Source organism: Salinimonas marina, from assembly GCF_015644725.1.
In the GTDB taxonomy this organism is placed as follows: domain Bacteria; phylum Pseudomonadota; class Gammaproteobacteria; order Enterobacterales; family Alteromonadaceae; genus Alteromonas.
Genome location: NZ_CP064795.1, coordinates 2,968,456 through 3,429,828, shown reverse-complemented (window position 1 = coordinate 3,429,828; position 461,373 = coordinate 2,968,456). Strand labels below are relative to the sequence as shown.

Here is a 461,373-nt window from a genome sequence, read left to right as displayed (position 1 = left end):
CCCGAAACACTTTTGGCCCGACGATCCGGCCAGCGCGACGCCCACCACCAGAACCAAACGGGCGATGCAGCAGTAACGGCCGGTCTTAGCAGTAAGACCAGCCTCCATTCACAGGTGCGGCTAGTTTGGTGAGGTTTCGCTAGCCTGAACCACTTTTAATTGCTGCATGATTTGTTTAGCCGGGAAACCATCGGCCACCATGTCATTAGCAATCTGATAATCGCGGATCCCGGCGCGGGTGGCGGGACCTAAAATGCCATCGGGTTTACCCACATCAAACCCTTTGCTATTGAGGGTTTTCTGTAATTGCATAATGTCATCCCGGCTATAGGCGGGCAGGTCCGGCAGGCTGGCGCTTAAGCCCTTTCCTCCGGCAATCTGGTCTGCCAGTTTGCCTACTGCGATGGCGTAAAATTCAGAATTGTTCCAGCGCATGATGGTACGAAAATTAGGATAAGCTAAAAATGCCGGACCCTGATGACCGGCAGGGACCACCACATAGGCAGACACCTCACTGTCGGGCAGAGTCTTGTCGCCTGGCCGGGTGAGGCCGGCCTGTCGCCATTGGGATACCGACTGCCGGTTGCTGTAACCCGACTGGCGATAGTCGAAGTTTTGCGGCAAAACCACTTCACGACCCCAGCGAAAGCCAGGCTCCCACCCCAGATTATTTAAAAAGTTGGCTGCCGACGTTAGGGCGTCGGGAATGCTTTCCCATAAGTTAGCCAGACCGTCATTGTCACCATCGGTGGCATAACGGTAATAGGCAGAAGGCATAAACTGAGTATGTCCCATGGCGCCCGCCCACGAGCCCACCATCGCATCGGTCGACAATTTTTCGCGTTCAATCAGTTTTAGCGCTGTCATCAGCTCACCGGTAAAATACCGGCTACGGCGCTTATCACACGCCAGGGTGGCTAAGGAGCTGAGCACCGGCATCTTACCTTTGTAGGAGCCAAAATTGGTCTCCAGACCCCAGAATGCAAGCAGGTAATGCTTGGGAATGCCGTATTCATCTTCCAGCCGGGTTAACAGCGGCTGATGCTGTTTAAGCAGCTCCCGCCCTTTATTGATGCGCCAGTCCGTGACCCGTTTGCTGTAGTAAGATGGAAACGTGGTGACAAATTCTGGCTGACTGCGATCCAGCTCAATAACCCGTTCCACATAGTTGATGCTGTCAAAGGCCTCCGTGGCCACCGATTTGGCAACCCCTTGTGCTACCGCCTGGTTGAAAAGCCGGGTTTTACACTGTTCAAAATTTTCTGCTGCCGCAGCGCCACCGCAAACAAGTAGCGAGGCCCAGAGCAGGCCCATGGTCTTACCAGGAAAACGCTTCATACAATACCCTTAAAATGCCAGTAACCGCATGCTATCGCAAAGCTGCCCGCCGATGCGACAAAAACTTTCTGATGCACAACACCGCGGGTTAGTTCATCTGTTTCGGGAAGAAAAGCAGGCCGGCGCGGTTAAACCAATACGCAAAGTGACGCAATTTTACCGGCCCGGGGTGTGAGATAAACAGACACTTTGCACGGGCAAATGTGCATGTTACCGTCGTGGAACTCTATAACGTTATGATTTTAAATAATTATGAAGACCTGGTATGGAATTGGCTTCTGTACTAGTGAGCGCTCATTATACATGGGCAAATCGAAACTGACCTGGAGTCAACGTATGAACAAATTTGTTAAGACTATTGCCGCCGGTGCCGTGATTGCAAGCTGTGCTTCTTTTTCTGTTAATGCCCAGCAGGATACTATGCAACAACAACCTGCACAGGATGAAATGAAACAGCAGTCTGCAAACTTCGACGACACCACCTTGCTGAAATTTACCATGGCAATGGAAGCAGTAAGCGATGTGGCTAACAAATACGACTCAAAATTTAAAAATGTAGAGAGCCCGGAAAAAGCGCAGGAAATTCAAAAAGAAGCTCAAACTGAAATGGTAGAGCAGATTGAAGAAACCGGCCTGACCGTGGAAACTTATACAACTATCGCGCAACAGGTTCAAACTGATGAGAAGCTGCGTGAGCGGGTACTGACTATTGCTCGTGAAAACCGTCAGGAAAACAGCTAACCCGGATTTTTCAATCCGGCGCTTCAGAATGCTTTTTTCTGATGCGGTTAAATAGTGTTTTGCAGTGTCTCTGAACTTCGTCGGGGCACTGCGAACATTTTTCTTTAAAGACCCACTTCACTCTCCTTCTTGCCTTTTCATCTGCCCCGCATGTCTGCGTTTTTGATATTAAGTTACCCGTGCTATTTATGAACATATTTTGTTGTCATTGTGTATATAAGCGCACTGCGCACACCCCGGTGAGAATGCTATGATACTCATCGACCCCAAAAAGTAGCGGCAGGCGGTCGGGCATTCTATTTTTGGATTAGCGTAGCGGACATCAGACAGGCATTTTAAGTGGCGAAAAAACAAACCAAACCCAAAGCAAAATCTAACGCGAAAAATTCTCAGCGACGAGGCCGGTTTTCAGGTCTGCTGATTAAGCTGTTTATTGTCCTGGTGGTGCTGGTGGCCGGGTATATGATTTATCTGGATGCGCAGATAAAGCACACCTTTACCGGTAATAAATGGGAAGTTCCCGCGCAGATTTACGCCCGTCCTCTGATATTGAGCAAAAACCTGGAAATTACCCCCGAAGAAGTCTTAGATGAGCTGTCGTTGCTGGGTTACCGCAAAGTCAGCCGGCCTGATAGCAGCGGCGAATACGCCTACTGGAATAATACCCTGGTAGTGATGCGCCGGGCGTTTCAGTTTGTCGATGGCGCCCAGGGCATGCGCAAGCTGACTATTGCCTGGCAGGGTAATCGAATCGGCTCCATTACCGATAATACGGCCGGCAAAAAAGTAGGCACTGTGCGTCTTGAGCCCTGGCTGGTCACCCGCCTGGTAAGTAGTCTGCGTGAAGATCGGATGCTGCTGAATCTTGATACCGTGCCGCCCATGTTGCCTAAAACCCTGACGCTGGTCGAAGATCGCGATTTTTATGATCATCATGGGGTCGCCCCCTTATCGATATTACGGGCATTGATTGCCAATATTAAAGCCGGGAGGACCGTCCAGGGCGGCAGTACCTTAACCCAGCAACTGGTGAAAAATTTATTTCTTACCCTTGAGCAATCGCTGGTTCGCAAAGCCAAAGAAGCGGTAATGGCCATCATTATTGATGCCCGCTACAGCAAATCTGAAATTTTACAGGCGTACATGAATGAGGTGTTTCTGGCCCAGGATGGCGAAACGGCGGTGCATGGTTTCGGTCTGGCCAGCTATTACTTTTTTGACCGACCGGCCACTGAGCTGAATGTACCTGAAATTGCGACCCTGGTGGCAATGATAAAAGGGCCTTCCTATTATAATCCACGCCGCCATCCGGACCGGGTGCTGGAACGTCGAAACCTGATTTTACGACTGTTGTTTGAAGCCAACGAAATCGGCAGTAAAGATTATCAGCGCTATCTGGAGATGCCTTTAAAACTGGCTTCGGGCGCGAGCCTGGCCAGTGGCAAACATCCTGCGTTTATGCAAAAGGTCCGTAATGAATTACAACAGATTCTGGCCGATCCTTCCTTGCGGGACTCCGGGGTAAAGGTCTTTACCACGCTGGATATCTATGCCCAGCGACGCGCTGAAGCGGCACTGACCCAGACCCTGGATAAGTTACAGCAGGACCGTAAAGCCAAACTGGAAGGGGCCATGGTGGTGACAAACATCAGCAGTGGTGAAGTGCGGGCCATCGTCGGCTCACGGCAAACCGATTACAATGGCTTCAACCGCGCGCTGGATGCCAGACGCCAGGTGGGGTCATTAATAAAACCGGCGGTCTATTTAAGTGCACTTGAAGACCCGACCCAATACAATCTGGCGACGCCGCTGGAAGATAGACCTCTCACCCTGAAAAGCCGCGATGGCAAGCTATGGTCGCCGCGCAATTATGATAAAGAATTTCGGGAACAGGTACCGCTCATCACCTCTTTGGTGGAGTCTCTAAACGTGCCCACCGTGAACCTGGGGATGGAGGTAGGGCTGGATAAAGTCATCAACACCGTAAAACGACTCGGCGTTGAAACCGATATGCGTAAAGTGCCGGCCTTAACCCTGGGGTCAATGAGTATGTCACCGTTACAGACCAATCAGATGTATCAGACTATTTCTAACAATGGGCGCTACATCCCGCTGCATACGGTATCGGCCGTGGTGTCGGCCAACGATAAGCTATTGTGGAAACATGCTGAGTTTTACGCCCAGAGGGCGGATGAAGCCGCCACCTATCTGCTCAATTATGGGTTGTTTAAAGTAACCCGTGAGGGCACCGCTAAACAACTGGGACGGGCGTTCCCACGGATTAATATGGCGGGGAAAACCGGTACCACCGATGATTATCGCGACAGCTGGTTTAGTGGCTTTGACCGTAATAATGTCAGCACCGTCTGGGTAGGCAACGATGACAACCAGTCGGTTAATCTGACCGGCGCCAGTGGCGCGCTGCCGGTGTTTATCAATTATCAGAAGATGCAGGCGCCCAAATCATTGTCCCGTCGTTTTCCCAGAGGCCTGGGAATTGCCCACTTTAATCAGAAAACCGGCGAAGTAATTGTGGCCGGATGCCCGGACTCACTGAGTGTACCGGCTATTTTAGAGGTGTTGCCGCCACCACGCACAGACTGTCGGGGTAAAGCAATAGATTCATCGGGCGACGAAAAAGAAAAAAGCTGGTGGGAACGCTGGTTTTAGCAAAAAGGCCCTTATCTGGTCTGTTCAACAAACCGGATAAGGGCGAGGTCCCTGGGGAGTGACAAAGTCAGTTGGCGCAGGCGTGTTTACGGCGCCCCATCAGTTTGTATATGCTGCTGAAAATGACCGCGCTGGCGGCAAACGCCACCAGCGGTGCCATAGCGGCTAAAAATACGGCGGTATAGCTAATCATAGTGGCCTCACTTAAACCCTGTGCTGGCAACAACAATCAGACCTAATCCGGGTCTGCCAATACCAACGGTTAATGCCCGTATTGTGTTATCGGTGGGCAATTTATTGTTTAGTTGCATAGACCATAGCGATAGTTGTGCCATCTCGAAGTTATATTTTAACGGTATGATTTTTAAGTAAAAATATTCATGCCGGGGATAGGTGGGACAGCCCGATGCCTAAATCGCTACTTTTTAGTGGATAAGGCATCGAGAAAGTGGTGAAAACCACCACTTCTGCGGATTAATTTTTGAATTTGAGCAGCAGGGTTATCAGACCGACCACCACCGCGCCGCCAATAAAGCCGGTAACCCCATCTACTGCCACACTGGCTAAGGTCGCCCAGGCGCCAGCAGCTGCGACTATAGGGGCGGTGACATGATGCAATATCTCAATACTGTGGGTTAAAATACCTCCCCCACCAAAAACATCGCAATGGTGCCCACAAAGGCCAGGGTTTTCATCAACAATGGCGCGCCGATAAGTAATGCCCGCCCTGCCAGCCGCTGCAGTTGATTAAAGCCACCGGTTAATGATTTTCTGAGCAGGTACAGCCCCACGTCATCCAGTTTCACAATGGCCGCCACCAAACCGTAAACCCCAAAGGTGATCGCCACGCTTAGTGCGCACAGCACCCCAACCTGGGTGGTAAAGCTGGCTTGCTGAACCGTACCCAACGCAATCACAATAATTTCTGCCGATAAGATAAAGTCAGTACGAATGGCGCCTTTGATTTTATCCCGCTCTAAAGCAACCAAATCAATATCTTCGGTAGCCAGTTGCTGAAGACGGACACTGGCTTCGGTGGGGGAGTCTTTGGGAAACAACCGGTGAATTACCTTCTCGGCTCCTTCGTAACATAAATACAAGCCGCCCAGCACCAGTAATACGGTGATAAGCATAGGCAGCCAGGCGCTGATCAGTAAGGCGGCAGGAACCAGAATAACCTTATTCAGCAATGACCCTTTGGCGACCGCCCAGACTACCGGAAGTTCACGATCGGCCCGCACCCCCTGAACCTGATTGGCATTGAGGGCTAAATCATCGCCTAACACCCCGGCGGTTTTTTTGGCTGCCACTTTAGACATCACCGAAACATCATCAAGCAGGGTGGCAATATCATCTATTAAAGCCAGTAAATTTGCTGCCGCCACGTGCAGAACTCCTTGTTAATCTCAGTCATTACCCACCATGGGTGAATGGTTTTGTCAAAACGACCCATCTGCTAGACGCTACCGGCTTTTGGTGAAAATAGCTAGCGCTTAACGGTGTGCTGCTGCACCCGTTTGTCGATGGTCTGCTGAAGATGTTTTGTGGGCTCACTGCATTTTAAATTTCCGCCGCTGAGCATACTGACAAACGCCAGAGACTGGTTAACCTTGCCAGCGCAATTTACCGTGACTGGCGCGGCCGGATCTGGCAAAGCCTGTATCTGTGTAATGGTCCGGGTGTCCTGCAGTGTTCGGGTGGTTTTGCCTTGCTGAAACTGTCGGGCCGCTCCGGCCGCCAGCTGATCTTGTTGTTGTGCTCGCACCGCTGAAAAATAACTGGCCGTGGCCTGACGCACAGACCCCCCGATGGTATTCGCAGAGGTCGAAGCAGGCGTTTTTACAGCGGGCGTGTGTTCAGGTGCCGAAATGCGGTCGGTATTTAAAGGCTCGGCGTGGTCTAAATCCGGCGTGTTTGGTAACGGGGCGACCTGAACTGGCAAGGCAGAGCTGTCGGGTTGGGGTGGTTGCGCATTTGCAGCGGTATCTGAAGCGGTGCTTCGAGGCGTGACCACCGGCTGTACCGTTGTGGGTAGTACTGACGTTTGCGACACCGCCCCCGATTTCGCCGGCGCCGGTGTTGGCCGGAATGGTGCACTGTACAGTCTGGCGTTGATGGCTTTTACAACAGAGCGACCGGGCGGCTGAGCAGGTGGATTTGAAAGCGAAGATAGCCATATCAACGCGCCAATAATGGCGATATGAGCCTGCAGCGATAGCGCCACTGGCTTCAGATGCCAGCGCATCGGCTGACGAGCACAGACCGGGCGCCGCGGCGATTGCAGTGACCCGATGTCATCAGCTATAGCTTCCGTATCATGCGGCAGGGCGATCATTGCCGGTATGCTTCCTTATAAATGGGCAAGCGCACCAATACGGTGCAAAAGAGCGCAGATATATCAACGAATATTCCCTTAAGTTGTTGATGATATTAATTTTATATAAATGGCGCAACATTTGTATCAGGGGTAATACTGTTTCATTTTCTGTTTATTACCGGTTTGGAGCCACTTATGAAATTAGTCACCGCTATCATTAAGCCTTTCAGGCTCGATGATGTACGCGAAGCCATCGCAGAGATTGGCATTGAGGGTTTGACCGTCACCGAAGTAAAAGGTTTCGGACGGCAGAAAGGGCACACCGAGCTGTACCGCGGTGCTGAATATCAGGTGGATTTTTTACCCAAAATCAAGCTTGAGATTGCGGTGGATGATGAGCAGGTCGACCGCTTGGTGGAAGGCATCGCCCAGGGCGCCAAAACCGGCAAAATCGGAGACGGTAAAGTATTTGTCTACGACCTTGAACAGGCGGTACGCATTCGTACCGGAGAAAAAGACAGCGAAGCGCTATAGCATTCCTAATTTGTTGCGGAGATCCCCATAATGGAAGTCACTTTTGAGCTGGGCTATGCCCTTGATACATTTTATTTCTTGATGTGCGGCGCGCTGGTCATGTGGATGGCTGCAGGCTTTGCAATGTTAGAAGCCGGTATGGTACGGGCTAAAAATACCACAGAAATTCTGACCAAGAATATCGCCTTATTCGCCATTGCCTGCACCATGTATATGATTTGCGGATATGGCCTGATGTATGGCGGTGATGATTTTAGCCTGGCACTGGCCGGCATCACCGGTGACGGCGCCACCGGCGTAGGCGAAGATGCTGCTACTTACGCCCCTTCGGCCGACTTCTTTTTTCAGGTGGTGTTTGTGGCCACTGCCATGTCAATTGTGTCGGGCGCCGTGGCCGAACGTATGAAGCTTTGGGCTTTTTTGACCTTTGCGGTAGTGATGACAGGCATTATCTATCCTATGGAAGGCGCCTGGACCTGGGGTGGTGAAGATGTGTTTGGTTTGTACAATTTGGCCGACCTGGGATTTGCTGACTTTGCCGGGTCTGGCATTGTACACATGGCAGGCGCGTCGGCGGCACTGGCCGGGGTGCTGGTGTTGGGCCCGCGCAGCGGAAAATATACTGCTGGCGGTAAAATCAATGCTATCCCGGGCGCAAACTTACCGTTGGCTACCTTAGGCACCTTTATTTTGTGGATGGGTTGGTTTGGTTTTAATGGCGGCTCGGTACTGGCCACCGCCAGTGTCGAAAGTGCCAACGCGGTCGCAGTGGTCTTTATGAATACCAATGCGGCGGCGGCTGGAGGCACCATTGCCGCCCTGTTACTGGCGCGGGTACTGTTTAAAAAGGCTGACTTAACCATGGCATTAAACGGCGCTCTGGCCGGGCTGGTGGCCATAACCGCAGAACCGTCTACGCCAACGCCACTGCAAGCCACCCTGTTCGGGGCGTTGGGCGGCATGCTGGTTGTGTTGAGTATCGTGTGGCTGGACAAGCGTAAGATTGATGATCCTGTAGGTGCCATTTCGGTGCATGGTGTGGTCGGTCTGTTGGGGCTGGTGCTGGTCCCGGTTACCAACTCTGAGGTGGCGTTAACCGGCCAGCTGGCCGGTGCGGCAACGATTTTTGCCTGGGTGTTTGTAACGAGCATGCTGGTCTGGCTGGCAATAAAAGCCCTGCTGGGGATCCGCGTCAGCGCCGAAGAAGAATTTGAAGGCGTGGATGCCAGCGAATGTGGGCTGGAGGCGTACCCTGATTTTGCCGGTAGTCGAAAATAACAAACAGACATAAAATGCCTCGCTGATAGTAGCGAGGCATTGTGACTTATCAGGGGGGAATTATAAACTAAAAAGCCCATTGTTAAAGAGTGCAAAAAAACACGACGGCCGTTTTAACGTGTTATTGGTTTTTGACCTGATGGTATGGGCAATTGGTTTATGAATTGTACGCTTTGTTTGACGTGATTTTTGCAAGGCCTTTGATGATTTTATAAATAGACCAGATCCAAACCCCTAATAAAATGAAATAACCAACTACGACAAACGCCAGTATAACCCCAACGATGGATAAGCCTAATCCCCACCAAAATGTGTTTACAATATTGGTATAGTGATCTTCAAAGGGTGTGCCTTGCGCCTCGCCTCTTTTCACCATTGCCCAAATAGCCCCGACAATCCACAAAATACCGGTGAACAAGCCGGCTATCATTAGGCCATAAGCAATGAGGGCATTGGTTTTAGCCGCATCATCCTTTGACGATAACGGTTGGCTTGCGAGTGTTGTTTCTTGAGTTTCTGACATTGTTTTCTCCCTTGTTGTCAGTTTGATGAAATTAATAACATCGTATTGTGTAGCGCTCGAAGCAACAGACGACTGCGGTTACTCCTGAATTCTACAAATCCATTTTTTTCGTAGGTAGCTTACTGTAATTGGTGTCTATTTTACCATTGCAAATTTCATGTTTTATAAAAAAGTTTTTGTTACTGCAATCGAAAATTTGAGGCTGGTGCTAAAAATAAATGATGTCCCTGTATGTCTTGCGTTATAAGCGGGGACAGTTTCAGGTTGCTAGGTGTTTAAAAAACAAGTTCGGAATTGAAATTAATTAATTTTAGTCATAACCAACGCCTTAGTATAAGCTGAAGTTCTGATGATCATGATTTTCTTTATTATGCGTTTTGTACAACAGCAGCATGTAACAAAGTTGGGTACGTTTGATGTTCGTTATGATCGATTCACCACCGAGTTTTTGCTCTATCACAATAATCAGCCGGCTTATCGATGCTGGCTGGGGTTGTGGCCATTCAGGCGGGTTTCGCTAAACCTGAATCAACAGGTATATCACCTTAATATCCGCTGGTTGATTCTATGGCGAGCGCGGCTTATCGGGCCAGCCGGTATTCATATAAAAGAGCTATTAAGTGCTCGTCGACGCCAGTCATACATTTTTGCCGCCTACACGCTGCTATTGATGGTATTTAAAGTGAGTGTGAGTTTGTGGGGCAGTGTGTAACGCTATGCCGCCGTGGGCAGTATCGATTCATTCTCATCAATAGGGGCGACGTGTCATATGCGCCTGAATTTCTTCGCCACTAGGCAGCCTGCGAACTTTCAGTCCTTGTGAGGCATAATCACTGTTGATAAGCCCTTCGCGGGCAAATTCGTGTAACCAGTGCTGCAGCGGATATTGCCCCCACCGCTCAAAATAAAGCCGGGCGTTGTTTACAATATCTGACAGATGATTGATGGGGGGATCGACCCGGGGATGAAACTGATGCAAAATCTTGTCGGGCAAGGTGTACAGCGTCATACCCGCAGATTCACAACGTGCCGCAAAATCAATATCGCTCACCCCAAAGCCTTCATACTGCTCATCAAAGCCCCCGATTCGGGTAAAGTCGCTTTGCAACATAGCAAACCAAAAGGTGTTAAAGGCTTCAAAATGAGGATCATCCTGCCAAAAACGCTGCGAATCGTTCGGACAGGGCAGGGCTTCTTCCAGCAATACCGGATAATTCACCGCTTCTGGCAACGTCGGTAAATACAGAATCCGACTGGTTACCACCCGTTCTGGATGCATGACTTCCAGTACATGACTGAAAAAGTCTTCCGGACACAGACAATCGACATCCATATAGACCACATGCTCATTTTCACAGGCCTGAAAGCCCTTATTTCTGGCTTTGGGGATAGGTAATGCATCGTGGGCTACAAATTTATGTCGTATTGGGAAGCAAGGGCTGGTCAATAATGACTCAGAACAGGGCGGCGCCATCCATACTACAATCAGCTCCGCAGGTTTGTGTGTTGCCTGCTCCAGGCTGGAAACCAGATTGGTAAGCTGACGAACTCGACCTTTTACAATGGTTACGACACTGACAGACGGATGCATAATGTGGTCCCTCCTTAGCGCAGCGCGGGTACAGGGGAATATACCGCGATAGTTAAATCTTCCGGACTTAAGCTTGCAGACAATAACACCGGCTGTGGCCGCTCTACCCAAAAAAACAGGTAATATGTCACAGATAGCCTATTTGTCCCTACCCGTCAATAAGCGTAATTTATGCCATTTTGGTGGTCTTAAAGCAGGGTTTGGGATTAGTTGCGGGTTAGCCGCACTGTATGGCCAAAAAAGTACGATGAACGGCAAATTGGTAAAAGTATCAGTTGATGAACCTGCAGATTATTTACGAAAAGGCTTTTCAGTTTTGGGTAATTATTACATCGTATTCACCCGGTTATATGCTAACTTGCCCGTGACGATGTTTTGATTAACGGAAGATACCTATGCGATGGAGTATTATCATCTTGTTGGCGCTGGTCAGTATGGCCTCTGCCGCCTATGACCGGGTCACCGGAGAACCGTTTGCCAGCCGCTCTGAGGTCCTGGCACAACACGGGATGGCTGCGACCAGTCAGCCACTCGCTACTCAGGTTGCGCTGGATATTTTAAAACAAGGTGGTACGGCGGTAGATGCGGCCATAGCTGCCAATGCCATGCTGGGGCTGGTGGAACCTACCGGAGCCGGCATTGGCGGCGATCTGTTCGCCATTGTCTGGTCAGCAAAAGAGCGCAAGCTCTATGGTCTGAATGCGTCCGGACGCTCTCCCCAGGGACTTAAAAAAGCCGAGTTTGCCCGACTGGGACTAACAAAAATTCCTACCTTCGGACCGTTGCCGGTCTCGGTACCCGGGGCGGTAGATGGCTGGTTTGAGCTGCATCAGAAGTTTGGCAGCCTGCCGATGCAAACATTGCTGAGTCCGGCCATTGGTTACGCCCGGCAGGGCTTTCCGGTGTCTGAGCTTATCGCCTATTACTGGCAAATGAATCAGGACCGAATCGGTCATTATCCCGGCTTTGCAGAAACCTTTTTGATTGACGGAAAGGTACCGAAAAAAGGCGATATCTTTCGCAATCCCCAGCTGGCTGCAACGTACGAAAAAATTGCAACCGGCGGGGCGGATGCCTTTTACAAGGGGGACATCGCTCACACTATCGCCGCTTACCTGAAAGAGCAGGGCGGTTACCTGACGTACGATGATTTGGCCAGCCATACCAGCGAGTGGGTAGAACCGGTCTCTACCAATTATCGGGGGGTCGATGTGTGGGAGCTGCCACCCAATGGTCAGGGAATAGCGGCGCTGCAAATCTTAAACATTATGGAAAACTTCGATGTTGAAGGTATGGGGTTTGGTTCAGCAGATTATATTCACACCTTTGTGGAGGCAAAGAAGCTGGCGTTTGCCGATCGGGCCAGATTTTATGCAGATCCGGATTTCAATAAAATTCCGGTCTCTCAGCTTATCAGCAAAGATTATGGGCAGCGCCGGGCGGGTCTTATCGATGCTGAACAAGCGGCCAAGCGGGTTGATGTAGGTATTAATAAAGGCGACACAGTGTATCTGAGTGTGGCTGATGAGCATGGTAATATGGTCTCGCTGATCCAAAGTAACTATCGTGGTATGGGGTCGGGGATGACGCCGCCTGGACTGGGCTTTATTCTGCAAAATCGCGGCGAGCTGTTCACCCTGGAACGCGGACATTTTAATGAGTATGAACCAAACAAACGGCCCTTCCATACCATTATTCCTGGATTTATTACCAAAAATAACAAGCCGTATGCCAGCTTTGGGGTAATGGGCGGTGCTACACAGCCGCAAATGCATGCGCAGATTGTGATGAATCTGGTCGACTTTGGTATGAATCTACAGGAGGCAGGAGATGCACCTCGGATGTTACACAGTGGCTCTTCAAGCCCGGTGGGGGCGATGATGACCGACGGCGGGCAGGTGCATTTAGAACATGGCGTGAGCCCAAAAGTTCAGCGCGAATTACTGGAGCGAGGCCATACCCTGCAACCGGCTATCGGCGTGTATGGCGGCTATCAGGCCATTATGTATGATGCAAAGAGGCAGATATTTATTGGCGCCTCTGAAAGCCGAAAAGATGGACAAGCTGCAGGCTATTAGCCACACTTTACAAAAACTAAGCACCATCATTTAGTTAGTAACAAGGAATGGTTTATCCATGATGCAGCCCCAAAAAGGTGTATGCGCCGAACCCAGCCTGCACGCCCAGTATTTATTGTTAAATGTGGTCGATGATGATCCGCAGATACTGCGCGAAAAACTGTCGCGCATTCTTGATATTTTTGATGACTACGAAAACGAATACTTTGAGGCTATGGTCACCGGGCTAATTGCCATCGGGGCTGGTTTCTGGGAAGAGCTTTATCCAGATTCTCGACCTGCACAGCTGTCTGCATTTCCAAAAATGGAATGTGAGGACCGAAGTGCGCCGGATACGGGCGGCGATATCTTTGTACAGATTCGGGCAGACCGACTGGACGTGTGCCACGCTATTGCCAATGAAATTATGGAGCTGTTGCACTTACATGTAGAGTTGCAGGAACAGGTGCAGGGCTTCCGCTATCTGGATGGCCGCGATCTGAATGGTTTTGTATATGGCGCAGAAAATCCGCGGGGCATGCTGCGTCGTCAAGTGGCGGTGGTCAGTGCGGAGATTGAACCGGTTTTTGAAGGTGGCAGCTATCTGCATATTCAACGCTACCGCTACGACTTACGGCGCTGGAAGTCATTATCTGACCGCCAGCAAGAGCAGGTCATAGGCAAAACCCGCCAGCATAATACCGACAGTGAGGAGCAATCAGCCTCCTCACACTGTGTCCGCGCCCGCCCAATGTTGCCAGGAAGCGAGACACCCACCCTCGTCAAGCAGGGTATGCCTTATGGCAATGTTATCCTGCAAGGTTTGTTGTTTGTCAGCTGCGCCGCCTCGGGTAAGGCATTTGAAAACATGCTGCACAACCAGGTGACCGGCAACGAGGATGGCGATTATGACCGCTGGCTCGATTTCGCCAGCGCCGAAACGGGCGGCGCCTTTTTTGCCCCCGCCATCGGGTTTATCAGACAACGTGGATGTTGAAGCCTCTAAAATAGCAGGGCTATAAATCCAGGAGCCGACGGCACATCTGCAACCAACATCTATCAAAACATCAATGGACATCCACCCTAGAAACATCAATGGACACCCACCCTTTAACAACAATGGACATCCACCCTAGCACATCTATGGGCCCTCACTTTTGCTGCGCCTCATATATGGAATTCCATCCTAGAGCAACATCTATGGACACCCACCCATAGGGTTCTATGAATGATTTATGGACAGTCACTCTAAAATGATTTATGGACAGTCACTCTAAAGGTAACTTTTGGCACCGACGGCGGTTAGAAGGTAAAACAAGTTTGAATGAACGTCAATGGACATCCACCCTTGAACATCAATAACATCAATAACATCAATGGACATCCACCCTAGCACATCTTTGGGCCCCCACTTTTGCTGCGCCTCATATATGGAATTCCATCCTAGAGCAATATCTATGGACACCCACCCATAGGGTTCTATGAATGATTTATGGACAGTCACTCTAAAGGTAACTTTTGGCACCGACGGCGGTTAGAAGATAAAACAAGTTTGAATACTGTGACTTTATGATTGTAAAGGTAGCGAGTTGGGCTGGATATGTGGCCTGGTGTTTTCGTTCTTGCCTTTGCCGATATTGGGTTATGGCGTATTCGGGGGGAAGGTATCGCTTGGTTACTGATGCATATTCAATTAAGCGACCTGTGGACAGCGACATTTCAACTTTTTATGTACTGCAGCAAGACTTAAACGATTGTTGAACTGTGTTTCAATATTTTTGATAAGCCAGGCCCAATCTTCCGGTGAAAGCCCTGTCTTTTTTAATAAGAAAAAATTGCTTGTTGGCTGCAGTGGTTGGTCAGATTTAAGCTGGCGGCCGGTTTGTTTCACAAGGTCAAAGTAATCTTCAAGGAGGAAGGGGAGAGTGTTGGCTGAAGGTTCTGATGAAGCGTGAGAAAGTGCTCTGAGTTGCCTTGGTTGCTGGTTGAGTTTGGCGGATTGAATGCGTCTTTGTATGCTCGTGTGGGGAGAGTGTTCCGGTGTGTTGGCCAGACCCGCACGTACCGGATTCAAATCAACATAAGCCATGCACGCGGCCAGGGCAGTTTCATCCAGTAACGCCTGAGATCTAAATCTGCCCTCCCAAAACCTTCCGGTACAGTGGTCCTCTTTGTTTGCCTGTCTGGCGATGTATTCATTCAGTAAACGCATAAACCAGCTTATGTCGTACAACCGTTCCCGGTAAATGTTTGCTGTAGCTTCTACTGTATTAATTTCAGCCGCAGATAATGTCTTTCTTTCTTCTGGATGCATATAGCGCTTGGTTAGATATGTGCCTTGAAATAGACGATGCCAACGATGTAAAACCTGTTCACTCGTCCATTGCATCGCGCTATTTTTATCGACATGCAGCACTACGTGAGTGTGGTTGCTCATCACCGCATAAGCGCAGATATTAATGGCGAAAACAGATCCCAAAAACAGCAGTCGCTGCTCAACCCATTGTCGACGGTGTTCATAGCTTTGGCCAGTGAACTTGTCTTTTCCGCATAAAAAGGCTCGCCTTACACAACGTGATACACAATGATAATAAGGGGTGTCCGATAGGGATATCAGGCTTTTTCTTGGCCTTGGCATGACAGGTAAACCAAATGATTGAGAAGTGTTTATCATGCTTAGGGAGCTATCTTATGGCTACTGTACCTTGTGCGTGAAAATGCAGAACCGGAGGGGGAGTTTCGAGATTTTTTGATAGGAGGGTGTCTTTTCTAAGGTGAGTGTCCAGGCTTGCTGTGTTCTAAGTTGGGTGTCCAAGTAACACTAAGTTGGGTGTCCAAGTAACAAGTAAGAAGCTGTGGGTGTCCAAATAAGAAGCTGGATAGCATATCTGTTCGGTGCTACCCACAGTGGTGGTTCGAATTGTCTTTGTAACCTGCTCAGCGTATTGGCTGTTACGCGATGGGGTTTGCTTCAATAGCACCATCCCAGTTTTCATCCAGATCGCGTTGGCGCAGCTGTTCGATAACGGCAATATGGTGACGCGGTAGGGTGTCCTGGGGATTTTTACCTACGGCTTTGTAAAAATGTAGTAAGGCCCCATCCCAGTCGCGGTTGATACGACATGCCAAACCTTCATTAATTTCAGACTGAACCTCCTGCCGGCGCTTTTGTTCATCCGGGGCCAGGTGGTTTAATACTTCATAAATACGTAATGGAGCCCGCCGGCCTTTTACTCTGACCCAGTCAAGTAAGCGGGTTTGCAGACCCGGAGTATCTTGCAAAGTATCGCGCATGGGCTCGCTGATAATAATGTCCGCTTTAAAGCGCGGGTCAGGGTTTCCAGACGATAGGCAATATTGACGCTATCGCCAATCACCGTGGTATCCATACGATCTTCACTGCCCACCGTACCCAAAATGACATCGCCATAATGCAGACCGATGCCAACGCCCAACGGCGCATAACCGGACTTGGCCCGGTGCTCGTTGTACAAGGCCAACGCTACCCGCAAGTCTAACGCGGCCTGCAGCGCATCGGCGGCTTTTTGCTTGGGGCTGCCGCCGGGGTGATCAAACAGCGCCATGATGGCGTCACCAATAAACTTATCGATAAACCCGCGATTCTGATGAATAGGCTCATTCATCCGACAAAAATAAGAGTTTAGAAACTGCATCAGTTGATGGGGCTCCATGGCTTCAGAGAGCCCGGTGAAGCCACGAATATCACAAAACAAAATCGCCACTTCATCTTCGGCAGCATGCCCAAGCTTCAAATCGGCGGCGCCGCTTTTGGCAAGGTGATCAACAAACTGGCGGGGAATGAATTTTTGAATCGCGTTAGTAAGGTGCAGCGCTTCGTCGGCGCGCTGCTTATACATTTTGGCTTTTTCCTGCTCGGTTTCAGCCAAAGGGCCTTCATGGTGACTAAATACCTGCTCGTTTGCGGTGCGCAACGCACGTTTTGTGCGTTGCCACCACAGCGTAACCAGAACGCCATAGATACTAACAACGGCGGTTAAACACAGAAGTAATAACATCATTCCAGTCAACCTCGATCCCTCTTTTTATGACCTGTTACAAGCTGGCGAATACCTTGTCGGCAGCCTCCAGTGTGGCATCTATGATCGCCTCATCATGCAGCTTAGAAACAAACCCGGCCTCGTATGAGGCTGGCGCCAGATACACACCCTGCTCGAGCATGCCATGATAAAAACGCTTAAACTGTTCAGTATTACAATTAATAGCCTGCTGATAATTAGTCACTTTATCAACATCTGTAAAGAAAAGTCCAAACATACTTCCTGCGACATTAGTGGTAAGTGCAATACCATGCTTGTTGGCCAATTGCTGCATACCGTCGGCCAGCTTCTGGGTATTTTCAAAAATACTGTCATACAGGGTCGCATCTTCAAGTTGCTCCAACGCGGCCAGACCCGCGGCCATGGCTACCGGATTACCCGAAAGCGTACCGGCCTGATACACCGGGCCGGTGGGAGAAACATAGGTGATGATATCCTTTTTACCACCGAATGCGCCCACCGGCATACCACCACCAATGACTTTACCCAGACAGGTTATATCCGGGGTCACCTGATAACGTTGCTGAGCGCCGCCCTGGGCCACCCGAAAGCCGGTCATGACCTCATCAAAGATGAGCACACTACCGTGTTGGTCACATAGCTCGCGCAGACCTTCTAAAAAGCCCGGGACCGGGGGAATGCAATTCATATTGCCCGCTACCGGTTCGACAATGATGCAGGCGATATCGTCACCTTCCTGCGCGAAAACCTCTTTCACACTGTCGATATTATTAAATTCTACCGTCATAGTGTGTTTGGCCACCTCATCGGGAACCCCGGGCGAACTTGGGACACCCATGGTGAGCGCACCGGAGCCGGCTTTTACCAGCAAAGCATCCGCATGGCCGTGATAACAGCCTTCAAATTTCACAATTTTATTGCGACCGGTATAGCCACGGGCGATTCGAATGGCAGACATGGTAGCTTCGGTGCCAGAGTTGACCATACGTACCATTTCCATCGACGGCACCAGCTGGTTTATTTTTTCGGCCATCAGAATTTCTGCTTCGGTGGGGGCGCCAAAACTTAAGCCACTGGCGGCTGCCTCTACCACGGCTTCCCGGATTTTGTTGTTATTGTGACCCAATACCATAGGCCCCCAGGACAAGACGTAGTCGATGTAGCGTTTGCCATCGGCGTCCCACATATACGGGCCGTCAGCTTTAGTGATAAACCGGGGTGTGCCGCCAACCGCTTTAAACGCGCGTACCGGCGAATTAACGCCTCCGGGAATGGTTTGCTGAGCCCGGGTAAACAGTGCTTCAGATTTTTGCATATTATTCGCTACTCTTATTGCTATGCCAAATGACACCACGTTCGTAACTGGTTAACAGGTGGTCCACGCCCAGGGTAAGCGCAAACAACGCCATTCTGACCAGTACGCCATTGTCGGTTTGTCGGAATATGGCAAGGTTTGGGTTTTGATTTAAGTCGTTGTCCAGCTCGTTGGCCTCGGCTCGTGAGTCGCGAGGCAAAGGATGCATAATGACAGTTTTTGACTGAAAATGTTTGGTATAGACCGACTGGTTTAAACGAAACTTGCCGCGATAGCGATTAGCTTCTTCCTGCGATTCGAAACGCTCTTCCTGAATGCGGGTCTGATAACAAATGTCGGCATCCAGGGTCCCTTCCAGACGGGTACTGATGGTGAGCCGGTGGCCGGCATTTTCAATCGCCTCAATAACCGCAGGGGGCATCGCCAGCTCCGGGGGTGAAACGAGGGTAAAATGAATATTTTTATACAGGCACAACAGCCGCGATAACGAATGCACGGTGCGGCCATAACGCAAATCGCCGATCATCGCGATATGCAGTCCATCAATACCTTTGCCTTCGTATTGCAGTTCACGCTCAATGGTGAAAAGATCAAGCAGTGCCTGGGTGGGATGCTCATTGGCCCCATCTCCGCCATTAATCACTGGTACCCGGCTGCCCTGAGCAAACTCGGCTACCGAGCCGGCGGCCGGGTGGCGCATGGCGATAATGTCGGAGTAGCCGCTTAGCACCCTGGCGGTGTCATACAGCGATTCACCTTTGGCTAATGCCGAGCTGGACATGCCGGTGGTTTCTCGTACCTCACCGCCCAACAGATTGAAAGCGGTGCCAAAACTGACCCGGGTACGGGTACTGGGCTCAAAAAATAAATTCCCTAAAATGGCGCCATCCAACACAGTAGTGCGTTTTTGGCGCCGGGCGTAGGGCTGCATGGTCGTTGCCACCGCAAACACCTTTTCGATTGCAGCACGGTCGAATTGGTCAACCGAAAGTATATGATTGCCGGTAAACTGCGACATAAAGGCCTCACCTCCAAATGTAGACACCCTAGTTTAGCAAACTCATGGCAGCGTGTAGAGCCGCCGTCTGCACAATCTCATGGGCGCCCTGATTATATAAAATTTAATCCAGAGCACTGTGCCACCACCGGTGATGGTCGTATTCATTTTTACATGGTGTAAACTGAGCACTGTAGTGGCTAATTACGTAAACACAAAAGCGGTGAATATGAAAAAGTCCTCCCACACAACGCTGCGTTCCTGGTGGCGGACGGACTGTGTCACGTGTCGTCGAACCCGCCTGTACATTGTATGGGCGATAATCATGCTGGTGGTGTATTTGTATGTCTTCAAATGATTCTGCGCCGATTTATATCAAGGCCATGTCTAAACGTAATGGATTTACCACGTTACTGATCGGTATGGTGGGTCTGTTGGTGTCAGTATTGTGGCTAACCCTGGCGCCTCCCTGGTTGTTCCTGGCAGGTATCTTTTTGACCAGTGCTTCACTGGTAACTCTGCTGATCGGCTGGTTCAAGCTGCGGGATCCGGACCACAGTATCGAGATTTCCCCGACCCGGATTCTGTATCATCACCGGCGGGGCAACTGGGAAATCTGGTGGGACAATATCCAGCGAATTGACTGCCCCAGGGTAGCGCAGGGATTGGATCAGACCGAACTGGATGCGGTGGGAATACGGCTGAAATCTTACGCGCCATTTATGCAGCGGGTTTCGCCCCGTCTGGCCACGCATTTATTGATGGAACAGCGGCCATTGCTGTTGCATAGCCATGACAACAGCTGTCAAACCGGCAATTGCTTCAATCATGAAATGTTTGATGACAAACATTATACATTAGAAGACGGTCAGGTACTGACCGGGGTCAAGGCCATGCTGGCCAATCGAATGACCCAGCTGCGTACCCGTCTGGGCTACGATATTTATATCTCCGGCGCGGACTTAGACCGGTCTCCTATGGAGTTTGTGCACTTTTTACGGCAATGCCAACAAACCCGTCCTGAAACCAAAGAAGTGGTGGTTTAGTAGTTATTGGTTGGCCACCGGCCCCGGTTCGTTCAGCAACTGGTTACCCTGCTCCTGTACCTTTTTTGCTTCGGCAAGAAAGGCCGGGGAGAGTTCGGCTATCAGCATATACTGCTGACGTTTGAGCGCGCTTTCGAGCTCGTCTGCCAACCGCTGCAGCGCCGGCACACCCGTGTAACAACAGGCGCCATGCAGGCGATGAACATGACGTTGCAGGGTGTCGTAGTCCCGCTCATCCCACGCGGCTTCAATATGATGTATGGATTCAGGCAACAAGCGTAAAAAATCAGCCAGCAGCTCGCGAGCGGTTTCTTTGTTGTGATTGGTACGCCGGGTTGCCAGCTCCCAGTCCAGGGTGGTGGTTTCTGGCTCGGCGGGGCTGTGAGGCTGACACCAGCGACGAATCAAATCCAGCAGCGCACTGACTTCCATTGGTTTGGGCAGATAATCATCCATGCCTGAGGCCAGCAGCCGCTCCTGCTCTTCTTTAAACGCGTGGGCGGTCACCGCAATAATCGGGGTACCCAGGTTCAGCGGGGTTTTGCGGATTGCCCGGGAAGCCTGTAAGCCATCCATCCCCGGCATCTGGACATCCATCAGAATCATGTCGTATTCGGTGGCCTGGCATCGGTTCACTGCATCCTGTCCGCTCATCGATGTCACCAGCTCAATGGGACTGTCGGCCAGCCAGGTGCTGAGCAACTTCAGGTTCATCTCCATATCATCCACGGCCAGAATCCGAATCCTGGGCAGGCTGTTGAGCTTATGTTGCATCGGGTTTTTGGTTTCATTGATCTTACGATGCTGCAAGTCTTCCAGTTTTGACAGGGTCAATGGCATCCGCACCTGGGTATCAAAGTGTTGGGTGAGACTGGGGTACTGATTAAACGGTTCGGGCCCTGAATACCACAAAATACGCTTTTTGGCTTTAAACTGAATCAGGCTGCCGAGCATGGCATCCCGGGCTTGCAGCAGGCTGCCGGGTACGGTAGCAAATAAAAAGTCGGGGGTGAGTTTAAGACTGTGCAGCATTGTCATGGTTTCTACACTGTGCACCTGGGCGCCCAGGCCGGTCAGCATGCGTGCACTGGCGCGCCGGGTTTGCGGAATGGGGTCAAAAATAACAACTTGCTTGTCCTGCCAGTCACGGCTGGGCGCCAGGGCATTCTTTTTACTTAGCCGGTTGGTGCGCAAGGTGATAATAAAGGTACTGCCCAGCCCCGGGTCGCTGCGCAGGTCCATGGTTCCGCGCATTAACCGCACCAGTTCACGACAAATGACCAGCCCCAGTCCGGTTCCCTGGTAACTGCGATTTAACGCGTCATCTACCTGCGAAAATGCACTGAACAGTTTTTTGCGATCCTGACGACTGATGCCGATGCCGGTATCTTCAATGGTAAAGGTAAGCTCATGGATGCCATGCGCTAAAGCCCGGCCGGAAACGCCCAGGGTAATAGTGCCGGAGGAGGTGAACTTCAGCGCATTGCTTAACAAATTGTTAAGTATCTGTTTGATGCGAAATAAATCACCGATAAGTTTTTCCGGCAGTGGCGCCAGGTCGAACACAAACTCGAGGCGTTTTGAGTGAGCCGACTTAGACATAATAGTGACCATTTCTTCAAGCAACTGGTTAGGATGAAATGGCTGGTTGTTAATCTGTAGTTTACCGGCTTCAATCTTGGAAAAGTCGAGCACATCATTGACGATACTCAGCAGGTTGTCGGCCGCAGTATTGACAATACGAACCTGCTCTTGCTGATCTGCCGGCAAGGTGACATTGCCCAGCTCCCGGCTAAAGCCCAGAATCGCATTTAATGGGGTGCGGATCTCATGGCTCATATTGGCGAGAAATTGAGACTTAATATTACTGGCTTTAATGGCATCTTTGCGGGCAATATCCAACCGCGCATTCTGCTCTTCGATGAGCTCCATGTTGTTGCGTAAATCGTCGGTCGCCTGGTCTACCTCAGCTTCGAGCTTGCTGCGGTTTTTCTCCATCAGTGCCAGCGAAAAGAGCACCGCCTCGACAAAGACCCCCACCTGAAAACAGTAAGTGGTAAATTTGTTACTGGGTAATAATCCGGTAAGGCTTAAGATGCCGATGACCGCAGTCACCGCGACAATCAACCAGGCAAAAGTAAAGTAACGGGCCGGCTGGAACCGGTTAGTCAGGGCTTCAAAGCCGGCGTACAGATAGCTGCAAACACAGGCGATACCCACACCGTAGACCAAATTATGTTTCCAGAATATAGGCAGCAGGTTTGCCAGGCACAGCAGGCCCAGCAGCACCTGCACCCCTAATAGCGTTACGATTACCGGGTGAGCCGTGGGGCATGGCGGCGGGTCTCCAGAAAATACAGGCTAAATAAACCGGCGGTCAGCCCATTCACCACAAACAGCAGTTCGGTATGGTGGGTAAACCACAATTTGGAAGCATCGCCGACCGCAACCTGCAAATGCCCGCCCCAGACAAATTGCCAGGTAATGACGGCAGCAACATTGGCGACATACGCCAGCAGACTGATTTCGCGGGTGGTAAAAAAAATGATCAGGTTATAGATGGCCAGAATACACAGGCCACCATAAAACAAGCCCCATAGCGTACTGTCGATTTGAACCGCGAGACTGTGGACCGGCTCGGGGCCACCGTCAAAGGCACAATCAAACTGGAGGAATGACTTTGTACCCGAATAAACAGTTCCAGGGGCGTGGCTATGGGTAAGTCGGCGCGTAGGGTCGGGTTTCGAAAAATTTGCTCCGGTTGGAGCTTACCCTGATGACTTTGTTGTAATAACACGCCATCCGCGACCAGATAAAAATCCACCTTGTCGAGCTGCGAAAAGTCGATACTAAAGACCCAGCTTTGCAAATTGCTGACATTGCTGATTTTATTGGTTAGCCATAAGCCATTTTCACGAAAGCCAAAGTTGGGGTTATCGGCCATAAACCACTGAAAGTTTTGACGTCGTTTTAAAATCTGCTGAATAGTAAGCGGGGTGTCTTCTTCGTAATACAGCGCGAAGTTGTCAGACAGATTTACCCTGGCATCTTCGTCAAATAGCTGAATGGTCGACTGCGCGTGACCAGGTGCTGCCCATAGCATCAATGCTGTAAAAATTGTTATCCAAAACAAGGGTACTACACGCATGGTGGTTGCATTAACAATAGCCGGAAAGCTGACTATTAAAACACCACTTTGGGGTAAATTACAAAAACTCTGATGGTTTATTTTGTCATGATGCCGTTTGCACCCCGCCCGGTTATCACCACCAGCAAAGTTGCGTTGCCGGACGCTTTGCCCCAAAATGGCGATCAGATGCAGTGGTCAGCCAACAACGAATAACTCCATGAGCGATCAAATCACAATTAGTCAGGACGGGATTGAACAACTTCCGTTAAGCCGATTTACCGAAGATGCCTACCTAAATTATTCCATGTACGTGATTATGGATCGGGCATTACCCAATATCGCAGACGGCCTCAAACCGGTGCAACGGCGTATTATTTATGCCATGTCCGATTTAGGTTTGTCGGCCACCGCCAAATACAAAAAGTCGGCGCGTACCGTGGGCGATGTGTTGGGTAAATTTCACCCCCATGGTGACTCGGCCTGTTATGAAGCCATGGTGTTGATGGCTCAGCCTTTCTCGTACCGCTACCCGCTGGTCGACGGACAAGGCAACTGGGGGGCACCCGACGATCCCAAATCCTTTGCCGCCATGCGGTATACTGAAGCCCGGCTATCACGATTTTCCGAGTTGTTGCTAAGCGAACTGGGGCAGGGCACGGTGGATTGGGTGCCAAATTTTGATGGCACCTTGTCGGAGCCCAAAGTGTTACCCGCCCGGTTACCACATATATTGCTAAACGGAGTCAGTGGTATTGCGGTGGGCATGGCCACAGATATCCCGCCGCACAATTTGCGCGAAGTCGCCAAAGCCTGCGCCCATTTGCTGGATAACAACAAAGCCACCCTGGCCGATTTACTGGAAATTGTGCAGGCGCCCGATTATCCCACCGAAGCGGAAATTATTACCCCGCGCACGGACATTGCAAAATTATATGAAACCGGGCGCGGCTCGCTCAAGATGCGTGCGGTGTATCATGAAGACAGCAGCGATATTATCATCACGTCGCTGCCTCATCAGGCCTCTGGTGCCAAAATTCTGGAACAGATTGCCGGCCAGATGCAGGCCAAAAAACTCCCTATGGTCAGTGATTTACGTGATGAGTCAGATCATGAAAACCCGACTCGGCTGGTCATTACCCGTCGTTCAAACCGGGTGGATTCACTGCAGTTGATGCAGCATCTTTTTGCCACCACGGACCTTGAAAAAAGTTATCGGGTCAATCTGAATATGATTGGTCTGGATGGCCGTCCCCAGGTGAAAGATTTGCGCACCATCTTGTCTGAATGGCTAGAGTCTCGCAAAAACACCGTCACCCGCAGGTTGCAGTATCGGTTAGACAAGGTACTGGCCAGATTGCATATTCTGGAAGGGTTGCTGGTTGCTTTTCTGAATATTGACGAAGTGATTGAAATCATTCGTACCTTCGACAAACCCAAGCCGGAGTTGATGGCGCGCTTTGGGTTGACCGATAAGCAGGCCGAAGCCATTTTAGAGCTGAAATTGCGTCATCTGGCTAAGCTCGAAGAAATGAAAATCCGGGGCGAGCAGGAAGAGCTTGAACAAGAGCGGGATAAACTGCAATTGGTGCTGGGCTCCGAGCGACGTTTAAAAACACTGGTGAAAAAAGAGATTCTGGCAGATGCTGAAAAATACGGCGACGATCGCCGCTCACCGTTAAAAGAGCGCGCTGAAGCCAAAGCATTGTCAGAAAAAGAGCTAATCCCCAGCGAAGCGGTCACGGTGGTGTTATCTGAAAAAGGCTGGGCGCGCTGCGCCAAAGGTCATGATGTGGATGTCCAGGGGCTCAATTACAAAGCCGGCGATAATTACAAAGCCAGTGCTTCAGGACGCAGTAACCAGCCTGCGGTATTTATGGACAGCTCCGGACGCACCTTTGCCTGTGATGCGCATGCACTGCCCTCGGCCCGCAGTCAGGGTGAGCCATTAACCGGTCGTTTTAACCTGGTGGGCGGCGAACAGTTTACCCATGTGCTCATGAGCGCAGAAGAGCAGCCATTCTTACTGGCCTCTGATGCCGGGTATGGGTTTGTGGGTAAGTTTGGCGATATGATCAGTAAAAACAAAGCCGGTAAAGCTTATCTGAGCTTGCCAGCCTCCGCGCAGGTATTGCCGCCGCGACCGGTGGGCGATCTGGCCACGGATCTGTGTCTGGCCATCTCCAATGAAGGCCGCATGCTGATCTTTCCGCTGAAAGACTTACCCAGTCTGGGCAAAGGCAAGGGGAACAAAATTATCAATATCCCTTCTGCCAAAGTCAAAAGCCGGGAAGAATTTGTCAAAGTCATTGCGGTGGTGCCTAAAGCGGCCTCGGTACGGGTGCATGCAGGTAAACGCAATATGACCCTGTCGCCGGCCGACCTTGAACATTACTACGGTGAGCGTGGGCGGCGTGGCAACAAACTACCACGTGGACTGCAACGGGTGGACGAGCTGGAAGTGCTGGGCGAGCCGGCGGTCACCGCCGAACCGATAAGTGACTAATTCCTGTGGTTAGCAAGGGCCGGGGTCCGGCCTTTTCAGGGAAGTCTGATTTAACCCCGGTGCTTTATATTGCCGCCGCTAAATTTTGCCTGAAGAGCATCACTTAAGAACAAAGATTAAGTACTTGCCTGGCGGTGTATTCATTGGTAATCAATGCATTAATGAGCCGGCTGCGCAGAGCTCCGACAATGGCTGCGCATTTATGCTGACCCGCAGCAATACCCACCACCGGACGCTCGGTAGCCGCTTTAAGCGGCACACTGGTCACCCGCGAGTTGATATCACAAGGCATGACCGCGCCTTCGGCGTTGTATACCCAGCTGATGACCTCGCCAACCCCGCCGCGGCTTTCCAGCTCTTCCAATGCTTGCTCATCGACAAACCCATCCACCGCCAGAGGTGAGGTGCGGCCCAGATTACCGATCCCCACAAAGGTCGCATCCGCTGCCGAAGCCAGGTCAAGAATTCGGCTCACATGGGGTAGTTGATGAAAGGCATCGCGGGCTGTCTGACTCTCAGCAATAACCGGCAACGGCATGGGATAATGCTGAGCTTCGAGTTTCTCGGCAACATACACTGCCGCGTCATAACGGGTAGCGGCGCCATCATTAGCAATATTTCCCACCAACGAGATAATTTTATGATTCGGGCACTGCTGTATATTCAGCTCATCCGCACAGGCACGCAGAACCCGACCAGTACCAAACGCGATGGTCCGGGTGTCAGGGTCTCTTAATAGTCGTTCGATGGCACTGGCTCCGGCCTGACCAAGCCCTAAAGTAGAATGGGGATCTTCGTTGACAGAAGGCACCACATCGCAAAACTGCAGGCCAAAACGTTGTTTTAGCGCATTTGCTAACTCCATACAACTGGCGACCGGATGTTCCAGCCGGACCTTCACCAAGCCTTCCGAGATAGCCAGCGCCACCAGCCGCTGCGCGGTTTGTCGCGAGATATTCAACTGGCGCGCAATATCATCCTGGGTTGCTCCTGCAACATAGTACAGCCAGCCAGCGCGGGCAGCATCGTCCAGTCGTTGTTGATCAAGTGTTTTTCTACTCATTGTGGTCCATTCTTAAACAAGGGGGCGAAACGACGCCTGAAGGTGTTCCAGTTATCAAATGTGTCACGGCCATTAACTGTACACGCCTTTAAATGTGTGCCGCCAATGTAATGCAGATAAGGCATATTTGCAGCCCGGGCTGCCTGCAAGCCAGCCTCAGAGTCCTCAATAACCAGACAGTGAGCCGGTGCCACTTGCATGGTGTTGGCAGCGTGTAAAAACAGGTCCGGGGCGGGTTTTCCATGCTCAACTTCATCCCGGGTAAATCGATTATTGCCAAAGTAGTGCGCCAGGCCGCTGGTCTTTAGTGCAAACCTGGTTCGCTGCGGGCTGCTGCTGGTAGCCAGGCAGTAAGGAATTTGCAAATGCGACAGCACGGTTTCAATGCCGGGGGTGGGGTGCAAATCCCGACGGAACTGCTGCTGAAGCTCATGATGAAACTCGTCGACGTCTGCCGCGGTAAAAGCAAGAGAAAAATCGTCTGCCAGGCACTGCAACACATGCTGCATGCTTTTCCCCAAAAAATGTTGAGTAAAATACGCAGCGCTGAGGGTGCGGTGCCGGCGGCTTAACACCGCTTGCCAGGCCTTCATCGACAAAATCTCACTATCGATGAGCACGCCGTCACAATCAAAAATGATTAGCTTGATATTGTTACTCACATTCATCCTTTATCTTGTTAATTTATGACGCGAACTACACAGCCCCTGCAACCCTATTAGCCTCAGTCTGCCAGCGGTGCATTAATATTTCAGCGATAATTCGACTGAGACACCCTGCCAGTCTGCGCCAATTTGCCCGGGCGAATTAACTTCTTCCAGCTGATAAACATATTCTGCTTTTAGTAAGGTACCGGTGGTAATAAACCAGCCCAGTCCCACCTGGCTTCGGCTTAATAGGGTATCAGATCCTGCTGCGTCACTGCTGGTATTATCCGCGGCGCTATAACGGGCCGCCAGATAAAATCTGGAGGGCACAATATAATAGCTTCCTTCAAGGGCATAAAACTGCATACTCCCGTCTTGCCGGATAAAATTGCGCGCCTGACTTGCCACCGTGAGCTCGTTGTTCGCATCCGCAAACCGGTATTCATCAGAGGCGCGACCCGCCCACGCCCGCAACAGGGTCGCCTGATTGGGACGATAAAATGCGTTCAGCTGATAAATCCGGGCATCCAGGCCGGGCAGTAAGCCCGCGTGGGTGTCCCGGGCATTACTGCCACTGCCGGCGAAGTTGTAGTTATCCCCGTCACCCTGAATCAATCCCGCGGTTTGTATATCATCAAATTCACGATGATTAAACTGGTCGGCCTGGTCACTCATAAACGCCGCCACGCTCAGTCCCCATCCATCTTCAGACCCTGTTACCCCGACTTTACCAAAATAGTTATAGCCGCGACCCGGGCCATAGTCTTCAAAAAAGGTGGGGATGGTTATGCCCGCATCGGCATAGACTGTGGCAGTCGCCGTTGACGCCGGTGTATGAGACCAAAGCACCTGCGCGCCAGATTCTGCCGTTACAAAATCTATTGGCGAGTTGCCAATTAACGGATTGGTCTGGACCGCGGCTCCATCCGAATAGCCTCTGAAATCAAAGACCGTTGACACAATATTGCCAGCCCGCACCACAAGCTTAGTCTGGTCATAGTGCCATTGTTCAAAGCCATCTAGGGCAATATCGATATAGGCCAGATCCTGAGAGATTTCGAACTGGTCATCGCTACCAAAATCGTTGGGCTCTTCACCCAGGTCGATGTAGGCCGACACAATATCATTAACCTTAACAGCGACGTCCAGATTAAACCGAAAGCGTTGAAAGCCCGATTCCATCTGGGTGTTTTGGTTGATAAAGGCTCCGTCATCGGCCTGAATATGCTGAAAGCCCTGAGCCAGGTACAGATTGGATTTTACTTTACCATCAAAAAGCTCGATGCCTGCAGCATCACTCGAGCCACTATATACCCACCCCAGTACGGCGACCAAACCCACATAGTGTGCCGCTTTTATACAACTAACATTGTTCATCTCACTTACCCTTTTGCTGGGCAAATGCTCATCTCGAGGGCAATAATTTCATCAAATGGGCGAGATCTCAATAGACATTTCGATGTTTTTTAACAAATACGTAAAGAAGTTTTTGTTATTAACCAGAAACACTAAATTCATTAATCTTTTAAACTTAGGGTAAACAAGTGGTTAAGTCATATGAGAGAGAAGTAACCCAAAATGTCATGTTAACAGTGTTTACATTTATAATGTTATAGGTAGGATCAGTTGAGAAATAATTCACACACAAGGCAAATGCTCATCTTCTGCTATGCCGATTGTTTGATTTTGTGCAGAAATAGGATTTGGTCATTAACACAGGCCGCAGCATGGTCCCGTTCTGCGAATAACCTAAAAGTGAGAATTCTATGAGATCGACATCCACTAATGTTGATTTAAATCAGGTCAGCGAAGAGCAACTTCCGGTGGCCAAACATCAGCTAAAAAGCTGGAAGCATTTTCTCGGGCTGTATGCCGGAGAGCATGTGGCAGCGACCGAATTTGTCTTTGGGGCAACCTTTGTGGCATTAGGTGCCACCATGACCGACATCTTACTGGGCCTGCTGATCGGGAATCTGCTGGCAGTACTCAGCTGGACCCTGATCACCACCCCCATTGCGGTAGAAACCAGAATGAGTTTGTACACCTACCTGCAAAAAATTGCGGGGGATTCTATGACCCGGCTCTACAACTGGGCCAATGTCATCATTTTTACCGTGATCTCGGCGGCCATGATTACGGTATCGGCGACCGCCGTGCGCTTTGCGCTGAACATCCCGGCTCAGCTTGACTGGTATCCGACCAATCTGGCTTTTGTGCTGGTGGTGCTTGCGGTAGGAATGATTGTCGTGATGGTGGCCATGTATGGCTTTAATGCGGTATCTGAGTTTTCAGGTATTTGTGCGCCCTGGCTGTTTATCATGTTTTTAAGCGGTCCGCTGGTGTTGATGCCGGTATTGGCAGAGGCCGTGATTGGAGAAACTATTGTCTCAGGCTGGGACGATTTTATGCAGATTGGCAGTGCCTCGGTGTGGACCGGGATTACCGCCGGGGGCGAGCAGGGTATCGGCCTGATGGAAGTGATCGGCTTTTCATGGGCGGCTAACACTATTACCCATTTTGGTCTTATTGATATGGCCATCTTACGTTTTGCTAAACGCAAAGTGTATGGATTAACTACCTCTGCGGGTATGTTATTTGGTCATTATATTGCCTGGATATCGGCGGGTATTATGGGTGCCGGTACTGCTGTGATTGTACAAAAATCCATTGTACAACTAGACCCGGGTGATGTGGCTTATCATGCTCTGGGGCTGTCGGGCCTGGTCATTGTGATTGTGGCGGGCTGGACCACAGCAAATGCGAACCTTTATCGGGCCGGGCTGGCTGCTCAGGCGGTCTTTCCAAAAAGCTCACGGAACCGCACGACTTTTATCGTCGGTCTGATTACCGTGGCTATCGCCTGCTTTCCGTTTGTGTTTACAAAATTATTGCCGCTGCTGACCTATGCCGGGTTACTGGTGGTGCCGGTAGGTGCCATTGTATTTGCCGAACATGTGCTGTTTCCAAAAATTGGTTTTAGCCGCTACTGGGCCCACTATCAAAATCTGAATCATAGCACTCCGGCGGTTGCCAGCTGGGGACTGGGGTTAGTGTTTGGATTCGGGCTTAACTTCCTTGATGTGATGTCATTTTACTATCTGTTTGTACCCACGTGGTTTTTCACTATCGCGGTCTATACCGCGCTGGCCGCCAAGTATGGGGCTAATCAGCAATACCCTCAGCAACGGGCCGAACTTGAAGGGTTCTATGAAAAAGTGGAGCAGCATCAGCAGCGGCAAGCCGAACAACTGCCGGTATCTCATCCTGATACGTCTAAGTTCTCACATCTTTTACGATGGGTGGCCGTGGGTAGCCTGCTGGTTACCCTGGCCCTGGCGCTTCAGACCTTTTTGTTCAGCACCCAGATGACGGAATACCGGTATCACCGGGAGCTGTTCTTCAATATTGCCTTTGGCTGCACGCTCATCTACTTTTCCACTGCTTACTGGGCGATGCGTCGTCAAAAAGCGCTTTGTAAATAAGAGGTTGTTATGCAAACTTCAACAGTAAAATCTTTGTGTCGACAAAACCTGGCACTGCTTCCTTCGGTGATTGCTCAGCCGGGCTACAATCCTGCCGAGGTTACTACCGGCATCGTGCATATTGGTGTAGGCGGCTTTCACCGTGCCCATCAGGCAATGTATTTTGACACACTGATGGCCCGGACCGGTGATCTTAGCTGGGGTATTTGTGGTGTGGGTCTACGCGATGATGATCGCAAAATGCAACAAGCCCTGGCTGGCCAGGATCACCTGTACACGCTGGTGGAAAAACATGTCGAGGGCGAACGCAACGCCCGGGTAATTGGCGCTTTGACCCGGTTTTTACTGGCCGTGGATAGCCCCGAAGCGGTTATCGAGCAATTAGCGTCACCTTCTGTGAAGCTGGTGTCGCTGACGATTACCGAGGGCGGCTATAATATGGACCCGGCCACCGGTGAATTTCAGGTCGATGATGCCCTTGTGCAGCATGATGTGGATAATCCGGATTCGCCTAAACTGGTGTTTGGTTATTTGCTGGCGGGTCTTAAGCGGCGTTACGAGCGGGGGCTTGAACCTTTTACGCTGCTATCGTGCGATAATATCCAGCACAATGGCGCGGTATTAAAAAAGATGCTCTGTGCCTATATCGGATTGTGCGACACCAAGTTTGCAAAGTGGGTGTCCCAGAATGTGGCATTTCCTAACTCAATGGTGGACCGTATCACCCCCACGACCACCCATGATGATATTGCCCAGCTTGCCGACAGTGGCGTAACCGATGCGTGGCCCGTCGTATGCGAGCCCTTTGCGCAGTGGATAATAGAAGATAGCTTCTGCAATGCTAAACCCGCACTAAACACCGTTGGCGCCCAATTTGTAAAGAATGTCGCCCCTTATGAAAAATTAAAGCTGCGGATGCTCAATGCCAGTCATTCTATCTTAGGCTTGTGTGGCTCCCTGGCCGGCATACAGACCATTCATGAGTGTATGCAAAGCAAGGCATTTCATAATTTGCTGACAGAGTTTATGCAATGGGAAGTCGCGCCGACCCTTGATCCTGTCCCCGGTATTGCGGTGGCTGAGTATCAAAAAATCTTATTAGAACGCTTTGCTAACCCTAATATAAAAGACACATTGACGCGTATTTGTTCGCAAAGTTCGGCAAAAATTCCGGTATTTCTGGTTCCCACCATACTGGATAATCTGACCAACGAGGGGCGCTATGATATCGGCGCATTGACCTTAGCATGCTGGTTTTATTACAGCGCCCGAGGCACAACGCAAATGGGTGAGCGGCTACAGATAGACGACAGCCTTGCTGATGAATTGCACGAAGCGGCATTAAATGGCGCCACGGCTTTTTTAAAACAAACCCATATTTTTAGTAACCTGAGCCAGTTTACCGAGTTTCATAAGTCCTATATGGCCTGGGTTAACCGGTTACTGGCTAACGAGCCAGTGGAAAGCATGGTAACCGAGCTGGGCGTCTCACCCGTCGATTAACCCTGCTGGCAACGCGTATAACAGTTGCACGCACCTTGCGTCATCAACCACGGCCTGTTCAGGTATTAACAATACTAAGCGGGCCGTGAATCAGATACCTGCAAATTAGCCATAACCCTATACACTTGCCGCTTCATTTTTCTCACTAGCCGTTCTGGCGGATATATGGAGTACCTACAATGTTGAGAAATATCTCTATAGGCAAGCGTTCCGCTGCTGCTTTTGGTCTGATGGGCAGCTTTGTCATCGTGATCGCCGCGGTGGGCATTATCAGTTTGAATAGTCTGGCTGAGCGCTTTAACTTAATCGTTGAGCATCGTTCACCGGCGTTGGTGGCGATCAAACAGATTGAATCGCAGTTTTTTAAAGTGCGGCTAGAAAATGCCAATATATTGCAGGCGCCGAGTTCCGAGCGAGCACAGTACAAACAAAACTACGCCACTGCCGAGGCGGCTCTAGGCAATGCGCTTGATAAAATGGAAGCGTTGGCGAAGGCCCCGGATGCCCAACAGTTGATTGGCAACATTGCTACCGATATCCGTCAGTTCTTTGCGCTGCAGCAACAGCAAATGCTGTTACTGGACCGCGGTAATTTGGCCGCCGCGATCGCCATGCAAAATGCGCAAATGAAGACCATTCGTGAGCGCACTGCAGGTTATATCGAACAACTTGAAGCCTTTCAGGTAACCCGTATCACCGATAGCCAGACCGAAGCACGCCACATGATTACCCGCACTCTGTGGACCATTGCGCTAGTTAGCGTATTTGCCATAAGCTGTGTGGTGGCGTTTGCCATCACTTTTACCCGTGCCATCGTGCTGCCGATGCGAACTGCGCTCACAGCGGCCGAGGGTATCTCCCGGGGTGAGTTGAACCAGCATATTAAGGATGATGCCAAAGACGAAACCGGTATTATGCTGCGTGCACTAGGGACCATGCAATCCATGCTTCACGGTACCATTTCACAGATTCAGCAGGCAGCAGGAAGCCTTTCGGTGACGGCTGAGCAGTTAGCCGTAGTTACCGCGCAGTCCAGCGATGGGGTGGTACAACAGGGCGAGCAACTTGAGCAATCTTCCACCGCGGTAACACAGCTATCGGTATCTATTGATGATGTTGCCCGCAGCGCAGATGCAACATCACAAGAAGCTCGTGAGGCCCAGCAGGCGTCCGTTGAAGGCGCACGTAAGGTCGACCAGAGTGTAACCATGGTGGGCAATCTGCTGGAAAATCTGGATGCAAGTGTCAAAGGTTTAACCACCCTGGCCAGTGATATCGACAACATTGGTGCGGTGCTGGATGTGATCCGTGCCATCGCCGATCAAACCAATCTGCTGGCCCTGAATGCGGCGATTGAAGCCGCCCGGGCGGGCGAGTCTGGCCGGGGCTTCGCCGTCGTGGCGGATGAAGTTCGGGCGCTGGCCCATCGCACCCAGGAGTCGACCGAAGAGATTGAGCAGATGATCAAGCGCCTGCAAACGGGCAGCCAAAATACGGTCAGTGCCATCAATACCAGTTTTAAGGTCGCTCAGCAAACCCAGCAAGTGGCGCAGGAGTCCGGCGATGCCCTGGCCAGAATCACGGTATCGATTGAGCGCATGAATCAACAGACCGTAGCGGTGGCCAGCACCACCGAAGAGCAGGCCCAGGTATCCAAGGATGTAGATAGCAGCACGCTGAAAATAAAAACGCTGTCGGCGGAGATTGCGGCCGGGGTGAACAACACCCGCGAGTCGAGTCAGGAGTTGGCTAAGCTGGCTGACAATCTGAATGGTCTGACCCACCAGTTCTCGGTGTAGATAAACCCGGTCACAGACAATAAAAAAGCGCATCGCGGGTTACCACGATGCGCTTTTTTTATCGCTTTAACCGAAACGGGTTATTTGCTGTTGGTACTTTCGAAAATTTTGTCAGCAGAGGCAGCGACAAAGCCCTGGTAATACTTACCGTCAGGCATTTTGTAGCGCTGGGCAAACTCATAAAAACAGCTTGGGATCAGCTTCGACTCAGATTCAAATTGCACATAGCCATGATCGGCCATGGTTGCAGACTGCGCCAAAAAGACCTCTTCACCACCTTTGATTTCGCCACCTGAGGTATTCAGGGTGAAACCTGCATCTTTCAACATCGTGTTGACGTCAGCCAGCTCCTGAGTCTTATTCAGAAAGTTGACACTGACGGTGAAATGATTGGCCCGAAAGCCCCAGGCTGCCAGCCAGGCGGCGTATTCAGACTCTTCCAGCAGGGTTTCATACTCGTCTTTGGTCAATGACCAGTGGGCGCCCGAATACAGAAAATCTTCTTTTTCAACCGCGGCTCCATCCATTTGGTCTACCAGCTTATGAATAATTTTTTGCACCGGCTCCGACATCTCCTGAACCCGTAACTCACTGATAAACACTTTGGGTTTGGTTTCATCCGGGTGCTCAAAATGCTTGGCATCCAGCTTTTTGGCGGCAAAGTCGTAATCGCCCTTTTCCTCGTAGCCCAGCGCCAGAAAATGCGCAGCCAGCTTATCTAACGACGTTTTAGGCAGATTAAAGGTACGAAAGGCCACATGGTCATTAACAATATGCGAGTCGTTTTCACTGTCTGCCAGCAATTCATGAATTTTGTAAGCAGACGGCGTGATGTCGACGTAGTTTTCCCACAAATTTTCAAACAATGTATCCACATTAGAATGCATAGCTACTTTCCTTACATGCTCAGGCCAGGACTTAACTTGCCTGGCAGGGTGACTTTTTCCAGTTCTACCGAGGCCACCGGGTAAGCGCAATAATCGGCCGCGTAATAGGCGCTGGCGCGATGGTTACCACTTTCACCGATGCCGCCGAAGGGGGCTGCACTGCTGGCTCCGGTAATCGGCCGGTTCCAGTTCACAATACCGGCACGGATCCGGGCAAAGAAATAATCCCAGTCTTGCTGACTGTCACTGAGTAAGCCAGCAGATAAACCAAAGCTGGTATTGTTAGCCTGCTCAATCGCTTTATCAAAGTCGCTATAGCGAATGATTTTTACCATCGGTCCGAAGTGTTCTTCATCCGGCATGGTGTCGGCAATCTCGGTAACATCAATCAGACCTGGGGTGGCAAAGCCTTTGGCCTCATCGGGCTGGGTCAGACGCAACAGTACTTTGGCACCGGAATCTTCCAACTGTTGCTGGGCGGCGACCATCTGACTGGCGGCCTGCGCTGAGATCATGGCGCCCATGAATGGCTGATCCTGGGCATCGTAGTCATCGACTTTAATCTTGCCGGTCACCTCAATCAGCCGCTTAACAATGGCATCGCCCTGTTCGGTAGCCGGAATGAACACCCGACGGGCACAGGTACAGCGCTGACCAGAAGTAATAAAGGCTGATTGCACGATGTCATGGACCGCCGCATCAGTATCTTCTACTTCGCGCACCAGCAACGGGTTGTTTCCACCCATCTCCAGCGCCAGAATTTTGCCCGGGTTCCCGGCATGTTGTTCATGCAATAACTTACCGGTCCGTGAGCTACCGGTAAAGAACAAGCCGTCGATACCGGCGTGAGAAGCCAGCGCCTTGCCGGTTTCTACTTCACCCTGCACCAGGTTCAGTACCCCAGCGGGCAAGCCGGCCTGTTCCCACAGTTTAACAGTTTCCTGAGCCACCATAGGGGTCAGATCGCTGGGCTTAAAGATGACCGTGTTGCCGGCCAGCAGCGCCGGCACGATGTGACCGTTAGGCAGGTGCCCTGGAAAGTTATACGGACCAAATACCGCCACTACCCCATGGGGCTTGTGGCGAATGATGGCTTTGCCAACCGGCATCGGGTTTTCCACGGTGCCGGTACGTTCGTGGTAAGCGCGCTCGGAAATACCGATTTTGCCAATCATCGCGCCCACTTCAGTTGCGGTTTCCCACTCTGGCTTACCGGTTTCTCTGGCCATGACTTTGGCCAGCGCGTCTTTATTTTGTTCCAGCTGAGCGCCAAAGGCTTTGATGATGTCCAGCCGTTCATCCACGGTTTTTGCGGCCCATTGAACACTGGCCTGACGGGCGGCCTTGATGGCGGCATCAACCTGGTCGGCGGAAGCTGACTTAGCTTCCCAGATAACGGCATTTTTAGCCGGATCAATTGAGCGAATATCGTGGCCCTGGCCTGCGACCCACTCGCCATTAATAAAATGTGTTGATTGCATAATAGGTCCTGTTGTTAGTCTCGGTAATTGACGGGAGCAAAGCGAATCGAGTCTCCCACGGAGATTTCAAGTGCGGCTGCAGCCTGGCGCGATACCACCGCTACCTGCTGTTCTTCGCTGACGGCCATCTCGGTGGCCACCGCTCTGAAATTGTCTACTGAGGTATTGATAATGTAATGGCTTTGTCCCTGAGCCGCGGTTTGGTCGTCAATGACCACTGGCAGCTTACGGCTGGCCAGGGCGGTACGAATGTGACTCAAATTCGCTTCGACCGTGGGGCCGGCATCAAAGATATCGACGTAACCACGACAGCTGAAGCCCTCTTCCTGGAGTAGCTGTAGAGCCGGTCTGGTTTTGGTGTGGACCTGACCAATTACTGCCTGAGCTTCTTTGCTGAGCAAATTAACATAAATAGGATATTTAGGCATAAGCTCGGCGATGAACACCTTATTGCCAATGCCGGTCAGGTAATCGGCAGTGGGGAAGTCCATTGAGAAAAAATGTTCCTCAAGCCATTCCCAGAATGGGGAGCTGCCTTCTTCATCACTAACGCCGCGCATTTCAGCAATAATGGTCTCGGAAAATCGTTCGCGATGCTCCATCATGAACAAAAAGCGCACCTTTGATAAAAACCGCCCGTTGATTCCACCGCGGGCCTGCTCGCGTAAAAATAGCGTGCATATTTCGGTAACGCCGGTGTAGTCGTTGCAGAATGTCAGAATATCCACCGTATTGTGAATATTCAGCTCCCGTGACGCATGGACAACTTTGCCCATATGATAATGATAAAAAGCATCATCCAGCCCCACGGCAGCTTCGATACCGCTGGTGCCCACTACTTCACCCGACTGGGGATCTTCCATTACAAACAGATACGATTCACAGCCAGGCTTGGTAACCTGACTATGGAATCCCTCTTCAGCACGCTGAATCTTTTTCTTCAGCAAGCCTTCGTTCACTGGCAATGAAGTAAAGCCAATACCTGACTCTACCGCGATATCGTACAGCGACGCGTAATCGCTTTGCCTGATAGGGCGAATAATATTCATATTCTCAGATCCGTTAAGCGCAGTTTTATGCGTTAGCAACAGCGGCTACCGCACGCTCAAAGCGATCAAGACCTTCGTTGATGTCTTCATCTGGAATAACCAGTGACGGCGCAAAACGAATCACGTTGGCACCGGCCACCAGTACCATGAGTTTTTCGTTTGCTGAGGCCACCAGAAAATCGCGGGCACGACCTTCATATTCACTGTTTAAGGCACAACCCAGCAACATCCCTTTACCACGGATTTCACTAAAGACATTGTATTTTTCGTTGATTTTGGCAAGGCGTTCACGATATAGCGCCTCTTTGGCTGCGACGCCATTCAACACCTCAGGGGTATTCACAATATCCAGCGCCCGTTCTGCCACGGCGCAGGCCAGTGGGTTACCGCCGTAGGTACTGCCGTGGGTGCCAGGTTTCAGATAGCCGGCAATCTCATCGGTGGTCAGCATGGCGCCGATCGGGAAGCCGCCGCCCAGCGATTTGGCGGTGGTCAGGATATCGGGTGTTACACCCAGACCCATATAAGCATACAGCTGACCGGTACGGCCTACACCAGACTGCACTTCATCAAAAATCAACAAGGCGTTGTGTTTGTCACACAGTTCACGAACCCCTTTTACAAACTCAGGGTCCGGAGAAATAATACCGCCTTCACCCTGCAATGGTTCCATCATCACCGCACAGGTTTTTTCAGAAATCATTTTTTCAAAGGCTTCCAGATTATTGTACTCGCAATGATCCACGGCACCTGGTTTAGGACCAAATCCGTCTGAGTATGCGGCCTGGCCACCCACGGTTACGGTGAAAAAGGTACGGCCATGGAAGCCTTTATTGAAGGCAATAATCTGATCTTTGTGCTGACCAAATTTTTCCAGCGCAAAACGGCGGGCCAGTTTCAGCGCCGCTTCGTTGGCTTCAGCGCCGGAGTTGGCAAAATAGGCTTTATCGGCGAAAGTAGCCTGAGTCAGCTTGGTAGCCAGACGCAGGGCGGGTTCGTTGGTAAATACATTACTTAAATGCCAAAGCTTGCTGCCTTGTTCGGTTAGTACACTGACTAATTCGGGGTGGCAGTGGCCCAGTACGTTTACCGCGATGCCGCCGGCAAAGTCGATGTACTCTGCGCCGTCCTGATCCCAAACGCGAGAACCCTCACCGCGAACAGGCACCATGCCGGCCGGGTTGTAGTTAGGAACCATTACTTCATCAAACGTTGCACGAGTTACATTCATAGGTCATTACCTCTGTAGCAGGCGTCCTGTGTGTAAAATTACAGCAAAAAGGACGTAGTAAGAAAAGGAATTAGCCTAATAGTATGCCAGTTAATCAGCGCTTTGTCTCGTGGGGGACAGGCTTCAAGCCCTTAATATTCAAGGGGTTTGGCTTATTTTGCAGGAAAAGTGAATAACTATTTAGTGAAGCTTGCTTAACACAATTATTACGTTGTCAGCACAATCCATGCTGATGCCTACATTCTGACGGGGACAGCGCAGGGACGGCAGCGGGCTGCATGAATATCCACAAAATTTTTTACTGGATATCGCGCTCTTCGGCAAACGGCAGAGTAAAGATATCGACGCGTTTTAATGCTTCTAAGGCACCCGGCACAAAGGCCTGCTGACGGATAAGCTGTTTAATTTCAGATTTGTCCGCCGCTTTTGACTGATGCAGCATTTTTACCCGGGCATAGCAGCGCGCTGCTTTCAATAGCGCTGAATACGATAACGACCCGGCATGATGGGCGGGGTGCACCGCGCCGATAATAGCCTCAGCGGGCAGCCGTTTAAACGGCATGTCGGCAAACAGATCGGCGGTAAGTTTGTTAGCAAATTCGTCCTGTAGGGCGATAAGGTAGTTGGCAGAAGGGGTGAGTTGTTGCAATGCTTCATGGACATCACGCTGGCGCAGTTGCTGAGCCTGCTCAAGCTGATGCCGGTGCATAGTTTCAAAGGTTTTAAAATACAGCCGGGTGACACAACACTGGCCCAGGCTTGCCAGCATGCCCATCAAGTAGGCGGCAAAAGGCTCGGCCTGGTAATGAGGCGCCAGGGTGCGGGCGCTAAGACCGGTCGCTGTGGCGTATTGGGTAAGCTTGACCTTAATTTGCGGAAAAGGGTCGGTGATTTGTGGCATCGTACGTTTTAGCAATAGCGAAGGCAGCAGGAGCCGCAGATTGCCGATGCCAATAAAGCTCAACGCGGTACGCAGATTCTCAACCGGAATGACCCGGCCGCGGGCGTCTTTGCGTCTGAACCTTTGGCTATTGACGATCTGCATCAGCTCTTCATAAAGCCAGGGCATTGAGGCCACACTGGGCTCCAGCCGGGATACTGAGGCCGCTTGGGTGGATAAAATATCCAGCATCACCGGCACGTCGTCTGAAAAGTTCAGGGTATTAGCAAACAACCGATGCGGATGCTGAGCCTGGTCGGCAATATCCTGCAAAATCAGCGCATGGAGTTCATGGCTGATATAGTCGACAAACGAGGCCTTGTTCAGACTTTCCAAACGTTTGTTCTCGATAGCAATCTTTTCAACATGCAACAAGCGGCGGCGGGCAAAACTTTGCTCTGATTCGGCAAAGGTGACTTCGCCGGGACTGCGCTTGCCCAGCATGGCTGCCACTCTTAACGGGCATATCAGTAAATTAGCAAAACGCTCATCCAGGGTTGGGCGGGGGCGGTATTATCCATAAGCACAATATTATTGGTAGCTCTGTAATCCAGTCTGGCTGTGGTATTAACAGCGTAAGCGCTGAGCATTGCTAAAACCCGGTTAACTATACTAAAGGTCTTATTAGTATCGGCTGTTAGCGTATTTCTTTAACAAAAAGTGGTCAGGGTTTAGCTAAAGTTTAAAGCTAACGTTTAAAAAGTTTTGCAGCATCTTATGGCCGTGTTCGGTAAGCAGCGACTCCGGGTGAAACTGTAAGCCCCATACCGGCCACTGTTTATGCGAAATGGCCATTATCTCGCGATAGCCATCGGCCTCTTCGTACCAGGCGTCCACCTCAAAGTCGGCAGGCAGGGTGGCCGGTGCAATTACCAATGAATGATAGCGGGTAGCATTAAAGGGAGCCGGTAAATTCACAAATAAACCGCTGTGATTATGCTGTAACGACGATACCTTGCCATGCCGAATCTGGCGCGCGCCGGCGACGGTGGCCCCGAAAACCTGCCCAATGGCCTGGTGGCCCAGGCAGACTCCCAACAGCGGAATACGCCCGGCCACATGCTTAATGGCCGCCAGGCTTATGCCCGATTCATCCGGAGTACAGGGCCCCGGTGAAATAACAATTCTGTCCGGCGCCAGGGTATCAATATCGGCCAGACTGAGCTCATTATTACGCACCACATGAACGTCCTCGCCCAGCTCAGTGAAGTAGCGGGCAAGGTTGTGGGTAAATGAATCAAAATTGTCGATTAACAGCAGCACGAAGGTTAAGGCCTGGCAATGAATCCAATGGTTTCGTAGACCTTTTGCAATGTCTTACTGGCGCGGGCCGACGCTTTTTCAGCGCCGTGTTTCATAACCTCGTCCAGGTAAGCGCGATCGTGGCGCAAGGTTTCATAACGGGCCTGGATAGGTTCCACCAGTGCCACGACAGCCTCTGCCACATCCCCCTTCAAATGACCGTACATTTTATCTTCGTAGGCCGGTACTAACGCATCAATAGAGGTGCCTGTTGCCAGCGACAATAAACTTAACAGATTTGAAACGCCGGGCTTTTCCTGCGGATCAAAATAAATGCGGGCCTGTTCGTCTGAGTCTGTAACTGCTCGCTTGATCTTTTTCGTCAGCTTTTTCGGATCTTCCAGTAACCCAATAAAGTTATTAGGATTGGTGTCCGACTTTGACATTTTGCGCTCAGGCTCCTGCAGACTCATGATCCGCGCACCAAATTCAGGAATGTACGGGTCGGGCAATTTGAACACATCGCCATACAGGTTGTTAAAGCGGGTGGCGATATCGCGGGTAAGCTCAAGATGTTGTTTTTGATCTTCGCCTACAGGCACTTTATCTGCCTGGTAAGCCAGGATATCGGCGGCCTGCAACACCGGATAAGCATACAGCCCCACATTAATGTTGTTTTCGTTTTTGGTCGCTTTATCTTTGAACTGGGTCATGCGGTTAAGCTCACCCATCTGTGCATAGCAGTTCAGTACCCATGACAGTTGCGCATGCTCGGGCACATGGGATTGCACAAACAGGGTGCTTTTATCCGGGTCGATGCCACAGGCAAGGTACAACGCCAGGCCGTCCAGACACGCGTCATACAGACTCTTCGGGTCCTGGCGAACGGTAATGGCATGCAAATCAACCAGCATATACAGACAGTCGTAGTCATCCTGCATCGAAACCCACTGCTTCAGTGCGCCCATGTAATTTCCGATGGTTAACTGTCCCGACGGCTGACAGCCACTTAACACAATAGGTTTGTTACTCATGATGCTTACCCAAAATCCTTAACTACAATTAGACGAACTACTACCTGGCCTGACGCAATTCATTGCGCATTTGCTTGATGACGTGTTGATAATCTGGCTCATTGAATATGGCAGAACCGGCCACAAACATATCAGCACCTGCTTCTGCAACGGCACGAATGTTATCCACTTTTACGCCACCGTCAATTTCAATTCTGATATTTTTGCCACTTTCGACAACGCGCTGGCGTACCTGGCGCAGTTTATCATAGGTTGACGGCAGAAACTGCTGCCCGCCAAAGCCTGGGTTTACCGACATCACCAGAATATGATGCAGCTTGTCCATAACATGATCCAGGTAATGCAGTGGGGTGGCCGGATTAAACACCAGGCCAGGCTTGCAACCCGCATCAATAATAAGCTGCAACGAGCGGTCGATATGCTCTGAAGCTTCTGGATGAAAGCTGATGTAGCTGGCCCCGGCTTCGGCAAACTGATTGATCATGGCGTCTACGGGTTTCACCATCAGGTGCACGTCGATGGGAGCGGTGACGCCATGCTGGCGCAGGGCTTTGCACACCATAGGGCCAATCGTCAGGTTGGGCACATAATGGTTGTCCATCACATCAAAATGAACAATATCAGCTCCGGCTTCAAGTACCGCATCTACTTCTTCGCCCAGGCGGGCAAAATTGGCCGATAAAATAGACGGCGCAATTAAAAATTCTGACATAACGCATTCCTGAAATTTAACAATAATCATGCCCCCACACCGGGTGTCGAGAGCGCTTTTGAGATTACTCAGCATACCTGAAAAAGGGTCTGAATGCGCTGCTATGGCTGCCTGCTTAGCGGTAAATTTACCCTCGAGGAAAAAACCGCCCAGATGGAAGGGAGTCGCTGCACTGTCTTAGTGAAACTGCCTGCTGATTGTGCAAGACACTATGAGTATCGGTATCTGATGCTTGGGCATTGCAATGGTTCATTTTTAATAAAACATTTAAAAAACAGATTCTTATAATTATTTTTTATGGTTTTTTCCGGTCAGTCTCAGTCAGGCCCCGCTTTTGCGTTACCGGTTATGCAATGTGCACTCAGATTCTTACACCATTAATTATGCTATGCAGGGGCTATACACAATGAAAACCACATTTTTACACCGAGTTACCTTTGTTGCGGTTGCTGTGAGCAGCCTGGGTTTTTCCGCTCACAGTGTGGCGGAGGTTACCGCCAATGCCAGTGTCACCAATAATTATATTTGGCGGGGGCTGACCCAGACCACCAATGAAGCCGCGGTGCAGGGCGGTTTAGATTATGCGCACGATAGCGGGTTTTATGCGGGGACCTGGGTATCGAATGTGCAGTTTGCCGCGGATGATGTGTATTCGTACGAACACGATTTATATTTTGGCTTTAGCGGCCAGGCCCGGGAGGTGAGCTACGACATCGGCTATTTATATTATAATTATGATACCGAGGCTGAGTTTGATTTTGCTGAAGTCTACGCCAGTGTGGGGTATGCCGGCGCCAGCGCCACCGTTTATGTACTGGCACATACCGAAGCCGATGAAGCCCCCGGACAGGATTTTGGCTTTGGCGGGTCCACCTATGTCTCACTGGATTACGCGATTGAGTTGCGCCCGGGCACCGAAGTGGCGCTGCACGCCGGCCATCACCAGGGCGATTTTGCCGAAGCCTTTAACGGCCTGACAGAAAGTTACAATGACTGGGCGTTGTCCCTTAGCCAGCAAGGTTTTACGCTGGCAGTGAGCGGCACGGATATGGACGGCTCAGAACCGGCTGCCGCAACGGCGTACACCAACGATGATCTTAAGTTTACGGTAAGCTACAGCGTTGATATCCAGTTGTAAGTTACGCCAGGTAAGGGACCTGGCGATCGCCACTAGCCGGGAGCACGTTATGCCCCGGTTGGTCGGCAGGATAAAACAGTACCAATAAACACTTGTACTGAGCACCGGGCGTATTATAATGAGTACAAAATGTAATCAAATTTAATGTTCATGCGAATCAAAACCCACCTCAAAAATTTGTCCAGTGCTGCGTTTGTATTGACTGCGGTATGGGCGATGGCGTGGGTAGTGATACCACAACAACAGCCTCAGTGTTTATCTGAGACTGAAGCTGCCAGCATGGTCACTTCGTTATCCGATTCTTTGCCTGATTGCCTGCAAAATGCTTCTGTTAACTGGCATGACTGGGTCGCGGGGCATTCGCGTTCCTACCAGTTCCACTTTTTTGATTTGCTGGAATTACTGGATGGCGGGGGAAATGACAACCGCTTTTCGGCAGGCCAGTAAATGCATCTTCGCTCGGCAACCTCCTGGTGGTCGGTCATTATGAGCGTGTTGGCAAGTGCATTTGGTGTGCAAAGCCAGCAAAACTACCAGCGTGACTTCGGCCAAACCTCTATTTTGCCCTATGTGGTGGTAGGCGTAGTCTTCGTGGTGGTATTTGTGATCGCACTGATGCTATTGGTCACTTACATTACCCGCTAACCCCGCTAACCCCGCTAACCCCGCTTTATCGGTAATTCATTGGGGGCAAAATACGCCAGTATTTCAGCCACGGGCTTACGCATATTGCCTTTTTGACTAATAGAGCGCTTCACCGTAAGTTCGGTAAACGCAGCGTGCCCATACAGTTGACGTATAGCCGGCAAATCGTGATTTGATATCAGTACCGGAATCCCCCGATTACGGGAGGTCTGCGTGGCGAGAGTGGCCAGCGTACTTTGTGCTTCCATACCAAAGCTTCGCGCTGAATAACTGGTAAATGCTGCGGTTTTGCTGATAGGCGCATAGGGTGGATCGCAATAAATGACATTGCCCTTACGCGCACGGCTAAACACCTTTTCGAACGACAAACAGGTAAAGGTGGCACGCTGTGCCTTTTCGGCAAAGTGATGCATTTCGGCAGCAGGAAAATACGGCTTTTTGTAGCGCCCGAATGGCACATTGAATTTTCCCCCCAAACTATAGCGACACAAACCGTTATAGCCGTGGCGATTCAAATACACAAACAGGATAGCCCGATAATACTCATCACTGGTGCCATTGAACTCTTCGCGAAGTGCGTAGTATTGGTTTTCCTGATTATATTCCGGCGTAAAAAACTGACGGGTATCATGAATCACCGCTTCCGGCTGAGCCTTAAGCAGATTATACAAATTAATCAGGTCAGGATTGATATCGTTGAGCAGGTAATGTTTAAAATCGGTATTTAAAAACACTGAGCCAGCGCCCACAAACGGCTCAATGAGCTTGTTGGCCTGTGGTAACTTGGCATTGATGTGCTCTACCAGACTGTACTTACCCCCGGCCCACTTCAGAAAAGCCCGGTTTTTTTTATGCATCATGGTGATCGAAAATACCTACACGCAGTCAAAGCCGCTGTTTACTTGCTGCCAGTAGCTAATGTACTGATGTTATCTGAAAGGTGTAGCGCTTCTAAAGTCAGACAGAGCAGACCAACACAATACCCACTAAAGGGTGATTGTATCCGGCATCCACGATCGCGACAACAGCAAAAGTCTTTAGCGTGACAATAGTTAGCCATTTGCCAACAATTTTGCCACCCAGTGGGTAGACAAAGAGGCACTATTTCACCAGCCGGTTTAGTCTTTGATAGATTTTACTGAGGTTCCGTTACGCAGGAAGCGAGTATTCTGGCTGACTTTTTGCTCTAGTTCATCTCGCTGATGATGCCAGCTGGGGGCGGGCGTTGGACACAGTTTCGGCCGCAGGCTTTGGCCTGATATAACGCGCCGTCTGCGGTGCGAACCAGCTCGGTAGCGTCGCTGGCCGAATTAGGGGTGAGGGTGGCCACCCCAAAGCTGGCGGTAACCGTCACTATTTTTCCTGACTCCAGCACAATGGGCGAATAGGCAATGGTCTTGCGCACATGCTCTGCCAAATCCGCCGCATCGTTCTCGGTAGTATTAGGTAGCAAAATTGCAAATTCTTCGCCGCCATAGCGCGCTGCCAAATCGGTGTGGCGTAAGATATTGCGCTGTAAGCATCCGGCCACATGCTTCAAACAAAGATCGCCGACAATATGTCCGTAATTATCATTAAATTGTTTGAATTTGTCGATATCAGCTAAAATCATGCTGATTGGGGTACGCTCACGCATGGCGCGCTGAATTTCGGTTTGTATGCGCTCATCCAACTCACGGCGGTTCGCCAGTCCTGACAGCTCATCCATGGTGGCCATGCGTTTTAAGGTGGCATTTTGTTCAACAACCTTGTGTTGCAACTGAATGTTTTCGATCAGTAAGGCGATAACCACCGCACAAGATGAGACCATGCTCAGCGCTCGGGCCGCGTACCAGCCATAGCTAAAACGCGAACCTGAGTAGATCATAACGATGCTTTCGCAAAGTGCGGCCACTAAAGCAAGGGCCAGCCAGGAATAGATGGCATTTCTGAATTTTCCTTTCACAACTACGATTGTTAGCGCAAATGCACAACAAAACATTACCGCCGGGCCGTACAGCAAAGATAGGCTATCAGAAAAGTCGCGCCCCGGTAGCACCAATGAAGGTAATGAAAGCCAGGTATTTAATGTCGCGATCAGTAACAGTACAGCGAAGCCTATGCCAATACCAAACAGCGAATAGCTCCAGGTATTGAGTTTCTGCGTCACGATGGGATAGTCGTCGTCCATCATCATCGCAGCGGCAATAAACAAAGGGAAACCCAGATGCCAGGCGACCCAAAGCCATGCCGCATCACCATTGGTGGCGGTCACTAAAGAAAATTGGCTTAAACTATCGGTGAGTAACGCAATTTGAAAGGGCGACAGCAAGACCACCCATAAATAAGCCATGCTCAGCCACGCGTAGGTTACTAAACCAGTTTGCCGGAAATGCGCATACAACAAAATTGCGGAAATGAGCTCAAGTAGAAACACCGCGCTGCCATACATACCTAAAAAACCGGAAGAGGGGATACTGGGATCTTGGGCCACCGGTAATACCCACACTGAGCCGACAATGATAAGCAATGTCAGAATGCCGAGTATGGCATACTGTAATTTACTCGGTGCTATCGAAAGTTGAGAGTAGTTGTGCATGACTTTATTCAGGTAATCCAACGGCCGAAGCGTATCCTGATGTAATAACATCGTGAAGATGATTATCTACGGCGGTAGTAAAAGATATATAAAAGTAGGAATATATACCAAAGACTACCTCGTTTTGATCAGATAGTTTGGCGGTAACGTCGTTAAAAATTCATCTAAAGATACAGAAATTCGACGAAATAAACATCAAGATACAATCAAAAAACCAGAAAATCGTTGCAAAATAAGTAATTACAAAGAATTAAGAGTAATCTCTTGTAGTACCTGAGTGGCAGATTTTACAAAAGCCTGATTTTTACGTGGAAAATCAGGAAGCAACGCCATGGCCCGGCGTGCTTCTGCCGCAGAAGCAAAAGGCTGACGAAACAAGAGCACATGCCAGTCGCCCCCGTAACGCTGAGTTTGGTAAATCCACACTTTGTCATCCAGATTATAATCACTCACAAAATTTCGCAGTAATGCTTCATCCTTAAGGCCTGCCAGCTGCAACACAAAGTCATCCGGCGTCAATAAGGCCTGTAACCGGGCGTTATCCAGCTCGGAAGGAACGGCGGCAGGCGTGCTGTTGAACTGTTGAACCAGTACTTGTGCCTGCTTCACCCACTGGGGGCCAGCTGAGGCGCCGCATCTGACTCGGTTTCGGCATTGTCAGCGGGGTTTGCTATGGCCGACTCAGACAGTCCGGATGGCGGAGTGAGTGTTTTAGCTGTTTGTGACGAAGCCTGCTTCTTATTGTCAATGGCCTGGAGATCTTTGGTATCTGTCGGCGTAGGTTCCGTCGGCGTCACTTCATCCCAGGCTGCTACTTGTGCTGCCCAAGAGGCCACCCGCTCATTTGCCGGCGTATTGATTGGCGCCTCAGGCTCGTTGCCGGTGCCGCTGCCAGTGCTGATAGCCAGGGAGGCATTGTTAAGCGGGGTATCGGGGCGGTCAGACTCACTGGCCACCGGGCTGGATAAATCCGCTGCGGCGGGGCTTAAGCCGCTATCCTCTGGCGCGGAAGGGGCGCTACTGTCTAGCTGCGGATAAGCCGAACCGGGGGCCGGCACCGTCGCATCATCAGGAGGCGCTTTAATAGGCGCAAACAGGTCTTCGATATGCTCGCCATATTGCCAGACCACCATTGCCGAAAAACACAATAAAAAGACCACCACCGCGCTGGCCCACAGCCACGGTGATTTTAACCGGTTTGCCGAAGCGCTGGGATAGGCTTGCTGACGCTCAATCAAATGCTGCTCAAAAGCCTGCCGGCGTTGATGGATAAGCTGATCTAACTCGGACCCTGCCTGTTTGGCCATCACTGACTGGCTGCTAATCAAAAGTGGCGTATCCGAGTTTTTCGCCGGCAACCAGTGCTTGGCGTTTTCGGCCCATGCTGACTGCCCGAAGAGCAACACATTCAAGTGCTGTTGATTGCCGGCAAAGCGGCTTTGTAAGACCAAATCCCACAATTCCTGCAACAAGGTATCGGGCAGGTTTTCAGACTGGGTGATGGTGATTAGGATGGGGCCCTGGTGGCTGTTCAAATCCGCCAGTAATTCATTTAACGGGCGCACGTAACTGCCCACCTGCTGGCCTAGTAACTGGCGACACAACTGCCGGCGATAATCAGAAAGCTCCAGGTCGGGGGCGGCGGTAAGATACGCAATCTCAGTGTCGTCGTGTTGATTAAACACAAAGGCTTCGAGATTTTTTTGCTGCTGGGCAATAGAGTCACCGCTGACAAAAATCAGTTGTGATGAATAATTGACCAAATACTCCAGTCGTTCATGCAAAGGTGAGTGCATGCGCGCATCCTTGATTATCCCCGACCGTTCCGGATTAGGCACCGACCGGAAACCGGGGTTTTGTTAATCTAATAGAGTATGTAACAGCGTGTCACTGACCTCTTTGGTGACCACCGCTCGTCCAATCCCTTTTGGCAACACAAATCGAATATTACCTGCTTCGACTTTTTTGTCACGCCGCATATGCGGCATATAGGTGGCATAATCCATCTCAGCGGGGCCCTGCACAGGAAGATCGAAGGCCTGCAACAGGGTGATGATGCGCTGTACCTGTTCCGGGGTTTGCCAGCCCAGTTGCTGTGCTGCCTGACAGGCCAGCACCATTCCTGCTGCGACTGCTTCGCCGTGCAACCAGTTACCGTAGCCCTGTTCTGCTTCTATGGCGTGACCAAAGGTATGCCCAAGATTCAAAATCGCCCGAATTCCGCCTTCGCGCTCATCCTGGGCCACCACGTCGGCTTTAATCGCACAGCATCGTTCAATCGCGTAAGCCAGTGTGTCAGTCTCTAAGGCTTTTAAGGCTTCGCAATGGTCTTCAAGCCAGCTGAAAAAAGCCTCATCGTAGATAATGCCATATTTGATGACCTCCGCCATCCCGGCGGCAAATTCCCGGGCCGGAAGAGTCAGTAGGGTGGCTAAATCAATGGCCACCAATACCGGTTGATAAAACGCCCCGATCATATTCTTGCCCAGCGGATGATTTACCGCCGTTTTTCCACCCACCGACGAGTCGACCTGGGCCAGCAAGGTGGTGGGCACCTGAATAAATGGTACGCCGCGCTGATAGGTCGCCGCGACAAAACCACACAAATCGCCGATGACCCCGCCACCCAGAGCGATCAGGGTGGTGTCCCGTGCCGCATTCATGTTCAGCAATTCGGTCATCACCAACTCAAACTGCGCCAATGATTTGTACTGCTCACCGTCGTCAATCACAATGGTGGCTACCTGTTTATCACCGCAGGCAGCAATGGCCTGCTGCAGATACAGGGGCGCGATGGTATGGTTGGTGACAATGACGGCGAGCGGACCTTTTATATAGGGCACAAAAAAGCCAGCCTGCGTGAGCAGACCGGCTTTTGTGTAGATAGGATAACTACGCTCGTTGAGATTCACCGTCAGCGTTGACATGAGCGTATCTCCTGTTATTTAAAACTGACCAATTTTGCTGATAATTTGATTTGCAACCGCACGTGCAGACTGGTCATCGGTATCAATGACATAGTCAGCCACTTCTTCGTACAGTGGATTACGAATATCAGCCAGCTCGCGCAGCACCGCTTCAGGCTCGCCATTTTGTAGCAACGGACGGCGCTTGTCGCGCTGGGTACGGGCAACTTGTTTGTCGATGGTGGTTTGCAGGTAAACAACAATACCGCGGGCCGACAGTCGATTGCGTACGGCTTTATTCATGACCGAACCGCCGCCAGTGGCAAGCACAATACCTTGTTTGTCGGTCAGATCATAAATCACGTTTTCTTCACGCTTACGAAAGCCTTCTTCACCTTCCAAATCGAAGATCCAGGCGATATCAGCCCCGGTGCGGCGCTCGATTTCCTGATCGGAATCGAAAAAATCCAGGTGAAGTTCGTCTGCCAGGTGTCTGCCAATGGTACTTTTGCCTGCGCCCATAGGGCCAACCAAAAAGATATTACGTTTCTCAGCCATATTTGCTTATATCACAACTTTCATTATGTTAAGGGTAGTGCTCTCTCGCCTGCTTTGCCCACCCATTTATGTGTGCTTATAGACTTACTAAATAAGCACCACTCCTAGAACCTCGCTAAAATTTCGAGAGCGGGATTATCTCAGTTTCATCCCTGACGATGCAAGTTTTGTTGCGGTTTTAATCGACAGTTGTGTAAATATATGTTTTTACAGCAAGTTAAACAGTAAAAAGGCACCCATAAGGTGCCTTTTTGTCGACTATCCGGGCATCAGAGTCTTTCTGTTACGATTTTTGGCGTCACAAAGATTAGCAATTCGCGTTTTTGATACACGGTTGAGGTTTTTTTGAACAAACGGCCTACCACCGGCAAATCCCCGAACAAGGGCACTTTAGATGTATCGTCGGTATTAAGTTGCTGGAAAATACCCCCCAGCACTACGGTTTCGCCATTTTCGACCAAAACTTGGGTTTTGATCTCCTGGGTATCAATGGCGACGGCGGGGCCGGTTGAGGTTGATACCGTTTCACCACGGGTGTCCTGAGTCACGACCAGATCCAGTATAACCCGGTTGTCGGGGGTAATGTGCGGCGTTACTTTTAAGCTGAGTACCGCTTTTTTGAATTCCACTGAGGTGGCACCAGAGGAGGTGGCCTGCACATAAGGAATTTCGGTACCCTGCTCGATATAAGCTTCCTGCTGGTTAGCTACCGTAATCCGCGGGCTGGCAATAATTTCACCTTTGTTTTCAGACTCCAGGGCGGATAACTCTAAATCCAGAATGGTGCCATCGAGCAGACTGGCGACCTGAAACCCGATCCGGCCAGCGGGGCTGGTGACCGGTAATGACACATTCATACGGTTATCGACCGCCGGCACCACACCGCCTGCTGCAATATCCGCCGCATTCGATGATCCGGATACGGTAAAGTCACCATCACGTTCGGTCACTCCCCAGCGCACGCCAAGCTCTTCGCCCACGTTGTCACGTACCGTCACCATGCGCGATTCGATTAACACCTGTTTTACCGGGATATCTAACGCTTCTATAGTGCTGCGGGCTTCATCGATAGAAGCCTGAGTGTCGCGCAATAACAGCGTATTGGTGCGCTCATCGACGCTGACCGAGCCCCGCTCACTCAAAATGCCGCCATCCTGAGACTTTAAGATAACCGCCATGGCCTGCGCCTTAGCGTAATTAACGGTTATATTGGCGGTGGTCAGCGGTGCTAAATCAGACACTTGTTTTTTCGATTGTAGTAACTGGGTTTCCCGGGCCGTGAGTTCTTCAGCCGGGGCGACCAACAAGATGTTGCCTTCCAGCCGTTTATCCAGGCCCTTAATTTTCAGAATCATTTCCAGCGCCTGATCCCAGGGTACGCCGGATAATTGAATCGTCACATTGCCGGTAACCGTATCGGTGGTCACCAGGTTAAAATCATTGACCTGAGCAATAATCTGCAATACCTGACGCACCGGTACATCCTGAAAATCCAGGGAAATCGGTTTGCCGGTATACTTGGTCTGGCTGTCCAGCTCTTCCTGTTGTTCTTCGCTCATGGCTTTAATTTCAAGCCGTAAGCCTTCATCCGTCATCTGGTGGCGGGCCACGACCCGATCGACATAATCAATAACCAGCCGGGTAGCGGTATCGTCCTGAAAGCTTTCAATCTGCGTGACCGGTGTACCAAACTGAGTGACATCCAGGGCCACAAATTGCTCGTCGTCAAGCTTCACCCCGGGCAGTGTCACCGTAAGCTGCCCCTGAGCTTCGATCAGCTGCGGCTTCACACCGGCTTTTTCAAAACGCAACGTCGTCACCGCGGTATTGTCTTTGCCGCGGGTAAAATCTATGTTGGTCAATACATTGTTAAAGCCATTCTGGGATTGCTCATAAGGATCCAACAATACCGGCTCCTCCTGCGCGATGGCGGTGGACATACCGGGAAGTATCAGCGCCAGCGCCAGCACACAGCTTTGCAATTTGAAGGCAGGGCGATAAGTGAATAAAGAACGGTGCATGGGGACTCGCTTAGACATTATTATTTTCTCCTACAGTTGTGGCCAGGGTGAGAGTCGTTTCCTCACGCTGCCAACAACCTGCGCCGTCTGGAAGAAGCTGTTCGATCTTGACTTCCTCCCGACCTATTTTTTTTATCTTTCCATAGAACAGCCCAATCCTGCTGCCCCGTTTGGCTTTCAACAAACTGCCATCAGTGGCCTTAAACAACACCCACTGAGTGCCACGGCTTTTAAAACTGCCGGTGTAGATCAATGCATCCAACCCATATTGTTCGAGGGTTTCTTTGCGACGATCGTAGTCGGGTTGCAAGCAATTTGTCTGTGCCTGGGTTACCAATGGCTCGCTTCGATCGGTAGGTCGTACAAATGGACTACGCCGATCAGCCTCCTCATAGGCAAACGCTGGTTGCGAAGAAAACTCGGGATATGGTTCAACCTGAACCCGGGTGTTCTGTTTTATTTGTGCGGTGTAAGCCGACAAATCATCCAGCTTTGGCGAACAGGCACTTAACAAGCCGGTGGCGGTAATCACTACCCACAGTTTACTGCGCATCTTGTGCCTCCTGCTGATCCTCGGTAAGTGCTGTACGGTAAGTCCGTGCCTGTAATTTCAGATGTAAGCGTTTATTGTCTTGTTCGATAGAAAAATCATGCAAAGTAACAATTCTTGGCAAATCAGCAACTTTCGATACAAAGTGACCAAAATGATGATAGCCGCCACTGACTTCCATTTCTATAGGTAATTCGGTGTAAAATTCTTTGGGAACCTCGTTTTGCCAGTTCAATAACTTAAACGTCAGTCCTGACGAGGTGCCCACATAAGTAATATCATCCAGCAACCCCGGGGTTTCATTACTAGTGGGTAGCGAACGTAGCATAGATGAAAAGTCTTTTTGGATTTTCATCAGCTGTTCTTTATAGGCTTCCAGATTGACGGCAATTCGGTATTTGGCTTCAAACTGTAGCTTCAGTTCGGCTTCCTGGCGCTGGGCTTGCTCGAGTACCGGCAGCTTTGGCTTTACAATAAACCAGTAGCTCAAGCCGGCGATCACGATGGCCACAAATACAGCCACCACGATTTTAACTTCTTTTGGCCAGACCGCGACCTGCTCAAAATCAAGTTCATTGAGCTCTTTTAACTTAGCAACATTAAACTTCATGGCGCGCTCTCCTGCTGAGCATTTTCCTTAGCCGTTACCGGAGCAATCTCAGGACTGATAAAAAAGGTCAGCTTGAAGCCGCTCATGGCATCCGCGGCGGTGGTGTCAGCCACAATGGATGACAGGTCGCCGGCTGAAAATACCTCTGAACGCTCCAGGCGCCGCATAAAATCCGACAAGCGGTTGTTTGAATCACTGATACCTTCAATAGTAATCAGGTTACCGGTCCGATTCAGCGTTTTAAAAGTCACCCCCGCCGGTACAATGCGGGCCAGCTCGTCAAAAACTTTGGGCGCCACATTTCGGCTAATTTGTAACTGGCCAATAAGTGCCATGCGCTGCTCGATGGCGTTTTTGCTTTCTTTGATTTTCTGAATTTTTGCAATCTGGGCGTCCAGCTTGCCGATTTCCTGCTGCAAATAACTATTGCGCATATTCTGATGATCAGTTTGCTGCTCAATGGCCATGCCAATCAGATAAAACACCAGGCCGACAATCATTGCCACTAATCCCAGCATTCCAAGGTAATTTTGTTTTTGCTGCTGACGCGCCTGTTCGCGCCAGGGGAGCAGATTTATATGTGCCATGGATCAAAACTCCGGCTGGCCAGACCGGCAGCAATAGCCAGCTGGGGTGACACTTCTGACAACCGTTGACGGTCCAGTTTGTCGTTGATAGACATAGCGGCGAAGGGGTCAAACAATTCAATGTCCAGTCCCAGATCCTGCTTAAGTGCTTCAACCAGGGGGGGCAGGGTAGCGCCGCCACCGGCAAGCAATAGTTTTTCAGGGCGCTGGGCATGGGTTGTGCTGACGTACATTTGCAGCGCCCGGTTCATCTGCTGAACCAGGTTGGCGGTAAAAATGGGCAGGGTTTCCTGTTCCCAGGTCGCGGGCAAGGTTTTGTCGAGTAACTGGCGCTCGGCTTCATCTCGCTCAAGCATCTGAATCACCGAAATATCCTGAACCAGCATACCCATTCCAAAATTATGTTCTTTGGAATAAATAATCTTATGGTCCTGCCACACACATACCTGCAGTAACGACGCGCCGATATTAATGCAACAAACACGTTCCTCTGGGGCCGCCGGATAAAAGGCCGCAAGCGCATTACCCAGCGCATTGCCCTCAATATCCACCACCTTGGGCTCTAACGGGACTTCCCGGACCAGCGTAATGCGACTATCGACCAAATCCTTATGCGCGGCCGACAGTAAGACATCAACCTTACCGGTGTGGGACTGGCTCGTTCCCAGTTCCTCAAAATCCAGATAGACTTCATCAAGGGGGTAGGGAATCAGACTGTCGGCTTCAATTTCAATCTGACCTTCGAGTTCGAAATCAGTCTGGTCAGGCTCCATATGAACCACTTTGCTGATGACCGACGTACCGGATACCGCAATGGCGGCCAGCTTGATTTTGGTCTTAAGCGCCTTTTGCACCTTTTTTAAGGCAAGACTTACGGCTTCATAGTCACGGATTTCTCGTTCATTGAATGCGACTTTGTTGATGGCTTCGCATGCAAATCCCTGCAACGTGTAGGTATCGCCCGTTTTTTCTATAAGTACCGCTTTGATTTGACGGGTGCCTATGTCAAGGCCCACAATAAGCGGCAGCTTTTTCTTCAGCAACGATTTCATTGGTCCCAACCAGTGGTCAAAATTTAGCTCCAAATAGTATGATACGCAGTTTTTTTGAACTATAGGGTTCTAATAAAAGCACGTATGTATAGAATATAAATCAATTGGGCGAACTTGCCTGGGTATTAAAGTCTTTGTGAAGTTACTAAAAACCTTTTTCCTACTTATCATCATAGGTGCTCTGGTCGGCTCTGCCGCACTGGCGGGCATTTATTTTTATTTTAAACCTGATTTGCCCAGTGTGGCGGTATTGAAAGACGTCCGTCTGCAAACCCCGATGCGCATCTACACCAAAGATGGAAGTTTGATCTCCCAATATGGAGTTAAACGGCGGATCCCGGTAAAACTTGAGGATGTCCCGCAACAAATGATCGATGCGGTACTGGCCACCGAGGATAGCCGCTTCTACGAACATTACGGGATTGACCCGATTGGCATGACCCGGGCGGTGATAAACCTTATTGTCACCGGGGAAAAGCAACAGGGCGCCAGTACGTTGACCATGCAGCTGGCCAGGGGCTTCTTTTTAACCCGGGAAAAAACCTATATTCGTAAGATAAAAGAGATTTTTATCGCCTGGCATATGGAACAGCTGCTCAGCAAAGAAGAAATTCTGGAGCTGTATCTGAATAAGGTCGAATTAGGTCACCGCTCGTTTGGGGTGGGCGCCGCCGCCCAGGTGTACTATGGCAAAACCTTGGATGAACTCACCCTGGCACAAACTGCGACCCTGGCAGGGTTGCCCAAGGCGCCTTCGGCGCTTAATCCGGTAAGCGGCCCCAAACGTTCGGTTGAGCGTCGGCGGGTGGTGCTGCTTAGAATGCTGGACGAAGGTTATATTACCCGGGCGCAGTTTGATGAAGCCGCGGCGGCCCCGGTTACCGCACGCAAGCATGGTGCAGAAATTGAGACGCAGGCGCCGTATCTGGCCGACCTGATTCATGCAGAAATGGTTAAGATTTATGGCAAGGAAGAAGCAGAAACCGGGGGCTACCAGGTCTATGCCACTGCGCCAACCGACCTGCAGCTTGCCGCCCGTCAGGCTGTGGTGTCAAATTTACACGATTACGACGAGCGTCACGGTTACCGGGGCCCGCTGCGGTATTTATGGGGGCCAGAAGCACAGGCTGCTGACGCCAGCGATACCGAGACACCACAACCTGAAACCGCACAACCTGACTCGGCGTCAGCTAGTAATGGCTTAGATCAGCATCGCCAGTGGAGCGAGGCCGACATGCTTGCGGTGTTACAAAAGGTTGAACAAATCGCCCCGCTGGTACCGGCTGTGGTTACCACGGTCGCTGAGCAAAGCGTGGAGGTGCTCAGTATAAATGGCAACCGCCATACCCTGAGCTGGGAAAATCTGGACTGGGCACGCCCCTATATTACGGATTCGAGACAGGGTGATGAGCCTGAGCAGGCCAGTGATATCCTGAGCCCGGGCGCCGTAATCTATATCCGCCAACATAATCAACAGTGGCGTCTGGCACAAATGCCGCAGGCCAGTGGCGCCCTGATTGCCCTTAATCCTGCCAACGGCGCCGTGCAGGCAGTAGTCGGGGGCTACAGTTTTTATCAAAGCCAGTTTAACCGCGCCACTCAGGCCAAACGGCAGGTGGGCTCAAATATCAAGCCATTTATTTATTCGGCGGCGTTAAACAGCGGCTACACCGTGGCCTCCATTATGAACGATGCGCCGATTAATCAATGGAACGAAGCCACGGGCGTGGCCTGGCGACCAAAAAATTCGCCACCTCAGTATGATGGCCCGATTCGGATGCGGGTGGCCTTGGGTAAATCCAAAAATGTGGTGTCGGTGCGTTTGTTACGGGGCGTGGGCTTGTATAAAACGGCAGAATATCTGGAGCGATTCGGTTTTGACAAGGAAGATATTCCCCGTGATGAAACCCTGGCTCTTGGCTCTGGCTCTCACACCCCGTTGGAGGTCGCACGGGGCATCGCCACGATTGCTAATGGCGGGTATTTAATCCAGCCACACTTTATCGACCGGGTGCTTGATGAACAGGGCACTATGCTGTGGCAAGCCGATCCGATGTGGGCTTGCGATCCCTGCGACACCGGCCAGCAGCGGCCGCAGGTTACTGACATGGATAAAGAAGAGCGCCTGGCTCAGGTGCTGGATGTGGAAGTGGCCACTGGCGATAGTCCTTTGCCAAAGCGGTCAGCACCGCAGGTGATCACGCCCCAAAATGCGTTTCTGGTGGCCGATATGATGCGTACCGGAGTTCAGGCAAATGGCAGCTGGAGCAAAAAAACCTACTGGATGGGCACCGGCTGGCGGGCTAAAAATCTGTTACAGCGCGATGATCTGGCGGGCAAAACCGGTACTACCAATGATTCACGGGATGCCTGGTTCTCCGGCTTCCAAAAAGATCTGGTGGTAACCGCCTGGGTAGGCTTTGATGATATGAATCGTAATCTGGGCCGGGCGACCCGTAACCAAAACCTGATTAACCGCAATCCTGAACGTTTCAATTGGATTGGCAATGCCATGATTGGCAGTGAAAGCGGTGCGCATGCCGCGCAACCCGCCTGGATCAGATTTATGGAGCAAGCGCTGGAAGGCGTGCCGGAAAAATTTGTTCCGGTGCCCGAGGACATGGTCCGGGTACGCATTGATCGTACCAGTGGCAAGTTGACCCGACGCACCGACCATACGACACTATTCGAGTACTTCGTAACGGGCACTGAGCCTACGGTCTATGTACTGGATGATCAGATAAAAGATCCGGCCCGGGAGGAAACGAAGAACGCTCCTGAGCCAGAGGAAATTTTTTAACTCGCTGCGTACCCTGCAGGCTCAGGCATGAAGTTGCCTGATCAAATAATTTTTCGGAAGAACAATGTCACAAGACGAAAACCGATATCTTTATATTCCCCATTCCGGCCCGTCATTGCTGGAAACCCCTTTGCTGAACAAAGGCAGTGCTTTTACTGCCAGAGAACGGGCCTCGTTTAACCTGACCGGGTTGCTGCCACCGCGCTTTGAAACCATTGAAGAGCAGGTAGAACGGGCCTATATGCAATATAGTTCGTTCGATGATCCTTTAAATAAACACATTTATTTGCGGGCGATTCAGGATAATAACGAAACCTTGTTTTACCGGCTGGTACAGCGTCATATAGAAGAAATGATGCCCATTATCTACACCCCTACCGTGGGGGATGCCTGTGAGCAATTTTCTGATATTTACCGCAGCTCGCGGGGCTTATTTGTTTCCTGGGAAGAGCGCCATCAGCTTGATGATATTGTTCGTAATGCTACCAAACGTAAAGTGAAAGTCATCGTGGTTACCGATGGTGAGCGGATCCTGGGCCTGGGTGACCAGGGTATAGGCGGCATGGGCATCCCCATTGGTAAATTGTCTTTGTACACTGCCTGCGGTGGCATTAGCCCGGCGTATACGTTACCGGTGATGCTGGATGTAGGCACCAATAATGAAAAGCTGCTCAATGATCCTATGTATATGGGCGCGCGTCATCCGCGTATTGGTCAGCAAGACTATGATGAATTCATCGATATGTTCATCAAGGCGGTGAAACGGCGCTGGCCAGAAGTCATGATTCAGTTCGAAGATTTTGCTCAGCCCAATGCGATGCCGATTCTGAGCCGTTATCGCGATAAAATCTGCTGTTTTAATGATGATATTCAGGGCACAGCGGCGGTAACACTGGGTACCATTCTGGCGGCTTGCCGTATGAAGAACCAGCAATTATCCGATATGAATGTGGTGTTTGTCGGTGCCGGGTCGGCAGGCTGTGGAATTGCCGAGATGCTGGTGCAGCAAATGTGCAAAGAAGGCCTAAGCGACGCCCAGGCCCGCCAACAGGTATTTATGGTCGACCGCTATGGGCTGGTGACTGATGGAATGGAAAATCTGCGTGATTTTCAGCAGCGGCTGGCAACCCGGTCCGAAACCATCTGTGACTGGTCGTACAGTGGCGAATACGCTTCCTTGCTGGATGTGGTTAATTGTGCCAAACCCGATATTCTGATTGGGGTGTCCGGTCAACCCGGCTTGTTCACCGAGCAGGTTATCCGGGCGATGAAAGCCAATTGTGAGCTCCCGATTATCTTTCCATTAAGCAACCCCTCCCGGCAGGTCGAGGCCCGCCCCGAGCAGGTGATCGAATGGACCGATGGGGAAGTGGTAATAGCGACCGGCAGCCCGTTTAAACCGGTGGAGTATAAGGGTAAAACGTACCCCATTGCCCAATGCAACAACAGTTATATTTTTCCGGGAATCGGACTTGGCGTGGTAGCAGCTAAAGCGCAGCTTATCAGTGATGAGATGCTGATGGCAGCCAGTAATGCGCTGGCATCTGCTTCACCCATGGCAAATCATGGTGGGGGGGCATTGCTGCCACCCTTAACCCAAATTGCCGATTTGAGCCGGCAGATAGCCCATGCCGTAGCCAGGGTGGCGATGGAACAGGACCTGGCCCTGGAGATGACCGAAGAGGCATTACAGGAAGCCATCAACCGGCATTTCTGGTCGCCCGAATACCGTCCCTATAAACGGGTAAGTATCTAGTTCGAGTCAGCAGCGCAGCAATCTTGCTGCGCTGCATGCTTCCTGCGCTGACCTTAATTACTCTGACCCCAAATATTTAGCGCGGCATGGGAATGTCGTCATTCTGCGACTCCTCTTACGACAAATTAACGGCTTACTGGCTACTTTTCTAAAAATCACTTCAAAAGAAATATCTTCATTACTCTATGTATTTAACATGATGAAATAAATAGATAATAATTTATCCTCACGAAGCTGAATTATTTTTCTAAACGGCTCACCGGGCCTTTTTCAGGGTATGTAACCTAGCTTTTTGGGCCTTATAAGCTTCGAATGCGTAGAAGCATCTTAATCAATAGTAAATTTGTGGTAGCGATGGTGCATATGCGTCTGGAGTGTGTAACCACAGAGTAACACTTTAACCCCCGGTTAATGTCAGGGTTTTTGTAACTTACTGTTTTATATGATCATTACTCTGCTGGCATAAAGGTTGATACGTAAAGAGTAATAAGGGTAATAAGGGTAACAAGGGTAACCAAGTGGGGATAAGGCGCGGCATCGCCGGTCACCTCACAATTTGCTGGTCAGCCGGATAATCATCAAGGGGTGTTATCAACGGCATATTGCCTGTGCTCCCAATTAGAGGCGAGTATGGGATGTGACCAGCGCTGAATCTTATTTTGTTAGTAGCGGTAACTGCTTTGAGTTATCCGTGCTGCTGACTAAAGCCAGTTTGCGGGCAATGGAAGGCTCGCTTTTTCATAACAAAAGCCTCCGTGATTGGAGGCTTTTTTTGTGGTTTTCCTGAGAAGCCCCACCATCGAAACCGAATCCAGCTATACTGCGTAAACATTGCTGTCCATTTGAATCGAGACAGGAGCTTTTATGAGCAAGCAGGACGAATACAAAGTACCGCGGGTGTGGGAATGGCAACAGGAAGACGGCAGCAAGTTTTCCAGTACCAATCGTCCGACCTCTGGCCCGACCCATGAACAGGCTCTGCCGGTGGGCGATCATGATCTGCAGCTATATTCTATGGCCACGCCCAATGGCCAGAAGGTCACAATTTTATTAGAGGAGCTGCTGGCGGCCGGAGTTAAAGAGGCGGAGTACGACGCCTGGCCTATTTCTATCGGTGATGGCGATCAATTTTCCTCAGGCTTTGTGCAGAACAATCCGAATTCTAAAATTCCGGCGATGATGGACTACAGTGTTAACCCCCATTGCGTTTGTTCGAGTCGGGTGCGATCATGCAGTATCTGGCCGAAAAATTTGATGCTTTTATCCCCGAAGATCCCATCGAGCGGACCGAATGTCGTAACTGGTTATTTTGGCAGGTGGGCTCAGCGCCATATCTGGGCGGCGGCTTTGGCCATTTTTATTCCTATGCGCCTTACGCAATGCAATATCCCATTGACCGTTTCACGCTGGAGATAAAGCGTCAGCTGGATGTCCTGGATAAGCATTTGTCATACAACACGTATATGGCCGGTGAACACTACTCGATTGCCGATATGGCAACCTGGCCATGGTATGGCAATCTGGTACTGGGCAAATTGTACGATGCTGCCGAGTTTTTACAGGTAGAAAACTACACCCACGTCCAGCGCTGGGCTCAGCAGATTTCTGAACGCAAAGCCGTTAAGCGGGGCGTGGTGGTAAATCGTTTCTGGGGCGAAGAAGCCAACCTGAAAGAGCGCCACAGCGCCAAAGATATCGACAAAGCCCTGAAATAACCTGCGGCTGGTTAGCAACATTAAGATCGTAGCCACGGTCTTACCAAAAACTCGCGCTGAGCTCTGGGCCCAGCGCGAGTTTTTGCTTGCAACCATGACTGATTGACGTACTCTTCGGCGATGTATTTTTTCATCCTGGTAAAAAGGTAGTAAGCCGCTGTGGATAAGCCCGTTACCCCCAACCCCTGGGGACTGACCCCGATATTATTTTTTGTTGCTCTGATTATCACCACGGGCGTGTTAACCCAGGATATTACCGCGATGCCGGTGCTGGTGGGCTTTATGATAGCAGCCGGCTATGCCTTGCTGTTAAATCCCAGGGATCAGCGTCTGGGCATTGGCGAAAAGGTCCAGTTGTTTTGTGAAGGGGGGGGTAACAAAAACATCATTTTGCTGGTCATGATTTTTTTGATGGCCGGTGCGTTTTATGCGCTTACCATTGATATCGGTGCCCGTGATGCCACCGTAAATCTGGCCCTGAATTTTGTACCTCAGGGGTGGATACTGCCCAGTTTATTCTTAATTTGCTGTTTTATCTCGTTTTCCATGGGTACGTCCATGGGGACCATTACTGCCTTATCCCCTATTGGTCTGGGTATCGCCCAAACACTGAATATTTCTGAACCGATGGCGCTGGGCATTGTGGTGAGTGGTGCCATGTTTGGCGATAATCTGTCCTTTGTGTCTGATACCACTATTGCCGCCACCCGCAGTCAGGGCGTCCGGCTGACCGATAAATTTAAAGCCAACTTGCTGGTGGTGCTGCCGGCCGCCCTTATCACTTTGCTGCTTTTGTTTAATGTGGATGCCGGTACCCCCGAGAGCCTGGCTTCAAGAGAGGTAGAGCTGATTAATATTCTGCCTTTTGTCATTATTGTGGGGTGTGCGCTGGCCGGACTCAATGTGGTGGTGGTACTGGCAATGGGTATTATCAGCGCGGCATTAACCGGTTTATACAACGAGGCGTTTTCGGTGCTGGGGCTTTTGCAAAGTGTGCAAAAAGGCATGGGCTGGATGCAAAATCTGGCATTGATAGCGGTGACCATCGGCGGCATTGTCGGCTTAATGACCGCCTACGGGGGCATCGCCTGGTTAATGCGGGCACTTACCGCCCGGGTGCGTTCTAAGCGCGGGGCGGAGCTCAGTATTGCCTCCCTGGTCAGTGTGCTGGACCTCAGTACCGCTAACAACACGATATCGATTGTGACTGCCGGCCCTATTGCCCGCAAGCTGGGTGAAAAATATCAGGCCGATCCACGGCGGCTGGCCAGCTTGCTGGATATTTTTTCCTGCGGCTTTCAGGGCCTGCTCCCCTATAGCCCCCAACTGTTAAGTGCGGCGGCCATTGCCGGCATTTCGCCACTGGAGATCACCTTTTATAGCTGGTATCCCATGTTAATACTTGTTTTTGGTTTGCTATCGGTGGCTCTTGGCTGGCCACGGTTTTCAGCCCCCGCCCGCGAAGCATTGTAATGGCAGCCCGGGGCTGTGCTACCGCCACAGGGTGGCAAAGCCCAGCCCGATAAACAGCGCGGCGGCGACCCGGTGAAGCTGTTTTACCGGTAGCTGCCGAAGCAGTTGTTCACCTAAAAAGATCACCGGTACATTAGCCACCAGCATCCCCACGGTAGTGCCCACGGTGACGAACATGATCTGATGATATTCGGCCCCCAGCAAGACCGTCGCCACCTGAGTTTTATCGCCCAGCTCGGCGACCGAAAATAAGATAAAGGTGGCACCAAAGGCCTCCAGTTTATCAAAGCGACCGGTGGTAGCTTCTGCTTTGTCCGGTACCAGCAGCCATGCCCCCACCAACATAAAACTCAGTGCCACCAGCCAGTTAGTAATATTCGGCGCAAATAAATTGCCCACATAACTGCCCAGCCAGGCCGACAGCCCATGATTTACCAGGGTGGCCAGCACGATACCGGTGATGAGTGCTCCACGTGCATTAAAGCGAGTGGCTAACAGTAAGGTCAGTAACTGGGTTTTGTCGCCGATTTCGGCCAGCGCGACGGTGATAACTGAGGTGGAAAAGGCATCCATAGATAGGGCTCGCGACAGGAAAGTGACAACCAAAGGCACATCATCACCGTCCTGTCTGTGCGGTGACAATTATACCCCAGGTCTTGCCGCTGTAAGCGCAAATAACTTTACAGTAAACACACCATGCACCTTGTGCGTGCAACTATGTTGATGTGCTCTCTTTGGGCGGATGCAAAACTAACACCCTCCACCAAGCCGGCTACTCCCCTGACGAAGTACCGAAATTATAATCGATGAAGCGCAGATTGACAAATTAAACCCCGCCGGTTGGGGGCAGCGGTCCGGTCACGCAATGGCGACCTAGGACGGCGTTCACATCATATGGGGAGAAGGATGCAGGTATTCGTCAAAAAAATTGGTGATCAGTGGCCATAATCGTTCGGCATGACGAGAGAAAAACCGCATATGGCCTATCTCATCAAGGCCAAAGGCCGATGGATACAAAATACAGCTACGGGCTCTGCTGCCCTGATACACCGCCATCATTTCCTTAAGGTTTTTACGATTGGCGATGGCATCGTCACTGGCAACAATCCATTTTGAGGGAATCGTCAAAGAGTCATAATTGTGCTGTTTGATTTGTTGTCCAAAGGCGGTTTTGACATAGCCCGAGCCATTGCACCACTGTTGCCACTGGCGGGCGACGCCTTTGGGTAACGGTTCGCCCATTCCGACCCACTGAGACTTGGTATGACCAAACAGCAGGTTCGACAGGGGAATAAACATATTCATGAAAAAATGCGCTTTAAGCCGGTATCTTTTTGGCATATTACGCAGCGAGCCCGAAGAGCTGCCGAAATTGATAAAGGCCGCCAGCTTATGGGCATTTGGCATCAGCCCCACCAGCTGGCCACCGGCACTGTGTCCTACCAGAAAATAGGGTTGCTCGGGATAAAATTGAATAAGCGCTTCTAACGCCGCTGGCATATCCTGCTGTCCCCAGCTGACCAGATCGGCCTTGCAGCATTTTAGCAAGGTATTCAATGACTCGCCGATACCGCGATTATCAAAGGTAAGCACCGCAAACCCCTGACGGTTCAAAAACTGGGCGAACGCGGTATAAAACTGGCGCTTTATGCCTGTGGCAGGCGCAATCAATACGGCACCTTTTAACGGCTCGGAAGGCCGAAACAACGTCGCTGACAAAACCTGGCCATCTTCACACGTAAGCGAGACAGGCTCTTGCATAAATAGTCCTCACAAAACATCACTGGGGTAAACGCTGCTGATTGGTTACATGCAGACGCATAGATCTACCAATAGACCGCGCAACTCGCTTAGAATTCCAGCCGAACTGAAATTGTTTTACCGGACAGGAGGGTTGTGGGTACCGAACCATACCCCTGTCTTTGCCCAGTGTACAGCAGATGTCAAACACGCAAAGCTAACTTTTTTCTCAAACGGTTAAGCCAGGAGTGCCGACACATTGCCAGGACGTTGGTCAGGGCGGCCCGCTGTCAGCATTATTCAACGGCCGGCGCAGGCACCTGGGCCTCGCAGTGATGCCAGTCCCGTTGTTTTAACTGTTCCAGCAGGGTTTGATTAAAAAACCGGGCATACACTTTGGCGACCGCGGCGTACTTCTCATAAGCGTAGGTGCCAGCCTCGTAACTGTCGTTAGACATTTCGCGGGTGCCAAAGCGGGTAACCAGACAGGCCGGTACCGAAGGGGTAGTGGTCGAGTTGCCGTCTCTGACCACAAAAAAACGAAAATCCCGCTTACCAAAGGCTTCATTGGCATAGTATTCGGGCATGCCCGACAGCAGCTTTTTCATTTTTTTGTCATTTGGCTGTTTTACATAGCTACAGCCGGAGATAATCAACAGCGCAAGTAGTGAACAGAGCCAGACCAGTGGGTGTTGTTTCATAGCACAAAGCCTCATCTAACAGGGAGGCGGCATTGTAACCTGATGCTCAAAGTCCTGCTATCGCAGATCCAAAGTAAACACTTTGGAGCCGCGCTGAAAATTGTAAAGCTGTTGTTTGGCCGCCGGCAATGCCTCAATCCCCGCGGGTACGAAACCTTGCTCCAAAAACCAGTGAGCGGTGAGGGTAGTGAGCACAAACAAGGTGTCGATATGATTAGTGCGGGCCTGAGCAATAATCTGCTCTAAAATACGCTCGCCGCGGTTTTTACCACGATAATCAGGATGGGTGGCCACACACGCCAGCTCTGCGCAGGCGTCGTCGGGATACTCATAAACGGCGGCGCAGGCAATGATGGTACCGTCGCGAACAATCACCACAAACTGATCAATTTCGTTTTCAAGGCGCTCCCGCGAGCGCTTGACCAGCGCCCCACTTTGCTCCAGTGGTTTGATCAGGCTCAAAATGCCACCCACATCGTCAATAGTGGCGCTGCGCAGCTGCTCGTAATGATGCTCCAGCACCAGCGAGCCGGTGCCATCGCGGGTAAATAGCTCGTGCAGCAAGGCGCCATCCGTCTCATAACTGATGCAATGCGCGCGGGGAATGCCCGCGGCGACGCTGGTGGTTAAAGCTTTGAGCACCGACGGCTCGGTGGTGATTTGTTGCTGCGCGATTAAATTTTCTAACGCGGGGCGCTCAATGGTTCTGAGTAATTTTCCAGAACGGTGATATACGCCGGCCTGATGCGAAAACACAATCATTTTATCGGCTTTAAGCGCAATCGCGGCCTGGGTAGCCACATCTTCATGGGACAAATTGAACACCTCACCGGTAGGTGAGTAGCCGGTCGGCGACAACAACACAATAGAGCCATCACTGAGATGATCATTAATGCCGGTGGTATCAATCCGGCGTACCAGTCCGGTATTCTCAAAGTCAGTGCCATCGCGCACGCCCATGGGCTTGGCGACCACCAGGTTACCAGAGCACACCCGAATCTGCGCGCCGTGCATGGGAGAATTAGCCAGACCCATGGTCAGCAGCGCTTCAATATGTGAACGCACCGACCCGGCGGCATCCTTAACACACTCCAGGGTTTGTTTGTCGGTGATGCGAATATCATTGGCAAAGCGGCTTTCCACCTGGCGCAAAGTCACCCGCTCATCAATCTGAGGCCGGGCGCCATGCACCAGTACCAGGCGCACGCCCAGGCTGGCTAACAGCGCAATATCATGAATAATATTGGCAAAGTTGGCCTGCTCGATAGCTTCGCCGCCAAACATCAGTACAAAGGTTTTACCCCGATGCGCATTGATGTAAGGCAGCGAGCTGCGAAATAAGGTAATGCCGTCTTGTGGATTGAGCCCCATCGGGATTACGACTCCTGCGTGTCCAAAGTTTCAAGCTCGCGGTAGAGCGCTTCAATAACGGTCTGCGTACTGGTGCCGCCCAGAATATTGCGTTTATTGATGCCATACTCCAGTTGCAACACCGGATACACATCCTCCTGAATTTTGTCACAAATGGCTTGCAGTTCAGCAAGAGGAAGATCTTCAATGGGGCATTTTGCCTCAATCGCGGCCAGCACCACTTTACCGGCAATATCATGACCGGTTCGAAACGGAATGCCTTTTTCTACCAGGTAATCTGCCAGTTCGGTGGCATTCGCATAGCCCTGGGCAGCGGCTTCCCGACAACGCGCCTCATTCAGGCTAAGAGAGTCCAGTACCTCGCTGGCGATACACAAACAACAGTGCCACTGGTTCACCGCATCGATGGCGCCTTCTTTGTCTTCCTGCATATCTTTATTGTAAGCCAGCGGCAGGCCCTTCATAGTGACCAGCAGGGCCTGCAGCGAGCCAAAGACCCGACCGCATTTACCACGCATCAGCTCCAGCGCATCCGGGTTCTTCTTCTGGGGCATCAGTGATGATCCGGAGGTGACTGCATCGCCCAGCTGTAAAAAACCGGCTTCACCGGAATTATAAAAAATAAGATCTTCGGCCATGCGGGAAATATGCATCATGCTGGTACTGGCGCTGAACAATAGTTCCAGTACAAAATCCCGGTCGGAAACCGCATCCAGGCTATTCAGACAGGGGCTGGCAAAGCCAAGCTGCTGGGCGATATCCTGGCGATCTACCGGGTAGGTGGTCCCAGCCAGCGCGCCACTGCCCAGCGGACACTGGTTCATGCGCGCAGCCAGGTCATCCAGCCGGGAGATATCCCGCTTGAACATCTCGACATACGCCAGCGCCCAATGGGCAAACATTATGGGCTGGGCCCGTTGCAGGTGGGTATAGCCGGGGATAATGGCCTGCTGGTGACGATTCGCGGTCTGCAAAAGTGAACGAATCAGCGCATACAGATCCTGTTTTAACGAGGCGACATGTTCACGCACCCATAACCGAAAATCGGTGGCCACCTGGTCGTTGCGGCTGCGCCCGGTGTGCAGCTTGCGGCCCACATCTCCTAGTTTGTCGATAAGCGCGGCCTCCACAAAGCTGTGGATGTCCTCTTCGCTGGAAGCGGCAAAGTCGAGCTCACCGGCTTCGGCCTGTTGCTGCAACTTCGTTAATGCTGCTTCCAGCTGGGCCTGCTCATCGGCGCTCAGGACCCCGGCTTTGTGTAATGCCCGGGACCAGACGACGGACCCTTGCAGATCCTGCACCGCCATCACCTGGTCAAAGGGCAGGGAATCATTGACCTGCCTGAACATACTGCTGCTGCCGGCCGCAAACCGGCCTCCCCATAATGCCATATCGGTGCTCCTTATTTGGTTTGCGCTTTCAGCGCTTCAATCCGGCTGGATAAACTGAATAACCGGATAAACCCTTCGGCATGTTTCTGGTCATAAACATCATCCGCGCCAAAGGTGGCGAAATCCTCAGAATACAGGCTGTTTACCGAGCGCCGCTGCGTCACAGTAGCCTGACCTTTGTACAGTTTCACCACAATATCGCCGGTGACCTTTTGGGCAAAGGAAGCGGCGCCGGCTAACAGGGCATCATTAAGGGCGGTAAACCAGCGACCATCGTACATTACATGGGAAAATTCCAGCCCCAGTTGTTCACGGTATTTGATGGCCGCTTTGTCCAGTACCATGGTTTCCAGCGCTTTGTAGGCTTTCATCAGAACGGTTCCGCCGGGGGTTTCATAGCAGCCTCTGGATTTCATTCCCACTAACCGGTTCTCGACAATATCAATCCGGCCGACCCCATGAACGCCAGCCAGCTGATTAAGCTGAACCAAAGCTTCGTAGGGCGATAGTGTGGTGTCATTGACCCTGACCAGTTTGCCCTGTTCAAAGCTTAGCTGGATATACTCGGGCTGGTCAGGGGCATCCTCCGGATCCACGGTCATGGTCCAGACCTGTTTGGACGGTTGCTGCCAGGGATCTTCAAGCTCGCCGCCTTCATGAGAAATATGCCAGGCATTGGCGTCCCGGCTGTAAATTTTGGTGGCAGACGCACTGGTGGCAATGTTGCGGCTGGCCAGATAGTCGAGCAAGTCTTCACGCGACACCATCTCCCACTCACGCCAGGGGGCAATAACCTGAAGATCAGGGGCCAGGGCGGCAAAGGCGCTTTCAAAACGAACCTGGTCATTGCCCTTACCGGTGCAGCCATGGCTTAACGCATCCGCGCCCACTTTCCGGGCAATCTCGACCTGGGCTTTGGCAATGACGGGCCGCGCCATAGAGGTGCCCAGCAAATATTCCCCTTCATACACCGCGCCGGTAGTGATGGTCGGGTAAATATAATCGCGCACAAACTCTTCTTTTAAATCGACGATATAGCATTCGCTGGCGCCTGAAGCGATGGCTTTGTCGTGCAGACCTTCCAGTTCTTCGTCACCCTGGCCAACATCGGCGGCAAAGGCGACTACCTCAGCGCCGTAATTTTCTTTTAGCCAGGGGATAATGGCCGAGGTATCCAGTCCGCCAGAATAGGCCAGTACAATTTTTTTCACATTTTGCATAGTTTTAATCCTCGTTATGCGCCTAAAAGATGAGTAAGAATGGCATTTTGACCGTGCATCCGGTTTTCTGCCTGACGCATTAGTAGCGACTGCTCACCGTCGATGAGCGTGCCGCTGATTTCTAAGTCACGGTGCGCCGGCTGGCAATGCAGCACATATTGCGCGCCGGTGGTTGTCATCAGCGTTTCGTTAACCTGATATGGCATAAATTTTTCTTTAATGGTGGCAAGCGGGGTGGTGTCGCCCATCGACAACCAGGTATCGGTATATACGACATCAGCGCCACTGGCATCACTGACCTGGGTGGTTTCGCTGATGCGCGCACCGGTGGCCTCACCAATGGCTTTGGCTTTAGCAATGATTTGCGGATCGGCCGCATGGCCCGGAGGCGTCACCACCACCTGGTGGCAGCCCAGCAGCGCACCGGTCAGCACCAATGAATGGGTGACATTATTGCCATCGCCCACGTAGGCTAGGGTCAGGCCGCTGACTTTGCCAAAGGTTTCATACAGCGTCAGGTAGTCAGCCAGGGCCTGGCACGGGTGATACTTGTCGCATAAGGCATTAACGACCGGGATCCGGGCCGCATCGGCGAATTGTTCTAACGTACTGTGTGAATTGACCCGGGCCACAATCGCGTCGGCCCAGCAGGCCAGATTGGCCGCCATATCTTTAGCATCTTCCCGTCCGGCCAGGTTGCCGGCCTGGCAGTCAAGATACACCATGTGACCGCCCAATTTGTTAATACCGATATCAAAGCTGACCCGGGTGCGCAGCGAGGGCTTTTCAAAAACCGCGGCGACTGACTTACCGGCCAGTACGCTGGCATACGCCGCCGGGGTTTGCTTAATGGTATGGGCCAGCTCCAGCAACTCTTGCATGGCGGTGGGTGTCCAGTCAGCAAAGGTGAGTAAATCCTGTTTCATAGGGGAGGCTCCTGAGTCGGCGCGACCGGCATAACCCGGGTGCCGCCTGAATGTGCAAGTAAAGAAGAAAGGTTGGCCTGCCAACTGCCAATAATGACCGGCCGTTGCAGGGTCGTGGCCGCCTGCAGCGCCGCACTGGTTTTGACAGCCATACCATCGGTAATGGTATGGCTGCTGACCAGCGCCTCAATATGGGAGTGATCCAGCGTTGCCAGCACCTGGCCGGTAGCATCCATCACCCCATCAACATCAGATAACAGCAACAACTCGGCCTGCAGTAACTGGGCAACAACGGTGGCAGCTTCATCAGCATTGATATTGAGCAAGCGACCGGTAGCGTCGCTGCCAATGGAGCTGATAATGGGCAGATAATCCTGTACCAGTAGTGTTTTTAACAAGGTGCTGTCGCCGGGCGCCGGGCTTCCCACGGCGCCGTATTCAATAGCTTTGCCAGCACAGGTCACCAGGTTGCCATCTAATAATGACAGGCCAACCGGGGTCAGCTTGTGGGCGATGGCCGCGGCGCACAGCATTTTATTGGCCGTGCCGGCCAGGGCGCCACAGACATACGGCATATGTTCATCGGGGGTGATCCGCAGACCATTGAGTTTGGAACTGGTCAGAGATAACTTTGCCATCAGGCTTTCCACCACCGGCCCACCGCCGTGCACTAATACGACCGGGCGTGTTGCCGATAGCGCATTGATATGCTGAAACAATATTGCGGTGGCAGAGGGGTTGTCTAACAAAGCGCCGCCCACCTTTATCACCACAGGGTGGTTTCTCATAATGGTATCAGTCCTTTTGCAGCAGGCTGGCCAATCATCAGGTTCAGACATTGAATCGCCTGAGAGGCCGCGCCTTTCATCACATTATCAATTGCAGCCGAGATCACGGCGTAGCCGCTTTCCGGGTCGGCTTTAAAGTGTAGATCAACAAAGGGGGTATGTACGACATCATCCAGTTTAGGCCAGCTGTTTCTTAAGCGTACCAGCGGATGGTCCTGATAAGCCTGTTGATAGGCCTGTTGCAGCATCGCCGCGCCCACACCGTTGGCAAGTTTGACGGTGATGGTGGCCAGGATGCCGCGTTTAAAATTACCCAAATGGGGCGTAAAAATGACCGGTACCCCGCAATAGGCTTCAATTTCAGGTGTATGCCGATGACCCAGCACCCCATAGGACTGTAAACTGACTTCACAAAAGCTATTGGCGAGCGCTGCTTTACGTCCCGCGCCGCTGACCCCTGACACCGCATTGATCACAGGCCGGTGCGCCGGGTCTAACAAATTCTGGGCGGTCAACGGTTTCAGCGCACACAACGAGGCCGTAGGGTAGCAACCGGGTACCGCTACCACATTGGCCTTGCTGATTTTTTGCGGATACCATTCTGCCAGTCCGTACACCGTTTTGGATAACGCCTCGGGACTGGTGTGCGCAAACCCATAGTATTGCTCAAATGCCTGGATGTCCTGCAGCCGGAAAGCGCCGGATAAATCCAGCACCCTGGCCTTGCCACCACTAAGCTGATCCATCCACTGATGACTGGCTTCGTGAGGCGTGGCCAGAAATATAATATCCATGGTGTCAGCCAGCATCGCCAGCGACGCCTCATCGAGAGCTTCCAGCGTGAGACGGGATGACGCTAATCGTCCGTGCAGAGTGCCTATGGGTTTGCCCGCGTCGGCGCTGGCGGCGGATACGAATACCCGGTTTAACTGAACCTCACTATGGCCGAGTAACAACTCAACCAATTGTGCGCCAGTGTAACCACTGGCGCCAATAACACAGACATCCAACATAATATTCACTAAGTGTAGGTAAAAAATAAGAAAATACACTTTTTAACCTTGCTGCCGAATTCACCGTAAAAATTCTCGAGTCTGAACAAGGTTAAAAGTGCGCTAGCGCGTGCTGTTTAAGAAGAAAGCCACTATCGTCGCTGACGGTGAGACATCGCGTAGCCAGGGGTGGGAGAGTCAGGCTGTTTTGTGCAAGCAGCGCGGTACTGCACGGGTTGATGATGAATTACCATAAGTATGCTCTGCCTCCACCTTAAAATTGTTTCGATTAAACTCAAATTCTCGCCCCATGTCGCCGGGCGTTGAATAACAATGGAAGCTAGTTTACAGATATAGAATAATTATTCAATATAAATGTATAAATATCTCATCGGATGTCTTTACTATCTGTTTTGTAATGATTTGGGTATACACTCGGAGGGTTTGTTACCTGAGCTTGCTGTATTGACAAAAAATAAAGAGGAATTTGAATCATGCAACCCAAAACTCTGGCGCTGGTGGCCCACGATCATAAAAAAAATGCATTACTTAACTGGGTTAAGGCGCATCAGCCGACGCTGCAGCAATGCAAGCTGGTCGCGACCGGCACCACCGGGGCGATGTTGTCAGAACACACCGGGCTCGCCATTACCCGTTATCAAAGCGGGCCGCTGGGCGGCGATCAGCAAATCGGCGCACTTATTGCTGAAGGCAGTCTGGATGCATTATTCTTTTTTTGGGATCCCCTGAATCCGGCCCCCCACGACCCTGATGTTAAAGCCCTGCTAAGGTTATGTTCGGTGTGGAATGTGCCGGTCGCCTGTAACGAAGCCACCGCCGATATGCTGGTGACCTCACCCCTGTTTTTATCCGCTGATTATCAGGTTCAAAAGCCTCAATACTGAAAGCCTGCACAGCAATTACAGGCCATCAGCGGGAGTGATTCAGTAGTGATTCAGTAGTGATCAGTGGCTAGTTACGATGATAACGGGGGCCTCTATTTTCTGGCTGGGGGCGAAGCTTCGAAAATGCTTTTAGCTCCTGCAGTTGGCTATCGCTTAACATTGCTGCCAGAGCATCTTTATGACCCCGCTGCTCAAGCTTTCGGTCAACCAGAGCTTGCTCAAATTGTTCCGCTATGGTCCGCCAGGTGTCTTCATCAAATTCCGGCGCATAGATGATTGCGCGTTCGCGCAAACGTAGCGCATGCAGTTGTTGTGCGTCTTGCTGGCGCTGGGCATGCTGTTGTATCAAAAGAGTGGTCAATTCGGATCGTTGGCTTTGCTCTAAATCCAGTAAGTCGAGGGCGAAGGGAAGCTCAAAACTCTCCGGTTCTGGACGCATATTCTGATGTTTTATCTCGCGATCTAGCACTTTGGCAAGTAGCTGCTGGCGCTGCGCATCATTTAGCACCTGAAAAATAGCGTGTTTAGCTTTGGCGTAACTGAGCCGTTTTTCCTGGGCTGCTTCAAAGCGCTTTTCTACCATGGCAATGATGTCGTTTTCCTCCAGCCCGGCTTGACGATTATGCCGGCGGGATTTATCGCCTTTACCCGTGGCCGTCGTATCGGTCTGAAGCGTTTGAAGAATCAGGCGGACATCTTGCTTTTGGGTGGCATTTAAATCCAGCGTTTGTAGCTGTCTGAATATGGGCTGAAACTCTGCGTGAAAAGCAGTGTTGTGATGGCCGGAACCAGGCTTGGCAAAAACCGCTCCTGATGTAAGTAAGCTGGTTAGCAGAATTATCGAAATACGCTTTTTCATAGTAAGACTCTGTTGGTAAGGACGAGAGTAAGTGTACTTTGGACTCTTGCAAAGGTGGGTATAGACAGTGTAAAGCTTGTGTAAAGATAGCCGCGGGTGATTGCACTGCTTTATTACCCGGGTAAGCTATGCTGGTACTTTCAGCCAGTATTAACGTAAATCCCAAGAGGCCCTAGTGACCAGCTCTGCCCCCGACAGCATTAAACGCGCTATTCTTATCATCGACGATGACACGGAACTTACCGACATGCTAGCCAGCTATCTGGGTGCGTGTGGGTATACGGTGACTATTGCTGATAACGGTCGTAAAGGCTTGGAAGTGGCCACCAGCGGGGGCGTGTTTGATTTGATTCTGCTGGATGTAATGATGCCGGAAATGGACGGCTTCGATGTCCTTAAAAATCTTCGAAAGACCCTACTCACGCCGGTACTTATGCTTACTGCCCGCGGCGACGATTATGATCGGATACTGGGGCTTGAATTGGGGGCGGATGATTATCTGCCTAAACCCTTTAACCATCGGGAACTGGCAGCGCGTATTAAAGCCATTTTACGGCGGCTGGAGCTCACCGTGAGCGCCGCTCAACAGCAGGATCTGCAGGTGCATGGACTCAGACTGTCGGTAGCCCGCCAGCATGTCAGCTGTGACGGCCAGCAAGTGACGTTAACCGGCACTGAGTTTTCTATTTTACATCTGTTAATGCTGAGTGCCGGTCAGCTGGTCACCAAGAATGAGATTTCAGAAAAAGTGCTGGGGAAGAAGATGATGACCTTTGATCGCAGTATTGATATGCATGTCAGCAATCTTCGAAAAAAAATCGCGGCCGTAGATGCAGTGGAAAGAATCAAAACCATACGCGGCTCAGGCTACATGCTGCTTATAGGGTAATGCGTGAATATTCGTTTTTTAAATCCGGCACGCCATCTGGTAGGTCGGCTGTTTTTGTGGTTTTGGCTTACCGCCCTGGCAACGGCGGGGCTGGCGGTGTGGGTAAGCAAGCTCACCGAAGACAACATTGAAATTACCCCGGTATCACCACGGTACAGCCAGCTGCTGGCGCAGTTGGTTAACAGACTGGAGCGAGAGGCGGGGCCCAGTAGCGAGCCCAGTATCGAGCTTCAAAGAAGGTTGAGCCGGCTTAGCCGAAAGCTGCCACTGCGATTAATTGCCGTAGGTACGCAGACCGGCAATGTTATCCGGGCCGATAAATCAATGCTGCCCCGGGGGGCGGAAAAACACCTGCACAGTGTCATCCGGCACACCTCGCCCATTGTCATTAAACAGCACAACTTTGCACTGATTGGCCCGCAGGCCTTTATTTACCAGAGGCAGCCCTATGCGTTGTTTCTGACACAGCGGGAACCGCCAGCCAAGCCCCGGAACCTGTTGGTGGGACTCATTGTAATCGGGGTGGTAGTAAGTATGCTTTTGTCATACTGGTTTGCCCGGACCCTGGTTAAACCTATACAACAACTACGCCAGGCCAGTAAAAAGCTGGCGAACGGCGACTGGCAGGCCCGGGCCTGGGAACCGTCAAAGCGGGCGGATGAATTAGGGGCGCTGGCGCGGGATTTCAACGAGATGGCGGCGCAACTGGAAACCTCGTGGCGCGGCCAAAAACGGCTGCTGGGCGATATTTCGCACGAGTTACGTTCGCCGTTAACGCGGCTGCAGATGGCGTTAGGGCTGGCCCATCAGCAACATGTCAGTGCCCCTACGCTGGCGCGAATTGAGCGTGAAGCCAACAATATGGAAGCCCTCATCAGCCAGCTTTTGAGTATTACCCGCGCCGAGGCTGCCCCCGCGAAAATGGTTACGGTAACGGTGGAGGCCCTGTTAGGTCAGCTTGGCCAGGATGCTCAGTTTGAAGCCGAAGCCAGCGGAAAAAGCCTGGAATACAGCAAATTACCCTCACAGGAAGTAGCAGCAGATGGGCCGTTACTGTGTAGCGCCGTAGAAAATGTACTTCGCAATGCCATCCGCTATGCCCACAGCTGCATCTGGATGCGTATAGAGATGCAGCCGGATTACTGGCAAATTGTGATTGAAGATGACGGCCAGGGCTTATCCGAAGCACAGTATGAGCAAATATTTACACCGTTTTACCGGGCCTCGCTGGCCCGTGATCGAGACTCCGGTGGCGCAGGGCTGGGGCTGGCCATCGCCAAAGCGGCGGTGATAGCTCACCGGGGGACCATAACCGCGGGTTCGAGTTTACGCGGTGGGCTAAAAGTCATATTGTACTTTCCTTTGACAGACCAGGTAGATAATTAGCAGGCATGATTGCTCTATTCAGCGAAGATGAATTAATCAGCAGATTTGAAGATCAAATAGAACCATTTTGGGACACGGCTGTGACCACCGGTCAGTTTATCGGTAAGCATGACGTACCGGTGCATTATGCCTGGTGTGTCCCTGAGCATGCCACCCACAGTGTCTTGATCAGTTCAGGTCGTATCGAGTCATTACTGAAATACAAAGAAGTGATGTACGATTTGTATCGCCAGGGGTTTGCAGTGTTTATTCTGGATCACCGGGGGCAGGGACTTTCGGGACGAATGACCGACAACCCGCATCATGGCTATGTGGTCAGCTTTACCGACTATGTTGACGATATGCTGACATTTTGTACCCGGATAGTGCATCCGAATCAGCACGGCAGACTGAGCTTGCTGTGTCATTCGATGGGCAGCGCCATTGGCGCACTGGTGATTCTGCGCCAGCCTGACTGGTTTCACAAAGCGGTGTTTTGCTCGCCCATGTTTGGAATACGTCCGGCTTTACCCACCCCGGTGGCAAAAGGGCTGCTATGGCTGGGAAAACGCCGGGATACCCGGGCGGGGGTGGTGACTGATTATTTTTTCGGGCAACAGGATTATCAGGCGATCCCGTTTGCAACCAACAAGCTTACCCATAGCCGGGTGCGCTACCAGCTGTTTCGACAGGTGTATGCGGCCCAGCCTGACATTCAGCTGGGCGGCGTGACCACCGACTGGCTTGCGGCAGCCCATGAGGCCATGGCCGTTATCGAGCAACAGGCGCCGCAATTAAATCTGCCGTGTCTGATTTTTTCAGCCGGTGCCGACAAGGTGGTGGATAACCGCGCTCAGGCCCGGATAGCCAGGCATTTGCCTGACTGTCATTGGGTGGTAATTGACGGCGCTGCTCACGAGTTGTTGATTGAAGCGGATGAATATCGCACGCCGGTTATGCAGCAACTGTGTGCCTTTATGCAGGCCGATACTCACAAAACTTGCCCGTAGCCGGCTTTGGTTCTATCCTGAGCGGCTGATTATGCTTAGCGGCTTTGTGATATTCCTATGATTGATATTGTTTTATACCAGCCAGAAATCCCACCTAACACCGGCAATATTATCCGGCTATGCGCCAACAGCGGGTTCGCCCTGCACCTGATTGAACCTTTAGGGTTTGACTGGGATGACAAACGGGTGCGGCGGGCCGGGCTGGATTATCATGAATTTGCCCAGGTTAAACGCCACCCCAGCCTGGAAGCCTATATGCAAAGTGAACAGCCAAAGCGGGTACTCGCCTGTACCACCAAAGGCCGGGCGTTTCACAGTGAAGTTGTTTACCAGCTGGGGGATGCTTTGGTGTTTGGCCCGGAAACCCGAGGGCTGCCGGACGAGGTCATTGACTCGCTCCCCCCAGAGCAGCGGGTGCGCATTCCCATGCTGCCAGACAGTCGCAGTATGAATTTATCCAACGCCGTATCGGTGTTTGTGTACGAAAGCTGGCGTCAGTTTGGGTACCCCGGCGCCCGGTAAATGCGATAAATCTAATTAAATGCAATTGATAACCATTCTTATTTACATTTGTCGGTGATCTGGTTAAGCTACGGCTGGAACTGTGGCCAACCGGATAGCATAACCATGACAAATGTATCTTCTTTAGTATCAACGGGCGCTTTAGAGTCTGTGCGCCCTTATGTCTATGCCCGGGATGAAACAACCTATCGGGCCCCAGAGTGCTCCCCCAATCAGCCCTTCGGCAGCAGTACCAATGTAGCTTTGCCGGGCAATAAGACCGGTCAGCGTTAATTATAAGGAGCACAGCATGGCTATTTATTCGGCATTGCTCTGTTGTAGTCTGGGCGCCGGCTCGTTGTATATTGGCTGGCGCCAAAGTAAGCGCTGGCTTGGTGGCCTCGCGGTATTATGCTGGCTGGCCTCGATGATGTTGTTTGATTACACCACCGGCTGGCAATACGCGCTGGTATACACCTTGTTTTTGCCGGCAATTCTGGTTTGGATGGCGATCATTTACCAGGCCACCACCAAGCCGCTGCAGCGGCAGCTACCCAGACCCAGAGCACTGGATACAAGTCTGCGGCGAACAGGCAATAACCTGTTGATTGCGGCCGTGGTGCTGGTGGCAGAATTACTGTTTAGCCTGGTAATCTGTCTGGCGATCGCCCGTTTGCTGCCAATAGCCTACAGTGGGCAGCTGGCACTGTGTATTGTGCTTCAGCCGGTGCTATGGGCGCTTATGGCGTATCACTTTCTGGCCATCGGGCAGTCACTGCGTATCCTGGCTTTCCATTCTACCCTGGCGCTGGTCTTTGGCGCACTCTTATTGTTGTAGATTTTATGTCGTTATTTGCACGTCAACCTGCGCTCAACGCCCATCGCTGGATGGGTATCTTTTTAGGTGGCTTACTGTTTTTGGTGTGTTTATCCGGAACATTAGTGGTCTTTAACCAGGAGTTTGAGCGTTGGGAACAAGCCGATATCCCGGAGTTCAATGGGGTTACACCGGTTGCGGTGGGACGTGCCGTAGAGCAGTTTGTAAAACGCTACCCACAGGCAACGGAACATTATCATGTGGTCTTCCCCAGCTCCGGCATCCCGCGACTGGTGGTGGAAAATGATCACAAGGCATGGTTTGCCAATCACCAAGGCAGGCTATTAGAAGCGGAGCAATTCCCCTGGTCAAAAATGCTGGTGGATATGCACTATTACCTGCATCTGCCTTCCACCTGGGGCTGTTAGTGGTTAGCGCCTTAGGCGCCATCATCTGTGCGCTGGTGGTCAGTGGCTTTATTGCCCACAAACGGCTGGCCAAAGATGCTTTTAAATGGCGCCGGGGCGGTACCGGGCAGCCTGGGCGTATTGATCTGCACAATCGCTTTGGCGTGTGGGCGTCACCCTTTCATCTGATGATTGGTATTACCGGTACCTATTTTGGTATGGCGGGTATTGTGCTTACCTTAGTGGCACAGCTGGATACCCAGGGCGATCGACAAGCGGTAATGGATAAAATCTTTACCCCGGAACCGGTGCTGGAGCAGCCTTTAGGCCCGCCCGATATTACCACGGCGCTGCGCCGGTTTAATGAAATGGAAACCGGACACGCACCCATCTTTCTCACCGTGCATGATGTCGGGACGCCCCAGCAGTTTATTGAAATTTATGCCCAGGTACCGGACCAGCTGATTTATTCCGAAAACTACCGGTTTGACTCCAATGGCGATTTTTTGGGTACTGGCGGTTATGAAAATGGCCCCTGGGGCAAGAAACTTATTTATTCACTATACCGGCTGCACTTTGGCGACTTTGCTGGCTGGCCGGTGAAGCTGTTGTATTTTGTACTGGGGTTAATGCTGACCGCACTGTGTGTGTCGGGGATGGATATCTGGCTGGAAAAGCAAGGCCGCCCGGCACGGCTGAACCGCCTGTGGCAGGGCTTTGTCTGGGGCAGCATCAGTGCCCTGGCCATCACTGCCGCCATCACCCTGTGGGTGCCGCTATCGGCCTATCTGGCCTTTTGGGGGCTGCTGATACTCGCCTGTGCCCTAAGTGCTGTGTGGATGAAAATGGACCGATATTATTGGCTGGTTATCAGTGCAGTGTGTTGTTTGGGGCTATTGCTTGTGCATACCGCAAAATATGGGGAGCAGGCCTGGAGCCAGGCTGGCTGGCCAGTGAATAGCCTGTTGCTGGTGTTTATCCTGTGGTGTGGCTGGAATGCGCACCTGCACAGAAAAGTGAAAAAATTAACGCAATAAAAAACTGGCAGACCTTGATAAGCGTCTGCCAGTTATGTTTTAGCACTTATTACTCAATGCGTATTTTCTGACAGGGATGGCTTAGCTCTCGTTTTTAAGCGAGCGGCCAAGTAATGCCAGCGCAGCGTCTCTGGGCGGCTTGCCTTCGTACAGCACGGCAAAGATTTGTTCGCAAATAGGCATCTCCACACCGACCCGGGCTGCCAGGGTGTGCACTTCCTCGGTATTACGAAAGCCTTCGACCACCTGGCCGATCTCGGCAATGGCCTCATCGACCTGTTTTCCCGCACCCAGTGCCAGCCCAAAGCGGCGATTGCGAGACTGGTTATCCGTGCAGGTTAAGACAAGATCGCCCAACCCGGCCATGCCCATAAAGGTTTCAGGCTGGGCCCCGAGTTTAACCCCCAGCCGCGTCAGTTCAGCCAGACCACGGGTGATTAAAGCGGTACGGGCGTTGGCACCAAAACCCAGACCGTCAGCTAACCCAGCGCCAATCGCAATCACATTTTTGACCGCGCCCCCTAATTGCACACCAATAAAATCGGGATTTTTGTAAACCCGAAAGGTTTTACTGCAATGCAATTTTGCGGCAAAGCTATCAATCAATGCTTCATCGTGGGAGGACAGGGAAATAGCGGTAGGTAAACCAGCGACCATTTCTTTGGCAAAGGTCGGGCCGGAGAGCACGGCGAGGGGATAGCTATCCCCCAGTACGTCCAGTGCCACCTCACGTAATAACCGACCGCTGCCGGGCTCCAGCCCTTTGGTGGCCCAAATGATGCGGTGCTCTGGCTGCAGCAACGGCTGCAATGTCTCCAGCATGGCTTTAAAGCCATGGCTGGGCACCACAATCAGAATATCACGACTGCGCGCCACCGCCTGGGCCAGCTCCGGTACAATTTCCAGTGCCTCAGGAAAACGGGCACCGGGCAGATACCGGGCATTTTCACGCTGGCTTTCCAGTTGCGCCATGTGCTCGGCGTCTCGGCCCCACAAGAGCGTTGACTGACCATTGCGGGCTAAACAGAACGCCAGTGCGGTGCCGTAAGACCCGGCTCCAAGTACGGTGGTCGAGTTGGTCAGCGCAGTCATAGACATTTACGCATCAAGATTTTGTTGCTGACCTTCTTCTTGCTGAGCACGCTTTTGCATGTATGCAGCGAAGATCGCATCAAAATTAACCGGCGCCAGGTTCAGCGGCGGGAAGGTACCACGGTTAACCAGATTAGAAATGGTTTCGCGGGCGTAGGGGAACAGTACATTCGGACAGTAAGAACCCAGCATATGTGCTTTGTTCTGATCAGGCATTTCACCCAGGGCGAAAATCCCGGCCTGTTGTACTTCACACAAGAATGCGGTTTCTTCGCCCATCGTGGCGGTAACCGTCACTGACAATACCACCTCAAAAACATGTTCTTCCAACTGAGCGGTCTTGGTGTCCAGATCCAATTTAATCTCTGGTTTCCACTCTTTAGTGAAAATTGCCGGGGCATTAGGCGACTCAAACGAAATATCTTTGGTGTAGATACGCTGGATATTAAATTGAGTGCCCTGTTGTGCATTGCTTGCGCCATTTGCTTGATTTTCTTCAGCCATGTTACTTCCTAGTTATCGTTATTTATACCGGCCTGGTGACTACACTGCCAGCAAAGGATCCAACTTGTTCCGGGCTTCCAGACCAAGCATTTCATCGCAGCCGCCAATGTGCTGATCGTTGATAAAGATTTGCGGTACAGTATGACCGCCATTGGCTCGGGTAATCATTTCGTCACGCAGTTCCGGGCGCACATCGATTTCATACTCGATAAATTCAATACCCTTTTGCGTCAGCAGTGCTTTAGCACGATGACAAAACGGGCAGTAGCCCTTACTGTAAACTTCAACTTTGCTCATAATCGCCTTTATTTCGCCACAGGCAGATTGGCGCTTTGCCAGGAGTTCATTCCGCCTTTGAGTATTCTAACATCGCTAAAGCCATCTTTAGCCATTGCGGATGCTACCGGACGCGCGGTATTTCCCATTGCGCATACTACGATAATGGGTTTGCCCTTTTGGTTTTCAAGCTTTTTAAAATCCCGTTGTTTCAGCTCTTCGGGTTTTATCTGGCGAGCACCTAAAATATGGCCGGCTTTAAACTCCTTGGGTGAGCGGGCATCCAGAATAACCGCATCCTGTTTATTAACAAGTTGCGTCAGTTCGTGAGTGCCTACTTCTTTTACCGATGAAGTGAGGCCGCTTACAAAGCTGTAAACCAGCATGACAACCAGCGCCACCCACAGGCCCGCCAGAATAATATTATTGCTTGCAAATTCGATCAGCTGATCCATTACTTCAAACCTTACAGATCATAAAAAAGAGAGCAAAGTATATAGAAAAACTGCTAAGAAACCAGTGGGGACGGTTGTTCAAACTGGTTTTAAACCTAATTTAGGTGATAGCGAAGCCCTGCCTTTAACCCATAGCTTTAGCTGGCGCCAAGCGCTGGTGTGCTAACCTTATCCAACCCGCCGCCGGGTCATAGCTTGCCGGGTCGTATAAAACCTGCTGAAATAGCGGTCTTATTTTCTTGTTACAGTAGTGTCATTTAATGATGTCCAGGTCTGGTTGGGGCGTAGTTGGTAGTTGGTTATTGCTGCTCAGCGCAGGTTTTTTTATTGTCGGCGATGTATCTGCTCAGCAGCAGGAACAAGCCCGACTTGAAGAATTACGGGCCCAGCTAAAATCTCGCCAGCAAACGCTAAAAGCCAATCAGGCAAATGCCGAAGAATTGCAGGCGTTTCTGGCCGAGTCTGAAAAAGAAATTGGTCGGGCCGCGGCTGCATTGAACCAAACCCAGCAATCCCTGGCGCACAATCGTGAACAGCAACAACAGCTGGAAAACGAGCAGCAAACATTAAAACAAGCCATTGTCGATCAGCAGGACTTGCTGGCCAGTCAGCTTCGCAGCGCGTTTATGGCGGGGCATTACGACTACGCAAAGATGATATTTTACCAGGAAGAGGCCAAGTCGTTTGAGCGGGTCCTGATGTATTACAAATATGTCAGTAAAGCCCGGCAACGGGAAATTACCCGCTTCAAAAAAAATGTCGCGCGCCTTGAAGCCGTCACCCGTGAATTGCAGGACAAAGCCAGCGAGCTGCAACAGCTATTGCAACAACAGCAAGGTCAAAAAGCAGAGTTGCTGGCCCGGCAACAGGATCGTGAACAAACCTTACAGAAGCTGAACCAGAAGATTGCCAGTGATGCCGCCCGGGTCAAAGAAATGGAGGCCAGTGAAAAAGCCTTAATTGCTGCCATTGAAGCAGCCCGTCGGGCCGCTGAGCGTGCTAAAACAAAACTGGCGGGTTTGCAAAAGCAAAAAGGTAAGCTGACCGTACCGGCTCAGGGTAAAGTACGGCGTCTCTTTGGCAGTCGCCGACAGGGGCAGGTGCGCTGGAAAGGGGTAGTGATAGAAGCTTCTGAAGGCAGTGCGGTAAAGGCTATCTCCCATGGCCGGGTCTTGTACGCCGACTGGCTTAAAGGCTTTGGGTTGGTCACCATTGTTGATCATGGCAAAGGGTTTATGAGTGTGTATGGCCATAATCAGGCATTGCTGAAACAAGCCGGAGACAAGGTGGGCAATGGTGAGTCTATCGCCCTGGTGGGGCAAAGCGGCGGCCAGAGCTATCCTAATCTGTATTTTGAAATACGCCACAAAGGCAAAGCTCTGAACCCCGCCAGCTGGCTAGACCTGTAACACGATACCCGGGTCGATACCGGCCCTTACCGAATGCATAAGCACAACATGAGAACCCAATAAGAATTATCAGAAAATGAACAATAACCACAGAGCCAGATGGATAAGTATACTGTGGGGGTTAAGTATGGCGTGGCTGAGCGTTTCGGTTGCCGCCGCGAATCCCGGACCGGGTTGCAAGACCACGGTCAATGGCGGCTGTAACGCTGCGTCAACACCTAAAATTGTACTTATCATGGATGATATCGGCTATCGGCTTTCTGATCGCGAGGCCCTCAAGCTGCCACCGCAGGTGGCATTTTCAGTCCTGCCGGGGGCGCCGTTAACCAAGGAGCTGGCCTATCGTGCACAGCAACAGGGCCGGGATATTATGTTGCATTTGCCGATGGCGGCGCGCCTGGACAAACCTTTGGGACCGCTGGCGTTGACTGCGCAAATGTCGGTAGCCCAGATTGCCCACACCACCGCCACGGCGCTGGACAGTTTGCCGATGGCCATTGGTCTGAATAATCATATGGGCAGCCGCCTGACCGAGCAGCCGGTGGCTATGCAGGCACTGATGCAAACGCTTAAAAACCGTGGAATATTTTTTATCGATAGCCGCACCACTGCCGCCTCGGTGGCCGAGTCGGTCGCCCGCGCCATGGGCGTGCCTGCTGCACGGCGGGATGTATTTATCGATCATGAGCCCCGTGTTGAATTTATGCAGCAACAGTTTGCGCGATTAGTGTCACTGGCACAGCAGCAGAAAGTGGCCATTGGCATTGTGCATCCGCATCCTCAGACGCTACATTTTTTGCAGCATCAGCTGACCTTGCTGCCGGCACGCAATATTGAGCTGGTAGCGGTATCGGATATCATCCCTGCGCCACTCATAGTGCCGGAATTGCCAACGCTGACAGCGACGCCGGTGGCCAGTATGACAAAAGATTAAATATTAACTTGGGATTTTGCAATTTGGCCTTAATGTTATATTATAACGTCATTGAGCATAAAAAGAGTACCGAGTAGCTATGTCACTAGCAACAGACAATCCAACCAAACTCGACAGACTGGGAATCTGGATTTCCGGCCTGTGTGCGTTTCATTGTCTTTCTCTGCCAGTGGTGATCCCCCTGCTACCGCTCATTTCCAGTACCTTTTTTGCGCAGACCTGGTTTGAGCGCACCATTTTAAGCATATCTATGCTGATTGGTGCGGTCGCATTGTTCAGTGGCGCCTTGCGTTATCACGGTCGCTATTACCCGGTGGTGATGCTGGCGGCTGGCGGACTCATATACTGGCATAAAAACATGTTTGGCGAGCAATATGAACCTTTCACCATTGCCACCGGGGCATTGCTGATTGTAATCGCCCATTATATTAATATTCGTCTATGCCGGGAGTCCCGGGGCCGCAGAAGCACCACGACCAGCGCGCCGTTAAATAAAACGGTGCAAAGCAGCACTCACTAGCGCTAAAGAGAGGGGGGGGTAGCCTGACGGTCCAGCGCATGCAGAGCGACATCAGGGACGTTAGTAAAAATCCCATCCACCCCCATGTGTTGCAACCAAAGCATATCTGCCGGCGTATCCACCGTGTAAACCAGCACTTTTAACCCCGCTTCTTTGGCCTGTAGCACATACTGTTCATCCACGGTTTCCAGCGCAAAATGAATTGAATAAGCCCCCATTTGCAGGGCTTTTTTTATGCTTTTTTGCGGGGTGCTGGCGGTTAGTACGCCCAACCGTAGCTGGGGTTTCAGGCGTGCGATCTGAGCCAGCCAGTGATGATGAAACGATGAAATAAGAATGTTGGAGGTGGCCTGGGCCCCGGCGGGTAAAGCCGCTTCCAGTTTGTGCAGCCAGCTTTCGGGGGCTTGTAACTGTTTTATTTCAATATTACATAAGGCGTCGGTAGGGGTGAGGGCCAGAACTTCTGCAAGTAATGGAATTTGCTGATTGTCTCCGGCATTTAATGTACGCAGATGCGACAAGGACTTATCCAGCAGCCGGCCCGTGCCATTGGTGGTGCGCCGCAAGGTTTTGTCGTGAAATACGATAATGTCAGAGTCCAGCTCATAGGTATCAAACTCAATGCCGTCGGCCTGTTGATCAAAGGCCAGCTGAAATGCTTTCAGGGTGTTTTCCGGCGCGGCCCGGCTGGCGCCGCGATGAGCTAGGATCCACATATTCAGACAGCCTTTTGTTGACGATGGGTTTTAACCGTTTCGTACACCGATGCCAGAGTGATCAAAATGCCCCCCACATAGGTTTGCCAGGTGGGCGATTCACCCAGCAGCAAGATAGCCAGTATGACGCCATAACAGGGCTGCATGCAGGCTATCAATGAGAAGGTTTTGGCTTTTAGGTGCGCCAGGGAGGTCGCAATCAATGCATGGGGCAGGGCGGTAAAGACTGTTCCTAAGGCCAGTAACAGCCACCAGCTGTTACTGCTGGCCTGCACCAGCGTTGCATTAAGCATAGGCAGTAAACACAGACAAACCACTAAAATTTGCCAGGCCATGGCTTTAGCACCTGAGTACTGGGAAAAAAAATGGCGATGGGTCAGATTACGCACTGCATAGAGTACCGCCGACACCATACCCACAATCACCCCCAGGGTAACCTCATTTTCTAACGAGCTTTCTGGCACGATAAGCGCAATTCCGGCAAATACGATAATGGCACTGAAAAAGTCCTGCCATACCAGCTGGGTTCGCTCAAACAGTGGTTCGATAAGCACAGTGATGACCGGAAAAGTGAACAGGGCAATCATGCCCACGGCCACCCCGGCGTACTGCATGGCCGCAAAGTAAGTGACCCAGTGTGCGGCCATCAATACGCCCAGACCTAAGGCAATCGCATAGTCTTGTTTTCGGGCCAGCAAAAAAGAGGTTTTAGACAGCGCCATAAAGGCGAACAGGGCCAGACAGGCAAACAGTGAACGACCCAGGGTAATATCCTGAGCCGACAATGGGATAATCTGTGAAAATAACGCGGTGCCGCCAAGCAGCACCACGGTTACATGCAGGGTCAGCAGGCTGCGTTTGACCGGGTCCATCAAACCGGGTCTGACACCTGAGCGTTACGGGCAAATTCTTCGCCCAGCCGGGTGACCTGGCCTGGCGCCATATCGGTAAAGTTCACCGCGTCTTTTTCAAAACACACCACTATGGTCGAGCCCAGTTTAAAGCGGCCCATTTCTTCGCCTCGCTTAATACTTACGCTGGACTCGGCATCTTTTTGATAGGTCCAGTGCTGAACATTTTTGCCAGCCGGGGGCGAAACAGTGCCGGCCCAGACCGTTTCAATGCTGGCGACAATGGTAGCGCCCACCAGCACCATGGCCATTTTGCCCACCGGTGTATCAAAAAACGCCACCACTCGCTCGTTGCGGGCAAACAGACCAGGGATATTCTGGGCGGTCAGAGGGTTAACCGAAAACAACTCGCCAGGGACATAGACCATATCGGTCAGGGTGCCATCTATCGGCATATGAATACGATGATAATCACGGGGAGCCAGATAGACAGTGGCAAATTGTCCGTCTTTAAAGGTATTGGCTAACGCCGGATTACCGCCTAACAAGGTGGTCAAGCTGTAATCGTGGCCCTTAGCCTGAAAAATGCTGTCGTGACGAATGGGGCCCAATTGGCTTACCGCGCCATCCACCGCCTGCACCAGCGTATCCGGATCGCCTTCAATAGGACGCGCATCTTCTTTTAACGGACGGGTAAAAAATTCATTGAAGCTTTTATAATGCTTAGGATCCGAGTACAACGCCTCGCTCATATTGACATTATAGTGTTTGATAAACAAATTGATGAGCGCAGTGGTCAGCCAGCCGGCCTGGGCTGCTGCCAGTTTACCTACCATTCGTGATAGCAGGTGTTTGGGTAAGACATATTGCAGGTTGACTTTAAACCAATCCAACACAGTAACTCTCCTTAAATCAGACAGCGGGATTGTACCTTATCTTGTCGTGTATAAAAGGATTTTGCAGTTATGAGAAAACACCAAATATCATAACGCGCCAGGTGACCGGCGCGGGGTTAGACTGGGCCAGGGTTCAGGTTTGACCTGAGTGGGAGGGACGGCCTTCCTGCATGGAAGCCAGAATTTTATGATAGCTGGCAAAGCGGGCGGGGCTGATTTTGCCCTCATCGACCGCCTGGCGGATAATACAACCGGGATCATTGAGGTGTTTGCAATCGCGAAATTTACAGCCGCCCAGAAAATCCCGAAACTCTATAAACCCGCGTGTGACTTGCTCCACCGGGATGTGCCACAACCCAAATTCGCGTACCCCGGGCGAGTCAATAAGCTCGCCGCCGGTGGGCAGGTGCAATAACTTGGCGGCAGTGGTGGTGTGCTGGCCCAGCCCTGAGTTATTGGATACCGCGCCTACCAGTTCTTCAGCATCGGGCAGGATCTGGTTAATCAGGCTGGATTTGCCGACGCCAGACTGACCGACAAAAATACTGACCTTATCATTGAGCAGGGCCGTTATCTCATCAATGCCTTCCCGGGTTTTACAGCTGGCATAGTACACCTGGTAACCCAGTTCATTATAAATGGCGAGTTGCTGTTCAACCGTGGCACGTTCATCAGGCTCCAGCAATTCAACTTTATTGAGTACCACTACCGGGGTGATATTGATGTCTTCACAGGCAATCAAATAGCGATCAATGATATTCAGCGACAGGCTGGGCAATACCGCACTGACAATAATAATTTGATCAATATTGGCGGCAATGGGTTTGACCCCATCATAAAAATCCGGGCGGGTTAATACCGAATGACGATCCTGAACAATTTCAATCACGCCACTGACCCCTTCGCCCGTTTCATCTCCGGCCTGAAACAATACCTGATCACCACAGACCACAGAGTCAATGGTTCGGCGGATATGACAGCGGGACACGGTACCTTGCAAATCTTCAACATCGGCATGCTTGCCGAAGCGGCCGACAACTTTACCGGCTTGCAGATTGTCGGTATTGCGTTCAGCTTCAGGTTGACTGGTATCCTGGATGCGACGCTTTCGGTTTGCCGCAACCCGACGTTTTTGTCGATGAGTCAGTTTAGGTTTTTTCGCCACGATTCCAATGATAAGTTAGCGTATACTGATGCAATAATAACGTGTGTGTGGCTTAGGTGCCATGCCTATTGAAAGGATCTGTCGAAATGAGCAAGCATGATTTAAACCTGGTCTGGATTGATATGGAGATGACCGGTTTGGACCCTGAGACCTGCAAAGTGCTGGAAATCGCCACCATTGTGACTGATGCGCAGCTCAATATTCTGGCAGAAGGCCCGGTCATTGCGGTGCATCAGCCGGATAGCTTACTGGATTCCATGGATGAGTGGTGTACCCGTGTACACGGCGAAAGCGGACTGACCGCTCGCTGCCGTGAAAGCCGTGTGAGCGAAGCCGAAGCGGCGCAGCAAACCATCGACTTTTTAAGTCAGTATGTGGATCAGGGTAAGTCACCTTTGTGTGGCAATACCATCGGCCAGGATCGCCGGTTTATGGTGAAATACATGCCCCAACTGGAAGCATACTTTCACTATCGCAGTATTGATGTGAGTACCATAAAAGAACTGGCTCGGCGCTGGAAGCCTGAAATTCTGGATGGGTTTACCAAAAAAGGCGTGCATCTGGCGCTGGACGATATTCGCGAATCTATTGAAGAAATGAAATATTATCGCGAACACGTGTTTAGTATTTAAGCGGTTAGTCGTCATTTTTAAGAAAATTTCAAATTAGGTGTTGCGCATTGCCACAGTTTTTGTAAAATGCGCTCCACTTTTACGGGACACCAAAATCGTAAAAGCCAAAAAGATGGTGCGCGGGAATAGCTCAGTTGGTAGAGCACAACCTTGCCAAGGTTGGGGTCGCGAGTTCGAATCTCGTTTCCCGCTCCAAATTTTTACTCTCTCTTCTATGCGGGAATAGCTCAGTTGGTAGAGCACAACCTTGCCAAGGTTGGGGTCGCGAGTTCGAATCTCGTTTCCCGCTCCAAGTTTTTCATATCCTTTTATACTGAAATTGCCCGGTTAGTAGAGCACACTATACTTCGCCGTGAAACGGTCGTCACGAAGTGATTGCCAAGGTTGGGGTCGCGACAACGTGGTTGGCAGTTGCAAATCTCGTTTCCCGCTCCAAATTTTTATTCTCCCTTCTCTGTGGGAATAGCTCAGCTGATAGAACACACTATACTTCGCCGTGAAGCGGTCGCCGAGAAACGGTTGTCACGAAGTGATTGCCAAGGCTTAGCCTTTCAAGAATGGTCGCGACAATGTGATTGCCTCAACGGAGTTAGCAGTTTTTATCTGTTTATTCATTCCCAGTATCTACATCTTTTTATTAGACTAAAAAAACTCAGCCGGTAGTGCCCACTTATTTGGTCATAATTTGGCCGAGGCTGTACAGCAAAATGCTTTTACCGCAACGCCAAAAAACCCAAGTGCAATCCGACGCTTCACGCGTACCTCACTGCAATGCCTGTTACCCGGCATTTAATCTCGCTGTTCAAAACAAAGTTCAGAAGCCAAGTCTCAATTGCGCCTGGCAAGGCGTGAGGTAGAGGTGATATCGGCAGGTTTGTGACCCAGATGCGTAGATGTCAGCCAAAAAGGGTAATGTCTGTCTGTAAACCAACCAGCCACCAGAATACTGCAGCGCAAGTTGCATTTACAGCGATCAGCCGTTACCTTTACTGGTCTTACCAGATAATAAGAACGAAAAGACCTGATATGACCGACAATTACCTACTCAAAATATACAAAAAATTTTTGAAGTTGCCCTGTGGCAGGAGGCTTTTTAGCTGGTATTCAGCACGCAGAGCGCCATACTTCTCAAGCATATCACCGCAAATCACGCAGCTGCGGCCCAATCATTGTGAAGTGACGTTCAAGAAGCGAAAGCAATTGCAGAATCATATTGGCACTGTGCATGTCATTGCGATTTGTAATGGGCTGGAAATGGCAATGGGCTTCATGTGTGAAGCATCTATTCCAAAAACTTTACGCTGGATTCCAAAAGGGATGGAGGTTACATATCCCGCAAAAGCGGCGACGGATATTAGATGTGTTGCAGAGGTTCCGGGTGACGCATGGAAACCTGGGAATTTGCCGGTAGTTGTTAAGGCCTATGACTTGGATGGAAACATTGTTGTTGAAGGTACGATAACGATTTGGGTCAGTGAAAGACAAAAGCAAAATACAGAGTAATATTTTATTCAACGCCCACTCTGGTTTTTGTTCGACCTTGAAAAGCGTCGCTAAGAAGGTCTCGAAGCAGCAAATACAATAAAAGCCTGGTTGCCAAAAAACCAGGCTAACCCCTTACCGTCCCGGTTTTTGAGGTAAATCAGCGGCTGTCTTGCTGAACCAATAATGGCTTCGAGCAATGGGACAGCTTCTCGCATCGTCGTATGCTTTTTTGTTGACACTGCTTAAAAATCAATCTAAAAGAAAAGGCAATAGCCGCGCTGCTGTTGCTATCTCTACAGGATGTAATGGGTAGTTAACCAGCCATTCATCATCATTGTGGTCCCTGAGGGGCTGCTAACCAATTGAGATTGATTATGGTCAAGTTAACCCGCGATGCTTTGTTAAAGCGACCTTTTTCAGATTTACGTTTCTACCCCTATGGTTTTTCCCGGTCTGGCGACTTTTCTATCAGCGAAAGTAATCTGCTGGCCCAATATGGCACCCTTATTGCTGCTTTGGTGGATGGCGAACTCATCCCAGAAACCGCAGCCGAACAAGGCTATATAGATGTCGCACTAGGCCGAAAAAAACCCGGCGATGCCATTGAGAAAGTGTGGGCTAAATATCAGCAACGTATAAATCGCCCTAAACCGGACAGCGTGTACGGCAGCAAACCATTAACAGAGGGGCCTCAACCTGCTGGCTCCAGCACCGATCCCGACACCTGCGAAGACATTCCACTGCTGAATATTCAGGTCGACGAGAGCTAGTGTTAACTTAATGTTAAAGATCATCCTAATACGCTGCAGGAATAACGGGTTATTAGTATTAATATCCTATTATTTCAAAATGGCAGGATAATTATTTCATTTTTTCTCCGTTTTACTGTTTTCACTTTCTATATCCTTCGATATAGTCAGGTCATGCCCTGGGCTAACAAATTTAAGTGAAGACGGGAGAAATGACTGTGAAAATGATGTCGGGCGCAGCCATGGTGGTAGAGGCGCTAAAAGATGTAGGAGTAACACACGTATTTGGTTACCCGGGTGGAGCCGTACTAGACATCTATGATGCGCTGTTTGCGCAGGACGCAGTCAAACATGTACTGGTACGTCATGAGCAGGGAGCGGCCCATATGGCCGACGGCTATGCCCGTTCAACCGGACAAACCGGTACGGTGCTGGTTACTTCCGGGCCGGGTGCAACCAATACCATTACCGGTATCGCCACCGCCTATATGGATTCTATTCCAATGGTGATTTTGTCCGGCCAGGTCCCCTCGATGCATATTGGTGAAGATGCTTTCCAGGAAACCGATATGGTCGGGTGCTCCAGGCCAGTCGTGAAACATAGCTTTTTAGTAAAGCGCGCGGTGGATATTCCTGATGCCATTGCCAAGGCATATTACATCGCCAACACCGGCCGACCCGGGCCGGTAGTGGTTGATCTCCCGAAAGATTTAGTCAATGTTCAGGATGAACATGCGTATCACTTTCCCCAGAATGTGGCCCTGCGCTCGTACAACCCCACCCTCAGAGGGCATCCCAAGCAGATTCGCAAAGCGGTGAATAGCATGGTGAAGGCGAAGCGGCCGGTGTTGTATGTAGGTGGTGGTGCCATTGCCAGTAATGCCAGCGCCCAGGTAATTGCTCTGGCTGAACGTCTGCATGCCCCGGTAACCTGCACCCTGATGGGACTCGGCGCCTTTCCCGGGATACATGACCAGTTTGTGGGCATGCTCGGCATGCATGGCACGCTGGAAGCTAATAAAACCATGCACAATGCCGACTGTATTATTGCTTTGGGCGCCCGGTTTGATGATCGGGTGACCAACAATGTCGACAAGTTCTGTCCGTATGCTGATATTATTCATGTAGATATTGACCCGGCCTCCATCTCCAAAACGGTCAATGCGCATATTCCGGTCGTCGGCGCGGTAGACAAGGTGTTAGAGCAAATGCTGGCGCAGCTAGAACCGCAGGATTTGTCAGAGCAGTGTCAAAAGGTGGCGCCATGGTGGGAGCACATTAATCAGTGGCGCAACCGGCAATGTCTGAATTATGCAGACTCAGGCGATAGCATCAAACCACAAAAGGTCATTCAGTCTCTTTACAAACATACGGGCGGCGAGGCTTATGTAAGCTCGGATGTGGGCCAGCATCAAATGTTTGCTGCGCTTTATTATCCTTTCAAAAAGCCCCGTCAGTGGATTAATTCCGGGGGGCTGGGCACCATGGGCTTTGGCTTGCCGGCAGCGATGGGCGTGCAGTTTGCCCATCCAGAGGCCGTGTCGGTGGTGGTGACCGGTGATGGCAGCATTCAAATGAACATTCAGGAGTTGTCTACCTGCTTACAATACAATTTGCCGGTGAAGATTATTTCTCTGAATAACCGGGCGTTAGGCATGGTCAGACAATGGCAGGATATGAATTATCAAAGCCGTCATTCGCATTCTTATATGGAGTCTATGCCTGACTTTGTGCGTTTGGCCGAGGCGTATGGTCATGTTGGTATTCGGGTTACCCATCCTGACGAACTGGATGCGGCCATGCAGCAGTGCTTTAGCTATACCGATCGGCTGGTGTTTATGGACATCGAAGTCGATCAGAATGAACATGTTTATCCTATGCAAATCAAATTTGGCGCGATGGATGACATGCGTCTGAGTAAAACGGAGCGCACCTGATGAAAAGAATTATTTCAGTGCTAATGGAAAACGCGCCGGGCGCATTATCTCGCATCATCGGGGTGTTTTCACAACGTGGCTACAATGTCGACTCCTTGTGTGTGGCGCCCACCGCCGATGCCAGCCTGTCGCGTCTAACCATTATTACTCACGGGGATGACAAAATTATTGAGCAAATCACCAAACAGGTGAACAAGCTGATTGATGTGCTCAAAGTGGTGGATTTGACCGAAGGTACTCACATTGAGCGGGAGCTGATGCTGGTGAAGGTGGCTACCCGGACCGAATCTATGCGGGCCGAGGTAAAGCGCAACACGGATATTTTCCGGGCCCGCATCGTGGATGTGAATGCCAGTAATTACACCATTGAAATCACCGGTACCACCGAAAAGCTGGATGCCTTTTCTGGCACCTTAAGTCAATGTGCTGAAATTATCGAGTCATCCCGCACCGGAGTCTGTGGTCTGGCCCGTGGTGAGCGCGCCTTACGCCCCTGAACCGTGGCCCGCTAACGCGGGCTGCCGTAATACACCTCAATCCGCATAACCACCCCATAAGACGGCTTAAAATCTTCATCACGTAAAAATATGACAAACGGTTCCACTTCGTAAAATAGCCAGTCGCGAGTGGGGTTGCTACGCCATTTGCTGCTTAAGTACACCTCATTCAGGCGGTAATCGGGCCGTGAACCGCCTTCGGTGAACAGGGTGTAAATCATCGCGGTATGATCATTTACCGGCTGTAAATACTGGCCTTCATGTTGCCAAATCCAGTCTTCAGAACGATCCCGGTAATAAAAACGATGATTGAAGCGAAATACATGATCATGGTCACTGATATATTGCATGGTGGCCCCTACCTCAGCCCCGAAATGGTCGCGGGTGTACAGGTAGGCTTCGGCATCGTAAAACAAGGCCAGCCTTTCACTGTAGGCGGCCATGTCATCGTAACGGGATTTTACATAGACCTGGCCCCGGCGGCCGGTGCCGATACGATGGGACAGTCTGGCGTCCTCGCTGGAACGGTATCGCAGCGCAATAGTGGTATTGCGACGACGGCGTTCAATGGGCTGGCGCGCGGCTTTCAGGGTGGTGTCCTGCTCGTAATTTTCGTCGTCACTTAACAGTAAGTCGACACGATCCTCCAAAGCCGGCAGTCGCACCCGAACTTTAAAGCGCAAATCCACGTCCGACATATCCCGGGTACGAGGTTCCCAGCCAAGACTGATACGGCCCTGGGCCCGGGCATCCTCATAACGGTTAGAGCCTTTCATCGCAAAAAAACTATCAATCTGCCGGACCGAGTAATTCATCGACTCAGTCAGGCTATGCTGCCACTCATCCATCCAGCTTGCGTCAGGGTGCGAAGGGCTGAGCAAAACAGGCGTGGGCGACGGATTGGATGTCCGCAAATCTGCCTGGCTGGCGGTGGCCGGCATTGTCAGTAATGTACAAAAAACCAATGAAATACAAGCCATACCGTGTTTTAAGAAGTGTCCTTTTTGTCTAGCATTAAGGGTTGGGTGGCATAAGTCAATGCCCCCCTGAAACCGACGTAAAATTAATGGCGCTCAGATACCTTTCATGAGTAAGTGTATGTTAGGTTGCAGGGGCGTGAATATACTTTTAAATATGTTGGTGAAAGGTTGAGTCTGCAATGGCATACTGTATCGACAAACCAAGAGGAGAAGTTTATGGGTGGTATTAGTGTCTGGCAGTTGCTGATTGTATTGGCCATCGTAGTACTTTTGTTCGGCACCAAACGACTTAAAAGCATCGGTTCTGACTTAGGCGGCGCCATCAAAGGATTTAAAAAAGCCGTCACCGACGAAGAAAAAGCGGATGCCGATTTTGAACAAAAACAGCAGGTGGAAAAAAAAGAAACCGCTGAGCCTGTTCAAACCACACAGAGTAATACAAAAGAAAAATCCTGATGTTTGATATTGGCTTTTGGGAATTGCTGGTAATTGGTGTCCTGGCCTTGCTTATACTGGGTCCCGAGCGCCTGCCTGGTGCTATTCGATCAACCATCAATACGGTTCGTGGAGTGCGTAATGCGGCGACCGGTTTCAAACAGGAAGTCGAACACCAGTTGCGTGTTCATGAACTGCACGAAAATTTAAAAAAAGCCGAGCAGCAGGGCCTCAAAAATATGTCGCCTGACTTAGAAAAAAGCGTTGAAGAGCTAAAAGACGCGGCTAAGTCAGTGCAGGAACCTTATAAGAAAGATAAATGACCGACGCCTCTAGTCTGATTTCGCATCTGGTTGAATTGCGAAACAGAATTCTTCGCGCGCTGCTAAGCGTACTTGTGGTTTTTCTTTGTCTGGTTTATTTTGCCGAAGATCTTTACCACTATCTTGCTAAACCCTTGCTGGAAGTGTTGCCGGAAAACTCATCCATGATTGCCACCGATGTGGCATCGCCCTTTTTCGCCCCGTTTAAATTAACCCTGGTGTTGTCATTTTTTTTGGCAATTCCCTATGTGTTGTACCAGGTTTGGGCGTTTGTGGCGCCGGGGCTGTATAAAAATGAGAAAAAACTGGTGGTGCCGTTACTGGTTTCCAGTACCTTGCTGTTTTATGCCGGTATGGCCTTTGCCTACTTTGTGGTCTTTCCGTTAGCCTTTGCCTTTTTTACCAGCGTTGCGCCCAGCGGCGTGACGGTCAGCACCGACATCAGCAGTTACCTGGACTTTGTCCTCAAGCTGTTTTTTGCCTTTGGCGTGTCTTTTGAAATTCCTATTGCCATTATTCTTTTATGCTGGACCGGGGTGACCGATGCTCAGACCCTGCGGACCAAACGGCCATTTGTGATTGTCGGGGCGTTTGTGGTGGGCATGTTACTGACCCCGCCGGATGTCATTTCGCAAACCCTGCTGGCATTGCCTATGTGGGTGCTGTTTGAAATCGGCGTGGTCGCCGGTAGTATGTATGCCAATAAAAAAGAGCCTGAGGACGATGACCCCTCAGCCACGGATTCAACACAATAACAATAGGATCAAAATGTATGCGTATTGTCAGTCTGTTACTGGCCACTGCCAGTTTGTACTCCATGGGGGTTACCGCCAGTCCGGTTTCTTCACAAGCATTGTTGAAATGTGCACAAATCACCCAGGACGATAACCGTTTACATTGTTTTGATGCCGTGGTGAGTCAGCTGCAGGCGGCCCCGGCCCAGTCTGCTTCAGCGTCTCAGCCAGCCGCTTCAAAGCCTCAGCCCGCTGCTTCAGAGCCTTCCAAGTCAGCCCCCGCCCCGGCGCCAGTTGCCAAGCCTCAGCCGTCAGTTGCCAAAGCCCCGCCGCAGGCCAATGACAATTTTGGTCTGGAGCAGAAACAGCGGCAGCAGGCCGCAGATGAAATCTCAGCTAAGATTACAAAAGTAGACCAAGGACCAAGAGACAAACTCATCATTACCTTAGACAATGATATGGTCTGGAAACAAAAAGATTCAGCGTATTTACGGGCCAAACAAGGGCTGACAGCGATTGTAGAAGAAGGTGCACTGGGCGCGTTTTATCTGAAAGTAGAAGGCAGTAACCGTCGTATTAAAGTGGAGCGTCTGCGCTAAATGCGATGGTTTGATGCCGGCGTTAATTTGCTAGATGCCCGCTTTGATGCCGATGCAGTGATTGAGCATGCCCGGCAGGCCGGAGTGGAACGGTTGTGTATGATCACCACCGCCCCTGGGCAGTGGCAGGCCGCGGCCGAGCTTTATCAGCGCTACCCGAAGCAGTTGTGCTATACCGTAGGCGTGCATCCACACCATGCTAAAGAGGTTACCAGCGCTGATTTAGACGCACTGGAACAGCATGCTCAGGCGCCCGGGGTAGTGGCAATCGGTGAATGCGGGCTGGATTATAACCGAAATTTTTCGCCGCCGGCGATACAGCGCGAGGTGTTTGCCGCGCAGCTGACCCTGGCTGCCAGGCTCAACATGCCGGTGTATCTGCATGAGCGTGAGGCATTTGATGATCAGTTGGCGTTATTACAACAAACCCCGCCGGTAGCCGGTATTGCCCATTGTTTTACCGGTACCTGCGAGCAGATGCAGGCCTATGTGTCACTGGGTTTGTATATCGGCATTACCGGCTGGCTGTGCGATCCTAAACGCGGTGAGGCGTTACGCGGCGCGGTAACCCAGCTACCTCTGGACCGGCTGGTACTGGAAACCGATGCGCCCTATTTGTTTCCAAAGAATCAGCGGCCCCGCAAGCGCAATAATGAACCAGCGTTTATCGGGGCAATCGCGACCCGGCTGGCAGAAATACTTGATGTGAGTGAGGCCCGGCTTAGTGACATTTGTATGCACAACACCACGCAGTTATTTAAGGTGGATTAGGAACTCAACATTATGCAGTTAAGCTCGCAGCTACAACGCAATTATGATGGTTGGTTGCTGTTTTTTAGCGTGTTGGTAACTGCGTTTCTTATTCTTCTCTATGACTCTTTGACTACCCATTACGCCGATGCCCACAGTCATTTAAATGTGGAATATCAGGCCCAAGATGCGTCTACTGCGACGTTTTCTGATATTGTCGCCACCCAGGATGACTGGCAACCTATCGCCGAACCGGTGAATCTGGGGATGCGCGCAGAGCCATACTGGTTTCGGTTGATGTTACCCCCCACACCCCGGGCCAAAGGCCGTTTTTTACTCGATATCAATTATCCGCTGCTGGATGTCGTCGAAGTCTATTTTTATGACCCTGTGGACCGTACCTTAGTGCACCAGGCTCGTGGTGGCGATACGCTTAGTTACAATGAGCGCACAATCATGGTGCCCACGCTGGTATTTGGGGTTCCTGACAGTACCCAGGGGTTGCACGTCTATTTGAAAGTACAGACCAGTGGCACCATGAAGCTTCCCATGCGGTTGTGGCAGGAACGCGACTTTCTGGCTTACACCTCCACCAACAATCTGATGCTTGGCTTGTTTCTTGGGGTCCTGGTCGCTATCGGTCTGAGCAATCTGTTTTTGTGTATCACCACGAGGTCGATGACCTTTTTTGTGTATTCCGGTTACGTGTTTTCGCTGGCCATGACCATCACCGCCATGCACGGCTTGGGTTATGCGTATTTGTGGCCGGCTTGGGCCGGTTTTCAATCTCAGGCCGTGGCCTTATTCGCCAATGCGACGCTGATGTTTGCCATGTTATTCTGCAACCGCATTTTGAATGTTAAAGATTATAGTGTGAAGTTATCACGCTCATTAATCGTGCTGGCCAGCATCTTTTTGGTTAATGTGCTGGTGAGCTTTTTCCTGCCCTATGCCTTTTTAATCCGGCTGTTTCTGATATTGCTGGGCTTTACCGTGATCTTCGCCCTTGGTGTGGGTATCTGGATTGCGTTTAAAGGCTCAACGGTGGCCCGTTATTATTCGTTTGCCTGGTTTGTCTTGCTGGTCAGCGCCTTTACCGCCTCGCTGGATAATTTGGGGTTGTTTGCTTCGCCGGTACCCTCTAACTATCTGCTGATGCTGGGTGCGGGGGTTGAAACCCTGCTTTTGGCCCTGGTGCTGGCCATCGATTATAGTCACAACCGCGAAACCATGTTGCAGGCTAAAGAACGAACGCTGGAGCAGGAGCAGGATATTTTAAAGGCCCGTGAAGAACTGCTTAATGTACAGCAGCAATATCAGGAAGATCTTGAGTATCAGGTTCAGGAACGCACCCTGGAGCTGGAGGTGGCGTTGCGGGAGTTGTCTACCGCTAACCGCGAATTATCCAATTTGAACACCATCGATCCGCTGACCGGCATTCGCAACCGCCGGCATTTCGATAAACGATTGCTGGCGGAGGGACGTCGCAGCCGCCGGGAACAAACCCCGTTGTCACTGGCAGTGATAGATATTGATCACTTCAAAACCATCAATGATACCTATGGTCATAGTACCGGGGATGCCTGCATTTCCCATCTTGCCCGGCTGCTGCAAGGAATGTTGAAACGGCCCACGGATGACATCAGCCGTTACGGGGGCGAAGAATTTGTGGTGCTACTACCTAATACCGATTTAGACGGCGCTGAGCAGGTAATTGAAAGTATGCGCGCTGCAGTAGCACAGGAAATTCTTGAGATTGATGAACATCGGCTCAATATGACTATAAGCGCGGGGGTGGCCACGGCGGTGATTGCTTTTGAAGCACACGAAAACGCGTTATTCAAACATGCCGATGCATTGTTATACCAGGCAAAAGAAGCCGGCCGCAACCGTATTGAAACAGGTTATTTCATAGGAAAGAATTCATGACCCAAGCCTCTTTTCCGGCGCGCCGTATGCGTCGCTTGCGTGCTCACGATGCCCTGCGCGGGCTCGTCGCTGAACATCATCTTAAAGCCCAGGATCTTATTTATCCCATCTTTGTGCTGCCCGGTACCAATCAGGCTGAAGCAGTCCCCTCAATGCCCGGCGTAATGCGTCGTTCGGTAGATCTGTGGCTGCCCGAGATTGAAAAGTTGCTAGCGCTGGGGATCCGGGTGTTTGCGCCGTTTCCGGTCACCCCGGCTGAGCTTAAAAGCGAGTGTGCGCGCGAGGCCTACAATCCTGAGGGGCTGGTGCAAACGGCTATCCGCCAAATTAAGCTGCGCTTTAATGAGGCTGTGATTATGAGTGATGTGGCCCTGGACCCTTTTACATCCCATGGTCAGGACGGCCTGGTGGACGCCAGTGGTTATGTGGTCAACGATGCGACAGTGGAAGTATTGCAGCAACAGGCACTGTCTCATGCTGAAGCCGGTGCGGATATGGTGGCGCCATCAGACATGATGGATGGACGCATTGGTGCCATACGCCAATCATTGGAACAAAACGGCCACGTAAATACCTGCATTATGGCGTATTCTGCCAAATATGCCTCGGCCTATTATGGACCGTTTCGTGACGCGGTAGGCTCGGCAGGCAACATTAAAGGGGGTAACAAAAAAGCCTACCAGATGGACCCGGCCAACAGCGATGAGGCCATCCATGAAATTACGCTGGATATTGCCGAAGGGGCCGACATGGTAATGGTAAAGCCGGGTATGCCGTATCTGGATATTGTGCGTCGCTGCAAACAGGAGCTACAAGTGCCCACCTTTGCTTATCAGGTCAGTGGCGAATACGCGATGCATCAGGCGGCGTTTGCCAATGGCTGGCTGAACAGGGAGGCGGTTATCCTGGAGTCATTGCTGGCCTTTAAACGAGCGGGGGCCGATGGCATTTTAACCTATTTTGCCCCAGAAGCCGCGAACTTGCTGCAATCCTGACGTTTGTCTTGAGATGGGGCCTTCGCCGTTAAAGAGCCCCATGCTTTCATTACTGGCAGTTCAGTTGCCAACCTGCCCGGTGCTGTAACCAGCTTTCGTTAGCCAGTTCGGCATTAATCAGGGGGTGCGAGGCCAGCCAGCCTTCTGGCAGCCGCAACAGCCAGCGGTGGCCATCAACCTCCAGCGCCGCTTCGGGCACATGCTTGTTCTGACGGCGTAAACACAATACCGTAGCAATACGTAAAATACGCACCAGTGCCAGTAGCATCGGCCGTACTTCTTCATGGTAATTGTCAAACACCGCGGGATTAATTGTTAGTCGGTGGCACAAGACCAGGTCCCGAATTGCTTCACGTTGCAAACGCGTGTAGCCGGGCATGTCGATATGCGACAAAATATACGCCCCGTGCTCGTGATGTTTTTTGTATTCGATGTGCAGACCAATTTCATGCAACATCGCCGCAGCGCCTAATACCGCTTCGGTATCCAGATGACAAATCTCAGCCTGCCGACACATTTGATGACACAAATTCAGGGCCATGCCCCGTACCGTTTCGGCATGAGATTTTTCGATGTGATAACGCCGAACCGCCTGATTTAAGGTTTGCGCGCGTCGGTCATTGTCTTGCAGATTGTCCAGCATACCGTAGATCAGACCTTCGCGCAGGGCGCCGCCTGAGATATTCATGGTGTCGATATTTAACCGCTCAAACAGACAAATCAGGATGGCCAAACCGCTGGGGAAAATAGGCTTACGGCTTTCGTCTAACCCTTTTATATCCAGCTTATCGATAGCGCCGCAAGCAATACATTGTTGCTCAAGGTCATACAAATAATCCAGGCGGATGGCATCACTGATATTTTGCGCCACCAGTATTTCGGTAATGGCCTGGGGGGTACCCGATGCCCCCAGACAATTATGAAAGTCAAAACATAAAAAGGCCTCGGCGACGTCATCAATCAGCTTATTAGCCTGCTGTTTGGCCAGCGCAAAGTTATCGGCCGTCAGCTGGCCTGCTTTGAAGTAACGTTCCATAAACGTAACACAGCCCATATCCAGACTTTTCAGGTGGATGGGCTGCATGTCGTTACCAATAATAATTTCGGTGCTGGCACCACCAATATCAATGACCAGGGAATTGCCCTGATTGGCAGAAGTGTAAGCCACCCCCAGATAAATCTGGCGGGCTTCTTCTTCGCCGGTAATCACGTTTAGTTTATGATTTAAAATGCTTTCGGCTTTACTGATAAAGGTTTGGGCATTTACCGCCAGCCGCAAGGTGGCCGTGGCCACCACCCGGATGTTAGACGCGGGAATGTCTTGCAAACGTTCAGCGAAGGTTTGCAGACACTGCCAGCCGCGCTCCATACTGATGTCATCCAGTTCCAGCTTGTCATTCAAACCGCCGGCAAGTCGCACTTTTTGTTTGACCTTACCGATAATCTGCACACTGCCATTGACGACATGCACAATGACCATATGAAAACTGTTTGAACCTAAATCAACCGCGGCATAGTACTCGCTGTGGACCAGTGTGTCGTGCTGGATTTCTGGCTGCATAAATCAATTTTTCTTGGCTGGTGAAGGCTTACTGTTATTACCCCGGCCACGACCGCGACGATTCGAGTTGCGGGCATTTGGCGTGCGTTTGCGAGGCCGCGCCTTCGGTGGCTTCACATCCTCAAGCAGCGCCGTGCGATCGTAGTCGGTGACCGAAATTGGATGCTGAATATACTGTTCAATAGCCGGTAAATTCAACGCATATTTTTCACAGGCGAAACTGATGGCGATGCCGCTTCTGCCAGCTCGGCCAGTACGGCCAATACGGTGCACATAGTCTTCGGCATCATCAGGTAAATCATAGTTGAAAACATGAGATACTGCATCAATATGCAATCCACGCGCAGCCACATCCGTGGCCACCAGAATATCCAGCTGGCCTTTGGTGAACTCGTCCAGAATGCTCATGCGTTTTTTCTGCGGTACATCCCCGCTTAATAAGCCCACCCGGTGCCCATCGGCTTCCAGCCAGTCGTTAACCTTTTCACAGGTATGCTTGGTGTTGGCAAACACAATCGCACGGTCGGGCCATTCTTCTTCCATTAACGTCAGCAGCAGCCGCATTTTATCGTCATCAGACGGATAAAACAGCTCTTCAGAGACCCGCTTGGCGGTTTTGGTTTCTGGCTCAACCTGCACATGAGTTGGGTTGTTCATATGCTCATAAGCCAACTCCTGTACCCGGTAGCTCAACGTGGCAGAAAACAGCATGCTTAATCGATTGGCCGCCGGTGGCATCCGGTTGAATAAATAACGGATGTCTTTGATAAAGCCTAAATCGAACATGCGATCGGCTTCATCCAGTACCGCTACCTGGATATTGTTAAGCGTGAAGATATTTTGTTTATAGTAATCAAGGATACGGCCGGTTGTGCCGATCATGATATCTACACCTTCTTCTAGCACTTCACGTTGACTTTGATATCCTTCACCCCCATATATCAATCCAAGCGATAAACCCGTATGTTCGCTAAGGGGCTTCGCGTCATTATAGATCTGCATCGCGAGTTCGCGAGTTGGAGCCATAATGATAGCGCGTGGACCTTTTGAGGTAGACGTGTTTTCCTGGGTATTGGAAAGCAGGTAGTGAAATGTTGCCACCAAAAAAGCAATAGTTTTACCCGTGCCGGTCTGGGCTTGTCCGGCAATATCCAACCCTTCTAACAAAGGGGGTAATGCCAACGCCTGAATCGGTGTACAATGGGTAAAATTAGCTGCTTTAAGTGCATCAAGCACTTTTGAATTGACAGGCAGATCGGAAAAATTTGTTTCGGTTAAATGAGTTGTTTGCATAGCTTATAGCTTATCGGTGCTTGCATTAAAAAAGACAGTTTCTTATAACACTTATGGTGTGGCTGAACAAATCAGCGACAGTCCAAACAATGGAGAACAGAATGAGCGACAAAATTATCCAGTTAACTGACGACAAGTTTGAAGCAGATGTAATCAATGCTGAAAATCCTGTGCTGGTAGACTTCTGGGCTGAGTGGTGCGGCCCTTGTAAAATGATCGCACCGATCTTGGAAGAAGTAGCTTCCGAGTTTGAAGGCAAGTTAACAGTTGGTAAGTTGAATGTCGATGAAAATAATGAAACACCGCCAAAATACGGTATTCGTGGCATTCCTACACTGCTGCTGTTTAAAGGCGGTAATGTAGCAGCTACCAAAGTAGGGGCATTATCAAAAGCTCAGTTAACCGAATTCCTGAACGAAAATCTGTAAGTATTATTGATTTTTGTGAAGTCAAAACCGGTCTTTATTAAGGCCGGTTTTTATTTCGCCCAGTTGTTTTAATTTCACAGTCATCCAAATATTCATTATGATAGTAATATATCAACAGTGAATTAACCCTACGTCCTACGATATTCTGCGACGAAAGTATTTTGACGATTATCCGTTAAAAAACTGGACGCTAACAATTTTAGGTGCTAACGTTCTATTAGCTCATATCCGAGCAGCGTTCTGCTTGCCCATATCCGGGTGTACATAACCTTTTCTATAAACGAGTTAGTGACGTAGAAGTCCTGTAAGCAAAGTCCAAGCACAAAGACCCACCAGTATGAATTTAACTGAACTGAAGAATAAACCAATCAATGAATTGGTTGCCCTGGCCGAAGAAATGGGCCTGGAAAATATGGCGCGAGCCAGAAAGCAAGATATCATTTTTTCTATCCTAAAAACTCACGCCAAAGGCGGAGAAGATATATTCGGCGACGGTGTTCTGGAGATTCTTCAGGATGGCTTTGGGTTTTTACGCTCGGCCGACTCGTCTTATTTAGCAGGACCAGATGATATTTATGTCTCTCCCAGCCAAATTCGCCGATTTAATCTGCGAACTGGCGATACCATTGCCGGAAAAATCAGGCCGCCAAAAGACAGCGAGCGCTATTTTGCTCTGCTGAAAATTCGCGAAGTCAATTTTGACAAGCCTGAGAATTCGCGTAACAAAATATTGTTTGAAAACCTGACGCCGCTACATGCTTCTACTCGCATGCGAATGGAGCGTGGTAATGGTTCTACCGAAGATATTACCGCTCGGGTGTTGGATCTGGCTTCCCCTATCGGTAAAGGTCAGCGTGGTCTGATTGTCGCGCCGCCCAAGGCTGGTAAAACGCTGTTACTTCAGAATATTGCGCAGTCTATTGCGGCCAATCAGCCGGAATGTGAACTGATGGTATTGCTGATTGATGAGCGGCCGGAAGAAGTCACCGAGATGCATCGTCTGGTACAAGGTGAAGTTGTTGCTTCTACCTTTGATGAGCCTGCCAGCCGTCACGTCCAGGTCGCCGAAATGGTGATTGAAAAAGCCAAACGTCTGGTTGAGCACAAAAAAGATGTCATCATCCTGCTTGACTCCATCACGCGTCTGGCTCGTGCCTACAACACCGTCATCCCTTCATCGGGTAAAGTTCTGACCGGTGGTGTCGATGCCAACGCCCTGCATAAGCCAAAACGCTTCTTCGGTGCCGCTCGTAATGTCGAAGAAGGTGGCAGCCTGACCATTATTGCTACCGCCCTGGTGGATACCGGTTCTAAAATGGACGAGGTTATTTACGAAGAGTTTAAAGGTACCGGTAATATGGAGATGCATCTGCATCGTAAAATTGCTGAAAAACGGGTATTCCCGGCCATTGACTTTAATCGCTCCGGGACGCGTCGTGAAGAATTGCTGACCAGTCAGGATGAACTGCAAAAAATGTGGATTTTACGCAAAATTGTGCATGAAATGTCTGAAGTGGATGCCATCGAATTTTTGATAAATAAATTATCGATGACCAAAACCAATGATGAGTTTTTCAATGCCATGAAGCGTCAGAAAAGCTAACTCAGGCATTCTGTGATAATAAAAAGCGCGTTCTTTAACGCGCTTTTTTTGTGTCTGTATATCAGCAGGATATTCTCTACATAGTGCTTTTAGTTGTTGGGTAAATTCGCTACTGTAGATAAAAACACCGACAAGGAAAGACTATGAAACGCACCGCAATTGCGCTGGCATGCCTGGTGACCAGTGGCCTGTCTTATGGCCAGAGCCAGGTAGAAGAGCTGATTAATAATGTTGAGCCTCAGGTTATTGAGTGGCGACATCATTTTCATGAGTTTCCGGAATTATCCAACCGCGAATTTCAAACCGCTGAATACATTACCCGGTTTTTAAAAACTTTGGATGTGGAGATTACGACGGAAGTGGCCAAGACCGGGGTGGTGGCCGTGTTAGATAGTGGCAAACCAGGACCGGTGGTCGCCTTGCGGGCCGATATGGATGCCTTGCCGGTGCCGGAACAAAATGACTTGCCGTATAAATCCACTCAGACCGCCCAATACAATGGTGAAACCGTACCGGTGATGCATGCCTGTGGGCATGATACGCATATGGCTATGCTCATGGGTACCGCCAAGGTGCTCAGTGAGATGAAAGACCAGCTACGGGGCAAGGTGAAGTTTATCTTTCAGCCAGCCGAAGAAGGCGCCCCTGCAGGTGAACAGGGCGGGGCCGAAGTTATGGTTAAGGAAGGGGTACTTAAAAACCCTGATGTTGATGTGATTTTTGGTTTGCATATCAATGCCAACACCGATATTGGCAAAGTGCGCTATACGCCCAAAGGGGCGATGGCAGCCGTGGATCCGTTTAAAATTGTGGTAAAAGGCAAACAAGCGCACGGCGCCTACCCCTGGAAAAGTGTGGATCCCATTGTAACCGCCGCGCAAATGGTGATGTCGTTGCAGACCATCGTGAGTCGTGAGCTGAAACTGATCGATGCGGCAGCCGTGGTTACCGTCGGCTCTATTCATGGTGGCAATCGTTCTAATATCATTCCTAATGAAGTCGAGTTGGTAGGCACTATTCGCACGCTGGATAAAGATGCGCGCGAACATGTGTATGAAGCCATGGAGCGTAAAGTCAAAGGCATTGCGATGAGCATGGGGCCGAGGCCGAGCTTACGTTACCGCTGGATTACAGCTATCCTATTACCTTTAACGACCCCGAGCTTACCACGCAAATGTTGCCTACTTTGAACCGAACTGCCGGGGCAGAAAATGTGTTGCTATCTAACCCGGTCACCGGTGCCGAAGACTTTTCGTTTTTTCAGGAACAGGTACCTGGCCTGTATTTATGGGTAGGCGGCAAACCTCTTGATGTGTCTGAAAAAGACTCACCGGCGCATCATACACCTGAATTTATGGTCGATGACAAAGGCATGAAACTGGGGGTGAAGTTACTGACCAACATGACCCTGGATTATATGCAAGGGTCTGGCGACTAGCCAGACCTTCAAACCGCCCTGCCAGCCCCGATAGCCGGATCTGGCAGGGCTGTCGGGTAGGGGACAGTCTGGCAAGGCAGTCCCCTAAGTCGCTATGATTCCCGCACCTGGTCCCCGGCGCTTTTTACCGGCGGCCGGCCCACCACATATAACACGACATAACCGGCCACGGCGCTTATCAGCGAACCGGCCAGAATGCCTACCCGTTCATCAAAAATACGGTTTAAACCGGACTCTTCAAAGGCCAGGGCCCCAATAAACAGACTCATGGTGAAGCCCACACCACAAAGTAAGGCACAGCCGTAGACATGTTTAAGTGTCAGCCCCGCCGGCAATTTGGCCAGTTTCAGTTTGATCACCAGATAACAAAATGAAAAAACGCCAATTTGTTTACCAACAAACAAACCTAAAAAGATTCCAAAGGTAACCGGGTGTAAAATTCCCTCCGGGCGGATGGCGCTAAAATCAATACCGGCATTGGCAAAGGCAAACAAGGGTAAAATCGCAAAGCTGACCGCGGAGTTGAGTTCGTGCTCTAAGCGGGTAACAGGCGAATAGCTGGGATCGCGGGCGCTGCGCATCGGGATGAAGGCGGCCAGGACTACCCCGGCCAGGGTAGCATGCACCCCCGATTTCAATAGCGCGACCCACAGGACCAGCCCCACCAGAATATACGAAGGAATATCAATCACCCCGCGTCGATTCATGACCGCCAGTATCGCCAGACAGATGGCCGCAATGATGAGCGCTGTTTCGGTAATGTTGCTGGTATAAAACAAGGCAATAATGGCAATGGCACCGATGTCATCTATTATTGCCAGGGTGACTAAAAACACTTTCAGGCTGGTAGGGGCACGACTGCCCAGCAAAGCTAAAATCCCCAGCGCAAAGGCAATATCGGTGGCGGCCGGAATCGCCCAACCCGACATGGCAGTACTGTCGCCCCAGTTTACTGCCACATAAATAAGCGCCGGCACGGCCATGCCACCGATAGCTCCGGCAGCAGGCAGGACCATTTCCTTAGGATTAGACAGCTCCCCTTCGCACACTTCACGTTTTAGCTCTAAACCCACGTGAAAGAAAAAGACGGCCATCAGACCATCGTTAATCCACAGTAGCAGGGGTTTTTCGATGCCCCAATCGCCGGCCTTGATAACCACGGGCAGGTCAATAAGCTGATTATACCAGGGCGACAGGGGGGAGTTGGCCACCACTAATGCCAGGGCCGTGGCCGCCATTAAAATTATACCTGCAGAAGATTCGCGTTTGAGAAAGTCAGCTACAACCTCGTTTAGCTGCTGCACTTCATCTGCCAGTTTCATTGGATACGCTCCAGTAAAGATTGCTTGAATGCCAGTGCCGTCAGGCTCAAGGGGCGGTTTTTGCGGGTCACCACATACCAGGAATTACAGATAGGGAAATCCTGCACATTCAGTACCCGGATGTTATCGGTCGCGCTCTGGGCGAGGGTGTGTTCAGATAATATCGCCAGGCCCAGGCCTGAGGCTACCGACAGTCGAATGGCTTCATTCGACTCAATGATCATGGGGTCGCGAAAGCTGAAACCCTGTCGGGTACAGTATTCATCTACCGCTTTGCGGGTACCGCTGCCATTTTCACGCAGCAAAAACTTCTCCCCTGCCAGATCATGCAATGTACAGTAATCGGGTCCGTTATAATCACCAGGTGCAATCACTACCAGCTTATTATCCATAAAAGCGGTGGCCTCAATATTCACATCTTCGGGAGGCTGGCTGAAAATATACACATCATCACGATTTTGTTTAAAGCGGCCGGCTATTTGCTCACGATTGCCCACGGTAAAATGTACATCAATATTCGGGTGCGCCTTACAAAACGCGCTCAGCATGGGCGGCGCGATATATTTAGCGGTAGTCACTGCCGCCAGTTTGAGCGCGCCGGTTTCCATGCCCTGTAAAGCCTGCACCTGCGTGGTCAGCTTTGCCTGTGACGACAGTACCTCCTGGGCGCACAGATACACCGCCTCGCCGGCCTCGGTCATATGCACCTTGCCATTAAATTGTTCTAACAAAGGCAGCCCGACAATTTGAGAAAGTTTTTTTAACTGCAGTGAAACCGTAGGCTGCGACAGTGCCAGCGAATTCGAGGCCGCGGTGACAGAGCCGCCGTCAACCACTTCCTGAAACACTTCCAGTAAACGAAAAGTTAGATTATTCATGATGTCGTGTGCACATAGCCCTATGATTCATTGTTTCTCCAAGAGTAGATTTGTATCCGAAAAAACACGTATTGGTTCAGTTATGCCATTGCCAATTTGTGGGCTTTGCGGTGTTTTTGCGCTACAATCCCGGGCCTTCAATTGCACTGAATATGTTAACCAGTGCGCTATCTTTTTTCATGTATCCAACCATTAAAGGAAGCGTTTGATGGCTAAAGTCGCGATAGTAATGGGCTCCACCTCAGATTGGCCGACCATGCAGCAGGCAGCAACCATGCTGCAAGAATTCGGGGTCGAGTTTGAAGCTAAGGTAGTGTCTGCTCACCGCACGCCAAACCTGTTGGTTGAATTTGCCGAGCAGGCTGAAAATGAAGGCTTCAGCTGTATCATTGCCGGGGCCGGGGCGCCGCCCACCTGCCCGGTATGCTGGCGGCCCACACGCACCTGCCGGTTTTTGGGTGTCCGGTAAAATCCAAAGCACTCAATGGCCTGGACTCGTTATTGTCGATTGTGCAAATGCCGAAAGGCGTGGCAGTCGGCACCCTGGCGATTGGTGAAGCCGGGGCGGCCAATGCGGGGTTATTGGCGGCTCAGGTAGTGGCATTACAGGAACCGGCGGTTCGCCAGGCTATCATTGATTTTCGTACGCAGCAGACCGATTCGGTACTGGCTAACAGTAACCTGGAGCTGGACTGATGAGAGTACTGGTCTATGGCGCCGGTCAATTGGCGCAAATGATGTACCTGGCAGGCGCCCCGCTGGGTATTGAAGTGGAGGCGGTCGATGTCTCCAGCGATACGGTAGTGCATCCGGTCAGCAAGCTACCGCTGGATGCCAGTCTTGAACAGGCCATAGAAGCCGCAGATGCGTTAACCGTTGAGTTTGAACATGTACCAGAACGCTTGCTGGAGCAGGCCGAAAAAAGTAACAAACTGATGCCGTCTATGGAGGCTATCCTGGTCGGCGCAGACCGGGTTCGTGAAAAGCAGTTGCTGGAAACCCTCCAGATCCCGAACTGTAGTCATCGGATTGTTACCAGCCTGGATGAATTAGACGCCTGCATCAGTGCCCTGGGCGACAAGCTTATTATCAAAGCCAGCCGTGACGGTTACGACGGCTATGGGCAGTGGCGACTCACCAGTGCTGATCAGCTTGAGGAGATTAAACAGGCGCTGGATGGTCTGGATTTATCCGCGGTGCCGCTGGTCGTTGAAAAGATGCTGAGCTTTGAGCGCGAATTGTCGCTGATAGGTGTGCGCAGCCAGAACGGAGATATAAAAGTCTACCCCATCGCCGAGAATTTGCATTACCAGGGGCAGCTGCATGTTTCTGTGGCGCCGGCGCCGAAGGTTGATGCGGCCTTACAGCAACAGGCCGAGGATATCTTCAAACGGCTAGCAGATGGTATGCAATATACCGGAGTGCTGGCGGTTGAGATGTTCCAGTGCGGGGACCAACTGCTGGTTAACGAGCTGGCGCCCCGGGTCCATAACTCTGGTCACTGGACCCTTACCGGCAGTGATACCAGCCAGTTTGAAAACCATTTACGCGCGGTAACAGGTTTGCCTCTGGGCGATACCGGTGCCCGGTCACCGGCGGCGATGATCAACATCATCGGTTGTGGTACGTTCTCACGAGAACTGCTCAGTATTCCGGGCTGTCATCTGCACTGGTATGGCAAAACGGTGCGGGATAAACGAAAAATGGGTCATATCAATTTGACGGCCGAAAACTATCAAATGTTGGGTCATAAGATGCAGCAGCTGGTGGCATATGTTCCTGGCGAAGCATTTCCCAAACTGGCTGAAGAAGCTCAAAAACTCAGCAGTTGGAAGTAGAACGACGAAAGCGACTTGACAACCACCGTAGTCAGATTAGAATACGCCCCGCTTACCCGAGGTAAACCCCTTACGGTAAGCGGTTTTTATGTGTGCCGACTTAGCTCAGTTGGTAGAGCAACTGACTTGTAATCAGTAGGTCGCCAGTTCGACTCCGGCAGTCGGCACCATTCTTCCCCCCTTCAGTGTGTATCCTTTGGTTTGCTCAAACCTGTTTGTCACGTAAGATAAAGAAAATACAATCTTGCCAGGATGGTTTCTATGTTGCGTGCGTGTTCAGTAATTGCCTCTGTTTGGTTATGCAGTTCACTGCTCACCGGTGCTTATGCCTCTCAGCCTGCTTCGGCGATCGAATTTGAGCGGCCTTATTTTGCGGCGGGCTTTGACTTAGCCACCACGGCCGCGGGCTATGCCAGGCTTCACAATCTTACCAATACACATGTCCATATTACCCATATCAGCGTGCCGGAACATATTGCTAAGGGCGCCTCGTTACACCGCAGCGTATCTGCTGACAATATGGTGAAAATGCAGAAACTAGCCGACGGCTTAACCCTGAAGCCTGATGCCCAGCTGACATTTGAAACCGGTGGCTATCATGTGATGTTGCATAACCTGACCCGGCCACTGGAGGTGGGCACCAAGGTGCCTGTAACCTTTCACTTTCGCGCGCAGCGCAGCCAGCAAGTAAATTTTAGTGTGCACCAGCTTGATAACGGTGGCCATCAGCACCATCATGAATAAAGCCGGAAAGGACAGGGAGTCGGGTGAAGTAATCCAGATTCTTACTGGCCCAGTATCTACAACTAAGATGATAAACCATGTTGTTCATCATAAAAATCGATAAAGGAGCGTATAATGAGTAAGATTGATATCGGTATTTCAGAAGATGACCGTAATACAGTAGCGGAAGGTTTGAAGAAGCTGCTGGCCGATTCTTATACCCTGTATCTGCAAACCCACAATTTCCACTGGAATGTCACAGGCCCTCAATTTCGCGAGCTGCACCTGATGTTCGAAGAGCATTACACGGAACTGGCTGAAGCGGTGGATGACATTGCTGAACGTATTCGCACGCTGGATGTGGTGGCACCAGGCACCTACAAAACCTTGTCTGAGCTTAGCTCCATTGAAGAAGTTGAAGGTGTGCCAGAGGCTACCGAAATGGTACGTTTACTTACCCATGGCCACGAGCAGGTGGTCAAAACTTGTCGCGATGCCCTGAAAAAAGCGCAGGACGCTGATGATGAATCCTCGGTTGCCCTGATTTCTGATCGTATGCGGGTGCATGAAAAAACGGCGTGGATGTTACGTGCCCTTCTTCCTAAATAAAGTTGACGATTAATTACAATGACTATGCGTAAAAATTCGCTTACCAAACGCCTGGCAACCTTGTTGCCAGGCGTTTTTGTGCTATGTGGAGCTCAGGCTGATGAGCATAAACAGACTGACGCTACCCAGATTCAGGTAACCCAGCTTGCCGAAGGCCTGGCCAACCCCTGGGGCATGACCTTTTTGCCCGATGGCGATATGCTGATTACCGAACGTGCTGGCGATATCCGTCGGTATTCGTTTGACAATGGTCTGAGTAAACCTCTGGCTAATGTCCCTGAAGTAGATGCGGTCAACCAGGGCGGGATGCTTGATGTAGTGTTGGATCCTGAGTTTGCTGATAATCAGACTATTTACTTTTGCTATGCCAAAGCAGGGGACCAGGGTCGCAGCAGCGCCGTATCCAAGGCGACACTTAAAAATAATAGCCTGACCAATGTCGAAACCATTTTTGTCGCCGAACCACTGGTCGACAATGGTTTTCATTTTGGTTGCCGCTTAGCCTTTGACCGTCAGCAACATTTGTATGTGTCGCTGGGTGATCGCAACGACTACATGGATGAAGCTCAAAACACGGATAATCATTTTGGCACAGTGGTTCGCATTCACAAAGATGGCTCGGTTCCTGAGTCAAACCCTTTTGTTGATGGCGACGCGCCAGAGATTTTTACCTATGGGCACCGTAATGTCCAGGGACTTACCGTACACCCGCAAACCGGTGAAATCTGGGCGATGGAACATGGTCCCAGAGGGGGTGATGAAGTTAATGTGCTTAGCAAAGGGAACAACTACGGCTGGCCGGTGATCACCTATGGTATCGATTATGACGGCAGCGTGATTTCGGATAAAACCCATCAGGAAGGCATGGAACAGCCCTGGGTTTACTGGGACCCGTCTATTGCTCCTAGCGGCATGGCGTTTTATACCGGCGATGCATTCAAAGACTGGCAAGGCGATCTGCTGGTGGGGTCCCTGAAGTTTACCCATCTACGTCGTATCGATATTAAAGAGGGTAAACCCGGTGAACAACATGAATACCTGCGGGACAACAGCGCGCGTATCCGGGATGTTGAGGTAGGGCCTGACGGGCTTATTTACCTGCTTACCGATGCGCCGGACGGCAAATTATTGCAGCTGTCCCCCGCTAAGTAAGCTTGCTGCGGTATCGAATAAAAGCCAGTGTTCGCGCTGGCTTTTTTGTGTCCGGCCCCGGAGCAGCTGATCTCACCCCGATTACTCCGAGTAGCGATCTGAGTAGCAATAAAGACGCGGTCAGCCACGGTACTTTGAGGGGAAGAGAGTGCCTGTTAGCCTGATTATTCTTATTGTTCTGCTCATGGGGGGCTATCCCTTGATAAGGAAAAGGAGAACTACGTATGCGTAAACTGTTGATTGGTGCCACCACAGCCATGCTGGCTTTAAGTTCACACAGTGCGATAGCACAGAGTATTAAAGTAACGATGAACAAAGCCGGCACCCAGACCTCTGCCGGTTCGGTGATAATTGAAGAGCATGATGATGGACTGGTTTTTCGGCCGTCACTGGAAGGGTTGAGCCCGGGTGGTCATGGCTTTCATGTGCATGAACATGGCTCGTGCGACAGTGCCATGAAAAAGGGTGAAAAAGTCCCGGCCGGAGCCGCAGGAAGTCACTTAGATCCGGACAAAACCGATTCTCATGGCTACCCCTGGAGTGCTCAAAGCCACCTTGGCGATTTACCACTGTTGTATGTGGGTGAAGAGGGGGAAGCCAAACATCCGGTACTGGCGACACGATTGAGTATCAGTGATGTGCAGGGTAAGGCCCTCATAGTTCACGAAGGCGGCGATAACTATTCTGACTCGCCGAAAAAACTGGGTGGTGGTGGCGCACGGGTACTGTGCGGCGTTATTCAGTAAAAGGGTTCTTTTGATAAGTGCAGATATGTGCGAATAAGCCCGCAATACGGCCTCTGCAATTTACCGGTGTCAGGGCGGCCCTTACCGCCCTGATGCTTAAACCCGGTTACTTACTTTTATAACGTTCAAACCAGGCCAGTATATTTCCGGTTTTCTGGATCAGTCGTGAAGGCCGACCGGCAATACCGTGGGGCGCACCCGGGATCCTAACCATGGCTGCATCTACCTGTTGTAAGCGCAGGGCCTGATAAAACTGTTCAGACTCACTAATAGGCGTGCGATAGTCAGCCTCACCGGTCAGCAGCATGGTAGGAGTAGTGACATTACCTACCAACGACAAGGGCGAGTGTTCCCACAGATGGTCGGCCACTTCCCAGGGCTTGCCAGGCATCCAGTACTGTGAAAAATAGGGATAGGCATCGGCGGTTAAGGCAAAGCTCATCCAGTTGATCACCGGTTTGGCCACCACGGCCGCCGCAAAACGGTCCGTTTTTCCAATTGACCACGCGGTCAGCACACCGCCGCCGGAACCTCCGGTGATAAACAGGTTGTTGCTGTCCACGGCACCCTCGGCCACCACGGCGTCGACCACATCCATCAGATCCTGATAATCATCAGACGGGTAATTATGATGAATCAAATTACCAAACTCAGCGCCATACGAGGAACTGCCCCGGGGGTTCGACCATACCACCACATACCCTTTGGCCGCCATCAACTGAATTTCCATAGCAAAGTGAGGGCCATAGGCTGCGTGGGGGCCGCCATGAATCTCCAGAATCATGGGGTACTTTTTATTGCGGTCAAAGCCTGGCGGATAGGCCACCCAGGCATCAATTTGCCGGTCATCGACGGTGGAGGTGACCGGCAGATGTTTCACCTCAGCCAATGTCAGATGCCCTAACGCATCTTCATTAAGCGTCGTCAAGGTTCGCCGTTCACCCTGTGGGGTCAGCAGGCTCAGGTCGGCGGGCCGGCTATCGCTGGCCTGGGTATAGGCAATCTGACCTTTGGAACTGAGGGCAAATTCGCCAGACGTATAGGGGCGGCCCAGCGACTGTCCGCCCAGACTCACCTCATATTTTTGTATCTCGGCGTCAAGCCCGACCCGGGCCAGACGATGATGGCCCTTATCCAGATAAGAAAACACCAGCGAAGCGCTGTCTTCAGCCCATTTGAAGCTGCCCAGAGAGCGATCCAAAACCTCGGTTAACCGGGTGACCTTGTTGCTACCCAGCTCCATCACCACCAGGTCCGGTGTTTGATATGACTGTTTGTTATCCTGCAATTGTGTAAACGCCAGATACTTGCCATCCGGACTAAGCTGCGGACGTGCTTCAGGGCCAGGCATATCGGTAACCTGTTCCACCTTGGCAGTGGTGGTATTGATGCGAAAAATATCCCCGCGCACCGGATGCAGCGCAAAATCTTTGCTTCGATCAGCGGCAAAATACAGCCAGTTGCCTTGCGCCGAAAAACTCAGCTCGCTGCTGTTGGGGTAGGCGCCGGTGGTTAACTGACGGGGCGTACCGCCTTCGGCAGGCAGTATGTAAATCTGGCGATGGCCACTGTCCAGATAGCCCTGACCATCGGCCCGGTAGTCGGTTTTTTCAATGTATTTTGCAGATTCGGCCCATTTTGCTCCTTCTGGTTTTCCTGGCATCGAGGAAAACAAAGGTTGCTGTTTGGTGGCGGTAAACATGGTAAATGCCAGTTGCTTACCATCGGGGGACCAGGTCATCTGCGACGGACTTTCGGTAAGCTTGGTCAGGCGGGCGGTGAGGCCGTCTTCCAGGTAGTGCATATAAATCTGAGCACTGCCATTTTCGTCACTGACATAGGCCAGGCGGGTACCATCCGGGGAAAGTGCCGGTTGCCGAATGTTGCCGCTGTTGGCCAGCATGGGGCGGTGGCGCTGGTCCTTCAGATTAACCTGCCATAACGCGCTGGTGGTCCGGTCATTCATGATATCCATACTATGGCGCACATAATACACCGTATCACCCTGTGGACTGAAAAATGGCGCAGCAGCATATTCCAGGTTAAACACATCCTGATACTGCAGGGTGTCAGCCAGGCCTTCCTGCGCCAGGGCCGGTACGCTAAGACAACTGGCCAGGGCGATGGGCAGGGAGCGCCGGTAAAAAGAAGTGAAATTCATGGGTTATCCTTGTTGAGAATGTAACTTGTCATAATGATGACCTTTGAGCGAAATTCGTTGTAGCAAAATATCCTTAAACATGACCCAGTCACCGGCCAGACTGTAAAATGGGTAGGAGAAGGTGGCTGGCCGGTTTTTTTCAAAAAAGAAATGACCCATCCAGGCAAAAGCATAACCGATAACCGGCACCAGTAATAACAGACCGGCAGATTGCACCACCGTCGCCCACCCGATTACCGCCAGCACCAGCCAGGAGCCGATAAAGTGTAATTGGCGGCAGGCAGCATTCTGATGCTCGCTTAAATAATAAGGGTAAAACTCTTTGAATGAAGCAAAGCGTGACGGTGCCATGACAGCTTACTCGCACATTGTAAATAAGATGTAAACTGTAAAGGCGGCCAGCCAGGATTGCAACCCATGGCCATGGCGAAAAGGTAATCATGGCAGCCGGACACAGAATCTTTTTGTTGCTTGTTTTTTTCAGGAGGATCCCCCATATCTGGAAACAAATACATCATTCACGGGCATAGATAATGGAAACAATGGGACAGACAAACGTCGTTGATATTACCGTTGAAAATTTTCAGCAGGTAATTTTACAGCAGTCGCAGGAAAAATTGGTGATGGTCGATTTCTGGGCCGCCTGGTGCGAACCCTGTAAAGACCTGATGCCAATGCTGGAACGCATTGCGGGAGAATACCCCAATGATATGATCCTGGCCCGGGTAGACTGTGAGCAACAACAGGAAATCGCCGCACAATTTGGTATTCGTAATCTGCCCACCGTGATGCTGGTTAAAGATGGTCAGCCTGTAGATGGTTTTGCCGGTATGCAGACCGAAAGCCATATTCGTGAATTGCTGGCGAAATATTTACCGCAGCCGGGTGATGAAGAATTGCAAAAAGCCGCCGAGCTGGTGCAGCAGGGCGATTATCAAAGTGCATTTCCGCTGGCTAAACAAGCGGTAGATCTCAGTCCGGATAATATCGATGCGCGGTATATGTATATTGATTGCCTGATAGAAACCGGCTCCATCGCCCAGGCGAAAACCGAGCTGAGCCAGATTCGGATGGTCGATCAGGATGCCCGTTATCAAAGCATGATGAGTAAGGTAGAGCTGGCCGAACAGGCCGCAGAGTCGCCGGAGCTGAAACAATTACAGCAAGAGGTGGCGCAAAACCCGGATGATTTGCAGCTTAAAATCGATTTGGCGGTACAACTGCAACAGGCCCACAAAGCCGATGAAGCGCTGGAATTGTTGCATACCGTGTTACTTACTGATTTGAATTTTGGCGATGCCAAAAAGCGCATGCTGGATATGATCAATGCACTGGCCGATGGCGATCCGCTCAAATCCCTGTATCGGCGTAAAGTTTACAGCTTGCTCTATTAATTCAATCCATTAACCAGTGGGTTCGCCCCATCCGTTACAGCCTAGCTGATGTCGTCGGCCACCGGGTCGGCGACCCGGTAGGGGCAAAAGCCTTCGGTGTGAAGCCAGTTCAGCGCGGCAAAATAGCTTTGAAAATAATTACGCTGATAATCGGCAGTGGTATTAGGGTAAGTACGTTCCAGTTGGGCACGTTTCACCATGCCGGGGTCCAGCACATAGGCTGAACGGGAGAGTCCATGGTCGATACAGTGCAAAATGGCCTCAGCCATCCGATTTTGACACTCCGGTGTGGTCAGCACCCAGCGCCGGCCATCCAGTAGGGCACCCCATGGCTGCTGGTTGAATTTTGGAAGCAGTGCATAAATTTCTTCAATTGCTGCTTCTGTGGTGGCCCGAGTCCATGCGCCCGTAGCGTAAACTTCCAGCATGTTTCCCGAGACATCCAGCGCATATTGCCCATAGGTGGGAAATCTCATTGCTATGTCTGCCTGGCTGTATTCTGATATTCATTTATAGCAGAAAAAGGTCGTCGACGGCATCCCCTTATTACTGGTCGTAGTTGTCCCTGATTATGCTTTTTGGCCGTAGCGTCTACTCACCTTCAACAGACTCTGCTACATTGGCACAAAAAGTAAGCACAGAATCATTGCCGATATGTATCAGCACTTTTATCAGCGTTATCTGAACGCACATTCAGGAAAACAACATTTTGCCTGTCATAGTCATTATTTTTGGCCCGATGTGACCCGGGAAGCGATGCTAGCTTACTGGGATGACAGCGCCAGACTGGCCGACGAAAAATGGGCATTCTTCTTCAGCGATGTGGTCCCCCAGACTCAGCATTTTATTAGTGAGACCCTCAATACCGGGGCCCCGGAACAAATTGTATTTGCCCCGAATACCCATGAGTTGGTGAGCCGGCTGCTAAGTTGCCTGGATTTTAGTCGCCAGGTGCGTCTCCTTACTACCGACAGTGAATTTCATAGCGCCAGCCGGCAGCTGCAGCGACTGGAAGAAACCGGTCAGTTGCAATGTCATCGGGAGCCTGCCCAGCCATTTGCCAGTTTCACAGACCGTTTTATCGGGCAAATACAACAACACCACTGGGACATGATTTTGGTCAGCCAGGTGTTCTTCAACTCAGGCTGGGTAGTGGAACATCTGGAGCAAATTGTGGAAGCGGTGACCTCCTCCGACACCATCATTGTTATTGATGGCTATCATGGCTTTATGGCCCTGCCTACAGACCTGGCGCCCATTGCTCATCGGGTGTTTTATTTGGCGGGCGCCTACAAATATGCTCAGGCGGGCGAGGGGGCCTGCTTTGCCCATGTACCGCCAAATAATACCTTACGACCGGTGTATACCGGCTGGTATGCTGAATTTGGTGAACTGGCAAGCCCTCGTGCCGATGCAGTGACCTATGCGAAAAACGGAATGCAGTTTGCCGGCGCCACCATGGATTTTTGTGCACTGTATCGACTGCGGGCGGTGTTTACCCTGTTTGCTGAAGAAGGTCTCAGTGTGGAGCGCATCAATAGGTATATCAAGCAGCTGCAACAGCGGTTTTTAGAATTACTGGATGCCCAGTCCCATCCGCAATTAAACCGGTCTTCATTGCTGATCGACGATGAAAACTGTCGCGGTCATTTTTTAACTTTTGAACTGGCGGAGGCGCAAAGCGCAAAAGCCCTATCCGAGCAGCTGCGTGGCAAAGGAATTCTGACCGATTACCGCGATCGCCGCTTACGCTTTGGATTTGGTTTGTATCATAGCCTGGACACCCTTGCTGTGGATTTAAGCTGATTTGGATACCCTTAGCCCCCTTCATTTATTGGCCTTGGTAATCGCCCTGGTATTGGTGCTGGAAGGCTTAGGCCCGTTCTGTATGCCTAACCGCTGGCGCTTATTTTTGCTGCAGTTGAGTCAGCAGCGCGCGGCTTCGTTACAAAAATACGGCGGAATTATGGTGATTGTCGGGCTGGTAAGTTTGTATTATTTGTGGCCCTGAAAGTCTTCCAACACAATGAATTCTGGTCGTTTTCGAATATTAGTCCGGCGTTGGCGGCCGCCGGCAGTGAAGGCCTGTCTATAAATTGCGCATAAAAAGAGATGATCAGCGATGGCGATCTTTGATAGAATCCCCGCCTAATTTTCTTACACATTCGATTCATGGCAAAGAACGTAGTGGTACTTGGCACCCAATGGGGTGACGAGGGTAAAGGTAAAGTAGTTGATCTGTTAACCGATCGGGCAAAATATGTGGTGCGCTATCAGGGCGGCCATAACGCAGGTCACACGCTGGTAATCGACGGCGAAAAGACCGTTTTGCATCTTATCCCCTCTGGTATTCTTCGTGACAATGTTACCTGTATTATCGGTAACGGTGTGGTGTTAAGCCCGGAAGCATTGATGACTGAAATGAAAATGCTGGAGGATCGCAATGTGCCGGTTCGCGAGCGTTTAAAAATCAGTGAAGCCTGTCCTCTGATTCTGCCTTATCACATCGCGTTGGATGTGGCGCGTGAAAAGGCCCGTGGTGCCAAAGCCATCGGCACCACCGGTCGTGGCATCGGCCCGGCCTACGAAGATAAAGTTTCTCGTCGTGGCTTGCGAGTGGGCGATCTGTTCAATGCCGAAGACTTCAAGGTGAAGCTTAAAGAAGTTCTGGATATTCACAACTTTACGCTGACTCAGTACTACCACGAAGAAGCCGTGGATTTTGATACCGTGTATGAACAGGCAATGTCTGTGGCCGATATCTTAAAATCTATGGTAGTGGATGTGACCGATGAGTTGGATAAAGCCCATCGTGCCGGTTTGCCCATTATGTTTGAAGGCGCCCAGGGCACCTTGCTGGATATCGATCATGGTACCTATCCCTATGTAACCTCCTCCAACACCACAGTGGGCGGGGTTGCCACCGGCGCTGGCTTTGGTCCGCTGAATCTGGATTATGTTCTGGGTATTGTGAAAGCGTATACTACCCGTGTGGGCTCAGGTCCGTTTCCTACCGAACTGGACTGCGAGGTAGGTCAGCATCTAGGCGTTAAAGGCCACGAATTTGGTGCCACCACCGGTCGCAAACGTCGTACCGGCTGGTTTGACGCAGTCGCGATGAAACGGGCTGTGCAAATTAACTCTATCACCGGTTTTTGCCTGACCAAGCTGGATGTGCTGGATGGTCTGGATACATTACGAATTTGCGTAGGGTATAAAGACGCAGACGGGAATGTGAAAGATGTGCCGCCGATGGCTGCCGACGGATACGAAAAGATTCGTCCGGTCTACGAAGAAATGCCAGGCTGGTCAGAAAATACCTTCGGGGTCCAGGATTTTGCAGCACTGCCGCAACAGGCGAAAGATTACATCAGCCGCTTAGAGCAGATTACCGGCGTGCCGGTCGACATTGTTTCTACCGGCCCGGATCGCAACGAAACGATCGTTTTGCGCAATCCATACGACGTGTGATCACACTTTATCCAAAAAGTTATCCACAGCCTGCTCCTTGCAGGCTGTGTTATTTTGGGCTTATTAACGCCCAGCCCTTCTTTGCTGACTCCGCTTTGATATACTGCTGAAAATACTCTTTTGGCGGCGCCCCACAATGTCTTATGCTTCAGCAGATTCTGCTTCTTTTGATAATCAGGACGGCTTTTCAGCGCCCCAGGTATTAGCGCAACTCAGACAAAGTTTCGCCAGCGACCGTACCCGTACTCTACCGTGGCGCCGGGCTCAGTTAAGCGCGTTAGAAAGTTTATTAAAGCATCACACCGATGAACTAATAACCGCGTTATATCAAGACCTTGGAAAGTCTAAAACCGAAGCATGGACCTCTGAGATTGGTTTTTTACTGACCGATATCAAACATACCTTGCGTCATCTCAAAAAGTGGATGCGGCCACATAAAGTGCCTACCCCCCTGATCGCCCAGCCGGGCAGTAGCGCGGTTTTTTACGAACCGTTGGGGTGTGTGCTGGTGATAGGCGCCTGGAATTATCCGCTGCAACTGACGCTGGCGCCCTGCATTGCGGCGATAGCCGCGGGCAACTGTGTATTATTGAAACCGTCGGAACTGGCGCCGGCGACTTCGAGCCTGATAAAAAAACTTATCCCCAGGTATCTTGACAACACGGCGATCGCTGTGATCGAAGGCGGTAAAGCAGAAACGACGGATCTGCTGGCCCAATCCTGGGATCATATTTTCTATACCGGTGGTGAAGCGGTGGGTAAAATTGTGATGCAGGCTGCCAGCCAGCATTTGACCCCGGTCACCCTTGAACTGGGCGGTAAAAGCCCCTGTCTGGTAGAACGCTCCGCCGACGTGGAGGTCGCCGCCCGCCGTATTGTGTGGGGCAAATGGATGAACGCCGGGCAGACCTGTGTCGCCCCTGATTACATTATTGTGGAAGAATGTGTTAAAGACGCCCTGCTCAAAGCTTTGAAAAAAGAAATTCGAGCCCAATACACCCGTCAGCCATTGCAAAGCCCGGATTATGGGAAAATCATCAATCGCCATCATTTTGATCGATTATGTGGTTATCTGGAAAATCAGCAACTGTATTTTGGTGGCGAAACCGATCCGCAGGAACACAAAATCGGGCCCACCATTGTTTTGGATCCCGATGCTGACAGCCCGATAATGCAGGAAGAAATTTTTGGCCCGTTGTTGCCGGTTCTGACCACCACCCAAATTTCTGAAAGTCTGGATTTTATCCGTCAGCGCGCTAAGCCTCTGGCTTTGTACTTATTTACTAACGATAGCAAGCTGGAGCAGCGGGTTATTCGTAAGGTGAGCGCAGGTAGCGTGTGTGTCAATGATATTATGATGTTTATGACCAATGCGAATTTGCCTTTTGGCGGGGTGGGAACCAGCGGCATGGGGCAATATCACGGACACGCTGGGTTTGCCCAGCTAAGCCATAAAAAATCGGTAATGATCAGAAAGTTCTGGCTGGATGTGGCCGTGCGCTATGCGCCATTTTCGTCATTTAAACTGGCAATATTGAAAAAGCTTTTATAGGAGAAAAATATGGTGCAGCCGTTTCATCTGGCCATTCCGGTTAACGATCTTACTGCGGCTCAGCAGTTTTACGGCGATCTTTTTGGCTGCGAACAGGGTCGCAGTGATAGCGAATGGATTGACTGGAATTTTTTTGGCCACCAGTTAGTCACCCACAAAGTTGCCAGCATGCCAGCACGCTTGAGCCCTAATCAGGTCGATGCGCAGGCCGTGCCGGTGCCGCATTTTGGGGTGGTGCTGACCATGGCGCAGTGGCAACAGCTGGCTGCCCGCCTGGAAGACGCCGGACAGCGCTTTATTATCAAACCCTATATTCGTTTTAAAGACCAGCCGGGTGAGCAGGCCACCATGTTTTTACTGGACCCGGCCGGTAATGCTCTGGAATTTAAAGCATTTGCTGATGCTAAACAGCTATTTGCCCGCTGAGCGGGCCGCGCAGAGGCTGGTCACTGCGCGGCTTCTTCCACCAGACTCAAGCCCCGTCCGCTTCGCTGTGAAGCGGCTTCCAGACCCTGGGAGGTGCGTTTAATAAGCTGCAAATCACCGAAGGGCTGTTGTTTAAGGGTGTAGCCCAGCTGTTTTAATTGCTGCTGTTTGTCCGTAGCAATGCCGGTATGCATCCGAATCGTGTTTTCAGGCCATAGCTGATGATGAAAACGAGGCGCATTCACCGCCTGCTCAGCACTCATATCAAAATGCAGCGCATTTAATACCGACTGGGTTACCGATGAGATAATGGTGGTGCCCCCCGGCGATCCGGTAACCAGAGCGACATCTTGCTCTGCATCCAATACCACCGTCGGGCTCATGGAAGATAACATGCGTTTGTAGGGCTGAATTTCATTGGCTTTACCGCCCACCGCACCAAAAAAATTGGGGACTCCGGCCTTGGCGCTAAAATCGTCCATTTCGTCATTCAGTAAAAAGCCGGCGTCGGTGACCACCATGCCACTGCCAAAGCCCAGGTTCAGGGTGGTGGTGATTGCCACCGCGTTGCCCCACTGATCCACAATACTAAAATGGGTGGTTTGCTCGCTTTCAGTTAAACCAGGCTCGATGCTATCGCTGTCAGAAATAGTATCAGGATTCACCTCACCGGCACGCCGGGCAATATAGTCATCATCGATAAGCGCCGCCATGGGCACATCAATAAAATCCGGGTCGCCGAGATATTTCGCTCGATCGGCAAAAACCCGCTTGCCGATTTCTGATAACAAATGAATGTATTTCACACTATTGTGGTCAGCTGGCTCCATATCTTGCTGAGCCTGTGCAAACATGCCCAGCCACTGCGCCACGGCGATGCCACCGGAACTGGGAGGGGGCGCGGTGACCAGGGTATAACCTTGCCAGCGGAAGGTTACCGGTTCACGCCAGATAGCCTGATAGCGGCTCAAATCGTCCTCGGTAATCAGTCCATCATGCTGCTGCATAAAGTCAGCCAGCATCCGGGCGGTTTCGCCCTCGTAAAAGCCAGCTTTACCTTCATCACGTATGCGTTTTAAGGTCGCGGCAAGCTCAGGCTGCACCAGGGTCGAGCCGGCAGTAGCATGGCCAAAATACGCGGTAAAGTTGTTGATTAGATTCTTTTCGCGACTTTTTTGGATAAACTGGTTGATGTTACCCGCCAGTTTTTCGGGCACCACAAAGCCTTGTTCGGCCAAATCGACCGCTGGCTGCACCAGTCGGCGCCAGGGCAGACTGCCGTATTTTTGATGCGCGGCCCACATGCCGGCGACTGAGCCCGGGACCCCAGAGGCACGCACCCCATACAAAGAGTCGTGAGGTTTCACCTTGCCGTTGTCATCCAGATACATATCGCGACTGGCCTTGCCTGGCGCCATTTCCCTGAAATCCAGAAAATCAGTCTCGCCTTCATGAACCAGGGTCATAAAGCCGCCGCCACCAATATTACCCGCTTCAGGCAGCGTCACCGCCAGCACAAACTGAGTGGCAATAGCAGCATCCACCGCGTTGCCACCGTCCTGTAATACCGCCATAGCGGCGTTGGCACTGAAGGTATCAGGGGCAGCAACCGCTTGTGCATTACCCGGGGAAGAGGATGTGTCAGGCTGTTGTGCACAGCCACTGACCACAACAAATACGATTATCCATAATAAATGACGCATAAATCTATCCAATCATAACAATACTGGCAATCACATAGGCCACCAGGGTCAACGAACCGGCAACCAGTGCATAGGGTAGCTGAGTGCGAACATGAGTAAGCAGGTCGCACCCAGCGGCGATGGAGGATACCGCTGAGGTATCAGAGATAGGTGAACAATGGTCACCAAAAATCCCGCCTCCCAGAATCGCGGCGATAACCAACGAAGGTGGCAGCCCCAGGGTTTCTATTAAAGGCACCCCGATAGGGATCAGAATGGCAAACGTGCCCCAGGAGGTGCCGGTGGTAAACGACATTACCGCCCCGGCTAAAAATAGCATCGGCACAATCAGCACCAGCGGCAGATACTCACCCACAATCCCTGATACAAACACACCCGTGCCCAGGATTTTCAAACTACTGCCTAAGGTCAGCGACAACAACACAATGGTAACCAGTGGCAGCAACTCGCCCATGCCCTTGAAGCCGGTTTTAACCGCTTGTTGGTGGGTAAACTGGCGGTGAGATATCAATAATAAATAAGCCACGGCGGTCGCCAGCACGGTGGCGTACAACACCGACTTACTACCACTGCCTTCGGCCAGCACTCCATCGCCGGTCCAGAACATAAAGCCTACCATGCTGGCGACCATCACCACTAAAGGGATCAGCATAAAGCGGGCTTTGGTCGCGGGAGTGGTTTCCAACGGGGTCTCGGCCTGCGCCTGCAGCGACTCTTCTTTGGCCATAGGCCCATGTACTTTATCTTTCACAATGGTATAAGTCACAATCGCCAGGGTGATAAGGGCATAAAAGTTCAGTGGCACCGAACCCCACAAAATACTGACAGACGATTCCGGTAAATCATACGTATCCAGCATCCCCAGTACAAAGGCGCCCCAGCCATTGAGCAAAATCAGAATACATACCGGGGCACTGGTACTGTCGATAATATAGGCCAGGCGCGCCCGGCTCATTTTAAATTTATCAAACAAACCGCGCGCAAAGATGCCGGCGGTCAGTACGCTTAAATTAGACTCGATAAACACCGCGATGCCGGTAAACATGGTCAACCCGCCAACCTGCCGACGACTTTTGGCCACGCCTTTACCAATCAGCCAGTTAACGGTGGCGGTAACCCCGCCTGAATCCCGGATATAGGCAAGCAAGGCTCCCACCAGTACCGAAAACAGCAAAATTCGGGTATTGCCCGGGCTGGCGGCCACTTCAATAACACGCTCCATCGAATTAATCGGCGCCAGCAGTATCTGCCCCGGGGCGGCCTGCATAACAATCAGGGCTTCAGAGCACAATACAGCCATCAGCAAAGCCATAATGACTTCTTTTTTCCAGAAGACCACAAAAATGGCAACGAGTGGGGGGATGATCGACACCCAATCCATATACTTTCCTACAAATAAAACGATTAATATGGGAAATCACAACCATGCGGCCGCTGGCTTTCCGGTGTGTTGTATTAACCACGGGCAACTTTTTGACAAAACCACCCATAAAAATATTTATAGGATAGCAGTAGCCTACTCAGATTCAGCCGGCAATGATAGCGGTTTGCCGGTGGGTGAGTGTAAGTGGCCTTAAAAATTGATTTATCAATTCTCAAACAAAGCGGTTTGCTTACAAACCCAGCGGTTTTACCCGCTACCTGGGATAAAGGTTTACTTACCTGGCATAATTTGATTGCCAACATCAGACCTTTAGTGTTTTCCTAAGCCGTGTGTAAGCATCGTGGTCTGTAATATTGCACAGGCATTTTTGTAGTTAGGCAAATATCAATCTCTTATCACTTATGCGTATTGTATTATTCTTTTTTGTTTTATTGATAAACACCGCCGTTGCCGCCCCCAGCCTGGCTCAGATAAATTTGTGCTGGGCCAGAAAATGATTCTGGATTTGCGTTATTACTGCGCCGATGACACGCCGGCAGCACAATGTTGCACTCCCGTGACCCGCCTGACCGATCCCATTAAAAAATTGTTGGTCTCCAATGCCATTGGCGGGGTTATTTTGTTTGGGCAGAATATAGAAAACACCCGGCAGCTGGTCACGCTTAACTATGAACTACAGCAATTGATGCAGCAGCATGATTTGCCGCCGCTGTTTATTGCTATTGACCAGGAAGGTGGCCGGGTAGCCCGTATACCCGATCATATGGCCACGCGGTTTGTGGGCAATATGGCAATCGGCGCCACCCACAGTGGTTATCAGACACACTTTGCCGCACAGGTTGGTGCCAGCATCGCCGAAACGCTGAATTTATTGGGGTTTAACATCAATTTTGCGCCGTCAGTGGATGTAAACAGCAACCCATTGAATCCGGTCATCAATGTACGAAGCTACGGTGAAGCCGGCGCCCAGGTGGCCGCCCTGGGCGATGCCACCGTCAAGGCCTTGCAGAGCCGACAAATCATCAGTGCCTTAAAACATTTTCCCGGACACGGAGATACGCATACCGATAGCCATTCCGGGCTGCCCCGGGTGAACGCTAATCTTGAGCAGATTTTGCGTGATGATCTGTTGCCTTTCATCCAGCTCATCGACAGCGACGCTCCGCCGCAAATGATTATGACCGCCCATATCCAGTATCCGGCCTTAGATGACACCCGGCTTGCCACCCGTGATGGCGGGGACACCGTGGTGCCGGCAACCTTATCAGAAAAAATCCTGACCGGTTTACTACGCAACAAACTCAACTATAACGGGCTGATTGTAACCGATGCTATGGATATGGCGGGTATTGCCCAGTTCTTCTCACCGGCGCAGGCACTGATTCAAACCTATGCCGCTGGCGCTGATATTGCGTTGATGCCCTTTTCGATTCGTAATACCGCCGACACCCAAGAGTTTGAGCGAATTCAGCAGCAGGTGATGGCGGCCCTTAACCAGGATGTTCTCAGCCGAAGTCAGATGCAGGCCTCAGCCCGGCATATTTTGCAGGTAAAACAGCAATATCATGCGCAGCGTTTTATCGCCCGCCCGTTAGCGCAACGGCTGCAGGCGGCACAAGCGCAGTTACCCTCTGCCCACAACCGGCAGCTGGAACAGCAACTGGCCAACGCCGCGCTCACGGTGTTACAGGGCCAGTCATTGCTGCCGCTGGCAAACAATCAGCATATTAGTGCCATTATGCCTGACACTGCTCGTTGTCAGGCGCTGGCCGGCGCGGTTTCAAGGTTGGATAAGGGCCATACCTTTGCATGTCGTCACTCGTTACAGCTGCCTGCGGGGAAATCATCGCCGCTGTCAGCACCAACCGACATTTTATTGGTGGCAGACATCAGTCCGCCGCATACCGCGGCAGAAACCGGTGGCATGGACAGTCTTGCAATACTGCGGGATCGCAGTAGCCAGACCCAGCGCCACCAATGGCTTAAACAAATCATGCAACAGGCTCAGGAGCAGGGCATCACCACGGTGTTTGCGCCGCTACGGGCGCCGTATATCGCCAGCGAGTTTGCCCCGGTAAGCGATATTATACTGGCTACCTTCGGGTATAATGTTGACACCACCTCACACAAGACGCCGCACGGCGCGGTGTTCGAGGCACTGGCCAGCGGCGTGTTTACCGACATGGCATTTAGCGGAACGTCACCGGTAAGCGTGAGGCTGCCACCGGCAAAGTAAGCGCATCAGAGCACAGTGGCGGAGATCCGGGGCTTGGGGTCGCTTTGCTGATCCAGCAAATACATAATGTGGCTGTAAGTCATGCCAGCGGCTTTGCTTAGTCCCAATTCACAGCTACGGTTATTACTGACACCAAAGGTGGCCGTGGCCGGGATTTGAACCGGTAATGAGGCCAGCGCACTGTCGGTCAATTCAGGACAAGTCAGGCCTTTATCACCCGCAAAACCACAACAGGAAATATTGGCCGGCTCGCTTACCTGAGTACACAGTATCCTGGCCAGCGTCCGTAAGTACTGACCGCCATCCAACCGGATACTGCTGCAGGTGGTATGCAGCATAATGGGCTGTTCGATGGGACGAACCTCAAGCCGTTCAAGCACATGCTGCACCACAAAGGCGGTAAGCTCCTGGACCTGATTCGCGTTGTTTTCGGTGCTGCCTTGCTGACAGTGTTGGGCACATGAGCTGGCATCAGTGATGACCGGCCAGCGCCCCTCAGGGTTATGCTGTTGCAACCATTTTTCGAGCTGCTGTTCATAACGACTGGCGGCTTTTTGATTGCCTTTGTTGCGCCATGGCTGACCACAGCACTGTTGCTCCACATTCGGGGGATCACCACCTCAAACCCGGCTTTGTTCATAACCCGGGTTACCACCTCAGGCAACGGCGGCTGGTCATCGGCCGCCCCGAAAACCCGGTTTAAACACGATGGCAAATAAATAACCTTATCGGTAAAAGTGTCAGACGACGCGGTAACTGGGGTGGCGCCTTTGGGGAGTTCCTCAAAATATTCAGGCAGCGTCGGCCAGATTCGTCGGGCCAGCCTGGTGCTCGCGGGCAATACTTTGACTGGCAACACCTGCGAGGCCCAGTGGGCGACGGACAGCGAGCTGCGCGCCACCCGATGTGTTGCTGCCAGATGGCGGGCCATGGTCTCGGCGGCTTGCGGATTATCCCGGGCCCGGCGTTTTTTAACCCAGGCGCCGGTATCTATGTTTACCGGACAGCTGGTGGCGCACATGCCGGTAGCCGCGCAGGTAGTATCCACCAGATAAGCCTGCTGGCGCTCAATGGTGGCCTGCTGATCAGGCTCAAGTAACGGTAATCGGCGCATCAGGGCTATACGCTGCCGGGGGGTAAGCGTGAGATCGCTGGAAGGACACTGAGGCTCACAAAATCCACACTCAATACAGTTATCGATCAGGGTATCCACCGGTGGCAGGGTTTTAAGATGCTGCAGGTGGGCTTTGGGGTCGGCATTAAAAATAACACCGGGGTTCAGAATGGCGCCGGGATCGAGCAGTTGCTTGATCCGTTGCATAATGCTCACCGCCTGAGGCCCCCACTGATGAACTAAAAATGGCGCCATATTGCGACCGGTACCATGTTCAGCTTTCAGGGTGCCATGGTAGCGGCCCGCTACCAGGCTCACTACATCCTGCATAAATGCATCATAGCGTTGGCGCTGGGCGGGGGTGTCAAACTGCTGGGTGAATACAAAATGAAGATTGCCATCCAGGGCATGGCCGAACACAATGGCTTCATCATAGTCATAGCGCTCAAAAAGCTGCTTCAGTGCCTGCAAACCGGCTGCCAGGTCAGTTAAATCAAAGGCAATATCTTCGATAATCACCGTAGTGCCCTGGGCCCGCACGGCGCCAACCGCAGGAAACAAACCTTTACGAATCTGCCACAGATGGTCAATGGTTTGGGAATCCTGAGTAAAGGCGCACACCGTCTGTAGGTGGCTGGTAGGAAAACCGGCATTAATGGCCTCAAGCTGGGCCTCAAGCTGGGTTTGTGACGGGGCACTGATATCCACCAGCAATGCGACCGAGCCAGCGTCCAGCGTGGCTTGTCCCACCAGTGCCAGTTGCCCGGTTACCCGCTGTAAAGCGCGACTGTCCATCAACTCTACTGCTTCGGCCCCCTGGGCTTGCAAATGCGGAATTTGGGCGCAGGCGGTCTTAGCATCTGCAAATACATACAAGCCGGTGGCGCGAACCGGGGCCACCGCAATCGTGTGCAAGGATAATTCGGCAATAAAGCCCAGGGTCCCTTCTGAGCCGATCATCAGATGCGTCAGAATCTCCACCGGGTCGTCATAATCCAGCAATGCATTCAGGCCATAGCCCATGGTGTTCTTGAGTCTGAACTGATGTTGTATATGCGTCGTAAGGCTTGTGTCCTGGCGCACTTCGTCGCGCAAGTCAGCCAGCCCCTGCAGCAGCGCTTTTTGTTTATAGCGAAACTTTTTCAGGGACTGGGCGCAGTGGGTGTCCAACTCGCTGCCATCGGCCAGAATAAGATACATACCCGCGAGTGTATGGTAGGCATTATGGTCCACCCCACAGCACATGCCTGAGGCATTATTGGCGGCAATTCCGCCAATTTTACAGGTATTGATGGACGCCGGATCGGGCCCGATTTTTGTCTGGTAGGGGCCAGCAGACGATTGGCCTGGGCACCGATTACCCCAGGCTGCATACGAATATGCCGACCTTCTTCGGTTACCCAGGCATTGCGCCAGTGATGATTAAGCATGATCAGCACCGAATCGCTGATGGCCTGACCCGATAAGCTGGTGCCGGCCGCACGAAATGTCACCGGCACCGACCAGCGTTGAGCCAGTTGCAGTACCCGACGTAGCTCTTCGGTGGTATTGGGGAACAGCACCAGCTTTGGGATCAGCGTGTAAAAACTGGCATCGGTACCATAGGCCACCCGACGGGCCAGGTCGGTGACTCGCCTGGCGGCGGGCAATACACTGTTGAGTTGGGTTACAAAACTGCGCCAGTTGGCGCTGATAGAGTCAGCCATACAGGATCGTCAATGCAAAAGGTCACTATATACCCGGCGCCTGCCTTCAACAACGCTCAGCATCATGGGTACAACAAATACGGCCTACGGCGTTGTTTGAAGCGGGCCAGATCGGTTTGCCAGCTGGCCCGGATCTGCGCCTCATCGTGGCCTGCCAGAATCGCTTTGCGCAGGGCATCAGTGCCGGCAAGTTTGTCCATAAAATCAGGCCGGTCAAAAAAGGGTTCGCCGGCTTTTTTGAAAATCTGATAGGTGTTGATCAACACACTCAAGTCCAGCCCGGTGATATTGCTTTGGCGCAAATCCTTAAAATAAACCGTGTTTCCTTTAAGCTTGGGTGCAGGTGCCTCGGGCCGGGATTGTGGGGTAAGTGTTAATGCGCCCAGCGGCACCTGGTGGTGCCCGATAATCTGAAACGGTAGCAGGGTGCCCCGGCCGACACTAACGCGGGTTGCTTCAAAAAATACCAGCGAGGGATACAAGGAAATAGCCTGGTCGTTGGGTAGATTGGGGCTGGGCGCTACCGGTAATGTGTAAGACATATCCCGGGTGTAATTGGCCACCGGCACCACCTGTAACCGAAGTTCGTCGGCCTGCTCAATCCATTGTTCTCCCTTAATCATACGTGCCAGTTCCGCAACGGTCATGCCGTGTAATACCGGCAGCGGATCCACGCCTACAAACGAAGCAAATGCTGGCTCCCGTAGCGGACCATCAACAAATGCGCCATTGGGGTTGGGCCGATCCAGCACAATAACCGGGGTCTGATATTGAGCGGCAGCTTCAAGAACATAGTGCAGGGTACTGATATAGGTATAAAAACGGGCGCCGACATCCTGAATGTCAAACACCAGGACATCCACCCCGTTGAGCATCGCCGCGGTAGGCTTTTTGGTCGCGCCATACAGCGATAATAGCGGTACGCCGGTCTTTGGATCCCGGTCGTCATGGACTTTTTCGCCCGCGCCCAGCTTACCCCGAAACCCGTGTTCAGGCGCCATTACCTGCGCAACCTGAATGTTGTTGTCGAGTAAAAAATCCACCAGATGGGTGTCGCCGACCCGGGAGGTGTGATTCACCACCAGGCCCACACGTTTACCCTCAAGCAGGGGCAGATATTTACCGGGTTGCTCGGCACCCACTGTAATCGCTTGCACCTGGCTGCCCCAGGCGAGCAGCATGACCCATAGCATCCAGACTCTTAACATGCGTTTATTCCTGTTCCAGCGACGCGCGCAATCCACCCTGGTGTCGAGCCAGGGTGTGTTCTGCCTGTGCTGCGCTGCACTGGCTCAGCAACATCAGAATCGCCACTTTGGCCTGGCCATTCGCGGCTTTTAAGGCCTGTAGCGCGCTGGCCTCATCGCAGTCGGTGGCTTGCATAACAATGCGCACCGCCCGGGCCCGAAGTTTGTTGTTGCTGGCGTGCACATCCACCATCAGATTTGAATAGGTTTTACCCAGCCGGATCATAACCGCGGTAGATAGCGTGTTGAGCACCAGTTTCTGAGCGGTGCCTGATTTCAGGCGGGTGGACCCGGTTAAAGCTTCAGGCCCGACCTGTGGACAAATAGCAATCTGCGCCAGCGACAGAATCTGGCTATTTGGCGAACAGGCAATGGCAATAGTGCCACAGCCCTGTTCACTGGCATATTGCAGAGCACCGGCTACATACGGCGTCCGCCCGCTGGCTGACAACCCCACCACCACATCGTTAGCAGTCAGGTTGATGGCCGTTAAGTCAGCGGCGCCCTGGGCGCGGTTATCTTCAGCCCCCTCTACCGCATGCTCGATGGCGGTTTTGCCGCCGGCAATGAGGCCGACGACTAAATGGTCAGGCACGCTGAAGGTAGGGCGACATTCCACCGCATCTAATATGCCCAGACGCCCACTGGTGCCGGCGCCTATATAGATAAGTCGCCCCCCCAGCCGCAGCTGCGCTTCGGTAAGATCCACCGCCTGGGCGAGCGCGGGCAATTGGGTGGCCACCGCCGGTGCCACTTTATGATCTTCACGATTAATGGCACTGACAATATCCAGGCTGGAACCAGTATCGATATGCAGGGTGTCAGGATTTCGTCCTTCAGAAAGCAGGTCGTTGAGCTGTTGCATGATGTCGGCGTGCTGATTGCTCATGATGATCCTTGTATGTCGGCAAACCAAAAAAAGAAAATTCCTGATGGCTGTCACCACTCAGGGCGCATTCACCATAGCATAATTTTGCGAACCGGTTTGTGTGGTTGCGATGGCAAAGCCTTCTTGCGTAGATAAAACATGATAATATAATTCACCAATTAGTGGGTAAGCAGACTGGCATTTCATCTTGAGCAGACAAACCCGGGCAATTATTCATACCCAAGCACTCCAGCATAATATCAATGTATTGAAAACATTGGCCCCCGCCAGCTCCACCATGGCAATCATCAAAGCGGATGCGTACGGACATGGGGCATTAATTACCGCCCAAACCCTGCAGTCGCAGGTAAGCGCCTTTGCTGTAGCCATTACTGAAGAGGCGGTGACGCTTCGCCAGCAGGGTATTACCGCCCCTATTGTGGTTTTAGAAGGTCCCCATGAGCCCCGGGACTGCGATTTGGCCGGTCAGCACCAGCTTACTCTCGTGGCGCATAGCGAAGCGCAACTGCAATGGCTTGATGCGGCCAGCCACCCGGTAGATTTATGGCTTAAGGTAGACACCGGCATGCACCGGCTTGGCCTGGAGATAACCCGTGTACCTGTTTTAGTTCAGCGGTACCGGCATTTACTCAACGAACGTAGTGTGATGGTCACGCATATGGCCTGCGCCGATGAACTGGACAACCCGTTTACCACCGGGCAGACCCGGCAAATAGAACAGCTGGCAAAAAAGGTCGGCTTGCCACTGTCGGTGGCAAATTCGCCGGCGATGTTGCACTGGCCCACCACGCATGCGCAATGGAACCGCCTGGGCATTGCGCTGTATGGGGCGAACCCGGTTTACCCTACGCCCAGTGGTGTGGTGTTGCACGCCGCCATGACGCTGCAAGCCAGCATCATTGCTATGCACCAGGTGCCAAAAGGCGAGGGTGTGGGTTATGGCCAGACATGGAAGGCGACACGGGACAGCCGCATCGCCACGGTGGGAATTGGATATGGCGATGGCTACCCGCGCCATTGCCCCAATGGTACGCCGGTGCTGGTCCATGGACAGCGTGCTCCTCTGGCCGGGCGGGTCTCTATGGACATGCTGTGTATTGATGTGACGGATATCGGGCAGGCCAAAGTGGGAGACAGGGTAGAGCTGTGGGGCGCAAAGCTGGCGATTGATGAGATTGCCGGGTATGCCCAAACCATTGCTTATGAGCTGATGACGCGTGTGTCGGCGCGCGTGCCCCGGGTGCTAGATTCAGCCCCGTTGAACTGAACCAAGCCCACTGACTCCGGCTATAAAGAAATACTTTTTAATTAGATTGAGAATATATGTCGGCCAGTGAAGTAATATGGATGGGTTTTATCGCCAGTTTTTGTGCCAGTTTGGGCACGGCGGCCGGCAGTCTGGGTGTTTTCGCGATACGTCGCTTGTCCCGACAGATGGAAGATGGCCTGTTAAGTCTGGCGGCCGGTATTATGCTGGCGGCGACATTTTTTTCGTTGCTGTTGCCTGCGTTGGAATACGCCAGCAGCGATTATCAGTCTGATACCCTGGGTGGCCTTGCTGTGGGCGCAGGGACCTTGCTGGGCGCATTTACGCTGTTTGCCATCCATCAGTATGTGCCCCATGAACATTTTATTTCCGGTCGCGAAGGCGGTGACAATTACAAGCTGGGACGTATCTGGCTGTTTGTTACGGCAATTACCCTGCATAATTTTCCCGAAGGGCTTGCCGTAGGCGTAGGTTTTGCCGGCGGCGAGCTGGAAAATGGTCTGACCTTAGCCATTGGCATAGGGTTACAAAACTTTCCCGAAGGGCTGGCAGTGGCAGTGGCGTTGCTGTCGGTGGGTTACAGCGCCGGAAAATCAGCGATGATTGGTATTTTGTCGGGGCTGGTGGAGCCGGTAGGCGGGCTGATTGGCGCGGCAGCGGTATCGTCTGCGGCAGTATTGATGCCCTGGGCCCTGGCCTTTGCCGCAGGGGCCATGCTGTTTGTGATCAGTGATGAGATAATCCCCGAAACCCATAATAATGGTAACCAAAACCTGGCGACATTTACGCTACTTATTGGCTTTGTCATTATGATGCTGCTGGATACCAGCCTGTAGACGGTAGCCAAAAGGCTAAGAGAAAGTTACCTCACGCCGGCGTATAGTCATGGCTGATTTAAGCTTGAAAGCGGGCTTAGTACACCATTTTCTCTTACTACTATAGGGCCATTATGCGCACTTCCTATTCCAGAGGTCGGGTCAGTCGGGGCATGTTTTCAAAACCGAAACCCAAAACCGCGCCCAAACCGGTTCAATAAAAAAATCCTGGCCATCGCCAGGATTTTTTATGGGTGCAGATAATTGACATACAGCCCGGCGATTAACTGTTCTGAGGCTGCATACCGGCTGTCATTTCAGCGCTCGATGCCGTTACTGAATCGCTACTGGTTGGTGATTTAACCGGCTTATTGCGCTCTGCCGGCGCGTAGCGTTCGGGACGATGATTCAAAGATAATACCAAATTCAGACAAAATGCTGCCAGAATAGAAATCAGTACCAGGGGCCAGGCAATAAAGGCCAGCGCACTCACTAATATCAGGGTATCGACGGTGAGCTGAAACATGCCGGCGCGCACCCCGAAGCGGGCTTGCAGGTAAAATCCTAAAATTCCTACGCCGCCCAGACTGGAGCTATGGCGGAACATGATAAGCATCCCCGTGCCAATCAACAGGCCGCCAAATACAGCCGTAAAAATAGGGTTTGCGTGTGAAATATCCACAAATCGGGGTAACTGATCCGACAATACTGAAACGGTGGTCACTGAGATAAAGGTATTGATGGTGAAGCGTTTGCTGATTTGGGTCCAGGCCAGGGCATAAAAAGGCAGGTTAACCAAAAAAAACAATACACTAAAATCCATCGGCAACGCATGGGTGCCTAACAGCGCCAGACCGGCCGCTCCGCCCACCATTAAATCCTGCGACTGAAACAGGTGTACTCCGAACGTGACAAACAAGCCGGCACACATCAGCGCAAAGAGATCTTCGACAAAACTGTGTTTTGCTTTTTGCATAATTAAAAAAACCTGTAAATGAACGCGGTTCAAAAGACGGGCCAATTATACGCAGCCTGTGTTGAGAAAATAGTCAGTCAGGCGAGGTAAAGTGGAGGACGATCGGCGGCTTCGGTAGCCAGACTTTACGACTTTTAGCAAAAACGTAAACAGCTTGTGTGAGGGGTGTGAAAGCTAGCTATTAAACTGGGGGCCAAACCATAGGGCTGCCTGCCTATGCTGGCAGCCGCACAAATTCTGCTTCAGGAAACAGACCTTTCGCATGGGTCGCATTGGAGGTGAGATATTCTTCACAAAGCCAGATTTCGACACATTCATCAGTGTCAGTGAACAGGGTAAGACATTCCCGGGTAACCTGAATCCGACGAATATGGTGCTTCACAACAAAGGTAGTAAAACCGGCAGACAGCCGCGACAAGCTGTTATGACGAACGCCGACAATGCTGTCAAATTCGGTTAATACATAAGCCGGCCGGTTTAGCCGGCGTGAATGCATGGCCCACAGATTAATGATGACATAAAGGCCGAACAGGCTGGCACTGATGCTAAGATAAAAAGACATAGTCTGCCCTCTTTTTACTTCAAAACCGCATTGTGCACGACAGTAAGCTGTCGCTGTACAAATCCTGTACACCATTGCATGTATGTCACCGACCTACAAGCAGAGTGGCCACTGCTGCTAGTCAATAGCAGCCTGCATCTGACAACATTTGTTTATACCTGGCTTTAAGTTATTGTTATTAATTGAAAATTGTAGCAATACCTGACCAGGTTACATTTTTGAAATGCTCCGGCCCCGTGGTGTTAACGTGCCGGAGGCTCGGAAATCACATTGATGGTGGCCATCGGTAATCGCAGGCGCAAAAATGCTTCAACCGCCGGAAAGTATAGCTCTGCAAAACTGAACTGAGCTACCTCCGTAGTGTTATCGTGAAATAAAATCTGTAACCAGGCCCGGCCATGATGTTTGCCCATCACCACCATGTCGATACTGGCTTTAGGATAACTGTTTTTATCAATCCACAGTTTGTCGCCGTGAAAACGTAGTCGCAGCCATGGGCTACCAAGCGCCTCAGGTTGCTGTTGCTGCTGTCGGCAGGACAGCGCCCAGCCGAGAACAACCAATACACCCGGCCCGCCGGGGAACAGCCACCACCAGGCCGGGGCATCGACATACCAGAGACACGTCCCGGTAGCGGCCAGGACCGTCATAGTCAGTGGCCACCATCTGGATCCGGACAATAACTGTACTTTTTTAATGCTATCCATAGCAAGACTCGTAGTTCTGCATGCAGGCCAGAGGTTCTCCCGGCAAGAACAGTTTGAGCCGTCTCCTGACTGTTGTGCTTATGCTAAACCTAGAGCAGCCAGATTAAAAAAGAAACTAAACTTTAGACTGAAATAATGATTATTTTGACTGGGTTTTGTGCTGCCGATGCAGTTCGTACAATTTTGCTTCTTTTAAAAACGCATACATGGCATCAATGCTGGCATGTATCAGACCCCTAAAGCCGGATAAGAAATGTTTGCGCAAAAAATATTCTTTGATGAACATCAGCGGCAATACCAGGACCAGTTTCACCGGTGACCAGGCTTTGCCGCGGGCGAATTTTTCCTTGGCACCTAATGAGGAGTAGCGATTCTGTTTGGTCATGTAAGTGGCCAAATCATTGTAGCCATAATGAATAATACAGCCCGGCACCCGTGCCACCTTGCCCTCGATACGGACATTTTCATGTACCAGTCGCTCCATCGGGTAGTGTGTTTTTGATTTTTGAAAAACCCGGACAATAGAGCGTTTGTGCGCCGCCGGATGCATGGGCGCGCCTAAAAACAAATCTTCAAAAAATACGCGCAGACCGGCGGCCTCGCCGCTGTTGACCTGCTGCTGAATAGCGCGGGCTACATGTTCAGGGACTACCTCATCCCCATCCAGGTTAAAGCACCATTCATTTTGACAGGCCTGCATGGCAAACTGCTTTTGCTTGGCAAATCCCAGCCACTCCTGATGCACAACACGAGCCCCATGGGCTTTAGCAATGTCCACCGTGGCATCAGTGGAACCAGAGTCCACCACCACAATTTCGTCAAACATAGCCACCGAAGACAATACCTCGGCCAGCGCCTGCTCCTCATTGCAGGTCACCAGAAAAACACTTATCGGGGTGTTCATTTCGACAACCCTTGTTCGGTGTCAGTCTGCATCTGCAGTGCTGCCAGAGCAGCATATTTATGAAAGGCATACTGGCCCAGCACCAGCGCCATAAAAAAGCCGGCCTTGCCATCTAAAAAGCCGCCTCGCAGAATATATTGCTGCAAAAAATCGGTCATAAACCGTAACGAAGCATAGCTAAGTGAGCCGGTTTTACCTTTTGCATGTTTCTCGGCGGCCAGTATACAAGCGTATTTGAGGTGTTTTTCCTGTAAATGCTGGTAGGTGCGCCAGCTAAAATGTTTCAGGGGCTGGGTGAGGGTGCGCACTTTGGGATCCGCAATCTGTAATACTTCATGCACCTGAGAATTTTTAAACTGGGCACCGTTTTTATTCAGAAACAGTTTGCCCTGGGGGGTGGAATAGCGCCCGTGATTTAAAGGCTTGCCGAACAAATAGGTTTGCCAGGGCAGGCGTAAAATATTGGCTTCCAAATCTGGCTCACTGAGTACCTGATCGATTTCCTGTCGCAGTGACGGGGTCATGTTTTCATCCGCATCCAGGTTCAATACCCACTCGTGGTGGCACTTCGCCAGAGCCCGGTTTCGTTGCGGGCCATAGCCCGGCCAGTCGGTAATATAGACCTCATCGGTATACTTGCGGCACAGCTGGGCGGTCTCGTCGGTACTGCCAGAATCCAGGATGATGAGTTGGTCGACCCATCCGGCTAACCCTTCTAAACAGGCTTCAATTCGATCAGCTTCGTTACGTACAATTAAAAAGCAGGATAAGGGGCGTCTTTTCATTTTTGTAGTTGCCAACAATGTGTTACCAGAACTTGCAGGGATAAACCGCCAAGCCGGGAATTAGGTCGTAATAGATGCAGATAGTTTTACACAGGCCTGTAGCACGAATCAATTCGCCACTGCGATCTGGTGTGTCTTTATTCGTGACGGGCGAGCCTATGCTCAGCGGTAGGGCGGTAGCGCCGCTCGCTCAGCCTTGTCTAACACCGTCGGTGTGACGATAGGCTCACCCGCCTTGTTGAATAAAGGATTGTCTTTATGGGTGCCTGCCAGCCGCGCCTTGGCAACCATAGTGGCCATACGCCACACTGTGCCTGGCAAGCCTTTGGGTTTGGGCTTTGGCGATCCCTGGGCAGAGTCAGTATGCACCACCGCCATTTTGCCAGGAAAGTCGGTAGGGATCGCGGCGGGGGTTAAGATGTTGTCGATAAGCCCGATAAAAGCGATAGAGGGCGTGGCCAGGGTATTTCCCACCGGCGTGTTACAACAGCGACTATACCACCGCAATAAACCATTGGGTGATAACCGCACGGCGGCTAGCTGGTGCTGTCCTTCGGTGAATACAACGCGGCGTGGCGAAAGTTGCACTAAATGCGTACCGCCCTGCACATTTAACACACGATCGCTGGCCTGAAGATAATAGGCAAAGGCCTGACAATCTTTACAATAGCACAGCAACCGATTGCAGGTGCCGCCCGGCTTAACATAGCCTTGCAGGCTTTTGCATTCGCAGGCAAGAGGGTGGTTCATACATCTCCTTTTGTGGTTACGTACCCTGGGGCGTGGCCGGCTCCCAGAGTTCGACAGGGTTTCCTTCGGGATCGTACAGGCGGGCAAAACGACCATTTGGATAAGTTTCTTCATCCACATCCACTTCAATACCGGCATTACGAAGCTGTTGCACCATGGCGTTAAGATCTTCCACCCTGAAGTTGACCATCCACACCTTGTCTGGGTCGCCAAAATAGTCGGTGGCTTGCTCAAAAGGAGCAAATACCGTGGTGCCGGCGCGCTGCTGCCAGCCGGGTTCTTCGTAAGTGGTGGGTACCTGACTCACACCTAAATGAGTTTCGTACCATTTAGCTAATTCCGACGGAGTTTTTGCGCGGAAAAAAAGTCCGCCAATTCCGGTAACTTTTTGCATGGTGCCTGGCCTTTCAAAGCGGTGGGCAGTTAGTCTCTGCGTTACCACCACGGTTAGGGTCGCTTCGGTATGCTCCCGTCACACTGCTCCCATCACTCCGCCTTCGTCATGACCAACCTGTTCTGATTTGATACAGCATTCATAACAATAGGGGTCAAAGTGATAGCAGCAATTTCAGGATTGTTTAATTCACGACCAAAAATCCACCATACGCCAAAAGCCTGGCAATGCCAATAACCCGTATTGATGAGGCCTAAACACCTGGGGGTGGGGCAGGCTGTACCCTCGCGGTTACTTTCTGTCAGTGCATCGCGGTGTTGGAAAACAGATTAATAATTACCACGCCCATCAGAATAAACGCCATGCCTATGAGCGCCGCTGCATCCGGCACCTCTTTGTACCACAGTGCCCCCAATGCGGTAATCAGCACAATCCCCGCACCCGACCAAATCGCATAGGTAATGCCCACCGGCAGGGTTTTTATCACCAACGATAAATAATAAAACGCCACCGCATAACTGATAACACATACGGTACTGACAAGGCTCTGGGTAAAGCCTTGTGAGGCTTTTAATGCCAGGGTGCCTAGCACCTCAGCGCAGATTGCAATTGCTAAATAGACATAGCTCATGTTGTGTTCCGGGTTCGTCATTATGCCAGGCCACTACTGTAACACCCACACAGACAATGGCGCATTGCTCAGCCAGACGCTGAGGTAGCCGGAACTATATTGCTAAGTAACGTTGTTAAGTAACTTTGCTCAGTAATTTTGCTCAGCAACCCCACAAGGTGTGAGGGCAAAGCCGGTATTTGCTGTTCTTCAAAAGCCCAAGTCCATCAAACTGGCGAATAAATAAGCGGTCGAGCGAGTATTTTTGAAATTATGCAACAAGTTGTTTACACCCCAATTGAACCTGCCTGGTGAAAGTGCAATGCTAGAGCTTACAAAATATTAATTAAACCGGTGAAGGAAGTCGCAGTGGAAAAAGCAGTCAACGAAGCGCAGTCGACACTGGGCAGTCTTATTCGTTTGTTGGGGCCGGGTATATTGATGGCAACCGCCTCCATTGGTGGCAGCCACCTGGTTGCCTCGACCCAGGCGGGGGCAAAATTTGGCTGGCAGCTGGCCTTGCTGGTATTGATGGTGAACTTATTAAAGTATCCGTTTTTTCGGGCCGGAGTGAGTTATACCATCAGCACCCATAAAACCCTGCAGACCGGCTATCTGGAGATGGGCAAAGGATACCTGCTGGTGGCCCTGGGGCTGAACAGTCTATCAGCGGTGGTCAATGCGGCGGCGCTGCTGATGTTTTCAGCCAGCCTGTTAAGTTATTTTCTGCCCGTGGCGGTGCCGCTGCCGATTATGTGCGCCATCGTGCTGGCGGCCATCTTGTTTATTTTGCTCGCCGGGCACTTTAAAGCGCTGGATAATGTGGCAAAAGTAATTATGATTTTACTGGTGATTGCCACCGTTGCCGCCACCGCGGTGGCGTTCAGCAATGGCCCGGTCGCCCCGGCTGACCATGTCTCACCGTCGCCCTGGACCCTGGCCGCCATCGGCTTTTTGGTGGTCACCATGGGCTGGATGCCGGCACCGATAGAAATATCCGCAATTACTTCACTGTGGCTAAAGCGCCAGTGTAAAGAGGCCGATGTCACCCCACGTTCGGCCATGTTTGATTTTAATCTTGGCTACTTTACTACTGTCATTCTGGCGCTGGTATTTTTGTCGTTAGGCGCCTTGGTTTTACATGGTAGCCCTCAGGCATTGGCGACTGGCAGCATCGGGTTTGCGCAACAGTTGGTGGGTATGTATGCAAGTACGATTGGTGAATGGTCCCAGTCCCTTATCGCGCTGATTGCCTTTTTATGTATCTTTGGTTCGGCGTTAACGGTCTATGATGGTTACTCCCGGGCAGTGGCTGAGGCGCTGATGCTGGCCAAAGGTAAAACCGAGGCTTCGCATGGTTTCTTCGCCATAATTTTGCTTATCGTGGCGGTGGTGAGCTTTATTATTGTGCTGTTTTTCAAATCAGCCTTACTGGCGATGCTGAGTTTTGCCATGACCCTGGCCTTTATCACCACCCCCATGTTTGCCTGGCTTAATCATCGTTTGGTAAAACGCGCCCCGCTGGCGCCGGAAGTAAGGTCCGGGCCCTTACTGACCCTGTTTAGCTATCTGGGTCTGGTGTATTTGTTCGGCTTTCTGGCGCTGTTCTTATGGTGGAAACTAGCCTGGTAAATTCAGCAGTGTGCCTGTGCCAGAATGAGCGTTCGCAATAGCACCGCAGCGACAGCGTTGGCAGTCGAAAAGCACTAAGAGTGTGGAGGTACGGCGTCAACCCTTTTCTTAAGCGCCGGCTCCGTCACCCGCGCTGGCCGCGGTCGGGCGAATGACTAATGCCTGCGTCGGGCCGGCGGCCACAGACGTGTTACAGCAGTAATTCGTGATCAATGGGGATAAAGCGGGTAGCGGCCTGTTGCAAACTGGCCGCGGTCAGGGCCGGGGTGCCATAAACCTCAACCGGAATACCGTATTTTTGCTGAATGCGGGTCACCAGAATATCAAAATCACCGTCGCCGGAAACCAGAATCATGGCCTCACTGTAGGCGGCGCATTCCATCATATCGACCGCTATACCCACGTCCCAGTCGCCTTTGGCGGAGCCGTCGGCACGCTGAATAAAAGGCTTTAGTTTTACCTCAAAGCCGATAGCACGCAGAATATTCTGAAATTGCTTTTGCTTTTCGTCATTTTTATTGATGGCGTAAGCAAAAGCCTGGGTAATGGTGTGCTGCTGGCTAACCTTGGCCCAAAATCGATTGTAGTCAAAATTTTTGCCAAAACTACTTCGGGTGGTGTAATACACATTCTGCACATCCACAAACACACTGACCTTGGGCATTCACTAATCCTTTCCTTTATAACCGCCATATTGCCGATGACTCTACCACCGCCTACACCGAAATGGTGCCTGTTAAATAGTGCACGGCCGCGCCGCGAATGTATACCTTTTGCGGTGTGACCCGACAATTCAGCTGACCGCCGCGGGCTGAAGCCTGATAAGCATGCAGGCAGGCTTGGTTAAGACGTTGACTCCAGAACGGTGCCAGTCCGGTGTGAATAGAACCCGTTACCGGATCTTCATCGGAACCATTAGACGGCCAAAAATACCGGGACACAAAATCGTAGTCGGTGCCCGGCGCGGTTGCCACCACATCCAGCGGCGCTAATTGTGCTATCACCGTTGGCTGCTGGGTCAGTGCATAAATCTGTTGTTCATCTTCATAGATCGCAAAATAAGCCTGGGTGTTTTGCCACACTTCTGAAGGTGGCAGTGACAGCCCCGCTGCCAATGCCTCGGGAACCGTCGCAAGCTGGTGTGGCATACGGTTGGGAAACATCATTTCAAATTGTTTCTGCTTTGGATCAGAAGTCGGGTCGGGGCGGGTGATTTCAAACACGCCTACGGCGTCTGCATAAAGACTTAGCCTGGTGCGCTGCGGCTCGCGGGAAAACACCACAAAGGCTGATGCCAGCGACGCATGCCCGCAAAAGTCAATTTCGCAAACCGGCGAAAACCAGCGAATGGTATAGTCGGCCGCTGTCGGTAATCCAGGCTGCTGCGCGGTGGCAGGACATAAAAAGGCGGTTTCTGAAAGATTGTTCTGACTGGCAATGTTTTGCATTAACCCGACAGCTAAGGGGGTATCGGTGATGACCACCGCGGCCGGGTTGCCTTTAAACTGGGTATCGGTAAATGCATTAATAATATCGAGCTTTAATTCCATAGCAGAAAAAAGGTCCCTTGGTGGTCAAAAAGACAATACAGCTGGTAGCCTACCCCGGCAACAGGCTCATACAAGGTTACCGGGGAAGGGGCCGGTAATCAGGCACCCATTATTCAGGGACCCATCCTTCAGGCACCATTGTCAGTGGTTAGTTGCCGTGCAGATAAGCCTGTTCACATAAGGCTTCAAGTACCGGCATCTGGATATCTTCAAGCCGGTTGACATAAATGCAGCCTTTACTGCGCCGGTGCTTACCCAGCTGGTCCAGCAAGGCTTGTCGCTGGCTAAAACTGCCCAGGTACAGCACTAGCGCGTTGCTTCTGGGAGAAAAACCAATCTGACAGATGGTACCGGTGGTGCCGCTGGCCAGCGTATATTCATGGGCGCCGAAGCCAACAATCGAAGGCCCCCACATCACGGCCGGCTGACCGCTTATACGTTTCATCAGCTGCAATAACGTAAAGCCATCCTGGCGACGCACAGGATGTTCTACCTGGGCAAGAAACTGCTCAACACTGGCTGTGGTTGGCTGAGTTTTGTTGGTGGTCATGAGCATTCACCTTTTTAAAATCAGATACAAACAACTGGTTTAACCGGCACATCGGAAGGTTTGACGAAACACATTCAGCTGAGGCTGGGCCGGGGTCAGGAGTACCTGATAGAGCCGGTCAAAGTCGGCTTCGGTAAGCGCGGCTACCGGTCTGCCAGTAAGATGTTTGGCCAAAGTGGGCGTGGTATTACTGTGTCCGACGACCAGAATGTTTTGCTCTGGCTGCTGCTGCAGAGTTTGGGCAAATTGTTCAAGCTGATTCGGGTCATACTGTCTGACCTCAAGCTGCTGGGCCGAAGCGATGGGGGCGGCGGTGTGTAAGGTACGTTGATAATCGGTGCTGTAAATGGCCTGCAAGGGTACGGATTTAAAAAAGCCCGCCAGCGCCTGGGCGCGCTGTTGACCGCATTCAGTTAGCTGGGGATCCCGGCTATGTCCTTCGGTGATCCCCTTTTCTGCATGGCGAATCAGATACACGGATTTAACCGGCTCAGCAAATCCTGGCAGTGTGAATAATAGCGCTGCACCGCAGCAAGCCCGAACAAAACTTAACCACATAACAAGGTCCTTGGTACCGGTAACAATTCATAATAATGAATATAACCAAACTGGAGGGCACCAAAGCAAATTAATTTGTAAAAAATAGCGTACTGATGCTGGTTGACCAAAAAAAGAAGCCAGCCCGGCATACCGGACTGGCTTCTTTAACGCGACCTGCCGAAAATCAGGTGTTTATACGCGTTCAAAAATGGTCGCGATGCCCTGACCCAGACCGATACACATGGTGGCCAGGCCCACAGACTTATCGTTTGCTTCCATCAGGTTAAGCAAGGTGGTGCTGATACGAGCTCCTGAGCAGCCCAGCGGGTGGCCCAGGGCAATCGCGCCGCCGTTCAGGTTAACTTTCTCATCATAGTTATCCAGCCAGCCCAGCTGTTTGATGCATGACAGCGCCTGCGCCGCAAATGCTTCATTAAACTCAGCCAGCTGGATATCATCCATGGTCATACCGGCCCGTTTCAGTGCTTTTTGGGTCGCCGGTACCGGACCAAAGCCCATAATGGCGGCATCACACCCTGAGACTGCCATTGCCCGAATCTTAGCGCGGGGTTTCAACCCCAGGGCTTTGGCCCGGTCGGCTGACATCAGCAACATGGCTGAGGCGCCGTCAGAAATCGCCGAAGAAGTTCCCGCGGTTACCGTACCATTGACCGGATCAAATACCGGACGCAGACCGCCTAAGGTTTCCACCGTGGTTTCCGGGCGAATCACTTCATCATAATCAATAACTTTCAATGCGCCATCGGCATCATGGGCTTCAATCGGGGCAATTTCATTTGCCCAGCGGCCTTCTTCATGGGCCAGTGCCGCACGCTGATGAGAACGGGCGCCAAAGGCATCCTGCATTTCGCGGGTGATACCGTTCTGACGGCCCAGCAGCTCGGCAGTCATGCCCATGTTGCCCGAGGCTTTGGCCGTATGCTTGGCTAGCCCCGGATGAAAGTCGAGATTGTAGTTCATAGGCACATGACCCATGTGCTCAACCCCACCAATCATAAAGACCTCACCGTTGCCGGTCATAATGCCTTTAGCGGCATCATGCAATGCCTGCATTGATGAGCCGCACAGACGGTTCACCGTTACCGCGCCGGTGCTACGGGGGATATCGGTAAGCAGCTGCGCATTGCGGGCAATATTAAAGCCCTGTTCCTTGGTTTGCTGTACACAGCCCCAGATAATATCTTCAATTTCAGCCGGGTTAACCCCAGGATTACGCTCAAGCAGTTTGCTCATCAGGTGAGCAGACAGCGTTTCTGCCCGCACGTTTCTGAATACCCCGCCTTTGGAGCGACCCATGGGGGTACGAATACAATCAATAACTACTACATCTTTCATGTTTTTTCTCCTAAGGGGTTAAGCGAAGTACGATTTGCCTTGGGCAGCCATGTCGCGGGTGCCATCGGTGACTTCATACAGCGGTCCCAAATGCGCGTACTTATCGGCCAGTTCGACAAATTTGTCGACCCCCATAGTTTCAATCCAGCGGAATACACCTCCTCTGAAGGGAGGGAAGCCGATGCCGTACAGCAGCGCCATATCTGCTTCAGCAGCGCTGCCCACAATGCCTTCTTCCAGACATCGAATGGTTTCGTTGGCCATCGGAATCATCAGACGCGCAATAATCTCGTCTTTGTCGAATTCCTGGGTCTGAGCGGCTTCTGAGTGAATCAGTTGATAGGCGCGTTCAGCCGCATTCTTAGTCGGACGACCGCGTTTATCGGTACCATACTCATAGAACCCTTTGCCATTTTTCTGACCATAACGCTCGTCATTGTACATCAGCGTCACCGGATCATTAGTGAGCTTGCTCATACGCTCGGGAAAGCCCTCGGCCATCACGTCCGAAGCATGATTAGCGGTATCCATGCCTACCACATCCAGCAGGTACGCCGGGCCCATCGGCCAGCCAAAGATTTTTTCCATGACTTTATCGACCTGGGCAAAGTCGGCACCATCTAGCACCAGCTTGCTAAAGCCGGCAAAATAAGGGAACAGGACCCGGTTAACCAAAAAGCCCGGGCAGTCATTTACCACAATCGGGGTTTTGCCCATTTTCAACGTAGCGGCTACCACGGCATTAATGGTGTCGTCTGAGGTTTTTTCACCACGGATAATTTCCACCAACGGCATGCGGTGTACCGGATTGAAAAAGTGCATACCACAGAAACGCTCAGGCTTATCCAGACTCTGGGCTAGCGTATCGATGGAAATAGTCGAGGTGTTAGAACAAATAATGGCGTCGTCAGCCACGGTTTGCTCGGTTTCTTTAAGGACCGATGCTTTAACCTTCGGATTTTCCACCACGGCTTCAATAACCAGGTCAGCATCTTTGAGGGTATTGTAATCCAGGGTGGGGGTAATAGCATTTAAGGTGGTGGCCATTTTGGTCGCGTCCACTTTGCCTTTTTGCATGCCTTTACCGAGGATTTTTGCGGCTTCTTTCAAGCCCAAATCCAGCGCCTCACGGTTGATGTCTTTCATGATAACCGGGGTGCCTTTAACCGCACTTTGATAAGCAATACCGCCGCCCATGATGCCAGCCCCCAGCACCGCACTGAGCTTTTGCTCTTTGGTGGCAGCTTTGGCCATCTTTTTGCCTTTGCTTTTGACCAGCTGATCGGCCAGGAAAATGCCAATTTGTGCCTGTGCTGCATCGGTCTTGGCCAGGGTAACAAAGCCTTCATTTTCCAGCTTCAATGCACCCTCGCGATCTTTAGACGCCGCATTTTTAACCGTTTCCACCATCAGGTGCGGAGCAGGATAGTGTTTACCAGCCATCGATGCCACCATCGCCGCGGCGGTGGAGAAGCCCATCATGGCTTCATTTTTATTCAATGTCAGTGGTGCTTTTTTCTGAGCACGGCGTGGTTGCCACTTCAGGGTTTCGCTGGCCGCATCTTTTAGCATGCTAAGGGCAGCGCTTTGTAGTTTTTCCGGGGCGACCACGGCATCTACAGCACCTTCTGCCAGGGCCTTATCCGCTTTACGATCTTTACCTGTGGTCATCCATTCCAGCGCATTGTCAGCGCCGATGATACGTGGCAGACGTACTGTGCCACCGAAGCCCGGCATCAGGCCCAGCTTGACTTCAGGTAAGCCAATGGCAGCGGTGGTATCCGCAATACGCAAATCACAGGCCAGCGCCATTTCACAGCCTCCCCCCAGCGCAAAGCCGTTCACGGCGGCGATGGTAGGGAAGGGAAGATCTTCAAATCGATCGAATACTTGTGAAGTTTTCGCCACCCAATCATTAATTTCTTCTTTTGACAGACTGAACATGGAGGTAAATTCAGTAATATCGGCACCTACGATAAAGGCAGATTTTGCGCTGCGTACCATCAAGCCTTTTACGTCATCGCGTTTAGCCAGGGCTACCGTGGCTTCATCCAGCTCTGTTACCGTGCTCTGGTCAAATTTGTTAACTGAACCTTTGGCATCAAATACCAGTTCAGCAAAACCATCGTCCAGCAGGCTGACTGCCAGACTTTTGCCTTCGTATATCATTCTATTTCTCCTTCGGCGATGGCCGGATTGTTAATGTGGGTACAGCCAAATCCTACTTATCAGGGGAAGTGCTGTTTTGCATTAACGCGTTAGGGTGCGTTGATTTTTGACAAACCAAACGAAAAATTCAACAAAAATTCAAACGCGTGTTTCAATTTATTTTACAGATGGTGGTGCTCAATTGACAATTCAAGCTCGAAATTATGGGTATCTGGCGTATAATTGAGCTGCCAGAGTTGTTGCAAACACCGACCCGCCACGTATCTGAAGCGGTTTTTGATACGTGCCTGTCTACGGCGGTTTCTTCATCACTGTCTGCACTATTTTTTTTGTCTATACTTGTGCATAACAGACAGAATAGAGGGTAATGCCCTCATGTGGTAATGTTTTGCATGCAAAAGTGCAAAGCACAAAGTTGTTGGTTTTCAAAAGGGATGGCATTTATGCAGTTTGGCAAATACATCTTCAGGGCAAACCCGGTTTTCGCAAATCTGCTTTTGCTGTGTTCCTTCTTCACCCTGTCTGCCCAGGCTCAGGTATTACCTGATAGCGGCCAGGCACAGTTGCGCGCTCAGTTTGAACAGGTAGAAACAGCCTTGCGTGCTACCGCGCGCACCCAGCTTAGTCGTCTTGACGATGACATTGCCAGCTTAAAGGACTACCCACTGTATCCTTATCTGGTGCGTCAGCGGTTATATCGCGAGCTGAATATTAGCCAGCGCCCCCAAATCGAAACATTTCTTGCCACCTATGCGGGGCAGCCTGCCAGTTACGGACTTCGTGCTTCATGGTTGCGTTATCTGGCCGAAACCGATCATAAGTCAGCATTTTTAGCCAACTATCGTGAGGGCATGGGCGCGACCATTACCTGTCAGTATTTGCAGTATAAGCTGGAGGCGGCGAGTAACCCCAAATACTGGCTGAATAAAGTAAAACCTATCTGGCTTAGCGGTCAATCTCAGCCCAATGAATGCGATCCTATTTTTCGACAATGGGAAGCGGCAGGGATGCTCAGTGATAACCTGATTATTGGCCGGATTCGTAAGGCGGCGATCTCGGGTAATCCCCGGCTGGTGCCTTATTTACAGAAAAAACTCCCGAAATCCAGTCGTTACCTGGCCGACCTGTGGCTGGCGGTACGTAATGCGCCTGATTATGTCCTGAAATATCGCAGGTTTCCGTTGGACCACAAAAATGAAGAAGCCCGCATGCTGGTGTATGGCATCAAAAAGCTGGCCTGGCAGGCGCCAGACAAAGCCATTCGCGCTTATCATTATTGGAAACGTAAACAGCTGTTTAATCAGGAAGATTTACACGGTATGCATCGGGCTATTGCGCTGAGTAAGGCCATCGATAACCATCCCGATGCGTTGGCATGGTTGGAAAAAGCCGATGTAAAAGGTGCCCGGCAGGATGTGAAGCGCTGGCACATGGCCTATTTGCTACGCCACCAGCGTTGGGATCGGGTTTTAGCGCTGATTGAGCAGGCGCCGGCGCAAGTTCAGCAGTCGGATAATTTTGTCTACTGGCGCGCCCGCAGTCTGGCAGCCCTGGGCAAAACCCAGCAAGCTGAAACCTTATTTACCCAGCTGGCCGGCGAACGGCATTTTTACGGCTTCATGGCCAGTGCCCGGGCGGGGGTTACCCCCGAATTATTGCATCAGCCGGTGACCCGGACTTCGGCACAAAAAAATAAGGTGGCCGACCATCCGGCAGCGCAACGTGCTTATGAGTTTTTACAGCTGGGGCGCCAGTTTGAAGCACGACGAGAGTGGCATTATCTGTTAACTCATGTGGATACTGCGCAGCTTAAAGATGCGGCCCTCATTGCCAGTGAATGGGGCTGGTATGATCAATCCATAATCAGCTTCACCCGCAGTGGCTATCTTAATGATGTGGAGAAGCGGTTTCCGTTGGCATATGCCTCACAATTTTCGGCGGTAGGCAAAACCTACGATATACAGCCTGCCTTTGCCATGGCGATAGCTCGCCGTGAAAGCTCGTTTATGGCAGATGCGGTCTCGCCGGCCGGTGCCACCGGTCTGATGCAGCTGATGCCCGGCACCGCCCAGTATCTGGCCAAGAAAAATCTGAAACGTTCAGTGCTGTTCGAACCAGAACAAAATCTGCAGTTCGGGGTACAGTATTTACGTTATCTGGGAGACAAGTTAGCGGATAACCCGGTACTGATATCAGCGTCATACAATGCCGGATGGCGTAAAGTGCTGGACTGGTTGCCGGCGAATGCGGAGATTGCCACGGATATCTGGATTGAAAACATTCCCTATAAAGAAACCCGGCATTATGTGAAGGCGGTGATGGCGTACCGTTATATTTATGAGCATCAGCTGGGCACGCCGTCGCGGTTATTTGAGCAACTGGCGGCGGGGGATATTCCGGCTGCTACGCAAATTGAACGTAGCGGCAACCAGCTGCAGCTGGCGCCTCGTTAAGCTTGCGGTAAGGTAGGGCCGGCCGGCGGTTTCGGTCCGTCACCAAAATCATGGTAAGCTAGACCGTATTTGCGCCCGGCCGGGGACCTGAAAAAGTAAAACTTGTCCCCGTGTGCCATAGCTTTGCGGCTGCACGCCGCCCCAACAGACAAAGAGGAATTATGACGACGCATCACGACGCCTATAAAGAGCATATTGCCACGTTGCAGGACCGCACCAAAGAAGCGCTTCTGCGTGAAGGTCTGGATGGGTTGGTGATTCATTCAGGTCAGGGTAAGCGCCTGTTTTTAGATGACAACCATTATCCGTTTAAGGTCAATCCACAATTTAAAGCCTGGCTCCCGGTCATCGACAACCCAAATTGCTGGCTGGTGGTGAACGGAGTTGATAAGCCAAAGCTCATTTTTTATCGCCCGGTAGATTTTTGGCATAAAGTGCCGCCTGAGCCCAATGATTTCTGGACCGAACACTTTGATATTGTCATGCTCAAGCAGGCTGATGCGGTGGAAAAACATCTGCCTTATGATAAGCCTCGCTTTGCATATATCGGCGAATACATTGAAGTGGCGAAAGCGTTAGGGTTTGAAAATGTGAATCCGGATCGGGTGCTGCATTACCTGCATTATCAGCGTGCGTATAAGACCGATTACGAACTGCAATGTCTGCGCGAAGCCAACAAACTGGCGGTCGCCGGTCATCGCGCTGCCGCCGATGCGTTTCAGGCAGGCATGAGCGAATTTGACATCAATCTGGCTTACGCCACGGCCAGCCGCCAGGGCGACAATGATGTTCCGTATAACAGCATTGTGGCGCTGAATGAGCATGCTGCCATTTTGCATTATATGCAGTGTGATACCACCGCACCGTCCTACAACCGGTCTTTTCTGATTGATGCCGGCGCCAACTATCACGGTTATGCGGCCGACATTACCCGTACTTACAGTCGTGAAAATGACCGTTTTGCAGAGCTGATTCAGCGCGTGGATAAAGTCACCCGCACGCTGGTGGACACCTTGAAACCCAATGTGGCCTACACCGATATTCATGTGCTGGCCCACGATGGCATTGCCCAGATTCTGCACGATGTCGGGCTGGTGAATCTGCCGGCGCAGGATATTGTCGAGCAAGGTATCACCCGCACCTTCTTCCCTCATGGTATTGGCCATCATTTAGGCCTGCAGGTGCATGATGTGGGCGGCATGGTCAATGATGATCGCGGCACTCCTAAGCCAGCGCCAGAGGAGCATCCGTTCTTGCGTTGTACCCGTATTGTGGAGCCGCGGCAGGTGTTTACCATTGAACCAGGCTTGTATTTTATCGACTCATTACTGGCTGATTTGAAAGCCACGGAGGCCTCGAAGTACATCAACTGGGATACGGTGGATCTTTATCGTCCTTATGGTGGTATTCGAATTGAAGACAATATTATTGTGCACCGGGATCGCAATGAAAACATGACCCGGGATCTTGGCCTGAATTAATCCTTAGTGCGGGACGGTGGATATGACCGAATCCAGTATCCTGTATGTACTGGCAATTGCCCTGTTAGCCGGAATGGCAATGCCCGCCGGCGCTTTGTTAGCTAAAGTTGACAAATTACAGCCGCAATGGCTTGAACAGGAAGTCAGACATGGGGTACTGGCATTGGGGGCGGGGGCGCTGATTTCGGCAGTGGCTTTGGTACTGGTCCCCGACGGCGTCGCCCATCACGGACCCTTAAGCGCCGCAGCCTGCCTGCTGGGCGGAGCATTAAGCTTTATGGCACTGGACCGGTATCTGGCTGCGCATGACAGTCCGGCCAGCCAACTGGCGGCAATGCTGGCAGACTTCATTCCAGAGTCTATTGCCCTTGGTACTGCAGCCGCTATGGGCGGCAGCACCCTGCTTATCGGGGTTCTGATTGGTGTACAAAACCTGCCGGAAGGCTTCAATTCTTACCGTGAGATGCAATCGGCTGCCGGCGAGCACCGACCTGCAAAACTGGTTCTGAAATTTGCAGGCATGGCATTACTGGGCCCGGTGATGGCAGTAATTGGCTTTTATGTTTTGTCGGCTTATCCGATGGTGGTCGGAGGCATTATGCTATTTGCCGCCGGTGGCGTTCTATACTCGGTATTTCAGGATATTGCACCGCAGATCCAGATGGATAACAGCTGGTTGCCGCCAATAGGCGCGGTGCTGGGCTTTATGGTCGGAATGGTGGGCTATATGCTGGAACACAGCTAATCCTTTGGCTGTGTTCTGTAAAGAACGGCTTATGCTACCGCTGCCTGAAGCACATTATTTGGTGCGTTCCACCGACATGTGCGCCAGGGAAATCAATGCTTCTTTATAAGGCGAGTCAGGCACGATAGACAGGCTTTCTATCGCCAGTTCAACTTCTTTGTCTGCACATGCGCGGGTGTAGTCCAGCGCGCCGGTCTGATGCATAATAGCCTGAATTTCAGCCAGATGCTCCATGCCGTTGGCTTCTTCAATCGCCGCCTTTATGAGAGCGCTTTGTTTAGGATCGGTGGCATTCCACATGGCATACAATAACGGTAAGGTAGGCTTCCCCTCGGCCAGATCATCACCTACATTCTTACCCATTTCACCGGCTTCAGCCGCATAATCTAAGATATCGTCGGCCAGCTGAAAGGCGGTGCCCAGATGCTTGCCATAATTTTGCATCGCCCGTTCTACCGGCTCAGGTTGTTCGGTCAACACCGCCGCCAGTTGTGTGGCGGCTTCGAACAAGCGGGCCGTTTTGCCGTAAATAACATCAAAATAACGTTGTTCACTGGTTTGCGGGTCATTGCAGTTCATTAGCTGCAGAACCTCACCTTCGGCTATTTGATTGGTCGCTTCAGATAAAATAGACATGACCTGCATACGCTGCAAACTGACCATCATCTGGAAGGAGCGGGTATAGAGGAAATCGCCCACCAGTACACTGGCCTGGTTGCCAAAGATGGCATTGGCGGTTTCCCGGCCCCGGCGCAGCGTTGACTCATCGACCACGTCATCATGCAGCAATGTGGCGGTATGAATAAATTCGATAATGGCGGCCAGGGTGTGATGATCGTTATTGTCGATATTCATCGCCCGGGAAGCTAATACAGTCAGCAATGGCCGTAACCGCTTACCGCCGCTATTTACAATATAAAATCCGAGCTGATTTATAAGCGAAACTTCAGAATCGACTTGTTGTTGTATCAGTTGGTTCACCGCCTTCATATCGTTGGCGGTAAGCTCCCGAATTTGCTCTAAGTCCATATGCATCGGCAAAAATAAAACACAGGTACAGTGGGTTTGCAGGCGATTGTACCTGATTGGCGCCGCTACGCCACCTGATTGTCTTAAAAAACCGGTAACCGGCCTGTTTGCATCGGGTGCGGATGTGAAACTTCTGGTTGTAGTACTCACAGAGTAAAACTCTGACAAAAGCCTGATTTTTGTGAGTTTGTTGAGTGATTTTCAGTCAGTATTGTATGGGATCCCCGGCGATCCGGGCAGATCAGAGTCGGTAAAATGTCAAAAAAGTCTGGGTTAGAGGTAAGATAATTATGCAAATTTACCTATCTCTGTGGTAAATTTGCCCACCTAATGTTGCGAATTGGTACAGCAGTCGTGGCCCGTGTGAAAAACAAACAAATTTTGTGCGTTACGGGGTTGTGAATTGCGGATGTTTCACGTACAATTCGCGCCCTGTTTTTTGAATTGAAGCGTCAAGAGACGCAGAGCGGAGTAGAATATGTACGCGGTTTTCCAAAGTGGCGGTAAACAGCACCGTGTGGCTGAAGGCCAGACCGTTCGTCTAGAGAAGATCGAAGTCGCGCCAGGCGAGACTGTTGAATTCGATAACGTATTAATGGTTAGCAATGGTGACGATGTTAAGATTGGCACCCCTTTAGTTGCCGGTGGTAAGATCACTGCTGAAGTTGTAACGCACGGTCGTGGCGAAAAGATTAAAATCGTCAAGTTCCGTCGTCGTAAGCATTCTCGCACACAAGCGGGTCACCGTCAGTGGTTCACAGAAGTGAAAATCACTGGTATCAACGCATAATAGGAGCACGAACACATGGCACATAAAAAAGCTGGTGGTAGTACCAAAAACGGTCGTGATTCAATAAGCAAACGCTTAGGTGTTAAGCGTTTTGGCGGTGAATCAGTTCTTGCGGGTAACATCATTGTTCGTCAACGTGGAACTCGTTTTCACGCTGGTGACAACATGGGTATCGGCAAAGACCACACTTTGTTTGCACTAAAAGACGGTAAAGTTCAGTTTGACGTAAAAGGTCCGAACAACCGTAAATTTGTAAGCATCGTAGCTGAATAAGCGCGAACGCATTTGCCTTTATGGCTTAAAAAACCCCGCGTAAGCGGGGTTTTTTGTTTTTAAGACGATTGTTTATACGATCGTAACTCACCTTCTGTTGGTATAAAACTTCATAAACACACCAGGCCCGTGTACTCAAAATGAGGCTCGTATTGGCTTTTTGTACCCTTGTTCAGTGATGAGGGCCGCGTAATAGTGTAAACTGCAGGCTTTACCGCCGGCGGACGCTGTCATCCTGCCTGCTCAGTTCTAACTGGTTAAATCCGGAGTTATAAATGAAATTTGTTGATGAAGCTGAAGTTCGTGTTGAAGCCGGAGATGGCGGCAATGGAACCATAGGCTTTCGACGTGAAAAATATGTTCCTAAAGGCGGTCCGGACGGCGGCGATGGGGGCGATGGTGGCAGCGTGTATCTTGAGGCTGACGAAAACCTGAATACGCTGATTGATTATCGGTTTGAGCGTTTTCATCGGGCCCAGCGTGGCCAGAATGGCCAGGGCAGCGATTGCACCGGCCGCGGCGGTGAAGATCTGTTTATGAAAGTACCGGTTGGCACCCGGGCGACTGATATTGAAACCGGCGAAGTGCTGGGCGATTTGACCCGGCATGGGCAAAGGCTGAAGGTTGCTCAAGGCGGCTTTCATGGCTTGGGTAATGCGCGTTTTAAAAGCAGTACCAATCGGGCGCCGCGGCAAAAAACCAATGGCACACCTGGTGAAATTCGTAACCTGCGCCTGGAGTTGATGCTGCTGGCCGATGTGGGCATGCTGGGCATGCCAAATGCGGGCAAGTCGACCTTTATTCGCTCTGTCTCTGCAGCCAAACCCAAGGTAGCGGATTATCCGTTTACAACGTTGGTGCCCAATTTAGGGGTGGTACGCCAGGATGCTCAGCGTAGCTTTGTGATTGCGGATATTCCCGGACTCATCGAAGGGGCGGCGGAAGGCGCCGGCTTAGGCATTCGCTTTTTGAAGCATCTGGAACGCTGTCGGATCCTGTTGCATATGGTTGATCTGCTGCCAGCGGATCTGAGCGATCCGGCCGAAAATGCGAAAATCATTGTTGAGGAATTGGAAAAATACAGTCCAAAACTGGCGGATAAACCCCGTTGGTTAATTTTCAACAAAGCAGATTTACTGCTTGAAGATGAAGTCGACGAGGTCGTGGAGAAAGTCACCCAGGCCCTTAATTGGGAAGGACCGGTGTATAAAATATCGGCTTTCCAAAAAATGCATACCGACGCCTTGTGTCGTGATGTTATGGACTTTATCGAAACCCTACCGGCCCCGGAAGAGCAGGAAATTGATGAGGAAGAGGTCACCTTTAAATGGGACAGCTATCATCAGAATGCTTTACAGGAAGCCGATGACGATCTTGATGACGATGATTGGGATGATGATGACTACGATGTTGAAGTTGAGTATCGTAAGTAAGGGTTAGCATGAGAATCGCGATGATTGCCGCTATGGCGAATAACCGGGTGATTGGATCGGACAATGGTATGCCCTGGCATTTACCTGCCGATCTTCGTCACTTCAAAACGATTACCAGTGGCAAACCTGTGGTGATGGGTCGTAATACCTTTGAATCGATAGGTCGGCCCTTGCCTAATCGCACCAATATTGTGGTGACCGGGAATCCGGGCTTTGAAGCCGAGGGTGTGGTGATTGTCAGCAGTCTGGATGCCGCATTAAAGCTGGCGGCTGAACATACCGATGAGGCTGAGGAAGTGATGGTAATCGGCGGGGGTAAGGTGTATGACGCCTTACTGCCGCAGGCCGATGTGTTGTACCTGACCCATATTGATTTGCAGGTTGAAGGGGATACGTATTTTCCTGACTATCACAATCAGGGGCAGTGGCAGGAAGTTCATCATAAGGCTTGTAAGGCCGATGCAAAAAATCCGTACGACTATACCTTTGTGACGCTAGAGCGCAAAGCCTAAAAAAACCGCCAGTCAGGCGGTTTTTTTATGGTGCAAAGATTATTCGCCCATATGGTCAAACAGGTTTTCCAGTGACAGCCCCTGATGGCTAAGCATATCCCGCAGTCTGCGTAAGGCCTCGACCTGAATCTGGCGCACCCGCTCCCGGGTCAGACCAATTTCAGCCCCTACATCTTCCAGCGTACTGGGCTCGTAGCCAAGTAAACCAAAGCGGCGTGCCAACACTTCTCGTTGTTTCGGATTTAGATCTTCCAGCCATTTAACGATATTGCATTTGATGTCGGTATCCTGCAGATTTCCTTCAGGGCCGTGGTCGGCCTGGTCGGCGAGAATATCCAGTAGTGCTTTATCGTTTTCCCCCCCGATGGGTGTGTCTACCGACGTGATACGTTCATTAAGACGCAGCATCCGCGTAACATCTTCCACCGGCTTGTCTAAGGCGTGGGCGATTTCTTCTGCAGTGGGCTCGTGATCAAGCTTTTGCGATAATTCACGGGCGGCGCGTAAATAAACATTGAGTTCTTTTACAACATGGATCGGTAACCGGATAGTGCGGGTTTGATTCATGATGGCGCGTTCGATAGTCTGACGTATCCACCAGGTCGCATAGGTGGAAAATCGAAAGCCACGCTCAGGGTCAAACTTTTCTACGGCTCGTATTAAGCCCAGGTTGCCTTCTTCCACCAAGTCAAGCAGGGCCAGGCCACGGTTGTTATAACGACGCGCAATTTTAACCACGAGACGAAGATTGCTCACAATCATGCGTTTACGAGAGGCTTCACAACCTTTAAGAGCACGACGGGCAAAGTGCACTTCTTCTTCAGCGGTCAGCAGGGGAGAGAACCCGATTTCACCTAAATATAATTGAGTGGCATCGAGATTTTTATAGTTTTCTTCGGGTATTGAGAAAACATCGTTTTCCTGATTCAGTTCCTCATTTAAGGGGGTTTCTGCCTTCATATCGATCGTGTCGACATGGTCCTTTTCAGTGCGAGACTTAGACTGGGTTACAGCCGTTTTTGTTTGTCCCATAGCGGCATCTCCTGTGATACATGGTTACCTTATGACGTTCTCCTTGGCATATAATTATTATTTATTGTTATAAGTTTAGCGTTTCGGCAGATAGCGAAGAGGATCTAATGATTTTCCTCGATATCGCACTTCAAAATGAAGCTTTACGAAATCAGTGCCACTGTTTCCCATTGTCGCAATTTGCTGACCTGCGCCAACCCATTGCTGCTCGTTAACCTGGATAGACTCATTATGGGCATAGGCACTTAAGAAGCTATCGGTATGCTTAATAATGATTAAGTTACCGTAGCCCCGTAAACCATTGCCCGCGTACACTACTTTCCCTGCTGCTGATGCAAGAACAGGTGTACCCGCTGCTGCGCTAATGGTAATTCCTTTGCGACCTGACTCACCCCGATTAAAGGTACCTGTTAACTTTCCAGAGGCGGGCCACATCCATTGTTTGACCTGGGTCGGAAAGGTCCGCCGTACCGGTTTTTTGGCGCTTTTTGACGGTTTACTGACGCTTTTAACCGGCTGGTTGTTAACATTATTTTCACTATCAACATACGCCTGCTCTATAGGCCGGTCAACACGCCTTTTGTCTAATATTTGAGTGGTTTGACCAGAGGGGCGGCTTTTTTGTGGTTTGGGTGCAGGCTTGTTTGCAGCCTGCACCGGGGCGGTTAATCTTAAGGTTTGACCCGGAAATATCTGGTAAGGTTCAGACAATCGGTTGTAGCGTGCGATGTCCTTGTGGTCTTTGTTGGCATACCAGGCAATGGCGAAAAGCGTGTCCCCTTTTTTCACAGTATAGGTAGCGGCGCGGTAGTGAAAGTCTTTGGTCTCTGGCTGGCTATCAAGCACCACCAGCGGGGCAGGCGCATGCTCAGAGGCGCACCCGTCCAGCAGCGCCATCAATAACACTAGCCATCCTACCCGCCCAATACCGCCAGCCAATCTGGTTAGCCTTTTACAAAAAAGTAAGCCAGAATCGCCAGCGCGATCACAGCCCACCCAAGCACCTCGACATATTGCCGTAGTTTAGCTTCCATCGGCGCACCGCCCCAACGCATAAGACCGGCGACCAGAAAAAAGCGTGCCCCCCGGCCAATCGCCGAAGCCACAATAAAGGGTAAGAACGCCATTTGCAGCACGCCGGCGCTAATGGTGAATACCTTATAGGGGATAGGCGAAAATCCGGCCAGAAAAACAATCCAGACGCCGTATTGCTCAAACCAACCCATAGCCGTAGCCAGCTTGTCTGCATAGCCAGCCGACATAATGATGGGTTCCAGCCAGGCTTCAAAGGTAAAATAGCCCAGCATATACCCGGCAATCCCGCCCAGCACCGAGGTCAGGGTAGTAAGCATGGCAAAATACCAGGCACGATTGGGCTGTGACAAGGACATAGGCGCCAGCATGACATCGGGCGGAATGGGGAAGAACATAGACTCGGCAAAGCTCAGGCCACCTAAATAACGGCTGGCATGACGATGGCGCGACCACCTCAAGGCCATGTCGTAACATGGCTGGAATATTTTCACTGAAGATCTCCTGCGATCAATGGCACAAAGCGCACTGCTTCTACGGTTTGAGTGAGCAATTTGCCATCGATACGGTCAATACAAAGAAGTTGTTGTTGCTCATCACCGACAGGGATAATCAAGCGGCCGCCTTCGTTAATTTGCAACAGCAAATCATCAGGCACCCTACTGGCTGCGGCGGTGACAATGATGGCATCGAACCGGCCTTTTGAGGCCCAGCCCTTCCAGCCATCACCATGTTTCATGGCAATATTGTGCAGATCGAGCTGGTTCATTCGGCGTTTAGCCTGGAACTGTAAGCTTTTGATTCGCTCAACACTGTAAACGTCATTAAATAATTGTGCCAGAATTGCAGTCTGATAGCCCGATCCAGTACCGATTTCCAGAACTTTACGGGGCTGATTGGTGGCTTCGAGCAGCAATTCCGTCATTCGAGCCACGATATAAGGCTGGGAGATGGTTTGTCCCTGACCGATAGGCAGCGCTGTGTTCTGGTACGCTTTATGGCGCAACGCGTCGGGTAAAAACAAATCCCTCGGCGTTGCCGCCACCGCGTTTAATACCTGCTGATTTCTCACCCCTTCCTGGTAGAGCAGTTCAGCGAGAGTTTCCCCTTTTCTCGATGATCTCATGAGCGTGTAAGTTTCCTAAACGAAAAACATTGTTGTTATTATTTGTTTAGCCAGTCTTTCATTTCTTCGAGACTTTGATGGGCAGTCATATCCACATCCAGTGGCGTCACAGAGCAATAGCCATTAGCAATGGCGTGAAAATCGGTTCCTTCAGAGGCATCCTGTTCGGCGCCGGCCGGCCCATACCAATAGATAGTACGCCCAAACGGATCCTGACTGGGTTGCATGCCTTCTGCGCGATGGCGGCGGCCTTGTCGTGTCACCTTTATCCCCGACAGTTCAGCATAAGGGATATCCGGTACATTAACATTTAAAATCTGGTTAGCGGGCAATGGATGATGTTTAAGTTTGGAAATAATATCCAGCACTACCTGAGCCGCCGTTTCAAAATAGTTACCTTCATGGCTGGCCAGTGACACGGCGATGGCAGGCAGGCCCATGTAACGGCCCTCGGTGGCCGCCGCCACGGTGCCTGAATAAATCACATCATCCCCGAGGTTCGCGCCATGATTAATCCCTGAAACCACCAGGTCGGGCTCTTCTTCCAAAAAGCAGTTAACCCCCAGATGCACACAATCAGAAGGGGTGCCGTTCACCGAGTAAAAGCCATTGTCGAGCTGTTGAATGCGCAGAGGCTGATGTAACGACAATGCATTGCTGGCGCCGCTACAATTGCGATCCGGGGCGATAACGGTCACCTCATGATGTTGTTGCAAGGCCTCGTGCAAGGCATGGATCCCTTTGGCAAATACGCTGTCATCGTTACTTAATAGAATTTTCATGCTGTACTCCAATCATACAAACCCGGTTCCCCATTTCTTGAGGGGAATTTCAGGCGGGCGGGGTGGCCTGGGTCAGTACCGCGCATTCGCGTAATACTGAGGTGGCAAAGCAGCCGCTGGGCAACGAAAAACACACGGTTAATGTATCACCTTGTTGTTCCCATTCAAGATTTTGCGGCCAGATTTTTATACTACGGCGTTCCTGCTTGAGTCCGGCCCCAGCCAGAAACTCCGCCACCGGAACATACTGTTGCGCTACTTGTTGCTCAAGCCCGGCCACCACACCATGGGTAGGAAGGTTACCTTTACCCCACAATGCGGCCGACGGCGCCAGGTCTTTATCCTGATAACGCTGTTGGGCGTTAGTATCACTGCCATCATGGATAAAAAAGCTATTAGAGCCGGACAGCATCAGGGCATCGCCGGTGAGCACCTGATTAAAGCAGGCCTGTTCAAGGCGTTGTGACAACTGACAATTGAACAAAAAGCTGCGTAATGCCGATAACGCCATCGAGCGCTTATTGCGGTTGCGAATGGTTTCACCGGCCACCATACGCTGCGCCAATTGCAAATTGCCGCCTTCGGTTCGTTCCCCGTCGCTATTGTGTCTGACCACACCAAAGCGCTGTTCACCATAATAGTTGGGGACGCCATTGGCCGCAGCTTGTTCAAACCGGGTGATGACCTGCTCAGGGGCACTTACCTCACGCAACACAATGGTAAACCGGTTGCCTTTTAATTGGCCGGTTTTCAGCTTTTTATTGTGGCGGGTGTGGCTGAGAATGGTGACGCCGGGCAACTCAAACTGGCTGAAATCAAAATCAGCCTGCCCTGGGGCATGCAGACCAAACCACTGGCGGGTCAGGGCAAACTTGTCTTTGCGGCCGGCATAGGTGACGTTGCGCAGCGGCAACCCGGTATATTTGGCCAGAGCTTCGGCTACAAATGCGGTATTGGTATTCAGCTTTTCTACCAGAATCAGCTGATGCTCACCTTCGCCGGTCAGCGGATAGCCCAGATCTTCAATCACCACAAAATCTTCGGCCTGTTGTTTAAACACGGCGGTAGATTGTGGTTTACCTGACAGGTAATGCCAGTTTAGGGTCGATAAATTCATTTGCGGTTCACTTCCAGCAGCACCACCGCATGGGCCGCGATGCCTTCTTTGCGGCCGGTGAATCCCAGCTTTTCAGTGGTGGTGGCTTTGACATTGATTTGCGCCGTCCCGACCTGACAATCGCTGGCAATACAGGCGCGCATAGCAGCGATATGTGGGGCCATCTTCGGCGCCTGCGCCACAATCGTCATATCGGCATTGGCGAGGGTGTAGCCTTGCTCATGGATAATGGCCACCACGTGGCGTAATAAGTCACGGCTGTCAGCACCGGCGAACTTATCGTCGGTGTCAGGAAAGTGCGCGCCGATGTCGCCCAGCGCGGCGGCGCCCAGTAACGCATCACATAAGGCATGCAACAACACATCGCCATCAGAATGAGCAATCAGACCTGACTCGTGCTCAATCGCCACACCGCCAATAATTACCGGCCCCTGGCCCCCAAATTTGTGTACATCGAAACCATGTCCGATTCGCATAATTCACCTGTGTAAAACTAACTGTTGTCGTGAAGGGCAGAAAGATAAAATTGCGCTAATGGCATATCTGCCGGACGGGTTATTTTAATATTGGCCGGATTAGCATCCACCAGGGCTACCGCATGACCCGATGCTTCCATTGCCGAGGCTTCGTCGGTGACGGGGATCCCTGCTTGCTGCGCATGCTCTAAGGCGGCGCGTAACTGGTCCGCCCGAAACATCTGCGGGGTTAAAGCGTGCCACAAATGCTCCCGATTTTCAGTATGTGCAATTAACGCCGGTTCAGTCAGGTCGGGCTGTGCCCGTTTCATGGTATCGCGAACCGGGGTGGCTAAAATAGCGCCGGCCACCGACGAGGTTAACGCGGTCTGAATCAGCGCATCAATATCTTTATGGGACAAACAGGGGCGGGCGGCATCATGCACCAACGCCCAGCTGGCATCGGGTAACGTTGCAGTCGCGGCCAGAACCGATTCGCTGCGTGTATGCCCGCCAGTTACCCGGGTAAGCCAGGGCGCGCGCGCCACCGACAATGCGTCGAAATAGGGGTCATCATGGCTTACCGCCACAACCACCCTGGTAATCAGCGGGTGGTCACACAGCGCATTGAAAGTGTGTTCCAGTACGGTTTTACCATGAATAGTCAGATATTGTTTAGGGCGATCCGCCTGCATTCTGCTGCCAACACCGGCAGCGGGCACTACGGCAATAATAGGGGGGTGTTGAGTCATGTTACTGCTGTTCTGAGGGCAAAATTCGATAAAAGGTTTCGCCTTGTTTAATCAGCCCTAGTTCATTACGGGCACGTTCTTCAATGGCTTCCAGGCCGATTTTCAGATCATTGATATCGGCTTCCAGTAACGCATTACGCTGGGCCAGGTTGGCATTTTGTAATGACTGACGATGCACCTCTTCTTTTAATTCGGTGTAATCAAGCATACTGTTTTTGCCGAACCACAACCGGTATTGAAGCAGCGCAACCAGTACCAGCAGTAAAACCGGGATCCATTTGTCTTTAAGCACCACAGCCTCCCCCTGTTATTTGTCCGGCTTGTCATTATGCCGTTTGCTACTTAAATTGCATAGGCAAAAGCCAAAGATAAGCAAAAAGTTTTGGTCCTGAAGATAAATGACACAGGCCCTGTTATCGAGACAAAAGCTTCAAAAATAAAGTGTTGGAACCTAAAAAAAGATAAAGGGTTCAAAAATCAACGTTTAACCAAATCTTTAGTTAAAAAGTTGTAGTTCGATATTTATACAGCACCTTTGGCGGACTTAGCAAAGAAGCGGTTTTTTTACCATCAGCTCGTTTCGCCCGCACATCCAAAATTCCGGCACAAATTAAAATATCTTAACAGCGTCCTTGCCTTAGTTTAGCAGCTTGCAGAATTTAGCTGAAGGACGATAATTTATGTTATTGATCTGCGAATCAAACCAACCGGTCATGGGTGACCCAAAGCCTTTAATAATAAGGGTTGGCGGGCGTTCATTTTGTGCTAATATCGGCAAAATATTCACCACTACTCTGATCTCTTCAAGAGACTCAGGAGTTATAACCAGCACAGGCAATCGAAAACACACTATTTAGCAGCTTCTTTGGCTTGGCGAATTCGCTTGCAATATAAGCAAAACAGCGAGACGGTGTGCCTGACGAAACCCTACATTATATTCGAACTGAATTTTAGAAGGCGAGTAATGCTTACTAACCAAGACCTCAATACATTGACTTCAATTCGTCAGCGGATTCGCGATCATTATCGTATCGATGAATCCGTGGCAATTGACCAAATTCTGCCTATTGCTGAGGTAAATCCCCGCGCCCGTAGTCGCGCCTGGGAGCGTGCCCGCAAAATGGTGCTTAAAATACGTCGCGAAGAAGAAGGCCATGGTGGCGTCGATGCGCTGCTAAACGAATACTCGCTTTCCACTGCTGAAGGTGTAGTGCTTATGTGTCTGGCCGAAGCACTGTTGCGGGTTCCTGATGAAGAAACTCAGGATGAATTGATTCGCGATAAGCTGTCTCAGGGACAGTGGACCCCACATTTAGGCAATTCCGACTCCTTGTTTGTAAACGCCTCAGCCTGGGGCCTGCTGTTAACCGGCAGTATGGTTAACTATGCCGACAAACGTAAAAGCGAACAATTTGGCCTGCTTAAACGCACCTTAGGGCGTTTAGGTGAGCCGGTAATCCGGCGCTCGATGAATATCGCGATGCGCGTAATGGGCCGCCAGTTTGTTATGGGCGAAACCATTGAGGACGCGGTAGACCGGGCTCGTGAAAAAGAGAAAAAAGGGTATGTGTATTCTTATGACATGCTGGGCGAAGCCGCCCGCACGGTCGCGGATGCCAAACGCTTTTATGACTCTTATGCCCATGCTATTAAAATAATTGGTAAAGCAGCCAAAGGCCGTGGTCCTAAAGCTTCTCCGGGTATCTCGGTCAAACTGTCGGCGCTTAGCCCGCGGTTTGAATTTTTGCAATACGACCGGGTTATGTCTGAGATCCCACCGCAGTTAAAAGAGCTGTGTGTGATGGCCAAAGAATATGATATCGGCCTTACTGTGGATGCTGAAGAAGCGGATCGTCTGGACCTGTCATTAGATATCATCGAGAAAGTCTTTACAGATCCGGATCTGGAAGGCTGGAGCGGCTTTGGTCTTGCGGTTCAGGCGTATCAGAAACGCGGTTTGCATGTCATTGACTGGGTCCGCAAGCTTACCGAAGAAACCGGCCGTACCATGCAGGTACGTCTGGTGAAAGGTGCGTACTGGGATACCGAGATCAAACTGAGCCAGCAAATGGGTCTGGAAACCTTCCCGGTATTTACCCGTAAATCCTCTACCGATGTGTCCTACCATGCGTGTGCTAACCGCCTGCTGGATTATCGCGATACGATCTATCCGCAGTTTGCGACCCATAATGCCTACACCGCCTCGGTGATCCTGGAGCTGGCCGGTGACGATAAAGACGGCTTTGAATTCCAGTGCCTGCATGGCATGGGCGATACGCTGTATGACCAGGTAGTAAAAGAAGACAACATCCAGTGTCGGGTTTATGCGCCGGTGGGTGAGCATGAAGAGCTGCTGGCTTATCTGGTAAGACGTTTGCTTGAAAACGGCGCCAACTCCTCGTTTGTTAATGCTATCGTGGATGACGAAAAACCGGTTGAGTCGTTACTTGAAGATCCGGTAGAAAAGACTCAGCGTCTGAAAAACCGTTATAATAACCAAATTAAACCCCCGCGTGGTCTTTATGCACCAGAACGTGATAATTCTCGTGGGTTGGATCTCACCGATCATATCTCGGTAAATGCCTTACAGCATGAGCTGGAGCGCTGGAATAAGATTTACAGCGTCAGTGAAAGTGATATCCCCGAAGATGGTACCGCCGTGCGTAACCCTGCTGATCATACCGACATCGTGGGCTACCATGTGTACGCTAAGCCTGACGAAATGCGTACGGCACTGGATAAAACCGATGCCGCCTTCAACAGCTGGTCGAAGCGCTCGGTGGAAGAACGTGCTGATATTCTGGAACGCTCCGCCAATGCCCTTGAACGGCATATGGGCGAGCTGATTGCCATCTGTATCCGCGAAGGCGGCAAAGTGGCCCAGGACAGTATCGACGAAGTGCGCGAAGCGGTTGATTTCTTACGATATTATGCCGTGCGAGCCCGTGAACTGGATGAAGATCAGCGTCTGCAGCCTCGAGGTGTTGTGCTGTGTATTTCACCGTGGAACTTCCCACTGGCCATTTTCACCGGCCAGGTGGCTGCAGCATTGGTAACCGGTAATACGGTTATTGCCAAGCCAGCGGAACAAACCAGCATAATTGCCCGCCGCTGTATCGAGATTATGCAGTCGGTAGGTTTGCCGGAAGATGCATTACAACTGCTGATTTGTCCGGGTAAAGATGTTGGCGAAACACTGCTGCCAGATGAGCGTATCAAGGCCGTGATGTTTACCGGTTCTACAGAAACCGGCACCCTGATTTCTCAGACCCTGGCAGCCCGTGGTGGTGAACAAGTGCCGCTGATTGCGGAAACCGGTGGTCAGAACTCAATGATTGTGGATTCCACCGCGCTACCCGAACAGGTGGTGGATGATATTGTGTTCTCTGGCTTCCAAAGTGCCGGACAACGCTGCTCGGCCTTGCGGGTGCTGTATGTTCAGGAAGACATTGCTGACCATCTGACCGAAATGCTGATTGGCGCGATGAAAGAGCTGGATGTGGGCAACCCCATGTACCTGAAGACCGATATCGGTCCGGTAATTGATGAAAAAGCATTGAAGACGCTGACAGATCACCGTGAGTACATGAAGGATAAGGGTAAGCTGTTGCACGAATGTCCGTTGCCAGAAGACACAGACAACGCCACCTTCTTCCCGCCAACCTTGTATGAAATTGAAAACATCAACGTGCTTGAGCGTGAAGTATTTGGACCGGTAGTGCATATCGTGCGCTTTAAAGGCACCGAGATTGAAAATGTGGTCAAGGAAATTAACAGCACCGGTTATGGTCTGACCATGGGCATTCATTCACGTATTGAAGATCGTGCCTATGAACTGGCGGCTTTAAGCCGTGCCGGTAACGTCTACATTAACCGCAATATGATTGGTGCCATCGTGGGTGTGCAACCCTTTGGTGGCCGTGGTCTATCAGGCACCGGACCGAAAGCAGGCGGACCGAACTATCTGCCACGACTGATGATGGAGCGGGCCACGCCTAAGCCGTCTCAGGTAGAAAATCCGGACCAGCTGGATGAGGCCCTGTCGGGTGATGAGAAGGACGCAAAAGAAGCCGCGATTTTGATGGACAATGGTCTGGCAGTAGAGGCGAAATGGCGCCATACACCATTAAACGATCGTCTGTCTAATGTGCGCCAGCTGCTGGCCAAAATTGCCAAAGTGGATATTGTTGAAGAGCTGGCCGATGACCTTAACCGGACCCTGGCCACCTCGCGTCAACAGCTGATTTCCATTGAGCGTCGACTGAAAAATCCGAAAACCCTGCCCGGGCCAACGGGTGAGTCGAATAAGCTGTATCTGGAGCCACGCGGCATTCTGGTGTGTTTCGCCGATAAAGGCGTAACCTTTGAATACTGGACACTATCCGTCGTCACCGCGTTGGCCACAGGTAACATCGTGGTATCAGTGGTCTCTGATCTGTTCTATGAAGAAGCACTGGAATTCCAGAAAAAGTTTAATGCTACCGGCGCACCTAAGGGCGTGCTACAGGTTGCACGACTCAAACATCTGGATGCCTTGCTTAAAGACGAAGATCTGGCAGGTGTGGTAGTTGATTCTCACACTGAAAGAACCGCACAAATCTCGGCGATGCTGGCATCGCGTGAAGGTGGTGCTATTCTGCCGGTTATCACCTCAGAATATAATGATAATCTGATTCAACGGGTACTGACGGAGAAAACCGTGAGTATTGATACCACAGCATCGGGCGGTAATACGTCGTTGATGACGCTGGTTGAAGACGAAGAAGAAGATATCTAACGCTATCTTGAGAATAAAAAGCCCCGACCTGGTCGGGGCTTTTTTGTGTCTGTGGCCTTATCCTGACCAGCATGCAAAATCGATGATATCGTCGGCTGGCAGGCCTGCAGACGCAAGCGCTGACACAGCCGCTGCCTGACGTGGGGGGTTAATTTTAAGTCCAGGATTCCCTGCTCAGGCCCACTTCAGGGCTAAGTCAGGGCCGAATCAAGGCTAAATCAGGGCTAAGTCTGGCCTAGGGGCAGATAGCTAAGTACCTGGTCGTAGAAAGAGGCGATGTGATTGGTACAATGGGGATAAAACATCCGATAGGCTCGTGCATTTTGTGGCTGTTGACTCACCCTAACCAACACACAAAATTAATTATATCGCCGGCTGGCGGGCCTGCAAACGTAAGCGCTGAGCCAGCCGCTGTCTGGCCTGGGGTTTTAATTCCAGCGCGATGATGTTCTCGTCAGGGCTAAGCCAGGGCCAAATCAGGGCTAACTCAGCTTCGGGTGTGGATAGGTGGTGACCTGCTGGTTAAAAGAGGCGATATAAACCGCATGCTATGAATAAAACGCCCCGATAAGGACAGGGCGTTTTGGGCTGGGGGCAGGGCGCTCAAGGCAATTGTCAGGCTGATAAGATGCTATACGCCTTACACTGAGGCTAGCAGGCCAGCCCCGCGACCTCTGCCATGGGATCTTTATCTCAAACTAGACCCACTCGCTGCTACGACCGCGTCGTTTTGGGATGTAGGTCAGAATAACCCTAACAAAATGCCGGCGCCGGCCACCATCCCACCCCGGGTGAACCACTTAATCATCTCATCCTTTTCCTGGTTTTCCAGTTGAGTTGAGAGCTGCTTGATTTCCCGGCTCTGACTCTCGGTTTGGCTGGAAAGCTGGGTCAGTTGTTGCTGGGCTTCAGATAGCTGGCGTTTGAGCCGGCCATTTTCGGACTGTAACCCTTGTTGTGAGGCCTGACTGTCTGCCAGTTTCTGGCTGATGATGGGCAATTGTTCAGCCCGCGACATTTCGTCACTGACAAACTTTGACTCCACCCAGCCAGTACGATCTTCCTTATGCTCACGAATCTGCATAAACTCGGCATCGCGATTGTTTTTCAGAACCGTAATAGGCGTGCCGGCTTCAATGCTGCCTAAAATGCGATAGTTACGTCCTGGCCCGGTGTGCATAAATACATACAAGTCATCCCGGATGTAATGAGAAGACGAGGGCTCCATTTTCGGAGCATCCTGCAGGCCAAAAGCCTGAAAAGACAACGCGATCAGCATGATCGTAAGCCACTTTCGTAACATAAAGAATCCGTAAACTTGTTAAACCAGCAAAAGATGTTAGAGACTGTGAATCCTAAAGGCAAGCTTCATGCCGTCCACAGAACGATTGAATCTGTTATTTTGTCGGGTCTTGCGGTTACCGGGCAGATTTTCTGAGGAACCTATGCCCGCCCATTGCCAATTTTGACTGGCAGGGGTAAGGTGTCAGCATTATGAACCTTGATGCCTGCAAACACACCTTTCATGGCCGAAATTGAATTAAAATTTATTACTCCGCGCCACGCTGTTAATGCGTTTGCTGACAATGTGATACCCGCGTTAACCCAACTGGGCATGCAAGTGGCCACCGCGCAGCAAATGCAGCTGCAAAACGACTACTATGATACCCCTGAACACGATTTTCAAAAACATAAAATTGGTTTTCGGGTGCGTGGTAACGATGGCGTGTTTGAGCAAACCTTAAAAACCCGGGGCAAAATCAGTGGCGGCTTACATGAGCGGGCTGAATACAACATTGATTTGGATGAAGCCACCCCCGATTTGACCCTCTTTGATGCCAGTGTGTGGCCAAAAGGGTTTAAAGCCAGTGCGGCCAATGCCAGGCTGGAGCGCCAGTTTTCCACCAACTTTGCCCGTACTGCTTATGATGTCAGTTACAACGGTAGTGTGGTCGAAGTAGTGCTGGATGAAGGCGAAGCGACCACCGGTAAAGCCCAATCGCCGATCAATGAGATTGAGCTGGAGCTAAAACAGGGCGAGGTCAGTGCAGTATTCGCCATTGCCGAGGTCATCAACAGCATTTTACCCGTTACCGTATCGGATGTTTCCAAGGCGGCGCAGGGCTACCAGTTGTTAAATGGTGTCAAAGCACATACAGACCCCATGCCCGATTTTTTACCCCTGCCACCGCAGGTCTCTACCGAACAGGCATTTACGGCAGCCGCGCAACAAGCGCTCACCCACTGGCAGCATCATGAACATCTTTATCTGCAAACCGGGTCGGTAAAAATGCTGGGCGAGGTGGCCCGCAGTATCCGGTTATTGCTGCAGTGTGTTTCTTTGTATCTGCCGGTGTTACAGTGCCCTCAGTTATTAGAGCTACATAGCCTGCTGATGAAGTACACGCCCCAGTGGTTGTGGCAGGATGACTTACAATCGCTGCGCTATCTGGCGTCCCGAAAAAGTTTGTTCAATAAATGCCTTAGCCGTCATCCTTCTTTGCAAAGTTACATTCAGGGACGCAAGGCCGGGCTGGTGCAGGCTCATGATCCCGAGGGGCTGTTTTACTCAACCCAATCTACCGAAATCAAACTTTGCGTAACCCGCTTGCTGCATGAGCTGCCCTGGCGCCAAGAAGCCAATCATTATGCCACGCCGGCAATTGAGCATGCTCGCGGCTGGTTGTCTCAGGGCTGGCAAACGGTTCAGCAAAGCATGCCTTCAGCCCGGTCAATGGCAGCGGCCAACTACACAGCGGTAGAAATTGTTTTGCGTCAGACCCTGTGGAATGGCTATTTGCTGGCAGACTTATTTAATGGTGAGAAGGAAGCTTTTCGGGCGCCGTGGCTGGATATTCTGACCGGTATCGAAGAGTTGAAAGCCCTGACCATGCTGGAAACTATGATTGAGGATGTGGAGCCGGATAACGCCGCTGAGCTGAATGAGTGGGTTGCCCAGAAAACCCGTAGCCTGCTGACCGTAATGGAGCGTACCCGCCTAATGGGCATGCAGGGCGAAACCTACTGGTAGCCACCATCAACCTTCAAATGAATCAAGGATGTTGTAATGCCTGAATTTACCACATGGATGCTTTATAGCTTGTTGGGGCTGGGCCTGGCCTGGGCCAGTGCTGCTATCGTGCTTTGGCGCATGCAGTCGTCATTAGTGGGCCGCAAGTGGTTGTGGCTTAGCTGGCTGGTATGGCCCTGTGTCTGACCGACCAGGCGGTGGCCCTGGCGCCGCAGAACTGGCTGCATCTGTATGGCCTGAGCGATTGGGTACCGGTGCTGTTGATGACATTATTCTACCGGGCGTTGAAACCCCGCCTCATCGCCCGGGTGCGCCCGGTAAAGTGGGTGTCCTGGCTGCCGGTGTGCTTGTGTCTGGTGCTACAGCTGCCGCTGGCCTTAAGCGGACTGCCGGAAAAACAACGGCTTCTGAATGGCGGGCCGGTGGGGCATCCCCTGGATTTCTGGCCCTTGTATGCCATTGCTTTGTTGGTAAGTTTTGGGGTGCTGGTACTGGGGTTATTGATCACCGAAACATTGCAAAAATACCATAAACACCTGATTGCGCGGGTCACGCAGCCCAACCAGTATAAAATCCGCTATGTGATCCCGGCGATGTCGGTAATGGTCGCCATCGGCGGCCTGCTGACCTTATTGGTAACCGCCGTCACCTTTGGTTTTCTGAACATTATCTTGTGGCAAGTTGGTATGGACTTGCTGCTTGCGATCGCCATGCTGACCCTGTTGTTGTTACTGATCATTCCCCAGCGCACCTTACCGTCGCCGGTGGATTATGCGCAGGTGGATGACCGGCAGGCCGAGCAGACCCTTATGCAGGAAACCGTTAACAAAACCAATTAGCCAAAGGCATTTATAAGAATCTGGTGGGTAAAGCTTTTACGCAAATAGAAACCCCGGGGGCGGGTGCGAATCCGTTCCCCTTCGGGCCCTAACGCATCGGTAAAGACACTGCCATTAGCGGCTTTGGGTCGAAGATGTAATGCCTGTCCCTGACGGGCCGTGATCTGTTCCACCTGACCCAGCACAATCTGTTCAGTCAACTCTTCCCAGTCGCTTCGCAAAATTTCATCTTCACGTGCATCGGGCGACCATAAAATCGCATTGGCGACCCGACGCTGGGCCACCGGTAAGCGCCGGTCACCCTCTACCGGCAGCCACAGCACCTGACCCAACTTGTTACGTACATTACTGCGCGCCCAGGTCATTCCTGGTGCTCCCATAAGCGGCGCATAACAAACATAGGTGGTTTCTAGCGGCTGCCAGCCGGCATCAATAGGTACCGTTTTCAGCTCCACCCCCAGCTCCGGAAAATCCTGCTGGGGCTTGGAGCCGGCACTGGCCCCTAACCATAATTCCAGTAGCTGCCCCTGCCAGCCTTTGTGCCGTTGCAGATTTTTTGGTACGACAACATTGGCCATCTGCGCCAGCTCGCCTAAGCTTAAACCGGCGATTTGCTGACACCGTGAGAGCAGGTCAGCAAGATCACGGGGCGGAGACTGGGGCGGCTGCATAGGTATTCCTTCTGGCAAGAACTCAGTTTTGGCTGGAAAAAGATTAACCTTACCAGTCTACCGTCTCAGCAGGCCAATACAAGGCGGGGAAAGGGCTGGCGCATAGCGCACCAGATGGTTCAAGGCCAGGTTAGCCGGCTGTTACACCGCAAAGCGCCATTAATACTTTGAAAGGCTAACAGTTTATGGTCAAATGCTAGAATACTAAAAGATATCGTGCCCGGGAGTCTAAGTGATAGATGCCGATGGATTCCGTGCGAATGTGGGCATAGTGATTTGCAACAAAATGGGTCAGGTATTTTGGGCAAGGCGTTATGGTCAACATTCATGGCAGTTTCCACAAGGCGGAATCGATGAAGGGGAAACTGCAGAACAAGCTATGTACAGGGAGTTGCACGAAGAAGTAGGGTTACGCCCTAAAGATGTGACAATTTTAGGTGTGACCCGTAATTGGTTACGCTACAAATTGCCAAAACGTCTGATTCGTCAGGGCAGCAACCCCGTCTGTATTGGTCAGAAACAAAAGTGGTTTTTATTGCAGCTGGACTGTCAGGAAACCGATGTGGATGTGCTTAAAACCGGCCATCCTGAATTTGATGACTGGCGCTGGGTAAGCTATTGGTATCCAGTGCGTAATGTGGTGTCGTTTAAACGCGATGTGTATCGTAAGGTTATGAAGGAATTTGTGCCTGTGGCAATGCCTGCCCTGGGCCGAGCGCCTTCAGCCCAATCTTCGAAACGTCAGCGCAAACGTCGCCGGGGTTGATGGCAGGAGACCGTCTACGTGACTAGCCAGGGCAGCATGCTTACCACGCTCAAACGAATAGTGCAGGAAGTAACCCAAATTCCGGTGCTGGAAGAAGCGTTGTTGCGGCTGGTCGCCAGAGTCAAGCAGGTCACCGGGGTCGACTCCTGTTCGTTTTACCTGGCGGATTACGAACATCAGGTATTTGTCCTTAAAGCTACCGATGGTCTGCAGACCGATGCGGTGGAACGCGTTCAAATAGGCTTTTCAGAAGGGCTTATTGGCCTGGTTGGCCAGCGTGAAGAGCCTCTTAATATCGAGGATGCCCACAAGCATCCTCGCTTCAAACATTACCCGGAAGTGCATGAAGAAGCGTTTCAGGCATTTTTAGGTACCCCCATTATTCATCAGCGCAAAGTGCTTGGCGTGATCACCATGCAGCACAAAGAGCGCCGTTTTTTTGATGAAGAAGAAGAAGCATTTCTGGTTACACTGGCCGCCCAGCTGGCGCTTGAAATTACCAGTGCCGAAATCCGCGGTGCACTGTCGGGCCTGCCCATGCCAGAATCCCAGCCGCGCCAGAAAAAGGTGCGGGGGTGGCCGGCTCGCCCGGGCTGGCGATTGGTCGCGGTTATTCCACCGACGCCACAGTGGACTTACGACGCCTGGCATTACGTCGAACCGATGATAAACCGCGTGAAGTTCAGATGTATCGTCAAGCGGTGGACACCACCCGCAAGCAGGTAGATGAACTGTCGCGCCGTCTGGACGAGGGGCTGCCCGAAGATGTAAAAGCCATTTTTCAGTTGTATCATCATCTGCTCGATGCCAACAGTCTGGGGCGCGAGGTCGAGGCAAAAATTCAACAAGACTGGAATGCCGCCTCCTCCCTTAAGATGGTGGTAGAAGATTATGCGGCCCGTTTTCAGAATATGGATGATCCGTATATGCAGGAACGGGCCATCGATATTGTTGATTTATCCAACCGAATTCTGACCAATATTTTGTTGCAGTCGCAGGGGGAGGCGCCGCGCACCCGGCAGGCAGAACAGGACAGCATTCTGGTGGCTGAAGAAGTGTCGGCCACCATGCTGGCTGAATTTCCGCAGCACTATCTTAAAGGCATTATCTCCATCCGCGGCTCGAATAACTCACACGCGGCCATTCTGGCCCGGGCCATGGGCGTGCCTGCGGTGATGGGGTGCCAAAGCGTCTCCCCCAGTCTGCTTGAAGGCAAAGAAATTCTGCTTGATGGCTATTCGGGCGAGGTCATTATTTCACCCGAACGTAGCATTCGCAGCGAGTTTGTTACGCTGGTGGCCGAAGAAGCGCTGCTGGATGAAAAAATTGATGCCGAAGCCGGCCAGGACTGTGAAAGTCTGGACGGGTGCCGAATGGCGCTGTTGGTGAACGCGGGCCTCTCGGCGGATATTGAAACGGTGGCCCGCAGTTTGGGCAAAGGTATTGGCTTGTATCGTACCGAAATCCCGTTCATGCTTCGCGAAAGCTTTCCGTCAGAAAAAGAGCAGGCAAAATTATACCGGGAAGTCTTAAGTTGTGTCCCAGAGCAACAGGTGACCATGCGCACCCTGGACGTGGGTGGCGACAAACCTTTGCCGTACTTCCCCATCAATGAAGAAAACCCCTTTCTGGGCTGGCGCGGGATTCGTCTCACGCTGGATCATCCCGAGATTTTTCTGGTGCAGATCCGCGCTATGCTAAAAGCCAGCCTGGGTCTGAACAATCTGCAAATTATGTTACCGATGATCTCCTCGGTCAGTGAGGTAAAAGAAGCACGACGTCTCATTAATCAGGCGTTTTACGAGGTAACCGATGAGCTGTTACCCGACGAGGGCGAGCTCAAACCACCTCGTCTGGGCATTATGCTTGAAGTGCCTTCGGTGCTGTATCAGCTGCCGCAACTGGCCAAGCATGTCGACTTCTTTTCGGTAGGCAGTAATGATCTGACCCAATATCTGCTGGCGGTAGATCGCAACAACACCCGGGTAGCGGGGCTGTATAACAGTTATCATCCGGCGGTACTCAGTGCCTTGTATGATATTGTCAAACAGGCGGATGCCAACCAGATCCCGGTGACCATCTGCGGCGAAATTGCCGGTGAACCCGGCGGCGCTATTTTGCTGATGGCGATGGGGTATCGCCGCTTAAGTATGAATACCCATAACCTGCGTAAAATTAACTGGGTGATCCGCAATGTCAATCTGGCGGAATGCCAGCAACTGCTGGCATGCGCGTTAACCTGCCACACTCACGAAGAAGTGTTTGAATTTATCAACAACTATCTGGATGACAAGGGACTGGGCGGACTGATCCGGGCGGGGTCGTAATACCGGGAGCATGGCCGCTTTTTTACCACGCAATTTCATGCTCCGGTCCCCGCAAGCCAATTATTCTGTGTTAGTCTAGCAGCCGCCAAGCCTGAGGCAACAACACAGGCATCATCGGGGTGGGAGCAAAACATGGAGCCGGTTTATCTGATCATTCTTAGCTGCATCGGTATTGGTGTGGTAGTTGGTCTGCTGGCTGGATTACTGGGTATTGGCGGCGGCCTGATTATTGTACCGGCCTTATCGTATTTACTGGTTCATTCATTAGAGCTGAACACTGATCTGGTGATGCCCATGGCGGTGGCTACTTCCTTATCCACGATAATTTTTACCGGCAGTTCTTCGGCCTTTGCCCATTACCGTCTGGGTAATCTTAACCGTTATCTGGTGCTGTGGTGCGGTTTAGGGATTGCCGCAGGCGCCGTATCCGGGGCCCAGGTTGCCAGTAATATTTCGGGCCATACCCTCAAAAATATCTTTGCGGTGTTGGTCATGCTGATTGCCTTGCAAATGGTGCTGGGGCGCAGCAGTATGTCTTCTTATCGCGCCAGTAAACCCGTGCTGACCGTGATCGGCGCCGTCACCGGCTTTGTGAGTTCACTGATGGGTATCGGTGGCGGGGCGTTACTGGTCCCCGCGCTGGTGTGGTTTCAGGTTAATGTTCGCAAGGCCATCGGCTGCGCCGCGGTAAGCGGCCTGGTTATTGCCTTATTTGGTACGGTTAGTTTTGTTATGGCGGGGCTTAATAAACCTGACCTGCCGCCTGGCTCGGTAGGCTATGTGTATTTGCCGGCCACCGTAGGTATTGTGGCCTCGTCCATAATCACTGCCGGCATCGGTGCACGTATGGGCCAAAAACTGGATACCCGAATTTTAAAGAAAATGCTGGCCGTACTGTTGGTGCTGGTCAGTATTCGTATGATTGTAGGAATAGAGTAACCCATGGTGGAAAGTAGTTTTCTGGTGTTTCCAAATATCGACCCGATTATTGTAAGTCTGGGTCCGCTAAAAGTACGCTGGTACGGTTTGATGTATCTGGTGGGGTTTGTCGCGGCTTACCTGCTGGCGCACAAACGGCTTGAGCAAACTTCCTGGACCAAGGAACAGCTTGGCGATCTGCTGTTCTGGAGCTTTGTGGGGGTTATTGTAGGCGGCCGTATTGGCTATGTATTGTTTTATCAGTTCGATCTGTTTTTGGCCGATCCCACCTACCTGGTTAAAATCTGGACTGGCGGCATGTCGTTTCATGGTGGCTTGTTAGGGGTGCTGGCGGCGCTGTTTTGGCGTGCCCGCAAAATGAACAGCAGCTTTTTGCAGGTGGGCGATTTTATTGCGCCGCTGGTGCCTATTGGTTTGGGTGCCGGTCGCATTGGTAACTTTTTAAATGCCGAACTGTGGGGCCGGCCCACCGACGTACCCTGGGCGATTGTGTTTCCTAATGCTGGGAATGTGCCCCGTCACCCTTCACAACTTTATGAATTTGCACTTGAAGGGGTACTGCTGTTTATCATACTCTGGCTTTACTCAGCTAAGCCCCGACCCATTGGCGCGGTGAGTGGATTGTTTTTGCTCGGGTATGGCGTATTTCGTTTTATTGTAGAATTCTTCCGTCAGCCCGATGCCCATCTTGGCCTGTATAATATTGGCTTAAGCCAGGGTCAGTTACTGTGCTTACCAATGATATTGTTGGGGACCTGGCTGATTGTTCGTGCGTACCGAAAAGATTCACAGGCGGCCACCAGTGCCGCTAAGAAGTCATAAGCTATGAAACAATATTTGCAGTTGATGCGCCATGTCCGTGACCATGGCATTAAAAAAGAAGATCGAACCGGCACCGGGACTCTGAGTGTGTTTGGCTATCAGATGCGCTTTAATCTGGCAGCAGGTTTTCCGCTGGTAACCACCAAGAAATGCCATTTGAAATCGATTATTCATGAATTGCTGTGGTTTTTAAACGGCGACACCAATATTGATTATCTCAAGCAAAATGGGGTGTCTATCTGGAATGAGTGGGCTACTGATACCGGCGAGTTAGGGCCTGTCTATGGGGCCCAGTGGCGCAGCTGGCCAGCCCCAGATGGCACTACCATTGACCAGATCAGCGAAGTGGTGGAACAAATCAAAACCAATCCTGACTCCCGTCGCTTGATTGTCAGCGCCTGGAATCCGGCGGTACTTCCAGAGTCCGGACTTTCACCAAAACAAAACGCAGAACAGGGCCGGCAGGCATTGCCGCCGTGTCATACCATGTTCCAGTTCTATGTGCTGGATGGCCGGCTATCCTGTCAGCTGTATCAGCGCAGTGCCGATGTGTTTCTGGGCGTGCCGTTCAATATCGCCAGCTACGCCTTGCTGACCATGATGGTGGCGCAGGTGTGTGGCTTAAAACCGGGTGAGTTTATCCATACGCTGGGCGATGCGCACTTGTATACCAATCATCTGGAGCAGGCGGATTTACAACTGTCGCGCGAGCCCTATGCCGCGCCGACTATGCACATTAACCCGCAAATAACGGACTTATTTGCCTTTAGCTTTGACGATTTCAGCCTGCAAGATTATCAGGCTCATCCCCATATCAAAGCAGCGGTAGCCATCTAGGAGTCAGGGAATGACCACAGCGGTACTGATTTGTGACGATTCAGGCTTTGCGCGCAAACAAATGGCGCGCGCCTTACCGGCTGGCTGGGATATTTCCCTGAATTTTGCCCGCAACGGCGAAGAAGCCATCGCCGCTATTCGCCAGGGCAAAGCCGAAGTGGTGTTTTTAGATTTGACCATGCCGGTGATGGATGGCTATGAAACGATGTCGGTGATTCGTCGCGAAGACTTACCCTGCCTGGTTATCGTGGTGTCAGGCGATGTCCAGCCTGCAGCCCGCGACCGGATGATGGCAATGGGGGCATTAGATTTTATGCGTAAGCCCATTGATAATCCGCGACTCACCAAGCTGCTGGCCGACTATGGTATTTACAACGGCCAGCAAAAGCCGGATACCGGTCGCTTTGCCTGCGATAAAAACAGTTCTGCTGAAGATAAACTCGATGCCTATCGTGAGCTGGTAAATATTGCGATGGGGCGGGCTGGCGATAAGCTGGCGCGGCTGTTGGGTGAATTTATCGATTTGCCGATCCCTAATGTGAATTTCATTGAAAGTAATGAGCTGCATATGGCCATTGCCGAGATTCAGCATAACCAGCGGGTTTCTGCGGTTTCCAAGGGATTTGTCAGTGCCGGCATCAAAGGCGAGGCGCTGGTGATTTTCAACGACACCAATACCCACAACATTATTGAGCTGCTGCAGTACAGCGGTCAGCAAGATGATCCGCAGTTAGAGCTTGAAGCCTTGATGGATGTGTCCAATATTCTGACCGGGGCCTGTTTAAACGCGCTGTCTGACCAGCTGGATGTGCATTTTAGCCATTCACAGCCGGAATTGCTGGGCCGCCATCGGGGCCTGGATACCTTGTTAAGCGATAATATTTCACGCTGGAGTAAGGTCATGGCGGTGGAAATCGCTTATGGCATAAAACGTCGTGATATCAGTTTTGATTTACTGCTGCTGTTTCCGGATGATGCGATGGATAAGATCTACACCCGACTGATTGCAATGGGACAAAGCCGCTGATGACAAATGCTAAGCTGCAATCACTGCCCTGGCAGGAAGAGTTATTAAGCTCACTGGAAGTGGGTATTGTGGTGCTCAACGAGCATTTCCAGGTTGTGGTGTGGAATCAGTTTATGGAAAACCATTCTGATATCCGCCCTGCACAAATTTGCGGACAGTCATTGTTTGCACATTTTGATGACATTGATGAAAACTGGCTGCGCGCGAAAGCGGAGCCCGTGTTCAATCTGCAAACCCCGGTGTTTTTAATCTGGGAGCAGCGCCCGTATCTGTTCAAATTCGGTTCAAACCGGCCCATTACCTCCGACTCTGCCACCATGTACCAGAATGTCACTATTTTTCCGCTGATCACCACCGATGATGGCCGGGTAGATAGACTCTGTATGCTGGTTTACGATGTCACCGATCAGGCGGTGGGCAAGTTGCGGGGTGAACGGCTAAACGAAGAATTGCAGTATATGAGCCGCATTGACGGGCTGACCGGACTGTACAACCGGCGCTACTGGCAGGAGCGCTTTGATGCCATATACAAACTATCACGGCGCCGTGATAGCAATGTAACCGCGCTGATGCTGGACATTGATCACTTTAAAAAAATCAATGACACCTATGGCCATCAGGCCGGTGATAAAGTGATTCAGACCCTGGCGACAGTCATCCAGCAATGTATCCGAGAAACGGATCTGGCTGGGCGTTATGGGGGCGAAGAGTTTGCTCTGGTATTACCCGATGCGACGGCCCAGGAAGCGCTGTTGGTAGCAGAGCGCATTCGTACCGCGGTGCTCAATACGCAGGTGCAGCATGACACCCATACCATCTGTTTTACGGTGAGCCTGGGGCTGGCGCCATTTTCACAGCAAACCCGCACTGCCATGGCCTGGCTCGAACAAGCGGATATGGCCCTGTATGATGCCAAAGCCAGCGGCCGCAATATGGCGCTGGTATACACCGGTTAACCTGAAATAACTACCACCGGGTCCGCCATTGCTTTTTCAGTCAGTACTCTGCCTGCCGGTCTTGCGCTTTTTTATACCAGGTGGGATGGAATTAGCAGCCCGTGGTCAGAAGACGGGCAGGCCAAGCTAGGTAGCGCGCACGGTGTTTTCAGCGGCGGCGATATCATGGCGCAAGGTACGCAGCAACATCAGCCCCGGAATGACCATTACCGCTGTCAGCACAAAAAACAGACTCCAGTTGCCCTGCAACATATCTACCACCCAGCCGCCACTGGAAGCCAGGGTGTTTTTGCCCGCTACGCTCAACGAGGCCATCAGCGCGTATTGAGAGGCCGAAAAAGTCCGGTTACACATCAGGCTGATAAAGGCGACCATCGCCACAGTGCCCCAGGCTGAGGTGAAACCATCCACTACGATGGCGGCCGCAAACAGGGTTTTATCCGGCCCGACTTCGGCAATCCAGGCAAACATCAGGTTGCTGCTGGCCATCGCCACCCCGGCGATAAACAGCCCCCGGTAGATACCGTAACGGATATTCATGACCCCGCCGAGCAGCGAAAATACAATAGTGACCCACCAGTTCAGCAGCTTAGAGTAATAGCCAATATCCGTGTTGGTAAAGCCCACTTCTTTGTAAAACACCACACTCATGCGGCCTAAAAATGCCTCGCCGATTTTAAACAGAAACACAAAAGCCAGTATGGAAATAGCCAGTCGCACCCCGTTGCGGCTGAAGAATTCTTTGAAAGGCTCAACCAGGGTTACGCCCAGCCAGATTAACAACGCGCGGACCCGGCTGCTGGTCCCTGCTACAGCTTTGGCATAGCGAGCTTCGGCTTCGTGCATAATACTGTTGCGCTCAATTTGAGGCTCTTTAGCCAGCAGCGTAAATAGCGCCACCCCCAGCATTATCAGCGCCAGCAGCCAATACACATCAGGCCAGCCCCATCCTGGAAAATCGGCCACCACAAACGGCACGGCGCCCAGGCCACCATAGCCGGTCCACCAACCCGCCGTGGCCAGCGAGGAGCCTGCCGAAAGTTTATCTTTCTCGTGATCGCCAATAATATCAATGCGATAAGCGTCAATGGCGATATCCTGGGTAGCGGAAAGAATCGCAATTACCAGGCTTACCAAGGCGACCGTAAACAGCGAACCGTGAATATCTAATGTCGATAAACCAAAGCAACAGGCGGCGATAGCCAGCTGCATGGTCATGATCCAGCCGCGTCGCTGTCCTAAAAAAGGAATACGTAACCGGTCTAACAAGGGCGACCACAAAAAATTTACCGAGTACACACTAAAGATAATCCCGAACAAGCCAATACTGGCGCGCTCAATGCTTTCGTCTGACAGCCAGGCGGCCATCACCGACCCAATCATCACAAACGGAAAACCGCTGGAGATACCAAACAGAAAAATACTTAATAATCGACGATCGCGATAGGCGTGAATGAACTGCGGCAACGACATAAAAAATTTGCTTATCAGGAAGGGTGAAAAAAATAGCAACCGGGCAGGTTTACGGACGGATACCTACACAGTCTTGCGGACAGGTACCATGACCTTCAAGATAACTGGCACAACCTTGCAACTCTTCGATCAGTTCCTGGTCATGCATCAGTTTTTCAACATCCCAAAAATGCATCTGATGCAGCAAATGCCAAAACGCCCGTTCTTTGCCAGAATAAGGTTGCGCCAAATCGTACTCCACCTGACTCCATTCTTCCAGGATATCCCAAAAGAATAATTCAAGTTCGGTATAGGCAATTTCTTTGTTCCAGAAGCCCGAAGGTAAAAGCAAAGCTGCCTGGATTTATCATTTATAAAAACGTCTACTTTCACTAAGCCCCGGCCGGTTTTATAGTGGTCATTGCTGTTAGTATAGAAGGTTATTTTACAAATGGATATGTAATTGGTCTGAAGTATTTGCCGGTACCAGCAGTCAGGGTGGCGTGATTTTTATACAAAAACGAGGCTCAGGCACAAGTTACCAGCCCAGATAGTCGACCCAGCCATAAATTGTTTTGCTGACCTGGCTGACAAAGGGCGACACAAAGTCCGGATCATGCAACGCCGTGCCAGTGGTCTCGTGCAGCTGTGTTTGGCGATAGTGCAATTTTAAATTAACCCGGGCAATGCGCTCCCGCTGCGCTGTGGTTTGTTCTGACCAGCGATTGTACCCGCCACCGCTAATATCCAGCACTGGAGTTTGCGAGTCTTTCAGGTGGCTGGCTACGGCGGCATTCAGGGTGTTTTCCGGCCAAAACGGCGCAATGGTGATAAGCGAGTCGGTGGCCGGCAGGATTTGCTGGGCATCCAGGTTGAGTAAGGCCGCGCCATTCATACCCTGGCCAATGATAATACGGTAGCCCGGCTGCTCGGATAAAGCATTTAACGCACCGTTTAAACGTAGCAGCACTTCGTTGTTCCAGGCAGTATGACTCAGACCCGGCTGAGTATTATCGGTATAACGGGAATCTGGAAGCAGATTGGCTGGACCAGCGTCACTGCCCGCCACAATTTCTACCGGCAGCAGGGTGACATGCCAGCCCCAGCGGCTGAGTCGTTCTGCCAGTTGCCGGGCCACCGGTAAGGTCAGCCCGTGAGCATAGGTATCCAGCAACACAATAGCCACCCCTCTGGGTAATGCCACCTGCGCGGGTTGCTGTAGGGCGACTACCGGATTTTCGCCGGCACTGAATTCCAGACGCTGTGAAGCCGGGTAACGGGCACGAAGTTCTTCATTAAACACACTGGCCTGAGCCAGGGCGCTGGTCATTGCCCAACCCAGCACCAGCCATACCATTTTGCTTACCCTGCGCATCACGACTCTCTTGTTCAGATAAAACCCTGGTTAAGGTATCGGCGCGCCGGCTAAAAACTTAATCGTCGATGTAGTCTGGCAATGTCAGCGGGGGGGCTGATGTGAGCTAAACGGTATCGCCGTAGTGAAGTGACACCACTGCTGGGTATGCGGATGGCGGATTATTAAGGTTTGGGCGTGTAATTGCAGCCTTGGTGCCATTGCTTTGCCCTGCTCATCGGCGTACAGCCGATCGCCCAGGATCGGATGTCCTAAAGCCAGCATATGGACCCGTAACTGATGGGAGCGTCCGGTCACAGGCTTAAGCGATACCAGCGATTCTGCATGGCTTCGCTCAATGACGGTGTAGTAGGTAAGTGATGACTTACCTCGTTCATGATCCACCATTTGCTTGGGCCGGTTGGGCCAGTCGCAAATCAATGGCAGATCTATCATGCCGCCCGGCTGGGTGATTTTGCCTTTCACCCTGGCAAAATAACGTTTCTGGGTTTGTCGGGTGGCAAACTGATTCGACAGATAGCGATTGCTGTCTTTGTTCATTGCCATGATCATGATACCGGAGGTGGCCATATCGAGCCGGTGGACCACCGAGGCAGTGGGATAGACCCGTTGCACCCGGGAAATCAGCGAGTCCTGATGGGCGACGGCTTTACCCGGCACGCTCAACAAGCCACTGGGCTTGTTGGCTACCACAATGGCCTCATCCTGATACAAAATATCAAGATAAGGCGACATTGGCGGATTGTAGATAAATGCAGGGTTGGCCATTAAGGGTTATTCACCACAATACGCAGGGCATCCAGCTGCACTTCGGCATTTTCAAACGCGGCGGTTAGTTGCTCAATCTGGTTTTCAATAAACTCAATTTCACTATCACGAATGGCCGGGTTTTGCTGTTGCAGTTCCCGTAAGCGGGTCATCTCATCATGCAGAGAGCGCTGCATTTGTGCACGGGATTGTTGCAGTAGGGTATCGGCCTGCTCCTGCGCCAGTTCCCGGGCCGTTTCAATTTGCTTGGTGACCGGTTTTTTCAGGGCCTGCAACAGTTGCTGGCCGATCTTTTTGTTGGCCCGGCGGGTTTTGTCAAAACTGGTATCCGACTCATTGCCTTCAGCATCAATACACAGCTTGATAGGTGTGGGCGGTAAAAAGCGGCCAGCCTGCAAATGGGCCGGGGCGTTCACACTTAATACAAACAATGCTTCAAGCCAGTACGCACCTTTGGGCAATGTACGATCGCCGATAAAGCCTAAGCTGGCTTTACCCACGGTATCGGTCAAAATCAGATCCACCGCATTGTGAACCAATGGATGATCCCAGCTGATAAAATGCACATGCTCAAGGGTGGTGGCGGCGCGCCGGCGAAAGGTAATGGTCATGCCATCGGGGTCTAACCCCGGCAAATTATTGATCATCGACTCGCCCGGGCTGATGACATAACAGCTATTGCCAACCTCTTCCTGATTCACGCCAATGGCATCAAACAACCAGGACATAAATTCCGGCAGTTTGCTATTGGCATCTTCGGCAATAATCTCGTCCAGCAAATCTTCAACCTTGCCCTGGCCAGAGGCATTAAGTTCCAGCAAGCGATCCCGGCCAGCATCAAGCTGCTTCTTTAAATCGGCATCAAGCGTGGCACTGCGGGCTACCAGCTGGTCGAGGCTGTCGCTGTCCTCGGGCATTTGCAAACAGCCCAGCAGGTCATCTTCAACCTGCTCATACACAGCAGAACCGGTGGGACAGGTGTGGGCAAACGCGTTTAAGCCTTCATCGTACCATTTGAGTAATACTGCCTGCGCCGAGTCCTGCAAATAGGGCACATGAATTTTTATATCTTCCGTCTGACCGATGCGATCCAACCGGCCAATGCGTTGTTCCAGCAGATCCGGTGTCATAGGCAAATCAAACAAGACCAGATGATGGGCGAACTGGAAGTTACGCCCTTCACTGCCAATTTCGCTACACAGTAAAATCTGTGCGCCTTCTTCAGGATCAGCAAAAAAATGCGCCGCTTTATCACGTTCGACAATGCTCATGCCTTCATGAAAAACGCTATGGCGGATGCCGGTGCGCAGGCGGATAGCTTCGCCCAGCTGCTGGGCCGTAACCGCGCTGGCGCAAATCAGTAAAACTTTTTCTGGCTTGATGGTGGGCAGGAACGACAACAGCCACTCGACCCGAGGATCCAGATCAGTCCAGCTGTCTACCAGGGCCGGTTGGCGTTCCGGAAACAACGATTCTTCAAGCTCGGTGGCACTGGCCAGGGCATCTTCATAGACATCGGGCAGCGGCTGTGGATGCGTGTGCAGTTCACGTAGCGGAAAGCCACTGATCCCCGCGCGCCGGTTTCTGAATAACAGCCGTCCGGTACCATGACGATCAATAAGGCGGTGCAGCAAGGCATCGCGTTCATCCATGTCATTGAGATTTTCCAGTGCTGCCGTGCTGTCCGGGGCCAGCTCTTCCAAACGCTGTAACTGCGCATCATTTAACGGCGCATCTTCCAGCAGGGGCGCGACCGCATCGGCCAGCTCACTATAATGGCTTTCTTCTTCTAAAAAGCGCTCGTAATCATGAAAACGGGCCGGGTCGAGCAAACGTAACCGGGCAAAGTGACTTTCGTGGCCCAGCTGGTCGGGGGTGGCAGTTAATAGTAAGACGCCAGGGATTTGCTTAGCCAGGGATTCAATACATTGATAATCGGCCGAAGGTGCGTCCACTGACCAGGCCAGGTGATGGGCTTCATCCACTACCAGCATGTCCCAGCCGGCTTGCAGAGCCTGGGCGTGGCGCTGTTCGTTGTCTCGCAAAAAGCTCAGACTGCACAGCACCAATTGTTCCTGCTCAAATGGATTGCTCTGGTCTTCATCCATCGCCTGACAGCGCTCTTCGTCAAAAATAGAAAAGGCCAGATTCACCCGGCGCAGCATTTCTACCAGCCATTGGTGCACCAGGGAGTCAGGCACTACAATCAGCACACGCTGGGCGCGGGCAGTGGTCAGCTGCTGATGAATGATGAGCGCCGCTTCAATGGTTTTTCCCAATCCAACTTCATCGGCCAACAACACGCGGGGGGCATTGCGGGTCCCTACCTGCGAGGCGATATGCAATTGATGCGGAATCAGCTCAATACGGGCGCCGGCCAGGCCAATGGTAGACGAACGATAATATTCGCTCAGATAAGAAAAAGCACGCAGCCGCAAATCAAACCATTTAGGTTTGTCATGTTGCATGCTCATCAGCCGCTGTTCCGGCTGATTCAGACGTATTTGATGATCCAGCAGAGTTTCAGGCAGCTTCACCGTCTCGCCGCTATCATGACGTTCACCATAATAAATAATGGCATCGCGACTGATTTCGGTGTCGGTGATGGTCATACTCCAACCATCCTGACTTTTTATGTCATCGCCAATGGCAAACGTCAGCCGGGTCAGGGGCGCATCGTGCTTGGTGTATTTACGGCTATCGCCGGTGGCGGGGAAATAAACCTCTACAGAACGGCCGTCCTGATTGATAATCGCGCCTAATCCTAGCTCTGATTCCGTATTACTTAGCCAACGCTGGCCCACAGCGTAGTCGCTTGCTGAAGTCATCTTGTGTCTGGTCGCTTATGATAAAAATGGGGCGGTATTGTACTTATCCCGTAGCGCTGAATAAAGTTTACTTAGTGAAAAAATAATCATAAGTCCAAAACCAGCGCTGAATAGGGTTAAATCACACAGACACGGCAGTAAAAAAGCGTATTTGGAAAAGGTATCTCAGGCTGGCGGTAGCGACAGACCGGGTGGGGGGATAGGCAATATAGCTAACCCGGCGACTAATATTATTAGCACAACGCTAATGATCCTGAGGGAACGGACCCGTCAATATCAGGAGAGGGCCGCCTTTGCGGCGTGGGGCCTGCTGGCTCGTGCGAATCGTAGGCGAGAGGCTAACAGGCTCAGGATAAACAGCCCTTGCTAACACGCCTTTGGTAATAAGCCTTCGGTAATAAGCCCGGGCGGGTATCGAACTTATTTCGCCGCCAATAACCGTTATGTAGTGCCATATAGCAGTGGGCTCAAACCAGGTTAACCTAAGCTGCAGCAGCACAGCAATTGCCGGGGAGGCGAGTATGGTCACAAAAATAAATTGTGAAATTTCGTGCTAAGCCGCCAAATCTGACATATGGTGAAAGTGTAAGTTGATGCGATGCGGCACGGGTCGTGCTCTTCGACCCTGCAGCCTCTTCGATGTCTCAGCCGCTGCTGCCGCTGGAACCTATGGCGGCCCTGGTCTTTGTTTACCGGAGTGTAGGATGCCAAGAAAAAAAGCTATCGAAACCAAGATTTACGTCCTCGACACCAATATTCTGCTGCACGAACCCCACGCTTTTCTCTCCTTCAAAGAACACGATGTTGTGGTACCAATGACGGTGCTCGAAGAGCTTGATTATATCAAAGACAGTAAAAAAGATGTGGCGCGTGATGCCCGGGTGTCGATACGGGCGATGGAAGATTTGTTGCATGATGCGACCCCTGAACAAATGCTCGCTGGGGTGGATTTGGAAGGGATGGGCGCGGGCAAAGATGCCCCCACCGGCTCGTTATCTATCTATGCTGACCTGAACATGGCCGAAACGCAGCAAATTTTTACCAGCAACGAAAACGACAACCGCATTATTAATGTGGCCCTGCATTTGCAAAAAACCTTTGCGCCCCAGCAGGTGGTGTTGGTAACCAAAGATTTGAATATGCGGCTTAAAGCTAAAGGCGCGGGGCTGGCCCATGTAGAGGATTACCGCACCGATCAGCTTATTAGTGATATAAAATATTTGTCCCGGGGTTATCACAAATTTGAAGGTAACTTCTGGGAGCAGGTAAAAACGGTAGAAAGTCGCAGTGAAGGTCGCGATACGATTCATACGCTGACTCGCAGCGTGCTGCCAGAAGCGTATGTGAATGAGTTCCTGCTCGACGATAGCCGAGAGTTTGCCGGGCTGGTGGAGTCGGTAGACGACGATCATCTGGAAGTTCTGGACCTTGGCTATGAACGCCTGATGAGTAAACATGCCTGGGGTATTCATCCCAAAAATATCGGCCAGGCGATGGCCATGCATGCATTACTGGATACCCACATTGATATGGTGATACTTACCGGCCCGGCCGGTAGTGGCAAAACCTTGCTGGCACTGGCGGCGGCGCTGGAAATGGTGATTGAAAAAAATATGTACGACAAAATCATCGTGACTCGCAGTACCCCCGAAATCGCCGAGTCTATCGGCTTTTTGCCCGGTACCGAAGAAGAAAAAATGGCACCCTGGCTGGCCGCCATTACCGACTCGCTAGAGGTACTGCATAAGCATGATGAAAATGCGAAAAGTTCGATGAACTACATCATGGAAAAAGCCAATATTCAGTTTAAGTCGGTCAACTTTATGCGCGGTCGCAGTATTCAAAATGCCATCGTGATTTTAGATGAGTCTCAAAACCTTACCGCCTCGCAGTTAAAAACCATAATCACTCGATGCGGTGAAGGCACCAAGCTTATCTGTAGCGGCAACCTGGCCCAAATCGACAGTAATTATTTGTCGCCGGTGACCTCGGGGCTTACCTATCTGGTGGAAAAATTTAAAAACTTTTCGGGCAGCGCGGCGGTAAACCTTGATGGGGTAGTGCGTTCACGCTTGGCTCAGTTTGCTGAAGAACAGATGTAATTAAATGTGCAGGCGTAACCATGATGGTCTGCGCCTGCGTCTTGTTTTACATTGTGGCCCACATGTTTCGCAAAAAGCTCAGCAAGTAGCGTATGCGCCGGCTGGTACCACCCCAGCGCCAATATTGCCGCTAGCGTTGTACCAGCCGGCGATAGTGCACCAGACTGTATAACACTGGCAGCACAATAAGGGTCAGTACTAAGGCGCTGGCCATGCCACCCACCATTGGCGCAGCAATACGACTCATGATCTCAGAGCCGGTGCCCGACCCATACAGGATAGGCAACAAGCCAATAATAATTGTGGCTACCGTCATGGTGACCGGACGTACCCGCAAGCCTGCACCTTGCAGCAGGGTTTCATGGTAATGATCAGGCGATACCCGTATGGGGGGCTTATCGTCACCCGTCTCCAGGCTTGCTAAGGCCTGATTCAGATACACCAGCATCAATACGCCAATTTCTACTGCCACCCCCGCCAGCGCTATAAAGCCAACCCCTACGGCTACCGAAAAGTTGAATTCATGCAGGTAGATGAGCCACAGCCCCCCAATGATCGCCATCGGCAATGTGATCAGAATCATCGCCACATCCGTGAAGTTTCGAAAATTCAGATAAAGCAGTAATATAATAATGGCCAGGGTCAGCGGCACCACATAGCTCAGGCGCTCTTTGGCCCGTTCCATATACTCATACTGGCCGGCCCAGGTTAATGAATAGCCGGCTGGTAAGCTCAGACTGGTGGCCAGCTCGGCTTTGGCGCGGATCACATAACTTCCCACATCGGTGTCACTGATATCAATATAGGTCCAGCCATTGATACGGGCATTTTCGCTTTTAATTACTGGCGGTCCGGTTTCAATATACACTTTTGACACATCGCCAAGCACAATATTCTGACCGCGGGCGGTGACAATAGGCAATCGAGCGAGTTGCTCAGGATTATCACGATAGCGTTCAGGATACCGCACGTTTACCGGATAACGAGCCAAGCCTTCCACTGTCTGGGTAACGTTGACGCCGCCAATAGCGGTGGCCACTACCTGTTGTACCTCGGCGATATTTAATCCGTAACGACTGGCCCGCTCACGGGAAATATCTACTTTGAGATAACGCCCGGCGGCGACGCGTTCTGAATAAACGGATTCAGTGCCCGGCACCTGAGCTAAAATCGTTTCAAGCTGACGACCAATAGCTTCAATTCGGGCTAAGTCGGGGCCGGCAACCTTGATGCCTACCGGAGTCTTGATGCCGGTGGCCAACATATCAATACGGGTTTTTATAGGCATAACCCAGGCGTTGGTGAGGCCGGGGAACTGCACCAGCGCGTCCATCTCCTGTTGCAAAGCCCTGGCTGTTAACCCTTCACGCCACTCACTTTGCGGTTTCAGCTGAATAAAGGTTTCAATCATAGTTAAGGGCGCAGGATCCGTCGCGGTGTCAGCCCGGCCAATTTTACCAAATACTGTTTTTACCTCAGGAATAGTGGTTAGCAGCCGGTCGGTTTGTTGAAGCAGTTCGCGGGCCTTACCAACCGAGAGGCCGGGGTAAGTCGTGGGCATATACATCCAGTCACCTTCATCCAGTGGCGGGATAAATTCGCTGCCAATTTTACCCAGCGGATAAAAGCCCACGAGGGTAATAACAAGCGCTACAGCCAGGGTTGCTTTAGGAAATTGCAGCGCTTTTCGAAGCACCGGTACATAGACGGCTATTAAGGCCCGGTTGACGGGATTTCGGGTTTCATCGAGTATACGCCCGCGAATAAAATAACCTATCAGTACCGGCACCAGAGTGATGGCTAACCCCGCTGAGGCGGCCATAGCATAGGTTTTGGTATAGGCCAGTGGGGCGAACATTCGGCCTTCCTGGGCTTCGAGAATAAACACGGGCAAGAAGGACACCGTGATAATCAGCAAACTGAAAAACAGCGCCGGGCCCACTTCACTGGCAGAGCGAATCACCAGTTGCCAGTGGTTGTCCCGGGTCAGCCCACGGCGCTGACTATGCTTGTGCATATTTTCAATCATGACGATGGCGCCGTCGGTCATTGCACCAATGGCAATGGCAATCCCACCCAACGACATAATGTTGGCATTGATACCCTGCCAATACATGATGATAAAGGCCACCAGAATGCCCAGCGGCAGGGTGATCACCGCCACCAGTGAAGAGCGTAGGTGAAACAGAAACACCACACAGACCAGCGCCACAATGACCAATTCTTCCAGTAATTTCGAGCTCAAATTATCTACCGCCCGTTCAATCAGCTGAGAACGGTCATAAACCGGGACAATCTCAACCCCGGTCGGTAACGAGTCCGCCAGCTCCGCCAGCCGCTGCTTTACGCCTGCAATGGTTGTTTGGGCATTTTCTTGGTAACGCATTACCACCACACCGCCAACCACTTCCCCTTTGCCGTTAAGCTCGGCAATCCCCCGGCGCATTTGCGGGCCAAACTGTACGGTGGCGACATCGGCAATCGTGGTGACCACCCCGTTAGCATTGGTCGCCAGCGGAATCTGCCGGATATCCTCCAGCGACTTAATATAACCGGTGGCCGTCACCATATACTCTGCTTCCGCCATCTCTAAGACCGAAGCGCCGGTTTCCTGGTTGCCTCGGGGCAGTGCCTTCTGCACCTGCTTAAGGGTCAGGTTATAAGCCTGCAGTTTCAGCGGGTCAATACGTACCTGGTATTGCTTAACCATGCCGCCAATGCTGGCAACCTCTGAAACCCCCGGCACCGCCTGTAACTCAAATTTTAAAAACCAGTCTTGCAGGCTTCGCAACTCACTTAAATCGTGCTGGTGGGTGGGGTCAGTGAGCGCATACACAAACACCCAGCCCACACCGGTGGCATCCGGTCCAAGCTCTGGCTGAACGCCGGCCGGCAAGCTGCTCGTCGCCTGGCTCAGGTATTCCAGTACCCGGCTGCGTGCCCAGTACATATCGGTGTCATCTTCAAAAATGATGTAGACATAGGAGTCGCCGAAAAATGAAAATCCGCGCACGGTTTTGGCGCCCGGCACCGACAGCATGGTCGTGGTTAACGGGTAGGTTACCTGATCCTGCACCACCTGGGGCGACTGGCCGGGATAACTGGTCTTAACAATCACCTGTACATCAGACAAATCGGGCAGGGCGTCTACCGGCGTGTGCTTGATGGCGTAAATTCCCGCCACCAGCACCATCAAAGTAGCCAGTAAAACCAGGATGCGGTTGGTCACCGACCAGCGGATAATCGCTTCAATCATGATGGGCGTGTTCCTGTGCCGTGTCTTTTTGGTCGTCATGCCCGGTGGGCGAGTGTTCGGGAACCGGCTTAAGTTGAGTAATGGTGACCGCGTTATCAGCATAACGGGTCAGCTCAATCTGCACGTTCTGACCGGCGGTGAGGGCCCGCAGCTCAATATCTGCAGTCACTTTAAACATCATGGTCATCACCGGCCAGTCCCAGTCGGCAACCGCCTGATGGCTTACCTTAAGCTGATGCATAGCAGGCATCGTCTCGATGACCGTAGCCTGTACCCATACCGAATCGGCAGTGTCGGTTTGAGTAGGCGGTTCAACAGCATGCCCTGATTGGTTTTGGTTAGCGTGGGTTTGGTCGGGGGCCAGCCGTTTAAGATCGGAAGCCTTACTGGACTCAGAATCAATTAAAAACTGGGCAGAGGTGACAACCTTGTCGCCGGCCTGTAAACCTTTGAGAATCTGAACCTGGCCGTTAGCGCTGCGTCCGGCAGTCACGGCGATGGATTTAAATGTTGTATTGCTGAGGGCAACCACCACCCGCTGTTCCTGGCCCACCCGAATCAACGCCGCTTCGGGTATCAGCAGCGTAGCGGGTAACGGTTGTGTGTGCAGGGTTACCGTAGCAAACATATTGGGTTTTAATTGCTGCGTCGGATTGGGCACCTGAATTCGGGCCCGCAAACTACGGGTGGCAGGATTCATGGCCGGATGTACATGCACAACCTTGCCTTGCCAGCGTTCACCGGGGCGCGCGGTGACAGAAATATCGGCGGTATTGTCTATGGCCACCAACCCTGTGAGCGACTCACTTATTTCGGCTTTAATCCATACCGAATCCAGACTGGCGATGCTCATCATTAAGGAGGCAGGCTCCACGTAAAAACCTTCCCGAATATTGAGCTGTTTAATAAACCCTGCCTGCGGGGCAAGAAAAGTCACCGACTGTTGAAGCTGTCGCGATTGGGTCAAATCGTGAATGTGTTTTGCGGTTAAGCCCAGGGCCTGTAAGCGCGCCTTTGCGGCGGTTATCAAATTTGTGTTGTTACGCTTCAGGGCAATAAGCAGCTCTTCCTGCGCATTCACCAGTTCAGGAGAGTAAAGGGTATACAGCGGCTGATCGGCTGCGACTACCTCGCCAGTGGCATTAACAAACACCTGCTCTATCCAGCCGGCGGTGCGCGGATGTAAGTGAGCTAGCAGAGATTCATCATAATCCACATAGCCCACCGTTGTCAGGGAAGGCTCCAGCTTCCCATAGGTCACGGGGGCCACAGTGACCCCAAAATTATGCTGTATTGCGGGCGAAATAGTGACCGTTCCAGGGCTTAAGGACTGCTTACTATCTGCATAAACCGGCACCAGATCCATTCCCATGGGGGATTTTCCCGGCCGGTCCCGGCGATAATTATCATCCATCGGTGCTACCCAATACAGCGGCTCGGCATGCTCATTGGCTACCGGCGCTGTGGTCTTTGCGCCAGGGGTAAGCCAGGCCAACAGGGCGGCGCCAATAAGCATACCTGCCACCAGCATAAACAGCGCTGTGATTTTATTCTTCATGGTGTTGAATTCCTGTCTTACGAGGCTGGGGTAGGGCCGGCAACAAGTACCTCAGGCGTGCCAGCGTTTTTGCCAATCCCACCTTTATCTGTTCGGTTTGTAGCCGTGCGTCCAGTCGGGCAATACGTGCCCGCACTACTTCGGCAAACTCACCATTGTCGGCGGTATACGCTTGCAAAGCGGCGTCGGCCTGAGCATTTACGCCCGGTAATATTCGTTGCTGATACCGCTTCAGGCGCTGGCTGAACTGCTGAACCTGGCTCATTGCCTGGCGGGCTTCTCCCAACAGCTGTTGCAACAGCAAACGTTCGTCTGTTTTGCTGGCCTGATGGTGCTTGATGGCGGCAGTGACATTGCTGTCCAGGCGCTGTTGTGTGAACCAGGGCACATCAACGGTGACGCCCACCGACATAACATCGGCCCGCGACTGCTCGCCCGCCCTATCCTGGCGCAGCCCATAACTGGCCTCCAGCTGCCATTGTGGTTTGAATTGCTGGCGGGCCAGGGCCACGTCACGGCTTTGGATACGGGTATTGTGCCGGGCTGTCTGTAATTGCGGGTGTTCGTGCAGTAGCGTGATAATCTGCTGGATATCAATAGCGGCAATCGCAGGAGAATGTTGTAACCGGGGGGGTAAGGACGGTGGCAGGGCCCCGGTTTGCAACACCGGTGATTTGCTTAGGGCCGAGTTTGCCGTCATCCAAACCTGCAACTGCGCCAGCGTGGCTTCCTGCTGCTGATGCCACTGTGCTAACCGTTCCTCCAGCTGGGCCAGCTCCAAATCTGCGCGTATCAGCGCCTGCTGCCCGGCACTGACCTGACCACTGCGATACTGGCTGTGTACTATTTCCTCAAGCTGAATAAACAGCGCTTTATTTTGCTCTATCAGAGCAATACTGCGGCTAGCCAGATACGCATCCAGCCACAACAGCGTGGTATCCCGGGTCAGGCGGGCCCGGCGCTCCTTGCGTTGCATCGGGCGCAGCTGTGCTTGCAGAGTTAGCTTATCACCGGCCAGTTGCAGGGTATCACCGCGTGGCAGCAGCTGGCTTACGGAGACCTGTAATTGTGTCATGTTATCCTGATCGAGGGCAAAGGTATCCACCGGCACATTTTGCATTTTCAGCCCCACTTTGGGGGCGGTCCAGGTGGCCGCCGCGCCAGCCTGTTGCTGCAAGGCCTGCTCACGTAACATATTGCCTTGCAACCAGGGATCATTGGCGAGCACCGCCGCTATGGCATCACGCAATTGCAATACGGGTGCCGCCTGCACCACAGACGGTAGTAACAAGGCGCTAATCGCCACCCACCAGCTTACCCATGCCCCGTTTTTCATTAGTATTGCTCGCTGGCGTTGGTTACCCGGGCGTAAATATCGCTGGAACCATCTTTAAACAACACCAGTACCGCATAGGGTTCGAAGCGTTGCCCCATCTCCATCCCCGGAGAACCGGTGGGCATGCCGGGCACACTCAGGCCAATAGCATCAGGCACTGGATCTTGTAAGAACTGACGAATAAACCTGGCCGGCACATGGCCTTCAAACACAAAGCCCTGCTGGCTCACCGCGGTATGACAAGACTGGTGCTCGGCAGCGATTCCGTGTTGCTGCTTTACCGTGGATAACTGTGTGGTGTCTTGTCCATGAATGATGAAATCACGCAAGGTCAGGTGGGCCATCCACTTTTTACAGCAGCCACACTGGGCTGACTTGAACACCTGCAACTCAACGGCTGGTGTTGAGGAGGCTTTACCTTGGGTTGAGGATTCTTTACCTTGGGTTGAGGACTCTGCACCAGTGACTGCACAAAATAAACTAAAACAAAGCGCCACCACAACGGTGCGCAAGTTGAGATAAAAATTCATAATACTGACCTTAACAACAATGGAAAACGCGCCAGCGTGACTGCCTGAAAAGTTTGAAAGCGGTCACAGACGTGCCGGATTTTGGACGTAACTGTGCTGTATCAGGTCACAATGGGGGGACGAAAAAAGACCTTGATGATGGTCAGCGGGGCCTGGTCACTGGCACTAATGATAGCGCCGGCAGTAGTGGCAAACGGTATGCCTAAAACTGTGCTGTGAAGTAATGAGAAAGAAACTGAACAGGTCCCGGCAGGGCACTGACATTCTTGTTCACAGCATTTTTCCATGCTCATGGAGGTTTCGGATAATGCATGATGGGAGGAAGCTTCAGAAGCTTCCATCATGAGAGCTGGCGAGTGATTCATATCGCAGTTTTCAGCATCACGAGCCTGGGCCGTGCCGCTTAACGCGAACAGCATCAGTATCCCTGTCATCAGCAAAACAAATCTGGTCATTGCACTCTCATTACCCGTCACCGTATATCCTAAACCAGAATCCCCGACGTGCAAAATAAATATTGCTGCTGGCGGCTGGGGTAAAGCCACATCGCGAAAATGGTTTTTCTTAGCCTTAGCTACACCGGCGCCAGCATCATCAACATCGCATCGCACGCAAGCGGGCCGGGCTTAGTGAATATGTCAGGCAATAGGTTTTTCTTATTATGAGCTCAGGGGATGTAGCGGCATTCTGATAAGTATTAAGCCGCCCTTAAAACCCTCGAAAAGCAGTTTAAGCCCCTCCGTTAGAAAGTTAAACAGAAGTGGGTAGTTACTTACACTCAGGGTTTTAACCATCAAAACCACACGCCAGGCGCTTCGCAATTGATCACATTAACGGTAGGCAAGGTAGTGAATAAGCATCCAGGTGGGCCATCCCGGCCAGACCTGCTTATTGAGGAAACTCCGGCAAACTATGTTACCCATGTTTTTTATCACGCTGGTTACCTTAATGCTGGCGTTAACCCTGCACTACATTAATCTTACCTGGCTTGTAGACACCTTATGTCACCGGACCCGTCGACGTTATTGGCGTATGCAGTTTGTGATGCTGGCGGCCGCGGTGAACCAGGTTTCCATTGCGGGACTGTTTTGTCTGACGTATGTGGCAGGGATTGAACTGAATCTGGGGCAGTTTAAAGACGGCGGCGACCTGAAAGATATTTTTTATTTTTCTTTGACCACCATCACTACCCTGGGGCTGGGTAGTACCGAACCCAGCGGCGACTTGAAAATGGTGGCTGGCTTGCAATCTGCTTTAGGCTTTTTGCTGATCACCTGTACCGGTTCAAAGCTCTACAGTCATATGAGTGGTAAGTTCGATGCTGACAACCAGGGCACCTGAAATCACAAGGCTTCCAGCGTGTAATGACCATTAGCAATAGACTGGTAGCTTCTGGAGGCCACTTCACCAAAAGGCAGTAATGCAGGTCCAGTGGGCTCAAATAAGATATACGTTTCGTCCTGGTACTCCAGGGTTTGCTCATCCTTTTTAGGGGTCAGAGCAATGCCCAGCAAGGCATGTTCTGGCAACAGCACCATCACCAGCGGGGTGTCGGGTAAAAATGCACGAATGATGGCGGCCGCCAACACCGACTTACTGTCACAATCTCCCAGGTTGGAACGTAACAATCGCGCCGGGGGATTAAACCCGGCGCCACTGTGTTCTGATCTGTCTTCAAGTGTGTCGTAGGGGATAGATTGCACCCAGCTAAGCAATAAGTTTAGGTACAGCCGGGCATCTGACTGTTGCTGAACCTGCTCGTAAATGGCCTGTGACAGTGGTACCAGGGGCTTGGTATAAGCTTCAACATAGCGGGCGTGATCCGGCTTAACGGCTTTTTCATTAAACACCGTAGTATAGCGGGTATAATAATGTCGCTTTAAAAACTCATCGAACGCGGCTTCTTTGGTGCCTTTTAACTCATCGGTAAGCTGCTGATTTAATTCGCGACTGGTAGAACGAACCGCAATTTCCACCCCGCGGGGCTGCTGCTCAATGCGAACCCTGGCTTGTTTGGGATCGATTTGCTTAGCCGCTTTCATCAGCTCAACATAAATAAACCGTTGAACCCGGGCCTGGGTGTAGCGGATAGGTTCGGGGGGCGCCTCGGCCAGCGCCGCAGCATCCAGTGAAAAGCTCAGGGTGTGGGGTTGTTGGCTGGCATCAAGCCATTGGTACTGAAACAACTGCTGACCGTCATCCCGTGAATGGGAAAAGCCAATTTGCTGAGCGCCAGCCTCCACACCGCCACCTGCAATCACCGCTACTACGGCGCAGCGGATCCATTTTGCCAGCATGACGTACCCCTCAGTTCCTGTTCAGTTTTACTATACTATGGGATGAGGGAATTGCCAGTTGTTTAGTTTTTGTCCGGTGTAAACCAGTCGAGCTGATGGTGCAAAGACACCACCGTGCCGACAATCACCAGCGTCGGCGGTTTCAACGCTGCGGTTTCAGGCTGCTGGTTGATATCTGCCAGAGTCCCGATAACCACCTTCTGCTGCGCCAGCGTTGCCTGTTGAACCAGTGCAATCGGGGTGTCTGGGGCCAGTCCATGTTCAATAAGCTGGTCGCAAATAATAGGCAACCCCGTCAGACCCATGTAAAACACCAGCGTTTGATTGGTATGGGCCAGGGCTGACCAGTTCAGATCGATAGTCCCGTCCTTGAGATGACCGGTAGCAAATAACACGGATTGGGCATGATCCCGGTGGGTGAGCGGGATGCCAGCATAACTGGCCGCACCGCTGGCGGCGGTAATGCCCGGCACCACCTGAAATTCAATATCATGTTTGATGAGGGTTTGAATCTCTTCACCGCCCCGGCCAAAAATAAACGGATCGCCGCCTTTAAGACGAACCACCCGATTGCCTTTTTTCGCTTCGTTGACCATCAGCATATTGATGTCATCCTGGGGCAGCGAATGATGGCTTTTGGCTTTGCCCACATACAGTTTTTCCGCATCACGACGCACCAGCTCCAGGATTTGCGGTGATACCAGCCGGTCATACACCACCACATCGGCTTTTTGCATCAGCCGCAAAGCCCGAAAGGTCAGCAGATCCGGATCGCCGGGCCCCGCGCCCACCAGGTACACCTGCCCCTGGGGCTGCTGGTCGGTCGCAGCGGCTTCTAAGGCTTCAGAAAACTGCTGCTCGGCTTTCTCGGTCTGCCCTTTTTCTACCAGTTCCGCAATATCGCCATCCAGTACATCTTCCCAAAAATAACGCCGGGCGGTGACGCCGTTCAGGGTTTGCTTTACCTTATTTCTGAATTTTTCTGAAAACTCACCCAAGCGGCTGATGTTGGCCGGAATCACGCTTTCCAGCTTTTGGCGTAAATAGCGTAGCAGCACCGGCGCCACACCGCCGCTGCTAAGCGCTATGGTGATGGGCGAACGGTCAATAATCGATGGCGTAATAAACTGACACAGCGGGGTATTATCCACCACATTCACCAACACCTTCAGCTGTCTGGCTAAGGTATGAATGCGGGCATTCAGGCTTTCATCATCGGTGGCTACAAAAACCATATCTTTGTGCGCCAGATCGTTATCTTCAAAGGGGCGCTGAATCAGGGTGACCTGCGGGTGGTTGTGGTACCGTTGCACCGTGTCACACATCCACGGGGCAATGAGGGTTACCTGAGCCGGGCTTTTAAGCATCAATTCCAGTTTGCGGGCAGCCACCTCTCCAGCTCCTACAATCAGACACTGTAGATTCTGCGCATCAATAAATACCGGAAAATAACGCATGGCTTTTACCTAACCCCACATACAAGAAAAGCGTCATTCTGACGCTTTTACTTATTTAATAGAAACAACAAAAACCAAATTATTATTGCTTTTTGTTATATGCCTTGGGCCCGGCGCTTAACGCTTTGGACCGCTTTTGCGTTTTGGCGGGGTGTCAGACCATTCGCGCAGATTCAGGCGTTGTCCGGCTACCCGGGCTTTACGCAGAATATCTTTGGTTGGCTCTGGCATACCATCAGGCAAATCGACGGTACTAAAGGTATCGTAGATTTCGATAGCACCAATATTTTTGCTTTTCAGGTTGGCTTCATTGGCGATAGCGCCCACGATGTTACCCGGTTTCGCGCCATGGGTGTGACCCACTTCAATGCGAAAACGCTGCATACCGGCATCCGGCTTACTACGGCCTTTACCTGGCTTGCTGCGGCGATCGCCACGACCACGGTCGCCACGTTCAGAACGCTCGTAATCATTGCGTGGCGGCTTGCTGTTCAGGTCAGGACGATCGCCTTCTTTTAAGAACAATGGCTCGTCACCCTGGGCCAGCTTAATCAGTGCCGCCATCAAACGCTCAGGCGCGGCTTCGGTTTCGCTTTGCAGTGTATCAACCAACGACATCAGCGACTCGATGCTATCGTCGTTACAGGCTTCAGCCACAGAGTTTTTAAAGCGTGACAAACGGGTCTCGTTCAGCTCGCTGATAGACGGGATCGGCATTTGCTCAATGGTTTGCTTGGTGGCTTTTTCGATGGCAAACAACAAACGCTTTTCACGATGCGATATAAACAGGATCGCATCACCGGCGCGTCCGGCACGGCCGGTACGACCAATACGGTGAACATAGGATTCTGTGTCATAAGGCACATCGTAGTTGATAACGTGGCTGACACGTTCAACATCCAGACCCCGGGCCACGACATCGGTGGCGACCAGAATATCGATGGCGCCCTGCTTCAGCTTTTCAACCGTACGCTCACGGGCATTTTGCGGAATGTCACCGTTTAGCGGCTCTACATCGTATCCGCGGGCTGCAAGCTTATCGGCCAGCTCAACGGTGGCGGTCTTGGTACGCACAAAGATGATGACACCATCAAATGGTTCAACTTCCATGATACGGGTCAGGGCCTCTAATTTATGATGCCCGGCAATCTGACAATAACGCTGACGAATGGTCGAGGCGGTGGATACTTTAGAGGCAATTTTTACATGCTTGGGATCTTTAAGATAACGCTGGGTAATCTTTTTAATCGGTCCTGGCATAGTCGCCGAGAACAACGCCGTTTGGCGAGTATCCGGCGCATTAGATAAGATGGTTTCCACATCATCGATAAAGCCCATGCGCAGCATTTCGTCGGCTTCGTCTAACACCAAAAAGCGCAATTCGCTAAGGTTCAGTGTTTTACGGTTGATGTGATCAATGATTCGACCCGGGGTACCCACTACTACCTGAACGCCACGCTTAAGCTGGCGAATTTGATTATCATAAGACTGACCACCGTATACTGGCAGCACCTTAATTTTTTGTGAAAAGCTGGCATAAACCTGAAAGGCTTCAGCAACCTGAATGGCCAGTTCACGGGTGGGTGCCAGAACCAATAGCTGCGGCAGCTTGGCTTCTGGGTCAATGTTGGCCAACATGGGCAGGGCAAACGCAGCGGTTTTACCGGTACCGGTCTGGGCCTGGCCAAGCAAATCGTGGCCTTGCATAAGCAATGGAATACTTTCCGCCTGAATTGGCGAAGGCTTTTCATAGCCAACTTTTTCCAGTGCTTGTAAGATAGGTTGTGGAAGGTTGAGGTCTTTAAATGTCAAGTCGACAGTAGTGGTCATTCAGGATCCTGATGGGTATGGCGGGCACAGCTTCTAAACGCTGGCATGTGTTGCAAAAGAGGTATTATAAGCCATTCGTCGTTCAGATACCATTTAAACCGGACAAGATCACTACAAAAGTGGATTATTTTTTCTGCAGCCAGCTGGATTATTCCAGACCGAAGGGTAAACTCTTGGTTGCCAATCAAAAACATAACAATATGACAGGTGTAAGGATGAAACTATTTACAGCGAGTAAAAAAGCGCTAATGCCGCTGACACTGGCATTAGCCGTATCGGGTACATTGTCAGGATGCAGCGAAAAATCCATGGAAGAGCATCTGACTACCGCCCGTAGTTTTGCCACCGAGCAAAACCCCGATGCTGCGATCATCGAATATAAAAATGCCATTGCCAAAGATCCCCAGGCGGCCGAGCCGCGCTATGAACTGGGTCGGCTGTATCTGCTCACCAATCGTTTTGAAGCCGCCGAAAAAGAGCTGAACCGGGCTATGGAGCTGGGGTATTCCCCCTCTAAAATCGTGCCGTTGTTGTCCCAGGCCTATCAACAGACCGGGGCCGAAAATGCGCTGGTGGAGATGGATCATGAGGTATCGGGCCTGAATGCCGACGAGCAGGCCGAGGTCGGGTTTTACAAACTGCAGGCCATGGTGCAGCTGGACCAGCAAGATGAAGCACAAGCGCTGATTGATGATCTGCTGGCACTGGAGACCAGCTCGGTTTACCAACGCCTGGCCCAGACTTATCGACAGTTGCTGGACAAAGCATATCCGGCGGCGCTACAACAAACCGAAAAACTGGCTGCAGAAGCGCCGGAAAACAAAGATGTGCTATTACAGCTGGGGCGTTTGTACGCGCTGACCGAACAACCCGACAAGGCCATTGAGACCTATCAGCGTTATGTCGAATTGTACCCGGACGATACCGCCAAACAATTTGCGCTGATCAGTCTGTTAATTGAAAGCCGGCGTATGAACGATGCTCAGCCCTATGTCACGCCACTATTAAAACAATACCCTGATAATGGTCTGCTGAATCAGTATCAGGGATTTATTGATGCTACCAACGACGAGCACGAAAGCGCTTTGACCCACCTTGAAAAAGCCATTCAGGCAGGCCAGAACTCTCCGGCATTGCGGCTGATGGCGGGCTTCTCGGCGTACCACCAACAGGATTATGCTGCAGCCAGTCAGCATCTGTCGATGGTCACCACTAATCTGCCCGATAATCATCCTGCTTTGCGAATGCTGGCGGATAGCCTGTTGCGGCAGGGCGAAAGCGATGAAGCCACCCAAATTCTGTCCCAGCTCGATGGCAGTGCCGGTCAGGATGCCCAGCTGTTTTCCAAAGCCGGTTTTCAGTTGTTGCAGCAAGGCAATATGGTCGATGCTAAAAAGATGATTGAAAAATCCAGCCAGTCCAGCCAAAGCGCGCTGGATCTGGCCCGCCTGGGCGCGTTGCAGTTATCGGTAAATGATATTGAGGGGATTGTGAACCTTGAAGCGGCCCTGGAAAAAGCACCTGACAGTGTGGCCGCCCGCAAAACCCTGATGACTGCCTATGTGACCTCTGGTGAACAGCAAAAAGGCCGTGAACTGGCCCAGCGTTGGATAGAGCAGCAGCCTCAAGATGCCGACCCGTATCTGTATCTGGCTGAATTTGCTTTGCAAAACAAAAATCTGGATGAAGCCCGGAAATTGTTGGAGCAGGCTACCGAGCGCACCTCTGAAAGCCGCAAGCTGACCCTGGCACAGATAAAACTGGCAATGATGGATAAACAGTACGAGCAGGCGGCAACCCAACTGGATAACTACCTGCAAAAAAAACCGACCGATGCCCAGGCGGTGTCGCTATGGTACGCGCTAGCCCGGCAAAGTGAGGTGGTCAGCACCGAGACCGTACTGACCCAGACCGCAAAGACAGTAACCGCGAACAGCGATAACACCGCACTGCGCATGGTGCTGGCAAAAATGTATTTCAGCGAGGGTGACTATGAGCAGACCCTGAGCGTCATTGAGCCGGTGACTGCAGATAAGAACGCGCCCGCGATATTCTGGAATCTTAAAGGCCAGGCACTGGTCCAGACCAATGCCATCAGTCAGGCCAATGATCATTACAAAGCCTGGGTAAAGCGCTACCCCAGAGATAAAACCGCGGTGCTGGGCAAACTGCTGCTTAACGAAGCACAGCGAAAATACGATGAAGGTCTGGCGACCATCAATGCCTTTTTGGAAAAGCGTCCCGATACCCAGATTCAGGTGTTGAAAGCCCATTTTCTGTCGATGCAGAAAAAAGTGGCACCAGCCCGACAGGCTCTGGAGCAGGTCTCAGACAAAGCCCTGGCCCTGCCGTTTGTAAAAGGCGTTACTGCGCGGTTAAACCTGCTTGAAGGAAACTATCAGGCGGCGCTCGAAGATGCGCTGCCTGCGTATAAGCACGAGGCAAATTCTAAACACGCCCGGCTGGTAATTGCAGCTTACGATAATCTGCAGCAGCGCGACGCCGCGCTGGACTTTATGGCCAGCCACTATGATCAGCATCCCAACGACATCCGCACGGCCATGATATACGCTGAGCGGGTGCTGGCCACGGATAAAGATAAGGCCATCACCTTATATCAGCACATGCTCAAGGTGGCCCCCGACAATTTTGTGGTGCTGAACAACCTGGCGTATCTGTATCTTGAAGAGGGCCGGTTGGCTGACGCCGAGCCGTTGGCACGTCGGGCGGTGGAGTTACAATCAGATAACCCTGAAGCTATCGACACCCTGACACAGGTGTTAAGCCAGCAGCAAAAAACCGAAGAAGCCTTGACCTTCTATCAAACGCTGGATATGCAAAAGGTCCGCAGCGATCTGGTCTACCTCAATTATGTTGAGTTACTGATAGACAATAACCAGTTGCAACTGGCTCAGCGGCGGTTGGAGTCCCGGGAGTTTGCGGATGAACAAAGCCGTAAACGTGCCGATAAGCTGCGCCAGGCGCTGTAGAAACTTTTAGGCAAGCTGTTTGAAAAAAGCGCCCTTGCTTCAGTAAAGGCGCCTTGTTGCTAAGTGGGTAGTGCCTGCTGCTAAGCAGGCTCAGGGCTTCAGCGGGCGGGGCGGCTCACCAAAGTGGCTCATCGTTTTGGCTCAGAAACTGCCTTGTCCGCCGGCAAACGGGCTTTAAGCTGTTGTATTTCCTGCATGATATCCGCCAGGGTGGGTTCATGGTTCTGTTCTGCCTCAGCCGCACGCGCCTTGGCATTTTCCTGCTCCATCACATTGACCACAATGCCAATCACCATGTTTAAAAACGCAAAGGCCGTGAAAAAGATAAAGCTTAAGTAAAATACCCAGCTTAACGGATACACCGCCATGGTTTCATACATGACGTCGGTCCAGTCTTCAAAGGTCATCACCCGGAACAGGGTCAGCAGGGAGATACTGATATCGCCCCACAGCGTCGGATTAATACTTTCAAACAAGGTGCTGCCAATGGCTGCGTAAATGTAGAAGATAATAAACATCAGCAGCATCACATAGCCTAGCTGCGGCAGAGCTTTGACCAGCGACACCAGTAAAATTCTCAGCTCAGGTATGAATGAGATCATACGCAGTACCCTGAATACCCGCACCAGGCGGCCGATAACGGCCAAGTCGGTATTGTCAGCCGGAATCATCGAGACCACCACAATGACCGTATCAAACCAGTTCCAGAAGCTTTTGAAAAAGTCCCGTTTGCGCGGTTCGGCCATAAACCGAATGGTAATTTCGGTTAAAAAGAAAAAGCTGATAAACCAGTCAAGCAGCAGGGCAATGGTGCTGAACGGTTGCGGAATATCATAAGTTTTCGCGCCGACCAGCAAGGCCGAAAAAACGATTACGGTGATAACAAAAGTTTCGAAAAGTTTATTGGAGCGGATAGTTTCAAACCGGCTCTGAAGTGCTTCAGCGTGCATGCAAAATCTTATTGTATCGGATAGTTAAAACGAAAATATGAGTATGTTGGCCAGGTTACCGCCGGGTAATCTGATGCCGTGGATTTTAGCGTGTTGCTGGCAAATTGATACTGATTTATTGTCTCAGTGCCTGCTTTTTGTGTTGGCGGTGGGACTGGGTAACAGCGCCAATTTTAACGGGGCAGGACTTACAAAAAAGCCGGTGAACAACCACCGGCTTTTGTTATCCACACACCATCACCGGCATTACTGCGAATTGGTGTTTTGCTTATCGCGCTGATTCTGACGAGCTGCTTCTGGCGGTTGTAAACCGGCATTGATCATGGCTACGTCTTCATCGGTGAGGGTGCCAGCGGCCTGTTTCAGATCTACCACGGACTGCACAAAGTCATACCGGGCACTGGACAGGTTACGACGGGCATCAAACAGGTTACGGGTGCTGTCCAGCACATCCACAATGGTTCGGGTGCCCACATCAAATCCGGCTTCGGTGGCTTTTAAGGCGCTTTGAGCAGAGACCACTGATTGCTCAAGGGCCCGGATTGTCGAGATAGACGCATTGACATCATTAAATGAGCTGCGCACCGACTGTACGGTCTGACGATAGGTTTGCTCCAGATCCTGGGCGCTGGCGATATACTGATACTTTGCCTGCTGGGTTTGCGCTGTGACCCGCAGCCCCTGGAAAATCGGAATATTCAGATTTATGCCGACGCTGTAGCTGTCCAGCCAGGGTGTTTCAAATTCCAGTTGCGAACCCGAAATATCATTCTTGGTACGGCTGGCACCGGCTGATAAATCCAGGGTCGGGTAATGCCCGGAGCGTGCCAATGCAATGTCTTCTTTGGCAATATCCAGGGTTAAACGGTTAACCAGCAACGCCAGATTTGAATCTTCTGCAATTTTAAGCCAGCCTTCCGCTGACGATGGCGTTGGCATAGAGGCGGAAAAGCTGTCCGTATCCAGGGTGTAGATACCATCATGATATTTACCGGTAATGACGCGCAATGCTTCTAACGCCAGCTCCACCTGATTTTCGGTCTGGATTTCCTGCGCCACGGTGCGGTCAAAATTGGCCTGCGCCTCATGAACATCGGTGATGGCGGTCAAACCGACTTCAAAACGCTGTTTGGTCTGCTCAAGCTGGCGTTCGATAGCTCGCTTTTCGGCACGCACAAATTCCAGGCTGTCTTTGGCACGCAATACATCAAAGTAGGCATTCACGGTGCGTACAATTAACTCCTGCATGGTCGCAGCCAATTGCGCATCGCTACGTTGCGCCACCGTTTCGGCGCGGTTCAGGCCCAGCCAGTTGGCGTGATCGTACAATGACATCCGCAAATCCACCCCATAGTTCATGGTATCGGTGTCGGAGTCGAAGGTGATCAGCGTCAGGTTTTGATCTGAACCGGTAAACTGCGTTTGCTCGCGGCTGGACATCGAATAACCTACGGTGCCGGAAATTTGTGGTAGCAAGTTGGCCCGGCTGATGGGGATGCCTTCAAAAGCGGCATCTCGCTGGGCTTTGGCACCGGTCACCACCGGGTCATTGGCCAGCGCCTGCTGATATACCTGCGCCAAGTCATCTGCAAAAGCTGAAGTGGTCACTCCTAAACTTATCACCAACGACAGAAGTGTTCGTTTCATTAATCCGCCTTCTTTGTATTCAATTGAGTCTTCAGACTGCTTAAGGTTGTAAAGTGTATGAAAGTCAACTGCAAACCGATAGTCTATAGTCGTTTCAGCAGGTATTTAACTGTAACAGAATATGTTACGGATTTTATGACCCTACCTGCTGAGCAGCTGACTAACATTTGCCACCCCAATGCGCTGCCACCATGTTCGTGTGGATCCACGACTCTTATTTTGCACGTATACTAACCTTTTTACATGCGAGAGTGAATGTAAGTGAACAAGAAATTCAATAGCTTTACCTCAGATGACGTAAACATAACAAACACCGAAAAACTGTATGATGGTTTTTTTAAAATGGTGCGCTATGACTTCAGCCACAAACTGTTTGCCGGAGGCTGGTCTGAAACGGTGCGCCGTGAAATTTTTGAACGGGGTCATGCCGTGGCGGTCTTACCGTATGATCCGCATACCGAAGAATTTGTGCTGATTGAACAGGTTCGCATCGGCGCCTTACCCACCTCAGATACCCCGTGGCTCATTGAGGTGGTTGCTGGTATTATTGATGAAGGTGAAACGCCTGAGGCGGTATGTCATCGCGAGGCCAGTGAAGAAGCCGGAATTGAATTCAGTCAATTGACAAAAGCGTTAAGCTATTTAGCAAGTCCGGGCGGCACCACGGAACGTATCCATGTGTTCGTGGGCCGAACCGATGCTACCCAGGCGCATGGTATTCATGGTCTTGCAGAAGAGTCTGAAGATATCAGGGTGCACCGAGTCGCCGAAAAGGATGCCTGGCAATGGCTACAGAATGGACAAATCGACAACGCCGCCGCAATCATTGCGCTACAATGGTTTTTTATACACAAACAGACATTGTTGGAGAACTGGCATCACAGTGAGTAATCATCAGCAAAAATACGTCCCCCATCTGCCCAGTATGCAGGCCACCTGTGAGGTGAATTACGCGCGCTTTTTGCAGGTACTGCCCGACTGCGACACTCAGGATCTGGCGTTTGAATTTACCATTGGGACGCATTTGAGCTACCGTATTACCCTGACGGATACTGCCCGTTACACCACCACCTTGCTGGTGGAGCAGTTAAACGCCCATACGCCGGCTTACCTAAAGCCGTCGATGGAGGTCAGGCTGTATCATGATGCGCGTATGGCAGAGGTCATCAGCAGCCAGAATACCGGGGCCTTTGCCCCATCTTATGCCTACCCCAATCGCAACATGCGCCAGCGCAATGAAAAGCAGCTGGTTAATCAGTTTCTGGGTGAATGGCTGCAATTTTGTCTGAACCATCAGCCCTCTGTCACCAGCAAAGTCTGATGGGCGCAGCGCAGCGGTTAGTGCAGTTTACTGACTGTCATTTATTTGCTGATCCTGAACAGTCAGGTTACGCCGCCATCGCCCCTTATCATTCCCTGGCCCGGTGTTTAGAATCCGCGGTGGAATACCAGCCGGACATGCTGTTATGCACCGGCGATATCAGTGGCGATGACAGTAAGACCAGTTATGTCTGGTTGCGTGAGCTAATCAAACAATATGCCCCCCACATACCGCTGTATGTTATTGCCGGTAATCATGATAATAACCCTTATTTTAAGGAAACACTGGCGGCGCATGCAATACAATCGGGGGCGCCGGCAGAGCTGGGTAACTGGTGTGTGCATGGTCTGGATACCCGCTACCAGGGCGCGCAGGGTCAGATTGATGAGCGTCAGCTACAGCAGGTCGCCGCGGCAATTGGTGCCAGGCCCCGCCAGTACCACGCACTGGCCTTGCACCACCATCCCATTGCCAGTAACAGCTGGATGGACACCCACTGCCTGGTTAATGCCGGGGTCTTACTTGACTGGCTGCATACCCAGCCTGTCAGGGTGGTGCTGCATGGCCATACCCATGCCGAGTGTGAGCATGCCCATGGCCGCCAAACAATTTTGGGTACGCCGTCCACCAGTTGGCAATGGGCGATGACCCCTGAATTTGGGGTCAGTGCGCAACCGCCCGGATTTCGCCTGCTCGAGTTGTCGGATGAGGGCCACTGGCACTCAATAATAAGGAGAATTTCATGAGTGACGTGTTGTATCTGCACGGTTTTTTAAGCTCGCCCCAATCGGTAAAAGCCCAGGCTACCAAGGCCTGGTTTGCCCGTCATTATCCGCAGGTAACCCTGCATACCCCGCAACTGCCTAATAGCCCGGGGCAGGTCAGGCCACAGCTTGAACGTTATATTGAACAGCATCCGCAGCTGCTTGAACAGGGGCTGAAAGTCATTGGCAGCTCAATGGGCGGCTACCTGGCCAGCCATCTGGTGGAACACTATGGTGGGCGCGCGGCGCTAGTGAATCCGGCGGTACGGCCTTATGAGCTGCTGCTGGAGTATCTGGGCGATCATATTAATCCCTATACCCAGGAACCGTTTTCACTGGTGACTGACGATATGCACATATTAAAATCCCTCGACACCCCCATTGTAAGCCAGCCTGAACAGTATCTGGTATTACTGCAAACCGGGGATGAAACCCTGGATTACCGGCAGGCAGAACAAAAATATCAGGGGGCACAGTTACGCATTGAGCAAGGCGGCGATCATAGTTTTGAAAACTATGAACAACATTTACCCGACATTGCCCGCTTTCTGGCGGTATAATACTAAGGTCGTACAAAATTGCCCGGCCTTGACACCCCTGTTACCATCTCGTTAATTGGGACCTGTATAAATATACTGTCACTATTACCGGCTAACCGTGTTGTGAGAAAAAGATAATTATGGCCACTCAATATAATTCAGATGCAATTGAAGTTCTTAATGGTCTTGACCCGGTAAAGCGGCGGCCAGGAATGTACACCGACACCAGCCGGCCCAATCATTTAGGGCAGGAAGTCATTGATAACAGTGTGGATGAGGCCCTTGCCGGGCATGCCACCAACATCAAGGTGATTTTGCATGAAGATCAGTCTCTGGAAGTGACGGATGATGGCCGGGGTATGCCGGTGGATATTCACCCTGAAGAAAAGATCTCCGGGGTGGAGTTGATCATGTCCAAGCTGCATGCGGGGGGAAAATTTTCCAATCAGAGTTATGCCTTTTCCGGCGGTTTGCACGGGGTGGGTATCTCGGTGGTGAACGCCTTATCGACTAAGGTGGAGGTCACGATTCGTCGCGACGCCCAGGTGTACCAGATTGATTTTGCTAATGGCGATAAAACCGAAGAATTACGGGTCATTGATACCTGTGGTAAACGCAATACCGGCACCCGGGTGCATTTCTGGCCAGATGGTCAGTATTTTGATTCAGCCAAATTTTCAGCCTCGCGCCTGATTCATAACTTACGGGCAAAAGCCGTATTGTGTCCTGGCCTGCGGATTAAATTTGATAATAAAGTCACCAAAGAAGTGCATGAATGGCATTTTGAAGATGGTCTGAAAGATTATCTGTACCAGGCTGTGGAACAATTTGAAACGATACCGGGTGAAGAGCCTTTTGTCGGGGCCTTTAGTGGCAATGCCGAAGCGGCAGACTGGGCGGTCATGTGGCTGCCTCAGGGCGGCGATGTGGTTACCGAAAGCTATGTAAACCTCATCCCCACGGCGCAGGGCGGCACCCATGTAAACGGTTTGCGGCAGGGCTTACTGGAGTCGATGCGCGAATTTTGTGAGTTCAGAAACCTGCTGCCGCGCGGGGTAAAACTCACCCCCGATGATATCTGGGATCGCTGCGCCTACATTCTGTCAACCAAGATGCAGGATCCGCAATTTGCCGGGCAAACCAAAGAACGTCTGTCTTCACGGCAGGCCTCGGCGTTTGTCTCAGGGGTAGTCAAAGATTCTTTTAGTTTGTGGCTGAATCAGCATACAGAAATCGCCGAAGCGCTGGCAGAAATGTGTATCAGCAATGCTCAGCGCCGTCTGCGGCAAAATAAAAAAGTGGCCCGTAAAAAGGTCACGCAGGGCCCTGCCTTACCTGGAAAACTCACCGACTGCTCCTCCCAGGATATCAACTATTCTGAATTGTTTTTGGTGGAAGGGGACTCTGCCGGCGGCTCGGCAAAACAAGCCCGGGATCGGGAGTTTCAGGCCATTATGCCGTTGCGTGGTAAAATTCTGAACAGCTGGGAGGTAGATTCCGGCCAGGTTCTGGCATCGCAGGAAATTCACGATATTTCGGTAGCCTTGGGTATCGATCCGGGCTCTGCTGACTTAACCGGTTTGCGCTATGGCAAAATCTGTATTCTGGCCGATGCTGACTCCGATGGCCTGCATATTGCAACTTTGTTGTGTGCTCTGTTTGTTCGACACTTTACGGCGCTGGTAGAAAAGGGCCATGTGTATGTGGCGATGCCCCCGTTATACCGGGTGGATGTAGGCAAAGAAGTATTTTACGCGCTGGATGAAAGTGAAAAGCAGGGCATTTTAGACAGGATAGAAGCAGAAAAAAAACGTGGCAAGGTTAATGTGCAGCGTTTTAAAGGGCTGGGTGAGATGAACCCGATTCAGCTTCGTGAAACTACCATGGATCCAAATACACGCCGGTTGGTGCAACTGACCATCGACGATACAAGCCACATGCTTGAACTGATGGATATGCTTCTGGCGAAAAAGCGCAGCAGCGATCGCAAAAACTGGCTGGAAAGCAAGGGCAATATGGCTGAAGTCGTGGGCGTGTGAGTCACACACCCCAATATTAGCTGCCGCTTGCAATAGAATAACTGAGACACCAGGTCGATTTCGTTGTCAATTGTCCTTTTCGGCTGGGTGCAGTGATAGTACGGAAAAATTTAAGTATGGGAAACACCACAACATCGCAAGGTGACAAAACCGTAAATACCCCGTTTATTGTGGGGGTAGGGTCATCCGCGGGTGGCATTGAAGCACTCATCAGTCTGGTGTCAAACTTACCAGAAAAATTAAATGCCAGCATGGTGATCGCGCAGCATCTGTCGCCCAGCCATAAAAGTCAGATGGCAGATATCCTCACCCGTGAAACCAAATACGAGGTCAAAGAGCTGGAGGATGATACCCAGCCTGAGGTGAATGTTATTTATGTGGGTCCGCCGGGCCGGCATATTATCTACCGTAGTGGTCGCTTGCGGCTGGACAAACACCCCGATGAAGTGACGCCCAAACCCTCAGCGAACATTTTGTTTGAATCACTGGCCGATGAGCTGGGTGACCATAGTCTGGGCGTGGTGTTATCGGGAACCGGCAGCGACGGGTCGCGGGGTCTGCGCTCAATCAAAAGTGCAGGGGGCTATGTGATTGTGCAAAGTCCCGAAACCGCGAAATACGATGGCATGCCTACCGCATCATTGCAGGCTGTTGAAGCCGATCGGGTGTTATCTCCTGATGAAATCGGCAATGAAATTGCGAATTTTTGCAGTAATCTGATGAAGAGTTTTTTTCCTAATTCCGAAGAAGAAAAAAATCGGATGATGAGCGAGCTGTATGAGGTCGTGCGTGAAACCACCAAAATCGACTTCAGCTTTTACAAGCAGTCGACCCTGCTACGCCGAGTGAACCGGCGGTTAATTGCTACCAATAATAAAAAGCTCAAAGATTATCTACAGCAGTTGCACCATGATTCGGATGAGGTTAAAGCCTTGTCACGGGAACTGCTGATTTCAGTGACCAACTTTTTTCGCGATAAAGAAGCTTTTAAATCGATTCGAAATTACATTCACGATGTGGTTGAAGCCAAAAAAGACGGTGAAAATGTCCGGGTATGGGTTGCCGGCTGCGCCACGGGTGAAGAAGCCTATTCATTGACGATTCTGTATTTAGAAGAGATGAATAAGCAGGACAAAAAACTCACCTTGCAGGTGTTTGGCACTGACATCGACGAAAATGCATTGGCCGTCGCCCGCAAAGGCAGCTATTCGGCCCACGCCGTTAGTGATGTGGATTCTGAGCTGGTTGAAAAATACTTCCGGTTTGAAGATGACTCGTATTATCCGACCAAAAAACTACGGGATATCATTACCTTTTCCCGGCAGGATATCACCCGGGATCCGCCCTTTTTACACCTGGACATGATTTCGTTTCGAAATGTCATGATTTATTTCAATACCGAGCTTCAACAGCGGGTCTTGTCATTATTTCGTTATGCGCTGCTCAATACCGGTATTTTATTTTTAGGTAAGTCAGAGTCCATCGGGCTAAAAGAAGATTATTTTGTGGCGGTGGATCGTCGCAGCCGTATTTTTAAGGTGTGCCAGAATTCAAAACGCCCGGCCGTGCCCAGAATGCTCAAAGGCGTGGTCACGCCCAGCCGGCCGCGTGAAAGTACCGGACAAGGTTATGAACGGCTTTTTAACGAGACCATCATTCGGGAATTTGGGGCCTCAGTATTAATCAACCCGCAATTTACTATTTTGCATTCCCGGGGCGATTTGCAGCCGTTTGTCAATTTTCCTTCTGGCTCACCGGATTTAAATCTGTCGAAGTTAATTGTTTCTGAATTTGCCGCGGAACTGATTTCATCCTTTAACAAAGCCAAACGTGAAAGTGAGGTGGTCGTCAGTCAGCCCCGGCAGGTGGCAAAGGATGACCAGAATCACTGGAAACTGGCGGTCATTCCGCTGGAAAGCCCGGACAATAATCTGTTTATTGTTAACTTTCGCCGTGTAGAAGAGCTGCCTTCCAATACCGGTGATGGGACCTATGATACTGAAAACGCGGATGTGGCAGAGCTGATCGCAGCCCGCGAGCAGCTACAGACCCTGACCGAAGAAATGGCAGCCTCGGCAGAAGAAATGCAGGCCCTGAATGAAGAGGTGCAGGCCGCCAATGAAGAATTGCAGGCGAATAACGAGGAGCTGGAAGCAACCAATGAAGAGTTGCAGGCCACCAACGAAGAACTGATCAGCGTTAACGAAGAAAGCATGCGTAAATCGGGTGAGTTGTCAGCCATTAATGGCGAGCTGGAAAGCGTCTACAACACCCTCGATTTTCCATTGTTTGTGTTTGATGATGAGTTGAAGCTCAACCGCGCCAATGAGGCCGCCAGCCGAAAGTACCATCTGAATACCGGCATTTATAAAAAGCGGGTAAAAGAGCTGCACCTGCCAGAGTACTTTATTGATATTGAAAGTAAATTGCGGGCCACCATTAAATCCGCCCGCAAGATGAATATCATCATCAAGCCCACCGATGCTGAAACACTGAATCTGTTTATCACCCCGCTGCTCAATGCCAAAGACCAGGCTACCGGTGCCATTTTGGTGATCATCGATAATTCCGAGCTGGTCCGGGCCCACGAAGATGTAGAGAAAAATCAGGATCAACTGTTATCCATTATGAATAATTCGTTATCGGTGGTGGCGCTTAAGGACAGTTCCGGGCGGTATGAATTTGTGAATGCCCGCTTTGAAGAGATTTTCGGGGTTAGCTCTGATGAGGTGATCGGCAAAGCGGATAATCATGTGTTTGACAAAAAGATTGCCAAAATGTTGCGTGAACGTGACCTGGACACCATGCGATCGCTGTCGCCGGTACGTACTGTGGATGAGTTTGAGCGTGATGATGGCACGGTAGTGCTTGAAAGTGTGCGCTTTCCCATCTTTGACCATGATGGCACCGTTAAATCTATTTGTACCCAGGCCAACGACATTACCCGGTCACGCCATGCCAATGAGCAGTTAAAGCTTGCCGGCAAACTGTTTGACCGGACTGGCGAAGCCATTCTGGTGACCGATGAAGAGCGAAAAATTATTACCTCTAATCATTCCTTTACCGAGCTGACCGGATACGGCATCGATAAGCTCATGGGCAAAAACCCCCGTGAGTTTACCGCCGATATTTATACGCCGGCCTTTTTTGAGCAGGTTGATGAAGCGCTGAATATGCAGGATTACTGGCAGGGCGAGGTTACGTACCTGAAAGCGGATGGCGACGAAATCAAATTGTGGGTCACGATTAATGCGGTTAAAGACAACAATAATCAGCATACCAATTTTGTGGTGACCTATAGTGATGTGAACGAGATTAAAAATGTTCAGCGCAAAATAGAATTTTTGGCTACCCATGACGAGCTGACCCGTCTGCCTAATCGCAGCGTGCTGATGGAGCGACTGGGCATGATGCTCACCACCGCCAAACGTCAGGAGTCCATGTGTGCGGTGCTGTTTTTTGATTTAGATGACTTTAAGAAAATCAATGACAGCCTGGGACATAATGTGGGCGACTTGCTGCTGAAGCAGGTGTCCCGGCGACTGCAAAAGTGTATTCGCGATACCGATATTCTGGCGCGGATGGGCGGCGATGAGTTTGTGGCAATTTTACAGTCCACCAGTGTTAATGAAATTGATGAAGTGGCACAACGCATTATAAAAGTAATTAATGCGCCTTTTGAGATTAACGAGCACACATTGTTTGCTTCCGCCAGCATCGGTATCTCGGTGTATCCAAATGATGGTCATGACAACTTTGTGCTGCTTAAAAATGCTGACACGGCCATGTACCGTTCTAAAGAGTTAGGACGCAACCAGTATCAGTTCTTTACCGAAGAGATGAAACAGGATGCGGTACATAAAATGGAAATCGAAAAAGCATTACGTAATGCGCTGGCCGATGGCTTGTTCAGTATTGCCTTTCAACCCCAGGTTGATATCAATACCGGTGCTATCGTGGGAGTAGAAGCCTTGCTCAGATGCAATAGCGAAGACTTAGAAGGCACGCCGGCTCAGAAATTTATCGAAGTCGCCGAGCGCGGCCGGCTTATCGAAGAAATTGGCTTACATGCGCTGGAGCTGGTCTTTAAAGAAATGCATGAATGGCGCAAACAGCATATCGATATCCCCAAAGTGGCGATTAACATTTCGGTGAAGCAGTTGCAGGACGAAAGTTTTGTTACGCACGCCGAACATATGATGAATAAGTACAAAATTAAGCCATCCCAGCTAAAATTTGAAATAACCGAAAGTGTGCTGGCCGAGCGCATGGATGTGTTGGTTGAAGAGCTCAATAAACTCAGAGAAATGGGCATTACCTTAAGTGTGGATGACTTCGGGGTGGGGCAGTCGTCATTATCCCAGTTACGCCGCCTGCCGATTCAGGAGTTGAAAATTGATAAAAGCTTTGTGGCGGGGATGACCGAGTCCGATGAAGCCCATAATATTACCCTGGCCATTATCAGGATGGCGCAGGCGCTGAATATGGAAGTCGTTGCCGAAGGGGTGGAAACCGCCCGACAATTGGAAATTCTGAAAGCTGAGCAATGCCAGATCATTCAGGGGTTTTATTTGTATGAACCCATGGGCAGCAAAGAAACCGCCCAGATGTTATCGTCTGCGCCCGACAACGCACTCTCAACATAAGCCGATAAGACCGGAGGTCCCATGGATGTTACCCAGCTGCTGGCCAATTGTGAAAAAGAACAATTACATTTGTCAGGCAAAATTCAGTCATTTGGCGCCTTAATGGTGCTGGATGAAGAATCGCTGATGGTGACCCATGCCAGTCGCAATATAGAGCATTTTATTGCCGGCGGGGCGCGGCGGCTGCTGGGCACGGACATTGGTCAGCTGGAGTGGCTGCGTGAAGATATGCTCAGCGATCTGCCCCAGTCGCCCGGTCAGCGGGTCACCTTCTATGACTATGTGGTGGGCCCGCATATTTGTCATATCCGGTTGATTCGCAGCGAAGGGGCGGTGGTGGTGGAGCTGGAAGAAGCCCGGACGCCACAGTCGTTTATGAGCTATCAGGCCTTAGAAGCCCGTTTGTATCCAGAAGCCAGTGAGGTCTGGGAGGAAGCTGACTATTTTAATCAGTTGCTGAACACCCTGCATGAGGTATTACCCTATCAGCGGCTGATGCTGTACCGGTTTGAAAGCGACTGGGTGGGGGAAGTAGTGGCCGAGGCGGTCACTGGTGGCGATAAACTCTATCAGGGCCTTAAATTTCCGGCCTCAGATATTCCGGCCATTGCCCGGCAATTGTATTTTCAGAATCCTTCGCGGCTGATCCCCGATGTCGAGGCTGAGGCCGTGGAGGTGATGAGCATCGACGAGGACACCGTGGATTTGACCTGGTCGGATTTACGCAGCGTATCGCCGGTTCATTTGCAATATCTTACCAATATGGAGGTAGGGGCATCGTACTCTATCCCGTTGATTATCTCAGGTAAGTTATGGGGCATCGTGGCCTGCCATCACCCAGAAGCGGTTTCGATGGATGTCACCAGTCGCCAGACCGCAGAGAAGCTGGTTTCACAGTTTTGTTCGCTGTTTAATACCTATCGCTCGCGTAAACGGCTGAGTCTGTTGCGCAATATAGAACAGCGGGTGGATGAAATGGTGCGGGTATTATCCGGTCAGGATCCAGACACCAGTTGTCAGTTTTTGGCCGACATTTTGTTATACGAGCTTAATGCCTCATCCACGGCCTTACTGTTAGGCGGCACCTGGTATCAGGCCGGCCGCGACGTCGACGAACACACACTGAATCAGCTGGACCGTGAAATAAAAAATGACTTTTCCGATTTTATTTTTCAGACCCAGAATATTACCGAACACTACGGGGACGGGGTAAATGATCCGGCCGTTCGCGGGGTGCTGGCCATAAAGCCAAACTTTGAAACCACCGCATTACGTTGTTATGCCTTCAGATTGCCCGAAGCGCAGTATTCAGTGTGGGCCGGTAACCCCGATAAAACCCAGCAAAAAGCGGACGAAACCGGCACCTTGTCTCCCCGTGCTTCGTTTGAAAAATGGACCGAAGCGCGCGGGGAAGCCAGCCGTGAATGGACCCGGGAAAATGTGCTGCTGGCCAAAAAGGTCAGAGCGGTGATATTACGCGAAGCAGACAAATTTCTGATGGCTTAGGGCTGTATAGGTTCTTTCCTGGCTGCTGGGGTCCCTGGGCGACGCGCAATACCACACCCCCCTGTCTGGCGCGACGCCGGATACAAAATGGCTGGGTACTGTTCGGGCGCAGCATTAGCGGTATGATGGTTTGTTGCACACCAGTGTGCAGCCAGGCTGAAAGCCCAACCAGTTTAGGGCAGAGGTTCAGGTTTTTATCGCGTTATTTGGTGGCTGGGGCGCGGCATTTTATGCCTGATTTCCAGCATCTTATGACCCGTGCCCGGCCAGCAGCCCATTACCAGACAATGCCGCGCACCCTGAAGGCGTAATAGTATCCCAACGCTGTCGGTTCTGATTTTTCCTGTCACTGTATTCTTTGTCTCTGCGTTTGCTGTGTTTGCTTTGTCTGTGCCTGTTTTTCTATATCCAGCTTGTTTGTCATGGTTGTCTGGGTGAGCCAGCACGGGTGGGTCATCACTGGCCATGGCGTCACGGTGAACCAGGTGGTGAAGCATAAAACCAGCATCCACACGTCGAAAGCCGGCATTTGTATCACGGCTTTTTTGATAACAGACAAAACAAATCAGTCTGATTACGGGCTTTTCCACGTAATGCCATTATCAAAGGGTTTAAAAAAGGAGATGCTTTGCACGCCACCAGTGGATTTACTCAACATACTAAGGTCGTATTGTTCGATCACGACGGCACCCTGATTGATTCAGAACAGGTTCATTTTACCCTATGGCAGCACGTGCTCAGCAGGTTTGATATAGTGCTGGAACAGACTTTTTACAATGACGTGATGGCCGGTATGCCTGAACTGCAAAATGCTCATGATATTATGCGCGAGTTTCAGCCTGATACCGATGCTGCCAGCCTGACGGCGGCTAAAAATGCTGCGCTGGATGAGTATCTGCAGCAACAACCCTTTCCCCTGATGCCGGGGGCAATTGACGCGGTATTGCGTTGCCAGCGGGCCGGGCTGGTATTAGGTATTGTGACCGGCGGCGGGCGTCATTCGTTACGGCGAACCTTGCAGCGCCCCGAATTGCAGGGCGTATTTAGGGTTACCGTGGCCGCAGAAGATGTGCCTGAAAGTAAACCCAACCCACAGTGTTATCTGCAGGCGCTGCATAAACTGGGGGTAACTGCCGGGCAGGCGGTAGCGGTAGAGGACACCATGTACGGCTTGCAGGCCGCCAGCAGTGCCGGAATAGCCTGTGCGGTGATCCCTACCGAACATTCGCAGGATCACGATTTTAGTCTGGCCAGTGGCCGGTTTACCCGGTTAGCCCAGTGGCTGGATAAGGCTGGCGTGCCAGGCTAAGGCGTGGGCCTGGTAGCCGGTGCTGACCGACTTATTTTACAAATAGGATTGTATTTAATCGCGACATAACGAAAAATGTCGACTTCTGAATTTCTGGTAGGTTGAAGTGTTGTCTGTATTACGCAAACTGAGTGCGGTGGTGGCAGTGATGGCTGTGGTGTTGGTAGGGCTGGTGGTACTGGCGTTAGATACCACCGCGCTGGTCAAGTCGACGGCGTCTGAACAAATTGATGAAGCCGACACGGTCAAGCAGCTTATCCGCGAGGTTAAACGCAGCATCTCAGACCGACACACCCAGCACACCATAAAAATCAGCGAAAAACAGGCTGCCAGCCTCGTGGGGTTTGTACAGCGGGCGGTGCCTGATATTCAGGGGAATGTGGACATCACCCCTGAGGCCAGCCAGATTCAAGGCACCCTGGCATTGCCGGTATTGAATCAGTCGGTGTATTTAAATGTGGATATGCGTTTATTGCCAGACACCGGCCTGAACCTGGAGTATATCAAGATCGGTAGCCTGTATCTTCCTGGCCAGTACGCTGTGAAGCTGGTGGAGTTTGTCATCAATCAGTACACCGACAGTAAGATTGGCAGTAAAGCCCGTGAACAAATTTCGCTGGTGGCGATGCAGCCCAATGTTATCGCGGTCACTATTAAGCCCATGGACAACTTTTTGCGAGAGCTTAATTACATTCGCAGCAATATGGGCAGTCACGATAATGACGAGCTTACCGAACTGACCGGTTATTATTTGCGCTATATAGCCGGGCGCGAACTGTCCCTGGCCAAAAAGCCACAGCCTTTCAATCAATATCTTAAACTCATCATGGCCCGGGCCCGGGAGCAAAGTAATCAGGATAATGTCCTGCTTCACAACAAAGCCTCGGTGTTGGCACTGGCGGTGTTTATCGGACATCATCGCATGGCTAATTTTGTGGGGATGTGCAACCCGATATAGAGCGGGCGCTGAAACCGGCCGCGCCACCCCTGTTACGGGGGCGTAACGATCTGGCCCGGCATTTTATTATCTCGGCGGCACTGCAAATGTTGAGCGAACAGGAAGTCACCTTTGCCATTGGCGAGTTTAAAGAACTGATGGACCGGGGCATGGGCGGCAGTGGCTATAGCTTTATCGATTTAACAGCCGATATGGCAGGGGTCGAGCTGGCGATACTGCTAAGCGATGAAGACACCGCGCTGGCGACCCAGGATGCGCTGGCAAAAGCCGCCAGTGAAGATCTGTATATGCCCCCTATCACCGGGCTGACCGAAGGCTTGAGCAAGCAACAGTTTATCGAGCGCTATGAAGCGGTGGACAGCGAAGCGTATTTAAGCGAAGTGGAACAGATTCGGCAACGGCTGGCACAAATGCCATTGTACCAGCGTTTGTAGGCGCAGGGTTAAACGGTTTGCTTAAACTGATCGAGGGTTTTAAGCATAAGCTGAATTTTTTCGACCAAAGGCACCAGGGCCGCTTTCATGGCCTCTTCGTCCTGTTCTTTAAGTGCCTGCCAGTCCTCGGTCACTTCCTGCACATAGGGCGTGAAACGCTTTGATTCGGTACGAAAACCACTGTCGGCGGTAAAGATAGCTACGAACTTACCTTGTTGAGCCTGCTGCAAAGCATCCAGCTTATTGTCTGCATCTACCGCTTTGCGGTAAAGCGTCTGAATGGTGTCCTGAAGTTGTTGATGAACCGCTTGCATGGCGCCCCTTTCAAATATTGTCTAAAGTTAAGTCTGTACAGGCCGATAGCCTGATGAGGCGGGCAATTTTGCCTGCTTTTTAGCTTTGCTACAAGCAACAAAGGAAACGGGTATGGATATATCAGGAGCCAGCGGCTCTGCAACATCCGGTGCCTCGCTTGAGTTGGCCTCTCTTAAGCTGGCGAAAAATCAGCAAAAACAAGAGGGACAGGCGACGCTTCAGCTGCTTGAATCAGCCGCTGACGTACCAAAACCCACCTCTGCAAACCCGGCGGTAGGCGCCAACATTAATACCTACGCCTAGTTTTGTGGTGGTAACTGCAAGTCAATAGGCGTCTTGCCGGGCTGGCCGCCAATCTCACGGGTGAGTTTTGGTACCAGAAAGCCTGGCAGGCGCTTTATCACTTCCTGCATAATGCGTCGGGCGTTATTCTCGGTCACCTCAAAATGCGCTGCGCCCTGCACTTTATCTAATAAAAACAGATAATAAGGTAAGATTCCTGCATCAAACAAGGCTTCACTCAAAGCCACCTGGGCATCCGCGGTATCGTTAACCCCTTGCAACAATACTCCCTGATTTAACACGGTTACGCCTTTTGCCTTTAAGGGCTGCAGCCGGTGTTTTAGCGCTTCGCTTACCTCATTGGCATGATTGATATGCAGCACCAGCACCGGCTTTAACCGCGACCCGGTCAGCCACCGACCAAAGTGCTCATCGAGCCGTTCGGGCATGACCACCGGCAGGCGGGTATGGATCCGCAACCGGGTAAGATGGGGGATAGCTTCAAGTTGCCCGGTCAGCCAGCCTAAAAATTCATCTTTGGCCATCAGCGGGTCGCCCCCGGAATAGATGACTTCATTAATATCTGGGTGGGCTTTGATGTAATCAATATTTTGTTGCCACTGTGAGCGGCTCACAGCATTCTCAGCATAGGGGAAGTGACGTCTGAAGCAATACCGACAATTTACCGCACAACCGGTTTTGACCAGCAGTAACACCCGGCTTTGGTACTTGTGCAGTAAGCCCTTACCCGCGGTATTGTGTTCGGCCAGTGGATCGGCACTAAATCCGGGCACCTCATTAAATTCGGCGTCCAGCGGCATCACCTGACGTAACAGGGGATCGTGCCAGTTGCCGGGTTCCATTAGCGAGACAAAATGACGGGGGACCCGCAAGGGAAAAAGCTTGCGTGCGGCTCCATGGTGGCCCAGCTTCTGCGGGTCTAATTGCAGATGTTCCAGCAGCTTTTGCGGGTCGGTAAAGCAATAAGCCAACTCTTTTTGCCAGTTATGCTCTACAGTCACCCGATTTTTAGGTATTATTTGCACCACTTCGTTCTTTACACCTTTTGTTTTAGCAGAGGATTTATGGCTAATTACAGCACTAATGAATTCAAAGCTGGCCTGAAAATTATGCTGGATGGCGAGCCTTGCAACATCATGGAAAATGAGTATGTCAAACCCGGTAAGGGCCAGGCATTCAACCGCACCAAAATCCGGAAGCTGATTTCAGGCAAAGTGCTTGAAAAAACATTTCGCTCCGGGGAAACCGTTGAAGGCGCTGATGTACTGGATACCGAGCTGGCGTACCTGTACACCGACGGCGAATTCTACCATTTTATGAATAATGAAACATTCGAGCAAATTGCCGCGGACGAAAAAGCCGTGGGCGACAATGTGAAATGGCTGGTGGAAAATGATGTGTGCACCATCACTTTGTGGAATGGTACGCCCATCACAGTGACCCCGCCCAATTTTGTGGAGCTTGAGATCACAGAAACCGATCCGGGTCTGAAGGGCGATACCGCGGGCACTGGCGGCAAACCTGCGACCTTAAGTACCGGCGCGGTGGTACGGGTGCCTCTGTTTGTCCAAACCGGCGAAGTGATCAAAATTGACACTCGTTCCGGTGAGTACGCGTCCCGCGTTCAAAAATAACAGCGACTGACACTTCCGGACCACGCAAAGTGGCCCGGAAGCAAAATTTTTAAAGGCGGCCACCGCCTTACTACCAGGAATGTGTTGGATGACCTGGCAACCCACCACCAGCCATGCCCAGCGAGTTGCTCGGGCCGAGTTACTGCGCACCATTCGCGAATTTTTTTATCAGCGGGAGGTGCTTGAGGTAGATACCCCCTTGTTAAGCCGCGGTACCGTCACCGATGTGCATTTAGATGCCTTTGCGTGTGAGTTTCGCCATGATGCCAGTGGCAAGCGCCTGCCGTTGTACCTGCAAACATCTCCTGAATATGCCATGAAGCGCTTGCTGTGCGCCGGCAGCGGCCCGGTGTATCAGCTGTGCAAAGCATTTCGTCATGAAGGGGCCGGGCGCTGGCACAATCCTGAATTTACCATGCTCGAATGGTATCGTCCCGGTTTTGACCATCTGCAGCTGATGCAGGAAGTTGATGCGTTATTACAGGCCACTCTGGACACCGCCCCTGCCCAGATGATGTCCTATCAGCAGGTGATGAAGCACCATGCTGGCCTGGATCCACTCAGTGCGTCCCACGGGATGCTGGTCGCCGCATTACCCGCCCTGGGGATTAATATTGATGATGCCGACGCCCTGTCAAATGACGGCCTGTTGCAGCTTATTTTTTCGATGACCGTAGAGCCGGCGCTTGGTCAGCAACAACCCTGTTTTGTGTATGGTTTTCCGGCTTCCCAGGCGGCACTGGCACGGATTAACGATACAGATCCCCGCGTCGCAGATCGCTTTGAGGTGTACTTTAAAGGGGCTGAACTGGCCAATGGCTTTTATGAGCTGGCCGATGTCGAGGAACAGCGCCGCCGCTTTGAGCACGATAATGCGCTGCGTCAGCAGGCCGGCTACCCGCCGGCCATGCTGGATGAGAATCTGCTGGCGGCGCTAAAGGCCGGGTTACCTGATTGTGCCGGTGTGGCAATGGGCATTGATCGGTTACTGATGCTCAAAACCCAGGCCAGCCATATAGACCAGGTGATTAGTTTTCCGGTGGACCGGGCCTGATGGGCCAGGGCGCGTTGCATCCTATCCAAATCTATTTTTTGTGGCCTGGCTTCAGCTTGTCTTGAACATCATTTTGCTGACTGGCTGATAAGGCTGCGCGGGCAGGCTCTGAACCGGCACGTCTTCAACCTGCACGGCCTCAACCGGCGCGGCCCCGACCGGCCGGAACCGGTAGACTCAGTGTGTGAGCATATCTCACCCGGCCTTGGCCTGTTCTCACTCTTGTCCTGGTCTTGCCCTGATTTTTATCCTGACCCTTCCGGTGTGCTGCTCAAACTGACGCGCCTGAATCCGCCGGCTTGGCATTATCGGTACTGCATCTTCGTATGGGGCCCCTGATTTATTTGGGGTGCCTGTCTACCGGCGACGAGTCTACCGACGACGAACAGGATGAGTTTGCCGACCAGCAGCCGTTGACATCTGCTTCAATCCACGCAAAAATGTTATAACATAACAACAAGTCTTCTCTGCTTTAACATTATTACGGAAAAACACATGTTCAAACGTAAACTTATTACCACGTCTTTGGTGTTGGCGTTCGCCCCAGCGGCGCTGGCTAACACGATTACCGGCACGATTACCAATGAAGCGGGAAACCCGGTAGTCGGTGCCCAAATCAGCGTAGAAGGCTCGCGGAAATCAGTTTATACGGATAAAGCGGGGCGTTACACATTAACAAATGTGGCGCCCAGAGATGTGCATTTGCATGTGTCCTCTGATCAATATCTGCATGGTGACAAAGATCTGGGCGCCATCGAAGGCGACAAAGTGGTGAACTTCACGCTCACCTCTTCCTCGGTTGAAAATATCCTGGTCACCGCCACGGCAATGCAATCTTCTATCCTGGAATCGGTGACCCCGGTATCGGTGTTAGGCGCAGAGGAATTACGCAAGAATCAGGCTCCCACCTTTGGTGAAACCCTTAAATCCACTCCTGGTGTTCACAGCACCTATTATGGGCCGGTGTCTTCCAGCCCGGTGATCAGGGGTAACGATGGCCCCAGAGTCAAAATTGTTCAAAATGGCCTGGATATATCGGATGTATCGCGAATCGGCCCTGATCACAATGTGGCGGCCAATACCTCCAGCGCGACTCAGGTTGAAATTCTGCGGGGCCCGGCCACCTTGCAATACGGTAGCGGGGCTATCGGCGGCGTGGTTAATGTGGTTGACAAACGCATTCCCAAAACCGTGCCCCAGCAACTTGAAGGTGAGGCTGAAGCCCGTTACTCCACCGCCGACAATGGTCAATTTGCCAAGGTAGACATTACCGGTGGTAAAGGCGTGGTGGCGTATCATGTTGACGGATTTACCCGGGATACTCAGGATATTGATATACCCGGTTTTGCGTCGGTGGCACCAGATGACGATGAGCCGTATGGAACACTGGAAAACAGCGCCATGGACACCACGGGCGTTACCGGTGGTCTTAGTTATGTGCAGGATGAGGGCTATATCGGTTTTGCGGTAGAGCGTCTTGATAATACCTACGGCGTGCCTGGCCATAGTCATCATCACGACGAAGAGGAAGAACACGCTGCCCACGAAGAGGACACTCACGATCACGAAGATGACCACGATCATGAGAATGAGCACGAAGAACAGCTGGAAGAAGGCACCAAAATCGATGTGGAAATGACGCGTTACCAAATAGCCGGCGAGCTGTATTCTCCGGTAGCGTTTCTAAATAGCATCAAATTTGCCGCCGCGCATACCGACTATACCCATGCTGAGATTGAAGAAGGTGATATTGGCACCCGTTTTAACAACGACAGCACCAATTTGCGTGTTACCGCCAATCATATCAAAGCGAATGGCTGGCACGGTATTGTCGGTATTCAGGCCAGTACCAGTGACTATGAAGCCGTAGGTGCAGAAGCTTTTTCGCCGCCCACTGAAACCGACACTTATGCGCTTTATGTTGTGGAGCAGAAAAGTTTCGGAGCCGTGACAGCAGAGCTGGGCGGACGCGTAGAGCGGACAAAATATACTGTGGCTGATACCCAGATAGATTTACATACTGGCGAACACGAAGAACACGAAGAACACGAAGAACACGAAGAACACGAAGGTGAAGCCGAAGAATTGCCACTGCAGTTTGCTTTTGATGATTACCAGTTTACCTCGACCTCTTTATCCGCTGGTGCTAACTGGGAGTATCAGCAAGGCCAGTCGGTGGCTTTAACCGTGTCTCGCAATGAACGGGCACCCAGTCAGCAGGAGTTATTTTCAGGCGGTGCGCACTTAGCTTCGCAAACTTACGAGTTAGGTCTGGTGTTTGCCCTGGATGAGGACAACGAAGTGGCGTCCGGGCTGCGCGAGGTTACCGAAGAGGTCAGCACCAATATCGATTTGACGTTTCGTAAGTACACCGGTAACTGGGGCTATACAGCTTCCTTCTTCTATAACCAGGCAGATGACTATATTTACCAGACAGATACCGGCTTAACCTCTCTCGACGAGCATGAAGAGCACGACGAGCATGCTGAAGATGAAGCCCATGACGAGCACGAAGAGGAAGGCTTGCCGGTGTTTGCGTTTAACCAGTCTGATGCAGACCTCTACGGGATGGAAGCTGAGGTTTATTATGACCTGGATACCCAGTGGCGAGTAGACGTGTTCGCCGACATGATTCGCGCCAAACTGGATAATCAGGATTTACCGCGGATCCCGCCACTACGTGTAGGGACCAAAATCAGTTATACCGGCACCCGCTTAAGTGGCGAAATTGGGGCAACCTACAATGATGCACAGGATAATACCGCCCCGTACGAGTCCGTCACCGACAGTTACACGCTGCTAAATGCCAATATTCAGTACGAGATGATGGCAAAAGGCGTGAGCTGGGTATTGTTCGCCAATGCCGATAACCTGACTGATGAAGAAGCAAGAGTGCATACCTCATTTTTAAAAGACAAGGCACCCTTGCCAGGTCGTAATGTCACCGTTGGCGTGCGAGCACTGTTCTAGCCGCGAAGACGTCTGCTTGTAAGGATGAGGCCTCGGTCCATCCCTGCTATAATGGCAGGCATTGAGAAATCGTGTGACAGGATGATGTTTTGACCCTACAGCAGTTAGGTCGCTGGTTTGACTCATTTGACGATGAGCATCTGATTCTGGGCTATGGCTCGTTGATCAACGCCGATAGCCGGCGGCGATTTTCAGATATGCACCATGATGGGCTGCTGGTTCAGGTGGCGGGTTTTGCCCGCGGCTGGATCACCCGCAGTTTGCAGGAACAACAAACTTATGTGGGTGCCTGGCCTGAAACCGGGGCCAGCCTCAATGCGCTGATGTTACCTACAGCGCTAAGTCCGTCGCTGGCGCGGCGTGAAAAAGACTATACCTTTGTGCAGGTTTCCCCGCAGGCACTGCGTACTGATCTGGATGAGCAGGCCCACCTTTGGCTTCACGACCGGCTGGCCGCTAAAAAAATCTGGATCTGTCAGTCGCTGCATCAACAACAGCCCAATGCCGACTTTCCGGTGTCCCAGTCTTATGTCGATACGTGTCTGGCGGGATGTCTGGAGCGTGGCGGCGAAGCCAGTGCGCGTGAGTTTATTCAAAGTACCACCTATTGGCCGTCATCGTTATACGATGATCGCACGCAGCCGGTCTATCCGCGACCCGGGCGGGTTACCCAGCGCCAGCACCAGCAGATTGACAACTTACTGAAGCAGGTTGCGCAGTAATGAGGTATGCGTTTGCTACCGGGCGGGTAGGGCTACGCCAACCTGTCGAAGACGATGCTCCCTGGCTCTATACTCTCAACAACGATCCCCTGTGGGAGCGGTTTATTGGCAATCGCGGCGTGCATACATTACGTGGCGCTAAACGCTACGTGATGATGACACAGAACCATTTTCGGCAATGGGGTTATGGATTGTGGGTGATGGAGCGGCGGATGGACGGTCAGCCTATGGGCTTATGCGGGTTGGTGAACCGTGGTATTTTTAGTGCGCCTGATTTAGGTTTTGCGTTACTTGAAAAGTATCGGCGCAAAGGCTTTGTCTGCGAAGCCAGCGAGGCGGTGCTGGAGCAGGCCCGGGTCCGTTACCGCTTCAGCGCCATTAGTGCCCTGGCTCATCCGCAAAACACCGCCTCGTGTAATGTGCTAAACCGCCTGGGCTTTGTTGGCTACGGACAAATTTGTATTCCCAAACTAGCGCGCCAGCGCTTGTTCTGGCGCACGTTGAAATAGAGACTTATTGTTCGGCCGGTAACACGGTGGCTTTTTCCAGTACGATAGGCTCGATGGGGCTATTGGGTTCACGCAAGCGCAACTGATATTCGGTTTCCACCTCCATCATTTTATCCACCACTTCCTGGCCTTCTACAATCATGCCAAACACCGCATAGCCCCATTCTTTGCCCGGATCCAAAGAGGGGTTGTCATTCACATTAAAAAAGAACTGGCGCGTAGCAGTATGGGGCCCGTTCTGGCGCGCCATGGCGATGGTATACAGCTCATTTTTCATGCCGTTGCCAGACTCGTTGAAAATTTCAGGGTAACTGGGCTTTTCGTCAAAGTCGGTATTATAGCCGCCACCTTGTACCACAAATCCAGGCACGGCCCGGTGAAACAGGGTGCCGTTGTAGCCATTTTTGGAAACATAGCGTAAAAAATTATTGCTAGTGATGGGCGCGCGACGCCGATCCAGCTCTACTACAATGTCGCCCATGGTGGTTTGCATTTTCACCCGGGGATAAAAATTATCAGGCTGCACATTAGAGCCATCTTCTTTGTCTTTGGCGATGACCGAGGTGGTAACCACCATTAAAATCAACATCAGGTAACGAAACATAAAAAGTCCTTAAACTAGCGTTTGGCTGCACTCAAAATAACGAATTTACGATTACTTGCAAGTACCTTCACCCCGCCAAACACTTTTTTGAGTTTTACGTGATAGTCCAGGTGCCGGTTTGCCACGACAATCAGATGTCCGCCCCGACGCAGTGCCTTTCGGCTGTCATTAAACATCTGCCAGGCAATATGATCAGTCACCGCATTTTGTTGATGAAAAGGCGGATTACACAATACTTTGTCGTAGCTTTGATCACCATTTTGCTGCAACAGGGTTTCCAGACAATTACTGGCCACATAGTCACAACGGGCCAGCGCGTCGGGAAAGTTAGCAGTAACATTGTCGCGGGCGCTGGCCAGTGCCATAAATGATTCATCCACAAACGTAACCGCGGCCTGGGGTGCAATCGCTAATGCGTTCAACCCTAAAATGCCGTTACCACACCCCAGATCTATCACTTTTTCCTGATTGGTCACATGCATATGATCCAGCATCAAGCGGGCACCAATATCCAGCGACGCCCGGGAGAACACATTAGCATGGTTGTACAGAGTCAGCGTTTGCCCGGTGCTGGCGGGGTGTTCCCAACACGTGGGGTAGGGCGAGGTCTGCGGCTGGGTGAGTGTGCTTTGCTGCGGCTGGCAAAAAATCAGCCGGGATTTTTTTTGTGCCAGCGAGGTGGACGTCGGACCAAGATATTTTTCAAACAGCGCCAGCACGGTTTTTGTGACACTTTTTACCTTGGCCGCTGCCAGCACCCGAGTATGCTCGTCAATTTTGTCACGCAGCACTAAAAGCTGTTGTTCTAACAGTGCCAATGTGCGCGGAATTTTTATGATCACCAGCTGTGGCTTCGCGGGCAGCGAAGACAACTGACCATGGGTACTGACCGGGGCCGTAACCACGCCATTGTCGTCACACTGTAGCTCACATTGCGGCTCACCCTGAAACGCCGACGTGTTGTGGTTCAGGTTAGCGTATAGCGAGCGGTGCGCAATCCACGAGTCGCTGTACCAGTGCGGCCGGGCGGCGGCATACCAGGTGCCCAGGGCCCCGAAATCATCATTTAATATGATACCATTACCCTGGGGGAACGTAAGCTCCTGGCTGGCCAGATGTTCGATAATCAACTCATCGGCACTGTCCCAGGCCTGCAACGATTTGTGTTGATGTTTGGCTGGATAACGAACCAGCTCAAGCTCTCGGTCCAGCAAAGAAAAACAGGTGTTCATAAGCGATCTTAATGGTTGAAACAGGAGGGCATATGCAGTTTGACTTGTTTGACAACTCATCAGCAACAACACCGGCTATCGAGCTGGCATTACCTGATGCCCAGGTCAGTTATCAGGCAAACTGGCTGGATAGCCGCAAGGCCACTGCGTTTGCTGCCCGTTTAAAAACAGAATTACAATGGCAGCAGGATACCATTAAACTGTTCGGCAAGCTGGTAAAAATTCCACGCCTGCAGGCCTGGTATGGTGATGCCGATGCCCGTTATCAATACTCTGGACTGGCCATGACCCCGCAGCCCTGGCATCCATTGTTAAGCCAGCTAAAGACACAACTGGAAGCGCACTGCGGCTGCCGGTTTAACAGTGTGCTGGCTAACTGGTATCGTGATGGCAAAGACAGCATGGGTATGCACAGCGATGATGAGCCTGAACTGGGGCCGACGCCCACGATTGCATCACTGACACTGGGCCAAGCCCGGCCTTTGCCTTTGTGCATAAAACCACCAAAGCCCGTACGGTGTATACGCTGGAACATGGCAGCCTGTTGCTGATGCAGGGCCAGACCCAGCGGTTTTATCAGCATGGCATTAACAAAACGGCCCGGCCCATCGATGACAGGATCAACCTCACCTTTCGCTATGTTTATCCGGCAAATGAAGGCAATATTAGGTAGTAAATTATGACGCATGTACAAGAATTTATTGAACAAACTCTGACTCGTGAACTGAACCCGGTGTTTTTAGAGGTGGCCGATGAGAGCCATATGCACAATGTGGCCCCGGTGCCCAGAGTCACTTCAAGGTTACCGTGGTCAGCGAGCAGTTTGAGGGCGAACGTCTGATTGCCCGCCACCGCCGGGTTAATACCTTGCTGGCAGAGGCCCTGGCCGGCCCGGTACATGCCCTGGCGTTGCATACCTACACGCCCGAGCAATGGTTGCAGCGCGGCCACGAGATTAATCCATCGCCGCAATGCCGCGGCGGTAGCAAGGCGGATTCGCCGCAGTAAAGTCTTACAACAGTGCCAGCTGTGACAGTACGCTAAAGGCCACGGCGGTGACAGGCAAAGACACCAGTGTCGACACGGCAATAATACTGGCCGCCAATGTGGGGTCGCCGCCCAGATTACGGGCCATGATATAGCTGGCGGCCGCAGTAGGCGCAATACTCAATAATAAGATCACCCCCAGCTCCATACCTCTGAAATCCAGCAGATAGGCGGTGGAAACCAGCAGCGCCGGGTATAGCAAGCATTTGCTGATTACCGCGATTATGATATTGGTACGATGTACCCCAAAGGCACGAAATTGCAACGAGGCGCCGGTACATATCAGCGCCAGGGGCAGGGTGAGCTGGGCAAAGTATTCGCCGGTGGCCTGAACCAGCGTAGGTAAGGGCAGTTGCAGATACGAGATGGGCAAGGCCAGCAAAATGGCGATAATCAGTGGATTGGTGGTAATGCCCAGCAAGTGTTGTAACACCGAGCGTTGGGCATCCAGATAAAAATTTAACACGAACACCGATAACACATTGAATAAGATGGTGACCCCGCCCAGATAAACCGAGGCGGTCGCCAGGCCCTCAGCGCCATAGGTGTTGGCACAATAAGCCAGCCCGATAATGCCCATGTTGGCTCGAAACCCGCCCTGAATTACCACCCACGAGCATTTGCCGGGGTTACCGTGACCTGACAAAATGCCATCAGTAGTACAAAGTACCCTAAGGTACCCAGTAGCCCGATCACAATGAGCTTGCCATTGGCGGCACTGGCAAAATCAGCCTGCGCGATGGACAGGAACAACAAGGCCGGTAATGCCAGATTAAAGACCAGCTTGGAGCCGGCTTCGATAAATTTTTCGTTGAGCATGCCGCGCCGGAATAAAAAATACCCCATAAACAGCAGCACCAGCACCGGACCCAGGGTGTTAGTGATAAATCCGTACATAAAAAAATGACCGTTGCAGGCGAGGGAAAACAACCCCAAGTGTATCAAAAAAATGGCCTGGGTCGCCCCGGGCCAGCACAAAATAGGGTTGGTTAGCCGCGCGGCCGCGCCAACCAGTGTCAAACCGTGGAGTAATCTGATGCCTGATTTTGCCAGTATCCATAGCAAGGCAAAGCAACCATAAGTCATTATGCAGCATAAACTTAGCGATCGATTTTTAGTGACGCTGGCCGCCGGCAGTCTGGCGGTATTCGCGGTGCTGGCGTGGTGGATAACACAAACACCCATCCCCGCTATTGATGAAGCGATTATTAAAGGCCTGCGGCACATGGACGATTTGTCCGATCCCCTCGGGCCTGGCTGGCTGGAAGAAGGCATGCGCGACACTACTGCGCTGGGCAGTAACTGGGCATTATTGTATGTCAGCGGCATCAGTGTGCTGTGGCTGAAGATGACGAATCGTACCAAACTGGCCTGGCAGCTGGCCATCGGGATCCTGGCGGCGCTGGCGGTTACCTTTGCATTAAAGCATGGCTTTAGCCGACCCCGTCCTGACCTGGTGGGCCAGCATACCCGGGTGTTTACCAGTAGCTTTCCCTCGGCTCATGCGATGATGTCGTTTGTAACCTACTTTACGCTGGCCGTCATCGTGGTCAGATTAAGCCAGCGGCGCAATATTGTATTATTGACATTTTGTCTGGCCGCGCTCACCACTTTTCTGGTCGGTTTCAGTCGGGTCTATCTGGGGGTACACTGGCCAGCGATATTATCGCCGGCTGGGCAGCAGGAGGCATGTGGGTAGCAGCCTGGACCCGCCTGACCCGGAATCATTCTGAGTATTCAGAGTTCAGGTGACAGGTAAAAGGAAAGGACTTACATGCGCGACATAGATGGCGTCGCGCATGTAACATTTTTCTCAGCTCAGCTGCGAATAGTACGCAAAAACCAGCCTACAAACACCGAAATCAGGAATCCAAAAAAAGTAACCAGAGCGGTCACCACCAATAACGAACTGGTGATATCCGCGGACTCGCCGGTTTCTTCGCTTATCAGTAACCCCGATGACTGAAAAATAAATAATGCGGCTACCGACAGCAATAATATGGTACCCGTAGAGGTCAGTGTTGCACGCCAGAATGCTCGGGGTGCACTCCAGTGGATCACGCCAGCAACCAACACCGACAGCCCGGTAAGTAAATAAGCGACCAAAATTTATATCCTCTTCACAACACATCAAAGCTGGCCGGTTACGACCAGCATTTACCCTATTAGTGTGCCTTTGCCAGCCGCAGGTTGCAACGCTATCGATAGGTCAACTCGCGTTGCAGTAGCTACACTCAAAGCATAAAGCCCTTTGGTTTTAACAATCTATTAAAGGACTTTGCCGGATTATGGTGATAGAATCGCCGCCGTTTTTTTAACCAACACACTTATTGGAAACACATGTTTGACCTAATCACCAATAAAGACAGCAATGTGAAAAATGATGTGCTGTCAGGGATTACCGTGGCTCTGGCTTTGGTTCCTGAAGCGGTCGCCTTTGCTTTTGTTGCGGGCGTAGAGCCAATGATAGGCCTTTACGCGGCATTTATGATGGGCCTGATTACCTCTGCCATTGGAGGCCGACCCGGAATGATTTCCGGTGCTACCGGCGCCATGGCGGTAGTGATGGTGGCACTGGTGGCCGAACACGGGGTGGCGTACCTGTTTGCTGCGGTGGTACTGGCCGGTATTCTGCAAATACTGTGCGGGGTCTTCAAGCTAGGCAAATTTATCCGGCTGGTCCCCTATCCGGTTATGCTGGGCTTTGTGAACGGCCTGGCCATTGTCATTTTTCTGGCCCAGCTGGGCCAGTTCAAGGTGTTAAATGACGCCGGTGAATGGCAGTGGATGCAAGGCAGCGCGATGTACATAATGCTGGGACTGGTGGCGCTGACCATGGCCATCATTTACTTATTACCCAGGCTCACCAAAGCCGTGCCGGCCTCGCTGGTGGCCATTATTGTGGTTACGGTGTTGGTACATGCCCTTAATCTGGAAGCCCGTACTGTCATCGATTTTGTCCGGGATCTGTTGCCGGCCGATCAGAAAGCCACGGCTACGTTAGCCGGAGAGCTGCCCAGTTTCGCCATTCCGATGGTGCCTTTTACCATGGACACGCTGATGATTATCCTGCCTACCTCTATCATTTTGTGTCTGGTAGGACTGATTGAATCGCTGCTTACCCTGTCATTAATTGATGAAATGACCGATACCCGCGGCCATGGCAACAAAGAATGTGTGGGTCAGGGCGTGGCCAATACCGTTAACGGTTTCTTCGGCGGTATGGGCGGCTGTGCCATGATTGGTCAGAGTATGATTAATATCAATTCAGGCGGTCGTGGACGTTTATCCGGTATTTCGGCGGCGCTGGTGCTACTGGGCTTCATTTTGTTTGCTGCGCCGCTGATTGAAATGATTCCGCTGGCAGCGCTGGTGGGGGTGATGTTTGTGGTGGTTATCGCCACCTTTGAATGGGCTTCATTCAGAATCATTCGTGGTGTTAACCGTGAAGATGCCTTTGTGCTGTTTCTGGTAACCGGCGTCACCGTAATTGCTGACCTGGCGATTGCCGTAGTGGTGGGGGTGATTGTGTCAGCGCTGGTGTTTGCCTGGAAACACGCTCGTCATATTGAGGTACACAGCCATATCGATAACGATGGCTGGAAAGTGTACGAACTCAAAGGGCCGCTGTTTTTCGGCTCGATAACCCATTTTAAAGACCAGTTTGATGTGGCCAATGATCCGCAGGATGTGGTGATTGACTTTGATAACAGCCGGATCTGGGATTCTTCGGGTATCGATGCGCTGGATAACCTGGCCGATAAATACGAACAGCAGGGCAAAAAGCTGCATATTCGACATATCAGCAGTGACTGTCGGGCATTACTGAAAAAAGCCAACAAGTTTGTGGAAATCAATGTGGTGGAGGATCCGCGTTATAAGGTTGCCTCCGACCAGTTAGGCTAAACCGGACAGCGGCGCGCAGCTGATCTGCGCGGTCATTGTGTCACTGGTATATCAAGACCCGCCCGGGCTAATCGTGGCGGGTCTTTTTTTATCCTGCTGCCACGTCTTCGACCGCTTTGTGGGCGGCCCGGCCAATGCTACAGTAAGGTATTGGAATCCTCGATATAATATGAGTAACAGCAATGTCAGCGGCATTCAGCGATTTTATAAAAATCATCGGCAAGGGCAAAAAAGGCAGCCGTAGTTTAACCCGTAAAGAAGCCTGTACTGCCATGAAAATGGTGCTTAACCAACAGGTCACGGGAGAGCAGCGCGGTGCGTTTTTAATGCTGCTGCGTACCCGGGAAGAAACCCCGGATGAGATTTGTGGTTTTCTGGATGCCTGTCGGGCGGTAGAAAATCAGGCGATTGCCGCGCTTCCCGCCACCATAGACATAGGCTGCTATGCAGGCAAACGCCGTCAGCTTCCCTGGTACCTGTTGGCCGTAGCCTGTCTGGCACAAGCTGGGATCCCGGTGTTTTTGCACGGCGCTCACGAACCCGGCTCTGGCCGGTTGTACGCCAGTCAGGTGTTACCCGAACTGGGGCTGACCGCGGTGGGCAATGTTGCCCAGGCGGCCAGCCAGCTTGAACAACGTGGCGCGACTTATCTGGATTTAAGTCTGGTATTACCGGCGCTGAACGACATTATCAAGCTGCGTGAAGTATTTGGCTTGCGTTCGTGCGCCAACACCCTGGGTCGATTGCTGAACCCCAGCGCGGCACCCTATAGCGTACAAGGAGTGTTTCATACCCATCTGGATGATAAACATGGCCGGGTTAATGAGCAGTTTGACGACTATGATTCCCTGTGTTTTCGCGGGGATGGTGGCGATCCGGAGGTCAACAGCGAGCGCGAAACCACCTTATTTATCACCCGTGCCGGAGCTACGGCTGAAGTGACCTTACCGGCCACCAAATACGGCTGGGCAATGAAAGATAAAGCGTTGGCGGTCGCCGACATGCTGGGCTACTGGCGTGGCGAACTTGCCCATAAGTACGCCGATAACTCGGTCGTGCCTACGCTTACCAGTTACCTGATGCTCATCCGGCAACTGGATTACACCACAGCTGCCGCGCAGGCCCGCCAGTTATGGCAACAACGCGACAAAGCCCGGCTGCCGTTTGCCTGAAATGCTGATCTGAACCTGCGGCCCGGGCCTATCAACCCCTACAACAACCCACGGTTCAGGAGACGCAAATGCAATCAATCAAACTGGCTGACGGCCGGCATATTCCACAAGTTGGTTTTGGCACCGCTGCTATCGGAGCAATGCATCAGGATGATGGCTATGTGAAAGATACGGTACTCAAAGCCATCGAGGCAGGCTATCGGCATTTGGATACGGCATCCTTTTATGGCAATGAGCGCAGCGTCGGTCAGGCCGTGCAGGAGTCTGGTATTGCCCGTAAGGAATTTTTTATCACCACCAAAGTGTGGGATACCCAGCAGGGGTACCAGTCAACATTAACGGCGTTGGAACAAAGCCTGGAGCGACTGGGCACTGACTATGCCGACCTGTATCTGGTGCACTGGCCCTATCCGGACAAAACCCGGCCCACCTGGCAGGCGATGGAAAAACTGCACAGTGAAGGTCTGGCTAAATCGCTGGGACTATCAAACTTTCGCAAAACTGATATTCAGCAGTTGCTGGAGTTTGCCGAAATTAAGCCGGTGTACAATCAGTTGGAGCTGCATCCGTATCATACCCAGCCGCACCTGACCGAGTATTGCCAAAGCAAAGGCATGGTGGTCTCGTGCTGGTCGCCACTCGGGTCTGGCTCATGGAGTGGGGTGGCTAAAGAAGACAAGCCGATTGTGGCTGACACCATTGTGACCCTGGCCGAAAAATATCAGGTGTCTGCTGGTCAGATAATTTTGAAATGGGATTGTCAGCGACAGCGTATTGTGATTCCTAAGTCTGAAAGTGACGACAACATTAAGGCGAATTTGCAGCTGGACAGCTTTACCCTGACCGATACCGAACTTGATCAGATTGATGCACTCAATAAAAACCACCGTTATGGCGGCGACCCGGACAATGCCTGGCAGGACAACCTCAACAATCCGGTGCCCTCGCGTTAATTCGCATCAAAGCATTAAAGATTACAAGACGCGGGTTACGCGTCTTTTTTATGGATGCAAAAAACTATAATTCCCTGTTTTTGTCTGCAGGCCTTATATGGCGAGCGCTGTAAGCAAATAAGCAGAAAGAAAGGAAGCAATAGGTTAGAAAAAGATCAAAAAGGGTAGACGCGCCCTTGAGATCAGTGTATTGTCACCGCAGCTAAAGAAAGTGCTCAAATTTACATCCTTCATTTCGTTGTTTTATTCGTAACTCCACGTCCTGCGGTTTATTTAAATTCAAGTCTATATTTAAGCTACTCTTTGCCTTGAAGGCGTTATTATTTAAAATTAAAGGATATTATTATGTCTAATGTAACTACTGGAACCGTTAAGTGGTTCAACGAAGATAAAGGTTTTGGTTTCATCGAGCAGCAAGGCGGTCCAGATGTGTTCGCACACTTCCGTTCAATTGTTGGTGATGGCTTCAAAACTCTTAAAGAAGGCCAGCAAGTAGAATTTACTATCAGCCAAGGCCAGAAAGGTCCACAAGCTGAAAATATTCAGGCTATCTAATTATCCTGTCGGGGCAACCCGGTTAAAGATAATTCGATACCAAAAAAGGTAGCTTCCGAGCTACCTTTTTTTATGCCTGTAATTCAGCCTGAACCAACATTTTAACCCACCTTTCTTCTTTCTTTATCACCACTAAGGTGTGAGACACCCGGCAAGGCTATCCACCGACATTAACTGCAATGATGCAAAGTCTGGAGGCTCTGGTGACGACTATGTCAATTAGTAATAAGTGCTCTGGTCTTATCCGCAAAAAATACGTCCGACCGGGCAAGCCATGGAAAAGCTGCATCGCGAAGGGCTGGCCAAATCCCTGGGGGCAAATGTCCCCAAAGCCGATATTCAGTAGCTACTGGCGTTTGCTGCAATTGAATTGATGTACAATCAGCTGGAAGTGCATCCGTACCATCCCCTTACTCTGACTGAATACTGTCAGAGTAAGGGGATGGTGGTGTCGTGCTGGTCAATAATGGAAACTGGCTCATGGAGTGGATTGGCGAAAGAAGGCCAGCCCATTATTGATGATCGCATTGTAGTCTGGCCGATAAACATCAGGTGTCGGCGGGTCAGATAATTTTTGAAATGGGATTGTCAGCGTCAGAGTATTGGTATGCCCCAATCAGAAAGCGACAACAACATTACGGCAAATCTTCAACTGGATAGCTTTACCCTGACCGACGCCGAGCTTGCTCAGATTAATGCACTTAATAAGAACCACCGTCACGGCGGCGTTCCGGATAATGCGGGGCAGGCTAATTTAAATAACCCGGCGGCCTCACGCTAAGGCACAACATCTGCCTCAGAGCTTTGAGCTTAAACAGACGCGATCCAGGCGTCTTTTTGTAGATACAAAAATCGATGACTAGTCAGGTTAGCCTGCATGGCCTGTTTGGCGGGGGGATGCGCAAATGAACCGCAAAAAAGACCATAATAGATTAGAAAAAGATCAAAAAAGGGTAGACGCGCCCATAAGGTCAATGTATAGTCACCGCAGCTAAAGAAAGTGCTCAAATTTACATCCTTCATTTCGTTGTTTTATTCGTAACTCCACGTCCTGCGGTTTATTTAAATTCAAGTCTATATTTAAGCTACTCTTTGCCTTGAAGGCGTTATTATTTAAAATTAAAGGATATTATTATGTCTAATGTAACTACTGGAACCGTTAAGTGGTTCAACGAAGATAAAGGTTTTGGTTTCATCGAGCAGCAAGGCGGTCCAGATGTGTTCGCACACTTCCGTTCAATTGTTGGTGATGGCTTCAAAACTCTTAAAGAAGGCCAGCAAGTAGAATTTACTATCAGCCAAGGCCAGAAAGGTCCACAAGCTGAAAATATTCAGGCTATCTAATTATCCTGTCGGGGCAACCCGGTTAAAGATAATTCGATACCAAAAAAGGTAGCTTCCGAGCTACCTTTTTTTATGCCTGTAATTTACCAGAATCAGCTTTTCAGCCAGCCTTTGGCTACTGCCAGCGAGGTTTGTTCGTTGACATAATCCCACAGTTTGGGGGCGCAGGTTTGCAGCTCGGTGTTGCGATCTAAAATCTGTTGCTGGCTTACCTTGTGCCGGGCCCAGCTTCCGCCTTGATTCTGCATATTCTGAAACACCGGTAATACCCGATCCATGGCTTTGGCAAAGCGGGCATCATTGGTTTCAGCGGCTTCAAACTCAAGCCATAATTTCAGATAGTGCTGGCCCTGTTCTGCAGGTAACAAGCCAAAGATGCGCTTGGCCGCTGCCAGTTCTTTGAGTTCCTGTTCCGCATGATCGGCCGCTCCTGCAAAAGCAAACATGTCACCTGCATCAATCTCTACCAAATCATGAATAAGAATCATGGTAATCACCCGGCTGATGTCCACTGACTGTTCAGCATAGTCAGCCAGCATCAATGCACTTAGTGCCACATGCCAGCTATGTTCAGCGCTATTTTCCTGCCGTTCTTCATCGTGGGGTAATCGCAGCTGACGTTTAATGGCCTTCAGCTGATCAACTTCGTGAATAAAAGCGGCCTGGGGGATTTGGGTCATAAAATTTCCGAATTCAGATTAAACATAAAAAAACGCGCCAAAGGGGGCGCGTTTTAAACAATAAAAACCAGCGAATGGTTTAGTCTTTTTTACTTAACCACACGATAAGGTCCACAATCTCGTCTTTAGACATATCAGAGGTAAACTGTGCCTGGTAACGACCGTTAACAATAAAGTTTGGTACACCGCGAACATACTGGCGGTATTGTTCCAGGGTCTTATTGTTTTTCTTCAGCATGTTATTCACACCAAAGCTACTGGCCATTTTATCAAACTCAGCTTTATCTACGCCGTTTACCACAAAGATATTTCGCAGATCTTTCATACCGGTAACACTGGCACGCTGCTTATGGATGTAGTCAAAAATAGCGCTGTTCAGCTCGTCTTCCTGTTTGATGGCCCGGGCAATCATCATGGCACGGGTAGCATCATCCTGAATATCGGTTGAGGTGAAGCCCATAAAATTCACATGGATTTTGTTGAACTTGGTTTCCTTGCTGACCTTTTCTTTGATGTCTTTTACCAGGGGTTCGAATTGATAGCAGTGCGGACACCAATACGAAAAGAACTCCAGAATTTCGGGCTTTTCAGTCGCCGGTTCGTCTAGCACCGTGTAGTGCGTGCCTTCTTTCCATTTTTCATCTGCAGCACAAGCTTGCAATGGCACTAATAAAGCCATAACCAATAACAGGGCAAATTTTTTCATGCATTACTTTCCTCTAAGCGTAATTGAGCAAAAGGTTACCACAGCCAAAACCGTTCGCCTAGCCACCTGTGCAACCTGAGCAAAATGCGGCTGGAAACCTGCTGCGGCAGGCCTGTCTACGGTGACAGGCGCGCCGCTAGCTCCAGGAGGCCCCAGCCTTGACCGATGTCATTTTACCCACCTGTGATACGGCGTCTAAACACAGCGCCGGATCGTGAATCGGAAATGACAAAATAACTTCATCTATATCCGTGGCATTCACAAACCCCGCCAGTTGCTGTTCTACCGCGTCAACCGTGCCGACCACTGCGTAGCGCAACGTATGATTGATGGCGGCCAGTTCGTGTTCATGTAATGAGGCTTCTACGTGCTCAACCGGGGCGGGCATTGGCCGATTATGACCCCGGCGCAGATTAGCAAATTGCTGTTGTACCGAGCTAAACAAATATTGCGCCTGCTGCGCTGTGTCGCCAACCACCGCCATTACTCCGGCACTGACATAGGGCTGGCTCAATTGTGCGGATGGTTTGAAGTTCATCTTATAAATTCGGATAGCATCGTGCAGCGCTTCAGGCGCAAAATGTGAGGCAAAGGAATATGGTAATCCCAGTTTGCCGGCCAGTTGCGCCGAATAAAGACTGGAACCTAATAGCCACAGCGGTACCTTTGAACCTTCGCCCGGCACCGCAATGATGTCCATCGTATCAGCCGCGGGCTGCAAATAGGCTTGCAGTTGGGCCACATCGGTGGGGTAATTATCGACCGAAGATTCCAGATTACGGCGTAATGCCCGGGATGTCGCCATATCGGTGCCCGGGGCGCGCCCCAGACCTAAGTCTACCCGGTCGGGAAACATCGCGGCCAGCGTGCCAAACTGCTCGGCAATCACTAAAGGCGAATGGTTGGGCAGCATCACCCCGCCGGAGCCTATCCGGATGCGGTTCGTGGCGTGGCCGACCCCGGCCAGCATCACCGCCGTAGCAGCACTGGCAACACCGCGCATACCATGATGTTCGGCCAGCCAGAATCGTTCGAACCCTGCCTGTTCAGCGGTCTGAGCCATCTGTTTGCATTGCTCAATGGCCTGCGCCACGGATTGGTCTTCACCAATATGAGCAAGATCTAAAATAGAAAAAGGAACACGCTGAGACATGCACGACTCCGGTTAAAAAGTGACTATGCTCAACTAGGTTGGGATAAACAATGGTAAAACAAGCGTGGTGATCAGGATTGCGGTTAGCCGCGGGGGAAATACGCTAAGCTACACCGATTGGTGATAAATAAGCTAACGAAGGCTAAAATTAGCCACAAGCTTGCAAATCAGCCGGCAACATTCTGGCGGCAAGCTGCGCTCCGGCCGGGGTCTGAGTACTGGCAATGTCGTAACGGGTTAAACCCACATACTGCCAGCGGCCGTGTTGTTTACGAAAGGTGTGTACCGCAAGATGCACGCCCTGTTCCAGCTCAATCAATACATCCCCATCGGTATCGACATAGCAATACACCGGGGTGTCATCATGCAGCGTCACCTTCATATAGCCTTCGGCAGACACCGTACTTATTTCCTGAACCTGATAGGAAAAAGTTTCGCAAAACATAGATATAACGGTGGTCACATCATTGTTAAGCAGAACTGAACCAGCACCAGATTGTTCTATTTGTGCTAATAAACGTTTCATAAATGAATCTCCGGATAAAACGAGAGCAAACGCGATATTCGGTAAGACAACAAGTCAGCAACAAGGTAGCGGAATGGCCACAAACCTGTACAAAAAAAGGCCGAAAAACGTTCAAAATTATGCTTTAAGCTTATCATGAAAGCAGGTTTCACCCTATCTGATAAAGTGATTGTGACATTATCTTAATAGTTTGAGAAAACTTTCATTTTTAGTAACTTAACCAAAGAAATATGACGGTTTTATGACAATTATTTTTATAGATTGATGTAATCTATAAAAGCGGTTTTTCAAACAGCTTTTCGCCTAATAGGTCCAGCCGGGCTTTTAGGCCATAACCATCAAGCGGGACAACGGACCTTCGCTGTAGCAAAAGATACCTGATTGCGGCCGCTGGATTTGGCCTGGTATAAAGCATCGTCAGCGCGTTTTATCAGTTTAGGAATGGTTTCACTGGCTTTTTGGGTGGTGCTGGCACAGCCAATACTGACCGTAACCACGCCCAGTGATTCATTTCCAGAAAATGCGATGTTGAGACTGCGGACGGCTTCCAGAATATGCTGGGCCACCACAAAGCAGGTTTGTTCGGTTTTAGACGGCAATATCACCGCAAATTCTTCGCCGCCATAGCGCGCAGTAAGTCCACCCTGCGTGCGGGTCGTCGCATTGATGGCCTGGGCAATTTTTTGTAATGCTTCGTCGCCGCTAACATGACCGTAGGTATCATTGTAGCGCTTGAAAAAATCTACATCGATAATCATCAGGCTCAGTGGCAGCCGGTTAAACTGCGCATTGGACCAGTCCCGCGCCAGGCTCATGTCAAACAGACGGCGATTCGCTATACCGGTTAAACCATCGATATTCACTTGTTTTTCTAATGCTTTGTTGGCTTCTAACAGTTCTTTTTGCAGCAGTTGTAACGAGCGGCGGTTGTTCACGCTGATCAGCGTTTCGCTTACCATTTCACCGATGAGTTTAAGATAACGTACTTCATAGTGACGCCAGTGATGAACATTAGACAGCATATCGCACCCGATAAACCCGAATAAATCATCATTAAGGTACACCGCCACACACAGCACCGCGCGGATCCCCTCCCGTTCAAACTCGGCTTTTTCAAGGCTCGCCTCTGCAGGCAGGGTTTGTACATCATCTATTTTGAAAACCATGTCGGCTTTGATGGCGGCCTCAAAGTAAGGTAGTTGCTCTAATGGTATTTGCTGCAACTCATCCTTGTATGGCACCACGCCAGGCGCAACCCATTCATGGGTATTGTCCATTTTGCGTTTATCGGCAGAAAACCGGAACAGGTAACACCGGTCGGCATTGAAAAACTGACCGAAGGAACCCAGGCTTTGTTCAATTAAAGCATCGGTCTGATCAAAAGTGGCATTAATCAACTGAGTGGAAATTGACGACAGCAACATTGAAAATGACAAGTGACTGGCCAACGAAGAGTTTACGGTGCGCGCTTCCATATCCTGGACATCGTCAATATCTACCCGGATGACCAGATAATGCTGCTGTTCATCACCAGCATAAGAGCTGCGGAAAATACAGGTGTAGCGTTTGGTTCCTACCACAATATGCACACGCTGACATAAATCCTGTGCCTGTTCCGCTACTACTAATGGGGAGTCCGGGCCGGTAATGGCGGCGCCGGTAAAGGCATTAAAAAATAAAAAGTGGGCAAGACAATCTGTGCTGGTTACCTCAAACTGACGGCGAAATTCGTCCGAAACGCCATACGTGTCAGTATTGACAGGTTTGAAGATTAAACACACGGGGAGCTGCTTTAATATCACCGCATAATCTTGTGTCATGGCTAATGTCGATATCCTTATAGTAGGCAGATAAATTGGCCAGCCGTGGTAACACTAACCTTGGGGTGTGGGCATTTAAACCCAGGAATTCCTGTTAACTATAGCCCACTATAGTAAATGCGCCATACCCGCAGCTCTCTTACCGGGTAGGGCGCGGCTTCACCGTCAGGCAGGCTTTAAAAGGAATAACCGGCACTCAGGCGCCAGCGTCGTTCATTTTCACTGTACCCGACAATATCCTGATAATGTGCATCCAACGCATTGTCTATGCGCAAATTAAGCTGCCAGGCAGGCGTTAACTGATAAGCCAGGTTTACGCTAAGCAGAGTATACGCCGACAACTCAATACGTTGGGCAGGGTCGGGAAACGGTGGATAAAAAATATCCTGGCGTGAGCCGGTGTAAGCCAGTTTGGTGTAAGCGCTCAGCCCCGGGACAGGCAGCTCACCACTAACCACTAAAGAAGCCTGATGACGGGCCCGGCGCAGTTCGGCCTGGCCCGGCTCCTGAGCCTCCACATAGCTGTAGGTGGCTCGCACACCCACGGCGTCCGAATGAAACTGAAGCTGAGCCTCAATACCGTCGCGCTCACTATCTTCAGGCTTATTGGCGGCGGTAGTCAGCATGGTCTGCGGGTCATACACAAAACCATTGATCTCATCCTGCAACCGGGTTTGATAATAGCTCAATTTACCCGACCACTGTCGGCTCCATTTTGCGCGCGCCCCTACTTCCCACTGCTGACTTTTTTCTGGCATTAAGTCGGGGTTACCGGTGAACGTATCGGGAAAGTAACCAAAACGCTCGGTGAAGGTGGGGTTTTTCACCGCTCTGGCATTACTGATAAACAATTGGTAGCGGGGACTAAGCTGCCAGGTGAGCCCCGCGCGGTAGCTAAAGGCATTATCAAATTCATTGTTGTCATCAAAGCGCAGCGACACGGTGGCGATAACATCGTCCAGCAGGGCCTTGCCGGCTTCTGTGAACAGACTGGTGGTATAACTTTGTTGGTGCTGATTCGGATCGGCAAAGGTGCGCAGGCCCCGTTGTTTAAACTGGCGCCGCTGATACTCAAGCCCGCCGGCCAGCTGCCAGTCGGCTATCTGGTAGCGGTGGGTCCAGCGAAACTGATAGCGTTGCCCGGTCGTGCCGCCATCAAACACGCCATTGGCTGTGCTGTTGTTTTTATCTTCACGGTAGTGCAGCGCCAGATTACTCTGATACGACGTGTCTGCTGGGGTAAACTGCCAGTCCAGCTGGCCGCTGAGCTGTTTACCGTCGGTCACATTCGCCGCATCGGTAGGTAAGCCGGTAACCACAAAGTCGATAGCATCATAATCGGTGGTATAGTCTACCACTCGGGCACTGGCTGAAAACCGGTGGGCCGCAGATGCTGTCCAGCGCAGCGCGCCGCCAGTGGTGATATTACGATAACCATCTTTTTCGGTGCCCTTCAGGGCGATATTGTCACCATCAGTCTCCAGCAGTTCTGCATAACTGGAAAACTGCATATCACCGCTGGAACCTGACGCATTCAACGCAACCTGACTGGTATGGTCACTGCCCGTTCCCACCTGGACCTGGAAATAGGAGCCCTGACTCTGGGCTTTGGTGGTAATGCTTAGCACGCCAGCGATGGCGCCACTGCCCCACACGGCGCTTTGTGCACCATGGAGCAATTCAATGCGACTCACACTGGCGGCAGTAAGATGCGCCAGATCAATGGCGCTGCCCTGGCCAATATCATTGGCAATAACCCCATCAATGAGCACCAGCAGGTGGTTGGTTTCACTGCCGCGCATACGAATTTCGGTAAGGGCCCCGGCACTGCCAGCCTGGGCGATGGTGATGCCGGGAAGGGCACGCAACAAATCCGTAATTTGCAGCGCCCCCGACCGGGCAATTTCCTGCTCGCCGATGACCGTGCTGGTAGCGGGTAATTGATTTAAATCAAACGGTAAACGGCTGCCGGTGACCGTAAGGGTTTCCATATCGGACGGCGCCGGGGAAGCAACAGCAAAGGTTGGGGTAAGTGCGCTATACAGCACGCCGGTCGTTAAGATGGTACGGGATAAAAGATAAGTCATGATAAGTCTCGTTCATACACTCCGCCCGAGTGTAACGTTGCGAACCATCAGCTCAGGGGCTGATGAACCTATCAGGCCGGTATCCGGGCTTTCTCTCTTTGGCTCTTGTGACCAAAGCTATGTCGAACCTTCCCATGCCTTCAGGCACAGTGGTGAACATCAGCATATAGTTGCTGACTGACATAAACCCATAACCGGGTGAGATTACCGTTGCGGGGGCAGCGTCAGCTTTGCACTGACTTCCCGTTTACCCTGCACAAAGGCAGGCACCTGAACCTGGCAAAGTATACGGAGTTTGCTTGCTAAGGGCAAAAAAAGGATGAAATATCAGGCAGGTAAAAGCAGTAAAATAACCCCATAGCGAGCGGCTTTACCCAGGGTGACCAGCGCCAGAAACAGCACCTGCGGGACCCGGATTACCCCGGCCAGCATGGTTAGGGGATCGCCAATCACCGGCACCCAGGCCAGACAGAGTGACGCCACGCCGTATTTGGCAAAACGGGTTTCGGCACGGGCAAATTGATGATCACTGAGCTTCAGCAGACGTTTCAAACCGGGCCGGCCGGCTTTGTAACCGATGAGGTAATTAACCCATGAACCGGCCACATTACCGGCGGTGGCCACCATCAGCAGCGCCAGCCACGAATAGCCATGCTGCTGCAAAGCAATCAGCATGGCTTCAGAGCCCAGCGGCAATAGGGTCGCGGCCAGAAAGGCACTAACAAACATGCCGCTAAGGCCCAGACTGATAAGCATCAAGGCGAGTCTCTACATGCCTAAACTGAGCGGCGGCTCCTGCAGCGCAGATAATTGTTCTTTTAAGGCCAGAATCTGATTTTCCCAGTACTTGTCTTCGGCAAACCAGGGGAAGGCCCGGGGAAATGCCGAATCCTGCCAGCGCTTCGACAGCCAGGCCATATAGTGCACCATCCGCATTGCCCGCAAAGGCTCAATCAGAGCCAGTTCGCGGCGGTCCAGTTCATGAAACTCTTCGTAAGCCTCGACCATCGTATCCAGTTGCAACAGCTGCTGTGACCGGTCGCCGCTTAGCATCATCCACAAATCCTGAATCGCCGGACCCATTCGACAATCGTCCAAATCTACAAACAAGGGGCCGTCGCGCCACAAAATGTTGCCCGGATGGCAATCACCATGCAAACGAATCTGCCCGAAGGGTTGGTATAATTTTCGGGTTTGCGCAATCACCGGTTCGGCAATGGCAAAGAAGGCGGTTTTCAGATGATCAGGCAACAGCTCACTGTGCTCCAGTTCAGCCAGCGGCTGGGTCAGAAAGTGCTCGGTATCCAGCGGTAGGCGGTGGACAAAGGGTTTGGCCTGCGCCACCCGATGCATCCGCCCGATAAACCGGCCCATCCATTCAATCTGATCCAGATTGTCTATTTCAAACTGGCGTCCGCCTACCGATGGAAATACCGCAAACCGGAATCCCTGATAGGTGTGTAAGGTGGTCTGATTGATAATATACGGCGCCACCAATGGAATTTCCGCGTCCGCCAGCTCCAATGCAAAAGCATGCTCTTCAAGAATCTGCTCGTTGCTCCAGCGGGCCGGGCGATAAAATTTAACCACCATGCGCTGACCGTCATCAGCCTGGAACTGATAAACCCGGTTTTCGTAGCTATTAAGCGCCAGCAGTCCGCTTTGTGGATAAATGCCGCATGACTCTATGGCATCCAGTAACACATCGGGGGTGAGCCCGGTGAAAGTAAAATCTGACATAACACCCTATCGGTAAAGGAATTTACTGGGTTCGGTCAGGCTGACAGCGTCATCCTGGTCAACCGAACTAACCGTAAATTGAATTTCTGTTACCGGATCTTCCAGATTATAGGCGTCGGTGGCAACCGAAATCGGTAATGTTGCCACTTCTCCTGCGGCCACGGTAATAGTCTGGTTACCGATAAACCGGTGGTCAGGCAGACCACTGACCCGGATTTGATAGGTCGTATCGCGCTGTGTTTTGTTCATGATTTTCAGCGTATAAACATTTTCGATAAGCCCGTCGTTGGTTTCACGATAAAGCGAATTACGATCGCGAATAATGTCGACATCCAGCGGCACCCGCCACATAAAGTTGGCCACCAGCACCGTCACCATTAGCATAAGCACCACAAAGTACCCAATCAGTTTGGGCCGGAAAATACGGGTGGTACCGCCTGCCAGTTCTTCTTCTGAAGTAAACCGAATCAGCCCTTTGGGGTAATTCATTTTCTCCATTACCCCGTTACAGGCATCCACGCAGGCCCCACAATTAATACATTCATACTGCAGACCATTGCGTATGTCGATGCCGGTGGGGCACACCTGCACACATAAGTGACAATCAATACAGTCACCCAGGCCCTGTGCATGAACGGCTTCGCGGGATAGCTTACGCGGGCGGGGGCCCCGTGACTCACCCCGATTGGGGTCGTAGGCCACGGTAAAGGTATCCTTATCAAACATGGCCGACTGAAAACGGGCATAAGGACAAATATGAGTACACATTATCTCGCGCATGTAACCGGCATTGCCGTAGGTACACAACGCAAAAAACACCACCCAGAAGCTTATCCAGAAGCCGGAATTAAAGGTAAAAAAATCCACAAAAAGGTCGCGCACAGGAGTGAAATAGCCCACAAACAACAACGCGGTGAGTAGCGCCACACTCCACCAGCAAAACTGTTTAGCCGTTTTGCGCCAGAATTTATCAAAATCCATGGGCCGTTCATCCAGCTTTATGCGTTTATTGCGGGTCCCTTCGATTTTTTCTTCAAACCAGGTAAACACATAGACCCAGGTGGTTTGCGGACACATAAATCCGCACCACACCCGGCCGGCAAAGGTGGTCACAAAAAACAGGGCAAAGGCCGAGATAATAAAAATGTACGCCAGATAAGTGAGATCCTGGGGCCACAAGGTCAACGAAAATAAGGTAAAGCGCTGCTCGGCAATATCAAACAATACTGCCTGCTCCCCGTTGTAGGTAAGCCAGGGGATAACGGCAAACAACCCCAGAAAGAACAACCCGAAAAAACGGCGAAAGGTTTCCAGCGGTCCTTTTACCGCCCTTACATAAATGCGGCTGCGCGCGCTATGGTGCTTTTTTTCGGTGGTGGCTGGCTTATGCACTTTCACCGGTGTGACATTTTTGACCGGTATTTTTTCGCTCATGGGTTCACCCTGTGACTAAATGCTCATCCATTCTACCTGCACTATTATCTCAAAGCTTGATGCAGATCAAATAAATAGCTGTGCGCCTGCCGACCAAATATATGCACTATTTATAAATTACGATGCCAGCGTATAAATGGGCTTACTGTAAGGATACTAAGGATCATCTAAGCTAACCGGGTCAATAGTTAATCTTTTACAGGTTTCACCATTATGCGGCGCTGGCTTTTATTACTATTACAGGTTGGTCTACTGGTGCTGATATTTCGTCTGCCGGAAGTGCAGAACTTCTTTCATGACGCCATTGAGCAGGGTGGCGAAGCTGTCGACGCCATCATTGATTGGCCGGAGCAACAAAAACTGGCCGAGCTTGCTGATGAGCTTACCCCGTGGCAGGCGACCTTACGGCCCTATCAACAGCTTTACATCAATGATGTATTGGAATCCGGGGACAGTGTGAATGCGTTTCATCGCTCGTTTTGTTTGACACCGGATAAAAACCCGTATCTGCAGGGGGCGGCGCTGGCATATTTTTGTCAGCAACTGGAACTGACCGGCCTGCTTGATGCTCACTAATAACGTCGATGAGCTATTCAGTTTTCATTCAGGCTTAAGCCATTATGGTAAGACCGACACAAAGATACGCGGTGCGGCATATTCTTACTAAAGGCTCAGGTGATTAAATAAAGGTAATAAACTGAACTTGGCGGCCGCCTGTAGACTCTTAATACTGTGTATTTTTTCTTAGTATTCCCAGTGGGGGCTATTATGTACAAATCTTTTGCAGTGTTGGCGCTTACCAGCGGTCTTATTGGTGGACCGGCAAGCGCAGCGCAGGTCAATGTGACCTGGCAGGATCCTGATTCGTATCGGGATATCCAGCCCTCTAATCAGTCTCGTCAGTCTTTTCGGAAAATGATTTTTGCTGATTTTGAGAAGTATTTCACCAAGCTGGCAGAACAACTGCCTGCAGAACAGGTGCTGACCATGACCGTGACGGACTTGGATCTTGCTGGCCAAGTCTGGCCTTCCAGCTTTCTTGGCGGGATGGGTGGCACAGATGTACGGCTGGTAAAATCAGTTTATATTCCACGCATCAGTTTTTCGTACACGTTGACCGATGGGGCGGGCAATACCTTGCAAGATGCCCAGGTTAAACTTAAAGATATGGCCTTTATGGATCGTGGTGTGCGCACCAATCGCCGGTATCGAAACCTGAGCTACGAAAAAGCAATGATCAAAGACTGGTTTGATAAAACATTAGAGCAAACCGCCGCCAACTAATGATGTAAGGTTTTTTATTTTTTTAACCGGCCGGCGTTTTATCTCGTCACTGTTTTTTTAACGTCGGCCATTTCCTCTGCCATTCCTGCCTTTTATTTACTTCCTGTTTTTTATTCACGTCAAAACCAGCCCCATCCAACGATTTTGTTGGCTTGGTTAGCAGTTGGTCAAAAAGTTGTCATAAATTGTCGAAAAATTGTCACTTTTCTGTAGCATAGCTTTCGTACCCTACCTGAACAATTGGACAGTTTTTAAAAACAAACAGGAATTGCACCATGAAAATCATAGCTCTGCTTCCTCTGGCATTGTGTGTGTCTGCGGCTACCAACGCCGATGTATTAATCTCACAGTACATTGAGGGCAGCAGTAATAATAAAGCGATTGAACTGTATAACACCTCCGGCAACTCCGTGGACTTAAAAGACTATACCCTTTCTTTTTATTCCAATGGCAATACTTCAGCCAGTACCGTTATTGATTTGACCGGCAGTATCAACCCCGGCGCTACCTATGTGGTAGCCAGCCAGAATGCAAGTAGTGCCATTACCGGTTTAGCCAATCAGCTAAGCGGCCAGAACTTTTTCAATGGTAACGATGCCATTGTGTTAAGCCGAAGCACCACAGTGGTGGACAGCCTAGGCCAAAAAGGCGTTGATCCAGGCTCTGAATGGGGCACCGGGCTAACCAGTACCAAAGATAACTCCCTGATTCGATTGGAAACCGTCAGCCAGGGCGATACCAATCCCGATGACCCCTTTAACCCCGCTGCGCAATACCGTGGACTGGCCAAGGATGATTTCAGCGGGTTAGGTGAGCACACCTTTAGCCCGGATGACAGCGGTGGCGGTGAGGAGGGCAGCCTGGCCGGCGTATGCACCAATTGTCCGGACCTGGACAAAGTTGCTGCGGCCAGTGATTTTGACCCCGCCAGCTATTACGCCGCGGTCCAGGCTGAAATTAATGCCGGCAGTGACAGCGCCATTGTCCGTCAGCGCTTAAGTGAAACTCTGGCTAACGGTCATCGTCAGCTGACCTACGATGAAGTATGGACAGCGCTGACCGAGACCGACGAAGATCCGGCCAATAACAACAATGTCATTTTGTTCTACTCAAATCGCTCTATTGCCAAGAGCAGCAATGGCTCAGGGACCGCCTCGTCCAACCCGGATAACTGGAATCGTGAACATAGCTGGCCTAAAAGTCATGGTTTTTCAGAGCGCAACAACGAAGCCTACACCGATATTCAGCATCTTCGCGCCACCGATATTTCGGTGAACAGCAGTCGCGGCAGTCTGGATTTTGATTACAGTGATGCCCCTCTGGCCGAAGCGCCTGAAAACAGGGTCGATGGCGATTCTTTTGAACCGCGCGACGCGATAAAAGGCGATGTCGCCCGGATGATGATGTACATGGATGTGCGTTATGAAGGCAACACGGATGTTACCCCGGACCTGAGATTGGTCAATTATCTTACCGCCGGCGGTGATGCGGAACTGGGCAAGCTATGTACTTTGTTGCAATGGCACGAAAATGACCCGGTGGATGCCAGCGAGTCAGCACGCGCAGATCGTATTTACGAGTATCAGGGCAACCGCAACCCTTTTGTGGACCACCCGGAATGGGTGTCGTTGCTGTATTCGGATCAGGCCTGTGACAACAGCGCTCCGGCTCCGGTCGAGCCTGAACTGCAGCCACAAAGTCCGGCTGCCCCCATCATGCTCACTGCTGTATTTGATGCTACCTTGCGCGGCGGCGTACCCAAAGGGATTGAACTGCTGGTAACCCGCGATATCGATGATTTGAGTATTTGTGGGGTGGGCTCTGCCAACAATGGTGGCGGTTCTGATGGTCAGGAATTTACCTTTGATGCCGTAAGTGCCAGTGCCGGCGACTACCTGTATTTGGCCAGTGAGAATGACAAATTCCTGAGCTTTTTTGGCTTTGCTCCGGATTACACCTCAGGTGCCATGAGCATCAACGGGGATGATGCCATCGAAGTATTTTGTGATGACGCGGTGGTGGATACCTATGGCGATATCAATACCGATGGTAACGGTGAAGCCTGGGAATACACCAACAGTTTTGCCTATCGTACCGGCGGTGCAGCGTCGGCAACCTTTGATGTGGCCCAGTGGAATGTGCCCGGTGTCGACACGCTTAATAATCAAACCACCAATGCCACGGCCACTATTCCCATCCCGGTGGGCACATTCAGCCTGACCCCGGCCACGTTATTTTTCTCAGAATATATTGAAGGCAGTGGCTACAACAAAGCCCTGGAGTTGGTGAATCTGGGCGGTACCGATGTGGCGCTGGCCGACTACAGCATTCAGATTTTCGCCAATGGCAACACCACCCCTAATGATTTGATTAGTTTGAGCGGCACATTAAGCCCGGGTGAGGTTTTTGTGATAGCCAACAATCAGGCAGATAACGCCATTCTGGCTGAAGCCGACACCGTAACCGGGGCGATTAGTTTTAATGGTGACGATGCGGTGGTGCTCTGGCTAAAAAACAACATTGTTGACGCTATTGGGCAAATTGGTGTGCGCAGTAATTGGGGAAGTGGCGACACCTCTACCAAAAACCGTACTCTGCGCCGCCAGGACGGCATCTCCATCGGGGATGACAATGCCTATGACAGCTTTGACCCGGCTACCGAATGGAATGGCTTTGCGCAAAATACCTTCGACGACCTGGGCCGTTACCACAATGGCGGCGGTAACGGGGGTGGCAGCAATGAGCTGGGCGCATGTTATGAAGATGCGGTGTTTATTCACGAGGTCCAGGGCGACGGTTTTAGTTCTCCGCGGACCGGAGAAAGTGTCATCATCGAGGCCGTGGTTTCTCATGTAACCCCTGGCCTGTCAGGTTTCTTCATGCAGGAAGAAAGTGCCGACTATGATAGTAATGACAATACCTCGGAAGGGGTTTTTGTGGCTGGTAATACCGGGGAATTAATGGTGGGCGATGTCGTCAGGCTTAAAGGTGTGGTGGAAGAGTCTTACGGCCGTACCCAGCTGGTGGCGCAGGGTGACCCTTTGGTTTGTGCAAATGCCAGTAGCTCGGTGACCCCGGTGGTGCTTAATTTACCGCAAGCATTTGCAGGTGAGTTTGAAGCCTATGAAGGGATGATGGTGACCAATCAGTCAGATTGGCTGGTCAATAATGTGTACTCGTATGGCAAGTATGGTGAAATCCAGGTTGGCTCTGAGCGACTATTCACGCCGACCCAGTTGTTCGGGCAGGGACTCAGCAAGCCGAAGATCTTGCCGAAAGTAATACGCTGGATGTTCTGTTAATCGATGACAATAGCAGTAGCGGTTTTGTCCCCAGCGACCTGTTACTTGCTGGCGGAGTAATGCCACACAACCCTGTTCGGCTGGGCGATAAAGTGCTCGCGGTGACCGGTGCGCTGGATTATGGGTTTGGCAATTTCAGAATTCAGCCAAGCAGCAGTGTTGAGGTTGCGACGCAAAATTCTCGTACAGACTCACCCGAGCTTGAAGAGGGCAACTTAACTATTGCCAGTTTCAATGTGCTGAATCTGTTTAATGGTGATGGCCAGGGCCAGGGGTTCCCGACGTCGCGTGGTGCCGATACCTTTAGTGAATATGAGCGTCAACAAGCCAAAATTGTCGCGGCTATAGCGGCCATGGATGCCGATATTATCGGATTGATGGAGCTGGAAAATGACGGTTTTGGACCATTAAGTAGCATTGCTCAGTTGACCGAGGCACTTAATCGGTCCGCCGGTGATAATCGTTATGCTTATGTCGATGCCGGCACACCCACCATTGGCAGTGATGCTATTGCCTCGGGGTTACTGTATCGCGCCGACAAGGTAGCTACCGTAGGGGCAGCACAGATTTTAACTGCCGAGAATAGCATCCGGGATGATAACGGCCCGCTGTTTGCTTTTAATAATCGCCCCTCGCTGACCCAGGAATTTCGATTTAAAGCCACAGGTAATACCTTTGTGGTGGATGTGAATCACTTCAAATCTAAAGGCAGTGCGTGTCGTGAAGCCGGTGAAGATACCCTGGCGGGTAACTGTAATCTTACCCGTACGCGGGCGGCCATTGCCTTAAGTGCATGGCTAGGTTCAACGTACGAAGATACGCCGACCGTGGTGCTGGGAGACCTGAACGCCTATGCCAAAGAAGATCCTATCGTGTATCTCACCGATGCTGGTTTTACTAATACGGTAGCCGCCTCTAAGCAAGACACGGCTTACAGCTATACCTTTAAAGGTGAACTGGGCACACTGGATTATCAGCTGGCTAACCCGGCGATGACCGAACTGCTGGTGGACGCCACCATCTGGCACATTAATGCGGACGAAATACCCGGCTTCGACTATAACGAAGAAAGAAAGCCTGAAAGCTGGTTAAACACCTTACGCTATCGGGCATCGGATCATGATCCGGTATTGGCAACCTATCGGTTTGCCCTCATCGGTGATTGGGATGGCGATGGTGATGTGGATATGCGCGACAGTATCGGCTTGTTGTTTGCGTTAATTCGTGGCTTGCCGGTAGATGCCAGTTTCGACATCAATGGGGACGGCCGGATCAACACCCGGGATGTGGCGGCTATGCGTAAATTGTGTACCCGTCCAGGCTGTTCTACCGGTGAAAAGCCAGTCCGCAGGGGCCGGGAAAGCCGCTTAAGCCTGTGGGGAAGCCGGTAAGTTGCTATAGTCCGGGGTTGGTGCGGGTTTACCCGGCGCCAACTCCGAGGTTTTACTACCAACTACACCATTAAAAAAGCCCGCTTCATGGTTCTGAAGCGGGCTTTTCGTTCGCAGGGGAATCAGACTAATAAAGGGTCAGAGGTAATCAAACTCACTGCCGCTGACGCTTAATACCGATTGGGCTCCGGCCTGCATCGCAACTTTATGAGCATCGCGACGCGGCAGTATCCGGGCCTGGTAGAAATCACAGGTTTTTTGTTTAGCACTGGCCAGGGTGGTGTTATCGCTTTGTGCAGCAGCATCGGCCATGCTGTACCACAGCACGCCCAACAAAGAATATGCGGTGTACGCCAGATAGTCACAGGCGGCACTGGCCACATCTTCCGGGGCCATGCCCAGACAGTCAGCCGAGGTGGCCCGCCAGTCGTTTAGCAGTGCTTTGGCCTGGGATTGCGCGGTGGTATCGGTCATCGCGTCGACCCTTTTGCTCAGCTCGTTAAAAGTGACCTCCATCATCTGGCCTTTATTGCGAGTCAGCTTACGGCCAATCAAATCCAGCGCCTGAATGCCATTGGTGCCCTCATACAACTGGGCAATACGCACATCGCGCATAAGTTGTTCCATGCCCCATTCGCGAATGTAGCCATGGCCACCAAACACCTGCACGCCCAAACTGGTTGATTCTAGCCCCATATCGGTCATAAACGCTTTGCATATCGGCGTTAAAAATTGCAGTACCTGTGAAGCGGTGTTTTTTTGCTCCCCCTCGCCAAAGCGTTCGGCATCCATATACCCCGAATAAAGTACCGACAACGCCCGACAGCCTTCTGTCAGGGCTTTTTGGGTAAGGAGCATGCGCGCCACATCAGGCTGAAACACAATCGGATCAGCTTTTTCATTCGGGCATTGAACGCCCTGAGGAGCGCGGGACTGCACCCGTTCGCGGGCATAGGCAAGGGCCCCTGAAATGAGGCTTCGCTGGCGCCAAGCCCTTCCAGTCCTACCTGAAAGCGGGCATCGTTCATCATGGTGAACATGCAGGCCAGGCCCTGGTTTTCTTCGCCGACCAGCCAGCCGGTGGCTCCATCGTAATTCATCACACAAGTAGGGCTGCCTTTAATGCCCATTTTGTGTTCAATACTGCCAACCGAGACGGCATTGGTTTCGCCCGGCTCGCCCTGGGCATCGGGTAAAAATTTAGGTACCAGGAATAAACTGATGCCTTTTACCCCCGCCGGTGCATCGGGCGTGCGGGCCAGCACCATATGCACGATATTGCTGGTCCATTCGTGATCACCACCGGTAATAAAGATTTTGTTGCCGGTGACTTTATAACTGCCATCGTTCTGTGGCTCGGCTTTGGTAGACAGCAATGCCAGGTCAGTGCCCGCCTGGGGCTCGGTAAGATTCATGGTGCCGGTCCATTCACCGCTGATCATTTTAGCCAGATAGGTATCTTTAAGCTGCTGGGTGGCATGCCGGGTCACCGCCAGTACTGCGCTTTCGGTCAGCATGCTGGTTAAACGCCAGCTTAAATTGGCCGAATGCAACATTTCGTGCACCGGCACCGCCATCGAATAGGGCAGCTCCTGACCATCATACTCAGCGCTTCCCAGCATGCTGTTCCAGCCATTGGCAATGTATTCATGATACGCCTGGGCAAAACCATCCGGGGTGGTAACCTGGCCATCTTTTAGCGTACAGCCCTGCTCGTCGCCGGGGCGGTTTAACGGCGCCAGTACATCTTCGGCAAACTTTGCCCCTTGGGCCATAACCTCACTGGCCAGTTCAAAGTCAAAATCGGTAACGCCCAGAGACTGATAATGTGAATCCAGCGACAGCCAGTCTTTCAAAAGAAACTGATAGTCTGCTAATGGTGCCTGATACTGAGGCATAGCCCACTCCTGATAAATTTAAACGGGTGTTTGAATTTGTGATTATACGCAGAAAATACGCCTCGCCAAGCCTCGTGTTAGCGTTTTGTAAAAAGCTTAATGTGACAAATCGTGAAGAAACCAGTTGTGGTAGTGAGGCCCAACCATGACAGCCCCAGCAAAGTGCAGCCAGCCCAAAATGATGAGATAGAAACATATGAGAAAAATATGGACACTCACTTTTTTACCCAGGGCCAGTGAAAGAAAAAACATGGACACCCACCTTCTTACCCAAGGTTGGTCTGTCTAAAAACTCTTTTGCATCGAATAAAAAGCACAAACTCAGGGGGCTGTTCTAAGGAATTTGGATTGTGTGTCATCAGCCTACAGAGCTGGAGATGACGGGGTGTTGGGTTTATCTAAGAGGTGGGTGTCCACTATAAAGGTGCTTGTTTATCTTCAGCAAATACGCCGGGATTTACCCGACGCGAAAAGCACCGCATTAAAAATGCAGCGCTTCAGACCAATGCCAGCAAGGATTATTTTAATACGATAGTCTGGCGATATTTGCGAGTCGATAGTGCCATTAAACCTAAGGTTATCAGTGCCATCGTGGCAGGCTCTGGGATATTAGCGTTGCTGGTTTGCAGTGCAAAGTTATCAACACGGGGACCGGGGAAGTTATTTAATATCGCGTCTCCCGTGTCGAAGGAAAACTCTACCTGAAACGGATCGTTGCTGGCTAAAAAGTCCGCTATGTTAAACACCGAGGTGCGATACATATTATCATTGAAGGCGGCACCACCATTGTTAGCCAAAATCTGCGTCGCAACACTGTTTTGAATTAGAAAAACATCAAGGATATCCCAGATGGAGGCTTCTGAGCCATCGAGACTATCGAAGCTAAGACTACAGCCCTGATTCCCCGGGTTAGCACATTGTAATGCGCCGCTGGTGGCGGTCCCGCTATTAGCACTACCGGTGTTAAAATTACCATTAAGGGTAGTCCCGGCAGTTTCATCCTTTACATACCCCAGTGCGCCTGCACTGCCATTGGGGTTGTTGTCCGTAACATGCCACAATCCTGTGAGTGTCCATCCCTGGGCTAAGCCGTCATCAAAGTCTTCGGTAATAAGCGCTGCTTGGCATGTTCCGGAAATAAGTAACCAGGAAGCCGCCATAGTTGAAATTACACTTGTGAATTTCATCGCGTTAATCCTTTTTTTAAAAATTATATTGAGCCAGTTGGTGGATGTTTATTTGAGTGCACTCTATTCAGCTAAGGCATAGACTGGGCCATAAATATATATATAAGCACTTTCAATGGCTTGGATTTCATACATTAAAAATACATTGGTTTTTATCCGAATAATGTAAAGATTCTGGACATAGACAAAAGTTGAATAAATGCTGCTCAAAGAGGATTTCAAAGGTGGGAAAAATAGAAAAGTAAAAATAAACACGGACCATTTTTTGATGTTTTATTTCTCCATCCGTTAGGATTTTATATTTCTCAGTTAAGGGCAAGCACTGCAGAATTGACTGGTCGGTAGACAGTGTTTTTATTGAGGTGACGGGTTTGTGTCAAACAATCTAAGAGCATCGGGTTACCGCAGCGCCATGCTAAATCCAGATCCTTGTTATTACACAATCTCAGGCAGAAGCTTTTTATTACATAGTACTTGTCCAGCGTTAAGTTCTATCTCGCAATAGTTGCCGGGTGATATTGTGCTGTTACCCTTTCTTTTTGCCATCACCGAAGGCTCTCCATCTAAGGCAGACACATTCACAAAATGGGTCTGCTGCCAGACTTTATGCTCAAAGGTATGGATGTGCCCATACATATGCAGCAGCGGTGCAGTGGGTGAGTAGTCGCCCAGCCGGGTGAGTTTCTCATGGGTTATAATGATGGTACGACGGGGATCACAGTGCTTATCTGCATAGATTCTTTCAAATAATGCCTGTTTGTTGCGATGCAAAATTTCTTTGTTGGTTTGCTTTAAATCGCTCAGATAGTTTTTATGGGCGGTGCCGTGTCGTTTTTTGTTTTTTTCAAGGAGGTAGTGCTGGTGTTTATGCTCGAGCTCGCGGGTCAAATGGATAGCAAAAGGGTTATTGCCCCAGTGGCTAGGGCAGCCACTGAAACCTGTTAACCAATAGCCATTCAGTTCAATAAGGTTTCCGTGTAAATGGATACCGTTGTCGGCGGTGCTATGGTGATAATCAACCTTGCTGTCCCAGTTTCCCAGCACATAATAAACCGGTAAGTTCAGAGTATCTAAAATTCCCATAATCTCACTGAAGGCTTTGGAGCCGATATCGCCCGCTACCAGCACGCAGTCATAATCTTTGGCATTAACGATGGCCACCAATCGTTGTACTGGCTCGGTTTTGTTGTGTATGTCTGAAAAAGCGAGAATCCGCAAAACTGTTTCCTGCATGCTTAACGATAATGACTATGCGATCGTGAATGAATGATGGTTTTGAATCATTACCAACCACCTGTTGCTCGTCTGGTATAAGTCAAAGGCTATCCCCAACAAAAAAGACTTGAGAGCTAAAAATCCCAAATTCAATGTGTAGAGGGCCTAAGTGTTGACACCCACTTTAAATTATCTGACCGTTTAACCCAGCACCGGCTACCTGCGCAATCCTGCACTTACCGCTTCCCGAACCTCTTCAAACCCAACGGCCAGGTTGCAATTGCGGGGTGGGGCGGTCATGCTATCTGCTAGCTATTTATTCGGGAGCCTGAACTCTATGACAACCTCTTCTTTAGTTGCCGTCGTTACCGGTGGTAGTCACGGTATTGGACTGGCTGTGTGCCGGTTATTTGCTGAACATGGCTACCAGGTTTTCAATTTAGATATTGAAGATACGGCCATCCCACAGCCTCAGGTCACCTGGCAGCAGTGCGATGTGTCGGATGTTCGGCAAGTGCAGCAAGCCATGACTGCGGTGATAGAAAACACCGGGCGGATCGATGCATTGGTGTCTAATGCCGGCGTCCATTTTTCCGGCACAATTGAAGACACCAGCGAAGCCGATCTGGATCGGGTTTTTGCCATCAATGTGAAAGGTGCCTATGCCGCTATCGTAAATGCGCTGCCGGTGATGAAGCAGCAACAACATGGGGCGATTGTGATAATGGGTTCAGACCAGTCTTTGGTGGGTAAGACCGGCTCGTTTGCCTACAATATGAGCAAGGCTGCGCTGGCCTCGATGGCCAAAACCACCGCGCTGGATTATGCCAGCTACAACATTCGCGCGAACGCCGTTTGTCCGGGCACCATTGAAACCCCTCTGTACCACAATGCGATAAACCGCTATGTCGAAAGCTCAGGTGCTGATGCCGCCGAGGTGCATGCGAGCGAGGCCGCCGAACAACCGCTGGGGCGCCTGGGGCAGCCGGAAGAAGTAGCCGAGCTGGTGTATTTTCTGGCCAGTGACAAAGCCCGTTTTATCACCGGTAGTTTGCAGGTGATTGATGGAGGCTATACCGCCCGCTAACTTATGCAAATTATTGACCCCCACCTGCATTTTTTTGCCCTTGAAGAAGGGCAGTACCATTGGCTACAGCCACAAAATCCGCCCTTTTGGGCCGATAAACAGAAGTTACACCGTGACTTTAATGAGCACAGCCTGGTAATTAATGATGCTCATACGTTAGCGGGCATCGTGCATATCGAAGCCGGATTTGATAATGCGCGGCCGTGGCGTGAAATCGATTATCTTGAAAACCACGTTACGCTGCCTCTTAAAACCGTGGCCGGGGTGGATTTACTGGCTACGGATATGGCTGCCACTCTTGCTCAGCTGGCCGGCAGAACCAGTGTGGTGGGCGTACGGCATATACTGGATGAGTCGGCCTGCGAGCTGTTAAGCTCACCGCTGGTGCAGCAGAATTTAGCATTACTGGTACAGCAGCAATTGCATTTTGAGGTCCAAATGCCAGTGGCCAATACTCGTGCAGTAGCCCTGCTGGGTGAGGTTATCAAACGTACCGGTTTGCGCTGCATTGTGAATCATGCCGGCTGGCCTGCGCCGGATGCTAATAGCTATCCCCGCTGGCTGGATAATATGAGCCAGCTGGCCGGGTTTTCCGAGTGCACAGTAAAAGTATCCGGGTTTGAGATGCTTAATCGTCAGCGCACCTGCAGCGAAGCGACTATGGCCCGTGCTCTTGAGGCGCTGTTACAACGCTTTGGCCAGCACCGGGTGATGCTGGCCAGTAATTTTCCGGTGTGCTTGCTAAGCTGCTCATATCGGCAGTTATGGCAGCGGTATATGACCCTGATGAGCCGATTGTCACTGCCGGTGGCAACTCAGCAGGCACTGCTAAGTGAAAATGCCCGGCACTGGTATCAGTTTTCATAAAACGAATCTGACACAGGTTTAATAACCCGCACGCACTGGGGCCCGTATTAACCGGTATTGATTACCTTCAACATAGCTAGTGTGTGAGTCATGAAATCTGTTTTTTTGATGTTCTTCAGCATTTTGATGTTAACCAGTTGTGCAGGACAGGACTGGCGCACCGCCAGTCGCGAACCGGCCGGTATCGCGGCTGATCCGGCCACTAAGCCGGCGGCGATAATAGATGTTTATGTGGCCGATGCGTTTAGCTGGCGGGGCTGGTTTGCGGTGCATACCTGGGTCGCGGTTAAGCCGCAAAATGCGTCAGAGTATACCGTGTATGAAGTAGTAGGATGGCGGATTGAGGAAGGCCTGCCGGCGTTAAAACAGTACCAGACCTCAACGCCGGACCGATACTGGTATGGCGCCAGACCAGAACGCATTTTGTCGCTTGAAGGCGATAAAGCCAGTGCCTTGATTGCTGATATTGAGCAGGCGGCAGACAGCTACCCATGGGCAGATCAATATCAGGTTTTCCCCGGTCCCAACAGTAATACTTTTCCGGCCTGGCTGGCCAAACAAATTCCCGAGCTAGGATTAGAGCTGCCATTTCGGGCGATTGGCAGCGGTTATGCCGATAAGGCTGACGAAGAAGGGTAATTCACAGCCTGTCCCCAGACTGTGAATTCAACCGGGTTATTGCATCAGCCACATTCTGGCTTCGCGTGGCGGTAGATAAAACTTATGCCACTGGCTGGTGATGACCTGGGTGTCATTGCTTAACGTGTCCCGATACTCCCGATCCCACCACAACCCGGCGGCTGAGGTATCGACCCAGACATCCTGACCCTCACCACACTTGTTTATCCCTACAACGCCCTGGTGTTCGCGCTGAAACAGCAAAATACAGTCATTATTGTTAAGCACATTCATGCTGCGGCCCTGGGTAGCATTGTGAAACCCGACCATGGCGGTAACATCACTGCGGTTGTATAAGTTCTCCCAGCGCCCATCACCACTTTCATTGTGGTCAGAATACATCAGCGGCACCCCACCATCACGGCCCAGGATAAACGCATTGGCTAAATACTCATCGGTGGGGTCCAGTAGCTGATACCTAAAGCCCTCATTTAAAGGAATGTCGTGCGTCACGCTAAACGTAATAGCCTTGGCGGCCGGTAACGCCTGCCCATAAGCGCCGGGATCCACCAGGTTGTTCATCGAACCGCTATAACTGAATGCACTGCGTATCTGTGAGAACAACGGAAAATCATAGGCCGAGTGGCCAGTCTGGCTCAGATACGGGGCCAGAAAATTATCATATTCAGCGCTACCGGCCCCGCCGGTGGTAATGATTTCACCAAAAACATGCACATCATTTTTTATCTGTGCCGTAAAAATCTGATTGATATGCCAGTTGGTCATATGCTTAGCTGCATCTACCCGAAAGCCGCTTACTCCCATACTTTTAAGTGCCTGTAAGTAGCTTTTTTGCTGTTCAATCACCCAGCTATTGGAGTCTAAATCCGGCAAACCCGGATCGGGTGGCGCGCCACACAACCGGTTGTATTGCACATCGCCGACATTGCTGTAATCGCTGATGCACTGCGGACCCTGAGGGTCGTAGGTTCCGTGAAAATCACCACCGCCAAATAAGCCGTTATCAACATCGCCAAACAAGGTAATATTGTTGTAATAAGGCTGATTTGCTGCGTACTGACCCAGCACGGCGCTGCCCGGATAGTTAAGATCGCTACGTTGAGCGGCCTCGTTGGCCATATGGTTGAATACGATATCTGCGTAGGTTTCGACACCCTGTGCAGCTAAAGCAGCCACCATCTGCGAAAAATCATTGGTATCACCCAGCGGATTGTCGATAACGCGGTAATCCTGGGGCTGATAGCGCGCCCACCACTGATCGCCGGTGGATTTATAGGCCGGCGATACCAGCACCTTTTTATACCCTGACTGAGCAATTTCAGCCGCTTTATTGGCGACCTCATCATACTGCCAGTTAAAGGCATGCAAAATAACATCTGCCTGAGTACTGGAGGCAAACAAGGCGCTAGCCACTGCCAGGCTCAGGTAATGCTTATTGTTTCGAACAGACTGCCGACGATCTCGCAACATAGTTTCTAACCTTCAAAGTAAGGGGTTAAAAAGCATGTTTACATCTTGTTATCATTTTATAAACACTATGCATACGTATTCATGCGCCGATGCGCTACTGAAAAGCGTGCCAGGATTCAGGTTTTGCAGGGCCGCCAGACAATGCTGTCGGCCCTGTTAGCAAGAGGACTAAGGCGGGATTACTTTAAGGCCGTGACGGTCATGTTCGGTGAACGATAAACAATGTCGTCATTTAGCTCAATGCCGATGCCAGGGGTATCGGGAGCGCTGATGTAGCCATTTTCAGGCTGGGGATCCTGCACACATAACTCGCGGTTCCACGATTTGGTGGCATAAGTATGATGCTCGTGGATTAAAAAGTTTGGAATGGCCGTTTCCAGATGCAGGCTGGCCGCGGTGGCCACCGGACCGCCACAAACATGGGCCTGAATCCGCACATCATAAATATCGGCGTAATCACACACTTTTTTGGTTTCAGTGAAGCCACCGCACAGACCAACATCAGGCTGCAGCACATCTACCGACTGGTCTTCTAAGTAGGGGCGTACATCCCAGCGATTATACAACCGCTCGCCCCGGCGATGGGCACATTGACTCTTTTGGCGACCTTGTCATGTAATTTGGCATTAAGATAGTTCACGGGCTCTTCGTAATACAGACAACCGATTTCTTCTACCATCTCGCCCAGCTGAATGGCGGTAGATGCGCCCAGCAGACTATGACATTCAAAAATAATATCGCCTTCATCGCCCATGGCATCGCGAATCGCCTGCAGCCGGGCCTTAAACAATTTCATCTCAGCCCGGCCAAACAGCTTGGTGCGGTCAAAATGAGTAACGCCGTCTTTGTCGTAGACAATAGGATCGACTTTCACGGCGGTATAGCCGTCAGCCATGGCTTTTTCAGCGGCACGGCCATAGTCTTCTGGCTGCACCAGCTTGGTGATCTCGCTATCCCAGTCAAATTGCAGCTGGCTTGCATAACAGCGCAGTTTTTCATTGGTTTTACCACCCAGCAGCTGATAAACCGGTACGCCCAGGGCTTTGCCCCGAATGTCCCAAAGGGCGGTATCAATGGCGCTCATGGCGGCATACACCACCGGACCGCCGCCTAAGCCCCAGAAACTTTCACGCAGCATCCGGCTCCATAAATGCTCGGTATTAAAGGCATCCCAGCCAATCAAAAAGGCTTCAGCCATTTCTTTTACCATGTGCGCCGCCGCGCTATGGCCCAGATCATAAGCCAGGCCTGCTTCACCCACGCCGGTAATGCCTTCATCGGTATAAATACGCACAAACACCGGGTTCCACGGCGGGCGCTCAGGACATTCGATATCAAATATTTCTACTTTGGTGACTTTCATGTTTTATCCTTGTGTTCGGGGGCAGTGCCGGTTACTTACAAAAGCCAGGATCTAACCGCCAGGCTTTACGTAACAGGGCGGGCCAGGCTTTCTGCCCACCGGTTTCGCCTGAATGTACTACGCTGGCCTGCTGATAGATGTTATCGACAATCTCCTGCGGAATAGGAATGACCTCAGCATTAACGCTCATCAACTCAAGCTGAATCTCACAGGCGCGCTGCAAATCGTAAAAACGCATAAAGGCATCGCCGATGGTGGAGCCTAATGTCAGGCCGCCATGGTTAGGCAGCAGCATATGATTGGTCTCGCCCAGGTTTTGTTGCAGGCGCGTGCGTTCATCATCATTCACTGCCAGCCCTTCATAGCCGTGATAGCTTAATGAGGGCAGCGAAAACATCGAATACTGACTCCAGGGCTGCAAGCCTCCGGCTAATGAAGCCACGGAGATCATGGCTTTGGTATGCAGGTGCACAATACATTTTGCATCGCTGCGTGCTTCATGAATGGCGCTGTGAATGGTAAAGCCCGCCGGATTGATGGTGGCAGACGTGTCTTGCTGAATATTGCCCTGCAAGTCTACCTTGACCAGGTTCGAGGCGGTTACTTCATCAAACATCAGACCAAAGGCATTCACCAGATAATGATTGCTGCCCGGCACCTTGGCTGAAATATGCGTATAGATAAGATCGCCCCAGCCCATATCTGCTACCAGTCGATAGCAGGCAGCCAGATCAATACGGGTTTGCCATTCAGCTTCACTTACAGAGTTTTTTAAACTTTCATGGGGTAATTCAAACACCGGACGGTTCTCTTTTAGTTTCGTCATCGAAAGAAAGTGCTATGCAAAGTATCAAACCGAGGTAGGCCGTACAAGGTCAACGCGGCTATAGGCTATAGTACAAAAGGGAATAACCTAGGTGCTTGTTAGTAAATAGAATAGCGCACAATGCCAGATTTTGGGGTGTTGGCGTCACATGCCTGTTAGTGGGAAGTAAGTGAGAAAAGCAGTAGCTTCTTGCTTTGTGATGTTTTTAGTTTGGCGCTTTAGTTAAAAAGAATAGATTGCTTTAACCATAGAAGTCAGGTTTTTCAGTCTGAATAAAATATTGCCTGGTTCTCATTATTTTGCGTATGTCATTAAGAAACGGGCTTTGAGTCATCAAATATCTCAAATTTTTATCTGATATGTAATTACTGAGACTGCTTAGTAACACACATTATAAAATCGCAGGATGCGCGCTGTAGCCTGAATTATGTCTGGGTTTTGGTTCAGTATGGGGTAGGTGATTACGCTGAAGTCTCAATAAGTGCATAAAATCGGCTTTGGCTAAGTCTAAAGTGTTGATAAATATTATTTTTATTTCTGAATAAGACTAGAGTTACTGAGAAGTCTTAGTTACACGCAAAAATTCAGTAGCAATAGGCTAAATATTTAAAGTAAGCTGTTGAAATAGAACAAAGGATTGTAGGGAATAACAGTGACAGTAGATGCGTGTTACTGTGAGGTCTACATAATAAGATGTTAGGTGTACTCATGGATAGCGGCAATATCAAACAGAAAATTGAAATTGAAGGCCTGGAAATAATCAGGCGTTATCCTTCCGATAATGTACTTGCAAATTATCCTCGTGAGAAACTAAATAGAAATATCGAGGCTTATAAAACAGATGGCAAACTTGCCTGGGTAATCCAAGAGTGTCCAGCGGGTGCTCCAAATGAGGATAAAGCTTACATGGATATTCATGTAAAAGATGGCCAACTTATAGCTGGAAACTGGATTGGTTTGGATTTCATCGTAAATCTAGAAACAGGTGGCGTGAGTCCTGCTAAAAAGGGTGTTCGCCCATGGTAGCACCACACCTAACAAGCGCATGTTGTTCGCCCCTGCGGGGCTGGGACCTCCGTTCAGCTGAGCTTCACTTCGGCCCCAAATGCGGGTGTTATATAACACAGGGAATCAAGTGCGCAACGAAGAACCATCTGAATCAATCACAATTATAAAATCGGATGCAAAGAAAGCTATCTGGGTGCTCTTGATCCTAAATGTTTTTGTGGCGCTTCTAGCTTTGGGTGGTGAACGAGAATTTGTTATCGTTGCAATTTTCGTTCAAGTGGCAATATTATTGCTGTGGTTGTTACCAGTGTTTCTATATCAAGTTCTAATTAGGAAACAGGATTTAGCGGTTTCGATATGGTGCGCTTTAGCATCATACAAAGACCTAATGGGGCAAGTTCAGTGGCCGTAGTGTTATATAACAAGTTGCCTAATATCGCCGCAAAAAGCGCGGCTGGGACAACTACTCACTGGGCTTCGCCCAACAACGTTCGCATTTGCCCATTGGCAAAGCGTTATTCGCAAAGATGAAGTTTCGTAGAAAAATTTACATTAAAGTTTATCAAGACCGATTTGTGAGCCGAATATTTGGTGATGAGCACGAAGAAATTACTTTGTGCAATGAATTATCAAACTCACGAACATTGCTCGGTGATTGGAGGGCATTAAAAATCTCTCTGAAGCAGGTAGTGAGTAAGCATTGCCAACTAATTCATAAAATTTATAAGCCAGTTTTTCTTATCCATTTAATTCCAACTTTTGAGGGTGGCTATACAACGTCCGAGTTGAGGTTATTTCAAGAGCTTGGTAAATCAGCTGGTGCTCATTTCTGCTTTATGTGTGAGGATAAGTATGGTCCGTTATCAAATGAGCAAATAAAGGCTGTTTTTCGTGCCCTTTAGCTTTTGCGTATAACAATCACATTAAGGCGCTTCGCTGGGACAGTAACACGTGGGTTCTGTCGCTACGCTTCAAATTTTAGCCCACGCATTACTGCCCCTTATGTGGGTGTTAGGCGGCCGGGTTCGGCCCTATTATCACGGGATGTCCTGTATCGGGCGCCCCCATCCAGGGGCAAAGTCAGACGATGAGCTGAAAGCAAATCCAGAAAATCATGCCGACCTGGGCAAGGAAGAACGTAGCACGTGATAGCACAAACGCCGGGGCAGTGCTTATGAGATGTGACAGGCTCTGCCCCACGCGCGCAAGCAGGATGAACATCGCAAGACTATCTACCACGGGGCTCTTGCCCATGAGCGCGGCAACCACCACTACGCCTGCGAAAAGCGGAAAGTTTTCCACGCAGTTCAGGTGCGCGCCCTTGGCGCGAACCATGAAGGCCGGGTCGCGGTTGACCTCAGCGCGTTCCCAGTCTGAGAACTTGCGGCCTCCGAAAAGCGCCATTGGCACGCGAGGGAATGCGTAAGACAGCGCGAGAAGTTGTATCCATACGACGTAAAGCACCACTGCAATGAATCCGGTCATAATCTTTCCTAGTATTTTAAATTGCATTTATTATACGTACACAGCCTCCGAACAGATGCCACGCATCGCACAGCGCTGGACACAGTTGATGACGAGGGTACGGTGGCAGAACAATACGTCCGCGTCGGCAGTTTCGGGAGAGCTCCAGGGGTCGTGGAGGACTGCCGCCTAACAAATCGCTGTACTCGGACATATTTTTCGTTGCCTGCGGCAACTCAAAATATGCCGGTAAGCTCAGGCGTTATGTTTCTTTCCAGTTTGATGGACTAAATGAATTATGAAGATAGGGCTAGTCTATTTCTCTAACACAGATGTAACTGGAAGATTGATGTCAGCAGTAAAAGCTGAACTATTGGCGGGTAATGCCAATGTAGTTGACTACAAGATATCTGGTGAAGAAATTATCAAAGGTCGTTTCATAAACAACCAATTGTTCAAAAATTTACACGAATGCCGCGCCATCATTTTTGGCTCACCAACTTACATGGGTGGCGTAGCGGCACAATTCAAAGCTTTCGCAGATGCAACAAGTGACTTCTGGTCAAATCAAAAATGGGCAGATAAGATTGCTGCTGGGATCACTTCAGGCACTGGTTTAAACGGTGATCAGTCATCAACTCTTCACTATTTAACGGTACTAGCAAGTCAGCATGGTATGGTGTGGGTCGGTTTAGATACACCTTACAATAATTCAAGTGAAGGAATTAATCGGTTAGGCTGTCAGGTTGGTGTAACTGCGTGCAGCACCGATGGAGTTGTGGATGGAGCAGACCTTAAAAGTGCCCAATCTCTTGCGAGGAGGGTTTTGAAAATTGCAGGAGCAATCAACCACGAAACATAACAAAACAATAAGCCACGTTCGTTTCACTCATTGGGAAAAAGCCTCGCTGTCGCTCAGCTTTTCCCGTTATTGTAAGCGTTAGCTGCCAAAGCAGAGTTCCGTGAGTAACTTAAAGTACTGTAGTAAAGATGAACAACAAAATTAAACTAGTTTTCCTAATTATTTTCGCTCAGTTCTTATCGGGCTGTACTTCAATTGGAAGCTACATAATATCTAATCCTGATGTTTATCTATCAGAGGCAGAATTTATCAAAGCTAAACCTGAAGAAATTGGTTTCACAAAACATGAATTCTGTTCACATAATTCAAAGGAGTGTATCCAATATCTTGCAGCACCCCCTTACCTTTCTGAAAACTTTCCTGTGGGTAGTTCTGTTTATTACAACCTCCACGCAGTAGGTAATGGAGTAGAGAATACGGTATCTCACACAATGACTCCTGATACATTTAATCGTTTCAAGGGGACAGCTCTATTGTTGCATGGATATGGCGGCAAAAAGGAAGTTATGATAGCTACTGCTATTTATTTTAGGGCGCTCGGCATGAAAGTGATCATCCCTGATTTATTTGGTCATGGCGAATCACAAGAAAAGTTTGCTTTCGGTTCTAAAGAACATCGGGTGCTTTCTCAACTGCTCAGTCAATTAGCAAATAAAAAAGGTGACAAAGAATTATCAGTTGTTGTTGGGCACTCAATGGGAACTCTAACGGCAAGCAACTTAATATCATCTGAATATGTAGATGCAGCTATTTTACTAGCTCCTATGATGAGATTCGACATTGCCGCAAAAGAGTATTTACCAAATAAGGCTCCCAAACTGAGCAGTTTATTTTCTGATAGAGTAGATGATATTGTTACCCATACAATGAATGAAGCATCAGTTACTTTAGAAGAAACGGATTTATTAATAAATTTAATTGAAAGCAGTAAACCAGCATTGTTAATAAATTCGAATGTCGACTCAATTTCACCGCCAAGTTACTTTTCGTCGGTCAACAATAAGCAGTTAACAAAGCTAATATTTGAAAATCGAGCACATTCAAGCCTAATGGTTTTCAGTCAAAAAGACGCCAGCAAAATAGAAAAGTGGCTATTTGGTCTTTCAAACCATTACAACAGCAGCTAACAATCTGTTATACAAGTACAAAATACTCTTGGCATTGGCTCCTTCTTCGCTAATTTTAGCCAACAATATTTAGCCTGTTAACAGGGCGTTATGTGCCAAAAGGAATTTGAATGCACAAGAATAATCAACTAATAATCGCTGGCAGTTTAAGCATCTTGGCTGCACTACTTCACATTAGTTGTATTTTCGGCGGCCCTGACTGGTATCTCTTTTTTGGTGCTGGTCAACGCATGGCTCAACTCGCTGCCCAGGGCGACCCTTACCCCGCAATTGCAACTTTGGTAATTGCTTCAATTCTTACTGGCTGGGGCTTATATGCTTTTTCTGGTGCAGGTATCATCATCAAATTACCACTACTAAAAACCTGTTTAGCTTTAATTACTGCCATCTATTTGTTGCGTGGTATCGCAGGCTTAGTTGGTCCCTTTCTAACTTCAGACCCTGTGGTACACCAAAATTCAATAACCTTTTGGTTAGTAAGCTCAATTATATGCTGTATTTATGGTACGTTTTATTTATTGGGCACAGTAAAGTTATGGCGGCAGTAGAAAGTGTGCTGGAAAAAAAATTAAGTTCGCCCGCTGCGCGGGCTGGGACGCAAACATGTGGGCTGCTCACTTCGTTCGTATTTTAGCCCACATGCCTGCGCTCCAAATTTACCGCAGAGCGCGGCGTTATGTGCCACTTAGGACCAGAAACCTATGGCTAGAATTTTTCACACTCAACTCAGTTTAAAATCACTCATAAAAATATCTGCAACTATCAACTTTATAGGTGGGTTAGTATTTGGAGTTCTTATTTTTATTATTGCGCTTTTTGGCGAGCCGACCATTGTAGATTTAATTTCAGTGATAGCGACACCGGCAATTTCGGTTGTAAATGGCGTTATGATGGCCTTAGTAGCGTATCCATTTTATAAACGGTGGTGCGCAAGAGTTAAAGGTCAAAAGGTTAGTGGTTTTTTTGTGGAAGTATCAAACGATGGCATATAACAAAAAAATTAAGTCACTCACTTCGTTCGCTGGGACACATACACGTAGGGCGGCTTCTGTAGTGGTCAATCAGTTGCATTTTGCTCACTTCCACAATCATACTTTCTGACACACATACCACCCATCACCAAATTGCCTGCACTTATCGGGCGATAGGCAGCATTTTCCTGAGGTTTATGAGGCAGAGCGCAGAGGCCGATTAATTGATACCATACGCTGCAATACAACGTTATCTTCGGTAACATTACCTAATGTCGCCATCAGGCACAGTACTGTTTGCCTTAGCAGATTATGCAGGATTTACATGGCTCTTAAAGCAACCATCTTTAAAGCGGATATTTCCATCACCGATATGGACCGCAATTACTACCATGATCACAACTTAACAATTGCGCGGCATCCTTCTGAAAATGACGCGCGGATGATGCTGCGGATTGTTGCGTTTATCGTCAATGCCCACGAGCAATTACAGTTCACCAAAGGCTTATCTGATGACGAAGTGCCGGATTTGTGGCAAAAAAGTTTCAGCGACGAAATCGAACTATGGCTTGAGTTAGGCCAACCTTCTGAGCAACGTATCAAAAAGGGCTGTAATCAAAGTCAGCAGATGATGATTTACTCCTATGCCGACAGAAGCTTTGACGTGTGGTGGAAAAAGGAACAAAATAAATTACAGACTAAGAAAAATCTGTCGGTGTTTACCTTACCAGAATCGCTATCGGCTACACTCGCTAACGCAGTAGGGCGTTCGATGCAAATTCAGGTCACGATTCAGGACGGCCAAATCTGGTTAACCATCGAAAGCGCTGAGAACAGCGAATGTATAGAAGTAAACATTCAACAGCATTTATAAAACTGACAAGGCAGGTAGGCCCGTGCCTTCCTGCCGTATGTTCTGGGTATAACGACAAGCCACTAACCCCTTGTGCGTTACCGGCCCCGGATTGAGTCAAACTTCAACTCACACCATCGTGTTCAGAGATAATATCCAGATGTTAGTGGTGGCGGGGCAGCGACCTTTCAGGCCACCCTTCACCTCGCTTTGCTGTACTAACTCCATCTTATAGTGGGCCTCGTAATGGTGGCGAACTTCTTTTGCATTCACCGAAAATGGCGGGCCGGTCATCTGGCTCTGATCATAATCAAAACAAATCAGCAGTTGCGGGGCATGGTGGGTGATCTGGCGCAGATGGGTGGTGTATCCGGCCCGCAGGTCTTCGGGCAGGGCCACCAGAGCAGCGCGATCGTAGATGGCGTCTATCTGGCTTAGGTGGTGATCTTGTAAGGTGAATATATCACCCACAAATACCTGAATGCCCTGAGCTGTATACAGCTTACCGCAGCTGCGATCTTCCACCATCGGAGTGATATTCAGGCTTTCAAACAGTTGCTTTACCGCCAGTTCGCTAAGCTCGGCGCCCACCACCTTGTAGCCTTGCTCCATCAGATAACGGATATCCAGGCTTTTACCGCACAACGGTACCAGAATACGGCTACCGGGGGCCAGGCGCAGCTTGTCGAGATGGTTGACCAGGCCGGGGTTGTATTGTTCTTCGTGAAAACCAATGTCGTTTTCCTGCCACTTTTTGTGCCAAAACTCGTGTTCCATAATAACCTCTTTAGCGTGTACAGGGTGGATGATACTTGTTCGCACTCAGGCGGTTAATTTGGAAAGCCACCACGAAAGCCAGATACAAAAAGCCAATAAAATCAGACTCCACAAGACCAGCATCAGCAGATATTTGGCCGGCGCACCGCGAACCGACTCCAGTTTACGCCCAATTGCGGCGGGTCGCCAGTAACGCAAAAGCATCCCGGTAAGAAGGGTCAGCCCAAAGCCGGTGACATTCCACCAGAACCAGAACAGCGGGCTGTCGGTCAGCCACAGCGTGGTATTGCAGCCAACCCCGGCCAGCAGTGCAAAATTAACCTGTCTCGCGGTAACCCGCTTACTATGAATACCCAGCAAAAAAGTGGCCAGTACCGGGCCGTAAAAAACCGACCCAATTTTATTGATGGCTTCAATTACGGTAGGGGCAATATCGCCGGCATAAAGGGATAGAGTGAGGGTTATCAAGCCCCAGATTACTCCGGCCAGCCGGGCCTGTTTCAGGTACTGACGGTTGTCTGGCTGCTGACCGGTTACCCGACAGATATCTTCCACACTTACCGCCGCCAGACTGTTTATTGCTGAACTTAGTGAGGACATGGCGGCGGCCATAATCGCCACCACCATAAAGCCGACCATCCCGCTGGGCAGGTATTCAACAATAAAAACGGGCATCATCCAGTCGGGTTCACCGGCTGGAATTTGACTCATCAACTGTGAGTCAGACAAAAACAGGGTGCCGATCACCAGGCCTGTGGCGCAGTACAAAGCGGTAATCGGGAAGCGTAGCAGAGCAACGCTAATCAGTAGTTTGCGTAAGTCTCCCACACTCTGGCTAGACAACGAACGCTGGGCTTCAGACTGATCGCAACCATAGTAGGAGGCATACAACACGATGCCTCCAAACAGCATGGGCAGCAGCCCAAAATCAGAACCGTTTAACCCCAGACCTTGCGGGTTGAGGGTGGTCAGTCGCGCCGGGTCGGCCTGATTAATGACCGCGGCCATGCCGCCCATAGCATCAAGCCCAACCAACAAACACAGCCCCGCCCCAGACACAATCAGGACCATTTGCAAAGCATCGCCATAGACCACGGCTTTCATGCCGCCCAAGGCAGAGTATATCAGCGTGATAACTCCGATGAGGGTAATGGCATGCCACTGCGCCAGGCCAATGGTACCTTGGAGTATTAATGAGATGGCGTAAATCATGATGGCGGTGGCAAAGGAGCGGCTAAGCTGAAACACCAGACTAATAAGCAGACGGGTTGAGCGGGCAAAGCGCCGCTCAAGATAATCATAGACACTTACCACGCCGGCCTGATGCAGGGTTGGTAATAGTCGCCATAGTAAAATGGCCACCGCGGCCGGCAGGGCCAGTTCGTAAGACAGCCAGATAAGTCCGCCACCTTCACGTAAGCCTACAAATGCCGGGGCCGAGATAAAGCTGATGGCCGATAGCTGGGTCGCCATTACCGACAACGACAGGGCGGGCCAGGACAGGGTACGCCCGCCTAAAAAATAATCCTGTTTGTCAGATTGTTTTCTAAAGCCTACCCCCAGTACCAACAGCCCCGCCAAATACGTGCCGATAATTACATAATCCAGTGTGGTCATGAGTCACATCCCTGTGGTTTGGGTCAATAACTAAGGTGTGTGATTGGTGATGCCCGTACCCCATAATAACCTGGTAGAAGGGCGCATAACCCCGTGGTGAATTTCAAAGCCGTCAGGGCGATCACTTTTAATCAATACCGGGCCATCCAGATCAACAAAATCAACGCCACTACACAGCAAAAAAGCCGGCGCCATCGCCAGTGAAGAGGCGACCATGCAGCCCACCATGATTTTAAAATCCAATGCTTTGGCAGAGTTGTACAGGGATATGGCTTCGGTAAGCCCGCCGGTTTTATCCAGCTTGATATTCACCGCCTGATAGCGCTTTTTTAATGTGCTTAAGTTGTCACTGGTATGGCATGACTCGTCAGCACATAAGGGCACCGGACACTCATATCCCTCCAGCGCCGCATCGTCGGACACGGGCAGAGGCTGTTCGATTAGCGCGACATTCAGCGCTTTGAGCTGGGGCGCCACCTCTTTAAGCAATTCCATACTCCAGCCTTCATTGGCATCAACAATAAACTGGCTGTCAGGGCAAACCTGATGAATCGCCCGTATTTTTGCGACCACATCCTGCGGGTCCAGCTTTATTTTAATGAGACCCGCCTGACCCAGGCTTAAAGCTTCCTGCTGCATTTGCTCCACCGGACCTACGCTAACCGTTTGCGCGGTAAGGCACTGTGTGGGAGGCGTCAGACCGGTCAGGGTACTTACCGGGGTTTGCCGGTGGTTAGCGATAAGATCCCAGAACGCACAGTCCAGCGCATTGCGAGCGGCCCCGGCGCGCATAAGCTGAGGCAAACGGGCGTGATCATCGATATGGGTTAACTGGGGGGCAAGCTGGTTCAGCTCGCTCAGCGCTGCTTCTATGGTTTCACCGTAGCGCGCGTAGGGTACGGCTTCACCGCGACCGGTAACGCCCTGCCAGCGAAGCTGCACCACTATCACATCGGCGTGTGTCTTAGCACCCCGGGATATACGAAACTCACGGGCCAGGGGCAGGCGTTCATGACTAGCTTCAAGGGTCAGGCTCATAATGCGGCTACCAGTTCACTTACCCCATGGCGGACCGGATCCACACATGGCAGTCCCAGCTTCGTTTGGGTCTGCTCACACCAGTCACGCGCTTGCTCATCGCTGACCGAAGAGGTATTCACTGCAATACCGGCAACATACACCTCCGGATTAGTCAGGCGCGCAGCAGCCAGGTTCAGCTCGATAGTCCGGGCCAGGGTAGGCTGAGGCTGGTGGGGCAGGGCTCGCATATGAGTGCGACTCAGTGCATGACACACAATCAGCGCATCAGGCTGGGAGCCATGCAATAATCCCAGACTCACACCGGCAAAGGCCGGATGGGATAACGAACCCTGGCCTTCGATAATATCCCAGTGCTCAGGGTCATTGTCGGGACTTAACGATTCCGCCGCACCACTGATAAAATCGGCCACCACACAATCGATAGGAATACCTTCTCCGGCCACCAGAATGCCGCTTTGGCCGGTGGCCCGGAAGGTCGCGGCTTTTCCTTGCTGTTGTAGGTGTCTGGCAATACTCAACGAGGTGTACATTTTGCCAACCGAACAATCTGTCCCCACCGTTAACAGCCGTTTGCCCTGCCTGCGTTTGCCGGTACCGGTGGTGAAAGTGGTGCTTGGATGACGAATGTCTATTAGTTGCGCCTGCATCGCTTCGGCTTTTTCAACCAGTTGCGGGTAGCTGGACAGTTTATCGTGCAGGCCACTGACAATATCCAGGCCCGCGTCTAATGCTTTGAGTACATGCTCAAGATAGCGTGCGTCCAAATGCCCGCCGCTATTGGCAAAGCCCAGCACAAAACTTTTAGCCCCCAGCTCTACCGCTTCGTCAATCGACAGGGACGGACAACCTGTGCTTACCTCGCACCCGGGCAGGCGATATTCACCCACACACTTTTCCGGGCGCCAGTCAGCGGCGCTACGGGCCATTTTAATACTTAACGGATCAGTGGCATCGCCAATAAACAGTAAATAGGGAGACTGCAGCACGCGGTGTTTTTCCTGTATTGATAAAGTTGCTGTTAGCTTTACCATATCTGGCGCCGGTGACACAATATCTGCGCCTTCGCCGCCACCAAAGTCTTACAGTTAAGTGCCGGTGGCGGGACGCACCATCTCGATGTGCGCAATACCATCTTCGTCGTAGGGCTGGCCTACCGTGCTAAAGCCAAATGCTTCGTAAAACGCCAGCAAATAAACCTGGGCCGAAATACGCAAACCAGTATCCGGAAAGGCATCTTCACTCCGTCTGATGGCCTCGGCTACCAGCTTTTTGCCGCTGCCGCTGCGCCGGCGTGTATTTACCGTTAATACGCGGCCCATTGCCGGTTCAGTATATTTGGTCCCGGGTGCCAGTATTCTTGCATACGCCACCAGTTCACCGTCCTGCCAGCCAAGCAGGTGGTAAGCGCTTAAATCATCTTCATCAATATCCGGGTACAAACAGGTTTGCTCTAAAACAAATACCGCCTGTCGCAACTTATACATCGCATGCACCGCCCGGGGTGTCAGGTTATCCAGTTGCGCCCATTGCCATTCAATCATTGTGGGATCCTTAGGTTCTCGTTGTTTTTTGGTCGCTAATGCGATTGGTACTGTTTTTCGGGGTAGGGGATAAGCCTACCAGAGGGTAAACGTCTTCGTCGCCTTCATCTGTCTTTATGGGTGGTTAATACAACACGCCGCAGAATGATTTTCGAAAAGAAAGTGGGTGTCCATACGTAGGCGTCCAGAGGTAGGCGCTTAGAATTTTAATTCTGTTGCTAGAAATAGGCTGCCGCTTCAAATCAGGCCTCTGGTACCAACATCTGACCGAACTATGGGTTATTTTTTGGCCTGAAGTTTATTCAAAAAGGCCCGCTGGCACAGCGCCCGGGTGTTGACGTATAACGTGGCGGCCAGCCTGATGAATTAACACCACTGAGAAAGAGCGCACCAATGTAAGGAAAGACTACTACCGGCTAAAGCAAAGAAATTAGCTAAAAGGGAAAGCAGATTTATTGATCACTACAGGAGGTAAATGTCATATATTATGTACATTGCAATATCCCAACTATAATGATTAGTAACGGAAATTCCACCTGCAAGTGTTGGCAAAGGGAAATTAAATGAAGATTGCAATCCTATCAAGAAATAAAAAACTATATTCAACTCGCCGCCTGAAAGAAGCCGGCGAAGCTCGAGGTCATCAAGTTGATGTAATCGATACCTTGCATTGCTATATGGATATTACCAGTAACCATCCGGCAGTAAGACTCAAAGGGCAAGAGCTGCCCGCCTACGATGCGATCATTCCGCGCATTGGTGCCTCTATTTCATTTTATGGTGCCGCGGTGGTCAGACAGTTTGAAATGACAGGTAGTTATAGCATTAATGAGTCTGTTGCAATTAGCCGTTCTCGAGATAAATTACGCTCAATGCAGCTGCTGTCGAGAAAAGGCATAGGCCTTCCCAGAACCGGATTTGCGAACAGACCAGACAATATAAAAGATTTGATCAAAAATGTTGGCGGGGCGCCGTGTGTCGTCAAATTGCTAGAAGGCACGCAGGGCATAGGCGTGGTGCTTGCTGAAACGACGAAGACCGCAGAGGCAATTGTAGAAGCCTTCATGGGGCTTCAGGCCAACATCCTTATCCAGGAATTTATAAAAGAAGCAGGCGGCGCGGATATTCGTTGTTTTGTGGTAGGCGACAAAGTGGTTGCTGCTATGAAGCGCCAGGGCGCCGAAGGTGAGTTTCGTTCTAATTTGCACCGAGGAGGCACGGCAGTATTAGTAAAATTGAGCAAAGAAGAGCGAGCAACTGCCGTTGCCGCAGCCAATATTATGGGCCTGAATATGTGTGGTGTTGATATACTGCGCTCCTCGCGCGGGCCCGTGGTGATGGAGGTCAACTCTTCCCCTGGATTAGAAGGTATTGAGACGGCAACAAAGAAAGATGTGGCTGATTTGGTATTTCAGTTTATCGAAAAAAATGCAAAGCCATATCGCACTCGGACACAGGGCAAAGGCTAAAGAAACGTTGTTGAGGTATGATAAGCAGACCCTTTTCACAAGAGTCACCGACGTTTTACCGAAAAGATCGTCGCTTTCTCACTTCTACGAATAGATTGTTAGTATGTTTGAAAAAATACAGTCGTCGTTTGCAACCCTGTTAGGGGCATTCGGTACCAATTCTCTAATCCAAGCCTCGGTTGCAATTTTACTTTCTTTTTTAGCGGCGACACTGTTTAAGAAAGTCATTATTGTGAGCCTGAAGAAACTGATTCAACGCTCTGATATTAATTTGGGATCTGAAATTTTAGATCTGTTAAGAGCGCCCATCTATTACAGTGTTCTGATGATTGGTCTTTGGATCGCCCTGACAACTTTGAAGCCGACAGCGGAAATTCTGTATATTGAGTCTGCAGTGCTAAAGTCAATTGGGGTGATCATTTGGACGGTTTTTTTATTAAAGGCCAGTGGGGTACTGTTAAAACGGCTTGCTCAGTACCCGGAACACTTCAAAGCAATAAATAGCAAGACGCTACCCCTGTTTCTGAATATGCTGAGCATCATCATCATTGTTGTATCTGTTTACGTGGTATTTTCACAATGGGATATAGACATGACGGCCTGGCTGGCCTCGGCGGGGATTGTCGGCATTGCGGTTGGCTTTGCTGCCAAAGACACCCTGGCAAATCTATTTTCAGGTGTATTCATAATGGCTGATGCGCCTTACAAAGTGGGTGACTATGTTATTTTAGACTCAACAGATCGGGGTGAAATCACCCATATTGGTATACGCAGTACACGCATGCTAACGCGAGACGATGTAGAAATTACCATTCCAAACTCGGTGATGGGGAATTCAAAAATAATTAATGAATCCGGCGGCGTACATGAAAAATCTCGCTGCAGGATCCCCATCGGCGTGGCTTATCATGCCGATATCGATTTGGTGCGAGCCGTATTGATGACAGTGGCTCAACAAGAGGAGCTCGTGTGTAAAGATCCTGAGCCGCGAGTCAGGTTTCGCCGGTTTGGCGGCTCAGCGTTAGATTTTGAATTGTTGGTTTGGGTAGACAAGCCAGCGTTAAAGGGGCGGCTGATTGACATACTAAACAGTCAAATTGTTCACCAGTTCAAAGCACACAAAATAGAGATCCCGTACGCAAAACACGACTTGTTTATTAAAGAATTTCCGTTTCCGGAGGACGACAAATAATAGCTTACAGTCGAGGGAACTCTAGGGTGGTAGACATATAGTGGTGCATCAGTATGTGCACGGGTAACAGGCACCGAGCATATGAGAGCGGGCTAAGGATAGCTGTCTGATGGGTAAGCTTAAACAGCGAGTGGTGGTGGGCATAGACAAAGCGTCAGTATACCAGTTATGAACGCAGGCCTGCTTAAATGCGAGCGGGCTGGAAGGCAGTATGAGCAGAGGCGGGAACGGCTGTCATAATGGCGTAGCTAAAAGCTCTTCGCGCTACCCCAAGGTGAACAAGTTAAGCAAAAGATCGGTTTAACCCGAATACATCTCACAGCGATATGTTCAATATCATCGAGTGGTTTTATAACCGCAAATGAAAATACGGCTCCAATAGTTTACGGTCACCGCCAGGGTATTAAAATCGTGGCGACGCACGGCTGAAAAGCGTTTGGCTTAGAAATGGTGACATTAGTGGATGTGGAGGCCTCAACCTGTGCGCGTTATCAGGATTCTGCTTTTGCTTTACTGCCATACATTAAAAATGTAGCTACTCAGCAGTAGGCTCATCGTTTTTTAGTGGCGGGTGGCCAAAGCATGAGGTCGGGCCAACCTGTCCCGAGGTTGGACACTGGTCAGCAGGGCTGGTAGGTTGCTGATGTCTAACCAAACTCAACAGATTTTGGCAGGCACAAAAAAGCCTGCACAAAGCAGGCTTTTCGAAACACGATGTTACTGCAACCATTCTACTCGTCTAAAAAGCTCTTAAGCTGTTCAGAACGACTTGGATGACGCAGTTTACGCAACGCCTTGGCTTCAATCTGACGGATACGTTCACGGGTAACATCAAATTGCTTGCCTACTTCTTCCAGTGTATGGTCGGTGTTCATGTCGATACCAAAACGCATTCTCAGTACTTTTGCTTCACGGGCGGTCAGACCTGCCAATACTTCCTGAGTCGCATTTTTAAGACTGCCTCCGGTGGCTGAATCAAGCGGCTGAATAATGGTGCTATCTTCAATAAAATCACCTAAGTGCGAGTCTTCATCATCACCAATGGGCGTTTCCATCGAAATCGGCTCTTTGGCAATTTTCAGCACTTTACGGATTTTATCTTCGGGCATCACCATACGTTCAGACAGCTCTTCGGGGCTGGGTTCTCGACCCATTTCCTGTAGCATCTGACGTGAAATCCGGTTCAGTTTATTGATAGTCTCAATCATATGTACCGGGATACGGATAGTACGGGCCTGATCCGCAATAGAGCGGGTAATGGCCTGACGAATCCACCAGGTTGCATACGTTGAAAATTTATAGCCACGGCGGTATTCAAATTTATCCACCGCCTTCATCAAACCGATATTACCTTCCTGAATCAGATCCAAAAATTGCAAACCACGGTTGGTGTATTTTTTCGCGATTGAAATAACCAGACGCAGGTTGGCCTCGACCATTTCTTTTTTGGCACGGCGAGCTTTTGCTTCACCAATCGACATACGACGATTGATATCTTTGATGTCCGCTATAACCAGGCCGGTTTCCTGTTCTACCTGGTTCATCTTAGAGACACTGCGCTCAATGTCTTCTTTGAAGTTGCCAAGGGTATCACTGTAGCCATGACTACCATCAATCGCGGCATTCAACCATTTGGTTGATGTCTCGTTGCCGGCAAAGGCTTTGATAAAGTCTTTCTTCGGCATTTTGGCGTTAACCACACAATACTTCATGATAAGACGTTCCTGAATACGAACTTTGTCCATCATGTCGCGCATGTTTTTAACCATGCGATCGAATTGCTTGGGGACTAACCGGAATTCTTTGAAGATTTCGCTTAGTTTTTCGATTTCCTTACGAGAATCTTTGTGCGCACGACCCTGAGTTTCAATAACATCACGGGCAACAATGTACTGTTCACGCAGCTCAGAAAACTTCAGGCGCGCATGTTCAGGATCAACGCCGCTATCATCTTCGTCGTCATCGTCATCACTGTCGCTTTCGTCTTCTTCGTCTTCTTCCTTGAGCTCTTCATCAGACAATTCTGAACCGATGTGCGTGGCAGTTGGCGCCATATCGCGTTCATCATCCGGGTCAACAAAGCCTGAGATAATATCGCTCAGACGAATCTCTTCGGCTTCGAACAGATCCCACTGTTCTAATAGATAGGTGATTGCCTCTGGATATTCGGCAACCGAGCACTGAACCTGATTAATCCCATCTTCAATACGTTTGGCAATTTCAATCTCGCCTTCGCGGGTAAGCAGCTCAACCGTACCCATCTCACGCATATACATGCGTACAGGATCGGTAGTACGGCCAATTTCACTTTCTACCGTGGCTAGTGCCTGAGCAGCAGCTTCAGCAGCGTCTTCATCCGCAGTGGTTTCCTGCATAAGCAATTCGTCGGAGTCCGGAGCGGCCTCTGACACTTGAATGCCCATGTCATTGATCATGCGAATGATGTCTTCGATCTGGTCAGAATCAACTATGTCTTGCGGCAGGTGGTCATTTACTTCTGCAAAAGTTAAGTAACCTTGCTCTTTACCTTTTGCAATCAGGAGTTTAATCTGAGATTGCTTGCTTTGCGCCATAGAACCTACACTTCTCACATTTAATAGTTAAGCAAAAAAGCACGCCCGGGCCGCCACTATACGTTGCACAGTCATGCTTGCTGTCGTTTTGTTACTGCATCTGTCAGCACCGTTTTACGGCTTTATTGATTGAAAAATGCTCTGCTGCCTTTGTTACGTAAACTCGCAGCGAATTGACCAGTATAGCAGTAAAAACGCTATGTTTACTAGGCTTACGGCATGTTTCTTAACCAAAAAAAGTCTGACAGAACTTATTGTGACTGACGTTCTTTCATCAACAAATTCAGTTCTTCTTTTTCTTCCCGACTCAGGGGCTGCATGCGTGAGCGCGAGATCAATGTTTCAATCCGGCTATCAAAATGCCAGTCGAGCAGGCGGGCAAAACTGTCCGCATACACCTGACTTGCCTCATCATCGCTGATCAGATGTTCCTGATGCAGTAATTTTGCGATGACAGGAGAATGGGGATGATCACGGAAGTTTTCAATAACCTGAGCGGTTTTTGCGCGAGGATGGCTACTGCAGTACTGATGAATTTGCAACAACAGGTCCATCCCGGCGATGCCGCTATTGGCCAGCATTTGCGGCAGCACATCTTCACACTCGGTAGCCAGAGCAGGCTGGTCAAGCAATAGCCTGATCATCATGCGTACCGGCGACTGCCGGGTTTTGTGCATCGCTTCAAACTTTTTACTGGCAGGTTTATCGCTACGTTGGTTGGCCCGGGCGATATCAGTTTGTAACCGAAAGCGATCGTATTCGCCGGTATGTTTAGCCAGTTCTTCCTGAAGCAATAGCTTTTGATTGTCCCCCAACACACTGTCAATCAGGGGTTGGGCTGCCGCTTTTAACGCCATTTTGCCTTCAGGGGTGCCCACTTCATGGGTTTTCAACAGGCTTTCAAAAAAGAACCGGGACAGCGGCAAAGCTTCATCGGTTAGCTTTACAAAAGCCTGCGAGCCAATTTTGCGCACCATGGTATCGGGATCTTCACCATCGGGTAAAAACAAGAAGGTAAGTTTCACGCCGTCTTTTAATGCCGGCAGGGCATTTTCCAGGGCCCGCCAGGCAGCCTGACGGCCGGCATTATCGCCATCGTAGCAGCACACAATATGGGAGGTGGAACGCATCAATAGTTGCAGATGCTCGGGGGTGGTAGCGGTACCCAGCGCGGCGGTGGCAATATTGATATCAAACTGGCTCAGCGCCACCACATCCATATAGCCTTCCACCACAATCATACGTTCAAGACTGCGGTTTTTCTGGCGCGCCTGGTAGTAACCAAACAGTTCCTGACCCTTATGAAAGATCCGGGTTTCAGGGGAGTTCAGATATTTAGGGCCGCTCTCGTCCGGTAACACCCGGCCGCCGAAGCCAACCACCCGGCCGCGGCGATCGCGAATCGGAAACATGATCCGATCGCGAAAGAAATCATAGCGTTTGCCCTGGTCATTTTGATTAACCAGTTTCAGGTCAATAAGCTGGCGCACCCGGTTTCCCGAGTTTCCAAAGCTGTTTAACAACCCGTCCCATTCACTGGGGGCAAAGCCAATTTCCCATTGTTTAACCACATCACCCGACAAGCCCCGGCCTTTGAGATATTCAATGGCCCGGCCACTTTTAGCATGGGTGCGCAGCTGCTGCTGAAAAAAGCGCGCCACCTTTTCCATTAAGGCGTAATCATCTTCCTGTTGCTGCTTTTTAGCCTCGCTCATGGCGGGCGGGCCGCCTTGTTCACGGGGGACTTCCAGTCCATGATGACGGGCCAGTTCTTCTATGGCTTCCACAAATTCAAGCCGATCAAACTCCATCAAAAATGAGATCGCATTACCATGCGCGCCACAGCCAAAGCAGTGATAAAACTGTTTGTCCTGACTTACGGTAAAAGAGGGGGTTTTTTCGTTATGAAATGGACAACAAGCCTGATAGTTTTTTCCGGCTTTTTTCAGTTTGACCCGGTTATCGACAATATCGACCACATCTGTTCTGGATAACAGATCGTCTATAAAATCCCGAGGTATTTTTCCGGCCATGAAGAAGATTCAAATAAGAAGAATGTAGCTACTTTAACAAGCTAAAGGAAGGACGCAACCATTGACGATTGCGTCCAGAATATCAGGCCGACAAACGTGCCTTAATTTTTCCGCTCAGGGCGCCCATATCGGTACGGCCCTGAACTTTGGGCTTCAAAAAGCCCATTACTTTGCCCATATCCTGCATGCCAGAAGCACCGGTTTGGGTCATAGCATCATCAATAAGCGTGTTAAGCTCATCGTCGCTCAAAGGCTGGGGCAGAAATGTTTCGATGACCGCAATTTCATTGCGCTCGGTTTCTGCCAGCTCCGGACGTTCAGCCTGATCATACTGTGCAGCAGCATCCTGACGCTGTTTAACCATTTTGGTCAATACGGCGAGAACTGCGGCATCGTCCAGGGTGATCTGCTCATCGATTTCGCGCTGACGTATCGCTGCGACAGCCATTCGAATAGTGCCCAACCGCACTTTGTCTTTGGCTCGCATTGCATCTTTTTGCGCGTTTTTTAAATCATCAATTAGCGCCATGCTTATACACCTGACAGTAAGATTTAAATAACAGGCTGTTAAAACGACAAAGGTGCCCGATGGACACCTTTGACAGCCAACACTAACTTAGTAGAGTTTTACGCGACGTGCGTTTTCACGAGACAGTTTTTTCATGTGACGCTTTTTCGCAGCAGCTTTCTTGCGCTTACGTTCCCAAGTCGGCTTTTCGAAGAATTCACGACGACGGACTTCAGACAGAACACCGGCTTTTTCACAAGAACGCTTAAAACGACGAAGAGCAACGTCAAACGGCTCGTTTTCTCTAACTTTAACGATGGGCATTAAGTTCTCACCTCAAAATTTTGCTGTTGGACCGGGGCGAAATGTTGTACACAAAAGGGCACCCGGGTTAAAAATGGTGCGAAATTCTAATCATTCGCCAGCCAAATGTAAAGCCGGAATTGTCAAAAAATAGACAATTTGTACCAAAAACCCAGCTTCACCATTCCCACTGCAGTGCAATAACGGTAAACTCTGCGCCTCATTCCACTTCCAATGAATCAACCGGATCTTAACATTATGCGCATACTGGGTATAGAGACCTCTTGTGATGAAACCGGCGTAGCTGTATACGACGATAGCCAAGGGTTACTGTCGCACGAGTTGTACTCACAGGTTAAGCTGCACGCCGATTATGGCGGCGTGGTGCCTGAACTGGCCTCCCGTGATCATGTTCGTAAAATTATTCCTTTGATTAATAAAGCGCTGGCCGATGCCAATACCACGAAAAATGATCTGGACGGGATCGCCTACACCCAGGGGCCCGGACTGATGGGGGCCTTACTGGTAGGCTCGTCGGTGGCGCGATCGCTGTCCTATGCCTGGGATCTGCCTGCAGTCGGCGTGCATCATATGGAAGGGCATTTACTGGCGCCGATGTTAGAAGATAACGCACCAGCCTTCCCGTTTGTCGCGCTACTGGTATCCGGCGGGCATTCTATGCTGGTAAAAGTGGCTGGCATTGGTCAGTACGAGGTGCTGGGTGAGTCGGTGGACGATGCGGCCGGCGAAGCATTTGATAAAACTGCCAAATTGCTAGGATTGGATTACCCGGGTGGGCCGCTGCTGGCAAAGCTGGCCGAGCAGGGCGAAGCTGGTCATTATAAGTTCCCGCGGCCGATGACCGACCGGCCGGGCCTGGACTTTAGCTTCAGTGGTTTAAAAACCTTTGCGGCCAATACTATCCGGGCCAGCGACAACAGTGCTCAGACGCAGGCGAATATTGCTTACGCATTTGAAGAAGCGGTGGTCGATACCTTAATGATTAAATGCCGCCGGGCGCTTAAGCAAACCGGATTAAAGCGGCTGGTGATTGCCGGCGGGGTCAGTGCTAATACCCGTTTGCGCAGCAAAATGGCCAGTATGATGAAGGATCTCCAGGGCGAGGTGTTTTACCCCAGCCTGGCATTTTGCACCGACAACGGTGCTATGATTGCCTATGCCGGCATGCAGCGTCTTAAAGCCGGGGAGTTCACCGAGCTGTCTGCCTCGGCCAAACCCCGGTGGGCTCTGGACACGCTGCCGGCCGTTTAACCAAAATTCAGGTCGCTGGCCCCAAATCGAATTGTTGCAGCATAGCCTCTGGGTTATGCTACGAGTTCCTGCTGAGGGCTCCTGCTGCTTTTAATCCCAACTAGATAATCTATAAGAAAGGAATCTTATTCATGCTGCGCTTATTTGTTGTAGTGCTTGGCCTTATCGGAATAACCGGTATTTTTGAGGCAGCGGCCACCCCTGCCACCGAGCAACATGTGGTGCTTATTTCACTGGATGGGTTTCGCCACGACTACATAGAACAACACCAGGCCAGTGAACTGGCCCGCATTGCCAGGCAAGGTGTCAGGGCAAAGCGTCTTACCCCGGTTTTTCCTGCCAACACCTTTCCCAATCATTTGTCGCTTATCACGGGTTTATTGCCTGCTAATCATGGGGTGGTAAACAACGAATTTTTAGACAAACAGCGCCCGGAAGATAACGGTTATGCGCGGTATCATATGGGCAAGGGCTATAAAGACAGTAGCTGGCTGCAGGGTGTGCCGCTTTGGACGCTGGCTGAATTGCAGGGCAAAAAAACCGCCAGCTACTTCTGGCCTGAAGCCGACGCGCGCTTTTTTGGTACCACCCCAACGTATCATTATCACTATTCCAAACATGCTGACTATCAGCAGCGTATCGACCAAATTGTTAGCTGGCTGCAGCTGCCAGCCATCGCCCGTCCTCAGTTTGTGGCCGGATATTTTTCACTTATCGATACCATCGGGCACGACTATGGCCCGATAGCGCTGAAACCTTTCAGGCCGTACAAACCATGGATGCGCTGATCGGCCAGCTGTACGACCGGCTGCAACAATTGTCTATCGACGTTAATCTGGTGGTGGTCTCTGATCATGGCATGCTGGATGTACGCAATGAGGACAGCATAAGTATCGCTGCGCTTAACCTCAATGCGGCAGATTTTGCATGGGTCAACGAAGGCTCACAACTGCACATCTATGCCCGCCCCGAAACACCGGCCAATCGTATCGATAATCTACAGCAGCAATTGGGTCAGCAGGCTGCAGCAAGGTTTCAGGTGTTGGACAGGCGCTTACGTCAACGCTATGGGATGCAGAAGGTTACCCGCAGTGGAGATATTCTACTGCAAGCCACAGCTGGGCGTCGCTTTGTGAATGCCGACGGAGACAAGGTAAGCCCGGGGGGCCATGGTTATCTGCCGGAACATCCGGACATGGGGGCATTGTTTATTGCCAGCGGACCCGCGTTTAAAACCGGGGCGCAACTGCCGACGGTACATAATCTGGAGGTGTACCCGGCGCTGGCGCAGATTATGGGCTTAACGTTGATAGCGCCAATAGACGGAAAACTGGAAGGATTGGCCCAGGGCCTGGTCAGCTCAGAAAAAAGCCAGGCCGGTTACGAGGAATAACGAGTATCGGGGAGGACGGACCGGTCAGCCGTTGTTTTTAAGCTTGCCGCGTTTGTCCCAGACCCGGGGCTCTTCACCGCGCTGCAAACGCTGAATATTAGGCTTATGACGCACTATAATCAGCAGTGCCAGCATTGCCACCGGCACTGTGTAATCGGGCTTGATAAAGAAGGTGTAAAGCGGGGCCAGCGCCACCGCCACAATGGCCGCCAGCGACGAATAACCCCACACAAACAGGGCCGCCAGCCAGCTTAACACAATCAGTCCGGCCAACTCAGGACCCACCGGTAACATCGCTCCAAAGGCCGTTGCCACGGCTTTGCCGCCCTGAAAACCAAAATACAGCGGAAAGATATGGCCCAGACAGGCGGCGATGGCGATAATGCCCAGTGCCACCGGCTCAATACCCAGCCAGTAGCTACAATAAACCGGCACCGTGCCTTTTAAAATATCCATTAACAGCACCAGCAACGCCGGAATGCGACCACCCAGCCGATACACGTTGGTGGCGCCGGGGTTTTTAGAGCCGGCAGTGCGCGGGTCGGCCAGACCATACAGTTTGCAGATGACCACCGCGCTGGACAGCGAGCCGCATAGATAGGCCACACCAACCATCAAAATTATTATTGGGATCATGTCATACTGCCAGGGTTCAGGTTACACTTGCCTCACACTACTAAAAAGCATACAAATGCGCCAGTAATTCGGCTGTCCACGCAGCATTGCGGCCATTTTTGTCTCAGGGTTCACAACATTACTATGGAACAAATTACAATATCGGGTCTAAAGGTCAGTAGTTTGATTGGGGTTTATGACTGGGAACGTACCCGACCTACCACATTGCTGATGGATATTGAGGTAAAAGCCGATCTTAGCCAGGCCCGGCACAGCGATGAGGTGGCCGATACCATTGACTACGCCAAACTCGCCGAATTTGTACAACAGCAGGCAGCCAGCGCTACCTTTGAGCTGCTCGAAGCCTTAGGGCACGCCTTGTGCGAAGCAGTGTTGCAAAATTTTCCGGTACAACAGATTACTCTGGCCATCACCAAACCGGAGATTCTGGCTGATGCCCAGGCGGTCACTGTCACTATTTCCGCCGGCCGGTAATGGCGTTACATAAAATTCTTATCAGTGTTGGCTCGAACATTGATAGAGAAACCCACACCAGAGCTGGCTTAGCGTCACTAAAGTGTCATTTTAGTGATATAAGTTGTTCTTCTGTATACGAAAGTGAAGCTGTTGGTTTTAATGGTTCAGCATTTTACAATTTAGTGGTTCAGGCCTTTACCTCATTACCGGTGGCGCAAGTTAACGACACGCTAAAATGTATCGAACGTGAGCATGGCCGTACTCATACTGAAAAAAAGTTTTGCTCACGAACCCTGGATTTGGATTTGCTTACTTATGACCAACTGGTTTGCAGTACGCCGGTGGTGTTACCCAGAGAAGAGATACTCTACAACGCCTTTGTACTAAAACCCCTGGCCGAACTGGTCCCCGACGACACGCATCCGGTGGCCGGGCGAACCTATCAACAGTTATGGCAACAATTTGAAGACGCCGACCAGCATCTGTGGCCGGTGGATTTTACATGGAGAGATGTATAAGCGATGACGCTTTTTGAAATTATTATTCTGGCAATTGTTCAGGGTGTTACCGAGTTTTTACCCATCAGCAGTTCTGCTCACTTAATTTTACCGGCAGAATTGTTAGGCTGGGTCAGCCAGGGTCTGGCGTTTGATGTAGCGGTGCATGTAGGTAGCCTGTTGGCGGTGATTATTTATTTTCGACACGACATCAGCAATATGGTGGTGGCGTGGCTTCACCATGGCTTTTCCTCCAATCAGACCCAGGACAGCAAACTGGCCTGGTTTGTCGCCATAGGCACGATTCCGGCGGTGATTGCCGGCTTTATGTTTAAAGACTGGATAGAGCTCAATGCTCGCACCGCCCTGGTGATTGCCTGTACCACGATTATCTTTGGTTTGTTGCTGTGGTACGCCGACCGCGCCGCCCAGCACCGCAAAAGCCTGACAGCGCTGACCTTAAAAGATACGGTGATTATTGGCCTGGCTCAGGCCATGGCGCTGATCCCGGGGACATCACGCTCTGGTATTACCATGACCGCGGCCCTGATGCTGGGGTTTGAGCGCGAAAGTGCGGCCCGTTTTTCATTTTTGCTATCGATTCCGGTTATTTTAGGCGCCGGTGCCCTGGCCACCACCGAACTGGTGGCGTCTAACGAGTCGGTAGACTGGAGTGCACTGATGTACGGGGCGGCCTTTTCATTTGTCAGTGCGTATCTGTGTATTTTCCTGTTTCTAAGCTTCATTGCCCGTATCGGTATGCTGCCGTTTGTGCTTTATCGGCTGGGATTAGGCGCAGTACTGTTGTGGTTTGTGTTTGCCTGATACAGTATTGAGTCTAACTTATTGTTCTTTGTGAAAGGAGCTCGCTGTGTCTGAGACTATTTTTACCAAAATTTTAAATCGTGAAATCCCAGCTGATATTGTCCACGAAGACGATCTGTGTCTGGCATTTAATGATATTAATCCCCAGGCGCCGGTCCATTTTCTGGTGATTCCCAAAAAGCCTATTGCCACGATAAATGACATCAGCGAAGCCGACCGCGAGGTGGTGGGGCATTTAACCATGGTGGCCGCCAAAGTGGCAAAAGAAATGGGTATTGACCAGGAAGGCTATCGGACCGTGATGAACTGCAACGAATTTGGAGGCCAGAGTGTCTACCACATTCATTTGCATGTGTTAGGTGGGAAGTTGCTGGGGTGGCCCCTTACACCGACAAGCCAAAAAACCTGGAATAACATCACAGGTTAAAACCAAAAAGGGAAGCCGAAGCTTCCCTTTTTAATGCGCGAGAGCCTGGGTTATAACCCCAGCACCTCTTTGCCTTGTTCAAAATGAATGTCTACCGGAATATTGGCTTTTTCCAGTTTCGCCAGATCTTTAGCCAACTCGGGTTTGATAACGCCCATCTTTTCCACCAACTGGCTTACGCCCTGATAATCGCCGTCGCCCTGATAGGTTAAGATAACCTGCGACAAGGCTTTCACGGCATCGCCCATTTTATCCATATTGACCCGATACATGCCGTCATCGGTTTTTTCAAAAGCGCCTTTTTCGGCAAAAAAGTTAAACCGAATCATATTGGCTTTACCATGGGCACTGGAGGCACCAAACCGAACCGAACGAAAGATGCCGGCCATAAAGGTGACATAATAATCTTCTAATGTTCCTTCGGGGATTTCGCCTTTTTCTAACAGGCTTTGAATCATATACAAGCCAAGAATATCGGCTTTACCTTCTTCCAGCGCCGAGGCGTGCTCTTTTAGCGCGCCGCGAACCGTACCTTTATCATTGATGGTGTTCTTGATACCCAGGCCATGGGCCACTTCATGAAACATGGTATTGGCAAAAAACGCATCGAAGGTAATGTGCTCGCGCTGTTCCGGCACAATCAGTTCATCTGAAATAGGTTTGAGGATATGTTCAAACTTGGCCTGCATTGCGTTTTTAAGCTGCAGGCGGCGGGTGCCTTTCTCTAGCTGTACCTGTTCATCGTTGGGTAAGTTGATGGCAATCGTTTTGCTTCCGGCATTGGAATGCCCTGCATAATACACCACATCATAGGCATTCAAATCCGCATCAGAACCCGGCATTTCGGCTTTATACTTGTCAGCCACCGGTAAGCCTTTTTGCAACTCGGGTAAAAACTGAGCAAACTTGGCCAGTTTATCGCTCCACTGCTTATCTTTGATCAAAACATAAGACTCAAAGGCCGCACGGTAGCCAAACAGCTGATCTTCATAGGTCTCGATAGGACCCAATACCAGCTCTACCGCATTTGATTTCATATCCATCCAGGCCATATCTGACGCCAGGTAGTCATCATTTAACAATGCTTCGGCGCGCAGGTTCAGGTAGTTGGCAAAGCTCTTATCTTCTGCCAGCTTGGCTGCCTCAAGCAGCAGGTTAGACGCTTCGGTAAGCTCTTTTTTGTAGGCTTGTGAATAAGGTACGGTATACAGCTTGCCGTTGTCGTCCCGGCGTACCAGCGAATAAAGACCATCTTTATCTTCAAAATCGGCCTGCTCAAATTCTTCTTTGGTCATGTCGGCCGGATAAAACTGGGCGCCAGCCGGTTTGCTGTCATAGCCAGATAAAAAGGCGGCATCCCCATTAAGCCGATCCCACGGACCATAGTTGATGTTGGCAAAATGTTTCACCTCACCTCGGCTCAGACTATCCATAAAGGTTTTTTGCTTTTCGTCAAAGGCTTGCTGCCAGAACAAAGCATCCATAATTTTCGAAGCATCGATAAGCTTGGCAATCATTTGCTTCTGATTGTTACTCAGGTGACTAAGATCGGCATTAAGCTCGACGGGGTGGTAGATGGATAAGCGCTGCTCATCGACCAGTAACTGGGTATTTTGTTGCGCTTGCTGTTGTTCTTGCCCGGACGCCTGACCCTGGCTATTATTTGCGGAGGTTGGGGCTTTGGAACAGCCCGAAAGTGCAAACACGGCTGCGGTTATTGCCACGGTCAACGGTTTAATTGCAAATTTTGGCATAGTTATCTTCTTTTCTTGTTTTGGTTATCGACAAAGCGTTCGCAAACTTATTTATTGAAGTTTGGCATCATCATGGCCGATAGCATATCGAACCCTGCTGGTTTGCGCCATAGGTGGGGTAATTTGAATAACCTCATGAAAAATAGCGAAGTGAGGGTGCTTATCTTTCATTTCACTGATATATTTTACACAGCTTCTGAGCAATGGCCATTTAGCCATTTTAAAGGACTGATCAGACGATAATTTTGCTGCAATGGCCTTAGAAAAATTTGTCAGCCGTTGGCTATTACTAATAATGAGAAAGGTAGGTCTATGTCTACACAAAATGCACTGCTTACGATTCTGGTAGAAAAAATAAATAACGACACATTGGTGTTACCCACCTTACCCGCAATTGCGTTGAAGGTTCGTAAAGCAGCGGATAATCCTGATATCAATCTAAACGAAATGGGCGATGTAATTGGCAAAGACCCTTCGTTAACAGCACGGATTATAAAAATTTCAAACAGTGCTTATCTGGGCCGGGTGGTTAAAGTGACCTCCATCAACCAGGCCGTAACGCGGATTGGATTGCTTCAGATTAAAAATATTTCTACCGCCCTGGCTATGGAGCAGCTGTTTGTTTCAAGAAATGACCTGGTAGGACAATACATAAACCGCGAATGGAACAAAACCATCGACGTGGTGGCGAATGCCATGGCGGCCATGCAAATGTACACCAAAGCGACAAAAAATCGAGATCTAAGCCTGGATACTATGACGCTAAGCGCCCTGGTGCATAACATTGGTGTGCTGCCTATCCTGACCGAAGCCGAGCGTCATGAAGAAGTGTTTGCTAACCCCACCTTCCTGGATGATGCCATTGACAAGGTTTCGGGGCGTATTGGTGCTAACATCATGAAAGTTTGGGATTTTGACCAAAGCTTTATAGATATCACCGAACACTGGAACGATTTGGCGTTTATTCCGAAAAAAGTCAGTTACATCGACTTTGTCCGCATTGGCGCCGCCCTGGCCGGCCGCATGGATACTCAGAAAGATGCGGTCTTGAATCTGGCGATGCAACGCGGTGCGATTCGGGATATGGCTGATCTGGACTCAGAAGACTTTAAAGCAGCCCGTGAAAGTGGTAAACAAATTTTTGTTTAAAAGCATTTACTTAAAAGCAGTTGCGTAAATAATATGACTGATACACAAACCCGCTTATAAGGCGGGTTTGTGTATTGAGCCCGTCATTTAAATCATGTTTTATTGCACTCAAAAAAGCCTGCGCCTGAACTTACCTGCTCGCAACTATGCGTATTGATGCCACCATGACTGGGGCCGCTACTTGTGGTCACAAACAGCCTGCTAGTGCGGTTTAACATCATCAACATCAGCCCCGGTAGCCGGGCTCCCTCCAAAAACCTACCTCCGTGCAGCAGGGTATCGCCTTGGGATAAGCCCATCAGACCCGGTTTTGCAACGGACTATGTCTTCGAAATTGTTCAGAGTTGCTAATGGTTAAAGCATGTCAGGCTAAAAAATGGTGTGCGCCACGCCGGCACCGCAAAATGTGCCCAGAGCTCAGAGATCGGGCCTCAGGTATCGGGACTCAGATACCAAGGCGATAATAACGCGGCCATAATAACGTGGTGCCAACAACGCGATTATAAAAATACCCCCGCGTAAAATATCTGTCCGGTCATGCCAATCGCGAACCAATCTCTGGCTTAGTCTTTTTCTTATTGAGGCATGTATCAATAGCAATTGACTTTTGTATAGCATCAGGGAAAAACAATGAGCGAGATCATAGATATTCTGCTTACCGCAGGTCTTATCATTTTTATTATTTTTATTATTTTTATTGCCGGCATCATGGCGGTAAAGAAAAACCAATCCAAACGTAAGTAATCCATTCAGATGTAAAAGCGAGTCTGAAGATTAACCGGCACGTACCAACCGCGCACTTTGGTGGGGGTCCCACTCATATGAGCCAGCCGGTAACATGACAACTTGATAAGTAATTAACTAGCCTGGTGTAGTGCAGATGCCATATGGCATATGGCAGGGCAAAGAAACGCGCATATCTGTAAACACACACTGTTGATGCAACCAAATTCCTATGTGGCAAGCGCCGCTCTGAAATCGATTGCAATAGCCTTTGTAATTAGCCTGATATCCAACCCAGTCCTTCTGTGGTGCCCGCTGCTACGCTCGCTACTATGCCCTCTGTTGCGCTTCTTTAGCCACGCTTTATGTGCCCTGAAGTGCGCGCTGAAGTACGCACCTGTGAAAAGTTTGCAGCTACCTGTGTCTTTACGGGAGCATCGGGATGTGTAAAACTAAATGATAATTATTATCATTTACATATCTGGCGATTTACTCGCTTTTTATCTATCGAAAGGACCCTGCATGAAAACGCACTCATGTGTCTGGATGCGCCCGGCGCTGGCTTTATTCTCTTTAAGTACAATATCTGGTGCGCTTATGGCGCAAACCGCAGATGACGATGAGCTCGAGCATATTGAGATAAACCCTTGCAGGCGTATCGCAGCACGGCTACTAAGTCTTCGCTCAGACCCATTGATGCACCGGTCAGTATCAGTGTTATTGATCAGCAGTTGCTGCAACTTCGTCAGGCCGACTCGGTTAACAAAGCGCTTCGTTACACCTCCGGGGTGACCACAGAAAGTCGTCCTACAATTACTATTTTTGATCAGTTTACGATTCGTGGTTTCACCACGTATCAAACATTTTACGATGGTTTGCCCTTGCTGACCAACAATAGCTGGAACCTGTATCCGCAGGTGGATGCATTTGCCACCGAGGCGCTGGAAATTTTAAAAGGGCCGGCGTCATCGCTTTATGGTCTGGTACCTCCGGGCGGCATGGTTAATCAGGTGGCAAAGTTTCCTACCGATGATAATGCCTCTTTGGTGCGGGCGATGGTAGGGTCTGATGGCCTGCTTGAGTTGGGGCTGGATACCGCTGGTACGCTCACTGAAGATACCCATTATCGGGTAGTGGCGTTAGGGCGTTCACGGGACGGCTATCAGGATACCACGGAAACCGAACGCTATACGTTCGCGCCTTCTATCACGATGGATCTTAGTGATGCTACTGAGCTTACCTTCTCAGCCTATTATCAGGATGATCCGCAAATGGTGCCTTCGACCCCATTACCGGGGGTGGGAACTTTGTATGAGACGGCCTATGGCAAGATCACGCCATCAGCCTATGCCGGTGATGAAAACTGGAATAGTTTCTCGCGGGAAGTGCTGATGCTGGGCTACAAACTACATCACCAAATCAACGAAAACTGGTCTGTGCTACAGAAATTTCGTTATACCGATGCTGATGCGCAGCAACAAAATACCTATCACAATGCGCTGGCTGAAGACGGCATCACGTTACTGCGTTCAGCGTATTCAACCGATGAAGCAATAGATGGCATTACGGTAGATACACAACTGGCAGGCCGTGTGGTGACCGCTGATATTGTGCATAATTTATTACTGGGAGTGGACTATCAGAGCTCGGATTCCACGGTCGCCTACCGTGATACGTTAGGTAATGAGACACCCACCCTTGATTTGAGCAATATCGATAACAATCTGTTTGAGCCTGAGCAACTGCCGCTGGATTTCTATCAGGAAGATCATGCCATTGATATCCGTCAGCTAGGGGTCTATCTGCAGGATGAAATGCAGGTTGGCAATTTTACCTTGCTGTTAAACGGCCGGTTTGATCACTACGACAGCACAGATGAAGTTAGCAATATTTATAACACCTCAGCTTATGGGAGTACCGCCGAGATTGACCAGAATGAGTTTTCCGGGCGGGCGGCGGCCATGTACACCTTTGAGTCTGGCTGGCGGATTTATGCTAATTTCTCAGAGTCTTTTGAACCGGTGGTGGGGTTTGATTCACAAACCGGGGAGGGGTTTAAACCTACCACGGCCCAGCAAATCGAGGCGGGCACCAAGTATCAAAGTCAGGATGGTGGGACCACATTCACCGGCGCTTATTTTGTCCTGACCAAGGAAAATGTGGTGGTGAACAGCCCGGATTTTATTTCCAGGACCCAAAATGGCGAGGTAGAGTCTAAGGGGCTTGAGCTGGAGCTTAACACTGCGCTTACCGACTCGCTGGTGCTGCAGGCCAGTGCAACCTACCTGGATATGGCAGTAACCGAAGATCCGTTAGATCCGGCGGTCGTGGGAAAAACACCGGTATGGGTAGCAGAACAAAGCGCGTCGCTGTGGGCCAATTACTTTTTCAGTGACACGCTAAGTGGGCTGATGCTGGGCGCAGGGCTTCGTTATACCGGAGAGCAGCAGGCGGATAAATACAACAGTGATGTGGTGCCTTCCTACACAGTGGTGGATATGGTGCTGGCGTACGATATTCCAAAGTATGATGTTCGGCTGACCGGCAGTGTCAGTAATGTGGCAGACAAAGAATATGTAGGGGCCTGTTACGATACCAATAATTGTTGGTATGGCGCGCAGCGTCGCGTGGAGGTGGGGGTACAAAAACGCTTCTAAACCGCCTGAAACCGTGCCGGAGACCGGCACGGTTGGTGTTTTAGTGGTCGTCAGTAAGTTTAAGCGTGGTACGCATGTAATCGAGAAACTGACACAGCTCGGCTGACATCAGCGCAAACTCTGCATCCAGACGGGCATGAACCTGATCTTTAGGAATATCGTCGGTTTCTTCTTTTACCCGATCGGTAAATTTGACTCGCTTAAACGAGCCATCTTCGGCAATCACCGCGCTTAATGATTCCTGCCAGGCAAATCCAATTTTTTGTACCAGCTTGCCAGAGCTAAGATGAAGCTCAATTTCCTCACTGTCCAGCGGCTGATTTTTGCAGCGGATGACGCTTTCTAAATCATCAGTGGATTTAAGCTCGGCTTCTTCCAGTAACTCAATCTGATCAGGCGCTCCATCAGTCAGCCAGTGGGTTAACTCGCTTTGCAGACTGCGACGTGCCATCGGCACTACCGGTAAGGATTCAATTGCTTTACGCACCATCGCCAGAAAGGCTTCTGCTTTACCATCCGATGAGCTATCCACCACCACCATCTTGTCAGGGATAGAAATAAAGCCGTGGGTGTAGCTGTTTTTGGTAAAGGCCTGAGGCAACAAACGGGTAATGATTTCCTGTTTAAGATCGGCCTGGGCTTTTTTGTTTACCGGCGAGCCGGTTTCGGCTTCAATCTGCGCGACTTTTTCAGCCAGTTCACTATTGATAACCGTTGCGGGTAAAATACGTTCCTGCTTTTTTAAGGTGATCCAGTAACGCTGCTGGACCTGATGAAACATCATTGTGCTTTCGCCCGCGGCCGACAACGGCGGAACAAACCCCATGGTGTTAAGGTCCTGGCTGCCACAAGGGCGAAAACTGAATTCACTTAATGCACTTTGCAAGTCATCGTCATCTAACGATAACGGTTGAGTAAGTTGATAGGCTTTTATATTTTTAAACCACATTGCCAGATTCTTCATTGTTCAGTACGGGCGGCAAGCGTACCAACCACCGTGCGTTGGCGCAACGAACTTTAGCGCTATTTTATCTTCCTGAATGGGGGGTTAGGCCTGGCCTGTGGCGGTATGCTGAAACTGGGGAAAAACGATGTCATAACGCAGTCCCTGACCCGGATTACTGCTGGCGCTGATGGTACCCTGCAACGACTGTGTGACCAGGTTGTACATAATATGGGTGCCCAGACCGCTGCCCCCAAATGCTGACGGGTCGTAAAAAAGGCATCAAATAAGCGGGCTAAATCATCAGGGCTTACCCCTTTGCCATCATCCTGATAGACCATAGAAATCTGCTTGTTTTCAAGGTTTACCGTGAGCGAAATCGTACCGGGCTGAGAAGACTCAAAACCATGAAGCAATGAATTCTCAATCATATTGGTCAGCAGCTGAGCAATGACCCCGGGAGCACAGTGAATCTCCAGTGCTTCAGGACAATCGATGGTGATGGTGTGGGTTGAAGCGTTAAAGTGTGGGGCCAGGGTCTGCACAATTTCATCCAGATAGGTTTTGAGATTGAAGGTGCGTTCGGCTTCGCTGGTCTGATCGACCGAAACCTGTTTAAAGCTGGCAATAAGATTGCGGGCGCGCTGCAGATTGGTCTGCAGTAGCCGGGTGATTTGGCTGGCATCTTCTAAAAAGCTTTGCATCTGGGGTTGGGTGATGCTTTGTTGCTGATATTGGCCGGTAAGGGTTTCCAGACGATCCTGTAACACCCCGGCCGCGGTGACGCTGGTGCCCAGAGGGGGGTTCACATCGTGGGTGATGCCAGCCACCAGGCCGCCCAAAGACGCCATCCGTTCAGACTCCACCAGCTGATCCCGGGTGTGATTCACCATTTCCATCGAGTGCGCCAGCTCGGCATTTCGTTCACGCAGCTCTTTTTCAACCCGCTTACGCTGTTCATTTTCCTGCCGCAGTTTTCGCTGATTGGCGATTAGCTCATCCTTTTGCTGCTCAAGATCGAGCATAATCTGCGACAAAGAAGCTGTTTTCCTGGCCACTTCCTGTTCCAGCTGCAGATTTTGTTCATCCAGCTGTCGATAAGCCTGCTGCAGTTTTTGTTGGGTGCCCCGCAGTTTATTCTGCGAGCCGATTAAGTCGTCAATAACCTGATTATACGATTGCTGTAATTGGCGTAGTTCGTTGTCGTCTACCGACATGGCAATTTTTGATTGTTGCGGATGCTCAGCATCAAACGCGCTCATTTGCTCGGTAATCTCGGCCATAGGCTGAGACAGCAACTGGCGAAAGGCGGTCATAAATAAAAATACCAAAAAGGTGGTTTTTACGATGGCATTACCAATCAAAAAGAAGATGCCTACTTCAATCCGGCTGAATATGATGTCGAAGCTGGAATACAGGGTGACATCGCCCACGTACGACGCCCGCCCTGAAAATTCAAAAACAAGTGGAAAACTGTAGCTGAAAACCCCGCCGTGATGGTCTTCCTGTCTGCTGCTTTCGATCGGCGATCCCAGGCGTTCGGCGGTATTACCCAAATCAGCTATATATTCGCCGGTTTCATCACGGATCTGTATGCCTTCGACGATAGGCAGCTGAATCAGTCCTTCGGCAATCGACATCGCCTGCGGGATGTTCAACTCCCATATCGCGCGGGTCAGGCTGGTGGAGAAGGTCGTCCTTAGGGTCTGGAGTTCACCTTCAATGTGCTGTTTGGTGCTCAGGTATTCGGTAAAAATCTGACCAGCGGTTACCACCACGGTGAGAATGAAATACACCGATAACACACGGGTCAGTAATTTTCTGGAGAGTCCCGTTTTAACAGGCGTTTTGGACAAGGCAAATCCGTTTTTTTATTCAATTTTTTTATAAAATCCAGAATAGGTGCAAAAGCATGTTGAAACAAGTAGGTTTGCGGTAAGCTGCTTGATTACAGGTTGCCGGTAGCTTGACACAATCTGGAATGTGTTTAATAAAAATGTCATACAAACTATGAATAATGGCGGCGTTAAATTATGAGCAGGATCCCCTCGATGTCCCGAACAGTGTTAGTGGTAGAAGATGAAGCCCCCATTCGCGAAATGCTAAAGCTGGTTTTAGACCAGGCCGGCTTTTCGGTAATCGAGGCTGAAGACTACGATATTGCCAAAGAAAAAATCTGTGAACCGTATCCGGACCTGATTTTACTGGACTGGATGCTGCCTGGCGGAAGTGGGGTGCAGCTGGCCAAAAGCCTGAAGCAGCATGAGTTTACCCGAGAAATCCCGGTTATAATGCTTACCGCTCGCGGCGAAGAAGACGATAAGATTCGCGGGCTGGATGCCGGCGCGGATGATTACATCACCAAGCCATTTTCACCAAAAGAATTGATCGCTCGTATCAAAGCAGTAATGCGCCGGGTGACTCCAACTTCAAACGAAACGCCGATCGAAATTAATGGTCTGACGCTGGAGCCGGTGGCGCACCGGGTTACGGCTAATGAGGAACCGGTGGATCTGGGGCCTACAGAATTTAAACTGTTGCATTTTTTCATGTCACATCCAGAGCGGGTCTATAGCCGTGAAGTGCTGTTAGATAAGGTCTGGGGCACCAATGTGTATGTGGAAGATCGCACGGTGGATGTGCATATTCGCCGTTTACGCAAAGCTATTTCCAAACACCATCACGATGCCATGATTCAGACGGTGCGTGGGGCAGGTTACCGATTTTCAGTAAAGTAATCATTTAACATCATCAAAGTTTCCGGAAGATGAGGTCGCTTCCGGTCGTTATCTGTTGGTTGCAGGAGTTTATTGCCACACCATGTATTATCCGTTTTCCTGGCTGAAGAGCTGTTTAAAACTGGTGCTGTATTTCTTCAGTTTTGCGCTGGTGGGATGGTATGTGGATGCTTTGTGGGTACTGCTGCTATTAGGTGTGGTCATGCTGCTGGCTACCAACTACTGGCATCTGTATAAACTGAATCGCTGGCTTTGGCACAGCCGCAAAATGTCACCCCCAACCGTAACCGGCGTCTGGGAACACATTTATGAGGGAATTTATCATCTGCAGCGGCGTAATCGCACCAAGCGTAAAGAGCTCAGTGGCTTGATAAAGCGTTTTCGGGAAGGTTCAGAGGCGCTTCCTGATGCCGCGGTGGTGGTGGATGCCAATGCCTGTATCATCTGGTGTAATCGTCTGGCCCGCCTTGACCTGGGGTTGAAATGGCCCAGTGATGCTGGCCGCCGACTGGACAACCTGATTCGGCATCCTGCGTTTATTGAATATTTTCATGCCGATAACTTTGATCATCCCATTGAAGTGCCATCGCCGACCAATCCTAATAAAACCTTCGAATATCGCATCATGCCGTATGGTGAGGAGCATTTGTTGCTGATTGCCCGTGATATCACCCGGATTTCACAGCTGGAGGCGATGCGTAAAGATTTTGTGGCTAATGTGTCCCATGAGCTGCGCACGCCATTGACGGTCATTACCGGTTATCTTGAATTTTTGCCGGTGGATAGCCAGGAAAACCCGATGATGGCCAAGGCCTTCAACGAAATGACTGCCCAGACTCAGCGAATGCAAAATTTAATCGAGGACTTGCTGGTGTTATCGCGAATAGAAGCCAGTTCTGAGCGCATTTACGAGCATGTGGTGGATATGCCGGTGATGCTGCAGCAGCTTGAGCGCGAAGCGCAGGCACTCAACAAAGACAAAGGTCACACCATTACCTTTCATGTAACCGACGGTCTTAAAGTGTACGGGGTGGAAACAGAGTTACGCAGCGCCTGCTCGAACCTGGTATTTAACGCCGTCCATTATACCCCGCCAGGCGGCGTGATTGATGTATATTGGCAGCAAACGGCAGAAGGCGTACGCTTTTGTGTGGCCGACAATGGTGAGGGAATTTCCCAGGCTCATCTTGCCCGTCTGACCGAGCGTTTTTATCGGGTGGATAAAGCCCGTTCACGCAAAACCGGCGGCTCAGGACTGGGCCTGTCGATTGTTAAGCATGTATTAAGTCATCATAACTCTCAACTGGAGATCAGCAGCGTGGTGAATCAGGGAAGCCAATTTGCCTTTGTACTAAACCGCGAGTTGCTGGCTGCCTCATGAAGTATCTAAAAGGCTGGTTCGGATTAACCTCGCATGGCATTGCGACTTACCAGAAGTCAGGGCTGGGGCTGTGGCTAACCGCGCTGGCGGTGCTGTTACCGGCGCCGGCAATGGCTCAGGCGCTGCCAGAATACGAACGTCAGCCAGGCGTTGCGGGCAATATTACCTCCGTAGGTTCGGATACCCTGGCCAATGTCATGGCGTTTTGGTCCCAGGAGTTTAAGACACTCTATCCACAGGTAAAATTTCAGCTTCAGGCTTCAGGCTCGTCCACCGCGCCGCCGGCGCTCACCGAAGGTACCGCCACCATCGGCCCCATGAGCCGGGCGTTGAAGCCCAGCGAAGTTCGTGAATTTGTGCATCGGCACGGATATCCCCCACCGTATTAAAAGTGGCCATGGATGCCATCGCCATTTTTGTGCAACGGCAAAATCCATTGCCGGGACTGACCCTGGCACAGGTGGATGCGCTGTTTTCCCAGACCCGCTTTTGTGGCGCACCTGCGACCTTGACCCATTGGCAACAATTGCTGCCCGAAGTTGAGGGCAGGCGCTCCTCTATCCGGCTGTTTGGCCGTAATTCGGTGTCAGGCACATACAGTATGTTTAAGGGTATGGCTTTATGCGACGGGGATTTCCGACCGGTGGTTAACGAGCAGCCAAGCTCGGCCTCGGTGGTGATGTCGGTGGCCGCCAATGCGGCGGGCATTGGTTATGCGGCCTATGGATACCAGACCGCCGGGGTGCGCGCAGTACCCGTGGGACCCGATGCGGGCTCGTTCATTGAACTGACTACCGACAGTGTCAGTGATGAAACCTATCCATTCACACGATATTTGTATCTGATGGTCAATAAAGCACCGGATAAACCCTTACCAGTATTGGAGCAGGAGTTCTTATGCTATGTGTTATCGTCCCAGGGACAGCGGCAGGTCGAACGTGATGGCTATTTTCCGGTGGGCACGAAGGCTTTGCTGGATCAGCGGCGTTTATTAGGTTGCGCCCTCAGATAATCCCTGCCTTTCGCTAAGTTCTTCTTTTTAATAGTTTCTGCTGCGCCGGCTGTTTTAAGCTTTGTTGGTTTACCGCCCTTCAAATCCAAATATAAAACTTTTATGACACTAATCAGATGTAACGAAAGTGTCATCATAATTATATAGGCTTCCACAGGTCTTAATTGAACGTAATTGTCCTTGTGGAGAAACAAATGGCTATCAAGCAATTTTTTAAAATCTCAGCGGTAGCCGGTGCCTTGGTACTGGCAGGTTGTGGCGGCGATATTAATATCAATGAAGGTGATGTCACCAACCAGACCGGAGCCGATACCACCCCAGACCCAGCCCCGGGTGATGGCAGTGATAACGCCTTAATTGAAGCGGGTCTGGCCACTGATGTATCTGCTGATTTTCCAGAAATTGCTGATAAGCCGGTGTATCAACTAAGCGCTAATACACAATTCAACGAGAATGTGACGTTAAGCGCCGATGCACATTGGGTATTGAATGGGCGGACCGCGGTGGGCGGCGATAATGAGAATTCTGCGGTGTTAACCATCGAAGCAGGAACAACCCTTATTGGTCAGGCCGGTGAAGACTTTTTGGTGGTACGCCGTGGTTCACAAATCATGGCTAACGGGACTGCCGAGGCGCCTATCATTATGACCTCGGTACAGGATGTCACCGGTCAGGAAACAGCCATTGGCCAATGGGGCGGTCTGGTGATACTGGGACGCGCGCCGGCCAACTCCTGTGGCGATCAGGTGGGCGAAACCACCGACGATGAGCTGAACAATTGTGGGGTGTCGGCAGAAGGCGATGCTGGCCAGTTTGGCGGCAATCTGCCGGAAGATAATTCGGGCGTGCTCAATTACGTGGTGGTTAAAAACGCCGGCCGTACCCTGGGAAATGGTGATGAGCTCAACGGAATTAGCTTTGCCGGCGTGGGCTCGGGCACTGAGGTTGACTATATTCAGGTGCATCAGAATCTGGATGATGGTATCGAGTTTTTCGGTGGTACTGTCAATGTAAAGCACGTGGTATTAACCGCTAATGGTGATGACTCGTTTGACTGGTCATTCGGCTGGACCGGTAATGCTCAGTATGTGCTGATCAAACAGGATGCGGCCGACGGTGACAATGCCTTTGAATCTGACAACAGCGAGTTTGATGCCGCGGCTACGCCACAGACCAATCCTACCATCGCTAATGTCACCATTATTGGTGCTGACGATGCCAACGGCGTGCGTCTGCGTGCAGGTACCGCCGGCTTGTTGGCAAACTTTGTGATCACCGGCCCCGATGCCTATAGCAACTGCCTGCGTATTAATGGCACAGAGTCTCAGGCAAATGCGGATAATGGCGATTTGACCATGACCAACTCGATCGTGGCGTGCGCCGAAGGCAACAACTTCAGTGATGACGAGAGTAGCCCGGGCTTCACCCAAAGCTGGTTTGAAGCGCAAGCCGGTAATCAGGTGGTCGCACAGGATGGTCTGGGTCTGGCCGCAAACGGCTATCAGCCGGCCGCAGGTTCGGTATTACTGGAAGGCGCAGCCGATATGTCTGCTCAGAACAGCTATTTTGAAGCCACCACCTTTATTGGTGCCATGGATGCGTCCGATGACTGGACTGCCGGCTGGGTTACTGTGGGCCTTAATTGAGTAGTGTATTGCTTAAGATACTGAGACTTAGGCGCCTGCTCGGCGCCTAAGTTATTAGCAACGCAGCATTTCAGTTACAGCCCTCATGGAGTGTGTTAGATGAATCATAAAAACCGTTCAGTGCCAGCCAAATCAACCTTATGTGTAGCGGTGTCTATGGCGTTGTTCGCCGGCGCCATTACGTCTTTGCCGACCCATGCACAGGACAGCGGGCAGGCTGATGAACAGCAGGCCATTGAAGAGGTCGTCGCTACTGGCACCCGTTTAAAAGGCACCGCTTCTGCGGTCTTACAAGAACGCCAGAATCAGGCATTTGTGGCCGACATCCTGGGTGCCGATCAAATTTCACGTACCGGTGACGGCGATGCGGCTGCCGCCCTCAAGCGAGTCACTGGCCTGACCCTGGTGGACGGCAAATTTATCTATGTCCGTGGTCTTGGAGAGCGCTATTCCAGCACCCAGCTTAATGGCATGGGCGTGCCCAGCCCGGACCCCACACGCTCTGTGGTACCACTGGATTTATTTCCGGCTGATATTATCGAAAGTCTGAATGTGCAAAAGTCATTTTCACCCGATATGCCCGCGCACTTCGGGGCGGAAGTGTGAATATTCGCACCAAATCCATCCCTTCTGAGTTTGTTTTCAAAGTCTCTGGTGGAGTGGACTACAATACCAACAACTCAACTGAGGGTTTTTTCTATAGCGGCGGCGGTGATGACTGGACCGGCCGTGACGATGGAACCCGGGCCCTGTCTTCGGTGATCCAGAATAATCTGGATCAGGCTCAGGCGGATGACGGCATCGAAGGTTCCGGCACCTATCCGCTCACGCTGGCTCAGCGCCAGCAAATGCTAGGCTCTATGTTCTGGGATATCGGCCCGGATGCCAAAGAGGTGGACCCGGCATTTGATATTGGCGCCACCCTGGGTGACCGGTTTGTCACTGACTATGGGGAAATTGGTTTTTTATCCAGCATCTCCTATGCCAATGAATGGAGTGTGGGCGAGGAGCAGTCAGGCACCAACTTAGGCACCGTCGGCTGCTCAGATTTACCGGACGAAAAAACCGCCGGCGCGAAATGCTTTGCCCAATCCTTTGATGGGGTCGAAACCGAGCAAAGCGTCAGCTGGAGCGGCATGTTCAATGTGGGTTATGAATACAACAGCAACCATCGTCTGGAACTGACCAATGTCATTTTGCATGATATGAACGATCGGGTTCGTGTGCGTGATTTTGTGGATGTAAATGAAACGGTATTCGGGGTCCGTGAATTACAACGGGTCGATATGTTGTTTGAAGAACGTCGCATGACCTCAAGCCAAATTGAAGGCACGCATAACTTTCCTGAGCTGAATTTTTTGTACTTTGACTGGTACGCCGGCACCAGCCGGGCAAACCGTCAGGCGCCGGGCGGCGTCTCGGCGACTTACCAGATCACCCAGCAGGACGGCGAGTTTTTATCGCAGCAATTGCAGGATGTGTCGGCCACCAATGTCAGTCGCCAATATCAAAGTCTGCGTGATGTGTCGGATACCTGGGGTTGGAATGCCGGCTACCCTATCAATATCGATGGTGTAGAGTTAGAAATAAAAGCCGGCGCCGACTTTTTTGAAAAGGCCCGTAAAGCCGAAAATATCACTATCCAGGTGCCACATCGGGCCATCGCCGATGATGCGCTGGTGGGTGATCAAATTGACGAAATCTTTAGTTCGGATGCATTGGCCAGTGACGAATTTTATGCCAGCAGCACCGGGGCGGGTATTTTACAATCCAATATGGCCGATGGCGATGAATACGCCGCCGGCACCAAAATCGACGCGTATTATTTAATGGCAGATGCGTTTATTGACAACACCTGGCGGCTTTCCGGCGGGGTTCGTTATGAAGATTTTCGTCAGATATCGGTGCCGTTTGAAGCTCATGCCAACAGCTTTGCGGTGACCACCGAGGAAGCGGCCGATCTGGCGTTTATGGAAGATGACTTTTTTCCTTCGCTGGCGCTGACTTACATTATGGATGAGGAAATGCAATTTCGTCTGAATGTTAGCGAGTCGGCCATTCGCCCCGACCTGCGCGATGTCAGCACCACGTTCTTTATCGATCCATTGACCGAGTTTTTGGTACGGGGGTCACCCTTGCTGAAAAGCTCTAAGCTCACCAATGTGGACTTTCGCTGGGAATGGTATCGTGAAGCGGGTAATAACCTGTCGGCAGCGCTGTTTTATAAAGACATTGAAAACCCTATTGAGCTGGTGGAGCTGGGTACAGTAGGAGGCGCCGCGCCAAACCTGCTTACCGCTAATGGAGAGTCGGGAGAGTTGTACGGCATGGAAGTCGAGTTTTTACAGGACTTAAGCATTATCGATAAGGACCTGGTCGATTTCTTTGTCACCGGCAACGTCACCATGTCCGATTCTAATGTGGTGATTGGCGCGGCCGATGACGGGGTCACCAGCTTGTTTGAAGAACAGCTGCTGGATGCGCTAAATGCTACCAGTGCCTCGAACATTGTCACCAATAATGAACGCCGGCTGGTGGGCCACTCCGAATGGGTGTTAAATCTGCAAATGGGCTATGACTCTCCCAATGGCGAGCATTCTGCCACCCTGGTATACAATGCGTTTGGTCCGCGCATAATTGTGCCGGGCACCCGGGGTAACCAGGACGCTGAAGAGCAAACCTTTCACTCGGTAGACTTCAATTATTCGTACTATCCGGACTTCAACACCCAGATTAAGCTGAGCCTTAAAAACCTGTTGAACGAAGAAAAACAAATCACCCAGGAAGGGCTTGATTTGTTGCGTGAAGAACGAGGTATGGAAATCGGTTTAAGTTACAGCTATAACTTTTAACCTGCGCCCGGTTTATCTGCACAAACCTCTCTGAGAGCCGCGTCCTGCGGCTCTTTTGGTTTCATCTTGCCCTTACCGTTGTGACTCACAGAGTCATTAAACTGTCACAATCTACGTCTAAACTATGCGCAGTTTTTAAGGTCGGCTGTTGCCGATGATGTTTCAACAAAAAGGTTTGAATGTATGAAGCTTTTTAACTCCTTGCTACTGGCAAGTGCCATCGTGGCATTCCCCGCCATGGCCCAAGACGATGACGTCTTAAAACCCGTAGTAGACGAGGCGGCTAAAATCAATGAGTCAGCCGCTCAGTCCCAGGAAAAAATCAATCAGATTACCGATCAAATCGACAACAAACTTCAGCAGTTTAAAACCCTGAATAAAGAAGTTGATGGTCTGCAAGTTTATAACGACCAATTGCGCAAACAGATTGAAAATCAGCAACAGGAAATGCAGGACCTGAACGAATCTATCGATGAAGTTTCCGTTATTGAACGCCAAATCACGCCGCTGATGATTCGTATGATTGACGGACTGGAACAGTTTATCGAGCTGGACGTGCCGTTTTTGCCTGAAGAACGTGCTAAGCGCGTAGCAGGTTTAAAAGAACTGATGGGGCGCTCTGATGTCGCCGCGTCGGAAAAATTTCGCCGGGTAATGGAAGCCTATCAGGTGGAAATGGAATATGGCCGCACGATGGAAGCGTATAACGGCATGCACACCATCAATGGTCAGGAACGGGATGTGGAGTTTTTACGTTTAGGTCGAACGGCGCTGATTTATCAAACCCGCGATGGCAGTAGCCAGGGCGCGTGGAACAAAAAAACGGGTCAGTGGGAAAGGCTGAGTGGCAGTTATCGCACCCAGATCACCAAAGGTTTGCGCATGGCTAAAAAGCAACTTGCGCCCGATATGTTAATGCTGCCAGTAGCCATTACAGACTAAGAGGTAAATGACCATGTTTAAACAAATGAAAAAATGGGCGGTTGGTCTGGCTGCTGTCAGCCTGAGTGTTTCTGCCTTTGCCCAGGACGATAACGCCGTGAATCTGGATGCCTTGCTGAAACAACTTGAGCAGGGACAGTTTGCCCAGTCAGAACAAAATCAGCAGCGTGAACAAGAGTTTATGCAAAAGCGGGCGCAACAGGACCAGATCCTCGAACAAGCCCGTGAACGTCGCGACGCATTGTTGCAACAATCTGAATCACTGGAAACTCAGTTTGAAGAAAATGAATTCAAACTGGCGGATTTAAATGGCGCTCTTGATAACCGCATGGGCTCGTTAAAAGAGCTGTTTGGGGTATTGCAGCAAGTGGCAGGCGATACCAAAAGTAAATTTCAGAATTCCGTGATTTCTGCACAAATTCCCGGCCGTTCAGAATTTCTGGACACCATGGCTCAGGAAATGGGTAAAAGCTCAAAACTTGCCTCGATTGAAGAAATTGAGCGGGTCTGGTTTGAAATGCAGCGCGAGATGACCGAGTCCGGCGACGTAGAAAAGTTTGAAACCAGTGTGGTGGAAGCCGGTGGCGAAAAAGTCACCAAAGATGTGGTGCGGGTAGGTCCTTTTGCGCTTATCTCAGATGGAAAATACCTAGATTACAACGGCATTACCGGTACGGTGGCCGAGCTGGTTCGTCAGCCTGCGGGCCGCTATCAGGATTCTGCGGCGGAACTGCAAGCCTCTGATGGTGAGCTGGTGGAGTTCGGGCTGGACCCCACAGGCGGTTCTATTCTGGGCTTGTTGGTACAGGCGCCAACATTGAAAGAGCGGGTGGAACAAGGTGGCGAAGTCGGCTATGTGATTTTAATCGTGGGTGTCATCGGCTTATTGCTGGCCCTGGAGCGTCTGGTTTCCTTATCAATCATACACAACAAAGTGAAACGCCAGCTGAAGCGCAAAAAGCTTAAAAAGGGCAACCCGCTGGGTCGGGTGTTGATGGTGCGCGATAAGTACCCGAACTGTGATACCGAAGCATTAGAGCTGCATCTGACTGAGGCGATTTTAGGCGAAGTGCCCAAACTGAGCCGCAACCTGACCATCATCAAGATTATCTCCGTAGTCGCGCCGCTGATGGGTCTGTTAGGCACGGTTACCGGGATGATAAACACCTTCCAGGCGATCACTTTGTTTGGAACCGGGGACCCGAAACTGATGGCCGGCGGTATTTCCACGGCACTGGTGACCACGGTATTAGGCCTGGTGGTAGCCATTCCAATGACCTTGCTGTACGCCCTGTTAAATACACGAAGCAAAAACATTGTTTATATCCTGCAGGAACAAGCGGCAGGTGTAATCGCCGAGCGCGCTGAGCGGAGCTAAACCATGACCGAGTTTCTTGAAGCAATTCGCGATTTTACAGAGACAGGTGGGCAGGTTCTTCTGCTCATCGGCCTGCTGATCTTCGTTATGTGGCTTTTGATCCTCGAGCGGGCGATGTACATCCTGATTTGGCATAAGGGTAAAAAGAAAGCAGCGATCAAAGCATGGCAAAGTCGCCGTGAACGCTCTTCCTGGAATGCCGAACAGATTCGACAGAAAAAGATTTCGGCGTTATCCATCGAGTTGACCGGCAGTATTCCGGTTATTCAGGCGTTGGTTGCTCTGTGTCCCTTATTAGGTTTGTTGGGAACGGTAACGGGCATGATCGAAGTCTTTGATGTTATGGCGATTTCAGGTTCGGGCAATGCACGCTCAATGGCTGGGGGGTATCTAAAGCAACCATCCCAACCATGGCCGGGATGGTGGGCGCCTTGTCTGGCGTATTTGCCTCGACCTGGCTCAACCGTAAAGTCAAATCGGAACGCACGCATCTTGAGGATGCAATTATTATTGAACGTAATGCCGGTTAGGGCGTTAAGCAAAGGGTTAAACTATGAAGCAGCATTTTCAAAATCTGGTGGACGAAGAAGAAGCCCAAATCGATATGACACCGATGCTGGACGTTGTATTTATTATGCTTATATTTTTCATTGTGACGGCGTCGTTCGTAAAGGAAGCAGGAATTGATGTAAATCGTCCTGAAGCGTCCACAGCAGTGAAAAAGGATCGGGCCAGTGTGCTGATTGCGATTTCCGCCGAAAACGAAATCTGGATCAATAAGCGGCAGGTAGATGCCCGTGCGGTGCAGGCAAATATCGAACGTTTGCAGGCCGAAAACCCCCAGGGCACCGTGGTGATTCAGGCAGATAACAAGGCTACCACTGAAACGCTGATCAAAGTTATGGATGCCTCGCGCGCCGCAGGTGTCTACGATGTGTCCATTGCAGCAAAAGAGCAATAAGCAATGCCTCGATTTATTATCGCATTTATTGTTTCGCTGGCGATAACCCTGGGTCTGTTCTTTTTGATGCAGTCGTTGATCAAGATGGGCGGCAACGCCATGACTGCACCTCCTAAGGGGAGCGTGCTGGACTTTGTGCGGGTAAAGCAGCCTGAAACGGTGGAGCAGAAAGAACGCAAGCCACGCAAGCCGCCAAAGCCCAAAGAGCCGCCACCGCCGATGGAGCCACAGCAAATGGACTCGCCGTCTCCCGACGCCGAAGGCTCCTCGATGGATTTTAGTTCCGATGTAGGCGATGCCGGTGAACTTGAAGGCGGCCTTGCTCTGGACTCCAGTGATGGTGAATATTTGCCCATCGTTAAAACCTCACCAGTATACCCTCGCCGGGCACTGCAACGGGGCATCGAAGGGTTTGTTATTGTGGAGTTTACTGTAAGCAAGCAAGGCGCGGTTAAAGATCCAATTGTGATTCAAGCTAAGCCGGAAGGGATTTTTGAACAGGCAGCGATTGATGCTGCACTGAAATTCAAATACAAACCCCGGGTGGTAAATGGCGAAGCAACAGAAGTATCGGGTGTACAAAACCGGATCACTTTTCAGATTGACGGGTAAGAAGAAATGAAAAAATCAATCTTCAAAGGCCTGACTACCGCGATGATGTTTGTCGCCTTAGGCGGTGGGTCGTGGGGGCTGGTTAGTCCGTACGCCGCCGCTCAGCAACAGGCCAGTGATAAAGCAACGCGGGAGGTGCCGACCCTGCGCTCTAAAGTCTATGATCAGTTTTCCCGTGCGCAAACGGCAGCCGATAACGATGATCTGCCTGAAGCTATTTCGATTTTGGAAGAGGTGAAAAGTAAAGACTATTCCATGAATAGCTATGAGCAGGCGATGATGTTTAATTTTTATGGCTTCATTTATTACAACGATGAGCAGTACGAAAAAGCGCTGGAATCTTTTTCGCAGGTGATTGAACAACAGCCCATACCGCTAAAATTTGAGATGTCGACACTGTATACCCTGGCGCAGTTACATTTAATGCAGGGTAATTACGCGCAGGTGGTCAGTTATCTGGACCGTTGGAAAACGCTGAATAGTGGCGATGTGCCAGCCAAGCACAAAGTTTTAAAGGCACAGGCCTTGTATTCCGATGAACAATATCAGCCGGCCGCCGAGTACATCCATCAGGCGATAGCGGAACGCGAAGCCGAAGATCTGGAGCCGGACGAAGGCTGGTTAATCTTGCAGCGCGCCATTCATTATGAATTGAAAGAGCCAGAAAAAGTTAAAGATATTCTGGTCAAAATGGTCAGATTATTTGATAAACCAAAATACTGGATCCAATTGGCGAGTATGTATGGTGAGCTGGGTGAAGAGCGCAAACAACTGGCGATTATGGAAACCGCCCACCAGCGAGGGTTTGTGGAAAGCGGCGCCGATATCTTCAATCTGGCACAGTTGTATTACTATCATCGCGCGCCTTACAAAGGGGCAAAACTTATGGAGCAGGGGCTGGAAGATGGCGTGCTGGAAAAAAACTTACGTAACTGGAAGTTTTTAGGGCAAAGCTGGCAACTGGCGAAAGAAAACGGCAAAGCGATCCCGGCCCTAACCGCAGCGGCAGCGCTGGCAGATGATGGCGAACTGGAAGTTCAGCTGGCTCAGATTTATCTTAATAATGAGCAGTGGGAACAGGCGATTGAAGCTGCCGACAAAGCCATAGAAAAAGGCCAGCTACGTAACCCCGGTATGCCTCATCTGGTGAAAGGTATGGCGCTTTACAATACGCAGCAGTATGTGGCGGCAATGGAACAGCTGGCTGAAGCAGAAGCCCATGATAAAAGCCGTGCTATGGCACAGCAATGGCTGAAGTTTGTAGAAACAGAGAAAAGCAGTCAGGAACAACTGTCGACGGAGTTATCTTTGTAAGGTATCAATACAAATAGCTACAAAAAGCCGTGGTTATACGCGGCTTTTTTATTCGTATGCTGCAATTGAAGCTGGTGTCTGGAGGCCCCATCAATTGCATCTGACCTTTATTAACTGGGTCAGGCCAGCCTTCATATTACAATCGTATCAAGTTTTGAGGTCTGCTCTGGGCAATAAGCGCAAGAAAAGTGTGGCCGGAGCATATGCCTGCTTTTCTGACCAAGGGAAATAGACAAAGGATTTATCGCGTGCCATATATCCCGTTCAAACCTTCAAACAATGTAGTGGTAAAGGCAGTAGCCTGCATGACGCCTTCGATGAGACTGAACTTTAGCAGGGTTTTCACAGGATGGAGCTGTTATATTATCTGCAAGCTGCTGATGAAGCTGGCGTAGCCCTCGAGCCTGGTGTGAAGCCTGATACTTTGGCTGTTAATATCCGGATATAAAAGGCGAACCATGTTAAGCTTCAGGTCTGGCTTTAGGTTAAGCAGGCTTCAGGCTCCTCGCATTAACAGTCAACACTTATTCTCCATCTTAGTATACCTGCACACTTCACTCTCGCTTGCAGTATGGATTGCCAACCCCTGTTGGTTCAAACGCTCAAGCACAAGGCAATACCATGAATATGACTTCACTAGGCGTTATTGGTAGCTCTAAAAAGGAAGATGAACGGCGGGTGCCGATACATCCGGAACATTTATCCAGGATCCCCGAAAAGATACGTACGCAACTCATTTTTGAAACTGGCTATGGCGAACGCTTTGGTATTGATGATACTGAACTCGCCGCTCAGGTGGGGGATTGGCCTCAAGAGACGAGCTGTTGGAAACCATGAATACTGTCATTATTGCCAAACCGGTACTTGCCGATTTTGAGCAGTTACGGGTGGGCGGTGTGCTCTGGGGATATCCTCATTGCACTCAGCAACGACAGATCACTCAGATTGCCATTGACCGAAAACAGACATTAATCGCATTTGAGGATATGTATGTCTGGGGACCTCAGGGTCAGGTGGGGCGCCATACATTTTACAAAAACAACGAAATGGCGGGATATTGCGGGGTCATTCATGCGTTGCAGCTTAAGGGTATAGACGGGCATTATGGTAATCAGCGTAAAGCGATAATCTTCAGCTTTGGTGCCGTCAGTCGTGGTGCTATTTACGCTCTCAAAGCCCATGGCTTTCGCGATATCACTATTTGCATTCAGCGACCCGACCATGAGGTCCGTGAAGAAATTCTTGATTGTCATTATGTTTGGTTAAAAGCCGGCACTGCTGATCAGGCCAGAATGATGGTGGTTGAGCATGACGGCACAGAACGGCCATTGGCTGATTTAATCAGCGAATCGGGGCTTATTATCAATGGCATCTATCAAGACCCCAATCACCCTATCGACTTTGTCACCGAACAAGAAAAAGCCTGTCTTAAACCGGGTTGCTTAATCATTGATGTCAGTTGTGACGAAGGTATGGGTTTTTATTTTGCCAGGCCCACCACTTTCAAAGATCCCATGTTCCAGGTCGAAAAAGTGGACTACTACGCTGTTGATCATACCCCCAGTTATTTATGGGAAAGCGCCTCTCGTTCAATTTCCGCCGCATTGGTGTTCCATTTACCGGCCATAGCCGCAGGACCAGATGGATGGCACCAAAATGAAACCATACGCCGGGCCATTAATATTGATAAAGGTGTTATCCAAAAGCCGGATATTCTGGCTTATCAACACCGCCAACAGGCCTACCCGCACCTATCACTTTGATGATTCCAAGCTCATTCATTTGGGCTTATCTCTTCTTTTGGCCTGCCGAGAAAAAAACCACGTTAAGTTTCAAATACAAAAAATGGATCTGTGCCTAAGCCAAGAAATGAATAGAGAAATGAATAGGACAGTCACTTCTTATATTTAACAGACGGTAAGTGCCTGTCCTGTTATTACTCTTGCTGGGCCATCAGCATTTCTCACACAGTTATTGCAAGCATGGTTTAAAACACGTCGACGCTGGTCACTCAATAAGCTACATTTTGGCAGACAATAACAATTAACCATCTGACAATTCAGGGAGAATTATGTGAGTGTATTTCGAACACTAGTAATAAGTGGCGCGGTGGCTGCCGCGCTGGCCATGCCGGTAACCGCACAGCCGCAATCTGACACTTCCAGCAAGGTAGCCGGACAACAGCAAAGCGCGCATGACCGCTTGTTTACACTATTTGCTGCTGCCGATGAACGCCAGCTGGCGCTGAACCCGATTTCGGGATTGTTCCGGGGCGATATGCGCCGCGCCGACCGGCTGGGCGACTTTATTACCGACGCCCATACTATTGCGACACGCACCAGTACGCTGCTGAACCTGTCTGAGCTGTCAAAAATAGATCGCTCACAACTAAGCGCCACCGATAAGCTGGCCTACGATGTATTTGAATACGACCAGCAAAAGAGCCTGAAAGCTACCAGCGATGAAATACTTGCATTGACAGAAGTGCGCCCGGTGAATCATTTTAGTGGCTTCCATACTTTTTATCCTACCTTTGCCAGCGGGAAAGGGGCGGCGCCATTTAAAACCATTGAAGATTACGAAAACAACCTTTCGCGCCATCAGGATTACATCGACATCAGCGAGCGCGCCATCGAAAAATTTCGTGAGGGCATGGACACGGGTGTACTGGAAACCAGGCTAACGATAGACAGGGTCATTAAGCAGTTTGACACCCAGCTGGCAATCCCCATCAAAGAGTCGCAGTTCTGGGGGCCAGTCACGATGTTCCCTGACAGCTTCAGTGAACAAGACAAAACCCGTCTGACTAAAGAGTATATGGCAGCGACCAAAGAGATATACGCATCCACTGAGCGTATGCGTAACTTTCTGCGCGATGAATACCTGCCTGTGGCCAGAGAAAGTATTGGACTTAGTCAGATGAAAGGCGGCGAGAAGCTATACCGTCACCTGATTGAAAAAACGACTACCTTGCCGCTGAGCGCAGATTATCTGCATGATTTAGGGATGCAGGAAGTAAAGCGAATCAAAACCGACATGCATGAGATTATGGAAGAAGTTGAGTTTGAGGGCACGCTCAATGAATTTTTTGATTACGTGCGAACGGATCCCCAATTTAAGCCGCAAAGTCGTGAAGCGTTAACGGAGTCGTATTACCGTATTGGACGGGAAGTTGATAAGAAAATTGATGACTATTTTTCATTGTTGCCAAAAACAGAGCTCGAAATTAAACCCTATGATCCAGCTATCGAGCAATTCAGTGCCGGCGGTTCGTACCAGCGTGGCACACCCGATGGTTCTCGCCCGGGCACGTTTTATTTCAATGCCTATGATTTACCCAGCCGGCTAACCACTGGCAATGTGACCTTGTACCTCCATGAAGGCGCGCCAGGGCATCATTTCCAACTAAGTCTGGCTCAGGAAAACGAAGATCTGCCGGCATTCATGCGTTTTGGTGGCAACAATGCCTATATTGAAGGGTGGGCGTTGTATTCTGAAACCCTGGGGTACGAAATGGGATTCTTTGACGACCCCTGGAACCGCTACGGTACCCTACAAGACGAACAATTACGCGCCATGCGGTTGGTGGTAGATACTGGCATCCACGCGAAGGGCTGGAGCCGGGAACAGGCAATTGACTTTATGCTGGAAAACTCCGGTATGACCCGCACCGAAGTGGTGGCGGAAGTGGAGCGGTATATTGCGATACCATCACAGGCGCTGGGCTATAAGGTGGGCGCACTGAAAATTCAGGAGCTACGCCAACAAGCCGAAGAGGCCCTGGGCGAAAACTTTGATATTAAAGCTTTTCATGCACAGGTATTGGGCACAGGTGCGCTGCCCCTGCCAATACTGGAACAAAAAATAGAACGCTGGATTGCTAGCGAGAAAGGTTAACCCGAGATGTGTAAAAGGGTCGGCAGAGCGTAATGCACTGCCGGCCTTTTTTATGACAAATGGATAAGAAATGAATAGGACAGTCACTTCTTATATTTAACAGACGGTAAGTGCCTGTCCTGTTTATGGTCCTGTTTATGACGTTAACTAATGCCGCCCAGCACTCATCTGCCAGCCGGGAATCTAGAAACGATAGGATCGCGCTGTTTTTCTCGCGGCAAGAAAGCCGGTAATAATATTGGTCCGTATGGCGATCAAATTCTTAAATTTGTTCTGTATAGCCGCTCGTTGTGCCGCCGAGTCAGGTTCAGGTTTTGTGAATTTCGGCGAGCATACCCTTATCAGCTCAGAGATAAGAAAAGCAGCTCTCCGGGGGATGAGCTGCGTTTGCGGACCTAGGAGCTGTCTTTATTTTTCAACGATAGTCATTTCGTCCAGTATATTGTCAGCACCATCAATATGCTTCATGGTCCAAAGCATAAACGGCACGCTGGTGTGGATTGCGCGATTAACCTTAGGATCGTAGTCCCAATCGGCAATAATTGCCTCATACACCGTATCAAAAACCAGGCCGACAAACTCCCCCTTGGCGTTCAAGGTTGGTGAGCCTGAGTTGCCGCCAGTGATGTCAACGGTAGACAGGTAGTTTACTGGGACCGAGCCAAGCTGCGGATTAACATAGTCACCATATTGTTGATTGGCGATAGCGGTCCGCACCTTCTGTGGTAAGTCGAATTCGTCGTCACCTTCAACATACTTAGCCAGCATGCCCTCAAGGGTGGTAAATGGTTTAGCTTCAAGGCCATCCTGTGGTGAATACCCTTTTACATTACCATAGGTAATGCGCAAAGAGCCGTTGGCATCAGCATACACCGGCTCGCCTTTACTGCGTTTAAACGCAATCATGGCTTCCATAAACGCAGGCCGGGCCCGTAGCAACTCGCCTGATAATTTGTCTTCCTGCTTTTCAAGTGCTTTATCATAATCGTACTGGGATACTGCAAACTGAATATAGGGATCATCACTGGCTTTGAATGCTTCCACCGGTTTATCCATCCAGGCCAAGCGCACCGCTTCGTTATCCAGTTCGGTCTGACTGTGCATACTATCCAGTTGCGCTTTTACTGCGCTGGCGTCATACCCGTTATCCAGCCCGAAGAATGCATCGAAGGTGGTATTACGCTGTGAATCAGGAAACGATGTATAGTGTTCAATAAAGTGTGCCAGTACCGCTTTGTCGACGGTGGGGTCATAGCGACGATTCACACGCTTCATGCCCTGGCTGAAGCGATTCATATCGCGCTCCTGATACCCTTGCTTGCGCTCGGCATCCGGCTTGGCTTTCTCATGCGCCAGACGATACAGGCGCTTTGCCACACTCATCATGTTGGTGCGGGCCATGTAAGACATGATCAAATCACGCTGCTGATGTTCGTAGCCCCCTTCAAGAAGCGTGTTTAGGTCTTCAAGTGCTTCACCATATTTCGCTTTACGTGCATCAGAACTGGTGATCCAGGCTTGCAGAGCTTCCAGTTCGTTTTGTTTGCGCGCCAGCATGTCACCCTGGTTATAGCTTTGAATCATGGAGCCATAGTTTTTAGCGTAGTTCGCAAGACCCGCCAGCGTACTTTCATACTTGATGCGTGCATCACTGCCTGCCGGAGCGTTTTGTTTTATGACATCAATGTACTGTTCACGATACTGCTTTGCTGTTGGATAAACCCAGGTAAACTGGTTTTCTACTTCCAGCGCGGTGCGGTAGCGATTGGTGCGTCCGGGATAGCCCAGCACCATTACGTAGTCATCCTTTGCTACGCCACTGGCGTTTACTTTTAAAAAGGCATCTGGCTCAAACGGGACATTATCCTTCGAATAGTCTGCCGGTTTGCCATCTTTGTTGACATAGGCACGGTAAAACGCCCAGTCACCAGTATGCCGCGGCCACATCCAGTTGTCCGTGTCGCCACCGAATTTTCCAATGCTGGCCGAAGGTGCGTATACCAGTCGAACATCGCGAATAGCTAATTGCTTAATCAGAAAATATTCTGCGCCCCCGTGGTAGCTATAAACCTCACAACGGTAGTCCTGCGAGGTTTCGCATTCGGCAACCAGCTTTTTTTGATTGTTTTCAATTTTGTTGTAAAAAGCTTCGCCCGCAACAGAGGCATCAATACTTCCGGTAATCTTGTCGGTGACATTGGTCAGCGATTCTGTCACATATACCCGAGAGCCTGGCGCCGCAGGTAATTCCGCGTCTTTTTGTGGTGCAACAAAACCTTTCTCAATCAGGTTATTTTCTTCCGATGAATTATATTGGATAGACCCGTAGGCACAGTGATGATTGGTAACCACGAGGCCCTGGTCAGACAAAAACGATGCAGTACAGCCGCCTAAGCTTATAATCGCGTTCATTGGAAATTGATTGAGATTTGCCATGTCAGCGGGATCTAGCTTTAAGCCTGCTTGTTTAAGCTTGCTGCTGATATCCTCTAATTGATGGGGCTGCCACATGCCTTCGTTGGCTTGCGCTACATTGCAAATGAGTAGCGACAATGCTGGCACTACCTTTAGTACTCTATTTAACTTCATGATTTTTTCCCTGTTTTTTTAAGCACGAAGGCTGAATCGGTTCAAATGCTAGTATCAGCACTGCGCTGTTGATCTGCAATGATTTTATATTTATTGCATGTATCTCAGTGAATTTTTGATGACGTCTGCTTTGGCTTCTCTGACCTCAATAGACGGTAGTGGTCTGGCGTCGCCAATTCGCTTTTCGCTCGTTTGTAAAGAGCATAGTGCTCAGGCTCGTTGCCCTTGGTCGGGTGAATAGTACCGGGTGAGTAGGAGCGGGTGAGTAGGACAGTCACTTTTTATATCATCGTCGAATTTTCAAGAAGCACGTGACGGCCTTTGTTATATCGAAGTTGAAGCCTGCGTTTATTATTATAGAGTGGCTTTAAAAAAGGTTTATATACATAAATAGTTGTTAGGTCAGTCATCAATAAGCGGGGGATGGCGCTCGGTGAATAGGACAGTCACTTCTTACCCTTATAAAATCAGGGATCCAGGTCGCCCTGTGAATCGACCAGCCTTTATACTCAGATTATTTGAGTGGTATTAATTGAGTATTATTGAAAAAGCGACAGCGTTTGAGCAGGAATTTTAGCGTCGCTTTTTACGTCCCTTCGCTTTGCGTTTGCGCTTAGAGCTATCATCAGCTTCAAAATTTCCGTATAACTCTTCTTCGGCTTTAACCACCGTTGGTTTTGGTTTGGGTGCAAAGCCGGGAATAAATACTTTTTTAAACTGCCGGCCAATAAAACGTTCAATTGCCGTTAATTGCTTCGATTCATCCTCGCTAAAGAGTGAGATAGCTAAGCCCCTGGATGATGCTCTGCCGGTGCGGCCGATTCTATGAATATAGTCTTCGGGTACGTAGGGCAAATCAACATTAATGACACAGGGCAATTGCTCAATATCAATGCCTCTTGCGGCAAGGTCTGTTCCAATCAGAACCTTGATGCGGCCACCTTTAAAGCCATCCAACGCCTGTGTGCGTGCCTGCTGAGTTCTGTTGGCATGAATAGACTCAGCAGCAATGCCGGCCTGTTCTAGTTCGTTTCTCAAGCTATCTGCGCCACGTTTCGTGCGGGTAAATACCAATACCTGAGACCAGTTATTGTTTTTGATAAGGTGAAGCAGAAGCTCGCTTTTTCGCTCTTTGTCGACCGGATGCAAGGTCTGCGTGATGGTTTCAATGTGATCCTGCGCCGTGGCTAACTCTATAATCACAGGGTTATTGAGCATCGTCGTGGCCAGTGTTTTGATTTCTTTAGTGAAGGTGGCTGAGAACAAAAGGGTTTGTCGTTTTTCGGGTAGCAAGCTTTGTATGTGATGAATATGGTCAATAAAACCTAAGTCCAGCATGCGGTCGGCTTCATCTAACACCAGTATTTCGAGTTGGTCAAAATTAATCACCCCTTGCTCATATAAATCTACCAGACGCCCGGGAGTGGCGATCAGGATATCCACACCTTGCTCTATTGCATATTGTTGCGGCTCAATCCGTACGCCACCAAATACCGCCGTGGTGCGCAGATTCATATTCTGGCTGTAGTTATCAACATTGGCGGCAACCTGGGCAGCAAGCTCGCGGGTAGGGGCAAGGATTAATGCTCGTATGCTGTTGGCCTGGGCGGGCGGTCTGGCGGCCAAAAGATGCAAAATCGGTAATGAAAAGCTTGCCGTTTTACCGGTCCCGGTTTGCGCAATTGCAATAACATCACGTTGATTTAATATTGCAGGAATGGCTTCTTGCTGAATGGGAGATGGCTTGGTATAGCCCTTCTTCGCAACAGTGTTCAAAAGTTCAGTGCATAGGCCTAAAGCGCTAAATGACATAAAAGGGGAGCCCACAACTCATTAAAAATTGGCGCCATCATACGTGTTGTGCCTGTCATTTGTGTCATTATTTATGGGCTTTTTTACAAGTGACGTCAGCAGCGGCAATCAGAATCGCCATACAATGCAAAAATGTGTCTTTACCGTGGTGGTATTAAGCCGGCTTTTTGGCCAGGAAGATGGTGTGTTTACTTCCTTTACCTTTGCGTGCCCTGGCAATATGAGTGGTCACCTTGTAGCCTGCTTTTTTAAGGCGCACCGTAAACAGGTAGTCAGGCCCGGCCGACCAAATGGCTAGCATGCCCCTGGGTTTAAGAACCTCATAGATATCTTGTAAACCATCCAACGAATAAATCCAGTTGTTATCAGAATGCGTTAAGCCTTCAGGACCATTATCGACATCGAGTAAAATGGCATCGTAGGTGGGTATTCTGGTATTCAAAAGATGCTTTACATCACCTATTTTAACCGTGGTCCTGGGATCCTGAAGTGGGTTTTTAGCACATTGACCTAATGGGCCCTGGTTCCATTCCACGACCTCCGGGATTAACTCAGCCACCGTGACTCGCGAGCTTGGTGTAACTTCATTTAGCGCAGCGGCAAGCGTGTAGCCCATTCCCAGACCACCCACTAACACATGCGCGTCAGGGTTAGATTTAAGATGAGCACAGCCTAATTGAGAAAGTTCTTTTTCTGAGTTGTAGACCCGGCTGTTCATCAATTCGCCGCGAATACCGGAAAGCCGGATGCTGAACTCTTCATCACGGCGGGAAAATGTTAGTTCACCACCATTATTTGGAATTTGAGCTGTGCCCAATTTAACCCATGGAACCATCTGCAGGCTTACCCTATGTTGAGACACTGATTAACAGTGATATTTGCTTATACGAAATATTGGCGCGCAGAGTAGCACACTTGCGGCTATAGGCTCAGAGTTAAGATTATAAGCAAGCCTACCTAAAACCCTATGCAAATATTAAGAGCCTAGGCGATTTTGTGAGGGTGTATTTATTATCTGGGAACGGGATTCACTTTATATTAGATGTTATTGTTGCCAAAAAAGGACGTTTGGAAAACAAAATGAAGATTCTGATTATTGTGTTTGTTTCAATTTTAACAGGTTGCTCGGCCAATAATGTCAGTAGGGACAAAACGGCCAATGTCGCAGAGTCGAACCAGGCTGGCTTTCCTGGAAATACCGAAGAGATTAGCGAAATGGGTTATCCGGTCGGAACCTGGGAAGGTATAGAGCAAAAAACCGGAGAATTAAAAGTCTTAAAGTTGACCAGTAGCAATCGCCATACTCTAGCGACATACAAGATTGCATTTGGTCTTAAATTGATTTCCGAAATACACTTCGATGACAACGCCATCACCTGCGGAAAATTTGATTGTCATATTCTGACTACAACCCAGCGAGGCCTCCCATATAAAGTGAGTGTTACGCAGCATGCAGGGGAAGACTTTGAAGTAGTAGAGGCAAAAAAACTAAAAACGAAGGAAATATACAGTAGCTCTTACACTTTAAAGAAAGCCGCAAAGTTAACTATCCCAGAGCAATTCCATCAACACGCATCTGAGGACGTTAATCTGAATAAGGCTGACTATGCCAGTGCATGGTATGGCTTCTGGGTGGGGGTATTGGAACCTTCAGGGTATGAAGACTTAAAAGTAGTATCTTTAAGATTTTTACCCGATGAATTAGCTCGTTTTACTGTTTACACTCCTGGTTTGCCAGGTAGAGCTGAAATGAATTTCAACCCGACAGATATTAAACAAGACAGAGGCGAATTCATTACAAAACTGGAAGGCTCACTATTTGCAAATGAGTTAATTATGCGGCCGACAATAGGCGGCATTGAAGGGAGCTATAAGTTACGTCTGCCTCGTTATCCTGAAACGCTAACAGCCCATGGTGACTTCAGACTTCTCAAGGTAAAAGAGCGATGAAAGAAATTTTTTTTCGATGTCGCAGGCCTGGCTTATGCAAAGACCGTTTCAGGGCACTGAAACGGTCTTTTTTGCCAAGTTACGATTAATCGAACGTGACACTGCCCTCATGGGCGACGATTTTTAAATTATTCTCACCGAACCCTTCAGTGCCAGGACAGTTATTAACCACGCCGGTAAGCACAATAGTGCCAGTGTGAAGATTACTGTAGCGACCAGTTCCTTTTACCAGGTTGATGTGTTCGTTAATCACTAACGGCGTGCCACCAGAGCAGAAGAAGTCACCGGATTGTGGAATAAGCACATCATTCTCTGAACGCAAAGTATAATCACGGTCTTCCCCTACCAATTTATGCGAAGCAAGGCCAGTCATAGGATTAAACTTACCAACGAGAAGGCCTTCAACTTTTATCTTATGGCGCGTTGTTTTGCGCTCTTGCCCCGAAAGACTTTTCCAGTCTTTGTTAACAAGCTCAATTTTGTAGGTACCCAGTTGCTCGGGCGCTTCTCCTAAGGAAGGGTCGGATACTTCGAAGGTTTCCACCGTACCTTTTACCGGTACGTAAGTCCCTTTGGCCATTTTTGAAGATGCCATTGAAGAAAATGACGTGCAAAAGAGAGTGGCCAGTAACGCTGACTTGATTATATTTTTCATAGATTTTAGTTTGCCTTGTTGTAGGTTAAATGTGCGCATCTATCAGCACGCCTCTGATAATTCGAAAGCTTATACGAAAGAACATACAAAAAAAGCTTATGGCGTTCTAAAACTTTTCTGAGGATATGAAGGATACAGAAACGAGGTGCTCGACTCAATTTAAACTGCTAAATCCATACACAGGGGGGCCGAGCCTGAAAGGCGTGTTTATGGCCGGGCAAAGACACTATTTCCTATACATGTTCTGTACCAATTGCCAGAGCCTTGAATCGGCGACTATGTTCAACCAAATACGAGGGTGAGCATAATACTAGCAGGCCTGACTAACCATTGTGCTGAAGCTTGATTAAACGCCCGCCTTCTTTATCCTCAAGGACGTATATATTGCCCTTGCCATCCTGTTCCACTTCGCGAACTCGTTTGCCCCACTCGTATCGCTCAGCTTCCGCAACGTCCCAGTCACCCTCATCAGTCTGGCTAAAGGTCACCCGTATTAATGCTTTGGAAGACAAGCCACCGATAAAACCGTTACCCGTCCAGGCATCGTATAGTTCGCCTTTATAGATAATAAAACCGGCGGGGCTTATGGCGGGTACCCAGGCTTTAGCCGGGGCTTTAAAAACAGGGATATCCTCATGGTTGGGTATTTTCACATCTGAATAATGGTCCCCCTGGGACACTATCGGGTAGCCATAGTTGCGGCCTCTTTCAATAATATTGAGTTCGTCACCATGTTTGGGGCCCATTTCATGAGTCCACAAATTACCTTGTTCATCAAAGTCGATTCCAAGCAGGTTGCGGTGACCTAGGGTCCAGATTTGGTTGGTAACGCTGCCATTACCAAAAAATGGATTGTCTTTCGGTGCGCTGCCATCTGCATTTAAACGCAAGACTTTTCCAAGATTCATCGCCATATTCTGTGACGGCGAAAATTTTTGTCTTTCTCCGGAAGTGATAAACAGGTAGCCGTCGGGCGAAAACGCCATGCGATGCGAATAATGTCCGTTGCCGGTCATTTTTGGTGACTGGCGCCAAATAAGCTCTCTTTGTGACAAGCTTGCCCCGCTATCGGAAAGATTCAGCGTTGCCCGTTCAATCACAGCGCCACTATATGCATCATTTTGCGGATCGCGTTCTACGTAAGAAAGATAAATAGTCTTGTTGGTCTCAAACTCAGGATGAATGATCACATCCCCAAGACCGCCCTGACCACGGGGGTAACCTCAGGCACGTTACTTACAGAAAAGCGTTTTTGCTGATTCTCATCAAGCAACCACATGTTGCCGGTTTTTTCAGTGACCAGGCTATGCCCATCCGGCAAAAATGTCATGGCCCAGGGCTGATCAAATGATGTCATCACCGCACCGGTCAGCGAGGTGCCATGGCTGCCCGCCAGCTCAATCTTTGCCGACGATTCAGGCTGCGCTACAGTGGCAAACGATGTCGCTACCAGTGTAAAGAGAAAAGCTAGGTGTTGTCGCATAATAGAGTCCGCCCCTTTTGATATTCGCGTAACCTCCGTCATGCTTTAGTATGGTACGCAAACAATAAGTAATAATGGTATTACGCGTGTTACACGCTAAAGCTCAAAACCAATAGAGTGTTTGATTTTTATGCAGGTGTATACGCCAGAATCAGACTGGTTCCGGTCTGTTTAATCAAAAGTCGGTGGCCTCTTACCTGGGGCACGCCGGCGCCAGATTTCGTCGGCAAAAACCGGTATTGCCCGGGCACAAAGAACAGCAAGCGGGCCTTTATTGGAATAACAAACCACTAAATCGCGACCAGGCGATGGCGGTTTACGGTGTGGCAGACATTCCTGGTTTAAAGCAATACTGAAACACCACGCCGCCAACGGCACCGGCAAAACATTGCAGCATAATTCCGGTGATTTCCCGGGCCCCGGCAATTAGTGTGACGCCCATGATGGGCTGCATGGACAGCAACATCACCAGCATCGCCATCGCGCCACCTAATGCAGCCACCAGCGCGGCAATTAAGGACGAGGGTTGCATCCAGCGAAGCAACAGGGCCACCACCATCATGCTTAACACCAATGCCAAGGCAATGGCGGCGCCATAGCTTGGCAGCAGGCCCCACAAATCGTAGGCACTCATCGACAGGCGTTCGCTAACAGCCACCTTCACATCCACCTCGGTCAGCGCATGAATAACCCGCTGTGAATGAAACACACAGGCCAGCACATAGGTCACTACCCAGGCCGGTAGCAGGGCCACTACCATACGACACAAGAGGGACAAAAAAGACATGAAAGGCTCCGCCAAAAACACAAGTGGCGGTCAGTCTAGCCTGCCCGGCTGGTAGAATCCATGCCTTCACCGTATATCACCTACTTTACCGGGATTTCGTGTTAGGCTATTGGCTCTTGTTATTTATCAGACCGGATTCTATATGCATTGTAAATGGCGGGTATGGCTTGGCACATGGCTGATGTTGCTGGGCACGGGGGAAGTGTTTGCGCAAATCGATTATCAGGTACAAAGCCTTACTTCCAAACCTTTACATAAACCCTGGACGTTACTGCAGTTACCCGACCGCCGTTGGGTGGTAACTGAGCGTAAAGGGAACCTGGTGGTTATTGATGAAAACGGACAGCTCAGCCGCTCTAAGGTAGCGCTACCCGGCTTGTATTTTAAAGGGCAGGGCGGTTTATTGGATATCGCACTGGCCCATGACTTTGCACTTTCTAACCGGGTATTGATTACCTATGCAACCGGTAATGATGCGGCAAATCAGCTGGTGGTGGCTACCGCCGTTTTAGATGATGACAGCTTAAGCCAGATCACGCCGATTGTAACCGTGCAGCCGGCTAAGGCTACGCCGGTACATTTTGCCGGCCGTCTGGCAAAACTGGCTGATGGGACCTGGCTGGTAAGCTCAGGCGACGGCTTTGATTATCGTGAACAGGCCCAGGATAAAAGCAGTCAGCTGGGCAAAATCTTACGCTTTCGGGAAGACGGCAGTGCCCCTAAAGACAATCCATTTGCTGAGGCGCCGCTGGTGTACTCCCTGGGCCATCGCAACCCGCAGGGGTTAGTGGTTGATCCTCAAACTAAGCAGATAATAAGCCATGAACATGGTCCCGCGGGTGGCGATGAGGTGAATATCATTGAGGCTGGCACCAATTATGGCTGGCCGGTGATCACCAATGGCAAAGATTATTCAGGGGCCCGTATCTCGCCATTTGAAGAATACCCGGGCATGGCGCAACCCCGGCTGGACTGGACGCCCTCGGTGGCACCGTCGGGCATGGCACTTTACCGCCATTCAAAATTTGCTGACCTCACCGGTCAGCTATTAGTGACCACCTTAAAAGCCCAGGCCCTGTTACGGGTAAATATGTCAGCACAGCCGCCCCGCAGTGAGCGAATTTTTGCTACCATAGACCAACGCTTGCGTGATGTGGCAGTAGGGAAGGATGGCGCAATTTATGTGCTGACCGACGGCGCTAAAGCCGAAATTCTCAAAGTAACCCCGGCCGGCCCAGCCTCTGCATCTGAGTAAAGTGTCTGAAAAAGCAGCACATAGGCTGGCTGAATAGCGGCTATAAGTAAGCAAAAGCGTATTATCATTCAAATTAATGCTATATGCCGATATAATTCCGGCGTTTTATTAAGTCACGTCCTGTCGCCAAGACCGTTAACTTATCCCCGACAGGACTAACCATGAGGAAGACATCGTGTTAGAAGAGTATCGCAAACACGTAGAAGAACGTGCTGCACAAGGTATCCCTCCTAAGGCCTTAAATGCTGAACAGGTGGCCAGCCTGGTCGAACTACTGAAAAATCCGCCTAAGGGTGAAGAAGAAAACTTGCTGGAGCTTATCTCTGAGCGTGTTCCTCCTGGTGTTGATGAAGCGGCTTATGTAAAAGCTGGCTTTTTAAGCGCACTGGCAAAAGGTGACGACAGCTGTGAACTGATCAGCCGCGAAAAAGCGGTCGAGTTGCTGGGCAACATGCACGGTGGTTACAACATTGCCACCCTGATTGAGCTATTAGATGAGGACGCCCTGGCACCACTGGCGGCCAAAGAATTAAAACACACCCTGCTGATGTTTGATGCTTTCCACGATGTGGAAGAAAAACACAAAGCCGGTAACAAGTTTGCCACTGAAGTGATTGAGTCGTGGGCAGAGGCCGAATGGTTCACTGCACGTGACAAAATGGCCGACAAGATCACCTACTCGGTGTTTAAAGTAACCGGTGAAACCAACACCGATGACCTGTCACCAGCACCCGATGCCTGGTCGCGTCCGGATATTCCGTTGCACTCGCTGGCTGCCTACAAGATGACGCGTGATGGTTTAGAGCCTGAAGAGCATGGCGTGACCGGTCCGATGAAACAAATCGAAAAAGTGAAAAATCAGGGCCACCCGGTTGCCTTTGTGGGTGATGTGGTAGGTACCGGTTCTTCACGTAAATCAGCCACCAACTCAGTGCTGTGGTTCTTTGGTGAAGATATGCCTGGCGTTCCAAATAAACGTGGCGGCGGTGTGTGTATTGGTAATAAAGTTGCACCAATTTTCTTCAACACCATGGAAGATGCCGGCGCACTCGTTTTTGAGGCTGATGTTGAAAAAATGAATATGGGTGATGTCATCGACATCTACCCGTATGAAGGCAAAATCACCAATCACGAAACCGGCGAAGTGCTGTCTGAGTACAGCTACAAGTCAAAAGTGATTCTGGATGAAGTACGTGCCGGTGGCCGTATCAACCTGATCATCGGTCGCGGTCTGACCGACAAAGCACGTGAAGCACTGGGTCTGGGTCCAACCGAGATGTTCCGTACCCCGGAGCAGCCTGAAGACACCGGTAAAGGCTACACGCTGGCGCAAAAAATGGTCGGTAAAGCCTGTGGTGTAGACGGCATCCGTCCTGGCACATACTGTGAACCAAAAATGACCACGGTAGGTTCTCAGGATACCACCGGTCCAATGACCCGTGATGAGCTTAAAGACCTGGCATGTTTGGGCTTTACTGCCGATTTAACCATGCAGTCATTCTGTCACACCGCGGCATATCCGAAGCCGGTTGATATTGAAACCCAGCACACGCTGCCAGATTTCATCATGAACCGTGGCGGTGTTAGCTTGCGTCCTGGTGACGGTATTATCCACAGCTGGCTGAACCGCATGTTGCTGCCCGATACGGTAGGTACCGGTGGTGACTCACATACCCGCTTCCCGCTGGGTATTTCATTCCCGGCCGGTTCGGGTCTGGTGGCCTTCGCCGCGGCAACCGGTGTAATGCCGCTGGATATGCCAGAGTCTATTCTGGTGCGCTTTAAAGGTAAGCGCCAGCCTGGTATTACCCTGCGTGACCTGGTACACGCCATTCCGCTTTACGGCATCAAGCAGGGCCTGCTGACGGTAGAGAAGAAAGGCAAAATCAACCAGTTCTCTGGTCGTATTCTTGAAATTGAAGGTCTGGAAGACTTAACGGTAGAGCAGGCGTTTGAATTATCAGATGCCTCAGCAGAACGCTCTGCCGCCGGTTGTACCATCAACCTGTCAGAAGAATCGATCTCTGAATACCTGCGTTCTAACATCACCATGCTGCGCTGGATGATCAACGAAGGCTATGGCGATCCACGTACCCTTGAGCGTCGTGCGCAGAAGATGGAAGAATGGCTGGCTAACCCAGAGCTGATGCGTGCTGATAAAGATGCAGAATACTCTTCGGTTATCGAGATTGACCTGGAAGACATCAAAGAGCCTATCGTATGTTGCCCGAACGATCCTGATGATGCCAAGACTTTGTCTGATGTCGCCGGTGACCATGTGGATGAGGTGTTCATTGGTTCATGTATGACCAACATTGGTCACTTCCGTGCTGCCGGTAAGTTGCTGGACAACTACGGTAAGACGCTGCCAACCCGTCTGTGGATTTCTCCACCAACCAAGATGGATAAGGCGCAGCTGATGGAAGAAGGCTATTACAACATCTACGGGCGTGTGGGTGTGCGTACTGAAATGCCAGGCTGTTCACTGTGTATGGGTAACCAGGCGCGGGTTGATGCGGGCGCAACGGTACTGTCGACTTCTACCCGTAACTTCCCGAACCGGTTGGGCGACGGTGCCAATGTGTACCTGACTTCAGCTGAGCTGGCTGCGGTAGGCGCGATTGTCGGTCGTATCCCAACAGCAGCAGAGTACATGGAGTATGCCGGTAAGATTGATTCGATGGCAGCCGATGTGTATCGCTATCTGAACTTTGACCAGATGGATAGCTTCAAGCAGGCAGAAGCAGACGCCAAAGCGAAGATCATTCCAACCCTGAATATTGCCTGATTAACCGCAGGTAATCAGCAAGCCGGGTACCCGTAAGGGGCCCGGCTTTTTTTATGGCTGGCTGACCACTGGATAATTGTTCACGGCATAGGTAGACTGCGACAAGGCCCACTTTCTATGCGAAGTCCGAAGTGGTAGCTCTTCTATAGGTCGGTTTGCTCAAGGAACGTAAATGCATTACAAATTATCAGCGCCCATAATCATTGCCTTGCTGGCGCTTTGGCTGGTGTTAAACAGCAGTGTTGAAGCCAGGCAGTCGGTGGAGTTTGAACAAGCCAGCGTCACCTTAAATGGCCAGACCTACGCGGTAGATTTTGCGCAAAGCCCGCAGCAACGGGCACAGGGACTGATGTTCAGAAAATCTTTGTGCTCTGACTGCGGCATGCTGTTTCGGTTTTCCCCTCCCAAACAGGCCAGTATGTGGATGAAAAATACCTACATCCCGCTGGATGTGGCTTTTATAGACAAAGCAGGCATGATTACCGACATTAAACCGTTACAGCCCCACGATTTAACCTCAGTGGGAGCATCCGCTAAAGTCATGTACGCGCTGGAGATGAATCAGGGCTGGTTTGCCCGTCATGATATTCAGGTCGGTGACCATATCGTTATTAAGCCATAAGCTGATCCGAATCAGCTGCAATCGGAGAAAAGTTGTGTCTCAACCATTAACTATCGCAAAGTTCGGCGGTACCAGTCTGGCCAATCATGCAGCAATGCAAAAATGTGCCCGCATTGTGTTAAACAACAAAGCCACCCGTATTGTGGTGGTCAGTGCCTCGGCCGGGGTGACCAATCACTTAGTGAGCCTGGCGCATACCGCGATGACACAGCAACAAACCGGCGAGGTATGTGAGGCTATTGAAGCCATAGAAATGGCGATTGTTGCACAGCTGCAGAACCCAGCTGCGGTGCAGGATAAACTGGATGATTTGCTCACCGAAATGCGCGCTCTGGCGCAGCACGAAGAAATTTTACAGCGCGAGGATTTAAAAGATCAGCTACTGTCTATGGGCGAGCGGATGTCTTCGTTGCTGTTTAGTGCCGTGATCACCGAGCTGGGCAACCCGGCGATGAATTTCGATGTTCGCAAAGTACTGCGTACCGACAGTGAATTTGGCGCGGCCACTCCGGAGCCTGAAGCCATAGCGTCGTTAAGTACCGCCTTGCTGGCGCCAGAACTCGAAGATGCCATTGTGGTGACCCAGGGCTTCGTGGGGGCCGACGAACAAGGTAAAACCACCACCCTGGGGCGCGGTGGCTCTGACTTTACCGCAGCCTTACTGGCCGAAGCGCTGAGTGCCCAGGTGTGCGAAATCTGGACTGATGTGGCAGGGGTTTACACTACCGACCCACGCATTGCGCCCAATGCTCATCCCTTACCAGAACTTAGCTTTGAAGAAGCCGCTGAAATGGCGACTTTCGGCGCCAAGGTGTTGCATCCGGCGACGATGGAACCGGCCCTGCGCAATAATGTGAAAGTGTTTGTCGGTTCCAGCCAAGCGCCGGAACAGGGTGGCACCTGGATCATGCGTGATTGTGAGGAAGAGCCGCCTTACCGGGCCATCACCCGCCGTAAAGAGCAGGTAATGGTTACAGTCAAAACCCCGAAGATGATGTATGCCCAGGGGTTTTTGCAGCAGGTTTTCGCTATCATTGCCAAGCATCGTCTGAGTGTGGATTTGGTCACCACCTCAGAAATTGCCGTGTCTTTTACCCTGGATAACCCCGCCAATTCGGTGGCCCAGCGACTGAATAAAGAAACCATTGCCGATCTGGAAACATTATGTGATGTCAATGTTGAGCATGGTTTTGATTTGGTGACCGTGGTCGGCAATCATATGCAAAGCGCCACCGGGGTGTCGAGTAAGATTTTTGCCGCCGTGGCGGACTACAACCTGCGAATGATTTGCTTTGGGGCCAACCCACACAACATGTCATTTCTGGTTAACGAAAAAGACAGCACGTCAATTGTGCAGCATCTGCACAAAGCGCTGTTCGAATAATCAGTAACCATAAGATGACCGGGCCTGAGTGTAGTTATTGTAACGCCTTCAGGCCCGCATAAATCAATTGGCGGCGGAGACTTCGCTATGCAGTTTTAGCACTTTGTCGCCATCATCCTGTTCAATCAGATAGGCCGGGTTGTTGCTGTCGGCTTTGCGTGTCACTTTGCTGCCCTGTAAGGTACGGCTGACTTCCTCCCAGAATACTTCTCTGACCTTACCACTGCCTTTGCCATTGCCCCATTCCCACTCCACTTTTGTATTGGTCTGAAATGCTTTGCTCATCCGTTGCCTCATTAGTTACCAGGAAGACTGTTGCGTACGCAGGGACGGCGGCTTTAGATTGCTTTAAAAGGTAACCTGACGGACGATAGCAGGATGCTAACGGGCATAAAAAAGCCGGTGTAAAAACACCGGCGATGATGGGTCCCAACAGTAACGCTTAGACTTTAAACTGGCGAATAGAGTGTTGCAGCTCTTCGGCCAGGCGCGCGACTTCAAGACTCGATTCCGAGGTTTGCTGCGCACCAATGGTGGTTTCTTCGGCGATCCCGACAATGGTTTCCAGCTTCTCACTGATTTCCTGAGACACCATATTTTGCTCACGGGCAGATTGTTCAATTTGCGAGCTGACATCGTGGGCCTGATGTACCGCATCGGAAATGATATCCAGCGCCTGGGTTGCCTGGTCGGTCTGTTCTACACACACCGCGGTTTGCTCTTTGCCCTGATTCATCACAGACACCGCACGTTCAGCGCCGGCCTGTAACACTTCAATCATGGCATTGATTTCCTGGGTAGATTGCTGTGTACGGCTGGCCAGGGTGCGAACCTCATCGGCCACCACCGCAAAGCCGCGACCCTGCTCACCGGCGCGGGCGGCTTCAATGGCTGCGTTTAAAGCCAGCAGGTTAGTCTGATCGGCGACCCCGCGAATAACATCCAGGATGCCCCCGATACTGGCGCTATCCTGATGCAGTTTATTAATTACCTGTGCCGCTTCTTCCACATCACGGGCCAGCACCTCAATAGTCTGTTTGTTTTCCTGTGAAATCTGACGTACTTTTTTGGCTTCGCTGTCGGCATGACGAATCTGGCTCAGGGTGTCCTCGGCATTGTGCATGACCAGTTCTGAGGTTGAGTGCATCTCCGTGGTCGCGGTCGCTACCTGAGCAATCTGTGACTTCTGGTCCTGAATAGAATGCGTGGTCTGGGCAGTCACCGTAGAGGTTTGCTCAGAGGCTGCCGCCAGCTGCTCGGCGCGATCATTGATGGCCAGGATCAGGGTTTTCAAATTAGTAATCAGCTGATTACAGTTGCGGGCCAGCAGACCAAACTCATCTTGCGCGGTATCGTCAAGGCGTTGGGTCAAATCCCCCGACGAAGCCACCTTGAGCAATTCATTAACCCGATTAAGGGGGCGGGTGATAGCCAATACTGTAAAGTAGCCGATGATGGCGGCAATCAGCAGTGAAATAATAACAACCACGATCACGGTCAGGTTACCGCTGGCCACTTTTTCACTCACCTGGTCGTCAATTTGCTGGGCGCGCAGGCTGGTAAGATCCAGCAGCTTCTCAAGCTCAATAATGGCTTCTGAGATATTAACATCAGACTGGGTCAGATTTTTTTCCGCGGCGTTACGATACTCCAGACGCTCCACATGCAGCTGTAACACCCCATCTTTAGATGTGATGGCGTTAAGTGACCCGTTTACCAGGTCATTGATTTCATCCAGGGTACCCGAGGTATCCTGGTTATTGGCGGTACTAACCATGGCTGATAGCTGCTCGGCAACATTGTTTACAATCAGTGTCACTTCATTACCCAGGGTCTGGGCGCGCAGCAGGGTCTGGGTTTTAACGTATTCAGAAGACACAGTCAGCAACGATAATAAGGTGGTTTCCAGCTCGCTACCGGCAGCAGCTGCCTGTTTTAATGCCGGATTAGCCTGTACTGACGGCATATCCGAAAAATCGAGCAGATACATAGACGCATCATCAGCATTGTCTTCGGCATCCGCCAAACGATCATCAATGGTATTGCGCATATTCATGTACTGATGATGATTACGGTACATGTTTTCGACATTAGCGACGTAATTGTCGTAACTGGTTTTAACCTTGGACAGCGACTGTTTAAGCTCGGCGTCATTACCCACCGTTTGGTTAAGCTGTTTGTAGGTTGACTCAAACACCGCCTGGTTTTCTTCAAACGCCGCCTGTTTGGCTTTTAGCCCGGCTAGGTCTTCTTCTATATAAGATTCAAAGGTTAACCGGCCCATATTAATAAAGGTGGCTTTGAGCGTATGGCTACCCGAAAGGGTCGGCAGCGCAACCTGGTTAACTTCTTCGGTAGCAGACCCGACAGAGTTGAGGTTATATAAAGAAGAAATACTGATTACGACTAACAACAAGCTGATGGTAAGAAATCCACCTATTATGCGCTTAGCAACCGTGATTTTCATCGAAACTCCTGATGCGGGATTTTAATTATTAGAATTGTGGTCGGCAGAGCCCGAAATTCTCACACTCTTCCCTGATTAATAGGTTATACATCGGCTGAACTAATCAGCCGGATAAGCGAGCCTGTATAGGCCACTCACTATATCGACTATTCTAATGGATACTTTACCGCAATTTAGCAGGGCAGGTAGGCGTTGAAATTTATTCTTAAGTATAAAAACAATCTATTTGCCCAAATGACAGAATATTTTCGACAATAAACGGGACAAACAGAAGCTTTTATAAGTATTTTGATTGGGCCGGGTGTTTTTATCACGTAGCGTGAAATCAAACCCTTTAGCCCGGGGACGGTAGGGTGCGTTAAGGCGTCACGGTAATGCGTTCTTTGGTTTCGACCCGGTAGGCGGTCATGGTATTGCCCCACACATAGCCGGTATCCAGCCCAATAATTCGTTTTGACGGTGTTTTGCCTTCCAGCGCTGCCCAGTGGCCAAATAAAATGCGTTGTTTTTCTGGCAGCTGAAGCCTTGGATGCGAAAACCAGGGCATCAGATTTTTATCACTGGCCGGTGGCGTGCCCTTTTCCTGCAAATCCAGTCTTAACGCTTTATCCACAAACCGCATACGGGTACAGGCATTCACAATAAAGCGCAGGCGTTCAATCTCAGTCAGGTCATACTGCCAGATAGCCGGGGCGTTGCCATACATCTGAGTTAAGAAAGTATGCGGGTCCTGTTGCAAGGCCTGGCTTACTTCATCACTAAACCGCAACAACTGCTGTGGGGTCCAGCCTGGATACAACCCGGCGTGCACCATGATGTGTTTGTTATCCACCGCCAGGGCCAGCGGAAAAGATTGTAACCAGGCACACAATTCTTCAAGACGGTCACTGGTTAACAGGTTTTCAAGGCGATCCTTTTTATTGGCGGGTTGGATGTTTTTGCTTACCGCCAGTAAATGCAAATCGTGGTTGCCCAACACACTGGAAAAACCATTACCCAACCCTTTTAAAAAGGTAAGGGTGGCCAGCGAGTCTTCCCCGCGGGCGACCAGGTCGCCCACTGCATACAGCTTATCGCGCTTTTCATCAAACTGACATTGGTCCAGCAGTTTCATCAGGCCGCCATAGCACCCCTGAATATCGCCGACCACCAGAGTTTGTGCAGAAGATGGCTTCATAAAATTGGCTACCCGTGGAACTAGTTGATGCTATTGGGTACTGCCAGACGAAAAACATCGATCGGTACCCGTACCATTTCGCCGTCTTCGCACTGCATTTCGTAATAGCCTTCCATGGTGCCTACCGGCGTATCCAGAATGGCGCCACTGGTGTACTGAAACTCTTCGCCAGGGGCCAGTGAGGGCTGTTTGCCGACGACCCCGGAACCTTCTACTTCGCTGCGTTTACCCGCACCATCGGTGATTAGCCAATAACGGTTGATGAGCTGAACGGTGACATCGCTGTGGTTAGTAATAGTGATTTGATAGGCAAATGCAAACTGACCTTTTTCCGTAACCGGGTGGTCAGGCAGGTGCCGTGTCTGTACTTCAACGTTTACTGCGCCCTTCGATGTCACTGTTTTGGGGTCCCGTGCTCATAGATAAAGTTGGCAATGGTGGCAAAGTTTTGCAACGACAGGGTCTCGGCCCGCACCCCAGGATTGATATCCAGGCTGCTAAGATTTTCTTCACTGATGCAGTCTTTGAGGCTATTGCGAATGGTTTTACGGCGTTGATTGAATGCCTGAGCACAAACCCGCTCCAGCGTGTTCACCGACTCTACCTCTACCGGGGCGCTGGCGTGCGGCACCAGTCTGACTACGGCTGAGTCGACCTTGGGCGCTGGCTTAAAGGCGTCGGGCGGCACGGTAAGCACCGGGGTTACCGAGCAGTAGTACTGCGCCATAACCGACAACCGGCCATAGTTTTTCGAGCCGGGCCCGGCCGCTAACCGATTGACCACTTCTTTTTGCAGCATAAAGTGCATGTCGTGGATGCTGTCAGCATAATCAAACAGATGAAACATCAACGGCGTGGAAATATTGTAAGGCAGATTACCAAACACCCGTAGCGACTGGTCTGGATTGGGCAGATTGTCTTTGACCGTGGTGAAATCCAGGGTCAGCGCATCCTGTTCAATAATATTCAGTTTGCTGCCATGAAAGGGGTGGTGACGTAGCCGCTTAGCCAGGTCACGATCCAGCTCTACCACGGTCAGGGCGTCAACACGTTCACACACCGGGTCAGTGAGGGCACCCAGACCGGGGCCAATTTCAACCAGGTTTTCACCGTTGCGGGGATTTATCGAATTAACAATTTGTTCAATGACATAGTCGTCATGCAAAAAATTCTGGCCAAACCGCTTTCGTGCGGTGTGGCCCAGGTGGGTTTTACTCATAAATGACTGTTCGCAAGTTCGATGGCTTTTTCCAGCGCTTTTTGGAAACTTCCGGTATCCGCCTGGCCGGTACCCGCCAGATCTACCGCGGTGCCGTGATCAACCGAGGTGCGGATAAACGGCAACCCCAAAGTGATATTTACAGCAGCGCCGAAGCCTTTAAATTTAAGTACAGGAAGACCCTGATCATGGTACATCGCCAGCACCACATCAGCGTGTTCCAGGTATTTGGGCTGAAAGATAGTATCTGCGGGCAGGGGACCGGTCAATTTAATGCCTTCGCCACGCAGGGCTTCCAGCGCCGGGATCATGGTCTCTATTTCTTCACGGCCAATATGGCCATCCTCACCGGCGTGCGGATTCAGTCCGCAGACAAAAATATGCGGCTCAGCCAGCCCGAATTTTTGTCTTAAATCGTTATCGATAATGCGGATGACCCGGTTCAGACGTTCGGCGGTGATGGCTTTGGACACATACTCTAACGGAATATGGGTGGTCGCCAGCGCCACATTAAGCCCTTCGGTCGACAGCAGCATTACCACGTCCAGCGTATTGGACTGAGAAGCGAAGTATTCGGTGTGACCAGAAAATGACACCCCCGCCTCATTGATAATGCCTTTGTGGACCGGACCCGTTACCACGGCATCAAAACCTTCATGCATATTGGCATGGCATGCCTGACGCAGAGTCTCGACCACATAGCGGCCATTCGCCGGATCCAGCTGCCCGGGGACCACCTGCGCTTCAATATCTACCTGTCGGATAAAGAGTTCACCGGGCTCAGGCAGGCGTTGCAGGTCATCCTGAAAAGGGGTGAGTTGTATGGCCAGACCGAGTTGCTGCGCACGCTCGTTAAGCATTTGCGTATCGGCAAATACCACCAGCTGTACCGGCCAGCGTTGCTGGGCCAGTTGCAGGATTAAATCGGGGCCAATCCCGGCTGGTTCGCCGGGCGTTACTGCTATTTTTTGAATATTCATCTGCTCTTAATTGGGCCTGACCTACAAAACTTCAATGTAGGCGGCGTCACGCATTTCGCGGATCCACGCTTCAGATTCTTCCTTGAACTTGCGGTTGTAGATTAGCTGTGAGGCTTTGTCTTCTTTGCGCTTATCAGTCGCATCGTCGATACGGCGATCTTCAAGCTGAATCAAATGCCAGCCGTGAGAGGAACGGATTGGCTTGCTGTATTCACCGGGCTCCAGGTTCGCCAGGGCTTCTTTAAAGGCAGGCACATACATGTTGGGATCTGCCCAGCCCAGGTTGCCGCCTTTTAAGGCCGAGCCCGGGTCATCGGAATGCTCTTTCGCCAGTGCGGCAAACTCGGCTTCGCCGTCGATGACCTGCTGACGGAACTTAACCAGCATCTCTTTGGCTTTGTCTTCGCTTAAAATGATAGACGGCTTGATCAGAATGTGACGCGCATTCACCTCTTCCACCGTCACTTTTTCAATGCCGCGGGTGTCTTTAATCTTCAGTATATGAAAACCAGCACCGCTTCGAATCGGACCAATCAGCTCCCCTTTGTCTTTGCCCTGTACAGCTTCAGCAAACAACGTCGGCATGGAGTTGATGTTCAGCCAGCCCATATCACCGCCTTCCAGCGCTTCAGAGCCAGAGGAGGAGGTGATAGCAATCCGGGCAAAGTCAGAACCATCGTTTAACAGCTTAATGACTTTTTCTGCCCGTGAGCGGGCATCTTCGATGACATCTTCAGCTGGTTCAGAAGGCAGACCAATAAGAATGTGTCCCAGCTGATACTCTGCCTGCTCGGCGCCTTGCTCGTCCATCAGCTTGACCAGCGCGTCGATCTCCTGGGGGGTGATATAGATACGACGGCGTACATTGGCCCGGCGCACCTCACCAATGATTAATTCTTCGCGTACATCTTCGCGGTAATCATCGTAGCTCATGCCTTCTTTACTCAGTTCGTCACGCAGCTGAGGCACATTCATGCCTTCGCCCTGGGCGATGTTGGCAATGGTTTGCTCAAGCTGTGGATCGCTGACCTGAATCCCCATGCGTTCTGCCATTTGCATTTGCAGGTTTTTCAGAATCAGACGCTCGATGGCCTGAGTACGTAATACCCGATCCGCCGGGAGTTGTTGGTCGTTATTTTGGGCGTTGCGCCGGACATCCGCCACCAGCGCCTCAATTTCGCTTTCCAATATCACACCCTGGTCAACGATGACCGCTACGCGATCCAGAGAAACTTGCTGTGCCCAGCTAGAAAACGTCAGCAGGGCAGTTAAATACATAGCCCGTATAATGAACTTCATAATCACTCTTTATTGTCGTTTGTATCACTACATTCCATCACTGAGATGTAGCATGGTAAATTAATTCAGGTTGTACGGTTGCCGATAGCCAAACATTCCGTCTTCAAGCATGCGTCGGCTTGATTTGGAGGAACCCAGTCCTTTAAAAATAAACTGCACACCAATACCAGAATCATATTCATCGGTGGACTGCTGTCCGTCATCTGCAAAGCGGTTGCTTAGCTGACGTTGCGCGACCACCTGGATTGCCCAGCAACAGGATTCGTACTGTAAACCAAAATAAGACTCGATACTGCGGTTTCTTTCCAAATCGCGGTAGGTACGCCCTACCCAGTGCCAGTTTTGATTAATTGGCCAGCTGGCAGAAATACCAACCTGATCAATAGTTTCCCCACTGAGCTCGCGTACATAACGATGGGTCAGTTGCACCAGACTTTCGGCGTCCCGCCGGTATTCCAGAGTATGGCTGCTGCGCTCCACCTTATCGGTTTGCGTCATTATCTGCACATCTGAATGGAAATACCAGCGATCTGTCATTCGCCAGTCCAGCTCCGCTGCCAACGCGGAGCGGTCCTGATTCTGGGTCGGCGAAATCACCTGGTTGTCGCCAAAGTAGAATATCTGACCCAGGCTAAGGGCAAATTGTTCCCGGTGGGCGTCATCTAAAATTCGTGAGGTAACGCCCACAGTCACCTGATTATTATCATTAATACGATCCAAACCCGTAAATTCACGGCCCCGGAACAAGCTTTCCATATCCGTCAGCAGCACCGTGGTATCGTAGATGCCAATTTCACGCTGGTCTTCATACGAGGTATACAGATACTGTACTTTTGGCTCCAGGGTGGTGGTGCCGGTGTCACTGAACCAGCCCCCATCCCGCTCAAAATATAAGGTTCCGAACAATCGCCCCTGACCCAGGGTCCGGTTTACTTCATCGGCTAAGTCAGTGTCATCGATATTGCTTTGCCGGTAATAGGTGTTCAACACGGTGGCCTCGGCGCTCAGCTCGCCCCAGTGGCGCTGATAAGGCAGCGCCAGGGTGGGGGCCACATGAAACCGCATGGCCGTGGGCGAGGTGTCGTTTTTGTTGTCAAAATAGGCCAGCTCGGAGTCCAGTGAAAACTCAAAATACCGGGCAAAGGGTTTGGTAATGGCCAGCCGTGCCTCGGGCAAGGCCCGATAGGAGTCATTTTGGAACCCGATTGTTTCAAAGTCGCGAATGTGGATGTCCAGCAGCATATCGGGGGCAAAATAGTTCAGGCCCAGCGTGCGGGCCAGGTGCGTGTCGGCCCGGTTGTAATATTCAGAGCCCAGATCGACGATATAGTTGTCGTCGCTGATGCCGTTTACATCGACGCCCACAGTCCAGTTCTGACTTAAGTAGCCGTCATGGGCCAGACGATAAAAATAGCGGTTGTCTTCATTTGGGGTGTCTTTGTCTGACGGCAGATACTCAACATCAAGCATGCTGTAACCCTGTTCGCTTAAATACCGAAACTGGGTTTTAAGCTGAACGCCCCGATCGGTCATCAGCCTGGGCGACACCGTCATGTCGTAATTAGGTGCCATGTTCCAGTAAAAAGGCTGCTCGATATCCAGCCCGGTGTTCGAGGAGCTGGAAATTTCAGGAAACAATAAGCCGGTCTGGCGTTGATCACTGACCGGAAAGGCAAAATAGGGCAGATAAAAGACCGGTACATCCCCCACATAAAAGCGGGTGTTTTTGGCCTGGCCCCACATCGAGTCACGCTCAATACTGATTTCAGACGCTTTGATCATCCAGTCACGGCTTTGGGCCGGACAAGTGGTAAAGCTGACATCGGTCAGTGTCAGGCCGTCGGCGGAGGTCAGATCAATCATGCGGGCGGTGCCACGTCCATTAGAGCCATTTAAATGATATTCGGTATTCGACATGTTCAGGGTTTCAGTGACCGAGTCCAGCATGACCTCGTCGCTGTTTACCTGCAACTGCGCATCCTGATATTGCACATCACCAGAAGCCTGTAGCTGGCGGCCGTTATTTTTCACCTGCGCTTCATCGGCACGGATAGTGGCAGCATCGGAGGTAATATCGACATTGCCACTGAAATTGGCCTTGCGCTGAGACAAAAATTCAGTGGAGTCAGCCTCTACTTTCACTTCACCCGTGGACATCAGCTGGGTCGAAGAAAACTGCACCGGCGACGCCGGACACAGCAGTTCCATGCCAGTACGGGGTTCCGGCTCAGACGTGTCAGAGGTGGTTTGTCCCTGAGCTGATGACCAGCCAAGAGAAAATAACAAAAGCGATGCGCAGGTCTTTTTCATGCGAGGGTGAATGGCCTGTTAGTGATACTGTCCGATCTGTACTTATCCGGGTAAGCGAAGATAAGTCGCCAGAATGCTGTCCGTTACGATACAAAGCGCCAACCATCCTGGCCGACGTACGTAAATACCCACCAATTCTAAGCACTTTAGTATCAATAACCAACCATGGAGTGGAAAAAAGCTTTGGAAATCACCTTATCACAGGCATATTCAGCGTAATTGTCGGCGGGATTGTTCGATTCATACAACAAAAAACGCTAAATTAGGCACACTATTGCCGGACTTGCACACGAGTAAATTCAATACGTTGTTCCGGCCATCAATGTAGGGGGAGTTTGATAATGCCGTTTTGGGGCAAGTTGCTAGGGCTGATCTTTGGCTTTATGTTTTTAAAAATACCCGGTGCGATTCTGGGGCTTATTGTCGGTCACTTGTTTGATAAAGCCTATAGTCAGGACTTCAATAAACTGGGTGGGTTTGGCCGTTTTTTCACCGACCAGTCAGGATTGAAACAACAGGCCATCTTTTTTCATAGTTTGTTTGCGGCGCTGGGGCATCTGGCCAAAGCCGATGGTCAGGTCACCCCTCGCGAAATCCAAATTGCCACGGCGTTAATGGATGACATGCAGTTACAGGGACAGGCACGCAAAGAAGCCCAGGATGCCTATCGCGAAGGCAAGTCGGCGGATTACCCGGTTACCGACACCCTCTCCAGCTTATATGAAAACTGTCATGGCCGGCGCGACATATTACAGGTGTTTCTGGAAATACTGATACAGGCTGCATTTGCCGATGGCCAGGTCACCCACGGCGAACTCAAGGTGCTGGAAAAAGTCGCCAAGGCATTGGGTTTTAAACGTAAGGATTTGGATTATCTGCTGGCCGCCTATGAGGCTGAACTGCGCTTTCGTCAGCGCGGACAACAGCAGCAGGGCAGCAAAAGCACCTACAGCCAGACCCAAACCCTGGCCGATGCCAACCAAATTCTGGGGGTAAGCGAAGAGGATGATGAAAAAACGGTGAAGCGGGCATATCGCAAGCGCATGGCGGAACATCATCCGGATAAACTGGCTTCCAAAGGGTTACCGAAACAGGCACTGGAAATGGCCAAAAACAAAACCCAGGATATTCAGGCGGCTTATGAGCTGATTAAAGAGCGGCGGGGTTTTAAATGAGCACTTACGCCGATGTGCCCGCGGTAAGTCTGGAGCATATTGACCGGTTTATTGAAATGCTATGGCTGGAAAAAGGGCTTAGCGAACATACCCAGCAAAGCTACCGCACCGATCTGAAAAAACTGGCGCTGTTTTGTGTGACCCATCAGCGTCAGGATATTGCGGTGCTGGACACCGAAGATATTCAGGCGTATCTGAGTTACCGCCATCAACAGGGCCTATCGAGTCGCAGCACTATGCGGGCCATGAGTGCCATGCGGGCTTTTTATGTGTATCTGATCAGTTTGAACCAGCGCAGCGATAATCCGGTGGCCGCGTTAGCCAATCCTAAAACCCCAAAAAGTCTGCCCGCCACCTTAAGCGAACAGCAGGTGGATGATTTGCTGGCGGCGCCCGATATTGATGAACCCATTGAATGTCGCGACCGCTGTATGCTTGAAGTGCTCTATGCTACTGGCTTACGGGTGAGTGAACTGGTGGGCCTGCGACTGGAGCAGGTTAATACCCAGCAGGGTGTGATTCGGGTAACCGGCAAGGGCGATAAAGAGCGGCTGGTGCCGCTGGGTGAAGAAGCCATCGACTGGCTGCACATCTATATGAGTACCGCGCGTCCGCAGTTACTTAAAACCCAAAGTGATATCCTGTTTGTCAGTACCCGCTCACGACAAATGACCCGCCAGACATTCTGGCACCGGATTAAGCATTATGCCCTTCGTGCAGGTATCAGCCAGCCGCTTTCCCCGCATACCCTGCGTCATGCTTTTGCCACCCATTTGCTTAATCATGGCGCTGATTTGCGGGTGGTGCAGATGTTATTAGGTCATAGCGATCTGTCTACCACCCAAATCTATACCCATGTGGCGACCGAACGTCTGCAGTCATTGATTGCCGAGCATCATCCCCGTGGTTAGCTGCAAAAACCAAACGGATAGGCGTTCAATAAGACTGTGTTAGTATGCGTTTAAATTGAAATAAATCACCAACAGGCCAGGTCTGTTGCAATATCGGATGCTTTAAGGAGTAGGTGTGTTTAAACCAACCATGAAATTACTGGCTTTGAGTGCGTTGCTGGTTTCCAGCTTTGTAAGCCTGGCCCAAACCAGCGACCAGGTTAAGACGAAGCTGGAAAACCAGCTGGGCGTGAGTGTCGAGGCCATTGGTGAGTCCGAGGTACCGGGACTGTTGCAGGTCACCTCCGACCGTGGTCTGTTTTATATCTCTGAAGATGGCCGGTACTTTATGCAGGCCCGCATATTTGATATGAACAACGACATGGCCAATGTTACTGAAAATGCGCTGGCCAGGATGCGCCTGAAAGGCGTCGAAAAATACGCCGACTCGGTAATTCAGTACAAGGCTAAAAATGAAGAGCATGTGATCACGGTGTTTACCGATACCACTTGTGGGTATTGTCGCAAGATGCATAAAGAGATAGATCAGCTTAATGCGCTGGGTATCACCGTGAATTACCTGGCGTTCCCGCGCGCCGGACTGCAGTCGCCGGTGTATGACGAGATGGTCTCGGTATGGTGTGCTAAAGAGCCTAACGACGCGCTCACCGCGGCTAAACAGGATCAGGATATCGCCTCGGCGCAATGCCAGAATAAAGTCGCCGAGCATTTTCAGTTTGGTCAGTCAGTCGGCGTAAATGGCACCCCCAACATCATCTTAGAAGATGGCACGCTGATCCCGGGTTATCAGCCGGCGGGCATTCTGGCACAGGCACTGGACAAAGCCGGCTAAAAATTCAGCCAGACTATCGTGGTCTCAGACTACTGTTGGACGTCGATAAACGCTATCATAGGGCATCGTTTTATACCTGCTATTTAAGGTGACAAGTTTCTATGGGATTGTCGATTGTCCGGCGCACAGTGACGCGCGAGCCTTTGTGCCCCACACTTCACCCGGTGCTGGATCGGGTTTACCGCGGGCGGGCGATTGCCAGCCTGGACGAGCTGGAAACCAAAGTTCAGGCGCTGCAACATTACGCCCACCTTACCGGTACTGACAAAGCCGCCAGCCTGCTGTGTCAGGCTATCTACAATAATCAGAAGGTGGTTATCGTAGGCGATTTTGATGCCGATGGAGCCACCAGTACTGCTATCTGTATGCTGGCCTTACAGCAAATGGGCCTGCAACAGGTTTCCTACCTGGTGCCGAATCGTTTTGACTTTGGCTATGGTCTTAGCGAACAAATTGTTGATGTGGCCTGCGATGAAGGTGCCGAGGTGATTGTTACCGTTGACAACGGCATTGCCTGCTTGCCTGGCGTGGCCCGGGCCAAAGCCCGCGGGGCCACCGTTATTGTCACCGATCATCATCTGCCTGGTTCACAGCTGCCGGAGGCTGATGCGATAGTGAACCCTAACCAACCAGGCTGTGAGTTTTTGTCTAAAAACCTGGCCGGGGTGGGCGTGGCATTTTATTTAATGCTGGCTCTCCGCGCCCGGCTACAGGCCGACGCCTGGTTTGAAAAGCAAAATATCCCGGCGCCCAATCTGGCGAATTTACTCGATATAGTGGCAGTAGGCACCGTGGCCGATGTGGTGCCGCTGGATAAAAACAACCGCATCCTGGTGCATCAGGGACTCCAACGCATTCGGGCCGGCAAGTGCCGACCCGGGATCCGCGCATTATTTGAAGTGGCCGGTAAAACCCTGGCTCATGTGAGTGCTACCGATCTGGGGTTTGTGGTAGGTCCACGGTTAAATGCGGCCGGGCGCCTGGACGACATGGCGCTGGGAATCGAGTGTTTGCTTAGTGACGATGCCATGCAGGCACGGTTTCAGGCCAGTGAGCTGGATCAGCTTAATCAGCAGCGTAAAACCATCGAAAGCGATATGAAGGCTGAGGCGGAAAAAGTTATTGCCGGATTAAGCGTGGAACAACAGCAAATGCCGCCAGCGCTGGTGTTGTATAAAGAGGATTTTCATCAAGGCGTGATTGGCATTGTGGCCGGGCGCATGAAAGAAAAATACAAACGTCCGGCGATTGCGTTTGCGCATCAGGATGAAGCAATTATCAAAGGCTCGGCGCGCTCGGTTCCGGGGGTCCATATCCGGGATGTCCTGGAAGAGGTGAATACCCGCAAACCCGGTCTTATTTCAAAATTCGGGGGGCATGCGATGGCAGCCGGCTTGTCCTTGCCCATTGCGGCGTTACCTGAATTTGAAGCCACCTTTATTAAGGTGGTCAGCCGCCATCTGGAGAATATTGACTCACTGCATACCATCATGAGCGACGGCGAATTGGCCACCAGCGAGCTCAGCTTGCCCCTGGCGCGGATACTTAAACAGGCGGTGCCCTTTGGTCAGGGATTTGAAGCACCCCTGTTTGACGGTGTGTTTGAAATTGCCCATCAGCGTTTGCTAAAACAACAGCATCTTAAGCTTATTCTCAAAATCGGCGAGCAGCAGGAAGTCGATGCGATTGCCTTTAATGTGGATACCAGTATCTGGCCTGACACCAGTATCACTCAGGTTCAGCTTGCCTATCAGCTGGAAGTAAATGTGTTTAGGGGCAAAGAAACGGTGCAATTAATGGTACAGGAGCTCGCCCCCTATGAAGACTGAACCTGACAAGCTGCTTAAGCGTCACCAGCAGCTGACTCATTCTGAAGGACTAAAAGTTATCTCTCATGTGCAGCGTGAGGAAGGCGAATGGGTTCGCCATACTTTGATGCTGCAAGGCTACGAGGTCCCCTTTGTGTACAGGCGCAAGCAGAAGTATCAATCCCTGCAGGGCGCCAGTGTCAATCTGACTTATTATCCGGTAGAAGAAACCATCGCCGGCATGGCCTTTGAGCAAATGAAAGTGGTGCGAATTAAACGTGCTTAACTCCCGCAGACCGACATTATGAGAGGTGTCTGGCAAGCTGCATTTGTGGTGCACCGGCGGGCTTACCGGGAAACCAGTTATCTGGTGGATTTTTTTACCCGGGATGGCGGGCTGGTCAGTGCAGTGGCTAAAGGTGTTAAAAACAGCAAAGGTGATCGCAAAAGTCTGTTGCAACCCTTTGCGCCGGTGACCATCCAGTTGGCGGGTCGCTCTGAGCTTAAAAATCTAGCGCAGATAGAAAGCGCCGGAGCCATGCTGTTTTTACAGGGCAAACCTTTGTTTTGTGCCATGTATGTCAATGAGTTGCTAAGCCGGGTCTTGCCCAAAGCCCTCACCTGTGAAGATTTGTACGATCATTATCAACAGACGCTGGTGGCATTGAGCAGTGAAGACCCACTTGATATTGCCTTGCGCAACTTTGAGTTTGCGTTACTCGATGAAATGGGTCAGTTGCCTGATTTACTCCACGATGCCAGCACCGGGGAGCCGGTGGTGGCCCAGGACTGGTATCAGTTTGTGCAGGAGCTTGGCATTGTGCGTGCGAAAAAAGCCGTACAGCCACGCAGCGTGCCCGGCTATGCTTTGCTATCGATGGCGGCCCGGGAATGGGACTCACCGGCCCGGCAGGCGGCCAAACTCATCGCGCGCCAGGCTTTATTGCCGCTTTTAGGGGACAAACCATTAAAAAGCCGTGAATTATTTCGCTAACGCCTGCTGCGTACCGGCTTTTTTGATACACTCAAAGCCAGCCTATTAACAAGCAGATTTCTTCATGAACGAGATTTTTCTAGGGGTCAATATTGACCATATTGCTACCCTTCGCAATGCCCGGGGCACAGCTTATCCTGACCCCGTTCATGCTGCCGATATTGCTGAACGCGCCGGCGCCGATGGTATTACGGTGCATCTGCGTGAAGATCGCCGGCATATTACCGACCGTGATGTCACCCTGCTGGCGCAAACCATCAATACCCGTCTTAATCTGGAAATGGCCGTCACCGACGAAATGCTGGCGATTGCGGAACAGATTAAGCCGGCATTTTGTTGTCTGGTGCCTGAAAAACGTCAGGAGCTGACCACTGAGGGTGGCCTGGATGTGGCAGGTAATCTGGCCGCGGTCAAGGCCGCCTGCCAGCGTCTGGCAGCGGCGGGAATAGAAGTGAGTTTATTTATTGATGCCCAGCAGCATCAGATTGATGCCGCGCTGGAGTGTCAGGCACCGTACATTGAAATTCATACCGGCCAGTATGCCGAAGCCACCACGCCCGGCGCGGTTGAAACCGAGCTGGAACGGCTAACCACCGGGATTCGGTATGCCCACCGTCAGGGTTTAAAGGTGAATGCCGGTCATGGTTTGCATTATCACAATGTGAAGCCGGTGGCGGCCATTCCGGAACTGGTGGAGCTTAATATTGGTCATGCGATTATTGCTCGAGCCGCCTTTGACGGGCTGGCGAGAGCGGTGGCAGATATGCGTAAACTGATGCTCGAAGCCCGCTTTGGCAGTCATACGGTAGATTGATGATGGCCATTGCAGGCATTGGCACCGATATTGTTGAACTGAGCCGCATTGAGCAGGCGCTCGCCCGCGGCGATCGTCTGGCCCGCCGGATTCTGACCCCGGCCGAACTGGAACGGTTTGCTGCGCATAGCCAGCCGGCCCGTTATCTGGCCAAACGCTTTGCCGCCAAAGAAGCGGCGGTTAAAGCGTTAGGTACCGGCATTGGAGTAGGGATCAGCTGGCAGCATATCAGGGTAGAAAATCATCCCGGTGGGGCGCCTTTTTTAGTGTTCAGTGACGGCTTTGCCCACGAATGTGAACAACGCAATATTAAGCACAGTCATGTTTCTATCTCTGATGAACAACACTACGCGGTGGCTACCGTGATATTAGAATATTAAATTGTAACGGATCGCATTATGGTCAGCTTTTACAAGCCGGAAAAAAAATCTTCCAACAACAAACCAAAAGTGTTGAAAGATATTCGTATCGACAGTCTCGATATGCAGGGCAATGGCGTATGCCGTAGTCAGCAGCCCGTCCTGTTCGTGGAAGGTGCCCTGGCCGGTGAAACGGTCAATGTCCGCATCACGCATGCACAAAAACAAACGGCCCGGGCCATCACCACCAAAGTAGTGACGCCCAGCGACAAGCGCCAGCAGCCTTTTTGTGAGGTGTATCAGCAGTGTGGGGGCTGTCAGTTACAACATGTGGATGCAGACAGTGCCCTGACTGAACGCCAGCAGGCGATGAGCGACTACTGGACCCGGCAATTCGGGTTGCAAGATCTGCCCTGGCAGCCGGCATTAACCGGCCCGCGCCCACAGTATCGGCGCAAAGCCCGGCTGGCCATTGATGGTCGCACCCCCGGTGCGGTCAAACTGGGTTATCGCCGGCAGGGCAGCAACGCCGTGGTGGATATCCCTGACTGTCCGATTCTGGTGCCCTCGTTACAGGCACTGATAGTGCCCTTAAAAACACTGCTTAATCAGCACCCCAACAGTCGCCACCTGGGTCATATCCAGGTGTTGGCCGGTGACAACATCGCCCAGATAAGTGTTAAGACCAGCCGCGATCTGAGTGAGGCGATGCACCAGGATTTAGCCGCCTTCGGAGAGCAGCATCAGTGTAATGTGGTACTTGAAGATCAACATAATAAGCAGCACCCACTGCATCACAAGGCGACTCTGGTGTGCCATACCGAAGACAATTTGCAGCTGACGCCTGCGCCCGAGGACTTTGTTCAGGTCAATGCTACGGTGAACCAAAAAATGATTGCTCAGGCAATGGCATGGCTGGCGCCGCAACCGGGTGAGGTGATTGCCGACTGGTTTGCCGGTCTGGGTAATTTTGCCTTGTCACTGGCTCAGCGTGGCGCCCGGGTGCACGCCGTGGAAGGGGTTGCAGCAATGGTCGCTAAAGGGCAGGCGAATGCCCAGGCCCAGGGCATTGATAGCATTCAGTGGCAACATCAGGATTTGTCTGATCCCAAAGTGGTCGAAGCCGCGCTAACCGCCGATTTTGATAAGGTTATTCTGGATCCTTCCCGTGAAGGCGCGCAGGCTGTCTGTGAGGCGCTGGCCCGACATCCGGTGAGCAAGGTGGTGTATGTCTCGTGTAATCCCAGCAGTTTTACCCGGGATTTACGGCTGTTGCTGGCAGCCGGATATCAGGTGGAAAAGATTGGGTTAGTCGAGATGTTTCCCTATACCCGTCATCTGGAAGTCATGGCATTATTGTCGTTTCCCCGAAATGTCACAGTCAAAGCGAGTTGATAAATTATGGTATCAACACGAAAAGTACATGAGCCGCAACGGCCGCCGTTCGAACACTGGCTGGATAGCCTGTCGCTGAACGACCATACTAAACAAAAACTGCGGGCCATATCGCAGCATCCTGAGCGTTTGCTGGTGGGCCAGGAGATGGTGGAAATTCTGCACCAGCTCAATATGGACGATGCCACCTTGCAGGCCGCTCTGGTCTTTCCTTATTGCGAAGAACATCAGTTAAATGAAGAAGCCATTGAGCAGGAATTTGGACCCGATATTCTACAGCTGATCATTGGTGTGCGGCGAATGGATGCCATTAAAGCCTTGCATGGTAGCCGCGTCTCTTCCAGTCAGGCCGCCAGCGAGCAGCACATTGACAGCATCCGGCGAATGTTGCTGGCGATGGTGGAAGATGTGCGGGCGGTGGTGATTAAAATGGCCGAGCGCATCTGTACCCTGCAGCAGGTGAAAAAGGCCGACGAAGAAACCCGGGTGATGGTCGCCCGTGAATGTGCAAGTATTTATGCCCCGCTGGCCAACCGGCTGGGCATTGGTCAGCTGAAGTGGGAACTGGAAGATCTGGCGTTTCGGTATCTGCATCCGGTTACCTATAAGCAAATCGCCAAACAGCTTGACGGCAAACGTAAAGAACGTGCCCAGTATATTGACGATATTGTCGCGCATCTGCAAAGCCTGGTGGATCAGGAAAATATCCGCGCCGAGGTGTATGGACGCCCCAAGCATATTTTCAGCATCTGGAAAAAGATGCAAAAAAAACGTCTTACCTTCGAGCAGTTGTATGACATCCGCGCGGTCCGTATTATTGCCGACCGTTTGCAGGACTGCTACGCCGCACTCGGCGCGGTACATTCCAGTTACCGACACATTCCCAGCGAATTCGACGATTATATTGCCACGCCCAAGGCAAACGGGTATCAGTCCATCCATACCGTCATTGAAGGGCCCGGGGACAAAGCGGTAGAAATTCAGATCCGCACCCAGCAGATGCACAATGACGCTGAACTTGGCGTGGCGGCGCACTGGAAATACAAGGAAGGCTCTGCCGGTAAAGCATCGGGGTATGATGAGCGCATCAACTGGTTGCGGCGCATTTTACAATGGCAGGAAGAAGTTGCTGAGTCTGGTGATGTGGTCGAGGAGCTGCGTAGCCAGGTATTTGATGACCGGGTTTACGTATTTACCCCCAATGGCGATGTTATTGATTTACCCCAGGGAGCTACCCCGCTGGACTTTGCTTACTACATACACAGTAATGTGGGCCATCGCTGTATTGGGGCTAAGGTCAATGGCCGCATCGTGCCGTTTACCTATCAGCTGCAAAGTGGCGACCAGGTGGTGATCCATACCGGCAAACAATTAAATCCCAGCCGCGACTGGATGCATCCGGGCCTGGGCTACGTGCATTCTTCGAGAGCCCGGGCCACCATTCATTCGTTTTTCAAAAAGCAGGACAAAGAAAAGAACCAGTTGGCGGGGAAAGAACTGCTGGAGCGCGAGCTTAACCGGGCCCATGTACCGCTTAAAGATGTGGTCCATGCGTGTCAGAAATTCAACGTTGCTCAGCCTGAAGATTTGCATGCCGCGATTGGGGCCGGCGATGTGCGGGTCATGTCGGTGGTGCACTTTCTGCAACAGCGGCTGGAGCCGGCACCGGCCGAGACCGAGCTTAGCCCCAAGCTGAAAACCCGCAAAACGGCAGGGGCTACAGGTAAAAAAGATACCGTGGTGGTAGAAGGGGTTGGCCATTTGATGAGTCAGCTGGCGAACTGTTGCAAACCGGTGCCCGGCGAGCCCATTATGGGGTATATCACCCAGGGCCGGGGGGTGAGTGTGCATAAAACGGGCTGTGAACAACTTCAGCATTTGAGTGAGTCACACCCGGAACGGCTGATTGATGTAAATTGGTCGCATACCTTAAATGTGGGCTTTGAAACCGGCATCGATATTTTTTGTAGCGACCGTGATGGCCTGCTACGGGATATCACCACGGTGCTGGCCAACCACGGTGTGGCCTTGCTTATGGTCAACAGTAACACCGACAAACCCCGAAAAACCGCGCTAGTGGCGATTTCGGTGGAGGTGCCGGATCTGCATACCTTATCGAAACTCATGAACCAGCTAAATCAATTAAAAGGGGTGGTGGATGTCAAACGAAAAACCAGCTGAGCATGATAATTTGCCACGCTTGTTACGGGTGATGGCACGCCTGCGCGATCCTCAATTTGGCTGTCCCTGGGACCGTCAGCAGACCATGCAAAGTCTGACCCGGTTTACCCTGGAAGAAGCCTATGAGGTGGTGGATGCCATTGAGCAAAATCAACCTCGCGAAATCTGTGATGAACTAGGGGATTTATTGTTTCAGATTGTATTTTATGCGCAGCTGGCCAACGAACAAAACTGGTTTAACTTTAATGACATCGCCGGCTCAATTGCCGACAAAATGGTACGCCGTCATCCCCATGTGTTTGCTGACATGCAGGCTACTGCCAACGATATGGAGCAGCAGTGGGAGGCCATTAAAGCCGCCGAAAAAGCGGGCAGGCCGGCAGCAGACAGCATTTTAGATGATGTACCCAAAGGCATGCCGGCACTAATGTATGCGCAAAAACTGCAAAAACGCTGTGCCCGGGTTGGGTTTGACTGGGCTACACCTGCACCGGTCTTGGCAAAAGTGAATGAAGAGCTGGGCGAGATTCAGGCTGAACTGGAACAACCGGAGCCTGTCCAGGCCCGCATTGAAGAAGAAATTGGTGATGCGCTGTTCGCCATGGTCAACCTGGCGCGGCATTGTAATGTTGATGCCGACGGTGCCTTACGGCGGGCCAGTCTGAAATTTGCCCGACGCTTTGGTGGGGTTGAAGAACTGGCCCGTGAGCAACAGGCCCCGCTTGCTGACTTGAATCTGGAACAGCTTGAACAGCTATGGCAAACGGTTAAGGCACAGGAAACTGCAACTGGTTAAGCTCATCAATGGTTTTATCAGGGGTACGGGTCCAGAATGGGTAGGTAAATTCATAACTTAATCCGGGATTGTCGAGGTGGTGACGGACTCGTGAAGATTGCTGTAATAATCCTATGGCCTGTTGATGATACTGATATTTTTCAAATATCCGGGCCAGCTGGTTGTTTTTCACCAGCATTTTCAATCCCTCAAGCAAACGCTGTTGCAGCTGCGGCTGGTCGGGTGCCACAAAAAAGTATTCATAGCTGGGATAGATAAGCAGGTGATGCTGCTCAATGGTCAGGTGCTTGCTGCCATGAAACGCCAGATCGCGATGCACTTCAATTACATTGCGTGGAAAATAATCCACTAACCCCCGTTCCAGGCTACGATACATGGTCGTATACCAGTCGGTCCAGGAGGCGCTGCTTACCGTAAAGTTGTGATGTTTCAATAGGGTGTAATCGGGCCAGTCCGCGCCCTGGACTGCCTGCAAGTTTTTGATATGCACCAGTTTGCAGTCCGGCTGAAAGAATGGCTGCATATTTTTGTGAATGACGAAGACCCGGTAGCCCCCAAGCCCCTGCAGCAGTGGAAACCGAACCGGCAGTAAAGTTTGCTCCAGGGTGTCTGTGGTGACGCTCCACATTACATCGGCTTCACCTTTTAGTACCGAGGCAAGCTGACGGCTTTGTGACATTGGCACCGGGTGGGGGGTAACCCCGACCGGTGGATAAGCTTTTTCGGTGATCTGCAATGCGGCGTTGAGCACCTCAATGTGATATTGCCCATATTCCTCGCCGCCAAAGGATTGGGTATAAACCACCGAGCGGGCCCAGGCGGACCCGCAACAACAAAGCAGCGCCAGCCACACAGTAATCTTCATAGTTTCAGACCCGATAATCCTGTTAACTTTTAAACATAGCCACTACCCAAATATTTGTCAGCATTTTAGTGCTCGGCAAATACTTTAATTTTCTTTTAACCGGGGGTTCGCTTTTTGGTCAAATCCTGTATAATTCGCGCCCTGCCCAGTACCCACCTTTGGGAAGGTGGAAGAATCAATAGGCTCGAAGGGGTCAATACATTGATTTTTTAGGTGATTTCATATGAGAAATCAGTAACGACGATTTTTTTTCGGGTGAATTTAAATGAAAACTTTTGTTGCAAAGCCAGAAACGGTACAACGTGACTGGTTCGTGGTTGACGCCACTGACAAAACATTAGGCCGCTTGGCTTCTGAAATTGCGCGCCGTCTGCGCGGAAAGCATAAGCCAGAGTATACGCCTCACGTAGATGCGGGCGACTACATCGTTGTAATCAATGCTGACAAAGTTACTGTAACTGGTAACAAAGCACTGAACAAAATGTACTACTCGCACACTGGGTATCCAGGTGGTCTAAAAGAGACAAACTTTGAAAAATTGCTTGCTCATAAGCCAGAAATGGTACTTGAAAAAGCAGTTAAAGGAATGCTGCCAAAAGGTCCTCTGGGTCGTGCAATGTTCCGTAAGTTGAAAGTTTACGCTGGTGGCGAACACGCTCACGCAGCACAGCAACCACAAGTTTTGGACATCTAAGGAGCAACTGACATGGCAGATACTCAATACTACGGCACTGGCCGCCGCAAAAGTTCTACTGCTCGTGTGTTCCTGCGTCCAGGTACAGGTAACATCACAGTAAACAAACGTGCTCTTGATGAGTACTTTGGTCGTGAAACCGAGTGCATGGTGGTTCGTCAACCACTAGAACTTGTAGAACTGACTGAAAAGTTTGACGTTTACATCACCGTTGCCGGTGGTGGTTCTAACGGTCAAGCTGGTGCGATTCGTCACGGTCTGACTCGTGCTCTGATGGAGTATGACGAGACCTTGCGCTCATCTCTGCGTAAAGCAGGCTTCGTTACTCGTGACGATCGTCGCGTTGAACGTAAGAAAGTGGGTCTGCATAAAGCACGTAAGCGTCCACAATTCTCAAAGCGTTAATTTTATCGCTTATTGCAAAAACCCGGTTTTTACCGGGTTTTTTTATGTCTGTAACAATGTGCCGGGCATCGTCAACTAGCAGACTAATGTATTTTCTAAGATTTCTGCCCCGCTTATTCAACCGCTTACCCAACCGTTTACAGCAATGAGGGTAGCTGTGTAGCTCGCCACCCAGAGCCGATATCCAGGGATAGCAACCGCGATGGGGATGGGTTTGGCATAGCCCACAGCCACCACCTTCCCCCGTATTTAAACAAAATATAACCCACCGTTTCAGGCTATTTTGTTCAGATCGCGTACTAAAACCTTGTAACTGGAAAGGCTTTTCCCGTATTATTTTGTACGAAAAATAACATATTATAAAATTAACAGTGTGATTAAGGGTATGATAAGTGGCCCGCTAACACATTGTTATGGCTGAAAATGACAGGGCCTGCGTTATTAAGCCTGTTCAGCATCCAACCTGGAGAAATGTGGATGAGCGATGTATCTGTAGATGCAAACACCTCTGCACCTGGGCCCAAGGGGCCGAAGGATAATACAAGGCGGCGCTTTTTAACCGTCGCGACTTCGGTGGTCGGTGGCGTAGGGGTCGCTGGTGCAGCAATACCGTTTATTGCGTCATGGAATCCCAGTGCCAAAGCCAAGGCGGCGGGCGCAGACGTGGAAGTTGATATCAGCGCCATTGAGCCGGGTCAGTTGATTCGCGTGATGTGGCGTAGCAAGCCGGTCTGGATTGTCAGACGAACGCCTGAAATTCTTGAATCATTGAGCGAGCATGAAGCGCAGCTCAAAGATCCTGGTTCGGAAATGGAACAACAACCTGCGTTTGCGCAGAATCAGTATCGCTCCTTAAAAGAAGAGTACCTTATTCTGGTCGGCATTTGTACGCACCTGGGATGCTCACCACAGTATCTGAAAAACGGCGCATTTGAAGAAATTGTACAGGGCGTACCTGATGGCTTTTTCTGCCCGTGTCACGGCTCCAAATTCGATATGGCCGGGCGGGTCTTTCAAAGCGTCCCCGCGCCACTGAACCTGGTGGTGCCGCCGTATCAGTTTGTTGATGATACCAATGTCATCATCGGCTCAACTGCGCAGGAGGCCTGATGAGTTCTTTTTTAGCATGGATTGAAGCTCGAATTCCAATGATGCGCGTGGCGAATATGCACGCGATTCAATATCCGGCACCCAGAAATATGAATTTTTGGTATGTGTTCGGCTTTCTGGCCACCATCGTCCTGGTAAATCAAATTATTACCGGTATCTGGTTAACCATGAATTTTGTACCTACCGCAGAAGGAGCCTTTGCCTCGGTAGAATACATTATGCGTGAAATAGACTATGGCTGGATTATCCGGTACATGCACAGCACCGGCGCCTCGGCGTTCTTTATTGTGGTGTATATGCACATGTTCCGGGGCATGATTTACGGCTCTTATCAAAAACCCCGCGAGTTGCTGTGGGTGTTTGGAATGTTTATTTATCTGGCGTTAATGGCTGAAGCCTTTATGGGCTATGTATTGCCCTGGGGTCAGATGAGCTACTGGGGCGCGCAGGTTATTGTGTCGTTGTTCGGGCTATTCCGGTAATTGGTCCTGATTTAGTGATTTGGCTGCAAGGCGACTATGTCATTTCCGGCGCCACCCTCAACCGGTTTTTTGCCTTGCATGTTATTGCCCTGCCATTGGTTATTGTTATTTTAGTGTTCCTGCACATTATTGCGCTGCATGAAGTGGGGTCGAACAACCCGGATGGGGTGGCCATTAAACATAAAAAAGGCTCGTTGTCAGAAAGCGAAAAGACACCCTACAAAATCCACGAATACTATACCGATAAGTACGACATCGCTGATGATGTAGTGCCGTTTTTTCCGCATATCGTGCTAAAAGATTTGGTGGCATTCTGTATTTTCTTATTTGGTTTTTGTTATGTGATGTTTTTTGCCCCGGAAATGGGCGGTAAATTTTTAGAACATCCAAACTTTGAAATTGCGAATCAGCTGAAAACCCCGGAACATATTTTCCCGGTCTGGTATTTCACGCCGTTCTACGCAATCCTGAAAGCGGTGCCTGACAAGCTGTTTGGCGTGCTGGCTATGTTTGGTGCTATTGCCGCGTTGTTTGCCATGCCCTGGATTGACCGTGGCTCGGTGAAATCCTGGCGCTATCGTTGTGGTTTGCATAAGGTGAATTTGCTGGTCTTCGCCGTGGTCTTTATCTTCTTAGGCTATCTGGGCGGTACGCCTCAGGAACCCTGGAAAATCATCGCCTCGCAAATCGCCACAGTAATGTACTTTGGCTTCTTTGTGGCGCTGTTTTTGTACAGCAAGAATGAAAATACCAAGCCTGTGCCTGCGAGGATCCCACGATGAGAAAACTGATATTTTTAGCGGCTCTGTGCTTCTCGTCCACCACGATGGCCGCATCAGGGAATATCCCTCTTGATGAAGCGCCGATCGATTTATCTGATAAAGCCTCATTACAGCGTGGCGCTCAGACCTTCATGAACTATTGTGCCGGTTGTCACTCAATGCAATATCAGCGTTACAGCCGCACCTTTGAAGACTTAAAAATTCCTGAAGAATTGGGCGAGAAATACCTTCAGTTCACCGGGGATAAACCTACCGACTACATAAAGCGGGGCATGCCGGCAGAAAGCGCCGGAACCTGGTTTGGCGCGCCGCCGCCAGACCTGACCCTGGTCGCCCGGGTGCGCGGTGCAGACTGGTTGTATACCTATCTGCGAACCTTTTATGTAGACAAAAACCGGCCATTTGGCGTCAACAATAAGGTGTTTCCCGAAGTCGGGATGCCCCATGCGCTACAACCCCTGCAGGGGACCCCACGGGAAACCTACGAAGAGGTCATGGTGGATGGCGAAATGGTCAAACGCTATACCGGCATACAATCCGATGGCGATGGCGCGTTATCTGCCGATGAATACGATAAAGCGGTGGCTGACCTGGTGAACTTTTTGGAATACACCGGCGAGCCCTTCCGGCCGCAGTCTGAAACCATTGGTAAATGGGTACTGGTTTTCATAGTTGTACTGTTTGTATTTGTTTTTCTTCTGAAAAAAGAATACTGGCGAGAAGTACACTAATACCCATTGTTTCGTGTATAATACACCAAGGGGGCGATGCCCCCTTTTTTAGCTTGTACGACATTGCTTTTAGTGAGCAGTGTGAGTGTCTCTCGACGGAGGAAAATTAATGGCCGTAGCCGCGAATAAACGCTCTATCATGACGTTGTTCTCAGATAGTATTGATATTTACAGTCACCAGGTACGCATTGTTCTGGCGGAAAAAGGTGTGGGTGTAGAAATCAGTTATGCAGACCCCAGCAACTTGCCAGAGGATCTGCTTGATCTGAATCCCTACGGTACTGTCCCAACGCTGGTTGACCGTGAGCTGGTTCTGTACAAATCCCATATCATCATGGAATACCTTGATGAACGCTTCCCGCATCCACCGCTGATGCCGGTTTATCCGGTTTCCCGGGGCCAGAGCCGCCTGATGATGCATCGAATCGAAAGCGATTGGTATTCACTTGCAGCGCGGATTTTCCGTGGTGAAGGCGATGTGGAAGCCGCGCGTAATGACTTGCGCGAAGCCCTATTGTCGCTGGCACCGGTATTTTCTGAAATGCCGTATTTCATGAGTGAAGAATTCAGCCTGGTAGATTGCTACCTGGCACCGTTGTTGTGGCGTTTACCGGCGTTAGGTATTGAGCTTAATGGCGCGGGTGCTAAAGATATTAATGCGTATATGACACGTATTTTTGCCCGTGGCTCTTTCAAAGCCTCGCTGACGGATCAAGAACGCGAAATTCATAATCCTTTATGAGTACTATGACTCCGAACCAACCGTATTTGCTGAAGGCGTTTTTTGACTGGATTGTAGATAACCAGATGACGCCTTATATTGTGGTCGATGCAACAAATGAGCTGGTTGAGGTACCTCAGGAATTTGTCAAAGAAGGACAGATTGTACTGAATGTATCGCCTTCAGCCTGTGTGAATTTTGCGATGGACCTAGAGTTTATATCGTTTCAGGCCCGCTTTGGTGGTCAGCCACAAAATATAAGTATGCCGTGTCAGGCAGTAATGGCGATTTACGCCCGTGAAAATGGTGCTGGCACCGTATTCGCGGTGGAAGAAGACCTGACTGCAACTGAAACCGAGAAAACCATTGAGGACGCTACAGAGCAATCTACCCGTCCTTCCGGGGATATTAACGAAGCAGACTCCGACAATGCGCCGGTGCCGCCGAAAAAAGGCAAACCGAATTTGAAAGTTATCAAATAGCAGCGGTTTCTCCTTTAAAAATCCGGCCCTGGCGCCGGATTTTTTGTAGGTGTAATACGCGGCCGGGAGACTGGCTTTACTAAAACAAAAAACTGGCCTTCGTGTCAGTGTTCAATCTGCATTGTTGTTGTCCCCACCCACAGCCAGCTAAAGCAACGTCCCTAACGGTTGCGGGTATTGCTAGTACTGCGCTTTAGGCAGCACCGCATTAACACCACTGCTTTTGCCACACTGCATGTTCAACCCCGGCCCCCGGGATATGCTTCGTCTATTGCCCTGCAGCCGTCACCATCAATCACCATATTAAGAAAGACAGGCGTCAAATCGCTAGATGAGGCTCTGTAATGATTGCTGCCGGCTTCCACTTAACTATGGTTACTGATGATTCTGCCAAGCCGCGAGGGCGAAGCTGATACTTTAAAGCTACTGGCCGGGGTGACCGGGGGATGGGGGGATTGTATGCCGGCTTGATGGAACATTGGGCCGGGTCCGGCCGCATGTCGAGTAAGACGGTATCAGCGGCCTGACATTGTGGTTACGTATGCCAGGGGAGGGTAAATAAAAGTAGGGTAATGGCCGTGCAGGTTGGCCCTCCTTGTTCCATGGGCATGTTGGCCGTTCTTATTACCCATGCATGTGGCCCGTCCTTGTTTCCCACCGCCTTGCCCCTTTATTCTCAGATACGGGCAAGACGGGCAGGGCAAGCTATACCAGAAACAGGGTCGCGGTGCCCAGAAAGGCGAAGATCCCGACCACATCGGTGATGGTGGTTAAAATAACGCTGCCAGCCAGAGCAGGGTCAATTTTCAGCTTTTTCATCACAATAGGCAGGGTGGCGCCGGCGATGGCGGCCGCCAGCATATTAATCATCATCGCAAAGGCGATAATCGCGCCCAGCATGACGTTTTGTTTCCACAGCGCAATGACCGTGGCAATCAGCACTGCCCAAATCATGCCATTTAAAAAGCCGATGGCGATTTCTTTGCTTATCAGCCATCGCGAGCTACTGGGGTTTACATGCCCCAGGGCCATCCCGCGAATCACCAGGGTCAGCGTCTGGTTACCGGCCACGCCGCCCATACTGGGAACGATGGTATTTAATATCGCCAGCACCGCCAGCTGACTTAAAGTGGCTTCAAACAAATCGCTTACCATAGCCGCCAGCAGCGCCGTGAGCAGATTAACCCCCAGCCAGACCGAGCGGCGCTGAGTACTTTGCCATACCGGGGCGAAAGTATCTTCTTCATCATCCAGACCGGCCATGCTCATCATAGAGTGTTCGGCATCTTCGCGGATAATGTCCACCACGTCATCAATGGTAATACGGCCTACCAGTCGATAATTATCGTCCACTACCGGCGCTGAAAGCCAGTTATAGCGTTCAAACAAGCTGGCAACTTCATCATCAGGCATGTTCACCGGGATCGCCTGGGCTTCCTCATCCATAACCTCTACCACTTTGTCGTCGGGGGCGGCGGTGAGTAAGCGCGCTACGGGGACCGAACCCACCAGATTATCGGTACGGTTTACCACATAGAAGGTATCGGTATTTTCGGGTAAGTTGCCTTTCAGGCGGATATATCGCAACACCACATCTACGCTCACATCGGGACGCAGGGTGATGGTGTCGGTATTCATGATAAAGCCGGCGGTTTCCTCGCCATAAGACAAGGCCTGTTCGGCCCGTAGCCGATCCTGGGTATCCATCGACTGTAAAATATCGCGCAGAACTTCGTCAGGCAGACTGCTCAGAGTTTCTGCCAGGTCATCGGTGTCCATTTCTTCCAGGGCATCGACAACATTATGTGGCATCATTTTAGAAATAATGCCGTTGCGCACTTCTTCAGACAGTTCCTCTAAGATATCGCCATGGGCATCACCGTCTATCAGCTCCCACAGCTCATCCCGGGTCTTGGTGGGGCTGGATTCGAGAATAAGTGCCACATCAGAAGGGGGGAACTCGTGCAGCATCTTGCGCACCGACACAAAACGGCCATCCGCCAGCGCCGCATTCAGCGTGCGAAGCTGGCTCTGTGCAAATTTTGATTCTAGCGCTTCTGCCACAAATAAAACCTTATTAAGGAAACATAATCCTGATGCAGAACAAACCCCAGCAGGTTAAGCGGATACCGCGCCCGCATTGTTTATTCTGGTTGCAGCGAAAACCTGCACCTACTTACCCAGGGCGATACCACCTCACTTTCAGTGGACATGCCGCCCGGGTTATTCTGCCTCGTTAAATCTGCCGACAATAAGCGCTTCGATAGCACTCATGGCCGCTTCGGCATCCGGGCCTTCACACACTACTTTGACCTGCTCACCCTGATGGCTCTCCAGCATCATCAGCCCCAGCACACTATGGGCCTCGGCGCTTTTCTCTTCTTTTATCAGGGTGATTTGGGCATCAAACTGATTGGCCAGTTGCACCAGCTGCGTCGCCGCGCGGGCATGCAAACCCAGCTTATTCACAATAGTCAGTTGTTTTTCGACGGTCATTCTTTGTTGAGCTCCCGATGACGTATCTGCACATCCGGATGAATGTCACGGAATGTTTTGGCCAGGGTTTCTGACACAAATACTGAGCGATGCTGACCACCGGTGCAGCCGATAGCAACGGTCACATAACTGCGGTTGTTGCGCTCCAGGTGCGGTAACCAGGTGGTGATCAGATTCTGTATCTGCCAGATGAATTTGGTGACAATGGGCTGGGCGCCTAAAAAGACTTCCACCGGGCCGTCCAGGCCGGTTAAATGCTTCAAATCCGGTTCCCAGTGGGGATTAGGTAAAAAGCGGGCGTCAAACACATAATCAGCGTCTTTAGGAATGCCGTGTTTAAAGCCAAAGGATTCAAATACCAGCACCAGTCTGGAGCTTTTTTTACCCAGTATTCGTTCACGAATAAGCTCAGCCAACTGATGAATCGACAATGAGTCAGTATCAATGTATAAGTCAGCGCGCTCGGCGATGGGGGCCAGTAGCTCCCGCTCAGTATGGATCGCTTCGGCCAACGACTTTTTCAACCGGGCCAATGGATGTAACCGGCGGGTTTCGCTGAATCGTTTCACCAGAATATCATCACTGGCATCAATATAAACGATGGTCATGGACCAGGATTCGGGCAGGTAATCGAGAATTTCAACCAGTTCGGTAGGATCTTCAGGCAGATTTCGAACATCAATGCTTACTGCCACCTGGTCAAATTGTTCTGACACCGAGTGCGTCAGGGCAGGCAGTAAATTGACCGGGATATTATCAACACAATAGTAACCCAAATCTTCCAGGGCCCGCAGTGCTACTGACTTGCCAGACCCGGAACGACCGCTGATAATAATAAGCTTCAAAGCGCTGCTCCATGATATACGCGTTAGCGAAGGATGTTATTGTAAAGCGGCGAAAATGTCATCACCTGTTTGCGCCCGGCGAATGGCTTTTACGGTATCTTTGTCGCTGAGTTTCCCTGCGACCATGGCCAGGGTCTGTAAGTGACCTTCGGTTTGTTCCTCTGGCACCAGCAGGGTAAAGAAAATATCTACAGGTTTGTTGTCAATGGCATCAAAATCGATGGCAGGATCACTGGTCACCACTATGGCAATCACCCGGTCCAGACCCGGTAAACGGCCATGAGGTAACGCAATGCCGTTACCAATACCGGTGCTGCCCATTTTTTCCCGGGACATCAGGGCGTTCATGACCGCAGTTTCATCCACTTCGGGATTGTTGTCAGAAGCGATGCCACTGATGACTTCCAGAATACGCTTTTTACTATTGCACTGGACCGCACATTTTGTGCGGTCCAGGCTTATGATGGCTTGTATATCCATAGTGACAGACTAATGTTTTTTCAGTTTTTCCTTATGCTTGATAACCTGCCTATCCAGTTTATCGACCATGCTATCAATGGCTGCATACATATCGGTATTTTCTGACGAAGCAAAGACTTCTGCTCCACTTAGGTGAACCGTAGCTTCCGCTTTCTGCGTTATCTTTTCCACGTTCAAAATAACATGAACATTGGAAATATGGTCAAAATGGCGCTCCAGCTTACTGAATTTTGTATCGACATAATTACGCAAAGAGTCAGTGATCTCAATATGATGACCAGTAAGATTGATTTGCATAGTTCGCCTTCCTTATTGTGAGCTAGCCTTATTAAATCAGGCTTTTGCGTTGGTTCGACGGTGGGATCGATAACGATTCCCGATATTTTGCAATTGTCCGCCGGGCAACTTTTATTCCTTGCTCGGCCAACACATCTGCAATTTTGCTATCGCTAAGTGGCTTGCTGGGTGTTTCAGCCGCCACCAGCTTTTTAATCAGGGCCCGTATGGCGGTGGAAGAACACTCGCCGCCAGACTCCGTAGCCACATGGCTTGAGAAGAAATATTTCAGCTCAAAGATACCACGAGGGGTGTGCATATACTTCTGGGTCGTGACCCGGGAAATCGTTGATTCGTGCATGTCCACCATCTCGGCAACATCATTCAGCACCATGGGCTTCATCATCTCGGGCCCATGTTCAAAAAAGCCCATTTGTTGCTGCACAATACAATTCGCCACCTTCAGCAGCGTATCATTACGCGACTCGAGGCTTTTGATAAACCATTTTGCTTCCTGCATATGCGAACGAATAAACTGCGAATCACTGCTGTTGCGAGCCCGCCGGCTCATCGCAGCGTATTGTTGATTTACGCTCAGTTTTGGCAAACTGTCCGGATTTAGCTCTACTGACCAGCGGCCATTCTTTTTGGCTACCGACACATCCGGAATCACATACTCAGGTTCTTTGGTGATCAGCGCACTGCCAGGACGAGGATTCAGGGTTTGCAGTAACCGCATAGCCTCTCGCAGCTGATCTTCTTTGAGCTTACTTTTGCGCATCAGGGTGCGGTAGTCTTTACTGCTCAGTAAATCAGAGTAATCCTCAATCAGGCTGCGGGCTTCTTCCAGCCAGGGGGTATCAGGGGCAAACTGGCGTAATTGCACCAGCAGACATTCCTGGGGAGTGCGTGAGCCGGAACCTAAAGGATCAAACAACTGGATGCGCTTTAACACACACTCCACTTCATCTTCTTCCACCGGCTCTTCGGTTTCATCGCTGTTCACGCTTTGCAGAATTTCTTCCACCGATACAGTCAGATACCCTGACTCATCAATTGAGTCGATAATCGCCATCGCGATGGCGCGATCTGTTTCTGAAAAGTGGGTGAGGCGCATTTGCCACAGCAGGTGAGCCTGAATGTCATCAGTGGTTTCACCCTGAAATACCTGGTCTTCGTCACTGCCAGGCCCCGGAGCCGGGGCTGAAGAGGCGGAATAATACTCATCCCAGGTGCTGTCGATAGGCAGCTCGTCCGGCAAATCATTTTTCTCCAGCGCTTCGCCAGAGTCCATGTTGTCACCGGCCGTAGCGGAGGCCTCGATATTGTCGGAATCGCTGTTGCTGTCCTGGTTGTTTTTCTCTGCCCCGTCGTTGTCACTACTTTCATCTACTTCCAGCAAAGGGTTTGAGTCCAGCGCTTCCTGAATCTCCTGCTGAAGGTCGAGTGTCGACAACTGCAATAGCCGAATGGCCTGCTGCAGTTGCGGGGTCATAGTTAACTGTTGACTAAATTTTAGCTGTAAAGATGGTTTCATCTACGTCTTATTTTAAACTCGGGTGCATGTGTAAGTTTTCCGGTGAAACACCGGGTATAAGATCATCCCTAATACCCACACTATAGCTTGAATTGTTCACCAAGGTATACATCACGCACTTTCTGGTTGCTTAATACTTGCTCCGCACTGCCTTGCGCGATGAGCTCTCCATGACTAACGATGTAGGCTTCCTCACATACATCCAGGGTTTCCCGTACGTTATGGTCGGTAATGAGGATCCCAATGCCCCGGTCACGTAAATGCTGAATAATCTTTTTTATATCATTGACTGAGATTGGATCAACACCGGCAAATGGTTCATCCAACAGAATGAACTGCGGATTAGCGGCCAGTGCCCGGGCAATTTCCACCCGTCGACGCTCGCCGCCGGACAAACTCATACCAGTACTATTACGTATATGGTTGATATTAAATTCATCAAGTAGGGCATCAGCTTCTTCTTCACGTTTTTGTGAATCCAAATCGCTGCGGGTTTGTAAAATCGCCATGATATTTTCGTGAACTGTCAGTTTTCGAAAAATAGAGGCTTCCTGCGGCAGGTAGCCAATCCCCTGACGGGCACGTTCATGCATCGGCTGATGCGTGAGTTCGTTATCATCGATGGTGATTTTGCCTTTATCCAGCGCGACCAGGCCCACAATCATGTAAAACGTGGTGGTTTTACCTGCGCCGTTGGGGCCAAGCAAACCCACAATCTGACCGGTGGATACCGACAGACTGACATCCAGTACCACCTGTCGGGATTTATACGATTTTGCCAGGTTCCGGGCTGTCAGTGTTGCCATACTTATTTGTCACCTTGCGTATCATTCTTACCGTCGGTGTCACCCTGCTTGTCCTCAGACTCATCACTTAATTTTTTTACCGCCTGCGGACGAAATACGGTGGTGACCCGGCTATCATCATTGCCGTCACTGCTGGTCGCCATCAATTGTTCTTTCATCATGTCATAAGTAATGCTGTCGCCACTGACCATGCTGCTATTTTGTTTTATCTGGGCATTACCGCGCATGGAAATGGTCCGTTTATTCACTTCATAGCGAAGTTCATTGGCTTGGGCGGTGACCTTGCTGCCATCATCCATGGTTTGGGAATAGCGGGCAGGTTTGCCGCGGGCAATCATAATTTCTTTACCTTCACCCTGCTTGGCATTGACCTCAACCTCATCGGCTTCGATGGTCAGGGTGCCCTGGGTAATCAGCACATTGTCTTTGAAGCGGGTGACTTTATTTTTGCCATCCATAGACTGGGTACGTGCATCCACGGTGATAGGTTTTTGAAAATCAGCACTGCCGGCCATAACCGGTGTCGCAAAGCACAATATTGCCAGCAGACTAGCTGCCAGGGGAAAACGTTGTCTGTACATGATCAATCAACTCATACTGTTGTGAGCTAAGGTCGCCCTTTATGCCATTACTGTTTACAACAAATTCTGTTCCGCGAATCACCACAGGCTGATCCGAAAAGAGCGTTTTGTCATCCAGATTTATTTTTATGAAGTCGGTTTCGATGGTGCGCACAAATTCATTTGATTGCAGATTACGAACCCTTACTTTCGACTCCAGCTCGATAAGATTATTATTATACAGCGTACCCTCATTTGCCGTGACCTGCCAGGGGGTCTGTCCCTGGTTCAGATACACCGTATATTCAGGCTTTTGGAACAATACAAAGCCAAGCTGATCATAATGTTCCATGGTTTGCGCAAACACCCGATGATTCAGCGACCCGCTATCGTCATACAAGGTAGTAGTGATGTTTTTGGCGGTATACGCCGGTTTAAGTACATCTTCTTCAGTCTGCCCAATGGTGTTGTCGGTCTCGCTCATCCATACCGGCATATACACCAGTAATACCAGCATAAACAGCGACGCGATACTGATCCCAAGGCGACTCACACGCTGGCTCCATGAATTTGCTGAAGCTTACCGTGGGCCTGCAAAATAATATCGCACAGCTCCCGCACGGCGCCGAACCCACCGGGTTTGGTCAAAACCCAATTGGCGGCAGCACAGACCTGCGGATGGGCGTCCCGCACCGCAATTTTGGTGTCGGCATATTGATACATTCCCAAATCCGGTACATCATCGCCAATGGCCGCCACCTGCGCCGGGCTCAGTCCAAGTTCGGTGCACAAGCCGTGCAGGGCACTGGCCTTGTCTTCTTCGCCCTGAATAATATGTTGCACACCCAGGGCCTCCATACGGTTTTTTACAATGGAGGAGCTGCGCCCGGTAATGACAGCAACTTGGATGCCACTTTTTACCACCGCCTTCAATCCGTAGCCATCCCGGGTGTGAAAGGCTTTGAGCTCTTCGCCATCGTTACCTAGGTAAATGCGGCCGTCAGAGAAAACCCCATCCACATCACAAACCAGTAACTTCAGTTCTTTCAAACGGTTGAAACTTTTTTCTTCCAACATGCCATACAGCGTTACGGTATGAGGCATTATAAAACTCCTGCTTTAAGTAGCATGTGCATATTAAACGCGCCCACCGGATGCCGGTTTTCATCCACCACCATCAGGGCAGTAATACTACAGGCCTCCATGGTGTTAAGTGCTTCTACGGCCAGCTCTTCCGGACCAATGGTTTTGCCATTGCGGGTCATCACCTGGTCTATGGCCAGGGTATGAATATCTGCTTTGCTGTCTAACACCCGGCGTAAATCGCCGTCGGTAAATACCCCGCAAAGCTTGCCGGTATTGTCAGTGATACCGGTCATGCCCAGCCCCTTGCTGGAGATTTCAAGCAGTGCCTGGGTAATGGTGGCGTGTTGGGACACCAACGGCAAATCCGGGGCAGTCAGCATAATATCTTTAACTTTAAGCAGTAATTTACGGCCCAGACTGCCGCCCGGATGCGAGAGCGCAAAATCATCCGAGGTAAAGCCCCGTGCATCCAACAGCGCAATGGCCAGCGCATCGCCCATCACCAGGGTGGCCGTAGTACTTGAGGTTGGCGCCAACCCCAGTGAGCAGGCTTCTTCGCCCACACTGATATCCAGCACCACATCGGCATGCTGGCCCAGGGTACTGTGCTGGCTGTTGGTCATGGCAATAACCGGAACATTTAAGCGTTTTACCACCGGTAGCAGGTTGATGAGCTCGGCGGTTTCACCAGAATTGGAGATCGCCAGCAATACATCTTCCTTGCCAAGCATGCCCAGGTCACCATGATTGGCTTCTCCCGGATGCATAAAAAAAGACGGAGTGCCGGTACTGGCCAGGGTCGCCGCAATTTTATTGCCAATGTGGCCGGATTTGCCCATGCCACACACCACCACCTTACCACGGCAGTGATACAAGTAGTCACAAGCCTTGGCGAATGCTTCATCAAGCCGGTCCGCCAGGGCCGTAATGGCTCGGTTTTCAATGGCAATCACCCGGCGTGCAGATGCTAAAAATGTCTCATGCATGGTGTGTTATCTCACCCAAATAACCAAAATTGGTACCCTAAAAAGCACACCAGCAATAAGCTGCCTTCCAGTCGGCCAATTTGTTTTTTACCAATAATACTGAAACTAAAGAAAAACAGCAGCGCTGTTAAACCAAACATAACGTACATGTCGCGATTGTAAACATCAGGGTCGATGAGCCCCGGGGCAATAAGCCCTGGCATACTAAGTACCGCCAGCAGGTTAAAGATGTTAGAGCCGATAATATTACCCAGCGCGAGATCGTCCTCGCCTTTCATTACCCCGGCAATACTGGCCGCCAGTTCTGGCAGGCTGGTACCCAACGCAATAATGGTCAGGCCAATGACCAAATCACTGAGCCCAAAATATTTAGCAATATAGACCGCCGAATCCACGATAAAATGCGCACTCAGGGGCAACAACACCAGACCCACGCCAATCCAGAGTACTGCCCGGCCGGTGTTTACATCAGAAGGGATTTCGTCCACGGTTTCGGCCATCAGCGGATCCGATTTTTCGACATGCAGTGACAACCATGCCATCCCTGCCAGCACAAAGATAAACATGCCAAACAGAATCAGACCCTCTACATGAGCCAGGCGGCCGTTAAACAAAAAGGCCATGGCAATAAGCGTGATTACAATCAGCGCCGGCATTTCACGTTTTAGGGTGGTAGATGACACCACCAGCGGCTTTACCAATGCGGTAATCGCCAGCACCAGGCCAATATTTGTGATGTTCGAGCCTAACGCGTTACCCACCGCAGTGTTGGGGGCCCCATTGACTGACGCCATGGCAGCAACCACAATTTCGGGGGCGGAGGAGCCCATGGCCACAATAGTAAGGCCTATCATCATGGGGGAAATACCGATGTTCTTGGCCAGGGCAGACGCGCCGTAAACAAAACGGTCAGCCCCCCAGCTCAGTACACCCAGTCCGGCAACAAATATCAGAACCTGTAACAGCACGCGTAATCTTAATGGTTGGGAATTTTATAAGATTGTCTCAGAATCTACATCTTTTGCCTATGGTTATGTTTTTTGCCGACTTTTATCAAAGATTCATATTCCGGGAGCGTCTTGCAATATCTACACGTTGCCAATGCTATCCACTCAAATGGGGAGGCAGTAACCCGGTATGCAGGTGTGAGGATACATATGGCAGAGGCGGGCGGACGGTAAACACAATCAAAGTGTTTAAGCATCTTCGAGCGCTCGCAGACGCTGGGAAAAAGTACAACTACATGAATCATATATTTTTTCCACAATATTGCAGAAGTTCGGGTGCAACCTGCGGTATCATAAATAGGTCATTCAATATTGCGATTTTGTAATATTTCAGAGATTGGCGCGGTCATTGCTGGTACCCACCATAGTATTACCACGGGCTGCCCACAGCTTTTGGCTTGTTGAACACGTCACCGAAGCAGTAGTAGGGGAAATTATTGGTGGCGGCAATTGTTCGATATTATCGAACATACTCTGTAACTATTTCCTTTTGGACGGATTTTGAAAAAAGCGTACAATATAAAACTACACTGCTTAGTAAACTTTATTGCTCATTTGCGGTGTCACTTCAGTGATGTCTGCGTCAGCTCTCGTTAAGGATCCCTCAGATTTTTTAGTATGGATAATATAGTCGATATAGACAATATGACGTTCAGTCGTAGCGACCGGGTCATTTATAACGATATCTCGCTTAAAGTGCCCAAAGGTAAGATCACTGCGGTCATGGGCCCCAGCGGTATTGGTAAAACCACCTTATTGCGCTTGATTGGTGGTCAGTTGACCCCGGACTCCGGCGATATTCGCTTTGCCGGCGAGTCCATTGTGGCAATGAGCCGCAGCAAGTTGTATGAAACCCGTCGCCGCATGAGCATGCTGTTTCAAAGTGGTGCGTTGTTTACCGATATGACGGTGCATCAGAATGTGGCGTTTCCGCTCAAAGAACACACCCGCCTGGACAGCGATATCATCGATACCATTGTGGCGTTAAAGCTGCAGGCGGTCGGTCTGCGCGGAGCGGCAAAAATGATGCCCAGTGAGCTTTCCGGCGGCATGGCCCGGCGTGCTGCGTTAGCGCGTGCCATTGCGCTGGACCCGGATTTGATTATGTACGACGAGCCATTTGCCGGACAGGATCCGATCTCGATGGGAGTGCTGGTAAAACTGATTCGTCAGCTAAACGATGCGTTGGGGGTGACCAGTATTGTGGTAACCCATGATGTGAAGGAGGTGCTCACCATTGCCGATTATGTCTATATTCTGGCCGATCAGAAAATCATTGGTGAAGGCTCCGCCGAGCAAATTCGCAACAGCGACTCGCCACTGGTTCAGCAGTTTTTGCAAGGCGAAGCCGATGGCCCGGTGCCCTTTCATTATCCGGCGGACGCGTTAGACAAAGCGTTGTTTGGAGAAAAATTATGAATCCGATTCAGGCATTAGGTGCAGGCGCCATCGCCAGAGTGTCGTCCATTGGCCGGGCGGGGCTGATGTTGTTCGGAGCCATCTTCGCGCTGCCCCGACTTAAGAATGTGCCGCTCACGCTACAGCAAATCTATGTGGTCGGGGTTCAGTCTCTGTTAATTATTGTGGTGTCAGGATTATTCATCGGCATGGTAATGGCCCTGCAGGGTTATACCATATTGGTGGATTATGGCGCAGAAGGCAGTCTTGGCCCGATGGTAGCGCTGTCGTTGTTAAGAGAATTAGGGCCGGTGGTTACGGCCTTACTGTTTGCGGGTCGGGCAGGCTCGGCACTTACGGCCGAAATCGGCCTGATGAAAGCCACCGAACAATTGTCCAGTCTGGAAATGATGGCGGTGGACCCGCTGCGAAGAGTGGTGTCGCCACGTTTCTGGGCCGGGTTTGTGTCAATGCCGATGCTGGCAATTATTTTCAGCTCGGTTGGCATTTTAGGCGGCCACCTGGTCGGGGTTGACTGGCTGGGCGTGGATGCAGGTAGCTACTGGTCACTGATGCAGTCATCGGTAGAGTTTGGCAACGATGTGGTAAACGGGATTATCAAAAGCCTGGTATTTGCCCTGGTTGTGACCTGGATTGCCATATTTAAAGGGTATGATTGTACGCCCACCTCAGAAGGAATCAGCAAAGCAACCACGCAAACCGTGGTGTATTCGTCGTTGGCAGTACTGGGGCTGGATTTCATTCTGACCGCCCTGATGTTCGGAATTGAGTAGGGGAACAAAATGAACAAGTATAAAGCGGAACTCATGGTTGGAGTGTTCGTCTTATTTACCATTGGTGCGCTGATGTTGCTGGCATTAAAAGTGGCCAACCAAACAATGGCGACCCAGAGCGATACGTACACCCTATACGCTAAATTCGACAATATCGGTGGCTTAAAAGAGCGTTCGGCCGTGAAGGTAGGTGGCGTGACCATTGGCCGTGTTACCTCAATTTCGTTAGACAAAAAAGACTACACGCCGGTGGTCGAGCTCAGCATTTTGAATAAATACCGTGAGTTTCCTGAAACCAGCTCGGTATCGATTCTGACCTCAGGATTATTGGGGGAGCAGTATGTTGGGTTTCAGCCAGGCTTTTCTTTCGACGGTATTGCCAATTTGCAGGACGGTGATTATCTGCAAGACACCAAGTCGGCGCTGGTACTTGAAGATTTAATTGGTCAGTTTTTGTTTAGCCGTGGCAAGGATGAAGAATAACCTTGCCGGCAAACACCCCGTATTCGTAATTTTTAGGAGAGATGTGTGAAAAAATTAATTGCCCTGATTGGGATGGCGACCATGCTAATTGCAGGTTCAGTAAATGCCCAGGAAGTAAATGAAGAAAATCCGTATAAAATGATTGAGCAGGTGGCCAACCAGACATTTGACCGCATCAAAAACAATCAGTCATCATTGAAGGACAATCCGGAACAGCTGCGAACCATTATGAAAGAAGAGCTGCTGCCGTACACCGATTATCAGTTTGCTGCTTTTAAAGTGTTAGGCAAGCATGCCGCCTCGGTCCCCCGTGAAAAGTTGTCTACTTTTGTACAGGTGTTTCGTGAGTATCTGATCACTACCTATGCGGTCGCGATGAGCTATTATGACAATCAGGAAGTGGTTTTTGAGCCAGCTTCTGATGTAGGCGACAGCACTTATGTGGTGGTACGGGCCATCATTAAAGACCCGAACCGCCCTGAAATCAAAGTGGCATTTAAAGTACGCAAGAGCAACAAAACCAACGAATGGAAAGCTTTTGATATGGTCGCTGAAGGCATCAGCATGCTCGACAGCAAGCGTAGTGAATTTGAATCCATTATCCGTCAGCAAAGCATTGATAAAGTGATTGAGCTGATGCGTGAAAAAATCGACAATCCATTGGAAATGAAAAAAGAAATGGATGAAAAGCAGGGACCGGCGTGAGTCTGTTTCAAGTCAGTGAACAATCAGTGGTAAGTATCCATGGTAACCTTGACCGTGATACGCTTAGTAAAAACTGGTGGTCATTGTTGACTGACAAACAACAGGCACAACTGCAGCAGGCTAAGACCAGCGTCTTTGATTTGGCGGATGTTGAGCGAGTGGACAGTGCCGGGCTGGCCTGGCTTATCAATGCTATTCGCGATGCAAAAGCCCACAATATTGCCGTGACCCTGACTGATCTACCAGACAAACTTATGAAGCTGGCTAAAATTAGCGACGTGGATCGCCTTTTGCCTGTAGAATAATTCTTATTTCATTAAAAAGAGCAACGAAGTTTATGGATGTAGCCGAAATCGAAGCCATTTTAAAAGATGCCCTGAATTTGACCGAAGTTCATGTGAAAGGGGACGGCTCTCATTACACCATCATCGCAGTCAGCGATGAAATCGCCCAGCTCAGCCGGGTCAAACGACAGCAGGCTATCTATGCACCGCTGTCAGATAAAATTGCGGATGGCAGCATGCATGCCATCTCCATCAAAACCTTTACTGAAGCCGACTGGCAGCGAGAGCGTCAGTTTCATATTCCGCAATAGATCAGGCCTCCAGCTGTGGACAAACTAGTCATAAAAAAATCTCCGGCGTTGCATGGTGATGTACGTATTTCCGGGGCAAAAAACGCGGCGCTGCCGCTACTGATGACGGCCTTGCTTACCGAGCAGCCGTGTCGTTACACCAATGTACCTGCGCTTCGCGATATCAATACCACCACAGCGCTCCTCGAAGAGCTTGGGGTCAAGGTAAGCCGCGAGCCTAATGAGGTTTATCTGACCGCCGATGCCCTCACCAGTGTTACCGCCTCCTATGAGCTGGTGAAAACCATGCGCGCCTCGATTCTGGTGTTAGGGCCTTTATTGTCGCGTTTTGGCAAAGCTAATGTCTCTTTGCCAGGGGGCTGTGCCATTGGCGCGCGCCCGGTGAATCTGCATCTGGCCGGACTGGAACAAATGGGCGCCACCATTGAGGTCGATGAAGGGTATATTCGTGCTCATGTCGATGGTCGCCTGCAAGGTGCGCACATCTTTATGGATATGGTGAGTGTTGGCGCCACGGAAAATCTGATGATGGCAGCCGCGCTGGCCGAGGGCGAAACTATTCTGGAAAATGCCGCCCGGGAGCCTGAAATTGTCGATCTGGCAAATTGTCTGACCGCCATGGGCGCGACCGTGACCGGCGCCGGTACCGATACGATTCATATTCATGGGGTTGAAACACTCCAGGGCTGTGACTATCGGGTGTTACCGGATCGCATTGAGACCGGCACCTTTCTGGTCGCCGCGGCAGTATCGGGCGGCAAGGTTCGGTGTCTGGATGCTGCGCCTGAGACCCTGGAAGCGGTGCTCAACAAGTTGCGTCAGGCGGGGGCAAAGATCACCTGCGGTAAAGACTGGATTGAGCTGGATATGGAGGGGCGTAAACCGGCGGCGGTGCAGGTTAAAACAGCCCCACACCCGGCGTTTCCTACCGATATGCAGGCTCAGTTCGTGACCTTAAACTGTATCGCGGAAGGCACCGGTGTCATCACTGAGACCATTTTTGAAAATCGCTTTATGCATGTGCCGGAATTGCAACGGATGGGCGCTGAAATTGCCCTGGAAGCAAATTCTGCGGTATCGAAAGGCTCTTCATCGTTGAAGGGCGCACCGGTAATGGCGACCGACTTACGCGCCTCTGCCAGCCTGGTGATTGCCGGGCTTATTGCCGAAGGCGAAACCCACGTCACCCGCATCTATCATCTTGATAGAGGCTATGAGTCCATCGAAGAAAAACTTCGGGGACTGGGCGCGGATATACGTCGGGAAAAAGAGTAACCTACAGGGCGCTTCGGCGTCCTTTTGTTGCTTCTTCTCAAACAATAGTCAGCATTGGGGCGTCAAAGGTTAGCCAGAAGATAACTGATTGACGCTTTTTATACCTTCTTCCTCATACTTTTTTGTTAGTATTAAATCATCCGACCCCGATTAACCGGTGATCACGCCACATTAGGGTAAAACGGGCCAAAGTTTCTTTAGAATACGGCGGTGGGGTTGCTCAAAATTTGACCGGAATGTGTTGCATTTACATTCTGTTGATGCATCTTTGAAAAAATAAAGTATACTTTCGTCAAACTTCAACCATGGTGGCGATGAAGGGTATCACTCACAATGATGATGGCCTGTTCTGGCAGGAAGCCAATTACATTAATTCAGCGATGGTTGTCGAATCTGCAAACGCAAGTATGAGGTTGTAAAACAAACAAATGAAGGGAAAACTGGGTTTGAATCAGGCTATTCGTCAATTGCGTCCGTTCTTGTCACTGCGGCGCTCAATTCCTACGGTATTATTTGCCATGATGGTTAGCACCATGCTGTTTATCGGCGAGCCTCCCTATGCCATGGCGGGGGAGACCACGACGACGATATGAAAACGGCCCAGCGTGAACAGCAGCGCGAACAAAATCAGCGTCATCGTTTAGAGTACGACAACAGCATAAAGCACGACAATAGCATTTAACTTCAGTTCTGCTTAGCACCACACCTGCCAGTACCAAATCCTACAACTTTATCGTTTTGAACCCGGGCGCCACAATCCCGTTCGCAGCTTACTATTGCTACTGAGAAGCGCTGCTGAGAATGGCTGTTGATAACAGCCGCTGAAAGCAGCTCCAGTAGCGGCTCGGTCACTATGCGCCCAGTTCTGCCACCGTTACTGTGATATCAATACTTTCGCCGTTACGACTTATCTGCAATTCTAACTCAGTGCCCGGACTGGTTTCGGCAATCATATCCAGGGTTTTGGCTGCGCTTTCCAGGGTGACCCCATCAATGGCCATGATAATGTCATTGGGCCGAAGACCTGCCTTATCGGCCGGGCTTTGTTTGGCGACTGCGGTCACGATAACGCCCGGACGGCCGCGAATTTCGCCGCCGATAAAACCAAGCTGACCACGTACGACCTTACCATTGGTAATGATCTCATCCATCACCCGACGCGCCAGCTCATAGGGCACTGCAAAGTTAATCCCGTCGACATTGCGCACCCCATTGCGGGAATCTCTTACCTGAAAATTAGCATTGGTGATGCCGACCAGGGTGCCACTTGAGTCTACCAGGGCGCCGCCAGAATTCCCCTGGTTAAGCACCGCGTCGGTCTGAATAAAATCGACAAAATTGGATAAGCCATTTCTGCCAGCCCGGCTGACCATGCCGTGGGTCACGGTTTGACCTAAATCAAAGGGGTTACCAATGGCCATAACAATATCGCCCACATCCACATCCTGTTGTTCAGCCTGGGGGATTTTATGCAGGTTTTCACCCTTTACCTTGAGCACGGCTAAATCGGTGTAGGGGTCGGTGCCCACAATCTGGGCATCTAAAATCTGGCCATCCTGAACCGCCACCAGAATACTATCAGCATCCTCTACCACATGATTGCAGGTCAGAATATAGCCAGACTCGGTCATGATCACACCGGAGCCTAAACTGGTTCGTTCCCGGGGCGGCTGCGGTAAATACCCACATCATTTTCAATACTGACACTGTAGATGTTCACCACCGCAGGCGCCGCGCGATTAATCGCCTGACTGTAACTTTGGCGGGAGGCCGTCACCGACTGCGGGTTAAACCAGCCTGAAGGGGTGCCTTGGCCGGTGCGCAGATTCGGCATCAGCAATAGCATCAATGCCGCCACGAAGACGCCCAGTATTACGGATTTAATAAGAAAAGAAAGAATTTGCCTGCCAGCCACGGTGATGTCTTATTGTTGAGCCTCCAGGATAACCAGGGGAGGGAGGCAAAATTTGTTATTAAACAAAGAATAACATCGATGAAAAAGATTACCAAAAGAATCTGGCCGGCCGTGTAGCGGCGCGGCTTACAGTAGGGTTTCAGGCAAAAAAAAGCCACTATAAAAAGTGGCTTTTATTGAGTAACGACAAGGAACGTCAAATTAACGAATCAACAGGTACAGGGTAGAATTGCCGCGTTTCACATTAAGGGCTATCACACCCTGAACTTCATCCAGCGCATTTCTGAATTCTGACACCCCGGTGACCCGGTTGCGGTTCACGCCCACAATCACATCATCAGGTTGCAGGCCAATGCGCGCCGCAGGGCTGCCACGTTCCAGTTCCACCACCTCAACGCCCTGATTGCCGGCAGTATCAGTGCCATTCGCCAGCTCGGCACCTTGTAGGGCCGGGTGAATTTGTGCTGCCGTAACTTTGGTGTCTGCCGCATCATCTAATACCACGGCCACCTTCTCAGTTTCGCCTTTGCGTAGAATCGACAGCTCGACCTCAGCGCCAGCCCCATACTCGAAATGCGGGCAGCTAACTCACGAAAGCTTCGAATGGTACGTCCATTAACGGCGGTAATAATATCTCCGGCCTGGAGTCCGGCTTTGTCGGCCGCAGTATCCGGCTGCACCTCACTAACAAACGCGCCTTTATTCACTTCGGCTTCCATGGCATCCGCCAGGCCGGCATCCACATCACTGCCCAGAATGCCTAACAAACCACGACGGACTTCGCCGTATTCAGCAATCTGATCCACCAGACTTTTCATCATATTACTGGGAATGGCAAAACCAATGCCGACATTGCCACCGTTAGGGCCGAATATCGCCGTGTTGATTCCAATTAACTCGCCGCGCAAATTGACCAGCGCGCCACCAGAATTGCCCCGGTTGATTGCCGCATCGGTCTGAATAAAGTCTTCGTAGCCACCAATGTTCAGGCCAGAACGCCCCAGCGCACTGACAATGCCGGAGGTGACCGTTTGGGTCAGCCCGAAGGGATTGCCGATGGCAATGGCATAATCGCCTACCCGAATTTCATCGGAGTTGGCAATAGGCAGGTCGGTCAGATCATCCGGTTCAATTTTAAGTAACGCAATATCGCTTTGTTCATCGGCGCCAAGCTTTTTAGCTTTAAGCTCTCGGCCATCTTTTAGCTTTACGGTAATTTCATCGGCATTATCGACCACATGGTTATTGGTAACCACATAGCCTTTATCGGCATCGATAATCACACCAGAGCCTAATCCTTTAAAAGGCCGTTCCTGAACCTGTTCCTGGGGGCATTAAAAAAATAACGGAACATCTCAGGCACCTGACGGCGTGCAGTTTGGGTACCTTCTACCGCAATACTGACCACTGCCGGGGTGGCTTCTTCAAGCATCGGTGCCAAAGACGGCATCTCTTGCTTGCTGTCACTAAAAAAGGGCAGGCCTGCCTGGGTGGTGGCGCTCATCCCCAGTGAACTGGCGACGACCGCAGACACCAGCGCGACCTGACGAAAAGATTTATTCATATTCGCTTACACTCCTCATGATAATTGCGAAATATCTATTCCCCAAAAAGACACAAAAAATGCGTAAAAAGTTCTATTTATTCTCTTTTTCTGCGGTAGACGACTCAATAGTGCCGACAAATAAGCCCGATCCCGTATTGGCAAAATCTTTGGGTTGGGTGCTGTGAACCGAAGTTACCGAGGCTTTTTCACGTCCTTTGATATTGTTACGTAGGTAAGTTGCAGCGTGCTCACCATAAAAGGGCACCGTTTCTTCTTCCCCGGTCCCCTGTTTCAGCAGGCTTTCGTACTCTTCAACCTGGGCTCGCAACGTCTGACACTGCGCTTCGATAGCTTCGACCGTCTGGCGGGTCTGGTACAGATGATGTTCGGCCTGCTGATTTAAAATCTCTTTTACATTTTTTTCAGCCTGTTTGACCGACTTGTTGCCAGCCTCTTTGGTATAGACATAGCGAGCCACAAAAAAACCGATAATTAAACCGACCAGAAGTAGGGCAACAGGAATTAGTACATCCATTGAGTTCTCCGAAAAATACAATCTGTCGGACATCTTCGGGTGAAGTGCCGACGATACATTTAATACTAAAACCGACTATACCAAGTTCAACAGGGTTTTGTGTACACATTTGCAGTCTTACCAGCAGGTTATCGGTTTGCCCTGCCTGGGCTTACTGCAAGCATAAAGACCGGACTGAACTTTTTAACGTCGGTCAGGAATAAGGTATAATACGCCACACGGGTGCTGGTCAGGGGCAGCGCTTTAGTTTAACCCTTACTTAGGTTTTGACATTATGTTCACTTTTGGTGCTTTTCAAGTGCCAGATGTGGAAAATATGCCTGAAACGGCCGCTTTATTTTATCAGGAGATGTATCCTTCATGACGCCATGGGAAAAATACCAGGAAGACTTGTCTCAACCTGAGTTTTTGCACGACACCGCCCAGGAGAATGCTGTTAAGGCATTACAGCGCTTGTATGATGATCTGCTGGAGGCACCGGCACCCGACAAAAAAGGCGTTAAAGCCAAAATCAGTCGTTGGTTTGGTCAGCGTGACGACAGGGTGACCCCCGTTACCGGGCTGTATTTTTATGGTGGGGTCGGGCGCGGCAAAACCTATCTGGTGGATACCTTCTACGAATGCCTGCCCATAGAAAAGAAGATGCGGGTCCATTTTCATCGCTTCATGCATCGAATTCATGATGAATTAAAACAGCTTCAGCAAAAATCCGATCCGCTAAAGCTGATTGCCGTCAAGCTCGCCGAAGAAACCCGTATTATTTGTTTTGATGAGTTTTATGTGTCGGACATCACCGATGCCATGATTCTGGGGACCTTGATGGAAGAGCTATTTGGTCATGGTATCGCGCTGGTAGCCACCTCCAATATTATTCCCGATGAGTTGTACAAAAACGGGCTGCAGCGAGCGCGCTTTATTCCGGCGATCAATCTCATTAAGCAACATACCGAAGTTATCAATGTTGATAGCGGAGTAGACTATCGTCTGCGCACCCTTGAACAGGCTAACATTTATCATCATCCGCTGGATGACGAGGCGAATGAGAACCTGCATTCGTATTTTACACAGCTGGCCCCGGAAAAAGGCACCGAAAACGAAGCTGTCGAAATCAATAATCGCCAGCTAAAAACCTGCTATAACGCCGACGGCGTAATGATGATTGAGTTTAAGGAAATTTGCGAAGGCCCCCGTAGCCAAAGCGATTATATCGAGATAAGCCGGTGCTATCACTCAGTGCTGGTGGCCAATGTGAAAGCCATGGGGCAGAACAACGATGACACGGCCAGGCGCTTTATTGCCATGGTTGACGAATTTTACGAACGTCATGTTAAGCTGATTATATCCGCCGAAGTGGCAATGAATGACCTGTACCGGGAAGGACGGCTGTCATTTGAGTTCAGGCGCTGCCTAAGCCGCCTAAAAGAGATGCAGTCACATGATTATCTGGCCACGGAACACCTGCCATAAGCTGACTAGCCAGCTTTACGGTTTATCAGTAAACTGCACAAAAATAAGCGATTGTTGCCAGCTGTAATGCGCAGCGGCATAGCCAAAAAAGAGAAGACGTCTAATGGGTAGAGCATTTGAAGTAAGAAAAGCCGCGATGGCCAAAACCGCCGGGGCAAAAACCAAAGTATATTCAAAGTACGGCAAAGAGATCTATGTGTGCGCAAAAAATGGTGGCGCAGATCCTGAAACCAACTTGTCACTGCGCCGGTTAATGGACAAAGCCAAAAAAGACCAGGTGCCAGCGCATGTTATTGACAAGGCCATCGACAAAGCCGCCGGTGGCGCGGGCGAAAATTATGAGCCGGCGCGCTATGAAGGGTTCGGCCCGGGCAATTGCATGGTGATTGTGGACTGTCTGACTGATAATGCGAATCGTACCATTACCGATGTACGCAACTGCTTTACCAAAACCGGCGCCAAGATTGGCGGTCAGGGTTCGGTGTCACATATGTTTGACCATCAGGCGGTTTTTCAGTTTGCCGGGGATGATGAAGATGCGGTACTGGAAGTCTTAATGGAAGCCGATGTCGATGTGACGGATGTAGAAGGTGAAAATGGTAAAATTACCGTCTATGCCCCGCATACCGAATTCAACAATGTGAAAACAGCGCTGAATGCGGCGTACACCGACCTAACCCTGGATACCGAAGAAATCACCTTCATTCCGCAAACCGAGACGCAGATCAGCGAAGAAGATCTGCCTATGTTCGAAAAGTTTATGGACATGCTGAACGACTGTGACGATGTGCAGGATATTTATCACAATGCCCAGTTACCGGAACAGGCGTAACACATGAAAGATGTTTTACGTTCTTAGACGGTGCGGTCCTATAGCCAAAGCCCGCTTTCAATAGCGGGCTTTTTGTTTTCAGTGAAATTTCTCCTCTCTTTAGACCCTGCGGCGTTAAATCCAAAAACGAGGGCAAGAGTAAGAATTCGTATTTAGTAAGGTTTTAGTTAGTTCTCTGAACTGTACAGTTGTAACTACGATGTGGTATCTCAAGATAAACTGACTTATATGATTAAAAAAAACACTGACCATATGATCAGTGTTTTCAAAAAATTAACTGCCTTAAGTTAAACTTATTTTTTATATTTACGAGAAGCCAGGCCCAATAAGCCTAATGAAAAAATGACTAATGTTGAAGGTTCAGGAACATCAGTGGTTTGCACATTTGTAGCATAATGAAGAATATTTTGTCGTAATTCGAAGGCGTTTGGCGTCTGGAAGTTTGAAGTAGTCATACCACCGAAAACAGCGTAACCAGTGCCGTAAAACATATCACCTAGTACAATATCTGAGGTCAGCTCGTCAACAATAAGTGCGTTTATCTCTAGACCAGAAACAGCACCATGAGAAAAATACGTCCCTTGAAAGTTGCTACCTGTTGAGCCATAAGGGCCTTCAAAAATCGCGTGAGCAGGGTTAACACCGTAGACATCATTGTCGTATACAGGGTAGTGCAAACTAACGCCAAAACCAAAATCCATTCCATCGCCTTCATTTGGTGCCGCATTAATAAAAATACGTCCGCCGCCAAATACCCAATCCTGCATGGCCGTTGAGTTAGTATTGATAAACAGCTCTAATGCATCAGCATTTAAATCACTGCCTTCGAGGTAAATAAAGTCATTTGCGCTAGAAAATAAGTTGGTTACATTAATGCTTTCAAATGTACTGTCTGTCCAGTTTCCCGCGCCAAATACGCCATCCAGAGCGGCTTCATTCGTCGTTTCGCCCCAAGGGTTACCAGCATCGGAGTCCAGGTATACGACATCTGCATTAGCTATCCCGCCAACAGTTAAAGCAAAGCTTGCAAGTACACCTTTCAAAAGTTTGTTTTTCATTGTTTTTTCCTTTTCAATCCGTTCCATTAGTGCTTAGGCTTATCTAAAAATACAAAAAAAGTATTAGCAAAAAGGGGGCCATTAAAAAACTATAAAAAATACAGTAGTTTAGAGAAATGTAACATTTCAATTTTTAAGTTGTGTAAAGGAAGCTGACATTAAAATCGCTAAATAGGGCTAATTTGAAAGTTAGCTTTAACAAGGACTTCATTGTTTTGCGCAAGCCGGACCAGGGTATTTACGCCTGAGATTAACCATTTCTGCCTATTCATGATGGCTTACAAATTTTCAAGGTTAGAGAAAAGACTATCCAGGTGAAAAGGCTCTTCGATGTTGTGGATGTCTCAATTATGGTCAAAGCTTGCACATCTAGTAAATTTTAAACCCATGAGCTTTAGTTTTTTCTGTCTGATAGATTTACTTTTTGAGATAGCGAAATGGCTGGCTCAGCATCGAGGACAATCGGGTTTCTTCAGGCTGGGTGAAGTATTCCAGCCCATAACGGGTGTTTGCTTCAGGAGGCCGAAAGGTGGCGAACAGGCGGTCCCAGAAGGAAAACATATTTCCGTAGTTGCTGTTGGTAAACCTGGCATCGTGGTGGTGATGTACCGCATGTAGCGCAGGGGTAATAAAAACAAAGGATAAGTAATGCTCAAACCATGTAGGAAAGTTGACATTAAGATGCTGAAGTGGCTGAAACATGGCCGAAATTGAGACATAGGTTACCAGGACAATTAACGGCACCCCCAGTAACGAGGCAATGCCCAGTATGACCAGATAAGTGACCACAATTTCAAAGGGGTGATGACGAAAGCTGGTGGAAAGGTCAAGGTATTCATCGGAGTGATGAACTAAATGCAGACGCCAGAATAGCCGCAAACGGTGATCAATACGATGTTTGCAGTAATAAATAAAATCCAGTAATAAAAAGTGCCCTGCGAAAACCAGCCAGTCAGACTTCAGGAATGTAAGCTCAGAGTTTAAGGAAGGGGTGGCCAGCACCTTATCTAACGGTAGCAACATCGAAAGGGGGTATAACAATAACAACCCCAGAACATACAGCACAAAGTTATTCAGGTAAGAGTGCTGCGGGCGTTGAACAGATGTTTTGGGATATTTAAACTCCCAAAACATCATAACAATAGTAAGAAAAATAAAAACATCGTACAAATTCAAAAATTATTTTTTCCGACTTTTTTTGAGCAGGTAAATTGCTGCCACGCCTGCACCGAGTAACGACAACATGCCCGGCTCGGCCACATCCACAGCAGGAACACCCGCAAATACCGGGGTGGAGACCACGCAGCCAGCAATAACAGCCAGAATGACAGATTTGGTGTTTTTCATCTTTGTTCCTCTTTTTTGTTTGGCACTTTGGTGTGAGCAATTATTGAACCATTTTTATATGATTGTTTTCTTTGTAGATTTTTTGACACCCTTTTTTGTTTGTAAAGAAAGCTGACAAATAATCGGTTAGGCAGGTTGGTTGGCGGTGTGGTTAAGCTGTAGTGGCAAAGATCGGATGGCTCTCACAGCACAGTGACATAAGCAGACATAGTTACGGATGTGCTCACGTAAGTGGGGTGGCAAGGTCATCATACCAACAGCCTTTTAGCTGGCAGGGCTGAAAAATCCGGTAACACAAATGTGGTGGGAAAATAAGCTTTTGTAACCGATGAAAAAAGAGTAATCTTTTATGGTGAGGGCGTAAGAATTTGCAAGGAGCGCGTATCGCTGAAGCTCATAGATTTATCTAATAACTGAATGCCACCAGACGGCGGACTCAGTCAGAATTAAGTAAAAACAATAATAATTAATAAAATCAAACAATGACCTCCAACCAATTTTTTTACAAATTCGCATGGATGCTGGCGGTACTATGGCTGTGTAATCCGCCCTTAGCAAAAGCCTCAGAGCCGGTTTTTGATACGCCCACGCAGCTGGATATGGACTATTACAGTCATCAGATTGCCACCCAGCCCGACGTGGTACTTGATCAGTTACTGCCGATACTTCAAAACACTAACCCGGCCCCCTCCCCACAGATAGAGATGCAAGCGCGCTACCTGGTAGCCCATGCATATCATTATTTATCTCAGCATAATGAGATAGAGGCAATTGCCAGTAAAGGCCTGACCCTGGCAAAGAATCACGGTAATAAAAAGTTTGAAGCCCGGTTTTTGGGGATGCTGGCCTTTGGCGCCCTCAATGCACAAAATATTGCGGTGGCAATGGACAGTGCTCAGCGCTCGATCGAGCTGGCGGCTTCCTACGCCCCGGATACATTGTTTCATGGGGAAGTGCTGCTATTGGCCGCGCGGGTTTTTTACGAGTCCGAAGCAATATCTAAAGCGCTGAAGGCCATGGTAAAAGCGAATGACATTTTTACCCGCCTCAACGATACTAAAAGCCGCTCGGAAGCGCTGGCCAGCATTGCGCTGATTTATGATGAACTGGGCCAGCCTCAGCAGGCGTTAGAGTACTACATGGAATCTCTGGCCCTGATCGATCCCGAAGAAAACCTGATAGAAGCATCAATTACCTATTACAACATCGCGCTGACCTACCGCAATACTGCTTATAAAGATAAGGCCAGAGTGTTCGCCGAAAAGTCACTTGAGTATGCCAATAAAGCCAGCGATGACGTGGGCGCCGCCTATGCATTATATGAACTTGCGTATCTGGACGAACAGGCACAGGCGTTTGAGCGCTCAATGGAGCGGGTCGATCAGGTTATTCCGGTGTTTGAGGAACATCAGATTACCGGCATGACCATCCTGAGCCATTTATTGCGGGCCCGCTTGCGGGCTCGGCAAAACCACCCGGGCTGGGAGGTAGACCTTGCTATTGCTGAACCATTGGTAGCAAAGGCCACCACCTTGAAGCGTCAGATTGCGCTAGTACGCTCCAAAGCCGTGATTCACGAATCGCTGGGTAATGTTACCAAAGCCCTGTCCCATTACAAACAATGGGTGACCCTGAACGAACAGCAGCTTGAAGATACCCAAAAACAATCGACCCGCCGATACCAGGCGATGTTTGAGCTCAATGAAGCGGCGGCTGAAAATAAATTACTTTCCACCCAGAAAAAACTGGCGGAGTCAGAGCTGGAAGCGAAAGAATTTCGTCAATGGGTGTTGATTATTTTATCGCTGGCCTTGTTAGTGGTACTGGCCGCAGCGATCACTGTATTGATGATACAGATTCGTACCAAAAAGAAGTTTCGCCGATTGGCACTGGTCGATGAGCTCACCCATGCCAGAAACCGTCGTAGCATCAGCGTGTATGCACAAAAAGCCATCCGCGCCGCACAGGCCAACCAAAGTCCGTTGTGCTTTGCCATGATAGACATCGATTTTTTCAAAGCCTTTAACGACAGGTTTGGCCATGATGTTGGCGATGAGGTATTGAAAAAGGTGGCTCAGACCATTACCAGCGAGCTGCGCGGACGGGATGCTTTGGGCCGTTGGGGTGGTGAGGAATGGCTGCTGGTGTTGCCGGACAGTAGCAGTGAGCATATCGGTAATATCTTTGAGCGAATTCAGACAAAGCTTACCACAATGGATCTGAAGGTGCCGGATGCGCCGGCCATTACGGTCAGCATGGGGTGTACCGATTTACACGCCAGCGATAGCACGTTGGAACAGGTGGTCAAACGTGCGGACGAAGCCTTGTATCAGGCCAAAGAAAATGGCCGGAACCGATTTGAAACCAGGGCCGCCTGAAGGCAGGCATCATCATTCACAAAGTTCTTTTTCGGCGTGTATCGCATTTACCATAGGCTTAAGGTAGAATGCGCCCGCGGAGTTGGCCAGGCAATCGCCGCCTTCTACTTGTTAGAAGGGGGAGGAAAGTCCGGGCTCCATAGGGCAGGGTGCCAGATAACGTCTGGGCGGCGCGAGCCGACGACTAGTGCAGCAGAGAGTATACCGCCTAAGCACATCAGTGCCGGTAAGGGTGAAAGGGTGCGGTAAGAGCGCACCGCGCGTCTGGCAACAGTTCGTGGCACGGTAAACTCCACCCGGAGCAAGACCAAATAGGATCCCATAACGTGTGGCCCACATGGGGATCGGGTAGGTTGCTTGAGCCAGTGAGCAATTGCTGGCCTAGAGGAATGGTTGCCTTAGACAGAACCCGGCTTATCGGCTAACTCCGCACCTTTTTATATTGGTGGTTAACTGCATTCGAGCTTAACCACATCTTCTACTTCATATCTCATGATAAGACTCGGGCCTCAGATTGGCAGTTTCAGCATACTTTACCCATCTTGGGTACAAAACAGCTCGGGTGTTTGCTTATTTTTTTAAAAATTCAACAGTGAATCTGCTCTTTTCATTGGCTAAAAAGTGTCCGGTTTTTTTACGCTTTATGTAAATAAAAATCAATATAAGTGTAAGTTGTTGTTAATGTTGCTCTTTATAATGGGTATCTTTTTTGCTTTACGGCTATAGCTGTATCAACCATGAATTTTGTGTCGTATTAAAATCGGAACTTTATAATGAACTATAAAATTTTATGTATTACTGCTTTGCTTTACCTCGTGGCACTACCTGCTAACGCCACCCTAATTTTAACTGGCCCCGGTGGCAGTAGTGTGGATACCAATCCGGCATCAGTATTTTCATTGACGACCACCGAGAGCGGAACCATCTCGGATTTGAATTTCTTCATTGGAATTGATGCCGGTTGCTGCGCCTATGACAACACTGTCGAGTTAACACACGTGGAGTCAGGTACCACCGCACGAATCTGGACCACTGGCTTTGAAACTGGATGGCAATTCGGAGACATCTTAAGCGCTACTTTCGACGATGAAAGCAGCAATGTATTCTTTCAGACTGCACTGCGTGATAGTGATGATTATAGCATTCTCCCGGGTGCTGATTTTCAGGCTGAGAGTATGCTTTCAATATTTGATGGGCTTGATGTTTTTGGTACGTGGCAACTGTCTATCCTGGATGTAGAAGTACCTGGCGAAAATGATGTTCTTCTAACATGGGGAATTGAGGTTGAAACAATAAATGTACCCGAAAATACCACGTTTTTTATGTTTCTAGTTGCTTTTTTATTAGCACATAGATTCCGTTAAACTAAAATCTCTGTAAGAGGGAAGTAGATACTTCCCTCTTACAGAGCACGATAGTTTTTGTAAGACAGAAAAGTAAGCTAGCAAGCTAAATTTATTCTGATACATAGAGCGGTATCTTTAAATATTGAAGCTAACTGCAGCTGATTCTTAGAACATTCTTTCTCCATAGTGATTCATTTTAACCAAGCCTGACTCCCGCTCTTCCGGCATACGTTGTTAAACCTTACGCTATAATTTCAAGGTGTAGATAACATCATGCGCAAAAGGCGGTTAAGCGGTGATGGACTGGCACTGGTAGCAGGCTTATTGACCCCGCCGGCGGCCGCAGCATTTTCCTAACCAGCCTATACCGCCCTGTTTTATTCTCATATTCGATGCGTAAATCCGGCCTGTCACCTTGTCATCGGCATGATAGCGGCTTAGCACCATACAAGCGCCCGGGCACGCCCACCCTCCGTGGGGTCATCGCCGTAGCTTACGCTGGGCTTTGTCTTGTAGCTTGTGCTGCATTTGCATTATACCTTGCTAAAGCCTGGCCCTTATCTTCATATTTGTTCGTATTCGGCGCAGATAACACCTGTCGTGTCTGGCCTTTATCAGGGCTCTCCCCTCAGTCACGCGCTGACTCTTGCTGCGTCTTTGACTATGTGTGCCTTACCTTGCTGAGCACTTTGTCACTCCGCAATCTATAGCTCTGTTCATTTTAGCGCTGCGCGCTGCTTCAACATCTCACATTTATTCTAATTAATAGAACGTTTTCGATGAATTTAACAAATATCATTCTATTAAGTTGTGGTTAATAATAAGCGCCATCGAGTGAGTTGTTATTTATCTGAGAGGAACACCATGAAAAACATTCTGGTCATAAAATCATCGCTCAATGGCGCGCAAGGTCAGTCTAACCAGTTGGTGGACAAACTGGTAACGCGGTTACAGCAAAGCCATGCAACCCGTGTAGTGACCCGGGATTTTGCGGAGCAGCCTTTGCCCCATCTAACCCACAGTGAGATGGCCACCTGGATGAGCACCTCTGATCATGAACAAGCTCAACAGCATGATGCTGCCGGGTTGTCCGATGTTTTAATCAGCGAGCTGAAAAATAGCGATACCGTGGTTATCGGCATGCCCATGTACAATTTTGGGGTGCCTTCCACATTTAAAGCCTGGATCGACAGAATTGCCCGCGCCGGCGTAACGTTCAACTATACCGAAAGCGGTCCGGTCGGCTTATTGGACAATAAAACGGTTTATGTCGTGGCTGCCCGGGGCGGGTTTTATGCCGGTACATCGGCAGACTCGCAAACCAGCTTCCTCAAAAGTGTGTTCGGGTTAATCGGACTTCACGATGTTCAGTTTATCTATGCCGAAGGTCTGAACACCCGTACCCATGCCAGCCAGCTGGCCCAGGCTGAACAAGCCATCCACCAAATCAATCTGTAACGCAAGCGGCGTGCTTATGCAGAACGCCGCCAGTTTTCAGTTTGTGTTCTTATTAAAAAGGCGGTCCACGCCTAACCCATTTTGATAGGTGTAAAATGTATCGATTTTTTAAATTACTTTTGAGCACGGGGAATGGCTTTTCACCACTGGTGTTGCGGATCCCTGTAGGTATCATTTTTATCGCGCATGGTGCGCAAAAGCTGTTCGGGTGGTTTGGTGGTTATGGCCTGGCAGGTACTGCCGGGTGGATGGACTCTATCGGTCTGTCGCCAGGCTTTGCGTTAGCGCTACTGGCCGGCAGTGCTGAGTTTTTCGGCGGACTGGCACTAATAGCAGGATTGTTAACCCGACCAGCGGCCGCAGCATTATCAATAACCATGCTGGTGGCGATATTCTCTGTACATTTTGAGCAGGGTTTGTTTATGTCGAATAACGGCTATGAGTTTGCGCTAGCCTTATTGGGCGCAAGTGTATCGCTGTTGTTGTCGGGGGCGGGCAATGCTCGGCAGACAAAGTTTTAGCGAATAGATTTATGCGGGCAGAAGAGCAGCTGTAACGCTACCTGGTGCCCAGTATCACGTTCTGCGCATAAAGATGACTTATGCGCAGAACGTCCTGAACGGTTATCCCCTCACGTTGTGGTCATTAAACCCTGACCATGACGGGAGAATAATGATTTTTCAGTCATCTTTAATAATGCGCGCATTTTTACGCTCAATCAGTGAGTAGATATGAGCATGCGACGCCAGCAAAGTATACGCCGGGGCCAGAAAGCCTTTTTCATGCAACATCGCCACGGTTTCGCCACACAGCCCACTGAGTTTGTCTTCATCAATGGTATACAGACCGTTAACTTTGCGGGTCGAACCATCGGCCAGAGAGATTTCCAGTGCAATAGGTGCCAGTAGGTCTAAACTGGTAAGCGCTTTGATGAAGCTGCGGGTCTGTGGCTCGCCGTCTAATAGCATCGCCAGAATTTCCTGTTTGTCGGCCATCAAGGTGGTGGGTTGACCATTTTCATCAAACAAGGGTTCACCCTCGGTCTCACTGAGCGCCTCACTGTCGGTATCCAGACAGACCAGATGCTGATCTTCTTCCGTTTTTTCATCACTTTGACCAATGTAGAAAGGATGGCGCTCAACCTGCGCCGGGATATACAGGCCATTCCATTGTTGCTCATTCCAAAACAGGTTTTCGCCTTCTTCAAAACCCAGCATAGCCGAGCATACAAACTGGCCTGACTTGGCATTTTTGGTAAAAACAATGGGGTATTGAATGATGAGCTGATTGAACTCGCTAAGCACCACCGGAATCAGTTGCTCGGCGGCACCAGTCTCGGCGACCTTGCTGGGTTGCACCCGCAGCGATTGATGTTGCTTGGGATTCAGTGCGACGAAATGAGACATGCCTGGTTCCTTTTTATCTTATGAATTTGCCCGAAAAAAGAAGGAGAACGGAGCGTTATGCTTAGTACGCACGATTACCGGTTATTTGTTCAATGTAGCCCGGGAGTTTCTTTATTTCAAAAGGATAAAGCCCCCGGAAATGTTAAGAACGCCATAAGCGCCAACCCCACAAAGTGGCCGGTAGATTTACGTTAAACAGAAATAACGTTGAAAGAAAATGTCATTTAAAGGGAGGGACGTTCAAAAGCCCCCATGTGACCACAGCTGGCGTTAACGTGGAGGCCGAGCGATCCCCTGCCAGGCTTCTGCAAACTGGTGCGGTGCGACTCAGCTATCCTCATTGGGCTTTATATTTCAGGCAGGCTTGGTATTTCAGGTGGGCTTTGCAGGGGCAGTATAAAGCAAATGACCAATCACCCAGCCAACCGACAGCACAATCACAAAATGCACCGGCAATATATAAACACCAATATTAACATCGATGGCAGCTTGTACCAGATACGCAACCGACGCTGCCTGACAGCCTAATTGCAGGCCGGTCAGCGGTGATGCCGGCACGCGCCTGAACAAGCGCATCAATAATAATCCGGTGGGAATAGCCAACAGGGTAAACCCCAGTGCGCCCTGGGTAGCCACAGTTTCAAGATAATCATTGTGGGCCCGTTTAGACATTTGGGTATTGCCTAGCTCCAGAGGTTTGTATTTATGCTGAATAAAAGGGTAGGTACCTGGTCCGGTTCCAAAAACCGGATAATCCTGAATCACCCGAATTACGGTGCCGCGCAGCAGGGTACGGCCATTGTCTTCCATTTTTTGTTCGCTGAAGCGCTGGTACACCGCTGACTGCATAAATGCGATGATCATCAGGGTCCCTGCAATTACCATGACGGCCAGGATCTTTGGTTTTAGCCATTGCTGTAATAACTTAGGGCGGCTCAGAAAAAACAGGAAGGCGGTAAACCCACAGCCTGCCACCAGCGATACCAGCGCCCCCCGGGAGCTGGTATTAAGTAAAGTGGCGAGTTGCAAACCCAGACACAATGCAAAATAGGCAATAGCCGGAGTAACAAGTGTCCTTCTTTCCCGCCGCAGACTGTCGATAAGTAAGCCGGCGGTGAGCAAGATACAAATTACCATGTACATGGCATACTGATTTTTATAACTGAAGGTGCCGCGTATGCCCTGGTGCCACGAAAAATCCCACGGCGGAATAGCCGGAACCCAGTCAATGGCGCCCCCGGTCGCAAAGTTTATCAGCGAATACACTGTGGTCAGCGTACCGATTGTCACAATGCCGCCGCAAAACCAGCGAATGCGTCCGGTGGTTAAAAACAACCGACTAATTAATAAAAATAAAGTGGCCAGACCGGCAAATTTGAACAGCTCAACCAGGGTGGCTTGCCGGTACAGGCTCAGATAGCCAAACTGTTGCGAAGGGTCCTGGTTCTGCCAGGTATACGTGGCCGGGCTTATCCAGGCCAGCATACCCATGGGTATGGGCACCAGGTAAATCAGCGTGTGCACCAGCCACACCCCAAACAATGTCAGAATTAATAAGGTGCCGGCGGGCAGGCTTGTCAGGGCGCGTTTGTCCAGCAACATCACGATCACCGCGATAAAAAGGCCACCCGCGATCACCAGTTGTTCCCAGTAGCGTTCGCCGCCGTGCAACCAGGGCAGCACTAGCAAGGTGGCCAGCATCAGCCACCGGGCGACGCCCGAAGAGGTATTATTGAAAGGTGTCATGCGGGGTGGTCGCTTCCAGTACCCTCAACTGGGCCGAGGTTTCACGATTGGGTGAGCAACATTTAAACGGCGCGACCAAATTGTACTGGCGCATGGCATCAAACAATATTGCCTTGGTCGAGGCTTCGCGTAAGGCACTGCTGATAAGCGGCTCCGCCAGCTGTTGCAGAGTGCCCGATAACGCATTCCAGTTTTTCACTAACACCGGCCCAATCAGTTGCTGTACCTTTTTTTCATAAGGGCTAAGACGCAACAGTTGCTCAAGTAACACCATTGCTTCGGAATTTAACCCATTTTGCACATCGTCCAGAAACACGCGTAATGCCAGGGCTTCATAATGAGAAGGCTGCAGCCGCCGGGCGGAGACCAGGGCTGCGCGTGCACTATCATAATAGCGGCTGGCGGTTTCACTTTGGCCGCGCACAATATACAGGCGCGCCAGTGAGAGCTTAACGCCGGCATCCGCCGCCAGCGTTTTTTCAAGCTGTTTAAGTTGCTGTTCGGTGCGTGCCAGCTCACCAGGTGCGGGCAGCTGGTCGCCGACAAACCACGCCTGTACCTGCGTGGAAAGGGTATGCGCGTGCCAGTAGGTTGTGGCTGTTCGCACACACATAGCCGCCAGAATAAATGCCCCCAGCAATAAGCCAACGCGTATCGTGCGCAATGAAATCCGAAAACCCATGGCCGCAGGCGCCGAGGCGGGCGATGTTTTAGACTGAGCAGAAGACGAGGTCATGATAAAAACAAATACATTTTATAAGTGACTACTACATTTTATTATGCGAGAACTGTTCCAATTAATAAGTATAATCTAAAACTGGTGTCTGATAATTTTACATAACTAAATAATGTGTAAGTATTGTCTGCAGCCCTTAAAAAGCTTTTTGTTACATAGCGTTGGGCAAAAGGCTTAACCCGGGGCCGTCAAAAAGTAAGCGCCGGCTTTTCGCACGATGAGGCGAGGGCACCCAGAATGATGCAAAAATGTTGGATTCGGGTAAATAACAGGGAAGGTTGTCGGATATTTTTACACTGTATCGGCGTTGAACGTATCTGTAGCAAAAAAAGATCAATAAGCCGTGGTGTTTGTAATGGCATTAGCGTATTTTTCCGCTCCTAACTACAGGATTTTAAGCTAAATTATAAATCTGCCGCCAAAGTTTATACAGCATAATATAAAGGTTGGCGCATATTCTGCTACATTCTGCAGCAATAATAATTATAAGTACAACCAAGCCTTTGCGGTCATTCAAGGCTGATAGAACCGACCGTTTAAAATTACAAGGACGTTACAATGAGCTCAGGTTTTGTTAGAAATAACATTAACCAGTTTGCGGTTGTTTATCGACTGGCAGACTTTTTATTAATTCAATTGTCATTGATGCTTGCCGCATCGATACATCCTACTGCCTTATCCGTGCATTATCAGCTTATTGGCCTGATTGGATGTACGGCCTATCTGCTGTGTGCCGAGCTGTTTTGGCTTTATCGCTCATGGCGTGCCGGCACCACCAAAGAAATCCTGTTTTATACCGTCTTTAGCTGGGCCATTAGTGCGGTTATCGTACTGGGCTTCTTGTTTATGACAAAAACCTCTTCGGATTATTCGCGTACCATTTTAACCACCTGGATGCTGTTAAGCCCTGTTGCGTTGTGTTTATGGCGTATTGGCATGCGGTATTTTTTGTTCCATGTGCGTCGCCGCGGTTACAACACCCGCTCGGTGGGGATCATCGGCATGAACGACACCGCCCTTGAGTTGATTAAAGAGCTGGCCCGCAACCCGGAAACCGGTTTTCGGATTGCCGCCATTTATGATGATCGCGATGAAAGCCGTCTGCCGGTGCCGGCAGGCATGACGTTAGGCGGCAAAATTGACCAGGCGATAAAAGCGGTTAATGAAGGTAAGCTGGATCAGATTTTTATTACCTTGCCGATGACCGCCAATAAACGCGTAGAGCAAGTGCTGCATCAATTGGGTGATACTAATGCGGAAGTCCACTTTGTGCCTAATTTCTTTGTTTATAACCTGGTGCATTCACGGCTTTGTAATGTCGGCCAGATGCAAACTATCAGTGTGTTTGACACCCCCATGCGTGGCGCCACCATAGCCGTTAAACGCCTGGAAGATATCTTTTTGTCGCTGGCCATATTAAGCGTCATTGCGCTGCCCATGCTCATCATCGCGCTTGCCATTAAGTTGACCTCCAAAGGCCCGGTAATTTTTAAGCAAAACCGGTATGGCGTAGATGGCAAAAAAATCAGAGTCTGGAAGTTTCGCTCAATGACGGTGACCGAAAATGGTGACCAGGTTACCCAGGCCACTCAAAACGACAGCCGGGTGACAAAGGTAGGGGCGTTTATACGTAAAACCTCATTGGACGAGCTGCCGCAGTTTTTTAATGTATTACAGGGAAAAATGTCGGTGGTGGGGCCTCGCCCGCATGCGGTTGCCCACAACGAGATGTATCGCAAAACCGTGAAGTACTACATGTTGCGCCACCGCATAAAGCCAGGAATTACCGGCTGGGCCCAGGTAAATGGCTGGCGGGGCGAAACCGACACCCTCGAAAAAATGCAGATGCGGGTTAAATACGACCTGGATTACATTCGCAACTGGTCGCTGTGGTTCGACTTCAAAATTGTGTTATTCACGTTTGCCAAAGGCTTTGTGGGTAAGAATGTGTATTAACACATCGCTGATAAGGCCTGGGCGTGTAACAGGCAGTTAATGGGCACCATGAAAACGAATCTACGCTACGGTTTAAAGTTATTCAGACAATACAAAGCCAGTTTTTTACTGGTTTTGGGTCTGCTTATTATCGAAACCGCCGTGAGCCTGGTGTTGCCCAAATTAATTGCCAGCGATATTGCGGCAATGCAGACGCTGGCAAGTACCACGCAATTAGGTTTGGCCAGTGTCGGTTTGTGGGCTCTGCTGATTGTGTTCCAAGGAACGCTGCGCTATGTGTCGGGCGTAAAGCTGAATACGCTGGGCGCCACCCTGACCGCCGATTTAAATAACCGGCTGTATACGCATATTCAAAGCCTGCCGATGCGTTTTTTTCATCACACCAATAAAGGCGACATCCTGGCGCTGCTGACTCACGACCTGGGGGTTGTTAGTTTTTACATTACCAGTGTAGTAACCACGCTCATTCCAAATTTGCTCATTTTTGTTGGCTGTGCAGTGCTGATGTTTGCCATCGAACCGTGGATTAGCCTGATTATTGTCAGTGTGATTCCATTTTTATTTGTTATCAGCAAATTGCTGGGTCGAAAGATTCACCCGTTAGCAAACGCTATCGCGAATACCCAGGCGCAGTCGCTGGCAGTGGCAAACGAAAATATCAGTACCATTAGCCTGGTAAAATCATTCACCCGGGAGCAGGTGGAGAGCAAGCGCTATGCCCGAACCCAGGCAGACCTGAAGCAGTTGCGAATCCGGCAATTTGGTTTTCAGTCATTGTTAAGCCCGCTGGTGCAAACCTTAACCGCCATCGCCGTGATTGCGATACTAGGCATTTCAATCTTTAAACTAGAAAGTGAGGCATTGGCGCTGGCCGATATGGTGGCCTTGCTATTGTACGGTTTGATTTTTATTCGTCCCATCAGTGCTTTTGCCGGTCTCTACGGACAAACGCAGCATCTGCGCGGTGCCGCTTCGCGGCTATCGTTGGTCTGGGAAGCAGAGACGGAAAACTATCACAGCCTGCAACCCGGTCACACCGCGGTATCTTTGCCTACCAACGAAGTGCGTTTTGAAAATGTGAGTTTTTCGTACCAGCCTGACCACCCGGTACTGACCAACGTCAATTTCACCTTGAAGCCAGGCGGGGCGATGCTGATTGTGGGGGACAACGGCGCGGGCAAATCCACCATGCTGAACCTGTTATTGCAGTATTACCAACCTGATGAAGGTCGGATTATGATTGGTGGCCAGGATTCGCGGGTGTTAGGGGTGCACAAGGTACGCCAGCGCATAGGCTATGTACCCCAGGATGTGGTGCTGCAAAGCGGCACCGTGCATAACAACATCGCGTTAGGGTGCGAGGGCGCCACCGATGTTCAGGTAATAGATGCTGCCAACAAAGCCGGACTCACAACCATTATCGCCTCACTCCCCTTAGGGCTGAACACCCAGGTGGGTGAAGGTGGTATTCGTTTATCCGGGGGCAACGCCAACGTATAGCCCTGGCCCGCGCCTTGTTAAAACAGCCCGATATTCTGTTGCTGGACGAGCCAACATCAATGTTGGATGAGACCGGCCGCCAACAGTTTAAACAAGAATTTTATGATGTATTTCGTCAGTACTCAGTGATGGTGATTTCTCATGATCCGACACTAGCTGGCATAGCCCCGAAACCTATTATTTGCGCAACGCCAGGTTGCAAAAAGCCGCATAAGGAAGACCAATGACAAGTTATAAAATAAAGGATGATGTGTTAGCCCAGCAAGTGGCCGATGAAATGGTGATCCTGGAGCCTGAACATGGCAACTACTACACCGTAAATGGGGTGGGGGCCAGTATGATAGCCATGTTGCGCGAAGCAAAAAGCCTCAGCGAAATCACCCAAAACATTGCCAACCAATATGAGGTAGAAGAACAAACCGCAAAAGCAGACTATCTTGAATTACTGGAAAAGCTAAAAGCGGAAGGATTAGTGGAGGCCTGCTGATGATGACTCAGTTTTTTAAATTGAATTATCGTGAAAAAGCCTGGTTTTGTGAGGCCTGGATACGCTTTCTTGTATGGCACTTAAGAATAAAGTTACAGCCCTACAATCAATGGAAAGCAAAACTTTTTATTGAGCCCGAGCATGTAATCGAACCCACCAATACATTGCCGGCAGGGTTACCCACAAAACTAACCGCGACCATCGAACAGGCAGGCCGAAATCATGTTATTTTGATGAACTGCCTGCGCCGATGCCTGGTGACGCGCGATATGCTTCATCGTCGTTCAATCCCGACCAAGCTGCACTTTGGTATGCGGGTATGTAATGGTAAAGCAGAAGCGCATTGTTGGTTAAGCTGTAACGGGCGGCTGGTGAATGATTCGGCAGAAGTGGTAAACCGCTATGCCGAACTACAAAGCGTGAGTGTATTTAATTCGCTACTGACCAATATGGTGACAAAAGGGCTGACTAATTAACCAGCTCTGCCACCCAGCGTTGGGTAAGTATCAAAAATAATAAATCGACCTTTATACCAGAATTATTGTTGTTCAACGTATCATCAAAAGCCTGAAGAGCCTGGTTAATGTCCAGCAGCCCCATATCAGCCAGCAGAGGGTGTTGGATACACTGACGTAAACTATCCCGGTTCTCTTTGACTAAATTCGCAAAATGAATATCAAAGGTGGTTTTGGTTGTTTTCCAGCAAACACTATCAGGCAGCAGGCCGTTCATCGCATTGCGTAAAATGAATTTCGGATAAGCGCCTCTGATAAGCTGCTTTTCCGGTAAGGCAAAGCTTGCCTCGACTAATGTTTGGTCGAAGAAGGGGTGGCAAACCTTAATATTATGCTGTTTCGATACCTCATCATAAGAGCGTACCGAGTTGAAAGTGGTACTGTTTTTCATCGCAAAATACCGGGCATGGTTCATGGGCGCGCGCTTTGCGTCAAATGGATTGCTAATAGTAAAACTTTCTTCAGCCATAGTACGTGCCTTTGGGGTTAGCCATAGCGGCAGTAGTGAATGCTTACTATTTCGTTTAAGGGCTTTGGCTAAGGTTATAAGCGGGCCAGGGATCATCGGACGGACAAACAGATGGCGAGCCACTTTTAAAAACGGCATGCCAGTAACACGACAGGCTTGGTAGACCTCCGGAATGACCGAAAAATCTTTGTTCAGCAATCTTTGGGTATAGGCGCTGGCGTGCCCCCAGCAGGTTTCATCCCCACCATTACCGGTAAGCAATAGGGTGACATCTTGTTTGGCCAGCATCGCCAGTTCGTCGTTGTACCGTGGCGAAAGCACGATGCCCGGGTGATCGAAATGCGCAGGATACAGACTCAGAAAGTCTCGATAATTCTGGGTATCTACGGTCTGAGATAGCACATTAGTTAACGATAGATGATGACGCATATCGTTTATCAACTCGCTTTCATCAGAAGCGCTATCACCCGGGTAAAAGTGAGACAAGGCAATACATTTTTTATTCTGGGCTTTTGCCTGCAGTGACGCCAGCGCCGTGATGCTGGTGGAGTCCATACCACCGCTCATTTGGGTAGCGATAACCTCGTGCGTAGCCATCTGGGCTGCAATAACGGTATCCAGGCAATCTTTGAAATAAGCAGCATAGGTATCATCATCGGGAAAACGGAGTTTATAGCTGGGATCGATATCCCAGTACTTTGATACTTTTACCGTATCGTCTGCAAATTCGAGTCTATGGCCGGCAGCCAAAACAGCTATTTGTTGATGAGCACAAAGATGATTCATAGGCTGACCACTCAACCAGCCTGCCAATGCCGGGCCGGAAAATTCGGTGGTTCTGCCGGTGACATTGTGCAGCAACTGAGCTGAGTCAGAAATCAAATATACCGATTGGTACACAGTATGATAAAGCGGCCGCAATGCCAGAGAATCGGTGGCGATATACAGACACTGATTGGTATAACAAAAGGCAGGCTGGCGGGTATCGTTTAGCTGTAGCTCTGATTGGTACTGATAAAGTGGGGAAGTGTCTGTCTGGTGAAGTTCAAATTCGGGATGCCGGTAAATGTGATGAGCATCGAAAGAAAATGGCCGAGCATCATGGGTCAAAGCGTTTCGTGATTCAGGTGAGCCTACAACAAATAAAAAAGAACTCAAAGCTGGCGTCCGTGCGAAGTCTGATAGTTAAAAGCATTCTACACCTGAAATTACGAAGGAACTACATCTCAACCACAATGCTAAGGGCGTTGACCATTATTGTCAGCTTTCTTTACATTTTATGCTGAGAGGGCGCTCAAATGACCTTAGATACTCATTTATAGAATTCTAAAGATATGATTTACAATAATAAAAAAATAAAGGCATGATTTTTGTAAGCCAAGTCAGTAAAATAAAAGATGCTCGCGGATCACGCACTTTGGACAAGGAAAATGGAATGAAAAAGTCTGCAATTTTTGGTGCATTTGCACTTCTGGCAAGCAGCCAAGCCTCAGCAAGTTATATCGAAACCGTCACCGGCGCCGACATGACAGACATGTCGGTAACGGTCACCTACAGTGATGCCTCTACCGAAACCCTACTATGGCAAACCCTTGCTACCGATCCTGGCCCGGATTATCAGGAAGGATTTGTAGGTGGTGTGTTTGGTTCTGACTGGTCACTGGTACAGCAGGGTAATACCATCTCTGAAACCCCCGCCGATGCAAGTTTACCTCTGGGTCTGTGGACATTTGATTTTGAATTTACGGGTGTTGGCATACAGTCGATTTTTATCGACGCGTTTGCCGGCAATGTCGTGTTCGATACTGCCGAGGGTGATGCCAGTGCCAACGGTTCTGGCCCGGGACGAGGCTATCTGGACGATGTAGATTTTGCGGTAGCCAGCTATACCAACAATGTAGAAGACGAACTTTTTGGTGGTTTGCTGATTAATGGAATTTCAGATGAGTTATTTGCTCAGTCTGGTACACTGGAATTTCTTATCGATACTGACATGGTTGCGGTTTCAGCGCCAGCAACAGCAAGTATCTTTGCATTAGGATTGGCATTTATCGGTTTCGGCCGTAAAAAAAATGCTTAAGGAAGGAAAAATGGACGATTCAACCACGGTAACTAAGCAAAAACGCAGCTATGAAAAACCACAGCTGGAACGCGTAGGTACATTAGCCGAGCTAACCGAAGGATTTGCAGGTAGCATTCCTGACGAGCAAGGCGGACAAACCAAGCAAAATCCTTTTCAGGGTTAATCGCTTCGGTGCCAAAAAAGCCAGCATCCTGCTGGCTTTTTTGATCGAGCTGACAAATCACTCGGCAAAAATGCTGAAGATGTGGCAATTTGATGCATAATTAACGTTACAATCCTACTCAATATCTGAGAAAATGGATCAGTAGTTTAAGCAAGCCAGTTTAAGCACACTAGACATTACCTGGATAGGTACACGGATAAGTACATGGATCAGTTTGAAACGGACTTCTTCAAGCAAGCCGAACACCCTCTGCATGGCGTCCAGCCATATAAAATAGGCACTACAAAGCCTGAAACAGACCTGCCCTATACCTTAGGCGTGTCAGTAAAAACTATCCCTGACTTTACGATGCCAATTGCACCTGCCTGGGAATTTATCGACCAGGGCGCGCGCTATAAAACCCACTTTGCATTACAAAAAATCAATGGTCACTGGACTCTGTATGTTGAATGCCAGGGCAAAGGCACCTTTACCTATTACGATGATGAAATCCATATCGAATGGGTCAGTGGTACCGGCCCGGATCATTACTTTCAATCTATCGGCCTCGCTATTTGGCTGGAGATGAAAGGGGTGATTTGTATTCATGGGAATGCTTTAACACTTAAGAATAAAACCTTGTTGATAGTTGGCCCGAGCGGTATAGGAAAAAGTACTACTTGTCTCAAGTTAGCGAAAATCGGTGGTGAAATATTAACTGATGATATGACAGCTATATATTCAAGTTTAGAAGAAACTATTGTATATCCAAGCTGGAATAAATTGAGATTGTGGCCAGATAGTTCAGAGCTAATAACTACAAGATGTAAAATTAAAAAAATAAAAAAGGTGCACAATAGTTTTAACAAGCTTGAGTACAATTTTCATAATCACACTTACAAAGCTCCTTTACATGAGATACTTTTTCTGGAGCGAGAAGGTTACGAAAAATCAAATGACATGGGTAATTTTATTCTAAATATGATAGGTAATTCGATAATAGGCGATATTCCAAAGTGTTTTAATATTGAAAAAGAAAGAGTTACGGCAATAATTAATATATTAACAGCAATGTTTACTAAAAAAACTTCAAGCGCAGCGCTAATAGAAGAAAGTCTAAAATGAAAGAAGGTAAAGCTATCCGTATAGATGTATATCATAATATATTATGGGCAGGGTACAAAAATAAGGTTTTCGAAAACTTATTTAAGAAAGCTACCAATTTTGATGTGAAGGTCTCTGTAATACAAATCGCGCGTTCTGAAATTATTAGAAAAGGCATGGAGCAGGATTCGTTTAAGGGTATAAATTATCCTTACGAACTCTTATTTGATGATTATTACGAAGATGTACCAAAATTAAAAAAGGTCATAAAGCTCGTAAATAAAATATATAAGTCAAATGCGAATATAGTAATACTGCCTGGATATCATAAGTTAGAATATTGGTTTATGTTATTTGCGGCCTTTGTAAAAAGGCAATCTATTTATGTTTTCTGTGACTCAACTGAGTTAGACAAGCCCGAAGTTCTAATAAAAGAAATAGCAAAAAAAATATTTTTTTTATTTGTTAATGGGGTGTTTGCTTATGGAGAGGCTAGTGCACGATATATTTCTAAGTATATTTCGAAAGATAAGATCACTTATCCGATTAGCGCGGCTGTAGAATTTGATACTGGTCTAGACAAAAGGGAAGTTATCAAAAGAAAATCAGAAGGATTGTACAATAGGAAAAATTTACTTTATGTAGGCAGGATTTCAAAAGAAAAAAATCTAGCTAGTCTTATGAGTTGGTGTAAGACAAACACCTACTTTGAAAATAATTGGCGACTAGTTGTAGTTGGTGAAGGTGATGAAAGAGCGAGCCTTGAAAAACAGTATAGTTCCGAGAATATAGTTTTTAAAGGGGCCAGGAAACAGAAAGAAATTGCAGAATGCTTACTCGATGCGACTATCCTTATTTTACCAAGTACATCTGAACCTTGGGGTTTAGTGGTGAATGAAGCTTATTACAACTATTGCCCAGCCATAATAAGCACCTATTGTGGGTGCTACCTAGATTTAGTTATAAAAGAAGAAAAACAAAGCTTAAATCCTTGTAATATGGAAAAATTAGAAACCAAATTGAAATTAATAACAGCAAGCAAAGTTGACTATGAAGAACTATGTGTAGCAGTCCGAAATAAAATTGAATACTACAGTCCTGGAAAGGCCGCGGAAAGAATTTTGACAAGGGTTTTATCAGAAGAATGAAGCATGTTTATCACAAAGATTGGAGAGGGAACTTTGGTGATGATCTTAATATACCTTTCTTTAAAGATGTATTAGGAAGTCATTATCTAAATAATGGAAAGAAATTTTATGGCATAGGAACTTTGCTAAACAATGTACACGGTAAAATCACCGACTCAATTATTTTTGGATCCGGTTATGGATATGGTGAAGCGTTGAACATCGATGTTGGCTCGGTAGATATAATAGGGGTTCGTGGGCCCCTTACTGCGGAGAAGTTAGAGATAGCTGAGGATAAAGTAATAGGCGATCCTGCGCTTTATTTACCATATTTAGAAAAGTTTAATAAATTAGAGCTAAATGAAGAAAAAATAGTGGTTGCCTTACATCATACTACTTGTGAATTATGGGATTTCGAGGGTTATGAAGACGAAGATATTAAGTTTTTAGACCCAGCAAGCGATATTTATACATACATAGCTCATATTAAATCTGCAAAGTTTGTAATAACAGAATCTTTACATGGTGCAATTGTAGCTGCAGCTTACAGAAAACCGTTTCTACCTTTATCCTTGTATGTAAACTTAGAAATGAAGAAATGGCAGGATTTTTATCGTTCATTAAACATAGATAATAGTTCCATAATAAACTTAGAAAAGCCGGCAGTGCCGAGTTTAAGATATATAGCTACGCGGGGTAAATTTAAAAAGTTTCTGGAGCCGAGAAGGAAAGGTGTAGCAATCAATGAAGAGTATATGAAAAAAATAAAATCTATCATACTCAGCAATGATAAGGAGCTAGTATTAGTTGAAGAAGGGCAACTAGAAATTATGAAAGAACGTTTCGAAGCGGCAATTTCAGAATATTTTTCCAGGTACTAATGTGATCAAGAAAAATATAGTTGCTGGTTTATACGCGCAAATTATTAACTCAATTATACCTGTAGTTTCAATACCTTTACTCCTAAGCTATCTTGGTGAGAAGGATTATGCTGATTGGATTGTTGTAAGTCTATTTCCGGCATACATAGCTGCTAGCGATATTGGGTTTTCATATGTAATGTGTAATGATATCTTTATAAATTATAAAAATTATAAAAGAAGTGTTAAGCGAGCGATTTATACGACAGCAATTTTTTTTACCTGTTTTGTATTGATAGTTATAGCTGCAGCTTTATTGCTAGTTACTCTGCTAGTGGGCGAAATAAATAATTATTCAGCGATGGTTTCGTTGATTTGTTGGGGTGCGATTTCGCTCTACAATCCATTCATAGAGTTGAAGTTTAAAATAAATGATGTTTACCACGAATTTCTTTTCTTAATAAACTCAATAAGACTTATAGAGTGGTTGGTCAGCGTTTTTTTATTAATATTTACGCAAGAAATTTTACCAATGGCAATTTCACTTTTTATTACTCGCCTTGCACTGACTATATTTCTAGCGGCATATTCTAGTAGGTTTAATAGAAAAGTTATTTTCAAGAAAAGTTCTTTTGATATTATATTTATTAAAAGGTTTTATAGAAAATCTATTCTCTTCAGTTCCTTTTCATTGAGTAATATTCTATCAGTACAAGGCATTACATATGTTGTGTCGGTAATATATTCAGACGCACTTTTAATTTTGTTTAATGCGTACAGAACTTTAACTAGATTCATGACTCAGCTACTAGCAGTTATTAATAAGGCGTATTGGCCGAGGTTTAGTGTGTTATACGGAAATTCTGATGTTAAAAACCTAAAAATTAAAGTTCATGAATGCCGTAACATTTCCTTTTTACTTTTGTGTATAAGCTCTATAGTACTGCTGATTTTTGCAGAGCTAGCAGTTTATCTCTGGCTCGGAAGGGATTTTTACTTTGATAGAGAGCTATTCACATCTTTATTGTTTATAGCAGTTTTAAATGGTATATGGCAAACAGATTGGGTGCTACTAATGGCAAGTAATAAACACGACGATTTTGCTATAAAATTATTTCTTATTTACGCTACGTCACTTCTAGGTTTTTACTTATCATCTATTTCTCTTCCTCTCCAAAAAGCAGTTTGTTCGGTTGCGGTTTTTGAAATTTTTATTATTTATATATGTGTTTTTAAAAATGGAACAAAATTGGAGATATTTTCCTCGAAGGAGCCAACGTGATTATTAAGAATATAGGAAAGATACTTTTCAATATACCTAATTTCTTTTGTTATAAGTATAAAGTACTCTGGCTACGTAGTCTAGGCGCTAAGATAGGTGCCGGTTCTATTGTTAATTGTAAGGTGCCTATAAATAAGGCTAAAAATCTTGTAGTAGGAGATTACTGCTATATAGACAAAGAAGTTAATATTGCCCTTCATAATAAAGTGATAATTGGTGATAGGGTTGTCATTAATTCTAAAGTGAATCTACTTACAGGAAGTCATGACATTAGCCACAGTGCCTGGCCAAATATATCGGATAAGATTGAAATTTGTGACTATGCGTGGTTGGCTACGAATTGCCTGGTTCTTCCCGGTGTGAAAATATCTGAAGGAACAGTCGTTGCAGCTTCATCAGTGGTCACTAAAAACTATCCGCCTTATAGCATTTTGGCATCTAACCCTGCTAAATTAATAGGCACTAGAGTTAAGGGATTGAATTACAATCCTACTGAAAATGTAAGCTATATAGCCTGTTTTAAAAAATGATTTCATCTAGTTTGTTAATTATCTTAATTAGCTTATTTTTATCTCTAAAGTTAAGCCCGATTTATAGAGTTTTTCCCTTTATTACTTCTTTAAGTGGGGTATATTATGCTGTATTAGGCCCATTATATTGGCTTAATGTCCACAATGGATACTTCGCAGGAATTAATTGGAGTAGTGAAATACCTTTTAATTCATTAATTTTTGCTAGTTTTATTGCTTTGCTAAACACAAGTTATGTATTAATTTGTGTCTCTAAGTCTCATAAGGATGTAGTTTGTTTCGATAATATTTATCCAGTTAAAAAGCTTAACTTCAAGTTTTATGCTTTGGGTGTTTTGTGTTGCGCTTACGTCTATGTAAATAAAGATTTGCGTAGCTCATTCTTCCTTATTTCCTATCAGGTGTCTGACCTTTTACTTGTTGCTTTATTTTATTTGCTTATCCTTGATCATAAAAAGCTTTTCCTAATAAGTTTGGTTTTATTTGTATTTTATTGTGCTTTTGTTGGTTTTAGATATAAATTGATAATACTATTTTTACCGTTATTAGTGCACCAGTTCCTCACTATGAAAGGCGGGGGTAGATATTTTTATTTGGGCTTATATTCATCAGTCTTACTTGCCTTCTTTTCAATAATAACGTTAACAAGGGTTAAATTTTCTGGGTTAGATATAGCGCAGCTAGGTAACAGCGGTTTCGAGGATGTACTTTACGGTTTCTTATCAGATTCAAATATTATTTTTGGCATCATATCTATAAATACTTTTGTAGTCGCTAATAGCTATTTCGTTTATGCGCAGCCTCTGTTTGATGTTGTTATTGATTTCATTCCGCGATTTATTTATCCCGATAAAGATGTTGGTAAGCAAATTTATCTAGTACTTGAAGGGCTTCGTAGTCATCAAGGACGTAATTCAGCTACAACTTACCCTTTTTTTGGTGAGTATTTAATGATGGGTGGTTATTATTTCGCTATTCCTATGACTATATTTTTAGGGTTTATAGTTTCCTTTTTTACAAGGTTTTTCACTTGTGTTGATAATGTTGCTATAAGAAATGTCGGTGTTGGTTTAGTTGCAGTGCTATTTGGTTACTATTATATTTCCAGAGGTTATACACCCCAATTTATGAAAAGTATTATCTTCGTTTTAGTTCCATTTATTTATCTCACGGTTTTGGGGTGTAAAAGAAAAGATGTTTAATATTATCGTTCCTGGCATTTTCCATTATAAGTATTATATTGAGTATTTTTCGGAAGATGATAATTTAAAAAAGTTCATCTACTCCCATAAAATAAATTCTAATTTTTTGGATGGGTCTGGTAAAGAAACCAATTTATTTCTGAGAGAAAACTTTCTTCAATTCTTCATAAAAATCTTCGGTGCTAAATATTGTTACAGAAAAATATTTTTTTTCGATATGTTATGGTCGTTATCGACTAGGTTTATTTCTCCGTGCAAAGTTAACTTAGTATTGATGCAGGGAAATTCCAATAGTCTTATAAAGCGCCTGGCTCTGCATGGGCACGTTGTTGGTGAAGCTGTAAATATTCATCCTACTGAAATGCTTAAATTGCTTAATGAAGATAAGCTTTTTCATGGAATTGATTTTTTCTGGTCCGAAACAGTTTATCGCAACAAGTTACGAGAAATTCAAAATGTTGACTATATTTTAGCACCCTCCATGTGTGTAAAAGAGAGTTATATAAAACATGGCTTCGATAAAAATAAAATATTTTTAATACCTTATGGCGTATCTTTTTCTAATACTAGTTCAGTAGCCATTCCTACTGGAAGTAAGCTTAAAATAGTTGTTGTGGGTCAAGTTTTCCCTCGTAAAGGTCACTATTATTTACTAAAGTCCATACAGAAACTTTCGTTAAATTTAGACTTAGATCTTCACTTTATAGGCCTGGCGGATAAGCAGTATATGGATGTTCTGTCATCAATCGGCGTCGATTTTACTTATCATGGTAGTCTTTCACATAGCGTTGTTTTGGATTTTATTTCGTCATCTGATATATCCGTTTTACCTTCTATCGAGGACGGTTTTGGTATGGTTGCCATGGAATCTATACAAATGGGAGTGCCAGTCATAGTCTCTAAATTCGCTGGAGCTTCTGATATTATCTCACGTTACGGCGGTGGAGTTGTTTACGATCCTCTTAGTTCCAACGGCTTCGAGACATCTTTGCAAAAAATTATTTCTGGTAGATTTTCTCGAGACTGTCACGATATACCAACGTGGTCTGACTATGCGATTCAATTAAAAGAACTATTAAAAAACATTAACGAGGATTGTCACTAGTGGTCATTTTATTGTGCGATTTACCTGAACCACTACACGGTATGTCTAGTATTAATCAAAAGGTTCAAGCGCGTTTTTGTGAGAAATTTTCCAATTTTCGTTGCATTAATACAAGCCCGTCCCTTTTTTCCCGTTTTTATGGCTCTAAATTCTGGGCCATCCTCAAAGCTTTTCGTTTTATTATCTCTTTTTTACAGCTTTTATATTATACAATATCTTCACTAGAACAAAGTAAAGTTTGCTATCGTTCTTTAAACGGTGGTATAGGGCAGCTTTATGATATTTTATTTATGTTTTTTTTAAGAGCCTTTAGATTTAAAGTTTACCTTCATCATCATTCATTTGCATATCTAAACCGAGAAAGCAATATTTTTAGATTAGTTCTCAAGGTTGCTGGAGAAGATGTAATTCATGTCGTACTAGGTGATGAGATGAAGTCTAAGATCGTGGATATGTACGGTGTTGATAGTGAGAATTTTATCGTGGTTTCCAATTTAGCCTTTTTTGATAAATTGGAACTTTCTTGTTCGGCAAAAAAAATTGGTCCAATAAGGTTTGGCCATTTAGCGAACCTTTGTCTCGAAAAAGGAGTTGATGTAGTTGTCAATCATGTTAAGAGGCTGAGAGAACTTGGCTACGAGGTCGAGCTTTATCTTGCTGGTGGCTTTGTAGATGAAGTAACAAAAAAGGCTACTCTAGATTCAATATCTCTTATTGATTGGATTTCATATGAAGGTGCTATTTATGGCGAAGATAAGATATCGTTTTTCGAAAAAATCGATGTCTTTTATTTTCCTTCAAATTATAAAAACGAAGCTGAGCCACTAGTGCTTTATGAAGCCGCTCGCGAGGGGTGCTTACTAATTGGTACACCTAAGGGCGTTATGCAAAGTGTAATCAAAAGGTTTTCAGGTTATGTCGTAAATTATGGATGTTTTGATGAATTTTTAATTACTTATAGAGATTTTTATTCATCTTACGAAAAAAATCAATGGCCGGCACGTATTAAAAGTCGTTTTGCGATTGAAAAATTAGCTGCTGATCATGCGTTCCAAATTTTGATTGAATCTATAGAGATGAGTAATGCAAAGGCTAGATAATTTTAAATTACCAGAAGGATTTAGGTGTCGAACAGCTTTGTTTGTTCAGATATGGTGGTTTGTCCAGACCTTTCTGTTTCGACCTTCCCCGCAATTTGCATATAGCTGGCGTCGGTTCCTGCTTCGTCTATTTGGAGCTAAAATAGGGAAAAATGTAATTATTCGACCCTCTGCTACAATTACTTACCCTTGGAATCTTACTATAGGTGATTTTTCTTGGGTTGGTGATGATGTTGTTTTATACAATTTAGGTCCTATAGAAATAGGCTCTAACGCGGTTGTATCTCAAAGGTCGTATCTATGTACAGGCTCTCATGATTACAAATCTGAAGCGTTTGATATACATGCAGAAAAAATTGTTGTGAAAGACAAAGCCTGGATTGCAACAGACGTATTTGTTGCTCCAGGAGTGGTCGTAAATGAAGGTGCAGTAGTAGGGGCACGAAGCTCAGTATTTGAAGATATGCCTGCAAATATGATTTGTGTAGGTTATCCAGCTAAACCGATAAAGCCAAGGATGGATGATGAAGATTCTAATGTACTCGCTGAACCATTACCCGGAACGGACCGGCATTGGTAAATACAATGGTGACATGGCGCAAACTCTGGTGCAAAAAGGTGTGGATGTATCGGTACTGTGTGCCCCCCGTATTACCCTGAATGGCAAGCAGGTGAAGGGTATTCCAGTGCCAGGTATCGTACAGAGCAAATAGACGGAGCAACAATACATCGTTGCCCTTTGTACATCCCAAAAACTGTCACTACCGCCAAGCGCCTATTACACCTTTTTTCTTTTGCTATCAGTTCTGGTGTCAGGCTGTTTTCTTTATGTAAACAAAAATACGATGTGGTTTTTTTAGTTCAGCCCACGTTTTTTTGCGCGCCGCTAACTCTGCTGTTTTGCAAGCTGACCGGTACCAAGGCGGTGATGCATATTCAGGATTATGAGCTGGATGCAATGCTAGGCTTAGGCCTGGCTAACAATAACTTCTTTACCCGCTCTTTGAAAAAAGTCGAACGCTGGTACCTGAAGCGCTTTGATATGGTCTCGAGTATATCCTATAGCATGCTTGAACTGGCCCGGCACAAAGGTGTGGGTGAGGAAAAGCTTTTATTTTTCCCAAACTGGACCAATACCGACTTTGTTACCCCAGACACCCCGGGCCAGATATTTCGTAAAAATCATGGTTTTTCTGAGCAGGACAAACTGGTTCTCTATGCCGGTAATATGGGCCACAAACAGGGCCTCGAAATCATTCTGGAGTCAGCCAGAACATTTACACAACAGACAGATGTTAAATTTGTCATGGTCGGCGCCGGAGCCTATGTTGAAACGCTTAAGTCACTGGCCCAACAGTATCAGTTGACCAATGTGTTTTTTCTGCCGCTTCAGGAGTGGGAAGATGTTCCGGCCATGCTGGCTACAGCGGATATTCATCTGGTGGTGCAAAAAAGGGGCGCGGCAGATGTGGTGTTACCTTCAAAGCTAACCAACATACTTGCGGCTGGCGGTGATGCGATTATTACAGCTGAACCCGAAACCGAACTGGGTAAGCTGTGTGAAAAGTTTAATGGCATCTATAACCTGATAGAGCCGGAAAGTAGCCATGCCTTAACCGCCGCCATCAACGAGGAACTGGCCGTTGAACGCACGGGCCACAATCAAGTGGCGCGATTGTATGCCGAAAAACATTTACAACAAGATACAGTGTTAAGCAGATTTATAACTGAGCTTCGCTTGAAACTCGGTATAAACCAGCCTATAAAAACCGATACCAAGAAATCGAAACTGGATCCGTTAGCCTTACTGGAAGACGATAAGGATGAAGTGTTAAATAAGCTGCCCTAGCTTAAAGCCGCTTTTTGATCCCGGTGATAATTCTTCTGATGTACAGCATCACTAATGGCCAGTCTGACTGGCCATATTTTTTTTCTATTTCTGCCCTCGGCGGAAACAATCCCTCTTTCGCCACCCCTAGTTTTGCAGCCCAACCCCGCGTGTATCGTAGTTGTCTGAAGGTTGCGGCATTGAGTGAGGGTTCAGCCAGCAGATAATCAAACTCGGACCTGGCGGGTAGCTGCCGAGCTGCTTCCAATAGTGCGTCAGCCGCCTGACTGGGAAACAAGTTCACCAGGGTCGCAGTTACTTTGGCAACCAGTCTGCTTATTTGCATTTTTTCTATTTCGGTGTACAACTGTTTTGTTTCGGTGGTGCTCATGGCATTGATTAATAAATGCATATCGTAATACCAAATCAGTTTGATAAAGTCACCACTGGCCTGATGATGCAATAAATGTATAACGCAATGAATAAATGCCATCGGTCTGCAAATGATATGAGCACCTAACCCGCTAATGTAGTCCCCTTTTTCAATCAGCGATTCAACCTCAAATAGCGGTTGTAAACCTTTGTCATTAGTAAGCTCAAAGTGTACATCTACATTAAGTCGAATAGCACCAAGTAACGGCTTGCACATACTGATCTGGTCAATAATATAGGCGGGCTGCCAGCCACGAGGGTTGTGAAACCCATTCGTCTGAAATAAGGCCAGGCTACGGGCTTTATCCTGGGGGTGAATAAGCAGATCTATGTCTGTTTTGGGGCGCAGATACATTCTGTTGTAAAGGGTGGCAGACAGGGCCCAGCCTTTTAATACGATAAACCGGATGCCGTGTTGTTTTAGCTGCGAGCATAGGGTAAGCACAGCCTTGTATTGCACCTGGCTTGATAACACCTGTTCGCGATAATAGGTTACCCACAGATTGTCCTTAGATGTACCAGGCACGGCTTGTTGATGCTGCAGCAATAGGGCCACGCCGTGCTGCACCGCGGCTGTTTGCAAATGTTCATCGGGTGGCGCAGCTAAGCGTGAACCAGAGTCTTTGGCTAGCAGCCCGGCCAGTTGTTGACCCACCTCATCCATACTGCAGCCTTTTTGAAGATGATGTATTCGCCACGTGTAGAAGACTGATGGCTAAGGCCGGTAGAATAAGCGTGATACTTGCGTAATTGGTAACTACCAGCATCATGCCTGCGATTGCAGTAAGCGTATAAAGCCAGACCGTTAATTGGGCACGAGCGCCGGTCAGCTGCGTTAACCCCAATGCAGCATACATGCCTGCCATTATCATCAGGGTGATCGCCAGGGTGGTGGCGCCAGTCACTATCGGCGAATGAGCAACCTGGTAAAACTGAATAATAATCAGGTACAAAGAATTAAATAGACTTATAAGAAGAACCAGAATCAGTAAAACCCGGGCCACTGCTGACCGTTTTATTAACCAGGTGAGCACGGGAATTAATAAGGCGGCGGAAAGCAATGTAACAAAATAGATCTCTGGTGCCTGAATTATCCAGCCAGCAAGTAATAAGGCAAAATACATCACCGTAGCCACACTGGTCTTAGCTAGAGTGTGATATTGCACAAGCAGGGCAAAACTAATTACGAGTGTGCTGGTATAAACAAATGCCAGACTGAACATTATTGCGATATTGTTGATGGCCGCCAGCGAGCTAAGCAAATAAGGCACGGGTAACAGCATAGCAGGCGCAATCATAACAAAACGCAGTTTGGTCGGCAGTTGTTGAACCCCTGCTCTTAACCCCGCCCCGATAGCCGCGCCTAATGGCAAACTAAGAGTATTGGCAATGACATCCCAGTACTGGCTGGTGCGGGTAGGCAAATACAACTGGGCATATTCTATACCTGAGCTTATTCCCAATCCGCAAACCAGGTACACAATCCAGCCCCACCACTTTACCGGTCCGAAACCAAATGCCAGACACAACCCTATCGGCGCTAGCAATAATAGATTGTCCCGAACGTCGGTGGGGCGGTAGTCCCAGGAAAATGTTTGCGCCTGCGATGAAAAATCATAGGGACTCAGAGTAAGCAACAGAATAAAGCAGGTGGTGGTCAATAACCATATAACACGCCACACTGGCAGCGAAAGAGCAGGCATAGAGGTATCTTTCATTGATAGGCGGGCCCGAACAGAGCCCGCAATTAAACAGTAATATTACGCAGGCTCTGGCGTTTTGCTACCATAGTATTCCGCCACGTAGTAGTGATCGCCATAGGCGCTCATTTTTTGTGGCTCAGCCAGAGTCAGTACGCTTCCCACCACATTCACATTTAACCGTTTTAAACGAGTGACGGCTTCTTTGGCAGCACGGATACTGGTCTTTTCTGCCCGTACTGCAAAAATTACCCCGTCTACCTTCGAGCCAAGCGCGCCGGCATCACTCACCGGCAATACCGGGGCACAGTCTAAAAGAATGTGATCAAAATGCTGCTTAAGCTGTGTCAGCAATTGCGAAAACTTTTCTGATGAAATGGTTTCAAGCGGATTGTGCGCGGCCATCCCGGCCTTAATGGCAAACAGGTTTGGCGCGTAAGGCTTGGCCAGTACCTCGCTGATAGTGGAATGGCCGGTGAGCAAATCGCTCAGCCCCACCTGTTCTTTCAACCCCAGATAGTTCGCCAGACTCGGCTTGCGTAAATCCACTTCCAGTATCAGGGTTCTGCCAATCTGGCTGTAGGCACTGGCCAGGTTGATGGCCAGGGTCGACTTACCTTCTTCGCTGTTAGCCGAAGTTACCAACAATGTTTGTGGTGGGTTGTCGATATTCGAAAACACCAGTCCGGTTCTTATCGTATTAATGCTTTCAGCAAACACCGAGCGCGTATCGCGCAAATATTTTTCGGCAGGCGGCGCTTCATTTTTATTTTTGGGCAGCAAGGGTTCCAGGCCAAGACAGGTTAGCCCCAGCTGCTCTTCGGCCTGTTCAGTGGTGCGGAATGTGTTGTTTAGCATGTCTTTAGCGAACGCCACAATGACCCCAAAAAAGCACCCAGAATGGCTGACATCACTATGATCAGCTTTTTATTGGGCTTGATGGGGCTGCCTGGAATAGTCGCAGTATCAATAATCTGCACATTGGATGAACTGAACTGGCTGCGACCAGTGGTTTCCATCAGGCTAATCTGAAAGTTTTCATAAATTCTGCGGTTGTTTTCAACTTCACGTTCCAGGGCAATCAACTCAAAGTTTTGTTGTTGTAGCGACTGAATACCATCACGCTGCTGGGCCAGCATATTTTGGATATTGCTTACCTGAAGACGTGCCAGCCGGTAGTTCTTACCGATATTTTCCACCACTTTAGATACTGCAGCATCCAAATTTTGCTGGGCGGTTTTAAGTTCGCTGCGCGCGGCAATCATCTTAGGGTGCTTTTCGCCGTAGCGTTCAGATAATTCATTCGCTTTTTGATGGAATTTAGCGGTTTCCTGTACCATAGAGTTGGTGGTGGGATTCTGCAACACCGCACTTACGGAGTAGAGGTCGGCAGAGCCTGCCGGAATATCTTTAATCTGTAACCAGGCTTCCTGAGCCGCATGTAACGCGGTTTGCGCTTTGATAAGCTCATTATTCAATGTTTGTAGCTGAGCATTGGCCAGCCGTTCTTGTTGCATGGTGTCAACCAGGCCATTTTCCTGACGGTACTGGGCTAAACGGTTTTCAGACGCTTGTAATGTCTGGCGCAATTGACTTGCCTGGTCGCTCAACCAGCTTTCGGTGTCTTTTACCTCTTCAAGACGCGAAGTCAGGCCAAACTGAATATAGGCTTCGGCCACCGCATTAATGATATTCGCTGCACGTTCAGGTGATTTATCGGTAAAGCTGATATCAATAATCTGGCTTTGTTTGCCACCCGACACCGATAAGTTTGCGCGGATATTCTTTGCCAGCAGGGTTTTAATGGCGCTATCACTAAGCTGTTTTTTATCTTTGGGCTGCTCTTGTGGAAAAACAAGTTGTTTGATCTGGGCCACCGCACCGGCCAACGGAGAGGGGGCAGCGGCGCTTAACCGTTGCTGTTCTTGCTTGTACTGTTCCACCAGATTCAGTTTGTCGACTACCGTTTCGGCAATCTTTCGTGATTGAATAATTTCGTACTGTGTTTCGTAAAACAAAAATACCATGGCGGTGGCCACGTACTGTTCGTCACGACCTGCATTGGGTGGCTGAGGGTCGGCCAGAATTTGCGCCGAGGCCTGATAAATCGGGGTCGAAGAAAACGCCACATACCCACCCCCAAGCATAACCAAAAGGGTTAATGCCACAATGGTCCATTTGTTTCTTTTTAGCGTTTTTATGTACGTGGTTAGATCCAGGGAATGTTCCGTCCCGTGTTGCGTATTATTTTCCATGAGTAATCTCTTACGTCCGGGTGACTGGCTGCAGGTTAAAAGAAGCTTTCGTCAACGGTGATAACGTCGCCAGGCTTAATGGTTTCTTCCAGGGTGCGGGAGGTTATCTGACGTCCCTTTTCTTTGTTGGCAATGTTCACCTGGCTTTTTTTCGCGCGCTCAGTAAAGCCGCCCGCCAGGGCTACTGCTTTTTCCAGAGTTAAATTCTTCCGGTAAGGATAGCTGCCCGGATTTTTAACTTCGCCGTTAATATAAAACGGACGGTATTCCACAATGGCCACGGTGACTTCAGGATGTTTTAGATAATCGGGGGCTAGCAGACTTTTCAGTTTTTGCTCTACTTCAGAGGTGGTCAACCCGGTTACCTGAACCTCGCCAATCAGCGGAAAGGAAACATTGCCATCAGACGCAATTTTAATTTCTTTTATACTTAACTCGGGTTCTTCAAATACCGTCACCGCAATTTTGTCATCTGAACTGAGTTTATACTCATCCGCCTGCACCCATGTCGAGGTGACAGCCAAAACTAAGGCCACTCCTGCCCACAATGTTTGAGTAAATTTCATATTATTTCCCTATTAAATTCGCTCGTAATCAAAGCGAAACACGAAGCTTATTTCGTTATTTTTATATTCATACACATCAGAGTCCGACTGACGTGTGTTATATAAGTAGGATAGCTCAGTACTAAATGCAGGGTGCCATGACCAGCTACCAGATAGCTCAACTTGATGACGGGTAAAATCCTGCACCTCGCCATAGTTAAGATCCGCCAACCCAAACGTGTAACCAAGCTTGCCACTTATCGCGTGGGAAAAGTCATGAGAAACCCGGGTGAAATAATCGGTGTTGATATATCCGCCCCGGTTTTCAATCGCAGACTCCTGGGTGACCCTTTTACTGCCAATAACTACCTTGGTATAGGTATTGGGCAGCCACTCCATATCCAGCTTATAGCTTAACCCGCTTAAATCCGAAAACACCGCCGCATCATAGTCACGTTCCTGGTAACCCAGCTGAAACGAGCCGGTGGTTTTACCGGTCACTTTCCATTCCAGGCCGCCGCGTAATGTTCTGACCTCATTACTCTGCACTGGGCGCTGAGCCAACTGTTGGTGGTCATAGTCCGCATAGCCGGCTTCAACAAATGCCCGGGTTTTAGGCGCTAAACGATAAAAGAAGGTGGTGGTGGCCTGGTTGTAGGTGTTGTCCCGATAAGCTTGCTCAGCAAGGTTAAAATCATATTCACCGGTGGCTACTTCCACCTTTAGCTGGCCGATGCTTTTGTCGGTGCCATAAATACCGGCAACATTAAGCCGTTTGTTGCTTAATTCAATATATTTATCACGGGCGACCGCGATGGCATTGGTATCGCCGGGTAACTCAATCTGGTCTGCATAATGTACGTTAAACGAGGTAGTAAAGCGGGCGGTGTGATCAAAGCGTGCCCCTGCGGCAAAGTCATGTAGTACGAAATCCAGCTTCGAATACTCTTTGTACGCACGATAATGGCCATCGTAAGAGACCATAAACCGACTTATGCCATAGCCCCTGCTAAACGCGCATAAGGGCTGGCAGCTGCAAACACATCGCTTACTGCCTGCTCGTCAGACTGACGCTGAATATTGTCATTGTAGGCGGTATTGAAGGCTACGCCAAAAGAGGTATCGGGGTGCGTTTGAGCAACCGCCGTGGTAGATACAAACGTTGCCACTACAGCAATTTTTATAGGGCAAGGAGTCTTCACTCCCAAAGCCGGGCGCCTGGTACAAATTGGCATACTAACAAATTCCATTTAGATAGTCGGAGGGCCTCGTAATAATTACGACTATTACGAGGCCGCTCTATTATATAGTGATATATAATGTAACGGAATCTTTAGTTTCGCATCATATTTACCACAGGTTGGGTCAATTGCTTAATTTCCTGCATCTATGACTGGGAGCGCCTGCCATAGAAGGGGTATAATTTAATTTCTATGAATTTCGAGGCTTATCGGGTGGTAATTTATCTGGCTATAAAAGCCGATTTTAGTTATAAATAATCTCCAGTCTTTCATAAGTGACATCTGGAATATACGATGTCCCTTTCGTACACATCAGAATTCGTTTCCGCATTGAGAAATTATATGAAAAAAGCACTTATTACCGGTGTTACCGGCCAGGATGGCTCCTACCTCGCGGAGTTTTTGTTAGAAAAAGGATATGAAGTTCACGGTATTAAGCGTCGCTCTTCGTCATTTAACACACAACGGATCGATCACATTTATGAAGATCCCCACGATAATCCCAGATTTATTTTACATTATGGCGATTTAACCGATACGTCTAATCTGACCCGGATTATGTCTGAAGTGCAGCCTGATGAAGTTTATAATTTGGGGGCCCAGTCCCACGTAGCCGTTTCATTCGAAGCGCCCGAGTACACCGCGGATGTGGATGCGTTGGGGACACTGCGACTGCTTGAAGCCATTCGCTTTTTAGGGCTGGAAAAGAAAACCCGCTTTTACCAGGCTTCTACCTCTGAGTTGTACGGTGAGGTGCAAGAAACACCGCAAAAAGAAACCACCCCGTTCCACCCCCGCTCACCTTACGGGTAGCCAAGTTGTACGCCTATTGGATCGCGGTTAACTACCGTGAGTCATATGGTATGTATGCCTGCAATGGTATTTTGTTCAACCACGAATCTCCTCGTCGGGGCGAAACCTTTGTAACGCGTAAAATTACCCGAGGCATATCGAATATTGCACAAGGGTTAGAAAATTGTCTGTATCTTGGAAACATGGATGCCTTACGTGACTGGGACATGCAAAAGACTATGTGCGTATGCAATGGATGATGCTGCAACAGGACCAGCCTGAAGACTTTGTTATCGCCACCGGCAAACAAATTTCTGTTCGTGAGTTTGTCAAAATGTCGGCCAAGGAAGCGGGCATTATGGTTGAATTTTCCGGCACCGGGGTAGACGAAGTTGCCACTGTGGTGGAAATAACCAGTGACATGGCCCCGGGCGTTCAGGTCGGTGATGTTATCGTTAAGGTTGACCCGCGTTATTTCCGTCCGGCGGAAGTAGAAACCCTCTTAGGCGATCCCACTAAAGCCAAAGAACAACTGGGCTGGGAGCCTGAGATAACCGTGGAAGAGATGTGCGCCGAAATGGTCGCGGATGATCTTGATAAAGCCAAACGCCATGCGTTGCTGAAAAAGCATGGTTATGCAGTATCGGTCACCAAGGAGTAAGGTGTGAAGACGGTATATGTAGCTGGTCATAATGGCATGGTGGGCTCGGCCATAATACGAAATCTCGAACAGCGAAGCGATGTAGATGTTGTGGTTCGTGAACGCAGCGAGCTGAATTTGGTATGCCAGCAAGAAGTGGCGACATTTTTTGCTGACCAGAAAATTGATGAAGTGTACCTGGCAGCGGCCAAAGTAGGGGGCATTCACGCCAACCATACTTACCCGGCTGAATTCATCTACGAAAACCTGATGATAGAGTCGAACATCATTCATTCAGCTCATCAACATGGTGTCCAAAAGCTGCTGTTTTTAGGCTCGTCGTGTATTTACCCCAAACACGCGACGCAGCCGATGACCGAAAATGAATTGTTATCCGGCCCCCTTGAAGCCACTAATGAGCCTTATGCCATCGCCAAAATCGCCGGTATAAAATTGTGCGAAAGCTATAACCGGCAATACAATCGTGATTACCGTTCGGTCATGCCGACCAACCTGTATGGCCCCAATGACAATTTTCATCCTGAAAATTCCCATGTGATCCCCGCCTTGCTTCGACGCTTTCATGAAGCCCGCGTGGCGAATGATGAAATCGTTGTGGCGTGGGGAAGTGGCAAACCCATGCGGGAATTTTTGTACGTTGATGATATGGCAGCTGCCAGTATCCACGTAATGGAACTTGATGCGGATACGTATCAGAACCATACCTCACCTATGTTAAGCCACATTAATGTAGGTACAGGTATAGATTGTACTATCAAAGAGCTGGTGGAAACGGTTGCCAGGGTAGTAGGGTTTGAGGGCCGTATTGAGTGGGATACCAGCAAGCCAGATGGCACCCCGCGTAAGCTAATGGACGTAACCCGCCTCAATCAGCTAGGGTGGTCGGCGTCGGTATCTTTGGAAGAGGGCCTGCAGCGCAGCTATCGCTGGTTTTTAGAAAATCAACACAGCGTTCGGGGTTAAACATGTTCCTACCGGCCCCCACATTCGAAACTGTGGTAGCTTCAACGCCGCTTGTCGCTATTGACCTGGTGGTAGAAAACCCGCAAGGCGAGGTGTTATTGGGCGAACGCACAAACCGACCGGCGCAAGGCTACTGGTTTGTGCCCGGTGGCCGGATACAAAAGAACGAGGCAATAAAAGATGCTTTCGTTCGGTTGTGTCGCGAAGAATTAGGCTTGTCGCTCGCTTACGAGAAAGCCTGTTTTATAGGACCTTATGAACATTTTTATGCTGACAGTATTTTTAATGAAGTAAGCACGCACTATGTGGTTTTGGCCTTTAAAATTAAGGCCCAGTTAACCCTAAATACGCTTCCGGCTGCGCAGCATGGCGACTACGCCTGGTTTTCGCCGTACCAATTGCTACAGCATCAGCGGGTTCATCCCCATACTAAATGTTATTTTTCTGAGGTAAAGTCATCCACAACGATGTAAGCCATACAGCAATGGAATGGCTGTGGTCTCTTTCATACTAAACAATTAAGAGTACGACAATGCAATTACACGGATGTTTATGTTTGATATTGATACAGTTAGCACTGTCAGCCGGCGCTAACGCGGCCATGCAACCTAAGCGAATCATCTTGTTGATTGGTGATGGTATGGGGCAGCAACAAGCAACGGCACTACGGCATTTCAAAGCCAGACATAATAACGACACCAGCTTGATGTGGGACGCGCTTACCAGAGGCGAGGTCTCTACCTCTCCCGTGGACTCCGCTGCCATCACCGACTCTGCCGCGGCGGCCACGGCGTATGCTACGGGCCGGAAAACCAGCAAAGGATTTATCGGGGTTGATGCTCAGGGACAGCCTTTGTCAACCGTGGTGGAAAAAGCCAAACAGCAGGGTTGGAACACTGGCCTGATCACCACTACTCAAATTAACCACGCCACCCCTGCCAGTTTTCTGGCCCATAATAGTAGTCGTAACAATTACGCCGCCATCGCCGATGAATATATCGATGCGACTATCGCTAATAAATTTAAATTTGACCTGTTAATGGGGGCGGCAGAGCCTACTTTGAACGCGCAGATCGTAACCTGGTGGGCGAATTAACAGCCGATGGGGTGACAGTGATAGGGCATCTTAACGAATTGTCGGCAAACACAACCTTACCGCTGGTGGCGTTACTCAGCGAGCAACAATTGCCTTACGCTATCGATCTGCCAGCACCCGAACAGCAACGGTTAACCACTATGACCGCCACCGCGCTGGCATTACTGTCAAAAGCACCCGCGCCTTTTTTCCTGCTGATCGAGGGGGGCTGGTTGACTGGTGTGCCCATGAAAACGATATAGCCTGTATGCTTAAAGAGATGGAAGATTTTGAACAGGCCAGCCGCACTGCGATACAGTTTGCCAAACAGCATCCTGACACACTGGTGGTGATCACCGGCGATCACGAAACCGGCGGCTTGAGCCTGCCAACGCCAGAAGCATGGAATACCACCGAGCTGGCTAAAATCTCAGGGTCAATCAAATCCATGGTCGCCCACCTGATGAAGATATCGCCCCAGGAACTGGCATATGGCAGTGCTGCTATTGCACTGAGTCTGGAAGAGTTTATTCAATTTGAGCTGAGCGCAAAACAGCTTGATGACATGTTCAGGCTGGTGCAAAGCAGGGATTCAAAAGCAACAACGCACTATCTGAAGTCACTTATCAACGACCGCACAAAAACCGGTTGGGCAACCAATTATCATACTTCTCAGAATATTCCTGTTTACAGCTATGGCCCGGGATCCGAAAAGTTTTCTACCCTTCTGGGGAATGATGAAGTAGGTCGGCTCTTAATGAGTTTTGTACGCTAAAAACCACTCACACCACGGTGTCGGCACCGGCCCAGTCTTTAATCACCCGCTGCAAATCGCTGGCGGTGAAAGGCTTTGAAATATAGTCGGACATACCGGCGGCCACACACGCTTCCCGGTCGCCCTTCATGGCATTGGCGGTCAGGGCCACGATGGGAACGCCGGTATAGCGTGCGCCGGCTTCGCCGGCCCGGATCCGGCGGGTCGCTTCAAAACCGTCCATTTCGGGCATATGACAGTCCATCAATACCAAATCAAACTGGATCTTCATTTGACTGAGGGCCGCAATGGCTTCTTTACCATTGGCCGCGGTCATCACTTTGTGGCCGTTTAAATTTTCGCGCGCAATCAGCTGATTTATTTCATTGTCTTCGACCAGCAGAATACGTGCTTCGGGCAGGTCGGTGAGTGATTGAGGATCAATACTTTTGTTCCCCGCGGTATACTCACGGGCGGCTTTGGCCAGCTGCATGGTGAAGCTAAAGGCGCTGCCCTGGCCTTTTTTACTGTCTACCGTGATGTCACCTCCACACAACTGACATAACTGGCGGGTTATCGCCAGGCCTAAGCCGGTGCCACCAAACCGTCGCGTGGTAGAGTCATCTTCCTGCGTAAAGACTTCAAAAATATTACCGATATTATCATCCGCAATGCCGATACCGGTATCACTAACCCGGCCGTACAGTTGCCACTGATGACCCTGGTCAAAAAGCTCGATAACAACGGATACTGCGCCTTCGGAGGTGAATTTTACGGCGTTGCTAAGGAGGTTGCCTAGAATTTGCCGCAACCGAACCGCGTCGCCCATCACATATTGGGTATTTTTTAAATCCAGCTGAACATTCAGTTCCACGCCTTTATTCTGGCAATTGGTATAATATTGCTCGAAGATAGTTTCAAGCAGCAGGGTCAGGTTAAACGGCACATGCTCAATATTAAGCTGGCCAGCCTCAATTTTAGAAAAGTCGAGAATGTCATCGACAATATGTTGCAGGTTACACATGCTTTGCAGCGCCAGCGTCAAATAACGCCGCTGTTTGTTGTCGAGTTTTGAGGCATCCAGCAATTGCAGCGTGCCGGAGATGCCATGCAGCGGCGTTCGCACTTCATGACTCATGCTGGCCAGAAAGCTGGATTTCATACGCGCCGACTCTTCTGCTTTATGTTTAGCGTCTTCCAGATACTCACGGGCCTTTTCCTGCTCAGTCACATCCTGAAAAAACACCACATAATGGGTAACAATGGTGTCGAGCCGGACCGGGGTCATCACCAACCGTCCGTAAAAGGTCTGGCGATTTTTTTTGTACAGCAGCACGGTTTCGTCCAGCGGTTGACCAGCCTTTACGTTTTCAAGCATCCGGCCTAACACAACCTGGTCGGTACCGGGCCCGACTAAAAGGTCGGCGGGCTGTCCTAAGGCTTCGGCAGAACTGTAGCCGCTAAGCTTACTAAAGAAATCATTCACATAAACGATGGGCATTTTCGTGCGGGTAGTGTCAGCAATTGCAATGGAGACGGTGGCGCTTTCCATGGCATGGGTCATTAACCGGTTGCGACTTTCCAAGTCGCGTTGCTGGCTCACATCGTTGCCCACTAATATAGTGCCGATGACTTCTTTTTGTGCATCCACGAAGGGCAGCAAAGTCCACTTAACCGTGATTTTTCTGGCACCGGCGGCATTGGTATAGGTGGCATCCAGGGGAGAGGCGTTGTGTGACAAATAATCGCTGATACGCCGTAGCTCAGTGCCATCCAGCTTAAATTGCTGCGCCACTCGCTCGAAACGATGATTGCTAATAACCAGCTTATTGCTGGTGTCCAGCACCACCAATAATTCTTCTAACGAATCAATGACATTGGCAAACTGGCGGTTAGACAAGGTTATCGTCATCAGGTTGGCGGTAAGATTGTCAAAGGCTGCGCGTATTTGTGATAATTCCGCCGGCTCATTGTCAGGAGAGAAGGAACGGGCGGCCGACTTTTGTTGCATGCTGGTCAAAATAGACGCATGCAGGGTATCCAGCGTGGTGGCGGTGAGACTCGCGGCCCGGTTCACGCCATACACACTGACCAGCACGGTGGCAATGATGCTCAGCAATAACACGGGGATCAGCCATAGCACCGACCCATAGGCCTGGGTAATGGGCGACAGACTGTATAAGGTAAGGTTTTGCCACTGGCTGGCGTGCCGGGTCCAGCGCTGATAGTCGCTGGCAGCAAACACAGTAGCCGGGGCGATAACCTCAGGACGGGAACTGTACAATACCTGTTGGTCGGGCCCGACGATAAGTTGTGTTGCGCTATTTTGGCGCTTATTGATGAGCTGGCCAATATCCTGCGCATACAGCACCAGGGCGCCTTCCACTGAGGCACCAATATGCACGGGGACGGACATTACCAGGCCACTTTGATAAACCTGCCAAAACTGTTGGCCGGCTTCCAGGGTGGGCGGTTTCCACAAGCTTGTTAAATCGGGCGGCACCGTCTTTTGCCAGTTTTTGCTGATTATCGGTTCCCCGGCAAAATCAAACAACGCCAGGCTGACATTGGTGGCCCGCGATAGTCTCAGGGTACGAAAAAACAGCGGCAGGTAATTATCCCGTTGTTGTAAATCGATAAAGCTGTTCACCAACAAATCATTGCCGGCAATACTTTCCAGCAAGAGCAGCGTATCCCGGATACTGAAATCGATATCGGTCCGTAAATTTTCAATATGCTGTTGTTGATTTTTGGAGACCTGCTGTTGGGCAAAGTAAACCACCGCAAAGCAGATAAGCAGACTGATAGCAAAGAGCGCGGCCAGCAGCTTGGGTAACAAAATCCTTTGTAACGAGCTAGCCAGCGAAGGTCTTGCAGACATCTTTACCTCATCATAGGAATTAGATTTCCGTTATCGTTAAATCGTGCCATAAAATAGTCCTCAGCCCACAAGGCATCGTGCCGGGTACTGGTAAACGCGGGGTTGTACAACTTAACCACTCCCTGAGTTTCAGGCAGATTTTCCATGGCCTGACGAATATCGGCTACCTTGACACTGTTGGCTTGTTTAACCGCCAGAGCCAGCAACTGTACTAAATCATAAGCATGGGCCAGCCCGACTACGGCCGGAATGCCGTCAGGCGCTGTTTTCCCATAAGCCGACTGGTAGTCTTTATAGAGTCTAGCAGCTGCCGGGTTGTTCTGGTAAAGAAAGCTAAAGGTTTGGATTACGCCGATATCCATCTGCTGTAAAATATCGGTTGCCACTGACGTTACAAAATTACCACTGGCGATCCCCCAATGGGCAATTATGGGTAAACTGGCACCGAATGTTTGATAAATAGCGTTGGTGATCACCGCGCCTTCCGGCGCATTAGCGACCATAATTACCGCATCAACCCTGGCAGATTCGATGCTGGCGGCTGCCTCCTCAAAGCTTTTCTGCTGCCAGTTAATCCAGGTGACTTTTTCAATACTGATATTGTGGCGTTGGGCGGCCTGCGTTATTGAATCAAGATTGGAGCGACCCCAACCGGTGCGTTCCAGTGCCAGCGCGACCCGCTTGAAACCCCGTGCTTTGGCATGTTTGACTAATACGGTGGCGGCTTCGCTGTCGCGTATTGATACCCGAAAAACATTGCCAGGGTCAAAGTTATTTTCTACTACCGCAGTGCCCGCGGCCCAGGCGCCCAGATACAACAGGTTGTGCTGATGAATAGCCGGCAGCTCGGCGATAGCTACCGGGGTATGAATACCACCGACCACCGCCAACAGGTTATCCAGTTGCGCTAGGCTACGAATGTTCGCCACCCCCCGGGCCGGGTTTCCACGATGGTCTTTGTGTACAACCTGCAAGTGACGACCCAGTAACCCCCCTTCGCGATTAACCTGTGCCACTGCCAGCGCAACGCCTTTCGCGATAGCATCGCCACCTTCCACCGCTACGGTGCTGAAGTCGGCATCAATGGCGATAAGCAAGGGGTCGGTCTCCGGCTTCGCCACCGCGGCCGTTCCACTCATCAGCAAAAATACTAGTAAAACAATGCTTACTAAACGGGCTCGGGTAATCATCAGGGCATCATTAAAATTAGTTCATTTAAACCTAAAGCCTAGAGCTTTTCTATGGTTTAGCAATTAGACAAATGGCGGTTTTTTATTATCTACAGGTATGACTATTGCGCTTTGGTTATAGACACCAGCTCGATGTAGTCAGGCGTGATTGCACGTTAAACAAACCGAACGAAAAAGCCACTGTTGGGGTATAAAGCGTATTTGGTATCATGCGTGCGCCCGCACCTTCAAAGAGGTACTGATAACAGAAGCAAAACAGGAGCGTTATTGAAGTATGAATAAACAGCCACCTTCGGTGATTGATGTGGAAGCCTCTGGATTCGGTTCGCGCAGCTACCCTATTGAAGTGGGAGCAAAGCGCAGTGACGGCGCCCGATTTTGCCGTCTTATCTACCCGTTGGAAGAATGGTCACACTGGGATGCCCAGGCCGAGCAGCTACATGGCATTAGCCAGCAGGATCTGTACGAACACGGCTATCCCGTGTATCAGGTTTGTCGCGAACTGAACGAATTTTTAGATGGAGAAACTGTGTTTACCGATGGTTGGGTGGTGGACTATCCCTGGCTGATAAAATTATTTGACGCTGCCCGCCTCACCATGAGTTTTAAAGTAACGGCGCTGGATTATTTGCTCAATGAACAACAGATGGAAAACTGGCACCTCACTAAACAGTCACTGCAGCACCGCTTTAATGGCCGCCGGCATCGCGCCAGTGTAGATGCTGAACTAATTCAATTGACAATTTTGCATTCCCAGGCGCAAAGTAAGACCAGGCAGGCTTGAGAGTAGCGCTATGCAAAAAACACAACAGCGGGTTGGTATTATCGGCGGCATGAGCTGGCAGTCTACCGCCCTGTATTACTCACTGCTGAATCAACAAATTCATGACCGCCTGGGTGGGTTACATAGTGCTGATATTATTGTGCACAGTGTCGATTTTCATCAGATCAGCGAACTGCAGCACAATCAGCAATGGGACGAGCTAAGCCGGATGATGATAGACAGCGCCCGGCTGCTGGAAAATGCCGGGGCCACCGCCATTGCCATCGCTACCAATACCATGCACAAAGTCGCTCCCGACGTGGCCGCGGCGATATCCATTCCGTTATTAAATATTATCAGTGCCACGGCGCAGCATTGTCGTGCCGACCAGCTTCAACATGTCGGCTTACTGGGAACGCGTTTTACCATGCACGATCCTTTCTACCGCGATGGCCTGCAACAACACGGGCTACAAGTGACCACCCCGGATACGGCAGCTCAGCACACGATACATCAGATAATTTATGAGGAGCTTTGCCAGGGCACGGTGACCGATGCTGCTCAGCAACAGTTTCTGGCCATTATGAAAGACATGACTGAGCACGGGGTTCAGGGGTTTATTCTAGGCTGTACCGAAATAGGACTGCTGATTAACTCGCATATTACCCGACATACGTTGGTGGATACCACTCAGGTGCATACACGGCATATCGTCCGGCACTTACTGGGGCAGCACTAAAAGTAATACTGCACACCCAACAGCAGGCTATTGATATCCTGTTCAGCAACTTCGCGGTACTCGTATTCCACCGCCATATTAAATCGTTCATAGTCGCCCAGCTGCCAGCCAAAACTTGCCGCCATCCCGGCATTGGATAACTGATACAGCTCAGCCGGTAACCTTACTTTATTGCTATTGCTGGCCTGAATAGCAGCAAATAAACGCTGTGAGCGAAAGTAAGGCAGGGCGCGACTGGCACTAAAGGTCAGTGTTTCAGGCACCGAGTTATCTGGCAAAAATGTGGCGCCGGCAGGGTGTGCGAAAAATGGTTTGTCGTACTCAATATCAAACGACCAGGCCGGCGCAGCCTGAGAACGGCTCGACCACAATCCATAATGAGAGAAAGAAAATGCAGAGTTTGTGGCTGACCCGGCACCCACTGACTCCATCTCGGTGGCCAGGGCTGTGGCACTGCTTATCGCCAGTAATACACCAATAAAAAGTAACCTTTTCATGTGTTCAGCATCCATAGTTGAGTAGATCCAAGGTGCAGCTGTTATTTTTTTATGACGTAAAGTGTAAAGGTTGGGCCACAGGGCGCGTGGGTATGGTTCACTCCTCAGTAATCCTATATTAAGTTTACGCCCTTTGCTCGCAAATTGTTCTTTTTTTGAGCGCTGGATGAAAACAACAACGCCGCTAATGAGGTGAAGCCCCATTAGCGGCGCACAAGTCAGCGATAGGCAGTTAAGCCTGGTATCAGAGATTACACCGAAGCTTTGAGTGCTTCGGCTTTATCGGTGCGTTCCCACGGAAATTGTTCGCGGCCAAAGTGACCATAGGCGGCGGTAGCATGATAAATGGGGCGTTCAAGATCCAGCATCTTAATCAGACCATAAGGACGCAGGTCGAAATGCTCGCGTACCAGCGCCACCAGGGTTTTCTCATCCACCGTGGCAGTGCCAAAGGTTTCAATACTGATAGACGTAGGTTCGGCGACACCGATAGCATAAGAGATCTGAATTTCACAACGACGTGCCAGCCCGGCGGCCACAATATTTTTTGCCACATAGCGACCCGCATAGGCTGCAGAGCGGTCAACTTTTGAGGGATCTTTACCCGAAAACGCACCGCCGCCATGACGGGCCATGCCACCATAGGTATCGACAATTATTTTACGGCCAGTAAGACCGCAGTCGCCTACCGGACCACCGATAACAAAGCGGCCGGTGGGATTTATATGAAACTTGGTGCGGTTGGTGAGCCACTGTTCAGGCAACACCGGCTTGATGATTTCTTCCATCACCGCCTCGCGGACTTGCTCGGTGCTGACACTGTCGCAATGCTGGGTAGACAGAACCACCGCATCGACACCCACCGGTTTATCGTTTTCGTATACAAAGGTTACCTGGCTTTTGGCATCGGGTCGTAAAAAGTCCAGCTTGCCCGATTTACGCACTTCGGCCTGTTTTTGCACCAGACGATGGGCATAGGTAATGGGGGCCGGCATCAGTACCTCGGTTTCGTCACTGGCATAGCCAAACATCAGACCCTGGTCACCCGCGCCCTGTTCTTCGGGACTGGTGCGATCCACACCCTGATTGATATCTGGTGACTGCTTACCAATAGCATTTAACACCGCGCACGAGTCCGCATCAAAGCCCATATCTGAATGGGTATAGCCGATTTCTTTAACGGTTTGTCGGGTCAGCTCTTCAATGTCGACCCAGGCTGAGGTAGTGATCTCACCGCCAACCAGTACCATACCGGTTTTAACATAGGTTTCGCATGCCACCCGAGCTTTCGGATCCTGTTCCAAAATAGCGTCTAACACCGCATCAGAAATCTGGTCTGCAATCTTATCTGGATGACCTTCTGATACTGACTCGGATGTGAATAACTGCGTAGCCATAAATTCTCCGTTAGGTTTTGCCCTCATTAAAGGCGTAATTGTACTAGATATACCTCAAAATACCAGTCTTTACATCTGGACGTCTAAAAGTCCATTTGGAACGTATGGTTGACAATGTTAGATTGACCACCACTTAACAAGGATACCCAAATGGTGGCATTTTTTTACGCCGGCGTCTGCCATTACCGTAAAACCCATTGCAGTGGCGGGGCGCATAGGTAAGAATAGTTGCTATTTTCACGTATAACAGTCAAAACCCTGCGCTGAGCTAAATAACAATGCTGGCGTATCACTTTGCCTGTAGGAACAAATAACCAGGAGACAACATGCCCACTCGTCGTGAACTTGCCAATGCGGTCCGTGCTTTAAGCATGGATGCAGTTCAAAAAGCCAAATCGGGTCACCCGGGGGCGCCCATGGGAATGGCCGACATTGCTCAGGTGCTATGGTGTGACTTTTTATCGCATAACCCCACTAACCCTGACTGGGCTAACCGCGATCGCTTTGTGCTGTCTAATGGCCACGGTTCTATGTTGCTTTATTCACTATTGCACCTTACCGGTTACGACCTGCCGATTGAAGAGCTCAAAAACTTTCGCCAGTTGCATTCAAAAACCCCGGGCCACCCTGAATATGGCTATGCGCCGGGTGTCGAAACCACCACCGGCCCTTTGGGTCAGGGCCTCAGTAATGCGGTAGGTATGGCGCTTGCAGAAAAAGTGATGGCAGCGCAGTTCAACAAGCCCGACCTGGATATTGTAGACCACTACACCTATGCCTTTTTAGGTGACGGCTGTCTGATGGAAGGTATCTCCCACGAAGTGTGTTCGCTGGCCGGAACGCTGGGTCTGGGCAAACTGATTGCCTTTTACGACGACAACGGCATTTCAATTGATGGTGAAGTAGAAGGCTGGTTTACCGACGACACCCCGGCACGCTTTAAAGCCTATGGCTGGCAGGTTATTGAGCATGTCGATGGACATGACTCTGATCAGGTTCGCAAAGCCATTGAAGAAGCCCGAAGCAATACCAGCGCACCAACCTTGATCATTTGTAAAACCATCATTGGCTTTGGTTCACCAAACAAACAGGGCTCAGAATCTTGTCATGGTGCGGCGCTGGGTGATGATGAAATTGAAGCAACCCGCGAAGAGCTGGGCTGGACGGCGGCGCCGTTTGAAATCCCGGCTGATGTAGCGGCAGAATGGAGCGCCAGAGAAAAAGGCCAGCATGCGCAAAAAAACTGGGAAGACAAATTTGCCCGGTATCAGGAAGCTTATCCGCAAGAAGCTGCTGAGTTTTCACGCCGCGTAAACGGTGAGCTGCCAGACAACTTTGTTGAAAAAGCCGATGAATACATTGCCAAACTGCAGGCCAATCCCGAAACCCTGGCAACCCGTAAAGCCTCGCAAAACACGCTGAATGCCTATGGGCCGTTGCTGCCTGAAATGATTGGTGGATCAGCCGATTTGGCTGGCTCTAACCTGACCTTGTGGGAAGGCAGCAAAGGGGTCATTAATGATGATGCCAGCGGCAACTATGTTTATTACGGTGTACGAGAATTTGGTATGTCGGGCATTATGAACGGCATGGTGTTGCACGGTGGCCTGAAAGCCTACGGCGCCACCTTCCTGATGTTTATGGAATATGCCCGCAATGCGGTACGCATGGCGGCGCTGATGAAAGCCCCTTCTATTTTCGTGTACACCCATGACTCTATTGGCCTGGGCGAAGACGGCCCCACCCACCAACCGGTAGAGCAGCTGGTGGCTCTGCGTTCCACTCCGAATCTGGATAACTGGCGTCCCTGTGACCAGGTGGAATCCGCGGTGGCCTGGAAACAGGCGATTATGCGTACCGACGGCCCCACCTCGCTGATCTTCACCCGTCAGGGCGTGGCGCAGCAGCAACGCAGCAAAGAGCAGGTCGCTGCCATTGAAAAAGGTGGTTACATCTTAAAAGACTGTGACGGCACCCCGGATATTATTCTTATTGGTACCGGCTCTGAAGTACAGCTGGCGGTAGAAGCGGCTGAGCAGCTGGCACAACAAGGCACCAAGGCGCGAGTGGTCTCTATGCCAAGTACCGATGTGTTTGACCGTCAATCTGCCGACTATCGCGAAAGTGTTCTGCCATTATCGGTAACCCGTCGGGTGGCGGTGGAAGCCTTGTCGAAAGATAGTTGGTACAAATATGTTGGCTTTACCGGCGCAGTAGTGGGAATGGATACCTTTGGTGAATCAGGACCGGCTGGTGACTTGTTTAAGCATTTCAACATTACCACCGAAGCGGTTGTTGAGGCGGCAAAATCACTGTTGTAACTAACCATCACAGGCGATAGATATGGTCAGAGTTGCCATTAACGGTTTTGGTCGGATTGGCCGTAATGTGCTTCGCGCCCTGTATGAAACAGGGCGCAATCAGCATATTCGCGTGGTAGCCATTAACGAAATTGCCAAACCACAGGGTATTGCCCATTTATTGAAATACGATACCGCCCACGGGCGGTTTCCTTTTGAGGTAGACCTTAAAGATCATCACCTGGAAGTGGCCAAAGACAACATCCGGCTGACGGCAGAAACCGATATTTTGGCGTTGCCCTGGGCCGAGCTTGGGGTTGATATTGTGCTTGAGTGTACCGGGGTACATCAGGATCGTGCGGCGGGTCAGGCGCATTTGGATGCCGGCGCCGGCAAGGTATTGTATTCCCAGCCAGGTAGTCATGATCTGGACAATACAATTATTTTTGGCTGTAACGAAGAAACCCTCACCCCGAACACCGACTGGTGTCCAACGGATCATGTACCACTAACTGCATTGTGCCGGTGATTCAGGTGCTAGATGCCGCCTTTGGAGTACATAGCGGCACCATCACCACCATCCACTCTTCAATGCACGATCAGATGGTAATTGACGCCTACCATGATGATTTACGGCGTACCCGCGCTGCCAGTCAGTCAATCATACCAGTTGATACCCGACTGGCTCGTGGTATTGAGCGCATACTGCCCAAATTTGCCGGCAAGTTTGAAGCGATTGCCGTGCGGGTGCCAACGATTAATGTCACGGCGATGGATTTGTCGGTAACCCTGGCAGAAAAAGTGTGCATTGAGAGGGTCAATAAGGCCCTGAAACAAGCTCGGGAAGGGCGGTTATCAGGCATTGTGGACTATACCGAAGAGCCGCTGGTGTCGGTTGATTTTAACCATGATCCCCATTCCAGTATTGTTGATGGTACCCAGACCCGGGTCAGTCATAATCAGCTGGTCAAAACCTTAGTCTGGTGCGACAACGAATGGGGCTTTGCCAATCGTATGATAGACACGGCGCAGGCGATGTATCATGCCGGGCTGGCAGAATAAAACCACGGACTGCACAGCACCGGCGGTGCACTGCAGTCATTTTCAATTTTAGGGAGACCCTATGACAATTCCAACTATGCAGGACTTCTCGCTGGACGGCCAGCGGGTACTGATCCGCCAGGATCTGAACGTACCGGTGAAAAACGGCAAGGTAACCTCCGATGCCCGTATCAAAGCATCGATTCCTACGCTTAAGGCCGCTTTGGAACAAGGCGCGGCGGTGATGGTGATGTCGCATCTGGGACGTCCCACAGAAGGTCAGCCTGAAGATGAGTATTCATTACAACCGGTGGCCGATTATCTGAACGAAGCGTTGTCGGTGAAGGTGCATCTGGTTAAAGATTATCTTGATGGCGTCGACGTAGAGCCCGGCGAGCTGGTGATTCTGGAAAATGTCCGGTTTAACCAGGGTGAGAAAAAAGACGATGAAACCCTGGCCAAACAATATGCCGCTTTGTGCGATATTTTTGTGATGGATGCCTTTGGCACCGCCCACCGCGCGCAGGCCTCGACCCATGGGGTAGCTAAGTTTGCGCCAAAGGCGTGTGCCGGCCCCCTGCTGGCGGCTGAGCTGGATGCCCTGGGCAAGGCCCTGGATAACCCGGCCCGGCCAATGGTGGCAATTGTGGGCGGCTCAAAAGTGTCGACCAAACTGACGGTTTTAAAATCGCTGGCAGAAAAAGTCGATCAGCTGATTGTTGGTGGTGGTATTGCCAATACCTTCGTGGCGGCGCAGGGCCATGCAGTGGGTAACTCGCTAGTGGAACTGGATTTGGTGGATGACGCCAAAGCGCTTATTCGCGACGCGCAGGCCAATGGCGGCGATATCCCGGTGCCAACTGATGTGGTGGTGGGTAAGGAATTTTCAGAGTCCACCGAAGCCACTCTAAAAGCCGTGGATCAGATTGAGGCCGATGACATGATTTTTGATATTGGTCCTGAGTCTACTGAGGCGTTAAAAGCGATTTTGAAAAAAGCGGGTACAATTGTCTGGAATGGTCCGGTAGGCGTGTTTGAATTTGACCAGTTTGGTGAAGGCACCAAGGGGATAGCCGAAGCGATTGCCCAAAGTGATGCATTCTCAATTGCCGGTGGGGGTGATACATTAGCAGCGGTAGATAAATATGGTATCGCCGATAAAGTATCGTATATCTCCACCGGTGGTGGCGCATTTCTTGAATTCCTTGAAGGCAAAACCTTACCGGCGGTTGCAGTGCTGGAACAAAAAAACCAATAAGCCAGCTGCAATCTAACCAGTGGTAACCTTAATTACCCGTACCCCGGTGCACAGTGACGTGCGCCGGGTAATAATTATAAACCCTACACCTGCCGTAACCGGCAGTAACAAAAAGGAGTGTTGCTCATGGCATCACCAGCTCAAAAAGCGATGTTGGATAAGATTAAAACAGCTGATGGTTTTATTGCTGCGCTGGACCAAAGCGGTGGCAGTACCCCAAAGGCATTGCGTTTGTATGGCGTGGAAGAGTCGCAATACAGCAACGATGATGAAATGTTTACACAGGTTCACAATATGCGTACTCGCATTATCACCTGTGAACCATTTAATGGTGAGCGGGTATTAGGCGCAATTTTATTTGAAGATACCCTGGATCGCAGCATTGAGGGGAAACCCAGCGCCCAGTACCTGTGGGAAGACAAGCAGGTGGTGCCATTTTTAAAAGTGGACAAAGGCCTAAACGATGAGGCTGATGGGGTGCAAACCATGAAACCTATCCCCGGTCTGGATTCGTTACTGGAAAAAGCCAACCGGCAGAATGTCTTTGGCACCAAGATGCGCTCGGTGGTCAAGCGGGCCAATGAAGCCGGGGTCAACGCGGTGGTTCAGCAGCAATTTGAAATTGGTCGTCAGATTCTGGCTGCAGGTCTGGTTCCCATTATCGAGCCTGAGGTAGATATCCACAGCACCGAAAAAGCCGAAGCCGAAGCTTTGCTTAAAACCGCCATCAAGAATGAACTTGATAGTCTGGATGACAATCAGCAGGTAATGCTGAAACTTACCCTTCCTGAGCAGGACAACTTTTATGCCGAGCTGGTAAAGCATCCTAAAGTCTTAAAAGTGGTTGCCCTTTCAGGTGGCTATAGCCGTGAAGAGGCCAACCAGAAACTGTCTCGTAACACCGGTATGATCGCCAGCTTTTCACGGGCACTGACCGAAGGCATTAATGCGGCACAAAGTCACCAGGATTTTGATACTGCAATGAACGATGCTATTGAGTCTATTTATCAGGCATCCAAAGCTTAATTTCTTTCCTACAGCCTTACCTTTAAGGCCGCACATGTTCTTGTTTGCGGCCTTTGCTTTTTCCTGACCCGCCCCGCTAATTAGGTCTACCAGACTATACCTTAGTAAACATTTTCATGTACCGAATTTAGCAGGAAAGTATACTATTGTTAGCTTATCTATATAGGGTTTAAAGCTTCCCCGGCTGCCCTTTTTTGCAAACTTTCCAGGCCTGGAAGCTGCCTGACTGTGGTGATAAGTGCATATAAACGAAATACTTTTATTGCAAATTGCGATACTGGGTGTGATAGCTGCGGTAGGGATGATGTTCACCTACGCCTTGCCCGCCCCTTCCCATAAGCACAAAGCCAGCTCAGGCCTCTATGCCCGGTTGTTTTTATTTTTTGTATGGCTGAGCTACGGCTTTTCTAATTTGCAGTATATCGATTCCGTTCTTCTGTATGCACTGGGGCTGAATTTTTGTGCCACGCTTGCCGCTTACATGGTCTACATGACCGTATTAAAGCGCTTTGGTCAGCCACTGCCTACCGCCCATCGTTTGTGCATATTGCTGCACCTGGTGAGTCTCGAAGCGCTGACGATAGGCTTGCACCATGCCGGCGATAACATGTTTTTATGTCAGATGCTGTTGTTGGTAAGTATCTTGATTCCGGTTGGCATGGCGGCCCTCAAAATGATGGTGCTGATGGACCAACGCAGTGTTGGTGACAAACTGTTGTTTTATATTTTAAGTGGCGCCGTCGTAGGGCACATATTGGGCGGGCCCCTTTACATGTTCGCACTGTCAGCGGCACCTGAGCAGCAAAGTTTTATCAGCTTCGGACTGAACGTGATTGTGATGATTGTCTTCATGCTCGGATTTGTGGTGTCGGTAATGCATTCTCTGGTCATCCGGCTGCGTAAACAAATCTATCGGGATCCGCTTACCGGCTGCAAAAACCGCAATTATTTTTATGATGTCGCCCCGGCACTGATTAAGCGCGCGGAATTACAGGGGCAGGCGGTGTGCATGCTGGTGTGTGACATCGACCACTTCAAGCAGGTTAATGATAGTTACGGCCACCTGGCGGGCGACAAAGCATTGCGCCATTTTAGTCAATTATTACGTAGCCAGTTATTTCGCGGCGATATACTGATTAGAATGGGGGGCGAGGAATTTTTGATGTTATTGGTAGATTGCAATCTTGCTCAGGCCAGCGCGCGCGCAGAAGTTTTGTGTCAACACGTGGCCGCTCAACCGCTGCAGCACGATGACGATGCGATTAGCCTGACTGCCTCATTCGGATTGCTGGCGCTGCCAGCCAAAGCCGATGTTTTTGAAATCATCGGAGAGGCTGATCAGGCGTTGTATCAGGCCAAAAACCAGGGGCGCAACCAGGTGGTCATCTCTCAGCCTGTAACTAAGCAATCACCAGTTGCATGTCCATCGCTTTCCAGTAACGTTGTTCCTGTTTCAGGTCAGCGTGCAAAATTGGTCGGTGTTCCAGCCAGCCTTCAGGAAAAGTAAGCATCAGTTTGGTTTTTTTAGCCTGGGCGATAAATTCAGGCAAAAAGCCTTCCTGACGTTTGATGTTCAGCAATACCGATAAGCGCAGTAATCCAATAAGCCGGCACACACTGTTTTTGTCATACAGATAAAACGCCGGGATTTCGTGCAGTTTTATTTTTTTGCGATGAAAGCGTACCAGCGAGGCCAGCAGATCCTGCTGTTCCTGAGTAAAGCCTGGCATCTCCACATTCGCCAGAATATAGGCTGAATGGCGCTGCACAGCCTTGGAATTAATCTGTAAACCCACCTCATGCAAGCTGGCGGCCCAGCCCAGCATATTGCGAAAATCCGGGTTTTTTAGTTTCCAGGGTTTGATGCACTGATCGTACAAATATCGGCAGGTATTGAGCACCAGGTTTGCCTGAGTGGTATCAATATCGTAGCGGGTAGCCAAACTGGAGGCGGTGCGACTGCGAATATCCGCATCATGTAACTCGTCTTCCATCTGGTATAGCACGCCTTCACGCAATGCTGCCGGTGAATATACCAGGCCATCTATTTTCAGGGAGCGGAAGATGCCAATCAGAATAGCCAGCCCGCCCGCAACCACATGGCGCCGGTCATCACTGATTTCAGGCATAGATAAGTTATCGATATGCCCGGCGCTGATAAACTGTTTTTTCAGGTTCTTCAGACATTTCAGGGTGATCGGCACCGCATGACCATTACTGCGGTCACGCTGAGCCAGATTAAATAAGGTCTTGATGGTGCCCGACGTCCCCAGACATTGGGCCCAGCCCAGCTTACGATACCGCTGTACTATAACTTCAAGCTCCTGGCCTACGGTGGTAATGGCTTTGTCAAAAGCTTTACTGGTGAGCTCACCATTAGCAAAAAATCGTTCGGTGTAACTGACACAGCCCATTTGCTGACTGCTACACACTAGCGGGGTAAAACCATCACCGATGATAAATTCGGTGGAGCCGCCACCAATATCGACCACCAGTCGGCGGCCTTCCGTATGGTTGGTGTGCGCCACACCCGAATAAATCAACCGGGCTTCTTCGTGGCCCGGAATCACTTCGATGGGGTAGGGCAACACGTCGCGGGCGGCTTCAATAAAGGCACCGGCATTTTTTGCTTTGCGCAGGGTGTGGGTGGCCACAATGCGCACCGAATCAGGCGCAAACCCGGCCAGACTCTGGGCCACAATGCGTAAGGTGTCCAGCCCCCTGGCAATCGCTTCGTCGCTGAGCATGTTATGCTCGTCCAGTCCCGCAGCCATGCGGACTTTTTGTTTTACCCGATGCAGGATCTGCACTGATCCTGAATTAATACGGGCCACGACCAGGTGAAAGCTATTTGAGCCAATATCCAGGGCGGCCACCTTGGTGATCTCCCGGCGTGCTACACTGCCTAACGCGGATTCTTGTTGTGTCATCGGGATTATTCGTTCTCTAGCTGCTTCAGATAGTCGTAAATTTCAATTTGTGAGCGCAGTTTTTTACGATTACCACGAGGCACATATCGATTGGTCTGATCTTTGTCGATGATCCGGGCCTTGAGCGTATCGCAGAAATGCATCTCGGTCATCTCGACAATGCGTTGTTGCAAGCGCTTGTCGTAAATAGGGCAACCCACCTCTATACGGTTATCCATATTACGGGTCATCCAGTCGGCCGACGAGATAAAGACTTTGCGATCGCCGCCCCCTTCAAAGATCATAACCCGGGGATGTTCCAAAAAGCGATCGACAATTGAGATAATCTCAATATTGTCGCTGATGCCCGGTAGGCCGGGCACCAACGAACACATACCGCGAATAATCCCGCGAATTTTAATGCCCGCCTGACCGGCCCGGTACAGATCATCGATCAGCTCTTTATCCACCAGATTGTTTATTTTAAAGGTGATGCCCGCCTTATGGCCTTCTTTTAAATGCTGAATCTCTTTACGAATTAACGACTGAATTTTGGTTCTGGCGTTTAACGGCGAGATTTGCAGATGTTGGAATTTGTAACGGCGGTACGGATACTGAATCAGGTCAAATACCGCCACGGCTTCTTCGGCCAGCTCCTGATTGCGGGTAAACAAGCTGTAATCGGTATAGATTTTGGCGGTTTTTTCGTTGAAATTACCGGTTCCGAAATGGGCATAATGCACCAGTGACCCCCGTTCTTCGCGAGTCACCAAACACAACTTGCTGTGAATTTTCAGCGACGGTACGCCCAGCACCACCCGAATGCCGGCATCGGTCATGCGTTTTGACCATTCAATATTGGCTTCTTCATCAAACCGGGCCCGGATTTCCACCACCACGGTGACTTTTTTACCATTGTCCACTGCGTCTATCAGAGAATTAACAATGCGGGAGTTACTCGCAACCCGGTAAATATTAATGCGGATACTTTTTACATTGGGATCGAAGGCGGCCTGGCGCACAAACTCGGTAAAATGCAAAAACCGGTGATAGGGGTAGTACAGCAAAATATCATGGGCGGTGATGGCATCGAATACGGTGTTGTACTGAGAAAACTCTTTGGTATCCAGTGCCGGCAGAGGATTATGTTCAAGGTAGTCCCGGCCAACATTGGGGAAGCTGATAAAGTCTTTGAAGTTGCGGAAATGACCGGCCGCATGCATGGTGTCTAACGAGGTGATTTTCAGGCGCTTACGCAGGTCATGCACCATATCCAGCGGCATACTGTTGTCGTAAATAACCCGCACTGGTTCCGCAATCAGGCGTTGCTTCATGCTTTCAGACATTTTTTCGACATAACTTTCATCAATTTCATCATTGATGGAGTACTCGGCATCCCGGGTCATTTTAAACGAGAAAGCTTCCAGGGAGTCGTATTTAACAAACCCCCTAAAAATTTCCTCCAGGCACAGCTGAATGATGTCATCCAGCAGCACAATGTGTTTTTTCTTACGGCTTTTTTGCGGTGGGATTTGTACAAACCGCGACATTTCCTGGGAAGGCACCTGTAACGCCGCATAACGGGTATTGCGGTCTTTACGCCGAATGGCCACATATAAGTACACCGCAGAGCCATTGAGCCGGCTCAGTAAATCGGTTTTTTTATCAATCAGTACCGGGGCAATATGCCGCAGGATTTTATTGACAAAAAAATTGCGGGCCCAGGTGACCTGATAGTCAGTGAGCTCGTTTTTGCGCAGAATAAAAATATTGTAGCGAGCCAGAGCTCGCACCGCATCCCGGTGGATCTCGTCGAACTTATTAGACAACGACACCACTTTTTTCTGTATCTGCTCCATCAGCTCTATTTTACTGCGGGCTTCTTCCTCATTGCCATCGTTTTGCGCAATGGTAATAAGGCGCTTCACATCCGCGGCGCGCACCCGATAAAACTCATCAAGGTTATTGGAATAAATGCCCAAAAAGCGGATACGTTCCACCACCGGCGTGTTTTTGTCCGCCGCTTCCTGTAAAACACGTTCGTTAAACGCAAGCCAGCTTAACTCTTTGGGGTAATACAGCGAGTTAGGTTCCATAGGGGTCTTGTTCACAGTTGGCCAAAAAGGAAATAGCGCGGCATTGGAAAATGCCACGCCAGTGACGATTGCGCGGTCCCGGATTTATTCCTGGGTACTGATGTCCACCACCAAATCATTGGCCAGGTTTTCCAGGGCACTTTGCAGCGCATCGCGATTAAATGCCTCAGGGACCGCCAGGCGGGCACGGGCTTTAAACATCAGTGAGCCCCAGTTAGCCGCGCTTTCAACACCAGAATCAAAAGATACAATATTCAGATTAAACTGGTTCAGTGTGGCGGTGAGTTCCTGCACAATGCCGGGCTTATCATTACCCATCACCTCTACGGTAAGCGTTTCGTTAAAACTTCCGGTGGTGCCGGTCAAAGATACTGCCTGTACTTCAAGATCGGGCAAGCCGTTCAGGGCGGCCACCAATTCTTCGTGTCGGTCCTGCGGCACCTGAACTTCTACAAAGCCGGTAAACATACCGGCCATGTGAGCAAAACTACTGCTCTGCCAGTTTCCGCCATGTTGATACACGACCTTGGCAAGCGTATCTACAATGCCGGTTTTGTCTTTGCCCATTATCGTGATAACTACTGGTTGCATAAGTGCTCCGGTGGTTGGTTATGACTGAAGTTTAACAGACCAGGTGAAGGGTGGCGTCTCGCTATCTGCCAGATTTCACTTGATAATAGTTATTAAAATACCACATCATTAGCGCCTAACCAGCGCAATTTACGCGTAATCTGTTCTCAGGCTTGTATGAATCCGACCATGACCCGAAAAACCCGACAACGCCAACGCAAAGACCGGCGTATGAAAGTGGTGGTAACTGCCTTCGGGGCATTGGTTTTGTTGACATTAATTGTTTTAATTGCGCACCTGGTCAGCCAGGCAGTCCCCTTATTGTATACCCCCGGGTTACAGCTACAGGCCCAGTATAAGTTGCCCGCAGATACCCAGTTAGTGGCCCCCGCCGATATTCTTGAGCGACAACCGGTCTTACTGCATTCATCAGACTGTGCGGTGCAGCACGCCACACTTTCTGGCAGCGCTCAGACCAACGCCTCTGCCGGCACGGCGGCTCAGTGGCAAACCGGACCACCATTGCGGTGGTCGTGTCGTAACCAAACCCGGGTGGTGTCGTACCAGAATCAGGCTTACCAGATTAGTGTCACCCCGGCGGGCATATTACAGTGGCGGGGCTTGCATTCGGTCCCGATGCCAGCTGCCTTATCCATCTCTGCAAACCAGCCAGACTCAGTGGCGCTTCCAACAGCGCAGTGGCGACAAACCCGACGATGGCAGGTGTCATTGGGACGGGACTGGTTGGTGCTGCAACTGCATCATGAAAAAGGCACGCATGTGCACTGGATTAATCGACATCAGCCCGAACAGACCTATACATTCTCGCTGGGCACGGGTTACCGTATTTTACCGTTACCGGATACCGGCCAGCAAATGATTCACTCCGGGGATACCTTGGTAATGCAAAATTATCAGGGACAATTGCAGGCCCGGACCAATGTGCATAGCGACATTACCTGGTGGCAAAGTCTGCCAAAAGATCGCACCGTCATCATGGCTGATCGTACCGGTTCGGTAACCCGGTGGGTGCTGCAAAACCGTCAGGGACAGATGATTTATCAGCCTACCTATACCTTGCACCTGGCTCAGTCTGAACAGCCGGCAGCGGTGGCCGTACATCCGTCTGCCAATGCTTTGCTGCTGGCTACCACAAGTAAGCGCTTGCTAATCCTAAATCGTATTACTGGCGAGGTGGTGGGCAACTCTAGGAGCCAGAAAAAGGTGACCGGATTACGCTGGTATGGCGAATATCTGTATGCCTATAATCATCAGCAAATAGAGGTTTATCAGACTCAAAACCTGTCCGGTGTCACCACCTGGTCGGCGTTATTTGAGCCGCAGCTATATGAGGGGTATTTAACCGCCCGGCACACCTGGCAAAGTGCTACGGCCACCGATTATCAGGAACAAAAATTCAGTCTGACGCCATTATTGAGGGGCAGTATTAAAGCCTCATTATTGGCGCTGATTATTGCCATTCCCACCGCGTTAAGTGCGGCCATCTACACCGGGTTTTTTGCCACTGGTGCAGTGCGGCAGTGGCTCAAGCCGGCAGTAGAAATGCTCGAAGCGATACCCTCGGTATTAATTGGTTTTATTGCCGCTATCTGGCTGGCACCACTGGCCACCCACATTTTATTGGCGCTGGTGTTCTTTGTGGTCACCCTGCCGGTGGTCCTGATGGCAATAGTGCTGCTCAAGCCTTGGGTCGCGTTGTATGTAAACCGCTGGGCTCAGGGCACCGAATTAGTTTTGGCGGTGCTGGTGATACTTGCCTTTGCCGGGGTCGCCATACAGCTAACCCCCTGGTTATTGAGTGTATTTGCAAGCATCGATGGCCAGATGACAAGCTTGCTGGACGCGCCCAGTCCGTTAGGCAAGACCTCGGTGGTGGTGGCCATTGCCCTGGGATTAGCGGTTGCCCCCAGTATCTACTCACTGGCCGAAGACGCGATTTATAGTGTACCTGAGGGGCTGAAGCACGCCTCGTTTGCATTGGGGGCGACGTCTTTGCAAACCTTGTATAAGGTGGTACTGCATGTAGCCTCGCCCGGCATTTTTGCCGCCATTATGCTAGGGTTTGGCCGCGCTTTTGGTGAGACAATGATTGTGCTGATGGTTACCGGCAATACTCCCATCGCCTCATGGAGTCTGTTCGAAGGATTACGCGCGCTCACGGCAAATCTGGCCATTGAGTTGCCCGAGTCCGAAGTAAGTAGCGCGCATTACCAGATTTTGTTTTTCACTGCCTGTCTATTATTTGGGTTCACATTTGTTATCAATACGCTAGCTGAACTGCTACGACAGCGATTACGCAAGGCACCGCGTCATGGGTAAAGGCTTATTCCGTCGCGGGCTTAATGCGCCGCAACAGCAAACGCTGGTGCTCAGTATCAGTGCCTTTTTTACCGCAACATTGCTGTTAGGGATGATCAGTATTGTATTGCTGATTTTTGCCCGGGGCGGCGGCTATTTCTGGCCGGAAGATTTATATCGGCTGGAACTCATCACGCCTGGCTCGGCCACACCGACCCCAGCCTATGGTGAGTACCATGGCCCTTTTCAGCAAAATGATGAAACCCGGCACTGGGTGGTGTACTCGCATCAACAGAACCCTTATGGCGAACGCGTACTGATTACCACCGCAGAGCTTAACCAGGCGCGGCTGGCCAAAAACGCTGCCCGGGTATTGCTGCAAGATGGCCGTACTATACTGGGGCGGCCCGAGGTAATTAAAAAGGCCGGTACTGAGGCTCAGCCGCTTACCCGTCTGGCTGACTATCAGCAGCAGGTTGAATCCTTATCCCAACAAATAAAACAAATCCGCGATGGGCATCTGGCTGAGCTGCATCGGCAAATCCGGGATATGGCGGCCGCCGGCAGTACGGCTTCACAACGTACCCTTGATGCTAAACGACGCGCCTTTGAGCACTGGCAGGGTAAAATCAGGCAACTGGAAACAGCCCGGGACAAATACACGATAACCGTAGTTCTGGCCGACAACAGCCAAATTCAAATTCCTTTGAGTCAGATTGAACAACTGATTTATCCGGGGCAGTTGCATGCCGGGACAAAGTTGTTGGTGGCACTGGATAAGGTCTGGCGATTTTTAACCGAAGCGCCTAAGCAGGCAAACACCGCGGGAGGTATTTTCCCAGCCCTGTTTGGTACGGTGCTGATGGTTTTTTTAATGACGTTGATTGTGACGCCCTTTGGGGTATTAGCGGCGGTCTATTTACATGAATATGCGCCCCAAAATGCCCTGACCACCACCATCAGAATTGCCGTTACTAATATGGCTGGCGTGCCTTCGATTGTGTATGGGGTATTCGGGCTCGGTTTTTTTATTTACGGGGTTGGCGGACAATTGGACAGCTGGTTTTTTGCCGACGCGTTGCCGGCCCCCACGTTAGGCACTCCCGGCGTGTTCTGGGCCGCCCTGACGATGGCGATACTGACCTTGCCGGTGGTGATTGTTGCCACCGAAGAAGGACTGCGAAATGTACCCGCAGACATTAAAGCCGGTAGCTATGCGTTGGGGGCGACCAAAGCAGAGACCATGATTCATACGGTCCTGCCCATGGCCTCACCGGGCATCATGACCGGTGTGATTCTGGCCATCGCCCGGGCCGCCGGAGAGGTCGCGCCGCTGATGCTGGTAGGGGCGGTGAAATTTGCGCCTAACCTGCCCATTGACGGGGAGTTTCCGTTTTTGCATCTTGAACGACAATTTATGCATTTGGGCGTATTGATCTATGATGGTGCCTTTCACAGTCAGGTCGATACCAGCGGTGCCTCAATGATGTTTGCCGCGTGTCTGTTGTTATTAGTGGTGGTATTTGTGCTGAATATTATTGCGGTGGTGTTACGTAACCGCCTGCGCCAGCGGTATCAAAAAGGGGGATAAATGCTGACACTGTTTGAGCGCGAGTCACTGGATCTAGAGGCGCTGTCTGAGGCGCAAACCGCCATCAACGTAAAGCAATTGAGCTTGCAGTTTGCTTCCAAGCAGGTGCTTAGCGAAATCACCATGCGGATCCCGGCACAGCGCATTACCGCGCTGGTCGGCCAAAGTGGCTGCGGCAAATCGACATTAATCAGCTGTTTCAACCGCATGAACGATTTGTACTCCCATTGCCAGTACCAGGGCCAGGTAATTATCGATGGCCGGGATATAAATCATCGGCGGGAAAATGTGGCGCAGCTTCGCACCCGGGTAGGCATGGTGTTTCAGCGACCAAACCCGTTTCCCATGAGCATTTTTGATAATGTCTGTTACGGGCTGCGATTACAGGGCATCACCTTACGCCGTGAACTTGACGATGCGGTGGAGCAGGCGTTACGGGATGCGGCGTTGTGGAAAGAAGTAAAAGATCGGCTGTTTGAACCCGCTAATGTGTTGTCTGGTGGGCAGCAACAGCGCTTGGTTATTGCCCGGGCGCTGGCATTGAAACCGGATATTTTGTTGCTGGATGAACCCACGTCGGCGCTGGACCCATTGACCACCTTGCACATTGAAGAATTAATGGCGCACCTGAAAAAGCGCTGCACCATTATCATTGTAACCCATAATATGCAGCAGGCAGCGCGGGTGTCGGATTATACGGCGTTTTTGCACGAGGGACGGCTGATAGAATACGCCGACAGCGATACCTTGTTCACCACCCCACGCAAAAAGCAAACTGAAGACTACATAACCGGCCGCTACGGCTGATATTTCACATAGGGCAGGGCCATGCAGCAAGTTTCGTTTAATACACATATTTCGGGGAAATTTAATACCGAGCTGGAGAATTTGCGAAATTCGGTGCTGACCATGGGCGGGGAGGTTGAGCAGCAGCTCGTGAATACCATTAGAGCCGTGCGCTTTAATCAGCCCGGCCTGGCTGAGCAGGTCATTCTGAATGATTTGAATATCAATTCTATGGAAATGCAGATTGATCAGGAGTGTTTGCGCATTATTGCCAAGCGCCACCCCACCGCCTCTGATCTGCGGCTGGTCATGACCATCTCCAAAGCGATTACCGATATTGAGCGCATGGGGGATGAAATTGAGCGTATCGCCCGTCTGGTCACCAAACAGCGTCTGCCGGCTTCAGAAACCGTCAAAAGTACCATGCTGCTCATATGTGAACAGGTGGCGAAAATGATGCGCGGGACCTTTGATGCCTTTGCCCGCCAGGATGAACAGTCGGCGCTGGAAGTCTACGAACAGGATGATGTCATTGACAGTGAATACAAAAAATTACTGAGCTACATTGTCGGAGAAATGGAAAAAAATACCGATTCGATGCAGGACTGGCTGGAAATCCTATGGGCACTGCGGTCATTGGAACGAGTCGGCGATCGGTGTAAAAACATCTGCGAATATGTGGTGGGGCTGGCCAGTGGCGAAGACGCCCGACACTCCTCACTCGAAAGTATGGCGAAGAAATTGACAAATTTATCGTAACTTTTTGGAAGTTTGTGACCTACTTTCATAAAACTGAAACATTAATCATTACAATCAGCGACTCGCTCCGGGTTTATTTGAAAAACATAAAATCCGGCAATTTGGACTATGGCAACCGCAGTGATTAAGTTATCATGCGCGCAGCCTAACAAGATCAGTACAATTATTGACCTATGCGAGATAAAGAATTTACATTGTCACCGAGCACTAATGTCCTAAGCGGGCGCTCTACATCCTTAACAAGCCAGACTTTGTCCGGCCAGTTCAGCAAGTAACTCAGGAGCAGATACCTGTGGAATTATTGCAAAATTACGGTACTACACTCATCATTCTGGCCGCAGTCGTGGGCTTTATTATGGCCTGGGGCATTGGCGCGAATGATGTTGCGAATGCGATGGGGACCTCGGTAGGGTCTAAAGCACTAACGATCAAGCAGGCAATTTTTATTGCGATGATCTTTGAATTTGCCGGCGCCTATCTGGCGGGGGGCGAAGTAACTGCGACCATCCGTAAAGGGATTATTGATTCCAGCTTCTTTATCGATAAGCCGGATTACCTGGTGCTGGGCATGATAGCCTCACTATTTGCTGCCGGTGTTTGGCTGGCACTGGCCTCCTGGTTGGGCTGGCCGGTTTCAACCACGCACTCTATTGTAGGCGCGATTGTGGGCTTTACCGCCACCGGCGTGAGCATGGATGCCGTATCCTGGGGCAAAGTGGGTGGTATTGTAGGCAGCTGGGTAGTTACTCCGGCGCTATCAGGCTTAATCGCCTATCTGATTTTCATGAGCGCCCAAAAGCTTATCTTTGATACCAAACAACCCTTAGTAAATGCTAAGCGCTATGTACCTATATACATGGGGATGGCGGGCTTTGTTATGTCGCTGGTGACCATTAAAAAAGGGCTCAAGCACGTCGGTATGGAATTGTCTGCCGTTAATGGTTATTTACTGGCTATCACCATCGCGATTGCGCTAGGTCTGCTGGGTAAAGTTATGATTAAGCGTCTGAAGTACAGTGTGTCTGATGATGCCGATTTACAAGCCGCGAATGTAGAGAAAGTGTTTGCCATCCTGATGGTGGTTACCGCCTGCTGTATGGCCTTTGCCCATGGCTCAAACGATGTGGCAAATGCTATTGGCCCATTAGCCGCGGTAGTGAGCGTGGTCAGCTCTGGGGGCGAAATTAACGCCAGTTCACAGCTATCTCCGTGGATTCTGCCTTTAGGTGGTCTGGGTATTGTTGCCGGTCTGGCTCTGTTTGGGCACCGGGTAATTAAAACCATAGGTCAGGGGATTACGCATCTGACCCCAAGTCGTGGTTTTGCTGCAGAACTGGCCGCTGCATGTACCGTGGTTATCGCCTCTGGCACCGGTCTACCAATTTCCACCACTCAAACCCTGGTAGGGCGGTGCTGGGTGTTGGTCTGGCACGTGGCGTATCTGCGCTGAACCTGGGTATTGTACGTAACATTGTGGTGTCCTGGGTTATCACCCTGCCTGCGGGCGCCATTCTGTCGGTTATCTTTTTCTACTCGTTGAAAGGTATTTTCAACGTAGCTTAGAACAAGCTGACTATTAACAAAGCCCCTGCCGCTTGATGCCGCAGGGGCTTTTTTGCTTGTGTCTGTTGATAAGCTTTGCAATGAAGGGCTATGCGTTAGGGGGACCCCGGCAAACCATAATGGGGTTTGCTGATGAAAGCTGCTGCCACCGCGTATTTTTAGCCTGCGCGCTCAGCCTTAGCCAGGCACCAGGTAGCTCTGAAATGTGCTTGATTTCCAGGCTTGGTTTCTGCGCTTGCTCGGCAGGCCGTTATACGAATCAGGCCTGCCGCACGGCAGCAAAATCTGGCTGGACTGGTTGAGTGCTGCAGTTGCTGCGCCTGCTTGCACAGGTCACGCTGAAGAGTCAGGAGAGTATTCGCTAACACCCAAAGCCCACAGCCTGAAGCTGGGCATCGGCCTGGTTTTTATCTAAGTAATCAGCTAACTGGTCAAGCCCGGTAGTGGGGTGGGCAAGAAAACCTTGCTATAAGGCGTTGGCCCAACATTGGGCTTGAAAGTGTGCGCCGCACCGTTAAGGCAGTAGCAGTTATAGAATATGGCAGGAAAAAAGATGTAAAGACGGTGCGCCCCCGGTGTTTTAGTAATACCCCACCGGAGGCACAAATTGACAAATATTCAGTAACACATCGTATGACTGAAAAACTAACTATTCCGCCTTGGCATCGGGTGGGGTAACCGGCGAAACAAAGCCTTCTGGTTTAATACCGATAACCGGACAGGTAAGTTGTTGCAAGGTTTCTTCGGCAGTCCCGCCCATGATAAACCCAGGCACGCCCAGGCGTGCTACCGTTCCCATAACCACGGCTTTGGCGCCCACCGCAGTCGCCGTAGCCGCAATTTCCCGACGTGGATAGCCATGTACAAGATGCTTCTGACGGCGCAGCTTTTTCATCGTGCCTTTTTTAAACTGGGCTTTCAGTTCAGCTTTGATTTCAGTAATAAGTCGTTCCAGCTCTTCTTCTCGTTCCTTATAAATATTGTTCAGATCATTTTCCATGGCGTTTTCATCCACCGAAATGAACCCTCCGCGCAGGATATTATCTGGTACAGCATCAAATACATGCACAATGCGAAGTTGTGCTGACTCCATCAGCGCCACATGGGCAGCGTACCGCAAAATATCTTTGTTCAGGGCGCGACGTATCGACACTTCGTGGGTCGGGTAATGGTAGTTAAGATCCAGCGCAGCCACGATGGTATCGTACTGCTCTTTATCACCACGAGGTACCACCCAAACCGGGCAGGGGCATTTGCGCAGCAATTCCATATCATCGCTGCCACATAACCGCTCCTGATCATCGGCATCCGATAATTTAATCACTAGATCAATTTCATTGGCCATAATGTACTGAATGGTCTCAGTCGAGGACTGGCCCACTGCTACGGTACCGGTTACCGGGTACTCTTTGGACCACAGGGCAACCTGTTTGTCCATCCAGGCTTTTGCCGAGCTTTCCATAGAGTTGTGCGTTTCAAGATAGGCAAATGACTGCATTACCATATTGGCATTGGGTGGCAAGGCATCAAGTTTAAGCAAAATGGTAAGCTGCGCTTCATGGTATTGCGCAACCTGCATAGCATGGGACACAATTTTGTCAAAATGATGTGCTTCGCTGAGAATACAAAGAATGTTCTTACTGTTTCCGGTCATTGCTGCCTCACGGTGGTTTCTTTCATTGTTGTCAGGGTACTAACGCCCTGCTATATCGCTAAAAAATAAATTTTCTTACCGTAATTATAGAAGAATGAGATGAAAGTCTGTCGACAAAACGATGAAGTTTTTATGACAATTGCCTCCTTTTATATTGACCACATGTACCCAGTACAGTTCGCAGCTCACAAAAGGAGCTTGTGTTTTTTGTGTATGATTCTTATGCTAGATTAAAACACACTGTTTTAATCAATAAGATTATTATATGAAATGGCCGAATCTTAAACATCTGCATTACCTGGTCACTTTGCATCAAGAACAACACTTTCACCGCGCGGCCAACCGTTGTAATGTCAGTCAGTCCACCTTAAGCACGGCTATCCAGAATCTGGAAGAGCACTTTGGCAGCCAGCTACTGGAGCGTGAGCACAAAACCTTTGTGTTCACCTCACTGGGACTGGATGTGGTAGAGCGCAGTAAGCTGATATTACAAGAGGCCGGTGAGCTGGTCGAGTATGCCCAAAACGCGGGTGACTGGCAGCGAGGCAAGCTTAAACTGGGGGTTATCCCCACAATTGCCCCATTTTTGTTCGAAGGGTTGATAGGGGCATTTTCTTCGTTCTTACCAGAAATCAGCCTGGAGTTACAAGAAGACACCACCGATAATTTACTGCGTCAACTTGCCGATGGTGAGCTGGATTTGCTGGTGCTGGCTTTGCCCATGGAGACCCCGGGGTGCAAACAGATGATTCTGGGCCACGATCCTTTCCATCTGGTCGCTCATCATGATCTAGCCAGCGAATTACCTGAGCCTCTGGACCTGACCTCGCTGCCTAAGAAAAGCATCTTTTTACTGCAACAGGAACACTGTATGACCGGTCATGCGGTGAGTGCCTGCAACCTGCAGCACAAGGACCAGGTTAGCAGTCTGGCCGCCAGCAGCCTGTATACGCTGGTTCAGTTAGCCAACAGTAAACTGGGTTATACCTTCTTACCAGAGCTCGCCTTAAATCAAAAGATTTTGCAATCGACCAATCTCACGGCAATGCCGGCAGAAGCACAGGCTTACCGGGAAATCGGGCTGGTGTGGCGCTCTGGCACAACCCGGATGCGCTTGTTCCGCCGTATTGCTGAGATTCTGGCGCCGCTGCTGCCTGAGCCCACGTTACGCTAATCAAGCAACGCCAGGCCAGGTATCAATAAAAAGCCCGCGTAGATGCGGGCTTTTTGTCGTACGAGTATCATTGCGCTAGTACGCGTTGTTGTCCGAAAAAGCGCCAAATACGGTTTTGATGATGATTTTCAGATCAAACCATACTGACCAGCGATGCATGTAATCCAGGTCATATTCGACCCGCTTCGCCATTTTATTCACGGTTTCGGTTTCACCTCGCAGACCATTGACCTGAGCCCAGCCCGTGATGCCGGGACGGATTTTATGCCGCAACATATAGCCCGTAATCAGCTTACGGTATTGTTCATTGTGCGCTACCGCATGCGGCCGCGGCCCCACAATAGACATTCTGCCCTGCAACACATTAATAAACTGAGGCAGCTCATCTAATGAAGTCCGGCGTAAAAACGCACCCAGCCGCGTGACCCGGGGATCATTTTTGGTCGCCTGTTTAACCTCATGGCCATTATCCTGTGTCGACATAGAGCGGAACTTGTAAACCTTGATTTCTTTACCATCCAAACCATACCGTTTCTGTTTAAAGATAGCCGGACCCGGTGAGGTTAGTTTTACAGCGGCGGCAATACACAGCATCGGAATCGCCAAAAAGGCCAGAATAATACTGCTCACTACCACATCTTCGATACGTTTTAATACATCACTGGAGCCCTGGAACGGCGTATCGTAAATACTCAGCGCCTGTACATTGCCTACTGACTGCCAGCGTGAATTAAGCAAGGTATACATGAAGAAGTTTGGAATCAGGTAAACATTGGCGGTGGTGTCGCTGCATTTTTCCAGAATGGTTTTGATACGATTTTCAGCCGCGGTGGGTAAGGCAATATAGATATAATCTACCTGGTGCAAACGAGCCATATCAATCGCTTCATCAATGCTGCCCTGAATATCATGCTCCTGATCGCTTCTTAACCGGTCTGCCGGGCGATCGTCATACATGCCTTTAAACTGAATGCCCAGATGCTCATTTTCCATCATTTGCGCCGCCATGTTATAGCCTACATCAGTGGCGCCAACAATGATGGCAGAACGGGTGTTCATACCGCTACGACGAACTTTGAACAAAAACTGACGCATAATCGCACGCCACAACGTCAGGCTGACAAACGAAGCCACAAACCAGAACATCACCATCGACGGTGATAGGGTAACGCTGTGCGAGAACATGAAGCCCAGGGTCATGGTCACAAAGAAACTTAATAACCAGGTCAGCACTGTATTTTTCAGCATTGAGCTGGTCGGGCTGCTGCGCCATGAACGGTATAGATCCAACGCTTCTGCCGCCATCTGGAACGACACCACATTGATGAACAGCAGAATCATGCCGGTGGTGGTAATGGTCAGTTCGTAATAAAACAGCGCGGCGTAAAAACACAGGGTGATCAGACCCAAATCTATCAGCCGGTATAAGGTGGAAAAGCTGCTTTGATAATGTCCGGTGATACCACTTCTGGTCTCGTCCCGCTTCGGACTGTTGCTATTTAGCGCCTGACTTTGCAGTAAATTAAATTTCATCTCATTCACTCCAGCTAAGTGGTAAATCAGGAAAATCAAAGGCTCTACTGAATTCACGCAATTAGATAAAAAAAGGAAAAACGGTTATCTTGGGTTTAACTATGCACAATATAAGCCAGAATTTTTATGTGAGATTTTTATAATCCATACTGCCAGACTGAATACCTAAACCGGTAAATACTTAGGAAATGATTCTTAAGGCATAAAAAGTTTATTCCGTCCCCGCAGTAAACCAGGATGGTACTAATTTGGTATTAGCTAAACTTGCCTGCCATCCTTTTTTCTAGCGCTTTTAGAGGAGGAGAAGCCGCGAATAGGAAATTATGGGTAATAACTACACAACTATCACCTGGCATAGTTTTAGCATGCCGCTGACCGATACCAGTTACTCGTGCAGAATCAGGCAAATCATAAGCCAAACCGTTCGCCGGTGATACTAATACCTGCCCGGAACCTATGGTGGTTCCGAGTAGAGGATAAATCCAGCCAAACTATGGCCTGCCTGTTCTGTGGTTCTAAATATTTTAAATTCGCGGAGAGATCATGATTAAAAGGACTTCCAGTGTCGTAGCCCTATCCCTGGTAGCTTCTGGTGTGGCCCAGGCCCAGCAGGCTGGACGATACGAAATGGGGAGTGCGGACCTGATCCCTGTGCTGAATACGGAATTTCTTCACATTGATAATGTTACCTATGCAGATGCCAGCACACCAAAGATCAGTAGCTGGCTCGGCATCGTATCCCCTGAGCTAAAGGCGGTAACAGAAGTTGCAGGTAACGAAATAGAATTGGGTTATCGCCTTGAACGTGGTGAATATTTTTCCAGTGAACAGGACAACTACACCGATCACTTTTTGCATGCTGATGGGGACTTTGTCATCAATGACCGTAACCGGTTCGCAGCGCGTGCAAACTTTGAAGACGGACATGACGATCGGGGCCGGGTCTATTCTAATGGTTTCGGGCGCCAGCTGAGTGAGCCTGATACCTTTAAAAATGGCAGTGTCGATGGCACCTATACCTACGGTGCCCGGACCTCCAGTGGTCGTATCGATGTTAGTGCCGGCTACGAAGTCGTGAACTACGACGACCGCCCACAAGTGTTGGATTTTCGCGACAGTGAGTTTTTGCGATTTCGTGACCGTGATTATTTCCGGTATGGAGCGGCGTTCTATTATAAAATAGCCCCCAGTACCGATTTGGTACTGGATGCCAGTCGTCAGGAAATTACTTACGATGAAGCCGCGAATCCGCAAAATCCGCTGGATTCCACCGAAAACAAACTACTCGCCGGGGTAACCTGGGAGTCTAATCGGTATACACGAAGCTACGCCAAACTGGGTTATAAGCAAAAAGAATTTGATTCTGCCCAGCGCGAAGACTTTTCCGGGGTGGCCTGGGAAGTGGGTATGACGTACCAGCCGCTGTCCTATTCAAAAGTAAAGGTGGCCACCACTGCCGATACTCGTGAAACCAATGGCCTGGCGGATTATATTCGTAGCCGCTCATACAATCTCAGTTGGGAGCATTCGTGGGTAGACCGTCTGACCTCGACGGCCAAAGTGGCTTATATAGCCGATGACTACATTGGTCAGGCTGCCGATTTACGTGAAGATGACACCACCCGCCTGAGCCTGGCGCTGGACTATCAGTTCCGCCGCTGGATGACGGTCGGGGTGTTTTATCAGATAAATGAACGCAACAGTAACCGTGACACCATTGTCTTTGACCGGGACGTAGTGGGGATCACGGCTAAGGTAACCTTGTAATGAGAAAAAACGTACGGTATTTGCTAGGGATAATGATGGCGCTATGGGCCTGCGGAGCATTGGCTCAGCAAGGCAATCCAAGCATGAGCCAATACCGGCTGGGGGTGGGTGATAAGATTTTAATCGAGGTATTTGGTCAGAGCGATTTGTCGATGGAAACCCGTTTGCCTGATGTCGGAAAAATTAATTATCCCTTTTTGGGGGAACTAAAGCTGGTGGGCCTGACCCTCTCAGAGGTGGAAAAAACCATCTACAGAGGCTTACAGGGCGATTATCTGGTGAACCCCTCGGTGGCTGTGTCCATCATCGAATACCGTCCGTTTTTTATTGATGGCGAAGTGAAAAATCCCGGAGGTTACCCCTATCAGCCAGGGCTGACGGTCAACAAAGCCGCAGCGTTGGCAGGGGGGTACACCGAACGGGCATCCCGCTCGGATATTCAGATTATTCGTGAAAAAGAGGGGCGCCAAACCTCACTGGAAGTCGATGTCGGACAGATGATTCAGCCCGGCGATATTATTACTGTTCCTCAGCGCTTCTTCTAACGAAGTTGTATGAGTTAAGCCCTATTTCGAAGGAAAAGCTATGACTAATAAAGTGAGGGACCAGCTGCAGGCCAATATCCTCGATGATGAAACCATCGATTTTGCACATTATTGGCAGGTATTTAAACGGTATGCTGGTCGTATCATCGTACTTGCGGTGCTTTTCACCATTTTGGTGGCGCTGATCGTTATGAAAATGACGCCTATCTATTCAGCCACTGCCAGTTTGCTGATTGAGTCACAGCCAGCCAATATTATGTCAATTGAAGAAGTGTATAAGTCTGATACCTCGCGTAAAGACTATATGCAGACGCAGTATGAGATCATTCAGTCCCGCCAGGTGGTGTCGCGGGCGGTGGATGAACTGGACCTGTCGAACGATCCTACTTTTATGCCGCAATCCTCAGGTGGTTTTACGATCCTGAAAGATGCCAAAAAATGGATAAAATCAAAATTGCCGTTTTTGCCTGAGCAAAAGAAGGTCGAGTTAACCGAAACTCAGAAAGCGGAAAAACGCCGGCAGGCGGCCATCAACAAACTTAAAAATTCGATTTCAGTAAAGCTGGTGAACAATACCCAGGTTATTGAAGTCACCGCCGTGAGCGATTCAGCTCAGCTGGCGGCCCGCATTGCCAATTCCATGGGCGATGTGTATGTAGAAAACTATCTGCAGGCCAAGGTCGACATGACCACCAAAGCCACCTCGTTTTTAAACGAAAGCATGGAAGGCCTGAAAGACAAGCTGGAAAAAGCCGAACGCAAGCTGACGGACTTTTATGAAGACAACCAGCTGGTTAATTTAAGTAACGGGGTGGTAGGTCTTGCCGCTGAAGAATTGGAAGAATACAGCGACCAGTTGCTAAAAGCCCAGACCACTCTGAAGCAAAACCGCGCGATCTATGAGCAAACACAGCGCAATGGTGCCGATTACAGCGCTCTGGCCCGTTTGCCCGAGGTTTTAAATCACGCCAGCATCCAAAGCGTGCGCCGCCAGGAAGCCGAGGCGCAAAGCCGGGTATCTGAACTAAGCAAAGTGTTCGGGCCCAAACACCCGAAAATGGTGGCAGCCAATGCCGAGCTCACTTCGGTGCGTCAGACCCTGCAAACCCAGATACGCGATCTGATTTCCAGTATTACCACCGAGTACCGCGCTTCGCAGGAACGGGTGGCCAACCTCCAGGAAGAGGTGTCACGGGCAAAATCGGAATATCGTAAGTTGTCGAGTCTGGAAAATCAGCGGCGCGCATTGCAACGTGAAGTTGATATTAATCAGCAGCTTTACAACAGCATGTTTACCCGCTTAAAAGAAACCAGTGAAATGGGCGGGTTTAAGTCAGCCAATGCCCGTATTTTAGACCCGGCAGTACCGCCTAATAATCCTTCAGCACCGAATCGTTCGCTGCTTATCGGCGCCGCGTTTGTCGTAAGTTTCGGTTTTGGGGTATTCCTGGCCTTTGTTCTGGAAGCATTAAACAGTGGCGTACGCTCGGTAGAAGATGTGGAGAAAAAACTGGGCCAGCGGATGCTGGGCCTGATCCCAATCATTGCCAAGAAGCGCAAGGAAAATATGCCGTTAAGGGCCTTTTTCGACAGCAAATATCATCAGTTCTCAGAGGCGGTTCGTACCTTGCGAACCAGCTTGTCACTGATGAATCTTGAAAAGCAGAATCAGGCTATTCTGGTGACCTCCAGTGTGCCCAAAGAAGGGAAGTCCACGGTCTCGACCAACCTGGCATTTGCCCTGGGGCAGCTGGATAAAACCATTCTTATTGATGCCGACTTACGCCGGCCCTCAATAGGCAAGCGCTTCAATGTGCCTAATTATCAGCCGGGTTTGTCGAACCTGACAATGAAGACACATTCGCTGGACGAGTGTCTGGTGCACGATGAACAGTCGGGTATCGATCTTATCTGTGCCGGCAGTATTCCATCTAATCCCCAGGAGTTGCTGGCCGGTGAAGGCTTTAATGCGCTTATCACCTATCTTAAAAAGCACTATACCTATGTGGTGGTCGACACCGCCCCCACGCAGGCAGTAAGTGATGCCATGGTGGTCTCTAAAGCCTGCGACTCGGTGATTTATGTGGTACGTGCAGACAGCACCAGCGAAAAAATGATTCAAAATGGTTTAGGTCGCTTCCTGCAGGTGGGTCACCGTGTGGACGGGGTGGTGCTTAACCAGGTCGATCTTCGTCGTTCCGATGTTTCAGAGCGCTATGGTGGCTTCTACGATCAATACGGTTACAATGCCGATTCATAGCAACAAAAGGGATCCATTTTGATAGATGTTCATAGTCATATAATTCCGGGCATAGACGATGGTGCCAGGACGATGGAAATGGCTTTAGAGATGGCCCGGCAAACTGCGGCTTGCGGCGTCACCCATCTGGTGTGCACGCCGCATATGCACTGGGGCACATTCGATAATACCACCGAGATTATTGAGCAGGGCTTCGCGCAGTTGCAGCAGGCTGTGGATGAGGCAGGTATTGAACTTGGTCTGTCATGGGCCGGCGAAATTCGTATCAACGAAATGGTGCCGGCCTGGTTTAAGCAAGACAAACTGCCGTATCTTGGTCGTAAAGAAGGTAAAAATGTGCTGTTGCTTGAAATGCCACACAGTAATATGCCGGCCGGGCTTGACCAGTTGTTCCGCTGGCTGATGAACGCCGGGGTGCAGCCGCTGATCCCGCATCCGGAGCGCAACCGGGATGTATGGAAACGGCCTGAAAAAATCCAGTGGCTACGAAATCAGGGCTGCTGGTTACAGGTTACGGCAGGCGCCTTTACCGGTCGCTTTGGCGAGCAGGTGCAGGAGATTGCGATGTCGATGCTGGCCAATAACCAGATAGATGTGGTGGCCTCAGATATGCACGATACCAAGCGCCGGCCGAATGATATGGGCGAGGCATTTGAGCTTGTCTGCAAAGCGGCTTCAAAAGAACAGGCTGAACAATTGTTTATTCATAATCCGGCCAGTATTGTCGGGATCACGCAATAAGACGCCTCGAAGGCGTCTTATCCTTTACTCTGCAGCCAGCTCCACAGCCCCAGTGAAAAATCCTCAAACAAATTAATTCCCAGCGCCGACTTAACCAGATACAGCACCACCAGCCCCAGTAATACCGACCCCAGTAATAACATCGCCGTGAACAGGGCCAGCGTTAAGCGGCTCAACTGCTGCTCAAAGCGGCTTAACTGACGCACATTCCGCCCGGCCAGTAACACCACATAATAGCTACTACGCCAAAATTTTATGGTTTTTCTGATATCAACTTTGTGGCGCGCCCAGCGCCGTCCGCCCAAAGCCTGATTCAACGCAATAAGTTGCTCTTCGGAAAAAGATTGAGCGGTGTGCTCAGGCATCGCCTCTAGCAAACGACGAAGGCTGGCTGACTGATTCTCAGGGGCTTTGATTTTATACACTGGCGGTCCGGGAGCTGTTACGGCATTGCAGGCAAACTAACGATAATGCAAGCATAACAGAAACATAGGCCGCGTTGGCGGGCGACTGCAGAGGGGCTGCGTAAAAAGCGTGGAGCACGGTACCGGTAAGCACCGAGGTACACATAAAGGCGGCGCTTCGAAATACAACATGCTGACGCTGCTGCATGGCTTTAAGGGCGGTGCCCAGGGCCACCAGCACCATCGCCGCCAGCATGGCGAGCATTACCACCCCGAATTCACTCATAAATTGCCGCAGATCCTGCTGCGCAATGGGCAGCACGCCCGGCACGGGCAAGCCGGTGGTGTAGGTGTGACCCTCTTTGGCGGTGCCCGGGCCGGCGCCCAACAACCAGTGTTCGGTGGCATCGGGCGTGGTGTAGGCCCACTGGGCTTCTTCCTGGGTTACAATATCCGGTGTGATCACTGCCGCGGGACGCTGGGCCAGAAAGCTGGTGACTACCAGGGCCACAGCCACCGCCCCGGCGAGGCTCACCACAAAGGTGCGATACAGGGTGGGGCGGGGTGAAAATAAACAGTAGCCCGCTAGCCCGGTGGCCAGGGTGGCGGCGGCGGTTACCCACACCGATACATAATGGCCTGATAACACGATCCCGACCAACAATAGCAAGGTGGCGATTCTCAATGCGGCCTTTTTGCTGAAAAAATACATAACGATACGACGGAGCCGGTGGCGCAACGTGCGTACATCGGCGGGTTTGATACGCATAACCAGCAACGCCAGTACCGCACATAAACTGATAAACAGAGAAAAAGCAAAGTCTTCAGGCCGTAAGAAGGTACCGCTGGCGCCGGCGGGGATGGGTAAGTCCAAGATTAAGGAGCGCGGCGTGTCCAGAAACAACATCAACGCGCTATACAGGGTCTGAAATAACCCCATGGCCACTAACCCGCGCAGCAGCAGTTTAAGGCGGGCGGCAGTGCCCATCAATAGTAAGGTCAGGGTGAAAAGTGCCCAGAAACTTAATGTACGTAGCAAGGACACAAAGGTGGCAGAGGTGCTGTAGGTGAGAGCCAGCCAATCATTAGCCTCGGTAAAGTTGACTAAAATGCGCCTGGGCCTGAGCCACTCGATGAGCATCTCGGGTAAAGGGATAAGCAAAATTAAATGCCAGCTGCACAGCAAGGCCCAGCCATACATAAACCAGCGGTTGGTGGCTAATATCTTTAAGGCCTGAGAATGGTCTTGTCGAATCGCGGTGGCGGCGAGTAGCATCAGGCACACCGTGATAAACAGCCAGCCCCAGGTGGTGGCCGACCCCAGCGGAAGTGGCAACCATAGCAGCATAGCAAAATAGCCAGCCAGACAGCCGTGTCGCGAAACGTGTGCAAGAGACGTAGAAAGCATGCTCACCTGTGTACGGGAGCGCTACAATGGACGCTAACCCTCTGTTTTAAAATCAATAGCTGATTACTCTAAGCAAAGATCTGACCAGCTTTTGCAATATTTAGCGTAACCCTATCACACAGGCCCATCAGCAGGCTCATCCGGAGCTCGCTGAACCCCGGCGTGCAGCGATTCGTAATAATAATGGTCATGCCACCTGCCAAAGTTACTGGCCGGGTGAAAATGTTGCCTGTGAGCAACATCTACAACTTATTTGGTATTTTAGATGCCCAGGCGGTGCGCCCGTGTAGCAGGCTGGAAACACAGTATACCAACGTCACCGCAGAGACCGCCAGCTCTGGAAGATGATGGCATCAAATTTGTCAGTGTGCTGATATTATGGCGCAATTATTGAATGGTCATCTAAAAGCCAGTACCCCTACCAGTGTGTTTCTCCTGGTCCGGCGAACCATAAAATGGTTAGCAGGCAGTACCATTTATAAGGACATCTTATGCAGCAACAATCGGTTAATGTCGCTTTTATGATCAACTCGCTTGAGGGCGGCGGCGCAGAACGGGTGATGTGCAACTTGTTGCGTATCATGGAGTCGTATTTTGCTACCGAACAGTTAAATGTCTATCTGATCTTGCTGGATAACCTGCCAGAAGCCCATTTGTGTCCAAAATATGTCAATAAAGTCAATCTGGATACCAAGGGCTCACTGCTACAGGGGTATCGTCAGGTTCGGCTGACTCTGGAAGCCATTAACCCACGTTTTTGTTTTAGTTTTCTGACCCGCAGCAATATGCTCAATGTGGCAGTGGCACGGGCGGTGGGGTATCGCGCGATTATCAGCGAGCGAGTCAATACCAGTAGCCATTTTGCCGGCGGCATAAAAGACAACATCAGTAAATTGATGGTAAAAATGTCTTACCCGTATGCCAGCGAGGTGGTGGCGGTTTCAGAAGGAGTACGGGCAGATTTAAGGGACAATTTCGCGGTCCCGGCAGCGCGCTTACGGGTAATTCACAATCCCTACGATATTGCCCACTTACATGAACTTGCCAACAAACCCGTGGCGGATCTTCCAGCCAGACCCTATATCATTGGTACCGGACGATTGGTGAAAAACAAGAATTTCAGCCTGATGCTGGAAGCATTCGCACACAGTGATCTTACCGATGATTTACTGATTTTAGGACAGGGCGACGAACAAGCTGCCCTGGAAGCACAGGCCGAACAGCTGGGGTTGTCTGAGCGGGTTCACTTTGCCGGCTTTCGTAGCAATCCTTATCCGTATCTTAAGCACGCCCGGTTTTTTGTCTCCACCTCAAATGCTGAAGGGTTCCCTAATGCCATTGTTGAGGCGATGTGTTTAGGCAAAGCCGTGGTGGCCACCAATTGTGAGTCCGGCCCGGCAGAAATCTTATCTGGTGAGTATCCGGTGACCGTGCGTGGATTTGAAGCGGTCCGCTATGGGTGTTTATGCCAGACAAACGAGGTTCAGGGTGTCACCGAAGCGCTGAATTTTTTAAACGATGAAGATCACCTGCAGCATTATGCGCAGCAAAGTGCGCAGCGCGCCCAGGCCTTCAGCGATGATATTTTTCGTGAAAAAATCATCCAGACGCTGACTCTTGATACCAGTGAGACTAAGGAAGCCGCTGATGTTCATCCTGGTTAAACTGGTTTTTGCGCTGCTAAGTGTTTATCTGGTCTACCGGACGCTGACCGGACGGTGCAATAAATATCTGGCCTTTGTTATCGTGGCTATCTGGCTACGATTTCTGTTATCGGCCTTCCACCAGATTACCTACACCCCGCTGGTGGCGGGGTTTTCGATTAATGCGTTAAGCTCCATCGGAATTGCCGGGTGCGGGCTGTTGTTGTTACCCCGTTCGGTATTGTCATTGCGTTCATTGGCGTTGTTGTATGCGTTTTTTGCCAGCATCGTCATCAGCGGCGCGCTCAACGGCAATATTATCGGACTCATTAATGTACTGGTAAAATGGTGTTTCTTTTTATCGCTGGCCGGCGCGATGGTCATGGCCATTCGCAAGGTGGGCAAAGACGAGGTGCTGCGCAAAATGCTGGTGGCGTTTTTCTTACCAGTAAGCCTGCAGATTATGTCGATACTGCTGGGTGAAGCTAAAGCCACGGAAGCGGACGGCTCTACCAGCTATATTGGCGGCTACAACCACGAAGCCGCCTTCTCCATGATTATGGCCAGTTTTATTCTGGTCGTCGGGCTGTTATCGCCCGGCCAGATAAAATACCGGGCGGCGTTGTTTATGCTCGGCTGTGTGTTACTGGTGCTGGCTAATTACCGCACCTCGGTGCTGGCCATTCTGCCGATGGCTGCTATTTTCGCGTATACCACTCTGGAAGCACGCATTGCGTCTCGCTACAAACCGGTGTTCCTAATCACTGCCTTTTTTGGGATGGCGCTGCTCTTCTTGCTGCTGTCATACAGCATGCAGGATCGTTTTGCCGATGTTTTTGTGTTTCTTACCAGCCTGGACGATCTTATCAAAGCGCCGATGTACTACTCAGAAGCAGAGAAAGATATATTTTCTGCCAGGGTGTATATCTGGAGTCAGTATATCTATGTCTTTAGCGAAGGGCCGTGGATAAATCAGGTTATTGGCTGGGGCCCCGAATCCTGGAATGGGCGCTTTCCAAAATACGCCCATAACACCTATGTATCGTTTCTTTTTGAATACGGTTTGCTGGGGCTGACCCTGTTTTTGCTTACCGTGGGCCGGTTCTTGTGGCACTCGCTGCGTATAAAAAACCGGCGGTTTGCGCTGATGCTGTTTGCTTCCATGGTGGGCTTTTTGATTATGTGCTTTGCCACCATGCCCCTTTGGAACATCGAAGGACTCATTCTCTACGCTATTTTAATTGGTAATACGATCGCTCCGGTACGATTACTGCAAGGTAATCAGTATCACGCACCTGCCTTCATCTCGAAACTGGTTCGTTAACAGGTTATCGCCGCGTCTTGTGCTGGCAATTTTGGAGAGAATTATGAAACTTTGTGCTGTTGGTTTACGCGGCATTCCGGATGTCATGGGTGGTATTGAATCCCATTGTCAGCAGCTTTACCCCCGCCTGGTAAAGGCCGGGATGGAGGTGACGGTGATCTGCCGTTCGCCGTATATAGACAAAAAACGCGAGGAATTTGAGGGGGTTCAGCTGCGCTCAGTGTGGACGCTTAAACACAAATTTTTTGAAACCTTTTTACACACATTCTTAGCCATTTTTTACGCGCGCTTTGTCGTAAAGCCCGATGTGTTGCACATTCACGGCATCGGACCCGCCTTATTTACACCACTTGCCAAACTGCTGGGGATGCAGGTGATGGTTACTCATCATGGCGCAGACTATGATCGCCAGAAATGGAATCAGTTTGCTAAAAATGTATTGAGGTTTGGTGAGTCCATGGCAGTGAAGTTTGCTGATCGCGCGCTGGTGGTCGGACGCACGCTGACCGGACAGCTCAAAGCCAAACATGTGGAGCAGGCGAACAATATTTCGTTTGTGCCCAATGGGGCGCTGACCGGAGTGGATGCGTCATTAAGCGCCGACAAGTTACCTGCTGATCTGAATTTACAGCCGGGCGGGTATATTCTGGCCGTAGG

Annotated in this window: 406 protein-coding genes, 3 tRNA genes, 1 other RNA gene, 25 pseudogenes and 1 riboswitch (2 of these 436 cut by a window edge); of the genes and pseudogenes, 235 read left to right on the top strand and 200 right to left on the bottom strand. The window is 50.2% G+C overall.

The window, feature by feature from the left end:
* Positions 1-76, top strand: the 3' end of a protein-coding gene (locus IT774_RS15410) for an ATP-dependent helicase C-terminal domain-containing protein (RefSeq protein ID WP_195810551.1). 1,358 nt of this gene lie to the left of the window's left edge; 76 of the gene's 1,434 nt are visible here — the last part of the coding sequence; the start codon falls outside the window, past its left edge; it ends in the stop codon at positions 74-76.
* A gap of 44 nt (positions 77-120) precedes the next feature.
* On the opposite strand, the gene IT774_RS15405 is transcribed toward IT774_RS15410, so the two are convergent.
* A complete protein-coding gene (locus IT774_RS15405) occupies positions 121-1,338 on the bottom strand; it encodes a lytic murein transglycosylase (protein ID WP_195810550.1) in 1,218 nt (405 codons plus the stop codon).
* 336 nt (positions 1,339-1,674) lie between these two features.
* Between IT774_RS15405 and IT774_RS15400 the strand changes: the two genes are divergently transcribed.
* On the top strand, positions 1,675-2,079 hold the full coding sequence (locus tag IT774_RS15400) for a DUF4168 domain-containing protein (RefSeq protein WP_195810549.1): 405 nt from the start codon (positions 1,675-1,677) through the stop codon (positions 2,077-2,079).
* Positions 2,080-2,418: 339 nt separating this feature from the next.
* Positions 2,419-4,749, top strand: a complete 2,331-nt coding sequence (mrcB, locus tag IT774_RS15395; protein WP_195810548.1) for a penicillin-binding protein 1B — start codon at positions 2,419-2,421, stop codon at positions 4,747-4,749.
* Positions 4,750-4,816: 67 nt separating this feature from the next.
* On the opposite strand, the gene IT774_RS17820 is transcribed toward mrcB, so the two are convergent.
* The 4 genes and pseudogenes from IT774_RS17820 to IT774_RS15385 all read right to left on the bottom strand — a co-directional run bounded on the left by IT774_RS17820 (position 4,817) and on the right by IT774_RS15385 (position 7,084).
* Positions 4,817-4,942: a hypothetical protein gene (locus IT774_RS17820; protein ID WP_269749773.1), complete on the bottom strand. Its 126-nt coding sequence runs from the start codon at positions 4,940-4,942 to the stop codon at positions 4,817-4,819.
* A 281-nt stretch (positions 4,943-5,223) separates the two neighbouring features.
* On the bottom strand, positions 5,224-5,367 hold the full coding sequence (locus tag IT774_RS18100; RefSeq protein ID WP_408641225.1) for a hypothetical protein: 144 nt from the start codon (positions 5,365-5,367) through the stop codon (positions 5,224-5,226).
* A gap of 8 nt (positions 5,368-5,375) precedes the next feature.
* Positions 5,376-6,134, bottom strand: a pseudogene (locus IT774_RS15390) (DUF808 domain-containing protein); the annotation flags it as partial.
* A 101-nt stretch (positions 6,135-6,235) separates the two neighbouring features.
* Positions 6,236-7,084: a hypothetical protein gene (locus IT774_RS15385; protein ID WP_195810547.1), complete on the bottom strand. Its 849-nt coding sequence runs from the start codon at positions 7,082-7,084 to the stop codon at positions 6,236-6,238.
* Between the two features lie 177 nt (positions 7,085-7,261).
* Here IT774_RS15385 and IT774_RS15380 point away from each other — a divergent pair, with 177 nt between their 5' ends.
* Positions 7,262-7,600, top strand: a complete 339-nt coding sequence (locus IT774_RS15380; RefSeq protein WP_195810546.1) for a P-II family nitrogen regulator — start codon at positions 7,262-7,264, stop codon at positions 7,598-7,600.
* 30 nt (positions 7,601-7,630) lie between these two features.
* Positions 7,631-8,878, top strand: coding sequence for an ammonium transporter (locus tag IT774_RS15375; RefSeq protein WP_195810545.1), 1,248 nt, complete (start codon positions 7,631-7,633; stop codon positions 8,876-8,878).
* 157 nt (positions 8,879-9,035) lie between these two features.
* Here the strand turns inward: IT774_RS15375 and IT774_RS15370 are convergent, their stop codons facing one another.
* On the bottom strand, positions 9,036-9,401 hold the full coding sequence (locus IT774_RS15370; RefSeq protein ID WP_195810544.1) for a DUF4870 family protein: 366 nt from the start codon (positions 9,399-9,401) through the stop codon (positions 9,036-9,038).
* Between the two features lie 349 nt (positions 9,402-9,750).
* Between IT774_RS15370 and IT774_RS15365 the strand changes: the two genes are divergently transcribed.
* A complete protein-coding gene (locus tag IT774_RS15365) occupies positions 9,751-10,113 on the top strand; it encodes a hypothetical protein (RefSeq protein WP_195810543.1) in 363 nt (120 codons plus the stop codon).
* Between the two features lie 36 nt (positions 10,114-10,149).
* Here the strand turns inward: IT774_RS15365 and IT774_RS15360 are convergent, their stop codons facing one another.
* Positions 10,150-10,992: a glycosyltransferase family 2 protein gene (locus IT774_RS15360; RefSeq protein WP_195810542.1), complete on the bottom strand. Its 843-nt coding sequence runs from the start codon at positions 10,990-10,992 to the stop codon at positions 10,150-10,152.
* A gap of 73 nt (positions 10,993-11,065) precedes the next feature.
* Here IT774_RS15360 and IT774_RS15355 point away from each other — a divergent pair, with 73 nt between their 5' ends.
* Genes IT774_RS15355 through IT774_RS15345 form a run of 3 tightly spaced genes read left to right on the top strand, consistent with a single transcriptional unit; the run spans position 11,066 to position 14,046 of the window.
* Complete coding sequence (locus IT774_RS15355) at positions 11,066-11,371, top strand: hypothetical protein (protein ID WP_195810541.1); 306 nt, start codon at positions 11,066-11,068, stop codon at positions 11,369-11,371.
* A 16-nt stretch (positions 11,372-11,387) separates the two neighbouring features.
* Complete coding sequence (gene ggt / locus IT774_RS15350; protein ID WP_195810540.1) at positions 11,388-13,070, top strand: gamma-glutamyltransferase; 1,683 nt, start codon at positions 11,388-11,390, stop codon at positions 13,068-13,070.
* 58 nt (positions 13,071-13,128) lie between these two features.
* Positions 13,129-14,046, top strand: a complete 918-nt coding sequence (locus IT774_RS15345) for a Dyp-type peroxidase (RefSeq protein WP_195810539.1) — start codon at positions 13,129-13,131, stop codon at positions 14,044-14,046.
* 696 nt (positions 14,047-14,742) lie between these two features.
* Here IT774_RS15345 and IT774_RS15340 read toward each other — a convergent pair.
* The 5 genes from IT774_RS15340 to IT774_RS15325 all read right to left on the bottom strand — a co-directional run bounded on the left by IT774_RS15340 (position 14,743) and on the right by IT774_RS15325 (position 19,422).
* Positions 14,743-15,723: a transposase gene (locus tag IT774_RS15340; protein ID WP_408641188.1), complete on the bottom strand. Its 981-nt coding sequence runs from the start codon at positions 15,721-15,723 to the stop codon at positions 14,743-14,745.
* A gap of 278 nt (positions 15,724-16,001) precedes the next feature.
* Complete coding sequence (locus IT774_RS17590; protein WP_232365019.1) at positions 16,002-16,331, bottom strand: hypothetical protein; 330 nt, start codon at positions 16,329-16,331, stop codon at positions 16,002-16,004.
* Entirely contained in the window at positions 16,280-17,089 is an 810-nt protein-coding gene (locus IT774_RS15335; RefSeq protein WP_232365018.1) for an adenylate/guanylate cyclase domain-containing protein, read from the bottom strand. Before IT774_RS15335 ends, IT774_RS17590 begins: the two co-directional genes overlap by 52 nt.
* A 34-nt stretch (positions 17,090-17,123) precedes the next feature.
* The gene (gene hemL, locus IT774_RS15330) at positions 17,124-18,404 is read right to left on the bottom strand and encodes a glutamate-1-semialdehyde 2,1-aminomutase (protein WP_195810538.1); all 1,281 of its coding nucleotides are present in this window, start codon (positions 18,402-18,404) and stop codon (positions 17,124-17,126) included.
* A 1-nt stretch (position 18,405) separates the two neighbouring features.
* A complete protein-coding gene (locus IT774_RS15325; RefSeq protein ID WP_195810537.1) occupies positions 18,406-19,422 on the bottom strand; it encodes an aspartate carbamoyltransferase in 1,017 nt (338 codons plus the stop codon).
* Between the two features lie 323 nt (positions 19,423-19,745).
* Here IT774_RS15325 and IT774_RS15320 point away from each other — a divergent pair, with 323 nt between their 5' ends.
* Entirely contained in the window at positions 19,746-20,447 is a 702-nt protein-coding gene (locus tag IT774_RS15320) for a DUF2982 domain-containing protein (protein WP_195810536.1), read from the top strand.
* A 3-nt stretch (positions 20,448-20,450) separates the two neighbouring features.
* On the opposite strand, the pseudogene IT774_RS15315 reads toward IT774_RS15320, so the two are convergent.
* Positions 20,451-23,595, bottom strand: a pseudogene (locus IT774_RS15315) (7TM diverse intracellular signaling domain-containing protein).
* Positions 23,596-23,794: 199 nt separating this feature from the next.
* Between IT774_RS15315 and parC the strand changes: the two are divergent.
* Entirely contained in the window at positions 23,795-26,080 is a 2,286-nt protein-coding gene (gene parC, locus IT774_RS15310; RefSeq protein ID WP_195810535.1) for a DNA topoisomerase IV subunit A, read from the top strand.
* A gap of 103 nt (positions 26,081-26,183) precedes the next feature.
* On the opposite strand, the gene IT774_RS15305 is transcribed toward parC, so the two are convergent.
* From IT774_RS15305 to IT774_RS15295, 3 genes are all read right to left on the bottom strand, one after another.
* On the bottom strand, positions 26,184-27,143 hold the full coding sequence (locus tag IT774_RS15305; RefSeq protein ID WP_195810534.1) for a sugar-binding transcriptional regulator: 960 nt from the start codon (positions 27,141-27,143) through the stop codon (positions 26,184-26,186).
* Positions 27,140-27,805 carry an HAD family hydrolase gene (locus IT774_RS15300; protein ID WP_232365016.1) on the bottom strand — a complete coding sequence of 222 codons (666 nt, stop codon included), beginning with the start codon at positions 27,803-27,805 and terminating at the stop codon, positions 27,140-27,142. Before IT774_RS15300 ends, IT774_RS15305 begins: the two co-directional genes overlap by 4 nt.
* An 81-nt stretch (positions 27,806-27,886) precedes the next feature.
* A complete protein-coding gene (locus tag IT774_RS15295; RefSeq protein ID WP_195810532.1) occupies positions 27,887-29,167 on the bottom strand; it encodes a hypothetical protein in 1,281 nt (426 codons plus the stop codon).
* Between the two features lie 389 nt (positions 29,168-29,556).
* Between IT774_RS15295 and IT774_RS15290 the strand changes: the two genes are divergently transcribed.
* From IT774_RS15290 to IT774_RS15280, 3 genes are all read left to right on the top strand, one after another.
* Positions 29,557-31,272, top strand: coding sequence for a purine-cytosine permease family protein (locus tag IT774_RS15290; RefSeq protein ID WP_195810531.1), 1,716 nt, complete (start codon positions 29,557-29,559; stop codon positions 31,270-31,272).
* A gap of 9 nt (positions 31,273-31,281) precedes the next feature.
* Complete coding sequence (locus IT774_RS15285) at positions 31,282-32,775, top strand: mannitol dehydrogenase family protein (protein ID WP_195810530.1); 1,494 nt, start codon at positions 31,282-31,284, stop codon at positions 32,773-32,775.
* Positions 32,776-32,954: 179 nt separating this feature from the next.
* Positions 32,955-34,574, top strand: coding sequence for a methyl-accepting chemotaxis protein (locus IT774_RS15280; RefSeq protein WP_195810529.1), 1,620 nt, complete (start codon positions 32,955-32,957; stop codon positions 34,572-34,574).
* An 80-nt stretch (positions 34,575-34,654) separates the two neighbouring features.
* On the opposite strand, the gene IT774_RS15275 is transcribed toward IT774_RS15280, so the two are convergent.
* The 8 genes from IT774_RS15275 to rpe form a co-directional block, all read right to left on the bottom strand.
* On the bottom strand, positions 34,655-35,461 hold the full coding sequence (locus IT774_RS15275) for a DUF1338 domain-containing protein (protein WP_195810528.1): 807 nt from the start codon (positions 35,459-35,461) through the stop codon (positions 34,655-34,657).
* Between the two features lie 11 nt (positions 35,462-35,472).
* On the bottom strand, positions 35,473-36,945 hold the full coding sequence (astD, locus tag IT774_RS15270; RefSeq protein ID WP_195812326.1) for a succinylglutamate-semialdehyde dehydrogenase: 1,473 nt from the start codon (positions 36,943-36,945) through the stop codon (positions 35,473-35,475).
* An 11-nt stretch (positions 36,946-36,956) separates the two neighbouring features.
* Positions 36,957-37,991: an arginine N-succinyltransferase gene (gene astA, locus IT774_RS15265; protein WP_195810527.1), complete on the bottom strand. Its 1,035-nt coding sequence runs from the start codon at positions 37,989-37,991 to the stop codon at positions 36,957-36,959.
* A gap of 25 nt (positions 37,992-38,016) precedes the next feature.
* Positions 38,017-39,222: an aspartate aminotransferase family protein gene (locus tag IT774_RS15260; protein WP_195810526.1), complete on the bottom strand. Its 1,206-nt coding sequence runs from the start codon at positions 39,220-39,222 to the stop codon at positions 38,017-38,019.
* 298 nt (positions 39,223-39,520) lie between these two features.
* Positions 39,521-40,606 carry an HDOD domain-containing protein gene (locus IT774_RS15255; protein ID WP_195810525.1) on the bottom strand — a complete coding sequence of 362 codons (1,086 nt, stop codon included), beginning with the start codon at positions 40,604-40,606 and terminating at the stop codon, positions 39,521-39,523.
* Between the two features lie 231 nt (positions 40,607-40,837).
* A complete protein-coding gene (locus tag IT774_RS15250) occupies positions 40,838-41,425 on the bottom strand; it encodes an anthranilate synthase component II (protein WP_195810524.1) in 588 nt (195 codons plus the stop codon).
* Positions 41,426-41,430: 5 nt separating this feature from the next.
* Complete coding sequence (gene trpS / locus IT774_RS15245; protein WP_195810523.1) at positions 41,431-42,438, bottom strand: tryptophan--tRNA ligase; 1,008 nt, start codon at positions 42,436-42,438, stop codon at positions 41,431-41,433.
* A 40-nt stretch (positions 42,439-42,478) separates the two neighbouring features.
* A complete protein-coding gene (gene rpe, locus IT774_RS15240; RefSeq protein WP_195810522.1) occupies positions 42,479-43,150 on the bottom strand; it encodes a ribulose-phosphate 3-epimerase in 672 nt (223 codons plus the stop codon).
* Positions 43,151-43,556: 406 nt separating this feature from the next.
* On the opposite strand from rpe, the gene IT774_RS15235 reads away from it, so the two are divergent.
* The 3 genes from IT774_RS15235 (at position 43,557) to IT774_RS15225 (ending at position 44,933) form a co-directional block, all read left to right on the top strand.
* Positions 43,557-44,288, top strand: a complete 732-nt coding sequence (locus tag IT774_RS15235; RefSeq protein ID WP_195810521.1) for a TorF family putative porin — start codon at positions 43,557-43,559, stop codon at positions 44,286-44,288.
* 144 nt (positions 44,289-44,432) lie between these two features.
* Positions 44,433-44,735, top strand: coding sequence for a hypothetical protein (locus IT774_RS15230; protein ID WP_195810520.1), 303 nt, complete (start codon positions 44,433-44,435; stop codon positions 44,733-44,735).
* Positions 44,736-44,933, top strand: a complete 198-nt coding sequence (locus IT774_RS15225) for a DUF2970 domain-containing protein (RefSeq protein WP_195810519.1) — start codon at positions 44,736-44,738, stop codon at positions 44,931-44,933.
* 14 nt (positions 44,934-44,947) lie between these two features.
* Here the strand turns inward: IT774_RS15225 and IT774_RS15220 are convergent, their stop codons facing one another.
* The 11 genes from IT774_RS15220 to pilM all read right to left on the bottom strand — a co-directional run bounded on the left by IT774_RS15220 (position 44,948) and on the right by pilM (position 55,795).
* Positions 44,948-45,793 (bottom strand): Dam family site-specific DNA-(adenine-N6)-methyltransferase, encoded by an 846-nt coding sequence (locus IT774_RS15220; protein ID WP_195810518.1) that lies wholly within the window; start codon positions 45,791-45,793, stop codon positions 44,948-44,950.
* Between the two features lie 326 nt (positions 45,794-46,119).
* Complete coding sequence (locus tag IT774_RS15215; RefSeq protein WP_195810517.1) at positions 46,120-47,562, bottom strand: sensor domain-containing diguanylate cyclase; 1,443 nt, start codon at positions 47,560-47,562, stop codon at positions 46,120-46,122.
* Positions 47,563-47,751: 189 nt separating this feature from the next.
* Positions 47,752-48,120, bottom strand: coding sequence for an SPOR domain-containing protein (locus IT774_RS15210; protein WP_195810516.1), 369 nt, complete (start codon positions 48,118-48,120; stop codon positions 47,752-47,754).
* Positions 48,117-49,307 (bottom strand): cell division protein DamX, encoded by a 1,191-nt coding sequence (locus IT774_RS15205; protein WP_195810515.1) that lies wholly within the window; start codon positions 49,305-49,307, stop codon positions 48,117-48,119. The genes IT774_RS15210 and IT774_RS15205 overlap by 4 nt, the downstream gene beginning before the upstream one ends.
* Before the next feature lie 63 nt (positions 49,308-49,370).
* The gene (gene aroB, locus IT774_RS15200) at positions 49,371-50,438 is read right to left on the bottom strand and encodes a 3-dehydroquinate synthase (protein ID WP_195810514.1); all 1,068 of its coding nucleotides are present in this window, start codon (positions 50,436-50,438) and stop codon (positions 49,371-49,373) included.
* 18 nt (positions 50,439-50,456) lie between these two features.
* Entirely contained in the window at positions 50,457-50,975 is a 519-nt protein-coding gene (gene aroK / locus IT774_RS15195; RefSeq protein WP_195810513.1) for a shikimate kinase AroK, read from the bottom strand.
* A 269-nt stretch (positions 50,976-51,244) separates the two neighbouring features.
* On the bottom strand, positions 51,245-53,014 hold the full coding sequence (locus IT774_RS15190; protein WP_195810512.1) for a type IV pilus secretin PilQ: 1,770 nt from the start codon (positions 53,012-53,014) through the stop codon (positions 51,245-51,247).
* Positions 53,007-53,549 (bottom strand): pilus assembly protein PilP, encoded by a 543-nt coding sequence (locus IT774_RS15185; protein WP_195810511.1) that lies wholly within the window; start codon positions 53,547-53,549, stop codon positions 53,007-53,009. The genes IT774_RS15190 and IT774_RS15185 overlap by 8 nt, the downstream gene beginning before the upstream one ends.
* Entirely contained in the window at positions 53,539-54,156 is a 618-nt protein-coding gene (locus IT774_RS15180; protein ID WP_195810510.1) for a type IV pilus inner membrane component PilO, read from the bottom strand. Before IT774_RS15180 ends, IT774_RS15185 begins: the two co-directional genes overlap by 11 nt.
* On the bottom strand, positions 54,153-54,743 hold the full coding sequence (locus IT774_RS15175) for a PilN domain-containing protein (protein ID WP_195810509.1): 591 nt from the start codon (positions 54,741-54,743) through the stop codon (positions 54,153-54,155). Before IT774_RS15175 ends, IT774_RS15180 begins: the two co-directional genes overlap by 4 nt.
* The gene (pilM, locus tag IT774_RS15170) at positions 54,731-55,795 is read right to left on the bottom strand and encodes a type IV pilus assembly protein PilM (protein ID WP_195810508.1); all 1,065 of its coding nucleotides are present in this window, start codon (positions 55,793-55,795) and stop codon (positions 54,731-54,733) included. The genes IT774_RS15175 and pilM overlap by 13 nt, the downstream gene beginning before the upstream one ends.
* Positions 55,796-55,931: 136 nt before the next feature.
* On the opposite strand from pilM, the gene IT774_RS15165 reads away from it, so the two are divergent.
* The 4 genes and pseudogenes from IT774_RS15165 (at position 55,932) to IT774_RS15150 (ending at position 63,539) form a co-directional block, all read left to right on the top strand.
* Positions 55,932-58,595 (top strand): penicillin-binding protein 1A, encoded by a 2,664-nt coding sequence (locus IT774_RS15165; protein ID WP_195810507.1) that lies wholly within the window; start codon positions 55,932-55,934, stop codon positions 58,593-58,595.
* A 64-nt stretch (positions 58,596-58,659) separates the two neighbouring features.
* Entirely contained in the window at positions 58,660-60,351 is a 1,692-nt protein-coding gene (locus IT774_RS15160; RefSeq protein ID WP_195810506.1) for an NAD-dependent malic enzyme, read from the top strand.
* An 864-nt stretch (positions 60,352-61,215) separates the two neighbouring features.
* Positions 61,216-62,066 (top strand): annotated as a pseudogene (gene yghU / locus IT774_RS15155) (glutathione-dependent disulfide-bond oxidoreductase).
* Positions 62,067-62,225: 159 nt separating this feature from the next.
* The gene (locus tag IT774_RS15150; protein ID WP_195810505.1) at positions 62,226-63,539 is read left to right on the top strand and encodes a Na+/H+ antiporter NhaC family protein; all 1,314 of its coding nucleotides are present in this window, start codon (positions 62,226-62,228) and stop codon (positions 63,537-63,539) included.
* Positions 63,540-63,557: 18 nt separating this feature from the next.
* Here IT774_RS15150 and IT774_RS15145 read toward each other — a convergent pair whose 3' ends face one another.
* The 9 genes from IT774_RS15145 to argC form a co-directional block, all read right to left on the bottom strand.
* Positions 63,558-64,112: a TMEM165/GDT1 family protein gene (locus IT774_RS15145; RefSeq protein WP_195812325.1), complete on the bottom strand. Its 555-nt coding sequence runs from the start codon at positions 64,110-64,112 to the stop codon at positions 63,558-63,560.
* A gap of 312 nt (positions 64,113-64,424) precedes the next feature.
* Positions 64,425-65,300: an alpha/beta hydrolase family protein gene (locus IT774_RS15140; RefSeq protein WP_195810504.1), complete on the bottom strand. Its 876-nt coding sequence runs from the start codon at positions 65,298-65,300 to the stop codon at positions 64,425-64,427.
* A 275-nt stretch (positions 65,301-65,575) separates the two neighbouring features.
* Positions 65,576-65,980, bottom strand: a complete 405-nt coding sequence (locus tag IT774_RS15135; RefSeq protein WP_195810503.1) for a hypothetical protein — start codon at positions 65,978-65,980, stop codon at positions 65,576-65,578.
* Positions 65,981-66,037: 57 nt separating this feature from the next.
* Complete coding sequence (gene argA / locus IT774_RS15130) at positions 66,038-67,351, bottom strand: amino-acid N-acetyltransferase (protein WP_195810502.1); 1,314 nt, start codon at positions 67,349-67,351, stop codon at positions 66,038-66,040.
* Positions 67,352-67,356: 5 nt separating this feature from the next.
* Entirely contained in the window at positions 67,357-68,742 is a 1,386-nt protein-coding gene (gene argH, locus IT774_RS15125; RefSeq protein ID WP_195810501.1) for an argininosuccinate lyase, read from the bottom strand.
* A gap of 11 nt (positions 68,743-68,753) precedes the next feature.
* A complete protein-coding gene (locus IT774_RS15120; protein WP_195810500.1) occupies positions 68,754-69,962 on the bottom strand; it encodes an argininosuccinate synthase in 1,209 nt (402 codons plus the stop codon).
* Between the two features lie 14 nt (positions 69,963-69,976).
* Positions 69,977-70,888, bottom strand: coding sequence for an ornithine carbamoyltransferase (locus IT774_RS15115; RefSeq protein WP_195810499.1), 912 nt, complete (start codon positions 70,886-70,888; stop codon positions 69,977-69,979).
* A complete protein-coding gene (gene argB, locus IT774_RS15110; protein ID WP_195810498.1) occupies positions 70,885-71,676 on the bottom strand; it encodes an acetylglutamate kinase in 792 nt (263 codons plus the stop codon). The genes IT774_RS15115 and argB overlap by 4 nt, the downstream gene beginning before the upstream one ends.
* A complete protein-coding gene (gene argC / locus IT774_RS15105; RefSeq protein ID WP_195810497.1) occupies positions 71,673-72,689 on the bottom strand; it encodes an N-acetyl-gamma-glutamyl-phosphate reductase in 1,017 nt (338 codons plus the stop codon). Before argC ends, argB begins: the two co-directional genes overlap by 4 nt.
* Positions 72,690-73,162: 473 nt before the next feature.
* Here argC and IT774_RS15100 point away from each other — a divergent pair, with 473 nt between their 5' ends.
* Complete coding sequence (locus tag IT774_RS15100) at positions 73,163-73,573, top strand: methylglyoxal synthase (protein WP_195810496.1); 411 nt, start codon at positions 73,163-73,165, stop codon at positions 73,571-73,573.
* Positions 73,574-73,640: 67 nt separating this feature from the next.
* Here the strand turns inward: IT774_RS15100 and IT774_RS15095 are convergent, their stop codons facing one another.
* Positions 73,641-74,432, bottom strand: coding sequence for a Spy/CpxP family protein refolding chaperone (locus tag IT774_RS15095; protein WP_195810495.1), 792 nt, complete (start codon positions 74,430-74,432; stop codon positions 73,641-73,643).
* Positions 74,433-74,607: 175 nt separating this feature from the next.
* Between IT774_RS15095 and IT774_RS15090 the strand changes: the two genes are divergently transcribed.
* The 8 genes from IT774_RS15090 (at position 74,608) to IT774_RS15060 (ending at position 80,458) form a co-directional block, all read left to right on the top strand.
* Positions 74,608-75,321, top strand: a complete 714-nt coding sequence (locus IT774_RS15090; protein ID WP_269749770.1) for a response regulator transcription factor — start codon at positions 74,608-74,610, stop codon at positions 75,319-75,321.
* A gap of 3 nt (positions 75,322-75,324) precedes the next feature.
* Entirely contained in the window at positions 75,325-76,707 is a 1,383-nt protein-coding gene (locus IT774_RS15085; RefSeq protein ID WP_195810494.1) for an ATP-binding protein, read from the top strand.
* A gap of 5 nt (positions 76,708-76,712) precedes the next feature.
* Complete coding sequence (locus IT774_RS15080; RefSeq protein ID WP_195810493.1) at positions 76,713-77,696, top strand: alpha/beta fold hydrolase; 984 nt, start codon at positions 76,713-76,715, stop codon at positions 77,694-77,696.
* 57 nt (positions 77,697-77,753) lie between these two features.
* Positions 77,754-78,218, top strand: coding sequence for a tRNA (uridine(34)/cytosine(34)/5-carboxymethylaminomethyluridine(34)-2'-O)-methyltransferase TrmL (trmL, locus tag IT774_RS15075; RefSeq protein WP_195810492.1), 465 nt, complete (start codon positions 77,754-77,756; stop codon positions 78,216-78,218).
* 105 nt (positions 78,219-78,323) lie between these two features.
* Positions 78,324-78,491, top strand: coding sequence for a hypothetical protein (locus IT774_RS15070; RefSeq protein WP_195810491.1), 168 nt, complete (start codon positions 78,324-78,326; stop codon positions 78,489-78,491).
* 16 nt (positions 78,492-78,507) lie between these two features.
* Positions 78,508-79,035, top strand: coding sequence for a hypothetical protein (locus IT774_RS15065; RefSeq protein ID WP_195810490.1), 528 nt, complete (start codon positions 78,508-78,510; stop codon positions 79,033-79,035).
* A 5-nt stretch (positions 79,036-79,040) separates the two neighbouring features.
* Complete coding sequence (locus tag IT774_RS17575) at positions 79,041-79,442, top strand: PepSY-associated TM helix domain-containing protein (protein WP_232365015.1); 402 nt, start codon at positions 79,041-79,043, stop codon at positions 79,440-79,442.
* Positions 79,442-80,458 carry a PepSY-associated TM helix domain-containing protein gene (locus IT774_RS15060; RefSeq protein ID WP_232365014.1) on the top strand — a complete coding sequence of 339 codons (1,017 nt, stop codon included), beginning with the start codon at positions 79,442-79,444 and terminating at the stop codon, positions 80,456-80,458. The genes IT774_RS17575 and IT774_RS15060 overlap by 1 nt, the downstream gene beginning before the upstream one ends.
* An 81-nt stretch (positions 80,459-80,539) precedes the next feature.
* Here IT774_RS15060 and gpsA read toward each other — a convergent pair whose 3' ends face one another.
* The 4 genes from gpsA to IT774_RS15040 are packed head-to-tail and all read right to left on the bottom strand — an operon-like array spanning position 80,540 to position 82,785.
* Entirely contained in the window at positions 80,540-81,550 is a 1,011-nt protein-coding gene (gene gpsA, locus IT774_RS15055; RefSeq protein WP_408641221.1) for an NAD(P)H-dependent glycerol-3-phosphate dehydrogenase, read from the bottom strand.
* A gap of 6 nt (positions 81,551-81,556) precedes the next feature.
* A complete protein-coding gene (gene secB / locus IT774_RS15050) occupies positions 81,557-82,054 on the bottom strand; it encodes a protein-export chaperone SecB (protein ID WP_195810488.1) in 498 nt (165 codons plus the stop codon).
* 39 nt (positions 82,055-82,093) lie between these two features.
* Entirely contained in the window at positions 82,094-82,351 is a 258-nt protein-coding gene (grxC, locus tag IT774_RS15045; RefSeq protein WP_195810487.1) for a glutaredoxin 3, read from the bottom strand.
* 8 nt (positions 82,352-82,359) lie between these two features.
* Positions 82,360-82,785: a rhodanese-like domain-containing protein gene (locus tag IT774_RS15040; protein WP_195810486.1), complete on the bottom strand. Its 426-nt coding sequence runs from the start codon at positions 82,783-82,785 to the stop codon at positions 82,360-82,362.
* 260 nt (positions 82,786-83,045) lie between these two features.
* Here IT774_RS15040 and IT774_RS15035 point away from each other — a divergent pair, with 260 nt between their 5' ends.
* The 3 genes from IT774_RS15035 to IT774_RS15025 all read left to right on the top strand — a co-directional run bounded on the left by IT774_RS15035 (position 83,046) and on the right by IT774_RS15025 (position 85,648).
* On the top strand, positions 83,046-84,194 hold the full coding sequence (locus IT774_RS15035) for a murein hydrolase activator EnvC family protein (RefSeq protein ID WP_195810485.1): 1,149 nt from the start codon (positions 83,046-83,048) through the stop codon (positions 84,192-84,194).
* Positions 84,195-84,321: 127 nt separating this feature from the next.
* The gene (locus IT774_RS15030) at positions 84,322-85,128 is read left to right on the top strand and encodes a divergent polysaccharide deacetylase family protein (protein ID WP_195810484.1); all 807 of its coding nucleotides are present in this window, start codon (positions 84,322-84,324) and stop codon (positions 85,126-85,128) included.
* Positions 85,129-85,207: 79 nt separating this feature from the next.
* Positions 85,208-85,648, top strand: a complete 441-nt coding sequence (locus IT774_RS15025) for a MerC domain-containing protein (protein ID WP_195810483.1) — start codon at positions 85,208-85,210, stop codon at positions 85,646-85,648.
* Between the two features lie 2 nt (positions 85,649-85,650).
* On the opposite strand, the gene IT774_RS15020 is transcribed toward IT774_RS15025, so the two are convergent.
* From IT774_RS15020 to rsgA, 4 genes are all read right to left on the bottom strand, one after another.
* On the bottom strand, positions 85,651-86,364 hold the full coding sequence (locus IT774_RS15020) for a glycerophosphodiester phosphodiesterase (RefSeq protein ID WP_195810482.1): 714 nt from the start codon (positions 86,362-86,364) through the stop codon (positions 85,651-85,653).
* A gap of 2 nt (positions 86,365-86,366) precedes the next feature.
* On the bottom strand, positions 86,367-87,236 hold the full coding sequence (locus tag IT774_RS15015; protein WP_195812323.1) for a DMT family transporter: 870 nt from the start codon (positions 87,234-87,236) through the stop codon (positions 86,367-86,369).
* Entirely contained in the window at positions 87,236-88,111 is an 876-nt protein-coding gene (gene asd, locus IT774_RS15010; protein ID WP_195810481.1) for an archaetidylserine decarboxylase, read from the bottom strand. The genes IT774_RS15015 and asd overlap by 1 nt, the downstream gene beginning before the upstream one ends.
* 133 nt (positions 88,112-88,244) lie before the next feature.
* Positions 88,245-89,276, bottom strand: coding sequence for a small ribosomal subunit biogenesis GTPase RsgA (gene rsgA / locus IT774_RS15005; protein ID WP_195810480.1), 1,032 nt, complete (start codon positions 89,274-89,276; stop codon positions 88,245-88,247).
* A gap of 86 nt (positions 89,277-89,362) precedes the next feature.
* Here rsgA and orn point away from each other — a divergent pair, with 86 nt between their 5' ends.
* The 7 genes from orn (at position 89,363) to ilvN (ending at position 94,576) form a co-directional block, all read left to right on the top strand.
* On the top strand, positions 89,363-89,908 hold the full coding sequence (orn, locus tag IT774_RS15000) for an oligoribonuclease (RefSeq protein WP_195810479.1): 546 nt from the start codon (positions 89,363-89,365) through the stop codon (positions 89,906-89,908).
* 119 nt (positions 89,909-90,027) lie between these two features.
* Positions 90,028-90,103, top strand: a tRNA-Gly gene (locus IT774_RS14995).
* A gap of 21 nt (positions 90,104-90,124) precedes the next feature.
* A tRNA-Gly gene (locus IT774_RS14990) sits at positions 90,125-90,200 on the top strand.
* A gap of 734 nt (positions 90,201-90,934) precedes the next feature.
* Complete coding sequence (locus IT774_RS14985; RefSeq protein ID WP_195810478.1) at positions 90,935-91,411, top strand: hotdog fold domain-containing protein; 477 nt, start codon at positions 90,935-90,937, stop codon at positions 91,409-91,411.
* A gap of 356 nt (positions 91,412-91,767) precedes the next feature.
* The gene (maoP, locus tag IT774_RS14980) at positions 91,768-92,163 is read left to right on the top strand and encodes a DUF413 domain-containing protein (RefSeq protein ID WP_195810477.1); all 396 of its coding nucleotides are present in this window, start codon (positions 91,768-91,770) and stop codon (positions 92,161-92,163) included.
* 197 nt (positions 92,164-92,360) lie between these two features.
* Positions 92,361-94,079, top strand: a complete 1,719-nt coding sequence (locus tag IT774_RS14975) for an acetolactate synthase 3 large subunit (protein ID WP_195810476.1) — start codon at positions 92,361-92,363, stop codon at positions 94,077-94,079.
* Positions 94,079-94,576, top strand: a complete 498-nt coding sequence (gene ilvN / locus IT774_RS14970) for an acetolactate synthase small subunit (protein WP_195810475.1) — start codon at positions 94,079-94,081, stop codon at positions 94,574-94,576. Before IT774_RS14975 ends, ilvN begins: the two co-directional genes overlap by 1 nt.
* A gap of 11 nt (positions 94,577-94,587) precedes the next feature.
* On the opposite strand, the gene IT774_RS14965 is transcribed toward ilvN, so the two are convergent.
* The gene (locus IT774_RS14965) at positions 94,588-95,424 is read right to left on the bottom strand and encodes a hypothetical protein (protein WP_232365013.1); all 837 of its coding nucleotides are present in this window, start codon (positions 95,422-95,424) and stop codon (positions 94,588-94,590) included.
* Positions 95,425-95,772: 348 nt separating this feature from the next.
* Here IT774_RS14965 and tatA point away from each other — a divergent pair, with 348 nt between their 5' ends.
* The 7 genes from tatA to hemB are packed head-to-tail and all read left to right on the top strand — an operon-like array spanning position 95,773 to position 101,321.
* Positions 95,773-96,012, top strand: coding sequence for a Sec-independent protein translocase subunit TatA (gene tatA, locus IT774_RS14960; RefSeq protein ID WP_195812322.1), 240 nt, complete (start codon positions 95,773-95,775; stop codon positions 96,010-96,012).
* The gene (gene tatB / locus IT774_RS14955; protein WP_195810473.1) at positions 96,012-96,314 is read left to right on the top strand and encodes a Sec-independent protein translocase protein TatB; all 303 of its coding nucleotides are present in this window, start codon (positions 96,012-96,014) and stop codon (positions 96,312-96,314) included. Before tatA ends, tatB begins: the two co-directional genes overlap by 1 nt.
* Complete coding sequence (tatC, locus tag IT774_RS14950) at positions 96,311-97,069, top strand: twin-arginine translocase subunit TatC (protein ID WP_195810472.1); 759 nt, start codon at positions 96,311-96,313, stop codon at positions 97,067-97,069. Before tatB ends, tatC begins: the two co-directional genes overlap by 4 nt.
* A gap of 17 nt (positions 97,070-97,086) precedes the next feature.
* Positions 97,087-97,647, top strand: coding sequence for a hypothetical protein (locus IT774_RS14945; protein WP_195810471.1), 561 nt, complete (start codon positions 97,087-97,089; stop codon positions 97,645-97,647).
* The gene (locus IT774_RS14940; RefSeq protein WP_195810470.1) at positions 97,648-98,418 is read left to right on the top strand and encodes a TatD family hydrolase; all 771 of its coding nucleotides are present in this window, start codon (positions 97,648-97,650) and stop codon (positions 98,416-98,418) included.
* A gap of 12 nt (positions 98,419-98,430) precedes the next feature.
* Positions 98,431-100,326: a sensor domain-containing diguanylate cyclase gene (locus IT774_RS14935; RefSeq protein WP_195810469.1), complete on the top strand. Its 1,896-nt coding sequence runs from the start codon at positions 98,431-98,433 to the stop codon at positions 100,324-100,326.
* A complete protein-coding gene (hemB, locus tag IT774_RS14930) occupies positions 100,323-101,321 on the top strand; it encodes a porphobilinogen synthase (protein ID WP_195810468.1) in 999 nt (332 codons plus the stop codon). Before IT774_RS14935 ends, hemB begins: the two co-directional genes overlap by 4 nt.
* Positions 101,322-101,370: 49 nt before the next feature.
* On the opposite strand, the gene IT774_RS14925 is transcribed toward hemB, so the two are convergent.
* Entirely contained in the window at positions 101,371-102,882 is a 1,512-nt protein-coding gene (locus IT774_RS14925; protein ID WP_195810467.1) for a Ppx/GppA phosphatase family protein, read from the bottom strand.
* Between the two features lie 3 nt (positions 102,883-102,885).
* A complete protein-coding gene (gene rhlB, locus IT774_RS14920; RefSeq protein ID WP_195810466.1) occupies positions 102,886-104,175 on the bottom strand; it encodes an ATP-dependent RNA helicase RhlB in 1,290 nt (429 codons plus the stop codon).
* Between the two features lie 101 nt (positions 104,176-104,276).
* Between rhlB and trxA (IT774_RS14915) the strand changes: the two genes are divergently transcribed.
* From trxA (IT774_RS14915) to IT774_RS14905, 3 genes and pseudogenes are all read left to right on the top strand, one after another.
* Positions 104,277-104,603, top strand: coding sequence for a thioredoxin TrxA (gene trxA, locus IT774_RS14915; RefSeq protein WP_195810465.1), 327 nt, complete (start codon positions 104,277-104,279; stop codon positions 104,601-104,603).
* Between the two features lie 337 nt (positions 104,604-104,940).
* Positions 104,941-106,206, top strand: coding sequence for a transcription termination factor Rho (rho, locus tag IT774_RS14910; protein ID WP_195810464.1), 1,266 nt, complete (start codon positions 104,941-104,943; stop codon positions 106,204-106,206).
* A gap of 143 nt (positions 106,207-106,349) precedes the next feature.
* Positions 106,350-107,644, top strand: a pseudogene (locus IT774_RS14905) (amidohydrolase).
* A 92-nt stretch (positions 107,645-107,736) separates the two neighbouring features.
* Here the strand turns inward: IT774_RS14905 and nhaA are convergent.
* On the bottom strand, positions 107,737-108,966 hold the full coding sequence (gene nhaA / locus IT774_RS14900) for a Na+/H+ antiporter NhaA (RefSeq protein ID WP_195810463.1): 1,230 nt from the start codon (positions 108,964-108,966) through the stop codon (positions 107,737-107,739).
* Positions 108,963-109,844 carry a LysR family transcriptional regulator gene (locus IT774_RS14895; protein WP_195810462.1) on the bottom strand — a complete coding sequence of 294 codons (882 nt, stop codon included), beginning with the start codon at positions 109,842-109,844 and terminating at the stop codon, positions 108,963-108,965. Before IT774_RS14895 ends, nhaA begins: the two co-directional genes overlap by 4 nt.
* 208 nt (positions 109,845-110,052) lie before the next feature.
* On the opposite strand from IT774_RS14895, the pseudogene purE reads away from it, so the two are divergent.
* The 7 genes and pseudogenes from purE to sodC all read left to right on the top strand — a co-directional run bounded on the left by purE (position 110,053) and on the right by sodC (position 114,912).
* A pseudogene (gene purE / locus IT774_RS14890) lies at positions 110,053-110,540 on the top strand (5-(carboxyamino)imidazole ribonucleotide mutase).
* Entirely contained in the window at positions 110,540-111,682 is a 1,143-nt protein-coding gene (locus tag IT774_RS14885) for a 5-(carboxyamino)imidazole ribonucleotide synthase (protein WP_195810461.1), read from the top strand. The pseudogene purE and the gene IT774_RS14885 overlap by 1 nt, the downstream one beginning before the upstream one ends.
* A 94-nt stretch (positions 111,683-111,776) precedes the next feature.
* Positions 111,777-111,852 (top strand) — tRNA-Thr (locus IT774_RS14880).
* 91 nt (positions 111,853-111,943) lie between these two features.
* Positions 111,944-112,426 (top strand): copper chaperone PCu(A)C, encoded by a 483-nt coding sequence (locus IT774_RS14875; RefSeq protein ID WP_195810460.1) that lies wholly within the window; start codon positions 111,944-111,946, stop codon positions 112,424-112,426.
* Positions 112,427-112,540: 114 nt separating this feature from the next.
* Positions 112,541-113,014 carry a Dps family protein gene (locus IT774_RS14870; protein ID WP_195810459.1) on the top strand — a complete coding sequence of 158 codons (474 nt, stop codon included), beginning with the start codon at positions 112,541-112,543 and terminating at the stop codon, positions 113,012-113,014.
* 18 nt (positions 113,015-113,032) lie between these two features.
* Positions 113,033-114,166 (top strand): PQQ-dependent sugar dehydrogenase, encoded by a 1,134-nt coding sequence (locus IT774_RS14865; protein ID WP_195810458.1) that lies wholly within the window; start codon positions 113,033-113,035, stop codon positions 114,164-114,166.
* Between the two features lie 224 nt (positions 114,167-114,390).
* The gene (gene sodC, locus IT774_RS14860) at positions 114,391-114,912 is read left to right on the top strand and encodes a superoxide dismutase family protein (RefSeq protein WP_195810457.1); all 522 of its coding nucleotides are present in this window, start codon (positions 114,391-114,393) and stop codon (positions 114,910-114,912) included.
* A gap of 106 nt (positions 114,913-115,018) precedes the next feature.
* Here sodC and IT774_RS14855 read toward each other — a convergent pair whose 3' ends face one another.
* Complete coding sequence (locus tag IT774_RS14855; RefSeq protein WP_195810456.1) at positions 115,019-117,073, bottom strand: alpha/beta hydrolase family protein; 2,055 nt, start codon at positions 117,071-117,073, stop codon at positions 115,019-115,021.
* 3 nt (positions 117,074-117,076) lie between these two features.
* On the bottom strand, positions 117,077-117,424 hold the full coding sequence (locus tag IT774_RS14850; RefSeq protein ID WP_195810455.1) for a DUF962 domain-containing protein: 348 nt from the start codon (positions 117,422-117,424) through the stop codon (positions 117,077-117,079).
* A gap of 191 nt (positions 117,425-117,615) precedes the next feature.
* Between IT774_RS14850 and trxA (IT774_RS14845) the strand changes: the two genes are divergently transcribed.
* Positions 117,616-118,467, top strand: coding sequence for a thioredoxin (gene trxA, locus IT774_RS14845; protein WP_408641186.1), 852 nt, complete (start codon positions 117,616-117,618; stop codon positions 118,465-118,467).
* 41 nt (positions 118,468-118,508) lie between these two features.
* Here trxA (IT774_RS14845) and IT774_RS14840 read toward each other — a convergent pair whose 3' ends face one another.
* A complete protein-coding gene (locus IT774_RS14840; RefSeq protein ID WP_195810453.1) occupies positions 118,509-118,943 on the bottom strand; it encodes a hypothetical protein in 435 nt (144 codons plus the stop codon).
* 178 nt (positions 118,944-119,121) lie between these two features.
* Between IT774_RS14840 and IT774_RS14835 the strand changes: the two genes are divergently transcribed.
* The 5 genes from IT774_RS14835 to IT774_RS14815 all read left to right on the top strand — a co-directional run bounded on the left by IT774_RS14835 (position 119,122) and on the right by IT774_RS14815 (position 123,916).
* Positions 119,122-120,273 (top strand): aminotransferase class V-fold PLP-dependent enzyme, encoded by a 1,152-nt coding sequence (locus tag IT774_RS14835; RefSeq protein ID WP_195810452.1) that lies wholly within the window; start codon positions 119,122-119,124, stop codon positions 120,271-120,273.
* A 1-nt stretch (position 120,274) separates the two neighbouring features.
* Complete coding sequence (locus tag IT774_RS14830) at positions 120,275-120,478, top strand: DUF2065 domain-containing protein (protein WP_232365012.1); 204 nt, start codon at positions 120,275-120,277, stop codon at positions 120,476-120,478.
* A gap of 161 nt (positions 120,479-120,639) precedes the next feature.
* The gene (locus IT774_RS14825) at positions 120,640-121,938 is read left to right on the top strand and encodes an adenylosuccinate synthase (protein WP_195810451.1); all 1,299 of its coding nucleotides are present in this window, start codon (positions 120,640-120,642) and stop codon (positions 121,936-121,938) included.
* 136 nt (positions 121,939-122,074) lie between these two features.
* Positions 122,075-123,490 carry an aldehyde dehydrogenase family protein gene (locus IT774_RS14820; protein WP_195810450.1) on the top strand — a complete coding sequence of 472 codons (1,416 nt, stop codon included), beginning with the start codon at positions 122,075-122,077 and terminating at the stop codon, positions 123,488-123,490.
* Positions 123,491-123,499: 9 nt separating this feature from the next.
* Positions 123,500-123,916 (top strand): VOC family protein, encoded by a 417-nt coding sequence (locus IT774_RS14815; RefSeq protein ID WP_195810449.1) that lies wholly within the window; start codon positions 123,500-123,502, stop codon positions 123,914-123,916.
* A 20-nt stretch (positions 123,917-123,936) separates the two neighbouring features.
* Here the strand turns inward: IT774_RS14815 and ggt (IT774_RS14810) are convergent, their stop codons facing one another.
* Both ggt (IT774_RS14810) and IT774_RS14805 read right to left on the bottom strand, forming a co-directional pair.
* The gene (gene ggt, locus IT774_RS14810) at positions 123,937-125,619 is read right to left on the bottom strand and encodes a gamma-glutamyltransferase (protein WP_195810448.1); all 1,683 of its coding nucleotides are present in this window, start codon (positions 125,617-125,619) and stop codon (positions 123,937-123,939) included.
* A gap of 4 nt (positions 125,620-125,623) precedes the next feature.
* Positions 125,624-127,000: a Na+/H+ antiporter NhaC family protein gene (locus IT774_RS14805; RefSeq protein WP_195810447.1), complete on the bottom strand. Its 1,377-nt coding sequence runs from the start codon at positions 126,998-127,000 to the stop codon at positions 125,624-125,626.
* A gap of 481 nt (positions 127,001-127,481) precedes the next feature.
* On the opposite strand from IT774_RS14805, the gene IT774_RS14800 reads away from it, so the two are divergent.
* Positions 127,482-129,239 carry a glycoside hydrolase family 3 N-terminal domain-containing protein gene (locus IT774_RS14800; protein WP_195810446.1) on the top strand — a complete coding sequence of 586 codons (1,758 nt, stop codon included), beginning with the start codon at positions 127,482-127,484 and terminating at the stop codon, positions 129,237-129,239.
* A 5-nt stretch (positions 129,240-129,244) separates the two neighbouring features.
* Here IT774_RS14800 and IT774_RS17055 read toward each other — a convergent pair whose 3' ends face one another.
* The 5 genes and pseudogenes from IT774_RS17055 to murQ form a co-directional block, all read right to left on the bottom strand.
* A complete protein-coding gene (locus IT774_RS17055; RefSeq protein WP_218958978.1) occupies positions 129,245-129,547 on the bottom strand; it encodes a hypothetical protein in 303 nt (100 codons plus the stop codon).
* 207 nt (positions 129,548-129,754) lie between these two features.
* Positions 129,755-129,841: pseudogene (locus IT774_RS18095) on the bottom strand (hypothetical protein); the annotation flags it as partial.
* Between the two features lie 398 nt (positions 129,842-130,239).
* Positions 130,240-132,059, bottom strand: a pseudogene (locus tag IT774_RS18090) (FAD-binding and (Fe-S)-binding domain-containing protein); the annotation flags it as partial.
* A 62-nt stretch (positions 132,060-132,121) separates the two neighbouring features.
* Entirely contained in the window at positions 132,122-133,267 is a 1,146-nt protein-coding gene (locus IT774_RS14790; protein WP_195810445.1) for an exo-beta-N-acetylmuramidase NamZ family protein, read from the bottom strand.
* 4 nt (positions 133,268-133,271) lie between these two features.
* On the bottom strand, positions 133,272-134,195 hold the full coding sequence (gene murQ / locus IT774_RS14785) for an N-acetylmuramic acid 6-phosphate etherase (RefSeq protein ID WP_195810444.1): 924 nt from the start codon (positions 134,193-134,195) through the stop codon (positions 133,272-133,274).
* A gap of 187 nt (positions 134,196-134,382) precedes the next feature.
* Here murQ and alr point away from each other — a divergent pair, with 187 nt between their 5' ends.
* Positions 134,383-135,462 (top strand): alanine racemase, encoded by a 1,080-nt coding sequence (alr, locus tag IT774_RS14780; RefSeq protein ID WP_195810443.1) that lies wholly within the window; start codon positions 134,383-134,385, stop codon positions 135,460-135,462.
* A 56-nt stretch (positions 135,463-135,518) separates the two neighbouring features.
* Positions 135,519-136,298: a ZIP family metal transporter gene (locus IT774_RS14775; protein WP_195810442.1), complete on the top strand. Its 780-nt coding sequence runs from the start codon at positions 135,519-135,521 to the stop codon at positions 136,296-136,298.
* A 262-nt stretch (positions 136,299-136,560) separates the two neighbouring features.
* Here IT774_RS14775 and IT774_RS14770 read toward each other — a convergent pair whose 3' ends face one another.
* The 8 genes from IT774_RS14770 to IT774_RS14735 form a co-directional block, all read right to left on the bottom strand.
* Positions 136,561-137,253 carry a YitT family protein gene (locus IT774_RS14770; protein WP_195810441.1) on the bottom strand — a complete coding sequence of 231 codons (693 nt, stop codon included), beginning with the start codon at positions 137,251-137,253 and terminating at the stop codon, positions 136,561-136,563.
* Positions 137,254-137,467: 214 nt separating this feature from the next.
* The gene (locus tag IT774_RS14765) at positions 137,468-137,815 is read right to left on the bottom strand and encodes a hypothetical protein (protein WP_195810440.1); all 348 of its coding nucleotides are present in this window, start codon (positions 137,813-137,815) and stop codon (positions 137,468-137,470) included.
* 242 nt (positions 137,816-138,057) lie between these two features.
* Positions 138,058-138,522, bottom strand: coding sequence for a hypothetical protein (locus IT774_RS14760; RefSeq protein WP_195810439.1), 465 nt, complete (start codon positions 138,520-138,522; stop codon positions 138,058-138,060).
* A 139-nt stretch (positions 138,523-138,661) separates the two neighbouring features.
* Complete coding sequence (locus IT774_RS14755) at positions 138,662-139,426, bottom strand: glycosyltransferase family 2 protein (RefSeq protein WP_195810438.1); 765 nt, start codon at positions 139,424-139,426, stop codon at positions 138,662-138,664.
* Complete coding sequence (locus tag IT774_RS14750; RefSeq protein ID WP_195810437.1) at positions 139,423-140,211, bottom strand: glycosyltransferase family 2 protein; 789 nt, start codon at positions 140,209-140,211, stop codon at positions 139,423-139,425. The genes IT774_RS14755 and IT774_RS14750 overlap by 4 nt, the downstream gene beginning before the upstream one ends.
* A gap of 162 nt (positions 140,212-140,373) precedes the next feature.
* A complete protein-coding gene (locus tag IT774_RS14745; protein WP_195810436.1) occupies positions 140,374-140,961 on the bottom strand; it encodes a DUF6151 family protein in 588 nt (195 codons plus the stop codon).
* A 16-nt stretch (positions 140,962-140,977) separates the two neighbouring features.
* Positions 140,978-141,355, bottom strand: a complete 378-nt coding sequence (locus IT774_RS14740; RefSeq protein ID WP_195810435.1) for a VOC family protein — start codon at positions 141,353-141,355, stop codon at positions 140,978-140,980.
* 301 nt (positions 141,356-141,656) lie between these two features.
* The gene (locus tag IT774_RS14735) at positions 141,657-141,986 is read right to left on the bottom strand and encodes a DMT family transporter (protein WP_195810434.1); all 330 of its coding nucleotides are present in this window, start codon (positions 141,984-141,986) and stop codon (positions 141,657-141,659) included.
* A gap of 420 nt (positions 141,987-142,406) precedes the next feature.
* On the opposite strand from IT774_RS14735, the gene IT774_RS14730 reads away from it, so the two are divergent.
* On the top strand, positions 142,407-143,597 hold the full coding sequence (locus IT774_RS14730; protein WP_232365215.1) for an NRAMP family divalent metal transporter: 1,191 nt from the start codon (positions 142,407-142,409) through the stop codon (positions 143,595-143,597).
* 190 nt (positions 143,598-143,787) lie between these two features.
* On the opposite strand, the gene IT774_RS14725 is transcribed toward IT774_RS14730, so the two are convergent.
* From IT774_RS14725 to fadB, 6 genes are all read right to left on the bottom strand, one after another.
* Complete coding sequence (locus tag IT774_RS14725; protein WP_195810432.1) at positions 143,788-144,261, bottom strand: NYN domain-containing protein; 474 nt, start codon at positions 144,259-144,261, stop codon at positions 143,788-143,790.
* Positions 144,262-144,313: 52 nt separating this feature from the next.
* Positions 144,314-145,147 carry a PhzF family phenazine biosynthesis protein gene (locus IT774_RS14720; RefSeq protein WP_195810431.1) on the bottom strand — a complete coding sequence of 278 codons (834 nt, stop codon included), beginning with the start codon at positions 145,145-145,147 and terminating at the stop codon, positions 144,314-144,316.
* A 148-nt stretch (positions 145,148-145,295) separates the two neighbouring features.
* A complete protein-coding gene (locus tag IT774_RS14715) occupies positions 145,296-145,697 on the bottom strand; it encodes a DUF1801 domain-containing protein (RefSeq protein ID WP_195810430.1) in 402 nt (133 codons plus the stop codon).
* 39 nt (positions 145,698-145,736) lie between these two features.
* On the bottom strand, positions 145,737-146,255 hold the full coding sequence (locus tag IT774_RS14710; RefSeq protein WP_195810429.1) for a phosphoglycerate mutase family protein: 519 nt from the start codon (positions 146,253-146,255) through the stop codon (positions 145,737-145,739).
* 174 nt (positions 146,256-146,429) lie between these two features.
* The gene (gene fadA, locus IT774_RS14705; RefSeq protein WP_195810428.1) at positions 146,430-147,593 is read right to left on the bottom strand and encodes an acetyl-CoA C-acyltransferase FadA; all 1,164 of its coding nucleotides are present in this window, start codon (positions 147,591-147,593) and stop codon (positions 146,430-146,432) included.
* An 18-nt stretch (positions 147,594-147,611) separates the two neighbouring features.
* Positions 147,612-149,762: a fatty acid oxidation complex subunit alpha FadB gene (gene fadB, locus IT774_RS14700; RefSeq protein WP_195810427.1), complete on the bottom strand. Its 2,151-nt coding sequence runs from the start codon at positions 149,760-149,762 to the stop codon at positions 147,612-147,614.
* Between the two features lie 443 nt (positions 149,763-150,205).
* Between fadB and IT774_RS14695 the strand changes: the two genes are divergently transcribed.
* From IT774_RS14695 to IT774_RS14685, 3 genes are all read left to right on the top strand, one after another.
* Complete coding sequence (locus IT774_RS14695) at positions 150,206-152,215, top strand: transglycosylase SLT domain-containing protein (RefSeq protein WP_232365011.1); 2,010 nt, start codon at positions 150,206-150,208, stop codon at positions 152,213-152,215.
* Positions 152,216-152,376: 161 nt separating this feature from the next.
* Positions 152,377-153,696, top strand: a complete 1,320-nt coding sequence (gene pepQ / locus IT774_RS14690; RefSeq protein WP_195810426.1) for a Xaa-Pro dipeptidase — start codon at positions 152,377-152,379, stop codon at positions 153,694-153,696.
* 22 nt (positions 153,697-153,718) lie between these two features.
* Entirely contained in the window at positions 153,719-154,441 is a 723-nt protein-coding gene (locus IT774_RS14685; RefSeq protein WP_195810425.1) for a ZIP family metal transporter, read from the top strand.
* A 54-nt stretch (positions 154,442-154,495) separates the two neighbouring features.
* Here IT774_RS14685 and ispB read toward each other — a convergent pair whose 3' ends face one another.
* Entirely contained in the window at positions 154,496-155,470 is a 975-nt protein-coding gene (ispB, locus tag IT774_RS14680; protein WP_195810424.1) for an octaprenyl diphosphate synthase, read from the bottom strand.
* Between the two features lie 478 nt (positions 155,471-155,948).
* On the opposite strand from ispB, the gene rplU reads away from it, so the two are divergent.
* The 4 genes from rplU to folA all read left to right on the top strand — a co-directional run bounded on the left by rplU (position 155,949) and on the right by folA (position 158,478).
* On the top strand, positions 155,949-156,260 hold the full coding sequence (gene rplU / locus IT774_RS14675; protein WP_195810423.1) for a 50S ribosomal protein L21: 312 nt from the start codon (positions 155,949-155,951) through the stop codon (positions 156,258-156,260).
* A 15-nt stretch (positions 156,261-156,275) separates the two neighbouring features.
* Complete coding sequence (gene rpmA / locus IT774_RS14670; protein ID WP_195810422.1) at positions 156,276-156,533, top strand: 50S ribosomal protein L27; 258 nt, start codon at positions 156,276-156,278, stop codon at positions 156,531-156,533.
* A 275-nt stretch (positions 156,534-156,808) separates the two neighbouring features.
* Positions 156,809-157,966: an Obg family GTPase CgtA gene (gene cgtA, locus IT774_RS14665; protein WP_195810421.1), complete on the top strand. Its 1,158-nt coding sequence runs from the start codon at positions 156,809-156,811 to the stop codon at positions 157,964-157,966.
* A gap of 8 nt (positions 157,967-157,974) precedes the next feature.
* A complete protein-coding gene (gene folA / locus IT774_RS14660) occupies positions 157,975-158,478 on the top strand; it encodes a type 3 dihydrofolate reductase (RefSeq protein ID WP_195810420.1) in 504 nt (167 codons plus the stop codon).
* A 39-nt stretch (positions 158,479-158,517) separates the two neighbouring features.
* Here folA and rpoS read toward each other — a convergent pair whose 3' ends face one another.
* The 9 genes from rpoS to ftsB all read right to left on the bottom strand — a co-directional run bounded on the left by rpoS (position 158,518) and on the right by ftsB (position 165,066).
* On the bottom strand, positions 158,518-159,510 hold the full coding sequence (gene rpoS / locus IT774_RS14655; RefSeq protein WP_195810419.1) for an RNA polymerase sigma factor RpoS: 993 nt from the start codon (positions 159,508-159,510) through the stop codon (positions 158,518-158,520).
* Positions 159,511-159,585: 75 nt separating this feature from the next.
* A complete protein-coding gene (locus IT774_RS14650) occupies positions 159,586-160,449 on the bottom strand; it encodes a peptidoglycan DD-metalloendopeptidase family protein (RefSeq protein ID WP_332308860.1) in 864 nt (287 codons plus the stop codon).
* Between the two features lie 5 nt (positions 160,450-160,454).
* Positions 160,455-161,036 carry a YqaA family protein gene (locus IT774_RS14645; protein ID WP_195810418.1) on the bottom strand — a complete coding sequence of 194 codons (582 nt, stop codon included), beginning with the start codon at positions 161,034-161,036 and terminating at the stop codon, positions 160,455-160,457.
* Positions 161,033-161,668, bottom strand: coding sequence for a protein-L-isoaspartate(D-aspartate) O-methyltransferase (locus tag IT774_RS14640; RefSeq protein WP_195810417.1), 636 nt, complete (start codon positions 161,666-161,668; stop codon positions 161,033-161,035). The genes IT774_RS14645 and IT774_RS14640 overlap by 4 nt, the downstream gene beginning before the upstream one ends.
* A 38-nt stretch (positions 161,669-161,706) precedes the next feature.
* Positions 161,707-162,450: a 5'/3'-nucleotidase SurE gene (gene surE / locus IT774_RS14635; RefSeq protein WP_195810416.1), complete on the bottom strand. Its 744-nt coding sequence runs from the start codon at positions 162,448-162,450 to the stop codon at positions 161,707-161,709.
* 49 nt (positions 162,451-162,499) lie between these two features.
* Entirely contained in the window at positions 162,500-163,567 is a 1,068-nt protein-coding gene (truD, locus tag IT774_RS14630) for a tRNA pseudouridine(13) synthase TruD (protein WP_195810415.1), read from the bottom strand.
* The gene (gene ispF, locus IT774_RS14625) at positions 163,564-164,043 is read right to left on the bottom strand and encodes a 2-C-methyl-D-erythritol 2,4-cyclodiphosphate synthase (RefSeq protein WP_269749769.1); all 480 of its coding nucleotides are present in this window, start codon (positions 164,041-164,043) and stop codon (positions 163,564-163,566) included. The genes truD and ispF overlap by 4 nt, the downstream gene beginning before the upstream one ends.
* 17 nt (positions 164,044-164,060) lie before the next feature.
* Positions 164,061-164,774: a 2-C-methyl-D-erythritol 4-phosphate cytidylyltransferase gene (ispD, locus tag IT774_RS14620; RefSeq protein WP_195810414.1), complete on the bottom strand. Its 714-nt coding sequence runs from the start codon at positions 164,772-164,774 to the stop codon at positions 164,061-164,063.
* A gap of 1 nt (position 164,775) precedes the next feature.
* On the bottom strand, positions 164,776-165,066 hold the full coding sequence (gene ftsB / locus IT774_RS14615) for a cell division protein FtsB (protein WP_195812317.1): 291 nt from the start codon (positions 165,064-165,066) through the stop codon (positions 164,776-164,778).
* A 672-nt stretch (positions 165,067-165,738) separates the two neighbouring features.
* On the opposite strand from ftsB, the gene putA reads away from it, so the two are divergent.
* On the top strand, positions 165,739-169,551 hold the full coding sequence (gene putA / locus IT774_RS14610) for a bifunctional proline dehydrogenase/L-glutamate gamma-semialdehyde dehydrogenase PutA (RefSeq protein ID WP_195810413.1): 3,813 nt from the start codon (positions 165,739-165,741) through the stop codon (positions 169,549-169,551).
* A 742-nt stretch (positions 169,552-170,293) separates the two neighbouring features.
* Here putA and IT774_RS14605 read toward each other — a convergent pair.
* Positions 170,294-170,854, bottom strand: a complete 561-nt coding sequence (locus tag IT774_RS14605; protein WP_232365010.1) for a TIGR04211 family SH3 domain-containing protein — start codon at positions 170,852-170,854, stop codon at positions 170,294-170,296.
* A gap of 201 nt (positions 170,855-171,055) precedes the next feature.
* On the opposite strand from IT774_RS14605, the gene IT774_RS14600 reads away from it, so the two are divergent.
* From IT774_RS14600 to IT774_RS14590, 3 genes are read left to right on the top strand one after another with little or no spacing between them, the layout of a single operon-like run.
* A complete protein-coding gene (locus tag IT774_RS14600; RefSeq protein ID WP_232365009.1) occupies positions 171,056-172,582 on the top strand; it encodes a CYTH domain-containing protein in 1,527 nt (508 codons plus the stop codon).
* Between the two features lie 36 nt (positions 172,583-172,618).
* Positions 172,619-172,768: a hypothetical protein gene (locus tag IT774_RS14595; protein WP_195810412.1), complete on the top strand. Its 150-nt coding sequence runs from the start codon at positions 172,619-172,621 to the stop codon at positions 172,766-172,768.
* Positions 172,753-173,421, top strand: coding sequence for a hypothetical protein (locus IT774_RS14590; RefSeq protein WP_195810411.1), 669 nt, complete (start codon positions 172,753-172,755; stop codon positions 173,419-173,421). Before IT774_RS14595 ends, IT774_RS14590 begins: the two co-directional genes overlap by 16 nt.
* On the opposite strand, the gene mutH is transcribed toward IT774_RS14590, so the two are convergent.
* Positions 173,418-174,092 (bottom strand): DNA mismatch repair endonuclease MutH, encoded by a 675-nt coding sequence (mutH, locus tag IT774_RS14585; protein WP_195810410.1) that lies wholly within the window; start codon positions 174,090-174,092, stop codon positions 173,418-173,420. The two genes, IT774_RS14590 and mutH, sit on opposite strands and share 4 nt — an antisense overlap.
* A gap of 232 nt (positions 174,093-174,324) precedes the next feature.
* On the opposite strand from mutH, the gene rppH reads away from it, so the two are divergent.
* The 7 genes and pseudogenes from rppH (at position 174,325) to IT774_RS14550 (ending at position 181,766) form a co-directional block, all read left to right on the top strand.
* The gene (gene rppH, locus IT774_RS14580; RefSeq protein ID WP_195810409.1) at positions 174,325-174,858 is read left to right on the top strand and encodes an RNA pyrophosphohydrolase; all 534 of its coding nucleotides are present in this window, start codon (positions 174,325-174,327) and stop codon (positions 174,856-174,858) included.
* Positions 174,859-174,894: 36 nt separating this feature from the next.
* A pseudogene (gene ptsP, locus IT774_RS14575) lies at positions 174,895-177,185 on the top strand (phosphoenolpyruvate--protein phosphotransferase).
* A gap of 132 nt (positions 177,186-177,317) precedes the next feature.
* Positions 177,318-178,124, top strand: a complete 807-nt coding sequence (locus tag IT774_RS14570) for a sulfite exporter TauE/SafE family protein (RefSeq protein WP_195810408.1) — start codon at positions 177,318-177,320, stop codon at positions 178,122-178,124.
* Positions 178,125-178,127: 3 nt separating this feature from the next.
* Positions 178,128-178,946, top strand: coding sequence for a prolipoprotein diacylglyceryl transferase (gene lgt / locus IT774_RS14565; protein WP_195810407.1), 819 nt, complete (start codon positions 178,128-178,130; stop codon positions 178,944-178,946).
* Positions 178,947-178,949: 3 nt separating this feature from the next.
* Positions 178,950-179,783 carry a thymidylate synthase gene (locus IT774_RS14560; protein ID WP_195810406.1) on the top strand — a complete coding sequence of 278 codons (834 nt, stop codon included), beginning with the start codon at positions 178,950-178,952 and terminating at the stop codon, positions 179,781-179,783.
* Between the two features lie 10 nt (positions 179,784-179,793).
* Positions 179,794-180,810 carry a response regulator gene (locus tag IT774_RS14555; protein ID WP_195810405.1) on the top strand — a complete coding sequence of 339 codons (1,017 nt, stop codon included), beginning with the start codon at positions 179,794-179,796 and terminating at the stop codon, positions 180,808-180,810.
* Positions 180,810-181,766, top strand: coding sequence for a sensor domain-containing diguanylate cyclase (locus IT774_RS14550; RefSeq protein ID WP_195810404.1), 957 nt, complete (start codon positions 180,810-180,812; stop codon positions 181,764-181,766). The genes IT774_RS14555 and IT774_RS14550 overlap by 1 nt, the downstream gene beginning before the upstream one ends.
* 126 nt (positions 181,767-181,892) lie before the next feature.
* Here IT774_RS14550 and IT774_RS14545 read toward each other — a convergent pair whose 3' ends face one another.
* From IT774_RS14545 to rapA, 5 genes are all read right to left on the bottom strand, one after another.
* Positions 181,893-183,239, bottom strand: coding sequence for an AmpG family muropeptide MFS transporter (locus tag IT774_RS14545; protein ID WP_195810403.1), 1,347 nt, complete (start codon positions 183,237-183,239; stop codon positions 181,893-181,895).
* A 49-nt stretch (positions 183,240-183,288) separates the two neighbouring features.
* Positions 183,289-183,570, bottom strand: a complete 282-nt coding sequence (locus IT774_RS14540) for a hypothetical protein (RefSeq protein WP_332308859.1) — start codon at positions 183,568-183,570, stop codon at positions 183,289-183,291.
* Between the two features lie 186 nt (positions 183,571-183,756).
* A complete protein-coding gene (locus IT774_RS14535) occupies positions 183,757-184,593 on the bottom strand; it encodes a DUF3530 family protein (protein WP_195810402.1) in 837 nt (278 codons plus the stop codon).
* Between the two features lie 84 nt (positions 184,594-184,677).
* Positions 184,678-185,361 (bottom strand): bifunctional tRNA pseudouridine(32) synthase/23S rRNA pseudouridine(746) synthase RluA, encoded by a 684-nt coding sequence (gene rluA / locus IT774_RS14530; RefSeq protein WP_195810401.1) that lies wholly within the window; start codon positions 185,359-185,361, stop codon positions 184,678-184,680.
* Positions 185,361-188,189, bottom strand: a complete 2,829-nt coding sequence (gene rapA / locus IT774_RS14525; RefSeq protein ID WP_195810400.1) for an RNA polymerase-associated protein RapA — start codon at positions 188,187-188,189, stop codon at positions 185,361-185,363. Before rapA ends, rluA begins: the two co-directional genes overlap by 1 nt.
* A gap of 704 nt (positions 188,190-188,893) precedes the next feature.
* Here rapA and IT774_RS14520 point away from each other — a divergent pair.
* Complete coding sequence (locus tag IT774_RS14520; protein WP_195810399.1) at positions 188,894-190,291, top strand: PhoH family protein; 1,398 nt, start codon at positions 188,894-188,896, stop codon at positions 190,289-190,291.
* Between the two features lie 130 nt (positions 190,292-190,421).
* On the opposite strand, the gene IT774_RS14515 is transcribed toward IT774_RS14520, so the two are convergent.
* From IT774_RS14515 to IT774_RS14495, 5 genes are all read right to left on the bottom strand, one after another.
* Positions 190,422-193,547 carry an efflux RND transporter permease subunit gene (locus tag IT774_RS14515; RefSeq protein ID WP_195810398.1) on the bottom strand — a complete coding sequence of 1,042 codons (3,126 nt, stop codon included), beginning with the start codon at positions 193,545-193,547 and terminating at the stop codon, positions 190,422-190,424.
* Complete coding sequence (locus IT774_RS14510; protein WP_195810397.1) at positions 193,540-195,105, bottom strand: efflux RND transporter periplasmic adaptor subunit; 1,566 nt, start codon at positions 195,103-195,105, stop codon at positions 193,540-193,542. The genes IT774_RS14515 and IT774_RS14510 overlap by 8 nt, the downstream gene beginning before the upstream one ends.
* Complete coding sequence (locus tag IT774_RS14505) at positions 195,095-196,441, bottom strand: TolC family protein (protein WP_195810396.1); 1,347 nt, start codon at positions 196,439-196,441, stop codon at positions 195,095-195,097. Before IT774_RS14505 ends, IT774_RS14510 begins: the two co-directional genes overlap by 11 nt.
* Positions 196,441-196,971: a DUF411 domain-containing protein gene (locus IT774_RS14500; RefSeq protein ID WP_195810395.1), complete on the bottom strand. Its 531-nt coding sequence runs from the start codon at positions 196,969-196,971 to the stop codon at positions 196,441-196,443. The genes IT774_RS14505 and IT774_RS14500 overlap by 1 nt, the downstream gene beginning before the upstream one ends.
* Positions 196,972-197,072: 101 nt before the next feature.
* Positions 197,073-197,426, bottom strand: coding sequence for a hypothetical protein (locus IT774_RS14495; RefSeq protein ID WP_195810394.1), 354 nt, complete (start codon positions 197,424-197,426; stop codon positions 197,073-197,075).
* Between the two features lie 457 nt (positions 197,427-197,883).
* Here IT774_RS14495 and IT774_RS14490 point away from each other — a divergent pair, with 457 nt between their 5' ends.
* The gene (locus IT774_RS14490) at positions 197,884-198,312 is read left to right on the top strand and encodes an ion channel (protein WP_195810393.1); all 429 of its coding nucleotides are present in this window, start codon (positions 197,884-197,886) and stop codon (positions 198,310-198,312) included.
* A gap of 2 nt (positions 198,313-198,314) precedes the next feature.
* Here the strand turns inward: IT774_RS14490 and IT774_RS14485 are convergent, their stop codons facing one another.
* The 3 genes from IT774_RS14485 to IT774_RS14475 all read right to left on the bottom strand — a co-directional run bounded on the left by IT774_RS14485 (position 198,315) and on the right by IT774_RS14475 (position 202,555).
* A complete protein-coding gene (locus IT774_RS14485; RefSeq protein ID WP_195810392.1) occupies positions 198,315-199,268 on the bottom strand; it encodes a hypothetical protein in 954 nt (317 codons plus the stop codon).
* A gap of 62 nt (positions 199,269-199,330) precedes the next feature.
* A complete protein-coding gene (gene cysG, locus IT774_RS14480) occupies positions 199,331-200,725 on the bottom strand; it encodes a siroheme synthase CysG (RefSeq protein ID WP_195810391.1) in 1,395 nt (464 codons plus the stop codon).
* Positions 200,726-200,842: 117 nt separating this feature from the next.
* Positions 200,843-202,555, bottom strand: coding sequence for a DEAD/DEAH box helicase (locus IT774_RS14475; RefSeq protein ID WP_195810390.1), 1,713 nt, complete (start codon positions 202,553-202,555; stop codon positions 200,843-200,845).
* Between the two features lie 215 nt (positions 202,556-202,770).
* Between IT774_RS14475 and prsT the strand changes: the two genes are divergently transcribed.
* Positions 202,771-205,545, top strand: coding sequence for an XrtA/PEP-CTERM system TPR-repeat protein PrsT (gene prsT, locus IT774_RS14470; RefSeq protein WP_195810389.1), 2,775 nt, complete (start codon positions 202,771-202,773; stop codon positions 205,543-205,545).
* A 128-nt stretch (positions 205,546-205,673) separates the two neighbouring features.
* Here prsT and IT774_RS14465 read toward each other — a convergent pair whose 3' ends face one another.
* Positions 205,674-206,495, bottom strand: coding sequence for an ion transporter (locus IT774_RS14465; protein ID WP_195810388.1), 822 nt, complete (start codon positions 206,493-206,495; stop codon positions 205,674-205,676).
* A gap of 246 nt (positions 206,496-206,741) precedes the next feature.
* Entirely contained in the window at positions 206,742-208,142 is a 1,401-nt protein-coding gene (gene tolC / locus IT774_RS14460) for an outer membrane channel protein TolC (protein ID WP_195810387.1), read from the bottom strand.
* A 261-nt stretch (positions 208,143-208,403) separates the two neighbouring features.
* Between tolC and nudF the strand changes: the two genes are divergently transcribed.
* From nudF to IT774_RS14410, 10 genes are all read left to right on the top strand, one after another.
* Positions 208,404-209,033, top strand: a complete 630-nt coding sequence (gene nudF / locus IT774_RS14455) for an ADP-ribose diphosphatase (protein ID WP_195810386.1) — start codon at positions 208,404-208,406, stop codon at positions 209,031-209,033.
* A 34-nt stretch (positions 209,034-209,067) separates the two neighbouring features.
* The gene (locus tag IT774_RS14450) at positions 209,068-209,463 is read left to right on the top strand and encodes a DUF1249 domain-containing protein (protein ID WP_195812315.1); all 396 of its coding nucleotides are present in this window, start codon (positions 209,068-209,070) and stop codon (positions 209,461-209,463) included.
* The gene (locus tag IT774_RS14445) at positions 209,424-210,209 is read left to right on the top strand and encodes a metallophosphoesterase family protein (protein WP_195810385.1); all 786 of its coding nucleotides are present in this window, start codon (positions 209,424-209,426) and stop codon (positions 210,207-210,209) included. Before IT774_RS14450 ends, IT774_RS14445 begins: the two co-directional genes overlap by 40 nt.
* Positions 210,206-210,787 (top strand): YqiA/YcfP family alpha/beta fold hydrolase, encoded by a 582-nt coding sequence (locus tag IT774_RS14440; RefSeq protein ID WP_195810384.1) that lies wholly within the window; start codon positions 210,206-210,208, stop codon positions 210,785-210,787. Before IT774_RS14445 ends, IT774_RS14440 begins: the two co-directional genes overlap by 4 nt.
* A gap of 119 nt (positions 210,788-210,906) precedes the next feature.
* On the top strand, positions 210,907-212,805 hold the full coding sequence (gene parE, locus IT774_RS14435; RefSeq protein WP_195810383.1) for a DNA topoisomerase IV subunit B: 1,899 nt from the start codon (positions 210,907-210,909) through the stop codon (positions 212,803-212,805).
* A gap of 116 nt (positions 212,806-212,921) precedes the next feature.
* Complete coding sequence (locus tag IT774_RS14430; protein WP_195810382.1) at positions 212,922-217,451, top strand: EAL domain-containing protein; 4,530 nt, start codon at positions 212,922-212,924, stop codon at positions 217,449-217,451.
* 21 nt (positions 217,452-217,472) lie between these two features.
* On the top strand, positions 217,473-218,957 hold the full coding sequence (locus tag IT774_RS14425) for a GAF domain-containing protein (protein ID WP_195810381.1): 1,485 nt from the start codon (positions 217,473-217,475) through the stop codon (positions 218,955-218,957).
* A gap of 628 nt (positions 218,958-219,585) precedes the next feature.
* Entirely contained in the window at positions 219,586-220,266 is a 681-nt protein-coding gene (locus IT774_RS14420) for an HAD family hydrolase (protein ID WP_195810380.1), read from the top strand.
* Positions 220,267-220,372: 106 nt separating this feature from the next.
* On the top strand, positions 220,373-221,224 hold the full coding sequence (locus IT774_RS14415; protein ID WP_195810379.1) for a hypothetical protein: 852 nt from the start codon (positions 220,373-220,375) through the stop codon (positions 221,222-221,224).
* Complete coding sequence (locus IT774_RS14410; protein ID WP_195810378.1) at positions 221,209-221,658, top strand: hypothetical protein; 450 nt, start codon at positions 221,209-221,211, stop codon at positions 221,656-221,658. Before IT774_RS14415 ends, IT774_RS14410 begins: the two co-directional genes overlap by 16 nt.
* 8 nt (positions 221,659-221,666) lie before the next feature.
* Here the strand turns inward: IT774_RS14410 and IT774_RS14405 are convergent, their stop codons facing one another.
* Complete coding sequence (locus IT774_RS14405; RefSeq protein ID WP_195810377.1) at positions 221,667-221,972, bottom strand: hypothetical protein; 306 nt, start codon at positions 221,970-221,972, stop codon at positions 221,667-221,669.
* Positions 221,973-222,084: 112 nt separating this feature from the next.
* Here IT774_RS14405 and IT774_RS14400 point away from each other — a divergent pair, with 112 nt between their 5' ends.
* Positions 222,085-222,276: a hypothetical protein gene (locus tag IT774_RS14400; protein ID WP_195810376.1), complete on the top strand. Its 192-nt coding sequence runs from the start codon at positions 222,085-222,087 to the stop codon at positions 222,274-222,276.
* Here the strand turns inward: IT774_RS14400 and epmB are convergent.
* Positions 222,273-223,304 (bottom strand): EF-P beta-lysylation protein EpmB, encoded by a 1,032-nt coding sequence (epmB, locus tag IT774_RS14395; RefSeq protein WP_195810375.1) that lies wholly within the window; start codon positions 223,302-223,304, stop codon positions 222,273-222,275. The two genes, IT774_RS14400 and epmB, sit on opposite strands and share 4 nt — an antisense overlap.
* Positions 223,305-223,340: 36 nt before the next feature.
* Between epmB and efp the strand changes: the two genes are divergently transcribed.
* The 6 genes from efp to IT774_RS14365 all read left to right on the top strand — a co-directional run bounded on the left by efp (position 223,341) and on the right by IT774_RS14365 (position 229,165).
* Entirely contained in the window at positions 223,341-223,910 is a 570-nt protein-coding gene (gene efp / locus IT774_RS14390; protein WP_195810374.1) for an elongation factor P, read from the top strand.
* A gap of 79 nt (positions 223,911-223,989) precedes the next feature.
* Complete coding sequence (gene epmA, locus IT774_RS14385) at positions 223,990-224,964, top strand: elongation factor P--(R)-beta-lysine ligase (RefSeq protein ID WP_218958921.1); 975 nt, start codon at positions 223,990-223,992, stop codon at positions 224,962-224,964.
* A 299-nt stretch (positions 224,965-225,263) separates the two neighbouring features.
* Entirely contained in the window at positions 225,264-225,413 is a 150-nt protein-coding gene (locus IT774_RS14380) for a hypothetical protein (protein WP_195810372.1), read from the top strand.
* A 46-nt stretch (positions 225,414-225,459) separates the two neighbouring features.
* The gene (locus IT774_RS14375; RefSeq protein WP_195810371.1) at positions 225,460-227,934 is read left to right on the top strand and encodes a TonB-dependent receptor; all 2,475 of its coding nucleotides are present in this window, start codon (positions 225,460-225,462) and stop codon (positions 227,932-227,934) included.
* An 89-nt stretch (positions 227,935-228,023) separates the two neighbouring features.
* Positions 228,024-228,656 (top strand): gamma-glutamylcyclotransferase, encoded by a 633-nt coding sequence (locus IT774_RS14370; RefSeq protein WP_195810370.1) that lies wholly within the window; start codon positions 228,024-228,026, stop codon positions 228,654-228,656.
* On the top strand, positions 228,656-229,165 hold the full coding sequence (locus IT774_RS14365) for a GNAT family N-acetyltransferase (protein ID WP_195810369.1): 510 nt from the start codon (positions 228,656-228,658) through the stop codon (positions 229,163-229,165). The genes IT774_RS14370 and IT774_RS14365 overlap by 1 nt, the downstream gene beginning before the upstream one ends.
* Before the next feature lie 4 nt (positions 229,166-229,169).
* Here the strand turns inward: IT774_RS14365 and IT774_RS14360 are convergent, their stop codons facing one another.
* A complete protein-coding gene (locus IT774_RS14360; RefSeq protein ID WP_195810368.1) occupies positions 229,170-229,769 on the bottom strand; it encodes a peptidylprolyl isomerase in 600 nt (199 codons plus the stop codon).
* Positions 229,770-229,783: 14 nt separating this feature from the next.
* Positions 229,784-231,001 carry a methyltransferase gene (locus tag IT774_RS14355; protein ID WP_195810367.1) on the bottom strand — a complete coding sequence of 406 codons (1,218 nt, stop codon included), beginning with the start codon at positions 230,999-231,001 and terminating at the stop codon, positions 229,784-229,786.
* Positions 231,002-231,033: 32 nt separating this feature from the next.
* Here IT774_RS14355 and IT774_RS14350 point away from each other — a divergent pair, with 32 nt between their 5' ends.
* The 3 genes and pseudogenes from IT774_RS14350 (at position 231,034) to IT774_RS14345 (ending at position 232,009) form a co-directional block, all read left to right on the top strand.
* Positions 231,034-231,552, top strand: coding sequence for an alpha-ketoglutarate-dependent dioxygenase AlkB family protein (locus tag IT774_RS14350; protein ID WP_332308858.1), 519 nt, complete (start codon positions 231,034-231,036; stop codon positions 231,550-231,552).
* Positions 231,552-231,674: a hypothetical protein gene (locus IT774_RS17935; protein WP_332308895.1), complete on the top strand. Its 123-nt coding sequence runs from the start codon at positions 231,552-231,554 to the stop codon at positions 231,672-231,674. The genes IT774_RS14350 and IT774_RS17935 overlap by 1 nt, the downstream gene beginning before the upstream one ends.
* Positions 231,675-231,680: 6 nt before the next feature.
* A pseudogene (locus tag IT774_RS14345) lies at positions 231,681-232,009 on the top strand (BolA family protein).
* A 4-nt stretch (positions 232,010-232,013) separates the two neighbouring features.
* Here the strand turns inward: IT774_RS14345 and IT774_RS14340 are convergent.
* On the bottom strand, positions 232,014-232,658 hold the full coding sequence (locus tag IT774_RS14340) for an AEC family transporter (protein WP_232365008.1): 645 nt from the start codon (positions 232,656-232,658) through the stop codon (positions 232,014-232,016).
* Positions 232,652-232,945: an AEC family transporter gene (locus IT774_RS17560; RefSeq protein WP_232365007.1), complete on the bottom strand. Its 294-nt coding sequence runs from the start codon at positions 232,943-232,945 to the stop codon at positions 232,652-232,654. Before IT774_RS17560 ends, IT774_RS14340 begins: the two co-directional genes overlap by 7 nt.
* A gap of 190 nt (positions 232,946-233,135) precedes the next feature.
* Here IT774_RS17560 and IT774_RS14335 point away from each other — a divergent pair, with 190 nt between their 5' ends.
* Entirely contained in the window at positions 233,136-233,747 is a 612-nt protein-coding gene (locus tag IT774_RS14335; protein ID WP_195810366.1) for a phosphatase PAP2 family protein, read from the top strand.
* A 119-nt stretch (positions 233,748-233,866) separates the two neighbouring features.
* Here the strand turns inward: IT774_RS14335 and IT774_RS14330 are convergent, their stop codons facing one another.
* The gene (locus IT774_RS14330; RefSeq protein WP_195810365.1) at positions 233,867-234,154 is read right to left on the bottom strand and encodes a hypothetical protein; all 288 of its coding nucleotides are present in this window, start codon (positions 234,152-234,154) and stop codon (positions 233,867-233,869) included.
* Positions 234,155-234,388: 234 nt separating this feature from the next.
* On the opposite strand from IT774_RS14330, the gene IT774_RS14325 reads away from it, so the two are divergent.
* From IT774_RS14325 to IT774_RS14300, 6 genes are all read left to right on the top strand, one after another.
* Complete coding sequence (locus tag IT774_RS14325; RefSeq protein WP_195810364.1) at positions 234,389-235,954, top strand: SulP family inorganic anion transporter; 1,566 nt, start codon at positions 234,389-234,391, stop codon at positions 235,952-235,954.
* 182 nt (positions 235,955-236,136) lie between these two features.
* Positions 236,137-237,126 carry a glycosyl transferase family protein gene (locus IT774_RS14320; protein ID WP_195810363.1) on the top strand — a complete coding sequence of 330 codons (990 nt, stop codon included), beginning with the start codon at positions 236,137-236,139 and terminating at the stop codon, positions 237,124-237,126.
* 68 nt (positions 237,127-237,194) lie between these two features.
* Positions 237,195-238,079, top strand: a complete 885-nt coding sequence (locus IT774_RS14315) for an aldo/keto reductase (protein WP_195810362.1) — start codon at positions 237,195-237,197, stop codon at positions 238,077-238,079.
* Between the two features lie 345 nt (positions 238,080-238,424).
* Positions 238,425-238,634: a cold-shock protein gene (locus tag IT774_RS14310; RefSeq protein ID WP_195810360.1), complete on the top strand. Its 210-nt coding sequence runs from the start codon at positions 238,425-238,427 to the stop codon at positions 238,632-238,634.
* A gap of 607 nt (positions 238,635-239,241) precedes the next feature.
* Positions 239,242-239,415: a hypothetical protein gene (locus IT774_RS14305; RefSeq protein ID WP_195810361.1), complete on the top strand. Its 174-nt coding sequence runs from the start codon at positions 239,242-239,244 to the stop codon at positions 239,413-239,415.
* 353 nt (positions 239,416-239,768) lie between these two features.
* The gene (locus IT774_RS14300) at positions 239,769-239,978 is read left to right on the top strand and encodes a cold-shock protein (protein ID WP_195810360.1); all 210 of its coding nucleotides are present in this window, start codon (positions 239,769-239,771) and stop codon (positions 239,976-239,978) included.
* Positions 239,979-240,070: 92 nt separating this feature from the next.
* On the opposite strand, the gene IT774_RS14295 is transcribed toward IT774_RS14300, so the two are convergent.
* The 9 genes from IT774_RS14295 to ccoG form a co-directional block, all read right to left on the bottom strand.
* Positions 240,071-240,658, bottom strand: coding sequence for an HD domain-containing protein (locus tag IT774_RS14295; protein WP_195810359.1), 588 nt, complete (start codon positions 240,656-240,658; stop codon positions 240,071-240,073).
* A gap of 79 nt (positions 240,659-240,737) precedes the next feature.
* The gene (locus IT774_RS14290; RefSeq protein WP_195810358.1) at positions 240,738-241,364 is read right to left on the bottom strand and encodes a thiol:disulfide interchange protein DsbA/DsbL; all 627 of its coding nucleotides are present in this window, start codon (positions 241,362-241,364) and stop codon (positions 240,738-240,740) included.
* A 136-nt stretch (positions 241,365-241,500) separates the two neighbouring features.
* Positions 241,501-242,517, bottom strand: a complete 1,017-nt coding sequence (locus IT774_RS14285; RefSeq protein ID WP_195810357.1) for an LLM class flavin-dependent oxidoreductase — start codon at positions 242,515-242,517, stop codon at positions 241,501-241,503.
* A 148-nt stretch (positions 242,518-242,665) separates the two neighbouring features.
* Positions 242,666-243,043 carry a hypothetical protein gene (locus IT774_RS14280; protein ID WP_195810356.1) on the bottom strand — a complete coding sequence of 126 codons (378 nt, stop codon included), beginning with the start codon at positions 243,041-243,043 and terminating at the stop codon, positions 242,666-242,668.
* A 338-nt stretch (positions 243,044-243,381) separates the two neighbouring features.
* Positions 243,382-244,863, bottom strand: a complete 1,482-nt coding sequence (locus IT774_RS14275; RefSeq protein ID WP_195810355.1) for a sensor domain-containing diguanylate cyclase — start codon at positions 244,861-244,863, stop codon at positions 243,382-243,384.
* Positions 244,864-245,039: 176 nt separating this feature from the next.
* The gene (locus tag IT774_RS14270) at positions 245,040-246,950 is read right to left on the bottom strand and encodes a TonB-dependent receptor plug domain-containing protein (RefSeq protein WP_195810354.1); all 1,911 of its coding nucleotides are present in this window, start codon (positions 246,948-246,950) and stop codon (positions 245,040-245,042) included.
* A gap of 57 nt (positions 246,951-247,007) precedes the next feature.
* A riboswitch (cobalamin riboswitch) is annotated at positions 247,008-247,239 on the bottom strand.
* 38 nt (positions 247,240-247,277) lie between these two features.
* On the bottom strand, positions 247,278-247,706 hold the full coding sequence (locus IT774_RS14265) for a YqaA family protein (protein ID WP_232365214.1): 429 nt from the start codon (positions 247,704-247,706) through the stop codon (positions 247,278-247,280).
* 12 nt (positions 247,707-247,718) lie between these two features.
* Positions 247,719-248,690, bottom strand: a complete 972-nt coding sequence (locus tag IT774_RS14260) for a serine/threonine protein kinase (protein WP_195810353.1) — start codon at positions 248,688-248,690, stop codon at positions 247,719-247,721.
* A 6-nt stretch (positions 248,691-248,696) separates the two neighbouring features.
* Positions 248,697-250,124, bottom strand: coding sequence for a cytochrome c oxidase accessory protein CcoG (gene ccoG, locus IT774_RS14255; RefSeq protein WP_195810352.1), 1,428 nt, complete (start codon positions 250,122-250,124; stop codon positions 248,697-248,699).
* Between the two features lie 213 nt (positions 250,125-250,337).
* Here ccoG and IT774_RS14250 point away from each other — a divergent pair, with 213 nt between their 5' ends.
* The 4 genes from IT774_RS14250 to IT774_RS14235 all read left to right on the top strand — a co-directional run bounded on the left by IT774_RS14250 (position 250,338) and on the right by IT774_RS14235 (position 256,101).
* On the top strand, positions 250,338-250,700 hold the full coding sequence (locus IT774_RS14250; RefSeq protein ID WP_195810351.1) for a hypothetical protein: 363 nt from the start codon (positions 250,338-250,340) through the stop codon (positions 250,698-250,700).
* 192 nt (positions 250,701-250,892) lie between these two features.
* Positions 250,893-251,408: a DUF3016 domain-containing protein gene (locus tag IT774_RS14245; RefSeq protein WP_195810350.1), complete on the top strand. Its 516-nt coding sequence runs from the start codon at positions 250,893-250,895 to the stop codon at positions 251,406-251,408.
* 275 nt (positions 251,409-251,683) lie between these two features.
* On the top strand, positions 251,684-254,710 hold the full coding sequence (locus tag IT774_RS14240) for an endonuclease (protein WP_195810349.1): 3,027 nt from the start codon (positions 251,684-251,686) through the stop codon (positions 254,708-254,710).
* The gene (locus IT774_RS14235) at positions 254,629-256,101 is read left to right on the top strand and encodes an ExeM/NucH family extracellular endonuclease (RefSeq protein ID WP_195812313.1); all 1,473 of its coding nucleotides are present in this window, start codon (positions 254,629-254,631) and stop codon (positions 256,099-256,101) included. Before IT774_RS14240 ends, IT774_RS14235 begins: the two co-directional genes overlap by 82 nt.
* Positions 256,102-256,239: 138 nt before the next feature.
* On the opposite strand, the pseudogene IT774_RS14230 reads toward IT774_RS14235, so the two are convergent.
* The 3 genes and pseudogenes from IT774_RS14230 to IT774_RS14220 all read right to left on the bottom strand — a co-directional run bounded on the left by IT774_RS14230 (position 256,240) and on the right by IT774_RS14220 (position 260,404).
* Positions 256,240-257,999, bottom strand: a pseudogene (locus tag IT774_RS14230) (acyl-CoA dehydrogenase family protein).
* A gap of 518 nt (positions 258,000-258,517) precedes the next feature.
* The gene (locus IT774_RS14225) at positions 258,518-259,186 is read right to left on the bottom strand and encodes a PEP-CTERM sorting domain-containing protein (protein WP_195810348.1); all 669 of its coding nucleotides are present in this window, start codon (positions 259,184-259,186) and stop codon (positions 258,518-258,520) included.
* A 435-nt stretch (positions 259,187-259,621) separates the two neighbouring features.
* Positions 259,622-260,404, bottom strand: a complete 783-nt coding sequence (locus tag IT774_RS14220) for a metallophosphoesterase family protein (RefSeq protein WP_195810347.1) — start codon at positions 260,402-260,404, stop codon at positions 259,622-259,624.
* Positions 260,405-260,738: 334 nt separating this feature from the next.
* On the opposite strand from IT774_RS14220, the gene IT774_RS14215 reads away from it, so the two are divergent.
* The 3 genes from IT774_RS14215 (at position 260,739) to IT774_RS14205 (ending at position 262,994) form a co-directional block, all read left to right on the top strand.
* Entirely contained in the window at positions 260,739-261,488 is a 750-nt protein-coding gene (locus IT774_RS14215) for an SDR family NAD(P)-dependent oxidoreductase (RefSeq protein ID WP_195810346.1), read from the top strand.
* A 3-nt stretch (positions 261,489-261,491) separates the two neighbouring features.
* Positions 261,492-262,355: an amidohydrolase family protein gene (locus tag IT774_RS14210; protein WP_195810345.1), complete on the top strand. Its 864-nt coding sequence runs from the start codon at positions 261,492-261,494 to the stop codon at positions 262,353-262,355.
* A 90-nt stretch (positions 262,356-262,445) separates the two neighbouring features.
* Positions 262,446-262,994 carry a DUF3750 domain-containing protein gene (locus IT774_RS14205; protein ID WP_195810344.1) on the top strand — a complete coding sequence of 183 codons (549 nt, stop codon included), beginning with the start codon at positions 262,446-262,448 and terminating at the stop codon, positions 262,992-262,994.
* 36 nt (positions 262,995-263,030) lie between these two features.
* Here the strand turns inward: IT774_RS14205 and IT774_RS14200 are convergent, their stop codons facing one another.
* The 3 genes and pseudogenes from IT774_RS14200 to IT774_RS14190 all read right to left on the bottom strand — a co-directional run bounded on the left by IT774_RS14200 (position 263,031) and on the right by IT774_RS14190 (position 266,653).
* The gene (locus IT774_RS14200; protein WP_195810343.1) at positions 263,031-264,464 is read right to left on the bottom strand and encodes an alpha-amylase family protein; all 1,434 of its coding nucleotides are present in this window, start codon (positions 264,462-264,464) and stop codon (positions 263,031-263,033) included.
* A 179-nt stretch (positions 264,465-264,643) separates the two neighbouring features.
* Positions 264,644-265,827: pseudogene (locus IT774_RS14195) on the bottom strand (mandelate racemase/muconate lactonizing enzyme family protein).
* A gap of 31 nt (positions 265,828-265,858) precedes the next feature.
* Entirely contained in the window at positions 265,859-266,653 is a 795-nt protein-coding gene (locus IT774_RS14190) for a class II aldolase/adducin family protein (RefSeq protein WP_195810342.1), read from the bottom strand.
* A 708-nt stretch (positions 266,654-267,361) separates the two neighbouring features.
* On the opposite strand from IT774_RS14190, the gene IT774_RS14185 reads away from it, so the two are divergent.
* The 3 genes from IT774_RS14185 (at position 267,362) to IT774_RS14175 (ending at position 268,563) form a co-directional block, all read left to right on the top strand.
* Positions 267,362-267,679 (top strand): hypothetical protein, encoded by a 318-nt coding sequence (locus IT774_RS14185; protein WP_195810341.1) that lies wholly within the window; start codon positions 267,362-267,364, stop codon positions 267,677-267,679.
* 109 nt (positions 267,680-267,788) lie between these two features.
* A complete protein-coding gene (locus tag IT774_RS14180; protein WP_195810340.1) occupies positions 267,789-268,073 on the top strand; it encodes a hypothetical protein in 285 nt (94 codons plus the stop codon).
* A 163-nt stretch (positions 268,074-268,236) separates the two neighbouring features.
* Positions 268,237-268,563, top strand: a complete 327-nt coding sequence (locus tag IT774_RS14175) for a hypothetical protein (RefSeq protein WP_195810339.1) — start codon at positions 268,237-268,239, stop codon at positions 268,561-268,563.
* Between the two features lie 178 nt (positions 268,564-268,741).
* Here the strand turns inward: IT774_RS14175 and IT774_RS14170 are convergent, their stop codons facing one another.
* Positions 268,742-269,146, bottom strand: a complete 405-nt coding sequence (locus IT774_RS14170; RefSeq protein WP_195810338.1) for an MAPEG family protein — start codon at positions 269,144-269,146, stop codon at positions 268,742-268,744.
* A gap of 328 nt (positions 269,147-269,474) precedes the next feature.
* On the opposite strand from IT774_RS14170, the gene IT774_RS14165 reads away from it, so the two are divergent.
* The 5 genes from IT774_RS14165 to IT774_RS14145 all read left to right on the top strand — a co-directional run bounded on the left by IT774_RS14165 (position 269,475) and on the right by IT774_RS14145 (position 272,959).
* The gene (locus tag IT774_RS14165; protein ID WP_232365006.1) at positions 269,475-269,987 is read left to right on the top strand and encodes a flavodoxin family protein; all 513 of its coding nucleotides are present in this window, start codon (positions 269,475-269,477) and stop codon (positions 269,985-269,987) included.
* A 128-nt stretch (positions 269,988-270,115) separates the two neighbouring features.
* A complete protein-coding gene (locus IT774_RS14160; RefSeq protein WP_195810337.1) occupies positions 270,116-271,114 on the top strand; it encodes an alpha/beta hydrolase in 999 nt (332 codons plus the stop codon).
* A 110-nt stretch (positions 271,115-271,224) separates the two neighbouring features.
* Positions 271,225-271,662 (top strand): hypothetical protein, encoded by a 438-nt coding sequence (locus IT774_RS14155; RefSeq protein ID WP_195810336.1) that lies wholly within the window; start codon positions 271,225-271,227, stop codon positions 271,660-271,662.
* Positions 271,663-271,815: 153 nt separating this feature from the next.
* The gene (locus IT774_RS14150; RefSeq protein ID WP_195810335.1) at positions 271,816-272,106 is read left to right on the top strand and encodes a hypothetical protein; all 291 of its coding nucleotides are present in this window, start codon (positions 271,816-271,818) and stop codon (positions 272,104-272,106) included.
* A gap of 304 nt (positions 272,107-272,410) precedes the next feature.
* Positions 272,411-272,959, top strand: a complete 549-nt coding sequence (locus IT774_RS14145; protein ID WP_195810334.1) for a YaeQ family protein — start codon at positions 272,411-272,413, stop codon at positions 272,957-272,959.
* 108 nt (positions 272,960-273,067) lie between these two features.
* On the opposite strand, the gene tmpT is transcribed toward IT774_RS14145, so the two are convergent.
* The 5 genes from tmpT to IT774_RS14120 are packed head-to-tail and all read right to left on the bottom strand — an operon-like array spanning position 273,068 to position 277,914.
* Positions 273,068-273,715: a thiopurine S-methyltransferase gene (gene tmpT, locus IT774_RS14140; RefSeq protein ID WP_195810333.1), complete on the bottom strand. Its 648-nt coding sequence runs from the start codon at positions 273,713-273,715 to the stop codon at positions 273,068-273,070.
* A 45-nt stretch (positions 273,716-273,760) separates the two neighbouring features.
* Entirely contained in the window at positions 273,761-275,332 is a 1,572-nt protein-coding gene (locus IT774_RS14135) for a sodium:solute symporter family transporter (protein WP_195810332.1), read from the bottom strand.
* A gap of 30 nt (positions 275,333-275,362) precedes the next feature.
* Positions 275,363-276,370 carry an N-acetyl-D-Glu racemase DgcA gene (gene dgcA, locus IT774_RS14130; protein WP_195810331.1) on the bottom strand — a complete coding sequence of 336 codons (1,008 nt, stop codon included), beginning with the start codon at positions 276,368-276,370 and terminating at the stop codon, positions 275,363-275,365.
* On the bottom strand, positions 276,367-277,404 hold the full coding sequence (gene dgcN / locus IT774_RS14125) for an N-acetyltransferase DgcN (protein ID WP_195810330.1): 1,038 nt from the start codon (positions 277,402-277,404) through the stop codon (positions 276,367-276,369). Before dgcN ends, dgcA begins: the two co-directional genes overlap by 4 nt.
* Before the next feature lie 54 nt (positions 277,405-277,458).
* Positions 277,459-277,914 (bottom strand): GNAT family N-acetyltransferase, encoded by a 456-nt coding sequence (locus tag IT774_RS14120; RefSeq protein ID WP_195810329.1) that lies wholly within the window; start codon positions 277,912-277,914, stop codon positions 277,459-277,461.
* 563 nt (positions 277,915-278,477) lie between these two features.
* Here IT774_RS14120 and rimK point away from each other — a divergent pair.
* Positions 278,478-279,383: a 30S ribosomal protein S6--L-glutamate ligase gene (gene rimK / locus IT774_RS14115; RefSeq protein ID WP_195810328.1), complete on the top strand. Its 906-nt coding sequence runs from the start codon at positions 278,478-278,480 to the stop codon at positions 279,381-279,383.
* Positions 279,384-279,486: 103 nt separating this feature from the next.
* Positions 279,487-280,575 (top strand): mechanosensitive ion channel family protein, encoded by a 1,089-nt coding sequence (locus tag IT774_RS14110; RefSeq protein WP_195810327.1) that lies wholly within the window; start codon positions 279,487-279,489, stop codon positions 280,573-280,575.
* Between the two features lie 731 nt (positions 280,576-281,306).
* Here IT774_RS14110 and rpoD read toward each other — a convergent pair.
* The 4 genes from rpoD to rpsU all read right to left on the bottom strand — a co-directional run bounded on the left by rpoD (position 281,307) and on the right by rpsU (position 286,013).
* Complete coding sequence (gene rpoD / locus IT774_RS14105; RefSeq protein WP_195810326.1) at positions 281,307-283,148, bottom strand: RNA polymerase sigma factor RpoD; 1,842 nt, start codon at positions 283,146-283,148, stop codon at positions 281,307-281,309.
* A 251-nt stretch (positions 283,149-283,399) separates the two neighbouring features.
* Positions 283,400-285,181: a DNA primase gene (gene dnaG, locus IT774_RS14100; RefSeq protein WP_195810325.1), complete on the bottom strand. Its 1,782-nt coding sequence runs from the start codon at positions 285,179-285,181 to the stop codon at positions 283,400-283,402.
* An 82-nt stretch (positions 285,182-285,263) separates the two neighbouring features.
* Positions 285,264-285,710 (bottom strand): GatB/YqeY domain-containing protein, encoded by a 447-nt coding sequence (locus IT774_RS14095; protein ID WP_195810324.1) that lies wholly within the window; start codon positions 285,708-285,710, stop codon positions 285,264-285,266.
* A gap of 87 nt (positions 285,711-285,797) precedes the next feature.
* The gene (gene rpsU / locus IT774_RS14090) at positions 285,798-286,013 is read right to left on the bottom strand and encodes a 30S ribosomal protein S21 (protein WP_195810323.1); all 216 of its coding nucleotides are present in this window, start codon (positions 286,011-286,013) and stop codon (positions 285,798-285,800) included.
* A 237-nt stretch (positions 286,014-286,250) separates the two neighbouring features.
* Here rpsU and tsaD point away from each other — a divergent pair, with 237 nt between their 5' ends.
* The gene (gene tsaD / locus IT774_RS14085; protein WP_195810322.1) at positions 286,251-287,264 is read left to right on the top strand and encodes a tRNA (adenosine(37)-N6)-threonylcarbamoyltransferase complex transferase subunit TsaD; all 1,014 of its coding nucleotides are present in this window, start codon (positions 286,251-286,253) and stop codon (positions 287,262-287,264) included.
* A 131-nt stretch (positions 287,265-287,395) separates the two neighbouring features.
* Positions 287,396-288,657, top strand: a pseudogene (locus IT774_RS18085) (alkaline phosphatase family protein).
* A gap of 24 nt (positions 288,658-288,681) precedes the next feature.
* On the opposite strand, the gene plsY reads toward IT774_RS18085, so the two are convergent.
* Complete coding sequence (gene plsY, locus IT774_RS14075) at positions 288,682-289,293, bottom strand: glycerol-3-phosphate 1-O-acyltransferase PlsY (protein WP_195810321.1); 612 nt, start codon at positions 289,291-289,293, stop codon at positions 288,682-288,684.
* 123 nt (positions 289,294-289,416) lie between these two features.
* On the opposite strand from plsY, the gene folB reads away from it, so the two are divergent.
* Genes folB through IT774_RS14055 form a run of 4 tightly spaced genes read left to right on the top strand, consistent with a single transcriptional unit; the run spans position 289,417 to position 291,498 of the window.
* Positions 289,417-289,767 carry a dihydroneopterin aldolase gene (folB, locus tag IT774_RS14070; protein ID WP_195810320.1) on the top strand — a complete coding sequence of 117 codons (351 nt, stop codon included), beginning with the start codon at positions 289,417-289,419 and terminating at the stop codon, positions 289,765-289,767.
* Complete coding sequence (folK, locus tag IT774_RS14065; RefSeq protein ID WP_195810319.1) at positions 289,767-290,267, top strand: 2-amino-4-hydroxy-6-hydroxymethyldihydropteridine diphosphokinase; 501 nt, start codon at positions 289,767-289,769, stop codon at positions 290,265-290,267. Before folB ends, folK begins: the two co-directional genes overlap by 1 nt.
* A gap of 3 nt (positions 290,268-290,270) precedes the next feature.
* Positions 290,271-291,071 carry an undecaprenyl-diphosphate phosphatase gene (locus tag IT774_RS14060; RefSeq protein ID WP_195810318.1) on the top strand — a complete coding sequence of 267 codons (801 nt, stop codon included), beginning with the start codon at positions 290,271-290,273 and terminating at the stop codon, positions 291,069-291,071.
* Between the two features lie 46 nt (positions 291,072-291,117).
* A complete protein-coding gene (locus IT774_RS14055) occupies positions 291,118-291,498 on the top strand; it encodes a histidine triad nucleotide-binding protein (RefSeq protein WP_195810317.1) in 381 nt (126 codons plus the stop codon).
* 50 nt (positions 291,499-291,548) lie between these two features.
* Here IT774_RS14055 and IT774_RS14050 read toward each other — a convergent pair whose 3' ends face one another.
* A complete protein-coding gene (locus IT774_RS14050; RefSeq protein ID WP_195810316.1) occupies positions 291,549-293,252 on the bottom strand; it encodes a dipeptidyl-peptidase 3 family protein in 1,704 nt (567 codons plus the stop codon).
* A 312-nt stretch (positions 293,253-293,564) separates the two neighbouring features.
* Between IT774_RS14050 and IT774_RS14045 the strand changes: the two genes are divergently transcribed.
* Positions 293,565-294,401, top strand: coding sequence for an HDOD domain-containing protein (locus IT774_RS14045; RefSeq protein ID WP_195810315.1), 837 nt, complete (start codon positions 293,565-293,567; stop codon positions 294,399-294,401).
* Between the two features lie 1,320 nt (positions 294,402-295,721).
* A pseudogene (locus IT774_RS14040) lies at positions 295,722-297,781 on the top strand (TonB-dependent siderophore receptor).
* A 40-nt stretch (positions 297,782-297,821) separates the two neighbouring features.
* Here the strand turns inward: IT774_RS14040 and rdgC are convergent.
* A complete protein-coding gene (gene rdgC / locus IT774_RS14035) occupies positions 297,822-298,730 on the bottom strand; it encodes a recombination-associated protein RdgC (RefSeq protein WP_195810314.1) in 909 nt (302 codons plus the stop codon).
* 99 nt (positions 298,731-298,829) lie between these two features.
* A pseudogene (locus tag IT774_RS14030) lies at positions 298,830-300,529 on the bottom strand (ATP-binding protein).
* 246 nt (positions 300,530-300,775) lie between these two features.
* Between IT774_RS14030 and phoB the strand changes: the two are divergent.
* From phoB to IT774_RS13965, 15 genes and pseudogenes are all read left to right on the top strand, one after another.
* Positions 300,776-301,462, top strand: a complete 687-nt coding sequence (gene phoB / locus IT774_RS14025) for a phosphate regulon transcriptional regulator PhoB (RefSeq protein ID WP_195810313.1) — start codon at positions 300,776-300,778, stop codon at positions 301,460-301,462.
* Between the two features lie 82 nt (positions 301,463-301,544).
* A complete protein-coding gene (gene phoR, locus IT774_RS14020; RefSeq protein ID WP_195810312.1) occupies positions 301,545-302,843 on the top strand; it encodes a phosphate regulon sensor histidine kinase PhoR in 1,299 nt (432 codons plus the stop codon).
* Positions 302,840-303,855, top strand: a pseudogene (locus IT774_RS14015) (PstS family phosphate ABC transporter substrate-binding protein). Before phoR ends, IT774_RS14015 begins: the two are co-directional and overlap by 4 nt.
* Positions 303,856-304,049: 194 nt before the next feature.
* Entirely contained in the window at positions 304,050-305,501 is a 1,452-nt protein-coding gene (locus IT774_RS14010; RefSeq protein ID WP_195810311.1) for a hypothetical protein, read from the top strand.
* 99 nt (positions 305,502-305,600) lie between these two features.
* Positions 305,601-306,107, top strand: a complete 507-nt coding sequence (locus IT774_RS17545) for a TonB-dependent receptor plug domain-containing protein (RefSeq protein ID WP_232365002.1) — start codon at positions 305,601-305,603, stop codon at positions 306,105-306,107.
* A complete protein-coding gene (locus IT774_RS14005) occupies positions 306,104-308,353 on the top strand; it encodes a TonB-dependent receptor domain-containing protein (RefSeq protein WP_232365001.1) in 2,250 nt (749 codons plus the stop codon). Before IT774_RS17545 ends, IT774_RS14005 begins: the two co-directional genes overlap by 4 nt.
* A 183-nt stretch (positions 308,354-308,536) precedes the next feature.
* A complete protein-coding gene (locus IT774_RS14000; RefSeq protein WP_195810310.1) occupies positions 308,537-309,295 on the top strand; it encodes a DUF3450 domain-containing protein in 759 nt (252 codons plus the stop codon).
* 13 nt (positions 309,296-309,308) lie between these two features.
* The gene (locus tag IT774_RS13995; protein WP_195810309.1) at positions 309,309-310,673 is read left to right on the top strand and encodes a MotA/TolQ/ExbB proton channel family protein; all 1,365 of its coding nucleotides are present in this window, start codon (positions 309,309-309,311) and stop codon (positions 310,671-310,673) included.
* Positions 310,674-310,676: 3 nt separating this feature from the next.
* Positions 310,677-311,203, top strand: a pseudogene (locus IT774_RS13990) (MotA/TolQ/ExbB proton channel family protein).
* A 23-nt stretch (positions 311,204-311,226) separates the two neighbouring features.
* Positions 311,227-311,634: an ExbD/TolR family protein gene (locus IT774_RS13985; protein WP_195810308.1), complete on the top strand. Its 408-nt coding sequence runs from the start codon at positions 311,227-311,229 to the stop codon at positions 311,632-311,634.
* Between the two features lie 3 nt (positions 311,635-311,637).
* Positions 311,638-312,246, top strand: coding sequence for an energy transducer TonB (locus tag IT774_RS13980; protein ID WP_195810307.1), 609 nt, complete (start codon positions 311,638-311,640; stop codon positions 312,244-312,246).
* Between the two features lie 45 nt (positions 312,247-312,291).
* Positions 312,292-313,560: a tetratricopeptide repeat protein gene (locus IT774_RS13975; protein ID WP_195812311.1), complete on the top strand. Its 1,269-nt coding sequence runs from the start codon at positions 312,292-312,294 to the stop codon at positions 313,558-313,560.
* Positions 313,561-314,181: 621 nt separating this feature from the next.
* Positions 314,182-314,397: a hypothetical protein gene (locus tag IT774_RS17540; protein ID WP_232365000.1), complete on the top strand. Its 216-nt coding sequence runs from the start codon at positions 314,182-314,184 to the stop codon at positions 314,395-314,397.
* Positions 314,364-315,323, top strand: coding sequence for a Rossmann-fold NAD(P)-binding domain-containing protein (locus IT774_RS13970; RefSeq protein WP_232364999.1), 960 nt, complete (start codon positions 314,364-314,366; stop codon positions 315,321-315,323). The genes IT774_RS17540 and IT774_RS13970 overlap by 34 nt, the downstream gene beginning before the upstream one ends.
* 310 nt (positions 315,324-315,633) lie before the next feature.
* Complete coding sequence (locus IT774_RS13965) at positions 315,634-317,457, top strand: DUF885 domain-containing protein (RefSeq protein WP_195810306.1); 1,824 nt, start codon at positions 315,634-315,636, stop codon at positions 317,455-317,457.
* Between the two features lie 408 nt (positions 317,458-317,865).
* On the opposite strand, the gene IT774_RS13960 is transcribed toward IT774_RS13965, so the two are convergent.
* The 3 genes from IT774_RS13960 to IT774_RS13950 all read right to left on the bottom strand — a co-directional run bounded on the left by IT774_RS13960 (position 317,866) and on the right by IT774_RS13950 (position 322,693).
* Positions 317,866-320,046: a S46 family peptidase gene (locus IT774_RS13960; protein WP_195810305.1), complete on the bottom strand. Its 2,181-nt coding sequence runs from the start codon at positions 320,044-320,046 to the stop codon at positions 317,866-317,868.
* Between the two features lie 573 nt (positions 320,047-320,619).
* Positions 320,620-321,858 (bottom strand): DEAD/DEAH box helicase, encoded by a 1,239-nt coding sequence (locus IT774_RS13955; RefSeq protein WP_195810304.1) that lies wholly within the window; start codon positions 321,856-321,858, stop codon positions 320,620-320,622.
* 154 nt (positions 321,859-322,012) lie between these two features.
* Positions 322,013-322,693, bottom strand: coding sequence for a spermidine synthase (locus tag IT774_RS13950; RefSeq protein ID WP_195810303.1), 681 nt, complete (start codon positions 322,691-322,693; stop codon positions 322,013-322,015).
* A 167-nt stretch (positions 322,694-322,860) separates the two neighbouring features.
* Between IT774_RS13950 and IT774_RS13945 the strand changes: the two genes are divergently transcribed.
* Positions 322,861-323,808, top strand: a complete 948-nt coding sequence (locus IT774_RS13945) for a hypothetical protein (RefSeq protein WP_195810302.1) — start codon at positions 322,861-322,863, stop codon at positions 323,806-323,808.
* Positions 323,809-323,893: 85 nt separating this feature from the next.
* Here the strand turns inward: IT774_RS13945 and IT774_RS13940 are convergent, their stop codons facing one another.
* The 3 genes and pseudogenes from IT774_RS13940 to IT774_RS13930 form a co-directional block, all read right to left on the bottom strand.
* A complete protein-coding gene (locus IT774_RS13940; RefSeq protein WP_195810301.1) occupies positions 323,894-324,502 on the bottom strand; it encodes a hypothetical protein in 609 nt (202 codons plus the stop codon).
* A 284-nt stretch (positions 324,503-324,786) separates the two neighbouring features.
* Positions 324,787-325,946, bottom strand: a pseudogene (locus tag IT774_RS13935) (PQQ-dependent sugar dehydrogenase).
* A gap of 316 nt (positions 325,947-326,262) precedes the next feature.
* Positions 326,263-326,733 (bottom strand): hypothetical protein, encoded by a 471-nt coding sequence (locus IT774_RS13930; protein WP_195810300.1) that lies wholly within the window; start codon positions 326,731-326,733, stop codon positions 326,263-326,265.
* A 142-nt stretch (positions 326,734-326,875) separates the two neighbouring features.
* On the opposite strand from IT774_RS13930, the gene IT774_RS13925 reads away from it, so the two are divergent.
* The 4 genes from IT774_RS13925 (at position 326,876) to lysC (ending at position 332,782) form a co-directional block, all read left to right on the top strand.
* Positions 326,876-327,988, top strand: a complete 1,113-nt coding sequence (locus IT774_RS13925; RefSeq protein WP_195810299.1) for a PQQ-dependent sugar dehydrogenase — start codon at positions 326,876-326,878, stop codon at positions 327,986-327,988.
* A gap of 175 nt (positions 327,989-328,163) precedes the next feature.
* Positions 328,164-330,776: a bifunctional aconitate hydratase 2/2-methylisocitrate dehydratase gene (gene acnB, locus IT774_RS13920; RefSeq protein WP_195810298.1), complete on the top strand. Its 2,613-nt coding sequence runs from the start codon at positions 328,164-328,166 to the stop codon at positions 330,774-330,776.
* A gap of 172 nt (positions 330,777-330,948) precedes the next feature.
* Entirely contained in the window at positions 330,949-331,398 is a 450-nt protein-coding gene (locus IT774_RS13915) for a DUF192 domain-containing protein (RefSeq protein WP_195810297.1), read from the top strand.
* Positions 331,399-331,432: 34 nt separating this feature from the next.
* Complete coding sequence (gene lysC / locus IT774_RS13910; protein ID WP_195810296.1) at positions 331,433-332,782, top strand: lysine-sensitive aspartokinase 3; 1,350 nt, start codon at positions 331,433-331,435, stop codon at positions 332,780-332,782.
* A 63-nt stretch (positions 332,783-332,845) separates the two neighbouring features.
* On the opposite strand, the gene IT774_RS13905 is transcribed toward lysC, so the two are convergent.
* From IT774_RS13905 to lptD, 8 genes are all read right to left on the bottom strand, one after another.
* A complete protein-coding gene (locus IT774_RS13905; protein ID WP_195810295.1) occupies positions 332,846-333,067 on the bottom strand; it encodes a hypervirulence associated TUDOR domain-containing protein in 222 nt (73 codons plus the stop codon).
* Between the two features lie 157 nt (positions 333,068-333,224).
* Positions 333,225-335,249, bottom strand: a complete 2,025-nt coding sequence (locus tag IT774_RS13900) for a HAMP domain-containing methyl-accepting chemotaxis protein (protein ID WP_195810294.1) — start codon at positions 335,247-335,249, stop codon at positions 333,225-333,227.
* Positions 335,250-335,607: 358 nt separating this feature from the next.
* Positions 335,608-336,426 carry a symmetrical bis(5'-nucleosyl)-tetraphosphatase gene (locus IT774_RS13895; protein ID WP_195810293.1) on the bottom strand — a complete coding sequence of 273 codons (819 nt, stop codon included), beginning with the start codon at positions 336,424-336,426 and terminating at the stop codon, positions 335,608-335,610.
* Positions 336,427-336,446: 20 nt separating this feature from the next.
* Positions 336,447-336,824 carry a Co2+/Mg2+ efflux protein ApaG gene (gene apaG / locus IT774_RS13890; RefSeq protein ID WP_195810292.1) on the bottom strand — a complete coding sequence of 126 codons (378 nt, stop codon included), beginning with the start codon at positions 336,822-336,824 and terminating at the stop codon, positions 336,447-336,449.
* Positions 336,821-337,645, bottom strand: a complete 825-nt coding sequence (gene rsmA / locus IT774_RS13885) for a 16S rRNA (adenine(1518)-N(6)/adenine(1519)-N(6))-dimethyltransferase RsmA (protein WP_195810291.1) — start codon at positions 337,643-337,645, stop codon at positions 336,821-336,823. The genes apaG and rsmA overlap by 4 nt, the downstream gene beginning before the upstream one ends.
* On the bottom strand, positions 337,642-338,625 hold the full coding sequence (gene pdxA, locus IT774_RS13880; protein WP_195810290.1) for a 4-hydroxythreonine-4-phosphate dehydrogenase PdxA: 984 nt from the start codon (positions 338,623-338,625) through the stop codon (positions 337,642-337,644). The genes rsmA and pdxA overlap by 4 nt, the downstream gene beginning before the upstream one ends.
* A gap of 21 nt (positions 338,626-338,646) precedes the next feature.
* Entirely contained in the window at positions 338,647-339,924 is a 1,278-nt protein-coding gene (gene surA / locus IT774_RS13875; RefSeq protein ID WP_195810289.1) for a peptidylprolyl isomerase SurA, read from the bottom strand.
* A gap of 60 nt (positions 339,925-339,984) precedes the next feature.
* Positions 339,985-342,234, bottom strand: a complete 2,250-nt coding sequence (gene lptD, locus IT774_RS13870) for an LPS assembly protein LptD (protein WP_195810288.1) — start codon at positions 342,232-342,234, stop codon at positions 339,985-339,987.
* Positions 342,235-342,575: 341 nt separating this feature from the next.
* On the opposite strand from lptD, the gene djlA reads away from it, so the two are divergent.
* From djlA to mazG, 11 genes are all read left to right on the top strand, one after another.
* Positions 342,576-343,409: a co-chaperone DjlA gene (djlA, locus tag IT774_RS13865; protein ID WP_195810287.1), complete on the top strand. Its 834-nt coding sequence runs from the start codon at positions 342,576-342,578 to the stop codon at positions 343,407-343,409.
* Positions 343,406-344,320, top strand: coding sequence for a site-specific tyrosine recombinase XerD (xerD, locus tag IT774_RS13860; protein WP_195810286.1), 915 nt, complete (start codon positions 343,406-343,408; stop codon positions 344,318-344,320). Before djlA ends, xerD begins: the two co-directional genes overlap by 4 nt.
* Before the next feature lie 115 nt (positions 344,321-344,435).
* Complete coding sequence (gene dsbC / locus IT774_RS13855) at positions 344,436-345,152, top strand: bifunctional protein-disulfide isomerase/oxidoreductase DsbC (RefSeq protein ID WP_332308855.1); 717 nt, start codon at positions 344,436-344,438, stop codon at positions 345,150-345,152.
* A gap of 101 nt (positions 345,153-345,253) precedes the next feature.
* Positions 345,254-346,981 (top strand): single-stranded-DNA-specific exonuclease RecJ, encoded by a 1,728-nt coding sequence (recJ, locus tag IT774_RS13850; protein WP_195810285.1) that lies wholly within the window; start codon positions 345,254-345,256, stop codon positions 346,979-346,981.
* Entirely contained in the window at positions 346,971-347,246 is a 276-nt protein-coding gene (locus tag IT774_RS13845) for a hypothetical protein (RefSeq protein WP_195810284.1), read from the top strand. The genes recJ and IT774_RS13845 overlap by 11 nt, the downstream gene beginning before the upstream one ends.
* A gap of 18 nt (positions 347,247-347,264) precedes the next feature.
* A complete protein-coding gene (gene recO, locus IT774_RS13840; RefSeq protein WP_195810283.1) occupies positions 347,265-347,954 on the top strand; it encodes a DNA repair protein RecO in 690 nt (229 codons plus the stop codon).
* A gap of 64 nt (positions 347,955-348,018) precedes the next feature.
* On the top strand, positions 348,019-348,768 hold the full coding sequence (gene pdxJ / locus IT774_RS13835; protein WP_195810282.1) for a pyridoxine 5'-phosphate synthase: 750 nt from the start codon (positions 348,019-348,021) through the stop codon (positions 348,766-348,768).
* Between the two features lie 2 nt (positions 348,769-348,770).
* Entirely contained in the window at positions 348,771-349,148 is a 378-nt protein-coding gene (acpS, locus tag IT774_RS13830) for a holo-ACP synthase (RefSeq protein WP_195812309.1), read from the top strand.
* A gap of 18 nt (positions 349,149-349,166) precedes the next feature.
* Positions 349,167-350,522: a 23S rRNA (uracil(1939)-C(5))-methyltransferase RlmD gene (gene rlmD / locus IT774_RS13825; RefSeq protein ID WP_195810281.1), complete on the top strand. Its 1,356-nt coding sequence runs from the start codon at positions 349,167-349,169 to the stop codon at positions 350,520-350,522.
* A 6-nt stretch (positions 350,523-350,528) separates the two neighbouring features.
* Positions 350,529-352,703: a GTP diphosphokinase gene (relA, locus tag IT774_RS13820; RefSeq protein WP_195810280.1), complete on the top strand. Its 2,175-nt coding sequence runs from the start codon at positions 350,529-350,531 to the stop codon at positions 352,701-352,703.
* On the top strand, positions 352,681-353,499 hold the full coding sequence (mazG, locus tag IT774_RS13815; RefSeq protein ID WP_195810279.1) for a nucleoside triphosphate pyrophosphohydrolase: 819 nt from the start codon (positions 352,681-352,683) through the stop codon (positions 353,497-353,499). The genes relA and mazG overlap by 23 nt, the downstream gene beginning before the upstream one ends.
* Here mazG and IT774_RS13810 read toward each other — a convergent pair.
* Positions 353,471-354,364 (bottom strand): type 2 periplasmic-binding domain-containing protein, encoded by an 894-nt coding sequence (locus tag IT774_RS13810; protein ID WP_195810278.1) that lies wholly within the window; start codon positions 354,362-354,364, stop codon positions 353,471-353,473. The two genes, mazG and IT774_RS13810, sit on opposite strands and share 29 nt — an antisense overlap.
* 265 nt (positions 354,365-354,629) lie before the next feature.
* On the opposite strand from IT774_RS13810, the gene rplM reads away from it, so the two are divergent.
* The 7 genes and pseudogenes from rplM to IT774_RS13775 all read left to right on the top strand — a co-directional run bounded on the left by rplM (position 354,630) and on the right by IT774_RS13775 (position 359,771).
* Positions 354,630-355,058 (top strand): 50S ribosomal protein L13, encoded by a 429-nt coding sequence (gene rplM / locus IT774_RS13805; RefSeq protein ID WP_195810277.1) that lies wholly within the window; start codon positions 354,630-354,632, stop codon positions 355,056-355,058.
* A 12-nt stretch (positions 355,059-355,070) separates the two neighbouring features.
* A complete protein-coding gene (rpsI, locus tag IT774_RS13800) occupies positions 355,071-355,463 on the top strand; it encodes a 30S ribosomal protein S9 (protein WP_195810276.1) in 393 nt (130 codons plus the stop codon).
* 477 nt (positions 355,464-355,940) lie between these two features.
* Positions 355,941-356,573, top strand: a complete 633-nt coding sequence (gene petA, locus IT774_RS13795) for a ubiquinol-cytochrome c reductase iron-sulfur subunit (protein ID WP_195810275.1) — start codon at positions 355,941-355,943, stop codon at positions 356,571-356,573.
* Positions 356,573-357,837: pseudogene (locus tag IT774_RS13790) on the top strand (cytochrome b). Before petA ends, IT774_RS13790 begins: the two are co-directional and overlap by 1 nt.
* Positions 357,834-358,568: a cytochrome c1 gene (locus tag IT774_RS13785; protein WP_195810274.1), complete on the top strand. Its 735-nt coding sequence runs from the start codon at positions 357,834-357,836 to the stop codon at positions 358,566-358,568. Before IT774_RS13790 ends, IT774_RS13785 begins: the two are co-directional and overlap by 4 nt.
* 109 nt (positions 358,569-358,677) lie before the next feature.
* Entirely contained in the window at positions 358,678-359,310 is a 633-nt protein-coding gene (gene sspA / locus IT774_RS13780; protein ID WP_195810273.1) for a stringent starvation protein SspA, read from the top strand.
* On the top strand, positions 359,307-359,771 hold the full coding sequence (locus IT774_RS13775; protein WP_195810272.1) for a ClpXP protease specificity-enhancing factor: 465 nt from the start codon (positions 359,307-359,309) through the stop codon (positions 359,769-359,771). Before sspA ends, IT774_RS13775 begins: the two co-directional genes overlap by 4 nt.
* 705 nt (positions 359,772-360,476) lie before the next feature.
* On the opposite strand, the gene mgtE is transcribed toward IT774_RS13775, so the two are convergent.
* From mgtE to IT774_RS13715, 12 genes are all read right to left on the bottom strand, one after another.
* Positions 360,477-361,835 carry a magnesium transporter gene (gene mgtE / locus IT774_RS13770; RefSeq protein ID WP_195810271.1) on the bottom strand — a complete coding sequence of 453 codons (1,359 nt, stop codon included), beginning with the start codon at positions 361,833-361,835 and terminating at the stop codon, positions 360,477-360,479.
* A gap of 159 nt (positions 361,836-361,994) precedes the next feature.
* A complete protein-coding gene (locus IT774_RS13765; protein WP_195810270.1) occupies positions 361,995-362,267 on the bottom strand; it encodes an HPr family phosphocarrier protein in 273 nt (90 codons plus the stop codon).
* Entirely contained in the window at positions 362,264-363,112 is an 849-nt protein-coding gene (rapZ, locus tag IT774_RS13760) for an RNase adapter RapZ (RefSeq protein WP_195810269.1), read from the bottom strand. The genes IT774_RS13765 and rapZ overlap by 4 nt, the downstream gene beginning before the upstream one ends.
* 36 nt (positions 363,113-363,148) lie before the next feature.
* Positions 363,149-363,592 carry a PTS IIA-like nitrogen regulatory protein PtsN gene (gene ptsN, locus IT774_RS13755; RefSeq protein WP_195810268.1) on the bottom strand — a complete coding sequence of 148 codons (444 nt, stop codon included), beginning with the start codon at positions 363,590-363,592 and terminating at the stop codon, positions 363,149-363,151.
* A 9-nt stretch (positions 363,593-363,601) separates the two neighbouring features.
* Entirely contained in the window at positions 363,602-363,889 is a 288-nt protein-coding gene (gene hpf, locus IT774_RS13750) for a ribosome hibernation promoting factor (RefSeq protein WP_195810267.1), read from the bottom strand.
* A 31-nt stretch (positions 363,890-363,920) separates the two neighbouring features.
* Positions 363,921-365,405 (bottom strand): RNA polymerase factor sigma-54, encoded by a 1,485-nt coding sequence (locus IT774_RS13745; protein ID WP_195810266.1) that lies wholly within the window; start codon positions 365,403-365,405, stop codon positions 363,921-363,923.
* Positions 365,406-365,485: 80 nt separating this feature from the next.
* Positions 365,486-366,211 carry an LPS export ABC transporter ATP-binding protein gene (lptB, locus tag IT774_RS13740; RefSeq protein WP_195810265.1) on the bottom strand — a complete coding sequence of 242 codons (726 nt, stop codon included), beginning with the start codon at positions 366,209-366,211 and terminating at the stop codon, positions 365,486-365,488.
* Between the two features lie 2 nt (positions 366,212-366,213).
* Positions 366,214-366,792 (bottom strand): lipopolysaccharide transport periplasmic protein LptA, encoded by a 579-nt coding sequence (gene lptA, locus IT774_RS13735; RefSeq protein WP_195810264.1) that lies wholly within the window; start codon positions 366,790-366,792, stop codon positions 366,214-366,216.
* Positions 366,761-367,324 (bottom strand): LPS export ABC transporter periplasmic protein LptC, encoded by a 564-nt coding sequence (gene lptC / locus IT774_RS13730; RefSeq protein WP_232364998.1) that lies wholly within the window; start codon positions 367,322-367,324, stop codon positions 366,761-366,763. The genes lptA and lptC overlap by 32 nt, the downstream gene beginning before the upstream one ends.
* Entirely contained in the window at positions 367,321-367,875 is a 555-nt protein-coding gene (gene kdsC / locus IT774_RS13725; protein ID WP_195810263.1) for a 3-deoxy-manno-octulosonate-8-phosphatase KdsC, read from the bottom strand. Before kdsC ends, lptC begins: the two co-directional genes overlap by 4 nt.
* Complete coding sequence (locus IT774_RS13720; protein WP_195810262.1) at positions 367,875-368,843, bottom strand: KpsF/GutQ family sugar-phosphate isomerase; 969 nt, start codon at positions 368,841-368,843, stop codon at positions 367,875-367,877. The genes kdsC and IT774_RS13720 overlap by 1 nt, the downstream gene beginning before the upstream one ends.
* An 11-nt stretch (positions 368,844-368,854) precedes the next feature.
* Entirely contained in the window at positions 368,855-369,811 is a 957-nt protein-coding gene (locus tag IT774_RS13715) for a calcium/sodium antiporter (RefSeq protein ID WP_195810261.1), read from the bottom strand.
* A gap of 657 nt (positions 369,812-370,468) precedes the next feature.
* On the opposite strand from IT774_RS13715, the gene mlaF reads away from it, so the two are divergent.
* The 8 genes from mlaF to IT774_RS13675 all read left to right on the top strand — a co-directional run bounded on the left by mlaF (position 370,469) and on the right by IT774_RS13675 (position 375,693).
* On the top strand, positions 370,469-371,269 hold the full coding sequence (gene mlaF / locus IT774_RS13710; protein WP_195810260.1) for a phospholipid ABC transporter ATP-binding protein MlaF: 801 nt from the start codon (positions 370,469-370,471) through the stop codon (positions 371,267-371,269).
* Entirely contained in the window at positions 371,266-372,042 is a 777-nt protein-coding gene (mlaE, locus tag IT774_RS13705; RefSeq protein ID WP_195810259.1) for a lipid asymmetry maintenance ABC transporter permease subunit MlaE, read from the top strand. Before mlaF ends, mlaE begins: the two co-directional genes overlap by 4 nt.
* Positions 372,043-372,051: 9 nt before the next feature.
* Complete coding sequence (gene mlaD, locus IT774_RS13700) at positions 372,052-372,525, top strand: outer membrane lipid asymmetry maintenance protein MlaD (protein ID WP_195810258.1); 474 nt, start codon at positions 372,052-372,054, stop codon at positions 372,523-372,525.
* Positions 372,526-372,570: 45 nt separating this feature from the next.
* On the top strand, positions 372,571-373,230 hold the full coding sequence (locus tag IT774_RS13695) for an MlaC/ttg2D family ABC transporter substrate-binding protein (RefSeq protein ID WP_195810257.1): 660 nt from the start codon (positions 372,571-372,573) through the stop codon (positions 373,228-373,230).
* Positions 373,227-373,535, top strand: coding sequence for an STAS domain-containing protein (locus tag IT774_RS13690; RefSeq protein ID WP_195810256.1), 309 nt, complete (start codon positions 373,227-373,229; stop codon positions 373,533-373,535). The genes IT774_RS13695 and IT774_RS13690 overlap by 4 nt, the downstream gene beginning before the upstream one ends.
* A gap of 32 nt (positions 373,536-373,567) precedes the next feature.
* Complete coding sequence (locus IT774_RS13685; protein ID WP_195810255.1) at positions 373,568-373,825, top strand: BolA family protein; 258 nt, start codon at positions 373,568-373,570, stop codon at positions 373,823-373,825.
* 15 nt (positions 373,826-373,840) lie between these two features.
* On the top strand, positions 373,841-375,100 hold the full coding sequence (murA, locus tag IT774_RS13680) for a UDP-N-acetylglucosamine 1-carboxyvinyltransferase (protein ID WP_195810254.1): 1,260 nt from the start codon (positions 373,841-373,843) through the stop codon (positions 375,098-375,100).
* Between the two features lie 428 nt (positions 375,101-375,528).
* Positions 375,529-375,693, top strand: coding sequence for a hypothetical protein (locus tag IT774_RS13675; RefSeq protein ID WP_195810253.1), 165 nt, complete (start codon positions 375,529-375,531; stop codon positions 375,691-375,693).
* Positions 375,694-375,951: 258 nt separating this feature from the next.
* On the opposite strand, the pseudogene IT774_RS13670 reads toward IT774_RS13675, so the two are convergent.
* The 3 genes and pseudogenes from IT774_RS13670 to IT774_RS13660 form a co-directional block, all read right to left on the bottom strand.
* Positions 375,952-377,015, bottom strand: a pseudogene (locus IT774_RS13670) (trypsin-like peptidase domain-containing protein).
* Positions 377,016-377,216: 201 nt separating this feature from the next.
* Positions 377,217-378,579, bottom strand: a pseudogene (locus IT774_RS13665) (DegQ family serine endoprotease).
* Between the two features lie 73 nt (positions 378,580-378,652).
* Complete coding sequence (locus IT774_RS13660; RefSeq protein WP_195810252.1) at positions 378,653-379,096, bottom strand: ZapG family protein; 444 nt, start codon at positions 379,094-379,096, stop codon at positions 378,653-378,655.
* Between the two features lie 360 nt (positions 379,097-379,456).
* On the opposite strand from IT774_RS13660, the gene zapE reads away from it, so the two are divergent.
* Complete coding sequence (gene zapE / locus IT774_RS13655) at positions 379,457-380,563, top strand: cell division protein ZapE (protein WP_195810251.1); 1,107 nt, start codon at positions 379,457-379,459, stop codon at positions 380,561-380,563.
* A gap of 103 nt (positions 380,564-380,666) precedes the next feature.
* Positions 380,667-381,395: a YebC/PmpR family DNA-binding transcriptional regulator gene (locus IT774_RS13650; protein ID WP_195810250.1), complete on the top strand. Its 729-nt coding sequence runs from the start codon at positions 380,667-380,669 to the stop codon at positions 381,393-381,395.
* A 293-nt stretch (positions 381,396-381,688) separates the two neighbouring features.
* Here the strand turns inward: IT774_RS13650 and IT774_RS13645 are convergent, their stop codons facing one another.
* The 3 genes from IT774_RS13645 to IT774_RS13635 all read right to left on the bottom strand — a co-directional run bounded on the left by IT774_RS13645 (position 381,689) and on the right by IT774_RS13635 (position 383,800).
* Positions 381,689-382,453 (bottom strand): PEP-CTERM sorting domain-containing protein, encoded by a 765-nt coding sequence (locus tag IT774_RS13645; RefSeq protein ID WP_232364997.1) that lies wholly within the window; start codon positions 382,451-382,453, stop codon positions 381,689-381,691.
* Between the two features lie 417 nt (positions 382,454-382,870).
* Positions 382,871-383,518, bottom strand: coding sequence for a sterol desaturase family protein (locus tag IT774_RS13640; protein WP_195810248.1), 648 nt, complete (start codon positions 383,516-383,518; stop codon positions 382,871-382,873).
* Positions 383,519-383,632: 114 nt separating this feature from the next.
* Complete coding sequence (locus IT774_RS13635) at positions 383,633-383,800, bottom strand: hypothetical protein (RefSeq protein ID WP_195810247.1); 168 nt, start codon at positions 383,798-383,800, stop codon at positions 383,633-383,635.
* A gap of 482 nt (positions 383,801-384,282) precedes the next feature.
* Here IT774_RS13635 and IT774_RS13630 point away from each other — a divergent pair, with 482 nt between their 5' ends.
* From IT774_RS13630 to IT774_RS13610, 5 genes are all read left to right on the top strand, one after another.
* Positions 384,283-386,178 carry a diguanylate cyclase gene (locus tag IT774_RS13630; protein ID WP_195810246.1) on the top strand — a complete coding sequence of 632 codons (1,896 nt, stop codon included), beginning with the start codon at positions 384,283-384,285 and terminating at the stop codon, positions 386,176-386,178.
* A 78-nt stretch (positions 386,179-386,256) separates the two neighbouring features.
* Positions 386,257-386,611, top strand: an RNA gene (gene rnpB, locus IT774_RS13625) — RNase P RNA component class A.
* Between the two features lie 340 nt (positions 386,612-386,951).
* The gene (locus tag IT774_RS13620) at positions 386,952-387,542 is read left to right on the top strand and encodes a hypothetical protein (RefSeq protein ID WP_195810245.1); all 591 of its coding nucleotides are present in this window, start codon (positions 386,952-386,954) and stop codon (positions 387,540-387,542) included.
* An 846-nt stretch (positions 387,543-388,388) separates the two neighbouring features.
* The gene (locus IT774_RS13615; RefSeq protein WP_195810244.1) at positions 388,389-388,982 is read left to right on the top strand and encodes an FMN-dependent NADH-azoreductase; all 594 of its coding nucleotides are present in this window, start codon (positions 388,389-388,391) and stop codon (positions 388,980-388,982) included.
* Positions 388,983-389,077: 95 nt separating this feature from the next.
* Positions 389,078-389,503, top strand: coding sequence for a DoxX family protein (locus tag IT774_RS13610; RefSeq protein WP_195810243.1), 426 nt, complete (start codon positions 389,078-389,080; stop codon positions 389,501-389,503).
* Positions 389,504-389,662: 159 nt separating this feature from the next.
* Here IT774_RS13610 and IT774_RS13605 read toward each other — a convergent pair whose 3' ends face one another.
* From IT774_RS13605 to IT774_RS13595, 3 genes are all read right to left on the bottom strand, one after another.
* Positions 389,663-390,388 (bottom strand): SapC family protein, encoded by a 726-nt coding sequence (locus IT774_RS13605; RefSeq protein ID WP_195810242.1) that lies wholly within the window; start codon positions 390,386-390,388, stop codon positions 389,663-389,665.
* A gap of 372 nt (positions 390,389-390,760) precedes the next feature.
* The gene (locus IT774_RS13600) at positions 390,761-392,134 is read right to left on the bottom strand and encodes an O-antigen ligase family protein (RefSeq protein ID WP_195810241.1); all 1,374 of its coding nucleotides are present in this window, start codon (positions 392,132-392,134) and stop codon (positions 390,761-390,763) included.
* Positions 392,118-392,870 (bottom strand): tetratricopeptide repeat protein, encoded by a 753-nt coding sequence (locus IT774_RS13595; RefSeq protein WP_195810240.1) that lies wholly within the window; start codon positions 392,868-392,870, stop codon positions 392,118-392,120. Before IT774_RS13595 ends, IT774_RS13600 begins: the two co-directional genes overlap by 17 nt.
* A gap of 558 nt (positions 392,871-393,428) precedes the next feature.
* Here IT774_RS13595 and IT774_RS13590 point away from each other — a divergent pair.
* The 4 genes and pseudogenes from IT774_RS13590 (at position 393,429) to IT774_RS13570 (ending at position 397,289) form a co-directional block, all read left to right on the top strand.
* Entirely contained in the window at positions 393,429-394,826 is a 1,398-nt protein-coding gene (locus tag IT774_RS13590; RefSeq protein WP_195810239.1) for an undecaprenyl-phosphate glucose phosphotransferase, read from the top strand.
* A gap of 39 nt (positions 394,827-394,865) precedes the next feature.
* A pseudogene (locus tag IT774_RS13585) lies at positions 394,866-396,553 on the top strand (ABC transporter transmembrane domain-containing protein).
* A complete protein-coding gene (locus IT774_RS13575) occupies positions 396,550-396,813 on the top strand; it encodes a PqqD family protein (protein ID WP_195810237.1) in 264 nt (87 codons plus the stop codon). Before IT774_RS13585 ends, IT774_RS13575 begins: the two are co-directional and overlap by 4 nt.
* Positions 396,813-397,289, top strand: coding sequence for a lasso peptide biosynthesis B2 protein (locus tag IT774_RS13570; protein ID WP_195810236.1), 477 nt, complete (start codon positions 396,813-396,815; stop codon positions 397,287-397,289). Before IT774_RS13575 ends, IT774_RS13570 begins: the two co-directional genes overlap by 1 nt.
* On the opposite strand, the gene IT774_RS13565 is transcribed toward IT774_RS13570, so the two are convergent.
* The gene (locus IT774_RS13565; RefSeq protein WP_195810235.1) at positions 397,282-398,907 is read right to left on the bottom strand and encodes an asparagine synthase-related protein; all 1,626 of its coding nucleotides are present in this window, start codon (positions 398,905-398,907) and stop codon (positions 397,282-397,284) included. The genes IT774_RS13570 and IT774_RS13565 overlap by 8 nt on opposite strands.
* A 325-nt stretch (positions 398,908-399,232) precedes the next feature.
* On the opposite strand from IT774_RS13565, the gene IT774_RS13560 reads away from it, so the two are divergent.
* From IT774_RS13560 to IT774_RS13505, 13 genes are all read left to right on the top strand, one after another.
* The gene (locus IT774_RS13560; protein WP_195810234.1) at positions 399,233-399,877 is read left to right on the top strand and encodes a hypothetical protein; all 645 of its coding nucleotides are present in this window, start codon (positions 399,233-399,235) and stop codon (positions 399,875-399,877) included.
* Positions 399,878-399,887: 10 nt separating this feature from the next.
* Entirely contained in the window at positions 399,888-400,043 is a 156-nt protein-coding gene (locus tag IT774_RS13555) for a lasso RiPP family leader peptide-containing protein (RefSeq protein ID WP_195810233.1), read from the top strand.
* Between the two features lie 204 nt (positions 400,044-400,247).
* Positions 400,248-401,147 (top strand): phosphoenolpyruvate carboxykinase (ATP), encoded by a 900-nt coding sequence (locus tag IT774_RS13550; protein WP_195810232.1) that lies wholly within the window; start codon positions 400,248-400,250, stop codon positions 401,145-401,147.
* The gene (locus IT774_RS13545; protein WP_195810231.1) at positions 401,144-402,274 is read left to right on the top strand and encodes a glycosyltransferase family 4 protein; all 1,131 of its coding nucleotides are present in this window, start codon (positions 401,144-401,146) and stop codon (positions 402,272-402,274) included. Before IT774_RS13550 ends, IT774_RS13545 begins: the two co-directional genes overlap by 4 nt.
* Positions 402,271-403,134 carry a polysaccharide pyruvyl transferase family protein gene (locus IT774_RS13540; RefSeq protein ID WP_195810230.1) on the top strand — a complete coding sequence of 288 codons (864 nt, stop codon included), beginning with the start codon at positions 402,271-402,273 and terminating at the stop codon, positions 403,132-403,134. The genes IT774_RS13545 and IT774_RS13540 overlap by 4 nt, the downstream gene beginning before the upstream one ends.
* A gap of 1 nt (position 403,135) precedes the next feature.
* Complete coding sequence (locus tag IT774_RS13535) at positions 403,136-404,395, top strand: lipopolysaccharide biosynthesis protein (RefSeq protein ID WP_195810229.1); 1,260 nt, start codon at positions 403,136-403,138, stop codon at positions 404,393-404,395.
* Positions 404,392-404,925, top strand: a complete 534-nt coding sequence (locus IT774_RS13530; protein WP_195810228.1) for an acyltransferase — start codon at positions 404,392-404,394, stop codon at positions 404,923-404,925. Before IT774_RS13535 ends, IT774_RS13530 begins: the two co-directional genes overlap by 4 nt.
* On the top strand, positions 404,922-406,127 hold the full coding sequence (locus tag IT774_RS13525; RefSeq protein ID WP_195810227.1) for a hypothetical protein: 1,206 nt from the start codon (positions 404,922-404,924) through the stop codon (positions 406,125-406,127). The genes IT774_RS13530 and IT774_RS13525 overlap by 4 nt, the downstream gene beginning before the upstream one ends.
* Positions 406,120-407,232, top strand: coding sequence for a glycosyltransferase family 4 protein (locus IT774_RS13520; protein WP_195810226.1), 1,113 nt, complete (start codon positions 406,120-406,122; stop codon positions 407,230-407,232). Before IT774_RS13525 ends, IT774_RS13520 begins: the two co-directional genes overlap by 8 nt.
* Positions 407,232-408,332 carry a glycosyltransferase family 4 protein gene (locus IT774_RS13515; RefSeq protein WP_195810225.1) on the top strand — a complete coding sequence of 367 codons (1,101 nt, stop codon included), beginning with the start codon at positions 407,232-407,234 and terminating at the stop codon, positions 408,330-408,332. Before IT774_RS13520 ends, IT774_RS13515 begins: the two co-directional genes overlap by 1 nt.
* Positions 408,316-408,912, top strand: a complete 597-nt coding sequence (locus IT774_RS13510) for a putative colanic acid biosynthesis acetyltransferase (protein WP_195810224.1) — start codon at positions 408,316-408,318, stop codon at positions 408,910-408,912. Before IT774_RS13515 ends, IT774_RS13510 begins: the two co-directional genes overlap by 17 nt.
* Positions 408,869-409,045: a hypothetical protein gene (locus IT774_RS17530; protein WP_232365226.1), complete on the top strand. Its 177-nt coding sequence runs from the start codon at positions 408,869-408,871 to the stop codon at positions 409,043-409,045. The genes IT774_RS13510 and IT774_RS17530 overlap by 44 nt, the downstream gene beginning before the upstream one ends.
* Positions 408,970-410,181 (top strand): WcaI family glycosyltransferase, encoded by a 1,212-nt coding sequence (locus IT774_RS13505; RefSeq protein ID WP_232364996.1) that lies wholly within the window; start codon positions 408,970-408,972, stop codon positions 410,179-410,181. Before IT774_RS17530 ends, IT774_RS13505 begins: the two co-directional genes overlap by 76 nt.
* 1 nt (position 410,182) lies before the next feature.
* On the opposite strand, the gene IT774_RS13500 is transcribed toward IT774_RS13505, so the two are convergent.
* The 7 genes from IT774_RS13500 to IT774_RS13475 are packed head-to-tail and all read right to left on the bottom strand — an operon-like array spanning position 410,183 to position 416,261.
* Entirely contained in the window at positions 410,183-411,256 is a 1,074-nt protein-coding gene (locus IT774_RS13500) for a nucleotidyltransferase family protein (RefSeq protein WP_195810223.1), read from the bottom strand.
* A complete protein-coding gene (locus tag IT774_RS13495; protein ID WP_195810222.1) occupies positions 411,249-412,295 on the bottom strand; it encodes a VanZ family protein in 1,047 nt (348 codons plus the stop codon). The genes IT774_RS13500 and IT774_RS13495 overlap by 8 nt, the downstream gene beginning before the upstream one ends.
* Positions 412,296-412,352: 57 nt before the next feature.
* Positions 412,353-413,168, bottom strand: coding sequence for a CpsD/CapB family tyrosine-protein kinase (locus IT774_RS17525; RefSeq protein ID WP_232364995.1), 816 nt, complete (start codon positions 413,166-413,168; stop codon positions 412,353-412,355).
* A complete protein-coding gene (locus IT774_RS17520; protein WP_232364994.1) occupies positions 413,144-414,547 on the bottom strand; it encodes a GumC family protein in 1,404 nt (467 codons plus the stop codon). The genes IT774_RS17525 and IT774_RS17520 overlap by 25 nt, the downstream gene beginning before the upstream one ends.
* Before the next feature lie 35 nt (positions 414,548-414,582).
* Positions 414,583-415,113 (bottom strand): polysaccharide biosynthesis/export family protein, encoded by a 531-nt coding sequence (locus IT774_RS13485; RefSeq protein ID WP_195810221.1) that lies wholly within the window; start codon positions 415,111-415,113, stop codon positions 414,583-414,585.
* Between the two features lie 12 nt (positions 415,114-415,125).
* The gene (locus tag IT774_RS13480; protein WP_195810220.1) at positions 415,126-416,076 is read right to left on the bottom strand and encodes an outer membrane beta-barrel protein; all 951 of its coding nucleotides are present in this window, start codon (positions 416,074-416,076) and stop codon (positions 415,126-415,128) included.
* An 8-nt stretch (positions 416,077-416,084) separates the two neighbouring features.
* A complete protein-coding gene (locus IT774_RS13475; RefSeq protein WP_195810219.1) occupies positions 416,085-416,261 on the bottom strand; it encodes a hypothetical protein in 177 nt (58 codons plus the stop codon).
* Positions 416,262-416,675: 414 nt separating this feature from the next.
* Between IT774_RS13475 and gmd the strand changes: the two are divergent.
* The 4 genes and pseudogenes from gmd to IT774_RS18080 all read left to right on the top strand — a co-directional run bounded on the left by gmd (position 416,676) and on the right by IT774_RS18080 (position 420,599).
* A pseudogene (gmd, locus tag IT774_RS13470) lies at positions 416,676-417,786 on the top strand (GDP-mannose 4,6-dehydratase).
* A 3-nt stretch (positions 417,787-417,789) separates the two neighbouring features.
* Entirely contained in the window at positions 417,790-418,749 is a 960-nt protein-coding gene (fcl, locus tag IT774_RS13465; RefSeq protein WP_195810218.1) for a GDP-L-fucose synthase, read from the top strand.
* A 2-nt stretch (positions 418,750-418,751) separates the two neighbouring features.
* Positions 418,752-419,222 carry a GDP-mannose mannosyl hydrolase gene (locus tag IT774_RS13460; protein ID WP_195810217.1) on the top strand — a complete coding sequence of 157 codons (471 nt, stop codon included), beginning with the start codon at positions 418,752-418,754 and terminating at the stop codon, positions 419,220-419,222.
* Between the two features lie 59 nt (positions 419,223-419,281).
* Positions 419,282-420,599 (top strand): annotated as a pseudogene (locus IT774_RS18080) (alkaline phosphatase).
* A gap of 7 nt (positions 420,600-420,606) precedes the next feature.
* Here the strand turns inward: IT774_RS18080 and IT774_RS13445 are convergent.
* Together IT774_RS13445 and IT774_RS13440 are read right to left on the bottom strand one after the other, a co-directional pair.
* A complete protein-coding gene (locus IT774_RS13445; RefSeq protein ID WP_195810215.1) occupies positions 420,607-423,459 on the bottom strand; it encodes an ATP-binding protein in 2,853 nt (950 codons plus the stop codon).
* A gap of 2 nt (positions 423,460-423,461) precedes the next feature.
* Positions 423,462-424,598 carry an ABC transporter substrate-binding protein gene (locus IT774_RS13440; RefSeq protein ID WP_232364992.1) on the bottom strand — a complete coding sequence of 379 codons (1,137 nt, stop codon included), beginning with the start codon at positions 424,596-424,598 and terminating at the stop codon, positions 423,462-423,464.
* Between the two features lie 325 nt (positions 424,599-424,923).
* Here IT774_RS13440 and IT774_RS13435 point away from each other — a divergent pair, with 325 nt between their 5' ends.
* Positions 424,924-425,433, top strand: a complete 510-nt coding sequence (locus IT774_RS13435) for a 3'-5' exonuclease (RefSeq protein WP_195810213.1) — start codon at positions 424,924-424,926, stop codon at positions 425,431-425,433.
* Between the two features lie 10 nt (positions 425,434-425,443).
* Positions 425,444-426,151, top strand: a complete 708-nt coding sequence (locus tag IT774_RS13430) for an aspartate/glutamate racemase family protein (protein ID WP_195810212.1) — start codon at positions 425,444-425,446, stop codon at positions 426,149-426,151.
* On the opposite strand, the gene IT774_RS13425 is transcribed toward IT774_RS13430, so the two are convergent.
* Entirely contained in the window at positions 426,148-426,648 is a 501-nt protein-coding gene (locus IT774_RS13425) for a hypothetical protein (protein ID WP_195810211.1), read from the bottom strand. The genes IT774_RS13430 and IT774_RS13425 overlap by 4 nt on opposite strands.
* A 251-nt stretch (positions 426,649-426,899) precedes the next feature.
* Complete coding sequence (metK, locus tag IT774_RS13420) at positions 426,900-428,045, bottom strand: methionine adenosyltransferase (protein ID WP_195810210.1); 1,146 nt, start codon at positions 428,043-428,045, stop codon at positions 426,900-426,902.
* A 326-nt stretch (positions 428,046-428,371) separates the two neighbouring features.
* On the opposite strand from metK, the gene tkt reads away from it, so the two are divergent.
* The 5 genes and pseudogenes from tkt to IT774_RS13395 all read left to right on the top strand — a co-directional run bounded on the left by tkt (position 428,372) and on the right by IT774_RS13395 (position 435,177).
* On the top strand, positions 428,372-430,366 hold the full coding sequence (gene tkt, locus IT774_RS13415; protein ID WP_195810209.1) for a transketolase: 1,995 nt from the start codon (positions 428,372-428,374) through the stop codon (positions 430,364-430,366).
* A gap of 22 nt (positions 430,367-430,388) precedes the next feature.
* Positions 430,389-431,407, top strand: a pseudogene (gene epd, locus IT774_RS13410) (erythrose-4-phosphate dehydrogenase).
* A 61-nt stretch (positions 431,408-431,468) separates the two neighbouring features.
* Positions 431,469-432,644: a phosphoglycerate kinase gene (locus IT774_RS13405; protein WP_195810208.1), complete on the top strand. Its 1,176-nt coding sequence runs from the start codon at positions 431,469-431,471 to the stop codon at positions 432,642-432,644.
* Positions 432,645-432,770: 126 nt separating this feature from the next.
* Positions 432,771-433,670 carry a fructose bisphosphate aldolase gene (locus tag IT774_RS13400; RefSeq protein ID WP_195810207.1) on the top strand — a complete coding sequence of 300 codons (900 nt, stop codon included), beginning with the start codon at positions 432,771-432,773 and terminating at the stop codon, positions 433,668-433,670.
* 238 nt (positions 433,671-433,908) lie between these two features.
* Positions 433,909-435,177 carry a GGDEF domain-containing protein gene (locus IT774_RS13395; RefSeq protein WP_195810206.1) on the top strand — a complete coding sequence of 423 codons (1,269 nt, stop codon included), beginning with the start codon at positions 433,909-433,911 and terminating at the stop codon, positions 435,175-435,177.
* Here IT774_RS13395 and ppx read toward each other — a convergent pair.
* The 3 genes from ppx to IT774_RS13380 all read right to left on the bottom strand — a co-directional run bounded on the left by ppx (position 435,071) and on the right by IT774_RS13380 (position 439,266).
* Entirely contained in the window at positions 435,071-436,600 is a 1,530-nt protein-coding gene (gene ppx / locus IT774_RS13390) for an exopolyphosphatase (RefSeq protein WP_195810205.1), read from the bottom strand. The genes IT774_RS13395 and ppx overlap by 107 nt on opposite strands.
* Positions 436,601-436,605: 5 nt before the next feature.
* The gene (gene ppk1 / locus IT774_RS13385; RefSeq protein WP_195810204.1) at positions 436,606-438,675 is read right to left on the bottom strand and encodes a polyphosphate kinase 1; all 2,070 of its coding nucleotides are present in this window, start codon (positions 438,673-438,675) and stop codon (positions 436,606-436,608) included.
* Between the two features lie 84 nt (positions 438,676-438,759).
* Positions 438,760-439,266 (bottom strand): glycine cleavage system protein R, encoded by a 507-nt coding sequence (locus tag IT774_RS13380; protein ID WP_195810203.1) that lies wholly within the window; start codon positions 439,264-439,266, stop codon positions 438,760-438,762.
* Between the two features lie 156 nt (positions 439,267-439,422).
* On the opposite strand from IT774_RS13380, the gene IT774_RS13375 reads away from it, so the two are divergent.
* The 6 genes and pseudogenes from IT774_RS13375 to IT774_RS13350 all read left to right on the top strand — a co-directional run bounded on the left by IT774_RS13375 (position 439,423) and on the right by IT774_RS13350 (position 446,678).
* Complete coding sequence (locus IT774_RS13375; protein WP_232364991.1) at positions 439,423-441,585, top strand: ABC transporter permease subunit; 2,163 nt, start codon at positions 439,423-439,425, stop codon at positions 441,583-441,585.
* Positions 441,578-443,155 (top strand): phosphate ABC transporter permease PstA, encoded by a 1,578-nt coding sequence (gene pstA / locus IT774_RS13370; protein WP_195810202.1) that lies wholly within the window; start codon positions 441,578-441,580, stop codon positions 443,153-443,155. The genes IT774_RS13375 and pstA overlap by 8 nt, the downstream gene beginning before the upstream one ends.
* The gene (pstB, locus tag IT774_RS13365) at positions 443,156-443,962 is read left to right on the top strand and encodes a phosphate ABC transporter ATP-binding protein PstB (protein WP_195810201.1); all 807 of its coding nucleotides are present in this window, start codon (positions 443,156-443,158) and stop codon (positions 443,960-443,962) included.
* A gap of 21 nt (positions 443,963-443,983) precedes the next feature.
* The gene (gene phoU / locus IT774_RS13360; protein WP_195810200.1) at positions 443,984-444,700 is read left to right on the top strand and encodes a phosphate signaling complex protein PhoU; all 717 of its coding nucleotides are present in this window, start codon (positions 443,984-443,986) and stop codon (positions 444,698-444,700) included.
* Between the two features lie 292 nt (positions 444,701-444,992).
* Positions 444,993-446,263, top strand: a pseudogene (locus tag IT774_RS13355) (inorganic phosphate transporter).
* Between the two features lie 205 nt (positions 446,264-446,468).
* Positions 446,469-446,678 (top strand): hypothetical protein, encoded by a 210-nt coding sequence (locus IT774_RS13350; protein WP_195810199.1) that lies wholly within the window; start codon positions 446,469-446,471, stop codon positions 446,676-446,678.
* Positions 446,679-446,912: 234 nt separating this feature from the next.
* Here the strand turns inward: IT774_RS13350 and IT774_RS13345 are convergent, their stop codons facing one another.
* Positions 446,913-447,917: a universal stress protein gene (locus IT774_RS13345; protein WP_195810198.1), complete on the bottom strand. Its 1,005-nt coding sequence runs from the start codon at positions 447,915-447,917 to the stop codon at positions 446,913-446,915.
* A 265-nt stretch (positions 447,918-448,182) separates the two neighbouring features.
* Between IT774_RS13345 and IT774_RS13340 the strand changes: the two genes are divergently transcribed.
* On the top strand, positions 448,183-449,091 hold the full coding sequence (locus tag IT774_RS13340) for a hydrogen peroxide-inducible genes activator (RefSeq protein WP_195810197.1): 909 nt from the start codon (positions 448,183-448,185) through the stop codon (positions 449,089-449,091).
* Positions 449,092-449,166: 75 nt separating this feature from the next.
* Here IT774_RS13340 and IT774_RS13335 read toward each other — a convergent pair whose 3' ends face one another.
* On the bottom strand, positions 449,167-450,624 hold the full coding sequence (locus tag IT774_RS13335) for an undecaprenyl-phosphate glucose phosphotransferase (protein WP_195810196.1): 1,458 nt from the start codon (positions 450,622-450,624) through the stop codon (positions 449,167-449,169).
* Positions 450,625-451,167: 543 nt separating this feature from the next.
* Here IT774_RS13335 and IT774_RS13330 point away from each other — a divergent pair.
* The 4 genes from IT774_RS13330 to IT774_RS13315 are packed head-to-tail and all read left to right on the top strand — an operon-like array spanning position 451,168 to position 455,937.
* Positions 451,168-452,391 (top strand): outer membrane beta-barrel protein, encoded by a 1,224-nt coding sequence (locus IT774_RS13330; protein WP_195810195.1) that lies wholly within the window; start codon positions 451,168-451,170, stop codon positions 452,389-452,391.
* Positions 452,391-452,936, top strand: a complete 546-nt coding sequence (locus IT774_RS13325) for a polysaccharide biosynthesis/export family protein (RefSeq protein ID WP_218958919.1) — start codon at positions 452,391-452,393, stop codon at positions 452,934-452,936. The genes IT774_RS13330 and IT774_RS13325 overlap by 1 nt, the downstream gene beginning before the upstream one ends.
* A 40-nt stretch (positions 452,937-452,976) precedes the next feature.
* The gene (locus IT774_RS13320) at positions 452,977-455,196 is read left to right on the top strand and encodes a GumC family protein (protein WP_195810194.1); all 2,220 of its coding nucleotides are present in this window, start codon (positions 452,977-452,979) and stop codon (positions 455,194-455,196) included.
* An 18-nt stretch (positions 455,197-455,214) separates the two neighbouring features.
* Entirely contained in the window at positions 455,215-455,937 is a 723-nt protein-coding gene (locus tag IT774_RS13315) for a tyrosine-protein phosphatase (protein ID WP_195810193.1), read from the top strand.
* A gap of 17 nt (positions 455,938-455,954) precedes the next feature.
* Here the strand turns inward: IT774_RS13315 and IT774_RS13310 are convergent, their stop codons facing one another.
* Both IT774_RS13310 and IT774_RS13305 read right to left on the bottom strand, forming a co-directional pair.
* Entirely contained in the window at positions 455,955-456,362 is a 408-nt protein-coding gene (locus tag IT774_RS13310; RefSeq protein WP_195810192.1) for a 3-phosphoshikimate 1-carboxyvinyltransferase, read from the bottom strand.
* The gene (locus tag IT774_RS13305) at positions 456,355-457,749 is read right to left on the bottom strand and encodes a hypothetical protein (protein WP_195810191.1); all 1,395 of its coding nucleotides are present in this window, start codon (positions 457,747-457,749) and stop codon (positions 456,355-456,357) included. The genes IT774_RS13310 and IT774_RS13305 overlap by 8 nt, the downstream gene beginning before the upstream one ends.
* A gap of 491 nt (positions 457,750-458,240) precedes the next feature.
* On the opposite strand from IT774_RS13305, the gene IT774_RS13300 reads away from it, so the two are divergent.
* The 3 genes in view from IT774_RS13300 to IT774_RS13290 are tightly spaced (at most 43 nt apart) and all read left to right on the top strand, a layout consistent with a single transcriptional unit that may run on beyond the window.
* On the top strand, positions 458,241-459,413 hold the full coding sequence (locus IT774_RS13300; RefSeq protein ID WP_195810190.1) for a glycosyltransferase: 1,173 nt from the start codon (positions 458,241-458,243) through the stop codon (positions 459,411-459,413).
* On the top strand, positions 459,397-460,716 hold the full coding sequence (locus IT774_RS13295) for an O-antigen ligase family protein (protein WP_195810189.1): 1,320 nt from the start codon (positions 459,397-459,399) through the stop codon (positions 460,714-460,716). Before IT774_RS13300 ends, IT774_RS13295 begins: the two co-directional genes overlap by 17 nt.
* A gap of 43 nt (positions 460,717-460,759) precedes the next feature.
* On the top strand, positions 460,760-461,373 hold the 5' portion of the coding sequence (locus tag IT774_RS13290) for a glycosyltransferase family 4 protein (protein ID WP_195810188.1). 514 nt of this gene lie beyond the right edge of the window; the window shows 614 of its 1,128 coding nt (coding positions 1-614); it begins with the start codon at positions 460,760-460,762; its stop codon lies beyond the right edge, outside the window.

What these genes read in the sequence shown, in the direction of transcription:
- argC (WP_195810497.1), bottom strand. Translation starts at nt 72,689, where the DNA reads ATGTTGGATGTCTGTGTTATTGGCGCCAGTGGTTACACTGGCGCACAA.
- IT774_RS15015 (WP_195812323.1), bottom strand. Translation starts at nt 87,236, where the DNA reads ATGGACCCGGTCAAACGCAGCCTGCTGACCCTGCATGTAACCGTGGTG.
- murQ (WP_195810444.1), bottom strand. Translation starts at nt 134,195, where the DNA reads ATGAGCAATCAGCACGCCGACATCATGCAACAGCTCAACGACCTGCTT.
- IT774_RS13445 (WP_195810215.1), bottom strand. Translation starts at nt 423,459, where the DNA reads ATGTCTGCAAGACCTTCGCTGGCTAGCTCGTTACAAAGGATTTTGTTA.
- IT774_RS15030 (WP_195810484.1), top strand. Translation starts at nt 84,322, where the DNA reads ATGGCGTGGCTGAGCGTTTCGGTTGCCGCCGCGAATCCCGGACCGGGT.
- IT774_RS14400 (WP_195810376.1), top strand. Translation starts at nt 222,085, where the DNA reads ATGGATATATCAGGAGCCAGCGGCTCTGCAACATCCGGTGCCTCGCTT.
- IT774_RS14225 (WP_195810348.1), bottom strand. Translation starts at nt 259,186, where the DNA reads ATGAAATTCACAAGTGTAATTTCAACTATGGCGGCTTCCTGGTTACTT.
- IT774_RS13810 (WP_195810278.1), bottom strand. Translation starts at nt 354,364, where the DNA reads ATGAAGATTACTGTGTGGCTGGCGCTGCTTTGTTGTTGCGGGTCCGCC.
- phoR (WP_195810312.1), top strand. Translation starts at nt 301,545, where the DNA reads ATGTATTATCCGTTTTCCTGGCTGAAGAGCTGTTTAAAACTGGTGCTG.
- IT774_RS13400 (WP_195810207.1), top strand. Translation starts at nt 432,771, where the DNA reads ATGGCATCACCAGCTCAAAAAGCGATGTTGGATAAGATTAAAACAGCT.
- IT774_RS14485 (WP_195810392.1), bottom strand. Translation starts at nt 199,268, where the DNA reads ATGCTGGCAAAATGGATCCGCTGCGCCGTAGTAGCGGTGATTGCAGGT.
- IT774_RS14765 (WP_195810440.1), bottom strand. Translation starts at nt 137,815, where the DNA reads ATGTCTTTTTATCTTAGCATCAGTGCCAGCCTGTTCGGCCTTTATGTC.
- gpsA (WP_408641221.1), bottom strand. Translation starts at nt 81,550, where the DNA reads ATGACTGCGCTGACCAACTCGACCACCGTACTTGGAGCCGGGTCTTAC.
- folK (WP_195810319.1), top strand. Translation starts at nt 289,767, where the DNA reads ATGGCGTTACATAAAATTCTTATCAGTGTTGGCTCGAACATTGATAGA.
- nhaA (WP_195810463.1), bottom strand. Translation starts at nt 108,966, where the DNA reads ATGAAACTGGCAGATGAAGTGCAGCAGCTAAACGAGGTTGTAGCTGAC.
- IT774_RS14735 (WP_195810434.1), bottom strand. Translation starts at nt 141,986, where the DNA reads ATGAGCTATGTCTATTTAGCAATTGCAATCTGCGCTGAGGTGCTAGGC.
- IT774_RS13630 (WP_195810246.1), top strand. Translation starts at nt 384,283, where the DNA reads ATGACCTCCAACCAATTTTTTTACAAATTCGCATGGATGCTGGCGGTA.
- IT774_RS14720 (WP_195810431.1), bottom strand. Translation starts at nt 145,147, where the DNA reads ATGGAATTAAAGCTCGATATTATTAATGCATTTACCGATACCCAGTTT.
- IT774_RS13995 (WP_195810309.1), top strand. Translation starts at nt 309,309, where the DNA reads ATGTTTAAACAAATGAAAAAATGGGCGGTTGGTCTGGCTGCTGTCAGC.
- pepQ (WP_195810426.1), top strand. Translation starts at nt 152,377, where the DNA reads ATGACGACGCATCACGACGCCTATAAAGAGCATATTGCCACGTTGCAG.
- IT774_RS14535 (WP_195810402.1), bottom strand. Translation starts at nt 184,593, where the DNA reads ATGCGCAGGGTAAGCAAAATGGTATGGCTGGTGCTGGGTTGGGCAATG.
- IT774_RS15020 (WP_195810482.1), bottom strand. Translation starts at nt 86,364, where the DNA reads ATGTGGATCCTAGCTCATCGCGGCGCCAGCCGGGCCGCGCCGGAAAAC.
- IT774_RS14160 (WP_195810337.1), top strand. Translation starts at nt 270,116, where the DNA reads ATGAACAACAAAATTAAACTAGTTTTCCTAATTATTTTCGCTCAGTTC.
- IT774_RS13975 (WP_195812311.1), top strand. Translation starts at nt 312,292, where the DNA reads ATGTTTGTCGCCTTAGGCGGTGGGTCGTGGGGGCTGGTTAGTCCGTAC.
- IT774_RS13525 (WP_195810227.1), top strand. Translation starts at nt 404,922, where the DNA reads ATGATTTCATCTAGTTTGTTAATTATCTTAATTAGCTTATTTTTATCT.
- IT774_RS14770 (WP_195810441.1), bottom strand. Translation starts at nt 137,253, where the DNA reads ATGCAAAAAGCAAAACACAGTTTTGTCGAAGATCTCTTTGCGCTGATG.
- IT774_RS14375 (WP_195810371.1), top strand. Translation starts at nt 225,460, where the DNA reads ATGTTCAAACGTAAACTTATTACCACGTCTTTGGTGTTGGCGTTCGCC.
- lptD (WP_195810288.1), bottom strand. Translation starts at nt 342,234, where the DNA reads ATGAAAAAGACCTGCGCATCGCTTTTGTTATTTTCTCTTGGCTGGTCA.
- IT774_RS14215 (WP_195810346.1), top strand. Translation starts at nt 260,739, where the DNA reads ATGACAACCTCTTCTTTAGTTGCCGTCGTTACCGGTGGTAGTCACGGT.
- IT774_RS15345 (WP_195810539.1), top strand. Translation starts at nt 13,129, where the DNA reads ATGATGCAGCCCCAAAAAGGTGTATGCGCCGAACCCAGCCTGCACGCC.
- trxA (WP_195810465.1), top strand. Translation starts at nt 104,277, where the DNA reads ATGAGCGACAAAATTATCCAGTTAACTGACGACAAGTTTGAAGCAGAT.
- putA (WP_195810413.1), top strand. Translation starts at nt 165,739, where the DNA reads ATGCTTACTAACCAAGACCTCAATACATTGACTTCAATTCGTCAGCGG.
- IT774_RS13620 (WP_195810245.1), top strand. Translation starts at nt 386,952, where the DNA reads ATGAACTATAAAATTTTATGTATTACTGCTTTGCTTTACCTCGTGGCA.
- lptA (WP_195810264.1), bottom strand. Translation starts at nt 366,792, where the DNA reads ATGTACAGACAACGTTTTCCCCTGGCAGCTAGTCTGCTGGCAATATTG.
- epmA (WP_218958921.1), top strand. Translation starts at nt 223,990, where the DNA reads ATGTGTTGGATGACCTGGCAACCCACCACCAGCCATGCCCAGCGAGTT.
- IT774_RS17520 (WP_232364994.1), bottom strand. Translation starts at nt 414,547, where the DNA reads ATGGAAAATAATACGCAACACGGGACGGAACATTCCCTGGATCTAACC.
- IT774_RS14285 (WP_195810357.1), bottom strand. Translation starts at nt 242,517, where the DNA reads ATGTCTCAGCGTGTTCCTTTTTCTATTTTAGATCTTGCTCATATTGGT.
- IT774_RS13305 (WP_195810191.1), bottom strand. Translation starts at nt 457,749, where the DNA reads ATGCTTTCTACGTCTCTTGCACACGTTTCGCGACACGGCTGTCTGGCT.
- IT774_RS13930 (WP_195810300.1), bottom strand. Translation starts at nt 326,733, where the DNA reads ATGTCTTTTTTGTCCCTCTTGTGTCGTATGGTAGTGGCCCTGCTACCG.
- ggt (WP_195810448.1), bottom strand. Translation starts at nt 125,619, where the DNA reads ATGCGTCATTTATTATGGATAATCGTATTTGTTGTGGTCAGTGGCTGT.
- aroK (WP_195810513.1), bottom strand. Translation starts at nt 50,975, where the DNA reads ATGGCTGAGAAACGTAATATCTTTTTGGTTGGCCCTATGGGCGCAGGC.
- IT774_RS13940 (WP_195810301.1), bottom strand. Translation starts at nt 324,502, where the DNA reads ATGCGCACATTTAACCTACAACAAGGCAAACTAAAATCTATGAAAAAT.
- tatC (WP_195810472.1), top strand. Translation starts at nt 96,311, where the DNA reads ATGACCGACGCCTCTAGTCTGATTTCGCATCTGGTTGAATTGCGAAAC.
- folA (WP_195810420.1), top strand. Translation starts at nt 157,975, where the DNA reads ATGAGAATCGCGATGATTGCCGCTATGGCGAATAACCGGGTGATTGGA.
- IT774_RS15120 (WP_195810500.1), bottom strand. Translation starts at nt 69,962, where the DNA reads ATGCAAAATGTGAAAAAAATTGTACTGGCCTATTCTGGCGGACTGGAT.
- IT774_RS15225 (WP_195810519.1), top strand. Translation starts at nt 44,736, where the DNA reads ATGCATCTTCGCTCGGCAACCTCCTGGTGGTCGGTCATTATGAGCGTG.
- recJ (WP_195810285.1), top strand. Translation starts at nt 345,254, where the DNA reads ATGGGATTGTCGATTGTCCGGCGCACAGTGACGCGCGAGCCTTTGTGC.
- IT774_RS14940 (WP_195810470.1), top strand. Translation starts at nt 97,648, where the DNA reads ATGCGATGGTTTGATGCCGGCGTTAATTTGCTAGATGCCCGCTTTGAT.
- IT774_RS14605 (WP_232365010.1), bottom strand. Translation starts at nt 170,854, where the DNA reads ATGTTACGAAAGTGGCTTACGATCATGCTGATCGCGTTGTCTTTTCAG.
- plsY (WP_195810321.1), bottom strand. Translation starts at nt 289,293, where the DNA reads ATGATCCCAATAATAATTTTGATGGTTGGTGTGGCCTATCTATGCGGC.
- tolC (WP_195810387.1), bottom strand. Translation starts at nt 208,142, where the DNA reads ATGAAACGAACACTTCTGTCGTTGGTGATAAGTTTAGGAGTGACCACT.
- IT774_RS14640 (WP_195810417.1), bottom strand. Translation starts at nt 161,668, where the DNA reads ATGAGATCATCGAGAAAAGGGGAAACTCTCGCTGAACTGCTCTACCAG.
- IT774_RS13595 (WP_195810240.1), bottom strand. Translation starts at nt 392,870, where the DNA reads ATGACCTCGTCTTCTGCTCAGTCTAAAACATCGCCCGCCTCGGCGCCT.
- ppx (WP_195810205.1), bottom strand. Translation starts at nt 436,600, where the DNA reads ATGACACAACAAGAATCCGCGTTAGGCAGTGTAGCACGCCGGGAGATC.
- IT774_RS14000 (WP_195810310.1), top strand. Translation starts at nt 308,537, where the DNA reads ATGAAGCTTTTTAACTCCTTGCTACTGGCAAGTGCCATCGTGGCATTC.
- IT774_RS13545 (WP_195810231.1), top strand. Translation starts at nt 401,144, where the DNA reads ATGAAAGAAGGTAAAGCTATCCGTATAGATGTATATCATAATATATTA.
- IT774_RS14600 (WP_232365009.1), top strand. Translation starts at nt 171,056, where the DNA reads ATGCCTGCAAACACACCTTTCATGGCCGAAATTGAATTAAAATTTATT.
- cysG (WP_195810391.1), bottom strand. Translation starts at nt 200,725, where the DNA reads ATGCGTTATTTTCCGGTATTTATTGATGCGCAGAATCTACAGTGTCTG.
- IT774_RS14310 (WP_195810360.1), top strand. Translation starts at nt 238,425, where the DNA reads ATGTCTAATGTAACTACTGGAACCGTTAAGTGGTTCAACGAAGATAAA.
- IT774_RS14835 (WP_195810452.1), top strand. Translation starts at nt 119,122, where the DNA reads ATGTATCAGCACTTTTATCAGCGTTATCTGAACGCACATTCAGGAAAA.
- IT774_RS14145 (WP_195810334.1), top strand. Translation starts at nt 272,411, where the DNA reads ATGGCTCTTAAAGCAACCATCTTTAAAGCGGATATTTCCATCACCGAT.
- IT774_RS14500 (WP_195810395.1), bottom strand. Translation starts at nt 196,971, where the DNA reads ATGAATTTTTATCTCAACTTGCGCACCGTTGTGGTGGCGCTTTGTTTT.
- djlA (WP_195810287.1), top strand. Translation starts at nt 342,576, where the DNA reads ATGCCGTTTTGGGGCAAGTTGCTAGGGCTGATCTTTGGCTTTATGTTT.
- IT774_RS14510 (WP_195810397.1), bottom strand. Translation starts at nt 195,105, where the DNA reads ATGAAGAATAAAATCACAGCGCTGTTTATGCTGGTGGCAGGTATGCTT.
- IT774_RS14265 (WP_232365214.1), bottom strand. Translation starts at nt 247,706, where the DNA reads ATGCTTATCAGTCTGGGCCTTAGCGGCATGTTTGTTAGTGCCTTTCTG.
- IT774_RS14300 (WP_195810360.1), top strand. Translation starts at nt 239,769, where the DNA reads ATGTCTAATGTAACTACTGGAACCGTTAAGTGGTTCAACGAAGATAAA.
- IT774_RS15255 (WP_195810525.1), bottom strand. Translation starts at nt 40,606, where the DNA reads ATGCTGGGCAAGCGCAGTCCCGGCGAAGTCACCTTTGCCGAATCAGAG.
- IT774_RS14590 (WP_195810411.1), top strand. Translation starts at nt 172,753, where the DNA reads ATGGCCCTGTGTCTGACCGACCAGGCGGTGGCCCTGGCGCCGCAGAAC.
- IT774_RS13950 (WP_195810303.1), bottom strand. Translation starts at nt 322,693, where the DNA reads ATGGTTCCATGGGTTAAATTGGGCACAGCTCAAATTCCAAATAATGGT.
- IT774_RS14185 (WP_195810341.1), top strand. Translation starts at nt 267,362, where the DNA reads ATGGATAGCGGCAATATCAAACAGAAAATTGAAATTGAAGGCCTGGAA.
- IT774_RS15320 (WP_195810536.1), top strand. Translation starts at nt 19,746, where the DNA reads ATGTCTTCAAATGATTCTGCGCCGATTTATATCAAGGCCATGTCTAAA.
- IT774_RS14555 (WP_195810405.1), top strand. Translation starts at nt 179,794, where the DNA reads ATGACCACAGCGGTACTGATTTGTGACGATTCAGGCTTTGCGCGCAAA.
- IT774_RS13330 (WP_195810195.1), top strand. Translation starts at nt 451,168, where the DNA reads ATGATTAAAAGGACTTCCAGTGTCGTAGCCCTATCCCTGGTAGCTTCT.
- IT774_RS15335 (WP_232365018.1), bottom strand. Translation starts at nt 17,089, where the DNA reads ATGATGTTATTACTTCTGTGTTTAACCGCCGTTGTTAGTATCTATGGC.
- IT774_RS14965 (WP_232365013.1), bottom strand. Translation starts at nt 95,424, where the DNA reads ATGGATGAGTGGCAGCATAGCCTGACTGAGTCGATGAATTACTCGGTC.
- petA (WP_195810275.1), top strand. Translation starts at nt 355,941, where the DNA reads ATGAGCGATGTATCTGTAGATGCAAACACCTCTGCACCTGGGCCCAAG.
- IT774_RS15180 (WP_195810510.1), bottom strand. Translation starts at nt 54,156, where the DNA reads ATGAAGTTTAATGTTGCTAAGTTAAAAGAGCTCAATGAACTTGATTTT.
- rapA (WP_195810400.1), bottom strand. Translation starts at nt 188,189, where the DNA reads ATGACTTCAGCAAGCGACTACGCTGTGGGCCAGCGTTGGCTAAGTAAT.
- phoU (WP_195810200.1), top strand. Translation starts at nt 443,984, where the DNA reads ATGCAGCAAGTTTCGTTTAATACACATATTTCGGGGAAATTTAATACC.
- rluA (WP_195810401.1), bottom strand. Translation starts at nt 185,361, where the DNA reads ATGGCCAACCCTGCATTTATCTACAATCCGCCAATGTCGCCTTATCTT.
- IT774_RS15305 (WP_195810534.1), bottom strand. Translation starts at nt 27,143, where the DNA reads ATGAGTAGAAAAACACTTGATCAACAACGACTGGACGATGCTGCCCGC.
- IT774_RS14815 (WP_195810449.1), top strand. Translation starts at nt 123,500, where the DNA reads ATGGTGCAGCCGTTTCATCTGGCCATTCCGGTTAACGATCTTACTGCG.
- IT774_RS13785 (WP_195810274.1), top strand. Translation starts at nt 357,834, where the DNA reads ATGAGAAAACTGATATTTTTAGCGGCTCTGTGCTTCTCGTCCACCACG.
- IT774_RS15160 (WP_195810506.1), top strand. Translation starts at nt 58,660, where the DNA reads ATGTCACAAGACGAAAACCGATATCTTTATATTCCCCATTCCGGCCCG.
- IT774_RS14490 (WP_195810393.1), top strand. Translation starts at nt 197,884, where the DNA reads ATGTTACCCATGTTTTTTATCACGCTGGTTACCTTAATGCTGGCGTTA.
- rdgC (WP_195810314.1), bottom strand. Translation starts at nt 298,730, where the DNA reads ATGTGGTTTAAAAATATAAAAGCCTATCAACTTACTCAACCGTTATCG.
- recO (WP_195810283.1), top strand. Translation starts at nt 347,265, where the DNA reads ATGAGAGGTGTCTGGCAAGCTGCATTTGTGGTGCACCGGCGGGCTTAC.
- IT774_RS14855 (WP_195810456.1), bottom strand. Translation starts at nt 117,073, where the DNA reads ATGAATTTCACTTCTTTTTACCGGCGCTCCCTGCCCATCGCCCTGGCC.
- IT774_RS14240 (WP_195810349.1), top strand. Translation starts at nt 251,684, where the DNA reads ATGAAAATCATAGCTCTGCTTCCTCTGGCATTGTGTGTGTCTGCGGCT.
- IT774_RS15205 (WP_195810515.1), bottom strand. Translation starts at nt 49,307, where the DNA reads ATGCACTCACCTTTGCATGAACGACTGGAGTATTTGGTCAATTATTCA.
- IT774_RS13405 (WP_195810208.1), top strand. Translation starts at nt 431,469, where the DNA reads ATGACAATTCCAACTATGCAGGACTTCTCGCTGGACGGCCAGCGGGTA.
- trmL (WP_195810492.1), top strand. Translation starts at nt 77,754, where the DNA reads ATGATTGATATTGTTTTATACCAGCCAGAAATCCCACCTAACACCGGC.
- IT774_RS17540 (WP_232365000.1), top strand. Translation starts at nt 314,182, where the DNA reads ATGAATATGACTTCACTAGGCGTTATTGGTAGCTCTAAAAAGGAAGAT.
- IT774_RS14060 (WP_195810318.1), top strand. Translation starts at nt 290,271, where the DNA reads ATGACGCTTTTTGAAATTATTATTCTGGCAATTGTTCAGGGTGTTACC.
- IT774_RS13495 (WP_195810222.1), bottom strand. Translation starts at nt 412,295, where the DNA reads ATGCCTGCTCTTTCGCTGCCAGTGTGGCGTGTTATATGGTTATTGACC.
- IT774_RS14515 (WP_195810398.1), bottom strand. Translation starts at nt 193,547, where the DNA reads ATGATTGAAGCGATTATCCGCTGGTCGGTGACCAACCGCATCCTGGTT.
- IT774_RS14840 (WP_195810453.1), bottom strand. Translation starts at nt 118,943, where the DNA reads ATGAGATTTCCCACCTATGGGCAATATGCGCTGGATGTCTCGGGAAAC.
- IT774_RS13320 (WP_195810194.1), top strand. Translation starts at nt 452,977, where the DNA reads ATGACTAATAAAGTGAGGGACCAGCTGCAGGCCAATATCCTCGATGAT.
- IT774_RS15145 (WP_195812325.1), bottom strand. Translation starts at nt 64,112, where the DNA reads ATGGATGCCTTTTCCACCTCAGTTATCACCGTCGCGCTGGCCGAAATC.
- IT774_RS13915 (WP_195810297.1), top strand. Translation starts at nt 330,949, where the DNA reads ATGCATTACAAATTATCAGCGCCCATAATCATTGCCTTGCTGGCGCTT.
- tsaD (WP_195810322.1), top strand. Translation starts at nt 286,251, where the DNA reads ATGCGCATACTGGGTATAGAGACCTCTTGTGATGAAACCGGCGTAGCT.
- pdxJ (WP_195810282.1), top strand. Translation starts at nt 348,019, where the DNA reads ATGAACGAGATTTTTCTAGGGGTCAATATTGACCATATTGCTACCCTT.
- IT774_RS14725 (WP_195810432.1), bottom strand. Translation starts at nt 144,261, where the DNA reads ATGCCCAAGGTCAGTGTGTTTGTGGATGTGCAGAATGTGTATTACACC.
- IT774_RS15035 (WP_195810485.1), top strand. Translation starts at nt 83,046, where the DNA reads ATGATGTCCAGGTCTGGTTGGGGCGTAGTTGGTAGTTGGTTATTGCTG.
- IT774_RS15140 (WP_195810504.1), bottom strand. Translation starts at nt 65,300, where the DNA reads ATGCAAGAGCCTGTCTCGCTTACGTGTGAAGATGGCCAGGTTTTGTCA.
- dnaG (WP_195810325.1), bottom strand. Translation starts at nt 285,181, where the DNA reads ATGGCCGGAAAAATACCTCGGGATTTTATAGACGATCTGTTATCCAGA.
- fadB (WP_195810427.1), bottom strand. Translation starts at nt 149,762, where the DNA reads ATGATATACGAAGGCAAAAGTCTGGCAGTCAGCCTGCTGGACGATGGT.
- IT774_RS14320 (WP_195810363.1), top strand. Translation starts at nt 236,137, where the DNA reads ATGTCAGCGGCATTCAGCGATTTTATAAAAATCATCGGCAAGGGCAAA.
- IT774_RS13300 (WP_195810190.1), top strand. Translation starts at nt 458,241, where the DNA reads ATGCAGCAACAATCGGTTAATGTCGCTTTTATGATCAACTCGCTTGAG.
- IT774_RS15070 (WP_195810491.1), top strand. Translation starts at nt 78,324, where the DNA reads ATGACAAATGTATCTTCTTTAGTATCAACGGGCGCTTTAGAGTCTGTG.
- IT774_RS13485 (WP_195810221.1), bottom strand. Translation starts at nt 415,113, where the DNA reads ATGAAATTTACTCAAACATTGTGGGCAGGAGTGGCCTTAGTTTTGGCT.
- rsmA (WP_195810291.1), bottom strand. Translation starts at nt 337,645, where the DNA reads ATGAGTAAAACCCACCTGGGCCACACCGCACGAAAGCGGTTTGGCCAG.
- IT774_RS14820 (WP_195810450.1), top strand. Translation starts at nt 122,075, where the DNA reads ATGTCTTATGCTTCAGCAGATTCTGCTTCTTTTGATAATCAGGACGGC.
- phoB (WP_195810313.1), top strand. Translation starts at nt 300,776, where the DNA reads ATGTCCCGAACAGTGTTAGTGGTAGAAGATGAAGCCCCCATTCGCGAA.
- IT774_RS13550 (WP_195810232.1), top strand. Translation starts at nt 400,248, where the DNA reads ATGGATCAGTTTGAAACGGACTTCTTCAAGCAAGCCGAACACCCTCTG.
- IT774_RS13500 (WP_195810223.1), bottom strand. Translation starts at nt 411,256, where the DNA reads ATGGATGAGGTGGGTCAACAACTGGCCGGGCTGCTAGCCAAAGACTCT.
- IT774_RS15115 (WP_195810499.1), bottom strand. Translation starts at nt 70,888, where the DNA reads ATGAAACAGGATTTACTCACCTTTGCTGACTGGACACCCACCGCCATG.
- parE (WP_195810383.1), top strand. Translation starts at nt 210,907, where the DNA reads ATGGCCACTCAATATAATTCAGATGCAATTGAAGTTCTTAATGGTCTT.
- IT774_RS15405 (WP_195810550.1), bottom strand. Translation starts at nt 1,338, where the DNA reads ATGAAGCGTTTTCCTGGTAAGACCATGGGCCTGCTCTGGGCCTCGCTA.
- secB (WP_195810488.1), bottom strand. Translation starts at nt 82,054, where the DNA reads ATGGCTGAAGAAAATCAAGCAAATGGCGCAAGCAATGCACAACAGGGC.
- IT774_RS14110 (WP_195810327.1), top strand. Translation starts at nt 279,487, where the DNA reads ATGTTTGAAAAAATACAGTCGTCGTTTGCAACCCTGTTAGGGGCATTC.
- IT774_RS14685 (WP_195810425.1), top strand. Translation starts at nt 153,719, where the DNA reads ATGACCGAATCCAGTATCCTGTATGTACTGGCAATTGCCCTGTTAGCC.
- argH (WP_195810501.1), bottom strand. Translation starts at nt 68,742, where the DNA reads ATGGCATTATGGGGAGGCCGGTTTGCGGCCGGCAGCAGCAGTATGTTC.
- IT774_RS14520 (WP_195810399.1), top strand. Translation starts at nt 188,894, where the DNA reads ATGCCAAGAAAAAAAGCTATCGAAACCAAGATTTACGTCCTCGACACC.
- IT774_RS13435 (WP_195810213.1), top strand. Translation starts at nt 424,924, where the DNA reads ATGAATAAACAGCCACCTTCGGTGATTGATGTGGAAGCCTCTGGATTC.
- IT774_RS14925 (WP_195810467.1), bottom strand. Translation starts at nt 102,882, where the DNA reads ATGCAGCCAGAAATCCAGCACGACACACTGGTCCACAGCGAGTACTAT.
- IT774_RS15100 (WP_195810496.1), top strand. Translation starts at nt 73,163, where the DNA reads ATGCAACCCAAAACTCTGGCGCTGGTGGCCCACGATCATAAAAAAAAT.
- IT774_RS13660 (WP_195810252.1), bottom strand. Translation starts at nt 379,096, where the DNA reads ATGGATGTACTAATTCCTGTTGCCCTACTTCTGGTCGGTTTAATTATC.
- surE (WP_195810416.1), bottom strand. Translation starts at nt 162,450, where the DNA reads ATGAAAATTCTATTAAGTAACGATGACAGCGTATTTGCCAAAGGGATC.
- IT774_RS14945 (WP_195810471.1), top strand. Translation starts at nt 97,087, where the DNA reads ATGCGTATTGTCAGTCTGTTACTGGCCACTGCCAGTTTGTACTCCATG.
- IT774_RS14850 (WP_195810455.1), bottom strand. Translation starts at nt 117,424, where the DNA reads ATGGCACCGTCACGCTTTGCTTCATTCAAAGAGTTTTACCCTTATTAT.
- orn (WP_195810479.1), top strand. Translation starts at nt 89,363, where the DNA reads ATGAGCAAGCATGATTTAAACCTGGTCTGGATTGATATGGAGATGACC.
- mutH (WP_195810410.1), bottom strand. Translation starts at nt 174,092, where the DNA reads ATGCAGCCGCCCCAGTCTCCGCCCCGTGATCTTGCTGACCTGCTCTCA.
- IT774_RS14050 (WP_195810316.1), bottom strand. Translation starts at nt 293,252, where the DNA reads ATGCCAAAATTTGCAATTAAACCGTTGACCGTGGCAATAACCGCAGCC.
- IT774_RS14210 (WP_195810345.1), top strand. Translation starts at nt 261,492, where the DNA reads ATGCAAATTATTGACCCCCACCTGCATTTTTTTGCCCTTGAAGAAGGG.
- dgcA (WP_195810331.1), bottom strand. Translation starts at nt 276,370, where the DNA reads ATGAGCCTGACCCTTGAAGCTAGTCATGAACGCCTGCCCCTGGCCCGT.
- IT774_RS15220 (WP_195810518.1), bottom strand. Translation starts at nt 45,793, where the DNA reads ATGATGCATAAAAAAAACCGGGCTTTTCTGAAGTGGGCCGGGGGTAAG.
- aroB (WP_195810514.1), bottom strand. Translation starts at nt 50,438, where the DNA reads ATGTCAACGCTGACGGTGAATCTCAACGAGCGTAGTTATCCTATCTAC.
- IT774_RS14315 (WP_195810362.1), top strand. Translation starts at nt 237,195, where the DNA reads ATGCAATCAATCAAACTGGCTGACGGCCGGCATATTCCACAAGTTGGT.
- IT774_RS14260 (WP_195810353.1), bottom strand. Translation starts at nt 248,690, where the DNA reads ATGTCAGATTTTACTTTCACCGGGCTCACCCCCGATGTGTTACTGGAT.
- IT774_RS13720 (WP_195810262.1), bottom strand. Translation starts at nt 368,843, where the DNA reads ATGCATGAGACATTTTTAGCATCTGCACGCCGGGTGATTGCCATTGAA.
- IT774_RS17545 (WP_232365002.1), top strand. Translation starts at nt 305,601, where the DNA reads ATGAATCATAAAAACCGTTCAGTGCCAGCCAAATCAACCTTATGTGTA.
- IT774_RS13590 (WP_195810239.1), top strand. Translation starts at nt 393,429, where the DNA reads ATGAGCTCAGGTTTTGTTAGAAATAACATTAACCAGTTTGCGGTTGTT.
- IT774_RS14170 (WP_195810338.1), bottom strand. Translation starts at nt 269,146, where the DNA reads ATGACCGGATTCATTGCAGTGGTGCTTTACGTCGTATGGATACAACTT.
- hpf (WP_195810267.1), bottom strand. Translation starts at nt 363,889, where the DNA reads ATGCAAATCAATCTTACTGGTCATCATATTGAGATCACTGACTCTTTG.
- IT774_RS13905 (WP_195810295.1), bottom strand. Translation starts at nt 333,067, where the DNA reads ATGAGCAAAGCATTTCAGACCAATACAAAAGTGGAGTGGGAATGGGGC.
- IT774_RS14825 (WP_195810451.1), top strand. Translation starts at nt 120,640, where the DNA reads ATGGCAAAGAACGTAGTGGTACTTGGCACCCAATGGGGTGACGAGGGT.
- IT774_RS15260 (WP_195810526.1), bottom strand. Translation starts at nt 39,222, where the DNA reads ATGAATGTAACTCGTGCAACGTTTGATGAAGTAATGGTTCCTAACTAC.
- tmpT (WP_195810333.1), bottom strand. Translation starts at nt 273,715, where the DNA reads ATGGAACACGAGTTTTGGCACAAAAAGTGGCAGGAAAACGACATTGGT.
- rplU (WP_195810423.1), top strand. Translation starts at nt 155,949, where the DNA reads ATGTACGCGGTTTTCCAAAGTGGCGGTAAACAGCACCGTGTGGCTGAA.
- IT774_RS15215 (WP_195810517.1), bottom strand. Translation starts at nt 47,562, where the DNA reads ATGTTATTACATCAGGATACGCTTCGGCCGTTGGATTACCTGAATAAA.
- mlaD (WP_195810258.1), top strand. Translation starts at nt 372,052, where the DNA reads ATGAACAAGTATAAAGCGGAACTCATGGTTGGAGTGTTCGTCTTATTT.
- IT774_RS14290 (WP_195810358.1), bottom strand. Translation starts at nt 241,364, where the DNA reads ATGAAAAAATTTGCCCTGTTATTGGTTATGGCTTTATTAGTGCCATTG.
- IT774_RS13845 (WP_195810284.1), top strand. Translation starts at nt 346,971, where the DNA reads ATGAAGACTGAACCTGACAAGCTGCTTAAGCGTCACCAGCAGCTGACT.
- sodC (WP_195810457.1), top strand. Translation starts at nt 114,391, where the DNA reads ATGCGTAAACTGTTGATTGGTGCCACCACAGCCATGCTGGCTTTAAGT.
- ggt (WP_195810540.1), top strand. Translation starts at nt 11,388, where the DNA reads ATGCGATGGAGTATTATCATCTTGTTGGCGCTGGTCAGTATGGCCTCT.
- IT774_RS14730 (WP_232365215.1), top strand. Translation starts at nt 142,407, where the DNA reads ATGGCAACCGCCTCCATTGGTGGCAGCCACCTGGTTGCCTCGACCCAG.
- IT774_RS14355 (WP_195810367.1), bottom strand. Translation starts at nt 231,001, where the DNA reads ATGAACACCTGTTTTTCTTTGCTGGACCGAGAGCTTGAGCTGGTTCGT.
- tatB (WP_195810473.1), top strand. Translation starts at nt 96,012, where the DNA reads ATGTTTGATATTGGCTTTTGGGAATTGCTGGTAATTGGTGTCCTGGCC.
- IT774_RS15040 (WP_195810486.1), bottom strand. Translation starts at nt 82,785, where the DNA reads ATGGATCAGCTGATCGAATTTGCAAGCAATAATATTATTCTGGCGGGC.
- fadA (WP_195810428.1), bottom strand. Translation starts at nt 147,593, where the DNA reads ATGAAAGATGTAGTAGTTATTGATTGTATTCGTACCCCCATGGGTCGC.
- surA (WP_195810289.1), bottom strand. Translation starts at nt 339,924, where the DNA reads ATGAAGTTCATTATACGGGCTATGTATTTAACTGCCCTGCTGACGTTT.
- IT774_RS15025 (WP_195810483.1), top strand. Translation starts at nt 85,208, where the DNA reads ATGTCACTAGCAACAGACAATCCAACCAAACTCGACAGACTGGGAATC.
- rhlB (WP_195810466.1), bottom strand. Translation starts at nt 104,175, where the DNA reads ATGCAAACAACTCATTTAACCGAAACAAATTTTTCCGATCTGCCTGTC.
- mlaE (WP_195810259.1), top strand. Translation starts at nt 371,266, where the DNA reads ATGAATCCGATTCAGGCATTAGGTGCAGGCGCCATCGCCAGAGTGTCG.
- IT774_RS14275 (WP_195810355.1), bottom strand. Translation starts at nt 244,863, where the DNA reads ATGACACAAGATTATGCGGTGATATTAAAGCAGCTCCCCGTGTGTTTA.
- IT774_RS13570 (WP_195810236.1), top strand. Translation starts at nt 396,813, where the DNA reads ATGATGACTCAGTTTTTTAAATTGAATTATCGTGAAAAAGCCTGGTTT.
- rimK (WP_195810328.1), top strand. Translation starts at nt 278,478, where the DNA reads ATGAAGATTGCAATCCTATCAAGAAATAAAAAACTATATTCAACTCGC.
- maoP (WP_195810477.1), top strand. Translation starts at nt 91,768, where the DNA reads ATGGTCAAGTTAACCCGCGATGCTTTGTTAAAGCGACCTTTTTCAGAT.
- IT774_RS14200 (WP_195810343.1), bottom strand. Translation starts at nt 264,464, where the DNA reads ATGTTGCGAGATCGTCGGCAGTCTGTTCGAAACAATAAGCATTACCTG.
- IT774_RS14870 (WP_195810459.1), top strand. Translation starts at nt 112,541, where the DNA reads ATGAGTAAGATTGATATCGGTATTTCAGAAGATGACCGTAATACAGTA.
- IT774_RS14475 (WP_195810390.1), bottom strand. Translation starts at nt 202,555, where the DNA reads ATGACCACTACTGTCGACTTGACATTTAAAGACCTCAACCTTCCACAA.
- hemB (WP_195810468.1), top strand. Translation starts at nt 100,323, where the DNA reads ATGACCCAAGCCTCTTTTCCGGCGCGCCGTATGCGTCGCTTGCGTGCT.
- IT774_RS14280 (WP_195810356.1), bottom strand. Translation starts at nt 243,043, where the DNA reads ATGAAACGTTTATTAGCACAAATAGAACAATCTGGTGCTGGTTCAGTT.
- ispF (WP_269749769.1), bottom strand. Translation starts at nt 164,043, where the DNA reads ATGCGAATCGGACATGGTTTCGATGTACACAAATTTGGGGGCCAGGGG.
- IT774_RS14560 (WP_195810406.1), top strand. Translation starts at nt 178,950, where the DNA reads ATGAAACAATATTTGCAGTTGATGCGCCATGTCCGTGACCATGGCATT.
- IT774_RS13425 (WP_195810211.1), bottom strand. Translation starts at nt 426,648, where the DNA reads ATGAAAAGGTTACTTTTTATTGGTGTATTACTGGCGATAAGCAGTGCC.
- IT774_RS15135 (WP_195810503.1), bottom strand. Translation starts at nt 65,980, where the DNA reads ATGAAACAACACCCACTGGTCTGGCTCTGTTCACTACTTGCGCTGTTG.
- IT774_RS14695 (WP_232365011.1), top strand. Translation starts at nt 150,206, where the DNA reads ATGCAGTTTGGCAAATACATCTTCAGGGCAAACCCGGTTTTCGCAAAT.
- IT774_RS13960 (WP_195810305.1), bottom strand. Translation starts at nt 320,046, where the DNA reads ATGAAGTTAAATAGAGTACTAAAGGTAGTGCCAGCATTGTCGCTACTC.
- IT774_RS15325 (WP_195810537.1), bottom strand. Translation starts at nt 19,422, where the DNA reads ATGTCGCAGTTTACCGGCAATCATATACTTTCGGTTGACCAATTCGAC.
- IT774_RS15185 (WP_195810511.1), bottom strand. Translation starts at nt 53,549, where the DNA reads ATGCGCAGTAAACTGTGGGTAGTGATTACCGCCACCGGCTTGTTAAGT.
- lptB (WP_195810265.1), bottom strand. Translation starts at nt 366,211, where the DNA reads ATGGCAACACTGACAGCCCGGAACCTGGCAAAATCGTATAAATCCCGA.
- ispD (WP_195810414.1), bottom strand. Translation starts at nt 164,774, where the DNA reads ATGACTCAACACCCCCCTATTATTGCCGTAGTGCCCGCTGCCGGTGTT.
- IT774_RS14465 (WP_195810388.1), bottom strand. Translation starts at nt 206,495, where the DNA reads ATGCACGCTGAAGCACTTCAGAGCCGGTTTGAAACTATCCGCTCCAAT.
- rho (WP_195810464.1), top strand. Translation starts at nt 104,941, where the DNA reads ATGAATTTAACTGAACTGAAGAATAAACCAATCAATGAATTGGTTGCC.
- pilM (WP_195810508.1), bottom strand. Translation starts at nt 55,795, where the DNA reads ATGAAATCGTTGCTGAAGAAAAAGCTGCCGCTTATTGTGGGCCTTGAC.
- IT774_RS15385 (WP_195810547.1), bottom strand. Translation starts at nt 7,084, where the DNA reads ATGATCGCCCTGCCGCATGATACGGAAGCTATAGCTGATGACATCGGG.
- IT774_RS14095 (WP_195810324.1), bottom strand. Translation starts at nt 285,710, where the DNA reads ATGGCGCTAATTGATGATTTAAAAAACGCGCAAAAAGATGCAATGCGA.
- IT774_RS13510 (WP_195810224.1), top strand. Translation starts at nt 408,316, where the DNA reads ATGCAAAGGCTAGATAATTTTAAATTACCAGAAGGATTTAGGTGTCGA.
- IT774_RS15370 (WP_195810544.1), bottom strand. Translation starts at nt 9,401, where the DNA reads ATGTCAGAAACTCAAGAAACAACACTCGCAAGCCAACCGTTATCGTCA.
- IT774_RS13430 (WP_195810212.1), top strand. Translation starts at nt 425,444, where the DNA reads ATGCAAAAAACACAACAGCGGGTTGGTATTATCGGCGGCATGAGCTGG.
- IT774_RS13675 (WP_195810253.1), top strand. Translation starts at nt 375,529, where the DNA reads ATGAAGGGAAAACTGGGTTTGAATCAGGCTATTCGTCAATTGCGTCCG.
- IT774_RS13480 (WP_195810220.1), bottom strand. Translation starts at nt 416,076, where the DNA reads ATGGTCTCTTACGATGGCCATTATCGTGCGTACAAAGAGTATTCGAAG.
- IT774_RS15295 (WP_195810532.1), bottom strand. Translation starts at nt 29,167, where the DNA reads ATGAACAATGTTAGTTGTATAAAAGCGGCACACTATGTGGGTTTGGTC.
- IT774_RS14895 (WP_195810462.1), bottom strand. Translation starts at nt 109,844, where the DNA reads ATGAATAATCTAACTTTTCGTTTACTGGAAGTGTTTCAGGAAGTGGTT.
- tatA (WP_195812322.1), top strand. Translation starts at nt 95,773, where the DNA reads ATGGGTGGTATTAGTGTCTGGCAGTTGCTGATTGTATTGGCCATCGTA.
- argB (WP_195810498.1), bottom strand. Translation starts at nt 71,676, where the DNA reads ATGAGAAACCACCCTGTGGTGATAAAGGTGGGCGGCGCTTTGTTAGAC.
- IT774_RS14595 (WP_195810412.1), top strand. Translation starts at nt 172,619, where the DNA reads ATGCCTGAATTTACCACATGGATGCTTTATAGCTTGTTGGGGCTGGGC.
- IT774_RS13955 (WP_195810304.1), bottom strand. Translation starts at nt 321,858, where the DNA reads ATGTCATTTAGCGCTTTAGGCCTATGCACTGAACTTTTGAACACTGTT.
- IT774_RS13745 (WP_195810266.1), bottom strand. Translation starts at nt 365,405, where the DNA reads ATGAAACCATCTTTACAGCTAAAATTTAGTCAACAGTTAACTATGACC.
- IT774_RS17560 (WP_232365007.1), bottom strand. Translation starts at nt 232,945, where the DNA reads ATGTACGGATTTATCACTAACACCCTGGGTCCGGTGCTGGTGCTGCTG.
- IT774_RS13440 (WP_232364992.1), bottom strand. Translation starts at nt 424,598, where the DNA reads ATGAGTGGAACGGCCGCGGTGGCGAAGCCGGAGACCGACCCCTTGCTT.
- hemL (WP_195810538.1), bottom strand. Translation starts at nt 18,404, where the DNA reads ATGCAAAAATCTGAAGCACTGTTTACCCGGGCTCAGCAAACCATTCCC.
- IT774_RS13980 (WP_195810307.1), top strand. Translation starts at nt 311,638, where the DNA reads ATGCCTCGATTTATTATCGCATTTATTGTTTCGCTGGCGATAACCCTG.
- IT774_RS14430 (WP_195810382.1), top strand. Translation starts at nt 212,922, where the DNA reads ATGGGAAACACCACAACATCGCAAGGTGACAAAACCGTAAATACCCCG.
- IT774_RS14505 (WP_195810396.1), bottom strand. Translation starts at nt 196,441, where the DNA reads ATGAAAAACGGGGCATGGGTAAGCTGGTGGGTGGCGATTAGCGCCTTG.
- ispB (WP_195810424.1), bottom strand. Translation starts at nt 155,470, where the DNA reads ATGGACTTAGAGCAAATTCGGGAGCTTACCGCCAACGATATGAAGGCG.
- rpoS (WP_195810419.1), bottom strand. Translation starts at nt 159,510, where the DNA reads ATGGGACAAACAAAAACGGCTGTAACCCAGTCTAAGTCTCGCACTGAA.
- IT774_RS15360 (WP_195810542.1), bottom strand. Translation starts at nt 10,992, where the DNA reads ATGCATCCGTCTGTCAGTGTCGTAACCATTGTAAAAGGTCGAGTTCGT.
- IT774_RS14205 (WP_195810344.1), top strand. Translation starts at nt 262,446, where the DNA reads ATGAAATCTGTTTTTTTGATGTTCTTCAGCATTTTGATGTTAACCAGT.
- lgt (WP_195810407.1), top strand. Translation starts at nt 178,128, where the DNA reads ATGGTGGAAAGTAGTTTTCTGGTGTTTCCAAATATCGACCCGATTATT.
- IT774_RS15400 (WP_195810549.1), top strand. Translation starts at nt 1,675, where the DNA reads ATGAACAAATTTGTTAAGACTATTGCCGCCGGTGCCGTGATTGCAAGC.
- IT774_RS13340 (WP_195810197.1), top strand. Translation starts at nt 448,183, where the DNA reads ATGAAATGGCCGAATCTTAAACATCTGCATTACCTGGTCACTTTGCAT.
- ilvN (WP_195810475.1), top strand. Translation starts at nt 94,079, where the DNA reads ATGAAAAGAATTATTTCAGTGCTAATGGAAAACGCGCCGGGCGCATTA.
- IT774_RS14165 (WP_232365006.1), top strand. Translation starts at nt 269,475, where the DNA reads ATGTCAGCAGTAAAAGCTGAACTATTGGCGGGTAATGCCAATGTAGTT.
- folB (WP_195810320.1), top strand. Translation starts at nt 289,417, where the DNA reads ATGGAACAAATTACAATATCGGGTCTAAAGGTCAGTAGTTTGATTGGG.
- IT774_RS14745 (WP_195810436.1), bottom strand. Translation starts at nt 140,961, where the DNA reads ATGAACCACCCTCTTGCCTGCGAATGCAAAAGCCTGCAAGGCTATGTT.
- tkt (WP_195810209.1), top strand. Translation starts at nt 428,372, where the DNA reads ATGCCCACTCGTCGTGAACTTGCCAATGCGGTCCGTGCTTTAAGCATG.
- IT774_RS17575 (WP_232365015.1), top strand. Translation starts at nt 79,041, where the DNA reads ATGTCGTTATTTGCACGTCAACCTGCGCTCAACGCCCATCGCTGGATG.
- trxA (WP_408641186.1), top strand. Translation starts at nt 117,616, where the DNA reads ATGGGACAGACAAACGTCGTTGATATTACCGTTGAAAATTTTCAGCAG.
- IT774_RS14545 (WP_195810403.1), bottom strand. Translation starts at nt 183,239, where the DNA reads ATGTCGTTGCCGCAGTTCATTCACGCCTATCGCGATCGTCGATTATTA.
- IT774_RS13460 (WP_195810217.1), top strand. Translation starts at nt 418,752, where the DNA reads ATGTTCCTACCGGCCCCCACATTCGAAACTGTGGTAGCTTCAACGCCG.
- parC (WP_195810535.1), top strand. Translation starts at nt 23,795, where the DNA reads ATGAGCGATCAAATCACAATTAGTCAGGACGGGATTGAACAACTTCCG.
- rpmA (WP_195810422.1), top strand. Translation starts at nt 156,276, where the DNA reads ATGGCACATAAAAAAGCTGGTGGTAGTACCAAAAACGGTCGTGATTCA.
- rlmD (WP_195810281.1), top strand. Translation starts at nt 349,167, where the DNA reads ATGGTCAGCTTTTACAAGCCGGAAAAAAAATCTTCCAACAACAAACCA.
- IT774_RS14760 (WP_195810439.1), bottom strand. Translation starts at nt 138,522, where the DNA reads ATGGATAGCATTAAAAAAGTACAGTTATTGTCCGGATCCAGATGGTGG.
- IT774_RS14570 (WP_195810408.1), top strand. Translation starts at nt 177,318, where the DNA reads ATGGAGCCGGTTTATCTGATCATTCTTAGCTGCATCGGTATTGGTGTG.
- IT774_RS14710 (WP_195810429.1), bottom strand. Translation starts at nt 146,255, where the DNA reads ATGTGGTTAAGTTTTGTTCGGGCTTGCTGCGGTGCAGCGCTATTATTC.
- IT774_RS15365 (WP_195810543.1), top strand. Translation starts at nt 9,751, where the DNA reads ATGATCATGATTTTCTTTATTATGCGTTTTGTACAACAGCAGCATGTA.
- efp (WP_195810374.1), top strand. Translation starts at nt 223,341, where the DNA reads ATGGCTAATTACAGCACTAATGAATTCAAAGCTGGCCTGAAAATTATG.
- IT774_RS13925 (WP_195810299.1), top strand. Translation starts at nt 326,876, where the DNA reads ATGCATTGTAAATGGCGGGTATGGCTTGGCACATGGCTGATGTTGCTG.
- IT774_RS14335 (WP_195810366.1), top strand. Translation starts at nt 233,136, where the DNA reads ATGCAGCATAAACTTAGCGATCGATTTTTAGTGACGCTGGCCGCCGGC.
- cgtA (WP_195810421.1), top strand. Translation starts at nt 156,809, where the DNA reads ATGAAATTTGTTGATGAAGCTGAAGTTCGTGTTGAAGCCGGAGATGGC.
- IT774_RS13335 (WP_195810196.1), bottom strand. Translation starts at nt 450,624, where the DNA reads ATGAAATTTAATTTACTGCAAAGTCAGGCGCTAAATAGCAACAGTCCG.
- IT774_RS13375 (WP_232364991.1), top strand. Translation starts at nt 439,423, where the DNA reads ATGAATCCGACCATGACCCGAAAAACCCGACAACGCCAACGCAAAGAC.
- IT774_RS14250 (WP_195810351.1), top strand. Translation starts at nt 250,338, where the DNA reads ATGCGGCGCTGGCTTTTATTACTATTACAGGTTGGTCTACTGGTGCTG.
- relA (WP_195810280.1), top strand. Translation starts at nt 350,529, where the DNA reads ATGGTATCAACACGAAAAGTACATGAGCCGCAACGGCCGCCGTTCGAA.
- IT774_RS14875 (WP_195810460.1), top strand. Translation starts at nt 111,944, where the DNA reads ATGTTGCGTGCGTGTTCAGTAATTGCCTCTGTTTGGTTATGCAGTTCA.
- IT774_RS15340 (WP_408641188.1), bottom strand. Translation starts at nt 15,723, where the DNA reads ATGATAAACACTTCTCAATCATTTGGTTTACCTGTCATGCCAAGGCCA.
- IT774_RS13605 (WP_195810242.1), bottom strand. Translation starts at nt 390,388, where the DNA reads ATGTCTCATTTCGTCGCACTGAATCCCAAGCAACATCAATCGCTGCGG.
- IT774_RS13380 (WP_195810203.1), bottom strand. Translation starts at nt 439,266, where the DNA reads ATGCAACCAGTAGTTATCACGATAATGGGCAAAGACAAAACCGGCATT.
- xerD (WP_195810286.1), top strand. Translation starts at nt 343,406, where the DNA reads ATGAGCACTTACGCCGATGTGCCCGCGGTAAGTCTGGAGCATATTGAC.
- rpsI (WP_195810276.1), top strand. Translation starts at nt 355,071, where the DNA reads ATGGCAGATACTCAATACTACGGCACTGGCCGCCGCAAAAGTTCTACT.
- ptsN (WP_195810268.1), bottom strand. Translation starts at nt 363,592, where the DNA reads ATGGATATACAAGCCATCATAAGCCTGGACCGCACAAAATGTGCGGTC.
- grxC (WP_195810487.1), bottom strand. Translation starts at nt 82,351, where the DNA reads ATGAGCAAAGTTGAAGTTTACAGTAAGGGCTACTGCCCGTTTTGTCAT.
- IT774_RS13765 (WP_195810270.1), bottom strand. Translation starts at nt 362,267, where the DNA reads ATGACCGTCGAAAAACAACTGACTATTGTGAATAAGCTGGGTTTGCAT.
- IT774_RS17820 (WP_269749773.1), bottom strand. Translation starts at nt 4,942, where the DNA reads ATGATTAGCTATACCGCCGTATTTTTAGCCGCTATGGCACCGCTGGTG.
- IT774_RS13600 (WP_195810241.1), bottom strand. Translation starts at nt 392,134, where the DNA reads ATGACACCTTTCAATAATACCTCTTCGGGCGTCGCCCGGTGGCTGATG.
- IT774_RS14450 (WP_195812315.1), top strand. Translation starts at nt 209,068, where the DNA reads ATGCAGGCCACCTGTGAGGTGAATTACGCGCGCTTTTTGCAGGTACTG.
- IT774_RS14750 (WP_195810437.1), bottom strand. Translation starts at nt 140,211, where the DNA reads ATGAAAAGACGCCCCTTATCCTGCTTTTTAATTGTACGTAACGAAGCT.
- IT774_RS15080 (WP_195810493.1), top strand. Translation starts at nt 76,713, where the DNA reads ATGATTGCTCTATTCAGCGAAGATGAATTAATCAGCAGATTTGAAGAT.
- mazG (WP_195810279.1), top strand. Translation starts at nt 352,681, where the DNA reads ATGTCAAACGAAAAACCAGCTGAGCATGATAATTTGCCACGCTTGTTA.
- IT774_RS14935 (WP_195810469.1), top strand. Translation starts at nt 98,431, where the DNA reads ATGCAGTTAAGCTCGCAGCTACAACGCAATTATGATGGTTGGTTGCTG.
- IT774_RS13345 (WP_195810198.1), bottom strand. Translation starts at nt 447,917, where the DNA reads ATGACCGGAAACAGTAAGAACATTCTTTGTATTCTCAGCGAAGCACAT.
- IT774_RS15230 (WP_195810520.1), top strand. Translation starts at nt 44,433, where the DNA reads ATGTTCATGCGAATCAAAACCCACCTCAAAAATTTGTCCAGTGCTGCG.
- IT774_RS15190 (WP_195810512.1), bottom strand. Translation starts at nt 53,014, where the DNA reads ATGTCTAAGCGAGTCCCCATGCACCGTTCTTTATTCACTTATCGCCCT.
- IT774_RS14150 (WP_195810335.1), top strand. Translation starts at nt 271,816, where the DNA reads ATGGCTAGAATTTTTCACACTCAACTCAGTTTAAAATCACTCATAAAA.
- IT774_RS15235 (WP_195810521.1), top strand. Translation starts at nt 43,557, where the DNA reads ATGAAAACCACATTTTTACACCGAGTTACCTTTGTTGCGGTTGCTGTG.
- rpsU (WP_195810323.1), bottom strand. Translation starts at nt 286,013, where the DNA reads ATGCCCATCGTTAAAGTTAGAGAAAACGAGCCGTTTGACGTTGCTCTT.
- IT774_RS14045 (WP_195810315.1), top strand. Translation starts at nt 293,565, where the DNA reads ATGTCTACACAAAATGCACTGCTTACGATTCTGGTAGAAAAAATAAAT.
- rpoD (WP_195810326.1), bottom strand. Translation starts at nt 283,148, where the DNA reads ATGGCGCAAAGCAAGCAATCTCAGATTAAACTCCTGATTGCAAAAGGT.
- IT774_RS14775 (WP_195810442.1), top strand. Translation starts at nt 135,519, where the DNA reads ATGTCGGCCAGTGAAGTAATATGGATGGGTTTTATCGCCAGTTTTTGT.
- IT774_RS13775 (WP_195810272.1), top strand. Translation starts at nt 359,307, where the DNA reads ATGAGTACTATGACTCCGAACCAACCGTATTTGCTGAAGGCGTTTTTT.
- IT774_RS14155 (WP_195810336.1), top strand. Translation starts at nt 271,225, where the DNA reads ATGCACAAGAATAATCAACTAATAATCGCTGGCAGTTTAAGCATCTTG.
- IT774_RS14425 (WP_195810381.1), top strand. Translation starts at nt 217,473, where the DNA reads ATGGATGTTACCCAGCTGCTGGCCAATTGTGAAAAAGAACAATTACAT.
- IT774_RS15280 (WP_195810529.1), top strand. Translation starts at nt 32,955, where the DNA reads ATGTTGAGAAATATCTCTATAGGCAAGCGTTCCGCTGCTGCTTTTGGT.
- dgcN (WP_195810330.1), bottom strand. Translation starts at nt 277,404, where the DNA reads ATGGTAAAGCTAACAGCAACTTTATCAATACAGGAAAAACACCGCGTG.
- IT774_RS14495 (WP_195810394.1), bottom strand. Translation starts at nt 197,426, where the DNA reads ATGACCAGATTTGTTTTGCTGATGACAGGGATACTGATGCTGTTCGCG.
- IT774_RS13645 (WP_232364997.1), bottom strand. Translation starts at nt 382,453, where the DNA reads ATGAAAAACAAACTTTTGAAAGGTGTACTTGCAAGCTTTGCTTTAACT.
- IT774_RS15175 (WP_195810509.1), bottom strand. Translation starts at nt 54,743, where the DNA reads ATGGCACATATAAATCTGCTCCCCTGGCGCGAACAGGCGCGTCAGCAG.
- IT774_RS15290 (WP_195810531.1), top strand. Translation starts at nt 29,557, where the DNA reads ATGAGATCGACATCCACTAATGTTGATTTAAATCAGGTCAGCGAAGAG.
- IT774_RS14865 (WP_195810458.1), top strand. Translation starts at nt 113,033, where the DNA reads ATGACTATGCGTAAAAATTCGCTTACCAAACGCCTGGCAACCTTGTTG.
- argA (WP_195810502.1), bottom strand. Translation starts at nt 67,351, where the DNA reads ATGGGGCTCAATCCACAAGACGGCATTACCTTATTTCGCAGCTCGCTG.
- IT774_RS14715 (WP_195810430.1), bottom strand. Translation starts at nt 145,697, where the DNA reads ATGACCACCAACAAAACTCAGCCAACCACAGCCAGTGTTGAGCAGTTT.
- ppk1 (WP_195810204.1), bottom strand. Translation starts at nt 438,675, where the DNA reads ATGGAACCTAACTCGCTGTATTACCCCAAAGAGTTAAGCTGGCTTGCG.
- IT774_RS13900 (WP_195810294.1), bottom strand. Translation starts at nt 335,249, where the DNA reads ATGAAAATCACGGTTGCTAAGCGCATAATAGGTGGATTTCTTACCATC.
- zapE (WP_195810251.1), top strand. Translation starts at nt 379,457, where the DNA reads ATGACGCCATGGGAAAAATACCAGGAAGACTTGTCTCAACCTGAGTTT.
- pstB (WP_195810201.1), top strand. Translation starts at nt 443,156, where the DNA reads ATGCTGACACTGTTTGAGCGCGAGTCACTGGATCTAGAGGCGCTGTCT.
- IT774_RS13575 (WP_195810237.1), top strand. Translation starts at nt 396,550, where the DNA reads ATGACAAGTTATAAAATAAAGGATGATGTGTTAGCCCAGCAAGTGGCC.
- IT774_RS14305 (WP_195810361.1), top strand. Translation starts at nt 239,242, where the DNA reads ATGCCCCAATCAGAAAGCGACAACAACATTACGGCAAATCTTCAACTG.
- IT774_RS17935 (WP_332308895.1), top strand. Translation starts at nt 231,552, where the DNA reads ATGCAGGGCCAGACCCAGCGGTTTTATCAGCATGGCATTAACAAAACG.
- astA (WP_195810527.1), bottom strand. Translation starts at nt 37,991, where the DNA reads ATGAATATTATTCGCCCTATCAGGCAAAGCGATTACGCGTCGCTGTAC.
- IT774_RS13895 (WP_195810293.1), bottom strand. Translation starts at nt 336,426, where the DNA reads ATGAAGCCATCTTCTGCACAAACTCTGGTGGTCGGCGATATTCAGGGG.
- IT774_RS17530 (WP_232365226.1), top strand. Translation starts at nt 408,869, where the DNA reads ATGTACTCGCTGAACCATTACCCGGAACGGACCGGCATTGGTAAATAC.
- IT774_RS13985 (WP_195810308.1), top strand. Translation starts at nt 311,227, where the DNA reads ATGAAGCAGCATTTTCAAAATCTGGTGGACGAAGAAGAAGCCCAAATC.
- IT774_RS13610 (WP_195810243.1), top strand. Translation starts at nt 389,078, where the DNA reads ATGTATCGATTTTTTAAATTACTTTTGAGCACGGGGAATGGCTTTTCA.
- IT774_RS13650 (WP_195810250.1), top strand. Translation starts at nt 380,667, where the DNA reads ATGGGTAGAGCATTTGAAGTAAGAAAAGCCGCGATGGCCAAAACCGCC.
- IT774_RS14805 (WP_195810447.1), bottom strand. Translation starts at nt 127,000, where the DNA reads ATGGATTGGGTGTCGATCATCCCCCCACTCGTTGCCATTTTTGTGGTC.
- IT774_RS14120 (WP_195810329.1), bottom strand. Translation starts at nt 277,914, where the DNA reads ATGATTGAATGGCAATGGGCGCAACTGGATAACCTGACACCCCGGGCG.
- IT774_RS15095 (WP_195810495.1), bottom strand. Translation starts at nt 74,432, where the DNA reads ATGAAAAAGCGTATTTCGATAATTCTGCTAACCAGCTTACTTACATCA.
- IT774_RS13560 (WP_195810234.1), top strand. Translation starts at nt 399,233, where the DNA reads ATGAAAAAGTCTGCAATTTTTGGTGCATTTGCACTTCTGGCAAGCAGC.
- trpS (WP_195810523.1), bottom strand. Translation starts at nt 42,438, where the DNA reads ATGAGTAACAAACCTATTGTGTTAAGTGGCTGTCAGCCGTCGGGACAG.
- IT774_RS14350 (WP_332308858.1), top strand. Translation starts at nt 231,034, where the DNA reads ATGCAGTTTGACTTGTTTGACAACTCATCAGCAACAACACCGGCTATC.
- truD (WP_195810415.1), bottom strand. Translation starts at nt 163,567, where the DNA reads ATGAATTTATCGACCCTAAACTGGCATTACCTGTCAGGTAAACCACAA.
- IT774_RS14985 (WP_195810478.1), top strand. Translation starts at nt 90,935, where the DNA reads ATGACCGACAATTACCTACTCAAAATATACAAAAAATTTTTGAAGTTG.
- IT774_RS13520 (WP_195810226.1), top strand. Translation starts at nt 406,120, where the DNA reads ATGTTTAATATTATCGTTCCTGGCATTTTCCATTATAAGTATTATATT.
- IT774_RS14405 (WP_195810377.1), bottom strand. Translation starts at nt 221,972, where the DNA reads ATGCAAGCGGTTCATCAACAACTTCAGGACACCATTCAGACGCTTTAC.
- IT774_RS14135 (WP_195810332.1), bottom strand. Translation starts at nt 275,332, where the DNA reads ATGACCACACTGGATTATGTAATTATCGGCACGTATTTGGCGGGGCTG.
- IT774_RS14550 (WP_195810404.1), top strand. Translation starts at nt 180,810, where the DNA reads ATGACAAATGCTAAGCTGCAATCACTGCCCTGGCAGGAAGAGTTATTA.
- sspA (WP_195810273.1), top strand. Translation starts at nt 358,678, where the DNA reads ATGGCCGTAGCCGCGAATAAACGCTCTATCATGACGTTGTTCTCAGAT.
- IT774_RS14740 (WP_195810435.1), bottom strand. Translation starts at nt 141,355, where the DNA reads ATGCAAAAAGTTACCGGAATTGGCGGACTTTTTTTCCGCGCAAAAACT.
- IT774_RS14755 (WP_195810438.1), bottom strand. Translation starts at nt 139,426, where the DNA reads ATGAACACCCCGATAAGTGTTTTTCTGGTGACCTGCAATGAGGAGCAG.
- acpS (WP_195812309.1), top strand. Translation starts at nt 348,771, where the DNA reads ATGGCCATTGCAGGCATTGGCACCGATATTGTTGAACTGAGCCGCATT.
- ccoG (WP_195810352.1), bottom strand. Translation starts at nt 250,124, where the DNA reads ATGAGCGAAAAAATACCGGTCAAAAATGTCACACCGGTGAAAGTGCAT.
- prsT (WP_195810389.1), top strand. Translation starts at nt 202,771, where the DNA reads ATGAAACTATTTACAGCGAGTAAAAAAGCGCTAATGCCGCTGACACTG.
- IT774_RS13540 (WP_195810230.1), top strand. Translation starts at nt 402,271, where the DNA reads ATGAAGCATGTTTATCACAAAGATTGGAGAGGGAACTTTGGTGATGAT.
- rpe (WP_195810522.1), bottom strand. Translation starts at nt 43,150, where the DNA reads ATGTCAGAATTTTTAATTGCGCCGTCTATTTTATCGGCCAATTTTGCC.
- IT774_RS14325 (WP_195810364.1), top strand. Translation starts at nt 234,389, where the DNA reads ATGTTTGACCTAATCACCAATAAAGACAGCAATGTGAAAAATGATGTG.
- IT774_RS14295 (WP_195810359.1), bottom strand. Translation starts at nt 240,658, where the DNA reads ATGACCCAAATCCCCCAGGCCGCTTTTATTCACGAAGTTGATCAGCTG.
- IT774_RS14440 (WP_195810384.1), top strand. Translation starts at nt 210,206, where the DNA reads ATGAGTGACGTGTTGTATCTGCACGGTTTTTTAAGCTCGCCCCAATCG.
- IT774_RS14190 (WP_195810342.1), bottom strand. Translation starts at nt 266,653, where the DNA reads ATGACGAAACTAAAAGAGAACCGTCCGGTGTTTGAATTACCCCATGAA.
- IT774_RS14245 (WP_195810350.1), top strand. Translation starts at nt 250,893, where the DNA reads ATGTACAAATCTTTTGCAGTGTTGGCGCTTACCAGCGGTCTTATTGGT.
- IT774_RS14010 (WP_195810311.1), top strand. Translation starts at nt 304,050, where the DNA reads ATGGCTATCAAGCAATTTTTTAAAATCTCAGCGGTAGCCGGTGCCTTG.
- IT774_RS14270 (WP_195810354.1), bottom strand. Translation starts at nt 246,950, where the DNA reads ATGACTTATCTTTTATCCCGTACCATCTTAACGACCGGCGTGCTGTAT.
- IT774_RS13295 (WP_195810189.1), top strand. Translation starts at nt 459,397, where the DNA reads ATGTTCATCCTGGTTAAACTGGTTTTTGCGCTGCTAAGTGTTTATCTG.
- rplM (WP_195810277.1), top strand. Translation starts at nt 354,630, where the DNA reads ATGAAAACTTTTGTTGCAAAGCCAGAAACGGTACAACGTGACTGGTTC.
- IT774_RS13325 (WP_218958919.1), top strand. Translation starts at nt 452,391, where the DNA reads ATGAGAAAAAACGTACGGTATTTGCTAGGGATAATGATGGCGCTATGG.
- IT774_RS13615 (WP_195810244.1), top strand. Translation starts at nt 388,389, where the DNA reads ATGAAAAACATTCTGGTCATAAAATCATCGCTCAATGGCGCGCAAGGT.
- IT774_RS15275 (WP_195810528.1), bottom strand. Translation starts at nt 35,461, where the DNA reads ATGCATTCTAATGTGGATACATTGTTTGAAAATTTGTGGGAAAACTAC.
- IT774_RS14360 (WP_195810368.1), bottom strand. Translation starts at nt 229,769, where the DNA reads ATGTTTCGTTACCTGATGTTGATTTTAATGGTGGTTACCACCTCGGTC.
- pstA (WP_195810202.1), top strand. Translation starts at nt 441,578, where the DNA reads ATGGGTAAAGGCTTATTCCGTCGCGGGCTTAATGCGCCGCAACAGCAA.
- IT774_RS13555 (WP_195810233.1), top strand. Translation starts at nt 399,888, where the DNA reads ATGGACGATTCAACCACGGTAACTAAGCAAAAACGCAGCTATGAAAAA.
- IT774_RS13685 (WP_195810255.1), top strand. Translation starts at nt 373,568, where the DNA reads ATGGATGTAGCCGAAATCGAAGCCATTTTAAAAGATGCCCTGAATTTG.
- kdsC (WP_195810263.1), bottom strand. Translation starts at nt 367,875, where the DNA reads ATGCCTCATACCGTAACGCTGTATGGCATGTTGGAAGAAAAAAGTTTC.
- pdxA (WP_195810290.1), bottom strand. Translation starts at nt 338,625, where the DNA reads ATGAATATTCAAAAAATAGCAGTAACGCCCGGCGAACCAGCCGGGATT.
- IT774_RS15375 (WP_195810545.1), top strand. Translation starts at nt 7,631, where the DNA reads ATGGAAGTCACTTTTGAGCTGGGCTATGCCCTTGATACATTTTATTTC.
- IT774_RS15380 (WP_195810546.1), top strand. Translation starts at nt 7,262, where the DNA reads ATGAAATTAGTCACCGCTATCATTAAGCCTTTCAGGCTCGATGATGTA.
- IT774_RS14790 (WP_195810445.1), bottom strand. Translation starts at nt 133,267, where the DNA reads ATGTTAAGAGTCTGGATGCTATGGGTCATGCTGCTCGCCTGGGGCAGC.
- metK (WP_195810210.1), bottom strand. Translation starts at nt 428,045, where the DNA reads ATGGCTACGCAGTTATTCACATCCGAGTCAGTATCAGAAGGTCATCCA.
- IT774_RS15285 (WP_195810530.1), top strand. Translation starts at nt 31,282, where the DNA reads ATGCAAACTTCAACAGTAAAATCTTTGTGTCGACAAAACCTGGCACTG.
- IT774_RS15065 (WP_195810490.1), top strand. Translation starts at nt 78,508, where the DNA reads ATGGCTATTTATTCGGCATTGCTCTGTTGTAGTCTGGGCGCCGGCTCG.
- IT774_RS14365 (WP_195810369.1), top strand. Translation starts at nt 228,656, where the DNA reads ATGAGGTATGCGTTTGCTACCGGGCGGGTAGGGCTACGCCAACCTGTC.
- IT774_RS14885 (WP_195810461.1), top strand. Translation starts at nt 110,540, where the DNA reads ATGAGAGTACTGGTCTATGGCGCCGGTCAATTGGCGCAAATGATGTAC.
- IT774_RS13635 (WP_195810247.1), bottom strand. Translation starts at nt 383,800, where the DNA reads ATGAAAAACACCAAATCTGTCATTCTGGCTGTTATTGCTGGCTGCGTG.
- mlaF (WP_195810260.1), top strand. Translation starts at nt 370,469, where the DNA reads ATGGATAATATAGTCGATATAGACAATATGACGTTCAGTCGTAGCGAC.